Origin of the sequence: Vibrio pomeroyi (genome assembly GCF_024347595.1) — a bacterium.
Lineage (GTDB): Bacteria > Pseudomonadota > Gammaproteobacteria > Enterobacterales > Vibrionaceae > Vibrio > Vibrio pomeroyi.
In genome coordinates this window covers 288,358-749,730 of sequence record NZ_AP025507.1, presented here as the reverse complement: position 1 = coordinate 749,730, position 461,373 = coordinate 288,358, and the positions used below count along the sequence as shown (strand labels likewise).

393 protein-coding genes and 6 pseudogenes (2 of these 399 cut by a window edge) are annotated in these 461,373 nt (G+C 45.0%); 221 read left to right on the top strand and 178 right to left on the bottom strand.

Annotated features, from left to right (window positions below):
- Positions 1-170: the 3' end of a FecCD family ABC transporter permease gene (locus tag OCV12_RS19475; protein ID WP_261886958.1), read on the top strand. 868 nt of this gene lie to the left of the window's left edge; the window shows 170 of its 1,038 coding nt (coding positions 869-1,038); the start codon falls outside the window, past its left edge; its stop codon occupies positions 168-170.
- On the top strand, positions 170-952 hold the full coding sequence (locus OCV12_RS19470; RefSeq protein WP_261886957.1) for a heme ABC transporter ATP-binding protein: 783 nt from the start codon (positions 170-172) through the stop codon (positions 950-952). The genes OCV12_RS19475 and OCV12_RS19470 overlap by 1 nt, the downstream gene beginning before the upstream one ends.
- A 392-nt stretch (positions 953-1,344) precedes the next feature.
- Here the strand turns inward: OCV12_RS19470 and OCV12_RS19465 are convergent, their stop codons facing one another.
- A complete protein-coding gene (locus tag OCV12_RS19465; protein WP_017105619.1) occupies positions 1,345-1,806 on the bottom strand; it encodes a TetR/AcrR family transcriptional regulator in 462 nt (153 codons plus the stop codon).
- A gap of 529 nt (positions 1,807-2,335) precedes the next feature.
- Here OCV12_RS19465 and OCV12_RS19460 point away from each other — a divergent pair.
- Positions 2,336-2,635 carry a YfcZ/YiiS family protein gene (locus tag OCV12_RS19460; RefSeq protein ID WP_261886956.1) on the top strand — a complete coding sequence of 100 codons (300 nt, stop codon included), beginning with the start codon at positions 2,336-2,338 and terminating at the stop codon, positions 2,633-2,635.
- Between the two features lie 37 nt (positions 2,636-2,672).
- Here the strand turns inward: OCV12_RS19460 and OCV12_RS19455 are convergent, their stop codons facing one another.
- Positions 2,673-2,969: a YnjH family protein gene (locus OCV12_RS19455; RefSeq protein WP_261886955.1), complete on the bottom strand. Its 297-nt coding sequence runs from the start codon at positions 2,967-2,969 to the stop codon at positions 2,673-2,675.
- Positions 2,970-3,072: 103 nt separating this feature from the next.
- Between OCV12_RS19455 and OCV12_RS19450 the strand changes: the two genes are divergently transcribed.
- Positions 3,073-3,672 (top strand): hypothetical protein, encoded by a 600-nt coding sequence (locus OCV12_RS19450; protein ID WP_261886954.1) that lies wholly within the window; start codon positions 3,073-3,075, stop codon positions 3,670-3,672.
- A 121-nt stretch (positions 3,673-3,793) separates the two neighbouring features.
- On the opposite strand, the gene OCV12_RS19445 is transcribed toward OCV12_RS19450, so the two are convergent.
- The gene (locus OCV12_RS19445) at positions 3,794-4,900 is read right to left on the bottom strand and encodes a 1-acyl-sn-glycerol-3-phosphate acyltransferase (RefSeq protein ID WP_261886953.1); all 1,107 of its coding nucleotides are present in this window, start codon (positions 4,898-4,900) and stop codon (positions 3,794-3,796) included.
- A gap of 175 nt (positions 4,901-5,075) precedes the next feature.
- Here OCV12_RS19445 and OCV12_RS19440 point away from each other — a divergent pair, with 175 nt between their 5' ends.
- A complete protein-coding gene (locus OCV12_RS19440) occupies positions 5,076-5,702 on the top strand; it encodes an AraC family transcriptional regulator (RefSeq protein ID WP_261886952.1) in 627 nt (208 codons plus the stop codon).
- Positions 5,703-5,830: 128 nt separating this feature from the next.
- Here the strand turns inward: OCV12_RS19440 and OCV12_RS19435 are convergent, their stop codons facing one another.
- The gene (locus OCV12_RS19435; RefSeq protein WP_017633379.1) at positions 5,831-6,313 is read right to left on the bottom strand and encodes a hypothetical protein; all 483 of its coding nucleotides are present in this window, start codon (positions 6,311-6,313) and stop codon (positions 5,831-5,833) included.
- A gap of 27 nt (positions 6,314-6,340) precedes the next feature.
- Positions 6,341-6,862 (bottom strand): nicotinate-nicotinamide nucleotide adenylyltransferase, encoded by a 522-nt coding sequence (locus OCV12_RS19430; RefSeq protein ID WP_261886951.1) that lies wholly within the window; start codon positions 6,860-6,862, stop codon positions 6,341-6,343.
- 109 nt (positions 6,863-6,971) lie between these two features.
- Between OCV12_RS19430 and nadE the strand changes: the two genes are divergently transcribed.
- Positions 6,972-7,802, top strand: a complete 831-nt coding sequence (nadE, locus tag OCV12_RS19425; RefSeq protein WP_261886950.1) for an ammonia-dependent NAD(+) synthetase — start codon at positions 6,972-6,974, stop codon at positions 7,800-7,802.
- A gap of 106 nt (positions 7,803-7,908) precedes the next feature.
- On the opposite strand, the gene OCV12_RS19420 is transcribed toward nadE, so the two are convergent.
- A complete protein-coding gene (locus OCV12_RS19420; protein WP_261886949.1) occupies positions 7,909-9,765 on the bottom strand; it encodes a hybrid-cluster NAD(P)-dependent oxidoreductase in 1,857 nt (618 codons plus the stop codon).
- Positions 9,766-9,983: 218 nt separating this feature from the next.
- Here OCV12_RS19420 and OCV12_RS19415 point away from each other — a divergent pair, with 218 nt between their 5' ends.
- The 4 genes from OCV12_RS19415 to OCV12_RS19400 all read left to right on the top strand — a co-directional run bounded on the left by OCV12_RS19415 (position 9,984) and on the right by OCV12_RS19400 (position 13,810).
- The gene (locus OCV12_RS19415) at positions 9,984-10,142 is read left to right on the top strand and encodes a YqaE/Pmp3 family membrane protein (protein ID WP_008215717.1); all 159 of its coding nucleotides are present in this window, start codon (positions 9,984-9,986) and stop codon (positions 10,140-10,142) included.
- Between the two features lie 192 nt (positions 10,143-10,334).
- On the top strand, positions 10,335-11,363 hold the full coding sequence (gene pyrC, locus OCV12_RS19410; protein WP_261886948.1) for a dihydroorotase: 1,029 nt from the start codon (positions 10,335-10,337) through the stop codon (positions 11,361-11,363).
- Positions 11,364-11,666: 303 nt separating this feature from the next.
- Positions 11,667-12,701: a GGDEF domain-containing protein gene (locus OCV12_RS19405; protein ID WP_261886947.1), complete on the top strand. Its 1,035-nt coding sequence runs from the start codon at positions 11,667-11,669 to the stop codon at positions 12,699-12,701.
- Between the two features lie 182 nt (positions 12,702-12,883).
- A complete protein-coding gene (locus OCV12_RS19400) occupies positions 12,884-13,810 on the top strand; it encodes a M14 family metallopeptidase (protein WP_261886946.1) in 927 nt (308 codons plus the stop codon).
- A 207-nt stretch (positions 13,811-14,017) separates the two neighbouring features.
- Here OCV12_RS19400 and OCV12_RS19395 read toward each other — a convergent pair whose 3' ends face one another.
- From OCV12_RS19395 to xsc, 10 genes are all read right to left on the bottom strand, one after another.
- Positions 14,018-15,625, bottom strand: a complete 1,608-nt coding sequence (locus OCV12_RS19395) for a BCCT family transporter (protein WP_261886945.1) — start codon at positions 15,623-15,625, stop codon at positions 14,018-14,020.
- 485 nt (positions 15,626-16,110) lie between these two features.
- The gene (locus tag OCV12_RS19390) at positions 16,111-16,683 is read right to left on the bottom strand and encodes an aldolase/citrate lyase/malate synthase family protein (protein WP_161684773.1); all 573 of its coding nucleotides are present in this window, start codon (positions 16,681-16,683) and stop codon (positions 16,111-16,113) included.
- A 246-nt stretch (positions 16,684-16,929) separates the two neighbouring features.
- Positions 16,930-17,850 (bottom strand): cache domain-containing protein, encoded by a 921-nt coding sequence (locus OCV12_RS19385; RefSeq protein WP_261886944.1) that lies wholly within the window; start codon positions 17,848-17,850, stop codon positions 16,930-16,932.
- An 11-nt stretch (positions 17,851-17,861) separates the two neighbouring features.
- On the bottom strand, positions 17,862-19,202 hold the full coding sequence (locus tag OCV12_RS19380) for a TRAP transporter large permease (RefSeq protein ID WP_017057942.1): 1,341 nt from the start codon (positions 19,200-19,202) through the stop codon (positions 17,862-17,864).
- A 37-nt stretch (positions 19,203-19,239) separates the two neighbouring features.
- The gene (locus OCV12_RS19375; RefSeq protein ID WP_017064289.1) at positions 19,240-19,782 is read right to left on the bottom strand and encodes a TRAP transporter small permease; all 543 of its coding nucleotides are present in this window, start codon (positions 19,780-19,782) and stop codon (positions 19,240-19,242) included.
- Between the two features lie 164 nt (positions 19,783-19,946).
- Positions 19,947-20,948 carry a TRAP transporter substrate-binding protein gene (locus tag OCV12_RS19370; RefSeq protein WP_017059971.1) on the bottom strand — a complete coding sequence of 334 codons (1,002 nt, stop codon included), beginning with the start codon at positions 20,946-20,948 and terminating at the stop codon, positions 19,947-19,949.
- 117 nt (positions 20,949-21,065) lie between these two features.
- Positions 21,066-22,514 (bottom strand): NAD(P)/FAD-dependent oxidoreductase, encoded by a 1,449-nt coding sequence (locus OCV12_RS19365; protein ID WP_261886943.1) that lies wholly within the window; start codon positions 22,512-22,514, stop codon positions 21,066-21,068.
- 48 nt (positions 22,515-22,562) lie between these two features.
- Positions 22,563-23,000: a nuclear transport factor 2 family protein gene (locus OCV12_RS19360; RefSeq protein WP_261886942.1), complete on the bottom strand. Its 438-nt coding sequence runs from the start codon at positions 22,998-23,000 to the stop codon at positions 22,563-22,565.
- Between the two features lie 262 nt (positions 23,001-23,262).
- Positions 23,263-24,069: an FRG domain-containing protein gene (locus tag OCV12_RS19355; protein WP_261886941.1), complete on the bottom strand. Its 807-nt coding sequence runs from the start codon at positions 24,067-24,069 to the stop codon at positions 23,263-23,265.
- Between the two features lie 430 nt (positions 24,070-24,499).
- Positions 24,500-26,311 carry a sulfoacetaldehyde acetyltransferase gene (gene xsc, locus OCV12_RS19350; RefSeq protein WP_261886940.1) on the bottom strand — a complete coding sequence of 604 codons (1,812 nt, stop codon included), beginning with the start codon at positions 26,309-26,311 and terminating at the stop codon, positions 24,500-24,502.
- A 265-nt stretch (positions 26,312-26,576) separates the two neighbouring features.
- Here xsc and OCV12_RS19345 point away from each other — a divergent pair, with 265 nt between their 5' ends.
- Both OCV12_RS19345 and OCV12_RS19340 read left to right on the top strand, forming a co-directional pair.
- A complete protein-coding gene (locus tag OCV12_RS19345) occupies positions 26,577-27,557 on the top strand; it encodes an AAA family ATPase (protein WP_176679339.1) in 981 nt (326 codons plus the stop codon).
- 3 nt (positions 27,558-27,560) lie between these two features.
- Entirely contained in the window at positions 27,561-29,282 is a 1,722-nt protein-coding gene (locus OCV12_RS19340; RefSeq protein ID WP_261886939.1) for a cobaltochelatase CobT-related protein, read from the top strand.
- Positions 29,283-29,333: 51 nt separating this feature from the next.
- On the opposite strand, the gene OCV12_RS19335 is transcribed toward OCV12_RS19340, so the two are convergent.
- Together OCV12_RS19335 and pta are read right to left on the bottom strand one after the other, a co-directional pair.
- Positions 29,334-30,101 (bottom strand): sulfite exporter TauE/SafE family protein, encoded by a 768-nt coding sequence (locus OCV12_RS19335; RefSeq protein WP_261886938.1) that lies wholly within the window; start codon positions 30,099-30,101, stop codon positions 29,334-29,336.
- Between the two features lie 57 nt (positions 30,102-30,158).
- Positions 30,159-31,295, bottom strand: a complete 1,137-nt coding sequence (gene pta / locus OCV12_RS19330) for a phosphate acetyltransferase (protein WP_261886937.1) — start codon at positions 31,293-31,295, stop codon at positions 30,159-30,161.
- A 154-nt stretch (positions 31,296-31,449) separates the two neighbouring features.
- Between pta and OCV12_RS19325 the strand changes: the two genes are divergently transcribed.
- Both OCV12_RS19325 and OCV12_RS19320 read left to right on the top strand, forming a co-directional pair.
- Positions 31,450-32,238, top strand: coding sequence for an IclR family transcriptional regulator (locus OCV12_RS19325; protein WP_061038008.1), 789 nt, complete (start codon positions 31,450-31,452; stop codon positions 32,236-32,238).
- 94 nt (positions 32,239-32,332) lie between these two features.
- Positions 32,333-33,760, top strand: a complete 1,428-nt coding sequence (locus OCV12_RS19320; RefSeq protein WP_261886936.1) for an NAD-dependent succinate-semialdehyde dehydrogenase — start codon at positions 32,333-32,335, stop codon at positions 33,758-33,760.
- Between the two features lie 282 nt (positions 33,761-34,042).
- On the opposite strand, the gene OCV12_RS19315 is transcribed toward OCV12_RS19320, so the two are convergent.
- Positions 34,043-36,229 (bottom strand): malate synthase G, encoded by a 2,187-nt coding sequence (locus OCV12_RS19315; protein WP_176679334.1) that lies wholly within the window; start codon positions 36,227-36,229, stop codon positions 34,043-34,045.
- Between the two features lie 117 nt (positions 36,230-36,346).
- Positions 36,347-37,300: a LysR family transcriptional regulator gene (locus OCV12_RS19310; RefSeq protein ID WP_061038005.1), complete on the bottom strand. Its 954-nt coding sequence runs from the start codon at positions 37,298-37,300 to the stop codon at positions 36,347-36,349.
- A 130-nt stretch (positions 37,301-37,430) separates the two neighbouring features.
- Here OCV12_RS19310 and OCV12_RS19305 point away from each other — a divergent pair, with 130 nt between their 5' ends.
- Together OCV12_RS19305 and OCV12_RS19300 are read left to right on the top strand one after the other, a co-directional pair.
- The gene (locus OCV12_RS19305; RefSeq protein WP_017633361.1) at positions 37,431-39,029 is read left to right on the top strand and encodes an isocitrate lyase; all 1,599 of its coding nucleotides are present in this window, start codon (positions 37,431-37,433) and stop codon (positions 39,027-39,029) included.
- Between the two features lie 221 nt (positions 39,030-39,250).
- Positions 39,251-39,841 carry a hypothetical protein gene (locus tag OCV12_RS19300; RefSeq protein ID WP_261886935.1) on the top strand — a complete coding sequence of 197 codons (591 nt, stop codon included), beginning with the start codon at positions 39,251-39,253 and terminating at the stop codon, positions 39,839-39,841.
- A gap of 162 nt (positions 39,842-40,003) precedes the next feature.
- Here the strand turns inward: OCV12_RS19300 and OCV12_RS19295 are convergent, their stop codons facing one another.
- Complete coding sequence (locus OCV12_RS19295) at positions 40,004-40,378, bottom strand: cystatin domain-containing protein (protein WP_176679331.1); 375 nt, start codon at positions 40,376-40,378, stop codon at positions 40,004-40,006.
- A gap of 275 nt (positions 40,379-40,653) precedes the next feature.
- Positions 40,654-43,110: a M9 family metallopeptidase gene (locus OCV12_RS19290; RefSeq protein ID WP_261886934.1), complete on the bottom strand. Its 2,457-nt coding sequence runs from the start codon at positions 43,108-43,110 to the stop codon at positions 40,654-40,656.
- A gap of 428 nt (positions 43,111-43,538) precedes the next feature.
- Between OCV12_RS19290 and OCV12_RS19285 the strand changes: the two genes are divergently transcribed.
- Positions 43,539-44,792 (top strand): acyl-homoserine-lactone synthase, encoded by a 1,254-nt coding sequence (locus tag OCV12_RS19285; RefSeq protein ID WP_261886933.1) that lies wholly within the window; start codon positions 43,539-43,541, stop codon positions 44,790-44,792.
- Complete coding sequence (gene luxN, locus OCV12_RS19280) at positions 44,785-47,430, top strand: quorum-sensing autoinducer 1 sensor kinase/phosphatase LuxN (RefSeq protein WP_261886932.1); 2,646 nt, start codon at positions 44,785-44,787, stop codon at positions 47,428-47,430. The genes OCV12_RS19285 and luxN overlap by 8 nt, the downstream gene beginning before the upstream one ends.
- 122 nt (positions 47,431-47,552) lie before the next feature.
- Here the strand turns inward: luxN and OCV12_RS19275 are convergent, their stop codons facing one another.
- Positions 47,553-48,854, bottom strand: a complete 1,302-nt coding sequence (locus OCV12_RS19275; protein WP_261886931.1) for a serine hydrolase domain-containing protein — start codon at positions 48,852-48,854, stop codon at positions 47,553-47,555.
- 104 nt (positions 48,855-48,958) lie between these two features.
- Between OCV12_RS19275 and OCV12_RS19270 the strand changes: the two genes are divergently transcribed.
- Entirely contained in the window at positions 48,959-49,867 is a 909-nt protein-coding gene (locus OCV12_RS19270) for a LysR family transcriptional regulator (RefSeq protein ID WP_261886930.1), read from the top strand.
- A 145-nt stretch (positions 49,868-50,012) separates the two neighbouring features.
- On the opposite strand, the gene OCV12_RS19265 is transcribed toward OCV12_RS19270, so the two are convergent.
- Positions 50,013-50,288: a hypothetical protein gene (locus tag OCV12_RS19265; protein ID WP_243653156.1), complete on the bottom strand. Its 276-nt coding sequence runs from the start codon at positions 50,286-50,288 to the stop codon at positions 50,013-50,015.
- A gap of 489 nt (positions 50,289-50,777) precedes the next feature.
- Positions 50,778-51,065 (bottom strand): annotated as a pseudogene (locus OCV12_RS19260) (DUF1254 domain-containing protein); the annotation flags it as partial.
- Positions 51,066-51,193: 128 nt separating this feature from the next.
- On the opposite strand from OCV12_RS19260, the gene OCV12_RS19255 reads away from it, so the two are divergent.
- Positions 51,194-52,111 carry a LysR family transcriptional regulator gene (locus OCV12_RS19255; RefSeq protein WP_176679325.1) on the top strand — a complete coding sequence of 306 codons (918 nt, stop codon included), beginning with the start codon at positions 51,194-51,196 and terminating at the stop codon, positions 52,109-52,111.
- Positions 52,112-52,147: 36 nt separating this feature from the next.
- Here the strand turns inward: OCV12_RS19255 and OCV12_RS19250 are convergent, their stop codons facing one another.
- On the bottom strand, positions 52,148-53,074 hold the full coding sequence (locus OCV12_RS19250; RefSeq protein ID WP_176679324.1) for a LysR family transcriptional regulator: 927 nt from the start codon (positions 53,072-53,074) through the stop codon (positions 52,148-52,150).
- A gap of 129 nt (positions 53,075-53,203) precedes the next feature.
- On the opposite strand from OCV12_RS19250, the gene OCV12_RS19245 reads away from it, so the two are divergent.
- Entirely contained in the window at positions 53,204-53,992 is a 789-nt protein-coding gene (locus tag OCV12_RS19245; RefSeq protein ID WP_239847371.1) for a hypothetical protein, read from the top strand.
- A 120-nt stretch (positions 53,993-54,112) separates the two neighbouring features.
- Positions 54,113-55,624 (top strand): DUF1214 domain-containing protein, encoded by a 1,512-nt coding sequence (locus OCV12_RS19240; RefSeq protein WP_261886929.1) that lies wholly within the window; start codon positions 54,113-54,115, stop codon positions 55,622-55,624.
- A 141-nt stretch (positions 55,625-55,765) separates the two neighbouring features.
- Here the strand turns inward: OCV12_RS19240 and OCV12_RS19235 are convergent, their stop codons facing one another.
- Together OCV12_RS19235 and kduD are read right to left on the bottom strand one after the other, a co-directional pair.
- Positions 55,766-56,404: an RpiB/LacA/LacB family sugar-phosphate isomerase gene (locus OCV12_RS19235; protein ID WP_102307642.1), complete on the bottom strand. Its 639-nt coding sequence runs from the start codon at positions 56,402-56,404 to the stop codon at positions 55,766-55,768.
- A 52-nt stretch (positions 56,405-56,456) separates the two neighbouring features.
- Positions 56,457-57,218 carry a 2-dehydro-3-deoxy-D-gluconate 5-dehydrogenase KduD gene (gene kduD / locus OCV12_RS19230; RefSeq protein WP_210472550.1) on the bottom strand — a complete coding sequence of 254 codons (762 nt, stop codon included), beginning with the start codon at positions 57,216-57,218 and terminating at the stop codon, positions 56,457-56,459.
- Positions 57,219-57,536: 318 nt separating this feature from the next.
- Here kduD and OCV12_RS19225 point away from each other — a divergent pair, with 318 nt between their 5' ends.
- From OCV12_RS19225 to OCV12_RS19175, 11 genes are all read left to right on the top strand, one after another.
- Entirely contained in the window at positions 57,537-58,868 is a 1,332-nt protein-coding gene (locus OCV12_RS19225) for an MFS transporter (RefSeq protein WP_261886928.1), read from the top strand.
- Between the two features lie 143 nt (positions 58,869-59,011).
- Positions 59,012-59,893 carry a DMT family transporter gene (locus OCV12_RS19220; RefSeq protein WP_239847376.1) on the top strand — a complete coding sequence of 294 codons (882 nt, stop codon included), beginning with the start codon at positions 59,012-59,014 and terminating at the stop codon, positions 59,891-59,893.
- 196 nt (positions 59,894-60,089) lie between these two features.
- A complete protein-coding gene (locus tag OCV12_RS19215) occupies positions 60,090-60,329 on the top strand; it encodes a hypothetical protein (RefSeq protein WP_176679318.1) in 240 nt (79 codons plus the stop codon).
- A 225-nt stretch (positions 60,330-60,554) separates the two neighbouring features.
- Positions 60,555-61,454 (top strand): LysR family transcriptional regulator, encoded by a 900-nt coding sequence (locus tag OCV12_RS19210; protein WP_261886927.1) that lies wholly within the window; start codon positions 60,555-60,557, stop codon positions 61,452-61,454.
- Positions 61,455-61,614: 160 nt separating this feature from the next.
- A complete protein-coding gene (locus OCV12_RS19205; RefSeq protein WP_261886926.1) occupies positions 61,615-61,923 on the top strand; it encodes a DUF3302 domain-containing protein in 309 nt (102 codons plus the stop codon).
- Positions 61,923-63,041 (top strand): HlyD family secretion protein, encoded by a 1,119-nt coding sequence (locus OCV12_RS19200; RefSeq protein WP_261886925.1) that lies wholly within the window; start codon positions 61,923-61,925, stop codon positions 63,039-63,041. Before OCV12_RS19205 ends, OCV12_RS19200 begins: the two co-directional genes overlap by 1 nt.
- 59 nt (positions 63,042-63,100) lie before the next feature.
- A complete protein-coding gene (locus OCV12_RS19195; RefSeq protein ID WP_261886924.1) occupies positions 63,101-64,162 on the top strand; it encodes an HlyD family secretion protein in 1,062 nt (353 codons plus the stop codon).
- 10 nt (positions 64,163-64,172) lie between these two features.
- A complete protein-coding gene (locus OCV12_RS19190; RefSeq protein WP_239847382.1) occupies positions 64,173-65,174 on the top strand; it encodes a hypothetical protein in 1,002 nt (333 codons plus the stop codon).
- Positions 65,175-65,682: 508 nt separating this feature from the next.
- Positions 65,683-66,447 (top strand): hypothetical protein, encoded by a 765-nt coding sequence (locus OCV12_RS19185; protein ID WP_261886923.1) that lies wholly within the window; start codon positions 65,683-65,685, stop codon positions 66,445-66,447.
- Between the two features lie 103 nt (positions 66,448-66,550).
- Positions 66,551-66,955, top strand: a complete 405-nt coding sequence (locus tag OCV12_RS19180; RefSeq protein WP_261886922.1) for a hypothetical protein — start codon at positions 66,551-66,553, stop codon at positions 66,953-66,955.
- 84 nt (positions 66,956-67,039) lie between these two features.
- On the top strand, positions 67,040-68,545 hold the full coding sequence (locus OCV12_RS19175) for a CoA transferase (protein ID WP_261886921.1): 1,506 nt from the start codon (positions 67,040-67,042) through the stop codon (positions 68,543-68,545).
- 161 nt (positions 68,546-68,706) lie between these two features.
- On the opposite strand, the gene OCV12_RS19170 is transcribed toward OCV12_RS19175, so the two are convergent.
- The gene (locus tag OCV12_RS19170; protein ID WP_176679309.1) at positions 68,707-69,594 is read right to left on the bottom strand and encodes a LysR family transcriptional regulator; all 888 of its coding nucleotides are present in this window, start codon (positions 69,592-69,594) and stop codon (positions 68,707-68,709) included.
- 85 nt (positions 69,595-69,679) lie between these two features.
- Between OCV12_RS19170 and OCV12_RS19165 the strand changes: the two genes are divergently transcribed.
- The 7 genes from OCV12_RS19165 to OCV12_RS19135 all read left to right on the top strand — a co-directional run bounded on the left by OCV12_RS19165 (position 69,680) and on the right by OCV12_RS19135 (position 77,667).
- Positions 69,680-71,122 carry a CoA transferase gene (locus OCV12_RS19165; RefSeq protein WP_261886920.1) on the top strand — a complete coding sequence of 481 codons (1,443 nt, stop codon included), beginning with the start codon at positions 69,680-69,682 and terminating at the stop codon, positions 71,120-71,122.
- Between the two features lie 466 nt (positions 71,123-71,588).
- The gene (locus tag OCV12_RS19160) at positions 71,589-73,415 is read left to right on the top strand and encodes a DUF3604 domain-containing protein (protein WP_176679307.1); all 1,827 of its coding nucleotides are present in this window, start codon (positions 71,589-71,591) and stop codon (positions 73,413-73,415) included.
- A gap of 124 nt (positions 73,416-73,539) precedes the next feature.
- The gene (locus tag OCV12_RS19155; RefSeq protein ID WP_176679306.1) at positions 73,540-74,367 is read left to right on the top strand and encodes a peptidyl-prolyl cis-trans isomerase; all 828 of its coding nucleotides are present in this window, start codon (positions 73,540-73,542) and stop codon (positions 74,365-74,367) included.
- A 10-nt stretch (positions 74,368-74,377) separates the two neighbouring features.
- A complete protein-coding gene (locus tag OCV12_RS19150; RefSeq protein ID WP_239847386.1) occupies positions 74,378-75,364 on the top strand; it encodes a HupE/UreJ family protein in 987 nt (328 codons plus the stop codon).
- A 230-nt stretch (positions 75,365-75,594) separates the two neighbouring features.
- The gene (locus OCV12_RS19145) at positions 75,595-75,855 is read left to right on the top strand and encodes a hypothetical protein (protein WP_261886919.1); all 261 of its coding nucleotides are present in this window, start codon (positions 75,595-75,597) and stop codon (positions 75,853-75,855) included.
- A 13-nt stretch (positions 75,856-75,868) separates the two neighbouring features.
- Complete coding sequence (locus tag OCV12_RS19140) at positions 75,869-76,657, top strand: phytanoyl-CoA dioxygenase family protein (RefSeq protein WP_239847387.1); 789 nt, start codon at positions 75,869-75,871, stop codon at positions 76,655-76,657.
- Positions 76,658-76,677: 20 nt separating this feature from the next.
- Positions 76,678-77,667, top strand: coding sequence for a zinc-dependent alcohol dehydrogenase family protein (locus OCV12_RS19135; RefSeq protein WP_261886918.1), 990 nt, complete (start codon positions 76,678-76,680; stop codon positions 77,665-77,667).
- A 448-nt stretch (positions 77,668-78,115) separates the two neighbouring features.
- Here the strand turns inward: OCV12_RS19135 and OCV12_RS19130 are convergent, their stop codons facing one another.
- The 4 genes from OCV12_RS19130 to OCV12_RS19115 all read right to left on the bottom strand — a co-directional run bounded on the left by OCV12_RS19130 (position 78,116) and on the right by OCV12_RS19115 (position 82,617).
- Entirely contained in the window at positions 78,116-79,075 is a 960-nt protein-coding gene (locus OCV12_RS19130; RefSeq protein ID WP_261886917.1) for a DUF3187 family protein, read from the bottom strand.
- A 322-nt stretch (positions 79,076-79,397) separates the two neighbouring features.
- Positions 79,398-79,709, bottom strand: coding sequence for a glycine zipper family protein (locus tag OCV12_RS19125; protein ID WP_261886916.1), 312 nt, complete (start codon positions 79,707-79,709; stop codon positions 79,398-79,400).
- 128 nt (positions 79,710-79,837) lie between these two features.
- Positions 79,838-81,091, bottom strand: a complete 1,254-nt coding sequence (locus OCV12_RS19120) for a patatin-like phospholipase family protein (protein WP_239847391.1) — start codon at positions 81,089-81,091, stop codon at positions 79,838-79,840.
- Positions 81,092-81,180: 89 nt separating this feature from the next.
- On the bottom strand, positions 81,181-82,617 hold the full coding sequence (locus OCV12_RS19115) for a hypothetical protein (protein ID WP_176679300.1): 1,437 nt from the start codon (positions 82,615-82,617) through the stop codon (positions 81,181-81,183).
- A 385-nt stretch (positions 82,618-83,002) separates the two neighbouring features.
- Here OCV12_RS19115 and OCV12_RS19110 point away from each other — a divergent pair, with 385 nt between their 5' ends.
- Positions 83,003-83,251 (top strand): hypothetical protein, encoded by a 249-nt coding sequence (locus OCV12_RS19110; protein ID WP_261886915.1) that lies wholly within the window; start codon positions 83,003-83,005, stop codon positions 83,249-83,251.
- A 169-nt stretch (positions 83,252-83,420) separates the two neighbouring features.
- On the opposite strand, the gene OCV12_RS19105 is transcribed toward OCV12_RS19110, so the two are convergent.
- Positions 83,421-83,891, bottom strand: coding sequence for a DUF3299 domain-containing protein (locus tag OCV12_RS19105; protein WP_239847393.1), 471 nt, complete (start codon positions 83,889-83,891; stop codon positions 83,421-83,423).
- A 92-nt stretch (positions 83,892-83,983) separates the two neighbouring features.
- Between OCV12_RS19105 and OCV12_RS19100 the strand changes: the two genes are divergently transcribed.
- The gene (locus OCV12_RS19100; protein WP_261886914.1) at positions 83,984-84,355 is read left to right on the top strand and encodes a hypothetical protein; all 372 of its coding nucleotides are present in this window, start codon (positions 83,984-83,986) and stop codon (positions 84,353-84,355) included.
- 39 nt (positions 84,356-84,394) lie between these two features.
- On the opposite strand, the pseudogene OCV12_RS19095 reads toward OCV12_RS19100, so the two are convergent.
- Positions 84,395-84,910, bottom strand: a pseudogene (locus OCV12_RS19095) (FecCD family ABC transporter permease); the annotation flags it as partial.
- On the opposite strand from OCV12_RS19095, the pseudogene OCV12_RS24980 reads away from it, so the two are divergent.
- The 9 genes and pseudogenes from OCV12_RS24980 to OCV12_RS19050 all read left to right on the top strand — a co-directional run.
- Positions 84,901-84,987: pseudogene (locus OCV12_RS24980) on the top strand (lipocalin family protein); the annotation flags it as partial. The pseudogenes OCV12_RS19095 and OCV12_RS24980 overlap by 10 nt on opposite strands.
- A 249-nt stretch (positions 84,988-85,236) precedes the next feature.
- Positions 85,237-86,400: an efflux RND transporter periplasmic adaptor subunit gene (locus OCV12_RS19085; RefSeq protein ID WP_261886913.1), complete on the top strand. Its 1,164-nt coding sequence runs from the start codon at positions 85,237-85,239 to the stop codon at positions 86,398-86,400.
- A gap of 3 nt (positions 86,401-86,403) precedes the next feature.
- A complete protein-coding gene (locus tag OCV12_RS19080) occupies positions 86,404-89,541 on the top strand; it encodes an efflux RND transporter permease subunit (protein ID WP_261886912.1) in 3,138 nt (1,045 codons plus the stop codon).
- A 76-nt stretch (positions 89,542-89,617) separates the two neighbouring features.
- Positions 89,618-90,358: a DUF1499 domain-containing protein gene (locus OCV12_RS19075; RefSeq protein WP_261886911.1), complete on the top strand. Its 741-nt coding sequence runs from the start codon at positions 89,618-89,620 to the stop codon at positions 90,356-90,358.
- A gap of 46 nt (positions 90,359-90,404) precedes the next feature.
- Positions 90,405-90,965 (top strand): ricin-type beta-trefoil lectin domain protein, encoded by a 561-nt coding sequence (locus OCV12_RS19070; RefSeq protein WP_017633198.1) that lies wholly within the window; start codon positions 90,405-90,407, stop codon positions 90,963-90,965.
- A gap of 443 nt (positions 90,966-91,408) precedes the next feature.
- Positions 91,409-92,125 (top strand): ABC transporter ATP-binding protein, encoded by a 717-nt coding sequence (locus OCV12_RS19065; protein WP_261886910.1) that lies wholly within the window; start codon positions 91,409-91,411, stop codon positions 92,123-92,125.
- Positions 92,112-94,640, top strand: a complete 2,529-nt coding sequence (locus OCV12_RS19060) for an ABC transporter permease (RefSeq protein ID WP_261886909.1) — start codon at positions 92,112-92,114, stop codon at positions 94,638-94,640. Before OCV12_RS19065 ends, OCV12_RS19060 begins: the two co-directional genes overlap by 14 nt.
- Positions 94,640-95,767, top strand: coding sequence for a lipocalin-like domain-containing protein (locus OCV12_RS19055; RefSeq protein WP_390904570.1), 1,128 nt, complete (start codon positions 94,640-94,642; stop codon positions 95,765-95,767). Before OCV12_RS19060 ends, OCV12_RS19055 begins: the two co-directional genes overlap by 1 nt.
- A gap of 146 nt (positions 95,768-95,913) precedes the next feature.
- Complete coding sequence (locus OCV12_RS19050; RefSeq protein WP_261886908.1) at positions 95,914-96,264, top strand: DUF3147 family protein; 351 nt, start codon at positions 95,914-95,916, stop codon at positions 96,262-96,264.
- Positions 96,265-96,451: 187 nt separating this feature from the next.
- On the opposite strand, the gene OCV12_RS19045 is transcribed toward OCV12_RS19050, so the two are convergent.
- Together OCV12_RS19045 and OCV12_RS19040 are read right to left on the bottom strand one after the other, a co-directional pair.
- A complete protein-coding gene (locus OCV12_RS19045; protein ID WP_261886907.1) occupies positions 96,452-97,246 on the bottom strand; it encodes an endonuclease I family protein in 795 nt (264 codons plus the stop codon).
- A 175-nt stretch (positions 97,247-97,421) separates the two neighbouring features.
- The gene (locus OCV12_RS19040; RefSeq protein ID WP_026084481.1) at positions 97,422-98,210 is read right to left on the bottom strand and encodes an AraC family transcriptional regulator; all 789 of its coding nucleotides are present in this window, start codon (positions 98,208-98,210) and stop codon (positions 97,422-97,424) included.
- Between the two features lie 103 nt (positions 98,211-98,313).
- Between OCV12_RS19040 and OCV12_RS19035 the strand changes: the two genes are divergently transcribed.
- From OCV12_RS19035 to OCV12_RS19020, 4 genes are all read left to right on the top strand, one after another.
- Positions 98,314-99,210 (top strand): DMT family transporter, encoded by an 897-nt coding sequence (locus tag OCV12_RS19035; protein WP_123283567.1) that lies wholly within the window; start codon positions 98,314-98,316, stop codon positions 99,208-99,210.
- Positions 99,211-99,405: 195 nt separating this feature from the next.
- Complete coding sequence (locus OCV12_RS19030; protein ID WP_261886906.1) at positions 99,406-101,028, top strand: peptide ABC transporter substrate-binding protein; 1,623 nt, start codon at positions 99,406-99,408, stop codon at positions 101,026-101,028.
- A gap of 387 nt (positions 101,029-101,415) precedes the next feature.
- Positions 101,416-101,919, top strand: a complete 504-nt coding sequence (locus OCV12_RS19025) for an acyl-CoA thioesterase (RefSeq protein WP_008215795.1) — start codon at positions 101,416-101,418, stop codon at positions 101,917-101,919.
- Between the two features lie 238 nt (positions 101,920-102,157).
- A complete protein-coding gene (locus OCV12_RS19020; protein WP_048661044.1) occupies positions 102,158-102,430 on the top strand; it encodes a hypothetical protein in 273 nt (90 codons plus the stop codon).
- Between the two features lie 638 nt (positions 102,431-103,068).
- Here OCV12_RS19020 and malG read toward each other — a convergent pair.
- The 3 genes from malG to malE all read right to left on the bottom strand — a co-directional run bounded on the left by malG (position 103,069) and on the right by malE (position 106,808).
- Complete coding sequence (gene malG, locus OCV12_RS19015) at positions 103,069-103,959, bottom strand: maltose ABC transporter permease MalG (protein ID WP_017633186.1); 891 nt, start codon at positions 103,957-103,959, stop codon at positions 103,069-103,071.
- An 11-nt stretch (positions 103,960-103,970) separates the two neighbouring features.
- Entirely contained in the window at positions 103,971-105,542 is a 1,572-nt protein-coding gene (gene malF, locus OCV12_RS19010; RefSeq protein ID WP_261886905.1) for a maltose ABC transporter permease MalF, read from the bottom strand.
- An 81-nt stretch (positions 105,543-105,623) separates the two neighbouring features.
- Positions 105,624-106,808 (bottom strand): maltose/maltodextrin ABC transporter substrate-binding protein MalE, encoded by a 1,185-nt coding sequence (gene malE, locus OCV12_RS19005; RefSeq protein ID WP_017633184.1) that lies wholly within the window; start codon positions 106,806-106,808, stop codon positions 105,624-105,626.
- A gap of 664 nt (positions 106,809-107,472) precedes the next feature.
- On the opposite strand from malE, the gene malK reads away from it, so the two are divergent.
- Positions 107,473-108,585, top strand: a complete 1,113-nt coding sequence (malK, locus tag OCV12_RS19000; protein WP_017633183.1) for a maltose/maltodextrin ABC transporter ATP-binding protein MalK — start codon at positions 107,473-107,475, stop codon at positions 108,583-108,585.
- A 242-nt stretch (positions 108,586-108,827) separates the two neighbouring features.
- Here the strand turns inward: malK and OCV12_RS18995 are convergent, their stop codons facing one another.
- Positions 108,828-109,028, bottom strand: a complete 201-nt coding sequence (locus tag OCV12_RS18995; protein ID WP_017057910.1) for a restriction endonuclease subunit S domain-containing protein — start codon at positions 109,026-109,028, stop codon at positions 108,828-108,830.
- Between the two features lie 270 nt (positions 109,029-109,298).
- Positions 109,299-111,215: a methyl-accepting chemotaxis protein gene (locus OCV12_RS18990; RefSeq protein WP_261886904.1), complete on the bottom strand. Its 1,917-nt coding sequence runs from the start codon at positions 111,213-111,215 to the stop codon at positions 109,299-109,301.
- Between the two features lie 457 nt (positions 111,216-111,672).
- On the opposite strand from OCV12_RS18990, the gene OCV12_RS18985 reads away from it, so the two are divergent.
- Genes OCV12_RS18985 through OCV12_RS18960 form a run of 6 tightly spaced genes read left to right on the top strand, consistent with a single transcriptional unit; the run spans position 111,673 to position 118,669 of the window.
- Positions 111,673-112,629: an AAA family ATPase gene (locus OCV12_RS18985; RefSeq protein WP_261886903.1), complete on the top strand. Its 957-nt coding sequence runs from the start codon at positions 111,673-111,675 to the stop codon at positions 112,627-112,629.
- A 10-nt stretch (positions 112,630-112,639) separates the two neighbouring features.
- Complete coding sequence (locus OCV12_RS18980; protein ID WP_261886902.1) at positions 112,640-113,566, top strand: DUF58 domain-containing protein; 927 nt, start codon at positions 112,640-112,642, stop codon at positions 113,564-113,566.
- On the top strand, positions 113,563-114,048 hold the full coding sequence (locus OCV12_RS18975; RefSeq protein ID WP_261886901.1) for a DUF4381 domain-containing protein: 486 nt from the start codon (positions 113,563-113,565) through the stop codon (positions 114,046-114,048). Before OCV12_RS18980 ends, OCV12_RS18975 begins: the two co-directional genes overlap by 4 nt.
- A complete protein-coding gene (locus OCV12_RS18970) occupies positions 114,041-115,033 on the top strand; it encodes a vWA domain-containing protein (protein ID WP_261886900.1) in 993 nt (330 codons plus the stop codon). Before OCV12_RS18975 ends, OCV12_RS18970 begins: the two co-directional genes overlap by 8 nt.
- Complete coding sequence (locus OCV12_RS18965) at positions 115,026-116,987, top strand: VWA domain-containing protein (protein WP_261886899.1); 1,962 nt, start codon at positions 115,026-115,028, stop codon at positions 116,985-116,987. The genes OCV12_RS18970 and OCV12_RS18965 overlap by 8 nt, the downstream gene beginning before the upstream one ends.
- Positions 116,988-116,989: 2 nt before the next feature.
- On the top strand, positions 116,990-118,669 hold the full coding sequence (locus OCV12_RS18960) for a BatD family protein (RefSeq protein ID WP_261886898.1): 1,680 nt from the start codon (positions 116,990-116,992) through the stop codon (positions 118,667-118,669).
- 105 nt (positions 118,670-118,774) lie between these two features.
- Here the strand turns inward: OCV12_RS18960 and OCV12_RS18955 are convergent, their stop codons facing one another.
- The 5 genes from OCV12_RS18955 to OCV12_RS18935 form a co-directional block, all read right to left on the bottom strand.
- Positions 118,775-120,919 carry a sensor domain-containing diguanylate cyclase gene (locus OCV12_RS18955; protein WP_261887145.1) on the bottom strand — a complete coding sequence of 715 codons (2,145 nt, stop codon included), beginning with the start codon at positions 120,917-120,919 and terminating at the stop codon, positions 118,775-118,777.
- A 335-nt stretch (positions 120,920-121,254) separates the two neighbouring features.
- Positions 121,255-122,004 carry a phosphate ABC transporter ATP-binding protein PstB gene (gene pstB / locus OCV12_RS18950; protein WP_004732036.1) on the bottom strand — a complete coding sequence of 250 codons (750 nt, stop codon included), beginning with the start codon at positions 122,002-122,004 and terminating at the stop codon, positions 121,255-121,257.
- A gap of 90 nt (positions 122,005-122,094) precedes the next feature.
- Positions 122,095-122,958 (bottom strand): phosphate ABC transporter permease PstA, encoded by an 864-nt coding sequence (pstA, locus tag OCV12_RS18945; RefSeq protein WP_017632259.1) that lies wholly within the window; start codon positions 122,956-122,958, stop codon positions 122,095-122,097.
- A 15-nt stretch (positions 122,959-122,973) separates the two neighbouring features.
- A complete protein-coding gene (gene pstC / locus OCV12_RS18940; RefSeq protein ID WP_176679274.1) occupies positions 122,974-123,903 on the bottom strand; it encodes a phosphate ABC transporter permease subunit PstC in 930 nt (309 codons plus the stop codon).
- A gap of 112 nt (positions 123,904-124,015) precedes the next feature.
- The gene (locus OCV12_RS18935) at positions 124,016-124,837 is read right to left on the bottom strand and encodes a phosphate ABC transporter substrate-binding protein (RefSeq protein WP_050652528.1); all 822 of its coding nucleotides are present in this window, start codon (positions 124,835-124,837) and stop codon (positions 124,016-124,018) included.
- 468 nt (positions 124,838-125,305) lie between these two features.
- On the opposite strand from OCV12_RS18935, the gene OCV12_RS18930 reads away from it, so the two are divergent.
- Complete coding sequence (locus tag OCV12_RS18930; RefSeq protein ID WP_261886897.1) at positions 125,306-126,949, top strand: methyl-accepting chemotaxis protein; 1,644 nt, start codon at positions 125,306-125,308, stop codon at positions 126,947-126,949.
- Positions 126,950-127,081: 132 nt separating this feature from the next.
- Here the strand turns inward: OCV12_RS18930 and OCV12_RS18925 are convergent, their stop codons facing one another.
- Positions 127,082-127,990 (bottom strand): lipase secretion chaperone, encoded by a 909-nt coding sequence (locus tag OCV12_RS18925; RefSeq protein WP_261886896.1) that lies wholly within the window; start codon positions 127,988-127,990, stop codon positions 127,082-127,084.
- 38 nt (positions 127,991-128,028) lie between these two features.
- On the bottom strand, positions 128,029-128,970 hold the full coding sequence (locus tag OCV12_RS18920; protein ID WP_239847419.1) for a lipase family alpha/beta hydrolase: 942 nt from the start codon (positions 128,968-128,970) through the stop codon (positions 128,029-128,031).
- 479 nt (positions 128,971-129,449) lie between these two features.
- On the opposite strand from OCV12_RS18920, the gene OCV12_RS18915 reads away from it, so the two are divergent.
- A complete protein-coding gene (locus OCV12_RS18915; RefSeq protein WP_315972811.1) occupies positions 129,450-130,697 on the top strand; it encodes an SGNH/GDSL hydrolase family protein in 1,248 nt (415 codons plus the stop codon).
- A 115-nt stretch (positions 130,698-130,812) separates the two neighbouring features.
- On the opposite strand, the gene OCV12_RS18910 is transcribed toward OCV12_RS18915, so the two are convergent.
- Positions 130,813-132,144, bottom strand: a complete 1,332-nt coding sequence (locus tag OCV12_RS18910; RefSeq protein ID WP_239830384.1) for a DEAD/DEAH box helicase — start codon at positions 132,142-132,144, stop codon at positions 130,813-130,815.
- Between the two features lie 361 nt (positions 132,145-132,505).
- Between OCV12_RS18910 and OCV12_RS18905 the strand changes: the two genes are divergently transcribed.
- Complete coding sequence (locus OCV12_RS18905) at positions 132,506-132,772, top strand: Lpp/OprI family alanine-zipper lipoprotein (protein ID WP_017064250.1); 267 nt, start codon at positions 132,506-132,508, stop codon at positions 132,770-132,772.
- 163 nt (positions 132,773-132,935) lie between these two features.
- Here the strand turns inward: OCV12_RS18905 and OCV12_RS18900 are convergent, their stop codons facing one another.
- On the bottom strand, positions 132,936-133,910 hold the full coding sequence (locus tag OCV12_RS18900; RefSeq protein WP_261886894.1) for a L,D-transpeptidase family protein: 975 nt from the start codon (positions 133,908-133,910) through the stop codon (positions 132,936-132,938).
- 347 nt (positions 133,911-134,257) lie between these two features.
- Between OCV12_RS18900 and deoD the strand changes: the two genes are divergently transcribed.
- From deoD to OCV12_RS18880, 4 genes are all read left to right on the top strand, one after another.
- Positions 134,258-134,968: a purine-nucleoside phosphorylase gene (deoD, locus tag OCV12_RS18895; protein ID WP_048661021.1), complete on the top strand. Its 711-nt coding sequence runs from the start codon at positions 134,258-134,260 to the stop codon at positions 134,966-134,968.
- An 82-nt stretch (positions 134,969-135,050) separates the two neighbouring features.
- Positions 135,051-136,520 carry a lactate dehydrogenase gene (locus OCV12_RS18890; RefSeq protein ID WP_239847423.1) on the top strand — a complete coding sequence of 490 codons (1,470 nt, stop codon included), beginning with the start codon at positions 135,051-135,053 and terminating at the stop codon, positions 136,518-136,520.
- Positions 136,521-136,706: 186 nt separating this feature from the next.
- The gene (locus OCV12_RS18885; protein ID WP_176679266.1) at positions 136,707-138,176 is read left to right on the top strand and encodes a hypothetical protein; all 1,470 of its coding nucleotides are present in this window, start codon (positions 136,707-136,709) and stop codon (positions 138,174-138,176) included.
- Positions 138,176-139,756 carry a GGDEF domain-containing protein gene (locus tag OCV12_RS18880; protein ID WP_176679265.1) on the top strand — a complete coding sequence of 527 codons (1,581 nt, stop codon included), beginning with the start codon at positions 138,176-138,178 and terminating at the stop codon, positions 139,754-139,756. Before OCV12_RS18885 ends, OCV12_RS18880 begins: the two co-directional genes overlap by 1 nt.
- Positions 139,757-139,849: 93 nt before the next feature.
- Here OCV12_RS18880 and OCV12_RS18875 read toward each other — a convergent pair whose 3' ends face one another.
- The gene (locus tag OCV12_RS18875) at positions 139,850-140,752 is read right to left on the bottom strand and encodes a DMT family transporter (protein ID WP_261886893.1); all 903 of its coding nucleotides are present in this window, start codon (positions 140,750-140,752) and stop codon (positions 139,850-139,852) included.
- Between the two features lie 250 nt (positions 140,753-141,002).
- Between OCV12_RS18875 and OCV12_RS18870 the strand changes: the two genes are divergently transcribed.
- From OCV12_RS18870 to OCV12_RS18845, 6 genes are all read left to right on the top strand, one after another.
- Entirely contained in the window at positions 141,003-141,398 is a 396-nt protein-coding gene (locus OCV12_RS18870; RefSeq protein WP_261886892.1) for a DUF3302 domain-containing protein, read from the top strand.
- Entirely contained in the window at positions 141,398-142,528 is a 1,131-nt protein-coding gene (locus OCV12_RS18865; protein ID WP_176679263.1) for an HlyD family secretion protein, read from the top strand. Before OCV12_RS18870 ends, OCV12_RS18865 begins: the two co-directional genes overlap by 1 nt.
- 326 nt (positions 142,529-142,854) lie before the next feature.
- A complete protein-coding gene (locus OCV12_RS18860) occupies positions 142,855-143,403 on the top strand; it encodes an ECF-type riboflavin transporter substrate-binding protein (RefSeq protein ID WP_048662433.1) in 549 nt (182 codons plus the stop codon).
- A gap of 6 nt (positions 143,404-143,409) precedes the next feature.
- On the top strand, positions 143,410-145,104 hold the full coding sequence (locus tag OCV12_RS18855; RefSeq protein WP_261886891.1) for an ABC transporter ATP-binding protein: 1,695 nt from the start codon (positions 143,410-143,412) through the stop codon (positions 145,102-145,104).
- Entirely contained in the window at positions 145,101-145,940 is an 840-nt protein-coding gene (locus OCV12_RS18850; RefSeq protein WP_261886890.1) for an energy-coupling factor transporter transmembrane component T family protein, read from the top strand. The genes OCV12_RS18855 and OCV12_RS18850 overlap by 4 nt, the downstream gene beginning before the upstream one ends.
- Positions 145,941-146,161: 221 nt before the next feature.
- Positions 146,162-146,632 carry a TetR/AcrR family transcriptional regulator gene (locus OCV12_RS18845; RefSeq protein ID WP_261886889.1) on the top strand — a complete coding sequence of 157 codons (471 nt, stop codon included), beginning with the start codon at positions 146,162-146,164 and terminating at the stop codon, positions 146,630-146,632.
- 78 nt (positions 146,633-146,710) lie between these two features.
- Here the strand turns inward: OCV12_RS18845 and glgB are convergent, their stop codons facing one another.
- The 3 genes from glgB to OCV12_RS18830 form a co-directional block, all read right to left on the bottom strand.
- On the bottom strand, positions 146,711-148,894 hold the full coding sequence (gene glgB, locus OCV12_RS18840) for a 1,4-alpha-glucan branching protein GlgB (RefSeq protein ID WP_261886888.1): 2,184 nt from the start codon (positions 148,892-148,894) through the stop codon (positions 146,711-146,713).
- Positions 148,895-149,069: 175 nt separating this feature from the next.
- Positions 149,070-151,250: a 4-alpha-glucanotransferase gene (gene malQ / locus OCV12_RS18835; RefSeq protein ID WP_176679258.1), complete on the bottom strand. Its 2,181-nt coding sequence runs from the start codon at positions 151,248-151,250 to the stop codon at positions 149,070-149,072.
- 176 nt (positions 151,251-151,426) lie between these two features.
- The gene (locus OCV12_RS18830; protein ID WP_146491011.1) at positions 151,427-153,880 is read right to left on the bottom strand and encodes a glycogen/starch/alpha-glucan phosphorylase; all 2,454 of its coding nucleotides are present in this window, start codon (positions 153,878-153,880) and stop codon (positions 151,427-151,429) included.
- 567 nt (positions 153,881-154,447) lie between these two features.
- On the opposite strand from OCV12_RS18830, the gene malT reads away from it, so the two are divergent.
- From malT to sstT, 7 genes are all read left to right on the top strand, one after another.
- Positions 154,448-157,156 carry an HTH-type transcriptional regulator MalT gene (malT, locus tag OCV12_RS18825; protein WP_048661010.1) on the top strand — a complete coding sequence of 903 codons (2,709 nt, stop codon included), beginning with the start codon at positions 154,448-154,450 and terminating at the stop codon, positions 157,154-157,156.
- Between the two features lie 563 nt (positions 157,157-157,719).
- The gene (locus OCV12_RS18820; RefSeq protein WP_132969381.1) at positions 157,720-158,640 is read left to right on the top strand and encodes a DUF368 domain-containing protein; all 921 of its coding nucleotides are present in this window, start codon (positions 157,720-157,722) and stop codon (positions 158,638-158,640) included.
- Between the two features lie 197 nt (positions 158,641-158,837).
- Positions 158,838-159,278: a hypothetical protein gene (locus OCV12_RS18815; RefSeq protein WP_261886887.1), complete on the top strand. Its 441-nt coding sequence runs from the start codon at positions 158,838-158,840 to the stop codon at positions 159,276-159,278.
- The gene (locus tag OCV12_RS18810) at positions 159,275-159,871 is read left to right on the top strand and encodes an SCO family protein (protein ID WP_261886886.1); all 597 of its coding nucleotides are present in this window, start codon (positions 159,275-159,277) and stop codon (positions 159,869-159,871) included. The genes OCV12_RS18815 and OCV12_RS18810 overlap by 4 nt, the downstream gene beginning before the upstream one ends.
- Before the next feature lie 82 nt (positions 159,872-159,953).
- On the top strand, positions 159,954-160,412 hold the full coding sequence (locus OCV12_RS18805; protein WP_239830368.1) for a copper chaperone PCu(A)C: 459 nt from the start codon (positions 159,954-159,956) through the stop codon (positions 160,410-160,412).
- Between the two features lie 467 nt (positions 160,413-160,879).
- Complete coding sequence (gene rsgA, locus OCV12_RS18800) at positions 160,880-161,944, top strand: ribosome small subunit-dependent GTPase A (RefSeq protein ID WP_261886885.1); 1,065 nt, start codon at positions 160,880-160,882, stop codon at positions 161,942-161,944.
- 389 nt (positions 161,945-162,333) lie between these two features.
- Complete coding sequence (sstT, locus tag OCV12_RS18795) at positions 162,334-163,551, top strand: serine/threonine transporter SstT (protein WP_086714851.1); 1,218 nt, start codon at positions 162,334-162,336, stop codon at positions 163,549-163,551.
- Positions 163,552-163,728: 177 nt separating this feature from the next.
- Here the strand turns inward: sstT and OCV12_RS18790 are convergent, their stop codons facing one another.
- The 3 genes from OCV12_RS18790 to OCV12_RS18780 form a co-directional block, all read right to left on the bottom strand.
- Positions 163,729-164,949, bottom strand: a complete 1,221-nt coding sequence (locus OCV12_RS18790; protein WP_261886884.1) for a tetratricopeptide repeat protein — start codon at positions 164,947-164,949, stop codon at positions 163,729-163,731.
- Positions 164,950-165,255: 306 nt separating this feature from the next.
- The gene (locus tag OCV12_RS18785) at positions 165,256-165,858 is read right to left on the bottom strand and encodes a response regulator transcription factor (RefSeq protein ID WP_261886883.1); all 603 of its coding nucleotides are present in this window, start codon (positions 165,856-165,858) and stop codon (positions 165,256-165,258) included.
- A gap of 11 nt (positions 165,859-165,869) precedes the next feature.
- Complete coding sequence (locus tag OCV12_RS18780) at positions 165,870-167,771, bottom strand: sensor histidine kinase (RefSeq protein ID WP_261886882.1); 1,902 nt, start codon at positions 167,769-167,771, stop codon at positions 165,870-165,872.
- Between the two features lie 259 nt (positions 167,772-168,030).
- On the opposite strand from OCV12_RS18780, the gene dsrO reads away from it, so the two are divergent.
- The 5 genes from dsrO (at position 168,031) to OCV12_RS18755 (ending at position 175,276) form a co-directional block, all read left to right on the top strand.
- The gene (gene dsrO, locus OCV12_RS18775) at positions 168,031-168,837 is read left to right on the top strand and encodes a sulfate reduction electron transfer complex DsrMKJOP subunit DsrO (RefSeq protein ID WP_132969118.1); all 807 of its coding nucleotides are present in this window, start codon (positions 168,031-168,033) and stop codon (positions 168,835-168,837) included.
- The gene (gene nrfD, locus OCV12_RS18770; protein WP_261886881.1) at positions 168,834-169,982 is read left to right on the top strand and encodes an NrfD/PsrC family molybdoenzyme membrane anchor subunit; all 1,149 of its coding nucleotides are present in this window, start codon (positions 168,834-168,836) and stop codon (positions 169,980-169,982) included. Before dsrO ends, nrfD begins: the two co-directional genes overlap by 4 nt.
- 14 nt (positions 169,983-169,996) lie before the next feature.
- Positions 169,997-173,089, top strand: a complete 3,093-nt coding sequence (locus tag OCV12_RS18765) for a tetrathionate reductase subunit A (protein WP_261886880.1) — start codon at positions 169,997-169,999, stop codon at positions 173,087-173,089.
- Between the two features lie 474 nt (positions 173,090-173,563).
- Positions 173,564-174,205 carry a c-type cytochrome gene (locus OCV12_RS18760; RefSeq protein ID WP_261886879.1) on the top strand — a complete coding sequence of 214 codons (642 nt, stop codon included), beginning with the start codon at positions 173,564-173,566 and terminating at the stop codon, positions 174,203-174,205.
- A 9-nt stretch (positions 174,206-174,214) separates the two neighbouring features.
- Positions 174,215-175,276, top strand: a complete 1,062-nt coding sequence (locus OCV12_RS18755) for a c-type cytochrome (protein ID WP_261886878.1) — start codon at positions 174,215-174,217, stop codon at positions 175,274-175,276.
- Positions 175,277-175,431: 155 nt separating this feature from the next.
- On the opposite strand, the gene OCV12_RS18750 is transcribed toward OCV12_RS18755, so the two are convergent.
- A complete protein-coding gene (locus OCV12_RS18750; protein WP_004732134.1) occupies positions 175,432-176,361 on the bottom strand; it encodes a LysR family transcriptional regulator in 930 nt (309 codons plus the stop codon).
- A gap of 26 nt (positions 176,362-176,387) precedes the next feature.
- Entirely contained in the window at positions 176,388-176,828 is a 441-nt protein-coding gene (locus tag OCV12_RS18745; RefSeq protein WP_009845852.1) for an Lrp/AsnC family transcriptional regulator, read from the bottom strand.
- A gap of 141 nt (positions 176,829-176,969) precedes the next feature.
- Here OCV12_RS18745 and OCV12_RS18740 point away from each other — a divergent pair, with 141 nt between their 5' ends.
- Entirely contained in the window at positions 176,970-177,554 is a 585-nt protein-coding gene (locus tag OCV12_RS18740; RefSeq protein ID WP_261886877.1) for a LysE family translocator, read from the top strand.
- A 54-nt stretch (positions 177,555-177,608) separates the two neighbouring features.
- Here the strand turns inward: OCV12_RS18740 and OCV12_RS18735 are convergent, their stop codons facing one another.
- Entirely contained in the window at positions 177,609-177,998 is a 390-nt protein-coding gene (locus OCV12_RS18735; protein ID WP_261886876.1) for a DUF1294 domain-containing protein, read from the bottom strand.
- A 158-nt stretch (positions 177,999-178,156) separates the two neighbouring features.
- On the opposite strand from OCV12_RS18735, the gene OCV12_RS18730 reads away from it, so the two are divergent.
- Both OCV12_RS18730 and pulA read left to right on the top strand, forming a co-directional pair.
- Positions 178,157-179,929, top strand: a complete 1,773-nt coding sequence (locus OCV12_RS18730; protein WP_261886875.1) for an alpha-amylase family protein — start codon at positions 178,157-178,159, stop codon at positions 179,927-179,929.
- A 405-nt stretch (positions 179,930-180,334) separates the two neighbouring features.
- Positions 180,335-183,982 (top strand): pullulanase-type alpha-1,6-glucosidase, encoded by a 3,648-nt coding sequence (pulA, locus tag OCV12_RS18725; RefSeq protein WP_261887144.1) that lies wholly within the window; start codon positions 180,335-180,337, stop codon positions 183,980-183,982.
- A 566-nt stretch (positions 183,983-184,548) separates the two neighbouring features.
- Here pulA and OCV12_RS18720 read toward each other — a convergent pair.
- The gene (locus tag OCV12_RS18720) at positions 184,549-185,376 is read right to left on the bottom strand and encodes a MalM family protein (RefSeq protein WP_176679228.1); all 828 of its coding nucleotides are present in this window, start codon (positions 185,374-185,376) and stop codon (positions 184,549-184,551) included.
- Between the two features lie 165 nt (positions 185,377-185,541).
- On the bottom strand, positions 185,542-186,765 hold the full coding sequence (gene lamB, locus OCV12_RS18715; RefSeq protein ID WP_261886874.1) for a maltoporin LamB: 1,224 nt from the start codon (positions 186,763-186,765) through the stop codon (positions 185,542-185,544).
- Between the two features lie 434 nt (positions 186,766-187,199).
- Here lamB and glgX point away from each other — a divergent pair, with 434 nt between their 5' ends.
- The 3 genes from glgX to OCV12_RS18700 all read left to right on the top strand — a co-directional run bounded on the left by glgX (position 187,200) and on the right by OCV12_RS18700 (position 192,045).
- The gene (glgX, locus tag OCV12_RS18710) at positions 187,200-189,185 is read left to right on the top strand and encodes a glycogen debranching protein GlgX (RefSeq protein ID WP_261886873.1); all 1,986 of its coding nucleotides are present in this window, start codon (positions 187,200-187,202) and stop codon (positions 189,183-189,185) included.
- A gap of 241 nt (positions 189,186-189,426) precedes the next feature.
- Entirely contained in the window at positions 189,427-191,169 is a 1,743-nt protein-coding gene (locus OCV12_RS18705) for a sensor domain-containing diguanylate cyclase (RefSeq protein WP_261886872.1), read from the top strand.
- 153 nt (positions 191,170-191,322) lie between these two features.
- Entirely contained in the window at positions 191,323-192,045 is a 723-nt protein-coding gene (locus OCV12_RS18700; RefSeq protein ID WP_261886871.1) for a tRNA (adenine(22)-N(1))-methyltransferase, read from the top strand.
- A gap of 111 nt (positions 192,046-192,156) precedes the next feature.
- Here the strand turns inward: OCV12_RS18700 and OCV12_RS18695 are convergent, their stop codons facing one another.
- Complete coding sequence (locus OCV12_RS18695; RefSeq protein WP_261886870.1) at positions 192,157-193,101, bottom strand: acyltransferase; 945 nt, start codon at positions 193,099-193,101, stop codon at positions 192,157-192,159.
- Positions 193,102-193,439: 338 nt separating this feature from the next.
- Between OCV12_RS18695 and OCV12_RS18690 the strand changes: the two genes are divergently transcribed.
- From OCV12_RS18690 to OCV12_RS18680, 3 genes are all read left to right on the top strand, one after another.
- Complete coding sequence (locus OCV12_RS18690) at positions 193,440-194,243, top strand: ferredoxin--NADP reductase (protein WP_261886869.1); 804 nt, start codon at positions 193,440-193,442, stop codon at positions 194,241-194,243.
- Between the two features lie 61 nt (positions 194,244-194,304).
- Positions 194,305-194,637 carry a DUF1971 domain-containing protein gene (locus OCV12_RS18685; protein ID WP_048660978.1) on the top strand — a complete coding sequence of 111 codons (333 nt, stop codon included), beginning with the start codon at positions 194,305-194,307 and terminating at the stop codon, positions 194,635-194,637.
- A gap of 222 nt (positions 194,638-194,859) precedes the next feature.
- Positions 194,860-195,855, top strand: coding sequence for a 2-hydroxyacid dehydrogenase (locus OCV12_RS18680; protein ID WP_261886868.1), 996 nt, complete (start codon positions 194,860-194,862; stop codon positions 195,853-195,855).
- Between the two features lie 100 nt (positions 195,856-195,955).
- Here the strand turns inward: OCV12_RS18680 and OCV12_RS18675 are convergent, their stop codons facing one another.
- The 3 genes from OCV12_RS18675 to OCV12_RS18665 form a co-directional block, all read right to left on the bottom strand.
- Positions 195,956-196,828: a patatin-like phospholipase family protein gene (locus OCV12_RS18675; RefSeq protein ID WP_261886867.1), complete on the bottom strand. Its 873-nt coding sequence runs from the start codon at positions 196,826-196,828 to the stop codon at positions 195,956-195,958.
- Between the two features lie 217 nt (positions 196,829-197,045).
- Positions 197,046-198,497: a catalase gene (locus tag OCV12_RS18670; protein ID WP_123309551.1), complete on the bottom strand. Its 1,452-nt coding sequence runs from the start codon at positions 198,495-198,497 to the stop codon at positions 197,046-197,048.
- A gap of 288 nt (positions 198,498-198,785) precedes the next feature.
- Positions 198,786-199,958: a glycerate kinase gene (locus tag OCV12_RS18665; protein WP_261886866.1), complete on the bottom strand. Its 1,173-nt coding sequence runs from the start codon at positions 199,956-199,958 to the stop codon at positions 198,786-198,788.
- 282 nt (positions 199,959-200,240) lie between these two features.
- Between OCV12_RS18665 and OCV12_RS18660 the strand changes: the two genes are divergently transcribed.
- Positions 200,241-200,450: a hypothetical protein gene (locus OCV12_RS18660; RefSeq protein ID WP_009845895.1), complete on the top strand. Its 210-nt coding sequence runs from the start codon at positions 200,241-200,243 to the stop codon at positions 200,448-200,450.
- Between the two features lie 162 nt (positions 200,451-200,612).
- Here the strand turns inward: OCV12_RS18660 and OCV12_RS18655 are convergent, their stop codons facing one another.
- From OCV12_RS18655 to OCV12_RS18630, 6 genes are all read right to left on the bottom strand, one after another.
- A complete protein-coding gene (locus OCV12_RS18655) occupies positions 200,613-201,494 on the bottom strand; it encodes an L-ribulose-5-phosphate 3-epimerase (RefSeq protein ID WP_261886865.1) in 882 nt (293 codons plus the stop codon).
- A gap of 8 nt (positions 201,495-201,502) precedes the next feature.
- Positions 201,503-202,150: a 3-keto-L-gulonate-6-phosphate decarboxylase UlaD gene (locus OCV12_RS18650; RefSeq protein ID WP_009845897.1), complete on the bottom strand. Its 648-nt coding sequence runs from the start codon at positions 202,148-202,150 to the stop codon at positions 201,503-201,505.
- Between the two features lie 4 nt (positions 202,151-202,154).
- Complete coding sequence (locus tag OCV12_RS18645; protein ID WP_261886864.1) at positions 202,155-202,976, bottom strand: pyridoxal phosphatase; 822 nt, start codon at positions 202,974-202,976, stop codon at positions 202,155-202,157.
- Between the two features lie 110 nt (positions 202,977-203,086).
- Positions 203,087-203,785 carry an L-ribulose-5-phosphate 4-epimerase gene (locus OCV12_RS18640; RefSeq protein ID WP_261886863.1) on the bottom strand — a complete coding sequence of 233 codons (699 nt, stop codon included), beginning with the start codon at positions 203,783-203,785 and terminating at the stop codon, positions 203,087-203,089.
- 10 nt (positions 203,786-203,795) lie between these two features.
- Positions 203,796-204,263 carry a PTS sugar transporter subunit IIA gene (locus tag OCV12_RS18635; RefSeq protein WP_019827025.1) on the bottom strand — a complete coding sequence of 156 codons (468 nt, stop codon included), beginning with the start codon at positions 204,261-204,263 and terminating at the stop codon, positions 203,796-203,798.
- A 65-nt stretch (positions 204,264-204,328) separates the two neighbouring features.
- Positions 204,329-206,167 (bottom strand): PTS ascorbate-specific subunit IIBC, encoded by a 1,839-nt coding sequence (locus tag OCV12_RS18630; protein WP_261886862.1) that lies wholly within the window; start codon positions 206,165-206,167, stop codon positions 204,329-204,331.
- Positions 206,168-206,507: 340 nt separating this feature from the next.
- Between OCV12_RS18630 and ulaR the strand changes: the two genes are divergently transcribed.
- The 4 genes from ulaR to OCV12_RS18610 all read left to right on the top strand — a co-directional run bounded on the left by ulaR (position 206,508) and on the right by OCV12_RS18610 (position 209,430).
- Positions 206,508-207,263, top strand: coding sequence for an HTH-type transcriptional regulator UlaR (gene ulaR / locus OCV12_RS18625; RefSeq protein ID WP_019827029.1), 756 nt, complete (start codon positions 206,508-206,510; stop codon positions 207,261-207,263).
- A gap of 120 nt (positions 207,264-207,383) precedes the next feature.
- Positions 207,384-208,451, top strand: coding sequence for an L-ascorbate 6-phosphate lactonase (ulaG, locus tag OCV12_RS18620; RefSeq protein ID WP_261886861.1), 1,068 nt, complete (start codon positions 207,384-207,386; stop codon positions 208,449-208,451).
- A 68-nt stretch (positions 208,452-208,519) separates the two neighbouring features.
- Complete coding sequence (locus OCV12_RS18615; protein ID WP_132981751.1) at positions 208,520-208,762, top strand: hypothetical protein; 243 nt, start codon at positions 208,520-208,522, stop codon at positions 208,760-208,762.
- Positions 208,763-208,968: 206 nt separating this feature from the next.
- On the top strand, positions 208,969-209,430 hold the full coding sequence (locus tag OCV12_RS18610) for a hypothetical protein (protein ID WP_239830335.1): 462 nt from the start codon (positions 208,969-208,971) through the stop codon (positions 209,428-209,430).
- A 71-nt stretch (positions 209,431-209,501) separates the two neighbouring features.
- Here the strand turns inward: OCV12_RS18610 and OCV12_RS18605 are convergent, their stop codons facing one another.
- The gene (locus tag OCV12_RS18605) at positions 209,502-211,733 is read right to left on the bottom strand and encodes a hypothetical protein (RefSeq protein ID WP_261887143.1); all 2,232 of its coding nucleotides are present in this window, start codon (positions 211,731-211,733) and stop codon (positions 209,502-209,504) included.
- Between the two features lie 500 nt (positions 211,734-212,233).
- Between OCV12_RS18605 and OCV12_RS18600 the strand changes: the two genes are divergently transcribed.
- Positions 212,234-213,133 carry an AraC family transcriptional regulator gene (locus OCV12_RS18600; protein WP_261886860.1) on the top strand — a complete coding sequence of 300 codons (900 nt, stop codon included), beginning with the start codon at positions 212,234-212,236 and terminating at the stop codon, positions 213,131-213,133.
- Positions 213,134-213,219: 86 nt separating this feature from the next.
- Here OCV12_RS18600 and OCV12_RS18595 read toward each other — a convergent pair whose 3' ends face one another.
- The 3 genes from OCV12_RS18595 to OCV12_RS18585 form a co-directional block, all read right to left on the bottom strand.
- Complete coding sequence (locus tag OCV12_RS18595; RefSeq protein ID WP_261886859.1) at positions 213,220-213,558, bottom strand: Fis family transcriptional regulator; 339 nt, start codon at positions 213,556-213,558, stop codon at positions 213,220-213,222.
- Between the two features lie 199 nt (positions 213,559-213,757).
- Positions 213,758-214,732, bottom strand: coding sequence for a Gfo/Idh/MocA family protein (locus OCV12_RS18590; RefSeq protein ID WP_261886858.1), 975 nt, complete (start codon positions 214,730-214,732; stop codon positions 213,758-213,760).
- Positions 214,733-214,735: 3 nt separating this feature from the next.
- Positions 214,736-215,050: a putative quinol monooxygenase gene (locus OCV12_RS18585; protein ID WP_261886857.1), complete on the bottom strand. Its 315-nt coding sequence runs from the start codon at positions 215,048-215,050 to the stop codon at positions 214,736-214,738.
- Positions 215,051-215,156: 106 nt separating this feature from the next.
- Between OCV12_RS18585 and OCV12_RS18580 the strand changes: the two genes are divergently transcribed.
- Positions 215,157-216,095 (top strand): LysR substrate-binding domain-containing protein, encoded by a 939-nt coding sequence (locus OCV12_RS18580; protein ID WP_261886856.1) that lies wholly within the window; start codon positions 215,157-215,159, stop codon positions 216,093-216,095.
- Positions 216,096-216,138: 43 nt separating this feature from the next.
- On the opposite strand, the gene OCV12_RS18575 is transcribed toward OCV12_RS18580, so the two are convergent.
- From OCV12_RS18575 to OCV12_RS18565, 3 genes are all read right to left on the bottom strand, one after another.
- Entirely contained in the window at positions 216,139-217,347 is a 1,209-nt protein-coding gene (locus OCV12_RS18575; protein ID WP_261886855.1) for a winged helix-turn-helix domain-containing protein, read from the bottom strand.
- A gap of 34 nt (positions 217,348-217,381) precedes the next feature.
- Positions 217,382-218,029, bottom strand: coding sequence for a DsbA family oxidoreductase (locus OCV12_RS18570; RefSeq protein ID WP_261886854.1), 648 nt, complete (start codon positions 218,027-218,029; stop codon positions 217,382-217,384).
- Positions 218,030-218,208: 179 nt separating this feature from the next.
- Positions 218,209-219,006: a Cof-type HAD-IIB family hydrolase gene (locus OCV12_RS18565; protein WP_261886853.1), complete on the bottom strand. Its 798-nt coding sequence runs from the start codon at positions 219,004-219,006 to the stop codon at positions 218,209-218,211.
- A gap of 277 nt (positions 219,007-219,283) precedes the next feature.
- Here OCV12_RS18565 and OCV12_RS18560 point away from each other — a divergent pair, with 277 nt between their 5' ends.
- The gene (locus OCV12_RS18560) at positions 219,284-220,447 is read left to right on the top strand and encodes a glycosyltransferase (protein WP_315972806.1); all 1,164 of its coding nucleotides are present in this window, start codon (positions 219,284-219,286) and stop codon (positions 220,445-220,447) included.
- Positions 220,444-221,109, top strand: coding sequence for an START domain-containing protein (locus OCV12_RS18555; protein WP_261886851.1), 666 nt, complete (start codon positions 220,444-220,446; stop codon positions 221,107-221,109). The genes OCV12_RS18560 and OCV12_RS18555 overlap by 4 nt, the downstream gene beginning before the upstream one ends.
- Before the next feature lie 75 nt (positions 221,110-221,184).
- Here OCV12_RS18555 and OCV12_RS18550 read toward each other — a convergent pair whose 3' ends face one another.
- Positions 221,185-221,766 carry a TetR/AcrR family transcriptional regulator gene (locus OCV12_RS18550; protein ID WP_261886850.1) on the bottom strand — a complete coding sequence of 194 codons (582 nt, stop codon included), beginning with the start codon at positions 221,764-221,766 and terminating at the stop codon, positions 221,185-221,187.
- A 127-nt stretch (positions 221,767-221,893) separates the two neighbouring features.
- Here OCV12_RS18550 and OCV12_RS18545 point away from each other — a divergent pair, with 127 nt between their 5' ends.
- The 3 genes from OCV12_RS18545 (at position 221,894) to arsB (ending at position 224,095) form a co-directional block, all read left to right on the top strand.
- Positions 221,894-222,409: an HPP family protein gene (locus OCV12_RS18545; RefSeq protein WP_261886849.1), complete on the top strand. Its 516-nt coding sequence runs from the start codon at positions 221,894-221,896 to the stop codon at positions 222,407-222,409.
- A 179-nt stretch (positions 222,410-222,588) separates the two neighbouring features.
- Entirely contained in the window at positions 222,589-222,930 is a 342-nt protein-coding gene (locus tag OCV12_RS18540) for an ArsR/SmtB family transcription factor (protein WP_008215942.1), read from the top strand.
- A gap of 109 nt (positions 222,931-223,039) precedes the next feature.
- The gene (arsB, locus tag OCV12_RS18535; RefSeq protein WP_048662471.1) at positions 223,040-224,095 is read left to right on the top strand and encodes an ACR3 family arsenite efflux transporter; all 1,056 of its coding nucleotides are present in this window, start codon (positions 223,040-223,042) and stop codon (positions 224,093-224,095) included.
- Between the two features lie 72 nt (positions 224,096-224,167).
- Here arsB and OCV12_RS18530 read toward each other — a convergent pair whose 3' ends face one another.
- The gene (locus tag OCV12_RS18530; RefSeq protein WP_239847473.1) at positions 224,168-225,049 is read right to left on the bottom strand and encodes a LysR family transcriptional regulator; all 882 of its coding nucleotides are present in this window, start codon (positions 225,047-225,049) and stop codon (positions 224,168-224,170) included.
- A 128-nt stretch (positions 225,050-225,177) separates the two neighbouring features.
- On the opposite strand from OCV12_RS18530, the gene OCV12_RS18525 reads away from it, so the two are divergent.
- The 6 genes from OCV12_RS18525 (at position 225,178) to OCV12_RS18500 (ending at position 232,545) form a co-directional block, all read left to right on the top strand.
- Positions 225,178-225,609, top strand: coding sequence for a PACE efflux transporter (locus OCV12_RS18525; protein WP_261886848.1), 432 nt, complete (start codon positions 225,178-225,180; stop codon positions 225,607-225,609).
- 439 nt (positions 225,610-226,048) lie between these two features.
- The gene (locus tag OCV12_RS18520; RefSeq protein WP_026084170.1) at positions 226,049-226,903 is read left to right on the top strand and encodes an MIP/aquaporin family protein; all 855 of its coding nucleotides are present in this window, start codon (positions 226,049-226,051) and stop codon (positions 226,901-226,903) included.
- Between the two features lie 59 nt (positions 226,904-226,962).
- Entirely contained in the window at positions 226,963-228,483 is a 1,521-nt protein-coding gene (gene glpK / locus OCV12_RS18515) for a glycerol kinase GlpK (protein WP_123285491.1), read from the top strand.
- 303 nt (positions 228,484-228,786) lie between these two features.
- Positions 228,787-229,578: a DeoR/GlpR family transcriptional regulator gene (locus OCV12_RS18510; protein WP_123285490.1), complete on the top strand. Its 792-nt coding sequence runs from the start codon at positions 228,787-228,789 to the stop codon at positions 229,576-229,578.
- A 342-nt stretch (positions 229,579-229,920) separates the two neighbouring features.
- Positions 229,921-231,480, top strand: a complete 1,560-nt coding sequence (glpD, locus tag OCV12_RS18505; RefSeq protein ID WP_261886847.1) for a glycerol-3-phosphate dehydrogenase — start codon at positions 229,921-229,923, stop codon at positions 231,478-231,480.
- Positions 231,481-231,735: 255 nt separating this feature from the next.
- Positions 231,736-232,545, top strand: a complete 810-nt coding sequence (locus OCV12_RS18500; protein ID WP_261886846.1) for an SDR family NAD(P)-dependent oxidoreductase — start codon at positions 231,736-231,738, stop codon at positions 232,543-232,545.
- Between the two features lie 102 nt (positions 232,546-232,647).
- On the opposite strand, the gene OCV12_RS18495 is transcribed toward OCV12_RS18500, so the two are convergent.
- From OCV12_RS18495 to OCV12_RS18470, 6 genes are all read right to left on the bottom strand, one after another.
- On the bottom strand, positions 232,648-233,544 hold the full coding sequence (locus OCV12_RS18495; protein WP_261886845.1) for a LysR family transcriptional regulator: 897 nt from the start codon (positions 233,542-233,544) through the stop codon (positions 232,648-232,650).
- Positions 233,545-233,737: 193 nt separating this feature from the next.
- Positions 233,738-233,974 (bottom strand): YdcH family protein, encoded by a 237-nt coding sequence (locus tag OCV12_RS18490; RefSeq protein ID WP_017631507.1) that lies wholly within the window; start codon positions 233,972-233,974, stop codon positions 233,738-233,740.
- Positions 233,975-234,256: 282 nt separating this feature from the next.
- Entirely contained in the window at positions 234,257-235,129 is an 873-nt protein-coding gene (locus tag OCV12_RS18485) for a radical SAM protein (RefSeq protein ID WP_261886844.1), read from the bottom strand.
- Between the two features lie 222 nt (positions 235,130-235,351).
- Positions 235,352-235,474 carry a hypothetical protein gene (locus tag OCV12_RS18480; protein ID WP_258182976.1) on the bottom strand — a complete coding sequence of 41 codons (123 nt, stop codon included), beginning with the start codon at positions 235,472-235,474 and terminating at the stop codon, positions 235,352-235,354.
- Positions 235,475-235,696: 222 nt separating this feature from the next.
- Positions 235,697-236,392: an aspartate/glutamate racemase family protein gene (locus OCV12_RS18475; RefSeq protein WP_261886843.1), complete on the bottom strand. Its 696-nt coding sequence runs from the start codon at positions 236,390-236,392 to the stop codon at positions 235,697-235,699.
- Between the two features lie 146 nt (positions 236,393-236,538).
- The gene (locus OCV12_RS18470; RefSeq protein ID WP_261886842.1) at positions 236,539-237,897 is read right to left on the bottom strand and encodes an MATE family efflux transporter; all 1,359 of its coding nucleotides are present in this window, start codon (positions 237,895-237,897) and stop codon (positions 236,539-236,541) included.
- An 84-nt stretch (positions 237,898-237,981) separates the two neighbouring features.
- Between OCV12_RS18470 and OCV12_RS18465 the strand changes: the two genes are divergently transcribed.
- Positions 237,982-238,581, top strand: coding sequence for a TetR/AcrR family transcriptional regulator (locus OCV12_RS18465; protein WP_261886841.1), 600 nt, complete (start codon positions 237,982-237,984; stop codon positions 238,579-238,581).
- A 119-nt stretch (positions 238,582-238,700) separates the two neighbouring features.
- Here the strand turns inward: OCV12_RS18465 and OCV12_RS18460 are convergent, their stop codons facing one another.
- Positions 238,701-239,684 carry an HAD family hydrolase gene (locus OCV12_RS18460; protein ID WP_261886840.1) on the bottom strand — a complete coding sequence of 328 codons (984 nt, stop codon included), beginning with the start codon at positions 239,682-239,684 and terminating at the stop codon, positions 238,701-238,703.
- A gap of 245 nt (positions 239,685-239,929) precedes the next feature.
- Between OCV12_RS18460 and nfsA the strand changes: the two genes are divergently transcribed.
- Entirely contained in the window at positions 239,930-240,652 is a 723-nt protein-coding gene (gene nfsA / locus OCV12_RS18455) for an oxygen-insensitive NADPH nitroreductase (protein ID WP_261886839.1), read from the top strand.
- Positions 240,653-240,773: 121 nt separating this feature from the next.
- On the opposite strand, the gene OCV12_RS18450 is transcribed toward nfsA, so the two are convergent.
- Positions 240,774-242,306, bottom strand: coding sequence for a phospholipase D family protein (locus tag OCV12_RS18450; protein WP_261886838.1), 1,533 nt, complete (start codon positions 242,304-242,306; stop codon positions 240,774-240,776).
- Between the two features lie 205 nt (positions 242,307-242,511).
- Positions 242,512-243,081, bottom strand: a complete 570-nt coding sequence (locus tag OCV12_RS18445; RefSeq protein ID WP_261886837.1) for a TetR/AcrR family transcriptional regulator — start codon at positions 243,079-243,081, stop codon at positions 242,512-242,514.
- A gap of 60 nt (positions 243,082-243,141) precedes the next feature.
- Between OCV12_RS18445 and OCV12_RS18440 the strand changes: the two genes are divergently transcribed.
- The 3 genes from OCV12_RS18440 (at position 243,142) to OCV12_RS18430 (ending at position 244,860) form a co-directional block, all read left to right on the top strand.
- A complete protein-coding gene (locus OCV12_RS18440) occupies positions 243,142-243,708 on the top strand; it encodes a dihydrofolate reductase family protein (protein WP_261886836.1) in 567 nt (188 codons plus the stop codon).
- 139 nt (positions 243,709-243,847) lie between these two features.
- On the top strand, positions 243,848-244,345 hold the full coding sequence (locus OCV12_RS18435; protein ID WP_176679180.1) for a hypothetical protein: 498 nt from the start codon (positions 243,848-243,850) through the stop codon (positions 244,343-244,345).
- A 224-nt stretch (positions 244,346-244,569) separates the two neighbouring features.
- Positions 244,570-244,860 carry a putative quinol monooxygenase gene (locus OCV12_RS18430; RefSeq protein ID WP_261886835.1) on the top strand — a complete coding sequence of 97 codons (291 nt, stop codon included), beginning with the start codon at positions 244,570-244,572 and terminating at the stop codon, positions 244,858-244,860.
- Between the two features lie 99 nt (positions 244,861-244,959).
- Here OCV12_RS18430 and OCV12_RS18425 read toward each other — a convergent pair whose 3' ends face one another.
- Positions 244,960-245,841, bottom strand: coding sequence for a LysR substrate-binding domain-containing protein (locus OCV12_RS18425; protein WP_261886834.1), 882 nt, complete (start codon positions 245,839-245,841; stop codon positions 244,960-244,962).
- A 284-nt stretch (positions 245,842-246,125) separates the two neighbouring features.
- Between OCV12_RS18425 and OCV12_RS18420 the strand changes: the two genes are divergently transcribed.
- The 9 genes from OCV12_RS18420 to OCV12_RS18380 all read left to right on the top strand — a co-directional run bounded on the left by OCV12_RS18420 (position 246,126) and on the right by OCV12_RS18380 (position 256,527).
- Positions 246,126-247,319, top strand: coding sequence for an MFS transporter (locus tag OCV12_RS18420; protein ID WP_261886833.1), 1,194 nt, complete (start codon positions 246,126-246,128; stop codon positions 247,317-247,319).
- A 387-nt stretch (positions 247,320-247,706) separates the two neighbouring features.
- Complete coding sequence (locus OCV12_RS18415; protein ID WP_261886832.1) at positions 247,707-248,465, top strand: helix-turn-helix transcriptional regulator; 759 nt, start codon at positions 247,707-247,709, stop codon at positions 248,463-248,465.
- Positions 248,466-248,498: 33 nt separating this feature from the next.
- The gene (locus OCV12_RS18410) at positions 248,499-249,143 is read left to right on the top strand and encodes a helix-turn-helix transcriptional regulator (protein WP_261886831.1); all 645 of its coding nucleotides are present in this window, start codon (positions 248,499-248,501) and stop codon (positions 249,141-249,143) included.
- A 122-nt stretch (positions 249,144-249,265) separates the two neighbouring features.
- Positions 249,266-249,946, top strand: a complete 681-nt coding sequence (locus OCV12_RS18405; protein WP_261886830.1) for a hypothetical protein — start codon at positions 249,266-249,268, stop codon at positions 249,944-249,946.
- Between the two features lie 51 nt (positions 249,947-249,997).
- A complete protein-coding gene (locus OCV12_RS18400; RefSeq protein ID WP_261886829.1) occupies positions 249,998-250,675 on the top strand; it encodes a fimbria/pilus periplasmic chaperone in 678 nt (225 codons plus the stop codon).
- Positions 250,676-250,718: 43 nt separating this feature from the next.
- Positions 250,719-253,133, top strand: a complete 2,415-nt coding sequence (locus tag OCV12_RS18395) for a fimbria/pilus outer membrane usher protein (RefSeq protein ID WP_261886828.1) — start codon at positions 250,719-250,721, stop codon at positions 253,131-253,133.
- Positions 253,126-254,007 (top strand): hypothetical protein, encoded by an 882-nt coding sequence (locus OCV12_RS18390; RefSeq protein WP_261886827.1) that lies wholly within the window; start codon positions 253,126-253,128, stop codon positions 254,005-254,007. Before OCV12_RS18395 ends, OCV12_RS18390 begins: the two co-directional genes overlap by 8 nt.
- 54 nt (positions 254,008-254,061) lie before the next feature.
- Positions 254,062-255,444 carry a GGDEF domain-containing protein gene (locus tag OCV12_RS18385; protein ID WP_261886826.1) on the top strand — a complete coding sequence of 461 codons (1,383 nt, stop codon included), beginning with the start codon at positions 254,062-254,064 and terminating at the stop codon, positions 255,442-255,444.
- Between the two features lie 156 nt (positions 255,445-255,600).
- Positions 255,601-256,527, top strand: coding sequence for a LysR family transcriptional regulator (locus OCV12_RS18380; RefSeq protein WP_261886825.1), 927 nt, complete (start codon positions 255,601-255,603; stop codon positions 256,525-256,527).
- Positions 256,528-256,604: 77 nt separating this feature from the next.
- Here OCV12_RS18380 and OCV12_RS18375 read toward each other — a convergent pair whose 3' ends face one another.
- The 3 genes from OCV12_RS18375 to OCV12_RS18365 form a co-directional block, all read right to left on the bottom strand.
- Positions 256,605-257,165, bottom strand: a complete 561-nt coding sequence (locus tag OCV12_RS18375; RefSeq protein WP_239847514.1) for a sugar O-acetyltransferase — start codon at positions 257,163-257,165, stop codon at positions 256,605-256,607.
- Positions 257,166-257,341: 176 nt separating this feature from the next.
- Positions 257,342-258,340: a LacI family DNA-binding transcriptional regulator gene (locus tag OCV12_RS18370; protein WP_261886824.1), complete on the bottom strand. Its 999-nt coding sequence runs from the start codon at positions 258,338-258,340 to the stop codon at positions 257,342-257,344.
- A 109-nt stretch (positions 258,341-258,449) separates the two neighbouring features.
- A complete protein-coding gene (locus OCV12_RS18365; RefSeq protein ID WP_261886823.1) occupies positions 258,450-259,889 on the bottom strand; it encodes a 6-phospho-beta-glucosidase in 1,440 nt (479 codons plus the stop codon).
- A 315-nt stretch (positions 259,890-260,204) separates the two neighbouring features.
- Between OCV12_RS18365 and OCV12_RS18360 the strand changes: the two genes are divergently transcribed.
- The 4 genes from OCV12_RS18360 (at position 260,205) to OCV12_RS18345 (ending at position 265,795) form a co-directional block, all read left to right on the top strand.
- Entirely contained in the window at positions 260,205-261,767 is a 1,563-nt protein-coding gene (locus OCV12_RS18360) for a bifunctional metallophosphatase/5'-nucleotidase (RefSeq protein ID WP_261886822.1), read from the top strand.
- A 360-nt stretch (positions 261,768-262,127) separates the two neighbouring features.
- A complete protein-coding gene (locus OCV12_RS18355; protein ID WP_261886821.1) occupies positions 262,128-263,207 on the top strand; it encodes a hypothetical protein in 1,080 nt (359 codons plus the stop codon).
- Between the two features lie 159 nt (positions 263,208-263,366).
- Positions 263,367-264,719 (top strand): molecular chaperone, encoded by a 1,353-nt coding sequence (gene yegD / locus OCV12_RS18350; protein ID WP_261886820.1) that lies wholly within the window; start codon positions 263,367-263,369, stop codon positions 264,717-264,719.
- A 161-nt stretch (positions 264,720-264,880) separates the two neighbouring features.
- Entirely contained in the window at positions 264,881-265,795 is a 915-nt protein-coding gene (locus tag OCV12_RS18345; protein WP_261886819.1) for a DMT family transporter, read from the top strand.
- Between the two features lie 55 nt (positions 265,796-265,850).
- Here OCV12_RS18345 and OCV12_RS18340 read toward each other — a convergent pair whose 3' ends face one another.
- Together OCV12_RS18340 and OCV12_RS18335 are read right to left on the bottom strand one after the other, a co-directional pair.
- The gene (locus tag OCV12_RS18340) at positions 265,851-266,375 is read right to left on the bottom strand and encodes a hypothetical protein (RefSeq protein WP_261886818.1); all 525 of its coding nucleotides are present in this window, start codon (positions 266,373-266,375) and stop codon (positions 265,851-265,853) included.
- Positions 266,376-266,426: 51 nt separating this feature from the next.
- Positions 266,427-266,816: a VOC family protein gene (locus OCV12_RS18335; protein WP_261886817.1), complete on the bottom strand. Its 390-nt coding sequence runs from the start codon at positions 266,814-266,816 to the stop codon at positions 266,427-266,429.
- 266 nt (positions 266,817-267,082) lie between these two features.
- Here OCV12_RS18335 and OCV12_RS18330 point away from each other — a divergent pair, with 266 nt between their 5' ends.
- On the top strand, positions 267,083-267,922 hold the full coding sequence (locus OCV12_RS18330; protein ID WP_390904580.1) for a DMT family transporter: 840 nt from the start codon (positions 267,083-267,085) through the stop codon (positions 267,920-267,922).
- 99 nt (positions 267,923-268,021) lie between these two features.
- Here the strand turns inward: OCV12_RS18330 and OCV12_RS18325 are convergent, their stop codons facing one another.
- Positions 268,022-268,936 (bottom strand): LysR family transcriptional regulator, encoded by a 915-nt coding sequence (locus OCV12_RS18325; protein WP_176679160.1) that lies wholly within the window; start codon positions 268,934-268,936, stop codon positions 268,022-268,024.
- Positions 268,937-269,125: 189 nt separating this feature from the next.
- Between OCV12_RS18325 and OCV12_RS18320 the strand changes: the two genes are divergently transcribed.
- Complete coding sequence (locus OCV12_RS18320; RefSeq protein ID WP_261886816.1) at positions 269,126-271,198, top strand: alkyl/aryl-sulfatase; 2,073 nt, start codon at positions 269,126-269,128, stop codon at positions 271,196-271,198.
- Positions 271,199-271,327: 129 nt separating this feature from the next.
- Here the strand turns inward: OCV12_RS18320 and OCV12_RS18315 are convergent, their stop codons facing one another.
- Positions 271,328-272,242, bottom strand: coding sequence for a LysR family transcriptional regulator (locus OCV12_RS18315; RefSeq protein WP_176679158.1), 915 nt, complete (start codon positions 272,240-272,242; stop codon positions 271,328-271,330).
- Between the two features lie 9 nt (positions 272,243-272,251).
- Positions 272,252-273,625 (bottom strand): MATE family efflux transporter, encoded by a 1,374-nt coding sequence (locus OCV12_RS18310; protein ID WP_261886815.1) that lies wholly within the window; start codon positions 273,623-273,625, stop codon positions 272,252-272,254.
- A gap of 329 nt (positions 273,626-273,954) precedes the next feature.
- On the opposite strand from OCV12_RS18310, the gene OCV12_RS18305 reads away from it, so the two are divergent.
- The 3 genes from OCV12_RS18305 (at position 273,955) to OCV12_RS18295 (ending at position 276,904) form a co-directional block, all read left to right on the top strand.
- Positions 273,955-274,800: an enoyl-CoA hydratase/isomerase family protein gene (locus tag OCV12_RS18305; protein WP_261886814.1), complete on the top strand. Its 846-nt coding sequence runs from the start codon at positions 273,955-273,957 to the stop codon at positions 274,798-274,800.
- Positions 274,801-274,972: 172 nt separating this feature from the next.
- Positions 274,973-275,809 carry an SDR family NAD(P)-dependent oxidoreductase gene (locus tag OCV12_RS18300; protein WP_261886813.1) on the top strand — a complete coding sequence of 279 codons (837 nt, stop codon included), beginning with the start codon at positions 274,973-274,975 and terminating at the stop codon, positions 275,807-275,809.
- A 219-nt stretch (positions 275,810-276,028) separates the two neighbouring features.
- Positions 276,029-276,904: a radical SAM protein gene (locus OCV12_RS18295; protein ID WP_261886812.1), complete on the top strand. Its 876-nt coding sequence runs from the start codon at positions 276,029-276,031 to the stop codon at positions 276,902-276,904.
- Between the two features lie 243 nt (positions 276,905-277,147).
- On the opposite strand, the gene OCV12_RS18290 is transcribed toward OCV12_RS18295, so the two are convergent.
- Positions 277,148-277,849: a lipoate--protein ligase family protein gene (locus OCV12_RS18290; RefSeq protein ID WP_261886811.1), complete on the bottom strand. Its 702-nt coding sequence runs from the start codon at positions 277,847-277,849 to the stop codon at positions 277,148-277,150.
- A 184-nt stretch (positions 277,850-278,033) separates the two neighbouring features.
- Here OCV12_RS18290 and OCV12_RS18285 point away from each other — a divergent pair, with 184 nt between their 5' ends.
- Positions 278,034-278,318, top strand: coding sequence for a DUF1778 domain-containing protein (locus OCV12_RS18285; RefSeq protein WP_261886810.1), 285 nt, complete (start codon positions 278,034-278,036; stop codon positions 278,316-278,318).
- A complete protein-coding gene (locus OCV12_RS18280; protein WP_102445494.1) occupies positions 278,315-278,593 on the top strand; it encodes a type II toxin-antitoxin system RelE/ParE family toxin in 279 nt (92 codons plus the stop codon). The genes OCV12_RS18285 and OCV12_RS18280 overlap by 4 nt, the downstream gene beginning before the upstream one ends.
- 38 nt (positions 278,594-278,631) lie before the next feature.
- Here the strand turns inward: OCV12_RS18280 and OCV12_RS18275 are convergent, their stop codons facing one another.
- Complete coding sequence (locus OCV12_RS18275; RefSeq protein WP_261886809.1) at positions 278,632-279,315, bottom strand: hypothetical protein; 684 nt, start codon at positions 279,313-279,315, stop codon at positions 278,632-278,634.
- A gap of 98 nt (positions 279,316-279,413) precedes the next feature.
- Between OCV12_RS18275 and OCV12_RS18270 the strand changes: the two are divergent.
- The 5 genes and pseudogenes from OCV12_RS18270 to OCV12_RS18250 all read left to right on the top strand — a co-directional run.
- A pseudogene (locus OCV12_RS18270) lies at positions 279,414-279,611 on the top strand (IS110 family transposase); the annotation flags it as partial.
- Between the two features lie 136 nt (positions 279,612-279,747).
- The gene (locus OCV12_RS18265; RefSeq protein ID WP_261886808.1) at positions 279,748-280,647 is read left to right on the top strand and encodes a homocysteine S-methyltransferase family protein; all 900 of its coding nucleotides are present in this window, start codon (positions 279,748-279,750) and stop codon (positions 280,645-280,647) included.
- A gap of 117 nt (positions 280,648-280,764) precedes the next feature.
- A complete protein-coding gene (locus OCV12_RS18260; protein WP_261886807.1) occupies positions 280,765-281,775 on the top strand; it encodes a Gfo/Idh/MocA family protein in 1,011 nt (336 codons plus the stop codon).
- A gap of 9 nt (positions 281,776-281,784) precedes the next feature.
- The gene (locus tag OCV12_RS18255; RefSeq protein WP_261886806.1) at positions 281,785-283,290 is read left to right on the top strand and encodes an SgrR family transcriptional regulator; all 1,506 of its coding nucleotides are present in this window, start codon (positions 281,785-281,787) and stop codon (positions 283,288-283,290) included.
- Between the two features lie 135 nt (positions 283,291-283,425).
- Positions 283,426-283,824, top strand: a complete 399-nt coding sequence (locus OCV12_RS18250; protein ID WP_261886805.1) for a DUF1090 domain-containing protein — start codon at positions 283,426-283,428, stop codon at positions 283,822-283,824.
- A gap of 160 nt (positions 283,825-283,984) precedes the next feature.
- Here the strand turns inward: OCV12_RS18250 and OCV12_RS18245 are convergent, their stop codons facing one another.
- The 4 genes from OCV12_RS18245 to OCV12_RS18230 all read right to left on the bottom strand — a co-directional run bounded on the left by OCV12_RS18245 (position 283,985) and on the right by OCV12_RS18230 (position 288,226).
- Positions 283,985-285,130 (bottom strand): HDOD domain-containing protein, encoded by a 1,146-nt coding sequence (locus OCV12_RS18245; RefSeq protein WP_261886804.1) that lies wholly within the window; start codon positions 285,128-285,130, stop codon positions 283,985-283,987.
- A 235-nt stretch (positions 285,131-285,365) separates the two neighbouring features.
- Complete coding sequence (locus OCV12_RS18240) at positions 285,366-286,421, bottom strand: alcohol dehydrogenase family protein (protein ID WP_261886803.1); 1,056 nt, start codon at positions 286,419-286,421, stop codon at positions 285,366-285,368.
- On the bottom strand, positions 286,418-286,936 hold the full coding sequence (locus OCV12_RS18235) for a TetR/AcrR family transcriptional regulator (RefSeq protein ID WP_261886802.1): 519 nt from the start codon (positions 286,934-286,936) through the stop codon (positions 286,418-286,420). The genes OCV12_RS18240 and OCV12_RS18235 overlap by 4 nt, the downstream gene beginning before the upstream one ends.
- Before the next feature lie 168 nt (positions 286,937-287,104).
- Positions 287,105-288,226 (bottom strand): multidrug effflux MFS transporter, encoded by a 1,122-nt coding sequence (locus OCV12_RS18230; RefSeq protein WP_261886801.1) that lies wholly within the window; start codon positions 288,224-288,226, stop codon positions 287,105-287,107.
- A gap of 97 nt (positions 288,227-288,323) precedes the next feature.
- On the opposite strand from OCV12_RS18230, the gene OCV12_RS18225 reads away from it, so the two are divergent.
- Positions 288,324-289,097, top strand: coding sequence for an AraC family transcriptional regulator (locus OCV12_RS18225; protein ID WP_261886800.1), 774 nt, complete (start codon positions 288,324-288,326; stop codon positions 289,095-289,097).
- A gap of 87 nt (positions 289,098-289,184) precedes the next feature.
- Here OCV12_RS18225 and OCV12_RS18220 read toward each other — a convergent pair whose 3' ends face one another.
- Together OCV12_RS18220 and OCV12_RS18215 are read right to left on the bottom strand one after the other, a co-directional pair.
- Positions 289,185-290,636 carry a glutathione synthase gene (locus OCV12_RS18220; protein ID WP_261886799.1) on the bottom strand — a complete coding sequence of 484 codons (1,452 nt, stop codon included), beginning with the start codon at positions 290,634-290,636 and terminating at the stop codon, positions 289,185-289,187.
- Positions 290,637-290,772: 136 nt separating this feature from the next.
- Positions 290,773-291,708, bottom strand: coding sequence for a LysR substrate-binding domain-containing protein (locus tag OCV12_RS18215; RefSeq protein WP_017098499.1), 936 nt, complete (start codon positions 291,706-291,708; stop codon positions 290,773-290,775).
- 120 nt (positions 291,709-291,828) lie between these two features.
- On the opposite strand from OCV12_RS18215, the gene add reads away from it, so the two are divergent.
- Both add and OCV12_RS18205 read left to right on the top strand, forming a co-directional pair.
- On the top strand, positions 291,829-292,827 hold the full coding sequence (gene add, locus OCV12_RS18210) for an adenosine deaminase (protein WP_017631457.1): 999 nt from the start codon (positions 291,829-291,831) through the stop codon (positions 292,825-292,827).
- Positions 292,828-292,980: 153 nt separating this feature from the next.
- A complete protein-coding gene (locus OCV12_RS18205) occupies positions 292,981-293,556 on the top strand; it encodes a sugar O-acetyltransferase (RefSeq protein WP_261886798.1) in 576 nt (191 codons plus the stop codon).
- A gap of 72 nt (positions 293,557-293,628) precedes the next feature.
- Here OCV12_RS18205 and OCV12_RS18200 read toward each other — a convergent pair whose 3' ends face one another.
- The 4 genes from OCV12_RS18200 to OCV12_RS18185 form a co-directional block, all read right to left on the bottom strand.
- Positions 293,629-294,468 carry a hypothetical protein gene (locus OCV12_RS18200; protein ID WP_261886797.1) on the bottom strand — a complete coding sequence of 280 codons (840 nt, stop codon included), beginning with the start codon at positions 294,466-294,468 and terminating at the stop codon, positions 293,629-293,631.
- A gap of 39 nt (positions 294,469-294,507) precedes the next feature.
- On the bottom strand, positions 294,508-295,131 hold the full coding sequence (locus OCV12_RS18195; protein ID WP_261886796.1) for an HAD family hydrolase: 624 nt from the start codon (positions 295,129-295,131) through the stop codon (positions 294,508-294,510).
- A gap of 176 nt (positions 295,132-295,307) precedes the next feature.
- Positions 295,308-295,790 carry a type II secretion system protein gene (locus OCV12_RS18190; RefSeq protein ID WP_261886795.1) on the bottom strand — a complete coding sequence of 161 codons (483 nt, stop codon included), beginning with the start codon at positions 295,788-295,790 and terminating at the stop codon, positions 295,308-295,310.
- A 67-nt stretch (positions 295,791-295,857) separates the two neighbouring features.
- Positions 295,858-296,592, bottom strand: coding sequence for a helix-turn-helix domain-containing protein (locus OCV12_RS18185; protein ID WP_239847553.1), 735 nt, complete (start codon positions 296,590-296,592; stop codon positions 295,858-295,860).
- Between the two features lie 45 nt (positions 296,593-296,637).
- Between OCV12_RS18185 and OCV12_RS24945 the strand changes: the two are divergent.
- Positions 296,638-297,220, top strand: a pseudogene (locus OCV12_RS24945) (membrane dipeptidase); the annotation flags it as partial.
- A 227-nt stretch (positions 297,221-297,447) separates the two neighbouring features.
- Positions 297,448-298,155, top strand: coding sequence for a GntR family transcriptional regulator (locus OCV12_RS18170; protein WP_017631450.1), 708 nt, complete (start codon positions 297,448-297,450; stop codon positions 298,153-298,155).
- Positions 298,156-298,337: 182 nt separating this feature from the next.
- Here OCV12_RS18170 and OCV12_RS18165 read toward each other — a convergent pair whose 3' ends face one another.
- A complete protein-coding gene (locus tag OCV12_RS18165) occupies positions 298,338-299,537 on the bottom strand; it encodes an enolase C-terminal domain-like protein (RefSeq protein WP_123285465.1) in 1,200 nt (399 codons plus the stop codon).
- Between the two features lie 261 nt (positions 299,538-299,798).
- Here OCV12_RS18165 and OCV12_RS18160 point away from each other — a divergent pair, with 261 nt between their 5' ends.
- From OCV12_RS18160 to OCV12_RS18140, 5 genes are all read left to right on the top strand, one after another.
- Complete coding sequence (locus OCV12_RS18160; protein WP_261886792.1) at positions 299,799-301,232, top strand: PTS transporter subunit EIIC; 1,434 nt, start codon at positions 299,799-299,801, stop codon at positions 301,230-301,232.
- Positions 301,233-301,336: 104 nt separating this feature from the next.
- Positions 301,337-302,293: a sugar kinase gene (locus OCV12_RS18155; RefSeq protein WP_261886791.1), complete on the top strand. Its 957-nt coding sequence runs from the start codon at positions 301,337-301,339 to the stop codon at positions 302,291-302,293.
- A 10-nt stretch (positions 302,294-302,303) separates the two neighbouring features.
- Positions 302,304-302,933 (top strand): bifunctional 4-hydroxy-2-oxoglutarate aldolase/2-dehydro-3-deoxy-phosphogluconate aldolase, encoded by a 630-nt coding sequence (locus tag OCV12_RS18150; RefSeq protein WP_261886790.1) that lies wholly within the window; start codon positions 302,304-302,306, stop codon positions 302,931-302,933.
- A 106-nt stretch (positions 302,934-303,039) separates the two neighbouring features.
- Positions 303,040-303,549 carry a helix-turn-helix domain-containing protein gene (locus OCV12_RS18145; RefSeq protein WP_261886789.1) on the top strand — a complete coding sequence of 170 codons (510 nt, stop codon included), beginning with the start codon at positions 303,040-303,042 and terminating at the stop codon, positions 303,547-303,549.
- Positions 303,546-304,457, top strand: coding sequence for an IS3 family transposase (locus OCV12_RS18140; RefSeq protein WP_261887142.1), 912 nt, complete (start codon positions 303,546-303,548; stop codon positions 304,455-304,457). Before OCV12_RS18145 ends, OCV12_RS18140 begins: the two co-directional genes overlap by 4 nt.
- Before the next feature lie 8 nt (positions 304,458-304,465).
- Here the strand turns inward: OCV12_RS18140 and OCV12_RS18135 are convergent, their stop codons facing one another.
- From OCV12_RS18135 to OCV12_RS18125, 3 genes are all read right to left on the bottom strand, one after another.
- Positions 304,466-305,005, bottom strand: coding sequence for a disulfide bond formation protein B (locus tag OCV12_RS18135; RefSeq protein WP_261886788.1), 540 nt, complete (start codon positions 305,003-305,005; stop codon positions 304,466-304,468).
- A 9-nt stretch (positions 305,006-305,014) separates the two neighbouring features.
- Entirely contained in the window at positions 305,015-305,170 is a 156-nt protein-coding gene (locus tag OCV12_RS18130; protein ID WP_162884309.1) for a DUF5993 family protein, read from the bottom strand.
- Between the two features lie 387 nt (positions 305,171-305,557).
- Positions 305,558-305,818, bottom strand: a complete 261-nt coding sequence (locus OCV12_RS18125) for a DUF5062 family protein (protein ID WP_065677671.1) — start codon at positions 305,816-305,818, stop codon at positions 305,558-305,560.
- A gap of 450 nt (positions 305,819-306,268) precedes the next feature.
- On the opposite strand from OCV12_RS18125, the gene OCV12_RS18120 reads away from it, so the two are divergent.
- The gene (locus OCV12_RS18120; RefSeq protein WP_261886787.1) at positions 306,269-306,484 is read left to right on the top strand and encodes a hypothetical protein; all 216 of its coding nucleotides are present in this window, start codon (positions 306,269-306,271) and stop codon (positions 306,482-306,484) included.
- A 147-nt stretch (positions 306,485-306,631) separates the two neighbouring features.
- Here the strand turns inward: OCV12_RS18120 and OCV12_RS18115 are convergent, their stop codons facing one another.
- Positions 306,632-307,063, bottom strand: coding sequence for a GNAT family N-acetyltransferase (locus OCV12_RS18115; protein ID WP_261886786.1), 432 nt, complete (start codon positions 307,061-307,063; stop codon positions 306,632-306,634).
- 119 nt (positions 307,064-307,182) lie between these two features.
- Positions 307,183-307,839, bottom strand: coding sequence for a QnrS family quinolone resistance pentapeptide repeat protein (locus tag OCV12_RS18110; RefSeq protein WP_261886785.1), 657 nt, complete (start codon positions 307,837-307,839; stop codon positions 307,183-307,185).
- Between the two features lie 320 nt (positions 307,840-308,159).
- Here OCV12_RS18110 and OCV12_RS18105 point away from each other — a divergent pair, with 320 nt between their 5' ends.
- Positions 308,160-308,738 (top strand): TetR/AcrR family transcriptional regulator, encoded by a 579-nt coding sequence (locus OCV12_RS18105; protein ID WP_261886784.1) that lies wholly within the window; start codon positions 308,160-308,162, stop codon positions 308,736-308,738.
- A 124-nt stretch (positions 308,739-308,862) separates the two neighbouring features.
- On the opposite strand, the gene OCV12_RS18100 is transcribed toward OCV12_RS18105, so the two are convergent.
- From OCV12_RS18100 to OCV12_RS18000, 21 genes are all read right to left on the bottom strand, one after another.
- Complete coding sequence (locus tag OCV12_RS18100) at positions 308,863-310,110, bottom strand: anaerobic sulfatase maturase (RefSeq protein ID WP_261886783.1); 1,248 nt, start codon at positions 310,108-310,110, stop codon at positions 308,863-308,865.
- Positions 310,111-310,228: 118 nt separating this feature from the next.
- Positions 310,229-311,974: an arylsulfatase gene (locus OCV12_RS18095; protein ID WP_261886782.1), complete on the bottom strand. Its 1,746-nt coding sequence runs from the start codon at positions 311,972-311,974 to the stop codon at positions 310,229-310,231.
- Between the two features lie 106 nt (positions 311,975-312,080).
- The gene (locus OCV12_RS18090; RefSeq protein ID WP_261886781.1) at positions 312,081-312,497 is read right to left on the bottom strand and encodes a tetratricopeptide repeat protein; all 417 of its coding nucleotides are present in this window, start codon (positions 312,495-312,497) and stop codon (positions 312,081-312,083) included.
- A 160-nt stretch (positions 312,498-312,657) separates the two neighbouring features.
- Positions 312,658-313,863, bottom strand: a complete 1,206-nt coding sequence (locus OCV12_RS18085) for an iron-containing alcohol dehydrogenase (RefSeq protein WP_261886780.1) — start codon at positions 313,861-313,863, stop codon at positions 312,658-312,660.
- Between the two features lie 177 nt (positions 313,864-314,040).
- Positions 314,041-314,484 carry a hypothetical protein gene (locus OCV12_RS18080; protein ID WP_048664473.1) on the bottom strand — a complete coding sequence of 148 codons (444 nt, stop codon included), beginning with the start codon at positions 314,482-314,484 and terminating at the stop codon, positions 314,041-314,043.
- A gap of 52 nt (positions 314,485-314,536) precedes the next feature.
- Positions 314,537-315,952, bottom strand: coding sequence for a coniferyl aldehyde dehydrogenase (locus OCV12_RS18075; RefSeq protein ID WP_261886779.1), 1,416 nt, complete (start codon positions 315,950-315,952; stop codon positions 314,537-314,539).
- A gap of 289 nt (positions 315,953-316,241) precedes the next feature.
- Complete coding sequence (locus OCV12_RS18070; RefSeq protein ID WP_017632044.1) at positions 316,242-316,724, bottom strand: MarR family winged helix-turn-helix transcriptional regulator; 483 nt, start codon at positions 316,722-316,724, stop codon at positions 316,242-316,244.
- A 361-nt stretch (positions 316,725-317,085) separates the two neighbouring features.
- Positions 317,086-318,300 carry a choline ABC transporter ATP-binding protein gene (gene choV / locus OCV12_RS18065; protein ID WP_261886778.1) on the bottom strand — a complete coding sequence of 405 codons (1,215 nt, stop codon included), beginning with the start codon at positions 318,298-318,300 and terminating at the stop codon, positions 317,086-317,088.
- A gap of 2 nt (positions 318,301-318,302) precedes the next feature.
- Positions 318,303-319,145 carry a choline ABC transporter permease subunit gene (gene choW / locus OCV12_RS18060; protein WP_004736863.1) on the bottom strand — a complete coding sequence of 281 codons (843 nt, stop codon included), beginning with the start codon at positions 319,143-319,145 and terminating at the stop codon, positions 318,303-318,305.
- 95 nt (positions 319,146-319,240) lie between these two features.
- Positions 319,241-320,212, bottom strand: coding sequence for a choline ABC transporter substrate-binding protein (locus OCV12_RS18055; RefSeq protein ID WP_261886777.1), 972 nt, complete (start codon positions 320,210-320,212; stop codon positions 319,241-319,243).
- 121 nt (positions 320,213-320,333) lie between these two features.
- Entirely contained in the window at positions 320,334-322,046 is a 1,713-nt protein-coding gene (betA, locus tag OCV12_RS18050) for a choline dehydrogenase (RefSeq protein ID WP_261886776.1), read from the bottom strand.
- Between the two features lie 72 nt (positions 322,047-322,118).
- Positions 322,119-323,579: a betaine-aldehyde dehydrogenase gene (gene betB, locus OCV12_RS18045; protein WP_261886775.1), complete on the bottom strand. Its 1,461-nt coding sequence runs from the start codon at positions 323,577-323,579 to the stop codon at positions 322,119-322,121.
- 105 nt (positions 323,580-323,684) lie between these two features.
- Positions 323,685-324,287 (bottom strand): transcriptional regulator BetI, encoded by a 603-nt coding sequence (gene betI / locus OCV12_RS18040; protein ID WP_176679114.1) that lies wholly within the window; start codon positions 324,285-324,287, stop codon positions 323,685-323,687.
- A 428-nt stretch (positions 324,288-324,715) separates the two neighbouring features.
- Complete coding sequence (locus OCV12_RS18035; protein WP_261886774.1) at positions 324,716-325,222, bottom strand: hypothetical protein; 507 nt, start codon at positions 325,220-325,222, stop codon at positions 324,716-324,718.
- A gap of 9 nt (positions 325,223-325,231) precedes the next feature.
- Positions 325,232-326,914 (bottom strand): LruC domain-containing protein, encoded by a 1,683-nt coding sequence (locus OCV12_RS18030; protein WP_390904568.1) that lies wholly within the window; start codon positions 326,912-326,914, stop codon positions 325,232-325,234.
- 207 nt (positions 326,915-327,121) lie between these two features.
- Entirely contained in the window at positions 327,122-328,306 is a 1,185-nt protein-coding gene (locus tag OCV12_RS18025; protein WP_261886773.1) for a M24 family metallopeptidase, read from the bottom strand.
- Between the two features lie 37 nt (positions 328,307-328,343).
- Positions 328,344-329,687, bottom strand: coding sequence for a TRAP transporter large permease (locus OCV12_RS18020; protein ID WP_261886772.1), 1,344 nt, complete (start codon positions 329,685-329,687; stop codon positions 328,344-328,346).
- Positions 329,684-330,226, bottom strand: coding sequence for a TRAP transporter small permease (locus OCV12_RS18015; RefSeq protein ID WP_048610032.1), 543 nt, complete (start codon positions 330,224-330,226; stop codon positions 329,684-329,686). Before OCV12_RS18015 ends, OCV12_RS18020 begins: the two co-directional genes overlap by 4 nt.
- A 121-nt stretch (positions 330,227-330,347) precedes the next feature.
- Positions 330,348-331,391, bottom strand: coding sequence for a TRAP transporter substrate-binding protein (locus OCV12_RS18010; RefSeq protein ID WP_048660476.1), 1,044 nt, complete (start codon positions 331,389-331,391; stop codon positions 330,348-330,350).
- 186 nt (positions 331,392-331,577) lie between these two features.
- On the bottom strand, positions 331,578-332,789 hold the full coding sequence (locus OCV12_RS18005; RefSeq protein ID WP_261886771.1) for a M20 aminoacylase family protein: 1,212 nt from the start codon (positions 332,787-332,789) through the stop codon (positions 331,578-331,580).
- A 102-nt stretch (positions 332,790-332,891) separates the two neighbouring features.
- Positions 332,892-333,686: a maleate cis-trans isomerase family protein gene (locus tag OCV12_RS18000; protein WP_261886770.1), complete on the bottom strand. Its 795-nt coding sequence runs from the start codon at positions 333,684-333,686 to the stop codon at positions 332,892-332,894.
- Positions 333,687-333,996: 310 nt separating this feature from the next.
- Here OCV12_RS18000 and OCV12_RS17995 point away from each other — a divergent pair, with 310 nt between their 5' ends.
- Positions 333,997-334,488, top strand: a complete 492-nt coding sequence (locus OCV12_RS17995) for an Lrp/AsnC family transcriptional regulator (protein ID WP_048610360.1) — start codon at positions 333,997-333,999, stop codon at positions 334,486-334,488.
- Positions 334,489-334,677: 189 nt separating this feature from the next.
- Here the strand turns inward: OCV12_RS17995 and OCV12_RS17990 are convergent, their stop codons facing one another.
- Together OCV12_RS17990 and OCV12_RS17985 are read right to left on the bottom strand one after the other, a co-directional pair.
- Entirely contained in the window at positions 334,678-335,877 is a 1,200-nt protein-coding gene (locus tag OCV12_RS17990) for a diaminopropionate ammonia-lyase (RefSeq protein ID WP_261886769.1), read from the bottom strand.
- A 405-nt stretch (positions 335,878-336,282) separates the two neighbouring features.
- Positions 336,283-337,380 carry an alpha/beta hydrolase gene (locus OCV12_RS17985; protein ID WP_261886768.1) on the bottom strand — a complete coding sequence of 366 codons (1,098 nt, stop codon included), beginning with the start codon at positions 337,378-337,380 and terminating at the stop codon, positions 336,283-336,285.
- Positions 337,381-337,667: 287 nt separating this feature from the next.
- Between OCV12_RS17985 and OCV12_RS17980 the strand changes: the two genes are divergently transcribed.
- From OCV12_RS17980 to OCV12_RS17960, 5 genes are all read left to right on the top strand, one after another.
- Entirely contained in the window at positions 337,668-338,372 is a 705-nt protein-coding gene (locus tag OCV12_RS17980) for a response regulator (protein ID WP_210448699.1), read from the top strand.
- 36 nt (positions 338,373-338,408) lie between these two features.
- Positions 338,409-339,728: a sensor histidine kinase gene (locus OCV12_RS17975; RefSeq protein WP_261886767.1), complete on the top strand. Its 1,320-nt coding sequence runs from the start codon at positions 338,409-338,411 to the stop codon at positions 339,726-339,728.
- Between the two features lie 135 nt (positions 339,729-339,863).
- On the top strand, positions 339,864-340,139 hold the full coding sequence (locus OCV12_RS17970; RefSeq protein WP_017632032.1) for a hypothetical protein: 276 nt from the start codon (positions 339,864-339,866) through the stop codon (positions 340,137-340,139).
- A gap of 551 nt (positions 340,140-340,690) precedes the next feature.
- Positions 340,691-343,060 (top strand): M4 family metallopeptidase, encoded by a 2,370-nt coding sequence (locus OCV12_RS17965; protein WP_261886766.1) that lies wholly within the window; start codon positions 340,691-340,693, stop codon positions 343,058-343,060.
- Between the two features lie 142 nt (positions 343,061-343,202).
- Entirely contained in the window at positions 343,203-344,759 is a 1,557-nt protein-coding gene (locus OCV12_RS17960) for a M28 family metallopeptidase (RefSeq protein ID WP_261886765.1), read from the top strand.
- A 139-nt stretch (positions 344,760-344,898) separates the two neighbouring features.
- Here the strand turns inward: OCV12_RS17960 and lhgO are convergent, their stop codons facing one another.
- From lhgO to OCV12_RS17940, 4 genes are all read right to left on the bottom strand, one after another.
- Positions 344,899-346,113 (bottom strand): L-2-hydroxyglutarate oxidase, encoded by a 1,215-nt coding sequence (lhgO, locus tag OCV12_RS17955; protein ID WP_261886764.1) that lies wholly within the window; start codon positions 346,111-346,113, stop codon positions 344,899-344,901.
- Positions 346,114-346,139: 26 nt separating this feature from the next.
- Positions 346,140-348,317: a TRAP transporter permease gene (locus tag OCV12_RS17950; protein WP_261886763.1), complete on the bottom strand. Its 2,178-nt coding sequence runs from the start codon at positions 348,315-348,317 to the stop codon at positions 346,140-346,142.
- A gap of 147 nt (positions 348,318-348,464) precedes the next feature.
- Complete coding sequence (locus OCV12_RS17945) at positions 348,465-349,478, bottom strand: TAXI family TRAP transporter solute-binding subunit (protein WP_261886762.1); 1,014 nt, start codon at positions 349,476-349,478, stop codon at positions 348,465-348,467.
- A gap of 320 nt (positions 349,479-349,798) precedes the next feature.
- Positions 349,799-351,139 carry a sigma-54-dependent transcriptional regulator gene (locus OCV12_RS17940; protein WP_261886761.1) on the bottom strand — a complete coding sequence of 447 codons (1,341 nt, stop codon included), beginning with the start codon at positions 351,137-351,139 and terminating at the stop codon, positions 349,799-349,801.
- 229 nt (positions 351,140-351,368) lie between these two features.
- Between OCV12_RS17940 and OCV12_RS17935 the strand changes: the two genes are divergently transcribed.
- Positions 351,369-353,432, top strand: a complete 2,064-nt coding sequence (locus OCV12_RS17935) for an ATP-binding protein (protein WP_261886760.1) — start codon at positions 351,369-351,371, stop codon at positions 353,430-353,432.
- 119 nt (positions 353,433-353,551) lie between these two features.
- Here the strand turns inward: OCV12_RS17935 and OCV12_RS17930 are convergent, their stop codons facing one another.
- The 6 genes from OCV12_RS17930 to OCV12_RS17905 form a co-directional block, all read right to left on the bottom strand.
- Positions 353,552-356,002 carry a beta-N-acetylhexosaminidase gene (locus OCV12_RS17930; RefSeq protein ID WP_261886759.1) on the bottom strand — a complete coding sequence of 817 codons (2,451 nt, stop codon included), beginning with the start codon at positions 356,000-356,002 and terminating at the stop codon, positions 353,552-353,554.
- A 136-nt stretch (positions 356,003-356,138) separates the two neighbouring features.
- Positions 356,139-356,768, bottom strand: coding sequence for a bifunctional 4-hydroxy-2-oxoglutarate aldolase/2-dehydro-3-deoxy-phosphogluconate aldolase (locus OCV12_RS17925; RefSeq protein ID WP_123283653.1), 630 nt, complete (start codon positions 356,766-356,768; stop codon positions 356,139-356,141).
- Between the two features lie 20 nt (positions 356,769-356,788).
- Entirely contained in the window at positions 356,789-357,736 is a 948-nt protein-coding gene (locus tag OCV12_RS17920) for a sugar kinase (RefSeq protein WP_261886758.1), read from the bottom strand.
- Between the two features lie 129 nt (positions 357,737-357,865).
- Positions 357,866-359,380 carry a sodium:solute symporter family protein gene (locus OCV12_RS17915; RefSeq protein ID WP_048660497.1) on the bottom strand — a complete coding sequence of 505 codons (1,515 nt, stop codon included), beginning with the start codon at positions 359,378-359,380 and terminating at the stop codon, positions 357,866-357,868.
- A 206-nt stretch (positions 359,381-359,586) separates the two neighbouring features.
- Positions 359,587-359,979, bottom strand: a complete 393-nt coding sequence (locus OCV12_RS17910; protein WP_017065166.1) for a RidA family protein — start codon at positions 359,977-359,979, stop codon at positions 359,587-359,589.
- A gap of 103 nt (positions 359,980-360,082) precedes the next feature.
- Positions 360,083-361,516, bottom strand: coding sequence for an N-acyl-D-amino-acid deacylase family protein (locus tag OCV12_RS17905; protein WP_261886757.1), 1,434 nt, complete (start codon positions 361,514-361,516; stop codon positions 360,083-360,085).
- Between the two features lie 176 nt (positions 361,517-361,692).
- Here OCV12_RS17905 and OCV12_RS17900 point away from each other — a divergent pair, with 176 nt between their 5' ends.
- Both OCV12_RS17900 and OCV12_RS17895 read left to right on the top strand, forming a co-directional pair.
- Positions 361,693-362,967: an amino acid deaminase gene (locus tag OCV12_RS17900; RefSeq protein WP_261886756.1), complete on the top strand. Its 1,275-nt coding sequence runs from the start codon at positions 361,693-361,695 to the stop codon at positions 362,965-362,967.
- Between the two features lie 89 nt (positions 362,968-363,056).
- The gene (locus OCV12_RS17895; protein ID WP_261886755.1) at positions 363,057-363,920 is read left to right on the top strand and encodes a MurR/RpiR family transcriptional regulator; all 864 of its coding nucleotides are present in this window, start codon (positions 363,057-363,059) and stop codon (positions 363,918-363,920) included.
- A gap of 109 nt (positions 363,921-364,029) precedes the next feature.
- Here OCV12_RS17895 and OCV12_RS17890 read toward each other — a convergent pair whose 3' ends face one another.
- A complete protein-coding gene (locus OCV12_RS17890; RefSeq protein ID WP_261886754.1) occupies positions 364,030-364,572 on the bottom strand; it encodes an AAA family ATPase in 543 nt (180 codons plus the stop codon).
- Positions 364,573-364,625: 53 nt separating this feature from the next.
- A complete protein-coding gene (locus tag OCV12_RS17885) occupies positions 364,626-365,165 on the bottom strand; it encodes a hydrolase (RefSeq protein WP_261886753.1) in 540 nt (179 codons plus the stop codon).
- Positions 365,166-365,357: 192 nt separating this feature from the next.
- Between OCV12_RS17885 and OCV12_RS17880 the strand changes: the two genes are divergently transcribed.
- The 6 genes and pseudogenes from OCV12_RS17880 to OCV12_RS17860 all read left to right on the top strand — a co-directional run bounded on the left by OCV12_RS17880 (position 365,358) and on the right by OCV12_RS17860 (position 370,634).
- Entirely contained in the window at positions 365,358-365,942 is a 585-nt protein-coding gene (locus tag OCV12_RS17880) for a porin family protein (RefSeq protein ID WP_239849345.1), read from the top strand.
- A gap of 232 nt (positions 365,943-366,174) precedes the next feature.
- Complete coding sequence (locus OCV12_RS17875; RefSeq protein WP_261886752.1) at positions 366,175-367,797, top strand: phosphoethanolamine transferase; 1,623 nt, start codon at positions 366,175-366,177, stop codon at positions 367,795-367,797.
- Positions 367,798-368,124: 327 nt separating this feature from the next.
- The gene (locus tag OCV12_RS17870; RefSeq protein ID WP_261886751.1) at positions 368,125-369,060 is read left to right on the top strand and encodes a CorA family divalent cation transporter; all 936 of its coding nucleotides are present in this window, start codon (positions 368,125-368,127) and stop codon (positions 369,058-369,060) included.
- The gene (locus OCV12_RS17865) at positions 369,060-369,626 is read left to right on the top strand and encodes a mechanosensitive ion channel family protein (protein WP_261886750.1); all 567 of its coding nucleotides are present in this window, start codon (positions 369,060-369,062) and stop codon (positions 369,624-369,626) included. Before OCV12_RS17870 ends, OCV12_RS17865 begins: the two co-directional genes overlap by 1 nt.
- 27 nt (positions 369,627-369,653) lie before the next feature.
- Positions 369,654-369,868: pseudogene (locus OCV12_RS24940) on the top strand (AraC family transcriptional regulator); the annotation flags it as partial.
- A 133-nt stretch (positions 369,869-370,001) separates the two neighbouring features.
- On the top strand, positions 370,002-370,634 hold the full coding sequence (locus tag OCV12_RS17860; RefSeq protein WP_261886749.1) for an esterase/lipase family protein: 633 nt from the start codon (positions 370,002-370,004) through the stop codon (positions 370,632-370,634).
- A 131-nt stretch (positions 370,635-370,765) separates the two neighbouring features.
- Here OCV12_RS17860 and OCV12_RS17855 read toward each other — a convergent pair whose 3' ends face one another.
- Entirely contained in the window at positions 370,766-371,740 is a 975-nt protein-coding gene (locus tag OCV12_RS17855) for an arginine deiminase-related protein (RefSeq protein ID WP_017067108.1), read from the bottom strand.
- Between the two features lie 599 nt (positions 371,741-372,339).
- Here OCV12_RS17855 and OCV12_RS17850 point away from each other — a divergent pair.
- Positions 372,340-374,190 (top strand): ABC transporter ATP-binding protein, encoded by a 1,851-nt coding sequence (locus tag OCV12_RS17850; RefSeq protein ID WP_261886748.1) that lies wholly within the window; start codon positions 372,340-372,342, stop codon positions 374,188-374,190.
- Between the two features lie 286 nt (positions 374,191-374,476).
- Positions 374,477-375,184 carry a DUF445 family protein gene (locus OCV12_RS17845; RefSeq protein WP_239849284.1) on the top strand — a complete coding sequence of 236 codons (708 nt, stop codon included), beginning with the start codon at positions 374,477-374,479 and terminating at the stop codon, positions 375,182-375,184.
- A gap of 119 nt (positions 375,185-375,303) precedes the next feature.
- On the opposite strand, the gene OCV12_RS17840 is transcribed toward OCV12_RS17845, so the two are convergent.
- Positions 375,304-375,792 carry an Lrp/AsnC family transcriptional regulator gene (locus OCV12_RS17840; RefSeq protein ID WP_004732526.1) on the bottom strand — a complete coding sequence of 163 codons (489 nt, stop codon included), beginning with the start codon at positions 375,790-375,792 and terminating at the stop codon, positions 375,304-375,306.
- A gap of 278 nt (positions 375,793-376,070) precedes the next feature.
- Between OCV12_RS17840 and OCV12_RS17835 the strand changes: the two genes are divergently transcribed.
- Positions 376,071-376,241 carry a hypothetical protein gene (locus OCV12_RS17835; protein ID WP_017632012.1) on the top strand — a complete coding sequence of 57 codons (171 nt, stop codon included), beginning with the start codon at positions 376,071-376,073 and terminating at the stop codon, positions 376,239-376,241.
- 615 nt (positions 376,242-376,856) lie between these two features.
- On the opposite strand, the gene OCV12_RS17825 is transcribed toward OCV12_RS17835, so the two are convergent.
- A complete protein-coding gene (locus tag OCV12_RS17825) occupies positions 376,857-377,720 on the bottom strand; it encodes a nuclear transport factor 2 family protein (protein WP_261886747.1) in 864 nt (287 codons plus the stop codon).
- A gap of 120 nt (positions 377,721-377,840) precedes the next feature.
- Positions 377,841-378,731: a helix-turn-helix domain-containing protein gene (locus OCV12_RS17820; RefSeq protein ID WP_261886746.1), complete on the bottom strand. Its 891-nt coding sequence runs from the start codon at positions 378,729-378,731 to the stop codon at positions 377,841-377,843.
- Between the two features lie 212 nt (positions 378,732-378,943).
- On the opposite strand from OCV12_RS17820, the gene OCV12_RS17815 reads away from it, so the two are divergent.
- Complete coding sequence (locus OCV12_RS17815) at positions 378,944-379,465, top strand: MerR family transcriptional regulator (protein WP_176679089.1); 522 nt, start codon at positions 378,944-378,946, stop codon at positions 379,463-379,465.
- A gap of 71 nt (positions 379,466-379,536) precedes the next feature.
- On the opposite strand, the gene putP is transcribed toward OCV12_RS17815, so the two are convergent.
- From putP to OCV12_RS17795, 4 genes are all read right to left on the bottom strand, one after another.
- Complete coding sequence (gene putP, locus OCV12_RS17810; protein WP_017632008.1) at positions 379,537-381,063, bottom strand: sodium/proline symporter PutP; 1,527 nt, start codon at positions 381,061-381,063, stop codon at positions 379,537-379,539.
- Positions 381,064-381,212: 149 nt separating this feature from the next.
- A complete protein-coding gene (locus OCV12_RS17805; RefSeq protein ID WP_123305772.1) occupies positions 381,213-381,917 on the bottom strand; it encodes a 1-pyrroline-5-carboxylate dehydrogenase in 705 nt (234 codons plus the stop codon).
- A gap of 11 nt (positions 381,918-381,928) precedes the next feature.
- The gene (gene putA, locus OCV12_RS17800; protein WP_261886745.1) at positions 381,929-385,066 is read right to left on the bottom strand and encodes a bifunctional proline dehydrogenase/L-glutamate gamma-semialdehyde dehydrogenase PutA; all 3,138 of its coding nucleotides are present in this window, start codon (positions 385,064-385,066) and stop codon (positions 381,929-381,931) included.
- A gap of 181 nt (positions 385,067-385,247) precedes the next feature.
- Positions 385,248-386,072: an AraC family transcriptional regulator gene (locus OCV12_RS17795; RefSeq protein WP_261886744.1), complete on the bottom strand. Its 825-nt coding sequence runs from the start codon at positions 386,070-386,072 to the stop codon at positions 385,248-385,250.
- A 482-nt stretch (positions 386,073-386,554) separates the two neighbouring features.
- Between OCV12_RS17795 and OCV12_RS17790 the strand changes: the two genes are divergently transcribed.
- From OCV12_RS17790 to OCV12_RS17780, 3 genes are all read left to right on the top strand, one after another.
- Positions 386,555-387,658, top strand: a complete 1,104-nt coding sequence (locus OCV12_RS17790) for a PEGA domain-containing protein (protein ID WP_132969999.1) — start codon at positions 386,555-386,557, stop codon at positions 387,656-387,658.
- Between the two features lie 186 nt (positions 387,659-387,844).
- A complete protein-coding gene (locus tag OCV12_RS17785) occupies positions 387,845-389,671 on the top strand; it encodes an SUMF1/EgtB/PvdO family nonheme iron enzyme (protein WP_261886743.1) in 1,827 nt (608 codons plus the stop codon).
- Positions 389,672-390,109: 438 nt separating this feature from the next.
- Entirely contained in the window at positions 390,110-390,829 is a 720-nt protein-coding gene (locus OCV12_RS17780; protein ID WP_261886742.1) for a helix-turn-helix transcriptional regulator, read from the top strand.
- A 111-nt stretch (positions 390,830-390,940) separates the two neighbouring features.
- Here OCV12_RS17780 and pdxH read toward each other — a convergent pair whose 3' ends face one another.
- Positions 390,941-391,576, bottom strand: coding sequence for a pyridoxamine 5'-phosphate oxidase (gene pdxH / locus OCV12_RS17775; protein WP_052879343.1), 636 nt, complete (start codon positions 391,574-391,576; stop codon positions 390,941-390,943).
- A gap of 167 nt (positions 391,577-391,743) precedes the next feature.
- On the opposite strand from pdxH, the gene OCV12_RS17770 reads away from it, so the two are divergent.
- The 6 genes from OCV12_RS17770 (at position 391,744) to OCV12_RS17745 (ending at position 401,347) form a co-directional block, all read left to right on the top strand.
- Positions 391,744-393,687 (top strand): sensor histidine kinase, encoded by a 1,944-nt coding sequence (locus OCV12_RS17770; RefSeq protein ID WP_261886741.1) that lies wholly within the window; start codon positions 391,744-391,746, stop codon positions 393,685-393,687.
- Positions 393,688-393,770: 83 nt separating this feature from the next.
- Positions 393,771-395,063 (top strand): sigma-54-dependent transcriptional regulator, encoded by a 1,293-nt coding sequence (locus OCV12_RS17765; protein ID WP_261886740.1) that lies wholly within the window; start codon positions 393,771-393,773, stop codon positions 395,061-395,063.
- A 115-nt stretch (positions 395,064-395,178) separates the two neighbouring features.
- Positions 395,179-396,570 (top strand): HlyD family type I secretion periplasmic adaptor subunit, encoded by a 1,392-nt coding sequence (locus OCV12_RS17760; protein WP_132761657.1) that lies wholly within the window; start codon positions 395,179-395,181, stop codon positions 396,568-396,570.
- Positions 396,571-396,629: 59 nt separating this feature from the next.
- Complete coding sequence (locus tag OCV12_RS17755) at positions 396,630-397,298, top strand: transglutaminase-like cysteine peptidase (RefSeq protein ID WP_017629972.1); 669 nt, start codon at positions 396,630-396,632, stop codon at positions 397,296-397,298.
- 5 nt (positions 397,299-397,303) lie between these two features.
- Complete coding sequence (locus tag OCV12_RS17750) at positions 397,304-399,214, top strand: bifunctional diguanylate cyclase/phosphodiesterase (protein WP_261886739.1); 1,911 nt, start codon at positions 397,304-397,306, stop codon at positions 399,212-399,214.
- A gap of 18 nt (positions 399,215-399,232) precedes the next feature.
- Positions 399,233-401,347 (top strand): type I secretion system permease/ATPase, encoded by a 2,115-nt coding sequence (locus tag OCV12_RS17745; protein ID WP_176679079.1) that lies wholly within the window; start codon positions 399,233-399,235, stop codon positions 401,345-401,347.
- Between the two features lie 68 nt (positions 401,348-401,415).
- Here the strand turns inward: OCV12_RS17745 and OCV12_RS17740 are convergent.
- From OCV12_RS17740 to OCV12_RS17720, 5 genes are all read right to left on the bottom strand, one after another.
- Positions 401,416-402,653, bottom strand: a protein-coding gene (locus OCV12_RS17740) for an IS3 family transposase (RefSeq protein ID WP_261886738.1) whose coding sequence is annotated in 2 segments (ribosomal slippage) — positions 401,416-402,281 and positions 402,281-402,653 — 1,239 coding nt in all. Because the reading frame shifts where the segments join, the coding sequence is not laid out codon by codon here.
- A gap of 133 nt (positions 402,654-402,786) precedes the next feature.
- Positions 402,787-404,457 (bottom strand): DUF342 domain-containing protein, encoded by a 1,671-nt coding sequence (locus OCV12_RS17735; RefSeq protein ID WP_261886737.1) that lies wholly within the window; start codon positions 404,455-404,457, stop codon positions 402,787-402,789.
- 432 nt (positions 404,458-404,889) lie between these two features.
- On the bottom strand, positions 404,890-407,031 hold the full coding sequence (locus tag OCV12_RS17730; protein WP_261886736.1) for a GNAT family N-acetyltransferase: 2,142 nt from the start codon (positions 407,029-407,031) through the stop codon (positions 404,890-404,892).
- Positions 407,032-407,124: 93 nt separating this feature from the next.
- Positions 407,125-408,099, bottom strand: coding sequence for a ParB/RepB/Spo0J family partition protein (locus OCV12_RS17725; RefSeq protein WP_261886735.1), 975 nt, complete (start codon positions 408,097-408,099; stop codon positions 407,125-407,127).
- A 5-nt stretch (positions 408,100-408,104) separates the two neighbouring features.
- The gene (locus OCV12_RS17720) at positions 408,105-409,322 is read right to left on the bottom strand and encodes a ParA family protein (protein WP_048660527.1); all 1,218 of its coding nucleotides are present in this window, start codon (positions 409,320-409,322) and stop codon (positions 408,105-408,107) included.
- A 1,261-nt stretch (positions 409,323-410,583) separates the two neighbouring features.
- On the opposite strand from OCV12_RS17720, the gene OCV12_RS17715 reads away from it, so the two are divergent.
- Positions 410,584-412,563 (top strand): replication initiator protein RctB domain-containing protein, encoded by a 1,980-nt coding sequence (locus OCV12_RS17715; RefSeq protein WP_261886734.1) that lies wholly within the window; start codon positions 410,584-410,586, stop codon positions 412,561-412,563.
- Positions 412,564-412,943: 380 nt separating this feature from the next.
- Here the strand turns inward: OCV12_RS17715 and OCV12_RS17710 are convergent, their stop codons facing one another.
- Genes OCV12_RS17710 through OCV12_RS17700 form a run of 3 tightly spaced genes read right to left on the bottom strand, consistent with a single transcriptional unit; the run spans position 412,944 to position 415,189 of the window.
- A complete protein-coding gene (locus OCV12_RS17710; protein WP_261886733.1) occupies positions 412,944-413,426 on the bottom strand; it encodes a transcriptional regulator in 483 nt (160 codons plus the stop codon).
- Entirely contained in the window at positions 413,423-414,355 is a 933-nt protein-coding gene (locus OCV12_RS17705) for an ATP-binding cassette domain-containing protein (RefSeq protein WP_261886732.1), read from the bottom strand. Before OCV12_RS17705 ends, OCV12_RS17710 begins: the two co-directional genes overlap by 4 nt.
- 9 nt (positions 414,356-414,364) lie before the next feature.
- The gene (locus OCV12_RS17700; protein ID WP_261886731.1) at positions 414,365-415,189 is read right to left on the bottom strand and encodes an ABC transporter ATP-binding protein; all 825 of its coding nucleotides are present in this window, start codon (positions 415,187-415,189) and stop codon (positions 414,365-414,367) included.
- A 362-nt stretch (positions 415,190-415,551) separates the two neighbouring features.
- Between OCV12_RS17700 and OCV12_RS17695 the strand changes: the two genes are divergently transcribed.
- Positions 415,552-415,746: a PA3496 family putative envelope integrity protein gene (locus OCV12_RS17695; protein WP_004736928.1), complete on the top strand. Its 195-nt coding sequence runs from the start codon at positions 415,552-415,554 to the stop codon at positions 415,744-415,746.
- A 190-nt stretch (positions 415,747-415,936) separates the two neighbouring features.
- The gene (locus OCV12_RS17690; RefSeq protein ID WP_261886730.1) at positions 415,937-416,497 is read left to right on the top strand and encodes an NADAR family protein; all 561 of its coding nucleotides are present in this window, start codon (positions 415,937-415,939) and stop codon (positions 416,495-416,497) included.
- 209 nt (positions 416,498-416,706) lie between these two features.
- On the opposite strand, the gene OCV12_RS17685 is transcribed toward OCV12_RS17690, so the two are convergent.
- Complete coding sequence (locus OCV12_RS17685) at positions 416,707-417,465, bottom strand: substrate-binding periplasmic protein (RefSeq protein WP_123283671.1); 759 nt, start codon at positions 417,463-417,465, stop codon at positions 416,707-416,709.
- Positions 417,466-417,553: 88 nt separating this feature from the next.
- Between OCV12_RS17685 and OCV12_RS17680 the strand changes: the two genes are divergently transcribed.
- Both OCV12_RS17680 and OCV12_RS17675 read left to right on the top strand, forming a co-directional pair.
- Positions 417,554-419,962: a response regulator gene (locus tag OCV12_RS17680; protein WP_261886729.1), complete on the top strand. Its 2,409-nt coding sequence runs from the start codon at positions 417,554-417,556 to the stop codon at positions 419,960-419,962.
- A 312-nt stretch (positions 419,963-420,274) separates the two neighbouring features.
- Positions 420,275-420,904 (top strand): response regulator, encoded by a 630-nt coding sequence (locus OCV12_RS17675; RefSeq protein ID WP_261886728.1) that lies wholly within the window; start codon positions 420,275-420,277, stop codon positions 420,902-420,904.
- 163 nt (positions 420,905-421,067) lie between these two features.
- On the opposite strand, the gene OCV12_RS17670 is transcribed toward OCV12_RS17675, so the two are convergent.
- Both OCV12_RS17670 and OCV12_RS17665 read right to left on the bottom strand, forming a co-directional pair.
- On the bottom strand, positions 421,068-421,820 hold the full coding sequence (locus OCV12_RS17670; RefSeq protein WP_017630963.1) for an SDR family NAD(P)-dependent oxidoreductase: 753 nt from the start codon (positions 421,818-421,820) through the stop codon (positions 421,068-421,070).
- Between the two features lie 12 nt (positions 421,821-421,832).
- Complete coding sequence (locus OCV12_RS17665) at positions 421,833-422,528, bottom strand: sulfite exporter TauE/SafE family protein (RefSeq protein ID WP_261887140.1); 696 nt, start codon at positions 422,526-422,528, stop codon at positions 421,833-421,835.
- A 378-nt stretch (positions 422,529-422,906) separates the two neighbouring features.
- Here OCV12_RS17665 and OCV12_RS17660 point away from each other — a divergent pair, with 378 nt between their 5' ends.
- The gene (locus OCV12_RS17660) at positions 422,907-424,223 is read left to right on the top strand and encodes an aspartate aminotransferase family protein (protein ID WP_261886727.1); all 1,317 of its coding nucleotides are present in this window, start codon (positions 422,907-422,909) and stop codon (positions 424,221-424,223) included.
- Positions 424,224-424,424: 201 nt separating this feature from the next.
- Here OCV12_RS17660 and pdxR read toward each other — a convergent pair whose 3' ends face one another.
- A complete protein-coding gene (gene pdxR, locus OCV12_RS17655) occupies positions 424,425-425,939 on the bottom strand; it encodes a MocR-like pyridoxine biosynthesis transcription factor PdxR (protein ID WP_261886726.1) in 1,515 nt (504 codons plus the stop codon).
- Positions 425,940-426,179: 240 nt separating this feature from the next.
- Here pdxR and OCV12_RS17650 point away from each other — a divergent pair, with 240 nt between their 5' ends.
- The 4 genes from OCV12_RS17650 (at position 426,180) to OCV12_RS17635 (ending at position 429,447) form a co-directional block, all read left to right on the top strand.
- Positions 426,180-427,046 carry a transporter substrate-binding domain-containing protein gene (locus OCV12_RS17650; protein WP_017061226.1) on the top strand — a complete coding sequence of 289 codons (867 nt, stop codon included), beginning with the start codon at positions 426,180-426,182 and terminating at the stop codon, positions 427,044-427,046.
- Positions 427,047-427,177: 131 nt separating this feature from the next.
- Positions 427,178-427,819, top strand: a complete 642-nt coding sequence (locus OCV12_RS17645) for an amino acid ABC transporter permease (RefSeq protein WP_176679065.1) — start codon at positions 427,178-427,180, stop codon at positions 427,817-427,819.
- Between the two features lie 115 nt (positions 427,820-427,934).
- A complete protein-coding gene (locus OCV12_RS17640) occupies positions 427,935-428,600 on the top strand; it encodes an amino acid ABC transporter permease (protein ID WP_261886725.1) in 666 nt (221 codons plus the stop codon).
- A complete protein-coding gene (locus OCV12_RS17635; protein WP_315972805.1) occupies positions 428,593-429,447 on the top strand; it encodes an amino acid ABC transporter ATP-binding protein in 855 nt (284 codons plus the stop codon). The genes OCV12_RS17640 and OCV12_RS17635 overlap by 8 nt, the downstream gene beginning before the upstream one ends.
- 108 nt (positions 429,448-429,555) lie before the next feature.
- Here OCV12_RS17635 and OCV12_RS17630 read toward each other — a convergent pair whose 3' ends face one another.
- Positions 429,556-430,284 carry a UTRA domain-containing protein gene (locus tag OCV12_RS17630; RefSeq protein ID WP_261886724.1) on the bottom strand — a complete coding sequence of 243 codons (729 nt, stop codon included), beginning with the start codon at positions 430,282-430,284 and terminating at the stop codon, positions 429,556-429,558.
- 211 nt (positions 430,285-430,495) lie between these two features.
- Here OCV12_RS17630 and OCV12_RS17625 point away from each other — a divergent pair, with 211 nt between their 5' ends.
- From OCV12_RS17625 to maiA, 10 genes are all read left to right on the top strand, one after another.
- On the top strand, positions 430,496-431,599 hold the full coding sequence (locus OCV12_RS17625; RefSeq protein WP_261886723.1) for an ABC transporter substrate-binding protein: 1,104 nt from the start codon (positions 430,496-430,498) through the stop codon (positions 431,597-431,599).
- A 61-nt stretch (positions 431,600-431,660) separates the two neighbouring features.
- A complete protein-coding gene (locus OCV12_RS17620) occupies positions 431,661-432,518 on the top strand; it encodes an alkaline phosphatase family protein (protein WP_261886722.1) in 858 nt (285 codons plus the stop codon).
- Positions 432,515-433,408, top strand: a complete 894-nt coding sequence (locus tag OCV12_RS17615; RefSeq protein WP_261886721.1) for an ABC transporter permease — start codon at positions 432,515-432,517, stop codon at positions 433,406-433,408. The genes OCV12_RS17620 and OCV12_RS17615 overlap by 4 nt, the downstream gene beginning before the upstream one ends.
- Positions 433,408-434,193: an ABC transporter permease gene (locus OCV12_RS17610; protein WP_004732591.1), complete on the top strand. Its 786-nt coding sequence runs from the start codon at positions 433,408-433,410 to the stop codon at positions 434,191-434,193. Before OCV12_RS17615 ends, OCV12_RS17610 begins: the two co-directional genes overlap by 1 nt.
- Positions 434,193-435,212 carry an ABC transporter ATP-binding protein gene (locus OCV12_RS17605; protein ID WP_261886720.1) on the top strand — a complete coding sequence of 340 codons (1,020 nt, stop codon included), beginning with the start codon at positions 434,193-434,195 and terminating at the stop codon, positions 435,210-435,212. Before OCV12_RS17610 ends, OCV12_RS17605 begins: the two co-directional genes overlap by 1 nt.
- 1 nt (position 435,213) lies before the next feature.
- Complete coding sequence (locus OCV12_RS17600; protein ID WP_261886719.1) at positions 435,214-435,873, top strand: HAD family hydrolase; 660 nt, start codon at positions 435,214-435,216, stop codon at positions 435,871-435,873.
- 403 nt (positions 435,874-436,276) lie between these two features.
- A complete protein-coding gene (hppD, locus tag OCV12_RS17595; protein WP_261886718.1) occupies positions 436,277-437,350 on the top strand; it encodes a 4-hydroxyphenylpyruvate dioxygenase in 1,074 nt (357 codons plus the stop codon).
- Positions 437,343-438,473: a homogentisate 1,2-dioxygenase gene (locus OCV12_RS17590; protein ID WP_261886717.1), complete on the top strand. Its 1,131-nt coding sequence runs from the start codon at positions 437,343-437,345 to the stop codon at positions 438,471-438,473. Before hppD ends, OCV12_RS17590 begins: the two co-directional genes overlap by 8 nt.
- A gap of 12 nt (positions 438,474-438,485) precedes the next feature.
- On the top strand, positions 438,486-439,523 hold the full coding sequence (locus OCV12_RS17585) for a fumarylacetoacetate hydrolase family protein (RefSeq protein WP_261886716.1): 1,038 nt from the start codon (positions 438,486-438,488) through the stop codon (positions 439,521-439,523).
- A gap of 37 nt (positions 439,524-439,560) precedes the next feature.
- Positions 439,561-440,244: a maleylacetoacetate isomerase gene (gene maiA, locus OCV12_RS17580; protein WP_261886715.1), complete on the top strand. Its 684-nt coding sequence runs from the start codon at positions 439,561-439,563 to the stop codon at positions 440,242-440,244.
- Between the two features lie 116 nt (positions 440,245-440,360).
- Here the strand turns inward: maiA and OCV12_RS17575 are convergent, their stop codons facing one another.
- A complete protein-coding gene (locus tag OCV12_RS17575; RefSeq protein WP_261886714.1) occupies positions 440,361-442,367 on the bottom strand; it encodes an acetoacetate--CoA ligase in 2,007 nt (668 codons plus the stop codon).
- 199 nt (positions 442,368-442,566) lie between these two features.
- On the opposite strand from OCV12_RS17575, the gene phhA reads away from it, so the two are divergent.
- From phhA to OCV12_RS17555, 4 genes are all read left to right on the top strand, one after another.
- Positions 442,567-443,361 carry a phenylalanine 4-monooxygenase gene (gene phhA / locus OCV12_RS17570; protein ID WP_017630281.1) on the top strand — a complete coding sequence of 265 codons (795 nt, stop codon included), beginning with the start codon at positions 442,567-442,569 and terminating at the stop codon, positions 443,359-443,361.
- A complete protein-coding gene (locus OCV12_RS17565) occupies positions 443,351-443,689 on the top strand; it encodes a 4a-hydroxytetrahydrobiopterin dehydratase (protein ID WP_017102223.1) in 339 nt (112 codons plus the stop codon). Before phhA ends, OCV12_RS17565 begins: the two co-directional genes overlap by 11 nt.
- A 249-nt stretch (positions 443,690-443,938) precedes the next feature.
- Positions 443,939-444,148 carry a DUF3283 family protein gene (locus OCV12_RS17560; RefSeq protein ID WP_008216860.1) on the top strand — a complete coding sequence of 70 codons (210 nt, stop codon included), beginning with the start codon at positions 443,939-443,941 and terminating at the stop codon, positions 444,146-444,148.
- 96 nt (positions 444,149-444,244) lie between these two features.
- Positions 444,245-444,961 (top strand): YebC/PmpR family DNA-binding transcriptional regulator, encoded by a 717-nt coding sequence (locus OCV12_RS17555; protein WP_017057670.1) that lies wholly within the window; start codon positions 444,245-444,247, stop codon positions 444,959-444,961.
- A 126-nt stretch (positions 444,962-445,087) separates the two neighbouring features.
- On the opposite strand, the gene OCV12_RS17550 is transcribed toward OCV12_RS17555, so the two are convergent.
- The gene (locus tag OCV12_RS17550; RefSeq protein WP_261886713.1) at positions 445,088-445,345 is read right to left on the bottom strand and encodes a DUF2798 domain-containing protein; all 258 of its coding nucleotides are present in this window, start codon (positions 445,343-445,345) and stop codon (positions 445,088-445,090) included.
- Between the two features lie 83 nt (positions 445,346-445,428).
- Here OCV12_RS17550 and OCV12_RS17545 point away from each other — a divergent pair, with 83 nt between their 5' ends.
- Together OCV12_RS17545 and OCV12_RS17540 are read left to right on the top strand one after the other, a co-directional pair.
- A complete protein-coding gene (locus OCV12_RS17545) occupies positions 445,429-446,328 on the top strand; it encodes a LysR family transcriptional regulator (protein ID WP_261886712.1) in 900 nt (299 codons plus the stop codon).
- A 17-nt stretch (positions 446,329-446,345) separates the two neighbouring features.
- On the top strand, positions 446,346-447,221 hold the full coding sequence (locus OCV12_RS17540) for an NAD(P)-dependent oxidoreductase (protein ID WP_261886711.1): 876 nt from the start codon (positions 446,346-446,348) through the stop codon (positions 447,219-447,221).
- 147 nt (positions 447,222-447,368) lie between these two features.
- Here the strand turns inward: OCV12_RS17540 and OCV12_RS17535 are convergent, their stop codons facing one another.
- Positions 447,369-448,250, bottom strand: coding sequence for a LysR family transcriptional regulator (locus tag OCV12_RS17535; protein WP_261886710.1), 882 nt, complete (start codon positions 448,248-448,250; stop codon positions 447,369-447,371).
- Positions 448,251-448,366: 116 nt separating this feature from the next.
- On the opposite strand from OCV12_RS17535, the gene OCV12_RS17530 reads away from it, so the two are divergent.
- From OCV12_RS17530 to OCV12_RS17480, 11 genes are all read left to right on the top strand, one after another.
- Positions 448,367-449,344, top strand: coding sequence for a DUF1254 domain-containing protein (locus tag OCV12_RS17530; RefSeq protein WP_261886709.1), 978 nt, complete (start codon positions 448,367-448,369; stop codon positions 449,342-449,344).
- Between the two features lie 330 nt (positions 449,345-449,674).
- A complete protein-coding gene (locus OCV12_RS17525) occupies positions 449,675-450,838 on the top strand; it encodes a hypothetical protein (protein ID WP_261886708.1) in 1,164 nt (387 codons plus the stop codon).
- A 311-nt stretch (positions 450,839-451,149) separates the two neighbouring features.
- Positions 451,150-451,824 carry a hypothetical protein gene (locus tag OCV12_RS17520; protein ID WP_261886707.1) on the top strand — a complete coding sequence of 225 codons (675 nt, stop codon included), beginning with the start codon at positions 451,150-451,152 and terminating at the stop codon, positions 451,822-451,824.
- Between the two features lie 86 nt (positions 451,825-451,910).
- On the top strand, positions 451,911-452,609 hold the full coding sequence (locus OCV12_RS17515) for an ABC transporter ATP-binding protein (protein WP_261886706.1): 699 nt from the start codon (positions 451,911-451,913) through the stop codon (positions 452,607-452,609).
- Positions 452,597-453,886 (top strand): ABC transporter permease, encoded by a 1,290-nt coding sequence (locus OCV12_RS17510; protein ID WP_261886705.1) that lies wholly within the window; start codon positions 452,597-452,599, stop codon positions 453,884-453,886. The genes OCV12_RS17515 and OCV12_RS17510 overlap by 13 nt, the downstream gene beginning before the upstream one ends.
- A complete protein-coding gene (locus OCV12_RS17505) occupies positions 453,879-454,661 on the top strand; it encodes an outer membrane lipoprotein-sorting protein (RefSeq protein ID WP_261886704.1) in 783 nt (260 codons plus the stop codon). Before OCV12_RS17510 ends, OCV12_RS17505 begins: the two co-directional genes overlap by 8 nt.
- 9 nt (positions 454,662-454,670) lie before the next feature.
- Positions 454,671-455,963 carry a hypothetical protein gene (locus OCV12_RS17500; RefSeq protein ID WP_261886703.1) on the top strand — a complete coding sequence of 431 codons (1,293 nt, stop codon included), beginning with the start codon at positions 454,671-454,673 and terminating at the stop codon, positions 455,961-455,963.
- Positions 455,963-457,021 carry a sensor histidine kinase gene (locus OCV12_RS17495; RefSeq protein ID WP_261886702.1) on the top strand — a complete coding sequence of 353 codons (1,059 nt, stop codon included), beginning with the start codon at positions 455,963-455,965 and terminating at the stop codon, positions 457,019-457,021. The genes OCV12_RS17500 and OCV12_RS17495 overlap by 1 nt, the downstream gene beginning before the upstream one ends.
- An 85-nt stretch (positions 457,022-457,106) precedes the next feature.
- Positions 457,107-457,949 carry a LytR/AlgR family response regulator transcription factor gene (locus tag OCV12_RS17490; RefSeq protein ID WP_261886701.1) on the top strand — a complete coding sequence of 281 codons (843 nt, stop codon included), beginning with the start codon at positions 457,107-457,109 and terminating at the stop codon, positions 457,947-457,949.
- A gap of 175 nt (positions 457,950-458,124) precedes the next feature.
- On the top strand, positions 458,125-460,887 hold the full coding sequence (locus OCV12_RS17485; RefSeq protein WP_261886700.1) for a M16 family metallopeptidase: 2,763 nt from the start codon (positions 458,125-458,127) through the stop codon (positions 460,885-460,887).
- Positions 460,888-461,271: 384 nt separating this feature from the next.
- Positions 461,272-461,373: the start of a M16 family metallopeptidase gene (locus OCV12_RS17480; protein WP_261886699.1), read on the top strand. It continues 2,673 nt past the right edge of the window; 102 of the gene's 2,775 nt are visible here — the first part of the coding sequence; it begins with the start codon at positions 461,272-461,274; its stop codon lies beyond the right edge, outside the window.

The following is a 461,373-nucleotide window of genomic DNA, read 5'->3' as shown; positions in this document are numbered from 1 at the left end:
TACTGCTTCCCCTGTCAGCGGTTCTAGGCGCATTACTACTAACGGCTGCCGACATGTTCTCTCGTGTGGCACTGGCTCCAGCTGAGTTGCCAGTGGGTATTGTCACCGCAATCATCGGTGCTCCATTCTTCTTGTATCTACTATTCCAACAGAAAGGGAGAATCCTTTAATGTTTCCTGCAGCGTTAAAAGCAACCGATATCGAAGTGAAGTTCGGCAGCAAAGTGATTTTAGATGGCGTTTCTATTGAGATTGAAGCAGGAAAGGTAACCACACTGCTTGGGCCAAACGGCGCAGGAAAAAGTACGCTGCTTAAAGCTTTGTGTCAGGAAATATCGAGCACGGGTGATATTCAGTATTTTGGACACACCAAAGACAAATGGCCTTCGCAGAAGTTAGCGAAACACTTGGCGATGCTTCCTCAACACAGTACGTTAACCTTCCCATTTCTGGCGCACGAAGTTGTCGAGCTTGGTGGTATTCCTCTGCAAGAATCAAACAAACAACTCACGAGCATCGCTAGTCAAAAAATGGATGTGGCTGATGTCACTCACCTGAGTGAAAGACTTTACCCTTCCCTGTCTGGGGGTGAAAAACAGCGTGTTCACTTAGCTCGAGTGTTAACTCAGCTTCACCACTCTGGTGACCAATGCATCTTAATGCTCGATGAACCGACATCAGCACTGGATCTCGCCCACCAGCACAACACTTTAAAAATCGCGAGAGAGCTAGCCGACAACCACAATGCCGCCGTTATCGTGGTTTTGCACGACCTAAACCTAGCCGCTCAGTATTCTGACCGACTGGTAGTATTAAAAGACGGTAATGTGGTTTGCGATGGCAGCCCTTGGGAGGCGCTTGAACCTTCGATGATCGAGGATGTGTACGGCTACAAAAGCATTGTAGAAAAGCACCCGACCATGAGCTTCCCTCAGGTTCACCCCGCCCAATAGACTCGATTTAGAACCTATTCGTTTTGAGTATTCGTTCCTAATAACAGTTAAGTCATTCTAAGCCTCGATTTTATCGAGGCTTTTTTGTGGCTCATAGCCTCTCTCTCGCCTTAAACTTTATTTTATTGGCAACCATAACAATGAACCCCAAAACGTCTCACTCTGAGCGTTTGAGGCTCTATAAGTGAACATTATCAATTAGGGTTACTAACTTTTCACAGTAAGTGCGAAGGAAGGGCATGAGTGTAAGCGGTTAAAAAGACTAGAAATAACGCCGTTGGACACAAACAAGCAGACGAAGAAAGAGCGGTAAATACGATAGAAAAAGAGCAAAAGCACAAACGATAGACACAAAAAAAGCCCCCTCAGGAGCTTCTTTCATTGTGTGTTGATTATTGGCTCATACGAATCAATGATTTACCAATCAACCACTCTAGTTCTTTACCGCTAGTATCACCAAACTGAGTTTCAGTCAGTTTGTATAGACGATCAATACCGTTTGCCGCGAACTCATGTGCGCTTTCAGCAGTAACGATATGATGGAAAAGTAAACGTAAGATTGCTAGGAACTCAGCGTCTTCAAGTGCTGTAACCCAGCTAGCAGAGAATGCATCCAGACCGTTTTCGAAATCAATGTGTTCCATGAACATCTTGAAGATTCGACCGTCTAGAGCAGCTGTGAAATCTGTTTTCTTTGGAAAGTGGTGGCTTATACCTGTACGAGAAACGCCCGTTTGCTGACTTAACGTCGTGTATGACATCTTGTCGTAACCCAATCTTAGTAGCTGGTCTACAACGGCATCCATGATTTTCTGGATAGTGATTTCTGTATCTTCTTTACTACGCTTTGGCATATTCAGGCTCTTCTCTTTGTAAATCCATCTAACTCAATCAAATGAAGTCAGAATGAAAATCGTTATCAGCATTATGTGAGCAAGGTATTTTTTCGCAAGTATTTCCATTAAATACCGACAAATACTTTGTACGAACAATTTTACAGTGCTGCCTCTTTGGGCACTTTGTCTAATTATCCTTCGAAAGTCACCTTACCGCTCTAAGTGGTTAATCTAAAATAACTACTTAGAATATCAAATACCCAACGATAAATTCATTGTATAAATACCTATCAAGCAATAGATAGTCTTATAAAATCAGTTACGACGCAACTAACTGAATGATATTCTGACAAATTAATGACACTGCTTTTCAACAAAACATGAGATAGATCACATACATATTTGTCGGCGCGAATGTACATATTCATTTAACCCCTTAACAAACAACATAGCATACCAGTATAAATTAGTTCAAAGATTTTAATTTTTGTAGATACAGTTCAAATTGCTCGTTAGAATAACCTCAGACTTTGTAAGAGGATTATTTATGAGCCAAGATATGGGTAACAACGATGTATGTGAGGCTTGCGGCTGCGCAGGTGAAATCGGGTTCATCATTAAAGAAGGCGACGATGTTGCTGAAGTAACGGTTTACGGTAACTCTAAAGCAATCATTGAAACTGAGTTTGCTAAGTACGTTGATCTTGCTAAACAAGTGTCTAGCAACGTTGAATTTGAAGCGTCAGAGATGACAGAAGAAAGCACGGAATTGCATGCTCGCTTTAAATTTGAAGTCAGCGCTGAAAAGATTATTTTTGAACTTAAGACTCGCTCTCTAGCGCGTTAATATAAGCATTCATATTCTTATTAAAAGACGAGTAGCTTTACTCGTCTTTTTTTATTTCAACCCAAGCCAGTGAACCGTTTTGCTCAAAATCGTTTTCTGCAGCGCACCGAATCACGACCCCACCAACCTCTAACACTGCACCAACGCTGTAAGCTTTATCATCGTAATAACAAACTCGTTGCGGTTGCCCGCCTTGAGTCACCAATACGGCCGCCTTTGCGGGTGTTGAAATTACTTTGTTCGCACTTACAGACATAGAGCCAAACATCGAAGCTGCAACCAGAAAGACCTTAATTATTTGTGTGTTTACTCTAATCATTGATTTATCTGCCATTATCGCTAAATTCCTCTTTCACCTACCGCCAAATGGGTAAAACACTATGCGAGAATAATTTTTCCATTATAGTGTTAGCGTCTATCGTAATAAGAAGCCCGTTATGCTCAGAATAATTGCACTTATTATTGGTTCTCTAACCATAACAAATGTCAGTGCTGAACCACTCGATCACTATCAAATATTGAACCATCTCGATAATTACGGAAACTTATATCTACGTAATAAGCCTTATACCTCGCTTCCCACGGGCTTAGTGGTCGATGGCAATCTCAATATCGAAAACACAGCGATCACTCGCCTACCTAAAGGCTTAGAAGTTAACGGCAGCCTTAAAGCGTCTAATAGCCAACTCGCAAGAGTTCCGACTGGGGTTGAGATAAAAGGCTATGCCGATTTGATTGGCAGCCAAATCACTAGCTGGCCAAGAGGTGTGCGAGTGGGCGGATTCATTAACCTAACCGACACCCCGCTGCAGAGGCTACCAAACGGCTTTAGAGTAAAAGGTGACTTGAGCGTGATCCGTACACCTTTAACAGAGCTACCCAATGGAATCGTGATTGACGGTGACTTATATATAGGCGGCTCAGCAATTACAACGTTTCCCGAGACCATGACTGTCAGAGGCAATATCTATCTAGGTGGCAACACTGTGACCACATGGCCAACCAATCTAGATCTGGGTGGCGCAGTCGCTCGTTAATCTATCCGACAGTTCATCCTCTTTAATGCAAAGATAAAGCAGAAAAACAAAAAAAGGAGCTCAAGGCTCCTTTTTCAATTCAGTCAATTAATCAACTAATGCTCATTAAGCGAGATGTTCGCTAACCAATGTTCTTCACTGGGTTCGCATAGCTATCAATCAGATACTGACGCGCACCTTTTGGCAAGCTCGAAAGTTTCTCTTCAAACTCTTGCTTAACCGCAGCAGTAATCGACTCGTCTTCTTTTTCTGCCGCCAATAGGTTTACTGGGAACAGTTTGTAGTTCTCGTGGATCTGACGATCGATCTCTTCAGCCAATGCTTCTGGAGTATCAAAATCTTGGTCGATAACCTGACCGAAACCAACATGCACGCGACCTTTATTACCGATGATGCCCTGAATGATACTTTCGATATCTTCAAACTCACCTTTTTCGTAGCTGCCGTTAACGTCTTTTTCAAAAAGTTCGATGGCTTTAGCCGTATCACACGGATCATTTTCGTAAGAAATAGCGACTGGTACGATCTTCAATGATTTCACATACTCAGGGAAAGCGATCTTCTGCTTACGTCCTTCAACATGGAACATCTTCAAGATAGCTGGCTCTGTAAAATCGTTACCGTCTTTAGCACGGCCTTCTTTTTGAGCGATCCAGATAGAGTTACCTGTCTCTAGAGAGTGCTTAATGTAAGAAGACAGTTGACCTAGCGCTTTCATCATTTCACGCGGCCCTTTTAAAGAGCGCTTAACAATGAAACTCTTGTTCAGACGCATCAATTCAGTCGCACATGGCTTCTTCAACAGGTTGTCACCAATCGCGATGCGACAAGTCTGATGATTATTTTGATGCAGAGCGTAATTTACTAACGCCGGATCCATAGCAATGTCACGATGGTTTGATACAAACAGGTAAGCTTGATTTGCATCCAGTGACTCTACACCGGTGTAAGTCACACCGTTTGTAGTTTTAGCAAGCGTGTCACGTAAGTACTTTTTCACTTCAATCTGAATGGATTCAACGCTAGTCAGCTTGCTCCACTTCATTTTTAAGTACACACGTAAAATTGGACTCATTAATGCTTTGAACCAAGACGCATGGTTTGAAAAACGGTAGTGCAGTATCGCACTGATAAATTCTTCATCATTAATAAGGCGGTTTAGTGCCGCTGGAATTTCATCATCGCCGTAAGGACGAATATCAACATATGGATCGGTTGGAGAGGTCATTTTTTAATTCATATAATAAAAAGCTGGCTCATTCTACGCGTTGTTTTGACTTCTCGCAGCTACAGAGCCCATACTTTTGACAAGGTCAGACCAGAAACATTGAAAATCCCCTGTTATTGTTGGCATTCTTTGAGATTAACGGTAATCTTGACGCCCCAAAATTAAGGTACTATCTATGAACTTCGCTATTGAATATACATCGGCTTACTTTTCACACTTGGTGATCACACCACGCAAGAAAGTACTTAAACATAGCCTTGTATCGGTTCAAAGTGGCTTGGTTTTGATAAAGCTGGGTAAACAAGAGTACGCCGTTGAACCAGGACAAAGCGTTTGGATCCCATACGACTGCCTAACATCGCTGACCTACTTTCCAAACACTCAGATTAACCGTGTCGATTTTTCTGTACGTTTGACGGATTCATTCCCGAGACAAGCGGGTTACATCACGCAAACCAACCTTTCTTTGGCACTACTCGAAAAGCTAGAGTTGACGAAATCCCGCGCTTCAAGTGCCAACAATACCGAGCAAGCCTGTAAAGATATGCTGGCCGTATTAAAGCAAGAAGTGTTGTCGTTCAAGCCGCTGCTTTGTGAAAGTGCCCTGTCTCAGCGATTCAATCAATGGAACATTGATGATTCTAACCTGCCACAAGAGCACACCTTGGTGATGGTAATGCGCGAAGCGAAGAAGCGAATGCAGTCAGGTCAGAAGCGAGCAGCTGTGATCGATGATCTGTTCTCAGGAAAAGAAGAAGAGTTTGAACAACTGTGCATGCTTGTTTTTGGTGACGATCTATAAGCACCAGAGACTGAGAACGATAAAAACCACAGTCCAGATACTAAAAAGCCGCAAAAACTGAGTTTTTGCGGCTTTTTTAATTCTTCAACGTCTGTTCAAGGTTCAGAGCAAATCTTCGGCTTCTTCGTTTAGAAAGGCAATTCAACTTGCATCATTAGGTCAGCATCACGCGAGTCGTGCCAACGGTAGTCAAATCGCATACGAGGTTGCCCTTCGACCTTCTCACCAAAACCAATGCTGAGTTGTAAGCCATGGTTTAGCAGCCACTCCTCTGTAGACATATCATACTGTTCATCTTCCAGATCTTCAGGAAACCACATCCCCAAACCTACATAGTTTGATTCTATGCTTTGTGTCAGTAGCGGTGCGTCTTTACTTTGAAGTACCCAGTCAGACCAATAGTCAGGTGTACTCTGCGCTTCTTCATCGCTCAGCCCACTGATTTCCATCATACGTTGGCCGAAAGACTCAATGCTCGAAGAAAAATCCAAACAGTTGTCGTCATCAGAAGTCAGCATGATCGAATCTAAGCTAAAAAAATCACATTCAGCATAAGCAGGCATACTGCATGCTGCCATGATCAACGTCGCTGGTATCGCGCTCTTTAGCATAGTCCTCTGACCTCTTGATTAGTGAACTCACATTATCTGATACAGTCCACTATCTTGCAACATCTTTGTAACTGACTTAGTACTCAATTTTGCAACATCGCTTCCACTTATCAGTGCATTACGTATGTCAGTGCTGCGAATTTTCACTTTTTCAGGGCAAGCCATTACAGACCAACGTTCAGTAATCTCATCGGACTTATAGAAAGATGAGAACTTAAAGAAGTTGTCCGGCCCGATCACAAACGTCAGTTCAGCGTCACGATGTAACTTTTGCAATTCACTGAGTACAGCATAAGTCGTCACACTTTCACCGGGCGTAAACAAGCTTTTCTCGATCAATGAAAGCTCAACTTGATCCAGTGAAAGATCGCTAATAAATGCGTTAACTAACTGACACCTCGTATCAAAGTCTAGCATCTCTTTTCCCCAAGCATGGGCAATACTTGGAACGAGTAGAATTTTGTCAAAGTGAGCCAACGAATCAATCACACTTTTATGCCCTAGGCTCGGTGGATTAAACGCACTACCGAAAATGGCTATTTTTTCCATTATTTATTACTGCCTTCTCTTTCTAAGCTTGTGCAAAGAGGTTTTTAAATCGGATGATTTAGGTATGATAACACTAGATTTTTAATTTGCTTGCAGGAAAGGAATACGAATGGAACAGTTAATTCGTGACGAAATGCGCGTACTACCTTCAATTGACCCTCACTTCGAAGTGACTCGTCGTGTGGACTTTATTAAAACGAAACTTCAGCAGTCAGGCTGCAAGTCTCTGATCCTTGGTATCAGTGGCGGTGTAGACTCAACGACCTGTGGCCGTTTGGCACAGATGGCCGTTGATAGCCTGAATGAAAACTCTGGCAGCAACGACTACCAATTCATTGCGGTTCGCCTACCTTACGGCGAGCAAAAAGATGAAGATGAAGCACAACTTGCTCTCTCTTTCATCCAGCCTTCTCAATCTGTTTCTGTAAACATCAAAGCGGGTGTTGATGGGCTTCACGCTGCATCTCACGTTGCACTTGAAGGTACAGGTTTACTACCAACAGACTCAGCAAAAATCGACTTTGTGAAAGGTAATGTGAAAGCTCGCGCTCGCATGATCGCGCAATACGAAATTGCTGGTTACGTTGGCGGTCTTGTAATTGGTACTGACCACTCAGCAGAAAACATCACTGGTTTCTACACCAAACACGGTGACGGTGCCTGTGATCTAGCGCCTTTGTTTGGCCTGAACAAGCGTCAAGTTCGTGAACTTGCAGCAACGCTAGGTGCGCCAGAGCTATTGGTTAAGAAAGTTCCTACTGCCGACCTAGAAGAGCTTGATCCACAGAAAGCCGACGAAGCAGCATTGAACCTTTCTTACGACCAAATCGATGATTTCCTTGAAGGTAAAGAAGTACCTCAAGACGTATCAGACCGCTTGGTGAGCATCTACAAAGCAACACAACACAAGCGTCAACCAATCCCAACGATCTACGATTAATTTTCTGAATTAGTCTCAGAATCAAAAAGGCCGGAAGTTCATTTCAGTGAACTTCCGGCCTTTTCTATTCAATGCGCTTTTCTTACTGGTCTTTCGACCTACCGAGTTAGTCTACGACTTCGATATCAGTTTGAGGCACACTGCAACACGCCAGTATTTGCCCCATGTTGCGTTCATGCTCTTGCAACGCCGGTACATCCGGTTGATGAACTTGCCCAGACTCAAGGGTCACTTTACAAGCACCACAGAAACCCGCGCGACAGCTTGATGCGATAGACACACCTGCCGATTCAGCTTGCTCTAGTAGTGTTGATTGGTTATTGCCTTCGAACAGGTAGCCGTTAACGCTCAACTGCAGTTGCTTCACCGCTTCTTCCGTTGATTGAGCAACACCAAACGCTTCTTGATGATAATGCTGAGGGTTAAGCCCCATTTGAATCAGCAGTTTCTTGGCATTATCCATAAAGCCGTCAGGGCCACACACGAAGGCTTGGCGCTTGTGTAACTCATCAATTTTAGCGACATGAGACACGCTCAAACGACCAGACAGACCATCCCACTCTTTCGTCGGTTGGCTTAGTGAATAGATCACACTTAGACCAGCATTTTCGCGAGCGATCTTATCAATCTCAGCTTGATAAGGGATATCTTCTTCGCTGCTGCATTGGTGATAGAACACCACATCATCAATTTGACCGTGGTCGGCTAAGTAACGAAGCATCGACAACATTGGTGTGATGCCGCTTCCCGCTGACAACAGTAGTAATGGATGTGTTGGGTTATCTTCTAAGTAGAATGCGCCATCTGGATTTTGAGCGACTAGCGTGTCACCCACTTGGAAGTGATCATTTAGCCAATTAGAGATTTGACCATCATCGACACGCTTCACTGAAATCGCTAAGCGACCCGCTCGTGACGGGCTAGAAGATAAGGTGTAACGACGAGAGACCTTCTCGCCATCAATCACCATTTCAATCGGTAAATGTTGTCCCGGTTGATAACTTGGCAGTGAGTGGTTTTCTTTCGCAGGCTCTAACCAAAACGTTGTAAAGTCGCGAGCGATCTCTTCACGTTCAACACAGGTTAAGTGCAGCGACTCCCCCCATGTGTCTTCGTAGTGCTCTTTCTCTTTGGTTTCTAGTACCTCAACTACATCACCGGCTTTGATTAAACCTTCATTTTTTGCCACTAGGTTTTGACCAAAGAACACACCACCACGCTCATTGGCTCTGAAAGTCGAGAAGGTATTCAGCGGCTCTTTTGTTGCTCTAAATTCACCACGTTCAACATCCACCGTAGTCAAAATACAGCGCTCACAAGGTTTCACCGCTTCAAATTCAACCTCGCCGATTCGAATACGCTTCCAACCATCTTCAGCAAAGGCTTCTGTATTGGAAACAACAAAATTGGTGCGGAACTGGTCCATCGAATGGACTTCAGGGCTTCGGCGATTCAGCTCATCAAGGGATGCTTGGCTGATCACCAACATTGGATAGCCATCAGCGAAACTTACGTTCTGGCCGAGCTTTTCACGAACACGATTCGATTGCTCGCCTGAGAACAATAACTCAACACGAACACCCAACACGTCACTGAACCAATCATCGGCTTCATCGTTAGTGGTGTAAGCGGTGAAGCTGTCTTTCCAAACCGTTGCTGGCGCTTCTTGCATCTTGAAGTTCGCGTATTTTAGTCGCAGCGGTTCTTTGCCTTCATAAGTGAAAATCAAACCGTCTGGTTGCAAGCTTGAAGATACCTTAACCATCTTCGGGTACTTACGTGCCGTGACCATTGAACCGTCAGCCAATGCCAACATAAAACGTCTGTCGAAGGTAAGGCCTTGTTTTTCAACCCAAGCAGAAGAGAGCGAGATGCCGCCCACTGATTTTACCGGAAACACATTGATTTGAGATAAAGAAGGCTGTTGACCTGAAGCCTTTTGATCTAAAGGTGACTGCGACATAACGATTCCAATGTTTTGTTGTTTGTCCCAATGCTAACAAATGGTTATAAATAGATAAACTGGCAGGCATTAAACACTTGATACCAAGCTAATATCTTGAGATGTTTAAACGACTGTCTTCTATACATAAAGACAGCAATGCATTAACACTCTCCAGACGTTCTATAATATGAGCACGGTTACCGCATTGAACTTTCATTGAATAAAAAGGATTTATCATGAACAAACTCGTCATTATCATTTTATGTGTACTGCTTCCGCCTGTTGGCGTGTTTTTCGCTCGTGGCGCAGGTAAAGATTTGCTAATCAACATTGTCCTTACCTTCTTCTTCTGGGTACCGGGAATGATTCACGGGCTCTGGGTAGCCACCCGCTAACCCGTCGTCAAAAATAAATACCGAATAAAATACTCAGAAAAACAAGCTCCTAACCCTGAAGAGTTAAAAATAGGATGAAATGAAAGTGCTTTTCCACTATCATCCTGTCGCCTAAACGTAAGCGATTGCTTTCACAGATTTCGCCGAGTTTAGGCTCCAACTACATAACACTTCAAATGGTGGGAGCCTTCAATGACACAACTTACGATTACTCGTCCTGACGACTGGCACGTTCATCTACGCGATGGCGACGTATTAAAAGATACAGTGCGCGATATCAGCCGCTACAATGGTCGAGCGTTAATCATGCCAAACACCATCCCACCGGTAACCGATACCGAAATGGCTCTTGCTTACCGTGAACGCATCATGGCAGAACAACCAAGTGAACAGTTCCAGCCTCTAATGGCACTTTACCTGACAGACAACACAACACCTGATGAAATTCGCAAAGCGAAAGAGTCTGGCGCAGTCGTTGCAGCTAAACTCTACCCTGCAGGCGCAACAACAAACTCTGATTCAGGCGTAACCTCTGCTAAAAACATCTACCACGTACTAGAAGCAATGCAGGAAGTTGGCATGCTACTTTTGGTACACGGTGAAGTAACGACTCACGATGTTGATATTTTTGACCGTGAGAAGCAGTTCCTAGACACAGTACTAGCACCGATTGTGAACGACTTCCCTAACCTGAAGATTGTTCTAGAGCACATCACAACTGCAGATGCTGCGACTTTCGTGAAGAACGCGAACGATAACGTTGCTGCAACGATCACCGCTCACCACTTGCTTTACAACCGTAACCACATGCTGGTTGGCGGCATTAAGCCACACTTCTACTGCCTACCTATTCTTAAGCGTAACACTCACCAATTAGCGCTTATCGAAGCGGCAACAAGCGGCAGCAAGAAGTTCTTCTTGGGTACAGACTCAGCACCACACGCGAAAGGCGCTAAAGAGTCAGCATGTGGTTGTGCGGGTTCTTACACTGCGCACGCAGCAGTAGAGCTTTACACAGAAGTGTTCGAGCTAGAAGGTAAGCTTGAGAACCTAGAAGGTTTTGCGAGCCACAACGGCCCTGACTTCTACGGTATCCCACGTAACACAGACACCATCACTCTAGTAAAAGAAGAGTGGAATGTATCTGAGACAATGCCTTTCGGTTCAGACATCGTTGTGCCAATCCGTGGCGGCGAGACGATTGCTTGGGCTGTTAAATAACGCAGCACCGTTTTAAACGAGATTTCTTGTTTAAATCAAAAACTTCAAAGCCCTTCACATTAAGTGAGGGGCTTTTTTAATTATGTCTTAATTCCCTTGATTCTAGGCCATTAGCGCCTAATCTTATTCCATACAATGCATAAATTTACATGGATAGTGATGAGTTTAGGCTTAGACGTTCGTACTCTATGTTTAATTATGGTGTTCCTTTCTGGGACCTATTGCATCGGGCTAATAATTAAACAAAGAAATCAAGCACCGGCTCAAGGTACTAGGAGCCTGTTCTATGCTGTATTTTTTTTAATGGCAGGATTTTCCCTGCTCAGCTTTGGCGATGATATTTCCTTCTGGCTTTCAAAGGTCGCTGCCAATTTCTGTATTGCTTTAGGGTTCGCTCTGGTCGTACTCAGTTTGCATCAGATCAGGCACGCTCCCTTAATCTACCCACTGGTTGTTTTCTCTTGTTTACCACTCGCGCTAGCTGCATTGATCTATTATTCCGTCATTGAACCTTCTACAAATGCGCGTGTGGTTGTCATCTCTGTGTATGTCACTCTTTGTACGCTTTCAAGCGCGATTGTCGTCAATAAAAGCCAAGTAGAAGACCTGAAACTGCCGATCATGCTGCTCACGGGCGTGCTTATTATTCACTCTCTGTTTATGCTGTTTAGAATCTGGTGCACCCTACGCGAGCCTAATATCGGCGACTTCCTTCATGCCGGTAATGTCCACCAGCTCGCTATCATCATGACTGCGGTTCTTCTAAGTACTCTTGGCTTTACTTACAATTGGATTCTTAATGCTCGATTGATGGAGTCACTCTATAGTTCTTCATTAAAAGACAGTCTCACGCAGCTTTATAATCGAAGAGCGATGAACGAGATGACCAGCCGAGAATTGACACGTAGCCTGCGGCATAAACACGCTCTGTCGGTGATCATTTTAGACATCGACCACTTCAAGCAGGTTAATGATGTTTATGGCCACCAAGTCGGTGATCGTGTGTTGCACAACCTTGGCCAAATACTCATCAATAATCTAAGAGCGCACGATGTGGCGTTTCGTTACGGTGGTGAAGAGTTCTTAATCATGCTGCCAGACACGGCAATCAATGATGCATGTACAGCGGCCGAAAAACTCAAAGTACTGATTGAAAGTCACACCTTCTGGAAACAACAAGAGAAGCCATTAACGGCGAGCTTTGGGGTCGCTCAATTGCACCCTAATGACCAACGAACGAATCTGATTGAGCGTGCAGATAAAGCCTTGTACCACGCAAAAGAACAAGGACGGAATACCGTGTGCAAAGGAGAATTCGAAGGAACTGTCTCCGCTTAACCCAAACATTGGTATCAAGCATATCAAGGGTTCCTCTCACTTAACCATCACATGACTTGTACTCACATATGTTATTTGGAATGTTGGCCGTCATTTACATACACAGGTTCAATAAGAGTTGCACGATGCCATTCTGCTGATTATTCTCACTTCATCACAACGTACCCCACAGAGATAAAACAATGGAAAGTACCTACACCTACCCTATTGGTGAGCCAGGAAAAAAATGGCAAGAAGCAGAGCGTCAAGCATGGTTTGCTCAAAGAACGGTTAAGCGTGAATACCAACAAGAAGTCGTGCCAAAGATTAAAGCACTGGCAGACCGCTTTGACATCGAGCAATACGGCGCACTGAGCTACGATGAAGCTCGCTTCCCACTCTTCGCTATCAAGAGCAAAAACTGGGATGCATCAAAGCCAACTATCCTCGTGACAGGTGGTGTTCACGGTTACGAAACCAGTGGTGTACATGGCGCAATCAAATTCGCTGCAACTCAAGCAGAAAAGTACATAGCGCACTTCAACATTGTTGTTGCACCTTGTGTGAGCCCATGGGGTTACGAAGTCATCAACCGCTGGAACCCAAATGCTGTTGATCCAAACCGCTCTTTCTATGACGGTACGCCTGCTGAAGAATCAGCAAACCTACGTGCATTAGTTGCGTCTCTGCCAGAAGTATTGGTTCACGTTGACCTTCACGAGACAACCGATTCTGATGAAACTGAATTCCGCCCTGCACTCGCTGCACGTGATGGCATTGAGTACATCGAAGGCATGATCCCAGACGGTTTCTACACGGTGGGTGACACTGAAAACCCTCAGCCTGAATTCCAAGCTGCTGTCATCGCTTCAGTTGAAAAAGTAACCCACATTGCGCCAGCAGATGACGAAGGCAAGATCATTGGTTCAGACGTCACTCAACTCGGCGTGATCAACTACCCAATGAAGAAGCTTGGTTTATGTGGCGGTGTGACGGATTGTAAATACGGCACAACCACTGAGGTTTACCCAGACAGCGACAAAGTAACAGACGAAGAGTGTAACGATGCTCAAGTTGCTGCTGTTGTTGGTGCTTTAGATTACGTTATTCAACACGAATTGAACGCGTAAGTGCAAACCCGCTAATAATCAGTATCTAATAGCAAGAACTAAGAACTAAAAGAGCCACAAGTGACTACTCACTTGTGGCTCTTTTTTGTTTCTTCTTTTGCTGATTTCTTCTACGGCATAAAAAAGCTCCCTTGCACGCGGTGTAAGGGAGCTTTGAATCTACTAACTAGAGTAAGTCCCTATCTAGCGACTTACTGAGTTCGCGATTTACTTAGTTGCCGGAGTAACCGTTTCTTGCCCTTTACCGATTTCAGTCAGTAGGCCTTTCAGCAAGCTTACACAGCCAAGCAGAAGAATGATCGTAAACGGCAGTGCTGCAATAATCGTAATAGATTGCAGTGCTTGAATTGATTGAGTACCACCAATCCACAGCATCACCATTGCGATAGCACCTGAGATAACCGCCCAAACCACTTTCTGTTTCACAGGCACTTCAAGTTTACCACCCGCCGTCATGCCATCGATAACGATAGAACCAGAATCTAGCGTTGTAACGAAGAACACGATGATCAGTGCAACTGCGATAACAGACAGGATGCTACCAAACTCGTAAGCATCTAACATGTAGAACAAGCTTAGAGATACGTCTGTGATGCCTTGGTCAAGGCCAAGTTGCCCTACCTGATTAATCACTTGTTCGATAGCCACGCCACCGAAGATAGACATCCAAGCCGAAGTAACTAACGTTGGAATGATCAGTACGCAAAGTAGGAACTCACGAACCGTACGGCCTTTAGAAATACGCGCTACGAACATACCGAAGAATGGTGCATACGCTACCCACCATGCCCAGTAGAACACAGTCCAGCCGTGCAGCCATGTTGTGTCTTCACGACCTGCACTTTGGCTCAACGCAACGATGTTTTTCACATAACCTGTTACTGCCGTTGCCATTGAATCAAGCACAGTTGTGAAGTTCAATACTGCGATAAGACCAAGGAATACGAACGCAATAACCATGTTCAGGTTACTTAGGAACTTAACACCGCCGTCCATGCCACGCAGAACAGAGATGATCGCCAAGCCCATGATCAGAACAATGATCGATTGCTGAAGGAAGATGTTGTTGTCCAAGCCGAACACGTGGCTGATACCACTTGCTGCTTGTGTGCCACCTAAGCCCAATGAAGTCGCAAGACCGAACAGAGTAACTAATACAGTTAGTACGTCGATAACATCACCGGTTTTGCCCCATACTCGCTCACCCAAAATTGGGTAGAACACAGAGCGCATTGATAGCGGCAGACCTTTATTGTAAACAAAGTACGCTAGGCAAAGTGCCGTCATGCCATAGATAGCCCATGCATGAAAACCCCAGTGGAATACGGTTGCACCCAATGCTAATTCACGACCCGCGGCTGTGAAAGGTTCTGCGTCTAATGGTGTTCCGAACCAGTTAGTGAAGAACGCAGTTGGCTCTGCAACACCCCAGAAAATAAGTCCAATACCCATACCTGCTGCGAATAACATCGCAATCCAAGATGCCATTGAATAATCCGCTGTCGCGTCTTCACCACCTAAGCGAACTTTGCCTAGAGGTGAGAATGCAAGAACAACGGCAAAAACTAACATGATGTTGGCTCCCCACATAAACAGGAAGTCAAACTTTGATAGAACAGCACCCTTAATAGAATCAATTGCAGCTTTAGCGTCTGCAGGAGGAAGAGCAAGAAGAGTGATGATGAAAAGAAGAGATAAGCCAACTGAGGCTACGAAGACGGTGTTATGGACATCCATGCCCCATTTACTGACGTTGTCTTGACCAACTTGATAGTCAGTAGAATCGATACTGTATTTTTTTGATTTAAAACTCATAAATTATGATGTTCGCATATCCGGTTCAACGAATATAAGGACGCTCTCCATATCCAACTACGACTTGATTGGCTCGCCATTTCACTAAAATAAAACGTGATAAAAACCACCGAGCAAGGTGATAAATGGACTTACTAGCTCAATCCCAGGACGCGCATTATAGCACAGCACGAAGCATTTTGACTGGGTTTTTGCTCAATAGTCACTCAGCGCACTGTCATTTATGGTCATTAAGCCTATAAAAAACCAATTCAAAACAACATAAAAACCGCTAAATTACAAATACTTAAGCACACAATCTTGTCAGAATGAGTTTTTGAAAACTTTTGTGAGATAATTTTTAGAACCGCTTAATTTACTTATAGCTCTAACAAAAAAGCCCCGCTATAGGGGCGGGGAAATTACCAAAGGTAAAAGAGAAATCGATAGTGCGATTTTAGCGCCACATATCGCAGCGCTAAGATATTAAATCGCTATAGAGAGCATTAGATCGCGAAGCAAAAACCTAGGTTGTAGTCTTCGCCATTTTTCGCTGTGAACTCTTTGTCTTCACTCGATGCATTCGGTCGACCACTTTCATCGCCCTTCACTAGGCTCACCCAGTGACGGATTCCTGAAGAGCGACTAGCCTCAGTTTGACCAAATGTGGTACACGTCTCTAGTTGAATATCTTCAATATCAACCAATTCCAAATGACCCGTGCCTTTACGAGCGCCGATTGTCACTTCAACGTGCGTACCGCTCTCATCACGGAACAGGATTGAAGAAGGTTTAGACTTGTCACCCGTGTAAGCCACAAAGTGCTTAGCGCGTTTCAAACCTGTGTGTTCACCGTTTTTGAAGTAAACCTGAACGTGTCGGTAGTCAATCTCGTAGCTCACTACATCTTCGTGAGAACCCGACTCGAGAGGGAATAGAGTATCAAGCAACTGTTTCGCCATTTTCTGCTTTTCGAGTTGCTTGTCTGCTTTCACCATTTCGACGGCAAAGACAGCTTCAGCAATAAAAGTTGAATGGTTTCTGTGAAGTTCTGTTTTGTCTAGTGTCAGCATATTCATAGTCTATCCCTCGTACGGCTTTAAATTTCATTAAGGTCAAACATCCCAATTGACCCTTTTCAAAATTGTTCTTTACTGTGTGGTTTCCATGTTTTTCATACTACTTGTATTTTTGTCACAATTTCACAACAAAAATTTCACAGTGTGAATTTTACTAAATTGCTTTTTACACACTCCTATTTTTAGGGGTTAAATGAGTCGTAAGCCATTAATTTAAATAGACTTACGATCACAGAACGCTCATTTTTACGTCTTGTTTGAATTTGTGTAATAACCGACCCCTACTAGCTTATTGTCAACAACACGGTAATAAGTGTGCTTGGTTTCGACTTTACTCGACAGCGGATTCAACCAACGATAAGTGTAAACACCTCGGCCGTTTTCTTTGGCAAGGTTCAGCATTTCAGTAAGAATTGGTTTGTCGTCAGGGCTTAGAATCTCGTTGTGTGAACGCCCGACTAGCTCAGGAGAGACTCCGTGCGCCAGCAGTTTTCCAGAGCTCATATCCATCACAAACACATACAAATCCCCTTCTACAAAACTGCCCTCGGCGTCATTGAACTCAGTCAGGCTCTCTTGTTCTGACTCCACTATCGCGGTCATCGCTCTCGCGAGTAAACTTTTTGCTTCGGCCGCACTCGAACGTTCTGGGTAATAACCGACAGCGACAATCACATCGCCTACTCGCTCAAAGAACGTGGTTTTCGGCTCACCCATGCGGTCGGTTGGGTTGGTCCAGTGATACTTCACTTCACCAAAACCGTTGTGTACTGCTTTGGTGATCATTTCACGGAAAAAAGGATTACCGTAAACGTCTTGCGTATCTAAAACACTGTCACCCACTAGCACCATTGACGAGCCGCCGCTGGCTAGGAATTGGCCGTCAATGCCCAAAGCAAACACATATAGCTCCCCATCGATATATTCAGGGTCACTCATGAAGTCTTTAACGCTATCGTCGCCCTCTTTTTGAACGTGGACCACTGCCTTAGCCAGCAAGGTTTTGGCTCTTCTTTCAGCCTTGCTGACAACATGTGGTTCAGAAATATCAAGCACATTAACAGGCTTGGCTTCTTTCTCTGTTTCAGAGTGTTCGGCACGCAAACTAATGCCACTCACCACTGCAAACACGGCACAACCAATGAGGATGATTCTGGATAAATTCATGGTTATCTCTCCTAATAGCCGACTAAGGACGGTAGCCAAAGCGTAATTTGTGGGAAGAAAGCGATAACGAATACGCCCACAACAGAAGCAAGAACAAAGGGATGGATCTTCGCGGTGATTTGCTCAACCGTTGAGCCCCCTATTCCCGATGCGACAAAGATATTCTCCCCAAGTGGCGGCGTTGCAAAACCAATCGATAAGGTACACACCACCACAATGCCCACGTGAGTTGGATCAGCGCCCAGCATGTACATGATTGGTAGTAACACTGGCACGATGATCATGATCGCAGCCAAGGTTTCCATGAACATGCCGATGAACAACAACAAGGTAATCGTAAGCGCCCACACCATGTACATGTTATCGGTGAAACTGAGTAGCGATTCCGCTACGACAACCGGGATCTTTTGCTCGATCAACAAGCGTCCAAACACGGTAGCTGCAAAGAGGATCAACAACACACGTCCGGTGATCCATGTCGTGGTCGATAGAGATTTCATCACGCTTTTGAACGAAAGCTCGCGGTGAATAAAAAGCCCAACAAACAACGAATAGAATATCGCTACAACTGCGGATTCTGTTGGTGTGAACATGCCGCTGTAGATACCGCCAAGAATCAAGAATGGCGCTAATATCGACCATAATCCGCGGCGTAAGTAATGCCTTACATCGCCAAACGACCACGTTTCGGTCAGCCCTTTATAGCCTTCTCGCTTAGCAATGAAGTAGTTAGTTACCACTAGCGTCGACGCCATGATGAAGCCAGGTACAACCCCAGCGACAAACAGTTTTGGAATCGATAAAGAAGCAAACTGGCCGTGTTGAGCAATGGCTTCTGGAGGCGCCATTAAGCCCATTGCCGAGATACCAAAGATAACAAGAGGAATGGACGGCGGGATGATAATGCCCAACCCACCGGATGCCGCCGTAACGGCCGAGGCGTAGCTCTTATCGTAGTCACGTTTCACCATCGCAGGCACCATTAGCATACCTACCGCGGCGGTGGTTGCAGGGCCTGAACCCGAGATAGCGCCAAAGAAAAGACACGCCATTACCGTTGCCGCGCCAAGGCCACCTGTTACGGGACCAGCTAAGCTTTCGGCGATATCCACCAGACGTTTGGAGATCCCCGCCGCCTCCATTAATGCACCCGCAAGAACAAAGGCTGGCAGCGCCATTAATGGGAAGTTGCCCACCGAGGTAAACGCGATTTGTACTAAGGCGATGGGATTTTTGTCGAGCAACATATAAGCCGCCATCGAAGCGCCGGCCAGTGATACTGTGATTGGTGCGCCCAGAATTAACAGCGTTAAAAAGCCACCAAATAAAATTAGAGTTAAATAGGATTCCATTATTACATCTCTCTATTACGACTATTCTCTGTGATGACTATTGCGCTGACTTTTGTGCCGTCATTTTGCGCAGCTCTTTGACTTCTGGATCTTCGTTGGTTGCGCCTTTGAATAAACGCTCATAGTTGTTCCAGATAATTCGAATCATCATCAGTGAAAACGCGATAGGTAAAATCATGTAGAAGTACTTCATTGGGATACCTGTGGTCTGAGACTTCCAAAACAGATTCATTTTGTTGAACACGAAGTCGTAGCTGAGGTAAACGAAGTAGCCGTTGAAACAGAGCCATAAGAAGTCAGCGATGGTTTCACTCACGGTCTGCACGATTGGCGGAAAGAATTTAAAGTGAAAGCTCACTCGGTTGTGCGCCGACATCTTGGCCGCAACAACAGCCCCTAGATAGGCAAACCAAACGAACATGTAAGTAGCGACCTCATCCCCCCAAGGGATAGAGTAATCAAAGAACTGACGAGTAAGGATTTGTGTGAACAGCAATAGGACAAAGCTTGCGAGCAGCAGACAACATGTATATTCCTCAATGTTGTTTAAGTGCTTTTTTATTGTTTTAGCGACTGACATATAACCTCCAATGTTGATTTCCACATGACAACCAGTCGCTCACGGTCCTAAAAAGATCAGGTACAGAACAGATCAACGAGTACAGCCATGTAAATGCCCTATCTCACTGTTCTATCGCTAGGTGATTAAGTAGCGGAGAACAGCAGATAGGGCGAATCTAATCGTTACTTTCTACCTAGTAACTCAAGAACGTCGTCTAACTTGTCTTTGCCCCCAATGCTTGAGTAGAACTTAGGCCAAACTGACTTAGTCACCTTGCTGATCCACTCTTGCTCGTTGTCTGCTGGGTCTGTGAATACCATGCCTTTCGCTTGTAGCTCTTCGCGGATCTTGTTTTCCGTATTTTCTAGATAAGCAAAGCTATGCTCTGTCGCTTCCTGACCCGCTTCAAGAATGATCTTTTGCATTTCAGGTGTCTGTTGTTGGAAGACCGTTTCACTCACGATTAGAGGTTCTAGAGAGAAAATGTAGCGAATGTTGGTCACGTACTTTTGTACTTCGTTGAACTTCATCGCGTGGACTGTAATGTAAGGGTTGTCTTGACCATCAACCACGCCTTGTTGCAGGCCAGTGAAAGTCTCAGACCATGCCATTGGTGTTGGGTTTACACCCCATGCTTGGTAAGACGCGATCATGATTTCGTTACGAGGTACACGAATCACTAACCCTTTAAGATCCTCTGGTGAAGCAACAGGCTTTTTCGAGTTAGTCAAAACCCTAAAGCCAGAATAAGCCCAACCGACAATACGAACACCAGCGTCACGAATCGTGTTATCAACTAAATCTTGGCCTACTTGGCCTTGAGTCAGTAGCACTGCTTCTTCTGCGCTTTGAATCACGTAAGGCATGGTCAATAGACCAACGGTTGGGGAGAAAGGCGTCACGTTGTTGATCGCCAGTACAGAGAAGTCGAGAAGACCGATTGCCGCATCGTTCACGGTGTCTTGCTCATTGCCTAATTGGCCGTTCGGGAACAGATCGATTTTCACTTTACCGTCTGTTTTTTGCTCCATCAGCTCAGAGAATGAGGTCGCCAATTCCCACTGCGTACCACCAGCAGCATCACCGATAGCCATTTTAAAATTCGCTGCTGCCGCGGTATGAGATAACACCGCTGTTGCTACAATAGTGACACCAGCAATAATTTTATTTTTAATCAATTTCATAGTCTTAACCTTTCCTATCATACAGACTTCCTGCCTGTACTTTGCTCACAAGGTGACCTGGTACAACTTTCCTGGTCGTAGTTCTATTTCCCTATTTTGGAAACAATGTTCGGGTAGTTACAGCCTTTCATCCTTTAACGAATACCACTGATAAAGGAACCGCTGCCCCATTCTTCGAAACGGTGCAAACATCTCTGATTCCACCACTTCCCTCACGTTGGGGAACGGAAGTTTTGATTCAAATATTGGTAGGTCGAGCTTGTGACCTTCACCTGCTATCCACTGTGCAAGGCGCTTCCCTGCTTGAGCGGAATACATCACGCCATTGCCGCCATAACCCAGTGCGTAGAAGATGGACTGTTTTGGATTCGGCTGATAAATTCTCGGCATCATGTCGTGGCTAACATCCACCCAGCCCCACCATGAATAATCGATTTGGATCTGATCGAGAGACGGGAATTTTCGGGTTAAATCCGCTCTCAACATGTCTTCATATTTCTTTTCAGGTGCGTTCTTGCCACTGATGGCACTGCGTGTACCAATCTGCACTCGGTTATCTGGTAGCAAACGGTAGTAGTGGCGCAGAATTCGAGTATCAGTAATCACTTGATTGGTTTTGAAGTTACACGCGGCAATTTCGTCTTGAGTTAACGGACGTGTCACCATCGAGTTCGAAAGCACTGGCAACAGGCGGTTCTTAAGCTCAGAATGCAAACCTTGGCTGGTATACCCACCCGTACAAACACCAACAGAACGCGCCTTCACAACACCACCTGGCGTTTTCAGGTAATGCACACCGCCACGAGTTTCCCAACCCATCACTGGGCTAGATGGATGAACTTTAACGCCGAGTGCTCGCGCCTTTCTTAGGTAACCAAACACCAGTTTCCCTGCATGAATACCAATCCCTTCGGGTTCATGCATCGCGCCAGCCGCTTCTTGGTCGCCAACATAATCACGCTTTACAGTTTCCGCATCTAAGATCTGCGCATCGTAATCGAACGTGTCACGCAGCAACTTAGCTTCTTTCTCAAGCGTTGCCATCACTTTTGGACGGTGAGCCACATATAGGTGACCACCCGGTTGTGGGTCACAATCGATGTCTTTGATCAGTGACTTGAACGTTTCCATGCCATCCACACACTCGCGGTGCATTTTTAGCGCCGTTTCTAGGCCCCAGCGTTCAATCCACTGAGAACGCTTCAAACGCCCAGAAGCACACTGTGCTTGGCCACCATTTCGGGTACTGCAGCCCCAACTCATACGGTTAGCTTCAATCACCGTCGCTTTAATGCCGTACATTTCAGCAAGGTGTATCGCGGTACTTAAGCCTGTGTAGCCTGAACCGATAATGGCCACATCGACATCCATGTCTGACGTGATTGGGCCATCATCTTCAGGTGGTGCGCCTGCGGTATCTACCCAATAAGTCGGGGCGTATTCCTTGCCGTGACCTGGGCTCTTGTCTTTAAGTGGATCGTATTTTGGATCGTATTTATCTTTTGCTTGGGTGCTTTTCACCTTTGGCGGCACATCGGCTGTCGGTTGTTCCATTACTAAACTCATAATTCGACTCTCCTAGTCATAACACGTGAACGGGTTGTGGTTTCGTGTCTAGCTCTTGGGAGTGTTGTTAGGAGTCAAAAGAGGTCTTGTTTTACGGAAGGCATTTTTTACGCTGATTTTTCCATCTCTGAGGGTAAACACGTCGACCATGCGAGCTTCGATGACGCTGCCATCTGGGTTAGTCGCAGAAAACGTTGATTCACTCACAGCACGGTCACCGCACACAAAGTGGACAGGGTCGCTCCAAGCCGCATCTGGAAAGTTCTGCCAAACCAATTCAAAGCTATTTCGAACCGCTTCGTACCCTTCGATAGTGTTTCCAAGCAAGCCTTCTCCTGCCACCGTGTGGAATACACAGTCTTCTGTCATGAAAGACATCAGCGCTTCAATATCATGGTTATTCCACGCATCACTAAAAGACTGTAAAAAGGCGGTATCGACTTGGTTTTCCTGCACGAATGTCGCTGCATTGGTTTGCATATTCATATTCCAGAATCCTTTATGTTTTCGTTATTGGTTTAAATTTCAGTAGCTTTGCGCCACTTTTTTATTAGAGTGTTTAAACTAGACCCGTGAAAATTTAACAACTTGATAACAAGGTTCATCACTCTAACTTCGAGTTAGGTTATAAACAATCTCTAAGCTCACAGATTTCATCTTTTTATAAATTAATTAGTGTTCTAATTTTATTTACTCGACTTTTCACTCACGATATAAGAGGTATAATTAAACTAGAACGTGTTAGCCTTTAGTCGAAATCAAAGTCTTGATGATACTTACGACCATACTGTTCAAGTTGACGATCATGAGTATTAACTTGCAATTCGATATTGCCGTCACCTTTATTTATTACTTGGTTGTTATCTGCATGTGCTTCGTTTTTTAAATCCGTTAGTTTCTCTTCGACATACTCTGTCGGTTCATTTAAAACATTCATGGATATTAACTCCTTTATCAGGTTTACTTTCACTGATGGAAGAATATGAACGGACACTAGACCGTTTGAACATTCTTTCTCATCGTACAAAGGCTGAATGGCATCATTGCCACCTTCCTTAAATGGGTGAATGGAATACCACTTGTCCTTGCGTGGCTCTTGCTGATCGCAATCCGCCACATTAAACATCTGAGTGTTGTTGAGATCACACGGCGAGTTAAAAACACTAACCCGATGATAATCAATAGCTTTAATTATATTTATGCAGTCTTTACTTTGGCTGTGACACACCGACCAAAGCGCATTTAACAGGTTATCAGTCCATTCCAGTAAACGTGTGGGAAAGCCCTGCTTCTTGGCTAAACACATCAATAACCAGTCATTTATGTCGTTAGAACTCAGCGAGTGACCACCGTAAACTCTCACTGTTGAAAGCAGCTCTTGTTCGACACGGCGTATGTTCTTACGATTGGACCGGCCTAAACTTGGCATTAGATTATTATTTTCATAATCACACACGTTATACATCAAACCACGTTGATCACTGCATTCATTCATTAGTGAATCAATTATTTTATACAGTTCTTCGAGTGTGCTGATATAACGTTTATTGTTCATACTTGGTTCCAACTACTCCGACAATATAAATAACTAAATTTAAATTTATTCGTTAAAAACTGACATGTAATAAAATACACAGACTAAAGTCTAATAACTCTATCGACTTGTCGTTAATTACTATTTAAAAGCAACTAATAATAATTATTGATAAGTCTCTATTACTGAAACCGAGCACCTATTAATCTTGGTTATTTCATTAGGGCTCGAATATTTAGGGCGAAATAATAGAAATATATGACCCAATATTTAGATATCAGTACTATTAAGAATCTTTGAAAAAAACTCTGTCGTTAAGCCACTATATTTCATCATCCAATTTAAAATTAATGGCTAGTGTTAGAGCTTAATTTGTTTGCCCAACCACATTCTCGATAACTCTTTATCTAGTATTCACGAGACGGTTTTGGTCGGGCAAACTTCCTATGACTTATACGTAGTCTTTGTACTTATCTAGGAAACGAACCGGCGTTGATAGTGCATCTCGGCGGAACGGGTCGCCCAGTTCCTGAGTACACATGATTTCAATGATGGTTGTTTTGCCTTCGTTCATTTGCATATCAATGGCTTTTTGAAGAGTTGGGCCTACATCTTCTAGCTTATCAACCGTGATACCTTCAGCGCCCATTGCTCGTGCGATTTCCGCAAAGCTTTGGTTATCCAGTTCACCAGCAACAAAGCGTCGGTTGTAGAAGTCGACTTGGTTCTTCTTCTCTGCACCCCATTGACGGTTGTGGAACACCACGGCTGTCACTGGAATGTTATGACGAACACATGTCATGGTCTCCATCAAGCTCATGCCCCACGCCCCGTCACCTGCATAAGAGATAGCTGGACGATGAGGTGCTGCTGCTTTCGCACCAATGATGGTCGGGAACGCGTAACCACAGTTACCGAAACTCATTGCCGCAAAGAAGCTGCGTGGTTTTTCAAAGCGTAAGTAGCTGTTTGCAACCGAGTTGATGTTACCGATATCCGTTGAGACCATAACGTTTTCTGGCATCGCTTTTTCTAGTTCACGCAATACTTGGCGTGGGTGTAGATATTCACCACCAGAGAACGGAGTCTCGTGCGAGTTTTCTTCAATCATATCCAAGCTGAACGAGTCACGTTCGTGCGTCCACTCATCAAGCTCTTTTTCCCACAACGCTTTTTCTGTTGCTACTGTGTCTTGGCGAGCGCCTTTGTTGTCATCACACAACAGTGCACGACCTTCCAGTCTTTCAGCTAATGCCACAGCCGCTGCTTTTGCATCGCCACAGATACCAACAGAGATCTTCTTAACGAGGCCAAGCATCTTGTTGTCTGCATCGATCTGGATGATTTTCGCGTCTTTCGGCCAGTAATCCATGCCATGTTGAGGCAAGGTACCGAATGGACCAAGACGTGTACCCAAAGCGATAACCACATCCGCTTGAGCCATCAACTTCATTGCTGCTTTCGAACCTTGGTAGCCTAAAGGACCACACCATAATGGGTGACTCGCAGGGAAAGAGTCATTGTGTAGGTAGCTGTTTACTACGGGGGCGCCTAGTCTTTCTGCCAATGCCGCACACTCTTGAACTGCATCAGCCATTACCACGCCGCCACCAGAAATGATGACTGGGAATTTCGCTTCAGCAATTAGGTCTGCCGCTTCATTCAGAGACTTTTCACCACCAGGACCACGATCTAAACGCGCTGGTTTAGGGATCTCGGTTTGAGTTTCACCGTAGAAATAATCACGTGGGATATTCAGTTGAGTCGGACCCATTTCGCTCATTGCTCGGTCAAAGCATCGGCCCGTGTATTCTGCCATACGGTCTGGGTGCGTTACGTGTCCTTGATACTTAGTAAACTCTTGGAACATTGGAAGTTGGTTACACTCTTGGAAACCACCTAAGCCCATTGTTTTAGTGCCAGTCTCTGGCGTCACAATCACGACCGGGCTGTGTGCCCAGAATGCCGCTGCAATCGCAGTTACACAGTTACTAATACCTGGGCCATTCTGCCCGATAACCACACCATGGCGACCAGATACACGAGAGTAGCCATCTGCCATGTGAGCAGCACCTTGCTCGTGTACCACTGGGACCAATCGAATGCCAGCAGGAGCAAAGATATCCATTGCGTCCATAAATGCTGACCCCATGATGCCGAACATGTCGGTAACATCATTAGCAACCATAGTTTCAACGAACGCTTCTGATGGTGTCATTGTTACTGTGCCGGAAACAACCGTACGTTTTTCTTGCTCACTCATTCTTCCATTCTCCTTGAGTTAACCAAAATTTCATTTTTCGGAATGAATTGTCTCTTTTTCGAATTCATTTTCACCTTAGTAGTAGATTTTTTGCGCGTCAACTTTTTATATTAAATTGGAACAATTCATTCTAATTAATAAAACCAGATCACATTATTGATAGTTTTTCGTACAAAAAGTGCCGTTAACTTAGAGTGAGCTGTTAATAATCGATGACATACCGCCCATCGCGGCAGTCAATGGAAGCTATTAAGAGGGATGAAAAATGAATGATGCGGAATTGATACCAACGCAACCAGTAAGTGTGAGAGAGTGTTTTGGCATCGACAGCAACCTAACGGTATTGGCGTTTCAACATGCGGGAGAGTATGTACCCAAGGTCGATCCTAACTACTGTTTTGATCCTGAAGTAACACTAGCGATATTGGCGGGTTTCACCTCTAATCGCCGCACGTTGATACAAGGTACACACGGAACAGGTAAGTCTTCCCACATTGAACAGATTGCTGCGAGATTGAACTGGCCGTGTTTGAGGATCAACCTAGACGGACACTTAAGCAGATTGGATTTCATAGGAAAGGACAGCATCGTCATTAAAGATGGAATGCAGGTGACAGAGTTTAAAGAAGGCATTCTTCCGCAAAGTATCCAGCAACCCATCGCTCTGGTATTAGACGAATACGATGCAGGACGACCAGATGTGATGTTTGTGATCCAACAACTCTTAGAGCAAGACGGCAAATACACCTCTTTAGAGCAAAACCGAGTGATTACGCCTCACCCTTCTTTTCGCCTATTTGCCACCTGTAACACGTTGGGGTTAGGTAATTTCTCGGGTTTGTATTCCGGTACTCAAGTGCTTAACCATAGCCAGCTTGACCGATGGAACATCATCGCTACGCTTAACTATTTAGATCCGCAACATGAAACCAAGATCGTGTTATCCAAGCGCCCAGAGCTGAACAATGAAAGTGGTCAGCAGTTAGTTGAGAAAATGATCGCTACTGCTGGTTTAACGCGAAATGGTTTTAGAGCAGGCGATCTGTCGACGGTAATGTCTCCGAGAACCGTGATCACATGGGCTGAAAATATCCGAATATTCGATAACGTAGCCACAGCATTTAGGCTTTCATTCCTTAACCGTTGTGAAGATGAAGAGAAAGAGTTGGTGAGCGAATATTACTTCCGCTGCTTTGGTGAGGCCCTAGAAACGCCTACTCAGAGTTATGCGCAGTCGGAGTCGTAAACCATGGCCAATGTTTCTTCTCAGCAGAAAAAGATCCTCGACCTTGGTGTGTCTGTCGCTAGAGCGGTCAGTGGAGAATTGAACCTGAATTATCGGGGAGAGCGTCTCTATAACGGCAATAACCCCTGCTATTATCAGTCTGCACACACCAACGATCTCACCTTTGTTTCTCGCCATGAGTTAACAAACAGCAAGCTCTCAATGCAAGGTAAGATCGATTCATCAGCGCTGCGACTCTTGTTGTCAGATACTGATCTTCACTATTCATTACGACCGAAAAACGAAGTCGAACGTCTGTTATATGATTTTTGCGAACAGGTACGAATCGAGTCACAAGTCCCGTCTTACCTAAAAGGTGTGACTAAGAGCATTCAGTTCAACTTTGCGTATTGGAGCGACCAATATCATCAGAATGGCTTTACTGAATCACGAATTGGGATGTTACTGTTCACGCTGATGCAGGTCATCCACACCCGCTTAACCGGTGTTCCAGTCTCTGAGCCGATTGCTGAAACCATTGAATCAACTCGTGCGGGCATCGTGCCTATTTTCGGAAGCAGCTTGAAGCGCTTGAAGGAACATCGAGCCGACCAACTACAGTTTGCTCACTGCACCAATGAACTGGCCTCTTTAGCGCAAGAACTCATCAACCAAGAACAAGAGAGTAATAACTCGCCGACACCTACGGTTGAAGAAGACATCAAGATCCTCGCGCAGCTTGCTCTTATCGTTGATGGCGACATTCAAGATGAAGACGTCGATACCGACATAACAGGCAGCAGCAAGGTGTTTGAACTTTCGGGCGCCAATTATCAGGTCTTTAATTCCGAATTTGACCAAGTGATCGCGGCAGATAAACTCGTCAGGCGCGCCCTGTTACTCGAACTTAGGCAAAAACTCACCGATGACATTATGGCGAGACAAGTTAACACTCGCCGCTTGGCTGCTATGCTCGCCCGCTTTGTTGCGACGCCCGAAAGGAATCGACGTCAGGATCATTTAGAAGAAGGCATTGTTAACGCCACCACTCTCACTAAACTCATCACTTCGCCGTTGGATCGTGCTGTCTTCTATCAACCTGGCATTGGCGCATCCCATCAATGTGCCATCACGTTTTTGATGGACTGCTCAGGTTCAATGCAAAAACACAGTCATAAGCTCAGCCTACTGATGGATACTATTCTCAAATCGGTCGGGCTAGCCAACATCCCTTTCGAGATTATCGGCTTCACCACCAACAACTGGAATGGTGGCAAGGTTTACCGACAGTGGCTCAAGCAAGGTCAACCGAAACACCCAGGCCGTTTAAACGAAGTTCGACACATTGTGTTTAAGGATTTTGATACCCACTGGAGACGCTCTCGCCTTGGCATTGCCAGTCTTCGCAAAGCAGACATCTTTAAAGAAGGGATTGATGGAGAAGCGGTTCAGTTCGCTAGCCAGCGCTTGCAGCAACATAGCGCACAGCGAAAGGTGTTGATTGTGTTCTCAGACGGCTGTCCGATGGATACCGCCACCAGCACAGCCAATGATCAGTTCTATTTGGATAACCATCTCAAACAAGTGATTGAGCGCGAGTCGACCAAAAACGGTATTGAGATTCATGGTGTGGGAATGGGCGTCGATTTAAGCCCGTACTACCGCAGTAACATTACTTTAGATGTACAGGAAAGCTGCTTGTTTGGGTTATCTAGGAGTATCTTTGAGATGCTAAAGCGAGTTTAAACAGAAAGGCTTAGGCTAGCGAACCGCTAGCCTCCTTTGTCGAAAGTGGTTTTACGAAAAGCCAAACAACGACCATGCCGATACGGCCATCAAATACCCACCAATCAACATCAACACCATAAATACTAACTTCCTCAGTTGGTCATTCGACAACGGCGGCGGGAAGCGCCGAGCAAATATAGTAACAAGCGCCACCAAAGGAACTGCAATTGCAGACAACCACAGTATGCTCGCATCCATGTCACCTGCAGCGTAGACATTCACAGTACGAGACATAGAGGTACAAGCGAACACCATCAAAAGTGTGCTCCGTACCAGATCGAGCGTAAAAGGCTGTCGATAGAGATGGTAAACAATCGGTGGGCCCGCCATACCAAACAAGCCTCCCGCGAGCCCAGAACTAAAGCCAGACAACAAGAAGGATATCGTTGCCGAGCGATCTTTTCTGGTTTTAGGTTTGAACATAAAGCTCAGACCTGCGAATAACACCATAGCGCCCAATAGCCCTCGCAGGATATGCGTTGCCGACTCACTTAACTCATCCAGTAAAAATACGCCCAACGACACGCCGGGGATAATACCGATCACTAACACCACCAGAATCTTGAGTTCCCCAAGCAGTGGCTTACCCATCAACGCGACCAAACAATTAAACAAGGTCACGATACTGACCACGGCGGCAATCACGGGCAACGAAACCAGATTAAGGCTGACCGTTAGACCAATCACGATAATGCCAAGTCCAAATCCAGTGACGGTTTGGAAATAGGTACCTACCGCAATGGTGGCGAGAATGGCGAGTAAAACAGGTAACTCCATTAGCAATCCTAATTAGGTGTTTTTACTTAGTATGAGTGCGAGCTTTAAGCGTGAGTCTTAGTACCTAAACTCAAATCCTGATTCTGCTGTTTCTTTAGCTTTTTGATCTTCTGAAGCATTTTGATCTTCTGAAGCTTTTTTATCTACTGAAGCTTCTTGAGCATCAGCTTCAACATCCGTCGTTGGATTTGTCGTTTTACTTTGTTGTGCTTGCACGGCAGTCACCGCGATTACATTAAAGATATCTTCGGCACTGCACCCTCTGGATAAGTCATTGGCAGGTTGATTCAGCCCTTGCAACAACGGACCAATCGCAACCGCACCACCTAGCCTTTCAGCAAGCTTGTAACCGATATTACCTGCTTCTAAGTTAGGAAATATCAGCACGTTAGATTCACCCTTCACCTCGGAATCGGGCAATTTTTTCGCTGCTATTTCAGTGACAATCGCCGCGTCGAGTTGAACATCCTGATCAACCGCAATTCCCGGGCAACGTTGCTTCACTAACTGGGCGGCATTACGTACCTTATCGACTGATTCATGTTTGGCACTGCCATTGGTCGAAAACGAGAGCATTGCCACTTTCGGTTCTTCCATCAACAGCGTTTGTGCACTGTTTGAAGCCGCCACTGCAATTGATGCAAGCTCGGTTTCATTGGGGTTAATTACCAATCCACAATCACTGAAAATCATGCCGCCTTTAAGGTTATGGAAAGGCTCGCACAACATCATTAAAAAGAAACTCGATACCAATTCACTGTCTGGCGCTGGACCAATGATCTGCAGCGCAGCTCGCACCACATCTGATGTGGTATAAACCGCGCCATTGACCGTGCCGTCAACCAGCCCTTCTCTTACCATCAAGTTGGCAAAAATCAGTGGGTCTTTAACCTTCTCCAATGCATCTTCATAAGTCATGCCTTTGGCTTTTCTTAACTCATACATTCGTTCAGCCAACACAGCTTTGAGTGCTGATGTTTGTGGTGAAACAATATGAATGCCCGCGAGATTAATATGATGCAGCTGAGCGGCTTCGATAATCGCCTTTTCGTCGCCCACCAGCGTGATATAAGCGAGCTGTTTATCTATTGCTAATCGTGCCGCTTTCAGTACACGAGGGTCTTCCGCTTCGCTCAAAACCACACGCTTACGATCTAAGTGCGCCTTATCAATAATCCGTTTAATTGCCTTCATCTTAAAATTCCATTTATTGAGATTAATTGTTCCATAATTTACATTTATATTATTGAAATAATAAAAAAGGTCAAATTTTATTCAGATAATTGAAGAATATTGATTTGGTATGTACACTCTTACACATAGACATATCGCAAGGATGAATCACTGTATGCAAACAGAAACACCACAAGTTCAAGGAGATACGCCCACTCTCCGACTTTTTGCACTATTAGAGGTGATAGCGCAAAAAGACGAGTTTATTTCCCTTCAAGGGCTCGTCGAAGAAACAGGACTACCGAAACCCACTCTGCACCGTATGCTGCAACAATTAGAATCCGCAGGCATCATTCAAAGAGACGGTGATGAAAAACATTACAGCTCTGGCATTCGACTCAGAAAGCTGGCTGAAAACCTACTGTTCAACAGCACCATGCACAGCGCAAGACGCACGATTCTTGAAAACCTTCGAGCAGAAGTCGGCGAGAGCTGCAACCTAACCGCACTATCGAGCGGTGAGATCATCTACCTTGACCGCGCAGAAACCGAAGCGCCACTTCGCTTCCACCTGCAACCCGGCTCTCGCGTTCCTGTGCACTGCTCAGCGACAGGCAAACTGTTTTTGGCTCACATGTCGAAATCACAGCGCAGAAGACTGATCGAAAACGTGCCATTGACTCAGTACACAGTCAAAACCATCACCGACTACTCAGTGTTAGAGCAAGACATCGAAGAAGCGAAGATCCAAGGCTTTGCGATTGATGACGAAGAATTTCTACCGGGTTTGGTGTGTATTGCGGTACTCATTCCGTCGCCAACGGGCCAATCTAATCTCGGCTTAGCAATCCAAGCACCTGTGATTCGAGTAAAGCCGGACGAGGCGATCAAGTTCCTACCTGCTCTACAAAAAGCCGCGAAAGCACTAGCGAAGATAGAAGCAGACAACTGGGCGCAAGAATAACCTTGGCAGGCTAAAGCGAATCATCAGCACTGCCATAGACATCAACTCAATAACAGCACCAACACGTGTTAAGTAATCATCAAGAAGGAATCACATGCTAGAAATTAATAACCAGCGCTTACTCTCTTTTATGGTGACAGAAGCGAATAACGCGGTTGCCGTGACCAATCCAGCAACGGGTGAGCTTATTGGACATGCGCCTATCTCATCTGAGGCAGAATTGGACAGTGCTATCGAGCGAGCTCATATTGCGCAGAAAGAGTGGGCGAAAATTCCGGCTAAATCTCGCGCTGCGATACTGAAGGCTTGGCATCAACTGATCCTTGAAAACAAGGATGACCTTGCTCACTTAATGACGATAGAACAAGGCAAGCCATTGGCAGAAGCTATAGGTGAAGTGGTTTATGGTGCAAGCTTTATCGAATGGTTCGCCGAAGAAGCCAAGCGCACTTATGGTGACTCGATTCCAAGTACCGCCGGGGATAAGCGTTTAGTGACAATCAAGCAGCCAATTGGCGTCGCATGTGCCATCACACCGTGGAACTTCCCGATTGCGATGATCACTCGTAAGGCTGCGCCTGCTCTAGCGGCTGGCTGTAGTTTTATTGTGAAGCCTTCTGACGAAACGCCACTTTCTGCGTTTGCTGTTGTTGAGCTGGCTTACCAAGCGGGTATCCCTAAAGATCTGCTTCAAGTGGTATTGGGTGACAGCCCAGAACAGATTGGTGAGCTATTCACATCACATCCATTGATCAAGAAGATCTCTTTTACTGGTTCTACTCGCGTCGGAAGTATCTTGATGGCTCAAGCGGCAAAAGGCATCAAACGCACCTCAATGGAACTTGGTGGTAATGCTCCGTTTATCGTGTTTGACGATGCGGACATCGATGCTGCAGTTCAAGGCGCGATGGCTTCGAAATTCCGTAATGCAGGCCAAACCTGTGTTTGTGCTAACCGATTCTATATTCACAGTAAAGTACACGATGAGTTTGTCGCTAAATTCGACCAAGCGGTTCAGCAACTTAAAATTGGCAACGGCTTAGACGCAGGCGTCAACATTGGCCCTGTGATCAGTGAAAGAGCGAAACAAAACATTCAAGGTTTAATTGACCGCGCCATTGAACAAGGCGCGCAACCTGTCACCCCAACTCAAGAGCTTGCGGGCTTGTTCATCCAGCCTGTCATTCTCAAAAATGTGAAACACGATATGGACATCGTTCAACAAGAGATCTTTGGCCCTGTCGCTCCGGTTATGAAGTTCGACAGCGATGAAGAGCTGATCGAAATGGCGAACGACACCATTTATGGTTTGGCGTCTTACTTCTACAGTCAGAATATCCACCGAGTGTGGAAGGTAGCAGAAGCCCTTGAATACGGTATGGTTGGTATTAATGACGGCATGATCTCAACTGAGGTTGCACCTTTCGGTGGGGTTAAACAGTCAGGCATTGGCCGTGAAGGCGCTAAAGAAGGCATCGATGAGTACATGGATATTAAGTATCTATGCTTCGGTGGCAACTAAGCTTCGGTCGGAACTAAGGTTTTGGCGAAAATTAGGTTTGATGATAGATAAGATAACTGCTTTTCATTTCTAACCTCTGATTCCGCATCTAATCTCAGACCCTCGCACTAACTAACAGCTAAAAAAAAGCCGCGCTATAAAGCGCGGCACCTTGGGCTCGGTTAAAGGGGGTTTCTTTTTTTAGTATTTTTCTTTCTCTGTTTTTATTATTAGATCACTTTGCTATTTCAGTGATTTAGGCTTTTTGTGCTTTCGCTTATCTGCGATTTAGCACTTTCCGACTCAAGCACTCTGCGCTTTCAGCTTTAGACGCATCGCGTGTAACACTGGCTCAGTATAACCACTCGGCTGAGCGCAGCCTTCAAATACCAACTGACACGCTGCTGAAAAGGCAATGCTGTTTTCGAAATCAGGCGCCATGTTTTGGTAGCTTGGATCCCCAGCATTTTGCTCATCAACCACAGCTGCCATGCGCTTCATGGTTTTCATTACCTGGGCTTCCTCGCAAATACCGTGACGTAACCAGTTAGCGATGTGTTGGCTTGAAATACGCAGCGTTGCACGGTCTTCCATTAGTCCTACATCGTTAATATCAGGCACTTTCGAACAACCTACGCCTTGGTCAATCCAACGAACTACGTAACCAAGAATGCCTTGTGTATTGTTGTCCAGTTCATTTTGGATATCTTGAGCTGTCAGCTTTTGATTGCCTAACAGTGGGATAGTAAGAATATCGTCAACATTTGCTCTCACACGCTCACGAAGCTCTTTCTGACGGCTAGGAACACTCACCTTGTGATAGTGCAAGGCATGCAGAGTCGCCGCAGTTGGAGAAGGAACCCAAGCGGTATTGGCACCCGCTTGTGGGTGTCCAATTTTCGCGTCCATCATCTTGGCCATGTTATCTGGCTCTGGCCACATACCTTTACCAATCTGGGCTTTACCTTGCAGGCCACAAGCTAAGCCAAGATCAACGTTTTGATCTTCGTATGCGCCAATCCATGTCATGGTTTTAAGCTGTGTTTTAGGAGCAAAAGGACCCGCTTCCATACTGGTGTGGATCTCATCTCCCGTTCGGTCTAGGAAACCTGTGTTGATAAACACAACACGATCTTTGGCTGCGCGAATACACTCTTTCAAGTTCACAGAGGTACGACGCTCTTCGTCCATAATACCGACTTTGATTGTGAAGCGGTCTAAACCTAGTGCATCCTCAATGCGACCAAACAACTCATTGGTAAAAGCCACTTCTTCAGGGCCATGCATCTTAGGTTTTACAATATTGATGCTACTTGCGGTCGAGTTTTGGTAAGGGCTATTGCCCTTTAAATCGTGCATCGCGATCAGCGATGTCACCATGCCATCCATGATACCTTCAGGCACTTCATTACCTTCGGCATCAATAATCGCAGGGTTAGTCATTAGGTGGCCCACGTTGCGTATGAACAACATGCTGCGACCTTTAAGGGAAATTTCACCACCCGTCACACTGGTGTATTGACGGTCTGGATTCAGGTTACGAACAATGGTCTTGCCGTTTTTCTCTAGCGACTCTTGCAGGTCACCCTTCATTAAGCCTAACCAGTTGCGGTAAGCCAATGCTTTGTCTTCACCATCAACGGCGGCTACAGAATCTTCGCAATCCATAATCGTGGTCAGTGCCGATTCCACCAATACATCTTTAATACCCGCCACATCGACGCTACCAATTGGCGCGCTCGGGTCGATTTGAATTTCGATATGGAGATTGTTGTGTTTAAGCAGGATACAAGAAGGCGCGCTTGCGTCTCCTTGGTAACCAATAAACTGGTTGCGATCAATGAGAGTGACTTCTTCGCCATTATCTAGCGTTGCTGTCAGCGTGTTGCCAATACTCACATTACTGATGCTGTATTTCGTCACGTCTTTATGAGAAACACCATTCAGCGGTGCGGCGTCGTCAAGGAAACCGCGAGCATAGCTCACTACTTTAGCGCCACGAACAGGGTTAAAGCTTCCACCTTTCTCGGCACCGTCGCTTTCACTAATCACATCAGTGCCGTAGAGCGCATCGTATAAACTGCCCCAGCGCGCGTTTGCTGCGTTAAGTGCAAATCGCGCGTTCATGATAGGCACCACAAGCTGCGGCCCAGCTTGTGTTGCGATTTCAGGCTCTACGCTCGCGGTGGTAACTTGAAAGTCTTCGCCTTCAGGTACTAGGTAGCCAATCTGCTGTAGGAACTGCTTATACTCTGCTGCATCCAGTGTTTGACCAGCACGCTCTTGGTGCCACACATCGATTTGATGTTGAAGATCTTCACGCTTGATAAGCAAAGCACGATTCTTTGGTGCCAGATCTTTAAGGATGGCGGCGAAAGATTGCCAAAAGTCCTCTGCGACAATGCCTGTTCCAGGAATGACTTGCTCATTAATTAATTGGTAGAGGGTGCTATCAATGCTCAAGCTTCCCTGTTGAATACGACTGCTCATAAAATCTCTCTCAAATTAACCGCTGACTACTAAATAAATTTACGTAACTGACGAAAATTTAGCTAATTTATGCCATTTATATTGGATATTCACAAAAGAAATACCACAAAAACTGTGTTATCCCGTCACACCACTTTCGATTTCATTGGCGACACTTTTGATCAAGCGACGCATCCACTGGTGGTCTGGATTGGTTTGTAACAATGGGCTCCACGCCATCTTCACCTCAAAAGGTTCAATCGCAAATGGAGCTGGTTTGATTAACAAATTCGGGTTGTTGCGCTGCAACTGCGCGGCTTTGGTTGGAATAGTAAGGATAAGGTTTTTCTGTTGAGCGAAGAGAATCGCAGACAGGTAATGTCGGGTAAACACCGTGATGTTGCGGGTTTTACCAATGCGCATTAATGCTTCATCTATCCAACCGAGCTTTTGCGCTTCACTTGGGTTGATCCCGACTCCGGTCCCCATGCCCGTCTTACTTACCCAGATATGTTGCGCCTTTAAATAGGACAAAATATCAAAGTTATCGGCTATTGGATTATCACAGCTGAATAGGCAAGAAAACCCGTCATGCCAAAGGCTCATCTGGTGAAAGGACTGTGGAATGTCATCAAAACGGTTGATGATAATATCCACTGTGCCTTGCTCAACATCCTGATAGCTCACATCACTTGGCGTCATTATATCCAGTCGTATTTTCGGCGCTATCTCGCTCAGTTTTTTCAATAGCGGCTGAATAATGGTCGACTCTGCATAGTCACTCGCCATGATACGAAACACGCGTTCACTGTCTTCTGCATTAAACTCTGTGGTCGGTTGTAGTGTCTTTTCTACATTCGCCAAAATGTTACGAATCAACGGCTGCAACTTTTGCGCGCGCTCGGTCGGCACCATCCCTTCACTGGTTCTCACCAATAGTGGATCTTCAAACAGATCGCGCAGTCGGCGCAGTCCATTACTCATGGCTGGTTGAGTTATTCCTAATTGATTTGCCGCTCGTGTAACGTTTCTTTCACGTAGCAACATGTCTAAATACACAAGCAAATTAAGGTCTATACGAGCAATATTCATAAGAAAAATACCGAATATAATAACTATAAATTAACAAAATTATCACATGCGTGGTTATTCTTTGTCCATAGCAAAGTTTTAATCCAAGCCAATTTGGCAACCATACCCCACGTGAAACTAAGGAATAGTTATGTCGCAAATTACACAAGATATCGAAATGATAGAAGTTGCAAAAAGCGCTGCAGGTGCTCCATGGGATGCAATCAATGCTGAATCTGCTGCTCGTATGCGAGCTCAAAACAAATTCAAAACAGGTCTAGATATCGCGCAATACACGGCAGATATCATGCGTGCGGATATGGAGGCTTACGATAAAGACAGCTCTCAATACACTCAGTCTTTAGGTTGCTGGCATGGTTTTATCGGTCAACAAAAGCTGATTTCTATTAAGAAGCACTTTGATGGCAAGACAGATCGCCGCTACCTATACCTTTCAGGTTGGATGGTTGCTGCACTTCGCTCAGATTTTGGTCCACTTCCAGACCAATCAATGCATGAGAAAACATCGGTTGCTGGCCTAGTAGAAGAACTATACACATTCCTGCGCCAAGCTGATGCACGTGAACTGGGTGGTTTATTCCGTGAGCTAGACGCTGCACGTGAAGCGGGCGACGTTAACCAACAAGACCTTATCCAAGACAAAATCGACAATCACGTAACACACGTGGTGCCAATCATTGCGGATATCGATGCAGGTTTCGGTAACGCAGAAGCGACTTACCTAATGGCTAAGCAGATGATTGAAGCGGGCGCATGTTGTCTACAGATTGAAAACCAAGTTGCCGATGAGAAGCAATGTGGTCACCAAGACGGTAAAGTAACGGTTCCACACGCTGACTTCCACGCAAAACTTCGCGCACTTCGTTACGCTTTCCTTGAACTAGGCATCGACAACGGCGTTATTGTTGCTCGTACCGATTCTCAAGGTGCTGGTCTAACAAAAGAAATCGCAGTAGTGAAAGAGCCGGGCGACCAAGGTGATATCTACAATTCATACCTAGATGTTGAAGAGATCGATGTTGCAGATATGGCAGAAGGCGACGTTTGCTTTAACCGTGACGGCAAGCTAGTTCGACCTAAGCGTCTGCCTTCAGGCTTATACCAATTCCGCCAAGGTACTGGTGAAGACCGTTGTGTATTCGACTGTATTGAAGCAATCAACGCAGGTGCTGACCTACTTTGGATTGAGACTGAGAAGCCACACATCGGTCAAATCAAAGAGATGATGGACGGCGTTCGTGAAGTTCACCCTAACGCGAAACTGGTTTACAACAACTCTCCATCATTCAACTGGACGCTAAACTTCCGTCAGCAAGCTTACGATGCATTGGTTGCTGAAGGTAAAGATGTATCTGCATACGACCGTGCAAACCTAATGAGCGCGGAATACGACGAAACTGAACTGTCTGCAAGTGCTGACGAGAAGATTCGTACATTCCAAGCGGACGCATCTCGTGAAGCAGGTATCTTCCACCACTTGATTACGCTACCGACTTACCACACTGCAGCGCTGTCTACCGACAACCTTGCGAAAGAGTACTTCGGCGACCAAGGCATGTTGGGTTACGTTGCAAATGTTCAACGTAAAGAGATCCGCCAAGGCATCGCATGTGTTAAACACCAAAACATGTCTGGTTCAGACATCGGTGATGACCACAAAGAGTACTTCGCTGGTGAGAATGCACTGAAAGCAGCGGGCGAAGCGAATACGTCTAACCAATTTGATTAATCTTGATTAATCACTAGAACTAAAGCCTCCCCCGCCCTTCTCTCTTACTTCGGTAAGATCCGGGGGAAGGCTTTGAGATAAAGCTTGTACTGCCGGCTTTATCTCAAAGTCTAAGAATTGTGTTCTACACCACGGTCAGCTAAGCAACATCTGTTTAAGCTAACTGTATTCATGTTGTTAAGATTCCTGTTTGTTGATATTTCTTTTGATTGAGAGTGCCTATGACTTCAATACCTAAACACCTACAAGATGCAAAAACGCTGCTATCAGAAAATGGTTTCGCAACGGGTGATACTTGGTATCACGGCACGTCTTCAGCCTTGCTTGCTTCAATTAAAGGCCAAGGCCTGAAACGTTCTGGAGACAAAGCACTCAATGAAGCCGCTTCAAAAACCATGGCAACGATCGGCAATACCTACACCGAGTCGGTTGAACCTGTGTTCCTAACTCAGAGTAAAGAACTTGCGTATTACTGGGCACAACAAACCGTTCGTGAGCGCAGTGTTCGTTTCGAAGGAGAAGAACAACCTATCGTGTTAGCGGTAAACCTGTCTGAAAAGCAGCGTGCAAAAGTAAGGCCGGACGTGGGTGCGATGAGCCTGTTAATGATGAGTGTGGGCGAGCAATTCATGGCTCATATGGCTAAGGTTTATCAAGAAAACAACATCGCAGGCCCAGACATTGAACTTCGCACTGCTGATCGTATGGATTACTTGAACAAGCTGGGGATGGCTTACATTGATGAAGACATCAGCCGAGCTTGTGTACAAGAGCTGTCTGAGCTAAGCCTTTCTGAACCCGCGCTTTCTTAACGAGCCCTTTCGTAACCAAAGCAAACGGATTAAAAACGACCTTCTCTGGAAGTAATAAACCGACCTTATTAGAATCAAAAATGGCTCCCAATTGGGAGCCATTTTTCTTATTCGTTCATCGAGCCTAGTCAGTAATCTGACTCAACTCTCTAATCAACTTGCTTATTGGCACAAACGACCTTGCTGTGCAGCCTGCATCATTTCGATATCACCTTGAAGTGAACGATAAACAACAGTATTCCACACCTGACCATTATCCATTTCAAACTCGATCGCGTAGTTCAAACCCGCGACAACCTGAGTGCGAACGCTCAAGATTCTTTCAAGCTTTGCTGAGGTATTCATTTGTCCAAGAACCACATCTAAAGCTTGCTTGGCTTCTGGGGTAATATCACTTTGTGACCAACCACCTGTCAGGTTCTTAGTGCTACAGATTGGATTTGCAGTCTCTTGTGCTTGTTCTGGAACCTCAGATTTCTGACTGCACCCTGCTAACGCAGCGACACTAAATATGGTTACCAATAGTACTTTCTTCATAATTTATCTCTACCTCTATCACTCGCGAGAGGTTACTCGCAATGATGTTTCATATGCAGACAAGCATAAACCTCGAATGTCATCACTTCATCAGAGATTATGGTGTAACTACTCTATAAACACAGAAGATTGTCAGAAAAACAAAGCCAGACACTGATGCCCGGCTTTTATCCGTCTACTTTATTGATATTTAACCGATTAGTTTAGTGACATTGTCGTTAATACAGCTTGGGGATGCCCCCTTTTTTAATGCCAATTACCTAACGCCTATTCTGTCAGTGAAAATACACCAACATCTCGACATCATCCCCTTGCTGATCTGCACTCAATAAGAAGTGTATATAGCCTTCTTCTGTTATAGGGATTTGCAGATACTCATTGCTTCCACGGTAATCAGACGCGTAGTCATGCTGCCCAGCTGTTGGCCAATATGAGTGGCTGGCGAACAGATCAACGTTACCCGAATTCGATTGTTCGTTTTCAGCAGTGTCGCTCTTATCGCTGAGCCATACTCGCACCTCTTGTACGCCTTCCGGTACATAGACAGCGGCATAACGTCGTTGGTGCACGGTAAGCACTTGAGCCTGACCGGACTCCAATACCACAGGCGTTAAATCATCTTGCTGTTGAGTTGGAGGCGTTGGCGTTTCTGTGACTACCGATGCGATTAGCGACACCTCATTAAAATCGGTACGCCCCGTGACACTCATGTAGTAGCGACCCGACTTGATGTAACCCGAAGGTTCTTGTTCAAACGTCACCACTTCATTGCTGCCATTGCCGTACTGGCTGAATTCAAAGTCGTAGTAATGCACTGGTTTGTTGTAGCTCATGTAGAGGTCAGCATCACCTTGAGTTTGCCCCTCAATAGACACTTCAAAATGCGTCGTGTTGTCTGGAATATCGACATAGAACAACTGCTCACTATACGCTTCACCACTCAACACCACACTCTGGTTTGCTGTAAGCACTATGGCTTGGTCTGTTGGTTGCGTAGGATCTGTCGGTTCAGTGGGATCAGTTGGTTCTGTAGGCTCTGTGGGTTCACTTGAAACCGAGTCTAACCAACGCTCAAACTCCCCGTTGTATTGCTGCCCTAGCACTTTTACTTGTTGTGCCCATTCGGAAAATTGGCCAGTACGAGACAATGCCAGTAAACCTTGTACCTCTAGAGGATGCTCTTCCAGCATGAAGCGTACCGCCAAGTATCCCCAGCGATATATTCGATTAGAATCGTGAGAGTAAGTGGTCGCAAGCACATCCGACAGGCTCATCTTCCCACTGCTAATCAAACCAATCGCTGCATCGTAGCCTTGCTTGTAATGCATAAATTCGGCAAAGCCCTCTAACCACCACACTACATAGCCATGTGCTAGGTTGTCGTTGAATGAGCCATATTGGTTAAAGCGAGCATCAAGATAGTGAGTGTATTCATGCTCTAAATTGAGAATAGAAAGATCATCACCATTGGCATAGCGATAAGCCACAAAGCGAGCGACGTTACCGACTTCTGCAGGATTACCCTCTAAATACTGACCGCCATTGTCTGTGGTATTGCCAAACAAGAACGATGAATAATCAATGTAACTGCCTTTGCTGCCAAACACCGCGACTTCTACTCGCTCGTTGTTATCATCAGCGACAGGTTGTTGACCCGTATTCACGACTTGGTGGAAGTCGGCCTCTTTGGCAGCCAACACATCACACGCCTCCATCGCTTGTGACTCCGTTAGATCTTGAGAGCGAATAATCGCAGGTCCTTGGCACTCATGACGATGGGGAAGTACACGCGTTGCCAATTCGCGTTTCGCTTGCTCTAGGTCTAACCCATTCAAGCCTTCTGGTGCGAAGTAACTCATCATTTCGACGGCTGCTAGCCATAGTTTATCGTGCTCGGTTCCCAGTGGATTTTGCACCATCACTTGCTGCATAACCCGCATCGCTTTGTCTTTGGTTGCTTTGTCCGGACTGGCTAACAAGCGACCTGTTTCACGCACGGCGTTATAAACCAGAAAGCTCGCATCCGTATCCAACGCCCACGTGTTATCACGAGCAAAAGTCGCCAGCGTATCGATATGTTGGGTGTGGTTTGCCATGTAATCGTAGAAGTCATCTCGAGCGGCATGCCCTGCCATTGCTCGAAACAGATTATTGAGACCATCGACCCATTGTGAATCCTGCGCTGTTACACGGTTAAAGTGATTCAATGCCGCAAGTTGCGCATCCATAGTCAGTGGAAGTTGCTTAACATTATCGACCATCAGCGTCAGACTTTTCATCGCCCCAACTTGCTCACGGCCTTGGTCGAATGCATTAGGGTTCGCCAGAAAAGCATTAATAGATTGAGCGAAACCCTTGCTCAACGCCTCGGAAAAATCCTGCGCTCGCGCGTTATAACGAACGTAATAAGCGGCGCGAACAAATTCGCCAAGGTTTTCAAGTTTACGAGCCTGTTCAGCATCACCCCGGTAACGGGCAATTTCTAGGTTAAGTGCTACTTGAATACGGCTTAGGCTCGCTTCGCTATAGATATTATTTAACGAACTCTCTTGAGCAGAGAACCAAGCGCCATAGCAACTGTTGTCTGCTAATGAGACAGCGAGAGCAAGGTCAGACGCCTGCTGAAGATCCAGCACCTCACACTGACTTTGAGCAAAGGAGAAACTGGAAACACTGGCTAGCATACAAGCGAGAGCCAAACGATGACGTGGAAATAAACGGTTATGAGACATACAACACTCATTAGTTAATTATATATTTAGGTTCGCCGTTATATTCCTTACGATTAATAAGGTGAATTCAGTTGCGTATGATTTATGAGCTTGGTTCAAAAAATAGATATTTTGCGTTAATTTATAAATTCAAAGGATTATGCTCAATTGATACAGGTCAGACTCGGAGCAAGGTTAGGCTCTAAGTGATTGAGAATATTCTAATTTAGCAACTTATAAACTAGTAAATGTTCTGTTGTTAAGGGGTAGCGCAAGTAGTAAACTTACGCTCGATTATGCAACTTGTTTTTAAAAACTATAGACACAATTAGAGTTACTCAATCTCAACAAAGTAACTTTATATCAAATAACTTAATAACAATTCATGTCTGGTTAACGAGTGCAAATCCAATAAAAATAATTATATAAACCTAGGCTAGGTTAACACCATGGAATTAACGTCGTCTTTAGTCTCACTGTTGGCTAGCAGTCTGACTATCGAAAAGAAACAACACGCGCTAATCGAGCTCGTGATCAACACTTATCAGCCACAAGATCGCACTGCGCTTTTCCAAACCGTCACAGACTACCGTAGACGACTATTGGAATCGTTCTTCCCAGAACATCAACACAAAAGCCTCTCCGTTTTATTTGAATTGATGGACTATCGCGATCTCATTCAACGCTATCCAAGTAGCTTATCGACCGAGATGGCATTGCTAGAGGAAGCGGCAGGTCAGTGTTACATGCATTGGTTGGACTTTTGGTGCGAATGCGAAATTGCTGCTATTAAGGCAAAGTCGCCGCTCGATAATAGTTCACCCTCTAGTATCGATCTGCCGATTAAAGACAGCGCTTATTACAGTGCGATCATCGATCAGATAGAAGATGATCAACTTGTTGTACAAACACCTAGTCACCCACAAGGCATGCCTATCAGTAATGCCATCGCTTTAAGCAACCTTGAGGTTTTCATCAAGGGTGAAAAATGGTTTGAGATGCTGCCTTTATTGCACCTGTCACAAGCGGGTAAGCACTTTATTCTACTCAAACACCCAGACGATGAAGCCTTCCCGACATTAGTTTCTTCCGCATTGATTCAAGATTGGTCAAAAAATGAAACCTGGCTGAGCTACGCCCCGCCGTTCAGCAATGATCACTGGCAATACTGCTTACCAAATCATGGTTACGATTCACTTTCAGGGTTACAGCTATTCACGCCACCGATATTGTCAAAATGTGATTCTCTGCCAAAATTCGATAATCAGTTTCAGTTACAACTATCCGAAACTCGAGCCATATGTGAAGTTCTGCGCTTAACCGTCAGTGGAAATACCCAACAAAAACTCTACTTCCTCTATCTCGCTCAAAAAGAGCTGATGAGCGTCTTACATCAAGTTGGCTACAAAATTGGCTTCACCATCATTGAACAACCTTTCATGCTTCAGTTTTATCAAGCTATTGAGCCAAAAGCGTATTTCCATTCGGGATATTGCGAATTGAACGATGACGGCACCACCATTTACCGTGGCTTTTGGAATTTCGAATTGATGGTCAACGTATTCAATGACACCGATTTTAAAGGCTACAAACGCGCCGTGCGTAACAGCAGAAAGCTTAGCTCAGCAGAAAAACTAAGCTCTGTTCAAAAACCAGATTCTCTGCAACAGCCAAGCTCGGTAAATAAGGACGAACATGTTTGATTTCGGCTTAGAAGCCATCATCCACGCCAAAGCGATAACGCTTCTTGCGACGGTTGCTGTGGTCGTGATGTGGTTACTCTACTATTGCTACCGTCTGAAACTAAAGAGCGAAGCGATAGCAGGTACACACCACGTTGCCTACATCGCCTACTCGGTCTGTATTGTTGCTTGGATCAGCAGTAATGCGTATTTCCATACCGACTTATTGCCAGAACTTGGGCCGTCAGCAGCTGTGTTTGCAGCCAAATTTGCCAACCTCGCCTCTTTCTTTGCGTTTGCCTTCGCGTATTACTTCTCGTGTCAGCTTGCCGCCGAGCAACGCAACGGTAAGGTGCACCTATGGCAACAAGCGATTTTCGTCACCCTAACCGTCTACTCCTTGTTTATTAACTTAAGCCCGAGCTTAACCGTTGAAGACGTTATCATTGTTGGCCCAAGTCAGTTTGTGATTGAATTTGGCCCGCACACTTCGTACTTCTTCATCGGCATGATCAGCTTTGTGGTACTGACACTGGGTAATCTAGTGGCAATGCGCGCCAACAGTAGCAAGCTCACGCTCACTAAAACCAGCTACATGATTGCAGGTATCTTGGTGTTCATGCTGTCTACAGCAACGATCCACCTTGGTATGACTTACTTCTTGCGTGATTTCTCACTGACTTGGCTACCACCAGCCTTATCTATTAGTGAGATGTTGTTCGTTGGATATGCCCTGCTGACTTCTCGTTTCTACAGCGTGAAATACCTTGCGTACATGAGCCTGAACGCCCTGTTGGTGTGCGCGATCTTAGTGATACCATTTGGTGCGATATTCATCCCGCTGACCGAAGATAATCAATGGCTAATAGCGATTCCAATCTGCGCGCTGATAGGCATTACTTGGCATGTGCTCTACAAACGAGTGAGCCGTTATGCTTCCTTCTTTGTCTACGGAAACAAGAAAACGCCAGTGCAGCAAATCCTTGCTCTAGAGGAAGATTTCAAGCTATCAATTGATGATGCGATGCGTCGTTTGGGTAGCCTACTGCAAATCCCAGAAGACAAACTTCGCCTTGTTAACAGCAACTACAACGAGACTTTCTACGAAGACTACTTGTCGACCAACAAGTCGGTTTTGGTGTTCGATGAGCTGTCTGAAGAGCTCGACTACACTGCGCCAGCAAAACGTTCGATCAAGGCGCTCTATGAGAAGATGAGTTCGAACAACACCGCCTTAGTGATGCCTCTGTTTGGTCAGGGAAAATCGGTCACGCACTTGTTGGTATCATCACACAAGAGCAACGATCAGATGTTCTCTAACGAAGAGATCTCTGCACTGCAAACCTTGTTAACTCGTGTGCAAAGTACCATCGAAGCGGATAGACGCATTCGCCAAAGTCGTGCTCTGGCTAACTCCATTGCCCATGAGATGCGTAACCCGCTTGCTCAAGTGCAACTGCACTTCGAAGTACTAAAGCAGCACATCGATAACCAAGCGCCAGCGAAACAGATCCTACTTGATATCGAGAACGGACAAGCTGCGATCCAACGTGGCCGACAGTTGATTGATATCATTTTGCGTGAAGTCAGTGACAGCTCACCTGAGCATGGCCCCGTCACCATGACCTCAATCCACAAGGCCGTGGATCAGGCAGTGAGTCATTATGGTTTTGAGAACGAAAAGATCATTGAAAGGATTCGCCTGCCACAACACGCTGATTTTGTGGCAAAGCTGAACGAGACTTTATTCAACTTCGTTATCTTTAACCTAATTCGTAACGCAATCTATTACTTTGATTCGTATCCAGACAGCCAAATCGAAATCAGCACTAAAACGGGATCTTACGAGAACGTGCTCGTTTTCAGAGATACAGGTCCGGGGATTGATGAGACCATCGCCCATAAGATCTTCGATGACTTTTTCTCTTACCAAAAGAGTGGCGGTAGTGGCTTAGGTTTAGGTTATTGCCAACGTGTGATGCGTTCCTTTGGTGGCAGAGTAGAGTGCAAATCTAAGCTTGGTGAGTTTACAGAATTCCACCTGTACTTCCCTGTTGTGCCGAATGCACCGAAAGCGGATGACCTGCGTACGCCTTACTTCAACGATTGGAAACACAACCAACCGACGGAAGATCAAGCCGAAGCAGAAGCGCAAGCAGAGAACCCAACGCCAAGTGCTGATAACGCTTCTGAGCCAGCGCCTGCACCTAAAACTGAGCCAGAAAAGACACAAACAACAAATCCACCAGCATCAAACCATCTTGCACCAACCGTACTGATCGTTGATGACAAAGAGGTACAACGCACCCTTGTTCAGATGTATTTGAGCAGGCTCGGCGTAAATAGCTTACAAGCCAAGAATGGTGAGAATGCGGTTGAACTGTTTAGAACCCATCAAGTTGATTTGATCTTGATGGATGTGCAGATGCCGGTAATGAACGGTTTTGACGCAAGCCAGATCATCAAGGCACGCTCCCCTAATACGCCAATCATTGCTCTGTCTGGCGAATCGGGACAACGTGAACTCGACATGATCAGCAAGTTAATGGATGGCCGCCTAGAAAAGCCAACGTCATTGGATGCGCTGCAACATGTACTCGACAACTGGTTGAAGCAAGGCAAAACATCCAACGCTTCTAAGCAAACAGAAAACGAGTAGCGACTCGCTGACTTACTGTTAGTTATCTAATAGCAGTTAGCAGTTAGATATTCGTAAAAATGGAACGAAAAAGTCCCTTCAAGAACCTATCTTGAGGGGACTTTTAATTTAGACACCTACCGCTATAACGACTTAGCTAACGACTCAAAAGCTTCTACTCTCACTTTTGATTCTTCACGCGCTGCATTCGAAGCGCTTTCTGCTGAAGAGAAGGTTGCGATGACGACGTTCTTGTCTTGGTTGATATACAAGAACTGACCAAATACCCCACGATATGTCGCAATATTTTTGTCTGAGTCATGTACCCAAAGGAAGTTTTTGTAACCCTCTAAGTGTGAATCAAAAACTCGAGCCTCAGTATCTTTGTAGACACTGTTCATCATGTGTCGATTTTCTTCTGGCGTAATATTGAAGCTGTCTTTGACCCACTTTTCAAAGAAGACTTGCTGGCCGTTGTATTCGCCATTGTTGACCATCGCTAGCCCAACACGCGCAAAGTCTCTTAGCGTAGTATTGAAACCACCGGTTGCGACTGGGTTGTAGTTCATGTCTGTCATGAAGAAGGCATCATGCTCCGTACCAAGCTTGTTCCAGATGTTGTCAGCAATAAATTGATCAAGCGTTTGACCGGAAACGCGAGCGACAACCCAACCAATAACATCAACGTTCGGGCTGTGGTATTCAAACTTCTCGTTCACCTTTAAATTTTCATTCTGATCAAACATCGCAGAGAAGCTCAGCAAATCACGAGGCTTATCTGTCTTTGTTGGGTCCAATGCCAGCAAGTCATACGCTGGAATAAAACCTAATCGGCGGAAGTATTCGAAATGCACATCACCCGGTGCCATGTTGACGTAGTCTTCGCTGTAATCAATCGCAGAGGTCATGTTCAGTAAAGTTCGTAAAGTCTGCTCACCAAAGTGTGTTCCTTTAAGCTCTTCGATGTATGTGCTGACCTTTTTCTCAACATCAACCTTACCTTGCTCAACCAACAAACCTAAAGCTTGCCCAACCAAAGATTTGGTACTTGAAGCCCACAGGTGGTGATCTCTTGCTGTGAAGTCACCAAAGTACTCTTCATGCAGTATCTTTCCATCTTGAATAATAATGTAACCATCAGTGTGATCATTAATCATCGCATCACGAAAAGTCAGCTCTTCTCCGGCATAAGTAAATTTGTGCTGGGCGACTTCCGCATTCAATGCTTGTGGGATCTCGTTGATTGCACCATCTCTAGAAACCATAACCGTTGGATGGATTCCCATGTTCTGGAAAGCCCATTTATTGAATGGCGCATGCGTCCAGTTCTCCAGTGTAACTTGCTCATTCGCTTTTGCTGGCACTGTAGACATAGGCTTGATATCCGCCATCGCGGTTGTCGAAAATAAGCCCGCAGTGACCAATGAAATAATCGACTTTCTCATCTGAAATCTCCGTTAACAATCTTGTGTGTACGGATGTAGATTACTTTGCTAAGTTCAAACATATAAATCCAAAATGTACGCCCGAACAGTACAAAGGTAATCAGATGATGATTTCGAATGAACAGGTGGCATGCTTCACCAGTGTCTATGAACTTCAAAGCTACAGCGCTGCCAGCAAAAGGTTGAACAAGGCTCGCTCTACGGTGCGAGAGAGAATCAACGCATTGGAAGATTTGATGGGAATGGAGCTGTTTTCTATCGAAGGAAAAAAGGCAGTTGCAACGGACATTGCTCATCGTCTGTACCCAAGAGCACGGTTACTGGCGAGACAGTCGTTAGAGTTCGAGAACATAGCCTTATCTGCCTACAAAGGCGAGCTCAACAACATCACTGTTTATCACGATAGCTCGATCCCTTGTCAGCTATTACTTAGCATTGAGTCTTCGATCAAGGCTCTTCACCCTCACATGCTGATCAACTGGCTGCAACGAGACAGAAACCACTGTTTACAGCAGATAGAAGACGGAGATGCCCTGTTTGCCATTATGCCTGGGATGGGCAACTTACACCCGAGCGCAGGTATCGGTAATATCAACCTTGGATCTTTTCAGCTGAGCCTGTTCACGTCCGTTGACTCTAGCATTCCAAACCGAACGATTTCGATTGCTGAACTGGCCACCTTTCGTCAATTAATCACTGAGAATGACATTGCGAACGAGCTCAGACATACCAAGATCAGTAGCGAGTTTGAAGTGATCACATCACAAAGCCTGCTTATAGAAAAGCTAAAGAAAGACGGATGGGTTGTCTGCCCTCGGGAGAACCTAGCCCAATACATAAAAAGTGGTGAGGTACGTGAGATTGAGCTCCAAGAAGCGCCAAATATGATTCAGCAAGATTGCATTATGTTTTACAACCTATCCTCTAAAGCGTCTGAACAAGAATCTCAAATCATCGACGTGGCCGCTAAAGTGATTAAGAATCAGGTACTCCGTAACAAGCCATCTTTCTGATGAAAGCCAATATTCGAACTGTCATTTCATGAATGTTCTAGAAAAAAAACGCCCTCAAGAAACCAGTCTTGAGGGCGTTTTAATTTGAATAAAATCAGCCTAGAGATAATAATCTAAATAGAGAGTCACCTAAATAAAGGGCAATCTAAAGCTCTTTAATCTCGATCTGACGCAGCGTTTCCATGTACTCCAAAGTTTCATTCACATCGACTGGCTCGTATAAACGCAACACTCCCGCCCAACCTTCAGACACTTCAAAATCATAAGCTTCACCTGAGCCACAGTTGAATGTCACTGACACAGTACCATCACCGTTATCACGCATAGACTCACCCGACGCATAAAAATGCTCAGAATCAATCCAACCGTCTGCACCATAGGTTGTCAAAGAGTAATAACCACCACGCCCTTCAAAGTCCAAGTTTGGTGTTGGAATCGTCCATTCTTGGCAGGTCGTTTTGCCTTGTCCAGGAACACGCTCTAAATACTGTGCAGTGTCTGCTGGTAGTCCGGCATAACCAAATGCCGTCACGTATTTAAAGTGGTGATCTTCTACGTCATCCAAAGTCGCACCAAATCCTTTCAATCCTTCAATAGGCGCGCCATGTTTCATCACGTTATTGATCAGTTTTAATCGGTAGTTTTCAACGTCACTTGGGTTGTAGCCTTTGCCTTGATAAGGCTTGTTAGAGTTCGCTTTGATAGACAGTAGACTCTGACGACGCTTGGTATCTTCGATTGATTCAGCGATACGTGTTCTTGCTAGTACATGAACATGAGTACCCATCGTTAGATCATCGGCGGTCAGATTGAGCGTTTCACCACGGCGAACCACTTTATGAACAAGGTGGTTTTCGTCCATGATATGAATAATTTGGAAGTAGTCATTGTCCTCGTCCGGCACATGGAATGTCGCACCTTCTGATACATCCACAACCATGGTTGAGTAAACGACATCGCGATTAGAGCGAATCACCGTTTGTGCGTCTTTAGATACAGGGTCAGCGTGCAGCCAATGGTTTACACCGACTTTGTTTTGCAGGCCAAGGAAGTTCCAGTCAGACTCCGCTTCAGGGTAGTTATCCCAATTAACACCGCCGATAGACGCGTGGTCATAAACCTCTGAACTGCTATTGTCTGCAGCCGTTGCGCCGAATGCGGTTAACGCCAAGAACGTCACTAACGTCGTTTTCTTCATAATGGTTTCTCATGTTTGTTTCGATGAGCTCAGTATGTAGATGCTGCGTGATATGCTCCAATTGATTATATGAAATCAAGATATACAATATAGGTATATCTTAACCATTTCGATGATGGAGTCCCGCGATGATGAGTAACCGGTTTAAACAACTAGATCTCAATTTACTTAAAGTATTGAAGGTGTTGATTGAGGTGAAAAATACCCGCAAGGCTTCAGAGTTGCTGTTTACCAGCCAACCTTCAATCAGTCGCTCACTACAAAAACTTCGTGATTACTTTGGCGATGAGCTGTTCATACGCTCCCAACATGGCCTAGAACCGACCGCCAAGTTGCTTGAAATTAAGCAGACTTTATTACCCGTGTTATCGCAGTTAGAACAAGTGCTTGAACCAGAATCTGAATTTGACGTTGCTCAGTTTGATGGCACAGTGAACATCGCGATTAACGGATTTATTGCCAACAGCATCTCAGCAAAGCTAACTCAGATATTGTTAGCACAGGCACCACAGGTAAAAGTGAATATTGTAGATTGGGGAACCCATACGTTAGATTTACTCACCTCAGGCGAGGTTGATTTAGGGGTCAATTATTACCCACTAGAACTATCTAAACAGGTTTACCAAAAACGTGTCGCAAGTGATGATTTTGTATTGGTATGTCGCACAGGACACCCGCTTGCCAACACATTATTGAAAAGTGACCAGCAAGAACCTTTGCAATTAGCGAGCTTGGTCGTCAGTGATTGGAACGACAATATTGCTTTAGCACCGAACGTGTTAGCCGATGTCGGCATCAAGACTGAGGTCAAAATACGTTCGACTTACTTACACAGCTTATTGTCTATAGTGAAGCAGAGCGACGTGTTATTCCCATGCTCAAAACTACTGGCCAATTCGCTTTCAGATGAATTTTCCTTTGTGCAGTTTCCTCACATGCCCAACATGCCAAATGGCGATATTGGCATGACTATCGGGCGTAAACATCGCAATCAACCGAAAATGCGCTGGTTAGAATCGTGTATCGAAGACGTATTCAGAGGTTAGTTACTGCAGCTCTGAAAGTGTAAAACAAAGCTAGCCTTACTGATGATTAGCCTCTGCCATTGCCGTTTCAATCAAATCCAACAGCCATTTGTATTTGGCTGAGTGCTGGTTTTTCTTATGAAGATAAGCGAATACCTCCATCTCCTCGGTTCCCTCTTCCAGTCCCTCAATCACGATTGAGCGTAATACCCCTTTGTGTTGTTCAATCACCGGAGGCATGCAAGGGGCGATAATATTGGAATGCTTGATCGTTTCGATTAACCCGACAATAGAAGTCGTTCGCAGTGCCATGTTAATTGTCTTACCTTGGCTCAACACTTCCTCTTCCAACCGTGAATGTTTGTTTTGGTCGAAATAAGCGAGGTCAACGTGAGCAAATGGAAACGACAACAAATCATCAATCGTCGCGATGGACGCCTTGAAAGGATGATCTTCTCTTACTGCCAATACAAACTTTAAGTTCACGAGAGGGACGGCAATGATCTCAGCAGGCAAATTCTTAGCTTCGAAATGAATGACAAAATCAATCTCGTCACTCTTAAGCCTTTCTAAAGAGTTTTGGGAACTCGTATGGCTGATCAATCTTGAAAGTGGACTTTCTACTGATAGCTGATGAAACAGAGCCGGAGTCAACCAAGGCAGAACATGAGGATTCGCCTCAATCTTAAAATCTTCACTGAGGTCCGCGGGATTAAACTGTTTTCCTTCTTCTATCGCCGTAACCAATCCGTCCAATAGCGGGAAAACGCGTTGATAAAGGTCGTCCGAATAAGGCGTCGGTAAAAACTGCTGATGAGACAGCACAAACAATTCTTCACCTAAGGATTCCTTAAGCTTCTTGATGCTTTGGCTAACCGCTGGTGTCGAGACAAACAACCTCTCAGCCGCTTTTCTCAAGCTCTTCTCCTGATACACCACCACAAACACTTTCAATAAGTTCAGATCGACATTGTTCAGTTTCATGAGACACCATAAAGCATTGCTTAACGAATGGTTAAGTTTATATGAATTAACTTAACAAAGTCCACTTTGTATAGTTATCCCACCTTCACGAAGTACACGGATGTAGTGAGATAACTCTATGAGGCAGCTATGTTATTACAACGTTCGATCCTTTCTCTAACCCCTCTTCTGTTAGCTAGCGGTGCTATCGCTGAAGAAACAGAAGTTCAAGATATGTCAGACCCATTAGCGGTCTACACACAAGCAGGCTTCGGCTACACCGACAAAGGCTTAAACCTAAAAGTCGGACAAACCTACGACACTGGCAGTGATACCACCATGGGCATGAATGTGTTCGAAATCAAAGGTATCGCTGGTGAGGCGATTGGTTGGAACGGTCGAGGTGCAGACGACAGTATTGATTCCTTCCGCTTTAGAAACTTCGGTGTAGACCTAACTAATGGCAGAGGCTCGCAAGTTGATATGTCTTGGGACTTCGATAACAACCAAGGCAGCGCGTCTTACAGCTTTATTCAAGCTTTACCACAAATGGGCATGTTTAACTTTTACCCACTCGCTGGTGTCGGTATCGCTGCAGGTGAAGAGTTGGTTGAAGGCACTGGAGGCGATCTCGATGCCGATCAACTTCGCGACCGCTACAACATGCACGGTACTTTCTACGTCGCAGGTATGTACGCCAAGATGCAACTGACTGACAAGATTTGGCTGAACTATAACCCAATGTATTTAGGCACAATGTCGGGGTCTTCAACGTTCAAAGATTTTGGCTTTGAGGGCAGTGACTCCGTACTCGCGCATGAATTTGCAGCAAGCTATCAGATCACTCCAAGAGCCAACGTTCGTTATTTCGCAAACTGGACTGAAAACACCAGTATCGAAGACGGTGATCACCGCATCGAATTTAACTATCAGTTTTAACAAATCAGTTCTAACCAATCAGTTTTAGCAAAGCCGTTTTAACTGAGTATTTCTAAGAACAGTTTCAAATTAAAAACCAAGTTTCGAATAAAAAAAGTTTCGAATTTTTGAGGACACAACATGAACATTTTATATAAAGCGATAGCCGGTACTTTCACCTGCCCACTGCGATCGACAGCGATGCTCGTTTCTGTAACGGCTTTGTTTTCTGCAACAGCGATTGCTGGGAACGATAATCCAACAGAAACCCTTCAAACACGTGCGGGAGACTTCACCTTCGAAACCGACTTTCTTCATGGTATTCCAACACAAGAAAGTTCAGCGAAGTTGTTTGAACTGATGGACTATCAACGTGCGTCACAAGCTTACATTTGGTCGGTGCCTTTGGTTTCAAACTACGCATGGAAACAAGCTTATGCCGACATGGGTGCAGAGGACGGTCAAATAACTTATGTTGAGTCCCATGAATCTAAGCTAGGAGGTTTAACTTACAACACCTCTACGCCTTACGCGATTACTTGGTTTAACGTAGAAAAAGAGCCAGTCGTTATAGAAATTCCAACAGATGAACTGCGCGGTGCAGTGCACACCATGTGGCAAATCGGTATTTCTCAGATGACTGAACCGGGCGTCTACGTGGTAAAAGCCAAAGGAGCAGAAACACCAACTAACCTGCCAAAAGGCGCTAAGGTTTTTGAGTCTGATACCAACTATGTTTTCTTCGGCGTTCGTTTAATGGCAGATTCAGACAAACAACGTATGAAAGACTTAGAGGCTCTCAAAATTACCGACCTCAACGGTAAGCCGCTGAGCAATAACGGCGTAAACTTCCCTGAGCGCGGTGAAGATGCCAAACACCCAAGAGGCATGGCATTTTGGAATACGTTGAATGAAGCGATTCAAGCAGAACCAGTAGCAGAGCGTGATCGCATGATGCACGACATGCTACGCCCACTGGGTATTGAAAAAGACAAAGCATTTGCCCCATCGGCTCAACAGCGTGAGATTTTAGAACAAGCTGTCGTGATGGGAGAAGCGATGGTTAAGAACATCGACTTCAACAAAACAGAACGCTTGCCACACGCAGCTTACGGTAAAGAAGGCAACTTTTGGGAAGTCGCAACGGCTTCAACGCCGAACCAAGACCGTTACTACGGTATGGATCTCGATGGTCGCGCAGCGTGGTTCTATGAAGCTGTGACTAATGACGTTGCAATGCACGGTTTTGAGAATGGCGGTTGGGGTCAGATCTATCTAGACAACTACCGTGATGACAGCGGTAAAGGGCTTAATGGCAGCAACCACTACACTCTGACTCTGGATGGTGATGTAAACTTCGCCGATTTGTTCTGGACAATCACTGTTTATAACGTTGAGAACCGCGCCATTATCGACAACGACATTGAGCGTGCCGATGTAGGTTCAAACATCGAAGGAACGGTCAAAGACGCACAAGGTAATTACACCTTCCACTTCTCGCCAACTAAGCCAGCAGGTGTGAATGAAGCTAACTGGGTGCAAACTCGAGAAGACGAAAACTGGTTTGTTTACTTCCGTGCATACTCACCAAGTAAAGCATTTGTAGCGCAGCAGCCAGAGACCTTGTTGCCTAACTTCAAGCGTGTGAACTGATCAACTAAAGCGAGCCATATATGACCTGTTCACGCCAAAAATAGCTAATCAGCCTCACAGAGCAAAACAAAAGAGGAGCCTCAGGGCTCCTCTTTTCTATCTTCTATCTTCATCAAGCAGCTAAATAAGCTCTTGATAAACTTAATCTAAAAGTGAACGAACGTAATCCGCAATGTCTGGGTTTTGGCAATGATCAAAGAAGCATTGTTGGAAACGCTCACTGCCAACCGCTGTTTTCACGAGATCTTGGTCGATTGCTCTTAGCGAATCAATAAAGTTGTCTTTTACCACCGCCGCTTTCACTTCATTCAAAATCGCTGCGTTACGCTGTTGTGGTTCTGCGCGCTCCAGTGGGTAACCTTGGCCACGTTCACCTGTGAAAGCTTTTTCGAATATATAACGGATATTCAGCTCACCAGCCCAGCCAAAGCCTTTAGCAAAAGCAAGAGCGATAGCATTGCCGTTGTTGATTTGGTTAAACAAGAACGCATCTGATGGTTCTAGGCAGTAACCACACACCACACCCGGATGCAGGTTCAGTGACATCAAAGCACCTTGACCTGTACCGCAACCGGTCACAACAAAATCCACAGCCTTTGAGTTGATCAGAATGCTCGCCATGATACCGAGGTGGATATACGTTAAGTGGTGATCGTTCTCGTCTGTCATACCTAAGTTGAAAACATCGTGACCAATGCCACCCGCCACTGACTCTAGCTCAGCGGCAACCATGGCATTTTTACCTGCCTGACTGTTTTCCATCATTAAAGCGATTTTCATTTACTTCTCCTGCAAGATTGCTGCAAACTCAAAATTTAGAATAAATAACCAATTAGCGTGCTAACCAACCACCGTCAACAGCAATGGTGTAGCCGTTAATGTAATCCGATGCTGATGATGCTAAGAACACACAAGGGCCTGCGATGTCTTGCGGTTTCCCCCAACGTTCAGCCGGAATGCGCTCAAGGATCGCTTGATTGCGCACGGCATCTTCACGTAGAGCTTGAGTATTGTTCGTTTCCATATAGCCGGGTGCTATCGCATTCACATTGATATTGTCGCGCGCCCATTCGTTCGCCATCGCACGTGTCACTCCCATCACAGCACTTTTTGAAGCCGTATAAGAAGGAACTCGAATGCCACCTTGGAATGAAAGCATCGACGCAATGTTAATGATCTTTCCGCCAGTGCCTTGAGCCTTAAACTGCTTTGCAACCGCCTGAGACATAAAGAACACAGTCTTGGTGTTCACATTCATTACGTCATCCCAATCTTGCTCTGAGAACTCAATAGCATCTTGGCGACGAATAATTCCGGCATTGTTCACGAGGATGTCGACTTGGCCAAACTCAGCCAAAGTGCGCTCTATAACCCCGGGAATGCACGCTTGATCGAGAAGGTCAGCACGAACGTTTAGGAACGTATGGCCTGCTGCATTCATTTTCTCAATAGTCTCTTCAGGCTCTGTACGGTTAACACCGACAACTTTACAACCTGCTTCTGCTAGGCCTAACGCAATACCTTGCCCAAGCCCTGTATTACAGCCCGTCACTATCGCTACTTTCCCTTCCAGACTGAATGACTCTAAGATCATGCTCGCTTCCTCAATTACATTGGATTCATTGCGTATCGTTATTACCAACAATTAAATCATACAATAAGATGTAAATGCGAGAGCGACATTGTAGAAGTTCGATCTTGAACCAAAACCCGTCTTACAAGTTGAAACGATCACAACAAAATGAATGTATGGGGTGGTGATCTGAAGAGGAGTCAATCTGCAACAGATAAGGAATAGAGAGCCCGAAGATTCTCTAAATCAGATAATTTTGGATTATGACAACAATTCCATGATTTATAAGGTAAAAAGGTTTATACATAATAATGTGTTATTTAAAGTACTGAAATTATCATGACGCTCAAAGAAATCCTGAAAATTCCCAATGTCCGCTACTTCTTGATGTTCAGAAGCAGCTACTTTGCGCGTTTTTATTACCCTATTTTCACCCTACTCTTTTTAGATTACGGCTTAACCCTTTCTCAGTTTGCCATGCTCAACGTAGTTTGGGCAGCGACCATCGTGCTTGCAGAAGTCCCATCAGGGGCGTTCGCCGATACCTTAGGGCGTAAAAAGCTTGTGGTGTTGTCTTCGATTGTCATGTTCATTGAGATAGCGATGATCGCGCTCGTGCCGACCGGAGACGCTAACTTGGTGTTCATGGTCTTCTTGGTCAACCGGATACTCAGCGGGCTAGCAATGGCACTGGCAAGTGGTGCCGATGAGGCATTGGCTTACGACACCCTGAAAGAACAAGGCAATGAAGAATTATGGCCGCGAGTGTTACAAATACAGCTCCGTATCGCCTCAAGCGTTGGTATCTTTGTCACCTTGATCGGTGCAGCGATGTACGATGTGAATTTCATGGCGAACATCTTTCATGCTCTTGGATTAGCAGAACCAGAAAGCACCAAAGACCTGATGCGTATTCCTGTATTTGCCACGCTATTGGTCGCGTTGCTCGCGATTTATGCCGCAGTAAACATGCGTGAAGAAAAGAAGGTGATGCCAAGCGATCAAAGCAAATTAGCAACGACTGTCGCCAGCCTCAAGTTAACGGCTGATACCGGTAAGTGGGTACTTGCTACGCCTTACGTGCTGTTCATCCTGCTCTATTACAGCCTGTTCGAACACACTTCACGCATGTTCTTAACCATGAACAGCCAATACTATCTCGCGATTGATATTCCTATTATCTATTTTGGTTTTATTGGCGCGGGAATCAGTCTGCTAAAAATCATTTTAGCGGGGCAAAGCCGCAGGTTAGCAGAAAGTATCGAGCCAAAAACCTTTATTATTGTCATGGGCTTAGCAAGTATCGCGACCTATTATTGGATCAGTTTAGGGTGGTCAATTTATGGAGTGATTCCAGCTCTGGTACTTATCTTTATCATCATGACGATGAACATTTTCATCAGTTATCACCTGAACAAAAAGACCGAGTCACACAACCGAGCCACGGTTCTTAGTTTCAAAGGTTTGATGTTTAACCTCGGATACGGACTGATCGGTATTTTGTATGCTTACTACTACAAATTGGTCTCAAATAATTACACCGAGCAAGAAATAGAACAGAACCTCGCCTTCTTAGCATCGCTGTCTTCGTTCTGCTATTACTTCGCCTTATTGTTCGCTTTGATTAGCGCGCTGTTCTATTTCAAAAACAAGAAACAGCCGATCTTCTGAAGAAAGCATCGAACTGTTGAAGAGATCTTTACTGCCGAATTAAGAATAAAGGTGAGCCTGTGGCTATAAACAGATGATGACACTTCTTATCATGTGATTTTTTGTTAGTATCACCACCAAATTACATCACTCATGGAAGCGTCATGTCTTTTAGTTGGATCGCCTTTACCCTGCTTGCTGCCTTCAGCCAATCTTGGCGCAATGCCTTTCAAAGCAAGCTAGCCGGCACAATGAGCGTGGCTGGTGTGACGCTGGCTCGTTTTATTTGGGCAGGGCCGATTGCACTTCTCTACCTCTACGCTTTATATCAATGGCAGCCAGTCTCCGCGCCTAATTTTTCCGGTGAGTTTGTTTTCTACATAGTTGCTGCGGCAATCATGCAGATCCTTGCGACAGGCTTAATGGTGATGCTGTTTAAGCTAGAAAACTATGCGATTGGTGCTGGGCTTGCCAAGTGTGAGGCTCCGGTTTCAGCTGTGCTTTCGGTGCTCTTCTTTGGTACGGCATTAACCTTAACAGGCTGGATAGGCGTGTTAATTGGTACCTTAGGTGTATTGATCATGAGTAGCGCTTCCGGCTGGCGAAGCCTCTCTCCTAAAGTCTTTTGCTTGGGTATGGCATGTAGCACCGCCTTTGCCTTGACCTCGCTTTGGGTACGTGAAGCGAGCCTAAGTATTGGACTCCCTTTCCCTCATAGCGCTGCTTGGGTGCTGTTTCTGGTGATTACCCTTCAGACATTCATCATCTGTACTTACCTCTTCTTCAAAGAACGCGACACATTACGCCAGATATTCAAGAAGTCGAGACTGGTTGTGATGACAAGCCTAGCCAGTGTGATTGGCTCTCTTGGTTGGTTTAGCGCGATGTCACTTCAAGCCGTGCCATATGTGAAAACACTGGGACAAATTGAAGTGGTCTTTATGGTGCTGATTTCTTACTTCTGGTTGGGACAAAGCATCGCTCGCAAAGACATTCTTGCGTTAATCTTGCTTTCAATCGCCGCAGTCTTGGTGATGTGGCAATAGTTTGACCAACACTACCGAGGTGAGTCCTGGCAAACAAACGTAAGTGAACCGCCCTTTATCCATACTCATGATAAATACATCACGACATCATATAAGTTTTATGATGGCGTAAAATGATAAGAACCACCTTCACATAATTTTTATAGTGCCCGTATCAGCTATTTGTAATTACCTTTACTCAATAGGATACAGCCAAATGAAAACACTCACTCAAATCGTACTAGCAACAATCGTATTTACAACCTCACTAATGGCATTCGCTGAACCGACGACCACCAACGAAGCTCCATCAGAAACGCCGACCATAACGGTAAAACATGAAGCAATGACAGTGACGCTAACAGATAAACATTTTGTGCCTGCAGATGAAGCTGAATCCGCCGAGGCTCAGAAGCTAACGCAAAATACCGACTCAAAGCCACAACCAACAATATAGTGTGAGCACCAGTAAAGACTGGTCACAGATTTACTCATCATCGAGAACGTTCACATCGACTTAGGTGTGGACGACATCGTTGAGAACGCAACAACAATCAAGCAGTTCAGCGCTACCGTTAATTTATTGTCAGGAAATCGATAAGCATAGCTCTGAAGGCTAGAATTAAGCCAAGATTCAACCATAATCTAATTATTGTTAACGTTAGCTTAAATGGTTTATGTCATGGATCTTAATCTTCTCAAAACTCTCGATGCGGTAATGAAGGCACGAAGTGTTAACGTTGCGGCGGAAGCATTGGGCATTTCAGCTCCGGCAGTAAGCCAATCCCTTAATCGATTGAGGGAGCAATATAACGACCCTTTATTCATACGAGAAGGACGCGGTATTGCGCCAACAAACTTTGCCATTGAGTTACACGCGGAAGTACAAGAGCCTTTGAATTTACTCTTAAATGGGTCTAAATCTCGTCAACATTTTGATGCCCAAAATAGTCGCCGCACCTTTCGAATATCCAGCCACAAAGACATCGACATATTAGTCGTTCCTACATTAACCAAATATCGAAACGAACATGCTCCCAATACCAATATCGAAGCCGACATTGAACACCTTGATGAGCAATCTCGACAAGCCGATTTAAGACAACGCAAAGTCGATGTGATCTTGTCTACCGTTCCCCTAGAAGAACACGGTTATGACAACGTGAAGCTGTTTGAACAGCGCCTTGTCGTGGTACTCAATGCAAGTCACCCTCGCATTCAAGGCAACATAACGATGGAACAGTTTTTTGCCGAAGAACACATCATTTGGCAAACACAGAGAATGAATGACTACACACTCAACTCGGTCAGTAATGTTCCACTGCCCGTGCGCAAAGTCGCTTACACAACAAGTTCCGCGCTCACTGGGTTGGTATTAGCCAGCCAAACTGATTGGCTATGTGTCACCGCGAGTTCCATTGCAGACAAAGTGTCTAAAAGCGATAAATATCAGATCATCGAGTTACCCTTCTCGACTGAGCCCGTTCCCATCTATATGACTTGGCATCATTCTCAACGCAACGACAACGGTCATAAATGGTTTCGCGATGCTCTAATTACGTCGACTCAATCTATCAACTAAACAATACCCTCCCCTTCAATTAAGCCAAAGCGCACTTTCGATTAAGCAGTACTTAAATGTCATTTAACCTTTACCCTATCGATTGGGTAAGGGTTCGCTTTTATGCTTTCTGATACTGCTGAAATTAATGGTCGATTTCATCCGTAATGGAGAGAGCCTTATGAACCTTACTTTAGATTACTTATCTTTGGGTATTCTGATCCTCGTACTACTGATCTTAGTGTACGGCCTGATTGTGATTCACGATATTCCTTATGAGATTGCTGTAAAACGCAATCACCCTCATCAAGATGCCATCCACGTAGCCGGTTGGATCAGCCTATTTTTCTTACACGTCATGTGGCCGCTGCTCTGGGTTTGGGCGATGTTGAGTGAACCATTGAGAACGACGAATGCAGAACAATCAAAGCTCGATGAGCTCGAACAACGTATCAATGCGCTGCAAGCAAAAAGCGAGGGGGAAAAGTAATGGAAACCTTGATAATCCTAAGCTACGTCGCACTATGTGTGATTGTATTTCGTGTCTTAAAGCTGCCTAAAAACAAATGGACAATTACCACCGCAACTGTCATTGGTGCCTTCTTAGTCGGTTGGATATTTTTATACATGGCGATGTACCAGCCAGTAGCAAGAGTGGCCGGTGTGTATAGTGTGACTACCCCAATCACCTCAGAAGTTTCAGGTGAAGTCACCGACGTTTTTGTAAAAGGCAATGTTGCTTTGAAGAAAGGCGATCCTCTGTACCAAATCGACCCAACGCCATTTCAAGCAACAGTAGACAGAGCCAAAGCAGAAGTCACCGCGGCAAGCGCCACCATTGATGAATTGCTTCTGTCTAAACAAGACATCCGCGAATCCATCAACAAAACGCAGGCTCAACTTGTCTTTAACGAAAAGGAATTAAGCCGTTTTAATGAGTTGGCAAAGAGCGATTTTGCTTCTCAAACAAAAGTAGACAAATTTACTGACTCGATAGCAGAACTCAAAGCCGTTCAGGCACAAAATCACATTCAATTAGACGTGGCTGATTCAAAGATTGCACAACAATTGGCCGCAAAAAATGTTCACCTATCTGAGCTCGATAAAGCTCAGTTCGACCTCAATAAAACATTGGTTGTCGCACCGACAGATGGCTACGTTACACAGGTGGCATTACGCCCTGGCATGAAAAGCCGTGTCGTCCCTTTCCAAGGAAACTTAACCTTTGTGCATGACGAATCTAAAACCATTGTCGCGGCATTCAAACAAAACCCAGCGCGTTATATCAAACCCGGCTACGAAGCAGAAGTGACTTTCAAAACCATTCCCGGCCATGCTTACCGAGCAAAAGTCGTCGATGTAATGGACATCTTTAAACAAGGTGCCGTCACGCCATCGGGCAATCTGAATGACCCAATTGAGAGAGTCGGTGGCCGCGTGTTAGTGAAAGTCGAACTTGTTCAACCGGAGTTATTGGATGGTCAGCCTATCCCTGCAGGTACAGACGCGCATGTCGCCGTGTATTCACCGAAATGGGAAATGTTCTCTATCGTACGTAAAGTAATTCTACGCATGCAAAGTTGGCAAAACTGGGTTTTTGAAGGTTAGAAATAACCTATAAAAAAGTATTTATCAAAAATAACATTTAACTTAACAGAGAAAACAAAATGAACTTGCAACACATCACCAACAAAGTAGGAAAGAGCGTATTCGTCGCGCTCGTATTGTTTGGTGTAAGCATGGTGTTTAGTGATATTAACGCGCCATTCACGACTAACGCCTATCTAAAAAAAGACATCATCTCAGTAACAACAGGAGCAGAAGGCAACGTTAGTGAGATCTTTGTGAAAAACGGCGACTACATCAAGAAAGGCGACCCAATTTTTGCCATTGATGAGCACGATTTGGTTGAAAATAAAGACATCGCTTACGCCAATATGGTGGTTATTCAGCAGCATCTGACTCGCTTAAAAATCGAAATAAAACAAGCAACACAACAGGTGGATCAGCAACAAGAAATTGTTGATAACGCACGAACGCATTATCAACGCTTCAAGGCACTACTTACCAAAGGAACCATCAGCCAAGAGATGTTTGATGATGCGCATTTAGCTTATTTAGACGCTGAAAAAGAACTTAAAAAGGACAAACTTGAGCTAGACTCCAAAACGGTTCAATTGGGAGAAGAAGGTGAAAATGGCGGGCTAATGTTAGCGCAAGCTCTACTCAATAGAGCGGATAGAAAGATCTCAAAAGCGATCACGTTTGCTTCGGTTTCAGGCTGGGTCACGAACTTACAACTTAATGTTGGTGAGTTTATTAATAACCGCAACCCTCAAGTGGCTATCACGTTAGATCACAATGCCAACCTAGTGGCGAACTTCAATGAAAAAGCACTAGGGCGACTAGAAGGTGCAACCGTCATGATCGTATTTGATGCCCTACCCGGTGAGATATTTACTGGAACAATCAAATCCAAAGACTCCGCAGTGCAAGTGAACCAGCGCAACGATAATGATATGGGCAAAGAAGCATTTGTGCAGCGTGATGAGCGTTGGATAAGAAAAAGCCAACAAGTAAGAACAGTGATTGAAGTCGAAGACTTACCCGCTGAACTCATATCTGGCTCTAAAGCTACTACGATGATCAAGCCGGAAGGTTCCGGATTTTGGAGCTTGTTCTCTGTCACCGTGATGAAGTTCATCTCCCTATTTCGCTACATCTATTAGATCTTGAACCATGAATATACGCCCAGTTCTTCGAGCTAGTCTATTTTTTACCGTCGCCATCGTGATTGCAGAGTTATTAAACATGCAGCAAGTCGTGCTGTGTGTTTTCCTAGGGCCTGCAATCATCAGTGGTCATAAATTTAGCCTGAGAGTGTCAGTCATTTTCCTGATGCGAATCTTAGCTTTTGTGGTGGTAGGCATGTTGGTTGGGGAGATGTTTTATAACAACCAGATGTTTGCAGTCATGTTGAGTGCCTCATTATTCTGGTGCTTGATGACTGGCATAAAATACCCATCAAAAATCATGGCCTACACGTCACCCGTTTTTCTGTATTGTTATGCCTTTATCAATACAACCAGTGGCTTAGTCGTCGAAAATACAATTCTAGAGTTACTACAAGGGGTCTCATTTATGATTCCGCTCGGGTGGCTCTGCTTTAAACTGTTTCCGTCTGACAACGAGCTTCCCAAAACAAAAAGCACAGCCAAGGAACCTACGATTTCAGAACTGCATAAACTGCTGATAGTTGTCCTGATAACGTGCGCTTTAGTCACATTTCTGACCATGGATATTGGTGGTGCTATTTTTTGTCTTTCTGTCGTAATCAATGCCGCGCTACGAAGCAGTATTAAGCAAGGTAAATTGGTCGTTCAATCCATTATCCCAGTGCAAATTACAGGCTGCTTAATGGCGCTACTATTCCACCTTTTACTGCTTGGTCATCCAAACAACATTGCGCTCTTTGCCTTACTATTGTTTGTATTAACTAGCGTGGTTCACTACTTTTCATTCCATAAAGAGTTGCGACACAAAGATATTCCGAACTTCGAAGTAGGTTTTATGTCGGCAGTATTAGTCCCTGTGACCCTCTATACACAATCAAATGGTTTCCATGTAGAGCCTTTTGTTGAACGAATGTTTGATATGGCATGCATTTGGGCAGTCTTAAATGTCATCGTGTACTTCGTGCTACGGCATAAACGTAAGAATCATCCAGTATCCACTAATTAACCTCGATTCACTTCGCCATTAGTTATTGTGTTACTCATGGCGTGATTGGCTACGCTCGACATCTAACAAAACAGGGCTTCAGGATTAATGGCAATATCTCACAGTACTAAGTTACTATTGTTATTCTAAAATCGAAAGCTCATCCCCACCAGCTTAATGCAATAACTCCATTTTAAACGATAAATCGAAAGCTTCGATCTCTTCATTACTATTCCGATTATCAATATCGACCATTTCATTCAGTTTTTTAGTCCGTGTAACATGTTGTTTTATTGAAAATAATTGAACACATGCTGATCGTATTCAATCTAAATTTATCGCCATCCTCCCCCAATACATGCAAATGCAAACCCTTTTTTTTCACGCAATAATCTTCTACAAATCCACTTTTGCACCAGTGCAATTATGAAGCGTAATTCAAGATATTTATCGAAAACAAGGTGGTGAATATACTCTCTCTCAACAACACGGCACTACGCCAAATTTTAAATTGAAAGAGAAAAACATCATGAAACTTAATACCACAACAACCGCTATCCTAATTGCTTCACTGGCTTCAACTAGCGTTCTAGCAGCTAGCAATACAGACACTTCTTCTGTTTCCGCAGGTATTGGCTTTGACAACTACGGCGCAAGCGTAAAAGTTCAATTCGATGACCAAACTGAAGCAAACCAAACCAAAAGTATTATTGAAGTAAAAGGCATTGCAGGGGACAACCTAGGTTGGTCTGGCTCAAGCGAGCGTGATGATTCAATTGATAGCGTTCGAGCTCGTTACTTCAATACTGACAAGGCATCGAACATCGGTAGCTACATTGATACCGAATATGACGTAGAAAAAGAACAGCTTGATCTATCAGCAAACATCACTTGGAAATACCAATACAACCGCATTGAAGTTTTACCTTATGCGGGTGTTGGCTTAACCATCATGAACGGCGAACTGCCTCTTGAAGAAAATGGTTACCCAATTGATGACCACGTTACAGGCTACACCCTACCAGGTACTTACGGCCAAATCGGTGCGTACGCAAAAGTGAAAATCTTAGACAACTTGGATTTTATGTATAACCCAGAATGGCGCAGCACATTGGGCGGTGCAACGGTTTACACAGATCACTATTACAACGGTGAAGACACACTATTCACGAACGAAATACGCTTAACGTACCAAATCACCGCAGATTTAGACGTTCAATACCATGAAGAATGGGATTCAGAACAAGACTACTCAGACGCAACACGTGGATTTGAATTTAACTACAAATTCTAACAACGAGAATCAACCTCATTAATTTTAATCACTATCAATCCTAATAAATAACATTTCATAACCAATGAGTTAACTGAATATTTATTAGGATAGGAGACATACCATGAATACACATATGACAAAAATCGAAGCACCAACATGGCTGCCAAAACTGTTTCAGGCAATTGATACATTAGATTTTTCTGAAAATTCAGGCTTCGAAATCTTGCGTGACGATATTGTGATGCAATTTGGACAGGAAAAGATCATCGGCCTTGAGAACGCGAAAGCTTACTTCAAAAAAATAGATGAACCCTTCATCACTGAGCATTTTATTCACGACGTTTACCAAGTGGGTAACGCGATCATTATGAACGGTGGTGCAAAAATCACAGAAAAACAGAACCTTGATAATGTCATTTCTTTTGATTCGCTATTGAACATTCTGTGGCTTGATGAAAATAACTTAGTTGAACGTTATGTCGTCGATTATCCGCCAGAACTTGAGCAGCACAAACCGAAAAACTAAGCGCCTTATCAAAACAAATTCCATTGGCAGCGTTGCCGTTATACCCAGCAGCGCTCAATAAAGTAAGAATTAGAGACAAATATTATGAATACGAATCAACACAAAGTTTATCAACATATTGCAGATACACTTAATCTATCTACACCAGCATCAGATATCAATGTGGTTCAAACACCGACTTACCTAAAAGAAGATCTAGCAACTGCAGATTACATTACCGGTGTGATTGCAGCATTTGGGGCTAGCTTGGAAGAGATTGGCGAACTACGAGGCCTGCCAAAACAGAGCGTAACCGTTGACCGACGCCATGCGACCATGAGTTTGAACGACCCGGCATACCATTACCTAAATGGTACACTAATTCTTGGTGGTGAAATCGAAGTTCCAGTGAACAGCATCCAACAATCGAAAGACGGTCAATGGATGTGTATGAATGGTGCTTACCCGCATTTACGCGATGGTATTTTAAATTACTTCGATTCAGCAAATAACTACCAAAGCTTGAGCGACCAAGTTGCTAAAGTTGACATTGCAAAAATTGAAGCCGATTTTGAAGAGCAAGGCCTATGTATGGCGCCGCTTTACACACCAGAACAATGGCTAGCACATCCGCAAGGGCAAGCTATGGCTAAGCATCCTCTGGTATTGGTTGATCAACAAGGCGATGCAAAGTCTAAAAAGTTAACTCAAGCAAAACATCGTCCACTTGAAGGGCTTAAAATCATTGATGTCACTCACGTGGTGGCTGGCCCATGGTCTACTCGTCAGCTCGCGGAATACGGTGCAGACGTCATCTCGATTCGTAACCCTGAATTTCCGTTCTTGTACCCAGTAATCTTTGAGCAAAGTTACGGTAAAAAGCAGATACAACTCGACTTGAAGCAGCAACAACACAAAGAGAAGTTCACTGAATTGTTGAAAGATGCCGATGCACTCGTATGGGGTTACGGTCCAAACTCTCTAGAAAGACTAGGATTCGATCAAAAAACACTAATGGAGATCAACCCTAACCTCGTTGTTACTCAGATCTCTGCATACGGTCCAACGGGCCCTTGGAGCAAACGTAAAGGTTGGGAGCAATTGGCTCAAACTTGTACAGGCATGACACACATCGCATCGCAAGGTCGCGACCAATACCACCTTGTTGGCGCTCTCGTACTGGATTTCAGCACAGGGTTCTTAGCTGCAATCGGCACGATTTCAGCACTGATCCAACGTGAGAAGAAAGGTGGATTCTGGAATGTAGAAACCATGCTAGCACGTTCAGCAATGGAGCTTTTAAGTTTAGATGCCCAAAAAGAAGAAGTTGTGCCGATTTCAATGGCTGACATGCGCGAGTACTTAATCGACCAAACCAGCGAATCAGGTTCGGTGTTCACTCGAATTACACCTTATGTACAGTTGTCTGAGACCCCAGCTTACTGCCAAACAGGACCTTCCGTGATGGGCGCACATGATCCAATCAAAACAACATGGAGCGACGAACCCGCAGGAAACGGCGCAATCACTCACCGTCCATCAGAAGTCGTTAACCGAGGCTTGTTTGGTTTCATACCGGGCTATGGCCACGAAGACATCATGCTACGCTAAGTAAACGTTCTTCATAAAAACAACGAGCATTAGCGATAAGACTGGGGGTTTCGTCCCCCACCCTGCCCACACAAAAACGAAACGAATTATGAGTCACCAAAGAGACGGGATAAACATAGGAACTTATGTTTATCCCGTCTCAATTTTATTTGACTATATGCCTACACATACCGGAAATAATTAGACATGAATTCAAGGAAATATTCAGTCCTCATAGGTTTAAGTTTCCGTTCTGGATACAACATATTAACCACCGTTTCAGAAAAAATCTCACTCTCTAATATCGTCACTAATTGTTGGTCAGCGTCATATTTATTGGCCATCGATTTCGTAATATAAGCAAGCCCAAGGCCTGCTATACATGACTGAAGTACCGCATAACTGCTGTTTACCGCAACCGAATACGGTAGGTGTTTTATCGCGTTTTTATCTTTATAATTAAACGGGTTTTTGTTTAACACTTGTCGGTGAGGGGGAGTCATTTCGTCAATCGAATTAATGTCACCGTACTGAGCTAAATACTCTTTCGAGGCCATTAAATAGCGTCTGTGTGTCATAAGATGTTTTGAAATTAAACTTTGATTCGATGCTTCACCGATACAAAACCAAACATCAACGCCTTCTTCAACGATATCTACGGAACGATTTGAAAACTCTAAATCTAACACCACTTTTGGGTACTTAATCGCAAACTCATTGAGCGCATTGTTTAGCGCCAAGTTACCGAGATCAACTGGTATCACCAATCGTAACACCCCTGTCGGCTCAACTTGCGTATTGGTTATCTCGTTTTCCGAACGAACCAACAAGTCTTCGATGTTCTGGCAGTAGCCATAAAACGCCTTACCTTCCTCAGTAAGGGTGAGTGTTCTGGTTGTTCTCAGTAGTAGCTTAACCCCATAAAATGATTCGAGATCTGATATTTTTCGACTCACAGTTGATGGATTAATGACTAGCTCTTCCGCTGTCTTTGAAAGCGAATTTAGCTCTACAACTCGCCTAAAAATAGTCAACGTATTTAGATCAAAATTATTATTGCTTCTGTGCAAAACTCTTCCTCATTCCAGGGGCTTTATCACAAATATAGACTTAAGTAAGCTGATTATCTATCTCAAAAACATCAAAGGTTTATTTATGTTACATGGTCTAGAAAACTTGAAAAAAATGGTCGATATCGAAATATCGTCAGACATTGAAAGTATTGATACGAATTACGAACCGAGCTTAGATGAATTATCACCGTACAGCATGTCGGATAGTTTCTCTTCTTTATTAATGATGAACGGTTTGTTGGTTGCAAATATTTGGAAACACAAAACAGGCGAAGCTCAAACCATCACCGTCGATCATAAAAAAGCGATGGAAATGCTTTATCGCCCTAACTTCCTTCACATCAATGACCAGCCACTCTCGCTAGATGCTTTCAAGCGTTTTGAATCGCTCACTCACAAAACAAAAGATGGATATTTTGAGACCATTACTGCACTGGAGCACTTACACGACAAGACTTTAAAAGTATTGAACTGCCCACCAGAACAGGAAGCTATTGAGGCCGCCTACTTGTCTAAAACAGCGCAAGAGTGGGAAGATATCTTTAATGAGCATGGGTTAAGTGGCACCAAGATTCGAACTCAACAAGAATTTCAAGCGCACCCACAAGGCCAAGCTCTAAGTAAGCTTCCACCAATTCAAGTCAAGGCTCTCGGCACGGGCTCTAAGGTTCCGTTCAGACCAAGCGAAAGACCGCTCAGTGACGTAAAAGTGCTAGACGTTAGCCATATTATTGCCGGGCCCTCAATGTCGACCTTTTTGGCGGAACAAGGCGCTCAGGTTTTGCATATTGCCAACCCTTCCGCCGAGCGTATTACGTCAAACTACCTTGATACTGGCTTTGGTAAACGCAATGCTTACCTGAACTTTAATAAACAAAAGGATCTCGAGACGTTCTATCAGCTGATCACAGAAACTGATGTGTATGTAAATGGCTATGCTCCAGGTCGGCTTCAAGAGAAGTTTGGTTTAACAGAAGAGAAGTTATTATCAATTAACCCTAACTTAATCATCGTAACCAGTTCGGCATTTGGCGAAGTTGGACCATGGGCGAATAGGCACGGGTGGGAAAACATCGCACAAGCGGCTGTTGGTTCAGCCTTTGATCATGGCACCGAGAACCAGCCTATTCTATGTCCTTACGGTTTCATTACCGATTACGGCACTGGCTTAATGGGTTCTATCGGTATTCTGAAAGCGCTTCACAACCGTGCTTTCATTGGTGGTTCCCAACGTGTCAGTGTTTCATTAGCCCAAACTTGCATGTGGTATCAAAACCAAGGTTTGAATTCGAACCCGCGGAATCAACAAAGAAGTCAAAAGAAAGACCAAGAGAACATCGATAAGAAATTCGCCACAATACATAAAGTAATTTCCGGTGGAAACATCAGCGAGAACACCATAAAAACGCCAACGCCATTTGGTGTGATCACTCATTTAAAACCAGTCTTAGAATACTCACGCACACCGGCTTACTGGGATAAACCAACCTCACCTCTAGGCTCAGATTTCCCGACTTGGAAGTAACAATATCTAAGAGGGAATAATATCTAAGAGGGAATAATATCTAAACAATCAGTTGCGAGTTGGCTTTTAGCTTTTAGCTTTTAGCATTTAGAGTAAATCCAAAATAAAGAACACCTTACGTTAGAAAAGCGTCTTGCTTTACTAATGTAAGGTGTTTTTGCATTCACCCAAACAATCAATAAGAGGCCGCCATTCACTATTGCAGCAATGCAAAAGTGAAAACCAATTTCAGATATTTTTCGCCTTTATCCTCTTGATTATACTTCTCCCATCTTAGCGACAACGAGCATTTACAGGCTTGTTCACTATCACGTTGAGTCTACGGAATAACACTTCAGGCCATGTATCTGCCCGACACGGAATGACAAAACATAAGCACTCGTTTTATGTGTGCGGACTTTCTAAACAAACAAGATGTTAAGAAAACCTGCGTACGTTCAGTTCACCCATTTATTAGGTCATTCCTATGAAAAAAATAAACAAATTAGCAAGTTGTGTTTCTGCCATTTTATTATGCAGCAGTATGGCAGCACAGGCAGACATTACGGTTCACGAAAATAAAGAAGCGTATTTCGGTAACTTACACGTCCATACTGGCTGGTCTTTTGATGGCTTTCCGCAAGGCGCAACCTTCAACCCTGAAACGGCGTATCGCTGGGCTCGTGGTGAAAAAATTGTTGATGAAAACGGTAATGTTTTCAAAATCCAAGGTAAACCTCTTGATTGGTATTCAGTGACAGACCACGCCGAATTTTTAGGCGTATTCCAACAAATGGTCAACCCAGAAAGTGACCTTTATGACTTGGACATATCTAAGCGCTTGGCATCAAAAAACAAAGTTGTGGCTTGGGGGGCCTATGCCGACATCTTCGACTGCATGAATAAAAACAGCTGCGATCCTCGATTGGTTGACCCTAAGCTCGCAAAATCATTATTCGCGCAAACAGTCGAGATCACAGACAAATACAACACACCAGGTCAGTTTACGACTTTTGCTGGCTTCGAATGGACCTCAGGCCCTGAAGCTCGCAACATGCACCGTGTATTGATGTTCAGAGATACTGACCACATTCCAGAAATACCGTTTACCAGCTTCGATTCGAAACGACCAGAAGACCTTTGGGCTTGGATGGACAAGCAACGTGAGAATGGCTCAACACTGTTAGCGATCCCTCACAATGGTAACGCCAGCGATGGTTTGATGTTCCCTGTCGATACCAGTTACGGCGGCTCTAAAGTAGACAAAGCTTATGCAGAAACTCGTATGAGAAATGAACCACTTTACGAAATCACTCAGATCAAAGGCACATCAGAGACGCACCCTGAGCTGTCTCCGAACGATGAGTTCGCAGGTTTTGAATTGTGGGATTATCGTTTAGATATGCACGGTCGTCTAACAGACAAACGAGTGGGTGGTTATGCACGCGACGCTCTACTGCGCGGTATTAAGCAAGAAGCAGAAGGTCAAGGTAACCCATACAAGTTCGGTTTCATTGGCGATGCCGATACCCACAACGGAGCAAGCACTTTCCAAGAATTCAACTTCACCGGCAAATTTGGGGTTGAAGTTCATCCAGAAGAACGCATGTACGGTTCACCGGGTAACTCAGGTCGTAACATTGAAGAAATCCGTAAGTTCAGTACGTCTGGTTTAGCTGCAGTTTGGGCAAAATCGAATACTCGAGAAGAGATTTATGATGCGTTAGCAAACAAAGAAGTTTACGCAACAACAGGAACTCGCATGAAAGTGCGAACTTTCGCAAGCTTCGACTACCCACAAGAATTGCTAAAACAAGCAGACTGGGAAGCAACGGCTTACGATGAAGGCGTGCCAATGGGTAGCGACCTAACCTCTGCAGATATTCACGGTAAAACAGCACCAACCATTATAGTCCAAGCTGAAAAAGATCCTGATAGCGGTAACTTAGACCGAATCCAGATCATCAAAGGCTGGGTAAAAGACGGCAAAACGTTTGAAAAAGTCTACAACGTTGCGATGTCTGATGGTCGTGTTGAGAATGAACATGGCAAAGTGCCTGCCGTAGGTAACACCGTGGACGTGAAAACAGCCACCTTCACCAATGATATTGGCGCTGAGTCACTTCAAGCTGAATGGGTCGACCCTGACTTTGATGAATCACTGCATGCGTTCTACTACGCTCGTGTACTAGAAATCCCAACTCCTCGTTGGAGCACATTTGATGCAGTAGAAATGGGCACAACCGTTCCTGAAGAACTGCCAGTTTCTATTCAAGAGCGCGCGTTTACCTCGCCAATTTGGTATACGCCTTAGTCTTATTGAGACTCGTCGAAAACTAAGTTTAACCTAGCTACACAATAGCACCATAGAGCCGCTCTGTGGTGCTATCCACTCAATGGATTTGATGCCCTATTTATCTGTTAAAAAGATTACTTTCATGAAAAATTTAACTGTACGTTTATTGCGCCAACCTCTAATGCATTTTTTCCTAATTGCTGCCGCACTTTTTGCTTACAACCATTACTCCGAACAACAGAAGTTCAATGAGGAGAATGTGATTGTTATTACGGAAGATAAACTTGAGCAAATCCATCTTAAATACGTAAAACTGTGGCGCAAACAGCCTACCCCTCAAGAACTACAAGCGTTAGTTCGTGACTACGCACTTGATGAAGCTTACGCACGAGAAGCAAGAAAAGTCGGCTTTGATACTAACGATGCCGTCATCAAACGTCGCCTCAAACAGAAGCTTCGCTTCATGATTAATGACGTTTCCGTGATGGAGCAACCAAGCGATGAGTCGCTGTATGAGTTTTATCAAGCACACATCGATAACTACAAGAAAGCCGATATCTATAGCTTTGAGTTCATCGCACTGGACAGCACAAACGGAGCAATCAACATCAGTCCAGACTTGATTACAAGTTCGGACTCTAGCGGAAATTATTCAGAACAACCCAATCCGATCGCAGTTTCCAATTGGGATTCTTACGACGTAGATAAACGCTTCGGTTCCAAATTCTTAGAACAGTTGGCTACCCAACCTCTGGATCAATGGTCGTCACCTATCAAAGCGACATCGCAGTATTTCCAAGTGAAAGTGACGAGCAAGACAGAGAATGACTACTTCTCGTTTGATAATGCCAAAGCTCGAGTATTAGACGATTGGCGTATTCAGCGCAATCAAGAAAACCTAGACACTTACGAAAGCAAACTGCTGAACGACTATCAAGTTGTGATGAGCAACTCCGACGCCAACTCTTAAGGAAACCGTGATGAAAAAGCTAATCTCGTTACTTTTCTTATGTTTGATGACCATGTCACTGGGGGCTTACGCCGATGACATGCAATCAGCTTCGTTGCTGATCAAACAAATCGACAGCACGCACTCCGACTTTCTGTGGAAACGCCCAGTAAAAGGCGACAGAACCGTCGACCTTGATATTGTTGTTGATGGACAGAGCCAAAAAGATCACGCCAATATGCTCAGCTCGGTGATACCCGGAGCCTATGTTCAACAATGGACTATCGAGCGAGAGAATGGCTTAAAAGGGTTACAACTCGATATTGATGGTTTAACCAAGTATCAAGTGGATGTGATCGTCCGGATTGAAGATGCCGAAAACAACATCATTTCACGAGTGCTAAACGTTAGTGACCACCAGCTAAAATTGGCTGATGAGTTTAAATCTGACAACGTGATGACGGCGTACGTTAAGTTGGGAATTGAGCATATTCTGGAAGGCTACGATCATCTGTTATTTATATTGTGCTTGATCTTCATTGCGCGAACACCCAAGAAGATCGTAATGACTATTTCTGGCTTCACGATTGCTCACTCCATCACATTGATCATGTCTTCAATGGGTATGATGAACATCAGCATCGCTCCCGTCGAAGCCAGTATCGCGTTGAGCATTGTGTTTTTGGCCTACGAAATCGCATCCAATAAAACTGATAGTCTAACGTTTAAGTACCCGTTATTGGTGTCGTCGAGCTTTGGTCTATTGCATGGTTTTGGGTTCTCCTCTGTGTTAAGCGAAATCGGCTTGCCACATAATGAGGAGCTCATGGCGCTGGTCAGTTTTAATGTCGGTGTCGAAATCGGACAAGTAATTTTCGTTGCGGCGTCTTACCTGTTTATCCAACTCATCACCAAAAAGTTGACGCTGGTTTCTAACACCATGGTGAGAAATTCAATCAGTTACTTTTGTGGCGTCACATCGATGTTTTGGCTAATTCAACGCGTCATCGCTTTTTAAGACCGAACGACTATGCCTAAAACTCACTAGCTTTAACCTTTCAAATCACATAACTAACTGGAAGGTTATGGTTGGGATGGTAAACATTAATACAAAACTCACATTCATTAGAGTCAACCATGAAAAATTTCCTCGGAAATACCAATACCCACTAATGATTTCGATGGTACTTCCAACCATGCTACTCAGCCTGCCAGCCATCGTGGCCGCCAAGAACCTACCACAATACGATGTTTTTTGATGCGTGGATTTTTGCTGCATGGATGGCTGCGATTGGTCAAATGCTACCATCGGCTTTGCTAGTGTTTGCTGTAGTCGCGCCAATCGCCAGGCTATTCGTGACTAAGGTTCTTTTGGAGCCAATCAATAACGAGCGTGTTGAGTGTTATTACGATAACAACAGATTATTCCTCCTTAGTTACTTGGTTGAATGGCACCTGTCTGGCATTATGCGCTCAAGAAATCCGTGGTTATTACGCGGTACAGAATGAACGAAGGTAGTCAGTGGTAGAAAACAGCCAACAATTAAGTAGCCAATACGACGAGCATGGTTACTTTGTTATCAGAAATTATTTCGATGAAGCTCAGATAGCATCGCTTAGAGAAGTCGTGCTCAAATTCCATGAATCATGGAAAGCAGACAACGAAGAGTTCTATCAAGAAGAGGCATTTAACTCATCTTTGATTACAGGCAGCGAGTATCTACCCGCCAACGATAGAACCGTACTGTTTGACTTCATCAGCTCAAAAAAAGTCATGGAAGTGGTCGATGCGGTCATACCGAACAAGCCTGCATTCATGAACACGCAACTGTTCTTCAACCCTGTAAACCCACAACAAAAAGACTTCTGGCATCGCGACTGTCAATACGACTACGACATTGATGACCAAATGAAAGTCATCATGGAAACCCAAGTATTGCACCTGCGTGTACCGATCTTTGATGAGCCCGGAATGGAGCTTATCCCCGGAACACACAAACGCTGGGACAACGAAGAAGAATACAACGTTCGCCAAGAAGTAAATGGAAAGGTAAGCAGCGATAACATCTCTGGCGGTAAACAGATACCGTTAGAGGCGGGCGACTTATTAGTCTTTTCTGCGGATATGATCCACCGAGGTCGATACGGGCTGGATCGTTTAGCATTGGATATTTTGATCTTTGACTCGGCGGCAGACTATGTCGACTACGTTGATGACGACTGCTTACCAACACCAGCGATGCTAAGCAATATTACCGATCCAAGACTGTTTATGAACACGCTACACTTAAAGTCGATGCAGTACTCATAAACCACAAAGGTGCCCGAACCATGACTGACACTAAGCAAAATACCCGAATTAGCCAGTTCCGTTTCGGGCAGCCGAAAGAGTCTCTCAAGCTAGAACATGTCGCTTTAGGCGCAATTGATAAAGATAAGGTGCGAGTACGAATTGAAGCGACCAACATCAACCCTAGTGATCTATTGTCGATTTACGGTGTGGGGCAATACAAACACAGCCACCAGCCACCGAGAGTTCCGGGGTTTGAAGCGGTCGGAAGGGTTGTGGAGTCTGGCCATTCTGAGTTTCCTCTAAACCAGCGAGTGCTTGTAGCTACAAGTGGTACATGGCAGAACTATGTCGATGTGTCACCAGACAACCTCTTCCACATTCCTCAACACCTAGATAATGGCTACGCCTGTCAGTTATATATTAATGCGCTCACCGCGTGGGTGCTGACGACAGAAGTGGCGAAGTTGACCAAAGAAGATGTGTTGATCATCAATGCTGGCAGTTCGGCCATTGGCAAGATTTTCTCTCAGTTGTCGGAATCACTTGGGTTTCAAATCATTACCGTGACGTCACAACCTGAGCGCACTCAAACGACTTCATGTTATGTGCTGGATGCCAACAGTGATTTGGTTGCACAAATTCAGCGACTCGGTTTGCCTCAACCAACTGTGGCCTTCGATGCGATTGGCGGTTCACCGGGAACGGATCTTATCCATACTCTGGGTAATCAAGGCCGCTTTATCAACTATGGCACGCTTTCGCTCGATTTTTATGAACCGCGATTCTTCAAGCACGCAAAAAACCAAGCTATCGATTTCAGTACTTTCTTCTTACGTTATTGGGAAGAGGCTGAGGGGAAAGATGTTCGCTGTGATAAGTTCACAACTATGCTAGATCACTTCATCACAAACGACATAAAACTCGACGTTGACCGCTATCTGCCATTCGATGAAGTTCAAACCGCGATTGATCTCATCGAATCGAAAAGTACGCGGTTAAATGGCAAGATAATCTTGCTTCCGATGTAAACGAATCGTGGGGGGCAGTTGGAGCACATTATGTCTGTCCAATTGATTCAAAGAACGACTAGGCAGTTCAATCTGACTTTCGATGGCATGGCGTTTTATAAACAAGTTAAGTCTCTGTTTGAAAATGCATAGGTGATTGATGAAAAGTATTGCTCGAAAGCAAGCGTGGTAAGGAAATGATGCGTTGCTGCTTCAGCATCATTTGGGGCAATACAGCTCACCGAACCTCTCACTGAGTTTTGCTAAATACATCCAGAGATAAAGTATTGAGATTATCTTCACTGAAAGCCCATTATATCTTACAGAGACAAGCTTTGATTTAGCATTCTACCTGGCAGACTCTCCGCCCAGAGGTGACGTGACACATCACATTAGCTCACTGAACATAAAGAAAATACCGGTCGATCACCCATGATGAAACGCTAGCTTCCTGTTGAGCATATGTTATTTACAAGAAAAATCTCAGTCCTACGGTAAAGTTAATATCCGTTGAATTATCTTTATTTCCCATATTCTCAGTGGTCGATATTTCTACGGCTACCCCCTCAAATGTTCCTCTCAAACCCAGTACAAATTCCTTTGAAGGCTCGGAGAACGCACTATTATCATCCAACACTCCTTGATAATGGTGGTATTCAACGATCATTTCATATTGTTTGAGAAACTGAAGCGAATAACCAGCCGCAAATGACATCGTGGTATTACTTACGGGTATAGAACCCAAAGCAAGATCATTTTTTCTGTGCGTTGCACCTAAGGTGCTAAAACCCGTGTGAACACCTGAATGGTAGGAATAGTTTAACTGCAGACCTTGCTCAAAGCTTATATTTGAAAACTCAGAGTCACCCACATGGTTATAGTAAAGAGAGCCTCCTACGGATAACGCATGTGCACTCGTTTCAAAGAATTGATAAGACAAGTAAGAATGCAAAGCTTTTGCCATAGTCTCACCCTCAAAGTCCTCTATAGCAGAGCCATAAGATGAACCAATATTGAACTGATCATCATCCACTTCATCACGCCCATTTTGCGCTATACCAAAAGTGTTGTGAAAGCCTGCGACTAATGAGTCAAGATGATTATTGCCAGCCCAAGAATACTGCAGCATGATTTCTGCAGAAACCTTGTTGTTTATTGGGACTTGAAAACCACTAAAAACTTGATTTTGATAATAATCGAGTTGGAAGTCATTACTTTGAGCCCAGACACTCGCTATAGATGAAGTAATGAAAACCTCGGTGGTATCGACACTAAATGCACTTCTTAATTGGGTAGATAGAGAAGTCGATTGATAAGGAGAAGTAGCATAAGTTCTTAGTGGTGTTGACGCCACCTGAGCAAAAACAAAGTTATGGTAACTGAAAAGAATTAAAACCAATAAGAGTGCTGCGTTTCGCTTTAATAACACGAGGATGTCTCCGATATTGTCAAATATGGTATTGGATCCATCCGATGGATGTGTGCCTGAAATCTTGAGACTGCTTTGTCTGTTGGATTTTCGTTTTGGTCGGAAGAGTATATTTATTGAGCGAATAGCAATAAACCTCTCGGTTTAGCTTTGACTATTGCATTGAGGCAAAAATCTAGAACGTATTTGAAGGAGATCTGTGGTTATGGTTATGCAACTGTGGGAGCTCTACTCCTTAGAAAATAAGCAAAGCCGCACAGTTAATGAATAGGTTATTGGTAGACGAATAGAAATATGACTTTAAGTCTCTAAAAGGAGCATCCTAGTTCAAGACTTTATATCCTCGGCCGACCATGCACTGCCTCTGCACATTATTGACACCCTCTTCGTGCTGGGCTTGATTGTAAGCAGCTGCGTGTCTATGATGCAGTAACCCTCCAACAACACCAACACCTGCCCCTACTTTTGCTCCATCACTGCCATGCCCACCAGCAATAGCCGTACCTGCCGCACCGAGAGCTGCTCCCCTTGCAGCGGTACCTACGACAGAGCGACCAACTCCCTTAGTTTGCTCTTCTTGAACTTGGGTTGATAATTGCTGGCATTCCAGTAGATCTATGTTGTATTGCTCCATATTGACACCTTTAGTATCCACAATTAAGTTTGCAGAACTGAATGTCGAAAATAGAGACAATGACATTAGTATAATTATCTTATTTTTATTCATGGTATATCACTCTATTTATTTAAATAATTAACACATTATTCATCGTTTAGATTTTTATCTCTTAGCTTTATTTGATGCCCATCTATCAAAGAGGCCGACCATAACGTTCCATTCTGTGCCTTTTCATATCCATATTCGTAAAGTTTGTTCATATACTCTTGGTCAAAAAATAAATCCTCACTTGGTTCGACGTCGAAGTCTTCTTCTATATAACTAAGATACGTATTGGCTTGGGCTTTATTTGTCACATAAACCTCTTTGTACAAATCGCCTCTAGTTTGAGAGAATATCAAATTATTAACACTTCTCTCACTTAGAGAAAATACATTATCTTCTACTTTTTCAAAGTTGTTCTTTAAATACCCATTTCGTATAATATAGATATTAGGTTTTTTTGTTATTCCATAAAGTTCTGATATTTCTTTCAAATCAAAGTCATAAGAGTTAAAAAATAATTGATGAGATAACCCACCATCAACGTGCATTTCTTCATATTCATGTCCATTAGAATAAACAGTAAAATATTGCGGAGGAAAGAACCCTGGAATAGATGAGCTTGCCATTAGTACTTTATGAATAATTTCAATTTTATTAGGTATGTCGCTGTCCGCAATGCGGCCAATGTTCCAAACCATTTGTCGACCAGAATCAAAGTGAGTTGTTCCGATTTGGAGTCGTTTACCCTTTCGGTATTCACGAGCAATGGCTTCAATTAATTTATCATCGTAAGTTTTCTCTATGAATTGATAGAACTTTTTCCCTTCAACCATTGATGTACTGTATAGAGGCCATAGAGCGCTTCTCTTGTCCAAAAGATCTTGGTCATTTAAAGCAAGCATTGCCGTTTTTAATTCATGAATATATTCCCCGCCAACAAATACAAAAGGTGCGGTTAACGCTCCGGTACTAACGCCGGTCACCATAGAAAATTCTGGTAACTTTCCACTGTCATATAGTCCATTAATAATTCCAGCACCGTAAGAGCCTCGTTCTCCACCACCAGAGAGGACTAACACGCTAAATTGGTCGCCCACTATACGCGGAATATTATCTTGGTTTACAATTTCACTAAGCTTAGGGTTATCTCTTACTTCCCGTAGGTACTTAGGTGTTTCATCACCAAAGAAGCGATATGGCTCATCATAAATACTATTAGTTTTAGGGGTGCTAATAATAGAAGCACTCTCATAGTTATCTTCAGTGACTCTTTTATCTATCGAGTGTGTACTTGAACATGCTACTAACACCATTGGTAAGAGCATAACTATGATTGATTTAATTTTTTTCATTGTAATTTCTCAAACTAACAATTTATATTAGATATTATCCATCCAGACTATTAACGCTAAAATTAAACAGAGACTAATCTAGAACAGCTTTAAAATCTTCGATTTAATGTAGATACGAATTGGTGTTTACGATCGCTTACCCACCCATATTCAGCAGATACAGACCAATCCTTATTGAACGTATAATTAGCACCAACCAAACCGGACCATTTATCGACATTACTTTGCTTTACGTTGTAATCTATCCCAACACCTTCATAGGTATAAGTTCCCGTTAGCGTTAAAGTACTATCGATATATGTTGCACCAGTATATAGCGCAATAGATTGGGATCCTTTAACAGGAAATACTTTACCAATACGAGGAGTAATATTAACAATTAAGCCTTCAGCATCATTTTTACGCATATCTGCGTAGGTCGCCGACATCGGTACAGTAAAGAAATAATCATGCCACCCAGTTGCTAGAATAGTTCCGACCGTATAGTTGGTGCCTCTCAGGTCAGCAGTGACGTTATAAAGTGGATCTTTACCCCTTAAACGACATACAAAGGGCTTAAGCCTTCCACTACAGTCTGTTCCAAGTTGCCCAACAAGATCGTCACCACTAAATTGAATACCAAGATCAGCTGTACCACTTATTTTCCCAACCGACCCAAACACATTCATAAAAGGGAACAACCAAGCGTCCAATTTTAATTGGGGAGATTGAGTGTCATTACTGCTGTTGTGAAAGGATACAAAATCAATTGGGTACTTTTTGGAACCGTTGATACCTACATTTAAACCTGTGATGTCCATATACTGGTAAGTATCTGTATAAACGACACTGACCCCGAAAGGCTTAGGCAATGAATAGCCTTTATCAATAACGTTTTGTGCATAAAATGGAAGAGCACGATTCCAATTCTTGGCAGTTGTTGTCTTTTCAACTTCTTTGTTTGCAGTCTGACGATCACCCAAGCCAGTCTCAGTCAGGTCATAGTTGATGGACGTAGACATAACTTGTGCACTTGTCCCCGCAGAAGCACCAGAATAATCGAGTAGATATACTGGAACATCAAGGTCACCATCTAAAATAGTGGCTTTTGATCTTCCACCACTGCCACCAAGGTTAGCATTTGCTGCAAAGGATAAATGCCAGTTACCCTCTTTATAGGCTTCCAACTGTTCCTCAGTATCAAATATGGCAATGCCATCATATTGATGCAGCGCAAGCCCCGCACCTAAGTCATATTTATCGACGTCAATATACGTAACAGTACCATCAGTATTGTTGTATATGGATCCAATCCCTGATGACTTACCTAATATAGGAAGTTGAACCTCAGACATTCGCACAGTCGCGTACCCGTAGGCATATTCCATCTGTTCCGGAACCTCAACATAGTGCTCGCTGATCCTGTTAACGACCTCATTTGAAACTTTGTTTACCTTTTGGCGAGCTTGTTCACGATCAGCCGGAGAGTCAGGAGAACTGCATCCAACCATCAATAGTGTCAATGATATAGTGACTAATTTTTTCATTATTTTTCTTACTGTTAATTACTGATGACACAAGGAATAAGAACGAAGTTTTATTAGATTCAATCTCAAGCAATTCATAGGTGTCTGAAGGTTAAATCAAGGATGAATGAACCCCGCCTAGCCGCAGCCGTCGGTGGTCTTTCAACGCGATCCTTGATTAACGCTTTATTCGATAGTCGATTTAGGGAGAGAGTTTATTTTGTGTGCAGGTTTAGATAAATGGCTCGAAGTCGTTTTGATTATTGCTTGAGTGCAAGAATAAAAAGAATGAAATTTCAGCTACAAGCAACGCAAAAGAATTGAACAAATTCATCAACTACCGCTGCGTGAAATCTTGATAGAACACGAACCTTTCTTCCTTGGAGCGAAAGTTTACGTATCAGGTATGACTATACCAATTGACACGGATGAAGACGGGAATCGCATCTACGAAGTCATGGTTTCTAGCGAGCACGCTACAACCAAATACTCAATCGTTGTGATCGAGCATGACTCCAAGCTTAATGCGATCAATGATAGCCAACTTATCGAGTGCAACTTTAAAAATAGCGACGCTGAAATAACCGAGGCAATCTTGGAAGTCATGGGGGAATTCGTAATCGTAATTACCCCCCCTTGTATTGAAAATACCTAGGATACGACTCACTCTTCAATTTAGAGGAAACTCAAATGCCAGAGACTTGCTCTTCCAAAGGAGAGTAATCCAAACAAAGAAACCTGCCGAAGCAGGTTTTTTTCTATCAGGTCTGTAATAAACCTCTAGCTTCACAATAGTTGACACACTCCCTGCGAACATTACGAGGTTATTCGTATGGCTCAACTTCCAAGCCTTCCAAAGAATATCCCACTCTATTTGCTAACTCGTTAACCGTAACCTCTGCCTTGATGGTCCCACTCACATAAATGACGCTTTGGAATTTTTCTATAGGCATTGGCTCTTTGAATTGCACATAAATGATTTGATTTTCTGGTGGCGGTGGCACATGAATGCACGCACCCGCATAGGGAACGAGTAGGAGCTGCGAGATCGTTTCACCATCAGATTCTAATGGAACAAAATATCCGGCAATCCTAATTTTTCTCTGATTCAACTCAGGGCGAATTGCATGTCTAACTAGAGATTGCTTAGCGGAAGCTTCGCCTCCGAAGTTATATTGCATCGTCTTTTCACTTTCTGGAATAAGGTCATCCCAACTGAGCTCTTCATAGGTACTGGCATTAGCACCGAACGCTGCACCCAATAAAATCAATGTGAAGGCAATAAGTTTTTTCATGATGATGTTCGCTTTCCAATTCTAACTTAACGTTGCGAGCCGATGCTTTAAACAACAACCCACCCAAATCAATTTTAACGACGGCCATTGGAATGATTAATACCTCCAAATACGAATTAAAATTGCAACAGTGCAAGAATGGGAATGACGCTCTTCAAAGAGCAATACAGTTAGAATACAAAGCTCAAACCGAGAGCACACTGAAGAAAGCTGATGAAAAGCAATATGCCAACCCTCCTGCGGAAAGGAGTTGCCAACTTACACATCTGTGGTTGCTAATGTCTCATCGTTGCCTCTCAGAGTGGCAGCTACACACCATCACAAGCCCAAAAGAGGCAGCAGAAGCAAGATCGCAAGATCATCTTGCTTCCGGTTTAGCTTTGCATGGATCTAAGAAGGCACTTTCAACCCCAAGAATAGAGATCGAAAGTGCCCAACTGATTGGAGCTTGGAGCCGTTCCTAAGCTCCATTTTTGATGAGTTTCCCTGATTCAATAAACAAGCTACTTGCGCCAAACAAGATATAAGACAAACAACCCACCTAGCGCCGCTGTCACAATCCCAACAGGCAATTCTTGTGGCGCTAATATGGTTCGACTGACTAAATCCTCAAACAATAAGAGAACCGATCCCCACAAGGCGCTCAAAGGAATAGCTCGCTTGTGAGTCACACCTGAAAACGGTCGAACAAGATGAGGCACCATCAAGCCAATAAAGCCCACCACGCCCGTCATTGAAACAATCGATGCAGTGCAAAACGCACAACAAAGAAAAATCTCACTTTGCAGGCGGTGAACATTGATCCCTAATGAGCTTGTGGTCTGTTCACTCACTAACAAAGTGTCGAGTTCGCGATAACGTTTAATCACTAAAACAATAAGACACAACACGCCAATTAAGGCAAAAATTAAGTTATTCCAACGAGCAAGCCCTAAGCCTCCCATCGTCCAAAATAAAATCGAGCTTGCCGCTCTTTGATCGCCCGAGTAAATCAAAAAGCTCGTAACCGCCCCTATCAGTTCCCTATTGGGAAGGTCCTATTGTGATTGAAGGAACACACTCAGGTACTGGATATATGGAGCTGACGGGGTACTAAATCAATAAAACAAACAACACAAGGTAAGAACTAACACAACCGGAGAACTAATCATCTTAACTTGTTCCTTTTCTTTGTAATCAATAGTAAATACGCACGCTGCCTAAGTTGTTGGGGAAGAGCCTTCATCCTTTTCCAAAGACCTCATAATTTATCAAAACAAAAACCTGAGCCTTAACCCTGCCTTAACCATGTAGCTGCTATTCTTTTTTTATGTTTGTAATTATGCTTCTAGGATAAGGTTTCATTATGTCTCTACCCCACGCGTTAAGATTGCCTTTGGGCCTGCTTCTCTCTAGTTCTTTATTATTGGGCTGTGGCGAACAAGCTATGGAACAACGACCTGCTCCAGGTCCTATTCATGTTGATGTTTTAGACTTGACCCCAACAACACTGCGTTTAACGACCGAGTTGCCAGGGCGAATTGCTGCGTTTAAACAAGCAGAAGTGAGACCTCAGGTAACGGGTATTCTCAAAAGCCGTCTATACAAAGAGGGTTCTCAGGTAGAAGCCGATGAAGTACTTTATGAAATTGACCCAACCACTTATCAATCCAACGTTAATAGCGCACAAGCCCAATTAGCGAAAGCACTCACGAGCGAAGATACCGCTCGAAAAACGGCACTTCGTTATAAAGAACTATTAAGAAAAAAACTGACCAGTCAGCAAGATTTTGATGATGCCGATGCGCTTTACAAAGAAGCTCAAGCTGAAGTCGCGATCCGCCAAGCGGAATTGGATTATGCCAATATTGAACTGTCTTACACCAAAATCAAAGCACCTATCTCAGGTCAAGCAGGCCTCTCTTTGGTATCGGAAGGTTCTTTGTTGACCTCTGAACAGTCTTCTTACCTGACGACAATTGTGCAAACCGCGAATGTTTACGTGGATATGCAGCAATCTTCGTTAGCGATTACCAAAATCAAAAAAGAGTTTGCGACCTTCACCGACAAAGATGCGGAGATTCCAGTAACCATCACGTTAGAAGACGGCAGTGCGTATGACGAAGCAGGCCATTTAGAATTTTCCGATACGCTGGTTTCGGACTCAACAGGTACGGTAACGCTGCGCGCCATTATTCCAAACCCTGACAATACTTTACTCGCAGGTATGTACGTTCGCGCCCATATTTCAATGCCAGAAGCACGAGGCTATCTTGTTGTTCCGCAATCAGCTGTGGTAAGAAGCCAGTCTGGTGAGCCTTCCGTTTTTGTGGTCACCGAAGACAACAAGACAGTAAAAAAATCAGTGGTACTCGGCAATGAGGTCGGCAACGGTTGGGTGGTTAAAGAAGGACTATCTAGCGGTGAGCAAATCGTCATCACTAATATTATCAACATGAAAAATGATCTTGCGGTTGTTGTCGATAGCAGTATAGACAGCGCTGTTCCTGCTTTGGCGAGCGAGGAATAAACCATGTCCTTATCGAACTTTTTTATCAACAGACCAATCTTTGCTTGGGTGATTTCCATTGTCATTATGCTTTCAGGCATTGCGGCTATCGTCTCTTTGCCAGTCGCACAATACCCAACAATTGCACCGCCAGCCGTGACCATTTCAACGTCTTACCCTGGCGCTTCAGCAAAAACAATTGAAGACAGCGTTACTCAGGTCATCGAACAAGGCATGACAGGGTTAGATAACTTGTTATACATGGCGTCTAAAAGTGACTCTTCTGGTAGTGCGAGTGTTACCTTGACGTTTAGCGCAGACACCGACCCCGATATCGCTCAGGTACAAGTGCAGAACAGCTTACAGCAAGTGAGTAATCGCCTGCCGACAGCGGTACAAAATCAAGGTACTTCTGTCACCAAGAGTACGTCAGGTTTTATGTCGGTAACCAACTTATATTCTCCTGACGGCAGCATGAGTGCGGGAGATATTCAAGATTACGCTAACTCAAACATTAAGGACATCTTAAGCCGTGTGAACGGTGTGGGCGAAGTGACTATTTTCGGCCCATCTTATGCGATGCGTATCTGGTTAGACCCTGCAAAATTGAACAGCTATAGCCTGACGCCTGTTGATGTTTCGAATGCAGTATCGGTTCAAAACAGCCAAGTGACCGTTGGACAACTAGGCGGAACGCCAGCCGTTGATTCTCAGTTAATTAATGCCAGTATCACGGCGCAAAGCCTACTAACCAGCGTGGAAGAGTTTGAAGATATCTTAATCAAAGTCGACAGTGACGGCTCTCAAATTAAGCTCAAAGACGTCGCACGTGTCGAGTTAGCCAGTGAAGAATCTTCATCTATTCCTGCTTACATGGGTAAGGACTCTTCTGGTATTGCGATCACCCTTGCTACCGGCGCGAACTCGTTAGACACACAAAATGCGGTTGATGCAAAACTTGAACAACTTTCAAAAGGTTTTCCGGATGGACTAGAACTGGTTAAAACCACCGACAATAACTTATTTATCCGTTTATCCATCAGTGAAGTGGTCAAAACCCTTTTTGAAGCGGTTGGGCTTGTCTTTCTCGTCATGTTGCTGTTTTTGCAAAACTTACGAGCAACCTTGATTCCAACAATCGCCGTGCCCGTCGTACTTCTTGGTACTTTTGGTGTCATGGCAATGCTTGGATTCTCGATAAATACTTTAACCATGTTTGGTTTAGTCTTGGCTATCGGCCTTCTGGTTGATGACGCCATTGTTGTTGTGGAAAACGTTGAACGTTTAATGCATGAAGAGAACCTATCTCCTCTTGAAGCAACCAAAAAATCAATGGGACAAATTACCAGTGCCTTAATCGGTATTACGATGGTGTTGTCGGTTGTATTTATTCCTATGGCCTTCATGTCAGGGTCAACGGGCGTTATCTACCAACAATTCTCTTTGACGATTGTTTCAGCAATGGTGTTATCTGTTGTTGTGGCATTGATTCTGACTCCCGTATTGTGCGCAACGCTTCTAAAGCCTGTCGATAAAACATCGAGCAATAAATTTTTTGCACTGTTTAACCGAGGGTTCGACAAGCTCTCCAGCCAATACCGAGGTTCAGTTAAACACGCTTTACAACGTCCACTGCGCTTCGTTTTTGTTTATCTAATGCTTTTTGCCGGCACGGCTTACCTATACAACGTGCTACCAAGTTCATTTTTGCCAAATGAAGACCAAGGTGACTTCATGGTGATGGTCACCACACCAACAGGGACCACATTACAAAAAACACAAGAAGTGATGTTGGATATCAAAGATTATTTTGAAGAGAACGAATCACATACTGTCGACCACGTGTTTACCGTGTCTGGATTCAACTTTTCAGGCTCTGGGCAAAATGCAGCGATGGCATTCATTGGCATGAAAGATTGGTCAGAAAGGACAGAACCCGGAACCGATGTGGATTCCATTATCGGCCGTGTCATGGGTGAGTTTTCAAATTACAAACATGCACAGATCTTTGCTTTTAGTAGCCCAGCAATTCGAGAACTTGGTACTTCAACGGGTTTTAACTTCTACCTAGAAGACGTGGGGGCTGTTGGCCATGACAAACTGATTGAGTTCAGAAACCAGTTACTGGCGGCGGCGGCTCAAAGTCCATTATTGCAAAGTACACGACCAAACGGCCTTGAGGATACCGCGCAACTATTCCTTGATGTCGACTATGAAAAAGCGAAAGTTCTAGGTCTAGAAATTGATGACATAAACCAGTCATTATCGATTGCTTGGGCATCGTCATACGTGAATGACTTCATCGATCGTGGTCGCTCTAAGAAGGTTTACATTCAAGCCGATGCTGAATATCGCATGACACCAGAAGACCTGAACTTATGGTTTGTGCGTAACAACAACGGTGAGATGGTGCCAATCTCAGCTTTCAGTACTTATCACTGGGGTCAAGGCTCACCACAGTTACAACGTTATAACGGCAACCCTGCAGTAGAAATCGTCGGTGAAGCAGCTTCTGGTTACAGTACTGGTGAAGCGATGGATGAAATCGATAGATTAGCCGCAGAGATTTCAAACGATGTACAGGTGAGCTGGACGGGAATGTCCTATCAAGAGATCGAAGCTGGCAACCAAGCGCCAATTCTGTACGCGATCTCCATCTTGATGGTTTTCCTCTGCTTAGCCGCTTTGTATGAAAGCTGGAGCATTCCAATTGCGATTATTCTGGTGGTTCCATTAGGGATACTCGGCGCACTGGCTGCGATCATGTTGCGAGGGCTAGAGAACGATGTTTACTTCCAAGTGGGCGTTTTAACTACTATTGGTTTAACCGCCAAAAACGCAATTCTGATTGTTGAGTTTGCAAAAGAGCTTTATGAAAAAGGCGTCAACATTATTGATGCAACGGTACAAGCCTGTGAAATGCGTCTGCGCCCGATAATCATGACATCACTGGCGTTTGGACTCGGCGTGTTGCCATTGGTACTAAGTACGGGAGCTGGTGCTAATGCTCGTAACGCGATTGGTACGTCTGTTCTGGGCGGCATGATGGGTGCGACATTATTGGTAATCTACTTCGCTCCGCTATTTTTTGTCTTGATCTGCAAATTGTTCAAATCAGATGACAAAGCAGAAATAGCGAACAAAGCCGAACAGCCAAACTGAGTACTAACAAAATGAGGAGATGATGAGCCTAGGAGTTGCTCATCATTACTCGCTGAACACTTTCAAAGGATAGAAAATGACGAACAGCCGTACCTCTCGTATTGGAACATTATTACTAATCATCGCTTTTTCCGCTGTGCTAGCGGTTGCCGTGATGATCTTTGGGGCGCGTTTGGGCTTGTGGGATCCCATAATTGGCTTTGGCTACATTCGAAATTATCTCAACCCCATCGGCCTCTCTTTGCTCGCGTTAAGTACTCTCGGGCTCATCTACCAATGTGTTACTCGTAATCGAACTGGGGCTATCAAATCTCTAGTTGCAGCATTCATAGGGCTTAGCCTCACCGCGCCAATGATCCATGGCATGATTCACCCTGTGAAACGTGGACCTGCAATTCATGACATTACAACCGATACCACAAACCCACCTAAATTTTTGGTGCTGGATGATACGCGTGCCGGTGCCAAAAACTCTCTGATTTATGCAGGGGAGGAAGTTGCAGCAGTACAGAGGAAGTTGCACCCATACATTAAGCCAATTCCGTCTAGCCTCTCTGCTGAAGATGCATACGAAAAAGCTCTGGATGTTGCGCAGAACAAAGGTTGGGAAATTGTTGCAAGATTTCCTGAAGCATTACGCTTTGAAGCGACAGCTCAAACAACTTTCTTTGGCTTTATAGACGATGTGGTCGTTAAAGTCACACCGATAAACAGCGAGAGCCGTGTCGACATTCGTAGTGTGTCTCGAATCGGTCGCAGTGATAAAGGAGTCAATGCAGCTCGAATTGTAGAGTTCACCGAAAGTTTTAACCAGTAAGCCGTTTTAGTTACAACACCGAAATTTATTAAAGGATGAAATAGATATGAAACTGAAAAATGTAGCCAAAGTCATTGTGGCATCTAGCTTAGTTGCTGCCCCTTCATTTCTCTTTGCAGCAGAGCCGAATGTGCCGACAGAGCCTCCATACATTGTATTAAGTGATAATTTAGATGAGCCAAACGGTTATGGATTTTGTATTGATACCTACGGCCCTGGTCAATCCGAATTAATGCAGACCCACACCTGTAAGCCCAAAGCGCCCGAAGGTTCTCCTCGTAACTATTCTGGTCATGATGTGAGATTTGAATACGACAATGAAACAAATAAGATTCAATCTTATGCGTTTGAAGGGTTGTGTATGCAAGGTCTTTTAGCTAAAGGAAAGAGCGAACTCGCGTTACTAGAGTGCAGCGATGCAAAACACCAAGGTTTTGTTTATAGCGAAAATGATCAGACTATTCGATTGAAAGCGGATTCTAGTTACTGTTTGGCTGTGACATCAGAAACTCAAGAAGCCGGTCCTTGGGTAAAACGTCCACTTGAACTGATTCAGTGTGAGGAAGCAGAGCCAGTTCTAATGAAATGGACGGTCGTATCTAAGTAATACACACTTTTTGGCAAACCTCTTCGTTTCACAACTCAATACCTTATAGGTGACATTACATACATGTAATGTCACCTTTATTGTTGAATGAAAGATTGAGATTTTCAATATGTCACTCTACCTGAGTATTAAAAACACTAACAAGCTATGGGAAAAATATGTTAGGGATACAGCTTTCACTCGCCTTATCCTCACACAAAATAATCTTCATCAGATACCAAGCGTTGGAATTGGCTACCCTTAGATGCCGTAAAAAACCGTCTAATAAATAACCCAAGGCAATGTGATAATTCAAAGTCCCAACGAGAGTCCGAATTCCACCTCTCACTGATCTATTTCTCTCTTATCAAAGTACAAGTTATTAATAATTCGATATAAATCGCTCTATTATTTGAAATTGTTGTCTACAGTTTGATAGTCATTGTTGGATACAAGGAGAGGAAATGGAAAACCCAGTTGTCACGCTGAAACAGGCCAGTAAAAGCTTTGTTGACGGCAAAGACACCCATAGCGTGTTGGATAGTGTCGACTTCACTTTGGCGACAGGCGCTAGTGTGGCTTTGACAGGAGCAAGTGGCAGCGGGAAAAGCACTCTACTCAATCTCATTACGGGTTTTGAACCGCTCTCAAGTGGCGAGTTATGGCTCGATGGTGAAAATACATCCGCTTGGAAAGACCCACAGTGGAGCCGCTTCCGCCATCAAAAACTGGGCGTTATCTTTCAGCAGTTCAACTTATTAACCCCACTCAACGTGAAACAAAACATCGCGTTCCCGTTGCATTTGAATCAACAAAAATGGGGCGACTGGTGTGATTACTTGGTAGAAGCGTTAGGCATAAGTGAACTACTGGATAGGCATGTATCAGCGCTCTCTGGTGGACAGCAACAACGAGTAGCCATAGCTCGCGCGCTAGCTCATAAACCAAAACTGCTGCTTGCCGATGAACCCACAGGCAACCTTGACCACAAAGCTGGTTTAGAAGTCATGAGGCTACTGAACAAAATCACCACACAAGGCAACACCGCCGTATTACTGGTTACACACAGCCCCGAATGTGCCAATTTTATGCAGACACAACTGGTGTTAGATGATGGAAAGCTGAAGCGAGCCGATTTAAACAAAAAGCAAGCGAGTGACATTTCTTATGTTGAAAGCTAAGCGGACACCCGAATCAAATTGTCTCAAAATCGCTCACACAAAACTTACGCTGAACCTATTCGCTGCGCATTATCGCCAATCCCCTTTGCAAGCTGCAGCGATCTTGATTGGTATCGTATTGGCGGTCACCCTGTTTGTCGCCGTGCAAGCCATCAACCTTAATGCCAAACGCAGCTATGCAGAATCCACCGAGCAACTTAGCGCTCAAGCAAGAAACCTTATTATCCCACCAGCGGGGCAAAACTATTTGCCAGAATCGCTCTACTTCAAGCTAAGACAAAACGGATTAAGCGCGATACTGCCTGTGATTGAAGGGCGAGTGAGAGACGAACAAGGTCGTCGTTGGTCGGTACAAGGTAGTGAGCTAATCTCTGCTCTCACCTCAAGAACTCGCTACTCCGAAGAGAACGAACAAACAAATCAGAACCAACAAAATATATCCCTGTTCGATAATGCCCTTCCCCTACCTCAACTACTGGCGGGCAAGCCCATAGTGATGATGAGCCAGTCGCAACACCAAAGCTTGGGCAAAGTAGAAACACTCATTCTCGATGAAGTCGTCACAAAAGTTGTGGTGCTGCCCAATGAATGGCAACTGGGCAGCCGAATGTTGATGGATATAGGCTTCGCCCAACAACTACTGAACAAGCAAGGTCAACTGAGCTACATTGCCGTTTTTGATGCCGAGAACCATGCGCAAGACAAATGGCAGGATCTCATAGCAGAGCAAGGGCAATGGATCACCAATAACCAGAGTACCGATCTCGGATCTATTACCGACAGCTTTCATCTCAACCTCACAGCCATGAGCCTACTGGCGTTTTTGGTTGGTTTGTTCATCGCTTATAACGGCGTGAAATACAGCTTACTGAAACGTAATCGACTATTAGTTCAAATTCAGCAAGCCGGTGTAGCACCAAGCATCGTATTTTCTGCTTTGCTCATAGAACTTACCGTTCTGGTAACCCTAGGAGCTTCACTCGGTTTCATTTTGGGTATTCAATTAAGCCACTGGCTCCATCCCACCGTGGCGATAACGCTGGAACAACTATACGGCGCAACACTTCTGCCCGGTACATGGCAGTGGTCATGGTTAGCACAAGCCTTATTGCTTACGTTAGCCGCTACGCTTGTTGCGTGCTGGCAGCACTTTAAGCAACGCGTTCGACAGCCGCTCTCTTCTCATGGTGGTTTTTACCAAGCGCCAGAAAACTCGAACGAAAACCAACTGTTTGTCATTGGTTTAGCGCTAACTGTTATCGCATTGGTAGGCTTGTGGCTCAGTGAACATCATCGCTTCACGATGGCGTGGCTTGGTGTATTAGTGGTGTCGATTCCTTTATATCTGCCCAAAACGCTCAGCGTGTTAGCAAATTGGAGTGAACAGAGAACCCAATCGGGGTTGATGCAGTACCTGTTTGCTGAACTGCGAGAGCTGATATCTCCCCTCTCCCTTGCCATGATGGCGCTGCTTCTTGCGGTTACCGCCAACATGGGAATGAATACCTTAGTTGGTAGCTTTGAGTCCACTCTAAAGCAGTGGCTAGAACAGCGATTGCATGCCGACATTTACGTTAGCCCCGCTCAAGGCGAAATCGCTAATGTCGAGCGCGCATTGGAGCAGTTTGAGAACGTTGAAACCGTTTATAAGCAATACTATGTTGATGATAACTTGCAGGGCCTGCCCACGTTACTTGGCACTAAAGACAAAGATACATTAGAGCAAACCCTGGTGTTCCAATCGCAGCTGGATAACTTTTGGGAGCGCTTCTACCGCGGTGAACTCGTGGCGATCAGTGAACCTACCGCGGTGAAGCTTGGCTTATCACTGAATAGCGAATTTAAGCTAGACTCTATCCCTGACAAATCACTGGTGGTTGGCGCTGTTTTCCATGATTACGGCTCACCCAATGGCGAAGTGTTACTTGCCCCTAGTTTGTGGCTTGAAAGCGGCTTTACGGATTTGCCCACCAGCCTAGGTATTAAAGTCTCTGGCGACCAGCAACAGGTATACGAACAGTTACGCCAACAACTGAATTTGCACCCAAGCCAACTCTACGACCAAGCACAGATCAAATCCCTCGCTTTAGATATCTTTTCACAAACCTTCGCCATCACTCGAGCACTGAATGGCGTCACATTGATGGTCGCGGTGATTGGCTTGTTCTGTGCGTGCTTCATGTTGCTCGATGCGCGCAAGGCCGCTATCGCAAGGCTGTATGCACTAGGCGTGAGCCGCAAAAAGCTGATGGCGATGGTGCTCGGGCAAATCGGTGTGCTTGTGGCTTTTACTCTGGTTATCGCCATCCCACTTGGCGCTATGGTGGGATACGTACTAACAGACATCGTTACCCTACGCGCCTTCGGTTGGAGCTTAAACTACCAGTGGAATTGGAGCGATGCGCTCAGCATTTCCTTCATCACGATTATTGTGGCTGTGATTGCGACACTCATCCCCCTCTGGCGTTTGGTCAGTAAACCAGTGGTGTCTAGCTTGCAAAGTGAGGTGTTGTGATGAACATTGATATGAAGAGTAAGCTAATCAAACTGTCTGTTCTCTCACTTAGCCTACTTTCTCTATGGGGTTGTGAAAAAGGCGATCCAAAATCAGCTCAAAACATGGGTTCAATACTTGGAGGTAACAATGAGCAAAATGATCAATTCACTCCCGTAGTCAAAGGCGTAGACATCAATTTCCCTTCAGACCACCAAGCGCACCCGAGCTTTCGCCATGAATGGTGGTATTTAACCGCCAACCTCATCGATGAAGATGGCAATGAACTGGGTGTGCAATGGACACAATTCCGCTTTGCCGCAGCTCGAGAAGATAACGCCGAACAAAGCAAGCTAACCGTATGGCAAAGCCAACAGATCTATATGGCGCATAGTGCTGTCACCACCGAAGACAAACATTATGCCGATGAAAAATGGTCGCGCGATCAAGCAGAATTGGCGGGAGTTGATGCTTCACCATTTCGAGTCTATCTTGATGACTGGCAGTGGAACTCATCAAGCAATGACCTATTCCCTGCCACGTTGAACGCAAACTCAGAACAGTTTGGCTACTCGTTGACACTCACCAGCGACACTCCCTATCAAAAACAGGGTGAACAAGGCTACAGCACCAAAAGTAGCGACGGAAAAGTGGCTTCCTATTACTACAGCCAACCATTTATCGATGTATCGGGTAACGTGACGATTGATGGCGTGACCCATCAGGTTTCTGGAAAAGGCTGGATAGATAGGGAGTGGAGCTCGCAGTTCTTACTCGACTCACAACAAGGCTGGGATTGGTTTGCACTCAGGCTCAATGATTACACTAGCTTAGTCGTGTTCCAACTACGAAATTCAACAACAGGTGAAGCCAGCTATGCTAGCGCAAGGTTAATGAAGCAAGATGGTTCTGGCATTGCCATTTCACAACAAGACATCACCTTAACCGCCGTCAAGCAAACAGAAATCGACGGACGCGATTACCCAACAGAGTGGCAGGTTTCAATTCCAAGCCAGCAAATAGAGCTGACAGTCTCGGCACTCAATCCCAAAGCAAAAATGCCCCTATCGGTTCCCTATTGGGAAGGGCCTATCTCAATTGAAGGAACACACTCAGGCACGGGGTATATGGAGCTGACGGGGTATTAGACATACTAACGACTATGGAGCCAAGGATTATTTTCTAGCGTCATTTATTCTCCTATCTCACTGGTTAATAACGCTTTGGATAACCTAATTCTTATCACGACTTAAGCTCAGTCAGCTAAACTTTTAATTTGTGCTTGGAGCGCAACATGTGGTGGATTGTTTTCAAGTATTTAACGACGGCTGCAATTGTTGTTCTTATCTCTGAAGTCGCCAAGCGTAACGACAAGCTCGGGGCTTTGGTCGCAGCCTTACCAACAGTCACCATTCTCGCGTTGATATGGATGTATATCGAAGGCCAAGGTTCCGACAAACTATCAAACCATGCCTTCTATACGTTCTGGTTTGTGGTGCCAACACTTCCAATGTTCCTGCTGTTTCCCTATTTACTGAGCAAATATTCCTTTTGGGCGACGTTATTGCTCAGTTGTCTTATATCGATTGTCTGTTTTGGTGTCGTAAATACGCTGGCAAAACATTTTGGAATTAATCTCTTATAGTTGATGAATCCGTAATAAACGTTTGAACCACTGTCAAAGTGACGCTCAATCTTCGGTAATTTCCATTCAGATTGATGGTTGTGTTTACCGAGCTGATTATTAGGCTAGTGATTAAAAAGCCATCTCTAAGATGGCCTTTTTATTTTTCAGGGGTATAGCTACCGATTAGTTTTATTTAAGCGACTAATCACCCGTTACATCTACTGCTATAGATGTCGTTCACCCAATTTGGGTTATCAATGAAGGGGTTTCGGTTGCCTTGCCACTTAACGGCTTTTTCGTGGCGGTTACGTTCCCAATCATCCACTGGATCCGCGTTATGCCATTGAAGTAGGGTGCATAGCTTTCCAACCTTAGGTTGACCTGACGTACTCGACACATCATCAACCAGATACAAGTCAGGCATTTTCGCGTTATTTCCTTCATAGCGTACAGCCATATAGAAAAGCGAACGAGCTGTATCACCTTTTACGGCATCTCTAGGTTCAAAACTATCGTAATCCGTTTTATTAAGCGGAGACTTTTTCAGTGGCGCCCCGCCAAAATCAAAGTCCTTGTTTGAACGAATTGAGTTAATCTCTGCATCGGTTGGCTGCAGGTGATGGATATCGGTATAGCCCCATTGGTCTTTACGCTTAAAACCAAAAGATTTAGGCCAAAGATGTTCACGGTTCCAAGCATTTTTGTCGTTGTTACCCGACGAGGTAAAACCTTTAGATTGTGAGCGACCGCTGTAATACAGAATAACGTTATTCGAATTATTCGGATCTTCATTCGTGTCTTTCAATGCAGACCAAACTTGGTTATACGATAATTGCTTTTGCCCGCGAGCAGCAATCACACCAAGCATGTCTTTTAACGCATTTTCTCTCAGTCCTTCAGCTTCTAGATAGTAACCATTAGGGTATGTAGTATTGGCAAGCGCAACTGGACTAAGAGCGGTTGAAATCAGCAGAACGCTGAGATTTAAACGCATTTTCATTGTATTGAGTATCCTTATTATTGTTGTAATGACCCACCGCTGGTGAGTGCCACTCATACTCTACAAAACAGGGTTTATATGCAATCTGTTTGTTTTATAAAAAGATCCGGCTGGATATTTATTATTCAAAAAGCAAATATCCAGTGTTCGACGTTGATGTCTGTCGAAACAAAACCTACAGCAAACGATTCTTATATTGCTCTGGTGTTTGACCGGAATACTTCTTGAACATGCTAATGAAGGGGCTAGCTTGGTTGTAGCCTAATGTGAGGGCAACCTCTTTAACCGACTGTCCGTTTCTTAGCAGATCCATTGAGTACAAGTAACGCACTCGCAGTCGCCACTCTGTAAAGCTCATCCCTAATTCACTTTGGCAATGACGCGACAGAGTTCGCTCGGTTGCGTGTACTTTCTCTGCCCAATCCTTTAGCGATATATCGTCGGTTGGGTTCTCTTCTATTGCAGCTAGAATAGGCGCAAGATACTTGTTATCGGTTGAAGGTAAGAAGTGATGCTCGACTTGGCGCTCTGCCAATTGGTCCAACAATACTTGTACAAGCCTTTGATCTTGTTCGCTTTGTGCGACATTGATGTCACGCTGGCGAAAGTCATCAATGATCGAAGATACGATCGGCGTAATCTTAATAAGGCTGGTTTTCTCAGGCAGATGTTGAGTTAACTCACGTGCAATATTCAAAGAACAGTAGTCCAATGGTTTACGGTTATAACTACAGTGCATCACTCCAGCAGGTACCCAAATCGCAAGGTGTGGCGGTGCGAGAAAGCGTGTTCCTTCTGCTTCCATTTCAAGAATCCCACCGCTGATCAACTGAACCTGTCCCCAAGGGTGGCTATGTACACGAGTTTCGGTGTTCGATAAGAACGCTTCGAAATTCATAAATACGTTGGATGGTGCCTTGTCGATTGATAAGGATGGGTGAAGGTTTCTTGAGTGTTTTTTCAATCTTGTCTTCCTATCGCGCCTGATGTCTTTTTAAAGATATCTGTAAGTATAACGACCTGTCAAACTAGCCGCATCAACTCATTTGCGACGGAAACCACACCACATGCATTATCTTTTGCCATTTTTCACAGTCTGTATCTGGGGTGCTAATGCGATCGTCAATAAGCTGGCCGCAAGCACCATTGAACCGAGCGCAATGAGTTTTTACCGTTGGTTCATTGCGATGTTAATCCTGACGCCTTTCTGTATTCGCTCAGTTATCAAACAATGGCCAATCATTAAACCTAACTTGTCGAAATTGGCATTCCTTGGTTTTTTGGGCATGGTGTTAAACCAATCATTGGGTTACTACGCGGGCCTAACCACAACGGCTTCTAATATGGCATTGATCACTTCATTAGTGCCGTTAATCAGCGTATTCCTGAGCGTTCCACTGCTCAACAAGTCGATTTCTAGCCTAAGTATTGTCGGCGGTGTGTTGTCTCTGTCTGGATTAGCCCTCATGCTTGGTAAAGGTGACCCGCTATTCTTTATTCATCAAGAACTGACTCAAGGCGATGGTTACATGCTAATCGCGGCATTTGTTTATGCCTCTTACTGTGTGCTGTTGAAACGTTGGAAAATGCCAATCAGTAACTGGGTGGTAATCTACATGCAAGGAATGTTCGCAGTCGCAATGTTGGCACCACTTTGGCTAACCAGCGACCAACTTATTCCTTCGCAACAAGCGATTCCTTTAATTGCGTACGCGGCGGTTGCGGCTTCTATTTTAGCGCCTTGGATGTGGGTAAAAGCGATTGATACCATTGGTGCCGATTCCAGTGCAATGTTCATGAACTTGCTGCCTGTTGTTGCGATCGTATTGGCTGCAACTTGGCTAGGTGAAGAGATTAACCAGTTCCATATCATTGGTGGTGTGATGGTGATTTCAGGCGTTATCCTTGCTCAAATTAAACGAAAACCAAGGCTTGAAGCGCCCCTGCCTCAGCAAGCTAACTGAACTTAGCTAAGATCAGATTAGGCGACCAATAATTCGCTAATCAACCTTTCACCACAGTGCCTGCTTTATCGCAGGCATTTTTATATTGTTCACAACACTTTCAAATTCCTTTAATACGCACTTACTGTTGTTGCAACCAACGACCGACTCATGTTTAATGCATCGAGTACTGTTTAAGTTGTAAAAGGAATTACAATGACCCAACCAACGCTACCTGTGATCATATCGTCACTGCTGGCTTTAACGTCTGCTTCAAGCTTCGCTGCCTCTATTACTAACGATACTCCGCTAGCTGAAGAACAACATTTTGTTCGTGGTAATGGCGCAGAGCCCAATACTCTCGACCCAAGTTTCGTCAATTCAGGCATGCCCGGAGACATCATCGTCAATGACATGTTTGAAGGCTTCGTGATCGAGAACAGTGATGGGCAGATCATCCCAGGACAAGCTGAAAGTTGGACGTTCAGCAACGGCGGCAAAACAGTGACTTTCGTTTTGAAAAATGGCCTTAAGTGGTCGAATGGCGAACCAGTCACCGCATCAGACTTTGTGTTTGGTTGGCAGCGTGCCGTATCTCCGAAAACGGGCAACAACACCGGATTTGTGTTCTCGACGGCAAATATCGTCAACGCCAGCGAGATTCTTGCTGGGGATAAAGATCCATCAGAGCTTGGTATTCAAGCACTAGACGATCGCACGGTAGAGATCTCGCTTTCAAAACCTACGCCCTATTTCATGAGTTTAATGAGTATCAAGACCTTCTTCCCTTTACCTTCTAAGTTGGTTGAAGAGAAAGGAGCCCAATGGACTCGCGCCGAAAATATCACGACTAATGGCGCTTACACACTCAGCAAATGGGTACCTAACGAATACGTCGAAGTCACCAGAAACCCAAATTACTGGGATAACGCTTCAACCGTCATCAATAAGGTGACTTACCTAGGTTTATCCTCTCAAAACGCAGAGCTGATTCGTTATCAGTCTGGTGAGATTGATATGACGAACCGCGTTCAGCTTGAGTATTACCAAAAGCTTGTCAAAGAGAGCCCTGAACAGATTAAAGCTCAAGCGTTATTAGGATCGTATGTTTATTCGTTCAATACTCGCCAAGCTCCGTTTGATGATGTCAGAGTTCGACAAGCACTAAGTATGGCGGTCGACCGAGACATATTGGTCGATAAAATAACAGGCCAAGGCGAACCTCAAGCTTATAGCGTAACGCCTAATAATATCCCGAACTACACGGCGCCTAAGTCTTTATTCGAAGCGCTTGATAGCTCACAACGCCAAGTAAAGGCCAAACAGTTACTCGAAGAAGCTGGCTATGACCAAGAGAACCCACTTACATTCACACTCACCTATAACACTAGCGAAAACCACAAAAAGATCGCCATCGCGATTGCATCGATGTGGAAACCACTTGGCGTGAAGGTAGAACTCGAGAATATGGAGTGGAAGGCGTATGTCGCAGCTAAAGGAGCAGGAGATTATCAGCTTGCTCGCTCATGGGCATTTGGTGACTACCCAGAACCCTCAGCACTACTAGAAGCCTTTACATGTGGCCACACAGCTAACGAGAGTGGTTTCTGTAACACTGATTTTGATGAGCTGTTACAGAAAGCGAGTAAAACGGAAGATCAGGCTAATCGCTTTGCTTTATACCAGCATGCTGAGTCACTACTTAACGAATCAGCAGCAGTTATGCCTTTATATCACTACAATCACACTCGATTAGTGCGAAATACACTCAAAGGCTTCCCTAACAATAATCCGAAAGGAAATATCTACGCGAAGGATCTATACTTCATAAAAGAGTAAAAGTGAGCTGAAGAATAAATAGTTTTAACTACCACTTTAGTGGTATTTGCGATAAAGTCACTTTAACTAAACCAAACAAGCAACGGTTAGTTGGCAAACAATAAAAGGTACCGACATGAGTACCTAAAGGCTTAGAAACACCTAGCATTACGCTAGGTGTTTTTTTTTTGCAATCGACCCTTTCTTTTGGCTTACTCTCGATTGTCTTTCCGTGTTTATCTCTCACCTTGAAACTCAATAACCATCAATGTTCATCGGTTCGTCATTCGTTTGAAAAAAATAGTCTTAACCGTGAGATTATCCGCTTTAATTTCTATCATCTTATGTATATTGTTATTAGCAAGTAACAAGCATGTTATGCAGCACAATAATAATGAAGGAAGATAGATGAGCAGTAACAATAGCCGACAAGATGGTAAACGAGACGTTACTCTGCGTTTTTTAGCTGAACCCGGGGATGTGAACTTTGGTGGTAAAGTTCATGGTGGCGCAGCAATGAAGTGGATCGATTTAGCTGCCTATGCTTGTTCTGCTGGGTGGAGTGGCAAATATTGCATTACGGCCTACGCTGGTGGTATTAGATTTGTTGCCCCAATCCATGTAGGCAACCTAGTAGAGGTAAGTGCGAAAGTCATCTATACCGGTTCGTCTTCTATGCACATTGCGATAGATGTACAAGCGAGCGACCCCAAAGAGTTGAACAACCGTCTAACTACTCACTGTATCGTAATTATGGTGGCGGTTGATGAAAACGGTAACCCGACTAAAGTGCCTGAATGGGTGCCAGAAACACCAGAAGACATCGAATTGAGAGATTCCGCTATCCGCCTAATGAACATGCGAAAACAAATCGGCGAAGAGATGGAAGCGCACGTGAAGTACCTTAAATAGGGTTAATCACTAGCCCTGCCTTGCAACCAAGCTCTTTAAATAGCCACTATTTCAATGCCAAGCAGCCGCTTGGCATTTGTTTATCTAACGTTCTCAACCAACGGCGAAGCGCTCAATACAGCTTCTAGAGCGTGATACTCAGCCAAAGGTTGAAATGAATCGACACGAGCTCAAAGATTTATTTTGACTGTCATAAAGTCGTCATTTAGCTCTGATTAAATACCGCCAATCATAATGGATGTATTTGAATTTCCCGGAGCCACACTTGAGCGTCACACGCCCCACTCTTAGCGAATCTACACTGAACAATTTGAAGGCTGTTGAGTATCAATGGGTTAGAACCTTGTACGTCGAGGGCTACGACAGTAATGAAATTAATCACTACATCCAGACGTGCTTCGGCGGTGATCCAACGTTTGCGGATCTGTTTCGTCGTGTCGCACTCGATCAAGAAAGCATCTATGTGTTGCTGCAGCATCTAGGCTGTGCACCTTCAAGCAAAGAGTTCTAGCGGCTAGAACGCATTATTCACATTCTATCGCTACTCATTCCAAGTTAATCCAGCCTAGTGCTTTTATTGTTAATCTTCAGCTATAGCTCCAGCATCATTCAATTAGCCTGAGTTATGACTCTTTAAAACTCACAGCCACATCCCGTTTCTATATGCACTTTCTGTGCAATTTCAGCACTTGTTGCATACAAATCATTGAAGTATCACGCATTGGATTATTAGCAATATATCAATAGATCAACAGCCCCTTATACTGAGTGTCTGATTTGTGAGACTCGTTCATGCCTTCAAGTAAGAGGAATGAGTCAAGAAAGGTGTAGGAGAGAAGTGACTCGAAGCTTTTAATATTAAAGCGGTTATCAGCACAATAACGGTGATGGATACAAGAGTTGACGAGTAAAGCAGACACAAAGACAAAGCAAAAAGTAGCAGGCATAAAAAAACCCAAGTAAGTACCTGGGTTAGAGTTACAAAAACCACTAATCATTAATAGCGTAAGGAACCTGATTAGTAGCCAGCTATGCGTAACCTGAGGGTTATTTTTATTACTGATCGGCGGCCAAACCAAATGATGTAATAAAAATGCCAATATAGAGCGACCACGAAGGTCGCTCTTTTTCTTTCTTATGGGATACAGCTTATCCTTTTACACCACCTGCCGTCAAACCGCCAACCAACCAACGTTGAGCAAGTAAGAACACGATAGTAATCGGAAGTGCTGAAAGTACAGCCGCTGCCGCAAAGTCACCCCATAGGTAGTTCTGAGGGTATAGGTATTGCTGCATACCTACTGCTAGCGTGTAAGAGTTCACATCAGTAAGTAGGATAGACGCTACTGGTACTTCACCTACTGTTGCAATGAACGACAGAATAAATACAACTGCTAGGATTGGCACAGACAATGGCAGTAGAACCAGTCTGAATGCTTGCCAAGGCGTTGCACCATCCAGTGCTGCAGCCTCTTCCAAGGAGTTATCAATCGTTTCAAAGTAGCCCTTAATCGTCCAAACGTGCAGTGCGATACCGCCTAGGTAAGAGAAGATCAAACCGCCATGCGTGTTCAAGCCTAAGAACGGGATGTATTGACCAAGTTTGTCGAACAACGCGTAGATAGCCACTAGAGCAAGTACCGCTGGGAACATTTGGAAAATCATCATCGCTTTCAGGATAGTTTCTTTACCCTTGAAGCGCATACGAGCAAATGCGTAAGCCGATGTCGTAGACAGTGCCACAATCAAGATAGACGTCACACCCGCTACTTTAACCGAGTTCCATAACCACGTTAGAACAGGGAATGGAGGTGGCGTTACCGAGCCATCTGCGTTTGTTACTGAAATACCCAGTGCGAGTTTCCAGTGCTCCAGTGATGGATTGTCTGGAATCAAGCTACCCGTTGCGAAGTTACCTTCACGGAATGAGATCGCGATGATCATCAGAAGTGGGAAGATAATCATTGCCAAGAAGCACCACAACACTGCATGCGTTGCCCACACTCGGTATTTAAGGCCTTTACCTTGTACCATAGCCATTGTCGTGCTCCTTAATCTTGAGACAGTTTAGTGAAACGAAGGTTTAGTAACGCTAGTGCACCAACCAATAGGAAGATAAGCGTTGCGATTGCACTTGCTAGACCGAAGTCTTGACCGCCGCCGCCTTCGAATGCAATTCGGTACGTGTAGCTTACAAGCAAGTCTGTGTAACCCGCTGGCTCAGAAGTACCAATCATGTTCGGGCCACCGTTCGTCAATAGTTGAATCATTACGAAGTTATTGAAGTTAAAGGCAAACGCTGCAATCAGTAGCGGTGTAAGCGGTTTAATCATCAATGGGAATGTGATGCGCTTGAAGTTATCAAGGAAGTTCGCACCGTCAATTGCTGACGCTTCGTATAAGTCATCAGGAATCGCTTTCAGCAAGCCCATACATAGAATCATCATGTAAGGGAAACCTAGCCATGTGTTAACAATCAACACCATGGTTTTCGCAAGGATTGGGTCTGAGAACCAGTTCGGGCTTAAGCCGAAGATATTCTCGAGCACCATGTTGATCTCACCAAAGCTCTGGTTGAATAAACCCTTAAAGATAAGAATCGAGATGAACGCTGGTACTGCGTAAGGCAGAATCAGTAGAACACGATAAATAGAGCGACCTTTCAATTCTTCCCACTGTACGATGTTCGCCAGTACAAGACCGATGACAAGTGTGAACACTACGGTACATACAGAGAAGATTACCGTCCAAATAAAGATGCTGATGAAAGGTTCTTTGATACCTTCATCTTTCCACACACGTTCAAAGTTATGTGTACCAATGCTAACAACGAAGCCCGGAGAGATTGTGTTACCTGTAAACTCACCATTAGCATCAACAGGTTGGTAGAAACCTAACTCCATATTTGGCTTGAGAACATCACCCGTTTCGTTGTTGATTAACGTTTCGTCATCATCTTGAAGGGTGTAAAGCGGAGCAACAGAAGCGAACTTACGTAAGCCACTCATACGGATGTCACTACCGTCCGGTAGATTGAAATCAACACCACTGATCGCTGCTCGGTTTTGGATGATCGCTTTGATCTTCTCTTTTTCACCTTGCGTAGACTCGATTGCAGATAGGTCCATTTCTGTCGCTGTCATATTGTCTAGAGAAAATACGTCAGTCGCTAATAGTTGGTCGCCATCTTTAACCACGATCTGGTGACCGTCGTCTGTCTTGTACAAAGTGAATGGGTAGCTATCACCACTTTGGAAAGTGCGGTCTAAAAGAACGGTTTGAGTACGTTCTAGAGAAAGCTGATTTTTTGCGCTGTAGTTTGTAAACGCAAGCCCTACGGTGTATGCCAATGGGAAAAGAATGAACAAGATCATTCCGGCAATACCTGGGTAAATATAACGGTGGGCGTAAGTTTTCTTACTACCAAAAATGTAAAGTGCCAAAGCCGTTAAGATCACTGTAAGCAACGCAAAAGCGAGCTCACCGCGAGAATACATTAGAATTGTAGCGTAGCCGTTAATTAAGCCAACGCTACCAAGCAACCCCCATTTGATGAAGACGCTTTTACTGCCTGGAAGGCTTGATGGTGCTGGGATAGCATCTGTACCTTGAACTGACTGCATAGAGGAACCTGCTAGCGATATAGATAAAAAATAGAAAAGTAAGGAGAGGTTGCCCTCTCCTTAAAAGGTAGTGCTTGGTTGTTACTTAGTCATACGACCTTCAGCAGCTTTTAGTGCTTCGTCTACTGATTGACGGCCGTCAACTACGTTGCCGATCGCTTCTTCCATGCTGTACCAGAACGTTGTGAACTGAGGGATGTTAGGCATGATTTCGCCGTTCATCGCGTTGTCCATTGTTGCTGCAATACGAGTATCGCTGTCTAGTTGACGTTGGAAAGAGTTAAGAGCAACAGCGCCTAGTGGCTTGTCGTCATTCAGGCTCTTCATACCTTCATCAGTTAGTAGGTAGTTTTCCATGAACTCAACAGCTAGGTCGCGGTTTGGAGAAGCAGTGCTGATACCACCAGCCCATACACCAACGAAAGGTTTAGACGCTTTACCGTTGAACTTAGGTAGCGTTGTTACACCGTAGTCTACGCCAGCTTTCTTGATGTTTTCCCAACCCCAAGGGCCGTTGATTGTCATTGCAACGTTACCTGCAACGAATTCAGACTCAGCTACTGAGTAATCCATGTCTGCAGAGATAACTTTGTCTTGTACCATCTTCTCTATGAAACCTAGAGACTTCTGAACACCGTCAGTCGCTACGCCCGCATCTTTAATGTCGTAACCTTCTGCAGTCTGTTTGAATGCGTAACCGCCGTCAGCTGCAAGTAGAGGCCATGTGAAGTAAGCGCCGCCACGTAGAGGCCACATGATCGCTTTCTTGCCGTCTTTTTGAAGTTCAGCGTTAAGTGCTGGGATTTCTTCCCAAGACTTAGGTGGGTTAGGAACAAGTGCTTTGTTGTAAATTAAAGAAACTGACTCAACGGCAACAGGGTATGCGATTGTTTTACCTTCGTAAGAAACAGCGTCCCATGCGAAGTCTACGATACCTTCTTTAGTTTCTTTAGAAGGTTTGATATCTACAAGAAGACCCGCTTCTGCATAGCCGCCAAAACGGTCGTGTGCGTAGAAGATCATATCTGGGCCGTCGCCAGCTGCTGCTACTTGAGGGAATTTCTCTTCTAGCTTGTCAGGGAAAGCAACTGTCACTTTAACACCAGTGTCTTCTTCGAAGCGTTTACCTACTTCAGCCATGCCTTCATAAGCTTTGTCACCACCTACCCAGATTGTTAGTTGTCCTTCTTCGATAGCAGCGTTTGCACCAAAAGAACCCAGAGCAACCAATGTACCTAGAGCTACAGCGCTTAGAGCGTTTTTCATGTGAATATCCTTTTTATATTTATACGTAGGGCACATCTACCAAGACGAGCCAGTTTTCGGAGGTTATGATCTGAGAAAACAGACCCTAGCTCATCATCCTAGCCACTACGCCCTAGCTATTATGGCTTAAATTCGTGATCGCCATCCGGTCAGATTAGAGACTAGAATCACAAAACACATACTCATCGTGATCAACATCACCGTTATGTGGTGGATTTATTTGAACTGGATCGCCAATTATTATTAACCCCCTATATCTACTCCTCCCCTCCTACTCCCCCTAGTTAATTTTCTATTAGGAGGATGTACCCTTCCGCCAATTCACGGAAACTGCATTCATCCAAGAGTGGATAGTAAGAACCCTTTACCAGCAAGTGTCGTGTGTAACCACATTGTTCATTAAGCTGGCTTCACTGCCCGCTGTTGTCTTTATTAAGCATCGAGCTAAATCTGTGATTGAATCACGGGGGAGGTTTAGCTGGATGTGGGGGAAATAGGCACCAGTTTGGCTATGACGGGTGGGCTTGGTTACAGAATCCAAGTCTCACCCACTTTTTTCTTACTCACTCAATACTTACCAATTCCTACAGTTACTGCTGACCCAAAAATTTCTTATAATGATAAGCAGTAAAACTTAAAATTTGATCGATCGAGGACAAGCTAGATGGCGAGTGTCACGTTAAAAAACGTTTATAAATCATATGGTGATGTACAGATTTCTAAGGACGTAACCTTAGACATCAACGAAGGTGAATTCGTAGTATTCGTTGGACCATCAGGTTGTGGTAAATCGACGCTATTACGTTGTATCGCAGGTCTAGAAGACATTACGTCTGGTGATTTGTACATTGGCGACCAACGCATGAACGACGTTGAGCCATCAAAGCGTGGCGTAGGTATGGTGTTCCAATCTTACGCGCTTTACCCTCACCTGAACCTTTACGACAACATGTCTTTTGGTCTTAAGCTAGCGAACGCTGATAAAGCTGAGATTGATAAGCGTGTTGAACATGCCGCTGAAATCCTTCAGCTTGGTCACTTACTAGAGCGCCAACCAAAAGCACTTTCTGGTGGTCAACGTCAACGTGTTGCAATTGGTCGTACTCTGGTTTCTCAACCAAACGTATTCCTACTGGATGAGCCACTATCTAACCTAGATGCTGCGCTGCGTGTACAAATGCGTTCACAAATCACTAAGCTACAACGTCAACTTGGTTGCACCATGATCTACGTTACCCACGACCAAGTGGAAGCGATGACAATGGCTGATAAGATTGTTGTACTTGATGGCGGTTACGTATCTCAAGTAGGTAAGCCACTTGACCTATACCACTACCCTCAAAACCGTTTCGTTGCTGGCTTTATTGGCTCGCCGAAGATGAACTTTATGTCTGTACACATTGAACAGGCTGAAGCAGAACGCGTATTGGTACAGCTTTCAAACGGCATGACTTTCTGGATCCCCGTTGATGGTACAACCGTTAACGTTGGCGACCGCATGTCTCTGGGTGTTCGTCCTGAGCACTTGATGTCTGCTGAAGCGGGTGATGCAACGATTGAAGGCGAAGTAATGATCGTCGAGAAACTAGGTAATGAAACTCAAGTTTACCTAAACCTTGAAAGCGCAGATGCTGACGTTATCTACCGTCAACCAGACACGCTAACGGTTGAACCTGGCGACAAGCTAGCGATTGGTATTCCAGCGCACCGTTGTCACTTGTTCCACAGCGATGGCCGAGCATGTCGTCGTCTATACAAAGAGTACGGTACTGATTAAGCGACTCACTGTTAATCGATAACTGTCCAAATTCAATCCCTCTTACCTTGTAAGGGGGATTTTTCTTTCTGTAAGGTCTTAATCAGTAACACGCATTGCTTTGACTGGCACATTATCGACAGACAATAAAAAAGGCCTAGCATGCGCTAGACCTTTATCTGTTCAGTTAGAGCCTCGGCTCAACCAATCGCTTCAAACCGTCACTCAAAACCATTACTTAAAAGAGAGGACGTGTCTCAAGCTTAGTGGATTGGTGTATCACTTTTTTTGTTGAACTGGCCAAAATGCTTTTCTAACACTTCTGGAGTCAGTTTGCCTTCCGCTTCTAGTCGCTTAAATTCAGCAACGATCGCTTTTTGCTCTTCAAGTGATGGCAGTTTTACCTCTGGCTCATCGCCCATCTCTTGAGTCATCTGCTCTAGTTCTTTTTCAAAATCGCTCATGATACTTACCTAAATATTAAACCTAATCAGATTTTACTCATTTACGCCCTGTGATGCTAGGGGGATTGAGTTTAAAGCCCGAAACCAGATCAAGCTAAGGTCAATTAGAAGAGAACAAAACCACAACACAAAAAGAGCTGGATTCACGATTAAATGAGTCCAGCTCTTAGTCGATGTAACCATCTAAGCCATGCTATGACCTAAGGTATTAAAGCTTAAGATATTAAAGCTTAAAGAATTAAAGAATTAAAGAATTAAAGAATTAAAGAATTAAAGCTTGAATGAACCAACCATCTTATCCAGACGAGAAGAAAGGTCTCGAAGCTCTTGGCTCGCTTCTGCAAGTTGCTCAGCGGTACCCGTCGTCACTTCGTTGATCGCGTTGATCTCTTCAATGTTTTGGTTGATGGTGTGAACTACAGTCGATTGCTCTTCCGTTGCCGTAGCAACTTGCGTGTTACGGTCGGTAATATCAACGATACGGTCTGAGATACCACCCAGTACGTCTACCGCTTCATCCGATGCTGATACACCCTCAAGGGTAATAACCTTACCTGTACTCATTGCCGTTACCGCATCTTTCGCATCGCTTTGCAGTTGGTTGATCATCTTCTGAATCTCCTCCGTTGAATCTGCAGTACGGCTTGCTAGGTTACGTACTTCATCTGCTACCACGGCAAAACCACGACCTTGCTCACCGGCACGTGCGGCTTCAATCGCGGCGTTCAGTGCAAGCAAGTTGGTTTGCTCTGAAATATCACGGATAACACCCAGAATAGAGCCAATGTCTTGCGTTGTTGAAGCAAGCTGCTCAACCACTTGGCCTGTGCTTTCGATGTCTTGAGCTAAACGGCTGATCGCGTCTTTTGCTTTGTTCACAACAGAACGACCTACTTCAGTATTACCCGAGGCTTGTGTTGCTGTTTCTGCTGCTGTTGCCGCGTTTGATGCAATCTCACTGATGGTCATACCCATTTGGTTGATTGCCGCCACCACTTGAAGGGTTTGATCACGTTGCTCTTGGCTGTTGTCGTGGGTGATGTGCGCTTTGTTAGAAACGCTCTCTGCTGCCACTTGAAGCGCTTGGCTTGTTGAACACACCTCTTTCATCGACTCGTGAATCTTTTCAATGAATCCGTTGAAGCCTTTTGAAAGCTGCGCGATTTCATCGTTACCTTTCACTTCGATACGCTGTGCAAGGTCACCGTCGCCTTCACCTAGGTCACCAAAGCGTTTAGCCAGTAGTTTAATTGGCTGTGTAATACTGTTTGCTAGCACTACGCCCATTAGGATGAACACTAGCGCAACAACCGCAGTCATGATCAGCATCTTTTGTGCCGTCTCATCTAGCTCAGCAAATACTTCGCCTGTTGGTACTACACCAATAACAAACCAGTCCATCGACGACACATATAAACTTGCCACGAACAGCTCTTGGCCCTGGCTTTCTGTAGTAATCAGGTTGAAGCCTGACTTGTTCAAAAGCTGACTTGATTGAGGACCGTAAAGTTGCTGAAGTGAAGAATCACTGCGCGAGCGCTCGCGGTGAATTTGTACCTCACCTTGGCTATCCGTTAAAAATACAAAACCAGTATTTTCAATCTTGAAGCCATTAAGAAGGCTCACCATGTCGTCCATCGATTTTGATAGACCAGACATCGCTAAACCAGAAGGCTGTTGGTAGTTAGCGAACATTTTCACTTCACCATTGGCTTCTTGGAACATACTCACCATGGTTGGTTGTCCAGATTGCGTGAAGCCAAAGAACCAACCATCTTGCTGTTGGTTTAACTGACGTAGGAAACCATTTTGGTTCCAGTAGTAAGCCGTTTGACGGTTCGCTACTGAAGCATCGTTTAACTGATATTGGTTACGAACGTTGTTCAGTTGTCTAACTAACTTGTTCTCTAGTGCAGGGTCGCGATCTGTCGATTCAATCGCATCAGAGATGAATTCATTTGACGCAATTTGCTCCGCCGCTAACAACAGTTGAGAGACTTCACGGTCAATTTCGCCATTGATTCGCTCAAGCATCCCAGGAAGTTCAATATCAACCAATCGATGACTCAAGACATCTCTTGCTTGTTGCTGCGCCATCGCGCCAACAATAACCGTAGAGGCAAGAACCGCAAAAGTAATACCCAGTACTACCTTTTGCTTAATACTCAGAGAGTTAGTTTTCAACATATTTGGACCTTCAAAAAGAATCGCTCGTTATTTGTGTACCCTGAACAGGACTTTTTTAGTGCACCCCAATCAGAAGTGCACAATCTAAGTTATGTATCGACCACAACCAATAAAACTAGAGAGGATTCTCGCAAAAATTTGCAAATTCGATGTAACAACTAAATTAACTTAGCCGAGGTGCTATTAACTGGGCAAATGCAGGAAGGCTTGGTATTTGTTTTTATTATCTGAGCATTGAGATTTCACCTAATTCTCACGAGCACCCTCCTTTTGAGCTTTAGTATGTAAAAACCAGTTGATATGGTAAAAATCATAATCGAGTGGTGCTTTTATCTAACTACTTGTAAATCATTCCAAATTTGAAAAAATAAATTACGCAGATGTACTGGAACTTTTTGCTACGGATAAGTGACCAATACTCAAAATAAAAATCAAATGGATACCCAGAGAGTCCAAAATGCACAAAACAAATTTCGAAGTCCTTCAAAACTATTTAGAGTCTCAAATCATTGGTCAACAAGAGCTTGTTAAACAGCTGATGATCGCGCTGTTGGCGGATGGTCATATCCTTGTTGAAGGGCCTCCAGGTTTAGCGAAAACTCGCGCCGTAAAATCACTGGCAGACTGTGTTGAGGGGGATTTCCACCGTATTCAATTTACGCCTGACTTACTGCCTGCTGACTTAACGGGTACCGATATTTTCCGACCAGAGACCGGGGAGTTCACCTTCCAATCTGGCCCGATTTTCAACTCGCTCATTCTAGCGGATGAGATCAACCGTGCTCCGGCGAAAGTACAAGCCGCAATGTTAGAAGCGATGGCAGAAAAACAAGTCACTGCAGGTCGAAAAACCTATGCTCTGCCTGAACTATTTTTGGTCATGGCAACACAGAACCCGATTGAGCAAGAAGGCACATACCCACTGCCAGAAGCCCAACTAGACCGATTCCTACTACACCTAGAAGTTGAATACCCAGATATGGAGAGTGAGCTTGAGATCCTGCGACTCAACCGCGGTGAAGCTCAAGGTAATGAATCAGCTCAGCCACAAGAGATATCTCAGCAGACGATTTTTGAAGCACGCCAAGAAGTACTCAATATTCACATGGCAGACACCATTGAGCAATACATCATCAGACTGGTTATGGCGACTCGCCAACCTAAGCAATACAGCGACCAACTTGATCAATGGCTGGATATGGGTGTTAGCCCGCGTGCAACGATTGCCCTAGACCGCTGTGCTCGTGCGCACGCTTGGCTTGCTGGCCGCGACTATGTTACTCCACAAGACGTTCAAGCGATGGCATTCCCTGTACTGCGTCACCGCCTACTTCGTAGCTACCACGCACAAGCTGAAGGTGTCACTGCAAACCAAGTGATCGCACACCTTATTTCACTGGTTGGTAGCGCATAGGGATACGCGCATGAATAATCAACTACCAAACCACAGTGACGGCGTGATGCTGAATCTGGATGAGTTGCTGCAATACAAGGCGCAGTCTGTTCGATGGTTGCCTCCGGCGAAAAGCCTCTGGTCACAGCTTAATGGCCAACACGAGAGCAACCGCAAAGGGCGCGGGATGAATTTCTCGGAAGTTCGTCAGTACCAAGCAGGCGATGACATTCGCAGCATTGACTGGCGAGTAACAGCAAGAACAGGCAAGGCGCATACTAAGCTGTTCTCTGAAGAAAGAGAGCAACCTGTCATTTTGTTCTTGGACCTCTCAAGCAGCATGATTTTCGGCTCAACCTTATTGCTGAAATCGGTTCAACTTGCACACTTTGCTAGCCAGCTATGCTGGTTAACCGTAGCTCAAAAAGACCGAATTGGTGCTGTGATTGATACGGGCAAAGAGATCCTTGAGATTAAACCCAGTGCTAGCAACCACGCTCCGCTACGTATTTTGCAAAAAGTCATAGAAATCAATAACGCAGCGCTGACTAATCACGACAATCATAGTGACACGACTTTAGAGCATGGACTGAAATCTCTGCACCAGCTTTGCCCGAAAGGGAGCGATATCATTATGCTCAGTGACTTTGTGCGCTACCAAGAAAGTGATTACTCACTTATCAGTCAAATTCGCAGGCACAACAGAGTACGTCTGGTACATTTTTACGACCCTCTAGAGCAAGGTCAAACGACCTATAAAGGCTCGAAACAAGTTACCGATGGCAGTAAAACACAGTGGTTCAACTTCTCCTCTAATAAAGAAAAGGAAAAGCTCAACCATGCCTTCTCGACCAAGCAGCAACAGCTACAAAAGATGGGGTTATCTCTCGCGATACCCTATAGCTCACTGTCGAGTGCACAGCCATTAATGAGCCAGATATCAGGAGCTCAGTCATGAAGCAGCCCTTAGATTTAAGCCCTGTTATTGCACCAGACGCACCAACATGGTGGCCTTTGGCATGGGGTTGGTGGGCCGTAATTATCACAGCCATTATCCTGATTGCCTTGGTGTTTTTTATTCTCAAACGCAGAAAAAACAATCAACAGGCGAAGCAAGAAGCGCTGTCTTACTTCAACAATAATCAGCCTTCAAAGCGCTTATCACCTAGCGAAGCACAACGCATCCTTCGTCAAGCAGCATTGAGCTACTTCCCACGTGAGAAAGTAGCAGGCCTTGCGGGTGATGATTGGTTGAAATTCTTAGACACGCAGCTGAAAAAGCCGTTATTTGTAGAAAAACAATCCCAGTGGCAGCAGTCGCTCTATCAAGATCCAACTTCAATGAATGACGATCAGCTAAAGGTTCAACAGCAATTGGTTGATGACTGCGAAACATGGCTTCGTAAAGCCCTTCCTCCAAAGCGAGGTCGTTATGACTGATCTTTTACACACGAGCTTACTCAACATTGAGTTCGTTTGGTGGTGGATGTTTTTCCTCGCACCACTGCCGTTTCTCGTTTACTTGTTCTCGCCTAAGGCAGAATCAAGTAGCGCTCTTAAGCTTCCATTTCTGCCAGAGGACGGTAATACCAAAACACCAAGCACTCGCTTACCAAAAGCCTTGTCCGTCATTATCTGGCTTTTATTGGTGACAGCACTCGCACGCCCCGTTTGGTATGGCGAACCGGTGGAGTTTCAACCCAAGCACCGTGACTTGATGTTGGTTGTCGACCTCTCCTATTCGATGAGCCAAGAGGACATGCAGTTCAATGGTGAATACATCGACCGATTATCGGCAGTCAAACATGTGTTGAGTGACTTTATTGAGCGCCGTAAAGGCGACCGAGTTGGTTTGGTACTCTTTGCCGATCATGCCTACCTACAAACACCTTTGACTTTGGACAGAGACACGCTGTCACAGCAACTCAATCAAGCCGTCCTAAGACTGATCGGCAATCAAACCGCGATTGGCGACGGCATTGGCCTGGCGACCAAGACCTTTGTTGATAGTGATGCGCCTCAACGTGTGATGGTACTACTCAGCGACGGCAGTAATACCGCTGGGGTGTTAGACCCACTAGAGGCCGCAGATATAGCCAAGAAGTACAACGCAACCATCTACACCGTCGGGGTTGGCGCAGGCGAGATGATGGTTAAAGAGTTCTTCATGACTCGTAAAGTAAACACCGCTCAAGATCTAGATGAACGCACGCTAATGGAAATTGCCAAACGCACTGGCGGTCAATACTTCCGAGCGCGCGACAGCAAAGAGCTGGCAACGATTTACGACACCATTAACCAGTTAGAACCTGTGACAAATGCCACCAAGGTTTGGCGACCACAACAAGAGTGGTTCGTATGGCCTTTGTCTGCTGCCATGTTCTTCGCATTTATGCTGTTAGCCATTAGGAGAAACAATGTCTAACTTTACTTTTATCTACCCATATTGGTTCTTGGCGCTTGCCGCATTGCCCGCGATTTGGTGGCTTAGCAAGAAGCAACCTAAGCAAGGGTTATTGGCGTCTCATATCGCTCGATACTTGGCGCCAGAATCAAGCAAGCCATCGAAAAACCGAAGCACTTACTTTGGTATCTGGTGGATGGTCGGTGCCGTTGCACTAGCCGGCCCCAGCTTTCAAAACAATGAACAGCCGAGCTTTGAAAAAACGCAGGCGCGAGTTGTGATGATGGACATGTCGATGTCTCTATACGCTACCGACATAAAACCAAATCGCCTGACTCAAGCGCGATACAAAGCTCTTGATCTGCTTTCGTTGTGGAAAGAGGGTCTAACTGGAATGGTCGCGTATGCTGGCGATGCTTACACCATTAGCCCGCTAACGTCCGACATCAACACCATCAAGAGCCAAGTGCCAAACTTGTCTCCGGATATCATGCCTTACCAAGGCAGTAACGCGCCCGCTGCGGTTAAGCTTGCCATTGAGATGATGACTCGTGCAAAGATCTATCAAGGTGACTTGGTGTTGATTGCGGATGATATCGATGACCAAGAGAAGAAAGAGATCGACTCACTATTATCTGGTAGCAATTGGACGCTATCTATTTTAGCGGTAGGCACTGAAAGTGGCGCACCCATCTCTTTGCCAACAGGTTCGATGCTTCAAACTGACTCAGGGCAAACCGTGGTCGCGAGAACCCACTTAAAGAACATGCGCGACCTGACTCGCAGTTATGGTGGCACGTTCACTGAGGTTCAATTTGATAACTCAGATGTTGAACATATCGCGAGTTATCTCGACCGAGTTGCAACAACCTCTGAAGTGACCAAGACCAATAACTCACTCAACACCAGAGTAAACAATGGCTTTTGGTTACTACCGTTCCTAATACTCCCTGCACTTGGGCTATTTCGAAAGGGTGTTATTTGGTGCGGGTTAGCTGTGGTTTTGTCGTTCAGCCAACCGAATACCGCGTTTGCGAATCCTTGGAAAACCGACGATCAGGTGGGTTATGAGCTTTATCAAAATGAAGACTTCCAACAAGCTGCAGAGCAGTTCCAACAACAAGAGTGGAAAGGCATCGCACAATACAAAGCGGGAGACTTTGAAGCTGCAGAGCAGACACTACAAGGTTTGACTGGCGAAGATGCTCGCTACAACCTTGCAAATGCACAAGCTCAACAAGGCAAGTACGATCAAGCGATAGAAGAGTATCAACACATTCTAGACAACAACCCTGAGCACGCCTATGCGAAGAAGAATCTAGAGATCGTCAAACAAGCCCAACAGCAACAGCAACAGCAACAGCAACAGCAACAGCAACAGCAACAGCAAGGCGATTCTGAATCCAAAGAACAAAAAGACCAAGACCAGCAGAATCAGCAAGGTCAGCAAGGTCAGCAAGGTCAGCAAGGTCAGCAAGGTCAGCAAGGTCAGCAAGGTCAGCAAGGTCAGCAAGGTCAGCAAGGTCAGCAAGGTCAGCAAAATGATTATTCGCAGGACTCATCGGATCAACAGCAAAGTTCTGCAGACAATAAAAACTCCCAGAACCCAACAGACGACCAAGCTGAAAGTGCAAACCAAGGGCAAGCCAAAGACCAACCGGATGCAAATGCAGGCGAGCAAGAAGGTGAGCAAGCAGCTCAGTCTAAACAACCAAGCAAAGCCGAGCAGTCAGAAGAGCAAGATGAATCAAAACCTCAAAGTGCGAGCGCACAACAAGCTTCAAGTGAAAAAGGTGAAGACGACGCTCAACAAGCTGTAGCACAAACCTCAGGGCAACCGCTATCAAGTGACCCAGATATGCGAAAGCTTGAGCAAGTAGAAAGCGCCCGTGACCCAAGCCAGCTGCTTAAAGCGCAAATGATTTTACAAGCACGACAAAAAAGTGCTCCTAATAACCAAAACAAAAAGTGGTAACCATGCGATTTCTTAACAAGCCATTTTTATCCATACTCCTAACGCTGCTGTTAGGCGCTTTCTCGTCCTTTTCGGCATTGGCGGCGACTGCCGTCGCGAGCGTCTCACAAAACAGTGTCACCAAAGATCAAGTATTCCTACTTAGAGTCGCGACCGATGAAAAGGTCTCTTCTGATGCTCTTGATCTAACGGCGCTCCAGAAGGATTTCTATGTCAGTACACCAAGCTTTGGCACGTCGATGCGAATCGTCAATGGTAGCCGTTCGGTGTCAAGTGAATGGAACATCAGCCTTGCGCCCCTTCGTTTGGGCAAGGTTCAGATCCCTAGCTTCGATATTGAAGGGGCAAAAACCAAGCCAATCACCATCAATGTTGCCGTTAATAAAGCTGCACCTACTCAACATGATATGGCTGAGTTCCAGCTTAATCTGAGTAAAGACTCGCTATATCCACAAGAAGTCGCTGAGCTTGATGTAAAACTCATCATAAAAGCTGACCCAAGAAGATTGCAAGCTCCTAAAATAGCGCCACCGAGCTCGCAGGGCTTAGAGGTGGAGCCTATTGGTGAATCAAAGCAATTTCAAGATGTCCTCAATGGACAAGAAGTGACGGTCGTTCAACAGTCTTTCCGTATCTCTTCACAAAAAGCGGGACAGTTTAAGCTAAATGGGCCGAAGCTGACTGGAGCCGTTGTTTACTCAACCAACAACTCCAGTACAACGCGATTGTTCCAACTCGACACTCCCGTTGAAACCCTAGATGTAACCGTCAAAGAGGTGCCAAAAGACTACCAAGGTGAGTGGTTACCAACATCGAACTTCAAGTTGATTCAAAAATGGTCAGATAGCCAAGGAAATGAACTGGGAAATAGCAATGGTTTAGAAAGCGACAACCAAACTATTGAAATGGAAGCGGGTGATTCGTTAACTCGTACCATTACTATGACGGCTAGCAACCTAACCCAGCACCAACTGCCGAAGCTGAATATCACCTACCCTAAATCGGTTCGTGTTTATGAAGAGAAGCCGCAATTTGGCACAACGCAGTCCGGCGATGCAGTGGTGGTTTACAAGCAGGTCTTGATCCCGAAAGAGGCAGGAAATATCTCGCTTCCGGAGGTCTCTCAAGCTTGGTTCAACACCGATTCACAGTCTGAACAAACCAGTAAAGCGCTTGGGCTAGAGTTAGCGGTAAAGGCAAGTGACCGTGCGACATCGAGCACACCACCAGTCACAACACCGCCAGCCCAACAAGTCAGCCCGACGGTTGTGACGGTTGATAGCCCGGGGTTCTGGCCTTATCTGACCGCGCTATTCGCTGTCTTATGGTTGCTCAGCTCAGCAATGGCTTTCTACTTCTGGTCACGCCGCGGTGTAACGACAAAACCAACACACACTATTGAACGTCAATCAGATACAGCAGAAGCGCTTATTGAAGCTCTAAAAACGAAAGATGGTGTGATGACCAGAACCTTGTCTGAGCAATGGAAAGCTGAAAACCCAGACTTGAGTGATGAGACGTTAGAAGCTGTCGAAGCCGAGCTAAGCAAGCTAAACCAAAGCCTTTATGGTGAAGCTAGCTCGAAAAACCCATCATGGGATCCTTCTGAGGCAATCAAAACAGTCAAGAAGCCAAAGCGAATCTCTAGCAAAACGAGTAAAAGCTCACTAGAAACCCTTTAATTAATTAGAAAAGTCTAATTTGGTAGAAGAAAAGAAGCCGTGATGAGCACCTTGTGAGCATCACGGCTTTGTTCGTTTATACGTTATGGCTAAACAGATACCAGACTAAGAAATTGAAACCGTGACCTTTTTTCGCTTCAAGGCTGAGACAATTCTATTTCGCCCCGAGTCCTTGGCTTGATACAGGGCTTTATCTGCCTTGCCATACAACAAATCAAAGTCGAACTGGTGTTGGTCAGAAGTTATCGAGGCATACCCAACCGATGCCGTTAAGTATGGGCTAGTGCTACTTTCGCAGTGTAGGATCTTCGCCTCTTCAATACATTTTCTAATCGACTCGGCACGCTGCTTCGTTTCAGAGTGATTAGTGCCGATCATCAACAACATAAACTCTTCTCCGCCAATACGACAGAAGGTTTCCTTATCACTATGAACATGTGCATTAAGTATCTTGCCGATGGTTCGCAGTGCCGCGTCCCCTTCTGTATGACCATAGACGCTGTTGTACAAACCAAAATGATCTAAGTCGACAAGGATCAACCCAAATGTAATTTCATGTTGCGTGGCAAAGGCACCTTGATCATCGCAGTTCAAATCTTCTAAGACTTGCGACAACATACGACGGTTTCCAAGGCGTGTCAGAGGGTCTAGTTTAGAAATGATATCCAATTGCTCATTGGCCAACTCTAGCTCTTGGGTGCGCTTACTGACCTCTTGCTCCAGAGTTTCATTGAGCTTCTTCAACTCCTCTTGAGCCATGGTTCTTTGTAGTACTTCAGCAAGGCTTGAAGCAAAGATACGGATTACTTCACGCAGCTGTGAGGTTAGTGGGCTACGAGTTAACAAGTTATCCGCAGCGATAAACGCGATCGGCTCACCCGTGTTTGTAGTGAGCATGGTCATGGCCGTCCAACCGACGCCAACAATATTAAAATCGTGATAAATAGGGACAGATTCTTCAAACGCCACTTGGTTAGGACAAGCACGCGCGGCGGCTACAATGTCACGCTCCACCAGCTCAGAGCGATAGTAGGACTCATCGACAATATCGCCTTTAATGTCAGTGCCCCACGTGCCTTGCATATAGCTACAGTTTTTATCAGTGAGGAACACCGCTAATCGGTCAATGCCTAAGTGCTGAATAGCAAAACTGACCGCGGACTTACAAACTTCACTGACGCTGTCACAGCGAGACAGCTCCACCATGCTCGAATGCAACATGCGTATGTTCTGCTCTTGACGCTTACGGATGTAGATCTGAGAAAGCAGAGAACCAAAAGACTCAAGCATTTGTTTTTGATAATTAGTAATGGGTGAACGATGTATGTAGTTATCCATGGCGATCCAGCCAACAGGTTTGTCCCCTTCACGCAAGATAAGCATACCGTTCCAGCCTTGCCCAACGACCTTCCCTTCTGTGTATAGGGGTGCATTCTCGATAATGACGAGATTAGTGTGGTTATCAGACAATGCCTCAATGTATTCTGCTTCAAGTTGATGCAAGTCGTATTGAGTATGATGCTCGCTGTTTGTTTTACCGGCTTCGTCAGTGCCATAGGTGCCGCTGAAGCAACGCTTTTTCATATCGAGCAACATGAAGATCGCACGATCAAAACCTAAACGGTCACGGACGGCTTCAACTGAAGCCTTGTACAAGGCATCCAGAGATTCAGGGTTAGAAAGCTCTAACGCGACTTGATGAACCAGTTTCATGTTCTCGACAAACAGCTCTCGTAGCTTTATCTCATCAAGGTACAGTGCTTCGCGTGTGTCTCGGTGCTTTATCTCAAGCGCCGCATTCTTTTCGGCACGAATACATTGCCAACGGGCAGCCGCGAGCTGTAAGACATCAAGATCTTGGTCGAAGGTTTGATTTACCTTCTCAGCATTGCAATTTTGAACAATTAAATAAGTTCTACAGGCAGGCGCGTTGTCGAGCATCATGATGAACGACTCTCCACCCAGCACTTTCATGTGTTCCCAATTACAGGTATTGATTGCCATAGGTAACACGCCGTCTGCGGTATCGAACTGTGAAACCCAAGGCCAAAATGTAGAGGGGTAATTCTCAAGAGAGGTTAATTCGCCATGACAAAACAAGGGTAACGAATCACTTTCCGGAATGGGCTCAGCAAATATCCCAACCCCTTTAGGAGCAAGCATCTTAGCCAAGTAGTCGAAAAGAGACTCTGCCAACAAACGGTGATCGCGCGTAGCAGATATTTGTTTTGCAAAGGCTTTTACAGGCACAGCTTCCGTCCATTGGCTATGAGAATACAGCAAAAATACAGAAGCCTTGATATGCAATCAATGTAACTGAAAATGAGATGTTAAGCGGGTCGCAATTTCACTTTTTACATTATCACAAGCATGAGAAGGACTACAAAAATGGGATTTCCTGCCCAAAATTTCATCGACATTGGGACTTTTTTAAAGGCATAAAAAAGCCCCACCTGAAGTGGGGCAAAACTTCCATCGCTTATAGTTATAGTGATAATTCTGTCGATCTATTCGATTATCTAACCTGCGTATCAGTTAGCATGCTGGTTTTGCTAAAAGGCCAAACACAGCACTTGAATAATCAATTAACCAAAGTCACCGTTTACGTAACCTTTAGTACGATCATCTTTTGGTTCGCTGAAGATAACACTTGTTTCGTTGTGCTCTACAAGCTCTCCCATTAGGAAGAAAGCAGTACGGTCTGAAATACGACGCGCTTGCTGCATTGAGTGCGTTACGATAACGATAGTGAAGTCCTTCTTCAGGTCTTCCATCAATTCTTCAATCTTGTGCGTCGCGATTGGGTCTAGAGCCGATGTTGGTTCATCCATTAGGATTACATCCGGTTCCATTGCAATGGTACGAGCGATACATAGACGCTGTTGCTGACCACCAGACAAACCAAATGCGTGTGCTTTAAGACGGTCTTTTACTTCGTCCCAAAGTGCCGCACTGCGCAGTGAGCTTTCTACTACTTCATCAATGTGCTTCTTGTCTTTGATACCTTGAGCACGTAAGCCGTAAGCCACGTTCTCGTAGATGCTCATTGGGAATGGGTTAGGCTTTTGGAATACCATGCCTACGCGGATACGTAGGTCAGCTACATCAATATTGCCGTAGATGTTTGTGCCATCCATATCCAGCTTACCTTTGATAGTAACGCCTTCAATTAGGTCATTCATGCGGTTCAAGCAACGTAGTAGCGTTGACTTACCACAACCAGATGGGCCAATCAGTGCCGTAACCTGACGAGTTGGAATTGGCAGGTTGATAGATTTAAGCGCTTGGTTGTCGCCGTAAAACAGGTCTAGGTTCTCAATATCAAATTTGTTCATTTTCGTTATCTCTAAATTCTTAAATTCGTGTCTAGCTTGATGCTTTCTTTATCACGGAGGCTCTCTTTATTGTCGAGCCAGCTAATGAGCTTAGTAAGTTGCCGTGTTGAAGCGTCTTGCAATCAGTTTTGTAACCATGTTGATCAAGAGAACCAATACGATTAAGACAGTCGCCGTGCCGTAAGCTTGGTTCCACTCATCGATAGTAAATAGCTCTGTTGTCAGCTTATATAGGTGAACCGTTAGTGTACGGCCAGAATCGAATACCGACTCAGGAACACGTGCCACCATACCTGCTGTTAAAAATACAGGTGCTGATTCGCCAATTACACGACCAATACTAAGAATGACCGAAGTTAAGATACCTGGCATTGCGCTTGGTAAGATCAAACGCCAGATAGTGTAGATTTTTGAAGCGCCAAGGCCGTATGAGCCTTCACGGTAAGTTTGTGGTACTGCCATCAATGCTTCTTCTGTAGTACGGATGATTACAGGAAGAATCAAGATACTTAGCGTTAATGCACCCGACAGAATCGAGAAGCCAAGGCCAAGAATCGAAACAAAGAAGGTCATACCGAACAGACCAAAGATAATCGATGGGATACCAGCGAGCGACTCAGTACAGAATCGAATCACTTTCACCAATCGGCTACCTACTTTCGCATATTCTGTTAGGTAGATTGCCGTCATGATGCCCAGTGGCGCTGCGACTGCAATCGATGCAATTACCATATAGATCGTGGCGATGATCATTGGGAAGATACCACGCTCTTCACCAGTACGAGTGTAATCGTCAGTGATGAAGTTCCAATCTACGTATTGCAGACCGTTCGATAAGATGTACCAAATAATCCAGAATAAGAAACCAACGGTTACAGCTGCTGCTGCCCAGATAAAACCTTTCAGGATGTTATCTTTGGTTTGACGTGCTTGTTTTAGTTTTACGAGATCCATATTACTTATCCTCGCCTACTTCGATTTTTCACGGTTAAGATAAAGTAGAGCACCATTTAACATCATGATGAACACTAGAAGTACAACACCTGTTGCGTACAGTGCGTTAGCGTGAACGCCACTTGCGTAAGACATTTCAATAGCAATGTTTGCTGTTAGCGTACGAGCCGAATCCAAAATACCTTCTGGCATTGCTGGCGCGTTACCCATAACCATGATGATTGCCATCGTTTCGCCAAGTGCACGACCGATACCCAAAATCACACCAGTCATAATGCCTGAACGTGCCGCAGGAACGAGTAGCTTAAAAATCGTGTAGATTTTCGAAGCACCCAGTGCAAGTGAACCTTCTTTGTACGTACGAGGTACAGCACGAATCGAAGTTTCAGAAACCGTGATAACGGTAGGAAGAATCATGATACCCAGAACAATGATACCTGCCAGGATAGTGTTACCCGCTGGTACTTGGAAAATGTTCTGAATCATTGGAACGATAATTACCAGACCGAAGAAGCCGTAAACTACCGACGGGATACCCGCTAGAAGCTCAACTGCTGGTCGAATAATATCTGCAAGACGCTTTGGAGCAATCTCAGCAATAAAAATAGCGGTTAATACACCTACTGGTACACCAACAACTACAGCGCCTAGTGTCGAAACAATCGATGCAACAATCATAGTTGCAACACCGAATAGAGCTGGAGGTAACCAGTCAACACCCAGAACGATGCCAGAAACACCGGCCTCTTGGAATGCAGGGATACTCTCTGCAACGATAAAGTAAGCGATAACGGCTAGTGATACGATGCCGATTACAGCACTCGATAAGAACAAGCCGTGGAAGATTCTTTCTCTCCAGTCAACGCGCTTTTTGGTGCGCAGACTCGGCTTATTGATTTGAGTCGCTTCAGTATTCATAAGCTTTTCACTATTTGCGATGGTCATATATAAAATCTCAAACTTTGTGGCTCAAAAAGAGCTCGAAATAACCAAAGTTGAAAGAAAAGGCTCAGCCTAAAGACAGGCTGAGCAATAATTAAAAGTGAGTCAGTTAAGATTAGTTAACTGTGATGTAGCCTTTTTTAGCTGAGATAGCTTGAGCTTCGTCTGCAACCATCCAGTCTAGGAATTGTTGAGTTTCAGCTGATGGAGCGCCATCTTTGTAAAGAACTAGGAAAGGACGAGCAACTTTGTAAGAACCGTTCTTAACGTTGTCTACAGTCGCAGCAGCGCCGTCGATAGTTAGAGCGTGAACAGATTCGTCAACTGTACCTAGAGAGATAAAGCCGATTGCGTATGGGTTGCTTGCTACAGAAACTTTAAGTGCGCCGTTACCGTTTGCAACTTGTGCACGTTGAGAGATAGCCGATACTTTCTTATCGCCAATTGTCTTCTTAAGCTTCATGATGTCTTCGAATGCACCACGTGTACCAGATGCAGTATCACGAGTGATTGCTACGATTGGCTTGTCAGCACCGCCAACATCTTTCCAGTTAGTGATGTCGCCTTTGTAGATTGAAGTGATTTGCTCAGCAGTTAGAGCAGATACTTCGTTGTTCGGGTTAACAACAACTGCGATACCGTCACGAGCGATTACTAGCTCTTTCAGGTCAGCTGTTTTCTCTTCTTCTTTTAGGTCACGAGAAGAGATACCAAGGTCAGCACTTCCATTTTTTGCTGCTTTGATGCCTGCAGAAGAACCTGGTGCTTGAATTTCGATGAACACTGGTTCGCCTTTATTCATGTAGGTTTCTGCAAAAACTTCAACCAGTGGAGAAGCACTGTTAGAGCCAACTACAGAGATAGTTTCTTTAGCTGAAGCTGTATTCACTGTTAGAGCGCCTAGTAGTGCGATTGCACCGATAACTGTCTTTTTCATCACAAATTTCCTTTAGTGGCGTTATTGCCGTAATGTTGTGTTTTGCTTGAACGGTGCCCACTTTAGAATCTGAATGTGACAGTTGTGTTTCACTAAATTGAAGCCTATATGACAACTGCAATTTATTTTCTTGGTTTTCCCTTACTAAATAGCATTGAGCTAATAGAACGAGTGAATTCATAGGCGAAAAATATTAATTGCAACGTCTTCAAACCAAAACGCTTAATATCTCACCACCCCTTGTCATTGCTGACTACCAACCTCTTATCTGAATTAAATACCCCACTCAAACCAAGGGTAAAGCCTTGTTTGTACAATAAATATTCAATATTTATCAAATACCTATCGCATATATCAAAATCGAATCTATTACTGATTGAATTGTCATTCTCAGAAGTTAGAATCACCTGCTAATTACAATAATAACAATTGCTTCTGCTCATTTACTTATTCAAAGAGGGACAATACATGCGCCAACTTCTCAGTGGCTTATCGATAAAAATACAAATTCTCATTCCAGTACTCTTTTCTGTCGTATTACTTTTGACAGGTGTCATCATCGGTGGTGACAAACTGGAAAATGCTTTTAAAGATGTATCAACAGCAACCGATCAACTCATCCTACATAAAGAAGAACTCAGCGAAATCGTCGACAACAGCTATGGCATGCGCATCAAAGCGATCTACAGCCTATTCAATGCTGATGATGTGAAGACACTGGTTGCAACGCTCAATGAAAAGCGTGACCAGAACGTTCGCTTACTGAATTCATTAGACGCAGTGCCAGGCATGCAAGATGAAGTGGCCGCAATGAGCAAAGCGATGAATCACTATGTCGACTTTTCTCGAACCACTATGCTTCCTCTATTAAAAGCAAAGCATGGCGATACTGCGCTATCGTCTGATTTTGAGGCTCGCTACCAAGTAGCCATCGATCAATACCGTCACGCGGGTAACGACATGGTGCAAGCAATCAACACGCTGTCTAAAAAGCTGAACCTGCTTGCGACTCAAGAAGTCGACATCAATGGTCAGCAACACACCAGCACACTAAATACAGCGACCATTGCCCTACTCGTGATTCTTTCAATCGCATTAGTTATCAGCTGGACGCTAGCAGGCATCATTGTTAAGCCGCTGAGCAATATTCAAGAAACCATGCGTGAAGTAGCCAAAGGTAACCTACTGGTTAAAGCGGAAGAGTATGGCGACAACGAGATTTCACGTCTTGCACAAGACGTAAACAAATCCGTTGATCAACTGCGTGACACGGTAAGTTCGTTGTCTCGAATAAGTATCGAAGTCGCTTCTGCATCGACAGAGCTGGCTGCAGTAATGACACAATCAAGCGCTAACTCAGACCAAGAGAAGCAAGAAGTAGAGCAAGTCGCTTCTGCCGTTAACCAGTTAGAAAGCACAGCAGCAAACGTGAACGAGAACGCAGTACAAGCTGATTCGGCGTCTAAACAAGCGGACGAAATGGCGACACACAGCATGAGCTTGTTTAATGAGAGCAACCAAGCTAACGAGCAAATGGCGGTTCAACTCAGCGAAGCAGCTAACGTTGTCGGCACGCTAAAAGAACACTCAGAGCAAATTGGTAAAGTGATCGAGGTGATTCAAAGCATCTCTGAACAGACCAACCTGCTTGCGCTCAACGCAGCAATTGAAGCAGCGCGTGCGGGTGAAAGTGGCCGTGGTTTCGCGGTTGTTGCTGACGAAGTTCGAATGCTGGCAGCACGCACTCAAGATTCAACCAAAGAGATCCAAACCATTATTGAAGGTTTGCAGGTTCAATCTGGCAACGCTAACGAGAGCATGAGCAGCTCACTAGCAATGCTAGAGCACAACCAAACACTGGCAGCGGAAGTAAGCACAGCCCTTTCAGGCATTGCTAACTCGGTAACAGACATGACGGAGATTAACACTCAGGTAGCCTCTGCCGCAGAAGAGCAAAGCCAAGTGACGTCAGACATCAACCGTAATATTTCAAACATCTACAGCTTAGTTAGCCAAAACGTAACCGGTATTACTCAAGCCGCAGCAGCAAGCCACGAGCTATCTAACCTAGCTGAGCAACAAAAGCAGCAGTTGGACTATTTTAAGGTTTAAGTTCAAGGTTTAGGCTTTAAGGCTGAGAATTTAAGCTATAAAGCCCAAGGTGTAACTCCCCTATACACACAAAAACCAGTCACTCGTGACTGGTTTTTTATTTTGAATAGAGACTTTATTGGCTCAGCAAACCTACTCACCAAGATCTTTGTCCCAGATCCTTTCTATCGCTTCTACTCTTCGAATCTGCTTTGAAGGAAAGTGTGCGACCCTAAGATCAGCGATCGTTTCTTGTTGTTCTATCTGTGACAGCGCAGCATCGTTGAGAATGTCGTTTCGTTCTACTTGGTAAACTTCCAAGGCATCTTCAAACTCAGCTCTTTGTTGGTCGAGCGCTTCAAGCCTTTGCGCAGCTTCTTCGCCGACAAGTTCATTTCGCTTTAAGTATTTATCTTGCTGATCAAGTCCCTCAGAGCTTGATAGTTGTTGCAGCAAGACCAGATTCTGATGGCTCGTTTGAACGTAATCAGGCTGTTCTGACATCAAAACATCCACCCTTTGCTGATATTCAGACTCGTCTAACCCCTCTTGTTTCAGAAGTAACTTTTCTAAAGCGATTTCTCTCATACGATTGTCATGAGTAAACAGAATACTTATCTCGCTCTGGCTAAAGAATCGAGCCTGGAGATCGAGTAACGCTTGATTAAGTGCACGTAAATCTTCCGCTGAGATTGATGTAGTATCGAACTGAACATCCAACGAGGTTAGTGCCGATTTATATTCAAGGTATTTGGCAAACAGTACTTCATCGACAACGGCACCTTGTGATTGATCGTGATGTTTTGCCACGTTGTCACGAATATCTTCGAGGGTTAGCTCAGTATTGCCTGAGACGAAATATTCCATCATGTCTTTAGCTGATGCATTATCGATTTCGGTATCTTGTTGAGAGGTGGCCTTCAAAGAGGAGGCGCTTTGTTCTATTTTTTTGTTTGAATTTAGCTCGTCTGTTTTTACAGGAAAAAAGGTTGGATACAAAAAGACCGCCGCTGTACTCATCAGGGCTATCGTGGTTATCGACAAAATGGCGGTCTTTTTCATTATGTGTTCCTTAAGGTCTTAATAAATGGGTCGGCAACCTAAAGGCCGGCCAGCTTCAATCGATTGGCGTGTTGACGATAGAGCGTCACAGGATCGGTCTCAAAGAGATGGTGAATCCCCAGCAACCCATTAATTTCGTCTAGGTGATTCATTTTATAGTCGTCACCAATTACTTTACCTAAGTGTGCGCTGCACGCTCCTACTAACCCATCATTCGGTTCATTGAAGGCTAAGCCAAGGATTGTCATTGCTCCGTCGGTAGGATCAAGAAGGTTGGTAAAAGTGGATGACCCTGTCCAGGAGTAGTAATAAACGCCGTTACCTGCTTGCCATTCACCATCACCGCACTCAGATGTTGGAACACCTTCAGGGTAAAACTGATTGAACGCAAGCGAACCTTCTGTGGTTAGAGCTTCAAGAGATGCGAGACCGTCTTGGTCAAGATCCGTTCCACCAGATAACAGGTTGATGAGCGTAGTCAATCCACCAGCAAGTTTAACCGCAATACCTTCTGTGGCTGAGCCTTCCGGTACGGTGCCGCGAACTAAATCGGCCACCTTAGAGCCTTTGTGAACGCCACCAATACTTGTCACTGATGCAACCAGATCTGGACGAACTGATGCCACATAGCGTGCAGTCGGTCCGCCATGGCTGTGTCCAACCAGATTCACCTTACTCGCTCCGGTTGCCGCTAAAAGTGTTTCAACTTGAGCCAGTAACTGTTCGCCACGAACTTCAGAGCTGTTGGTCGCAGAAACCTGAGCGACGTATACGCTCGCGCCATCTTTTGTCAGCGATTCAGGTACGCCATAGAAATAGTCGACGCCCGCCAATGTATCGAAACCAAACAAGCCATGTACCAACACAATGGGATATTTCGTTTCAGTGTATCCGCTGACTTCTAATGCCGATGCGCTCGTTCCTGCATAGGCACCAAAACTGGATAGACAAGCTATCGTCCAAATTAATATCTTTTTCAATGCTCTTTCCTTAAACAGATTAGACCTCTGATGAGTAAAAGAACCGTAGTTGATGATTTTATAAAACAGAAAATAGCGACTCGATATTTGTGAGATTGAACTTGAATTAAACAGTAGTGATTAACATCAACACAAATAGATTAAGACCTAAAAACAAAACATTAAGTAATTGATTAAAATAACATTTAAAGCAATCAAATGAACTCGCACTTTCAATGAACTAACTAAAATATCAACCTAACATTCGCAAAATTCAAAAGCGCGATGGCAAACGTTCGAGCTTTTAAACCGTTATTTATCAACCATAAACCCGTTGGAAATTTGATATTTATGCCACTAATGACACTCCAATAGTTTGAATGTATTGACGTAAATTATTAATTTTATGTATAGGTCGTACCAGTCATTTAGTTATTCACTTATCAACAAGCAACAACGTTTCCATTGGCTCACCTCAAATAAAAAAAGAGAACACAATGATGAAAAATACGGCTTTAATACTCGCGTTAACCATGCCTTTTGGTGCTGATGCAGCTGAAGATCTAATACCAACACCTGAATCTATAACATCTGCTCAAGTGCTTAGCACGCAAGGCTCAGAAACTTACTCTTACGTTCGATGTTGGTATCGAACCGATGCGTCGCATGACTCTGCAGCTACCGATTGGAAATGGGCGAAAAAAGAAAACGGGGACTATTACACGATCAACGGATATTGGTGGTCTTCCGTTTCATTCAAAAACATGTTCTATAGCGATGCCCCACAATCTGAAATCAAACAACGCTGTGAAGAGACGCTCGACATCCAGCATGACGTCGCTGACATCACCTATTTTGCCGCAAACAATCGCTTCTCTTACAACCATTCAATCTGGACCAACGATAAGGTAGTTCAAGCCAATACCATCAATCGCATCGTTACTTTTGGTGATAGCCTTTCTGATACTGGGAATCTATTTAACGGATCTCAATGGGCTTTCCCCAATGCGAACTCATGGTTTCTGGGGCACTTTTCAAACGGTTTGGTTTGGACGGAATATTTAGCCAAAGCCAAAGGTGTACCCCTTTATAACTGGGCCGTCGGCGGTGCAGCAGGCACTAACCAATATATCGCTCTTACTGGTGTCTATGACCAAGTCACTTCCTACTTAACCTACATGAAAGTCGCTAAAAACTATCGCCCTGAAAACTCCCTGTTTACCCTCGAGTTTGGGCTCAATGACTTTATGAATTACGATCGAGAAGTCGCCGATGTCAAAGCCGATTTCAGTAGCGCTCTTATCCGACTAACCGAGTCTGGTGCGAGTAATATCTTACTCTTCACATTGCCCGATGCGACAAAAGCACCGCAATTCAAATATTCAACCGAACAAGAGATCATCAAAGTCCGAGGAAAGATCTTAGAGTTCAACCAGTTCATTAAAGCTCAGGCTGAGTATTACCAAAGCATGGGGAAAAACGTGGTGTTGTTCGATGCGAGTGCGTTGTTCGCTAGCATTACTGATACCCCTGAACAGCATGGCTTTAGAAATGCGAGTGACGCTTGTCTTGATCTCAATAGAAGCTCAGCCGCGGACTACTTACGAAGCCATAGCTTAACCAATGACTGTGCCACCTATGGTTCAGACAGCTATGTATTCTGGGGCGTGACACACCCAACGACAGCTACTCATAAATACATTGCTGACCACATCTTGGCGTATTCGTTCTCGACGTTCGATTTCTAGCTAATTACCTGAAGCTAATGGCTTAGACAAAATCGAGATACAAAAAAACCGCCTAATATTGGCGGTTTTTATTTATGTCAGTTTTACTAGCAAACGCTTTAAAACTGGCTGGTGATTACTCGTCGTCCACTTTTGGTGCGACTTTCTTCTTAGGGATAAACACCGTATCACCCACCGCCACATTTTGGTGGAAGCTCTTATCACGCTTAACCGGTTTCTTCGGCGTTTTCTTCGCTTGAGTGTTGGTCTTCTTCTTAGCAGGGCCGCCTTTAGCAAACGCAGGTTTACGTGGCTTAATGCCTTTGAATTTACCTTTTAGGCCTTCAAGTACAGAGAAGGTCAAATCTTGTTGAAGGTAAAGTTCAACACGCTTGAAGCTGTCCCAGTCTTTTGGACCAACCAAAGAAATCGCATCGCCTTTGTTACCCGCACGGCCAGTACGACCTACACGGTGCACGTACTCTTCCGTATGCTTAGGCATATCAAAGTTGATAACGTGGCTCACGTTTGGAATATCAATACCACGTGAAGCAACATCGGTCGTTACCAAGATCTTGTAAACCGCACGCTCGAACTGGCTCATAATAGCATTACGTTGCGTTTGGTTTAGGTTACCACTCAGTGCTACCGCTTTAAGCTTCTTCTCGTTCAACTTATCTGTTAAACGGTCAGTATCAGCGCGTGTTGCTGTGAAGATCATTACCTGACGGTATTCAGCTTCTTCCAGTACACGGTCTAAAATCGCTTCTTTGTGATCTAGGTGATCACATAAGTAGAATTTCTGTGTGATATCTAAGTGCTGCTCGTTAGAAACACCCACAGAAATACGCTTAGGTGCGTCTAGCATTTCATTGGCAATGCCGTTTACTTCAGCGTGATCTAACGTTGCAGAGAACATTAGAGTCTGACGACGACGGTGTTTAGCAGCATTGGCAATACGACGAAGTTCTGGAGCGAAACCCAGATCAAGCATACGGTCCGCTTCATCAAGGATTAGCGTTTCAACACCATCTAGGAACAATGAACGATGTTCTAAGTGGTCAGCAAGACGGCCTGGAGTCGCAACGATAAAACGAGGGTACTTACGCAGTGCTTTAACTTGGTCGTTAAAGTTCTCGCCACCCAAGATAAGCGCCGCTTCGTAAGACAAACCACCTAGCATGCTACGTAATTCACCGTAAACTTGCTTAGCCAGCTCACGAGTAGGAGCCAAAATTACACCACGAGGATCACGAGCAGAAAACGCTTTGGTTTTTAATGCTTTGTGAATCATTGGCAACACAAACGCCAATGTTTTACCTGAACCCGTTTTTGATGAAGCCAATAGATCCTTACCGGCAATAGCAACAGGGATCGCTTTCGATTGGATCTCTGTCGCTTTCTTAAAGTCGTAATGTTTTAAGTTCTTCAGTAAGCGATTATCTAAGCCTAAATCTTTAAAGTGCAAAGGACTCTCCAGTCATGATGGTATTGAATAAAATTAATTTAACGTGACATGATACCGCGAAAGTACTTTATAAGGATAGAGATCACATTAAATTTATCTCTTTATCTGTCGTGGACTAGAACATTCTATGCATTGCTAACAAAGGGATGGTTGCGCTAAATCTCTTAAAATCGGATGCCAAATCTCTCATCTCATAAATGAGACAGATCGTGATACTGAGCTAATTAGCTCAAAAATTTAGCAATTTCTTTAGTTATTGTTTTTGCAGTTAAAAAATTAGTCGCTACAATCATTATTGAAGCGACTATATGATAAAGAATGTATAGCGCATCTTTTGATGATAAATAAGCAAGGAGTTCTTATGAATAAGACGTTAATCGCAGCTGCAGCCTCAGTTTTCATTTTAGCCGGTTGTTCTTCAGAGCCAGAAGAAGCTGCAGTGTCAGAAATGGATCAACTAACTAACCAAGTCGCTCAACTTACAAGCGAAGTTGAAGCACTTAAGAGTGACAAAGCAGCCGCTGAAATGAAGGCTCAAGAAGCAGAAGCAGCCGCAATGGCAGCGAAAGAAGAAGCGGACCGTGCTAACGACCGTATCGATAACATTGCAGAGTCTTACACGAAGTAGTTGAGATATAAGCGCTACTAGCTTTAGATCAAATAAGTCGTAAAAGTAAAAAGCAGTAATTAGATAGCACCACCTCTTAACGGAAGTGGTGCTTTATTTGGAATGAAGAAAATGAAGATAAAGGAGAGAGGAAAGCGATAACGCTTTCCCAAGAACCATCGAATTAGAACTCAATCACAGGTGGTGCTATCTCAACAGGCACACCGTTTTGCGCAAAGATAACCGCTTTCGCTTTTGAGTTAGGTAGGTCGGCGTCTTCAAGCCACCATTTCAATTCAACCGGAATTTTTAGAGACTTTTTAGAACCGTCGCTTCTCGTCAATGGTTCGTGCGCTTCAACAAACACACTTCTATCCGGTTCGAGCGACACTTTAATCGGCTCATTAATGATCGTGACTTGTTCACCACGGTTCACCTGTTCAAACAGCCATTCAATATCTTTAGGTTCCATTCGGATACAGCCAGAGCTTACTCGCAAGCCTATACCAAAATCTTTGTTGGTTCCGTGGATCAAATAATCCCCTGCGCCATAAGCAAGTCTCATTGCGTATTCGCCCAGTGGATTTTCAGGCCCGGCTGGCACCACTCTCGGTAATTCGATGCCTTTCTCTAAATACTCGTCACGGATCGACTTAGGTGGCGTCCAAGTAGGGTTAGGCCTCTTTTGGCTTATCTTAGTGATCATCTCCGGCGTATCACGCCCAACTCGACCAATCCCGACAGGGAAGACATGTACCTGATTCTTCTCTGGCTCAAAGTAATACAGCCTTAATTCAGCAAGATTAATGACAATGCCTTTTCTTGGGGTATCCGGCAAAATTAAACGGCTAGGAATACTTAATACGTAGCCTTCAGCAGGAAGAAAAGGATCAACGCCCTTATTTGCCGCCATTAAAGAGAGAAAGCCAATATCGTACTGCTTTGCAATAATCGCTAACGTTTCACCCGCTGCAACTTCGTGTTGCTGTATTCTACCTACAATACGACTTTCCGCTGGTGGTAACTCAAATGTAGCGGCATACACCCACGATGAAGCCATCCCTCCGGCAATTAAGGTGGTTCGCACAGCAAGCGAAGCGATTTTACGTAATCGCGTTTTCATAGCGAGCAAAGGCGTCGAGCTAGCGCAATACGACATACAATTCCTTGGTTTGTCTTTTATCAAAGTTTAGATTATCGCTGATTAAACGTCGCGACAACGGTTAGTTACCGCTAAATTCACATCCCTTTCTCTCTCAATAGACCTGAGCTTTGGTTAAGACAAAGCGATTTACCCACACAAAATCGATTGCCTTTAAGGTTTCAACATATTTGGTTATCAATAATAATAAAACACTATGGGTAGACCCATTTTGTGACAAGCATCTCATGGAGCCTCGTTTTAACTCGCTAATATTGCCTCAACAAAACGAATTCAATTCAACAGAATCGGTAATTGATTAAATCCTGTTCCTATAATTACCGTTTAAACTTTGGAGAACGACCATGGCTACACCTCATATTAATGCTCAAGCTGGTGATTTCGCAGAAACAGTACTTATGCCAGGCGACCCGCTTCGCGCAAAATACATTGCTGAAACATTCCTTGATGACGTGAAGCAAGTTTGTGACGTTCGCAACATGTTTGGCTACACAGGCACTTACAAAGGTAAGAAAGTTTCTGTAATGGGCCACGGTATGGGTATCCCATCATGCTGCATCTACGTACACGAGCTAATCGCTGAGTACGGTGTGAAAAACGTTATTCGTGTAGGTAGCTGTGGCGCAGTACGTGACGACGTTAAACTAATGGACGTGGTTATTGGTATGGGTGCTTCTACTGACTCAAAAGTAAACCGCATTCGTTTCAACAACCACGACTTCGCTGCTATCGCTGATTTCGGTCTTCTAGAAGAAGCAGTAAACCAAGCTCGTGCACAAGAAGTTCCAGTTAAAGTTGGTAACGTATTCTCTGCAGACCTTTTCTACACTCCAGAAGCTGACCTTTTCGAAAAAATGGAAAAACTAGGCATCCTAGGTGTTGATATGGAAGCTGCTGGTATCTACGGTGTTGCTGCAGACCTTGGTGCTAAAGCACTGACTATCCTAACAGTATCTGACCACATCATCCGTGGCGAGAAACTAAGCTCTGAAGAGCGTCAAAAGTCTTTCAACGACATGATGAAAGTTGCTCTAGAGACAGCAATCAACATCTAACGATTTGATAAAAGATACATTGAAAAGCGTTACCCCGCAGCCAAGCTCACTTGGCTGCTCAAATAATCCCGAGGGGGAGATCGTGTCTAACGACAAGCTGCCAAAAGATGCGGATGGTTTGCAACTCAACTTTTGTAAAACATTGGCGTGTGACAACTTTGGCTTGAGCGATGCAAAACGGTATGTTTTGCAACACGCTAACCCTAAGCGTCCAGCGATGGTTTGTCGTGAATGTGGAGCTTTCCCCCCCTTACTTAACAATCGTGAAGTGTTAAGCGAACTTCATCGCCTAAGACAACTTCACAGCGATGGGCTCCCTGCCTGTCGTAATGATGATTGCGGTAACTTCGGCTTATCGGTTCATACTCATAAACATCTTTATCATGCCTTCGGCTACAGTGGCGACAGGCAGCGTTATCGATGCAAAGACTGCCAATCAACCTTCGTTGATAAGTGGTCTGGATCCAATAAAAAACTCCAGTTTCAAGAGAACCTCATGGGCTTATTGTTCATGGGCTATTCCGTACGTGAAATCTGTAGAAAATTAGAGATCAACCCAAAGACTTTCTATGACCATGTTGACCATATCGCCAGCCGATGCCGTCGCAAATTAGCGATGATCGATGCACGATGGGTTAATCATGCCAAAGACTATCAATTTGCTTCCCATTATCAGCGCTTACAACCACAAAGTAACAACGGTGTGGTTTGGATAGCGACGGGTGAGGCGCATTCTGGCTATATCCTTTGCCAACACGTGAATTACTCACAAAATGAAGAGCCGTCAGGGAATGTTGATCACAACCCTTATGATGATGTGGCGCGCTTCGTATCCAAAGAGCACTCTTCAGAGGCGAACCTTGAGCTTCCTCAACCGTCAGACAAACTAAAAGAGCGTATTGAACAGCAATACCAAGTGATTCTGGCAAGAGGCAATGTTGAAGACCCTATGGGTAACCTCACAACGTTTAGCTACCCTTCAAAAGGGGCGCTCATTCGACCGCCTTATACGTCTTATGCTCACTTCCTGCATGTCCTTGATATGTGTGATGAGAACAAGCACGTTGCGATCTATATGCCACAAGATCCATTACTAAGATCTGCCGCCCTGAGCGTATGTTTGCCGCGTATACAGAGTCAAAATATTGACCTTATGTATGTGGAAGAAGATCCAGGTTGGCAAGACGAACAAAGTTTTGAAAAGATCGACATCGTTCATATGAGTTGGTGGCGCGATCGTTGGGCTATTGCCAACCAAGGTGATAACCAGAAAGGTATTTGCTATCTAACGGGTAACAATCCAGAACCAAAACAGTGGTTTAATACCGCCTCAATTCAACAAACTAAGTTCTATCAACAGCGTTTCCAGCTGTTATTTGATAGCTTTATCAATGAACCTAGACGTAAGCTTCGTCCTGGGGGCATTCTTCCATTACTCGACATATTTAGAGCTTGGCACAATCTGTGCTACCAAGATAAGCAAGGGCTCACGGCAGCGCAACGCTTAGGTGTAGCAGAACAGCCATTGACCCTAAAGCAACTGCTTTCATAGAAACAGAGCATCTAGTTTATTATTCGGGAACTCATTGATTTTAAAGTAACAACATGAGGTAACACCCATAAATGGAAAAGATAGATGTTCCTTTGACGCTCTACGAAAGATAATTGGTGCTTATCCTAAATCACACTCTTATAATGATTGTGTTATCAATATGTTCGGTAATTATGGATCTAAGCCTTGGACAAAAATCAGTACCTTCTTGAAACAGAACTAGAACAACTCAAAACTCGCGTCGACTCTGAACCATTGGTGATCCTTGAGATCGCGCAACAATGCCTCGTCAGATCTGAGCAAGTTCTGTTTGAAGAGGGCGCGATCCAGTCGCTGATGTTAATGGCAAGATGTTGTTGGAACCTGATGGATTACCAGAAAGGTTTAAAATACATCAAAGAAGCCTATAAGCGACAAAGCCGATTAGACACCGATCTTTTTCTCCCTGAAATCCTCCACTTACACGCGCTCCAATTCTGGGGACAAGCCAAGTATTACTCTGCACAACAGTTCTGGATCAATGCTTTAGAGCAGTCAGCACTGGTTGATGAAGTTGAAATACAGATCGAATGCCTGATTGGCCTCGGCAACATTTGGCGAATGACCCATGAATATAAGCTAGCCCGCTCGACCCACCAACTTGCCGTAAAAGTCGCGAACAACAGTCGCATCGGTTGGTTAGAAGGCAAAGCAAGAATACTGCTCGCGTGGGATTACTACCTGCTCAACAACTATGTTGAAATGCTGTCGGTACTCGACGGCGCAGAAGAAGCATTAAAAGAACATAAAGATAATACCTGGCATGCAGAAGTCTGGGATTTCAGAGGCCTAGCCCTACTTGGCCTTGAGCGTTTAGATGATGCAGAGCGTGCCACAGCCAAGGCACATAAGTTAGCTGTCGAACATAACCTTATATGGATGAAGGCCCACTCTTACATCAGCCGAGCTCGTCTAGAACTGCTAAGAAAAAGACCAGAACAAGCAGCCGAACTGCTTAGGCTCGCGGAAGAGTCAGCAAACGAATTCGACAATGGTGAACTGCTCAGTCAGATTTGTTACCAACAATCTTTAGTCGCAGAAGAGAACCAAGATTTCAAAGCCGCGTTAATCGCCTTTAAAAAGTACCGTCAATATTCTATCGGTATGCTTCGAGAGCAAACCACTCGCGTCGGTTTAGATAAAGCGCGCAGTTCAAAGCGCCAACTTGAACAGAGAGCCAGAAAACTCATTAATCGCATTCGTGGCCAGCACGAATACGACCCAGAAAAGCACCTATCTTATGTGGTTTCCGAAACCTTTTGGTGGGAACAACTGGTACTTTTCAAAACAGAACTTAAACGTTCAAACCACAGCATCATCATGTTCCAACACGTCGATACTGATTACTTAGATGTCTGTACTGAGATTGCTCATGCCTTGTGTAACCAGAACGATTTCATCTCCAGACTGAGCTCAGAACGTGTCGCGCTTATGCTATCCGAAAAAGGTGAAGCCGCTGAACAAACCTTCCAAACGCTGAGCACCATGCTTGATATCTATCCATGGCATAGAAAGGGATTAAAAGGTTCCAAACCGACTGTCAGCCTCAATGACATTTTGACGTTCCCTTTCACTCTTGAACAACTAGAAGAAGACGATGCCGAGGTAACTGATTAATGGAAACGCTATTAAGTAAGATCACAGACGCTGGTTTGGACCCTTCATCGGTATCGGGTGAAGAGGCGATCATATTCTGGGATCACATTCGTCAGCACGTATCGACGACCAAAACAGAGCAAGCGCACTGCTACATCATCAGCTCGGAATACCGCACTGAGTTACAACAGAATCAAACCAGCATCGAAGAGCTAAGGTTGGCACTCGACCTACTCCACTTACCTGCTGATATAGAAGACATTCTGACAGTCAAAACCAGCCTAAGTGATCGCTTAGTCGAAATTGGTGATTACACCTCAGCGCTCAATGAGTTCGTCAGTTCTTCATCAATCGCTGTAGAGCACGGCTACATCGATGAATACGTGATGGCGATTTTGGGTATGGGCAACCTATGTGATGCCTACGGTGATCACGGTAGAGCTCTACGTTATTATCAGAAAATCAACAGCATCGACCATGCGATAAGTAGTCGCTCACTTCGCCTCAAGTTCAAGCTGTATATGGTGGCAAGTCTGTTATTGCTCAACCGAATTACCGCAGCCAGTGATTTACTGAATGAGTGCGAAGAACTGAGTATTTTGGTCAGTGACAAGTTGCTTACCGCTCAAATCTTGCTTTATCAAGCAAAGGTGCTGCGTGCTAAGAAGAAATACAACGAAGCGCTACGTTGCCTATCTAAGGTTCAGTATTCAGCCAACAATACACAAGCAAGTTGGTTAGCAACCATGACTCGACTCGAATTAGCCCACTGCCTGAGCGCAACTGGCAAGCAAGAGTACGCAAGCATGATCTTGTCGAGTACTGACAAACGTGTAAAAGCTTATTCATCTCCCGTACTTGCTAAGCGTTTCTATGACTCGTTAAGCGACGTGTGTATGAATCAAGGACGCTTTCAAGAAGCACTGAGCTATGAGAAGAGAGGCTACCGAATTGAAACGGACCTGATGAAACAGATCCCTATCAGTGAACTTGGTGCAAGTCAGCTTCGCCGCCTGTCTCGATTCGAACTGCAACTCAAGCTCATTCTCTCTGAACAAGAGAACCGAGAGCTGAAAGAGACCACAGAGCAACACAAAAATGCCGTGGCTCAGCTACAACAAGATGTGTTCACCGACCCGCTGACTGGTTTACATAACCGTCGCTGGTTAGATGTGAAACTAAAAGACATGCTATTACACGAGACCTCGTTTGCATTAATGGTTGTCGACATTGACCACTTTAAATCGATTAACGATGAACTGAGCCATTTAGTCGGCGATAAAGCGATTGTCAGCGTGTCTCAAGAGCTGCGTTCTTACTTTAAGTTCAGAGGTGCTTCGTGTGTCCGATTTGGTGGCGAAGAGTTCTTAGTAATCCTAGAAAATACCAATCTTGCTAAGGCGGAGATGCACTCAGAAAACTATCGAGAGCGCATCTTCCAATTTGGTTGGCATGAGATACTGGGAGAGCGTGGCCTGACCGTCAGTATTGGTATCACTCTGCACCGCGAGGGAGAGAATACTCAGCGTACTTTCTACCGAGCAGATAAAGCGCTATATCGAGCCAAAGCCAACGGCCGTAACCAGGTTTGCACTGAGTAGGTAAGTAAGATTAGAGTAAGTGCAGAGCATGCTCTTTACTTACTCACCATTAAAAGTCGCAGATCCAATCTAAGCTATCGATAACAGGCTGATCTATTGATAGAAAAACAGAGATATTCCACCTAACGCCGCAAGTGTGCCGATGATACTTTGCTTCGACACCTTCTCTCCTTTAAGCGCGTAAATCACCAAAATAAAGACCGGACTGGTCGCTATCAATGTTTGAGCAATCGCTGGGTTGGCATTTTTCAATGCTACTTGCTGCAGCCATAACGCGAGAAACGTCCCGACAAAGATTGCCCCTAAAAGCCAGAGCTTGTCGAGCTTGGTCATCGCCCATAAATCTCTTTTTATTGACGAATATGGCTTCTTCTCAATAAATGGAATAATCAGCATCACGGCAAAAACACCAATCGTCAGACGAATCAAGGCGCCTAACAATGGCGGGATATCACCCGCGACTAACGCATAGTGGGAAATCACCACGCCCGAAGCCTGACATACACTCGCCACAAGCCCATAACCAATACCTCCCCACTGCGCCTTGTCACTCGATTCGCCATTGGTCGGTTTAGAGGGTTGAAACACAACAAAAGTGACGGCGAGCGTCGTGATGACAACACCTAACCAGCTTTGCAGGGTCAAGGCTGCGCCAAGGAACATCAAGGCGAGCACACCAGAGAGTGGAGGAGCCAAAGACTCAAGCAACAAGGTTTTGTTCGCACCAATTCTTTTCAAGGCTGCAAAATAAGCGCTGTCTCCAATGGCAATGCCAATAACTCCTGAAATGGCCAATATCCAAAAGTGACTGGCGCTGAGTTTAAACTCAGGCATTGGGACAAGAGGCATCACCAGCAACATCATGCCTGAAGCCACCACACCCTTAATAATATTGAGCTGCATTGCAGAGAAACGATGGCCAAACTGCCCATAAATCCAAGTTGCACACGCCCACACGATAGCCGCTCCAATCGCCGCTATTTCACCTATATACATTTGTATTTATCCTTGGGGTTATGTGCATCCACTAACATTACTCCAGTCATCGCTTTATTTGAATGCCAAACAAGAGCACAAAAGAAACCTCTCCAAACAGGATGACGATTTTATAAGATGCAGCAATAATATCGTTCACATTAGAAGCGAAAACACATTATTTGTAACTCGGTAAATCATTTCGATAACAATTACTTGGATGATAGCGTAGTATATTTATAACTAATATCTAACATTACAAGGATCTGTTATGTTTTTAGACTACTTTGCGCTCGGTCTACTTATTTTCGTAGCATTAGTAATCTTTTACGGCATCATCGTTATTCACGATATTCCCTATGAAATTGCGAAAGAACGCAATCACCCTCATCAAGATGCTATTCATGTCTCAGGCTGGGTTAGCCTATTCACCTTACACACTATCTGGCCATTCCTTTGGATTTGGGCGACGCTATGGCGCAAAGATCGCGGCTGGGGCTTCGCAAAACTCGAAGAAGAGCAGCACGATATTCACCACCGTGTTGACGCCTTAATCGACCAAGTTAGCACCCTTCAGCAAGAAATCGCACAACTCAAACAAGCCGATTCCGTTAAAGCGGAGCAAAATAAAGATCAGAATAACGCTCAAGATCAGGAGGTTAAGTAATGGATTTACTGCTGATAATGACCTATGCGGCACTTTGTATCACCATCTTCAAGGTGTTCAACATTCCGCTAAATAAATGGACGGTTCCAACTGCGGTACTTGGCGGCGTCATCATCATAGGTACATTGATCCTTTTGATGAACTATAACCACCCTTTCACACAGATCGGTAACCAAGTTTACTCAACGACACCGATTGTTTCTGGTGTACGCGGTAAAGTAATTGAAGTACCGGTTGAAGCGAATAAGCCTCTTCAGAAAGGCGATATCCTTTTCAAGATCGATCCTATCCCTTTTGAAGCAGCCGTTGCAAAACTGGAAGCGCAAGTTAAAGAAGCAAGCCAAGGCGCTCTAGGCCTAGAATCTCAAGTTGGCGAAGCTGAAGCCGCCAAAATAAAAGCGATTGCAGAACGAGACAAAGCACAGCGTGAATTCTCTCGATACAAACGTGGCTTTGAAAGTGGCGCCTTCACCGAACAACAACTCGATACTCGTCGACAAGCGTACAAAGGTGCGGAAGCTGCAGTGAAAGTTGCTGAGGCGAATCAACAACAAGCTCAAATCGCACTTAACTCAGAAATTGGTGGCGAAAACACAGCCGTTGCAGGTTTACTTGCCGATTTACGCAAAGCCCAATTTGACTTAGACCAAACTATCGTTCGTGCGCCAACGGATGGTTACGTGACGCAATTGGCTCTTCGCCCAGGAGTCATGGCAGTACCACTTCCACTAGCGCCAGTGATGACGTTTGTTCACACCGAAGCTCAGTTCTACACCGCAGCCTTTAGACAGAACTCATTGCAGCGTCTGCAACCAGGGTTTGAAGCTGAGTTCTTATTCAGAGCTCTGCCTGGCAAAGTGTTTAAAGGCCGTATTGATGAAGTATTGCCTGCAATTGGTGAGAGCCAATTCCAAGCTCGAGGTGCTTTACTAGGTACTGATGCTCTGCGTACCAGTGGTCGCGTGTTTGTTAAGTTAACCATCACAGATGACCTATCTGAATACCATCTACCTATGGGCACTGCGGTTGAGGTTTCGGTTTATTCTGACAGCTTCACTCACGTGTCTATCATGCGTAAAGTGCTTATTCGTATGAAGAGCTGGCAGAACTATCTATACCTAGATCACTAAGTTACCGTCAGCTAAACCAAGAAATTAGCGATGCTTAGCCCTAAAATAGAACTAACGCATTGTTAATATGAATGAAAAAGCCAGATCCGCTCTGGCTTTTTTGTTGCTTGATTAACCGTAAATTTCCGTATTTTTCATCATATTTACGTGTTCAGATGGAATTTTAGACATCTAGACACTTACCTTCCCTTATGGAAGTGTTCTACTGTATAATGCGCGCCTTATTTTTTATATTTGCCCAAAAAACGTTCTCATTGAGACGCATATTAATAATGGCGAATATTCGTTCTTTATCACGTTTTATCTTTCAGTATTCGAGGTTATCTATGAACTTTTCAGCTAAAACAGTCGTCGTTATCGCCATTGGCGCGGCACTGTACGGCATTGGTGGTTTACCTATGTTTGGTGTCCCAGTGTTTGCGAACACGACATTGAAACCAGCAATGGCAGTTCTAGCACTGTTTTCTGTTTTGTTCGGCCCAATTGTAGGCTTCTTGGTAGGCTTCATTGGCCACTGGGTAACAGACTTATTCGCAGGTTGGGGCGTATGGTTAACTTGGGTACTAGGCTCAGGTATCGTGGGCATGGTTATTGGTCTATTCCCTATGATGACTAAAAACCGTCTTCAACAAGGCGAACTGCCAATGAAAGATTTTGCGCTATTTGTCGTACTGGCTCTCGCAGGTAATGTTGTCGGCTACGGCTGTTCTGCATTCCTAGATACCATCTTATACGCAGAACCGTTTACTAAAGTCTTCACTCAACTGTCTATCATCGCAGCGGGTAATACCGTTCTGATCGCTGTTGTTGGCTTCCTGATCCTAAAATCAGTCGCTAAGCGTAACAAACAAAGCCGCAACCTGACTGAGGCATAAGCGATAATGACTATAGCATTTTCGAACTTCTCTTTTAGATATGAGTCGCTGGATAAACCGACGCTAAAAAATATCAATCTAAGGATAGAGAAAGGAGAGAAAATCGTCATTATTGGACCAAGTGGTAGTGGTAAATCTACCCTAGGTCAGTGTCTTAATGGTCTAATCCCTCACGCGATTAAAGGTGAGGTTTCCGGCTCTTTAGAGATCAACGGCAAGAACATCTCTGAGTTTTCAATGCACGACTATACCGAGCAAGTCGGCACGGTATTGCAAGATACTGACAGCCAATTTGTCGGCTTAAGTATCGGCGAAGACATCGCCTTCGCATTGGAAAACCAGTTGATGTCGAACATCGATATGTATCCTCTTGTTAAGTCGACAGCAAAAATGGTCGACTTGGGGGATATGCTTGATCGTTCTCCACACGACCTTTCAGGTGGTCAAAAACAACGAGTTTCGTTAGCGGGCATCTTAGTTGATGACGTTGATATCTTGCTGTTTGATGAGCCTTTAGCAAGCCTTGACCCTAAGACGGGCAAGGCAACGATTGAGATCATCGACCAACTGCATAAAGAAACCAACAAGACTATCGTGATTATCGAACACCGCCTTGAGGATGTTCTACATCGCGATATTGATCGTGTGATCTTAATGGAACGCGGCGAAATCGTTGCAGACATGACACCCGATGAAATCTTAGCTTCTGAACTGCTTGAGACACACGGTATTCGTGAACCGCTTTATCTATCAGCACTTAAAGCAGCCAAAGCGCCTTTAACAAGCGAAGACAAGCTGTCCAACCTCAAAGCTTTGGACTACAAAAGGTTCCGCCCTACGGTTCAAGCTTGGTTTGCTGAACGCCCTACTCCCGTTGCTGAAAGGCAGTATCAGCCTTTGCTCGAAGTGCATGGCCTGACTTACTCTTACGACGGTGAAAAAAACGCACTCGAAGATGTCAGCTTTAAGATTGGCAAGGGTGAGTTTGTTTCAATATTGGGTAAGAACGGTTCAGGTAAATCGACCATCACCAAGATCATCATGGGTGTGATTGACGCGGATTCTGGCTCTTCGTACCTGAACGGCGAAGACTTGTCTGAGCTTTCTATCTTCGAAAGAAGTCAGAAAGTCGGTGTGGTAATGCAGAACCCGAACCATATGATCTCGCATCATATGATTTTTGATGAGGTTGCATTTGGCCTTCGTAACCGTGGCGTTACAGAAGACGAAATCAAAGACAAAGTAGAATACGTTCTTGAGCTTTGTGGCTTGAGTAAGTTCCGCCACTGGCCAATCGAAGCACTGAGCTACGGTCAGAAAAAGCGCGTAACAATAGCGTCTATCTTGGTTTTAGAGCCAGAACTTCTGATCTTAGATGAGCCAACGGCAGGTCAAGACTACCGTAACTACACATCGATGCTGGCGTTCATTCAAAAACTCAACCGCGACCTAGGCATCACCGTTGTGATTATCTCACACGACATGCACCTCGTTCTCGAGTACACCACACGTTCAATCGTAATTGCAGACAGCAAGCTGATTGCCAATGCCGCGATGACGGAAGTATTCAGTCAACCATCGCTATTAGAACGTGCAAATCTTTGTACCACCAGTATTTATGAACTCGCGACCATGATGAAAATCGACGACACCAATGCATTTATGCAGTACTTCATCGACTACGAGAGAAGCGCTCAATGAATGCATCAAAAGTAAAATTCGGCATCAATTACATCGATACCAAATCGCCGCTGCACGCTCTCAATGGCATCACCAAGTTTGCGCTGTTTTTAGCTTGGGTAACCGTTGTCCTTACAACGTTCGATCTTAGACTCATCGTTGTTTTGATCCTGACTGGCTTATATCTATTAAAGCTGACTCAAGTTCCTGTGCGAGTTTACAAGCCGCTGTTGATTGGTACTGCAAGTGTTCTGAGCCTAAATGCCTTATTTATGTATTTACTGGCTCCACAACAAGGTCCCGAACTCATTGGCAGTGAAACGCTATTATTGACGCTTCCTGGTAATTACTCATTGAGCCAAGAGACACTGTTTTACTTGGTGACCGTGACGCTCAAATACATGAGCATGTTCCCGATCGCGCTGATCTTTGTCTTCACAACGCACCCAACTGAGTTCGCAGCAAGCCTCAACCGTATCGGAGTTCCTTACAAAATAGCTTATGCGGTAAGCTTAACGCTACGTTACTTGCCAGAAGTTAAGAAAGATTTCGTCAATATCATGCACGCCCAACAGGCTCGTGGTGTAGAACTTTCCAAGAAGGCACCACTCATTACCCGCATCAAAAATGTTGCAAAAGTGTTGGGGCCATTGATTTTTTCAAGCTTGGATCGAGCAGATGAGATCTCAAATGCGATGACATTGCGCGGTTTCGGACGACATAAATCTCGCACTTGGTACAGCTATGCACCTCTCAAACGTATCGACTTTATGTGCTTAACGGTCATCGCTTTGATAGTGATATTGGCCATTGTAAAACGTATTGTTGAGCCTGAATTATTTTGGTATCCATTCTAGTTTTTATTTACCATATATAAACAACAGCTTAAAATAACATACCGCTCAATAGAGCGGTGTTTTTATATGGACTCAGAGCTGCTTGAAATTCAAGCGAACGATCTATGTTTATCGGCTTTTGACGATAAACTGACGTTTTTTTTACCTATAGGGTTTGAGATTTCTATCAGAAACTCTTAATATACGTGTTTACAGAATGTTACACTCAATAGAGATTTGTAATGGCTCGAATTACTCAAGTACAGAAACTAGAAAACCAAAAACACTACGATGAAATCGTACTAAACCTTTTTCTGGCTGAAGGACATGAAGCACTAACTTATGCAAGGATTGCTCAAGAAATTGGCATTAGTTTAACGACGCTTCAGGGCTATTATTCATCGACACGCGCTATCCGCTCAGTGCTTCACAAGCACATGTTATCGATTGTTATCCAAAGCTTAGAGTTCTCGTCAGAAGCGGCATTTGTTCAATCTTGGCAAGATGCTTTAGATGATGAACAGTTCCGTTACGTGATTAAACTCATGTTTTTCCATGCATCTCAGGTTAAATGCCCTGAAGAGTTCGACCTCAGTTCAAATGGTGAATTTCGTGAGAAGATGTTTGAGAGCTTTGGTACCGACTCGGTTCGTATTCTTGAAACTGTCGTAGGACGCTCAATGTTCTATCTAACGAACTTCAAGCAGCATTAAGCTAAACGAACATTTATATTCAATACAAAAAGGGAGCCAGAAGGCTCCCTTTTTTTACTTTCTACTACATGAATTATATTACGAATTCAGTTTATAGAAGACTGTTGATAGCGGCGGTAAACGCAACTCAATCGATGTATCCAGACCTTCGCTTTCTACTGATTCGATCTCCGCAGTCTGCTTCACTTCAAAACCACTACCGGCGTAGTCAGTCGAGTCAGTATTCAACAATAGTGAGTACTTACCTTGTACTGGCACACCTAAGCGGAAATGCTCGTGAGGTACAGGCGTAAAGTTAGATACCACCAATATGCGCTCACCAGATTCACTGATACGTTCGTGCGCTAGAATGCTCGCTTCTGCTGAATCTTGAAGACGCCATTCAAAGCCTTTCGGGTCAAAATCAAGATCGTGCATGGCAGCTTCAGAACGGTACAGATTATTCAGGTCTTTGGTTAAGCGCTGAACACCTTGATGACGCTCATAATCTAACAAGAACCATTGCAGTTGGTCGTCATGGTTCCATTCAGCCGTTTGACCAAATTCAGCCCCCATGAAGTTCAACTTCTTACCCGGTTGTGCATACATGTAACCCATGTAAGCACGTAGGTTAGCCGTTTGCTGCCACTCATCACCTGGCATCTTGTTATGGATAGAACCTTTACCGTAAACCACCTCATCGTGAGACAGAGACAATACGTAGTTCTCACTGTGTGCATAAACCAGCGGGAAGGTAATCGTATCGTGGTGATATTTACGGTTGATTGGATCTTCTTGGATGTAAGACAAGCTATCGTGCATCCAACCCATGTTCCACTTAAAGCCGAAGCCTAAGCCGCCCATAAAGGTCGGTGCTGAAACACCAGGGAACGCCGTCGATTCTTCCGCAATGGTCATCGCATTCGGGAAGTGCTTGTACACTTCTTCGTTCATCCACTTAAGGGTAGCGATAGCGTCGTAGTTTTCGTTGCCACCATCTACGTTTGGAATCCACTGATCATGGCTACGTGAGTAATCCAAGTACAACATCGAAGCTACCGCATCAACACGGATACCATCAATATGGAATTGTTCGAACCAATACAGCGCATTTGCCACTAAGAAACGACGCACATGTTCACGACCTAAGTCATAAATGTACGAGTTCCAGTCTTGGTGCCAACCACGACGTGGGTCTGGATCGTGGAACAACGGCGTACCGTCGAAATTAGCTAAACCGTGATCGTCACTTGGGAAGTGAGCTGGAACCCAGTCAAGCACAACGCCAAGGCCCGCTTGGTGACATTGGTCGACGAAGTATTTGAAGTCATCCGGTGAACCGAAACGGCTGGTCGGTGCGAAAAGACCAACAGGTTGGTAACCCCAAGAGCCGTAGAATGGGTGCTCTGAAACAGGCATCAATTCAACGTGCGTATAGCCAAGATCCGTTAGGTATGGAATCAGCTCTGCCGCTAGCTCACGGTAATTTAGGAATTCGCCTTCAGCATTACGCTTCCAAGAACCGGCATGCAATTCATAGAACGAAAGCGCTTCTTTGCGCTTTTGCGTCACTGGACGATTCTGCCACTTAGCATCTTGCCACTCGTAACGAGCGTGATCGTAAGTCACAGAAGAAAATGATGGGTATTGCTCGGAGTAGAAACCCCATGGGTCAGCTTTATGTGGTAAGCCTTCGCCATCTGGTCCTTTTAACTCAAACTTGTATTGAGCGCCCTCTTCCAATTCAGGAATGAATAGGCCCCACATACCGTAATCTAGACGTTGCATTGGGTGGCGGCGACCATCCCAAGAGTTGAAGTTACCCACCAAACTTGCCGCTGTTGCATGCGGTGCATACACCAAGAAACGAGTACCTGAAATCGTCTGTCCATCACGCTCTAGTGTAATAAACTGAGCCCCCATGTGATGGTACATATCTTTCGGTGTGTGAAGGTCTTCATAACTCGCGTACAGATCATGGTACTGGTATGGATCATCAATGATCTGCTCTACTCCAGCCCAATCAACTGCAAGCTTATAGTGAGTAAAACGTAAGTCTCTTTCTTGCTTAAGAATGAAACCACTTTCACCCTCTCGCGTTAACTCAATACGAGGTTCCTTTCCAACAATCAACTCGACTTTATCTGCTCCAGGAATCCATACACGTAATGCACCTTGATCAGAAGGTAGGTATGGACCTAAAAACGCAAATGGGTCTGTGAAGCAAGCCTGTGATAGTTGGGTATATATTTGTTTTTGCTTTGAAATCGAACTTAGTTCCAAAACGTTTCTCCCTAACCAAACATCCAAAAAATATAATACAAAAATGCCCGCTATTAGTGCGGGCAATATAACGACGGTTTATTCTACCAGATGAGCATTCATTATTGAGTGACCGAGGTTGTAGTTTCGTACGCCGTAAGCAAAAAACCACCTATATTCAAGTCACTCAATGTCATTACTTACCTGCTTTTTCTCGAACGTCTGTCAGCTTAGAAGCGATGCGATTAACGCCTTCGTGGGCAAAGATTTCGTCCAAGTTCATTGATAGTTTACGACGCCAGTTAGGGTACTCATCGACGGTACCAGGAATGTTTACTGGCTTATCCATCTCTAGCCAGTCTTCCAATTGGACACTTAGCAGTGTTGAACCACCAGCCGCAACGTGCAGTTGAAGTGCTTCTGCAAGGTAAGAATCCATCGGTACTTGGCTTGCATCGCGGCCAACACCTTCAGGTAGGAAACCGTGCCATGCTACTGAGTCTAAGATACCTTGCTTACACTCAAGACGGTCATCGAACAGAGTTTCTAGCTGTGCTGCGTCTGGGTATAAACCAATCTCTTGCCCCATCTTCAAGTCATCGCAGTGCCAGAAGCCACGTAATGTTGGCATATCGTGCGTACACAGTGCTGCCATTGATTGCGATGCGTAGTGTTTCGGAGAGATGAAGCCACCATCTTCTTCTGATGTTTCGAAGAAGAACACTTTGTAAGAGTGCACGCCAGCATCCGCTAGGATGTCTACGATCTCATCTGGCACCGTACCTAAATCTTCACCGATAACGCTACATTGGTAACGGTGAGATTCAAGCGCAAGAATCGACAGCATATCTTGGACTGGGTAGTAGATGTACGCGCCCTTCGTTGCGTTTTCGCCTTTTGGAATCCACCATAAACGCAGTAGACCTAACACGTGGTCAATACGCAGTGCACCACAGTGTTTCATATTCGCACGAAGCAACTTGATGTAAGCATCGTAGCTTGTTTCTAGAAGCACTTCTGGGTTCAGCGGTGGTAAGCCCCAGTTTTGGCCTAGAGGACCAAGGATATCTGGTGGAGCACCGATGCTCGCATCCATTACTAGGTTGCCTTCGTCAGCCCAAGTCTCGCTGCCTGAATCTGCAACGCCTACCGCTAGATCTCGGTACAGACCAACCGCCATGCCTTTCTCTTCAGCAAGCGATTGAGCATCGTTGATTTGGCAATCTGCTAACCATTGCAGGTACATGTAAAGATGCACTTGCTCTAGGTTCTCTTTGATGTATTTCTGTGTTGCTGGGCTGTCGAATGTACGGTATTTCTCAGGGAATACCGGCCAACCCCACATGCCAGAATCTTCAGCATGCAATTCACCGTGCAGTGCATCGAATGCCGCTTGGTGCATCAGGCTGTCGCCGCCCTCTTCCACAAACGCTAGGAAGGCTTGTGCACGATCGCTGTTCTTGTCTAGGTGACGAGTCTTAAACTCTGCGAATAGCAAAGGCAAGATGCTCATCTTCAGCTCAGACACTTCCGTGTAATTCACCCAGTGTGCATCACGAGCTTTCTGTAGGCGCTGTTGGAACTCTGCGCTGCCTACGGTTTGTTGTGCTTCTGCACTTAATGCAAATTCAGGAACTGAGCTCACATCAATGTATAAGATGTTCAACCAACGACGTGAAGACGGGCTGTATGGGCTCGCACCTTCCGGGTTCGCAGGGAACAATGAGTGGATCGGGTTTAGACCAACGAAGTCACCGCCGCGAGACGCGATATCAGCAACCAACTGTTTTAGGTCACCGAAGTCACCAATACCCCAGTTGTGTTGAGTTCTTAGTGTGTAAAGCTGAACACTTGGTCCCCAAAGCTTTTTGCCTTGCTCAATTGGAGACTGCTTGAAACACGCTTTTGGCGTAATGATCAGTGTCATCTCGTAAGGCTTCTTACGGCGCTTACGGCTCACAATTAGCTTGTGATAACCCCATGCCAAATCACTTGGCAATGCAAACACTAAAGGGCCACCCTCGGCACGCTCATCACGAACGACTTGAGATTGAAGATAGCCTTCGAGTACCTCTCCTTGCTCGGTTTCTAAGCGCCAGCTGAACTCGCTTTCACGAGCACTAACACCTAAATTCAGCGCCACTTCTACTGGCTCACCATCACGCAAGACAAGAACTGGGTCTAGTACATCTTTTTTGTGTTTTCTTTCTGCTGACTTTAATAGTGCATCATCGCTGCTTGTATCGTAGCCCAATGAAGCCAATAGAGACGTAATAGTTTCGTCTGATACCTGTGCTTCATCGCCCCACGCACTAACGTAACTGTCGGCAATGTTTGCCATTTCTGCGACTTGTTTTAATACGGTCTGTTCTTTCATCGCTCTCTCCGAAAACGTTCTGACGCTTTCAATTTTTGTAGGGTTGTTTATTTAATTTTTTACTAATCAATTAGCTTGTGACAATCAGTTTGTAAGCATTGCTATCGGATAAGCCGTCTGTTTGCTCACAAGCTAATTGAGCCAAGGCAGAGGCTGCCTTGGCTACTTGGGAACTATTAACGGTTAACCGCTTCTAGTTTCCAGATGTTGTTCACGTAATCGCGGATAGAGCGGTCTGATGTGAACTTACCAACCAATGCTGTGTTAAGAATCGCTTTCTTAGCCCAACCTGCTTGGTCTTTGTATTGCGTTCCCATGTCTTCATGCGCTTTCACGTAAGATGCGAAGTCAGCAAGACATAGGTATGGGTCACCACCGTCTAGCAGGCTATCAAACGTTGCACGTAGAAGACCTGGTTGACCAGGAGTGAACTCATCGCCAGTCAATAGGTCTAGTGATGCTTTCAGTAGTGGGTCTGCATTGTAGTAGTCGTATGGGTTGTAGCCCTGAGCTTTCAGTGCTTGAACACCATCAACGTCTAGACCGAAGATGTAGATGTTCTCATCGCCAACTTCTTCACGAATCTCAACGTTCGCGCCATCCATCGTACCGATAGTTAGAGCGCCGTTTAGAGCCATCTTCATGTTGCCCGTACCTGATGCTTCTTTACCAGCCAGTGAGATTTGCTGAGAAACGTCTGCTGCAGGGATGATGATTTCAGCCATGCTTACACGGTAGTCAGGGATGAATACCACTTTAAGCTTGTTGCCAATGCGAGGATCGTTGTTGATCTTCTCTGCAATCTTGTTAACTGCGAAGATGATTTCTTTCGCTAGGTGGTAACCCGGTGCTGCTTTCGCTGCGAAGAAACATACGCGTGGCTCACACTCGAAACCAGGTTCGTTAAGAATACGGTGGTACAGAGATAGAATGTGTAGCAAGTCTAGGTGCTGACGCTTGTATTCGTGTAGACGCTTGATTTGAACGTCGAAGATAGCGTTAGTATCTAGCTCGATACCCATGTTCTCTTGAACCCAATCAGCAAGGCGCTGTTTGTTTTCTTTCTTAACAGCCATGAATTCTTTTTGGAATTTCGCGTCTGTTGCAAACTTAGCGATGCCTTCTAGCTGCTCAAGTTTTGCTGGCCACTCAGTACCGATCTTGCCAGTAATTAGCGTTGATAGACCTGGGTTACAGAACTTCAACCAACGACGTGGCGTGATGCCGTTCGTTACGTTAGTCAGTTTACCTGGGAAGATTTCGTTGAACTCAGGGAACAAGTCTTTCTTAACCAATTGAGAGTGAAGCGCAGCTACACCGTTCACTTTGTAAGAACCAATCACACATAGGTTTGCCATGCGAACCATGCGGTGGAAACCTTCTTGGATGATAGAAAGCTTCGCTTGCTTCTCACCGTCACCAGGCCACATCTTGCGAACTTCTTGCATGAAGCGGTGGTTGATTTCAAAGATGATTTCCATGTGACGTGGAAGAAGACGATTGATCAAAGATTCAGACCAAGTCTCTAGCGCTTCTGGAAGTAGTGTGTGGTTCGTGTAAGCGAACGTGTGAGCACTGATTTCCCATGCTTGATCCCAAGATAGACCTTTCTCGTCAATCAGGATGCGCATTAGCTCAGGAATCGCAATCGTTGGGTGCGTATCGTTAAGCTGAATCGTTTCTTGCTTAGGCAGATCTTCTAGAGCAAAACCTGCTGCTTCGTGGCGACGTAGAATATCGCGAACCGATGCTGCTGAGTGGAAGTACTGCTGCATTAAACGCAGTGTCTTACCTTTCTCGTGGTTGTCGTTCGGGTAAAGAACCTTAGTGATGTTACCTGCATCGATTAGCGAGTGTTGCGCTTCGAAGTAATCACCGTTATTAAAGCTTGCTAGTGAGAATGGTGCGATTGCTTGACATTCCCAAAGACGCAGCGGGTAAACCGTGCTTGACTCGTAACCTACGATTGGTAGATCCCAAGGCATTGCTTTTACTTCCATACCTGGAACCCAAGTACGAACTTCTTTACCGTCAATGAATTCAACTTCTACATGACCGTAAAAACCAATGTGTTGTGCTAGTTCTGGACGAGCCACTTCCCACGGGTAACCTTCAACACCGCGCCATGCGTCAGGTGCTTCTTGTTGGCGACCGTCTTGGAAAGACTGTTTGAATAGACCGTATTCGTAGTGAAGACCGTAGCCTACTGTTGGGTATTCTTGAGCGGCACAAGAATCCATGAAACAAGCAGCTAGACGACCAAGACCACCATTACCTAGTGATGGGTCGCGTTCTTCTTCTAGAAGGTCAGTTAGGTTTTGACCTAGCTCTTCCATTGCATGAGTGATTTGCTCATACAGGCCCATGCTGATTAGGTTGTTACCTGTCAGACGGCCAATCAAGAATTCTAGCGAAAGGTAGTTAACACTCTTCGCGTTTTTGATTTTTTCATCGTTTTCAGTTTCTAACAGATCGAATGTCGTTAGCTCAGCAAGAGCACGACCCATTGCTAAATACCATGAACGGCTGTCAGCGGTTTCTACTGTTGTTGCGTAGGTTGCAGATAGATGTTTCTTAACACTCTCTTGGAATGACACTTTATCGAAAGTTTTTTGCTGAGTTGGTTTCATTTCAGAAATCTCGCTTTTAATAGTTCTAATTCATCTGTGACATATCGTGCATGGTCACCAATAACTAAACATCCTCCCGGCCGTACGACTAACTAGGAGTAGATGGGAGGGCGTAGGGGGCGTACCCAGATTGGGTTAGTGATCTGACTCTCATGTTCTAGCCCAGAATAAAAACTTGGAGTGATTAAGATCACAAGCTCCCGTTCGATAACTTAACTTCAATTGATGTGACTTTTATTTAACCCATTTAAAGTCATTGCCAAATCTGAGTTTCAGATCACGAAAATATTTTTGGACTCTCATCTATTACATAAAAACATGTGTAAGAAAGGACAAAGTCACATTCACAAACCACCCCGCAAAGTGAGCAAAGTCACAAATAAAGGGCGTAGAACCCCAAAAACATGCAGGAGTGCAAGGTTTCTGAGGAGGATCATAGTCGGTATCGTTTTGCTTCACGTAATATGAGTAAAGACTTAAGTAATTAGGCTAATGTCATTGGACTGCACTCAACGATAGATTGGGATATTCCAGAACATAGCCACGGAATAGGTGTAAAACTTCGACATGTGGATCCCTTCGAAACTGACTCGTCCCGGCCGCTTACACAATGCAATTCTGCGACCTAGGGTTCTCGATCTGCTTCAGAATGCAGATTGCTATAAGCTAGTACTGTTCCGCTCTCCAGCTGGATACGGCAAAACCACCATGGCTGCCCAATGGCTGGTAGAAAAACCCAATGTAGGTTGGTACAGCATCGATGATAGTGACAACGATGCCTTCCGCTTCATCAACTACCTACTCCAATCCCTTAATAAAGCGACGCAAAATGCCTGCCCGAATGCCCAAAAGCTGGCAGAGAAACGACAGTTTTCATCGTTGCATTCTTTATTAAGTGAAGTGTTTGCTGAGATGTCTGAATTCCACCACGAGTGTTTCCTTGTGTTGGATGACTATCATTTGGTGAACAATGACGACATCCATGAAGCGATGCGCTTTTTCCTCAAACACATGCCCGACAACCTGACGCTTGTTGTGACTAGCCGTGGCACACCACCGCTTGGCACAGCTAACCTGCGCGTTCGTGATTTGATGATTGAGATTGGCAACGACTCTCTGGCTTTTGATACAGAAGAAACCACACGCTTCTTCAATCAACGCGTAGCCGACGGCATTGACGACACCACTGCAGGCAGTATTTGTAGTTATGTAGAGGGTTGGCCTTCTGCATTACAGCTTATTGCCCTTCAAGCACAGCACCAAAAGCGCACACTGGCACAATCTGCCGAGTCGTTCTCCCACTTTAACCATGCCCATCTTTGGGATTACTTGGTTGAAGAAGTATTTGACCTGCTAGACAAAGAAACCCGACAGTTCTTGATGCAGTGTTCGGTGCTTGATCACTTCAACGACGAACTTGTTTGCGCACTAACACAGCGTGAAGACGCGCTCGGTATGATTGAATCGCTTAACCGATTTGGTTTGTTCATCTACCCTCTTGAAGGCGAGAAGAACTGGTATCGCTTCCATAATCTATTTGGTGAGTTCCTAGCCCACGAACGCCAAGCTCGCATTCCGCAGCAAGAAGCGGAATTGCATCGAAGTGCAGCTAAGGCTTGGATCAAACAGAAAACACCTCACCAAGCTTTGCGACACGCACAGCGCGCAGACGACCCACAGCTGATTGTTCAGATCCTCAGTGAACACGGTTGGCAGATGTTCAACCAAGGTGAGTTGTCATCACTAGAGATGGCGATCAAGCAGCTGACTACTGACCAACTGTACAGCGAACCTAAGCTATCAATGCTGCGTGCATGGCTAGCGCAAAGTCAGCACCGTTATGATCAAGTGGGTACTCTGTTAGAAGAAGCCGAAACTCAGTATCAAGCTCGAAACATCGAATTGGATACTCAGCAGCAAGGCCAATACAACGCATTACGTGCACAAGTCGCGATCAACAGTAATGAGCCAGAGAAAGCACTCGAGCTTGCAGAGCTTTCATTGAGCCAGCTGAATACAACGGTTTACCGTAGTCGCATTGTCGCAACCTCGGTTGTTGGCGAAGTGAATCACGTAATGGGTAATCTGAGCCGTGCTCTACCAATGATGCAGCAAACTGAGAAGCTCGCTCGCCAATATCAGGTTTACCATCAGGCACTTTGGGCGATTCTTCAGCAGAGTGAAATCTTGATAGCTCAAGGCTACGTTCAAGCCGCATTTGAATTGCAAGACAGCGCCTTCAAATTGATTGAAGAGCACCAACTGCAATATGTGCCTCTGCATGAATTCTTGTTGCGCGTTCGAGCTCAGATTTTCTGGTGTTGGAACCGATTAGATGAAGCAGAAGAGTGTTGTTACAAGGGCTTAGATATTCTTGGTCACCATTCACCAAGTAAGCACCTACACAGCTACTCGATGCTGGCTCGTATTTCACTGAGCCGTGGCGAAATTGATAAAGCGTCGAAGTTTATCGACCAGATTCAGCACTTGTTGCGCCAATCAACTTACCATGTGGATTGGACAGCGAATGCTTCCCTATCTCTGATCTTGTTCTGGCAAGTGAAAGGCGATAAAGACGCAATCCGTGACTGGTTGAGCGTTGCTGTTCGCCCTGAATCAGCAAGCAACCACTTCTGTCAGCTTCAATGGCGTAACATCGTGCGTGCTCACATCATTCTTGAACAGTATGAAGAAGCAGAAGAAGCATTGGCGTTCTTAAAGAGTGAAGCTCAGCGTTCGCATCTGATTACCGATACCAACAGAAACTTAATCGTTGAAGCGGTATTACGCACCCAGATCAACGATGAAGACAGTGCGCGCGTATTGCTAGAAGAAGCCCTACACATGACCAACCAAACCGGTATGGTCGGTAACTTCTTGGTCGATGGCGGTACTATCGGGCATATCTTGGATAAGTTGAGCAACAAGCCTGGATTAGGTGACTTAGAACGTCACCGCGCGCAACAAATCATGAAAGATATCTCGACGACTCAACGCAGTCGCTCGGTACACTTCGACGAAGACTTTGTAGAGAATCTGGTTAATCACCCGAACATTCCTGAGCTTGTACGCACGAGCCCACTCACCCAGCGTGAATGGCAAGTACTTGGTCTGATCTATTCTGGATTCAGTAACGAGCAAATCGCTCAAGAACTTGATGTAGCAGGTACCACAATCAAGACTCACATTCGTAACCTGTACCAAAAGCTCAACATTGCTAACCGTAAAGAAGCGATAAGCACAGCAGAGAACTTACTTCAGTTAATGGGGTACTAAAACAGGTTCACGATTCGAAATTGATTCGAGAAAAACAGAAGCTAGTCACCGATGGTGGCTGGCTTTTTTTTTCGCTTGGAGAATGGGGAATAAGCGATAGAAATTAGAGATGGCCAAACGACAGGCAAAAAAATAGCCAACCGCAATAATCGCGATTGGCTCTATATATTTGTGAACAAATCATAAGTTCACTAACAACGTCAGTTGGCTAGGTGACCCTCGGCTTAAGAAGGGTCAGTTAATATAATGCAGTTAGCGTGCCAACTTTAATTTAGCGTTTTATAAGCCCTGCATCGCATAAAAACCGCGATTTTCACATGCGAATTGCAAAGTGCATTTGCATAATGCAACCAAGATGCAATATCGATAAGAGACTAGTTTCATCGATACTCTTAATGACAAATCACTAAGTGGTTGTATTTTAAATATTAGGCCAAAGTTCACTTCAACTTATTGCCTTACAGTTAAAGCGGTAATAAAAGCATCGACCCAGTGGCATATTCATACTTTTTTTACACTAAAGTTTGTATACTGCACAAAATCATCCTCAACTCTATGAAGCAATGAACTACTTAAGTACTTTTTTCAAAGGCATGGCAATGGGCGCAGCCGATGTTGTCCCTGGCGTGTCGGGCGGAACCATCGCATTCATCACTGGTATCTACGATACGCTGCTAGAAAGCATTCGCAGAATTAACCCTAGCGTACTTGGCTTATGGAAACGCGAAGGCTTCAAAGCTGCGTTTAACCACATCAACGGTTTCTTCCTGATTTCACTGTTCGCGGGTGTATTCACCAGCATTGCAACATTCGCAAAACTGATTTCTTGGTTATTGGTCACGCACCCTGTTCCACTGTGGTCTTTCTTCTTTGGTCTAATCTTGGTGTCGGTTTTCCATATTCTTAAGCAAGTAGAAAAGCGCGATATGATTCGATTCGTCTTTTTACTGCTTGGTGTTGCCTTCGCTTACAGCATTACTGTGCTTAAGCCACTGCAAATGGAGCCGACCAGTATCAACATCTTGATTGCGGGTGCGATTGCGATCTGCGCGATGATTCTACCGGGAATTTCAGGCAGCTTTATTCTGCTTCTGATTGGTATGTATGGCCCAGTGCTTGGCGCTGTTAAATCGTTTCAAATCGATGTACTTGCGCTATTCCTTGGCGGCTGTGTGATTGGTCTACTGACTTTCTCGCACGTACTCTCTTGGTTACTACGCTCATTCCGCGATTTCACATTGGTGTTTTTAACGGGTTTGATGATTGGTACGTTACCTAAGATCTGGCCTTGGAAAGAGACCATCAGTTGGCGTATCAACTCGAAAGGTGAGCAAGTGCCACTGATTCAAGAGAACCTATCTCCGTTCAATTTCGAAGCGGTAACGTCTCAACCTTCTCAGCTCACTTTATCGGTGATCATGATGTTGGTGGCTATCGCGCTAGTGCTGGGTTTAGAAAAGTTTGCTGAGCGCAATGCTGACTAACCTCTAACAATCGTGCTGAAGTTAGCATGTAGGGTGCCGAACTTAGATAGCGACGCACCTTGTGAATTGAATCAAAGCGAAGCTTATGGCTTCGCTTTTTTATATCTACCATACGCACAAAATTGCTTTTTGATACAAGCACGTATTGAGGGGTGTGATAACATCGCCGCTCTTATAAAATTAGATGAGAACACGACATGCACCCAGCATTAAAGGTTGCAGCTCTTGGAATCGCTCTCGTGGCAGGCTTTTATGGGCCGCAAGCAATTCAGCATTTTAAATCAGCGATGGTACACACACCTGCTGACGTTAATTTAGATGATTACTGCATGCTTTCAACAGAATCGTGTGAGCAAAATGCTGTTGCGATGACGCTTGAACATGAGACGGCACAACCTCTGGTTCCGACTAAAATCAAAGTCGTTTGGGAAGGCGCAGCATCTGAAACATTAATGCTGTCACTCACTGGCTTAGAAATGGAAATGGGATCAGCACGTTTTCAATTAAAGAATATTGGCAACAATACCTATGAAGGTGATGTAATTTTACCTGTATGTACCATGGATAAAATGACTTGGCTTGGCGAACTCACCGATGGTGTTGAAACCGTAAACCCTGCAATAAGGATGGCAAGATGAGTAAGAATTGGTCGTTAGCATTAGTGGTAGCGTTTGTACTTGGCTTTGGTGTCAAAAGTTACCTTGATGGACAAAACGAAGCTCAAGAACAGCACGCTGCAAAGCAAGAGTTCTCCGCAACAACCCTTTTTGGTCAAGATAATCAGCCAACGGAAATCTTTGACCAAACCGACGACAGAATTCGTATCGTTTACTTCGGTTTCACACGTTGCCCAGATGTCTGCCCTACCTCACTAGCAATGTTAGCCGGCGCACTTAACCAAGTGTCAGATGAAGCAAAAGCAAAGATTCGCCCGATGTTTGTCTCTCTTGATCCTGAGCGCGATGCCGCAGAAGCTTCTTACGAATACGCACAATACTTCCACCCAATGATGGAAGGGTTAAGTGGCCCGTTAGATGTGACAACAACGCTTGCACATAACTACGGTGTTATTTTCAGAAAGACCAAGCTTGAGGGTTCAGAGCTGGAATACACCCTTGACCACAGCTCATATTTTTATTTTTTAAAGCCCGACGGTACCTTGATTACTAAAGTACCGCACACGTTAACACCTGCACCAATTGTTGAAGCCATCAACAAGTTGACGCAGTAAACGTAAAAACAAAGAACTTAACGAATAAAGTTCAAACATAAAGTCAGGTCCCAGACCAAAACATAAAAATAAGGACAACAACATGAAGTTAAAAGCACTTGCTCTAGCAGGCTTATTGCTCACTCCCTTTGCTCACGCGAACAGCGATATTATGGTTCACGACGCGTACGCTCGTGCAACACCGCCTTCAGCAGTGAACAGCGCGGTATTCACGACTCTGATGAACCACAGCGATAAAGATCGCGCTATTGTCTCTGCAACTACACCCGCAGCAGGCAAGGTAGAGCTTCATGATGTTATCGTTGATGGCGACGTAATGAAGATGCGCCAAGTTCAAGAGATCACAATCCCTGCGAATGGTGAAGCGGTACTTAAACCTGGCAGCCTGCACATTATGTTGTTCGACCTAAAAGATGGTCTAAAAGAAGGTGAGCAGATCGAGATGACTCTGACTTTCGCTAACGGTGAAACGCAAACCTTTGAAGCGCCTGTTAAGAAAGTAATGAGCGGCATGAAAAAGATGAATCACGATCATCACTAATCGGATTCACAATCAATGAAATAAATTAAGCCACGATGACTTCTCGCCATCGTGGCTTTTTGCTAAAATGAGTTCGCTTTTTATTCAAAGCCTGACCACATTAATAACCAAGGAGAATAGAAGATGATTGTAATGAAAACACTAAAACTGGCAGTAAAAGTAACGCGTTAATTTATTTGGTTAAGCAAACTTTAATCTAGAACGACCAACATCAAGCCATCGACTGGCTACCGCACACTTTTACCCGGTTTACTATTGATCTATAAGTGATCGATACCTGCATGCTCAATAACGCATGACTAAATCCGGGGTCCTATCTATTTGAATTCGACCCAAGCTCAAAACATTTTTGACGTTTCGATGCTTTTATCTCATCAACACTTTTTGACCTCGTCAATAACCTGAGATCTCACAAGATGTTAATGCTCTTACAAGAAAAGAAAGCTCGTACGTCTGGGTAAATAAACATGAATTCACAAAACGCATTTTCTCATCCAATGTCACTTCAACAGCTTGGATGGCAACCTGTATTCCAACAACAACTGACACTCGAAGACTATGACCACTCCGTCATTGCTCGTATCACCGCGCACCATCGCAGCGGCTATACACTGGCGTCAGAACAAGGCGAAATCGTTCTACCTATCCATCAAAACCAACCCGCAATGACGGTTGGCGACTGGGTAATCTTGAACTCTGAGCTGCAATTTGACCGCTTGCTAGAACGTCAATCGCTCTTCAGCCGTAAAGCAGCGGGCAGTCGCGTCGCAGAACAATATATCTCAGCCAACATCGACACGGTTTTTATCGTGGTTTCGTTAAACAATGACTTTAATCTAAGCCGTATCGAACGCTACCTAGCACTCGCTAATGAAGCACAGGTTGAAGCGGTTATCGTACTCACCAAGAAAGACTTGTGTGACGACTACGAAGACAAAGTACAACAAGTGCAAAGCTTAGATTCTATGCTGATGATCGAAGCGGTGAACAGCCTAGACCAAGAATCAACTCAAGTCTTGTCACCTTGGTGTAAAACAGGCAAAACCGTCGCTTTGATGGGCTCATCTGGTGTGGGCAAATCTACGCTAGTAAACTCATTGCTTGGTGAAACTCAACAAGCCACGGGTGGTATTCGTGAAGACGACAGCAAAGGCCGTCATACAACCACATCACGATCGCTCCACTTGCTAACATCAGGGGGATTACTGCTCGATACTCCAGGAATGCGAGAGCTACAACTTGCTGACTGCGCTGAAGGTGTAAGTGAAACCTTTTCTGATGTCGAAGAGTTAGCCATGCATTGCCGCTTCTCTGATTGTCATCATGAATCAGAACCTGGATGCAAGATACGCAAAGCCATTGAGGAGGGTGATTTGTCTGAAAGACGATTTACTAACTATCAAAAGTTATTGAGAGAGCAAGCCAGAAATGGCGCCTCATTGGCAGAGCAACGCGCGAACAGTAAACAGCTTTCCAAGATGTACAAAACCGTACAATCAGAAAGCCGAAACATAAAAAAAGCGACCGACTAAACCAATCAGGTTAATCACAATACGCTTTATTTAAACGACTAAGCCCCACCGTGTTAAACACGTGGGGCTTTTTGTTTCAATTTGGTAGCAAAGCGACTATTTATGCACACAATGTTCTTACCTATGAGCATTTACATTTCTAAATTTACAGTATATTAGGTCTAATAAATGTAGTTCCGCAGATTTATAGCTCAATCAAAATACAATTATTTAACATTTAGCTCTAAAAACACCACGTAGCGCAAACAATCACCCTAAAAGTAAACTATTCCTAGACACCCTCTAAGATCCCGCTAATATGACCGCCCATTCCACTAGTGTATAGTTGGATTTGGTACAACTTTATAAAAGATACATCACTATAATAATTTAACAATTGCAGGTATTTTATGCAAAATCACAACATGCTCGCCCGCATCGCTCGTGGGAATCTTGTCCTACAGATCCTTGCTGGTATTGTTTTCGGTGTCGTTCTCGCCATGGTTTCTCCTTCAGCAGCTCAAGACGCAGGCCTACTAGGTAGTCTGTTTGTTGGTGCTCTGAAAGCTGTTGCCCCAATTTTAGTATTCATTCTTGTTGCAGCTTCTATCGCAAACCAAAAGAAAGGTCAGCATACCCATATGCGTCCAATCATTGTGCTTTACCTGATTGGTACCTTCTCTGCTGCACTGACTGCTGTAGTACTAAGCTTCATGTTCCCAACCACTTTGACACTGGTTGCGGGCGCTGAAGGTGCTAACCCTCCTCAAGGTATTGCTGAGGTTCTTCATACTCTTCTATTCAAGCTTGTAGATAACCCAGTTAGCGCGCTAATGAACGCGAACTACATCGGTATTCTTGCTTGGGCAATCGGTCTTGGCCTTGCACTGCACCACGCATCTGCAACAACCAAAGCGGTTTTCGAAGACTTAAGCCACAGTGTTTCACACATTGTTCGCTTCATCATTCGTCTTGCGCCATTCGGTATCTTTGGTCTTGTTTCAACGACATTCGCAACGACGGGCTTCGATGCTCTAGCAAGCTACGGTCAACTGCTGGCGGTTCTACTAAGCTCAATGCTGATCATCGCACTTGTGGTTAACCCACTGCTTGTATTTGTGAAAACAAAACAGAACCCATACCCACTCGTACTGCAATGTATTCGTGAATCTGGCGTAACAGCATTCTTCACCCGTTCAAGTGCTGCAAACATCCCAGTAAACATGAACCTTTGTAAGAAGCTAAACCTAGACGAAGATACTTACTCTGTATCGATTCCTCTAGGCGCAACGATCAACATGGCAGGTGCTGCAATCACCATCACTGTATTAACGCTTGCAGCTGTACACACAATGGGTATTGAGATTGATATCTTCACAGCGATTCTACTAAGCCTTGTGGCTGCGGTATCGGCATGTGGCGCTTCTGGTGTTGCTGGCGGTTCACTACTGCTTATCCCACTTGCTTGTGGCCTATTCGGTATCTCTAACGATGTAGCGATGCAGGTTGTTGCGGTAGGTTTCATTATCGGTGTGATTCAAGATTCTGCTGAAACAGCGCTTAACAGCTCAACTGACGTAGTGTTCACTGCTGCAGTATGTAAAGCTGAGCAGAACAAAGCATCATAAGCTGTTGGTTTTAGCTCTTAGCTCTTAGCTCTTAAAGCAAACAACACGCAAATAAAAAGGGAAGCATCTGCTTCCCTTTTTGTTGTCTGATTTTCGTGGTTAAAGCTGAAACGACATCACTTAATAGCTCCTAGTCATTGGCTCCATAGGAGAACCTATCAAGCCAATGAGCCGGGCTTACTGGTTTCTGTTCCAGTTAGACTCAACTGCAGACTGACTAAAGTCTAGAGGGTCACTATTTGGGGTCGCTTGACTCTCTGATGATGCTTGTTCAGTGTTAGGTTGCTGGCTGTAATCGACATTCGTATCTTGAGCACTCAAAGTTTGTTTATCTAAATGGCTCGCATCTACGTTTAATGCTTCGCCTTCTTCATCAGACGTTTCTTTGACTTTCTTAGGAATCGGTATATTACGCTTGTAGAGCTTATTAAGCGCTTTAATGATTGAGTGCTTGGTGATCGCTTCTTGAGTTAACTTAGTCATGATCGGCTTAGTTAGAGCTTGTAAGCCCACGACGGCATCGACACCCAGTTCACCACCAACTTTATCCCGCAAATGCTTCGCTTCTGAGTAGCCAAAATGAGCCGACAGGAATAGCCAAATATAAGCAATCGCATTGCCGTGTTCACCATGGTCAATCCAAGCTTCGCCTGCTCTAAACATGGCTTCTGCGCTGTTCTTTTCCGCTGCAGTTTCAAACCAGTACACTGCTTCACCGTGATTAGGCTCAACACCAACACCGTTCAAATAGCTCATACCCAGTTTAATCTTGCCGTCTAGGTTATTTTTTTCAGCGGCCTTGTGATACCACTCAAACGAGCTTTCGGCGGAGTAGTCTGGGTTTTCTTTGTCTAGACACCACTCGCCCATAAACAGCATAGCTTCGGTGTTCCCGCCCATTGCCGACTCTTCGATATAGGTGTAACCCTTGGGGATGTTCTTATCGGTTCCGCGCCCAGAAACGAGTGCTTTACCCATCTCAAATTTCGCCACCAGGTCATTATCCATCGCCGATATCGCCAGCTGCCAGAAATTAGCTTTTTCTCTTAAAATCAGGTCTTCTTTGCGCTTCATACTCAAACGCACAATGCCATACATGCCGTTGACATTATCTAAATGCGCGGCTTTGTCGTACCAATATAAGGCTTCCTTAATATTGTTACGTTCGGCCTCTTTCGCTAAATACAGAATCGACGGAACATGTCCGGTTTCTGCTTTGAAATGGCGCTCTTTTTGCTCTTGGATGCGCGCTTTTTCAATCGCTTTTCGGTAAGCGACCGCACGAGCTTTGCGCTCTTGTTCCAAGCGCTGTTTTCTTAGCGATAAAGAAATCAGCCACACGGCCACAAGTATTAACGAAAGAGCCGTCGCACCAATTGCGATTCCCATTGTACTCATAAAATATTTTAACCTAACTCGGCTGATACAAATCTCGATGTCGAGGCGTCATCAACCATAGTGAATGTTTCGAATTACAGGGAAAAACGCCGTTATTAACGCGTTCCACCTTAAAATGAACTTAGTTCAGTATCTCAGGAATACATAACGATAAAAAGTCTGCAGAGGCCTATCGGTATGCACTCCCTAAAGGGTGTGATCTTGCTTCAATATAGGGGTTAAATGAAGACCCTCTTTCATCAGAAAAAACCTAAATGTCGGTGACAAAATTGATGGTTTTTCATCAGGGATTTCGCACAGTGATAGTTAAGTCAATTGCCCGTAAATGTAAGCCAGTTCTGCAACCGTCTTCGCTGAGAATTTCTTCATCAAGCTTGCTCGGTGTACCTCGACTGTTCTCATCGCGATGCATAATTCATCGGCGATTTTCTGGTTACGCTTGCCATCAATGATCTGCTTAAGGATGTCGATTTCTCTTTCGGTCAACGACGCATAAGCTTGGCGGTACGCATTCATGTGAAGATGCTTTTCAGAAGCCTCCAAACCTTGCTTGATTGCTTCGGCCAATTCACCCCCTTTCACTGGCTTTTGGAAGAAGTTTACCGCGCCTGCTTGCAAGGCTTCTACCGCCATTGGCACATCGCCATGCCCTGTCAGATAGATAACCGACAGCGGGCTCTGTGCTTTCACCATCAACTCGTGAACTTGTTGCCCTCTCATCTCTGGCATTCTGCTGTCTAGCACTACACAGCCCGGCTTTGTGAGATCCACAGAGCCTAAAAAGCTTGGTCCATCTTCATAGGCTGACACCGTGAAATCATGCTCTTCCAATAAGAACACCAGTGAGTCACGCATCGACTCATCGTCATCAACCACATAAACCGGCAACGTTTGATGAAGTTCAGGCATAGCAAGATTCCTTATGAATCATTTGAAAGAGAAAAAGGTAACGTCACTGCAACGTGACAACCATGAGGAGTCAGTGACTTAATGGTCATTTGACCGCTGTGGTCTTCAATCACGTCTTGGCAGATTGCAAGCCCTAACCCCAAACCGTTTTCTTTGCTACTCACAAAGGCTTGAGTGACCTGCTGCTCAGTAAAATCTAAGCCCGTACCGTTATCGATTACCGACAACATCATTTTATCCGGTTGATACTCGGTAATCACTTTAATTGTCGCGGGTTCACTGTTTTTATTATCAATATCAGACGTAGCGCTTTGTTGGCGGTGCTGTTGTGCATTACATGCGTCGGTCGCATTGTTTATCAGGTTTACAATCACTTGTTGTAGCCCCACCGAATCAACATACAGCTCAATAGGCTTACCTACGGCGTGGCGCTCAATGGTTATCTTGTGTTTCTGTAATCGGAATTGCAGTAACTCAATGGTGTCGGTAAGTAACTGTTCGATGTCAGTCTGCGACTTCTCAGATGAGCGTTTCTTTATCATGTTTCTTAAGCGTTGAATGATCGCGTCTGCCCTATCCACTTGCGACTGAATCTTCTCAAAAACAGGTTCAATATCGGTCAATGGTTTGTTCTTCGAAATCCGTAATAAACCGCCTTCGCTGTAGTTACGAATCGCTGCCAAGGGCTGATTGATCTCATGCGCTAAACTGCTTCCTAACTCACCAACCACCGCGATTCGTTGAGAGTGTTCTAGCTGCTCGCTCTTACTTTTTAGCTTGTGTAACGTGGCTTCCAACTGCTTTTTACTGCGGCTGAATTTGTACTCTAACCAGAAGTGGTAAGCATTCAGTAACACCACCAGAATGAAGAATGCCCATGCCCATTGTTGGTTGAACTTAAGCCAGATTAACGCTTCCTTCCACCATGGCTGTTGCAGTGGGTGCATGTCGAGCTGCTGATACAGCTTGTCGATGGAAAGCAGGCTGGTTGGTGATGTCCAACCCGAGGCGTTCGCTGCAATGGCTGGTGCACTGCTCTTTGGCATTGAAAACAACACCTGACTCATTTGTTTAGCCAGTGCCGAAGAGGCTCGTTCTGTTTTGGCAAACGACCAGTTGGAATACAGAGGTGTAGACACTTGGCACCGGAAGCCTTCAGGCGCTTGATTACCGATGATTCGATATTGCCCAGCCACCAGCAAACCTTCGCTAATCATATTTTCAACCAAACAAGCGGGGACGACTGCCGCCTCAATGTGTCCTTCTCGCAATTGGTACAAACTGGCGTCAATCGGGAAACCCAAGAACTGAGTATTAGAGAAAAAGTGATTAGGATTGAGCCCTTCTTGCATGACTTGGTAGCGCATAGTCAGGTAGCCGCCAAACGCATTTTCAGAGACAGCTGCAATTGGCTTTCCACTCAGTTGTTCAAACGAGATATACGGTGACATTCTTCTGACCACTAATGCAGAACCGATACTGCGCGTGCTGCTAACACCTTGATCGTCGTAATTGTGACTGGTCATGGTCGCCATCCAAGAGAGCGCGTATTGACGTCCTAAACGAACTGCTTGGCCGGGATTGGTGACAACAAAATCGACCGCGACATCTTTTACTGCTTCCGCCATCTCTTCCAAATTAAAAGGCTTGAGAACAAAGTGCTTACCCGGAATGCGTTCAGACAACCAATCCATTGTTGGCTGCCAACGTTGTTGCGCCGAAAGCTTACCTCGAGTCGACAACACACCAACCTCGATAATTTGGTCGGGTTCATCTGTGTTTTGGTTTGTGCTTGTGCTTGTGCTTGTGCTTGAAGCTACTATCGCTTGTTCAGATTGAGCAGCGACACACACACCTGCAGTTAGACTCAACCAACAAAGGCTGACAACGGTCATTAGTTTTCGAACGGTCACTGAAATCTCTTTCTCCAAACGGACTGTTTATCCAATTTATTCTGGCTTCATTTTAGGTTAGCGACATGCTCCACGCTTAACTTATGCTTTAGGTCGCCTTAAATAATCCTCTGAAACAAAGCATAACAGCTAGATTGCTAAAACCGCATTTGTTCTAGATCAACTTTAATCTGGGTATGTGGAAATCCACAATACCCCGTGTACGGTCAAAATCTGACAATGAGCCCAACAGAACGAATACCCATTTATAGGTACCAATATGGACTCATTGAAAAGACGGTTTCTCAGCCAATTCGGCAAAGTTTCCGCCGGTGCTGCGCTCATTCCCATTACCGGAATCAACACCGCAGTCGCAAGCACAGCCATTCGCAATAACAACCAGCCAGACCGTAAAGGCGAAGTAGGCAAACGCTACGCCATGGCGATTGATTTGCGTAAATGCGTGGGCTGTCAGGCATGCACTGTTGGCTGTAGCGTTGAAAACCAAGCACCAATTGGCCAGTTCAGAACCACAGTAAAACAGTATGAAGTCTCTCTTGATGATGGTTCGACGGCTCAACAAGAAGTGAAATCATTCATGCTGCCTCGCCTGTGTAACCACTGCGACAACGCACCATGCATCAAGGTTTGTCCTGTTCAAGCGACCTTCCAACGTGAAGACGGCATTGTAATGGTCGACAACGAACGTTGCGTAGCCTGTGCTTACTGTGTCCAAGCCTGCCCTTACGATGCTCGTTTTATTAATAACGACACACTGACCGCCGACAAATGTACCTTCTGTGCACACCGCCTTGAAGACGGCTTACTGCCCGCTTGTGTAGAAACTTGTGTCGGTGGCGCGCGTGTGATTGGCGACCTGAAAGATCCAAACAGCGAGATCAACCGTCTGCTCAATGAAAACCAAGACGACATCAAGGTGCTTAAGCCAGAGCAGAACACCAACCCACATGTTTTCTATATCGGCATGAACGAGCGATTCGTTAGCCATATCGAAGGTCAACCTGCGATTTATGATCCAGCCGCCATTGATAACTCATCCTCTAGCAAACAAGGAGAGACAGCATGAATATCACCGAGGTGTTAGTTCCCGCTCAAGAGATCGCTTGGCTACCGTGGGCGGTTCAATATTTCTTCTACATTGGTTCAGCTTACGCGGCGGCTATTCTGTTTTTGATTGCACTGTTCTTCAAAAATTCAACTAGCCACCAATTCCGCTCAGCCCTTGTACTTGTGATGGCCATTGGCGCAATTGTTGGCCCATTAGCGTTAACAGGTGACTTACACCAGCCTGGACGTGCGTGGCACTTCTACGCACATATCACGCCTTGGTCATGGATGTCACTCGGCTCTCTGTTTCTTCCTTTATTTTCTGGTCTGGCTGTCGCGACGGCTTGGGTTTACCTGCGTGATGACATCGCACAACTTAAAGAGAGTGAAAACCCGCTACTAAAACGCTTGTCTTGGCTAACCCTAGGGCAATGGCAGGTTTCAACCAAACTGATGATTGCGCTTGCTGCTGTGACGGCAGTTTCGGGCTTAAGTATCGCGCTTTACACAGGCGCAGAGATTGCAATTTTGGCGAGCCGACCGCTTTGGAATCAACCGGCTTCTCCGCTGCTTTGGTTTACGACCGCATTCTTCGCTGCAACGGGTTTAACGCTGTTGATTTGGGCTCTGCTGCCTTCAAGTAAGCCTAGCTTAAAACCGACAGACCTCGCTCTGGTACAAAGAACCATTACCTTAACGGGCGGCCTTGCCATCATTCTTACGTCGATTTGGGCATCTAACCATGGTCACTTCAACCTGTATGAGAACGACGCTTGGGGCATTAATTTAGGCATCATGACCACCAGCATTTTGCTGTGCATGATCTTGGTTCTTCCGCTGCAGCGTCTATCGCAAAGCAAGCTTGGCGTCATCCTTGTGGCACTTGCGAGCATAGTTTCAGCATGGGCGGTACGCTGGGTCACTATGATGGAAGTTCAGACCATTCCACGTTTCGATGTGGGTGCATTCCCTTATGAATTGCCAATGGGTAGCGCAGGTTTACTTGGCATTGTTGGTATGTGTGGCCTTTGGTTAGCACTTGCCTTGTTCGCCTCTGAAATCGTGTCTGTTGGATCTACAAGAACAACTGGCTCTGCACTAAAGACAACATCAAAGCCAAACCAAAATACATCATCGCCACTTAACCGCTCACATAGCTTGTAGTCTGAGGAATCATCATGGATAACAAACGTCGTCAATTTTTGAAAACAGGCCTTGCTGCCGGTGGTGTTGGAGCTTTTGCTGCAGGTTATGCGACAACCACAAAACACATGGTTCACGGTGCTATCGATGGCACAGCTGGTAAGAAAACTAAGCACATCCACCACGGTAATTCGTTAGAGACGGAATACAGTGTCGATGAACAAGGTAAAATCTCGCCAAATCCAAACCAACGCGTAGCACCATCAATGTGTTTCGGTTGCTGGACGCTGTGTGGCTTGCGTGTACGTATCGATAATCGCAATGACGAGATCTTACGTATCTCAGGCAACCCGTACCACCCACTATCAAGTGATCAGCAAATCCCGTTCAAAACACCAGTAAAAGACGCCTACATTGGCTTGTCTGGTGAGTCCGGTATCAATAACCGCTCGACAGCCTGCGCCCGTGGTAATGGCATGTTAGAGATTCAAAACAGCCCATACCGAATCACTCAACCGCTCAAACGTGTTGGTAAGCGTGGTGAAGGCAAGTGGGAACCCATCAGCTACGAACAGCTTATCTCAGAGATCACCGAAGGTGGTGATTTGTTCGGTGAAGGTGAAGTGGAAGGCTTACGTTCGATTCGTGACATCGAAACACCACTTGATCCGAACAACCCTGAATACGGTCCAAAAGCCAACCAATTGTTGGTGACTAATGCGGGTAATGAAGGCCGTGATGACATATTGAAACGCTTTGCATTCAACAGCTACGGAACACGAAACTTCGGCCACCATGGCTCTTATTGTGGCTACGCATTCCGTGCAGGTTCTGGCGCGATCATGAATGACTTAGACAAGTTCTCGCACTTAAAACCCGATTTCAACAATGCTGAATTCATTCTGTTCATCGGTATGTCTCCGGCACAAGCGGGTAACCCGTTTAAGCGCCAAGCACGACAGCTTGCGGAGGCGCGTACTAACGGAAAACTGAGCTACACCATAGTGACACCAAGCCTTCCTGCAGGATCTTCAAGCCTTGCGGCGGGCGATCGCAACAACTGGCTTCCGATCAAACCGGGCACCGATTCAGCATTAGTTCTAGGCATGATCCAATGGATCATCGAAAACCAGCGCTACAATCACGACTTCTTGTCTCGCCCAAGCGCACAAGCGATGCAGAAAGCAGGCACTACACACTGGTGTAATGCATCTCACCTCGTGATCAGCGACGAAAAACACCCACAAAACGGGCGCATGCTTCGCACATCGGATATTGGTTTACTAGAAACGGGAGAACCGATGTCTGACGATGATGCATTCGTCGCACTAAATGTGACAACGTCACTATTAACATCAAATATTAAGGTCGATGAAGCGGCGTTGTTCGTCGATCAAGACGTAGAAATCGATGGTCAAACCGTTCGTGTTAAGTCTTCTCTACAAAGATTGAAAGAAGAAGCCTTCAAATATGACCTTGCTTACTACAGCGAACAGTGTGAAATCCCTCAAGATCAGATCATTGCGCTAGCAAAACGCTTCACTAGCTACGGTACAAAAGCAGTCGTCGATACTCACGGTGGTAACATGCACACCAATGGCTTCTACAACTCGTTCTCTATTCTGATGCTGAACGCGCTGATCGGTAACATCAACGCGAAAGGCGGCGCGATGGCGAAAGCGGGCGGCTACCCAACTTCTGTTGCAGGCCCTCGTTACGATTTTACTAAGTTCAAAGGTAAAACTAAGCCTCAAGGTGTGTTCTTATCTCGCAGCAAATTCCCGTACCACAAGACCAGCGAATACAAACGTCGTGTTGCGGCAGGTGAATCTCCTTACCCAACGCGTGCGCCTTGGTACCCAATCTCAGCACCGCTGTTAACCGAGCATTTATCAGCGGCCATTGATGGCTACCCATATCGCGCAAAAGCGTGGATCAACCACATGGCGAACCCACTTTATGGCGTTCCGGGGTTAGACAACCTATTAGGCGAGAAGCTTAAGGATCCAAAGCAACTGGGATTGATCGTCTCTATCGATGCCTTCATCAATGAAACCACAGCACTATCAGATTACCTTGTGCCAGACACAGTAACCTACGAGAGCTGGGGCATGGCGACACCGTGGCATGGCGTCGCGACTAAAGCGATCACCGCTCGTTGGCCGATAGTTGAGCCTAAAACCTCACGCACTCAAGACGGACGCGCCATCAACTTAGAGAACTTCTTTATTGATCTGGCAAAAACGCTTGATCTAGGTGGTTTCGGTGAAAATGCAATCAAAGACAGCCAAGGCAATTGGCACGGTATCCACAGTGCTGAAGATTTCTACCTACGCTCAGCGGCTAACTTAGCATTTGCCAAAGGCGGCGTGCCGAATGTGGATGCTGAAGACATTGTTTGGTCTGGCCTTGAGCGCCTTGTACCTGCGATGAACAAAACACTCAAGCCTGAAGAGATGCTAAAAGTGGCGTATATCTTTGCACGTGGCGGTCGTTTTGAAGACGCAACCAATGCCTACACCAATGACACTATGAAGTACAAATGGACTAAGCCACTGGCTATCTGGAATGAAAAGCTTGGTACCTCTCGCAACACCATCAGTGGCGAACAGTACATGGGTTGCCCAACATGGTATCCACAAAAGCTGGCAGACGGCACGCCATTGGCTGAGCAGTTCCCAGCAAAAGAGTGGCCATTTACTCTGACTAACTTTAAGTCCAACATTCACAGTGCGGTGTCTAACCTGTCGCCACGCTTAGAATCCATCAAGGATGTGAATCCGGTGTACATTCATCCGCAAGACGCCTCTTCAGCGGGCATCAAAACCGGTGACGTATTTGCCATTGAAACACCGAGTTCAACCACACATGCGTTAGCGATGGTTATTGATGGCATCAAGCCGGGCACATTAGGCTTTGAACATGGCTTTGGCCATAAAGAACTCGGCGAACGTGCGCACTGGATTGGTGACACACAGCAACCAGTGAAGATGAAGTCAAACGATGGCGTTAACATCAATGACATTGGTTTAATTGACCCAACGAGAGAAGGCAAAGGCGTCATGTTGGATTGGGTGGTGGGCGCTGCAGCAAGACAAGCGCTTCCGGCGAAGATCTACAAAGTCTAATCACAAATCCAATACACGCCCCTACTGATACATAGCTAGGGCGATAACAGAGCAACTTTACCGTTCGAAGTTGCTCTGCTTTTTTACAGCTAATGCATCGATAGCATTCAATCCGCGACATCCAAGCCTCAACAACCAATCTAGTCGCAACAACCAAAGATTCTTCACTTCTCTTTTCTTCTCTTCACCACAACTTTTTTAGCTAGCAACCATAAAGCGGCTATGCTTATACAATCGGTGCCATAAAAGAGCCTTAACAAGCAGTTACACCGAGGCGAACATGGCAGTTCCCTTGCATTTCGTTAACGGCAATCAGATTCGCCTATCGAAATTCACATAAATACCATCATGGTGACTGAGGTTATTAATGTGAGACTTACCTCAAGTTCCAAGTGAATTAATGTGGAAATCCACAATAGCGCGAGCAACCAATTATGTCGAAAATGCGTGCACTATAACCAATAGCGACGCCTCATGATTAAGCTGAACATAAAAACTCAAACTCTAACGCTTTGCATCGCTGCTCTGGGAAGCCTTTCTTTATCCGGTTTTGCACAAGCAGCGCCTAATCCAATGCCAGAAGCCGCAGAAACCTGTAGCGGATGCCACCAAGCCGACGGAAAAGGGATGCCTAACATCGCCCCGATGCTTGCTGGGCTTAATGCTGACTACCTAGAACATCAACTGGTTCTATTCTCTCGTGGTGAGCGTCAAAGCGCGATCATGAAGGGCATGGCGGATGGTGTGTCTGATCCTGCAATTCGTCGTGAGGTTGCCGAATACTTCGCTTCACTGCCTTCTTATGAATTCACTGATTTAGAACAACGCGGCTCACAGGCTGATATCGATAACCCGTATCGCAAGCTGGTATTCCAAGGCGATTGGGACCGAAACATTCCGGCTTGTGCAACCTGTCATGGGCCAAGTGGTATGGGTGTAGACAAATTTCCACGCCTAGCGAGCCAGCACGCCGACTACATTCAAACTCAACTCAACGCATGGAAAAACGGCACTCGTAAGGGTGATGATTTGAACATGATGGGCAACATCGCTGGCAAGTTGACCGACGATGAAATCAAAAACCTGTCTTACTACTTCGCATCTTTCCGATACTAAAGGGCTCGCATGAAAACATTACTTTTAATTACCGCAACCCTTACCTCTGGAATCGCTTACGCCGAAGGTGAGTTGCCCGATCGCCAAACCGAACTGCCCGCTGTTGAGAAACCTCAAGATAATAAATATCTGGTGCCACGAGACTTGGTTGATATTCCTGCAGGAGAATTTGGCGACAAAGTCAAACTGGGCTATTCGCTGTTTGTTGACTCACAGCAGATGCGCGGCGAGTACGTCGGTAACGAGCAAAACTGTGTCAACTGCCACATGCAAGCAGGCATGAAAGCAAACGCAGCACCTCTTTGGGGAGCTTACATGGCCTACCCAGCTTACCGTAAGAAAAATGACAAGGTAAACAGCTACGCAGAACGTATCCAAGGCTGTTTCACTTACTCAATGAATGGCTTGCCACCAGCCGTTGGCTCAAAAGAGATGGTCGCGCTCACGGCTTATTCATACTGGTTGGCGATGGGTGGCATCTTAGATAAGAACGGTATGCAAGATACACCCGTACCTGAGATCAGCGATGCCGATTTACAAATCGGTGGTAAAGCGGAAAGCTTCCCTCTTCCTGAAGAGCTGCTAAGCAAATACCCAATTGATGATCGTAGCAAGTTGGCAGGTCGTGGCTATCCTAAGATTGCTAACCCTGAACAAGAACCTTCGATCTCGCGTGGTGAGAAGGTTTACCAAACCAGCTGCCAAACGTGTCATGGTCAAAATGGCGAAGGCATTAAAGGGGCTGATGGTCGCTCATACCTACCACCACTTTGGGGCGAGAACTCGTTCAACTGGGGCGCAGGTATGCACCGCGTAAACACAGCGGCTTACTTTATTTACGAAAACATGCCGCTTGGAAAGAGCCAACAGCTTTCCATCCAAGATGCATGGGATGTGGCCGCTTTCGTCAACAGCCATGAACGCCCACAAGATCCGAGATACAAGGGCGATGTGGCTGCTAATGCAGAACGCTATCACAACCACCAAGGCTACTACGGTAAGGAAGTTAATGGCCACGTGCTAGGTACAAAAGCTTATCCGAGTGGCAAAGCAGTGATTCACAACCACTAACTTTAATTAAAGAGTCACTCCTTTCGAGAAAAGAGCTGCTCACACCAGCTATAGCTAAGCTTTACATTGTAAATTAGTGACTACCGGAAAGTAAAAAGGAGCCAGGTCGTATGACGTTCTGGCTCCTTTTTTGATTTGATATGGCAGAGAAACAGCTAACCTTGCTGCATCTTCTCCCAAATGGTTGGAGAGCCAATATAGTCTTGAACCGTAGTGATGAATTCTTTGACCAACTTGGTCTGCTTGCGGTGTGGATAGACAGCATAAATCGCGGTATCGATTGTAGAAATCGGGTAATCCGGTAGCAAAGTGACTAAGCCAAGCTCTTTCATTGAGGCGTACAGGTTGGATTGATCAAGGAAGCCATAACCCAAACCATCTTTCACGCAAGACACCATGGTGCGAACATCACTCACCTTATAGTTGCCACGAATCGTCAGGCTTTGGAAAGTGTTGCCATGCGGTTCTTCACTGATACGCAGATGATCAACCGTCATATCGCCATTGGTATAAATCACCGCAGGCAAAGCTAACAAATCTTGTGGTGTCTTAGGTTCACCGTGCTGCTTCACAAAATCATTCGACGCGACCAGCATGAAGTTACTGTCAGCAATCTTCTTCGCAATCAAATTCGATTCAACGAGCTTACTGAAGCGAAATGCGATATCAAACTGCCCCGCAATAATATTGGCGATCTTATCGTCTAATGAAAGTACGATCTGAACATCCGGGTACTTTCTCATGAATTGAGTGATGATAGGTTGCAGATATTGCTGACCAAAATAGATGGGGGACGTAATTCGAAGTACACCTTTGGGTTCAGACTGGTATGAATCAGCAATGCCTTGGATCTGATTGATGGTGTCTTTCAACACATAGGTTTGCGCGAGAATATCTTCCCCTGCCGACGTCAACGAAAACGAGCGCGTAGAGCGGTTAAGCAGCTGAACACCTAAGTCTTGCTCAAGCTTTTTGATCTGTTTAGACAGTGATGAATTGTCCATATCATGCAAGGTTGCCGCTTTGGTAAACGACCCTTGTTGAACCACATCTAAGAACAATAACAACTGATTAGTATTGGGCACTGCGCCTCTCCTGCAATAAAACTCGATTAGCGTTCATCTTTAGGGGTATCCATCACAACCATAGTCGTTATGGATTGAACCTGAGCACATTCTCCAAGCACATCGGCATGAAACTTCTTATAGCCCGGCAGATCTTTGGTTTCGACTCTCAACAAGTACTCGTTAGCACCGGTAATGTTGTGGCATTCCACCACCTCTTTTTCCATGCTGACGTGTTGTTCAAATTCCAACTGAGCCGCTTTGCTGTGGCTCGATAAGCCAATCGAAACGTAGGCAATAAAACCCACGCCCATCAAGCCATTATCGAGAACCGCGCGGTAACCTTGGATGATGCCTTTGCGCTCAAGATCTTGTACTCGTCTCAAGGTCGCTGAAGCCGACAAACCAATTCGTTCTGAAAGCTCAATGTTGGAGATTCTGCCGTCCAATTTAAGCTCTTGCAATATCCTTTCGTCAAATCTATCCATAGGTACTTATTATTGTGCATTTAGTGATAATGGAGGAAATAAAAGCACATAATTGCCTCACTTTCCACCTACTATGTTTCTCAACACGTGAAAGTCATGACCGGTCAGTCACTTCGTTCATTTTATTGCTGGAGAACCATTATGCCTTTAGAACAACTTAGCGCACTTGCCTTGTTTGCGTTTGTCTCGACCTTCACGCCGGGTCCAAATAACATCATGCTCATGACATCAGGTGCGAATGTTGGCTTTGCCCGTACCATTCCACACATGCTTGGTATTGCTCTAGGGTTTGCAGCCATGTTGCTGTTGGTTGGCTTCGGCTTAATGGGGATTTTCAACGCGTACCCAGTGACGCACCAAGTCTTGAAATACCTGAGCCTTGCTTACCTCGTCTACCTAGCGGTCAAGATAGCATTGAGCGGCAAAGCCAAAAGTACCGAAGCGTATAAGCCGATGACCTTTCTCGGCGCGGCAAGTTTTCAATGGGTGAACCCGAAAGGTTGGTCGATGGCACTGACGGCGATTTCCGTTTATAGCAGCGGCAGCTCGTGGTGGGAACTTGCAATCATCGCTGCCATTTTCACGCTAGCTAACTTACCATCCGTGACATTCTGGACGGCAGCAGGCAAGCAACTGCAACACTGGCTAACAACACCAGTACGCATCAAAAGCTTTAATTACGGCATGGCGGGCTTACTGCTAGCGTCGACAATTCCGATGCTCTAATCAACTCACTATAGCTATTGATGGTTAGTACACAGTTACTAGCCATCATTGTCGTTAAAGAAACCCAATAACTTCACTAACCCAACGGCCAAATATCGCCTGCCCGCTCGGCGTTAACGTCCATATAAACACTGCTATATTTATTGCCACCGTCAGCCAATAAATCGCTCTGAACGGTTGCTTTTGCGTTTTATGACGCAGCTTATCTTGCGCGATCAAAGCCCCCAACCAACCACCAGCGACAGAAAAAATGTGCAAGGTTTTCTCAGGCACGCGCCAATTGCCATTGATCGCCGCTCGCTTGTCTTTCGCGTACACAAAAAACGTCACCAATCCGATAACCAGATACCACACCAACAGCGCTTTCGAACTTTCCGCAAACAACGCAGACACCGCAACCATAACCAGATAGGTGATAGCGATTTGAATAGATGAAGACAACATCAACTCCTTTTGGGTAATAGCTCACATACTGTAGCAATTACGCCCTGTAGATTTTGATAAGGATGAGTAAGGCATATTGTAATTCAGTTAGCCTGCCAAGTAACAAACAAGCCCTTTCATCCCTACATAACATGATGGAAGTTAAAGGAATTATAAATATGTACAACCAAAAGTACGCCATCTACCAAGTTTTTACGCGTTTATTTGGCAATAAAAACACCCAGCATGTTCCATGGGGCACAATCGAACAAAATGGCGTCGGCAAGTTCAGTGATTTTACAGATAAAGCGCTGTCGGAAATTCGTAAACTCGGAATAACTCACATTTGGTATACCGGAGTGCCGCATCATGCGCTCATCAATGATTACAAGCACCTTGGTATTTCAGACGATCACCCGTGCGTGGTAAAAGGCCGTGCAGGATCACCTTATGCCGTCAAAGATTACTATTCCGTAAACCCAGATCTCGCCGAAAACCCAGAACTCCGTCAGGAAGAGTTTGAGGCATTAATCAAAAGAAGCCACGACAACGGCTTAAAGGTGATCATCGATATCGTCCCTAATCACGTTGCGCGCCATTATGAGGGGCTAAATAACCCACAAGGCGTCAGTGACTTTGGGGCTGAAGATGACACAACACTCGAATACCATCGAGATAACAACTTTTACTACATCCATAATAGTGCCTTTGAACTGCCAGATATGGAGCCCACCTTTACCCCGCTTGGTGGTGAACAACACCCAAACCTTCGCTCTCCGTTTATCGAAAAGCCCGCCAAATGGACAGGCAACGGCTCACGCTTGGCTAAGCCTGATTTCAACGATTGGTATGAAACTGCGAAGATAAATTACGGTGTCCGCCCTGATGGTTCAAAGGACTTCCCAGAGTTACCGAACGACTATGCTCAACGCGACTACCTTGAACACTACCATTTCTGGGAGTCTGTCGATGTGCCTAGCTCTTGGATTAAGTTCCGAGACATCACCTTGTTCTGGTTAGACAAAGGCGTTGATGGTTTCCGGTACGACATGGCTGAAATGGTGCCTGTTGAGTTTTGGAGCTACCTCAACTCATCAATAAAGATGAAAAATCCCAGTGCCTTTTTGATGGCAGAGGTATACCAACCAAACTTGTACCGTGACTACATACATCTCGGAAAAATGGATTATCTATACGATAAAGTGGATCTATACGATGGACTTAAAGACATCATGCAAGACAAAGGTTCAACGGCTATCATCCCCGAAATCCAACATCAGATGATGGATATTGAACATCACATGATGCACTTCTTGGATAACCACGATGAACAACGTATCGCTTCTCCAGAGTTTGTTGGCAATCCTAATATTGCTAAGCCTGCAATGTTAGTCAGCGCCTTATTAAGCAGTTCGCCAACCATGATTTACTTCGGACAAGAAGTCGGCGAACCGGGCGCGGAGAACGCAGGCTTTGGACAACCCTCGCGTACATCAATTTTTGACTACATCGGCGTCCCACAGCACCAAAAATGGATGAACCAAGGTGCATTTGATGGTGGGCTATTAGACGATAACGAAAAACAACTACGTCATTTCTATCAGAAGGTAATGAACTTTTCGCTTGAGCACTCTTCAATGACGGGGCAGTACCTAGACTTACACCAGCGCAATAATTTGAGTGATTCGGTTTACGCATTTCTGCGCTATGACGACCAAGAACTGACCATAGTTGCTGCGAATTTCAGCCAACATGTCACCGAGAATATTCACTTAACCGTTCCAAGTGATGTTATACAAGTACTCACAATCGCTGATGACAGTTACTTGTTAGATGAACATATTGAAGGCATTCAACAACAGGTATTAAAAGTTGATAAAAGTATTGGCAGTTTTAGTCTTGAACTAAAGCCACTGGCTTCGTTGGTTTGGGTATTCCCCTTATCTGTATAGGATATTTATCATTATTAATTCCCAAACAATCTGAGTTTTAATTAATTGACAAATAACTTAATTCCCACGTTAAATTAACGTCACCTCAATTCGATACCTTCCTCACATTAATAAGGATGAGCTCTCATCCTTATTATCTACTCCCATCCTCTACGCCTTCGCCTATTGATATTAAACATATGAGTTATTGATCCAATTAATTTAACTCAAACCAAATACAAAGCGTGATATTGACACTAGGTTTCCTATTTTTACACATTAAAAATAACTTTATACATAGCCATCACAAATAGTTGACCATCGTTAAGACTAGGATATTCATCTTCATAAAAAGTGAAATATGGATATTAAAACGTGAAAAACATAAATATTAATAAAATTATCTCTCTACGAAATACCTTCAACATCACCAAAAAGAAGAGCTTCAAACGCTCTACATTGGCCAAAGCAATGTTACCGCTCTTCACCGCTACTTTGATCGCGGGTTGTGGTAGTGATAATGAGAGCGACAACGGTACAGACCCTGGCAACAGTGGTTTATACCCTGCAGCTGAAAACGAAGTCGTTATTTACTACAAACGCGATGTTGCCGCTGCAAGCTCATCTGGCTCAACTTACGACGGTTGGGGGCTGCACCTTTGGAATGGTGAAGGCTGTACCAGCACAGATTTAGTCGGCATGGGATTAAGTGAAACCGGAACCGACTGGAACAGCCCTTACGAATACGACGGCATTAGCGATACTTACGGCGCCTATTATGTGTTGAAAGTTGACCCAGATGCCTCTGACCCACACAAATGCATGAACTTCATCTTGCACAATGGTGATGAGAAAGCATTTGGCAGTGCTAACTCAAAAGTCGAGTTAACTAAGCTTGGCGATTCACAAGGCGTATTCGGTTTCCATGGCAGCAGTGAGTTGTACTACGACCCTATTTCAGAGCGACCAGTCAATATTGATGGCCAAAAAGCACACTGGCTAGATGCAACCACAATTGGTTGGGAAGCGGCTAGCAATGCAGACTCTGTGAAGCTCTTCTATGCACTAGACAACAGCATCACAATGAACGATGACAAAGAGATTGTCGGCGGAACTGCAATTGAACTAAGCAAAGACGGAGAACTATCTTCTGAATTAAAAGAACGTTTCCGACACCTAGCAAGCTTACCAGCAGTGGCAATTGATGTTGATGACACAACACTGCGCACCATTTTGAAGTCTCAGATAATTCTTGTTGCCTACAACTCAAATGGCGACGTTACCTCTTCAACTGAGGTTCAAAAGCCGGGTGTGCTTGATGCGGTATTTGCCAGTGAAGATGCTGGTAATGCGATGGCTGAAGAACTAGGTGCGATTGTTGAAGGCAGTGCGGCTACCTTCAAACTTTGGGCACCAACAGCGCAAGATGTAGAACTCGTACTGTACAGTGATGATCTGCTAAGTTCACAAGTAATCCCGATGACGGAAAACACTGAGACAGGCATTTGGGCGACTGATGCCGTGTCTAATGCAGTGAACAGTTACTACCGTTACCAAGTGAAGGTTTATCACCCAACCACAGGCAATATCGAAACTCGCCTTGTGACAGACCCATACTCTCTCAGTTTGTCAAAGAACTCAGCATACTCTCAAGTGATTGACCTGAATGATTCAACCTTGAAACCGGCGAACTGGGACGACTACGAACGACCAACCGTAGAGAAAGACGAAGATCATGTACTTTACGAATCTCACCTTCGTGACTTTAGTTTCAGCGACAAGCTAGGTACAGCAAACCTAAATGGAAAATACCTCGCTCTCACAGAAGCAGAGCGTGAGTCGGTCAAACACCTACAAGCTCTGCAAGAAGCAGGCTTAACGACACTGCATATCTTACCGGCATTTGATATCGCTACCGTCGATGAAGATGAAGCGAGCCGTGTCGATATTACGGACACCGTTGGTAAGCTATGTAATGTAAAACCTGCTGCCGCCTTGTGTGGAAACGAAGACGAAAATAAGGTCATCGAGGATGTACTCGATGGTTATGACCCTTCTACAGGCGATGCCCAAGCGCTAATGAACGACCTGCGCATGCTTGACAGTTTCAACTGGGGCTACGACCCATTCCACTACACAGTTCCAGAGGGGAGCTACGCGACAGATCCTAACGGTTCGAAGCGTATTCTAGAGTTCCGTCAAATGGTAAAAGCCACACACGACATGGATCTTAAGCTGATCATGGACGTGGTATACAACCACACCAACGCGTCTGGCGTAAACGATAAGTCAGTATTGGATAAGATTGTCCCTGGGTACTACCACCGTCTTAACGTCAACACAGGTGGCGTAGAGAACTCAACATGTTGTGACAACACCGCGACCGAAAACCTGATGATGGGTAAATTGATGGTCGACTCACTTAAGGTATGGGCTGACGACTATAAAGTGGATGGTTTCCGTTTTGACTTAATGGGCCACCAGCCGAAAGACGTGATGGTAGAAGCTCTTGCTGAAGTACGCAAAATCGACGAAAACACACTGTTCTACGGTGAAGGTTGGGATTTTGGCGAGGTAGCAAACAACGCACGCTTCGACCAAGCAAACCAAGTCAACATGGCAGGTACAGAAATCGGCACCTTCTCTGACCGCTTGCGTGACGCAGTTCGTGGCGGTAGCCCGTTTGATGGTGGCGTCGATTCAGAAGGTAATCACCCACTTCGCTTCAACCAAGGCTTCGGTAACGCTGCGATTGCTAACGATGAAACCAAAGTCGATCAAGAATCTATCAACGGTCGTTTACACAACCAAGACCTTGTCCGCTTAGGCATGGCGGGTAACCTCGCAGAATACGTGCTGATTGATTACAAAGGCGATACAAAACTGGGTAAAAACGTCGACTACAACGGTGCACCGGCTGGTTACACCAAGATGCCTTCAGAGAACATATCTTACGTTTCAAAACACGATAACCAAACACTTTGGGATAACAACGCTTACAAAATCGCCGCAGGTACTAGCTCTGCAAAGCGTGCTCGCATGCAATCTGTATCGCTTTCTACCGTGATGTTAGGCCAAGGTATACCTTTCATCCACATGGGTTCTGAACTGCTTCGTTCTAAGTCGATGCAGCGCGATTCTTACGATTCTGGTGACTGGTACAACCGCGTAATGTTTGATGGTACTGATAACAACTGGAATGTCGGCTTACCTCGTGAAGACAAAGACGGTGCAAACTGGGATCTGATCAAAACTATCATTGCTGACCCAACGGCGAAACCAGACGCAGACGACATTGAGTTAACTAAGCAGCAATTCCTTGAGCTATTAAAGATCCGTAGCTCAAGTGAACTGTTCCGCTTAGATACAGCTGACGAAGTCATGAAACGAGTCGATTTCCATAACGTTGGCGAAGACCAAGTCGAAGGCCTGATTGTCATGTCTATCGATGATGGTGTATCCGCAGGTACAGACCTCGATCCAGAGAACGATGCGATTGTCGCAGTTGTAAACTCAACCAATGAAACTCAATCGTTCAAAATCACAGGAGCGACAGACTTTACACTTCACACAGTTCAACAAAACTCAGCTGACGACACCGTTAAAGACGCAAGCTTTGCTACTGAAACCTTCACGGTACCTGCACTAACCACCGCTGTGTTCGTGCAAGCACAAAGCGGTGCACAAGGTGCTGGTTTGCCGGTAGATAACTCAGATAAGGATGTGTCTAGTATTCCACCATACGGCCAAACAACAGTTTACGTTCGTGGTGACATGAATGGATGGAATCCTGTTGATGATTGGGCTATGAGCTTTATTGCTAATGGGGTTTACTCTGTAACAGGCAACTTAGAAGCGGGTAACTATGGCTTCAAGTTTGCTGATGCTGATTGGGAATCACCTAACTTTGGTTGTGATTCCGTTGAACTTGCTGATGGTTCAATCGACCTAGGTACTGATGGTAACTGCCAACTAAGCGTAACAGAAGCTGGTAGCTACACATTCACTCTGAATGCGATTCACGAGTTGGATGAAGAAGTAGATGGTCCAGTTGTTTCGGTCACTAAGCAGTAAAGCTTAAAGTATCGAAGCGAAGTAACAGATAATAAAAACCAGCGAAAGCTAGCCTTTGGGGGACGTCAGTCTCCCTTTTTTTGTGCTCAACAAACACCATTCCAAATACACCACATCATTCCATTGCCTCCATTAACTCCAATGTTAAGAGATAAATGAACCACCTTACTTCTTACTTCTTACTTCTTACTTCTTACTTCTTACTTCTTACTTCTTAGTAGAAAGTATAACGAGTGCATGTGAACGTCTCATTCCAGTGCACGTAAAATTTAGGAAGCCGAGCTTAGGTCAGTAGATGAAATGGTGATACGTCAATAGAGTTCGTATTAAAATGTTTGAGGGAAATAAAATAGACGAGAGTATTTTAACTAGAAGTAAATAAAAACCATAAATAACGAATTACGCGAATTTATATTAGCATTGGTTATTATGTGTAAGTCTGTGGTTATTTATATTCAAGTATTCTTTGAATATGAGTATTGCTTTTAGTTTATTACCGGCAATAAAAAAGGCTCCTAGTTAGGAGCCCTTCTCTTTATATCAATCGGTATTTACAAACTCGTCGACTACTTTTTATTGACGGCTTTTACAAAAACTTCTTGTGCGCCTTCAATACCCAATGCTTTTGCTTCATCTAATAAGCTAAGTGCTTTTGGAATATTGTCTGCGTCTACTGCTGCCTGAATAGCATTATGGTAGTAAGTTTGTGTTTCTGGTTGAATTGTCTCAACCTTAGCTGCCGCCGCTGGTTTAGCGTTAGATTCACTGCTAGAGCCAAATGAGAAGAAGCCCACTCTATCAATCGTTACTTCTATCTTACCGACATTCGCATTTGGAACTGGAATGTCTTCTACTTCTGGCAAATAGTTACCACGGCCTTCCGCATCTAGACGTGCAGGGTGAATTACATCAGTAAAACCACCAAGATCTTCTTGCTCTGTATAGATGACTAAATACACAGACTCAGCAGTTGTCGGTGGGTAGAAATCATTTTCTGCAACAAGACGGTTGCCCAAATGCAACCTAGGCTTAGCGTATTCAAAGCTGTCTTTACCGTAACGCTCCAACTCACGACCGTTCTTATCATAGATAACCGCATTAGGAACAAATGCAGTCTCACCGATCATGCTAGTGATCTTAATAGAGTATTCACCACGATCCGCTGGTAGTTCGATCGCTACTACAGGGCTGTTTATACCCTGATAGTTTAAAATTTGACTGTCTGGTGTTACATCAAAAATTGCCGAGCTTGGAAGCTTCATCGGGGCAAATTGAAGACCAGCAATAGAGTTAACTTGTTCAGCCTGTGCCACTTGCACTTGCTCAACTACTTGTGCAGATTGACAACCGGCCAACGCAACACAGCCACTCAACATTAGAGCTTTAAAATACATAACCCTTCCTTCTTGTTATTTTTTTAAGAAATTTACTAACTTTAATTACCACAAAGAGAACTATTCACCTAGGGAACGATCAACTTAATCGTACATTCCTTAAAAAAATAGCCGACGCGAGCCGGCTATGAATTAGGACAGTTTAGGATTTGTTACGCTAGGTGTTTACCACCAAGCTTCAGCTTGGATACCGAATACATATTCTGTATCGTCGCCATTGAATGCTTCTTTGTTTTCAGTATCTAGGATGTAAGAACCGTAAACGCGGATTTCAGGACGAGCCCAGAAGCTGTCACCCATAGCCCAAGCTTGAGCTACTGTGAATTTAGCGTTACCGAAATCTTCAGTCGCTAGACCACCTTCAGCAATTCGCTCACCAGCGTTGTAGCCAGCTTCAAATACTGTACGCATAGTGTCGTTCCACTTGTACATTGGACGAACTACAGCAGAGTACTGGTCGATATCGAAAGTCTTGTTTGTGTAGTTACCATCTTTGTCTGCACCACCAATATCGCTACCCGCTAGGTAAGCTAGTTGGTGACCCATTTCCCAAGATTCGCCAAGGTTCATTACACCCCAGTTAATTAAACGGAAACCAGATGCTTCGTTGAATGTTTCAGTACCACGTGCGTAGTAAGAACCAGAACCCCAGAAGTTTGCAGCTTGTACGCCGTAGCCGTTAGTACCGTACTGAAGTACTGTTTGGTGGAAACCGTTGCTAGTTCCTTGGTGTAAAATCGCAGAAGCTAGTAGGCCGTCGTCAGCAGACTCGCTTGCGTCATCTGAATCAGTTGCGAAGTTGTACGCTAGAGCAAACTCTAGAGAAGCATCTTGCCAAAGACCGATGTTCGCTAGACGAGCATCAAAGATGTAACCAGTTGAATCATCAGTGTCGCCATCTTGAATCAATGCAACAGATAGTTTTTGGTCGCCAATAGAAATGTTTTCAACACCACCACCAGTACCAGATGTATTTAGGTAGTAGAAGTCAGTAATGTGGATGTCTTTACGTTGGTAGTATGTTTTACCAGCCCAAAGAGTCGCTTCTTGGTCGAAAGATAGAACGCCTTTCGCTTTAACTGCGAACTGAGCAACGTTAAAATCAGAATCTTCCCAACCATTTGCGCCTGGTGCACCAGAAGCAATCATTGACTCAACGCGCCACGTTTGCTCACCCGTTTTTAGTTCTTCAGCTAAACCAAACTCAGAGTAGTTGTCATTTTCGTTACCTAGACGACCAATACCGTTTTTGTTAACTGATACATCACCATTACCGTTACCGCTGATACCAGTACCAGCACGCATGTAACCGTTAAAGTCAACAGCGAACGCAGAGCCAGCAGCTAGCGTAGTCGCCACTGCAGCAGCAATCAAACTTACTTTTTTCATTCTTAACTCCATTAAGGACGATTTATTTTAGGTTTTTATATTTTTGCTCTCTTGCGGCAACCAAAGGCAGTAATGGTAGTCGTAAGATAGAGAGGTTTAGGGTTTCCCCTGATTCGTTTCAACGGGGTCAATATTAAGAGGGGATGACAAGTTTGACTTCCTCCACCCCTAACTAAATTAAGGGGGACTAGAGGGGAGTAGAAAATATACAGAACGGTGTTTTAAAGAGGTAGATCACTTAATCTAGGAGGAGTAGACAGCACTCAGATCTAATTATTCAGCATAAGTGAGATCTACTTCAAATATATAATTTGAACTTCATCGATGAATTATTTTTTTAACCGTAATTATTCTGTGAAGTTGCTTGACCTTACTGTGACAAAGCTTTTTACTTATAGTTCACTGATGTTGATAAACGAACAAGAAATCAAGCAATGACTAGAACGCTCGCTCGCCCTTATCCGCTAGGCGCAACGCTAGGTAACACTGGCTGCAACTTCTCAATTTATTCTCCTGACTGTAAATCTCTCTCTCTCGCTCTTTTTGATGAGAACGATGAATTCACTACTTATAAATTGGAAAATGAATACGCTGATATCAGATATGTATTTATTGAAGGTATTAAAGCAGGACAAAAATACGGTTTCATTGCAGAAACAGACAATGGCCCTATCCTACTTTCAGACCCGTACGCGAAAGCAATAAGCGAACCGCTCGATTACGTTACGCCCTATAGCAATGAGAAGAGCTTTGCGATGGCGAAATGTGTCGTTGTCGATGACACCTTCGATTGGCAAGACGTGGAAAAGCCGCGAATTAGCCGTGAAGAGACCGTTCTATTTGAAACCCATGTAAAAGGTTTATCTCAACTTCATCCAGAAGTAGAGACCAATACTAAAGGCCGTTACTTGGGATTAGTCAGTCCTGAAATGCTTGCGTTCTACAAACAGCAAAACATCAACTCTCTACAACTTTTACCTATTGCAGCATGTATGCACGAACCTCACCTATTGGATATGGGGAAAGTGAACTACTGGGGTTACAACCCATATTTGTTCATGGTGCCAGACCCTCGCTATGCAGAGAAAGACGCGGTTACGGAACTTAAGACTGCGATTCGTGAGCTGCACCGCAATGGTATCGAGGTCATTCTAGACGTTGTGTACAACCACACCGCTGAAGGTGGTGAAGGCGGTACAACCTTCAACCTAAAAGCGTTAGATAGCCGCTACTACATCAAGCATGGTTGTCATTACGCGAACTTCACAGGTTGTGGTAATACGGTCGACCTCACCCACCAGCCTGCACTCAACTTAGTCATGGATACGCTTCGTTACTGGGTGAGTGAGTACCAAGTCGACGGCTTCCGTTTTGATTTGGCTGCAACACTGGGGCGAGAAGGTGACAACTACAACCCTGAGGCTGCTTTCTTTAAAGCCGTTGCTCAAGATCCGGTACTGAAAGAAACTAAGCTAATCGCAGAACCTTGGGATATTGGACCTAATGGTTATCAAGTCGGTAATTTCCCGCTAGGTTGGAATGAGTGTAATGACAAGCTTAGAGACATCACTCGTAGCTTCTGGCGCGGTGACCAAGGCTACCTGAAAGAGTTTGCGACTCGCTTGATGGGTTCACGTGACATCTACAGCGCTGCGCACTGGCCGTACAAATTGACCGTCAACTACATCACTTACCACGACGGCTTCACCATGCAAGATCTTGTTTCGTACAAGCACAAGCACAATGAGGAAAATGGTGAGAACAACCGCGATGGGCACGGTGACAATCGCTCTGAAAACTACGGTGTAGAGGGCGAGACCGAAAACCTATTGGTTATTGCAACCCGTGAAAAGCAGAAACGTAACTTCATGGCCAGCCTGCTGTTTGCCTTCGGTATTCCGCATATCCTGACAGCAGACGTGTTATCCCATACTCAAAAGGGTAACAACAACGCATACTGCCAAGATGGTGTGACAAGCTGGCTTAACTGGGAAGATTCTGAGCGCAAGACATACTTCAAGACTTGGTTATCGGAAATGATTTCTGCTCGTCAGCAATACATGGTGCCATTTATTAAGGCATTCAGTGGCGAAAAACGTAACTCTAACCGCATCTTCTGGAGCCGTGTCGATGGCACGCTGATGGAGCATGATGATTGGAACCGCTTAAGTTCAGTAGCACTGCATCTTGGTATCGGCAAAGACGGCGACGAACTGATTTATCTCATCAACCAAACCAACGCCCCTGCACGCTTCGCATTACCTAAGGATCGCGATCAAAACTGGGTGACCATTTGTGATACCAACCTGAGAAATGTAAAACCGGGTCATGCTGAAGGTGAAATGCTGTTATCGCCAACTTCGATGGCTATTTTGCATTATTCGCCAGGTAAGACTGAGTCAATCCAAGTTAAAAGCTAAGTCAGCTCAATAAAACATCAAAAATCATAAAAGCCAGTTATATTTGTAACTGGCTTTTTTGTTAGCTGAATATCACAAAACTCATTCATTTATATGGAATCATTTGCATTGCTGTGATTAAGAAAACTGTTTAGTATGGCCGTACTATAAAAATGAATCTATTACGTCTTTGGATATCATGGCTTTACCTAAAACACTTATTCGGCTTTTCAAACCATACATACTCTTATTAACCGGAGGAATGCTTTACCTAGCAGCAGCTCAATTAGAAATTGTAGAGACTGCAGCAACCAACCAATCATCATCAAATATCCGCATTGCTAGCTCCACTATTCGTTCCAACATCGAAGCGGTATTTGGCAAGCTTTACTTCCTAGAAACCAGCCTAGGCTTACCTCAAGCCAGCAGCTTTGATGACAAAAAATTTCGCGAACTCAGCGATAACATTCTAAAAAGAACGCCTAACTTCTCCGATATCATTCGATACCAACCTCAATTTCAAAACTACATTTCCACTCGAGGTTTGCCTCTATCAAATGAACAGATATCAGCAATTCAATGGCATTCAATAGACAGTGTTGTTGAAGATTTCTATATCTCTTCCGTTTACCAAAAGGCAGATGGTCGTTGGGTGTTCGCCGTTAAGCACACTGCCGAAAGGTTGAACGAGGAAATATGGATTGAGTTTGATCTTCTACACACCACGCAAGGCTTAAGAGATTTAAAAACCCTTAACCATGGTTATGTGTTCGTAGTGGATAGAGCGACAGAGCGATTGGTTTTTCACCCTGATCCGAAACGTATCGGCTCTAAGTCCATCAGCTATCATGCAGGAATCAGTCATCAACTCTCACTCGGTGAAACCGTCGGTAAACACGAATACTACTATCAAGATAACTTCAAAATATCGGTATTTGACGCAGACAACAGCTTGAACTGGGTATTCATCGCAGGCACTGATCGCCATGACATCCTCACCAGTTCGCACCAATTTACGTTAACGGGCGTGGTGCTTGGCTCATTGCTTCTGTTGTGGATTGGCGCAAACTATCTGGCTTACCGTTTAAACGTCTCTTTGTCTCGACTGAATAAAGTGGAAGATCTTGCTAGCTTTAAGCGTAAATTGAAATCCATCTTGGATAGCTTTACCTATCATAAAGGCATCCAATTCTGTCTGTATCAACCTGAGAGCCACTCATTCAGTACCATCGACTACCACGGAAACAAGTCAACGGTGTATTGTGATGATGCCTTAGCGGAGCGCTTTGCTCCGAACACCATGGCTTACAGAAGCGGAAAGTACGCCGATCCATTGGCACGTAAACTCAAAATACATCAACGTCATTACTGTATTCCTTTGTACTCTCGTAAACAGTTGATCGCGGTGATTTACCTAAACGCCAACTTACCGATCAGCCAGAGCATTCTAAGAATGATCAGAGATTACACCGAAGTCTCATTATCTAATTTACTACTTCAACATCAATTGAGCAGCAAGGACCTGATGACACAGTTAGACAACAAAAGCAGCTTCAACATTGCGGTCGAGAATTACGCAAACAAGCCTGACACCTATGTGGCTCTGCTTGATATCGATAACTTTGACCATGTAAACCGAGCTTACGGTGAAGCGGTTGGTGACAAGATGATCAAGCTGACTGCAGAAGCGCTGCGTTCTTACTTCCCTAAACCAAAAGGACTTTGTTTAGCTCGCATTGGAGGTAAAGAGTTTGCCGTCTTGTTCAAAGCGAATGATGCCAAAGATGCAAAATTCCAACTGGATCAGTGCCGACTTGGTGTTGCGGAGAAAACCATTGTGACCCCAGACATCACATTGTCGTTGGGTGTCAGTGTCGGGTTCTCGCACATAGAAGGCGAACGTGATTCTGCTTTGGCACTCGCGGAACAAGCCAAGCTGATTGCGCAGCAGCTTGGTAAAAATCGAGTGGAAGGTCACATCAGAGCTGTCGCTAAAGCATCATAGACATGAGCTAACGCACTCATATCGGACCAATTGGCACGATACCGATAACAACAAAGCACCTAGGATTCATCCCCTAGGTGCTTTTGTTTTTACGGAAAGTCATTACAATGCGCGTTCGATAAAACAATATCCTTTTCTAACGACACGAGCCTTATGAAGCTAAGTAACCGACTGCAAACTCTCCACTCTCTTGTCAGTAATGACTACCAACATATTTGGGACTGTTGCTGTGATCATGGCTTCTTGGGTGTTCAATTGTTGTCGGATAACAAAGCCCCTCATATTCACTTTGTCGATATTGTCCCGTCTCTGATGAATGAACTGGAAGGCAAGCTAACGCGTTACTTTCCCCAAGATGAAACGTTAGAGCAAAAGGTCACTAGCCAATGGCAAGTCTACTGCCTAGATGTCGCAACTATTCCATTGGAAAAGCACACTGGCAGACACTTGGTTATCATAGCGGGTGTGGGTGGGGATCTAACTCAGAAACTAGTCGATGATATTCACCGTCAACACCCAGACAAAGCGATCGATTTCTTGCTGTGCCCTGTGCATCAGCAATTCGAACTAAGAAGTCATTTAAAGTCGCTCAATTTCGGCCTTATTGATGAAGTGTTGATTGAAGAGAACCACCGCTACTACGAAATTTTATTGGTCAGCAATAACTCAGGCGAAGCTGAAAAGAGCCGAGCTGTTCGTGAGATTTCAAACGTGGGTGACAAGATCTGGACACCGAGTTGTGATGAACAAATGACGGTATCTCAGCAGTACAAAGCCAAAACACTGCAGCACTACTTACGTATTCATCAAGGCCAAGAGAAACAAGGTAAGCCTAGTGAAGTGAAACACATCATCGATGCGTACCAAGCCATTTAACGCTAGTAAGCACTAACTCTCTCGCTTACTTCTGAAAAAACCAATTCAATAAAAAAGCCGATAGTTCAATGAACTATCGGCTTTTTCTAATGTTGTCGTTTAGGTTTGAGCTTACTGCTCTTGTTTCTTATGAGCCGCATCTGGCTCATCAATCGTTTCAACCTCAGAGGGCGTATCAACCCCGTAAACCGTATCAAGATAAGCATCTTTCTCTTTCCACGTGTTGTTTAACCAACTGTGGAAGCGACGTTTAAACGCTTTATCTTCAAAGTAATTACCGTTTACGTTCTCGTCCATCGGGTGCAATTTAATACGCACCACCACCTTGGTCATTTTGCCTTTCAGCATATCTTCAAACGGAGAGACTTGGTTTTCAGGGTAAGCCAATGTGACATCCACAATGCCATCTAAGATTGGCCCCATTGCAGAGAGAGCAAACGCCACACCGCCGGTTTTTGGTTTCAATAGGTGTCGGTATGGAGTTTTCGCTGTCGCCAGTTTGTCGTGGTTGGCACGCGTTCCTTCCACAAAGTTAACTAATGTTGTCGGCGCTAGCTTGAACTTAGTACACGCTTTGTTGATTGCATCGAAATCATCATTACGACGCTCTGGGTTGCGTAGCAAAAACTCGCGTGAGTGACGTCGCATGAATGGCATATCCAAGCCCCAGCAGGCCAAGCCAACAAAAGGTACATACAGCAGTTCATGCTTAAGGAAGAACTTCGTCATCGGCATCTTGTCTTTCAAGATAGAAGACAAAATCACAATATCCGCCCAGCTCAGATGGTTTGACATCATCAAATACCACTGTTTAGTCGAGATATCTTCCCCGCCTTCCACTTGCCACTCGATGTCATTATTCACGTTCAACATCCAAAGATTGAGCGAAGCCCAACACCAGAATGTGAAGTTAGCTAAACGAGTACACGACTTTTGCACAACAGAGATTGGCAGGATCAGTTTGATGAGGCCAAAGAAGCTCACGGTAAACGCAGTCATTGCGGTATTGATGGTCACGAACAACACGTTCAAGGCCATACGAAGATTATCAAGCATAAAACACGGCTATATTGAGATCGAAAGCCGCCATTATACGCATCTACAAATTATTCTCTTTAGTTATTAGTGCAATACTTCAGGGGTCAAACCACTCTGCAGACTTTGCTAAAGCTCGGCTCTAGATCCCCAAAACAACGCACCACGCAGATAAAAATTACATATTTGAGTCATTTTGACTAAGTTGTAGAGGGGTCTTTTTGACACAATAACAGTTAATTTCATTCGCAAAACCAGTATTGATAAGCATTCTCATTATTGGCATGCTACATGCAACTCCAAAGTGTAAATAGTTGAGTATCCTTAATGAGATAACTTCTCTTCTTAAAGGTGATGATATGACAGATATTCCCCATGGTTTGGTAACCGGAAAAGTCCTACACAAGACAGAATGGACAGAGCAATTGTTCTCACTCCAAGTCAGTGCTCCTGTCTCCCCCTATCAGGCAGGTCAGTTTACTAAGCTCGGTCTACTAAACAGCGAAGATGAGTTCGTGAGACGTGCTTATTCCATGGTTAATGCGCCGGAACACGAGCAAGGTCATCAGCATCTAGAGTTTTTGATTATTAAGGATCAAAACGGTCAGCTCTCTCCTCAGCTTCATGAATTGAAGGTAGGCGATGACATATTGGTCGGCAAAGACCCAAGCGGCTTCATGACATTGGATGAGATCCCAGAGATCGCCGACGATCTATGGATGCTTTCAACCGGAACCGCGGTGGGCCCATTTATCTCAATGCTCGAAAGCATGCAGATCCAACAACTGAATGGACTGGCTTCCGAAAAAGCAGCCTCATTCAACAACCTTGTATTGGTTCATGCCGTAAGAACAGAACAAGACCTGACTTATCGAGACCGTATCACTCAACTCGTCGATCACTTTCAAGGGAAACTTAAATATGTGCCAATTATTTCTAGAGAATCAGTCACCGGAGCTTTGCGCGGACGAATCCCAAGCTTGTTACTTGGAGGCGACCTTGAGCAAGCCGCGTCTGTCGCTTTCAATCAAACCTGCAGCTTCTTCTACCTTTGCGGCAATCCGCAAATGGTTCGTGACACAAGTGAAGCACTAACCAGCTTAGGTTTCGAAAAGCACTTACGTAGAAAGCCTGGTCAATTCAGTAGTGAGAATTATTGGTAAAGATTGCTCACCTACGACATAGAAATACCCATTTCAAAGAACAGTTAGATAAGAGGTTTATATGAGTCATTTACGTATTCCGTCACACTGGAAAATTCAACGTTCAACACCGTTTTTCACCAAAGACAATATACCAGCAGCACTCCTTAACCATCACAATACGGCAGAAGGTGTATTCGGCCAGATCTGCGTAATGGAAGGCACAGTGACCTTCTATGGTTTTGCTGATGCAGAAGCAACAGAACCAGAAAATGTTATCACGATTGAAGCCGGGCAATTTGCCACTAGTCCACCTCAATATTGGCATCGAGTAGAGCTGAGTGACGACGCACAATTCAACATTAACTTCTGGTCAGAAAAAGAAACCAAGAAGATGTTCAACACTCGCAAGTAAGATCCATTCGATATTGATGAACTTATAAGCAAGCTACCTCGTAGTGTGATTTTTAGCGTTCAATAAGTGAAGATAAAAAACCAAATAACCATAGTCATTACAATGACTAATGGTGATAGACAAGAGAAAAAAACTCTAGCACACTGAACAAAGTTGTTAATTTTAACCCCTTATCAAATAAACATAATTGGGGTATTCATTTTTTAGGTAAGAGAGGAAGCCATGCTCAACATTGCTTTTTTTAGCTCAAAATCATACGACGAAAAATCATTCAACCTAGCGAAAGGCGAACTCAACGCTGAGTTTCATTTCCATGATTTTCGCCTCACTACAACCACGGCAAAAATGGCGCACGACAATGAAGTGGTGTGTGCATTTGTAAACGACGACCTATCGCGAGACGTGCTAGAGATTCTTGCACAAGGCGGCACCAAACTGATTGCGATGCGCTGCGCGGGCTTTGATAAAGTCGACCTAGAAGCAGCCAAAGAGTTTGGCCTGCAAGTGGTTCGTGTTCCGGCTTATTCACCAGAATCGGTAGCAGAACACACAGTCGGCATGATGATGTGTTTGAACCGTAAGCTGCACAAGGCATACCAACGTACTCGTGATGCGAACTTCTCCCTTGAAGGCTTAGTAGGCTTTAACTTCCACGGTAAAACCGTGGGTGTAATCGGTTCAGGTAAGATTGGCTTAGCAACGATGCGTATTCTGAAAGGTTTGGGCATGAACATCCTATGCTACGACCCATACCCAAACCCATTAGCCGTTGAACTGGGTGCTAAATACGTGGAACTGGATGAGCTTTATCAAGAGTCTGACGTGATTTCTCTGCACTGCCCGATGAGTAAAGAGAACTACCATCTATTAGACGCGACTGCATTTGAGAAAATGAAAGATGGCGTGATGATCGTCAATACCAGCCGTGGTGAATTGCTAGATTCAACCGCAGCAATCGAAGCGCTTAAGCAGAGTAAGATTGGCGCGCTTGGCCTTGATGTGTATGACAATGAGAAAGAGCTGTTCTTCCAAGACAAATCTAACGATGTGATTGTCGATGACGTATTCCGTCGTCTATCTGCTTGTCACAATGTGCTGTTCACAGGTCACCAAGCTTTCTTGACCAAAGATGCTCTGTTCAACATTGCCAATACAACGCTAACCAGCGTTGACGCTTTCTTTGCAGGCAAAACCAGCGGCAACGAACTCGTTCAATAACGAGCTGATTTAATAACAAACTAGATCTACAAATACAAAGCCACGCTATTCCTAAGTGAGCAGCGTGGCTTTTTGGTTTATGCCAATATAGAAAACAGAATTAGATGCAGAAGTGGCAATCCTCGATGTCTAATCCGTAAGTACCTTTTCGAATCGCCAGATGCTCTTCCCCTGCCTTCACACCCATCTCATAACCTGTATCCAAGATGCTTTGATCCATAGTCAGTCGCTTAACCGCGAACGTTTCCGGTGGGGCAATCACCTTGATGGTCGCATCTTTTGGCGGATTACGAATGAACTCCAAAGATTGGTTGTAGTTTTCAGCACGTACCGCCATCGATTCCGCAATGTTTGGGAATTTCTTTAACAGTTTTTTCAACATCCACTGATACTTCTGCGGCTTCATTCGGTAGCTAAGTGGGTGAGAAAGAATCACGGTAATATCGCGCGCGCCACGGCGATAAGCTTCGCGAACTGGAATCGAATCCGCAACACCACCATCGGTATAACAACCGCCAGAGAAGCACGGAGTTTCACGGTAAGCGATAGGTAAAGCCGTTGTTGCTTCAACCACATTAGAAAGATTTTCTGGCTTAATGTGATAGTAATCGGCACTGCCTGTATCCACATTAGTCACAGCGGCAATCAGTGGGATACTTGAAAACATCTCACCACAATCAAGCGGGTAGCGTTGGTTTGATTCATTCCATAACCACTTCACGTCTACCAAGTTACCACCCTTGGCAAAACGAGCTGGGTTGAAGAAGGTTTTATCGGTCGCCATCGTAGTAATCACGTTGTAACTGCGTTTGGGCGCTTGAGATAAGTAACCAACCAAATTGGACACACCCGCAGATACGCCAATGGCAAAATCATAAGGACGGAAATCATCTTCCATAAAGGCGTCCAACACTCCGGCTGCGAAGATGCCTCTCATTGCCCCACCTTCAACGATTAATGCGCTTTTACTCATCTCAAACTCTACTACTTTATAAACTGATAGCCGTAGGATAATCCCGTCCATCTTATAAAGATAATGGGATAGATTTATCAATTCGATAGGTAAAAGCTATCAATATAGATAGTTCAACTTTTCAATGATTTAGGGTGATTTGATGAGTCGCGAGATCAAAAAAGGCCATTGAGTGATTCACTCAACGGCCTTTCATTTAACTAATCAAGTTTATTGATTACGACTTAAATTCGCTTACATCGATTTCAAGCAGTTTACCAATGCCTTCGCCGTATGCAGGGTCGGCTTTGTAACAGTGTCTTAGGTGACGCAGTTGAATCTCTTTAGGCACGCCGCCTAGGTTGCGAGCTGTGTTATCAAACAGAATCGCTTGTTTTTCTGGTGTCATCAGACGGAATAGGTCACCCGGTTGTGAGAAGTAATCTTCATCTTCGCGGTGATCCCAGTGCGCTGCCGCACCATCCAAGTTCAATGCTGGTTCTGCAAAGTCTGGTTGCTCTGCCCATTGGCCTTCATTGTTTGGCTCATAGCCTAGTGTGCTACCAAAGTTACCATCAACACGCATTGCACCATCACGGTGGTAGCTATGTACAGGACAACGAGGTGCGTTCACTGGGATATGCTGATGGTTAACACCCAAACGGTAGCGCTGCGCATCACCGTAAGCAAACAGGCGACCTTGCAGCATCTTGTCTGGTGAGAAGCTGATACCCGGAACCACGTTTGCAGGGTTGAATGCAGACTGCTCAACTTCAGCGAAGAAGTTTTGTGGGTTACGGTTCAATTCAAACTCACCCACTTCAATCAATGGGTAATCTGCGTGTGGCCAGATCTTAGTTAGATCGAATGGGTTGTATGGTACTTTCGCCGCATCCGCTTCTGGCATCACCTGTACTTTCAGTGTCCATTTAGGGAAGTCTTGGTTATCGATGCTGTCTAGCAAATCACGTTGGTGACTTTCGCGGTCATCGCCGATCACTTGTGCCGCTTCAGCATCAGACAAGTTCTTAATACCTTGCTGAGATTTGAAGTGGAACTTAACCCAGAAACGTTCGTTATCTGCGTTAATAAAGCTGAATGTATGGCTACCAAAACCATGCATATGGCGGTAAGTCGCAGGGATACCACGATCACTCATCACGATGGTGATTTGGTGAAGCGCTTCAGGTAGAGAGGTCCAGAAATCCCAGTTGTTCTTCGCGCTGCGCATGTTAGTGCGGGGGTCGCGTTTCACGGCATGGTTTAGATCTGGGAATTTAAGCGGGTCACGTAAGAAGAACACGGGCGTGTTGTTACCTACCATGTCCCAGTTACCTTCTTCGGTATAGAACTTCAATGCAAAACCACGAATATCACGTTCTGCATCAGCCGCGCCACGCTCGCCCGCTACTGTCGTAAAACGTGCAAACAAGTCGGTTTTTTTGCCTACTTCAGAGAACAGTTTTGCCTTGGTGTACTTTGTGATGTCGTGTGTAACGGTAAATGTGCCATAAGCACCTGAGCCTTTCGCGTGCATACGACGCTCTGGAATCACTTCGCGGTCAAAGTGGGCCAATTTCTCCAAAAACCAAACATCTTGAAGAAGTTGTGGGCCACGTTTGCCCGCAGTTTGAACATTCTGGTTATGAGCAACAGGACAACCCGCAGCTGTAGTTAGTTTTTTACTCATCATCAATTCCTTATTACCATTTAGGTACAGCATCTTTGCTGCACCTTCACTTCTGTATGGTGGTTATTCATCACACAAAACCACGCAGCAATTAAGGATATAGAATAAGCCTGACTCAAAGTAAAATATAATCGTTTGTAATTATCGTTATCATGGATAAAACCTATCGAATTAATGATCTAAATCATAATCATTTAATATTGATGATAATATTTAGAATATAATAATCATGAACTTACACGACTTCATGAACTAGTTCTAAGGTTCTTCCTTTCTCATCACAACTCACTAATTTTGCGATATTTTGTGACCTAACCGTAAAGTCGCAGCGATATTTCTTGCCGTTCTCGTTAAGTTAAGATCTGCCTCTTGTAATACTTTTTCTAAAGTTTGTGGCGCTCTTACCGTTCCGAACAAACTACTCATTTCACCGTAAAGCGCTTCGACTTCAGTGCCTAATGACCCGGCAATCCCTATAGTCGGAATACCTTGCAAGCTCGCACGTTTAGCAATGCCATAAGGTGTTTTTCCTTGCAAGGTTTGGTTGTCCATCTGCCCTTCGCCGGTAATCACAAGGTCTGCGCCTTTCAACACTTCATCAGCTTGTAATACATCAAGTACCATCTCAATGCCGGGTTTAATCTGCATATTGAATAGCAAATCCAGTCCCATCGGCGTACCACCAGCCGCGCCATAACCAGCGTGCTTGTGAACGGGTTCATCGCCACTAACACAACCTTGCGCTTCAGCAATTTGAGCAAAGTTCGCAAGCGCTTTATCCAGCATCACAACTTGTTCTGGGCTTGCCCCTTTTTGTGGGCCGAATATATGGCTGGCACCGTTTTCACCACACAGCGGATTATCGACATCGCACGCGACGATTAACTCGATATCAACACAGCGTGAATCTAGATCAGTAAGGTCAATAGATGCTAACTCCGCTAACGCAGCACCACCTCGGCTAAGCTCTTGTCCTGTACTATCTAACAAGCGTCCACCTAACGCTTGTACAATGCCGGCACCACCATCGTTGGTCGCACTGCCACCCAACCCTAGAATGATGGTTTGAGCACCCTGCTCTATCGCTTCCAAAATCAACTGCCCAGTACCAAAAGACGAAGCTACCAAAGGATCACGCTGCTCTGGCATCAGCAAATCCAAACCAGATGCGGCAGCAATTTCAATCAATGCCGTTTTGTTGGGATTGCGATCGGATGGTTCAAGCATCGCCCATTCAGCATTAACCAATGCGCCCAATGGCCCTTCCACTTGATGTGTTCGCTTTTGTCCTGCTAAACCTTGTAGCAATACATCTACTGTGCCTTCGCCACCATCAGCCAAAGGCAAAGTCACGTAGTCAGCGCCAGGGAAGATTTCACGAAAGCCCTTTTCAATGCACGCCGCCACCGATACAGCAGATAGAGATTCTTTAAACGAGTCTGGTGCAATAACAATTTTCATACTGAGAGATCCAAAAGAATATTAGTTTTGATGAGTGCCCGATCCAAAAATGCCCTTATTGAAGATCAGCAAGCTAATCACTTAATAGGGGCAGTATATAAAGGAATTAGTAGACACATCACGTTGCAGAGATTGAACCACCCAGTTTGTGAGAGAGATCGACTACTTACATATTGGAATCATAGTTTGAGAACATCGACCGAAACTTTAGACTTGGTAGAGTAGAGTTAAATAAATCGATAATGATATAGTCCACGAAAATCAAATACCTTGGACACGACCATGCATTCTAGCGACATCATCAAATTGGCAAATTTAGGCGTTAATATCGAAATTTCAAAAGATTCTTCATTGCATCCTTCTGATGCGTTAGAAGTGGTAAAGATTGTTGCTGAAATCGGTAGCCAAATCGTCATCAAGAAGAAGTACCACACAGACTACCTCATTCAGATGGCTGAAGTGGGTCGTGATCACGTGACGATCGCTGTTTAAACGCAGCCACTATTTCAAAATTGACAGAACTTCAGCTTCAAAAGTTTAGAGCGACATGTTGATATAAAAATGCAGCATATTGGGGGCAATATGCTGCATTTTCTCTTTTCGTTAGGAACATGGAGAACGCAAAGAGAAACTCGTTAAGCATCCTAAATAGAGCTAGTGGTCAAACAACATCGGAACACCCGTCTGAACACACACTTCATTCAAGCGTTTTTGTGCCGTGCGTATATTATCTTTCCAACGTTCATCTTGAGCCCACATCTCGATCACGAGTGGCACAACGCACTCAGTCTCTTTCAACGTTTCAAAAATGGCATTGAAGTCAACTTCACCATCACCAATCACTAAGTCTCGAAACTGCCCTTTGTACTCGTCAGTCACTTTATAAGTGTCTTTGAGGTGGATCTGAGTGATATGAGGCTTACTCAGTTTTAGCTCAGTCACTATGTCGTAATTCCAACCAGAGATATTGCCCACATCCGGATACGCCGTGAAATACGGTGAATTAACTTCGCGACTCAACACTTCGAACTTACTCAAAGAGTTCAAGTAATCGGTGTCCATAATTTCCACAGCAAGCATTACGCCCGATCTTTCAGCCAACTGCGCTGAAAGCTTCATTCCTTCAATGAACCTCCGGTGAGTCACTTTATCAGCAGGCTCATAGTAGACGTCATAGCCAGCGAGTTGGATGGTGCGAATACCCAACTTATAAGCCAACGAGATCGCCTTCTCTATATGGATAACCGCTTGCTCACGAATCACCGGATCTGCTGAACCAAATGGGAACTTACGATGCGCGCTTAAACACATAGATTGCAGAGGTACACCATGCTTTTCACACAGGCGACGTAAGGCATACACTTCCTCGTCATTCCAATCCAAACGACTACGGCGCTCGTCTGATTCATCTACCGATATCTCAAGAAAATCAAAGCCGAGTTCTTTGGTTGTTGCCAGCTTATCTTCCCAGCTAAGTTCGTTAGGTAGGGCCTTCTCATAAAGCCCTACACGGTGGCGTAACAGGTTTTGATACATAACGCCTCCTAGTTCCAGTAGCGATCGATCTGAGCTTTTAGTGCTTCTGCTGTTTCTTTACCTTTGTCACCCGCAAGTGCACGGCCTGCGATAAAGGTTTTCGCTTTAATGCCTTCAAATAGGTATAGGTCTTCAGGCACGATGCCACCGGTGATAGAAAGCTCGATACCCATTTCAGACAATGCACGCATCTTCACAAGATCTTCTTCTGTCCAACCCACACCGGCTAATTCAGCGTCACGAGAACGGTGGTAAATCGCTTGTGAAATACCTAGGTCGACCCAAGATTGAGCGTCATCCATTGTCCAATTGCCGTAAATTTCGATTTGGATTTCACCGTTAAATTCGTCAGCGACTTTCTTACATGCACCAATGGTTGCGATGTGTGCAGCTGCAGAAACCGTTATCCAATCAGCGCCGGCTTCGAATGCCATGCGAGCCAAAATAGCGCCACCATCTGTTGTTTTCATATCGCACACAAGGATATGGTCTGGGTGATTTTTACGAAGCGTAGAAACCGCCGTCATCCCTTCTGCAAACGCCAAAATAGTGCCCACTTCGATCACATCAACGAAGCTTTCAACGTTGTTTGCCACTTCAATGGCAGCAGGAAGGTTTGTTTGGTCTAGGGCGATCTGAATCATTGGTTTAGTCATGTTGTTATCCTTTAATTTGTTCACGTATTAGACGGGCTAAGCCATCATGGTTGTTATCTGTTGAGCACACGCATTGAACGTGTGACTTGACGATGTCATCAGCATTGAGCATCGCTACGCCTAATCCTGCGTACTTAAGCATGGATATGTCGTTGTGGTTATCACCGACAGCTATAACGTCAGCGGCTTGATAACCTAGGTCTGCGATGTATTCAGCAAGGCGTAGGCCCTTACTGTTACCTTTCGCAGCAAAATCAATTCGGTTTGACCAAGAACGTTCACCGTTGAAGTTCTCTTCTATCCATGGGTGTTGCATTAAACGGTCTACTGAGTCTTGGCTGCCTTCCACCACAAACTTCCAAACGTGTTCAGCTTGCTGAGCCGCTTCAGTGAATGATTCCACTTGGTATATTTGAGGTCTGTGTTGCTCCGGTGCGGTTTCCGCCCAGCTTTCCAACGCCAGCATGTAAGCAAATGGGTTGTACTGTGAGTACGTCATCGCATGTGTGATGTACATGACCATTTTGAGTTGAAACTCGTCAGCCATATCGATGAAGGTCAGCGCCTTATCTTTCTCTATGGCGTTTTGAGTCAGTACCGTTTCAGTCTCATAGTCATAAACATAAGTGCCGTTACAGCAGATGATTGGCGTATCTAACCCCAATTCGTAGTAGTAAGGTCGCGCAGCTGTGTGGTGTCGACCTGTAACAACCACGACATGACAACTTTGTTTGGCTTCTTGAATCGCCTTTTTTACCTCTGGATGAATCGTGTGATCATCCTTTAACACGGTTCCATCGAGATCTAACGCCAGCACTTTATACATAGAGTCCTCTCACTTATTCCCTGAAATCAGGCCTAATCAATATCGAAACTACTTAGAATCGAAACTCGTTAAACGGCAAACTTAAACGGCTTACTTAAACAAAAGCCGATTTACTGTTGGCCGTAATAAGCATTTTCACCATGCTTACGCAGGTAGTGTTTGTCTGACAGCTCTGGCTGAATTTTGATGCCGCTGTTCAAAGTGCGCGTTGCCAATGCCATTGCAGACACTTCCTCTAGTACCACCGCGTTATGAACGGCGTCGTTAGCGTCTTTACCCCAAGAAAATGGCGCATGTCCTGCAACAATCACGCTTGGAACTGCCATAGGATCAATTCGGCGCTGCTGGAACTCTTCAATGATCACAAGGCCGGTATTTTTCTCGTACTCTTCAGAGATTTCAGAGTGAGATAAACGACGCGTACATGGAATATCACCGTAGAAGTAGTCTGCATGCGTAGTGCCCAACGCTGGAATGTCGATACCGGCTTGGGCCCAAATCGTGGCACTGCGTGAATGCGTGTGAACAATGCCACTGACCTCAGGGAAAGCTTTGTACAACTCTAAGTGAGTCGCAGTATCACTTGAAGGGTTAAGCTTCCCTTCTACAATGTTGCCTTCTAGATCGACGACGACCATATCTTCAGCGGTCATATCGCAGTACTCGACACCCGATGGTTTAATGGCTATCACACCGTTATCACGATCAAACTCAGAGACGTTTCCCCAAGTGAAAGTCACCAAACCGTATTTAGGAAGTTGCAAATTGGCTTCTAAAACACGTTGTTTCAATTGGCTATATTTAGACATCGTTGCCTCCTTACGCCGCTTCCGCTTGAAGCAATGCAGCATCAATTAAACGCGCCACTTCTTCTGGGCTTTTACACGCGCGAAGTTTTGAGAAGTCTTCATCGAATTCAATCAAGTTCGCCACTTGCATAGTGCCTTCGATGTGCTCTTCTGAGTCTTTACCCGCTAGCGTAATCAACACATCTACAGGCTCATCAACACCTTCAAACATGATTGGTGTTTCAAGCACAGTTAGCGCAAACCCAGTACGAATAACACCGTCTTCAGGGCGGCAATGCGGCAGTGCGAACGCATCGTGAATACAGATATAAGGGCCTTCTTCACCAATCGCTTTGGTAATCGCGTCGTAGTAACGCTCTTCCGCAATACCCGCTTTCACCAATGCATCAGTACCAAGCTTGATCGCCGCTTTCCAGTCAGCCGCTTTAGCGTTAAGTAGGATAGAGTTGTTTTGGATAAGAGATTCTTTTAGGTTCATGTTATTGCTCACTTATATAATTGTTTTTATTGGCTCAGTAGCGCGATGCCACTGAGCCATTTTCATTATTTGTGGAAGTTATTCTCGATGATGGAAACAAGCTCGTCGCCGAAGGTTTTCACCATAATCATGTTCTTCACTGCTAACTGTTGTTTGCCTTCAGGAAGCCCCGTGATCTTCGCTGCAAGAGCAACCGAAGTAACGATGATGTCGAATGAGCCAAGGTGCGATTTGTAATCGGTGATAGCGCTGTTGAATGTCGTGCTTGGGATGCCTTTCTTGTCCAAGTACTCTTTGATTTTCTTAGAGCACATCATTGAAGAACCTTGCCCAGAACCACAGCACACTAGAACGCGAACCGGTTTCTGATCAGCTGCTGGCGACACTCGATTTTCTGATGTTGTAGAAGCAGCCGTTGCAGAAGCCGATGGTGCATCAGCAATTGCTGTCGATTGTTGTGGTACCGCAACTTCAACCTCAATGCCTTCAGGCGTTACTGCCGTCATTGTTTCAGCAGCAGCTTCTGCGTCTTCTTCAGCTCGTAGTTGCTTAGAAGCGAAGTACATGTAGATGCCTGCCAAAGCCAAAATCACAAAGAAGAACATGCTAGAGCTTGAGATACCTTGCATGATCGGTGGGAATACGAGAGCCCAGTCAGCCATACCCATCCAGCCATTAAACTCAGTACCTGATTGAGCGAAGATATGGATTGCCCACGCAGAGCCAACCACTTCGATGATGCCCATCACGAAACAGATCTTCATCACCGCTTTCCAGCCACCAAAGTGGTTAGCAAACACGCCGATGGTTGCGTTCGAGAAGAACATTGGGATAAAGCCAGGGATGATCATGATTGGTGCGTCAAACGCGAGCATTGCAAGCACTGCCGTGAATTGACCAACAGCACCCCACATGAAACCGAATACCATTGCGTTCGGTGAGTAGGCATAAATAGCCGCACAATCGATTGCTAAAACAGCGTTTGGAATAAGGCGTTGTGAGATACCGTTAAAGGCCTCAGACAATTCAGCTACGAACATACGAACGCCGGTTACGATAACTTGAATCGCAACTGCGAATTTCAAACCCGTTTCGAAAATGTAGATAAGCCAGTGAGTCTTGCCTGCCATGTCTTGAAGGTTATCAAGACCGAACGAAAGAAGAATAATGCCGAAGAAGCCAGTCATCACTAACGTTGTTGCAGCGATACTGTCGTGGAAAATGTGTAACCACTTAGGCAGTTTGATGTGGTCAACACTGTCGTTCTTGTCGCCAAGCTTCGGTGCAACCTTGGTGGCTACCCATGAAGCAAACTGTTGTTGGTGACCAATCGAGAAACCCGCCCCGCCAGTGACTTCTTGAGTCGGCTTGAACATGATGTTTGACGAAATACCCCAGTACAACGCCATTAATATTGCAGAGTATATGATGGTTTCCCACATACTTGCGCCAAGCACGAAGTAGAAAACAGCAATAAGGCCAGCTTGCTGGAACATGATATGCCCAGTCAGCATGATGGTTCTGATACCCGTAATACGACGGAAGGCAACAAGAAGAATGTTCAGCCCAAGTGCCAGTAATACTGCATACCCAACCCAAGAGTAATTGTCGCCCATGGTTTCCATGGTAGACATCATGGAGGTGTACGGGTCAATCACCGAGCCCGTCAAGCCATGTATTTCACTCATTTTTTCGATAACTGGTTTGAAACCCGCTACCAATGTTCCCGCACCTACCTGCACTATCATGAAACCAACGATGGTTTTTATAGAGCCGGAGATAACAGTTGTTGCGTCACGTTTTAGAAGGATGTAGCCGAGACAAGTAACAAGACCGAGTAGCAACGGTGCTTTGGTCATTACCTGACTGTAAAAAATATAGAAAATATCATATAAGAATTCCATATCTTTACCCCTGGTTAGTTTTTAATTTTAATGATTTGTAGGATGTGATGATTCTAAGTTTTGCTCACGAACTAGACTTTACCAATCAAAAGTAATCATTCAATGCTCACTTGTGATTACTTTGATTTATGTCAATTAACCACACTAGGAATGAGCCTAATTGAGCTTGGGATCACACACAAAAACAACAAATCAATTAAAATCAATGACTTACAAAACATTGTGATTGAGATCCTATTTTTATATCGATGTGGTTTGACAATCATGATGGTGATTATTAGAATCAAAACAAATCAAAAGTAATCATCAAATTGTCACAACGACATAAAGAGTGATAAATATGAATGAAGTACAAAGACATAACGGCATCGTGTCGCTGTTAGAAGATATGCAGACAATCAACGTCTCACATATCATTGATAAATTTAGTGTTTCACCAGCAACTGCAAGACGTGATATCGCTAAATTAGATGAGCTAGGCCGACTTCGAAAGATTCGAAATGGGGCAGAGAGAGTAGAAACTCAGAAAAGAAAGTGGTCACCACTGAATATCAACAGCACTGAGTTCTATGAAGAGAAATCCGAGATTGCACAAGCAGCCGCTGGACTTTGTCAGTCGGGTGATACAGTCGTAATCAACTGCGGTTCTACGGCTTTTCTACTTGGACAACAGCTATGTGGAGATGACGTTCAAATCGTAACGAACTACTTCCCACTCGCAAGCTACTTGATCAATGAGGATCATGACGATGTCATCATCATTGGCGGTCAATACAACAAAGCGCAGAACATCTTTTTGAATCCAGCTCCTAATTCACTAGGCGGTTATGCAGGAAACTGGATGTTCACTTCAGGCAAAGGCTTAACTGACGCCGGGTTATACAAAGCCGACATGTTAACAGCCGTCGCTGAACAGCAAATGCTTGAACAGGTCGATAAACTCGTGGTGGTGGTCGACAGTTCAAAGGTTGGACAACGCACCGGAATGCTCTTTTGCAATACCAAGCAAATAGACATCGTCATCACCGGTAAAGACGCCAATCCAGAAGTTGTTAAACAGATTGAAGCTCAAGGGACGCAAGTCATCTTAGTTTAAATCACAGGGCAACCTGCCCTCCCAATAATAATAAATTCAGCTCAGTGCCTTAATCCAAATTAAGGCGCTCGGCTCCCTACATCCAAAATCAATCAAATTATTGAAATAAAAGGTATTATCATGAGCAATGTAAACGAAATCACTCGCGAGTCTTGGATCCTAAATACATTCCCTGAGTGGGGCACATGGTTAAATGAAGAGATTGAACAAACAGTTGTGCAACCGGGAACGTTTTCTATGTGGTGGCTGGGTTGTACAGGTATTTGGCTAAAATCAGAAGAAGGTGCAAACCTATCAATGGACTTCTGGTGTGGTACTGGTAAAAAAACACAAGCCGTTCAAAAAATGAAAAACCAGCACCAAATGATGCGTATGGGCGGTGTGGAAGCACTTCAACCAAACCTACGTACCGCGATCTTCCCATTGGACCCTTTCGCTATCAAAGAGATTGATGCTGTTATGGCATCTCATGACCACGGCGACCATATTGATATCAACGTTGCAGCGGCGGTTCTACAAAACTGCGGCGACCACGTTAAATTCATTGGTCCTAAGGCGTGTGTTGATTTATGGATGAAATGGGGTGTGCCAGAAGATCGTTGTGTTATTGCTAAGGTTGGCGACGAGATCAAAATCAAAGACGTGAACATCAAAGTTCTGGATGCGTTTGACCGTACTGCACTTGTAACACTACCAGAAGGAACGTCTTCTATAGACAAAGAAATCCTAGACGGCATGGATGACCGCGCAGTGAACTATTTAGTAGAAACAACTGGCGGCTCTGTTTACCACTCTGGTGACTCTCACTACTCTAACTACTACGCTAAACACGGTAATGACCACAAGATCGACGTTGCACTGCTTTCTTACGGTGAGAACCCACGTGGCGTAACAGACAAAATGACATCTTCAGACATTCTTCGTGCTGCTGAGTCTTTGAACTGTGAAGTGGTTGTTCCGTTCCACCACGACATTTGGGCGAACTTCCAAAACGACCCGCGTGAAATCGAGATGTTGTGGAACATGAAGAAAGAACGCCTGCAATACGCATTTGCTCCTTTCTTCTGGCAAGTAGGTGGTAAATACACTTACCCAACAGACAAAGGTCGCATGCACTACCAACACTTCCGCGGCTTTGCTGACATCTTCAAAAATGACCCAGAACTGCCATACCGCGCATTCTTGTAATCATTAGTAACCACTTTAAATAGGGAGCGATTCGCTCCCTTTTTTCATCATCGAATAAGGACATTGATATGGTATTACGCGAATTTAAGAATCACTTTAGTCGTGGCGATTTGAAAGCAGCTATTGGTGTTGTTTCGCCTTGTGCTAATGGCTATTACTTAATGGTGAAAAGCAATCAGTGGGGTGTGAACAGTTTTCTTGAATCTGATAGAAAGATGCAACCCAGAGTATTTAAGACTCAACAGGCGCTGTTGAATGCGGCAAAAGCGATCGGTTTTCCTTACCACTCAATAGATATCCAACATCTCTAACCGCTCATATTCCGAGTAAATAAAGATCGGAGAGAACTGTTATTCCAATTGAATACGAAAGTCATTCACCTGATGAATAAAACGAAACAGAAAGCATTTATTAATCCACTCGATAAAAATAATTCTTACAATTAAGCGTGTTTATTCGTTAATAATATTGTTACTCAACGGCATAATAGTCACGAATCCATTTAACGAGTTAGGTTATGTTCTGCAAGCGCCTTTTGGCATTGGTTTTACCCATTTCTGTTATCTTTTCTACGCATGCTGAAACCTTTGGTGAGCGAATAGAGCGCATCGAGCAAGAAAATGCATTAGCGAAAACAATAAGCGAGACACAAGCAGAGCTCATACAGAAGGTAGTACAAACCAACCACTGCGCCAAAGTGGCATTAGTCCATCATCATCGGATTTTAGGCCAATACAAAAAGCCAACCTCGTCTTCTGAGCTATTCGTTAAATGGCGAGAGCTAGGCAAGCAACTAGACAACAAATATGAGACGAATTACCCGGGCTATCCCAAGCATGTATTTCAAGAATACCCAACCGCTTCAAGCAAGGTTGATGGTTATCTCTTTGCCCTAATTGACAATGGTTTGAATGAAAAGTCATGGATAGCCAAAGAGTTCAAGCAGTGCAAAAACAACAAGCTAATCTCAAGAACCTAGCTTAGATTTCATGGTAAGGGCTTCCCCGAAAAGAAGCCCTCTCAACAAGTGCAATCACTTTCAATATCGTTCTAATAAAGTAAGAACAGCCCTTCATAGCCACCTATCTCTATTTGCGTGACATACTCTCCGATGTTGCCGTTTGCATCGACAGGCTTCATTGGTACGTCTAATACAACCGTCAGCTTCTCTGTCTCATAAAAGCTCGCGTTCTTACCGTGGAAATCTGTACGGTACAACACTCGACCCTTATCGAACTCTCTCGCCAACACCATATCTTCCGGGCCATCAGCCACGACTAACCGCTCAGACTGATGTAAGAAATAGGTATACGTCGGCAATACGTGTGTCATTCCATTGGGTAAGTCTGCATGCACCATTTCATTCATCGATGAGTCGCCAACAATGGTGTAATCCGCAGGTACAGGCGTACTTGTCGAAAGCATCAAGGGAATGGCTTCAAAGCCTTCAGGAATAAGATTGCTCGGTTTGCCCAAATCGACCGCCAATAACGCACTTGGTTGGTAAGCGACATTTTTCGGCACATCACTCTTCCAAAAGTTATCCTGTGTGGTGTTGTCACTCCCGTAAACATAACCATTGTTCCACTGATTGAAATAGCTGTGTTGTGAATGGTGATTCAAGTAATAGATCGCTAACGCTGAGTATTGGTCTTGTCGCCAATTTTGTTCAGAACCACCAAAGAACTGAACACGACCAAAACGCGTTGTGGCTTGAAAGATCGCGCTTTGATCGGCATACGCTAATGCCGAGTTATCCCAAAACTTGGAGATACCCGAATAGCCGCTAAAACCAGTCGATGGGAACACGTAGTGCTCCCTGAAATACAAAGAGCCTGCTTCCACAAGGTGAGATTGACCATTACGCCCAAGTAAGTTGGCAGTCCCAATATTCAAGCCTATCAAGGCATCACGATTGAGAGTTGCGAGGCTTTTTAAGAAAGCAGAGAATTGCGCTTTATAAAGATCATCGGCCTCGGTAGAACCAGCCACCAACCCTAGCTCTTGCACCGTACCACCGGAATGAACATAAAACTGGTTTCCCCCAAGCAGCTTGTTGGTGTCATCGTTATAAGCACCATTTAGCCCCTGCTCTGCCCAGTTCTGCTGATAATAAGCGTGAACCGCCGATAAGTAATTGAGGTTGGCGACATTAGCCAGCGCCCATGACGAGCTTTGGCTCCACATTCGGCCAAATGGCACCACGCGCGACTCCCAACGAAATCGAGCGGTGGCATTTTTATTGGTGCGATTTTTATATTCACTTTGTGACAAGTAGTTGTCTTGATTCAAGTCGGCAGACGCATCAAAACCACGGATCTTACGCCACTGGCTGATAGCATTCCCATCAGGGGTTGTTTCAGGCGCATCGGTAAGATTCACCACAGGAAAGCTGTTTCTATGCTTCACTTCTTTAAGGCGCGGTCTGTCGTTGGCGTTATCACCTTGCCAACGGATTCTCACCACATACAGACGCCCGCCGTCACGCACAAAAGTAGAACCAAAATATTGGCCTCCGCCATAACTAGCACCGCTGCCGTCATGGGTTGTCGCCCTTACCCAATCAGATGGAAGGTTCCACAACACAGATTGGTTCTTGGTCATATTGAGGGTTTTGTCTTTCTTCAGATCCAACGCAGACCATTGTGATACCTGCCCATGGACATCAACTTCTGTTGGATACTCAAGCCAAAATTGACCACCAGTGGCGAATTGAGAGAACTTCAGTGTCAGCCTATCGAACTGCTCTGCGTGATACACATAAAGCGCACCGCCTCGCTCGAAGTTCTCAAACACATCCGCATCCCAAGGCGGCTGTTGATAGAGCCAGAAACCCGCATGGTCTTCACTTGCGGTGTAACCGACGATCATAGGTTTTCGATTAAGAAGGGTATTTTCACCGTGGCTTTTGTCGACTTCAGCAATCACAGTGTCTTCAGAGAAATGCAGAAAGAAGTCTTCATAATTGGCACCGTTTAGCGCTGCGTTATTGCGAAGATCGTTTTCTAACCAGCCAGAGTTCATCTCCAACTTTTGGTTGTACATATAACCAATCGCAGTAATTCGCTCATTGTCGGCTTTGTCCGCATAAGAGCCAAACACGATGTCATTGTTTGTGATTTCCCAATCAATAACATCCGTTGCCGACATTGGCGAATCGCTTAAGTCGACACCTTGCTGGTGCGATCCGGGCAATATAATCGCTTTACCAGCAGCAAAAGCGTTACTAGCGGTTAGGTAGAATGGAATGAGTGCTAGTAACCATAAAATGTAGGGGTTCATCATTCAGTTTTCCTAATCGATACTGTCGTTACTCAAAAATACGAGACGAAAAGTCAGCCAACTTACGTGTCAATTTAGGAATCAAAATACGAAAAAAGTATCGGTTAGAAACATGTATTGATCAAGCCCCCATCGGTTCAGTATCTCTTACCTCTAAAAATACCTCCTAATACATATGTAAAGTCAGCACGTTAGAACGAAAGCTAAAAACTTATAATCTTAATTTTGCTGACAAGTTAAGTATTCCAGAGTCACGATTCTCGGCTTCACTTTTTCTCATTATGAGAATTAAGTCTAACGAACAGTGAACGTGCGATGGCTAAAAAGGCAATTCAGTTTGGGAGAAGTTAATCTTGTTGATCGAAGGAAAATGGAAAGCGGGAATTGGATTTACTGCATCTAATCTCAGTTTCAATACCACTCTATTGAAACTCAATTGGGATAGGTTAGTCTCTGAAGCTATCTAAGATTAATGGCAATAAAGAGTGGTAAATAAAGCAATGTACGTTGACTATCATAAGCGGCTGATTCCCGTTGTCCGTTATCTAGAGAAGCACTTTAACGAGCAGCTCAACCTAATCGAAGTCGCGGCATTAGCCAACTTTTCACCCTACCACTTTCATCGCACTTTTAAGGCCGTTCAAGGCGAGACCCTTGCTGATTTCATTCGGCGATTGAGACTCGAAGCAGCAGCGAATGATCTCTTCAAATCCAAGCAACCCATTATTAATATTGCATTGGACTATGGGTTCTCATCGTCTCAAAGTTTTGCAAAGGCATTCAAACAACACTTTGGTGTCACACCGAGTGCCTTCCGTGATTGTGAAGATTACAAAGCGTTCAGCGAGCTCACTCGAAATAGCAAGATTGGACACACGTTGCGCAAGAATGGAAACGATGCAGTGGCAAGCAATTCATATACTGACTCCGAACGAACAAAATGGAGTATGACAATGAAAACGCAACAATTCGAACCATCAAAATTAGCGTATGTACGAGTAACAGGCCCTTACGGACAAGGTTATGAAGGGCCAAGCGGTCGTCTTTATCAATGGGCCGAAATGAAAGGGCTAGCAGGTAACAGCTGCATCTTTATCTATCATGACAATCCGGAAATTACACCAAACGATAAATGCCGTACTGACATCTGCTTGATGGTTCCAGACGACACTGAAGTACCCAGTGGGATCGAATTGAAAGATTTTCCCGGCGGGCAATATGCAGTGATGCGACAAACCATCACCGAGCCAAGTCAATACGCTAAAGCGTGGGACGACCTAATGATTAAGGTCATAGAGTCCGGCCTAGAAACCGAAGACCGCCCTTGCTTTGAGCTTTACCACAGTTACGATCAACAGACTCAGCATTCAGACGTTAGCTTCTGCACTGCAATTAAATAATATGAGTAAATACAGTAACAAAGCCTACCTCGCGTAGGCTTTCGTTCTTTAGTTAGCGAACCAATCAGAACTCTGACTAAAGCTTCTTAAAGTCTATGGTTCCACTTACCTTGGTGGTCACGGTCGCAATTTTCTTGTGTATCGTAGCTGATGTGTTTATCGATATTCTTCAGTGTAATTCCTACCTGACTGAACACACTTTGGATGGTCGTTGAGACTTGCTGTTGGCCTTCCCCCTCTAAGAAATTCGTTCTATCTTGATTGGTGTCGAATACACAAACGATTTTTAAGCTTTGGGGAAAAGAAGAAAAATTGACCGTATGAGTCACCCAAAGAAAACCATCGTAGCCTTTCAACGTATCTTCACACACGTCAGTTAGCACGTCTCTGATCTGATTTTCGATCTTCTTATCTGATTTACGCATGAAATAAGCATCCTATTTAACACCTTAAAAAATAAGGTTTTTCAGTCAATATTGTCCTAACCGACATTGGACACTGTGACCGTTTTAAATGCAAAGTATTTATTGAGGATAATGGGCGAGAGGGATTAGAGAAACACCTCATGCTTGATAGCTTACGAGGCTACCAAGTATGAGGCGTGTACAGGAGTTAGCCAAAAAACTAGCTCGCCGCTTGTTCCCAATCCGTCAGTAACTTCATGATTACGCGAGAGTCTTGATGAGTCGCCATCGGTGCAGTAAGTTGTGTTTCACCTTGCTCAACCGCTTGGCGAATATTGCGCACTTGATAATGAAAGCCATCGCCTTGCGCTTCAACTTTCACTTCACGTGTCGATGTTTCATAGATCTCAACCGTGAATGTATTGTCTTCGGTCGGTAGCCATGGGTTGGTGTCGAGCGTGATGCAGCCTTTGCTCCCTAAAATGGTAAAGCCATGCTTTAAGCCGTGGTTTTCTGCAGTATGAATTTGCGCAGTGAAGTGGTCATTGAAGCGCATCATCGCCGATGATTCACAGATATTGCCATCTTGGCCACGTCGGCCAATTGCAGAGATCTGCAGATCATCAAACACACTTTCACAAAACTGGTGTTGTGCGACAGAGTGAATCAGCGACATTGGGTAACAACCTAAGTTGTACAGTGCACCCTTACTCGCAGGATTAACGAACTGGTCAATCGCAGCGACGTATGAACCTTGAATAGAGCGTACTTCACCGATCTCACCTGTAGCTAATTCTTGATGAAGCTTGGCTATCAATGGGTGGTTTAAGTACATCAAACCTTCTGCGAAAAATACGCCCGCTTCTTTCACCGCTTGCAGAGCTTGTTCGGTTTTTTCCATATCAACCGACAACGATTTTTCACACAGAATCGCTTTGCCTTTTTGAGCGGCTTTAATCACGTACTCGTGGTGAACGTGGTTAGGTAGCGCGATATAGATAATGTCGACCGACTCATCTTCAATCAAGGCTTCATAGCTGTTGAAGGTCAGTGTTGGTTGGTACTGCGCAGCAAACTCATTGAGTGTTTTCTCTGTGCGGCCAGCAACGGCATACAGTTCACTTTGAGCATCGCCTTTGATCGCATCCGCCATAACGCCTGAGATAAAGCTGGTTCCTAGGATTCCCCATTTCATGGCTTACTTCTCCTGCTCTTTTGATTCAAGCTGCGTTTCGAACGCTTGAACTAATTCGGTAATATCACGCTCGATAAATGCTTGCGTATGAGGCATTCCAAAATGCTGATTAATTGCTTCACGGTTAACGTATTGCTCAAGCAGGATCACGCGATCGCTTTGGTTTTTATCATAGGTTGCTATGGCTTGTAGGCAGCCCGGTTCGCTCTGCATGTCTAAGCAAAACTGTTCGATGGCTTCAACTGCAGCCTCACGTTCAATGTTGGTTTTAATCTTAAGTTCGGCAGTAACAAAGATGGTTTCGTTTGTTTGAGGCATTTCACGCTCTTATTTTAGTTAATTATTGGTTTGTCATTAATATAATTAACCCCTAATAATTGATAAACTCACCTTTTGTTTATTATTTATCAACCAAGAGTGTTTAATGGATAAGTTAACCAGCATGAAAGTCTTCGTTTACGTAGTGGAGCAAGGCAGCTTTCGCAGCGCCGCCAACCACTTCAATCTGTCGGCGACCATGATCAGTAAACATGTCCATCATCTTGAATCGAGCCTTAACTCCCAACTGATTCATCGCACTACACGTAAGCAATCATTGACCGATTCAGGTCAGCTTTATTATCGAGAATGTAAACGAATTCTTGAAGACATCAGCAATGCAGAAAACCTGATTCAAACCTTAGAAAACCAACCTCAAGGCACGGTAAAAATAAACTGCCCAGTCACCTATGGGAACAAGGTACTTGCCCCGATCGTGGCGAAGTTCCTTGCGAATCACCCGACGATTAATGTCGAACTTGTGCTGAACAACGATCTTGTCGATCCTTATTCCTCCGATATTGATTTGATTGTGCGAATTGGCGACCTTTCTGACTCCAGTTTAGTCGCCAGATATTTAGGGGATTATGAGATGTGTTACTGCGCGGCTCCTAAGTACCTTAACCAACATGCAGAAATCCGCGTATTGGAAGACCTTGCACAGCACCCATCGCTTGGGTTCAGTTATAGCAGTCGTCGTGATGTGAGTGGCCGAGATACACAAGCGCGGAGTGCGCAAAGCAATGAATCGCAACTCCTAGCCTCTCAGAACCATCAAGCAACGCATAGCGCGGTGAATAAAGGGCAAGTGCGTTTGATGTCGAACAATGGAGATGTGTTGCGATATGCCGCCTTGCAAGGCGTGGGCGTGTTATTGCAGCCAACTATTTTAGTGTCAGAAGAGATAGAGCGTGGTGCTCTAGTGGAGATCCTACCCGGTATGACCCCTTTGCCTAAGCCGATTCATTTACTCTACAAAACCAAGCAACTGTCTTTGAAGAACAGAACCTTTGTCGAGTTCTTGTTAGGCGAGCTTGCTGAATAACGAGATGGTTTATGTAACTAGGACTTTGAAGCAACGATGAACGCTAAACCGTTTGCCAATGACTCATCAAGCGCTTACCAAGATCAAAGGGCGTAGTGTGATGGACGACCATCTCATCACATTGGTTGAACACCATGAAGTGTTTTAGCTCGTCGCATAAGGCATGAACGAATGATTCATGGTTTTTGATTCGCCCTTCCACAACCAAGTTACGAATATTGAGTAAGCCACTCTTCCTATCAACCTTACAATCCATTCGTGCCACCAGCTCTCCTTGCCACAGAATCGGCAAACTAAAGTAACCAAACTGGCGCTTGGCCTCTGGAACGTAGCACTCTAGAAGGTAATCAAAATTAAACAGTGATTGCATTCGCTTACGTTGAATCAACAGATTATCGAACGGAGACAGTATCTTTAACTTAGTTCGAGAAAGAGGCTGACTCAGCAGTTCAAATGCATTAGGCAACACATAATAATCAGCACCTTGAACATCCACTTTCACGACTTGATTGTCTTCAAGCATCTGTTGGAGTGTCTTCTGTATCAGTGGTTTGGTGTTATTAAGGAGATAGCTCATTTCCGATGCGATTCCCACACCGTTCGCTTCTAAATAACGCGTGATCAGATGCTCGATATACTCTTGTTCCGTTGGTTCAGAGGTATCAATGCCACTAGGCAAAACTCGCTCGGTTAGGTCATACACCTTATGAAAGTTCACTCGGCTTGGCACCATTAAGTCGCCTTGCATAAACAAAGTCTCTAGCGCCTGTTTGGCCGGTTTACCGCCCCATCCTCCGGGGTTGGGTCTGTCCCCTTCAAAGTCTTTCGCCATCAATGGCCCTTCGCTCTCAATATGTTTGAGAACATGCGCCATAAGTGCATCGTCTTTTTTATACCAATGCTTTAGCTTACCGCTCGCAAACCCATTCTTTCGATGCAGGCTGAAGCGGTAGTCACGCATGGGTAAATACGCGGCGGCGTGCGACCAATACTCAAACACTTCTCGGCGCTCTAACAGCTTATCCAGATGATTCAGTTGGTAGTCTTGATTGCGATTCCAAAGCGTGTGGTGGTGAGCTCGCTGAATCACAGAGATGGTATCAATTTGCACATAGCCAAGGTTTTCAATCGCAGACAGCGTGTTCGCCAAAGCGCCACCATTACGTTGCTTTTTGGGCGGTTGCTTCTTAGGTGGTAGCTTTTGCGAAAGCAGTACAATTTTTTGTGCTTGTGCGAGTGAAAGTGATTCCATGAAATTCAGACTCTAATTGATACCAATGATCAGCTTATGATTCAGCAATAAGCTCTTGAAGGATTTGCTTATACGTTTCGACCGTCTGCGCGCCTGTCACTGCACTCTTGCGGTTGAATACCACAGTAGGAACCGCTGAGATGCCCATGCGTTGCCATTCAAACTCTTGCGCTTCAATTTGCTTTAAGTTGTCGATGTTCTTCAAGCGTTTCAGTGCCTTCGTTGAGTCTAAGCCAACCGCTTCAAGTTCTTGTGCAATCACTTCTCGATTAGACAGATCTTTTTGCTCTGAAAAATGCGCAGTAAAGAAACGTAGCTTTAACTCAGTCTGTTTGCCGTGAGCGAGAGCAAAATCAAGCAGCACATGTAGGTGACGTGAATTCACCATTCTCATGCTGTCATAGAAATTGAAATCGAATCCAACCGCTTTGCCACGTGCTGCCAGTTGCTCACGTGAACGTTGGCTCTCTTCCGCACTTGAACCGTATTTTCTCATGATGTGGTCACGCAGGTTTTCACCCTCTTGCGGCATGTCTGGATTCAACTCAAACGGCTGCCATTCAAGTTCAATCTGTTGTTCTAAGCCAAGTTCTGAAACGGCTTGCTCTAGATTTTTGTAGCCGACCACGCACCAAGGGCACATTACGTCAGAAATAATATCGAGTTGAAGTTTCTTGCTCATAATCTTTCCAAATATCGTTGCTAAGGCGTATCCAATTCGAAGTGGATACCCATCTTTCTGATCAGACTACAACAAACTGAACACTCGTTCAAATTTACTCTATGCACCATTAGCGAACAAAAAAGCCGACTCATGTTAGTGAGTCGGCTTTGATAAAAATCGGATTGAGCTTAACCGCGTTACGCTAGCAGTTTCTCAAGCACTTGGAATACACCAGCATCGACGTTACTTGGCGCACCAAAACGTGCGATCTCTTTCAACTTAGGGTGCGCGTTTTCCATTGCGTAAGAATAGTAGCTCTCTTTAAGCATTTCGTAGTCATTCAGGTAATCACCAAAGCTCATGGTCTGCTCGTAGGTGAAACCTAGTGTGTTTTGTAGATGTTTGATTGCCGCCCCTTTCGACGCTTCAGCATTCATCACATCCAACCAAATTTTTGCACTCACAACCACTTGGTAATTGTCACCAAACTTAGCATTGATGCTTGGGTTTACTTTCTCTTGCGAACCGTCGAAGTGGCAGATAGCAACTTTGATGAATTCATCTTCTACCGCCAGTAAATCTTCTACTTGCTCGCGGCGATGGTAGTACTTAGAAATCTCTTCTAGAGCACGTTCGTCTTTGGTTTCGATGTATGCTGACTTCTTACCACACAGCACCACATGTGCGCCTTCGATAGCACGCGCTTCTTTGATGATGTCTTTGATGGCATCAGTATCAAGCAAGCAGCTGTAAAGCTCTTGGCCTTTGTGCATCACTAATGTGCCGTTTTCAGCAACAAACATCATGCGATCTTTTAGCGGAGCAAATGTCTCCATCAAGCTGTAGTACTGTCGACCCGATGCCGCAGCAAAAATGATGTCTTGAGCTTCTAGTCGCTCATAAAGGTTGAAGAATTCAGGGTCTAGCTTTCCGTGTTCATTAAGCAGAGTGCCGTCCATATCAGCAGCGATAAATTTGATGTTCTGTTGTGGCATTTCTGGGCTTACCTATAAGTAAAAATTAAAGTGTAAATTATGATTTTCGTTATCTTGTGCAACGGTTCTATGTTCGATTATATCGCTAGAGTAGCCAGTGAATGCAATGCTTATTTCTGAGCTCTAATAAATCGCTTCAAATGTGGTTCAAACGTAAAGCTGAACTGCCCGACATGTCGCTTTGAATGATTAAGTCCTACATACCTGAGGTGAACGAAACCTCTCAAGGCTATACGATCCTTAGACTCTATCACTTTATTTTTTGACCACTGTAATCATGATTCTAGCTATCACTTCGACCTTGTTTTGCATCGTTACCATCAAGTTTTTAATCACACTTGCCAATTTGGCGCGCCATCGCGTTCACATTACGCCTAAAGTTTCTCTGAACAGAACGAAATGGCCAACCGTGTCCATTATTATCCCTTCGAGAAATGAAGAAGATAATATTGAAACCAGCCTCAGTTCGCTAATGAAGCAGAACTACCCAAGAGACAGGTTTGAAATCATTGTGGTTGATGATTTTTCTACTGATTCGACAAGGGCTATTGTTGATAAGCTCATCGACACATCGAGTGTTAACGTTCGTTGTATATCAGGAAGAAAGTTACCGCCCAATTGGCTCGGGAAAAGCAACGCTTGCATGGTTGGTTCACAACACGCAACCGGTGAGTATTTGTATTTTATCGATGCAGATACCAAGTCTGAACCCTTGATGCTACAGAGCGTTATCCACTTCGCCTCAAGACACAAAACGGATTTGCTGTCGTTCAACCCTAGACAAGCATTCACATCAACGGTTGAGAAAATTACCTTACCCGGCATATTTCTTTCAGTTGCGTCTTACATGAACTTCAAGAACGCAAACGACAAGTCAAAATCAGACGCGATTGCTAACGGCCAAGCCATGTTGTTTACAAGAAAGTCATACGATGCTGTCGGTGGACATGCTGCAGTAGCCAGTGAGATATCCGAAGACATCGCTTTTGCAAAACTCGTGAAGACATGCGGTTTAAAAGCATTTTGGGCTTTTGCGGACGAGCTCATGAGCACTCATATGTATTCCGACTTTGGTTCGATTTGGGCTGGCTTCTCCAAAAACATGAATCTTATTGTAAATTGCCAATCAAGATTCCAAGTACTTGGTGCATTCATCAAAACGAATATTATTGCATGGGCTGCCCCGGTGATGCTGCTTGTATCAACTCATCACTTCATCGGCGACCCTTCATCAACCAATAGCTACTCCTTAGCGATCAATGCTCTGATGTTGCTCGCTTCCATTGTCACTTATCTTATTTTGGTCAAAGAGCTCTTTATACCAGCTCGTTATGCGCTAACCGTGCCTTTAGGGATTTCGTTGCAAAGCTTGTTGATTCTCAATAGTTATCGCTTATCAAAGAACAATAAAATCACTTGGAAAGGGCGAGCACTGTCATGATCAGTAAGATTCTAACTTTCATTATGATTGCGACGTCTTTTTCAGTGTCAGCATCGGATGCAAATGAGTGGAAGCTCGTTCGTGATAAGAAGGGAATCGAAGTCTACAATCGAAAAATTGAAGGTAACGACTTTAAGGAGTTTCGTGCGGAAGCCGATATCCAGGCCAACCTTACCTCAATCATCGCTTTGTTTACGGATACTTCAGTAGGCACTCAGTGGGTAGAAAACATTGATAAAATGGAAGAGATAGAACACTTTAGCGAAGCACACACGGTAACTAAAACCTATACAAAAGCACCTTGGCCGGTCTCGGATCGTGAAGCAATTGTCGAAAACTTTATCGAGCAAGACCCAGACACATTAACCGTGATGATTACCCAGCACGGCAGACCCAATTATCAGCCAAATGACGATAAACGTATCGTCAGAGTGGCTCATTTAGAGTCACGATGGATTCTCACACCACGTGACAACAATACAACTCATATTTCTTATCAAGTGTTAAGTGACCCAGGAGGATCGATTCCATCTTGGTTAATCAATATGGTCGCCGTATCTCAACCCTACAAGACGCTTCTTGGTCTGTCTGAGATGTTGGATTCACATACCTACTCTGAGAGTACACTGAATTTCATCAAGAACTATGAGTCAGCTGAGTAATAGTATTTTGAAGCTCCAAGACAGAACTGTTTAATGGAGATAGGGACAGCCTATCTTCGTTAATCTCCTTAGAAATCAAGCCAGAGTCGCTAAGACGTTTAGTGCTTGTTGGTAGGCTTTTTTCTTGGCGTCATGGTTTGAATCTGATGTTGAATCAAATTCGCCAAATTCACTTCTTACAATCAGCCCTTCGATAAACGTCATAACCGATTCTGTTCGTCGTTCGAGCGTTGCAGCATCTGCTTCTTCGCCACCGCTTACCACGTTGTGAATCGTGTTCTTGAGCCAAACCTTGTGTTTGTGCGAGAGCATTGCAATGTCATCTTCTGACTCTTTAAATTCAGCAAGCGCATGCATGAACATACATCCTTTGAAGTCCGGTTGTTCAAACCATGCAAAATGCCAATCTAACAGCGCATCCAATTGGTTTTGTAATCCAGAAGTGGATGCTAGTGCCGCCTCTAAACTCGACTCAAAACGCTGATGACGCCTTTCCAACACCGCTTCAATCAGCTTGGTTTTAGAACCAAAGTGACGATACATGGATGTCTTAGAAACCGCTGCTTCATCTCGGATCATATCCACCCCAACAGCGGTATAACCAAACTGGTTAAACAAAGATTCAGCCACATCCAAGATTAGTTCTTTCTTACTCATCCTATCCACTCGTTCAATTAGGGTCGCAAAATTTTACGTTGTAAAGAGTGTACAGATCTGTATCATTTAAATCAAACAGTACAAATCTGTACACTTTTATTTTCTACTCATAGGTGAGGAGTTCGTGATGATACAAAAAATGATCGGTGGAGGAGAGCTACCTCCAAAGGCAACATTGAGCCAGCTACTGAAAGGCTTTATCGGTGGTACGGTAGGCATATTGATCTTGTGTTTACTTGCTGAACACTCACAAGTGCCTTGGTTGATGGCACCGTTCGGCGCGACTTGTGTGCTGTTGTTTGCAGTACCAACCTCGCCGCTTGCTCAACCACGCAACATCATTGCGGGTCATTTCATTTCAGCGGCAGTCGGGCTCGCAGCGCTGTATGGTTTCGGTGATTCTTATTTAGTGATGTCGGTAGCAGTAGGTAGCGCGATCTTTTTTATGCAGTACTTTCGTGCGGTTCATCCTCCAGCAGGCTCTAACCCGATCGTTATCGCGTTAGCAGGCACATCGCTGGTCGATTGGACCTTCTTGTTTACGCCTGTTCTAGTAGGCAGTGTCGCGCTCGTTTTGGTGGGCGCTATGCTCAATAACACCTCGACACAACAACGATGGCCACTGTATTGGGTAGGAAAGTAGAGCTGGTCACTTATTTCTAACTCGCGCAATGATCACTAAATTGGTCTTAATCGCGGATGTGAATATTGCATGTTTGATGTTTAAGTTTTGCGACTTTTAAAATTCGCGTTGACCGCCAAGAGAAATAGGCTTACTATTAATCGTCTTTTAACGATTAGTAGTAAGTGAGCCACCTAAGTATGACTGCAACATGCCAAGCAACAGAAAGCTGTTCTCTACCTCTTCCGCCGAGTAACGCTGAAGCAGAAAAAGAGATGGCTGCGTTAGCAAAAGCACTCGCTCACCCAGCAAGAATTCGCATACTTAGTATCTTGTCCGCATTAGAAAAGTCGGGTGGCTGCTTAAACAGTGATCTGGTAAGTGAATTGGGTTTGGCTCAATCAACGGTTTCAGAACACCTAAGAATATTGAAAAGCTCAGGTTTTATCACTGCTGAGTCTATCCCGCCGAAGATGTGTTACCGCATCGACCGCGACAATATTCAACGCTTCGAATCGGTATTTAACAGCATTTTAAAATAGAAGTTCACGCTTGAAGGATCGGCTTTAATAGCCTTTACTTTTAAGCGTGTTTTTTTGCCACAATCAATCGTTTTTCGACGATTTACGATATCAACAAAGAGAGATTACCATGAAACCAAAGTTAGGTTTTCTAGATCGCTACTTAACACTCTGGATCTTCATCGCCATGGGTATTGGTGTGCTGCTTGGCACCGTGTTCCCACAAATCGAACAGTGGAACGAATCTATGTCTGTTGGTACAACCAACATTCCACTCGCGATTGGCCTTATCTTAATGATGTACCCACCTTTGGCTAAGGTTAATTACAGCCTATTGGGCACTGTGGTAAAAGATAAGAAAGCCATCAAACTGTCTCTGATCATGAACTGGTTGGTTGGTCCTATCCTAATGTTCGTATTGGCGCTGACGTTCTTGGGCGATCACCCAGGTTACATGGTCGGTGTGATTCTGATTGGTCTTGCTCGTTGTGTGGCAATGGTTCTGGTTTGGAACGACATCGGCGGCGGTAACAAAGAGTACGGTGCGGCATTGGTTGCTCTAAACAGTGCATTCCAAGTGGTGAGCTACAGCTTTATGGCGTGGCTATTCATTAGCGTTCTTCCACCAGTATTTGGTTACGAAGGCATGATGGTTGATATCTCAATGATCGATATTGCACACAGTGTTCTTATCTACCTAGGTATCCCATTCCTAGCGGGCTTCCTAAGCCGTAAGATCCTAGTGTCGATGAAAGGTGAGCAGTGGTACAACGATGTGTTCATTCCACGCATCTCACCAATCACACTGATTGCGCTACTGGCGACTATCGTTTTGATGTTCAGCCTAAAAGGCGAGATGATTGTTGAACTGCCAATGGACGTATTGTTGATTGCTGTTCCACTGACTATCTACTTCACAGCGATGTTCTTCATCAGCTTCTTCATTGGTAAGAAGATGGGCATTGAGTACGACAAGAACGCATCAATTGCCTTCACAGCGACAGGCAACAACTTTGAGTTAGCCATTGCCGTAGCAATCTCTGTATTCGGTATCAATTCGGACCAAGCGTTTGCAGGCGTTATCGGTCCACTGATTGAAGTACCTGTACTGATTTACCTAGTGAACGTTGCGCTTAAGATGAAAGACAAGTACTACAACGGACAGACCGTTAAATCTAGCATCTAGCAGAAGATAAAAAAACTAAGGGCTTACCTTTCGGGGTAAGCCCTTTTTATTTGTCTGTTGCTTGTAAAAGAATTAGTCCAGTAACGTTTTGAGATGCTCTTCCAACCACAGCAAACCCGGCCCTTTCATCGCTTTCTTTGATATCACCAAATCGACAGGAGGCGACCATGTTTTATGGTCAAATGAGACGTTAATCTGGTTAAGCTTTCCCTGTTGAATCTCATCTTCCACCAAGTAACTCGGCAAGTATGCCCAGCCCACCGAGCTATGTACGATCATCTCTTTGATAGCAACAAAACTGTTCGCCCACCACACCTTGCCAGCGACGACCGGAAAATGGTCAATCACCTTACCTTTGTTGCCCCGTAGAATAAGCTGACGATGAGAGATAAAGTCGGGCAACTTAGCAACTGAGACTTCAGCTAAAGCATGATCTGGATGACACACAGCAACAAAAGGCAGGTTACCAATAAAACACGGCTCTGAATCGGCATGGAATGCGAGGTCGGTAAACATCAAGCCAATATCTGCGCGGTCTTGTGACACCAAGCGATTCACATCGGTACTCGCCGCAGCCATTAACTCTACTTCGGTGGCTGGGAATGTTCGGCTGAATTTGTCCAACACCTTAGGTAGTGAAGGAAGCAACAAGGCATCGTCTAAAGCGATGCGCAGTAGCCCTTCCTCTTGATTATTGATGGCATTGACTGACGAGTTGAGATCTTCCACCTGCAGAATAATCGCTTTGACCTGTTTGAAGATCTGCTGACCTTGCGCCGTCAGGGTTGGTTTGCGTGTCGAACGGTCAAAAAGTTGAACATTAAAATCTATTTCAAGATTACTGATTCCTTGGCTCACCGCCGACTGCACCTTGCCCAACTCACGAGCACTGGCAGAAAATGACCCTAATTCAACGGCATACACAAACATCTTCAACTGCTCTATGTTGTACATTCGGTTTCTCCCAACACTTACTATCACCATATCTGATGCTAACTATCTTTATATTATCACTTAAATAGATATTATCTAGCCAAGTCATTAGCCCATAGAGGCTAGAAAAACAGAAAGAGAGTAAAGAGATGTCACATAAAGAACGCATGTTACACATGGTGCTATTTGAATTACCAGCTTTGATTTTGATGGCCGTGGCGGCAACTTACATTGTCGGTGGTGGAGCAGTAAAAATGGCAGGCTTGGCGCTGTCTTTATCGCTGATTGCGATGACGTGGAACTACGTCTACAACTACGTTTACGACAAGATTTACGGCGCTGACCGTAGCAAGCGAACCAAGAAAACACGTATTCTGCACGGCTTAGGTTTCGAACTGGGTTTGATGTTGGTGTCGTTCCCGCTACTGATGTGGGTACTTCAACTCGATTTCTGGACAGTATTAATGATGGATATCGGGATTGTTATCTTCTTCGTGCTTTACGCAATTGCGTTCAACTGGGTGTATGACTCAATCCGAGCTCAGTTGGTTGCGAGAGGAAAGGTTGCAGCTCTGGTTTAGAGAACCGAGTTCTAGAAAAACAAACACCCAAATTAACACTGCCAAACTACACCGTAGTTGGCAGTTTATTCATTTATGCATATAAGCTCTCTGGTTAACTCCCTTGTTACATAGCAAGAACATCGCCTAGCCCTTCTTAATTAAGTCTAATTATCGACCACTCACGAAGTAGCATCACAAATCTAAACCAAAACTCCTCGTACCAGTTGTGCATCCGTTTACATACAGGTAATTTTAGCGGCCTCGAAACACATCAATTCGAGCAATGACGTTCATGCGAGCTTCTTTTTCGAACAAAAGTGTTCGGATTAACATTTCAAGTGACTTTAATTAACAATTTTATGCTCAAACGCTCACTTTTAATGTTCGTTTATTTTCGAGTTCGCAAATTTATGCACAATACACGTGCTAGATAAGCAAAACTAAAAAGGACTCGAACATGACAACAAATAAACACCCTTCTTTATTTGGGCAATGCTTAGCCGAATTTATCGGCACAGGATTGCTCATATTCTTTGGCGTTGGCTGTGTGGCAGCACTGGTATTAACCGGTGCAACATTCGGACAATGGGAAATCAGCATCATCTGGGGCTTCGGTGTTGCTATCGCGATTTACTGTACAGCTGGCGTTTCTGGCGCACACATTAACCCGGCAGTGACTATCGCACTGGCAATGTTCCATGGCTTTGATAAGGCGAAAGTAGTGCCTTACATCATCTCTCAGCTACTTGGTGCATTCTGCTCTGCTGCTTTGGTTTACAGCCTGTACAGCAACCTATTCACTGACTACGAAATCGCGCATAACTTCGTTCGTAGCAGCCAAGACGCATTATCAACCGCTGGTATCTTCTCGACTTACCCACATGCTTCACTCTCTTTCTTCGGCGCTTTTGCTGTGGAATTCGTGATTACCGCTGTGTTGATGTTTGCCATTTTAGCGCTAGGTGATGAGAACAATGGCGCATCTCGCGGCGCGATGAACCCACTGCTGATCGGTATTCTTATCGCGGTAATTGGTGGTTCTTTAGGTCCACTGACTGGCTTCGCAATGAACCCTGCTCGTGACTTTGGACCAAAACTTTTCGCTTACTTTGCAGGTTGGGATTTCGCATTGAGCGGTGCTCGTGATATTCCTTACTTCATCGTTCCAATTCTTGCTCCAATTGCAGGTGCATGTTTTGGTGGTTGGTTGTACCCACGTGTTATCGGTGCTTACCTACCAGTAGAAGGCCAAGGCTGCACTATTCCAAACCAATGTGAAACAACAGAAGAAGCTGAACAAGCTCAAGCTTAATCACTAAGCGACCCTACATTTACTAAAATATAAATAACAAAAGAAAAAGGATTCTTACCATGACCGAGCAAAAATACATTGTTGCCCTAGACCAAGGCACCACAAGCTCTCGCGCTGTAATCCTCGACCACGATGCAAACATCGTAAGCTCTTCTCAACGAGAATTTACTCAAATCTATCCGAAAGCGGGCTGGGTTGAGCATGATCCAATGGAAATCTGGGCAACTCAAAGCTCTACATTGGTTGAAGCTCTTGCTAAAGCAGGCATTCGCAGCGACGAGCTAGCGGGTATTGGTATCACTAACCAACGTGAAACCACCATTGTTTGGAACAAAGAAACAGGCAAACCGGTTTACAACGCAATCGTATGGCAGTGTCGCCGTACAGCAGACATCTGTGAAGACCTAAAAGCACGTGGCCTAGAAGACTACGTACGTGACAATACTGGCTTAGTCCTTGACCCGTATTTCTCAGGTACAAAAGTAAAATGGATTCTAGACAACGTTGAAGGCGCTCGCGAAGACGCTGAAGCAGGCAAATTGCTATTTGGTACGGTTGATACTTGGTTAGTTTGGAAGATGACTCAAGGACGTGTACACGTTACGGATTACACTAACGCGTCTCGTACTATGTTATTTAACATCAACGACCTATGCTGGGATCAAAAGCTACTTGATGAGATGGGTATCCCTTCATCAATGATGCCAGAAGTGAAGCGTTCTTCTGAGGTTTACGGTCAAACGAACCTTGGTGGTAAAGGCGGTACTCGTATCCCAATCGCGGGCATTGCGGGTGACCAACAAGCTGCACTATACGGTCAAATGTGTGTAGAAGCTGGCCAAGCAAAGAACACGTACGGCACAGGTTGTTTCCTTCTAATGAACACAGGCCAAGAGAAAGTAACATCGAAAAACGGCCTACTAACAACACTGGCATGTGGTCCTAAAGGTGAACCAGCTTACGCACTGGAAGGTGCAGTATTCATGGGCGGTGCATCAATCCAATGGCTACGTGATGAGATGAAGCTACTGGCTGGCGCAGAAGACTCTGAGTACTTCGCAACTAAAGTAGATTCTTCGAACGGCGTTTACGTGGTTCCTGCATTCACAGGCCTAGGCGCACCATACTGGGATGCTTACGCTCGCGGTACGATTGTTGGCTTAACTCGTGGGGTTAACTCTAACCACATCATCCGTGCAACACTGGAAGGCATTGCTTACCAAACTCGCGACGTACTGGACGCGATGCAAGCGGACTCTGGCATCAAGCTAGCAAACCTACGTGTTGATGGCGGCGCAGTAGCGAACAACTTCCTAATGCAATTCCAATCAGACGTGCTGGATACTGAAGTTCACCGTCCTGAAGTAACGGAAGTAACGGCTCTGGGTGCGGCTTACCTTGCTGGTCTAGCGGTTGGTTTCTGGGACAGCATTGATGAGCTTCAAGGCAAAGCGGTTCTAAACCGTACCTTCATGCCACACCACGACGAAGAGAAGCGTAACCGCCGTTACAAAGGCTGGAAGCGTGCTATCAAGTGTGCTCAGGTTTGGTCTGAACTGCACGATGACGACGAAGAGTAATACTGAGTCTTCAGCTATTAGTTAAACACTAGCTGTTCAAACACCTGAGGCGTTCGAATAATCACTCTCTAGTTGGTTGGATTGTTCGAACCTCAGTAAACGAAACTAAAAAGAGCACTATTTTGTGCTCTTTTTTGCGTTTCGGGCTCAAATTTTCCGCTCTGAGCACCGTTTTTGCGGTTTAGACACGATTCCTTACCATCATTACTTCTCTCTCTTCGTCAATTCGAGCACAATAGCGCGAGTTTATATTTTCGATTTTGACGCGCCAGAGCCTTTGGCGTGCAGGGAGTGGTAAGTTAAGTGAAGCAGATACCAAGACACCAGCAGATTGTAGATCTGGTTAAAACACAAGGATATGTGAGTACCGATGAACTCGTTGAAAAGTTCGATGTCAGCCCACAAACCATCAGACGAGACCTCAACGAACTGGCCGATAGCAACAAAATCCGTCGCTATCACGGTGGTGCAACCATTCCTTTAAGCTCAGAAAACACCTCTTATAACACGCGTAAAGCGCATAACTTCAACGAAAAAGACGTGATCGCCGACGAACTGGTTAAACACATCCCAGATGGCGCAACCTTGTTCGTTGATATCGGAACCACACCTGAATCGGTTGCTCGCGCACTCAACAAGAATCATAAACAGCTCAGAGTTGTGACCAACAACATTAACGTTGCGAGCATCCTTCTGCCGAACCCAGAGATCAAGGTTATCTTGGCGGGCGGCGAAGTGAGAAACCGCGACGGCGGTATCGTGGGTGAAGCAACACTCGATTTCGTTAAACAGTTCCGCCTTGATTTCGGTATCTTAGGGATCAGTGGTATCGACTTTGACGGCTCACTGCTCGATTTTGACTATCACGAAGTTCGAGTGAAACAAGCCATCATCGAAAACAGCCGCAGTATCTTCTTAGCTGTCGACCACACTAAGTTTGGCCGTAATGCGATGGTTAAGCTCGGTAATATCTCTCAGGCACACATGGTGTTCACTAATAAGCAGCCGCCGGAAGAGATTCTCAACATCCTTAAAGATTCAGACATTCCGTTAGAAGTCATCGATACCGCTCAGCCTTCAACACCAAGTGAATAGCCCCAGCTAAGCTCAGCCAAGCCAGATTGAATGAATTGGTTTTAGTTTAGTTAAGTAAGAGCACTCGCATTCGTGAGCAATCAAAAGCCAGATCTATTGATAAACACTTATCGATGACTGGCTTTTTTAATAACTGAACCATCAATACTTGATCCCTGTTCATGTCACTTCTATGCTCGAATAAGTTTTATTTGAACCTCTGCTTTCATAAGCAGAGGTTTTTTTATGCGCAAATCACATAAAACGCGCATAAACGAAAATAATAAATGACCGCAAACGAAAGTTAATATAGGATTCAATTATGTTCTAAAATGCTCGTTCGCTCAGCAAGAGGTCAAAACCATGAGTGCTCAACAAAATAATTCAAAAAATAGTACATCTTCAACTCTAGACTTAATCGTGATCGGCGGCGGCATCAATGGTGCAGGCATCGCGGCAGATGCAGCAGGTCGTGGTCTAAACGTTGGTTTATACGAAGCAAATGATTTCGCCTCTGCGACATCGTCTGCAAGTTCAAAACTTATCCACGGTGGTTTACGTTACCTTGAACACTACGAGTTTCGTTTGGTTTCGGAAGCACTGGCCGAGCGTGAAGTATTGCTAAGAAAAGCACCTCATGTTGCTCAACCAATGCGTTTCCGTTTACCTCATCGACCATTTTTACGCCCAGCTTGGATGATCCGCTGTGGCCTATTCCTTTACGATAACTTGGGTAAACGCACCACGCTTCCTGGTAGTAAAACAGTGAACTTGGCGAAATCAGGTTTACTTAAGCCAGAGATGAAAACAGGTTTCGAATACTCAGATTGCTGGGTAGATGATGCGCGTATGGTATTGCTAAACGTGTTAGCGGCGAAAGAGAACAACGCCGAAGTTCGTAACTACTGCCGAGTTGAAAAAGCGCACCGTGAAGGTGATGTTTGGCATGTAACGATTCTTGATGTGATGACAAACCAGCGTTTCGAGCGCAAAGCAAAAGCGCTTGTTAATGCAGCAGGCCCTTGGGTGAAACAGTTCTTCGATGATGGTTTAGAACAGGCTTCGCCTCGCAATATTCGTTTGATCAAAGGTTCACACATTGTTGTGCCGCGCATTCATGACGAACCACAAGCGTACATTCTGCAAAACAAAGATAATCGTATTGTGTTCATGATCCCTTACCTAGACAAGTTCTCGATCATCGGTACTACCGACCTTGAATACAAAGGTGACCCGCGCGAAGTGGCTATCGACGATGTAGAAGTGGATTACCTGATTGATATCGTTAATCAGCACTTTGTTAAGCAACTTGGTCGTGAAGACGTGGTTTGGACATACAGTGGCGTAAGACCGCTTTGTGACGATGAATCTGATTCACCACAAGCGATCACTCGTGACTACACGTTGGAATTGGACGCAGAGCTAGATCAAGCACCACTGCTTTCGATCTTCGGTGGCAAATTAACCACTTACCGTAAGCTAGGCGAAGCAGCACTTAAGAAGTTAGAACCACACCTAACCAACATGGGTGCGCCTTGGACAGCCAACAACACACTTCCAGGTGGTAACTTCAGTTGTAGCAGAGAGCAGCTTGCGAAGATGATCCACACTAAATACCCTTGGGCATCTGAAGCACTATTACTTCGTTACGTGACTCAATTCGGTACTTACACATGGAAACTACTGGAAGGTGCGAATAGCGAAGCTGACCTTGGCAGCCAATTCTCGAGTGAAGCACATGGCGTTTATCAAGCTGAGATCGATTACTTGATCAATGAAGAGATGGCAATGACAGATGAAGATATCTTGTGGCGCAGAACCAAGCTTGGTCTGTACATGAGCGAGTCAGAGCAGCAAGCCGTGTCCGATTACTTAAAAGAGAAGCTACAAAGCAAAGTCGTGAGTTTTTCTCAAGTAGGCTAATTCCACCAGCCAACAATACGGCTCAAGAACCTGATTATCTCGAAGCTTAGCGTCCCCCGCGCTAAGCTTTTTTATTGTCTATTACTTCCCTCTAGCTGAGACTTCATTCGCACTTCCATTTTCAATAAAATCTAAATAGTGTTTTATTAATCCCGTTGATTATCAACTTCGTAAAAGGTTGCTATTCTTTATCTCAACGAAACAACACATTTAAAAACGCTCGCGATGTCAGCGCTTTAATAAGGAATCTATTCCATGCAAAAAGTTATTCTGATCACAGGCTCTACCGACGGTATCGGCTTCGAAACTGCAAAAGTACTCGTTCAACAAGGTCACCACGTTTTATTGCATGGACGTAACCCAAGCAAACTCAAAGACGTTGAGCAGCAACTTGTGGCTATCTCTACCGAAGCAAAAATCCAAAGCTACGTGGCAGACTTGTCTGTTTTGGCTGATGTGGATGCGTTAGCTGACGAAGTGATTGCTGAGCACGATAAGATTGATGTGTTGATTAACAACGCAGGCGTGTTCAACACTCCGAACCCAATTACCAAAGACGGGCTAGATGTTCGTTTTGCTGTAAACACAGTGTCACCGTATCACCTAACTAAGCGCCTGCTGCCAGTGCTAGGCTCATCTAGCCGAGTAGTTAACCTTTCTTCAGCTGCGCAAGCCGCAGTGAGCATCGAAGCGCTAGAAGGTAAGAAGCCAATGTCTGATGGCGACGCTTACGCACAAAGTAAACTGGCGATCACCATGTGGACTCGTGAAATGGCAAAAGAGCTAGGATCTAAAGGGCCGATGGTTGTTGCGGTAAACCCAGCTTCGTTACTCGGCAGTAAAATGGTGAAAGACGCGTACGGCATTGCTGGCGGCGACCTAAGTATTGGTTCTGATATTCTTGTTCGCGCATCATTGTCTGACGAGTTCGCACAAGCGGGCGGCCAGTACTTTGATAACGACAACAACACCTTTGCTAACCCGCACCCAGATGCAATTTACGGTGATAAGTCACAGCAAGTGGTCGCTAAAATTGATGAGATCATCGCAGCAACGCTTTCTTAATGACAGCTATGCTAAATTAACTGTCTGATTCCTAGAAAAAAGCCCTGCGTGACTATGTTATACGTTAGTCACGCAGGGCTTTTTCGTTAAATCTATCTGATTCTACTTTTGTTCCCAATACGGCGGGTTGCCATAGTATTCAGAGAAGTAGTCTATGAAGGCTCTCACTTTGGGCGCAAGCAACCTTGTGCTTGGGTACACCGCCCAAATCGCCGCTTCTGAGGTGAGTGGGTAATCTTCCAATACTTGAATCAACTGACCGCTTTTCAGCTGTTCGTACGCACACCAATTCGACGTCACCGTAATACCAATACCACCTAACGCCGCATCACGCAGAGCTTCGCCGTTATCCGCTCGAAAAGACCCAGAGGCCTTAATCGTTTTAGGGCCGTTGTCAGTGTGGAAGGTCCAGCTTTCTAAACCAATCAAGCTAATACACTGGTGGTCATTAAGATCTTGAGGCGTGGCTGGCTTGCCGTATTTGATTAGATAATCTGGCGATGCGCACACGACACGTTTATCTGTCGCGAGCTTTCGAGCAATGAGTGTCGAATCTTTCAGTTCAGAGATGCGAATCGCGATATCGAAGCCGCCTTCTACAAGATCGACCATAGAGTCTGACAGTCTAAAATCGACTTTTAACCCAGGATAACGCTCAAGAAAGCCAGGCAATGCCGGAACCAAATGCAAACGCCCAAAAGACGCAGAAGCGGTAACGCGCAATGTTCCCGTTGGAGAATCACAGCCCACACCAACCGCCGACTTGGCAGCATCAACACTCGATAACACCTCTTCAGCGTGAGGTAAGAATGCTTCCCCCTCTTCTGTCAAAGACACTTTACGAGTGGTGCGATGTACTAAGCGAACGCCCAAATTGTCTTCGAGTTTACTGATGTGCGAACTAGCGACCGCAGGCGACAAACCCAGCTCTTGGCCAGCCATGCTGATGTTATGTGTGGAAGCTAAACGAACAAACAATTTGAGGTGTTCAATATTCATGTGATTACCAATAAAATCTTAAAAATCGTGTACCAGTAACCCTCATTATGCGTTATTCACATAACAATACAACGTATTAGCTCTGTTTAATTGTGGACATGTTATTGAGCCCAAAAGAAAAAACTCCCGAAGGAGTTTTTAATATCTAAATCTGCAATTCGCCATTTAGCTGATAAGCCAAATTGCCAACTGACTAAGCAGTTAAGCGAGCGTGCAGTGCGTCTTTAAGTACAGAACGATCGTGTTTCAGTTGGTGCATCGAGCCGTCATCAATGGGTGAATCCTTCAGCTCAAGCTTACGAATCTCTTTATCAAGGTTGTCGTACGTCTTCATATCTGCTGCAAAGCCATCGTCAGTTTTAACAAGCTCAGCAATTTTATCTTTCATTTCAGGAAATTCGTGAACAAGAGAATGATTTTCACCTAGCATAGAAACCTCTTAAGTTGAGTAAAGTGATTGGTATTACACATATTCATTATTTACCTTAGCAAGGGACTCAAATAACAAATGAGATCCAGTACACAGCATAGAATATAGACAATTCAGATTCACAAATTTACAACATGTACCTAGAAAATGGCTTTGTTGATTTTGAATTGTCTCAGTAACGAAAGTAGGTCCACGGCGATCATCACGCTTCACAAACACTACTTCCATTTGTGTTGTTTTATCTTTGTCGCTTTGTTGGCAGGTATCGCTTTTAAGTAAACGCTACCAAGCAAACGTCTGAATAACGCTATCTTTAGCCATCGGGTTTGATGCTATTGCATGGTTCACCTTCGCTAAAAATTGCTCTCTAGAATCCAACAGGAAGCCTTTCTGAGTCACGATGTTGTTACCATGGTCACCCCAGTAGAAAGTGTCGATGTTTAGATTCTCAAGCAGGTACTTTTCCTCTTCCAGAATCTGAAGTTGAGTCGGCATAATGAACTTGCCGTCTTTCACTTCTTGTTCCATCACAGTACCAGGTTGAATCGCTAACGCCATTGGCGCAATTTGTTCAGGCTTCATGATGTTCAGCAATCTTGTAGTCTCGACAATATGTTCACGGGAACGATCACGTCCACCAAGGCCAAAGATGAACGACAATAAAGTTTCAATGCCGGCTTCTTTTGCTAGAGCCATACCTTCAAGCGCTTGCTCTGGGGTCATGCGCTTTTTAATGCTGTCGAGTACAACCGCATCGCCCGACTCAAGACCAGCATAAGCCATGGTTAAGCCTGCACTCTTAAGCTCTTTTAGTTCGCTCAGGCTTTTACGACGGAAATCATTCAGGCCACTATAAAGCGATACTTTTCTGCTTTCAGGAAAGGTATGACGAAGCTTATCCAAAATCTTAAGAAGGTAGTCCGTGCGAGCCGCCATCACGTTGCCATCGATAAGGAAAATCGATTCAACATAAGGAAAAATCAGGCGCGCTTCTTCGATATCTTTAAACACATCTTCAATGTCACGAACCTTGAATCGCTTATCGCTGAACATGTTACAGAACGTACACGTGTTAATGCTGCAACCTAATGTGGTTTGAATAAGAATGCTCTTCGCCTCTGTCCATGGACGATATACTTTTCCCTCGTAATTCATATTGGTTTCTCCGGTCTATAAGCACGAGAGCGTGCTTGAATACAACAGAGTTTATCAACACCAATATTCATTGATAATCCGCAATATAGTCGAATCAGTTTTTAGGTTTTGTATAAAATAAAAGCCTTGTGAGAACACAAGACTTTTTAGGGGTAACTCTTTATTGGAGCTTTTATAGGGGGTGCTATCGGAGCTGCTGAAAAGATATTTTCACTAAAGGGATTAGCTGCTGCACCCCTGAGTATGAACTCGGTTCATGTCGTCACCGACTTGCGCTTCTTGAGATCCTGTAGATTGGCATCCTGCCACGAATAATAGCGTTACAGATAAGATAAGCCATTTCATAATAAATCCTCTTTTGGTCATGACTAAGCATAGTGCTTAAAAGCGCGGATACCTCAGCCATTAACTAAAGCCTTACCTGCCGATAAAGCCTTGGTTAATGAACAAAGCATCGCTTCATTAATTAACGACCTGCTTTTGTACAAAAAACTTTCACTCCTATGAATAAAAATTGCACAAGAGCGAAAAGAGGACAATTATGAAACTAAGATTAAGAGCTAGATGCTAGTCACTCATCGCCAAGCGTACCGCCGCCTCAGCGTGGATAGCAGTGGTATCAAACAGAGGAACATCGGTGTGTTGCTGCTGAATCAGGAGAGCGATTTCAGTACACCCAAGAATAACGGCTTCAGCACCTTGTTGGCTTAGCTTCTCGATGACTTGACGATAGACAGCTCGAGACTCTTCTTTTACTTCGCCTCGACATAGCTCTTGATAAATGATGTTGTGCACTTGTTTTCGGTCACTGTCATCCGGAATCACAACATCGATACCGAACTTATCGGTCAAGCGCCCTTTGTAGAAATCTTGTTCCATCGTAAAAGCGGTACCGAGTAATCCCACTTTCTTTACACCCTGTTCAAGCAGCTTCTGCGCAGTGGTATCGGCGATATGTAAGATAGGAATCGTGATCTTCTGTTCGATTTCAGGCACTACTTTATGCATGGTATTGGTACAAATTAAGATGAAGTCGGCACCGCCCTTCTCTACCGATAAAGCCGCGTCCGATAATATATCTGCTGTTTCAGCCCAACGCCCTTGGTGTTGCAGCTTTTCTATCTCATCGAAGTTCACACTATACATACAAACCTTTGCAGAATTGAGCCCGCCGAGTGTGGCTTTCACGCCCTCATTAATGGATTTGTAGTAGCTCACTGTCGACTCCCAACTCATACCACCAAGCAAACCGATCGTTTTCATTTTTTTATTCCTTTAATTTCTGACTATCCCGATTAAAGCGTTATGCGTTGAAAATTTATAGTACGTTCTTGCTGAAAGTGAGGCACTAAGCTCGCTTGGCTGATTATGGCATCAAAGCTTTAACACACAATGAAGCCCCCTAAAGGTTAGATTGCTGGTAACTCCACGTTGCCTTTTGAAGTTCTGGTTATTCGATTCCTGAGCGCAAAACCCGCAAATACCAAACCCACAATAAACCCGAGCCAAAAGCCACCCGCTCCCATTCTCGACACGATTAAATCTGTCTTTGCTAAAACATAACCTAATGATATTCCCACCAACCAATAGGACACAAAAGCCACAAACAAAATTGGGATGGTATCTTTATATCCCCTTAATGCAGCGACATAAATCGTTTGAATGGCATTAGGTACCTGGAACAACGCTCCCCATAACAACAAGGTTGTGGCTAGACCAATGACATCTTTATCTGTTGTATATAAACTAGCAATAGAACCCTTAAACAATAAGATTAGAAGCATCACAACACCCGAAATCAAGGTAGCAGTCATAACGCCTACCGACACTATTCTTCTCGCCCTTTCTGACTCATTAAGCCCCAAATAATACCCCACCCGAATCGTCACAGCAGCGCCGATTGAAAGCGGGATCATCAGGCTAATCATTGTGAAATTAACCGCTATTTGATTACTTGCGACCACAACAGAGCCAAGTGGAGCTAACATCATTGCAATGAACGCAAACACGGCAACTTCCAGAAAAACAGCCAATGCTATTGGCATTCCTGTCGCTAAGAGTTGTCGCTGTATTGCTACATCAAAACGGCCAAAGTGGCTAAATAACTTGAATCGTTCAAAGCGTTTAACAAAGACGATATAAACCACCAGCGATATCGCCATCGACCAATAAACAATCGCAGTAGCGACACCACTTCCCACACCACCTAAAGCAGGCATTCCTAAGTGCCCGTAAATGAAGACATAGTTCGCGGGAATATTAACGAAGAACCCAATAAACCCAATCACCATGGAAGGTTTGGTTACCGACATACCTTCAGTGAAACAGCGCAGACTTTGAAATAGCAAGAACGCAGGAGCGCCCCACATAAGCGCGTTCAGGTAGCTAGATGTTGTCTGTACTAAACCCGGTTCGACTTGCATCACTTTTAAACCTAGGCTCGCATTACTCATGATCGCCATCACCACAATGGAACACAAAGCCGCCATGTATATGGTTTGGTGGATCATTGGGCGAATAGCGTTTTCCTGCTTAGCTCCGTGCTTACGAGCAACCATCGCAGGAACAGCCATAATGGTTCCCCCCACCACAATAATCGTTGGCAACCAAACACTATTCCCAAGAGCAACGGCTGCGACATCAACTGCGCTCACTTGCCCTGCCATCACGGTATCAACAAACCCCATCAAAGTTTGAGCGATCTGAGCCACTAAAATGGGCCAAGCGATTTGCATCAATGTTTTGGCTTCATCAAGGAAATTCTTCATAGTTAAAATCTTCGCTCTTCACCTTATACTTTTATGATACACTTGTATCAAATAAAAATTCAAATGCTAATTTACGGAGAAGATATGCCGAAGATCGTTAATCATGATGAGAAGAAAGCTCAGATAATCGAGGCATTCTTAGACTTATCGACAACATCAGGGTTAGAGAATGTGTCGCTGAGAGGGGTTGCCTCCCATGCCAATGTATCTTTGCGTCAGGTTCAATACTATTTCGGTACCAAAGATACGCTTGTATTAGCAGGGCTACATACTTTGGAACAACAGAGTCACCAAGCCGTCGCGGAAAGTTTGTCTAAAATTGGCGAACAAGCCAGTGCTTCTGACACCATAAAGGCCATTTTTAAACAAGCACTTCCAACCGATGAACAGAGCCGGCGCTTTCACCACCTTTGGATGTCCTACGCGATGTTATCGATAACGCAATCTGGATTTGAGGATAAGACCTTGTTGACCGGAACAGACCGACTTCAGGCACAGCTAGAGTCGCTTCTTAATCAGGGAGTGGCGGATGGAGAGTTTTGTCGTGAGCTGAATGTCGCGTTGGAAGCCGTAAGTTTACTTGGTTTGATTAATGGCTTAGGAACAGCGGTGCTCTTAAAGCAGCAGACCGTTGAGAGTGCTACAAACACGTTCATGTATCAGTTATCTAAACTGTCTCGTTAGTGTCATGGCGTTGATTTAGCTTCTCCTCCCAACACAAGCAGCAACTGAAGACATAATAGTGAGACAAAAAAGCTCGAATCAAAGATCCGAGCTTTTATGAATCAAGAATAAATTAGGCGTTAATACACTTCACACCAATCGGATTTCATGTCGATCAGCGTCCAATCACCTCTAGAGTTCGCTTCATCTAGCGCCTTATCAAGCTTGCCAACATGAGACTCACGATCGTACTTCCACTCACGCTCGGCATCGGTGTGATGAACAATCATTGCCATTGAGTTTGGTTGACTGGTTGCCCACTGCATCATCGCTTGGTCACCGTCTGAATTACCCACCGCTAGAATCGGCTTCTTACCGATAATATGCTGAATGTTAGTGACTTTTCCGGCTTTGTCATCAATCGTCAAAATGGACGAATCTTTGGTCACGGTCGGACTACCACCGTTATAGCTGTAGTTGTATTTAAGTGCGCTGCCGATGATTTGCTCTGGCGGGATGTTATAAGCTTGCGGAGCCCACGCTCGCATGAAATCAACGCCACCTCCCGACACGATGTAAGTTTTGAAGTCGTGCTCTTGCAGGTAGGTCAGCATCTCTTTCATTGGCTGGTAAGTTAGGTCTGTATACGCTTTATTGAAGCGCTCGTCTTTTGCTACCGCCAACCATTGCTTAACATCTTGCTGGTAATCTTCGACTGTCATACCAGAGTGTGTCGCCATGATGATTTTCAATAAACCTTCTTCGCCACTGCCCAGAACACTCTCAATATCATCTTCGAGTACAAACTTAAACGGTTCTTCCGTTTTCCACTCAGGGTGTTCAGGCGCCATCTCTTTTACACGATCTAGCGCAAAGGCAAGTTGGAAGTAGTAAGGCTTTTCTGACCAAAGCGTACCGTCGTTATCAAATACAGCAATACGATCTTGGACTGCCACGAACGTATCAGACTCTGCTTTGGTGGCTTGACCAACAAAGTCGACGATAGCAGATTTACTCTCACTGTCTTTCCAAGAAGGCAGCAAATTGGGATCACAATCTTTAGCAAAAGATGAGAAAGAGAGGCTAGATAAAATCGCAACGGACAAAAGGGTTATTTTCTTCATAGCACTACCATGTTGTTGAATTAATTACCGGGTTTAATGTAATTCATCCTAGTTGGTCTACTCTGATTTTCCACTTATGAACACTATAACCACTGTTTATGTTGCTCTTGGTATAACGACGAAAAAGCCAACATCAAGGGTTAGTTCAAAAACAAAATTGTGGTTAAGTTAGAGGTTTACCCCAACCTCAAATGTCGTTATGGTGATTTGTAATACATCATAAAAACAAGGACAGTCTGAGAGCTATGAATAGTACGATTGAGACCATTTTGGGGCACCGCTCCATTCGCCAATATACGGACCAACCAATAGAACAACAGCACCTCGACTTAATTGTTCAGGCAGGCCTTGCCGCATCGTCATCGAGCTTATTGCAGGCTGTTTCTATCATCAGAGTGACCGACAAAGAGAAGCGTAAACTGTTAGCAGAATACGCAGGCAATCAAGCTTATGTGAAGAGTGCTGCCGAGTTTTTGGTGTTCTGTATCGACTATCAACGCCACGCTCAGATTAACCCTGAGGTAAAAACTGACTTTACCGAGCTAACCCTGATTGGCGCTGTCGATTCTGGCATCATGGCGCAAAACTGTATGCTGGCAGCGGAGTCTCTTGGCTTAGGTGGCGTGTACATTGGTGGCTTGCGTAATAGCGCGCAACAAGTCGATGAACTGTTAGAATTGCCACAACACACCGCAGTGCTATTTGGGATGTGTTTAGGTCACCCTGCGCAGCAGCCTGAGATAAAACCTCGCCTTCCTGCTCACGTAGTGATGCACGAAAACCAATACCAACCGCTGAGCCTAGACGAAATTGCTCGCTACGATGATTCAATGCAGAGCTACTACGCAAACCGCTCAAGCAATCAAAAGCAAAGCAGCTGGTCACAGCAGATCACGCAAAAGCTGTCTGGTGAGTCTCGCCCTCACATTCTGCCTTACCTGAACAGCAAACAGCTGACCAAGCGATAGATCGAGAGCGGATCTAAAGACAGAAAAAGATTCCGATGAACGAGCTCCGTTTTCGCCATCACAAACAAAAATGTCAGCGTATTATGCGCTGACATTTTTCTTTTCTAGGGTGCTGATTATATTAGAGATACTTCTCAATCGGGAGGAGCTGTAAGAAGCCTGACTGCATACGTTCCCACTTACCTGTTTCTGGTTCGCTGTCCCAGCTTTGGTCGCCTGAGTACCAATACACGTCACCATCTTCAAGTTCTAGGCGCCAACTGTTGTCTTCGCTCATCGCCTGTTCGATGGTTTCAGCTAGTGTTTCAGCAATCGCTTTGTTTTCGATAATTAACACCGATTCCGTATTTAAGTAAGTTGAGCGCAAATTAAAGTTAAATGAACCAATACTCGCAATACTGCGGTCAAATACGACTGATTTAGCGTGCAAGCCATAAGCTGTCTCTGGTGCACATTTAGACACATCTTGGGTAGACGCTTCACACAGCTTGGAATCTGGTTTTAACTCAAACAAGTCGATGCCATGCTCTAACATGTCGTAGCGTCGACCCGCGTAAGCAGAGTGATTGGTCACCAAATCATTCGAGGCCATTGAGTTGGTCAGTGCCTTTATCTCGACGCCTTCATTATTCAACGTTTGCCACTCTTCTAACTGGCCGTCATCGAATACCAAGTAAGCCGACTCAAGCAAGATCTCTTGTTTCGATTCGCTTGCGAGTTGTCCTAACAGAACCGCCGTTGCTTTAGGTTCATCAGTATTATCTGAGTCGACAGGCACAGGGCGATCGTAAGCGAAACGAGCATTCACCCAAGTCATCTCATCAAGCGCCTCTTTCAGCAAGCTATCGGCCGCTTCGCGATTTAATGGTAACTCTGGGTAGTTTTTGTATTGGGGAACGGTGATATCGTCAATCTTTGAAAGGTCCGGTTGTTCGTCGTCACCCAACATATCGACTGGGTAAGACCAACGGCTGTCCCAATACTCAATAAAGCTGGTTTGGATCGTGGTAACAACTGAGCCCATCACCAATACATCACGATCTCGGAAGTTGATCTCGTCAGAAAGGTCGAAATATTCATCACCAATATTACGTCCTCCCACCACTGACAAGGTGCCATCTACGGTAAACGACTTGTTGTGCATACGGCGGTTTAGGCGAGAAAAATCGCCAAGGAAGCTCAACCACTTACTGAAACCACGGCGTGTTGGTGTTGGGTTGAAGATTCGAATCTCGACGTTCTGGTGTGCATCCAGTGCCGATAATAGGCCTTCACGCTCGTTAAGGTTGATATCGTCGAGCATGACTCGCACCTTAACACCACGATCAGCTGCGGCTAACAAACGGCTGGCTAGGTATCTGCCCGATTCGTCAGAGTTCCAAATATAGTATTGAATATCGATGGTGTGTTCTGCACTTTCAACCAACGCCAAACGCTGTGCTAGTGCATCCCAGCCGGATTCTTGTAAACGAACGGCGGTAGTTGCCTGTTCTGATGCTTGTGGTTGATATTCATCCGCTAAAACCGACAAAGTGCTTGGTCCATAAGAGGTGTACGGTTCTGCTGGGTGGTCGATGCCTTCTGGTAATGAAGAACAGCCGCCCAAAATAGCGGCCAAAACTAAGGTTAAACTGATGCGTTGGAGCACAGGCATGTGTCTGACTTCCTTTTCACGATGACGTCTTTAGAAACTGTCCTAACAGCTTTCGACTCACAAGCTGTTCAGGTCTATTCATTGATTATTACTGCTAAAGCCTGAAATTTATAGGTAATTATCCACTATAAATGAAAGATCCGTACTCCATCGTGAGCAGCACATCACTAAACCGCGCCCTGAAACCTTTATCTTTGTTCTGAAATTACTGCGCTCTCAGCTGTTCGATACCTAAGCAGTAAAGGCCTAACGGCTTTCTCACCATCTCAACCGTAATTTCCGTTCTATCAGGGTTGCAGTTGAGTGCTAGCGCATAGCCATGCAGGTAGTCTACCAGTAAATGAAGGGCGTCTTCGGTTTGCTCTGATGTGAGATTCAACGGGGTCATTACCGCTTCAAAGCGCTCGCTAAACACCTCAACAGGCCCAAGAGATTTCATCGTTAAGAGGGTTTCGAGCAACCCACGATAGTCATTCAATACCGACAGATAACTCACGCTGAGCTGATAAAGGTTCTCTTGCCACACTTGGTTTTGTTGAGGCTGCGCAACTTCTCCGACCAACGACACAGTGATCGATTCCAATAGATCATTTTTATTCTTGAAGTAATGATATATCGCCATCGCATCCACGCCGAGCTCTGTCGCTAACCCTCGAATACTCGGAACCTTGCCACCTTCGCGCATCATGCCCTTTGCCGTATCTAAGATCTTGTCAGCGCTGAGTTGGCTTGATCCACTCTTTGGTCGACCTCGCTTTTGATCCTTGACAGTCATAACCTCACCTCTTAAACTTAATTTCTACACTGTAGAATATTTTAATTTATTACGGTGTGAATGCCAAGTTCCTGTTCAATTTCGGAGTTAAAAATGTCAAATATTGTCTTTATCGGCGCGAGTCTTGATGGTTATATTGCAGACAAACAAGGTGGCCTAGATTGGTTACACGCGATCCCAAATCCAGAGAGCGATGACATGGGTTACAACGCCCATACTGATTGCATTGATGCTTTGGTCATGGGCCGTAACACGATGGATATGGTATTGAGTTTTGGTATTGATTGGCCTTACAGCAAACCGGTATATGTCCTGAGTAACACCTTGACGGAAGTGCCTAAGGAACTGGAAGGTAAAGTGTTCCTGATGAAGGGCGAGTTAACTCAGATCATCGAGGACCTGAACAGCAAAGGCATGAACAACCTTTACATTGATGGCGGCGTCACCATTCAAAATTTCATGAAAGAAGACCTGATTGACGAGCTGATCATCTCGACGATTCCTGTCGTTCTTGGTGGCGGATCGCCTTTGTTTGGTGACTTAGTCTCTCGTCTCGACTTTACACTGAAAGGCGTCACGACTTACCTTGATGAGATTGTACAAACTCACTACTTGCGTAAGCGTTAGACTATTGTTCATATAAAGGGAATGTAACGATCAACACTGAAAACAGTGTTCACGCTGCATAACCTTTATAGTCCCTACCAAAACCTCCCCTAAAGTAGTACCATTTATCGTATCTCATTCTTAATGGTATCTGGGTCTTATGAAGCTTTTAGTCGATCGCACTGGTGAACAGTTTTTAGAAATTCTGGAAGAATCGGGAGACAAACTGACGGTTCAATTCATTAGCAATGAAGGTAATCGAAAGGGTAAACCGTTCCAAGATAGCTTGAGTGGCTTGTTCCTCACAGGTTGGAAGCCTCGCACGACCTCAACTGCCATTGGGCTAGAACGCTTCAAACAAGGCAAGCTGCAAGACCCGAAAGTGAGCTTTGCGCTTCACCAGCTCTACCCGCTCGGCCGAGATGTGAAATTACCTTCTGGTGACATCGCCACAGTCGCAAGTTATGCGAACACTCATAGCGACGGCTACTACATGTTTGTGCGCCTAAACGACGAATTGAAACGCCTGAAGATGACGCCAGAGTGGGAACTGCTTCCTTCTGTTGTGAGATTAGCACTGCCTTATTACCCTGCGCCAAGAAGCCAACAAGAACTCGACAATATTGATGACTTTGATGCTTGGGCTGGCGGGTTTTAATATTCATTAACCTATGTCCGATAGACTATAAACTCAACTTAATTATCAAATTATTTTTGATAATAATTCAAACGTAGCGCGGTTTATCGTTTTGACTATTCCTACTATTATTTATCCATCGACACAGACTAGGGTTCAACAAGCATAGACCCGCTCTTGAGCTGATAAGCCCTGTGACAAAGAACAACACCACTTCGGTGAATCAAATAATATAGGTAATGAACATGACTCAACTGACTATCATCGCAAACATCGTCGCTAACGAAGACAAAATTGAATTGGTTAAAGCAGAGCTACTAAAACTGATTGATATTACTCGCGCTGAAGAAGGTTGCATCAACTACGACCTACACCAAGACAACGAAAACCCTGCGCATTTCACTTTCTACGAAAACTGGACGTCTCGCGAACTTTGGCAAACACACATGGGTAATACTCACCTCGCTGAGTACATGGCTGCAACGGAAGGTTGTGTTGCGTCATTCACACTTAATGAGATGACGAAAATCGCTTAAGTCTTTATTCCAAGCTCTTAATTTGAAAGCCCTGCTGAATGTCAGCGGGGCTTTTTCGTTTCAGTAAATCCCACCTAGATCTAGACTTACTTATCTCAATTACAGTTTTAAACGTGGCTGTATAAAATCGATAAACGCCGAGATACGCTTGGATACCGATGACGACTTGTAGAACACCGCATTCACCAGTTCTCTATCTGTATGATTCAATTTCACTTTTTCCAATACAGGAACTAGCCGACCTTCCGAGATATCTTGCTGCACCATAAAGCCCGACAAGCACGCAATGCCATTTCCTGCTAACACTAACTGCCTGATGGTTTCACCGCTGCTGGCTTTGACGTTTGGTTCAATATAATGGTGATTGGGCAACGGCCATTGATTAAGCACTTTATTATCCGAAAAACCGACCGTAAGATGACTGCTGAGATCGTCTGCCTTCTGTGGAATACCACGCTTCGCCAAATACTCTGGTGAAGCGACCATATACAACAAACTCTTACCCAATCGTCGTGCATGGAGTGTTGAATCGGCTAACTTACCAATTCGTATCGCGACATCGGTGCGCTTTTCTAACAGGTCAACAAAACCTTCGTTAGAGGTTAACTCAAGCTCGATATCTGGATAAGCTTCATTAAATGATTGCACCAAAGGCACCAACTGATGAAATACAAAAGGGCTGGCTGCATCGACTCTTAATCGGCCTTTTGGCAGTTCACCGCGCGATACAACCTCCTCTTCAGCGCTCTGAATCATCTGCAAACCTAGCCGAACGGAATCCACAAACTGGCGTCCTTCTTCAGTTAGCTCCACTCGCCTTGTAGTTCGGTTAAATATCGATACGCCCAGCTGAGATTCAACCTTACTGACTGAGCGAGATACCTTCGCCACCTGCACATCCAGTACCTCTGCTGCCGCTGAAAAACCACCAGCATCGACAACGGTCAACACCATTTCCAAATCATCTGATCGCGTTAGCATAAGGCTCCTTATCTATTCTCATCTTGACTGAAGTTACTAGAGTGCTTAGTCGATTGAACGTTGTATCTGTTAAACATCTAGCGGATTAAGTAGCTCACAACCTACCGTTTACTTACTCAGCATTATTGCAGATAAAACAAAAGTTATTTGTTAATAGTGGCATTTTTCACAAATATATTTTGCTCGATAATCCTCGCCATCAAACGTAGCGCTCTTATTGCAGCCATAAACTGCCCCACTTTATCGCGCTCGATACTTAACACAGAATAGTAAGAGAGATGATTATGCCCTTAGCATTACTCGCATTGACGCTCAGCGCCTTTGCCATCGGAACCACAGAATTTGTCATTGTAGGCTTGATTCCTACCATGGCGAGCGACCTGAATGTATCACTGCCATCAGCTGGACTCTTAGTGAGTTTGTATGCGTTGGGCGTAGCGATTGGCGCGCCAGTACTCACCGCGTTAACGGGAAAATGGAACCGAAAATTGGTGCTGTTAACCGTGATGTCTTTATTTGTTGTCGGTAACTTACTGGCGTGGCAGGCTCCAGGCTATAACACGCTGATCGCGGCACGTATTCTTACAGGCCTTGCTCACGGTGTGTTCTTCTCGATTGGGTCAACTATCGCAACAGGATTGGTCTCTAAAGACAAAGCAGCAAGTGCTATCGCAATTATGTTTACTGGTTTAACCGTCGCATTAGTAACGGGCGTACCGCTTGGTACTTACATCGGCCAAACATTTGGCTGGCAAGCAACTTTCTTGATCGTTGCATTGCTTGGTCTTATCGCTCTGATTGGCAGCGCTATTTTAGTTCCGAGTAACCTTAAACAACCACCAGCCGCTAAGATTTCGGCACAGTTAAAGGTACTGACTCAGCCTCGCTTATTGCTGGTTTACGCCATCACAGCGCTTGGTTACGGCGGCACATTCACAGCCTTTACCTTCCTTGCTCCAATACTTGAAAACGTATCAGGGTTTGATTCAAGCTCTATCAGCTTAATCATGTTGGTTTACGGAGTTTCCGTCGCGGTAGGTAACATCTGGGGCGGTAAGATGGCCGACAAAATGGGGCCAATTAAAGCGCTGACGGTCATCTTCTCTGGTCTGGCAGCTATATTGGTGGTGTTCAACTTTACCGCAGTTAACCCATACGCATCAGTGGCGACCATTTTGGTTTGGGGTGCATTCGCATTTGGCAACGTACCGGGGCTACAAGTGTATGTTGTTAAACTGGCAGAGAAATACACACCAGACGCAGTAGATGTGGCATCTGGACTCAATATTGCTGCTTTCAACGTCGGTATCGCTTTAGGCTCTTGGGGCGGAGGCTTGATTGTTGCAGAGTCTGGACTAATGAACACCCCTTGGGTCGGCGCTGTGATTGTTTTAATTGCTCTTGGATTAACTCGATTTAGTGGTGCGTTAGATAAGAAAGGACAAAGAATAGACGCTTCTATTATTCAAAACGTTTAAAGCTCCTAAATAAAAAAGGCGAATAGACTCTCTATTCGCCTTTTTGTGTATTGCGTAACCACTTTTACTGTTCTGTACCCAACTAATATCTGATATAAGCCAGTAAATATTGCCCTAGAAATAAAGCAAATAGATACTACTTAACATTGTTGCCTAATATTTATTAGTTATTTAACTTAATTTTTAATAACTTGTTAGATTACTTTGATTTAGATCAAAACCAATTTGAAATAATGCTATTTTGAAGATGTAATTGTAAATTTATTAGATTTCACCCAATCGGGTGATGATAAAGATATCATTTGGTGACTAATATCTATTTAAGATAGTTTAAAATATAACAAAATATTATAACTATCCGATTGCTGTGATTTTAAGGGATGATAAATGCAGATATCAGAAAGCTCTATTCCGTTAGATAATGGATTCAATAAATCCCCTTCTGAACTTGAAGAAGAAATTAGAGAAGGCCTCAGCGAAGTTGGGATTGAACATGTCACTTTAGTGATCATGTCAAAAAATAAAAGTCCTGTATTCAAATATATTGAAGGTATTAGTGATCGTATTTCAATCTCTAAGCGAGTCACCGAGAAGCTAGACTGTTACCTCGCCTCTGCTTCACAAGAGGAAAAAGGACAGGTATACCACGGCCGAGATACAATTATTGAAAACCGAATTTTTGACCATGAGAAACTATCAATAGTAGAGAGTGACCTTAACTTTTACTCCATCTATGAAGACCTTTCTTACCGTTACGAAATTGTGATCATTTTCCATAGCATCGTTGCCCTTAAGCCCGATGAATTTCGACAATTAGAACTCATCTGCAATATTACAATTGCTTGGGCAAACTCTTGGATAGCTCACCACACCATGTTGCTACATTGGAGTCGCTACTCTGAACCTCAAACCTCTCACCTAGCTCCTAACCTGACCAAGTCTGAATTCGACGTCTTAGAACTGATAATCAAAGGGTTAACGGGTTCAGAAGTGGCTCAAATTCGTGGTGTATCTAAGGAAACAGTAAGAACTCAAATCAAGAGTATTCTTCACAAAACTCAGTGCAAAAACCAAAATCAATTAATATCACGCTTTAGCCAAGGCCAGTGGTTGATGAACTATACAGCCCGTTCAACATACACGTAATTACTTCGAAATAAACGATAAGGTAGGGTACGTATGTCACACCACCTTCCACCTCCATACATTTGTTTAATTACTAGAGATGCTGTTTTATCTAGAGTTGTAAGAGACATTTTGAAATTCGTTTTTCCATTGAATCATTTTCAAACTCTAGAATCATTTTCTGAACTTGATATCAATCATCGAGGGATTGTCCTATACGATAGGCAAACCATACCTATGCCAAACAAGTGTGGTTTGTCTATCGTCAACAGACAAGATAAGTGGATTGCTCTCAATACAATAAATTGCAATTGCTACGACTATTTACAGCTGGGTTTCTTAGGCCAAATAGAAACGAACCATTTTGAATTTTTACCCAAGGCAATTAAGTCTATCCAAGAAGGTGAATTATGGTTTCCACGGCATGTTATGGAAAGTTTTATAATCGATTTATGTATTGATGACACACAGAAAATATCCGTTTCTATCACGGAAAAAGTCACAGAGAAATTTTCATTAACGAAGAAAGAAAGACGTGTTTTTGAGTTAATGCTACAAGGATTTTCGAACATTCAAATAGCAAGGGACACAAATGTCAGCATAAATACCGTAAAAACTCATGCTTATAATGTCATGTCTAAGTTGGATGTTCACTCTAGATACGAGTTATTTGCAAAAGCACATGAATTAACCGTTTAAAATTAGCACTCTTTTCATACTTATTTATTGGATATATCACCCACCTTTGCGAGGCATATATCTTAACGACAAATTATTATCTAGTTGTTGTCAGTAATAACACAGGTAATGAGGGAATAATTATGAAAAAGTTAATGATAGCAGTAGCGGTAGCAGGAGTGATGTTTAGCGTAAATAGTGTTGCGTCCCCACATCATGGAGGGTCAGCACCAGTTGGTGCAACAGTCATCACATTTCAAAACCTTAATGAAAATATGTTTGCGAGTGCTGGTGCTTCTGATGGCGCACATATTCGTATGGAAGGTACTATTCCACAACGTTGTATTTTAGATCTACAAGGTCAACGTCAAGGCAAGGGTAAACCTGGCAATGGCGATATTACATTAACCAATATGCTTGATGATGCAAAAAATGCACTCAGTGTTGGCAATAAAAAGCCGGTTGCTAAGCTGCGTGCATGGTGTAACTACGGTAACTCGATGGACATCGATATGACAGCAACACCTTTTAAAATGATTACTCGTTCTGGCTTAGCTCTCGGAAAAGAGCGCATCGATTATACATTGCAAGCTAATGACAAAGACGTTTTTGATACACGAAATGCGTCTAATAGCATGTTTGGCTACACAGAAGGCAACTTCAAAGTCAATTGGTCTGGGGAGCATCAACAAGAAAAAATTGCTGAAGTCCCTCTTTCAATCAAGACAGAAGGTGCTGCACTAGCGAGAGCCGGTAACTACCGCTCTACTGTGTACGTAAAACTTCAGGCGAAAGCATGTCAAGGTAAGTCTTGTCGCTTCTAGCTAAAAATCAGAGCCCACCTCTTGTGGGCTCACTTTCCAAGGAAGGGCTTTATGAAAACAACCATTTTAATTTTTAGCCTATTACTGCATCACGTCGCTGCCTTTTGCTATGAAATAACGCCTATGTACCAAGAGATGGAAGAGTTTGGCAGAAAAGCTCTCACGAGCTACACCATAAATAATACTCAAGACCGTTCACTTCCGGTCGAAGTGGTCGTATACGATGTGACCTATGACGAAACAGGAGAAGTCCTCACATTAAATGAAGACAGCTTTCTAATTCTTCCTCCTCAAATTATGGTCAACCCCTTAAGTTCACAAAAAATTCGGGTGCGCTATATCCCAAGTGATGCTCTCACTACAACAAAATTGTATCGAATTGAATTCAACGAATTAGAAGTGAAAGGCGAAGAAGATAAAGAAAGTAAAATCAAAACACTACTGAGTTTTTCAACCCTCGCCTTTGTCTCACCAAACGCCTTAGAACCAACAATGAAAACCTCGCTCAAAGACAACAATATCATCGTTGTTGAAAACACAAGTAAAGTGCTCGTCAACCTACTTCAATCAGTGTTCGAACTGCAGACCAGTGATGGAAAAAAAGATCTTCCTTGGAATGAGATTGATACCAAAACAAGTGGTTACCTAATGCCAGGAGCGATCGCTTATTACCCAATCCCAAAGGTTCTTGGCAATGTTACTGCCGTATCTATAAAGCAAGAAAAATAGACTGGATTAAAAGACTCGATATTTTTGATATTAGGAGGGGAACATGATCCGATTTTATACAACCCTCCTGTGCTTCTCGTTATGTTTAATTGTCAACCCTAACGCTTGTGCGACTGATTGGCTATTCCCATTCCCAATCAACTATCTCGGCTCAACGGTCGGAGAAATCGATGCTTTTTCTGATGGTAAAACCGTATCTAAAGTAAACACCGTTCAACTGCATACTCTTATTGGTCCTGCACTATCAACAGAAGTGTCAAACAAACTATCTGCATACACAGAAAACTTTATTCCAATTGAGGTCCTTGAAGCGTGGGGAGTTTTACTCTCTTTCTCCTCATCTGATATGGAGATTACATTGTCTTTTGTTCAAGATGCTAGAAAAGAGCAGGTCCTGACATTCAACGCTCCTTATTCTCCCCCAATCTATTCAAAGTCATCATTTTTCACCAACATCAATAACTTGAACTTTGGCGTTTCTGATACACGAGGGGTCGAAACTCAAAGTGACGAACAACAATGGAATATTGAGTGGCTATCTACTGGTAACATTGCTGGTGCGCGGGGAGTGAATTATAAACTTTCAGGGTATTTTGATGGTGGAACCGATGATGAACAAACCTTCTATCGTGGTGATATATCTGCCTTTATCGACCGCGCGGATGTCCCTTATCGCTTAACTTTTGGCGACCAAGTTAACAGCACGTCAGGACATCTACCAAGTGAGCAATTTGGCGGGGTTGGTTTTGAACGCAATTACTCAGCATTGCAGCCGAATCGCAGTATTCAAGTTGGCGGTACACAAGCACTCATCCTAGAAGAATCAGCCGACATTGACCTCTACATCAACGGTTCTTACATCACTGAATTTCGTTTACCTCCAGGCCGTTACCAATTAGACGACTTACCACTTTCTTCGGGAAGCAACGATGTTCGCTTGGAAATTGAATATCAATCAGGTCGAACGGATTCCATTCTCTACAGCGTGTTCTACAACTCTAAACTACTCAAAGAGGGGATATCTGATTTTGGTGTGTACCTTGGCGCCCCTTCTGAAATTGAAGACAACCGCTATGAATACGACACTGGGAGTCTTATTTCCACCGCCTATTATGACTATGGATTAACCGACTATTTGACGCTTGGGGTGAATGGGTTCTATCACAAAGATGGTTTCATGTTAGGGGGCATATCTACCCTTGGAACACCGCTGGGTAATATAGGCCTGCGGCTCTCTGGTAGTCAATCCAGCGAGTATGACGAAACAGGTTACATCGCAAGTTTGGATTACGCAGCCTCCCTTTGGGACCAGAATAACTACAGTGCACCCAACTTGCGTATTGCCCTTGAATCTTATGACTCCTTTTCCTATCAACCTTGGACTGAAGAAGGTTCTACTGGTCATTCGGCAGCCGTCAGTTATACCTTTAGCATTACCGACGATATTTACCTATCCGTTTCATATAACCTAGATAAAGAAAGTGGCTACGATACTGAATGGAGTGCAGAAGCTTCAACATCTTGGTCTTATTCAAATGTTGTTATTGGCTTAGGTGTCACTCACGAAGAAGATCCGAACGAGGGAACTTCAAATACAGAAGGTGTGGTTTCGGTCGATTGGACTTGGAGTTCTGATGATGGTCAATACTCTGCTGATCTTGGTTACGCTAGTGACACTGAAGTATTAAGAGCTAACTTCAGCAAACCAAGTAAAAACCAAGTTGGTCAATATGGTTATGCGTTATCTGCAGACGTTGAATCTGACCAAGGCCAATATCAAGTACGTGGCGACTATGTAAGTAACCGAGTTCGCTACGACGGTGACATCACCTATTACAACGCGACCGAGTCTGAAGATACCGTAGTCACCTCATTTAGACCAAGCACAGCGTTTACTATTAGCGACGGCGCTTTATCTTGGTCACGTCCGATATACGGTGCGGCAGCGGTCGTACAAGTTCACGACACCTTAGAATCTGAAGTACTGATAAACAGTGATGACGACGACAAAGCCGAAGCTATCTCTTCAAATGCTCTCAATAATGCTGTGAGCCTTTCTACCGCTCATACCTCTCAAAGCTTTACAGTGTATGCACCCGATGCTCCGATTGGCTACGACATTGGTAACTACTTCTACAACGTTACTCCAGGCGCCTACACCAGCCACATTTTCACCGTTGGTTCAGACGCATCCAAAACTGTGATCGGCAGATTGAACTTAACCGATGGAAAACCTTTGTCACTAACTCAAGGTTACTTCATTAACGATACAGGCGATTCCATCCCATTTTTCACCAATAAAGGCGGTCGGTTCGTTGTGGAAGGGATCCGCAGCGGGCACTACAAGATTCAAACCATGGACTCAGAGATTACGGGACACATGAACATCCCGGAATCAGAGGACAATTTAATTCGTCTTCCAGAGATTCAACTCATACAAGGAGCGAGCCATGAATAGAAAACCCTTAATAAATACAATGCAATGGTTATTGGCGTCAACTCTACTTACGTCAGTTCTTGCATCACCCTCAATAGCTTTTGCCGCGAGTTGCGCAGGCGTTTGGGACATCACTCAATTGAGCAATGCACCGATCGAATTTGATAAATCAGGCTATGCCAATATCCGATTTGAGTTGAAAAAACTTCGTTCTAAAGCTGAACAATGCGCACTAAAATCTGTGCGTTTAAAGGTGCTCGACCGTCCAAAAGCTTCACATATTCACTTCATTAATCAGAATCAAACCATGCTGTCCTACGACCCTAAAGAGCGTGAATATTTACTTAACTCTCAGCACAATCGTCCGGTTCGCTTTTCGATGGTCGACCCCAAAGCAAAAATTAGCTATGCAGCTAAATATGCGGTGCCATTTCTCGTCAAGTTGCAGTTTGAAAACGACCAGCTCCTTACACTATCAGCGAACGCAAACTACAAAGTTAAGTCATTCGTTTCTTTAGATTGGTCTGGCCAAGGCAACAGTTTCCAGAAAACAACATCAGGCTATCGCTGGGCTTTGGGCGTTCTATCAAACAACAAACGCTATCAAACCGATTTTGTAATCAGTTCAAATTCACGTACCGAGCTATGGGTAAAAGCAAAGTATCAACAGTTGGTTAACTCTCAAAATCCTGAATGGACGATTGAATACAAGCTTACCGTTGACGGAGTTGAAACATCACCAACGCATCAAATGCTTCCGATAAAGCGTTATTCAAGGGGAAGACACAACATCCCTCTTGATTTGAGAATCACCGGAAACACAAACCTATCGCGAGCAGGACACTACAAAGAAGAGCTACAGGTACAAGTAAAAGCCATAGACCCCATATTTTGAGCGGGCGCATGAATACTCACGGGCTTCGAGTTTTTCGAGCCAAGGTTAAACGATATGAATGTATTGAAAGTCATCATAAAACAACGCCACTGGTTGATAGCCTGTGCTGCATTATGCATCTTATGTTTACACATTGGTGATATTAGGAAGTTGGCAGGGTTTGTTGAAAAAGACCAACAACACCGAACTCAGCTCATTCAGTTTCTTGTTCAAGACAACGTATCACGAACACTTGAAGTATTAGGGACTACGTTATCGTCTTCAAGCAGCCAGATCGACGTTAATAACTTGAAAGGTGCTATTCATACCTCATCATCTTCTTTCTATGAAAGTGATTTTCCAACCGTAGCGCATCGCTTTGGCATAAGTGACGAATCTTCTTTGTTCGCCAATGCCATTAAGCATCGCCGTACACTGTGGGCGTTAGACTATGACCAAGCCAACTCTCAGTTGCATTTAGTCGCAGGTAATATCCAACCACCCAATTATTTTGAAACCCACTTCGACTTAATGCCCTATTTCCCACGAATCAATTCTGGGTCAAATACCATTTTAATGATTGAAACTGAACACCAAGAATTCTTCATGCCTTCTGGTGAGTCAGCCAACATTACCTTCGCCAACCAATCAAATCGCTCAAGCAATTCAAATAGCTCAAATAGCTCAACTCAATTAGATGCTGAGCCCACTTTCCACTTTACCGAGACGCACCTCGGGAACTTGCCATTCTTCAGATTAAATTCAGACGACAATCGATATTTTCATTTAATCACAGTCCCTCTGCCCCAGTTGAACGCGAAGTTGTTAGTGTTCGACAACATGACAACCTCAGTTATTGAGATCATAAGGTCACAGAAAAATCTCATTGAAGTTATTCTGCTACTGGGATTGTTCTACGTATTAATGCAGGCATTTTCTCGCTATCAGGACCGAACTGCTCAAGCACTAGAATCAGATACTCTCACCGGGCTAAAAAACCGGCTTTACCTTGAAGGTGCAAGCTCGCGTATCGCACAAAGCCAACAGCAGGAACACCCTCGATGTGTCGGCGTTATCGCCATAGACCTTGACCATTTTAAGATGATTAATGATAGATACGGCCACCACACAGGCGACTGTGTTTTAGTTCGAGTCAGTGAAATATTATTAGAAAGCGTCAGAAGACACGATGAGTGTTATCGAATCGGTGGCGATGAATTTATTGTCATAATTAAGACGGAAAAACAGTCTGATATTGTAAAGCTTGCCGATCGTATCCGCGCAAAGATATCGAGCGACCATCAGCTACATAGCCAAGTCAGTGGGGGTGTTTCAGCATCATTAGGGCTAGTCGACTTATCGACAGGGCAATCCATTGAAGAGGCTATTATCTGTGCCGATGAATTGTTGTATCAAGCCAAAAACAGAGGTCGAAACTTAGTAGAGAGTTCCATTTAACCCTTTATAATTACACGACAAATCAAAATATAAAATCAAAGTAATTAAAGAAGAATAAAGAACGCTTATAAAGTCTCACTACACCATAACGGCAATGATTTTTAGCACGATAGGCGGTATAAGTTAATCATTAATATGCCGATTACATGTTCGAAAATGAAACCTTCTGACTTTAGCCTTATCCCAACATTCGTTGCCATCATGGAAGAGCGCAGTTTTAGTGGCGCAGCAAAAAGGCTTGGTGTGACCCAATCAGCCATCAGCCAAAATGCGGCTCGACTTAAGATACTATTTGATGACCCCTTATTTCTGCGTGAAAGTCATGGCATCAGCCCATCTCAACTGGCACACAGTCTATACCCTACCCTCTCCACAGCTGTCGAAAATATCAAACTCACTACCGCTGAATACCGCTCATTCGATCCCAAAAGTTGCGATCGTCAATTTAGGATCTCAGCACTTAGCGTATTTGGGTTAAGTATATTGCCCATTATTTCGAAGCTGATTCGGGAAGAAGCTCCACTTGTCTCGATTAAAGGTGAAGCACATGTAGCAGAAGAAGATACGATGAACTTACTGCGCAACGAGTATGATTTGACCCTCGATGTCGATTATGGTCAATATCATCAGCTATGCTCCGAATCCGTTTTGCAATCTGAGCTTTGTGTCATCGCTAGAAAGGACCACCCAAGAATCAAAAATACCCATATTTTTTCAGAAGATTTCCTAAACGAGAGGCACGTTGTCCATGCTATTCCCAACAAAAAACATGCTTACTTGCTATATAAAGGGCTTAGTTTCGACAGTATATTGAGACAAAGGAATATTGCATGGTACTCAAACAATATCGCAGAAATGCTGCCCATTATTGAGCAAAACGACTATATAGGAATCTTCCCTAAGATATTGATTAACAACCACATCGCTCATTCAAACTTGAAAACGATAAATTGTGACTTTTTGCCAGATACATTGCATGTATCTATGTTTTGGCATGCTTCTCGTAGCAGTGATCCAACCCACCAATGGTTAAGAAGTATGTTCTCAAAGGCAGCTAAACAACTTCATACACTTAAAAGCTAAATACCAAAACATGTTATGAGGAAGAGCAAACGAAGGGATTAGGCCTATTGGAAATCAAATAGGCCTAAGATGGGTGCTTAAGCGTTATCAATCGCTTTCAAAACTTTGCATGGGTTACCTACGGCAACCACATTGTCTGGAATATCTTTGGTCACCACACTGCCAGCGCCAATCACGCTGTTTTTACCAATGTTCACGCCAGGACAAATGATCACACCTGCGCCAATCCAAGCATTGTCACCAATCGAAATTGGAGTGCCGAACTCAACACCTTCGTCAACACGACTCTTTACATCTAGCGGGTGTCCTGCAGTTAACACCTGAACATTAGGCGCGAACAGCACATTGTCGCCAATCGTTACCTCTGCGACATCTAACACGACACAGTTGAAGTTGGCGTAGAAATTCTTACCCAGTTTGATGTTTGAGCCGTAGTCACAACGAAATGGCGGCTCTAAATAGGCACCTTCCGAATCTGGGATCAGCGTATCAATCGCCGTGCGCCACTCTTCGGTATCTGGAATGCTGTTATTGAGTTTTTGTAGCACCTTACGACACTCGATTCGCTCGCCATACAGCTGCTCATCCCATGCTAAATAAGGCTCACCAGCCAGCATTTTTTGTTTTTCTGTTTTCACGTTACTTACCTACTCTTTCACATTACTTACCTAAGAATGGTCAACACATCGACCAAAAAACGCAATATCGCACATCTAATAAAACGGAGTAAGCAAGGTTTGAGCTCGATTTCAGAGATGTGTAGCCCATCACTTTTTGTAGGCTAAATATGAAATCGACTCTCTGTTAATTGAGCTTAAATACGCTGAGCGACTGAGTCACGAATCACTAAACTGCCCGTCGTATCCAAGGCTTGTGCTTGCTCAGTTTCACCGACGATTTGCAGAATCGCCTTTTGCGTCATTTGCTCCAATGGCACGCTCACCGAGGTAAGGCTCGGCGTTAAAAATGCGCCGACTTTACTGTTATCAAAGCCGACAATAGAGATGTCTTTGGGTAATGAATAACCCAGTTCTGTTAACGCCTTAATCGCGCCAATCGCCATATCATCGTTTTCAGACAAAATCGCAGTGAAGCTTGCTTTGTTTTCCACTAAAGCTTGTGCGGCACGATAGCCACTCTCCATAGTCCAATCGCCCTGAACAACTTTAGATTCGTTCAGTTTAATACCGTGCTTAGTGAGCACATCTTGATAGGCCTGATAACGCTGCTCATCGGTCGAAGAGCCTGCTTTACCACGAATCACTGCAATCTCTGTATGACCCTGCTCGATGATGTGTTCAACCATCAAACAAGCACTCTGATAATGGTCTGTGGTGATAGCATGCTCAGGCTTCGAAGGCATTTCGCGATTGAGCACCAGAATCGGTGTGTCTGTACTTTCGATAATCTGAGCTATCTCGCTTTCCGTTAAACATTGCGGATAGATGATGATGCCCGCGCATTTCATGTCGAGTAGGAAATTGATCGCCTTTCTTTCGTCTTCAGCGCTATGTTTACCATCGGTGATCACCAGTTGGTGATTCGATTTTTCGCTATAAGAAGCCGCGTGATACATCAAGGAAGAGAAGTAAGGGCCGTTGAACAGCTCATTAGTGATAACGAAGCCGATGAAGTTGGTCTTCTTGGTCGCCAGTTGCTGAGCTAACAAGTTTGGTCGATAGCCCGTTTCTTGAATCGCATCAAAGACCTTTTTCACCACATCTGGGCGCACGATATTCTTGCCATTTAAGACACGAGAAACCGTCGATTTAGATACACCCGCGCGGTTCGCGACATCAAGCATTGTGACCATTCGCTTCTTTTCCTTATATAAAAAATTAGCCGACATAAGCCGACTAATTTAATGTTCATTCATATTGCGTGTAACTTCATATTACGTATAACGACGCAGCAGAGGCATTCTAAATAGTGGCACCGTTAGATGCAATCACGCCTTTATACCACTCGAACGACTTCTTGCGTTTGCGCTCTAAAGAACCAGATTGATCGTTGTGCTTATCTACGTAAATGAATCCGTAGCGCTTTTTCATCTCACCTGTGGTGAACGACACCAAATCGATACAGCCCCAAGGGGTATAACCCATCAGGTCAACGCCATCAATCGCAACCGCTTTTTTCATCTCTTTAATGTGGTCGCCAAGGTAAGCAATGCGGTAGTCATCATTAATGCTGCCATCTTCCTCAATGGTATCGACCGCGCCAAAACCATTTTCAACGATGAACAATGGCACTTCATAACGCTCATAAAGAGAAGCTAAACAGAAACGTAAACCTGTTGGATCAATCGGCCAGCCCCAGTCGCTCGACTTAATAAACGGGTTATCAACCGAGTTTTGATGGCCGCCGTCCATCGCTTCATCAGTAGATTGGTGAGAAGACGAGTCCAAGGTGTTCGACATGTAGTAACTAAAGCCTAAGTAATCGGCCTTACCTTCTTTTAGGATCTGCTCATCTTCAGGCTGCATTTCGATATTAAAGCCTTTGATGGCCCAATCATGTTTTGCGTAGCTTGGGTAGTGACCACGTACCATCACATCCGAGAAGAAGTAGCGATCACGCATCGCTTGCTGCGCCACCATGATGTCTTCGGGTTTTGAAGAGCGAGGGTAAAAAGGCACCATCGCACACATTGCACCGATCTGAAGATCTGGGTTGATCTCGTGACCTTTCTTAACCACCAAGGCACTCGCAACAAACTGGTGGTGAACCGCTTGATACATGGCCTCTTGCGGCTTTTCGCATTGCGGAAACTTCACGCCAGAGCATAACCAACCGAAGATGTCTGCCGAGGTGTTCATCTGATTATTGATCTCGTTAAACGTCATCCAGTACTTCACTTTGTGCTGATAACGCTCCATCACCGTGGTCGAATACTTAACAAAGAAGTCGATCACTTTACGGTTCATCCAGCCGCCGTATTCTTTGGCTAGATGGTAAGGCATTTCAAAGTGACTCAGCGTCACGACTGGCTGAATATCGTATTTCAACAGCTCATCGAACAGGTCATCGTAAAACGCTAAACCCGCTTCACACGGCTCGGCTTCATCACCATTCGGGAAAATACGCGTCCAAGCAATGCTGGTTCTAAAACACTTAAAGCCCATCTCAGCGAATAACTTAATGTCCTCTTTGTAGCGATGGTAGAAATCAACCGCTACTTGGTTTGGGTAGTTTTCGCCGTCGATGACACCATCGGTGATTCGACGTTGAACACCATGAGCGCCTGCCGTTAACACATCGACTACACTCACACCTTTACCATTCGCATCCCAGCCGCCTTCAAGCTGATGCGCCGCAACCGCACCGCCCCATAAAAAATCGTTTGGAAATTCGTTGTTCATACCATTACTCGCTACAAGTTGTTCGTGAAAAGATCAGGATTAGAGAAGCAATCACAACTCTGAAACCGATTTCAATAAAAGTAAAGATACAGAATGAAACCGGTTTCAACAATGCATTTTTGATCTTTTTTTGATCAAACTTAGGATTGATTTGAGCTCATACCTGTCAATCGACTCTTTTCATTCAAACCAACTCAAAAGGTAATTCCTTAGTTTCCAGGATCAATCTAGACCAAGGACTGTGCTTTGGCGCACACTCATCCCACTCGCGCTCTCTAAAATGGCAAACGTTTCCTTCACTGACATGAGCACGCTATGAAAAACCTTAAAATGAAACCTTTATGCTTTGCTGTCTCGGTATTAACGACAGTGGCTTCAATGCCAGCCCTAGCCGAAATAAAAGAGATCACTCTGTTTCATACCAACGATATTGAAAGTGTTTACGAACCCGTAGACGCGTTCTGGAATGATGACATTGAGTTGATTGGAGGTATTCCTTACTTGGCGACGTTGATCAAAAACGTTCAAGCTAAGGAAGGAACCAGTTTCCTATTAGACGCTGGTGATATTTATACGGGCGCACTCTCTAAAAAATCGAAAGGTAAGCTGCCTTTCGACCTATATAACTCAATGGGTTATGACGTAATCACACTGGGTAATCATGAATTCGAATACGGTTGGGAATCACTGGTAGAAACCATGCCTCGTGCTCGCTTCCCTGTGCTCAATGCGAACATATTCCATGAAGCTTCTGATTCGATGTTTGCTCAACCTTACACAATCCTTGAGCGTGATGGCGTTAAAATCGGCGTGATTGGTGTCATGGGGATTGATGCGTTCTACAACACAATGTGGAAAGGAAACCGTAAAGGGCTAACCGTCAAAGATCCTACGGAAATCGCTCAACAATGGGCTGATAAGATCCGCGATGATGTCGACATGATCGTGGTACTCACGCACCAAAACAAGACGGCTCCAATGCAAACAGACAAAGAAGCCGACGCAGAAGTTCAGCGCGGATTCGATGAAGACTACGAAATGGCAGGAAAACTCAAAGGCGTTGATGTAATCTTCGGGGGTCACTCTGACAATGGTTTAGTTGAACCAGTCGTTCATCCAAAAACAGGCACGGTTATTGGCTTAACCTTTGGTCAAGGCATGCACCTTGGTTACACCAAATTTACTGTCGATACCGAAAAGCATGATGTGAAATTCTTAGGGGGAAAATTGATTCCCGTTGAATCTGCTAAGTTAGAGCGTGACGAAGCGACTTACGCATTGATTCAGAAAATTCGCGATGCTCACCCAACACTAGCAGATCAGCTTTCTACCCTAGATAAAGCCGCATCACGCCGTTACTATCGAGAGTCAAATATTGGTAACCTTGTGGCTGATTTGATGAAAGATGCAGGCAAAGCAGACATCGCGATGATCAGCTCAGGCAGCCTGCGTGTTGACCTAAATCCAGGTGCCGTCACTCGTGAAAATGTAATGAACCTTTTCCCATTTACTGACACACTAACTGTGGTTGAACTCACGGGTGACAACGTTCAAGAGCTGCTTGAATACAGCTACACATTACCTTACGGTCTGGCGCAATTCTCAGGGATTAAAGCCACTTACGACAGTACACAACCGGAAGGTGAGCGTTTGATTAGCTTGAGTATCAACGGCGAGCCCGTATCCGAGAATCAGAAGTACAAAGTTGCGACATATTCATACGCGGCAAGTGGTGGCGATGGTTACACTGTATTTAATAAAGGCAAAACACTGTCGAACGGAGATCCGGTCATGCAAGTACTGATTGAAGGCTTCCAAGAGCACAAAAGCATCACAGTTCCTGAACTTGGTCGTCAAATCGATGTAAGTCGTCAGTAACAGAGATATCCCACAACCAACGTTATAAAATATGTATCAGGATTAGCAGGTACAACGCTCATGAGAACCCAGTTCAATTGCTGTAAGACATATAACTGTTTTAACCTAGCTAATCCTGATCTAAGCCTTTATCAGCGCAGCTCTCAATTAGGCTTCGCATCTTATAAATGCCCCTTGTGTGGGGCATTTACTCCGATACTGGAAAACGAACCGATCCTCGCTTTAGCGAAGCAAATTGAAACTAATCAACTCCACTTAGCTGATATTGAATGTCCTACTTGCTTAAAACACACCGAAACTAGCGCCTATGGGAGCACAAGGATCGGCACTCCCCGAGTTAAATGCAACCAATGCTCAGCGGTGTTCAGCCTACTCAATCCACACAAGACCAGTAGCGCACTACAACCTTTGTTAACCCTACTGACTTCTGGCGTTTTACCTAAAGATCTTCAACGATTATCTCAACTCAATAGCAAACTTTTCTATGCTCGCCTAAAACAGTTGGCTCAGTTGCTGCAACAGTTCAATCAACTACTGATTCAAAAATACCTCAGCGAAACCGAAAGCCTCGTGTCTTTGCATACTTCAAGCTTCACGTTGTTGTCGCGCTCAGGAAAAGGCAATACCCTAAAATGCTGGAACCTGTCGACCACCGATAGTCAGTATGGTTTCCATGTTTTAGACACTGACAACTTTTACCAACATGGCACACAGAAAAGTCCCGCAGGGCTTTATTACTTGGACTCCGTCGAAGCAACTGATGAATCATCAAATTCACCTTTAACAACCGTTCAGGCGACTTACGACAAAATCTTCTCTCGGAGCAAATTTGATGAATTAGGTTACGCCTATCAAATAGAATGCCAGTCCAATGAAGGAAGCGTGCTTCGTCCCGTCTATGCAGCCCACGCCCATTGGATAAGTTTGTCTAAAATATTGCCTGAACATCACCAATTCGACTTCTTTCTAGAACACGAGAGTTTCATTCGCGGTGGCGCCATCACCAACCTTACCCAACAGATAGTGGCTGGTCGCTTCAATCTTTATTACCTATACACAAAACCCTCGGTAAAGAATTCTACTACTGATATTGAGCAAAAGAGTATTGGTTGGTGGGGAGAAAACTGGTCGACTCAAACCAAGCAATACCCAAGTGGCTATTGGGATATCACTCTATGCCCTCTAACGAAAAACAAAGAGCCCAACCTTGAATTCAACGGCACAGAATGGCACCAAGATTACTTAAACCAGTTAGCTCTATGGTTACCACCCCAATATCAAAAGACCATCTCATACCAGATGTCGAAACATTGGCGCGCCATATTCAGCTATTTATACAACTTCACTTACAGCCAAGATAGACGCCAATGTTTCGCCGAGTTTGAATTCGAATCAATTATCGAAATAGTATCAACACTTAACGCCTCAACCTCAAGATAGCGCTGCCCAAACCTCTTATCAAAATATTCCAACAATCATGTTTGACCCGTCTACAAGTGTAGGCTTTAGACTGCGCGGCTTGCTTGTGGCATGACAAGCAATTCACTGGCTCAAATACGGCCTGTGAACCACGTAAAACTGTTAGATGAGGTAGAGATTATGGCTATTGGATTTGATTACGGAACCGCAAATTGTTCGGTTGCTCAAGTGGTGAATCAAGAGGTAAAGCAGATCCCTTTAGTGGGCAATGACTACTACATCCCTTCAACGTTGAGTGCGCCAACCGCAGAAACAGTTTCAGAGTATTTGTTTCGTTGTTTGGACATCAAACCGATTGGTGAAATCGGCGAAAGTGTTTTGAGTCGCGCAATGAAGATGAACCGCAATGAAGGCATTGACGTTCAAGCAGACGATGTACGTTTCGGACAACCCGCACTCGATCTTTATCTAGAAGACCCAAAAGAGATCTACTACGTTAAATCACCGAAATCTTTCCTTGGCACTATGGGATTAAGAGACTTACAACTGTCATTTTTTGAAGACTTGGTCTGCGCCATGATGGCGAATGTGAAACGCCAAGCTGAGGCATCTATTCAACAAGATATCACTCAAGCGGTGATCGGTCGCCCGGTTAACTTTCAAGGCCGCGGCGGTGACGCATCCAACCTGCAAGCTCAAGGCATTCTAGAGAGAGCAGCGACTCGCGCAGGCTTCAAACAGGTTGAGTTTCAATTTGAACCTGTTGCGGCAGGGCTTGAGTACGAATCAACGTTAGCTGAAGAACAGAATGTGTTGGTCGTCGATATTGGTGGAGGCACCACCGATTGCTCGATGATACGCATGGGACCTAAATGGGTCGGAAAAGTTGAGCGTTCTGAATCTTTACTTGGTCATACAGGCCAACTGATCGGCGGCAATGATCTGGATATTTTTGTCGCCTTTAAAAACTTTATGTCTGAGTTTGGTATCCACAGCTTACGCAAATCAGGCTTGGCAATTCCAATTACTCAGTTTTGGAACCCTATCGCCATCAATGATGTACAAGCTCAACGACGTTTCTACGGTAGCGATAACCTCATCGAACTTAAGAGTTTGATGGGTGAATCTCTGGTGCCAGAGAAACTCGCTCGATTGATAAAGGTTCAGCAGAACAGCTTAGGTTACGGCCTAATCAAAGAAGCCGAGAACGCAAAGATCGCATTGGGTGAACAAGCGCATTACGAGGCAAGTATCGACCTAAAAAATGAACTGCTAACCATCCCGATGTTAAGTGAACATATGAAAGACGCCATTGCTGACCCAACTCGTAAGATCCAAGCCTTAGTAAAAGAAGCTCTCGCCCAAAGCCAAACTAAGCCGGATGTGATTTACATGACAGGCGGTTCGGTTCGTTCGCCTATTTTACGTGACGCAATTCAATCCGTTTTACCGAGCACGCCTATCGTTGCGGGTAATTACTTCGGCTCGGTGACCGCAGGTTTGGCTCGTTGGGCAGAACTGCGTTTTAAATAACGACCTCGACTCACTGTATCGCTGGCAAATGAAAACCAGCGGCCTCTAACAATGCCTTCATTGATTCTTCAATGGGGTATTGCTCGCTTACTATTCCCATCTGTTGACCTGTCTACCAGTGTAGGGCTTATGCTCTGCACTCACTTATCACGAGGTGTGTTATGTCTATCCATCGTTCCTTTGCAGTCCCTCAGCCGCTGCTTTCTTTTTTTAATGGACTATCCGATCCCGCAAAAGGAATTACACTCGCTTTAATCTCAAACGCGCTGTTTATTTTAGTCGGCGTGATTGTGCGAGAGCTCAGCCAGACCATCGATATTTTCCAGATATTGCTATTCCGACAGCTGGTTTTTGTCACCCTACTGATGCCTTCTATCGTCAGTAACATGGATGCGATGCTCAATCCTAAGATGGTGTCGATGCATGTATGGCGCGTCACTGGAGCCTTCATCGCGCTCTACTTTAGCTTCTTAACCGTGAGTAACATTCCGTTTGCCGACGCAACGGCGTTAGGCTTCATGAAGGTATTGTTTATGGCGGTCATTTCCCGTCTGTTCCTACAAGAAAACGTTGGTTGGGCACGAATGACAACCATATTAGTGGGATTTACTGGGGTGATGTTGGTTGTACAGCCGACCCTAGAGAGCGAATCTCTGTTCTATGTTGGAACGGGCTTAGTGGCTGCATTAGGCGCAGCAATTGCCGCTATCTGCGTAAGAAAAATGGCGAATATCGAATCTAAGGTTGTGGTGCTGGCTTATCAAGCGATCTTTGTTGGAGCCGTCGCACTTATCCCTGCGATCATTGAATGGCAATGGCCAACATGGTCTGAACTCGCTTTGTTGGTATTGGTCGGCGTGATTTCTTCCATCGGCCAATGGTTTGGCGTCACTGCCTACAAGTGGGGAGAAGCGAACGTGGTATCGAATGTCGAATATTCACAGATGATCTACTCGATGATTCTTGGGTATTTGTTGTTCGCGGAATTACCAAACAACTTAGCTTTGATTGGCGCAGCAGTGATCGTTTTCAGTGCGGTTATGCCCTTTGTAATCAAGCGAAAGAAAGCTCATTAATTCACGACTTAATTTGCCCCTTCACATTTGATAGGGGCTATTTGTTATCCCAACATCAATGCTGCTCAAAATACTGGTCGTGTTGTGATTTTGCTGATTGGTCTTGAGTGCCAGGATAGAACTGTACGAGCGTTTGATCGGCGAGAGTAAGGTGAATCCAACCCTCTTTGACTCTCAACCAGTTGGTGCCGCTTGTCTCATAGACGATAGGAAAACTGCCCCAACCTGACTCTGATACTTGCAGTTCTTGGAAGCGATTAATCGGGGTGAGTTTATTACTATTGAAGTCAGCATTGGAGTAAACCAGCAAAGGGGCGATAGCATCGGTTGGCTTAAACGTATAACAACTGACAGACTCTGAAGTACGATCAAACCATTGGTAAGGCTGTGCACCGGTTAAATCATAAACGGTGCAGTCATTGAACTTAATCGCCCACTCTTGGTGAGCTTTAAAGCCGAGGTAGCCTATTGGCTGTGATGGTTCAGGCTTAGCGTCAGTCTCTGGCTCATAAACCGGTTCTGAGGTAGCACATCTCATAAGCCCAAGACTAAAAAGAAAAGTCACAGCACGCTTCATCATTGTAATACCTCAGTTCCGTTCGTAGATGAGTAACTCCATTAAGTCTCTACATTAAACGGTAAGTTCCAAGCGATTACCATCAGGATCAAGTACACAGCTCTCATAATAGCCATCACCTGTTCTTCTTGGCCCATCTAAGCGCTCATATCCATCTTCAACTAAGCGGCGTGTCAGTTCATCGACAGCCTGCTCTGAACCCAATGAAATAGCCATATGAATGAAGCCGGTGAATTGATCATAGATGTCATCTTTCGATTCAGGAACCGAATCCATTTCCATGATCTCTAAGCGGCTACCACTCTCAAAAGATAAGAAGTAAGACGAGAAGCCTTTGGTTGGATTGTGGTATTTCTGGTTAGATGTCGCACCAAAGTAATCCTCATAAAAGCGTTTAAGCACTTCGAGTTGTTTAGTCCAAATCGCGATATGTTCAATCTTCATTTCTATCACCTAATGTTTACGTATGACACTAGATTACTCGCCAAATAAGGAAGGATAAACAGAACAGAATGCATCAACTATGTTCCTATTTAAGGAGCGGTTTAATTTTCAAAATAACAACAATTAGCTGCACAGTATTAACATCTAAGTTTGTGTAATACATAGCTTTGATCCATAGTCGGGTTTTTACACAATCCGAGATTTACACTGTGAGCTTTTTAAAACTGATCATGCTAGCTGCAATATGGGGAGGCTCGTTCCTTTTCATGAGAATTGCGGCTAATCCTTTAGGCCCAGCAGTCCTAATTGAAGCGCGAGTTCTATGCGCAGCAATCACCCTACTCTTGGTTTCTTTTTATCTGAAAAGGAAGCTCTCTTTTAATGTTCACGCGAAACACTTTTTCATTCTTGGGTTGTTTAACACCGCGCTTCCTTTTCTGTTTTTCGCTTATGCGGCTCAAACACTCAATGCGTCGACGCTTGCCATTCTTAACTCCACAGCGCCAATTTGGGCCGCGATCATCGGGGCGATTTGGACAAAAACAGCGCTTGAAAGCAAGGTCTTACTCGGGTTAGGTATCGGTGTCACGGGTGTATGCGTGTTGGTCGGTTGGGATGCGATGAACATAGGACAAGAAGCGATTATTCCTATTTTCGCCGCAGTTATGGCTGCGTTTAGTTACGGCATCGCCTCTAACTACACCAAAACAGCTCCAAAAGTAGAAGCCTTCAATAACGCACACGGCAGCATGTGGGCGGCGGTGTTAATCGTATTACCATTTGTGTTCTTCATTCCGATGAGAGAAGCACCCGATCTCACGATTACCACGTCGGTCATCTTGTTGGGCGCTGTGTGTACTGGGCTCGCGTACCTACTTTATTTCAACCTCATCAATGAACTTGGTGCGCCTTCAGCACTATCAGTCACCTTCTTGATTCCAGTGTTTGGTATTCTTTGGGGGAACTTGTTCTTAGATGAAGCGATTGGTATCAACACAGTGGTTGGCTCCATTCTTGTTATCACGGGTACTATGTTGGTAACAGGCTTATCGCCGGCTCAGATGATCAAAAACGCACGTGAAAAGCGTCGACAAAAAGCGAGCTAGACTCGAATCAATTTCGCCTTTAAAGCAATAAAAGTGGAACAATCAGATACAGAAACGGCCTCATTTTCGAGGCCGTTTTTATAAGTGTTGTCTAGAAATTTAACTGATTGCAGACTTGTTCATGTACTGCTGAATCTTGTTTCGCAGCCACTGGTGAGCCGAGTTCACATCGGTTCGCTTATGCCAAATCATGTATTGCTGCATTGGCAAAATTTCAAACGGTTGATCGAGCACTTGCAGTTGGAAGGCTTCTGCAAATTGATTGGCAAAATCACGCGATGTACTGCCTACGCAATCTGAGCCCGACACCAATACACACATGGTCATCAGAGAGTCACACTCTGCGCTGACCTTACGCTGCTTGAGTGGCGACTTAGTGAAATAATCCGCAGTATACAAACGAGTACGACGCATCCGAAAAGTAATGTGCTTCTCGTTGTAATACTGTTCTTCGGTCACCGAACCATTGATTCTAGGATGACCTTTTCTGGCAATGAGCACCAGTTCATCTTCAATCACAGGTTGCTTCATGTAGCCATTCACTTGCGGGTAGTGAATATCGATCGCCAAATCGGCCTGCTGCATGCTCAAGCTCTGCAATAACTCTTCTTCGTTATTCGGCACCATATTGAACTCAATTGAGATATTACCCAACGTATCATCTTGCTCAACAAGAGGTTGAAGCTTGGTGAGACCGATCTCGTTAACCAGAATGCGAAACACATGATGTTGCTGATTATCGAACTGCTTTAGTGTGCTGACCGCGCTGGTTATCCCTTCTAACGCCGGCTCAACTCGGATTGCCAATTGTACCGCCGCATTGGTCGGAGTGATCCCACGCCCTTCGCGAATAAAGAGGTCGGTATCCAATTGAGATTGCAGTCGCTTCAATGCACCGCTGACTCCGGGTTGAGTCATACCAAGGGATTCCGAGGCTAAGGTAATCGACTTTAATCGATACACTTCCAAGAACACGCTCAGTAAATTCAGGTCTAACTTTTCAACATCACTCACGGCTACTCTCCATGTTTGCTTGAAGTCGTATCGAGCATACGACAAGGTTCGGTTTTCAATAGGTCACTGATAAAGCGTACAACACATAACAGTTCGTGATGTGTTAAATAAAGCTTACTTTATTTTTTACTATATGTGTTAGCCATACAATTTCCTCATCGAAACGAAATCCGAATTGAAGAGGCTCTAATGACAACTTCACGTACTTTCAAGAACGCATCCCTGTTCCTTGCAATCTCTCTGGCATTCCCATCCATTGCAGCGAATCACGACCACGCACACTTTAGTGAGATTGGCGATCAAGGTGGCAAAGACGCGACCGAGATGACGGCACAAGCCAACCAAGAGTTTGCGAAAACGCTGAACTACTCAGACACGCGCGCCTTCGACAATAACAACAGAGGCCTGATCGCGAGCTTCGACCAAGAAACTGGCGATATCATCCGAAACAGTTTCAACTTTATCGAACCCAGTGTCACCAACGCCGACAAAGCACCAGATTCAGTGAACCCATCATTGTGGCGACAAGCGGTATTGAACCAAGCTGCCGAAGGCCTGTATGAGGTTGTCCCAGGTAAGGTTTACCAAGTTCGCGGTGCCGATTTAGCGTCTATCTCTTTCATCCGCAGTGACAACGGTTGGATCGCTTATGACGTGCTACTTACTAAAGAGTCCGCGGAGAAATCACTTAAGTTTTTCCAAAAGAATGTCCCTGACGGCGGTCACTTACCTATCGTCGCGATGATCTATTCTCACTCTCACGCCGATCACTTTGGTGGCGCGAGAGCGATCAAAGAAGCGTACCCAGATGTAAAAGTGTACGGTTCTAAAAACATCACTAAAGAAATCGTAGATGAAAACGTATTAGCGGGTAACGCGATGTCTCGCCGTACCGCTTATCAATATGGTGCGACACTGAATCGCCATGAACACGGTATTGTGGATGCGGCACTCGCGAAAGGCTTGTCGACGGGCACCATCACTTACGTATTGCCAGATTACGAACTCAACCATAACGAAGAAATTGAGACGCTGGTTATCGATGGTCTAGAAATGCAATTCATGGATGCATCGGGCACTGAAGCCGCGTCTGAAATGGTGACGTATATACCAAGCATGAAGGCACTTTGGACAGGTGAGTTGACCTACCAAGGCATGCACAACCTGTATACGCTGCGCGGTGCAAAGGTGCGTGATGGCTTGAAGTGGTCTAAGAAAATCAACGAAATGCTGGTGACTTGGGGTGAAGAAACTGAAGTGTTGTTTGCTTCTCACTCATCGCCAATTTGGGGCGAACAAGAGATCTCTGATTACCTAAAAATGCAGCGTGACGCGTACGGCTTTACTCACAACCAAACCCTTCGCTTAGCGAATAACGGCGTGGTTCTGCAAGACATCGGCGATGAGATCTACAAAGTGATGCCAGACAGCATTCAACAATCTTGGCACACCAATGGTTATCACGGTACTTACTCACATAACGCTCGCGCGGTGTACAACATGTACCTTGGCTACTTCGATATGAACCCTGCGAACCTGAACCCGCTACAAATTCATCCTGAGTCGGTCAAATTTGTGGAATACATGGGTGGCAGCGACGCTGTAATTGAAAAAGCGCAGCAAGACTTTAAACAAGGTGAATACCGCTTTGTCGCAACGGCGTTGAACAAGGTTGTTCAAGCAGAGCCAGAAAACAAAGTCGCACGTGGCTTACTGGCCGATACTTACGAACAGCTAGGTTACCAATCTGAAGGTGCGGGCTGGAGAAACATCTACCTAACAGGTGCACAAGAGCTGCGTATCGGCACACAACCGGGCGCGCCGAAAACCGCTTCTCCGGATGTATTGGCGAACATGACTATCGAGAACCTGCTGGATTACTTAGCGGTAAAAGTGGATTCATTGAAGGCGCAAGACACGCCGTTCACCATGAACATTCAGCTGCCTGACGTGAAAGAGTTCTACTACGTAGAAATGTCGAACGGAAACCTAAACAACATTCAAGTAAGCGAACTGCAAGAGGCTGACACCACACTGATCATCAATAAATCAGACGTGTCTGACATCGTGTTGAAAGAAACGACACTCAATAAGCTGTTAGAAGAAGGACAAGCAGGCGTGAAAGGTGACAAGTCGTCTTTGAGCAAACTGTTGTCTTCACTGACTGAGGCAGACACCTCGTTTGAGATTGTCCCACGCCCGAATAAAGGTGAAGAAGTAGACGCTGAGCTATACCAAGATTCAGCTGTGCACGCTCATTAAACGCCCGATACATTAAACCTAATAAAAACAACAAGCAGTTAGCTAGAAAAAACGTTCTATAAAGAACATAAAAACAAGCCCCAACCTTTGGTCGGGGCTTTCTTGTTTATTGCATCGCGCTTGAATAATTTACTGCGTTTGACCATTCACTTCGCAATCCCAATAAGATGGTGAACCGTAGTATTGAACAAAGTAATCGATAAAGACACGCACCTTAGGCGCAAGCAATTGAGCACTCGGGTATACCGCCCAAATCGCAGCCGCATCTTTTAACGGGTAATCCGGCAACACCTCGACCAATGTGCCCTCAGCTAGTTGCTTGTAAGCAATCCATGACGCGCACATCGCAATGCCTAAACCATCAACACACACATCCCTTACCGCTTCACCATGATCGACACGAATCGCGCCCTTTTTCTTGATGGTGATATCACCTTCGGGCGTATCAAATGTCCAACCTTCCAAACCGGTTTGATTAATGCATTGATGCTGCTTGAGATCTTCTGGCGTCTCAGGATAACCATGAGCTGCTAAGTATTCTGGCGACGCACACAAAATGCGTTTATCCGTAGAAAGCTTACGAGCGATCAGGCTTGAGTTTTGCAGCTCGGCATTACGGATCGCCACATCGAAACCACCATCAACCAAATCCACGATTGAATCACTCAGTGAAATATCGACCGACAAATCAGGATACTTAGCTAAGAAGCCTTTCAACGCGGGCATAACATGCATTCGACCAAACGATGACGGAGCGGATATTCGTAATACACCTTTTGGTAGTTCGTTACCGGTTCCGACCGACGCGACACCCGCCTCCACACTCAACAAAATTTGTTTAGCGTGAGGGAGAAAGGCCATGCCCTCTTCAGTAAGAGATACCTTTCGCGTGGTGCGATGCACAAGACGAGCACCCAGGCTCTCTTCTAGCTTGCCAATATGAATACTGGCAACCGGAGGCGACAAGCCCAACTCTTGTCCGGCTTGACTGATATTGTGCGTAGATGCGAGTCGCACAAACAATTTTAGATGTTCAATATTCATCAATATTTATTAGCCTGCGCTGAGTGCACACTGCTTATTGGCAGCAGCGACACGAAGAATAATGTGAGCTTTAATATAGGCATTAAGCTTGAACCATGCAAAAGCGCCCGCTAAAACATTGGCGATGGTCGCAGCAATAACCGCATTGATCATATCTCCGGTTAGCGCCCCTAACCATATCGCCGGAATGTAGAACACAAACAGACGAGAGAAGGACACACTCAACGCTTTGCGAGGCACACCCAATGCGTTAAACACCGAAGCCACCAACATACAAAGTCCCAATGGCCCATAGCTAAATGGTATGAACAACAAGGTCACTTCAAACCAGCTTCGAATGCTCTGCTCTTCTGAAATCACAGGAATAATCCAACCACTAAAAATAGCCAACAGTGCCGCCATTGCGGTGTGGAAAATCAATAGGAACTTCGCGGTAGTATTCAATAATTCAGGTATTTTACATCGTTGCTGCGCACCTAAGTAACGGCCTATCATTGGAGGGATCGACATCGTCAGAGCAAGTGAAAACACCAACATAAAGCTTTCGACACGTGCTAATAGGCTCCAAAAAGCCATCTCGCTTGTGCCGATGCGAGCAATCAAAAGCACGGAAACAAACGCGCTTACCGCAGGTAGAATTTGATTGGCCGTGGTAGGAATGACCGTCTTAATTAACTCGAAGCTATAGCCTCTGATCTGGTCACTACACGCACCATTAAAGCCAAACCACCCTTTACCTCGTGATTTAACCAACATGTAAATCGCACCGAATGCGTAGCCAATACTGGACGCAATCGCTGCACCCGCGATGCTCATATCCAAACCAAAGATCAGAATAGGGTCGAGAATCAGGTTAATAATGCTGGCAGCCAAAAACATGCTGCCCGTCGTTTTGGTATCACCGTTTGCTCGATAAACACAGGTTGCCAAATAAAGCGCTGCTACAGTCAGTGCGCTGAACAACCACAGCGGCCAATACACGTTAAAAATCGACAACATAGATTGGTATTGCGCCTCAGACACATCATTGACGAACGATGCAAAAACAGAGTCGCCAAAAACCACTAACCCGAGGCAAATCAAAGCGATGATTGTGACGCCGAATCCAACCGACAGCGTGGCTATTGAGGTCGATTTACGCTGCTCTTTTGCCCCCACCGCCTGAGATATAATAGACGTTGCCGCCACACCAATACCCACTTGAACACCCGTAAATGCCGCCTGAAATGGCAAAGTAATACCGTGAACCGCCAGTTCATTGACCCCAAGTTGACCGATAAAAATCGAGTCGACCAGTTGCACCATCATGATCGCAAACACACCCAACGTCAGGGGCAGCGTTTTATCAATAATGGTTTTCAAAGTCGCGGATCGCATCAACATAGGTCGGTTCACTCTCATCTGTTGTGTGGGACATTAATGGCCTAGTTGAGCAGTATACGAAGCCAGAGTGAAATAATAAGAGCGCTAAAGGCTGAATGAGTTTTTAGTTTTCGTTAACAATCGAATTGGTAAGCATCACCAAAACAACAAAGTCAAAATAAACCATTGAATTTGCAATGTTTTGCAACCAACGAATCACTCTTAATAATTCGTTAATAGTGTTTCGTTTAATGGTTAATTGTTGGTTTGAGCATTCCTAGCTAGCCTGAATTTAGGCCGCATTCACCACCGAATAGGCTGAAATGAAATCTTTCAGAAGGAATATGGAAATGGCATATCAAGGTTATACAACGTTTAAAGCTCAAGCCGAAGATGGGATTCTTACCGTCACTTTTGACTTCGGTACTGTGAATGTTCAAGGGCAAGAGATGCTTGCCGATTTAAATGGCTTAGCAATGCGACTGGAGCGCGACCGCGACATCAAGGTTGTGGTATTCCAATCAGCAAATCCTGAAATTTGGGTCTGTCACTACGACACCAATTTATTAAAAGACATGTCGACAGAAGCTGTGTCTCGTGAAGAAGCAAAACTGCTCGACCTGCAATCAGTATTAGAGCGCATCAGCAAACTACCGCAAGCCACCATTGCCAAGCTTGAAGGGTTCGCACGAGGTGGAGGTCATGAATTTGCACTAGCTTGTGACATGCGATTCGCTGCTCGTGGTAAGTACAAATTTATGCAAATGGAAGTGGGCATGGGCATCCTTCCTTGTGGTGGTGGTGCATCACGTATGGCTCGCCAAGTTGGCTTAGGTCGTGCACTCGAAATCATCCTGAGCGCTCGAGATTTTAATGCAGATGAAGCGGAAGCGTACGGCACCATCAACAAGGCTTTAGAGCCGGATGAGATCGGTGAATACGTTGATACGCTAGCGAAACGAATTTCAAAATTCCCAGCTGAATCGATCAACGCATGTAAGCAAGCGGTGTACGAATCCATCGACAAGCCTATCGAAGAAGCACTAAAAGCAGAAGCCTACTGGCTGTACCAAGCAACCAGCAAAACCCCTGCGGTTAAGCGTTTCCAAATTGCCGATGAGCAAGGCTTAGAGCACGATATCGAAAACCAACGTAACTGGGAAACTCTGGTTATGAACGTTCAAGACATCAAATAGCTCGTTCACTTCTCTTATTTGGGTCAGCCAAAAGCTGACCCATTTATCTTAAAATTAGCCACTTTTTGTCCCATAGACTCACATTTGAGTCTTCAGCCTGTGAGCCAAATGCAACTATGTGTCATTAATCTTTGTTATAACGTTGTTCAAACTATTTTTTGAAGGATCAAAAATGCAAAAAATAATTCTGATCACAGGAGCCACAGATGGCATTGGTTTAGAGACCGCAAAAGCGCTGACTCAGCAAGGACACCACGTTCTCATTCATGGCCGCAACCCAGTCAAGGTCCACAAAGTCGTGACGGCTTTATCTCGCCTGTCTAAGAACGCCATCATCGAAAGCTACATCGCCGACCTATCGACGCTCTCCGATGTTGATAAGCTCGCGACCCAAATCAAAAACAACCATAAGCGACTCGATATACTCATCAACAACGCTGGCGTCTACAAGGTGTCGGACGTCACCACTCCTGATAATCTTGATGTGCGTTTTGTGGTGAACACCATTGCGCCCTATCTTCTGACACAGAAGCTGCTCCCTCTTTTTGATGCGACAGGTCGTATCGTGAACCTATCTTCAGCAGCCCAAGCATCCGTAGATTTAGACGCACTAACTAGCCCTAATGCAGGCGAACTAGACGGTCCGGTTTACGCACAAAGTAAGCTAGCACTGACAATGTGGTCCATTGAATTAGCCAATTCCTTATCTAACTCTCGATTAGAGAATGGCCCCGCTGTTATCCCTGTAAACCCAGCCTCTTTCCTCGGCAGCAAGCTAGTAAAAGATGCTTATGGCGTTGATGGTAATGATCTGGCGATTGGTGCAGATATCTTGTGTCGCGCAGCACTCAGTGAAGAGTTTGCCAACGCTTCTGGGAAATATTTTGACAATGACTCAGGGCTGTTTAAAGACCCGCACTCAGACGCATTAGACAACACCAAGAACCACAAGCTGGTGACGGTGCTTGACCAATTACTCGAAGAGAAGTTGTGCGTCGCACACTCATAATTCTCCGCTAACACGTTGATAGATAGCCCCCAACAAATAGCCTCGAACACCACCTAATCCGAGCACGCAGTTCTTCCATTTAAATCAAGAACTGTGTGCTCATTCGATTATTAAAATTTCTTTAATACTGATTCCCTGCTTTGCCCAATTATCACCCAAGATGCAGATTGTTAGACTTGTCCTCGTCGAAACAATACAGGCTAAGGCCGAGGAGCATTTATGCGTTTTGAAGGCAAAGTTTATCGTCCTTGGATGGAAGCAGAGAGCATACTAATCCAGACAACATTGGGATGCAGCAACAACCAATGTACCTTCTGCACGATGTTTGATGATAAGCGTTTCAAAGTAAGAGACATCAAAGACATTTTTGAAGATATTGATGCTGCAAGAAAGATCTACCCGCATGTAGAATCTATCTTTTTGGTCGATGGTAACGTGATGGCAATCCGAACCGAGATGCTGATTTCGATTCTGGATTACATCAAAATCACCTTCCCAGAGATCAAGAATATTTCTCTGTATTCAGGCTTCAATGACTTCCGTCGTAAGAGCTTATCGGAACTGAAAGAGATCAAATCGGCAGGTTTAAGCATGGCGTATTCAGGCTTGGAGTCAGGTGACCCTATTGTTCTGGAGCGTATTAAGAAACGCATGACACGTGAGCACGCTATTGAAGGCATGAACCTAGCGCGTGAAGCCGACATCAAGGTACTGGCTTCGTTTATCTTTGGCCTTGGTGGTCGTGAACGTTCAAAAGAACATGCGATTAATACCACCAGCTTGCTGAACATCATGCAGCCAGATGCGATTGCACCGATGGCTTTGGCGGTTCAACCGGGCTCAGTATTGGAGAAAGAAGTGCAGCGCGGCGAATTTGTATTACCAACACCATTGCAGATTCTAGAAGAAGAGAAGTACTTGCTCGAAAACTTAGAGGACTTCGACTGTTACTACTGGGGCGATCACGGGAACAATATCTCGCCGATGCGTGGGATGCTTCCTCAAGCGCGCAAGCCGTTTCTTGACAAGATCAATCAAGACATCGCGCACAACCCGATCACTAAACAAAACGTAATTAAGACCTTTGCTTGGTAGTCGCTCAATTTAACTCATAACGATAGACGTAAACAAACTAAACGACAGGCGTTGCCACTCCATATTATGGAATAATCAAAGTCCAGCAGCGCCTAACGTATCTCTTAGTTTTTAGGTTCGAAGCCCTACGCTAAAGCCGCCAAGAACAGCTTGAAGTTCGTGATGCGTTCACTAGTGATAACAAATAGCATCGACATGGTTCACCCATCGACAAATTAGCATGGCGTTAACGAAAGGCCGGCACTATGCGTGCTTAATAAAGGCTTGGCTTAACTGCTGAAAGAGTGAGTCTACGTTGGGCAAGGGCGTTACATGTTCAGATAAAAGTGTATGAACATAAGGTTCTACAACGGTTGGGTTGCCGCAGATTTGATTGTAAAAGTTCACGGGAGCAACGATGTTGTCTAAGTCGACATCTAATAGGATACAAGCTTGTGAAAGTACGATTTGACCGCCCCCTCGTTTAAGCAATACACGTTGAGCAGTACCCACTATTTTTTGTTTATTGATATTAAGGTTGTAGTCGCCATCACAATAAGAACCGGGGGTTGCGTGCACATCTACATCGACACCTAATTCTTTAAAAAACCGGGTTAAGACATTGCACAGATGTAGATACGCTTTTTGGATGTTGTAGGCTTCAGCGCTCGGCCAATGGTAAATGTGCGATAGGTTAATGACCCCAGGCAGTTGTGGAACGGGAGCGCCACCCGTTTTACGTGAAGTAAGTTGCCAACCTTGTGACTCGAGTTGCTTTCTAGACTCTGCAGTCACTGGCCACTTTTTACCTGCAGGCAAAACAAGTGTCGGCGTTTTTGCTTGCCACAACATCAACGCTTGTCCAATGTCACCAGCCTGTATTTGCTGCAATAACTCATCTTCTTTTTCAAACGCACGATCAACATCAATGTGCGGGTAACGTACGAGTTTATTCCTTAACTTCAATGCACTTTTCCTCTACAGATTGTTGTGGCCTACCATTTAACGTTCTGAAATAGTTGATAATAGATAAGACTATATAAGATAGAAACAACACCAAAAGTTAGTTATTGGCGCCATAGTGTTTGTTAGTTGCCCATCTCAAAGGCTAGTGCTAACATTTGTACACACACTAATAAAGGAATACATCATGGACACTAGAATTCAATTTCGTGTTGATGAAGAAACAAAACGCCTAGCTCAACAGATGGCTGAGAGCCAAGGTCGTACACTGAGTGGTGCTTGCCGTGAGCTTACTGAGCAACTCGCAGAGCAGCAAAGACAAACATTATCTCACGATGCATGGCTAACTGAACAAGTAAACCTAGCATTTGAGAAGTTTGACTCAGGAAAATCCGTTTTCGTTGAACACCAAACGGCTAAATCTCGAATGGAAGAACGCAAAGCCAGAATCCGTAATCGAGGTAAGCAATGATTTTATGGGAAGAAGAATCACTCAATGATCGTGAAAGGATCTTTGAGTTTATCTATGACTTCAACCCTGATGCGGCAGAGAACGCAGACAACCTCATTGAAACAAAAGTAGAAAACTTGCTTGATCAGCCTCTGATGGGTGTACAGAGAGACGGTATTCGTGGACGATTACTGATAATTCCTGAGATTTCGATGATCGTCTCCTATTGGATCGAAGGCGACATTATCCGAATTATGCGCGTGCTCCACCAGAAACAAAAGTTCCCTATGGATTGATTACTTCCTCTGGGCAACTAACGCTAAGCATTGAGAATCTACTTGAATTTCTTGTTATGTGTAATTTTTCCCTTAAGTACCAACCTTACAATCTCACCGATAGAAGTGATGTACAGGCTCGCACCTCCACTCGTTTCGTATTTCTCACAGTCGTTGTAGCAATCGCTATCTTTAACTACCACAGGTTCAAAATATACATCGACTAAACCAGTGTTAATAAATGTATTGTCAGAATTAAAATCAATCGGTTCTGACGACTCACTAGCAAACTCTAAAAAATCACCAATAAACATACTATCGATAATTCGACTGATTTTTAAAAATTGATTGTATGTAATTTCTCCGACAAGAAACTCAGAGAAGAATATTGCAATGATTTTACTCGTATAGTGGTCTTCAGCTTTCTCTATGATATAGATAAGCTTCTCTCCAACTTTTACTTTATAGTCATCCGAGTTATCAATTGAATCGATCATACTTCGGCGCTGTTCTACTGGAATATCAGACAACTCAGAAAGGAATGATATAAGCTTTTTCGTAAACAGAGCATCACGCACGCTACCAATCGCATTGATACCACCTACAAGACTAGAAAGAACCGGTATGTCTCTTAGTACTCCGTTATCTAAAATTGCATCTATACCAACTTCGGCAAGATTTACCGCCAAATTTCTAAGATCATCTTTTTTAAGAGATTCTTCTAACGACTTTGAAAGCATCATTTTCTCTATTTCCAATGATTACACATAACGAATGACATGAATTCCCCCTACCGAGGCTCTTCCACACTTATGTGGTACTTAAATGCATCGGAGGCACCATGTCTGATTATTCTTATTTCTACGGTATCGACTTAGCTAAAAACCACTCTAGTCTTCATGCCGTAGACCAAAATAGTATGGTCATACTTCATAAGCCAGTAATCCGCTCTAACTTACTGACTAAAATAGCAAATATGCTAATCATGCGTATAGATGTTGATGCGTGTGGTGGTGCACATTATTGGCAAAGAGCGATCTAAATTATGCCGTGGCTATCTCCAAAACAGTCCGACACCTTTTCTCGATAACACAATGTATTGGTGGCTTCTGTCTGACAAGGTTGTCTGATATGGTGACGGCAGAACTTCAGCAATTGTTTAGATAGTATTGAATATGAAAACACTAACCATACTTGATGGCGGCATGGGCCGAGAACTCAAAGAAATTGGAGCTCCATTTTCTCAACCGCTTTGGAGTGCTCAAGCGCTGATTGAAGCACCTGAATTTGTCAGTCAAGCGCATCAAAACTTTGTCGACGCAGGTGCTGAGATCCTGATCACTAATAGCTATGCGTGTGTCCCTTTTCACTTGGGTGAAGAGCTCTTCGCACAGCGAGGCTTTGAGCTAGCAAAGCTTTCTGGCGAGCTGACTAAAGCAGTCGCTGACAATGCACCTCACACAGTTAAAGTTGCAGGTGCGATTCCACCTCCATTTGGCAGCTACCGACCAGACTTGTTCAAGGTAGAAGCAGCAGCACCAATCATTCAAACCCTTTACGATGCACAAGATCCAAACATCGACCTTTGGCTCGCCGAAACCATCTGTAGCCTGCAAGAATTCGAATCCATTCATGCGGTACTTAAGCAATCCGATAAACCGTGTTACTTCGCTTTTAGCTTGGAAGACACCAAAGGTGACTCTGCCAACATTCGTTCAGGTGAGAGCGTAACAGACGCCATCAAATTGGCCTGCCAATCAAACGCGAAAGGCATTATGTTTAACTGCTCGGTACCGGAAGTGATGGATCAAGCCATCATCGATGCTAAGCAAGTGATTGATGAATTAGGCTGTGATTTAGACATCGGTGTCTATGCAAACAACTTTGCGCCGATCAGCAGCGAACATGAAGCTAACGACATGCTTCAAGAAATGCGTGAGTTAGATGGCCAAGGTTACTTAGCTTACGCAAAACGCTGGCACGCATTGGGTGCAAATATTGTCGGTGGTTGCTGCGGTATTGGGCCAAAACACATTCAGGCTTTAGCTGATTGGAAGCGCTCAATACAAGGCTAGTCATGCACGACTAAAACAAGCTAATTAAAAATAGAGAACAGGTTGAGAAATCTGTTCTCTATTTGTATTGGGCAACTCTAAGTACACTTATTACAAAGCAAAGATTTGGAGTAAGTAATGAGCAACACGCAACGCAAGATTAAATGGGGCATCGCTGGATTAGGTAACATCGCTAACCGCTTTGCGACTGCACTCACCGAGCATTGCTCACATGGCGAGCTCTATGCGGTGTCAGCACGAGATCACTCAAGAGCCACTCTGTTTGCTGATAAATTCGGTTGCGACAAGGCTTATGGATCTTATGAAGCCATGGCTCAAGATCCAGATGTTCAAGCGGTGTACATCGCCACAGTTCATCCTTATCACAAGCCTTTAGCTGAACTGTTTCTAAGCCATAAAAAGCACGTTCTGGTAGAAAAGCCTGCTTTCACCAACCTTGGTGATTGGCTAGAGATGAAAGCCCTCGCCGAACAAAACGGTGTGATGCTGCTAGAAGCGATGAAGACCGTCGTGTTCCCTGCTTATCGTGAGCTCACGTCATTCTTAGCCAACAACAAGATTAAGATTGATTCGATAGAAGCCAGCTTTGGTAACCATCACAACTACGATCCTAAACTGTTTATCTTCAACCCGGACTTGGCTGGTGGGGCAACGCTCGATGTTGGCGTCTACGGGCTGTGGTTTTTCTACGATTTATGCCGCACGCTTGGAGTTAAACCATCTAGCCCTACAGTAGATATGTCGAGCCTTTATGAGGGTTCGAACGTTGATACCGACTCCTGCTTTCAGTTTTCCGGCGAGATCAACGCCACCATCTCGGCATCGACAGTGCGCGACCTTCCACGCGCAGCGCGATTAACTGGCCCAGATATCACCATCACGATTCAAGAGAAATGGTGGAACCCTGCCTACATCGAGGTCGAATATCAGAATGAAACCTTCATCATCGAGCACCCAATTCAAGGTAATGGGTTCGAATATCAAATCGAACACTTCTCACAGCTGGTGCTAGAGGGAAAAACGCAGTCTGATATTCTAAGCTCAAAGGTAAGTGCCCAGGTACTGGATACCATGGAAAAAGCACTCATTGATGCTGGCTACCAACATTTAACTCAACCTAACATTTAGGACTTCGAATTGGGCAACCTTAAGCGCAAGCTTGAACTGTACGAAAAGATATTTCAGGCTTTTGGGCCTGGAGTATCACGCTGCCAAGTCAGCCAATTGGCAGCATTACTGCATGTGAGTGAGCGTCACGTTCAAACTCTATTAAAAGCAATGACAGCGCAAGGCTGGATTGAATGGCAAGCCAGTTCGGGGCGCAACAAAAAGGCGCAGCTTACGTGTTTGATTGAGCCGATTGAAGCGTGTTACCAATACGCCCAAAGCCAAGCAGATTCAGGCAATATTGAGCAGGTGTTTAACACCTTAAGCTTCAATGGCCGCAACGCTGGCTCTGAGTTACAAGCCTTTCTGAGCAGCAACAATCATTCAACACAGAATGTCGCATACATTCCCTTTCACCGAGAGCTGGAGACACTCCACCCTCAGCGTGTGCTAAGACGTACTGAACGTTTCTTAGTGATGCAAATTTGCCAACGCCTCACCGTAATTCAACAAGGGAAGCTGACTGGTGACTTGGCTTATCAGTGGCAACCTAATGAAGATGCTACCGTTTGGCATTTCCAAGTTCGTAATCGTGTTCAATTCCATAACGGTCGAACGCTTGAAGTCCAAGACATAGTGCGTTGTCTCGATTCACTTTCTAAGAGCAACTTCTGGCGTCGTTGCTACCAACATATTGTTGAAGTATCGGCTGTCACTGGCGATGTGATAAAAGTGACTCTGAGCGAGCCTGATTGGCATTTGCCTCGATTACTGGCTAGAGCTGAGGCTTCGATATTTGAGCACACATCAGAAGATAAGCTAATTGGCTCAGGCGCTTTCGCGTTGGAGATTATCTCAAGCAAGATGCTGAGGTTAAACCGTAACAGTGCCTATTCACACAGCGCACCTATTCTCAATCGAGTCGAGCTTTGGGTTTATCCTGAATGGTCACAAACTAAGGCATGTGCGCAAAACCAAGTGTGCGTCAAAATGCCAGAGAAAACGGTCACGGTAAGTGGAGCGAGCAATTCAGTTCTACAGAATTGCGGTTCAACCTTCTTTAAGATTCAAAACCCAAAGCTGTCGAAAACCACTCGTGAGTTCACTGTTGAGGACACCTCTGAATGCCAAGCGCTTTTCAAGCAATTGTCTGTATCTGGCGATCAAAAAACCAATGTCGAACACGGGCACTACACGGCGACCAAAGACATCGCGCTGTGCAGCATTATTGATGAAAACGACACCTTCTCTTCATGGTTGAGCTTCTTTACTCGTTTCCCTTTTGAAGACTTATCGTTAGCCGCAGAGAGGCTAAATACGATTGGGCAAGGGATCACCTCAATTCGACGCGAGCCAGACATCGATCGAGCAATGAATAGGCTGTTAGAACTTAGACATTGGCTAGATGAAACCGGGATTGTGGTTGAGCTCAAACAGGAGGCATTTAACTTGGAGGTATCAGAAAAGATACAAGGAGCTCAAGTGAATGGATTCGGTTGGTGCGATCTCGAAAAGGTATGGATTAGTCATATCTGAACCACTCCTTGATAGAGATAAATCATTAGGCACAAAGACTTATCTTTAACACTCCTCTGCCAATAGCAAACAACGGGAGTGCTAGATTACGAGGGAACTCGACTCAAATTCAACAGACCCATTAGAAGGTAAATCATGAATCGACATCTAAAAGGCTCAATGCTGTTTCTATGTGCATTTTCATTTAACAGCATGGCAAGCACTGAATGCGATGCGCTCACAGGCTGTGAGAAGAAGTTCTGCGAGATCGAATACCAAATCAAGAAAGCGGAACAGTACGACAATCAATACAAAGTCGAGCGATTGACCACCGCACTGAAAGCTGCGAAAGAGAACTGCACCAACGAAGGTTTGAAAGACGAACTCCGTGAAAAAATCGAATCCAATGAAGAAGATTTGGCCGAGTACAGAGCCGACTTAGAAGAAGCTAAACAAGACGACAAAGCCGATAAGGTCCAAAAGTACCAACATAAAATCGACAAGGAACTGCGCAAGATCGATAGCTTAAAGCAGGAGCTGGCTGAAATCCCCTAAACCGCTGTTGCGATCAATTCAAAACAAAATACAGTCAACTCAAAACTAAAATGGTCTTACTGATTCGTAAGACCATTTACAGTCTACTGCTGAAAAACAGTATCCAGAATAAACACGACTAATCCCTAGCTCCTTGGTCACGAAGCCCTAAGCCACTAGCTTATCCTGCCAATGCTAATTCGGACTCTTGATAGATGCGGTTAGCCACTTTGAATGCCGCTGGTGACATCAATGTTTCTTTGCATCGAGCTTTAAACTGCTCAATATCAATCGCCTGCTCTTCCAATAAGTATTTCAACTCGCTTAGGTAGTTAGCCTCAAACACGGCTTGGCCAAGCGGTGTGCATTGGTATCGGCTCGATTCTTGGTATCCAATCACCGTCAGCACCGATTCCGGCATTTCCCAAAACTTGGCAATGGTGTAGGTCAAACGAATAGAGTAGCTGTTCATCAAACGCTTCAATGCTAACGAATTCGGTGGAACAGAAGGATCAACATGTTTAAAAGCTTCGACCATCATTTGGAAGATGATCATCTTGCCTAGATTACGAATCAAGCCAACAAAATAGGCTGTGGCTTGGTCTTCTTGAGCTTGTGACTCTTTCATCAGCTCCTTAGAAAAAGACGCGGTTTGGATGCTGTGATTCCAAATCTTCTCACCGAAATGACGCCAGTAAATGTTATTACCCGGCGTAAAGTTCTTCATGTAAGAGTTCACCACGCCTTCAATTAGCCCTTGTGAACCCATGTTTAGGAAAGCGGTCTTCAAGTCGGTAACTTGTTTTTCACTGCGCTTGTAGAAGGCGCTGTTAGCCAGTTTAATCACATCGGCAGCCATGCTTGGCTCTCGCTCAATCACCCTTAACAGTGCCTCGACATCAAACTCATCGCTCTGTAGTTCACCCATTAGTGTCGTGACAGAGGCTGGCATAACAGGCAACTCATTAAGCAGCGCTTTCGGAGAACGAATCAAACGTTCGATTTGGCAAGCCACAAAGTCGCTAAACGGGTCTGACTCTGTTCTCAGGCGTGATTCTCCAAACAGATAATCAAGAAACTCGCCATCGTGAAGGCTTATCGTTTTATCGACAATTAATGATGATGGCTGAGCAGACGAAGGCGGAACAAAGATCGAAGAGCGAGGCGTGACTTGCTCTGCTTTAACGTTTTCCTGCTCAGAGGTCCTTTGTTGGGAGATAGCTTGTTGAGAGATAGCTTGTTGGGAGACACTTTTTGAAGAATGACTTTGCTTACTTTGATTAGTAACGAAAGGGGAAAATAGTGCCTGCAATACCCTTTTAAACATCAATACGGCTCCTAGATGAATACAACATAGATCGGGATATATAACGGCGGTGATTATCGCACAGGCGACTCATAAACCATACAGTGATAAATGAATCATTAATTTTTCAGCTGTATAGGATCTGTTACTCAATGATTTGTTAAGCCAAGCCTCCAGCATTCGCCAGAAACAAAAAGAGCGAGCAAATAAAGCTTGCTCGCTCTTCCATCAATCTAAATAGTGAAGCTGACTAAAGTTAGCGCTCTGCTACTTCTAGTACGATCTTGCCGACGTGCTTTTTCTTCAAGAACTCGTCTTGTGCAGTATAGATGTCAGCCAATGGGAAAGACTCCGCGACAATCGCGCCGATTTGCTGTTTTTCAATACGATTAACCAAGTTTTGGAATACTTGCGGTTCTAAAACCGTGCAACCGAAAAAGCTAAGGTCTTTCAGGTACAGAGTACGAACATCGAGCTCGACCATCGCACCACCAATCGCCCCTGATACAGCATAACGGCCATGCGGTTTTAGGACGTCAAGAAACTCTGGCCACTTGTCGCCGGCAACCAAATCGATAACCACATGCACACTGCTTACACCTAATGCTTCCACCAAATCAGCATCACGAGCAATCACCTCATCAGCACCCAATTCAAGTAACTGTTGGTTCTTGCTTGGGCTAGTAATTGCAATCACGTATGCACCGCGCGCTTTCGCCAATTGAATCGCCGCCGAACCGACACCGCCCGATGCGCCAGAGATAAGTACGCGATCACCTTCAGCTACATTTGCGCGAGTCAGCATGTTCTCTGCCGTCGAGTAAGAACATGGGAAAGACGCTAGCTCAACATCCGACATAGTGCTGTTCACCGCATAAGCGTGTTTCGCTGCGACTTTTGTGTATTCAGCAAAGCCACCATCGCACTCAGAGCCGAAATACCATGGCTGTGGCAGATCTCGTCCGTACACTTCGGTTAAACAAGGTTCGATAAGCACACGCTCACCAATACGATCAGCAGAGACTTCATTGCCGACAGCTACGATGAAACCACACACATCAGCACCTTGAATACGAGGGAACTTTAACGCTTCACCCGACCAACTTGCGTCGTCTGAGTCATCGCTTTTTGAGTACCAGCCGATTCGTGTATTGATATCGGTATTGTTAACGCCTGCCGCCATCACTTTGATCAGCACTTCATTAGGTTCGATTTGAGGAACCGCGATATCTTCGCGGTAGCCAAGCATTTCTGCTCCGCCGTGACCCAACATCTCTACGCCTTTCATTGTCTTTGGTAGTTCGAATTTCATCGTGTTTCCTCGAGTAATTTTGTAACCATATTCTGTGCTGATGCCACCGCTTCTTCGCCCAATACTGGCCACGCGCTTAATACGCCTTCATGAAGTAAAAACAGTGGTGTCGCGAGATCATCTCGCAGGCTCTGCTTGCCTATAAGCAAACGAACTTGTTCTTTATGCTGCGTAACCGCTTGGTTGATAAGTTCATTATCTGGGAACGCAGCAATCGCATTCATCGACATGCACCCATGCGGCGCATACTCTTCTAACCATTGTTGGAGCTTGTTGAAGATATGAGTGACAGATTCCAATCCAGCCTCAGGCGACGCCTCCAATAAGAAATCGAGATAGCGTTGGTGTCGGTATTCCAACGCACCAACAATCATCGCTTCTTTTGAAGGGAAGTGTTTATACAGGGTTCTTAGGCTCACACCGCACGCGGTTTTCAACTGTGCAACGCTCGGCTCAGCAAAACCTTGTTGGCTGAACGCTACTTCAAGGCTTGCTGCAATCTGTTCTCTCAACATAGTGCTCTCTCAATACCCGACAAAGGGTAGAATGATTGTTCTACCTACAGGGTAGAACGATCACTCTACCCATGTCAACATCCTAATTTACGAATCAATAAAATGAAAAATTCCGCACTCAATAGAATGCGGAATTTATCGATATAGATGAGAGGTTTACCGTTTGAGTTAGAGTCGACTGCGTATCGTCACCAGCACAGATAACGTACCACAAAGTACCAGCACCACACCTAGATCTTGGATCATTCCTGCTAAAGCAAGCCCTGAACCAATCAAGGTGTAATACATCAAACCAAACAGTGCGCCTGCACTTCCTGCTTGAGATTGATAGCGCACCAACGCACGGCTCAATACATTAGGGATCGCAATACCAAACGCCATAACCACCAGCATCATCGGAAGCAAGAACCAGATCGTGTGTTGTGAAAAATACACACCCACCGCACCTAATGTTTGAAGGCCTGCCGCTAAGCTAATCAAAGAGATAGATGATACTTGTCGCTTCAAGAGCGCTTTGTTAACCAAGCTTCCCAACAAGGTTCCAATCCCAAGCACCACGCCGCTATAACCAAACTGCTCAATGCTGAATCCAAGCTGTAAGAAGGTAAATGAACCCAGTTGGTAATACGAAAACAATGCAATGTTGAATGACGCGACAAGCAGTGCCGATACCCAAATACCGCCGTCTTTGATCATGTGAATACTGAGTGATTTCAATTGCAACGGCTGCTTAGATTGCTGTGTTTCAGGCAGTGACCATAAGCTATGTACCAGCAAAGCTAATACCATAATAAATAAGGCAATAAACACATATTGATGCCCGCCTGCTTGGCTTAATTGACCACCTAGCAACAATCCGATGATTGGGCTAATCGACAACCCCATACCCATGTAACCAAATACCTTGGCTAGCTCTGTTCCGCCAAAAGCATCTCGAAGCATGGTTTGAGTGACGACAGAGCCAACAGCAAGTCCAAAAGCACCCATCGCTCTTGCTATCATCAACCACGTAAAACTGTCGGTTTGCATGGCAATGAGTGCTGAACAAGCGAATAATCCCATCCCCAATAACATGGTGGGACGACGTCCCCATTTATCCGCTAGCACGCCCCATACCACCACACCCACCGCAAATGCAGAGAAGTAAATCGATAGAGTTTGAGCAGCTTGTGTGTAACTGACATCAAAGGATTTCGATATTGAATCCAGAGTCGGGCTATAGATGGTTTCTGCGATTTGAGGGAACATCAACAGCAGCACCATTTGCCATAAAGAAGGTTTTGTTTTCATCATTTTTCCAAGACCAGTGAACTTGACGCGAAGTCTAGAGGAAACTAACCTTGGCTCGTTAACAACATTAAAACCAAAAACAACAAGATTGGGACAAATGGCATTAATTAGTGAGACTACCGAGTTTGATGCAGACAGTTTACCCGCGCCTGTAATTGGCATTGCCGCAGAGCTAGGCAAACATGACTCGGGCATACATCACCACGTTAAAGGGCAACTTCTGTATGCTCCGCAAGGCTGCATCACCTTGACCTTAGAAAACGCCCTTTGCATTTTACCGCCGACCAAAGCCGTGTGGATCCCGCCCTATACCAAGCACCGAGCGCAAATGACCAACGTGGTTGCCTATCGCTCGCTCTATTTCGATAGTAGTATTTACACCTGCCCAGAGGCCATTGAGATTGTCGAAGTAAACGAGCTTTTGAAAGCGCTGATCAATAAGATGGCCTTTTGGGATTGGAACATCGCACCGGAGCAAACCACCAACACCGCCAACCTATTCTGGGAAGAATTTTACAGTGCCAATCAGCATTCGTTCATCTTGCCGCTACCCACAGATCGCCGCTTTAAAAGCTTTTGTAAGCAAGTTCGAACTACTTCCTTTCTTGCCCCTGCATTATCGACATTAGCGAACTCAGTTGGCGCAAGCACCAAAACGATTACTCGATTGTTCAAAGCAGAAACAGGCATGACCTATCAAGAATGGCGACAACAGTGGCGCTTGTTTAAAGCGATTGAACTGCTCTCAGAGAACCGACAAGTCGGCGATGTGGCGCATCAGTTAGAGTTCTCATCCAACAGCGCGTTTATTGCCTTTTTCAAACAGCAAACCGGACAAACACCACTGGCTTTTAACAAGCAGGGAGCGTGATTGTTGTAATCCAAACTCTTGAGTTTGACTTAGTTCTAATACAAAAAAACCAGAACGTGGGTTCTGGTTTTATTAAGAGATATTGAGTTAATCAATCAACACCAACGAATCTAGAATACCCTTTCCGCTGTGGATCCCGCCTTCGTTTTCGCTGGCTGGCTTACTGCGGATCAAGTAGCCCGCATAACCGTCCAGTTCGGTCACTGGCTTACCTTGATAGTAAGCGGTAAATAGACCCACTTCGCTGACTAGATCTGTTACGAGTGTTTGTTGTGTGTCGCGCACTGCGATGGTCGGTACGTCACGTTCGTGTGGGTACAAGCGCTGCATCAATGCCCATGCGTCGTACTCTTCTGGCTTAAGTTGGCTCAGTTGCTCGCTGATATCGTCGCCGAATACACAGTGGCCGCCACCCTCGCCTTGGTTTTTTAACACCCATTCTTGCTTATTCGCTTGCGTGTTGAACCATTCAATCGACTCACTGGTGATTGGCTTCATATCGGCTAAAACACTCTTCACCAATTCGGCTTCTTCTAGCGTTAGACCCCAGCGTGCGTATTCTGACGCAGGCATCATGGTCAGCAGCATTTGCATGGTTTTACTGGTTGCTAGTTGTTGGCTGAATGTGGCATTCACAGCGACATGGTGTTGCTCAATGAACAAACGCGTCTGACTTAGCGTATGGCAACAAACGGATTCATTAAGCTCGGGTGCCCAGTAGTCTGAATACTGATAACCCGCTCTTAGGTACACAACATCAACAGCGCCGACATCTTGCAGCAGAAGACGTTGGTTATCGCCCGTTGAAAGCTGAGAGCTCAATTGTTCGAAAGTACGACGAACCGTGCGAACACCCTGCTTTTGTAGCTCGACTTCAAGTAAGTGCTGGTCATACACATTGTCTTCGTTCTTCTGCACCACCATCAAGAAAACTGGTTTGCCTTGCTCATTGAAGTCCGCTTTAACTTGCTTTGCAGTCGTTGCAATACCATAAGCCAACTGCGTTAAGCCTTGGTTCTCTGCAGGTGTTGCCGACGGGTCTTCTAGCCAGTTCTTATACGTTTCTGGCCATTGGTTTTGCATGTACGAGTGAAATTCTGTTGCGCGCTGACCAAAAGGCGCCATGCCTGCAGCGATACCATTGAATTCAATCACTTTTGCGCCATGTTGGCGATCGTCCATAAAATCGGTTCGCATCAATAACAATGGCTGACGAGCTGGGTTCAAGCGTTCATCCGCACAGCCATGAGCTTGTTGATGAAGTGCCATCAAGCGACCGAAAAATGGTTCGGCTTGCGCCATATCACTCAATGAGGACTGCAGAAAATCATGATCTTCCGACACGTTGCTAATCAGCTTAGTGATAAGCGGAGTCACTCGGCGCAAGTGTTCATAAACCTCACGTTCCATTGTCATTGGCGCAATACTGAAAGGGCAATGCCTAGCGGTATTATCTGACTGGCGGAACGCAACGCCGTGCATGATCGCCCACTCACACGCGTCTTCAATAATCTGTTGTGATAATGGTGGAATTGTCATATCTCATCTTACAAATAAAAATAGCACCCAGAATAAGACGAAGCTTAATCCCAAAAGACGAAATAAAGTGAAACTTTTTATCAAATAATTACGTTTGTTCTTTATTTCAAGGGCTTATATACCTGAAACATCTCAGCTATCGAGTCTGTTCGATGATCAAATCACGTAACCATTTATGGCTCGGTTCTGAGTCGAAATATTTATGCCATAACAAGAACAAGCCTCCTGGCACTAAATCGACCGGAACGGGCTTCATCACCAACTCACCGCTATCAATGTAATCGCGTACCGAGTTGTATGGATAACACATCAACAAATCACTTTGCTTACACAGCTTAATAGCGCTGGTGATGTCTGACACGTTAGCGGCTTTGTTGATTTCAAGCTGCTTAGAATTCAGCACTTCCATCAATAGCCAGTCGCCCGCTCCGCCCGTCACCAACTGTATGTGTCGATACTTCAAGAAGGTGTCAAGGTTCCACTCTTCTTGCAAGGCTGGATGGTCATTTCGCATCAAACACACGGAATAATCCAAACATAGCTCAACGTAATCCAACTCATCAGGGATACATTGCACGTGGGTAGAAGCACGTTCATCCAACTCGAAAATACCGATACCAAAATCAACTTCACGCTTTAATAAACGTTTAAAGCTGTCACTACTCCACGTTGAACTGTTGATAGTAATGTGCGGCGCATCGGCAAGCGCTGTCGGCATAAAGTGCGGATAAATCGCCGTGTAGGCAGTTTCGACAAGGTCTATAGTGAAGGTACGCTCACTGTCTTTAGGATCGAAAACTTCGGGAACGGTCAGCTTTTCGATCTGCAGCAAGATTTGGTGGATCTTAGGCGCTAATGCCAGTGCTTTAGGGGTTGGGAATAGCCCCTTGGATTCGCGCTCAAACAGCGGATCATCAAACAACGCTCTGAGTTTGGTGAGCTGTTTACTTACCGCAGACTGGCTCAAAAAGAGTCGCTCTGCCGTTTTACTCACGCTTCGCTCTTCAATCAGAACGTGTAAGCAAAGCAGCAAATTCATATCGCATTTAAGTAAGCTTTTAACATCTACCATGATATTCCCTAAATTCAGGTTAATGATGATTAATTGTCACTTTAAATCATATCATGGTCTTGGTAAATTTAGCGCATGTGAGTTAACACGCTCAAAGAATAATAGAATTAAGGAATACTCATGGATTTTCTAGCACTACCAAAGATTGATTTACACTGCCACCTAGACGGAAGTGTTCGCCCAGATACGATTATTGACCTAGCAAAACAGTACAATATCGAACTACCTGAAGATCGCGATGCGGTTGTTCAATCTCTAACTGTGCCAGAAGATTGCAAAAACCTAGATGAGTACCTAGCTTGTTTCAGCCTGCCACTGCAAGTCATGCAGACTGAAGAAGCAATTGAACGTATCTCTTTTGAGCTTTACGAAGACGCGGCACTAGAAAACGTTAAGTACCTAGAAGTTCGCTTTGCGCCAATCCTGCACGTAAACAAAGGTCTGTCTCTTGATACAATCATTGCAAGCGCAGTAAAAGGCATGAAGCGTGCTGAAGAGAAATACGACATCAAGGGCAACTACATCATGTCTGTACTGCGAATGTTCCCTAAAGACTCTATCAAAGACGTAATCGACGCAGGCAAACCTTACCTTGGTAAAGGTGTTGTTGCGTTTGATATCGCCGGTGGTGAAAAGCCTGGTTTCTGCGCTGAATTCCCTGAATACACGCAATATGCTATCGAACAAGGCTACCGTGTGACAGTTCACGCTGGTGAGCAATGGCATGGTCAGAACGTTTACGATGCAGTCACTATGCTAGACGCTGAGCGTATCGGTCACGGTGTTCACATCCAAGGCAACGAAGATGCGTACAACATCGTTAAAGAGAAGCAGGTTGCACTAGAGACTTGCCCAACAAGTAACGTTCAAACTAAATGTATCCACCAATTCAGCGACCACCCAATTGCTGAATTCAAAAAAGATGGCATCGTTGTAACAATCAACACAGACAACCGCACTGTGTCGAACACAACCATGACTAACGAAGTGAAGCGTGTTTGTGAAACATTCGGCCTAACAAAAGAAGATTACGCTGAAATCTACAAGTACTCTGTAGAGAGCGCATTTGCTTCAGATGAAGTGAAACAACACCTAATGGGTTTCGTTGAGCAAATCTAATTTGGCAAAGTGCGCCTACTGCTGAATTGCTAGGTTCACTTGGCATTAGTGCTTAAAGGCACAAAATAGGAAGAGAAAGGCTGAGGCTTTTCTCTTTTTTTATGTCTGTATATCCGTATGCTAATACCGATATTGATTCGGAAGATATAAACAATGAAAACAGAACTCGAAAAAATGCTGTCTGGCGAAGTTTTTGACGGTGCCGATCATGAGATTGACCAAATGCGCACTCATACCAGTAAAGCTCTGTCAGATTTCAATCAATGTTCCGACGACACTCAACAACCAAGCCTTCAAGCAACTCTATTTGGCAAAATCGGCAGCAGTGTTGTGCGTCCTCCTTTCCATTGTGAGTTTGGTAAAACCATCGAGATTGGTGACGATACCTTTATTAACATGAACGTGGTGATGCTTGATGGCGCGAACATCAAGATTGGTAATAATGTTTTGGTGGGGCCAAGCGTTCAGTTTTACACCGCCTCTCACTCTCTAGACCATCTAAGTCGTCGTAAATGGGAAACCTTCTGCTTTCCAATTATTGTTGAAGACGATGTATGGATTGGCGGAAACTCAGTCATCAACCAAGATGTCACTATTGGTGCTCGCTCTGTTATCGCGGCTAACTCTGTGGTCAACAGCGACGTACCACCAGACTGCCTGTACGGTGGCACACCAGCTAAGCTGATTCAATACCTGAATACTGATCAGCCAAGTGACGACAACGAATAAACATGAAGCAACAAACCAAAAATGAATAACAAAAGAGGTGATGTTTTTAATTCAACATCACCTCTTTTTTGATTAGTTTACCGTGTCTCTTCTATCGAATGGGCTTCGTTCCATGGCTTTTTCATACTCACTTTTCGGGCCACTCAAATACGTAGTTTTGACGAACTTTTCCCAATCATAAAACAGAGATTCTATTGGCTGGTCGGTAAGCTGTGAGGGATCCCCATTGCTCTTAATGAGATCAACAAACGCCTCTTCTCCCCATGAACGTTCAATAAACTCACCGACCGTATAGCCAAGCTCATAAACAGCCGAGGTGCTGTTTGGCTTGTTGTATAAGTCCTGAGCCAGACCGTCGAAACGGCGACTAATGGCATGTCTGTTACTCATGTGAAACCAATAATCTTCAGACTTATAGATAGCGATAGCTTCCCACAACCACCGTGGATTATTTGCAAAATTCGGATTCACTTGCAGAGTCAACAAATGTACAAACTCATGTAGAGCGGTTTTATGAATTTCACCACCAAAATAGAGCAACCTAATCTCATTACTCTTAGGTTCGATATACCCAGTAGAGAACGCATATCGATGCCCGATGCTTCTTTCTTGCTCGTCTAAATAGGCCTTTTGGTTTCGCCACACTCTAACGGTAACTGGCGGCATTGAATCAAGCTCGAACGTTTTCATTAAGGGAGTGCGGTTAATCAATAAGGTATTATGGATGCTTGGAATAACTGAGGGCGATGTTCCATCGTAAAGAACATACTTGAACGGTCCTTTGTCTGATTCGTAGCAATCATCACATGCTTGAACACCACGAATTTGAAGCGCAACAGCCACCACTAAAACCAGTATCGATATTGCTAAAATCGAGAACGTAACGATTAACTTAGATGGGTATCTTTTCATTTTCTATATCCTCAAACGAAGACATGATTCGAATGAGTGTCACTGTTTCAAATTGACACCCAGAGCGTTTAAGCTATTTTCGCACTGCACTGCATCGATAAACTGAATACCAGCCATGCCTACAGCCTTAGCCCCTTCAACGTTATAGGGCATATCATCGATGAAGACAGTTTCTGAAGCTTCAAGACCATTATTAGACAGCAGCGCTTGGTAAATCTCAGGCTGCGGTTTAAGCATGCCCAATTCAGCGGATACCGCCGCACCATCAAACAGCGGCCAAAATTCATAGGTTGATTTTAGGTATTCAACAATCTCGACCACGTTGTCAGTAAGTGCATACACACCATAACCAGCACGCTTTACACGCTCGATAAGATCGACAGAACCATGCAGTAAAATCTGCGTTTGTTTAACGTAATAGAACAGGCGATCACACTCTAATGGAGATAAATTGAGTTCTTGTTGATAGCGGAGCTTAGCCTCATTTTCGGTCAAAAAGCCTTTGTTCAAATCTAACCAAATAGTACTTTGAAAAATCGAACGCGCTCGGGCTTCAGGGTCGGTGATACTTCCAAACGTTAGTTGAGTAATTTCCAATGGCGACCAACGCACAATCACATTACCCACATCAAACACGACATTTTTGATTTGATTCGAACTCATAACCTACTCCTCAATTAGTCACATAAAATAGCAACAACACAAACATTAAATGCCGCATCTTAAAGTTCATAATCTTGTTTTACAAAATGAGGACTGAAATCACAATATGTCGCCGAGCAGGCACAAAAAAGACCATCGTAAAGATGGCCTTTTTCAGTATTCGTAAGCTTATTTTATTAACACAAATCAGCATCAGACGAGATAATCGTGGGTGCGCCTGCAGAAGCATTTGAACGGTAAATCACGACGCAGGTTTCATCTTCAGACGCGTTAGCAAATGAATAGACGATGACTTCGTTTGGTTCTGATTCAGTATGTAAACCAAGCTGCTTCCAGTCACTATCATCACCGAGCAGTCCTTGTACTGCCGTTCCAATACCAGTCTCTGAGGCTGTTGGATAACCATAGTCAGTCACAACACCTTCCACTAAGGTACTTTGACCATCCGACACTGGAAGGTTTTCAACCCCTGCGACTGCTGCCTTACCATAAACAATCGAAGCTGCGCCTTCCATTGACGCTTTAAGGCCTTCTAATGCCGCAGCTCTAGCATCAGATTGAAGACCTAAGAACCTGGGTGCCGCAATCACAGAAAGAATGCCAAGTACGACAACGACGGCGACAAGTTCAATTAGAGTAAAGCCACTTGTTCTTCTCATCTTAAAAATCTCATATTCTTTATGGAACGGGAGGCAGTATATATTCAAGCTTGATTAAATGATACCGTCAATCATTCCTATTACTTGATTTTCTTCTACCCTTTTGCCATTGATAAGGTGTGATCCCGTTTACTCGCTTGAACGCCCTAATGAATTGCGAAGCGTCGGCATAACCTAAATGAAGCGCAACATCAGATATTGAATAACCTTGCTGCGAGATCACCCGCTTCGCGAACTCGATGACTAAGGATTCTTTGATCGCCTTGTAAGTGGTTTCTTCTTTTTTCAACGCTCTCTGGACGGTGCGTTTTCCAATCTCATTCAAAGCACAAAATGTGTCTAAGTCGATGTCCATTCGACCAATGTAGGGCGACAATGTCTCAGCAACCTTACGTGCATCAGTCATGGGTTTGGCTTTGGCTTTAACGACACCAAGCACACCAACCGTATCGAACGGTGCGTATTGAATGCACGTTTGCTCTTGCCCAAGGTATTGAGGAGTTTCGGTTTGGATTTTTAACTCGCTTAACGCCTGCGAGTTGGCTGCCTTCAAATCATATCGAATAGGTTTACCAAGCTCTGCATAGTGAGCCTGTAAGTAAGCGTGAGTATAAGCGATAAGAAACAACTCAGATTCTACACGACTAGCAGACTGCATTGACGTCTCGAATGAGACAAATAATCCTTCCTTACTTTGCTCCACAGACAGCTTTTCAATGGGGAAAGTATCAAGGAAATCTTGCATCGAAATAGCAGAGAATCGAAGTTCTTTGGCTGCTTGATTGGTGCTCTCTAACAGCACAGTAATGAACTCATTCGGACTCAGGTTAGCCCTAAGGCGCTGTAGGAAAAGAAGTATCCTGGGACTCCATTTGTTTATACACACTCAGTGCCTGCTGGGCTTTATAAGAGTGAACCCGATGCTACGCCACAAGGTTGTTACCGTGCCATACCAGATGATGAAGCGATACGCGCTGCTAAATCAGGTGGCTACGTTGCCCCGACCTTTACCGAGTGGATGATGGACGGTATTTGGCCTGAAGATATATCTCCTGTTCAAGCTGCGGATATGATCGATTACTACGTGAAATTGGTAGGCGTCGACTACGTGGGCATCGCGACAGACGATATGTTCTCTGGATTTCGCCACCAAGAACGCGAAAATGTACGACGATGGCGGCTACATGATTGAGGCGTTCAACAAAGGCGCTACCGGTAATGGTGAACTGTCGAAGATCCTTGCTGCCATCACCGACGAACTTTGGAAACGCGGTTACAGCAACGATGATCTAGCCAAGATCTACGGCGGCAACAAGATGCGAGTTTACGCTCAAGTATCTGAAGGCGCAGACCCTGACGAATTCCAAAAAGAGTATGCAAAACGCCTTAAAGCGCTCACCAAGTTGAGAAATGAAAACTTGACGATGTAGCTTGTTAGCCGAGTCAATTTCTAACGAGCACAATAGACATGAAGCACGCCGATAGTGGCGTGCTTTTTTATCTCTATATAACTCCAATTACGTGCATCGCGCCTCTCAATTACCATCCCCCACATAACCTTATATGTTATAATTACTAGCTATTCAGAGCGTGCTGAATCCTTGATTTAGTTCACTATTCTTTAGCCACAGTGAATACACTTTAACGTTATCGAACTATGAAAAAATACGAATTAGTTGTCCAAGATATTGTGAGTAAAATCTGTCAAAACAGTATCAGCCATAAGCTTCCAGCAGAAAGAGAACTCTCTGAAATATATGGGTTATCTCGATTTACTATTCGAAAAGCACTAGCAAAGCTAGAAGCCATTGGCATGGTGACATCTAAGGTAGGTTCGGGCTACTTCGTCAACACCGCTCTGATTGGTACTCCTCTCGTGTACAACTCGATCACGGAGAATAGCTTTGAAGAAATCTCTTACAAAAAGATTCAGTTAAACAAAGCATTACCCGACAATCACGAGCAGCAGATTTTTTCCTTAAACGACAACGAATATATTTGGAAAATTAGGCGTCTTCGATTGATCAACAATAAAGTGGTTCAAATCGAAGAAGCCAAAATACCCGTTAGCGTATTTCCGGAAATGAATGCTGAGATCATAGAGAGCTCAATTCAAAAGCATGCTTTATCAAAAGGGCTGCAGATCGACAGCTATTTAACGACTTATCAAGCCATCAATGTTTCTAAAGAAGATGCTGAACTGCTTGGCTGTAAAAAGAATGCGGCAGCGATGAACATCACCAACCGAGGTTTCTTAGCATCGGGCGAACTGTTTATCGTCAGCGATATCATCGACATTAATTACCAATGTACGTATCACACGCCTTTTAACAGTGAAAGCATGAGTTACCGAGATAAGAAGTAATCTTTCAATTATATTTATAAACATTTAATTGCTTTATGGATTAACCACTAATATTAGTTAACTTTTAATGTCATTAATTTAATGGTACTAAGAATATAGTCATTGATATTACGCAATGCTTGGTAAAGAGATTAAATAAAGAATGGCCGCTTATAGCGACCATTGGATATTAAAAATACGAGTTAAGGGGTATGGATTGCGCCATCAGGAAGGCGACTCTGTGTCCACTCGTGGGGGCGATACATCACAGGAAATTCCGCGGCGACTTCTCGGTCGATCTCGACACCAATACCTGCGATTTCAGATGCGTATAAGTAACCATTGATTGGCTCTGCCGCATTCGGGAACACCTTATGTGTATTCTCATTGTATTCAACATGCTCTTGAATCGCCGCATTGTGTAAATGCACGTTCAAATGCGTGTTGACCGCAGCACCAATTGGCGTCATATCTGGCGGGCAGTGCCATGCAATACGAACACCGAAATTCTGACATAAGTGACCAAGTTTCAGAGCGGGCGTAATACCACCGATTTGTGAAACATGGCAACGGATGAAGTCGATACGACGATTAGCGATCAGAGACTTCCACTCTTCAGGGTTATTAAATAACTCACCTAAACCCAATGATACTGAGCTCTGACTACGAATATTGTCTAGCCACTCTGTTTGATTTGGCGGAAGAATATCTTCGATGAAGTACGGCTTATATTGCTCGACTTCTTTCGCAAATTGTATCGCTTGATTTGGGAAAAGGCGCTCATGAACATCATGAAGAATATGGAATTGGTTACCATATTTCTCTCTCAGCGACTTAAACATCGTTAGAGTATTGTCCATGTACTGATCTTGGTCGTAGTACGAGCCTTCAGTCGGATTTTGAGTAGTATGTAAATCGGTTGGAACACCACCATAGAAACCCAGCTGACAACGAATGTGCTTGTAGCCTTTCTCTAAGAAACCTTCAACCAACTCATAAATGCCTTCCATGGTATCGCTAGTCGCGTGCGTGTATACAGGAATAGCATCACGAGACTTACCACCAAACAATTGGTGCAGTGGCATGCCCGCTAACTTAGCTTTAATATCCCACAGTGCCATATCAACACCAGAAATTGCATTATTGATGACAGGGCCATTTCGCCAGTAAGCGTTAACCATCATCATTTGCCATAAGTCTTCAATATTATTGGCGTTTTTTCCAATAAGAATAGGTTTTAAGTATTCATCAACCATTGTTTTTACAGCAAGTGGTCGTTGTTGGAATGTCGCACAACCAAAGCCAGTCACACCTTCATTCGTTTCAACCACAACGGTAATTAGGTTGTGTCTGTCTGGTTTCGTAATAATACAATGGATGTCAGATATAATAGTTTCTTTCACAATTAAATAACCTAAACTTAAGTCAACTCCTATTATCTAACCGTTTTAAAAATCACATTTCAAGCGCTAATTTTCGCCCTAAAATAATTGGTACGTTAAGTGTTTTTTTTTGATAAACAAAACATACCAATTGGTAAAAAACGGTGAAAAATTAATTTTTCGGATTTTAAATGTGATTGAGATCTCTTTTTACTCCGTTGGATTTAAATTGGTTGTCGTTATGATTTCTCGAGTTAAATATATTCCAATAACAGGTGTAGTATGCAAATGGTAGAAAAGAGTGATGCCGTTATGAATAACTCTAAGTCATCATCGAAAAAGAAAAATTTCAAAGAAAATATACAGTTATTAGTCACTGCTGTTGGTGGTGAAGACAATATCGTGAGTATCACGCACTGTATGACAAGGTTACGATTCAAATTAGCAGACGAGTTGCTGGTAGATGAAGAAGCGATCAAGCAGATCGCTGATGTGAAAGGTGTGGTACTTCAACAAGGCCAAACCCAAGTCATCATCGGGGTTGAGGTAGAAAAGTGGTTCAACGCGCTTTCCAATACTCAACAAGCTGACGCGACTCCGGCCGATGAGCTAGAGAAAGGCAAGCTATTCCAAGGCGTGATGCGCATTGTTGCAGGCATCTTTGGTCCAGTTGTACCGGCAATCGCTGGTGCTGGTATGTTGATGGGCCTGTTGTCTGGCCTTATTGCAACCAATGTTATCTCTGAAACTTCAGACACGGTTTACTTCTTCCGTTCAATTTCTGTCGCTGTGTTCTTCTTCTTACCTATGCTGGTTTCTTTCTCTGCCGCTAAGGTATTCAAAGTAAACGAATACATCGCACTTGCTGTCTCTTCTGCCATGCTAGCGCCACTGCTTGTCGATAAAGCATCTATGTTAAAAGAAGCGGGCGCGGCTCCAGAGCTGACCGTTCTTGGCGTAGTGCCTATTGAGCTGCTCAATTACGGCGGCGCAATCGTTCCTGCGATCCTAGCAATCTGGTTACTGTCTAAAGTGACTCCACTAGTTGACCGACTAGTACCGTCTTCTGCGAAACCTGTATTTACACCACTGCTGGCCTTTACGGTAACTTCAACCATCACACTGTCTTTTGTTGGTCCAGCAGGTATCTGGCTAAGTAACGGAGCGGGTTGGGTAATGAGTTCACTACTGGAGATCTCTCCGACATTAACAGGCTTTGTGTTTGGCCTTACTCGCCCTATTACGATTGTGTTTGGTATTCACCACAGCATGACGCCAATCAGCCTCAACAACTTCGCACTGTATGGTAAGGATCTACTGATGCCTATCATGTGTCTGGGTAACATGGCGATTGCGGGTGCAACTATGGCTATCTGGCATAAACAGCGCAAGACGGTTTCTAAAGAGCAATCTTCAATCACAATGGGCTCAAGTGTTACGGCGATTCTAGGTATCACAGAACCAGCTCTGTTCGGTGTACTAACTAAATACACCAAAGCGATGATGACAGCGAGTTTAGCTGCAGGTGTGTTCGGTGCTATCTCGGTAACAATCGATACGCACTTAACAAGCTACATTCTTTCTTCTGTATTCAGCTTGCCAGCTTACCTTGCAGGCGGTACGCAAAACTTCATTCAAGCACTGATGGGGGTGGTGGGTGTATTCGCACTGTCTTTCGTTCTAACAATGTTGTTCGTAAAGCTAGACAACAAGTAATCCCCTTTCCTATTCATGGGTTCAAGGATTCACGTGGCTACCTCTTGTGTAGCCACGTTTCATTATTTGATACCGAGCAAACTCACTTTTTATAAGGCCACACTATGAGCCATATTGCGATTATCGGCGAATGCATGATTGAACTGAATGGCGCGCCCTTTGGCGCCATGCAACAAAGCTATGGCGGAGACACGCTCAACGCAGCGGTTTACTTGAACCGGAGTGCCACCAGCTATGCTAACGGCAACTCTGCAGTACGTATAAGTTACGTTACTGCACTTGGTGCTGACGCCATTAGCCAACAGATGCGAGAACGCTGGCAAGATGAAGGCATATCGACAGATCTTGTACTTATCGACGAGAAACGCTCTCCGGGCTTGTATTTGATTCAGCTAGATAACGAAGGCGAGAGAACCTTCTTATATTGGCGCAACAACTCCGCTGCACGCTATCTAGTCCAACACCCTAATTTCGATGATATCTGCCATGCATTAAACGATGTGGATATGATCTTTTTCAGCGGGATTTCACTCTCGATATTGCCACATGGCGATCAACTCAAATTACTAGAGGTTATCCAAACCTTAAGAGCGCGTGGCATCACTATCGCCTTTGATAGCAATTACCGACCAAAGTTATGGGATTCAGAAAGCGCGACCAAAGAGTGCTATCGATTAGGTTATCAAACCTCTGATATCGCCTTGGTTACCTTTGATGATGAACAGCAACTATGGGGTGATCAAACACCTCAAGACACCATCGACCGACTACATAAACTGGGCGTAAAAACCATCGTTGTTAAACTCGGTGCTGAAGGCTGTTTGGTGAGTGAATCTCCAGCCCATACACCAAGCCTAATTGAAACCACACCAGTAGAAACCGTGGTCGATAGCACCTCAGCAGGCGATTCATTCAATGGCGGATTCTTGTCTTGCTATCTATCTGGCGGCTCTGTTGAGCAAGCCTGTCGTCAAGGTAACGCACTGGCGAGATTAGTCATCCAACATCATGGTGCCATCATCCCTAAAAGCATCACAGATACACTTTTCACAACGAATTAAGAAGTACAATATGTCTACAATTAACGACCAACTGCAAGCCCTTAAAGTGATTCCTGTCATTGCCATCGATAACGCAGAAGACATCATTCCACTAGGTAAAGCGTTAGCAGAAAATGGACTGCCCGCAGCAGAGATTACGTTCCGTTCAGATGCTGCGGTTGAAGCGATTCGATTGCTTCGCCAAGCACAGCCAGACATGCTTATTGGCGCGGGAACCATCTTAAACGGCGAGCAAGCACTCGCCGCTAAAGAAGCGGGCGCGACATTCGTGGTTTCTCCTGGTTTCAATCCAAATACAGTCAAAGCGTGCCAAGAGATCGGCATCGATATTGTTCCAGGTGTTAACAACCCAAGCACAGTTGAAGCCGCACTAGAGATGGGACTAACGACTCTCAAGTTCTTCCCAGCAGAAGCCTCTGGTGGACTCAACATGGTGAAATCACTCGTTGGCCCATATGGCGATATTCGACTCATGCCTACCGGTGGCATCACGCCATCTAACATCGATAGCTACTTAGCAGTACCTCAAGTATTAGCCTGCGGTGGTACATGGATGGTGGACAAGAAACTCGTTACCAATGGCGAGTGGGACGAGATTGCCCGACTAACACGAGAGATTGTTGAGCAGGTGAATCGTTAGTCGATAACGTTCTAGAAAGAACAAGCTCTCTTGACTCTATAACAACAAAGCCACAGCAATTGAACTGCCCCCCAATAGTTGGACACCAATTATTGGGGGTCTTTTTATGTCCAAATATAACCGAGAGCTAAAATGTATCATTGCCAAGCAATACTTAGATGGCACATCATCTCTCTACTTAGCAAAACAATATTCAATTTCTTCAAGACAGATACGGTATTGGGCTCAAGTCTTTGCCATCCATGGTGCTAACTCATTTTTACCAACTAAGCATGCTGCTATTGCTCAGGAAAAACGAAAAGCATTGAATTTAATGTGGACGAATGATTGGTCTCTCACGCACACTAGCGCAATATTAAACCTCTCATCCCCTGGGATACTCTCTGTCTGGCTCAAAAGATTTAATGAGCTCGGTATCAAAGGGCTCAAAATGCGCCAGAAAGGAAGACCTCCAATGAAACAGCACCCTCAACGTACCACTAAGCCTGATGATGAAATGACGCTTGAGGAGCTAAAAGAGGAGTTGCTCTACTTGCGAACCGAGAATGCCGTTCTAAAAAAGTTGGAAGAGTTGGAGCAGGAAAAAAACCGTCGAACAAAGAAAAAGCGGTCATAGCTCTAACTCTTAAAGGCAAGTACCCGTTAAAGCACTTACTGCACACTCTACAGCTGGCAAAAAGTGTCTTTTATTATCAGGCTCAAACGAGCAAGCGCCCAAATAGCTACGAACGTGAGCTGCGGTTGATAAAGTCAATTTATCATGAGCATAAGGGACGATACGGCTACCGCCGTATTCACTTGGAACTAAAAAATCGGGGGTTCGTGCTTAATCACAAAACGGTTCAAAGGCTTATGGCTCAGCTCAACCTTAAATCGACGGTCAGGATTAAAAAGTATCGTTCATACCGAGGAGAGTCTGGAACAGCTGCTCCCAACGTGCTTGAAAGAGATTTTAGTGCGACTCAACCCGATGAAAAATGGGTAACTGATGTCACGGAGTTTAAAGTCAAAGAGCAGAAAGTATACTTATCTCCCGTTGTCGACTTGTTTACTCAGGAGGTGGTTGCTTATAGAGTGGCCAAGAATGCCTGCTTGCCGCTTGTCACGGATATGCTAACGGAGGCTATATCAACGCTTAAACCCAACTCAAAGCCAATTATACATAGCGACCAAGGTTGGCAATATCGTCATCGACAGTATCAGAAAAAGGTAGCGGAGAGTGGGTTAACGCAAAGCATGTCGAGAAAAGGTAACTGCTTGGATAATGCGGTTGCTGAAAACTTTTTTGCTTTACTCAAAACAGAGATGTATCACAACCAAAGCTTTGAAGATGCAGATGCTCTAATAGAGCAAATCAAAGAATACATCGAGTATTTACAATACCAAACGTATAAAAGTGAAACTAAAAGGCCTGACTCCGATAGAATATCGAGCTCAGGCCTTGAAAGCCGCTTAACAGAAATGTCCAACTTTACGGGGTCACTTCAAATTGCTGTGGCTTTTCTTTTTGCTATGAACTACTGATGATTCAATTAGTTAAGCAACCAATAAGTCACAGGGTTGTCAGGGCACTGATAAGGGCCACATTCAACAAAGGTGGCGATAGCATTAAGTGCAACCACGACGATGGCTAACAAGCACGCCACACGCCCCAAGTTACTCATCTTGTACGCTTCTTGAGACTGCTCTTTGTTGGTCAATATTAAAATAACGGCAACCGCGAATATGGTCGCAGCAAATAACACAAACGCCCACGTGTAATAGTGCATTCCAAAGATAGGACTACCATAGCCGGGCGTACCTGGGATCACATGTAACGAGACCTGTCTTAGCGAGGTAGCGACACCGTATAAAGCGCCAATCAAAACAATGCCATAGTGCCGAGATTGAGGTCCATAAACCACATTCAACATAAAACCAAACGCAACCATCACAAAGCCGATACGTTGCAATAAACACAGCGGACAAGGCAACTCATGAAGCACAAATTGAAGGATAAAGCCTATCAACAGAACGGCTGTCATGCCGAGTAGGCCAAGCGTATTTAGGAGCGTTAACTGATTTCGATTCATGTTAGCTCCTTACAATAGGATGGGTAATGAATCGGTCGCATGGTGATTAAACCAATACAACCCAAGGATCACAGAGCCCGCAAAAAAGCCATAAGCCGCGGTCTTCTTCTCGAAAAAAGCGCATAACATCGCCACGAGTAATAGTAGAAACAGTAAAGACATCATAAGAGGTATTCCCTCGCTATTTATCAAGTCCAGTCATATTGAACGTCAGAATGAATATCCACACCTACGCCCTAAAGCATTCAACATCGGCAAACCTATGGATTACGGATTTAAAATCATCAACTTAATACTTGTTAGTAAGCTCTAAACTGTCAAGTTCCCGTAACTAATAGATCCATGCCTTTACTCAATGATGCAAGTAACACTCCATTTCTAGCAAAGTGAACACCTATCACATCCGGCATAACAGCAAACGGAACATAGATAAAGCGATTGACTACACTTACAACGTTGGCCGACGCTCAAATGGTAAATGACCACTCCATAAAACAAAAAACCTAGCGAATAGTCGCTAGGTTTCAATAATAAAAACGAGATAGTGTCAGCTTACTTCAGAGGGTCATTATCGGGTAATGCATTGTGTAGCCATAACGCTAGTCGCTTCTTGATATTGGCACCATCAAGCTTGCTCTCCGGGAGAGGTGTGATCTGATTGACTTCAACAAGGAACAAGTACACCGCTTTAACCTTGATCGGTTGAGATGAATTCGGCAAATCAAAACCTTGTAGTTTTGCCATCTTAAAACCGACTTCAACTGCTTTTTTTACCAGCTTATCTTCATTAATGATCTTCGCGGTTTTCGACATGTCATCTCCATCATCTTTATCGAGTGAATATTGAGTATATCAAACAGAATCTTAGACAAGATTACAGTGATCCCAATTCGAAAAATCGTTTTGATAAAGAAAGTAAAACGAATTACAGATTCAAATCAAATGCCAACCTAATTGACATTGAAAGCATGAATGGTAATACGCAAAAAGTCTCTTAATAGAAGACTCAATAAATGAGATCCTCAGTCAAGAAACCAAAAATCGAACAATTTTTGACTTATCATTCCAAAAGATACGGAATACTATGAATAATCATATGAATAATACCAATTCTATCAATGAGCGATAACTTTATGTTATTTAATCGGTTTTATAACATAAAGACTTAGATCATGTTTACAGTCACCTGTAGTGAAAAAGTCATTTACAAAACACTCACTAGAGAAATAGAATAAACCCACTAATTTTATACTGGTGTTAAAAATGCGTTACCTATGGGCTTCATTCTGTCATAAAAACCCTATTCCCGGACGAATCGTTCATATCCTTATTATGTTGATAGCATTAGCTTCTATCGTCGTGCCACTGATTTCCAAAGATGCTACAACCATCATCGCCTCACTGTGTGTTGCGCTTGTATGCTTTGTGTTGTTTGTGTTCTTTGCAATGGCCGATAAGATGCGTTCAGGTATGCATTAATCATCCAGATATTCGCCAAGCATTATCTTTTTTAATTTCATTATAAAATGCTGGCTACCAGATACGGAAAAGCCCAAAGTTATTAGCTTTGGGCTTTTCTTCTAGCGACTGTGGTTGATTACAACCGAGTGATACGACAACCGAGTCTTACAGCGTCATATGCAGAATTGGAAATGGTTTTCCCATATCATCAAGTGGAGAGCGTGATTCAATTTTGAACCCCATGTGCTGATAGAAACCTACCGCTTGCGGGTTTTGCTCATTGACGTCAACTTTGGTGGCTGCTAGCTGCTCAATCGCATGTTGCAACAACACCGTACCTACTCCTTGTCCTCGAACTTCATTCAAAACGAAAAGCATCTCGACTTTTGCATCATGGACACCCACGAAGCCAACAATCGAACCACTTTCATTTTTTACGCATTTCAAAGAAACCGTAGGGAACGCATGTTCCATGATGATAGGTTTAAAAAACTCAATATCTTCTTCTGTAATAAAGTCATGAGTTGCTCGGACTGAATTTTCCCAAACCTTAAGCATTTCTGCGTAATCTTCAGGAAGCACATTTTCTATAGTCATAATTTTCTCTGGATTGAACTGAATATAAACATGTGCAGCCGCGAGGCTATAGTGTAACAAGCGTTAGTCATACAAAACAACACTGTCCACTATTCGCTGTCCTAGCTCCACCCACTCTATTAATCAGGCATCACAACAATGCCCATAGTTTCAAGCAGTTGCTCTTGCTGCCAAGCCACAATTTTAATTCCAGATGTATCGACCTTACGAGGGTCTAAACCGTCTAATTCAGCATGGCACAAGTTTGCTCCTTGCATGCTGAACTGTCCCCATACATCTTCCGAGAATACACCGCGGCTGAGATCAGACTCTTTCAGTGATGCACCGGCAAGATAGGTGCCTATCCAGCGATTTTCAAACAACTCACACTTTTCCAAGCAGGCCTGTTCGAAGTTAGCATAAGACAGGTTACAGCCAGTGATATACGCCGAGCAAAAATACATGCGATTGCTCACCTGATTAGCAAAGTTTGTTCGCGTAAAGTTGGCGCCTTTCAAATCACATTCGCGTAACTCAATACCGTAGCAATTGGCGTTACTGAAATTGGCCATGGCGAGCTGACAGTTCTGAAAACTTGCATCACTTAAGTCTGCAACATCGAAGTGGCAACCCTCGATATCACCTTGCTCTATGAACTTACAATTGACAAACGTTGCATCGCGTAAGTTTGAACGCCTGAAGTCGCATCGGATAAAAGTGCATGCGGTAAATGTCATTTCAGACAGATCTTGATGAGCAAAACTGTGTTGATGATAAGTGCTGTTATTGGTGTCCATTTAGCCCCCTAAAGAAATTAAGCTAAGACTACCATTGTGATCTTCAGAAAACACCAAATTAAAAACCAACAAAAACAGTAACTTAAAACATGTCAATTTAGCCATTTTAAGGCCCCAAACGGGCAGTTTAAGCAGGCTATTTCCTGTTATTAGAACACGCTTATTTTGAAAAAAGTTTTGTTGCTTAGAAGGCTAAATAGAAGATAAAGCTATTTTGACGAAACGAGGCAATTATAGACTAAACCCTAACGCTCTAGACTGGACGGTTGGTATGCATATCGCTACACTAATCATCATTCTCGGCATAAAGAGTAAGACCAATGAAAGACATGCGACAAGCTATGCTCGATGCAGGGTTTAGCCTTATTAATGAACACGGATTTGCTGGCGTTGGCCTGATGAAAATCATCAACCAAGCCGAAGGGACCAAAGGTTCTTTTTACCACTACTTCAAATCCAAAGAGCACTTTGGCGAAATCCTTCTAGGCAACTACTTTGATGATCACCTAGTTAAGCTTGATGACTTTCTGAGTGATGATACTCTATCTCGTCGTGACCGCGTTAAAACCTACTTCGAATTCTGGTGTGCATCGAAATTGACTGAAGACTTCAATATTCAATGCCTTGTGGTCAAGCTAGCAGGTGAAGTATCTGGGTCTGCTAACCCGTTGCAATCAACCATGGCAGAAGGTGCAGAAAAGATAATCCTACGTATGGCTAAGCTATTCGAAGAAGGCAATGAAGCGGGTGATTTCAATATCGCAGAACCTGAAACGCTATCTCGCACGCTTTATGGCTTATGGCTAGGCTCTACGCTAATGGCAGCGATGCAGCGCAACCGTTCGATTCTGAACAATGCCATGGAAGAAACATTGCTTGCGATGAGTTCAAAAGATTAACCAACTCCTGCACGCTAAGAGGCTCGCTTTATATAGCGAGCCTTTTTCTTTTCAGGCTTGTTCGTTTTCTACCTAGATTTATTCTTTTCTACCTAAGATTTTGCTTATCACGTCATTGATTCGCTTATCCCATCCGTGGCGCGGTGTTATTGGCTTTTAGCAAAGCATTGAGCACAGGATCGATATGTTGAAAGAACTTGAGCCACCCTTCACACAGGTAATTTAGTCCGGCTTCGCCATCACGACTGTTGATAATTCGGTTCTTGGGGCACTCACCATGACAAGCAAATTTAAACTCACAGGTTTGGCACTGTTTAGGTAGTGATTTTTGCTTCGCGAATCCAAAAGTTTGCTGAGCAGGTGAAAACGCCAGCGTCGATAGCGGTTTCTCGTGAATATTGCCCAGCTGAAACTCAGGAAAGACGTAATGATCGCACGAATACACATCGCCATTAGGTTCAACCGCTAACCCTTTGCCGCAGATCTCACTCAGCGTGCACATGGTACTGTCTCTTCCCATCCACACACCGACGAAATTTTCAAAGTAAGGCACAAGCACTCGGCCAAAATCGTGTTCGAACCACTCGTCAAAAACCGTCAAAAGAAACTCTCCCCATTGCGTTGAACCCACGCTCCAAGGCTCAACCTCACCAGAAACAGGAATGATCGCTTGTTGGTTGCTCAACCATTTATTGTTGGTATGAGCCTCGCGCTTATCCACCACAGGAATAAACTGCAACTGCTTTGAACCCACTTCGTCACGCAGAAAACGATAAACCTCTAACGGGTATTTGCCCGTCACATCGTTCACACAGGTTAAGGTCGCAAACTCAACGTGATGTTTTTTTAAATAACCGATTCCGCGTATGGTTTGAGAAAAAGTACCTTTTCCTGCGCGGTTGGTTCGGTAGTGATTGTGTAAGTGTTCGGGGCCATCAATGCTCACACCTATGATAAAGTCATTGTTCTTGAAGAACTCACACCAATCATCATTCAACAAGGTGCCATTGGTTTGCAGGTCATTGCTGATCTTACTGTGGCTAGGGCAATATTTTTTCTGTAACGCCACGACCCTTTCAAAATACTCAATGCCGAGCAGAGTTGGTTCTCCACCATGCCAAGAAAAGATAATCTCCGGCGTATTCTGCCCCTCAATATACTGCTTGATATACAACTCTAGCCGCGCTTCATCCATCACATATTGAGATCCTTTTGGGTATTCAAGCAACTGCTGTTTCTCTAAGTAATAACAGTAAGTACAGTTGATATTGCACACGGCACCAATGGGTTTTGCCAACGCTTGAAGCTTGCTGTGCGCCTTGCCATTAAACTGCGGAACCGAACTCAGGTTTGATAGTGATAAGGTCGTCATGAAGAATTCCTCGATGTAAAAGTTATTGTATTAGCCGAAACAATTCGTAATTCCTTTACACGGTGTTCATCGGCCAACCAAGCCTGTAGCATTAGGTTGGCCGAGTGGTTTGTTTCCTCTATTTCACGTTCTCAAACGGGTTCCACGCTTCATCCACTGGCACAATGTTTTGCGCTTTTTCGTACTCTTGATACTCAGCAACCATCTCTAGGAACAAGTCTGGCATTTGGTTTCTTAAGTCATGCTGCTCAGCCGGATCCTTTTTGGTGTTGTACAGGTGCCATTCACTGTCACCGCCCATGCCTGTAGAGATTCGGATGATCTTGTAATCCCCTTTGAGCAAAATCCCGCTGCCAAACAACTCAAATGGAATCGTATTATCAGCACTGTGAACCTCTGTAGTTTCGCCCTTAAAGTAAGGCAGCAAGCTCACACCACTCATCGGGGCCACTTCACGACCTTGATACTCTATTCCTGGGTGCTCTACATCGGCGATTTCAAGAATGGTGGCTGCGATGTCTTTTACTTGTGATAAGTCATCAGTTTGAGTACCTGGCTGCAGCGCTTGCTCGCCTTCTAAGAGTGCTTTCGCAGGCTTAACAATGAATGGGACTCGAATACCACCTTCAGCCGTGTACGCTTTATACCAAGACAAACCACCGGTTGATGCACTTGCCCACTCAGGGCCTAATGACACGCTGGAGTTGGCTTTCCCTAGGTTGTCCGTCGAGTTGTCAAAGTGATGCGCCGTCCATGTGCGGATCAAATCACTGATGTTTTCACCGGTAATGTCCGCGGCTTCAGGGCCGTTGTCTGCCAGATACATGATGTAGGTATTGTCGTATTCCCCAATGTCTTTTAGGTAATCGACAACCTGACCGACTTGTTGGTCTTGCATCTCCATCATGCCCATTGCCACCGCCATCTTCTTGCCATACCACTCTTGTTCTTTCTCAGACAAGGAGTCCCAAGGGCGACTTAGTGCATTACGACTTGAGATATCGGCATCTTTAGGAATAACGCCCATCTCCTTCATGCGTTCAAAGCGGTCTTCACGAATCGAATCCCAACCATGTTCGACGTAGTAATCGACTTTATCTTGATACGCTGATTCTGGTGCTTGCAGCGGAAGGTGTATGGCAGTGAAAGGAAGATAAGCGAAGAAAGGCTTACCATCGTCTTTCTTGCCATCGATCATCTTGATGAGTTCGTTGGTATAAACTTGGTCTGAGTACTCGCCTTTGTATTTGTCCTCAACCACTTCACCGTTTCTGTAGGTAGGCTCAACTTCAACACCGGGAATGTCACCTTTTTGCAGCGCATCTGCTGTCGCGGCGTTTTTGGCTGGGAACATCATGTCGCGGTTAAAGTGATTCGAACCACCCGCTAAAATACCGTAACTTTCCGAAAAACCTCTGTCGTCTGGTAAAAAACCATCATCATGACCTAAATGCCATTTGCCCGATAAATACGTGTTGTAGCCATTTTCCTTGAGCAGCGTAGCCACTGTTACGCCCTTCTTGGTGAGGTAACCTTCATAGCCCGGCTTACCAATCGCGCCCGGATAGACAGCATAATCAAAGGTACCTAGCCCAACCTCGTGGCTGTTCGCTCCAGTTAACATCATTGAGCGAGTGACTGATGAGGTCGGTGATGCATGAAAGTTGGTGAATTTTACCCCCTCTTCGGCTAACGCCATCAAGTTCGGTGTTTCGACTTCTGAACCATAAGGCTGGGTATCAGCAAAGCCAACATCATCACCGACAATAACAACGATGTTCGGCTTGTCTGATTCGGCGGCGAAGGCGGCGCTACTTGCGGCGGCCATCGCGGTGAATAATAGGGATTTCTTGAATGTATGCATAAGATGTCTCCAATAGCTGTGAATAATTTTTCTGTGATTAGCTTTTTCTGTGACTAACCTTTCTGTGGTTAACCTTTTCTGTGACTAATTTTGGTTAGAATCTGAATTAGTGCGCGGCTTGGGACATCCAATGTAATAAGTCGAGCGCAGGGTCATAATCTTGAGCGGCAGCCAGACCTATCCAAGTGACAGCTTCCGCTTGGCTAACCTGAACGCCACTTCCGGAGAAGTACATTAGGCCAAGCTGTGTTTGAGCTTCAGGGCTACCGGCACTGGCTGCAGTTTTAAACCACTCCGCCGCTTTCTCGTCATTCTGCTCAACACCGTCACCGCTCAAATACCGATAAGCGAGAGCAAGTTGTGCTTCAGACTGTCCTTCATAGGCTTCATCCAACACCTGAACGACATCTCGGTGCTGTTCAGATAAGGCCACAGAGCTTTCGCTGCCAACGCTTGCCTTGGCAAAAAGCAGAACCGTCACAACACCAGTCAGAATCACGGTAGTTAAACGTTTATTGAACATTTATTTCCTCCTCAGGAATAAAGGTCACAACGTCCCTGTCGAGTGAATTAGGTGAAAAGTAGAAACGGCGCGATGATGCACAAGCTCGATAGCAATACGTTTTCAATCTTCATAACTTTTCCTCGATTTACAGTGAATTTTGGGATGCTTAATCAGACGACTAAATTGATTTTTCTATAATCTGTTCAATCGTTTGTTTTGAGATTGGGTAGAACTGGAAGCAGATATCTTTCTCAATCGCTTGAGCAATATTGCGCTTCTCTTGGTCATCAAATTCCCAGCTACTGAAACGCTTCATCGCACCAACTTGGGTTTGGAAGTTGTGTAAGAAATCCAACACTCGTTGGTAAATCATCTCGTCCGTTCCAGTGCTCTCTAGCGAGAATGCTTGAGCTAATTTAATTGCGTTCGGCATATAGAATTCCGGCAGTGCTTCAATTACAACTGGCATCAGTACCGTGTTGGCATCGCCATGTGGGATATGGCTAATCGCACCAAAGGCATGGGCGCAGTTATGGATAGGAATGCCACCTAGCGATGAATAAAACGCAGAAATCGCCATCGTGCTCGCCTGAAGAAGATTGCCACGTGCCGTTAGGTTTTCAGGCTCCTCAAGTGCCACGGGTAAGTTTTCAACAATCAGTTTTGCAGCTTGAATGCCGTAGGCATCGGTAAAGGCATTGCTCATTGGAGAAACAATGGCCTCAACGGCGTGCGTTAATGCATCCATTGCGGTTGAACGAGTCAGGTGAGCAGGCAGCTTGGTGGTGACAGTCGGATCAAGAATCGCAATGTCAGCCTCCAAACCAGACGCTACTAAGCTTGCCTTAATGTTTTCATGCTCGTTGTAAAAAACCGCAATCGGAGAAGCTTCAGCGCCAGTACCCGCCGTTGTTGGTACGGCAATATGAGGCACTCGAATGTCTTCATTGTTTGGCCAAACTTCCATAAAGCCACCGCCTGCAATCACGGTACGGATATCATCAATCTGCTTATGAAGTGCGTATTTCACGCCCTTAGAAGCATCAATCACACTGCCTCCACCGACAGACAAAATAGCGTCTGCATCCAAGTTATTAGCAAACTCAATCGCAGCGTTGATGTTGTCGCAAGTCGCGTCTGGCGCAATATCGGTGTACACACCAACGAGCTTAGTCGCTTGATGATTTGCTTCTTGATTCATCGTCTGGTTTGCAAACAACGCTGAGAATTGCTCAACAAAGCCCAAAGACTCCAAACCTTTGTCAGAAAAAAGTACGACTCTTTTTGCACCTAAGCGAGCAAACAAAGAAGGGATATTTTCGATGCCGTTCTCTTGAGCATGAACAATGGTTTTCAGTTGAAAGTTAAAGTTATTGGTAGTCATGGTGTTTACCTCGTTTATGTTTGATGACTAAACAATAACCAATACAAACCGGTCGGTCTAGGGTGTTAATGTCAAAGATATGTCAATTAAGATCATTGAGGATCATTTGTCGAAAACGAAAAAAGCCCGCAAATGCGGGCTTAGGAATATTAGATTCAACGAGTTGAACGACAAAGGTTAACGCAAGTGAGCGGGTACCTTTGTTTTGTCTCGGTTGAGATAGTAGTAGAGATAAACCAAAGAGTAGACGGTCACAAACGCATCGAGCGCAAACACACCACTCCAACCATAAAACCACTCATAGTCATTAATGCAGACGTTGTATAAGAAGATGCCAACAAACATCGACTTCTCAAATGCGCTGTAAATCATGGTCGAAGTGCGCAGCGATTTGTACTTGGCCGAGAACATCAGCAACACACCAATACAGCCAACCATCACACCCCAGTGCTGATAAGTACCCAACAGATACTCTTTATTTTCCATCATTGTATCGTTGTACGAAAACAGGGTCTGCATACTCCAATCCGGTGCCAAAAAGGTGGAAAAAGCAGTGGCGGTTAAGAATCCAGTAATCATCAAATACGATTTCATGGTTCTTTCAAAAAAACGTTCCAACATAAATAACCTCTTGAATAGTTTCTAAAATAAATAGCTGAATGTCAGGTGTGATTTACTTGCCTAGCATGCTCATCACTGCTGTTTTTAATTCGTTGTCTTCTTTTGAAAACAGATGCTTAACACGGTGATCTAAGCCTGTTTCCAATACGGTTTTGGCATGAGAGAAAGTAAGAAAACCTTCTTTACCGTGATAATTGCCCAGCCCTGATTCACCAATGCCACCAAACGGCGCGTCGTCTACCGCCAAGTGGAAAACACAGTCATTGATACACATTCCTCCGGAATGAACTTGGTGCTTAACCTGAGACTGTAAACTTAAATCAAAGCTCATCAGATACAGCGCCAAAGGCCTTGGTTTGCTATTGATGATTTGGAACGCCTCTTCAATATTGCGATACGTAATCAACGGTAATAGCGGGCCGAAAATCTCTTCGTTCATCACCTTGGATGACAGGCTTGGCTCTACAATCAGATGCGTCACCAGTCGTTGGCAATCTAAGTCCATCGCGTCGTCATGGCAGGCCACGGTTCGCGTTCCTGCTTGTTGTTCTTCATTCAACAAACCCACGATGCGGTCGCATTGGCGAGGGTTAATTAGGGACGTCAAATTCTCGGAATAGACCCCTTCATCAAACAGCAGTTGGTACTGTTTTTTATATTCCTTAATAAAACCTTCGAGCTTATCTTCAGGCAGCAATACGTAGTCAGGCGCAACGCATACTTGACCGTTATTGAGGCTTTTTCCGTAAATGATTCGCTCGACCGCAATATCGATCGGCATGTCTTCTGCCACGATAACTGGCGACTTGCCACCAAGTTCAAGAGTGACGGGAGTTAACGTGTCAGCCGCTGATTTCATCACTTGACGACCCACTTGGGTTGAACCCGTAAACAGAAGGTGATCAAACGGCAACGCGGAAAACGCAGCAGCAATTTCAACCTCACCTTCAACCAAGCACACCTCATCGACATTGAAAACTTCATCCAATAACTGTCTTAAAACGTCATTGGTTGCTGGCGTAAATTCACTCATTTTGATCATGGCTCGATTACCTGCCGCCAAGGCTGAAATGAGCGGGCCAACCGACAACATGATAGGGAAATTCCACGGGGCAATGATCCCCACTACGCCTTTAGGCTGATAAACCACTTCAACACGCGAAGTTGAAAGCAAAGGGCCTGAGTGGCGAATGGAAGATGTCGACCAATGCGGCAAACACTCGATGGTGTGATCAATATTTCCTAAGCAAGGAAGTATGTCGGCCATCAAAGTATCTTGTCGACTGCGGTGACCATAGTCCTCACTTACCGCGACACACAAACGGTCTGTGTAATCGATAAGAGCAGATTTCAGCGCAAGCAACTGTTCTATTCTCACCGGCACAGTGGGCATCGGATCATCTGCAAAAGCTTCCTGCATACTCTTCAACGTCACTGTCATTTGTGTAGCCGTCAATTCATGTTTCATACATCACCTCGTGGTTAAGAGAGACACACAATAATACACAACAAACCGGTCGGTCTAGTGTTATTTTGTCAGAGAATCGTCAATGCTGTCTGAAAGAAGTGGCTAGATATTGAATAAATAACAGGTAGTAAATTTGAAAAAGTGGGAAGAAGAAAAAGATAAAGAAAAGACAAATCAGGCTGATATAACCAGATAAATGGGGGGTAGCAGGATCAAAAATGGCCGCTTAAAGCGACCATTAAATGTTATCTTAATGCATTGTTTTTAAACAATTAATCCAACTAGTTAACTAGCTCTTAGCAACGTTGGCAATGCCTTCAAGCTGTAGAACTGGTGCAGCGTCGATGTCTTCTGCATTCATCATCGACGACACGCGTTGCATCGAAGAAAGCAGTAGGCTTTGCTCCCACGGCTCTAGGTTTTGGAATTTTTTAACGAAGTTATCTTGCAGCGGCGGTGGCGCATTGTTTAGCAGCTCTTGGCCTTTTTCCGTCAAGTTCGCATGCACTTTACGACGGTCAGCAACACTACGGATACGTTGTACGTAACCATTCAACTCTAGGCGATCGATGATCGTCGTGGTTGTGGCTTGGCTTACATTGGTGTGATTCGACAATTCTTTGATCGTCACATTACCCATTTCTTGGATTGCTCTCATTAGAATTAATTGAGGGCCAGTCAAACCATACTCTTTACTCAGCTTTTTCGAGTGTAAATCGATAGCGCGAATAATTTGTCGAATAGCGACTAGGATTTCGTCATGTTTGTCCAAGATGCAGACCTTTGTACTAATATACTGTGAGTGGTTTTACAGTGTCGAAGCGAAGAACTCTCATGAAATCGGAGTCAGGACCGCTCAAATTACACTGTAAATTGATAAATTACGTCATTAATTTTTCCGCATTGTACTGATGTTCATACTATTCTCAATCTTTTCTATGCCTCTGAATTTGCGCAGGGCAACACTTTTGCTCAATGAGTCACGATTTTCGCTCTTATATCGGCTAACAAGGTAACAAAAAGCCAGAAGTCGTTAACAAATAAAAAAGCAGAGCCGTCAAATAGGTAGGGAGATTGTGATGGCCCCACTACCTATTAAATGTTTCGATATCTGACTATTTTAGTTCAAAAGACTAAGCAGCACTGTTTAGTTGAAAATTACCTGTCAGCGCGTTGTAGAACTCGCTGTTATCCAAGATCCCAACCAATTGATTGTCTTCAACCAGCAAAATCGGATGATTACTGATCTGCTTGAGCTTAATCGCATCACGCATGCCAATTTCAGGGCTTGTGACCACGACACTCGACGCGCTGATCGCCGCTAAGTCATCTGACTCGCTCCACTCGACAAGCGCCAAAGTAGATTCACCTTTGACCGATAAAGCACCTTCACTCTGTTCAATCCAGAGGTCTTTAGAATCGCAGATCTTCCAGCTTTCATTCTCTTGCGTCAGCGAATCAAGAGGCTGCATCAAAGAGCGACCTTTAAGCACATTCAACGGGTTGGTGTGAGCAACAAAGTCCTTCACATATTCCGTTTTCGGCGTCAGTACGATCTCTTCCGGCTTACCGTGTTGGATCAGTTTGCCAGATTCCATGATTGCGATGTTGTTACCAATCTTCAACGCTTCATCAAGGTCGTGACTCACGAACAGAATCGTTTTGTTGAGTTTGTTTTGCAACGTAATCAGTTCATCTTGCAGTTGAGCTCGAATCAATGGGTCAAGCGCCGAAAACGGTTCATCCATTAGTAGAATGTCAGTATCCATGGCAAAGGCACGCGCCAAACCGACACGTTGCTGCATACCACCAGAAAGCTCATGTGGGAATTTCGTTTCCCATTCGGCTAAGCCAACCATTTCAAGCTGTTCACGCGCCTTCGCACGACGAACATCTTTGGCGACACCTTGCATTTCAAGACCAAACGCCACGTTATCTAACACGTTTAACCAAGGCATTAAGGCAAATTTTTGGAACACCATAGAAACGCGGTGTGTGCGTAAATGACGCAGTGTCGCTTCATCGCACTGCTCACCCAAATCAACTAGCTTATCGCCATCTTTGATTGCCAATGAACCACGGCTGATCTCATTCAAACCATTCACAGCACGAAGTAATGAAGATTTACCCGAGCCCGATAAGCCCATCAGCACGCAGATCTCACCTTCTTCAACCGTGAGAGATACATTATCTACGCCCACGACTTGACCAGTTTCATCAATGATCTCTTGACGAGTTTTCCCTTGGTCGAGTAGCTCGAGCGCTTGCTTCGACTTATCACCAAAAACAACATCAAGGTTTTTAATGGTAATCGCGTCCATTGTCTTTTTTTTCTGAGTGCTAGACATGATTAAGCCTCCTTCTGATTGGGTGTTTTGCACAAGCGATCAAGAATGATAGCGACTAATACAATCGCCAGTCCGGCTTCAAAACCTTGTGAGATGTTTACTGTGTTCAATGCACGAACAACTGGCTTACCAAGCCCATCAGCACCGACAAGAGCGGCGATAACCACCATCGAAAGCGACAACATGATGCACTGAGTAACACCTGCCATAATGCTTGGTAGAGCCGCAGGTAATTCCACTTTGAGCAGCAACTTCATGCGACTAGCACCAAAGGCTTTACCGGCTTCAATCAACTCTTCAGGAACTTTAGTCACGCCTAAGTACGTCAAACGTATTGGCGCGGCAATAGCAAAAATAATGGTCGAGATTAAGCCCGGAACAATGCCTAAGCCGAATAGCACCAAGGTCGGGATAAGGTACACAAACGTAGGGACCGTCTGCATTAAATCGAGGATTGGGCGCAGTAACGTGTACAGCCAAGGGCGGTGTGCTGCCATGATGCCAACCGGAACGCCAATTAATACGGAAATCGTTGTCGCCGCAAAGACGAGAACAAAGGTTTCCAGCATTTCTTGCCAATAGCCAAGGTTGAGGATGGTCAGAAGCGCCGCGACAACGAAGATCACCAGCGACAATTTACGGTGTAAATACCAAGCGATCGCAGCGGTAATCACGATTGGCAACGCAGGCGGCATCCATTTAAATACATCGACTAAAAACAGAATAACGGTTTCTAAAAAGATAGAAATAGCATCAAAAAAGCCTGCTGCGTTGATTGTTAACCAGTCAACACCAGCTTCCATCCATTGTCCGACAGGGATTTTGTTTTCCGTAATAAAATTCACAATATTGCCTTTTATTATGGGTGGGCTACTTCAAACCAATCGATACATTGGCAAGCCCACCTTTATTATTTATGTAGCTGTTGAGATAGGTAGAACTAAGCTTTAACTTGTTTTAGGTATTCAGTAACGGCTTGAGTCGCTGATTCGCCTTTATGCGTTTTTACGTTGTCTAACCAAGCTTCCACTTGTTGTGGATTACTGTTCAACCATTGTTGCGCCGCTTTTTCAGGCTTCACATTCTGGTTCAGAATCTCTTCCATCAGCTGGTTTTCCATCTCTAGAGTGAACTCTAGGTTCTGTAGAAGCTGACCGACGTTTGAACACTCAGACAGGTAGTTTGAACGAACATTGGTGTAAACATTTGCGCCACCGTAGTTCGGACCGAAGAAGTCGTCACCACCAGATAGGTATTCCATCTCAACGTTACTGTTCATTGGGTGTGGTGCCCAGCCAAGGTAAACAATCCATTGGCTGCGACGTGCTGCGCGTGATACTTGCGACACCATACCCGCTTCACTTGATTCAACTAGGCTGAAGTCTTTTAGACCAAATGCGTCAGAATCGATCATCGATTGGATTAGGCGGTTACCATCGTTACCAGGCTCAATGCCGTAGATGCGGTCTTTAAATTTGTCGGCATGCGTTGCTAGGTCTGCGAAACTTTTCACACCCGCGTCGTACACGTATTTAGGTACAGCGAGCGTGTATTTCGCACCTTCAAGGTTGGCACGAACGGTTTCAACAGTGCCCGCTTCACGATATTTAGCAATATCGCCTTCCATGGTTGGCATCCAGTTACCTAGGAATACATCAATGTCGCCATTGGCCATAGAAGAGTAAGTTACGGGTACTGAAAGCAGGTCTGTTTTGGTTTTGTAGCCCAGGCCTTTCAGTAGCTCAGAAGTGACTGCCGTCGTTGCGGTGATGTCTGTCCAACCGACATCCGCAAAGCGCACGTTTTCACATTGCTGTGGCTCAACAGAAGCGTTAGCCGCAAATGCAAATGAGCTGATAGCGAGTGTTGTTAACGTTTTTGTCGCCACGTTCTGAATATTTAGAGTCGTCATAATGGTTCCTTTTGATCTTTCCTTTTGCTGCTCTATCTCAAACGGATAGCGGCAGTTCTGCTGACTTTTGACTTATGATTGGTGTTACTATTTTTGTTGTTTTTTAAGCAGCAACAGAGGCTTAAGCTTCTCTTACTGGCTTATTGATTCTTTGTTTTTCTTCCCACTCCGGAGCAATCCACACTGGAACGTCTTGTTCTTTAAGCATCGGTTTCCCCAAAATCAAATCGGAAGCGCGCTCAGCAACCATGATGGTCGGTGCGTTCAAGTTACCGTTTGGAATAACAGGGAAAACAGACGAGTCGACAACACGCAGATTATCAATGCCACGAACACGACACTCTTCATCAAGCACCGCCATTGGGTCGTTATCTGAACCCATTTTGCAGCCACAAGAAGGGTGATAAGCACTTTCAACGTTCTGCTTAACCCACTCATCAATCGCTTCATCGGAAGTAATGTTTAGACCCGGCTGAATTTCTTCACCACGGTAAAAGTCCATCGCAGGTTGCGACAGAATTTCGCGAGTCAGACGAATACAATCACGCCAATCTTGGCGGTCTTGCTCGGTCGAGATGTAATTGAAAATGATCTCTGGTTTGGCATGCGGATCAGCAGAGGTAATCGCAACCGTACCGCGACTCTCTGGCTTGTTAGGTCCAACGTGTACTTGGAAACCGTGGCCATCAAAGGCCGCTTGGCCGTCGTAACGCATTGCGGCTGGTAAGAAGTGGTATTGAATATTTGGCCACTTCAATCCTTTGCGAGAACGAATAAACGCACACGATTCAAAGTGATTGGTCGCACCCAAGCCTTTGCGCGTCAGAATCCACTCTGCGCCAATCATGCCCTTGCTCACCAAGCCAAGCTTGCTGTTAAGCGTGATAGGTTCGTTACAGTGATATTGGAAGTAAACTTCTAGGTGATCTTGCAGATTTTCACCGACGCCGCTCAGTTCGTGTTTCAGTTCAACACCCGCTTTTTCAAGCACCGCTTTCGGGCCGATACCAGATAGTTGAAGCAGTTGAACAGAACCGATAGACCCCGCAGAAGAGATCACTTCTTTGTTCGCTACGGCCACTTGGGTATTGCCTGACTTTTCAAACTCAACACCAACCGCTTTCAAATTTGATTGACCCTGTACGTCTTGTGACTCAAGTAAGAAACGACGAGCCACGATGCCTTTCTTCAGTGTTAGGTTTGAGCGCTTCAATGCACGACGCAGATAAGCGTTAGAGGTTGAGGCTCTAACACCCTTGTCTACCGTCATGTGCATAGTGCCGAAGCCTTCTTGCTGGTAGCCGTTGTAATCTTGAGTTTCTGGGTAACCGGCGTCTTTACCTGCATCGATGAACGCTTGGTAAAGCGGGTTAAGCTCCATATCGTTGCCGTTACATGTACCTACAGGTCCGTTGTCGCCACGGTATTCGTCACCACCCTTGTTCCACGATTCAGCACGGCGGAAGTAAGGCAAACACGCTTGGTAATTCCAACCCGCTGCGCCCTCTTCTTCCCATTGGTCGAAGTCACACGCGTGGCCACGCACGTAAACCATGCCATTGATCGATGAGCTGCCGCCTAACACCTTGCCACGTGGGCAGTGCAGTTCACGCCCGTCAAGGCCAGGCTCCTTCTCTGTTTCAAATTGCCAAGCGTACTTTTCAGTATTCATTGGGTAAGAAAGCGCGGTCGGCATCTGGATAAAAATACTCTTATCCGTACCACCAGCTTCAAGTAATAAAACGCTATGTTCACCGCTTTCCGTTAGCCTATCCGCTAACACACAGCCGGCCGAACCCGCGCCGACGATAATATAATCGTAGCGTTGTTCCATGTTATCTATTCCCTGAGATGAGTCAGTGGAGCTAGCTACTTTAAGCTAGCCCATAAAATTGAGTGTTACGCGTTAGGCATAAGGGCTGGCGTAATCGCCAAGTTCGATAAGAATGCTCTTAGTCTGCGTATAGTGAAGTAGAGTCTCTGGTCCATTTTCACGGCCAATACCCGAAAGTTTGTAGCCACCAACAGGCATTTCTGCCGGTGAATCACCCCACGTGTTCACCCAGCAAATACCCGCCTGCATTTGGTGAATAACGCGGTGAGCGCGAGAGAGGTTTTGCGTGAATACACCAGCAGCAAGGCCGTATTTAGTATCGTTTGCGCGGCGAATCACATCGTCTTCGTCCGTAAACTTCATTACCGACATCACTGGGCCAAAGATCTCTTGTTGAACGTGAGGCATGTGGTCTTCGCAATCCACAAACACGGTTGGGATAACAAAGTTGCCGTTTTCGAGGCCGTTGTCTGTCACTTGATAGCCGCCTGTCAGCAAGGTGGCACCCGACTGTTTAGCTAGCTCAATCGCTTCAAGGACTTTTGAAAGGTGTTCTTTAGAAATCAACGCGCCGATCTGAGTTTCCATGTCCATTGGGTTGCCAATGATCAGCTTCTCAGTACGCGTTTTAAGTTGGTCGATGAATGCATTGTAGATGTTTTCGTGTACATAAACGCGAGTACCGTTAGTGCACACTTCGCCTTGGGTATAGAAGTTTGCGACCATCGAAGCAGAGACTGCATCGTCCAATTTCGCGTCATCAAACACGATCATTGGTGATTTACCGCCAAGCTCCATCGTCACTGATTTCAGCGTTTTCGCGCTGTCAGCCATCACAGCTTTACCCGTACCGGTTTCACCCGTGAAAGAGACTTTCGCGATATCTGGGTGCGCCGTTAGCATTTGACCCACACGGTAGTCACCCTGAACCACGTTGAACACGCCATCAGGAAGACCGGCTTCGGTAAAGATCTCCGCAAGCTTGAGAGCGGTTAGCGGCGTTTCTTCCGAAGGTTTGAAAATCATCGAGTTACCCGCAGCAAGCGCCGGAGCCGATTTCCACATCGCGATTTGGATAGGGTAGTTCCACGCGCCAATGCCCGCACAGATGCCCAGCGGTTCACGGCGTGTGTAAAAGAATTGAGATTCGCTCAGCGGTTGTTGGTCGCCTTGTAGAGTTGGAGCAAGGCCAGCAAAGTATTCAATGACATCAGCGCCAGACGCCACGTCTACTTCAATTGCTTCTTGCAACGGCTTGCCCGTATCAACAACCTCAAGGTTCGCAAGGTCATTATTTCGAGCCCTAAGGATTTCAACGGCCTTCAAAAGTATGCGACTACGCTCTACCGCTGTCATTGCTGACCATACTGCAAAGCCACGCTTCGCTGATTCAATAGCACTATCCACATCCGCTGCAGAGGCTTGGCCTAGCGTGGCGATAGGTTCGCCGTTTGCCGGGTTGATGCTATCAAAGGTTTCACCAGACGTAGCTTTGACCGCTGCGCCATGAATGTATAACGAGTTCATTTCCATTTGAGATTCTGACTTAATTATTGTTATTAGACTCTACTGGTCTAGTTTGAATGTTGGGTGTAAGCATTGGTCGTTCTAGTGCTGTTCTAGTTCTAACACTGCGTTCTATTTAGTACTGCACGAATAGAACGTCAGTTGTTTATCAAGGTAATCGTTAATAATGGCGCGCGCCTTCTGAGCATCGATACCATCCGGGTTTAACGTGCCTCTCAGCCATAAACCATCAATCAAAGACGCGATCCCGTGAGCAACGAGATCCGCCTGTTCATGATTCAAAATACCTTTCAATTCAAGGCGTAAATGCGAGAGCAAACGTCTTTCATTCACGCGCTGGAGTCTTTTTAGCTTTTGGTCATGCATCGAATACGACCAAAATGCCAACCACGTCTTAGCCACCTTATTTTCTGCTTGGTAACCTTCAAAGTTACCGTCGATGATGGCATTAATCCTCTGCTGGTGAGCGTCAGCAGGAAGCGCTTTGAGCGCGGTGGTAATGGTATTGGACAATTGGCGAAGGATTTCACGCATGGTCTCTTCGAGCAGGCCGTGCTTACCACCAAAATAGTGATTAATGATGCCGGTAGAGACTCCCGCTTCTTTGCTGATCAACGCAATACTCGCGGCATGCAAACCGACTCGATCAATCACCGTCATGGTCGCTTGAACAAGCTGTGGTTTACGTATGTCAGGCATCCCAACCTTCGGCATTTCTTAGTCCTTTTATTTTTTATTGAACGTTCAGTTAAATATAAAATGACAGAAATTTAGTTAGGGTTCAAATGATTATTTAAAACAAACTCGTAACAATACAGCATTAAAAAGCCAACAAACCAATTAAAAACAATCAGTTAAATATCATTTAGGACACTAATGAAATCAATTAAAGATTTGAGGTGTGATAGTTAATGGTCAAATGTTTTCGCTCAATAAGAACAAAACTTAACCACTTATCTTCTGAGCCAAAATGGGTGATATGCAAAGAATAGGCATCATTATTTGTGGTTAAGAAGGGAGAAGCGATGGTGTGATTGATGGAGAGCTGAAATGAAAATCAGACACGACGAGAGCACCTTTATCAAGTTAGGTGCTCTCATTTTTATCACCAATATCGAGGTAATAAAGCGTGGTTAGTTCAACTAAAAAGCCAAGTGGTAACTATTGCTCGGTTGATCCAGTGAAATCACCCAACTTTGCTCTTGCTCACTGCTGCTCATCGGCACCCAACGAGCGTAAATTTGCTCCCAGTTCCCATTCACTTCTAATTCCACAACATCGATTTGAGTTGGGTACACCGTGGTGATTCTCGACAAAGGGTCAGCGACAACATCACCGTTACTCATGACAAATGCCGACTCGGAATACAGGTGCAGCGCTCCCGAAGTGGTTCCCGTGTAATCCATCGACAAGCTGATCTTCTCACCGACATCAAACGAAAATCCTGCTTGTGCAACAATCTCCGAAGTATCGGTTATCGCTGCAACGGCTGGCTGAGCAGGAGAAACAGGCGTCTGAACCGGCGTTGGCGTAGCTGATGGTGTCTGAGCTGGCGTCGCACTTGTGCTTCCCCCACCACCACCTCCGCCACAAGCTGCGACTAACAAAGAAAGAGAACTTATCGTGAATAGCTTAATTGTATAATTCATGGTGATCTCCTACTCGTCCGTCGCTGAAATAACTTTGTTGGTGGTAGATGCCTTGTACCACTCACCATCGGTCTCACCACTACTGGTTACCCATGCAGGGAACGACGTGTAAGCTTCACTGATATCAATGTACTCAACAGGGTGGTCCCATTCATCACGGATGTTAATCACCCAAGGCATATTGTTGCTGGTCTTAAACGATTCCGAACCAGAAGAACTGTCATCATGGGTATTGAACAAGGCATTATTCATATCGCTGGTGCCAGAAAACGCTTTGAGGTGAGTTTGCCATGTCATACCTGGAGGAGTGCCAACAAAATCACCGTGGTACATATCTTCAGCCGCAAAAATGAATGAGTCATAAGGTGGATAGCCGACATCATCACGCGATACTGGCGAGGTAAACTCGACGTACAATTGATAATTGAGAGCATCTGCATTCTGCGTGTCAGAACATGCGCTTTGTGTTCGGTAGAAGACGCAGCTTTCAGTAAGTTCACCTAGGTTTTCTAGATCCACTCTCAGATCTTCAGACACCATCAGAATCGTTTCGCTGCTCCCCTCTTTTAGAATGGTATGGCCAACGGCAACACCATTTCGAGTCAACGTTGTGGATGCCACGTTAGCAGGCAGAATGTTCGGCAGCTTCAACGCATAACCATTGGAGTAGCCTGCGCCCATTGCCTGAAGGGTATAATCGATGGTTAGGTTCTTAAGTTCTCGTTGTCCGTTGAGCTGCTCTGTCACTCGGTAACGCCACACCACATCATTGAAATCATAGTCCCCTTTCAAGGGCCAATTATCCTCAAATGCGATCGTTGCGTAGCTGTTCGAGCTTGGGTAAACCGATGTAACCGTCACGTCCTCGTTATTCTCTTGGACAAGTACTTCGTATTTAGAATCTGTCGTACCATCTTCATTGACGCCATCTACGGCGGCAAATGGCGTCACTTCAACAGTGAAGATCAAATCGTTGAAGTCGTTGTCTCCACTCGGGCGATAAATATCCTCAAAGCCAAGTACCAAAAACTCGTTTTCTGTGTCGAGGAAAGCAACATTGTGTCTTCTGTTCTCTGCGGTTGCTTCAGGGTTGATCGAAGGGTAACTGTAAAAAGGTGTCCCCCAACCACTGAGGCTATCTATGTTGTTGTAAGATCCTTCCCAACCCCAACCATTAGAGATAATGAAGAAAGCCAACGTTTGGCCAGCGGTAAGTTGGACACTTAAATCAATCGTGTCGCCTTCCTGCATCTCACCCACACTCGCAACGGACGTATTCGGAAACACAATCACATGTGCATTAATGTCGTCTTTGGTCGCCGGTGGGTTGTTAGTATCAAACACGAAGTAACCAAGGGAGTTTCGATAACCCGCCCCTTCATTCAAGAACGTGACTTTTGCCGTCGCGTACTCCGCACCGTTCAACTCGTCGTCAATATCAATGCTCGAATAGCGCTCTGGTGCAATAAAGGCACTGTTCACTGTACTGCCTTCTGGCAACATCGAATAAACGTTGGTTAAAACATCTTGTGGGAGTGAATCCGCTATCGAATACGTATTGTTGGGTTTACCTTTTGCCGAATAGTTTGACGCATCCGCCCCAGACTCAAATGTTAAGTCCGCAGTGGTCAACGCCAACGCAACACATGGCATCAAGCAACTAGGCAGTATGATTGAATTCCAATTTCTCATTATGTTCCCTCTTCACTAGCCTTAAACGTGTAAAGAGATATAGAGCAAAGATAGTACCGGGAATTAATCTTTTATTTAACAGACACTTAGATGTTAAGGCTTCGTTATTCTCATTTTGAGAATGAAGTTGAAAGGTAAGGGTCGCTATTTAAGTAGCGACCCTTATTTGGAGTGAGTAAGAGAATGAACAAAGTAACTAACTGAGGTTTATTTACCTATAATCGGCATCGACTGCCATGCCCTTTGATGCAACATTTCGCAGCCAGATTCGGTAATCACGATGTTCTCTTCATGCACCATCATGCGGTTTTTCGCAAATGCCATTCCCGGCTCAAGGGTGAGCACCATACCCGGTTTTAAGACTACATCTCCGTTAGGCACATGTGATGGCCACTCGGTTAGCTGCATGCCTAAGCCGTGCCCCATTCTCCCCACATCGTTGCCGAGTGCGCCGTTCTTTTCGAGTACCGACCACATGGCTTGCCACACGTCACCAGTGGTGCGTCCCGGTTCAGCAATCGCTAGCCCCGCTTCTGTCGATTGATAAACAGCATCGTAAGCTGCGATGGTGTCAGGAGCTGCGTGACCAAAGGCATAATTACGGTCAAAATCGCTGAAGTAGCCATCAAAATTAGCCCCCGTATCGATGATCAACACATCACCTTCTCCGAGTACACGATCGGTTGGTCCCATGATGATGTTGTCATACCCACCTTGACCAGAAGCGGAAATCAGATAGGGGCAAGAATCGGCACCCAAACGTAGCATCTCCAAATGCATGGCTTTACACGCCTGTCGTTCTGTCATCCCTATCGCGAGATGATGACGAAGATATTCAAAGCCTGCCGCCGTCACTTGGCAGGCGAAGCGTACTTTATCGATCTCGGCTTGAGACTTAACACTGCGCAAGTCTCGAATCATCAGTGACACATCAACCACACTGTGTTGGCTCAGCTTCTGCTGTAACAACGCATAGTTGGTAGCAGGCATACGCAGATGTGTTTCAGGGCCGATCATCGAACCGATTTGGCGAGAGCCCTTGGAGACTTCTGACAACGTAGCCGCGAGCAAAGAGATACCGTCATCTTCTGGTCTTGGTGACGGCCAACTGCGCACATCGTCAATCCATGTATCGTCGAAACCAGCGACACCAATCTCTGGCACAACAGCTATAGGCTTGCCGACCGCAGGTACCACCAAAAACCAAGGTCGAGTTGGGCTTTCCCAGAACTGCGATTTGAAGCCACTGAAATAGCGAAATTCAGGTTCGGTCGTAAAAAACGCAGCATCGATGTCTTGAGCACATAGACGTTGTTGTAACTCGACAGTACGTTGCTCTAGTTCTGCTGATTCAAACCCTCTCTGCGGAGGTGTTAACGGCAATATACTCATATTTCTATCCTTGATTGAATTAGGGTAACTCGGCGAATTAATTGAATAAAACGTCTCTTGGTAACAGAGCGATACTTGGGAAGAAAATCAGCAAAGCAGACATCAATATCAAAATAAGGAAAAACGGTAACGTCCCACGGATGACCTCCATGTAAGGTCGCTCAAAAATCGCTATCGCAGTAAAGATGTCACAACCGAATGGAGGTGTTGCCGACCCAATGGCCATTTGTAACGTCACCATCACACCGACCAAGATTGGATCAATACCTGCAGCATCAACTATCGGCATAAAGATAGGCGTCAAGATCAGTAGAACGACCAATGAGTCCACAAACATACAGCCGACAAAGAAAGTCAGTGCGATGATAAACAGAATGTATTCAGGTGAGGCGTCTTCTAGATTAAGAGGAGCGAGTAACTCCTGAGGAATCTGTTCAAACGAGATGTACCAAGAAAACGCCTGTCCAACACCCACCAGCACAAAGACAACGGCAGTAATCAAACCGGTATTCAGCGCTGCATCGCAGATGTCTTTTACGCCAAGTTTGCGATAGAAAACGCACTCAACGATGATTGCATATAACACAGCAAATGAAGCCGCTTCCGTAGGCGTGACCACGCCAGAATAGATACCACCGATAATCAAAGCAGGGAAGCCAAGGGGAAGAATCGCTTTCTTGATCGCTTCAATACGTTCGGCAGTGTTGGCCTTTTCAACTAAAGAGATGGTGTCGCTGTGTTTCACGCTGTAGGCATAGCTGTATAACGAGAACAGGCTAGCGAGCACTAAACCCGGGCCAATACCAGCAATGAATAATTCACCCACGCTGGCGTTAGCCAAGGTGCCGTAAAGAATCAAACCGATACTCGGTGGGATAAGAAACGCGATGTCGCTGGCATTGATGATCAACGCCATCACAAAGCTGTCTTTGTAGCCTGCTTGCAGCAACTTCGGACGCATGATTTGGCCAACCGACACCACGGTAGCTTGGGTCGAACCGGAAACAGAACCAAACAAGGTACAGCTGATACACGTCGTAATCGGCAAGCCACCACGCAGATGTCCAACAAACGCTTGGATCAAACCAAGTAAGTTATAGGCCGTATGGCCGCGCGTCATGATATCGGCCGCCAATATAAACATAGGAACTGCAATCAATGCGTTGGGTGAGATGCCCGTGACCATTTGCTGGATCAGCACCCCCGGCTCAACCTGAGAGAAATGAATCAAGCCAATTAGAGCCCCAACCGCTAGCGGCACAATCATTGGGAAGCTCAAAAACAGCAGAATCACCATCACAGAAACAAGAGTAAATGTGATGACATAGATATCTAATTCACCGGCAATAATGTCTGAGAAAAACTGTGCTACATCGCTCATTCGAACTCACCTACTTTTGTGTTTCTATTTTCAATCACGTCAAATGACACGTAGATCTCTTTGTGCAGTAAGTTCATCAAGAAACTCATGCTGTATTGCAACCCGGCTATGAAAAAACCAATTGGAATGATCGCGTACACCCAATACACAGGGAACTGTAAGGCTGGACTTAACCGATTGATATCTTTCAGCTCTTTAACGTAAAAGAACGCGTGGTAGGTGAGATAAAACATCAGCATTGCGGTTAATAAAGCAATGATGGTTGTGAGAACTTTCTGAGCTTTAGTGCTCAATGAATCGTAGACCGCGGTCATACGAATATTTCGGCCTTGGCGCACCGCATAAGCGAAGCCGACGAAGGTAACAGAGACAATCAGAAACTGATTGAGCTCTTCCGAGAAAAATAGGCTTTTATTGAAGGCGTAACGACCAATCGCATTGGCAGTAGAGTTGATCATCATCGCGAGAATGGCAGTCATGATCAGAAAGCGCTCTAGCTTTTCTGTCGCGACACTTATTTTATGTAGCAGTTCTTTCATAGCAGGCAGTGCTCCATACTTCGTTCAGTGACACGAGTCCATTGCCACTATTTGGAGAAGGTTGGGATAAGCTATCCGCTGACACGTATCAACGGATAGCCATCATCCTTACTAACGCTTTCTATTGCGTTGCTGAAGCAGCCTTCACTTCATCTAGGATCTCTTCGAGAATGGTTTTAGCACCCTCACGAGCTGCGCTTTGCTGACCTGCTGGGTAGGCATTCGCCACTACGTCGTAATATGTCGTGTGCAGTTTCTGGCTTAGCGTTTTAAAACGCTCGCGCTCTTCATCCGTCAACACAACCACTTGCATGTTTGGACGCTCTTTTAAGATCTTGTCCATGTTCTCTTTGTTGATGCGGATCTGATAGTCGTATGCGGCTTGGTCTGCTGCTTTGATTGCTTTGTCGACCATGGCTTGTTTCTCTTCAGACAAAGCGTTGTACCACTTACTGTTGGTCGAAACAGTACTCACATAAGGTTGCTGACCAGGGAACATTAAGTAGTCTTGAACCTCATGCCACTTCGCGTTGTAGATGAAGTAGATAGGGTTAACCATGCTATCAATGGTCTTAAGTTGCAGTGAACCGTACACTTCACCCCAAGAAAGAGGAGTAGGTGTTGCGCCAAACGCTTTGTAGGTTTCAACAGGGATGGTTGAAGTGAAAGTACGGATTTTCTGGTTCGCAAAATCTTCAGGAGTACGGATTGGTTTATTTCCGCCCCATACCATTTCGCCTTCAGACATCATCGACAACAGCTTGAGGTTTACGCTCTCAAACTTGGGTGCCAGCTTGTTGTAGATGGTTGGGCTTTCCGTTAAGACCTTATGTGTGATCGCTTCGTTAGTGCCCAGTACATAAGGCAAGCTCACCGCTTGTACTTCAGGAACATAAGACCCTAAGTGACCCGCGCCTACAGACACAAATTGAATCGTGCCTTTAGCAGCCAGTTCTACGATGTCGTTCTCTGTACCCAGTTGACCGTAGTAATAGATGCGAACGCGGATGTCGCCATCAGATTCCTTCTTAATCACTTCCGCAAATTTTTGCGCATAGATGTCTTGAACGTCTGTTTTGTCCTCTTCTGAAGCAAACTTCCATGTTTCGGCATGAACGCCAAAAACCATGCTCAAACTTAGCAGTGCTACGCCTAATCGTTTCATCCTGTCTTTCCTTTTTTTATCCTAATTACACGTTGATGACCTTGGTCACTTCACGCGCTTCAGTTTTGGCTGTGTCGACAATAAACTCCGTTTAAAGTCAGCCATCTTGCAGTGCCAAATGCGTCACTGCTGAATCCGTGTCTCTACTTATTGATTCAAATTGAATTGCTTCTAATTGGGTCACTTTTAAATTGATCGAGCTAAACGATCGCTCACCAACTGAATCCAGTAGCTCGCACCGAGCTTTAAGATGCCGTCGTTAAAGTCGTATTCAGGGTTATGCAATGCGCAGCCACCGACCGATTCCGTGCCGTTACCCAACAGCACATAACAGCCCGGTTTAACGCGAAGCATGCTTGAGAAATCTTCCGAAATAGTCAGCGGGTCGCAGGCGTCATTAACGCTCTCTGCACCAAGCACTTTCTGTGCGGCAGCAACCGAATATTGTGTTTGTTGATCACTGTTGATGGTTGGGTAGAAGGTATTGATAAACTCGAAATCGTAAGTCGCACCCGCAGCCTGACAAATACCTGCCACAATCCTCTCCATACTTTGTTTGATTCGATCAAGAGAAGATTCAGTGAAGCAGCGACAATCGCCTTTAATGGTTACTTGGGTCGGGATAACGTTAACCGTGCCATCGGTAATAAACTCGGTCGCAGAGACTACAGCCGTATCGTGGATCGCACTAAGATTGCGAGATACTATGGTTTGAAGAGCAAGAATGACTTGCGAACCGACGACTAAAGGATCAACACCTTGGTGCGGCAGAGCAGCATGCCCACCCACACCATTAATGGTGATCTCAAAGCTACTTTCACTGGCCATTAATGATCCGGGGCGAACCATCAACTCACCTTCCGCTAAGCCGGGGAAATTATGAACTCCATACACTTCATCAATCGAGAATCGCTCAAACAATCCATCATCAATCATCGCTTGCGCGCCACAACCATGTTCTTCATCGGGTTGGAAAATGAAATACACAGTGCCATCGAAGGTTGAGTTCCCTTCCAATAGGTTTTCGGCCAAATAGCTTGCAGCGCCGAGCAACATTGCGGAGTGACCATCGTGACCACAAGCGTGCATCTTTCCATCGTGTTGTGAGCAGTGTGCGAAGTTGTTTTGTTCGTGAATGTGTAGCGCATCCATATCAGCTCTCAGACCAATGCTCGCTTCACTCGATCCTGAACGAAGTATCCCAACCAATCCTGTTTTACCGATGTTACGCACCACCTCGATACCAAAACTGTGTAACTTGTCAGCGATAAAATCGGAGGTCAGATTCACATCAAAACCACACTCAGGGAAACGGTGTAAATGTTGACGCCACTCCGTCATGCTTTGAATAAGCTGCGAAGACAGTTGGTCTGGTTTGATCGAGAAAGTAGACGGCATAGTAGTAGTCCCAAAGTGTAATTCTTTGTATTAACGTAAATGTGTAGTTGACTTGGCTGCTCTGAATTTAAACGCGAAGCGAGCAGCTTTAATCGAAGGTCGTTACAACGACTGCGACCTTCGGCAATTATCTGAGGGTGGTTCAAGATGGTGCTCTAACAGTGCACCGAAACCTTTTATGGGCGAGGGGTAGTTCATCAATTGAAGCGAGTGCCAAGCCAATACTTGATTGCTGCTGACAACGGGTTTATCTAGCTCCGCTTCAATGGATTCAAGCATCGATGCTGCACGCAGTGCCGTGCAAGAGATAAACAGAAGATCCGCTTCAGGGTCGCAAACTTGTAGTGCGGCATGTTTAATGTCCATTGGGTCGATGAACGTCATCGCGGTGTCATCTTCAAAGCCAAAGCCAGCAATGCTCAATACTTCAATGCCTTGCGACTCAAAAAATGCCGCGACGTCTTGATTCACAGCTTCGGTGTAAGGCGTTAATACTGAGATACGCTTAGCTTGAAAGTTTTCAAACGCCGCTAAGGCCGCAGTCACCGGATTCGTTACTGCTGCATTTGGGCAAGATTGATGAATAAGCTGGCTAATTCGTTCGCTGCCAATCGCTACGGTGCCAGAGGTACAAGCGTAAATCACAACATCCAATTCGGTGCCCGGAAGGATGGTATCAGCGCAAGCAGCGATTCCTGGCTCCATCTTCCGCAGGTTCTCTATCGTCAAAGGATTATAGTTTCGCACTCGGCTGGTGAACGACTGCACATCGTCTGGAAACAAGGTGTTTAAATCACGCTCAATATTGAAATCTGTCGCTAACGCAATCACACCGACGCGTCCTGCTGGTGCCAATTTTTCTAATTCAAACTGTAAAGTAGCGGTTGCAGATTTCATACTTTCCGACTCCTTGAGCTGCCAATATCAACACCCAACAAATGTTAACAACATGTATCATATAAACTTCAAGCTCTGTGAATTTGAACTTTACATTTCGTTCACAAGGTTAATAATGCACCGATAACTTTAAGGATTATCATTAAACGAATACCTTATTGTGCGGAAATTCCGCATTTTTATTGCGTTATAGTGATTTTTTGTTCTCAATCCTCTGTGATTAATTGTTGGAGCCAAATACCTTTAACTCGATCACACACTGGAATAAAAGAAACAATTAATTTACAAATTGATACTGGGAAGTATGGGTATGACACAACAGCCGGCATTGGTGGTCGACAGTTTCGACAAGAAAATCCTCAACATCGTACAAGACTCAAATAGAGCGACATCAGACAAGATTGCAGAAAAGGTAGGGCTCTCTCCCGCTGCCGTTCAGCGCCGTTTAAAACGCATGAGAGCACAAGGTGTGATTCAGGCTGATGTCTCGGTGATTAATCCCAAAGCGGTCGGTCACGGAATGACGTTTATCGTTCAGGTAACACTTGAACGTGAGCGTGTAGATTTGATGCATAACTTCAAAAAAGAGATGAGTTCGAACCGCTCTGTGCAGCAATGCTATTACGTCACAGGCAGCTCTGATTTTATCTTAATCGTCACGGCTGCAGATATGGAGGGGTACGACAATTTTACTCGTGAAGCCTTCTTCGATAATGCCAATATCAAAAGCTTTCAAACCAATGTGGTGATGGATAACGTCAAAGTGGGGCTGACCATTCCGATTGATGAGCAGCGCGATTGATGACCAGCGAGATTAGCAAGCAAGGCGTGTCATGAGATGAAGTCAAAAAAAGAGGAAAAAAGACGGTATGAAGAAACCTTACATACCGCCAACTTTGGGGCTTACTTTATTATTCGTTGTTCGCGATTAGCTCTTAACTGCTAACTGCTAACTGCTAACTGCTAACTGCTAACTATGAGCTTTTCGTTATTAGATTTTGTTGTCGATGATTTGTTGGTAGAGATCCGGGTCTGTTGCCCCTTCAGTACCAATTACTAGCACTCGGCTGTCTTTAGTTAAATTCAGTTTTTCAGCGAAATTCGGTTCTTGTTTAGCGATGATCGCTGCAGCAAACCCTGGTACTGCAGATTCACCACCTTCTATTGCCACTTCCGTTTTCTCGCCACTCGCCAACATGCGCATCGCTTGCGGGATCGCCTCTTCACTCAGCGTCATAAAATCATCAGCGCCATTTTGGAGAATCGTCCATGCCAAGCTCGAAACCTCACCACAGGCAAGTCCAGCCATCAGCGTCTCTAGATCGCCCGTTACCACAATCGGTTTACCCGCTTGAGCGCTCTTCTGCAAACAGTTAGCCTGCTCAGGTTCGACAATTACAAAGCGTGGACGATCAACACCCCACAAATCCCAGAAGTAACCACACACAGCAGATGCCAAACCACCTACTCCACCCTGCACGAAAACATGGGTTGGGATTTCACCATCAAGTTGCTCGACAATTTCAGCCAGCATCACGGTGTAGCCCAGAGCAACGTCTTTCGGGATTTCCATGTAACCTTCGTAAGAAGTATCCGATACAATCACGCGGTTTTTCGCTCGCGCTTCTGAATCAGCCAAACGAACCGATTCATCGTAGTTACCAGTAATACGAACCACTTCTGCACCGAACGCTTCCATCGCTTGCTTACGGCCTTCCGACACATCGCGATGAATGTAGATAACACAACCACAACCAAACATTTGTGCGCCCCACGCAACCGAGCGACCATGGTTTCCATCTGTCGCACAACTCACAACGATCTCTGCGACTTCTGATTTCCATTCCCCATTTAACAACTCACTGATGGTCGGATTCTTTCCATAGCGATTGGCGATCTCAATCTGAAGCTGACGGGCAACAGCATACGCACCGCCCAGAGCTTTAAAGCTTTTTAGACCAAAACGTTGAGATTCGTCTTTGTACCAGAATTTGTTTACACCGATCTCAGCAGAAATCGCATTCAGCTCATGCAAAGGAGTAACGGCATAGCCCGGCCATTGTGAAATATCCTTAATTGCCTGCTCAGAACTCGCAACACTCAAAATTTCAAGTTGCTCATTTGAGTACTCCAATTCAGGGCGTGCTTGAGGGTTCGCATAGTGTGTCAGAGTGCCAGCCAGTAACTGCATAAATGATCGTCCTTATAAGTCATTCACATTGCTCCTTACTACAGCCAAATGAAAAGTTACGGCTTGTAAGGTTTGCGGATATTAAATTCTATCGGACAAAAAGTGCCTTGATTGCGCTTTCTAAATTCAATATCTGCGGGAATTCTTTGTTACCTCGCTAAAAAATGCAGAATTTAGTCACCGTGGAAATATCGCAGTCTCATCTCACTTCACTATAGCAGCGACTCGAGTTATTGAGCCTATGCACAGCACTATTCCCCTCAGAACAGTCACCCGATTTCAAGAGCATCGCACCCATGAAGTACAGACAAACAGAAACAAAAAAACTGATAATGGCAAAACCATTACCAGCTTGTTATTAACCTTTGCGGAGCTTTGAATATAAAGCGACTAAGCTAACTTGGCTTATTCAATACGGGTAATAAAACCATACTTATCCGAGTCGGCTTTCGTCATCCAATGTTCACCAGAAGCGGGGGCAGAATCTAAAGTGAAGATGTAGAAATCGATCCCTTTGTCTCCCATCACCTTTTTAAAATAGGTCGCTTGTTGGCGATGACTCTCGTTGGTGTAAGGGAACTCTTTAGCCGTTTTGTCCCCCTCAGCCCAGCTATGCACGCCTACCTGCTTATTCAGCTCAATAGCTTTCGTGGTATCAGCGCGTTGCAGAACTCGTGGATTACCTGCAGCGAACAGATCCGTGCCGCCTGAGAACACCGACCCCGTAGCAGTGACGATTGTCGTCATCTTGTTGTGGTGGATCATGCGTCCGGTGTACATGTTGATCTCGTCATCAGCGCTGCCACCGATATGATTGGTGAATTTCAACGTCATCTCACTTCCCGGGTACAACTTTACGATATCAAAAAGCTGAGAATAGGTGGATGCACCTAAAGTCGATTGAATTCGCTCAACAGCACCCGTCTCTTTGAGCACATCTCGGTAAAAGGCGTTGAAAGCAAACGAAGTGGTGATGGTGACCTTGTTACCCTTTTTGGTTTTACTCAGAATCGTCGAACCCAAGCTCGTCACGTATTGCGACAACTCATTTTGGAATTCGAGCTCAACCGCTTTTGCACTATTCGTTTTTGTTTGGATTAACGTTGTCTCATTAGAAACAGAGCGTTGGGCCGCGCCGCAATCAAACACGTCCAAACCCTTACTCTCTGTGTAGATACCGCAGCTATCAAACCCTGCATCAGGAAAATACAGGTCAACACTTTGACCTAGACGGCTGGTAAGCCTTACTACTTTTTGCTTCTCACTGATGTCTTCAGCAAATTGAATTTGGTCATACTGCACACCGTCATAGGTCAGTTTCATTGACTCTTGAAGCTCTTCTCGTTCTTGATACAACTTGCCTAATTTCACTGACGAAAATACGTAATCCGCCTTAGGTTTCATTTGAGCTTTAGTCGTCGCTCTACCTGAACTAGAACTTGAATTACACCCAGCTAAAATAATCAAAGGCAGTACCAGTAACGTTTTTCTATAGTTATTCATGCGTCATTCCCAAAGTGTTTGATGGGAAAATTCTATTATTTACCGCTGAATTTATCTGTCGTGGGAATGTATGAGAATGTCGAACCTATTTGAACAATGTTTTTTATTTTCCTATAAATGCCAATTCATCATTGAACTAACTTATAAAGTGTTTAATCATTCGCTTTAGGTATTTGGCGAAGCATGTGAACTTATATGCAACAGCGTATAATTGTAATGGTTCATCACGACGAAGACTCGCTCACCTAATCTCAATAAGTGAAACGCACGACAAGGCTGATAATGGAATGACAAAACCTAAAATGATCATCGTGGAAGACGATTTGAAACTTCAGAAAATGTTGCAGGACTACTTTGTCGCGCAAGATTTTGATGTCACGGTGTTGGACGATGGTAGCGATGCCACACAGACCATCCTCGCGGAGCAACCTGACATCGTACTGCTGGATTTGATGCTTCCTGTAACTGATGGACTTACAATCTGCCGACAGACGCGTACGCACTATAAAGGTAAAATCTTGATGCTCACCGCTAGCGATGACGACTTTGATCACGTCGCTGGTTTAGAGACAGGGGCTGATGACTACGTCACCAAGCCAATCAAACCAAGAGTTCTGCTGGCCAGAGTTCGTTCGCTATTACGCCGCCAAGACACCAATACCGCTTCAGTCGATGACTCAGACACCCTTCAGTTCGATCAACTCGTTCTGAAAAACACTTATAAGAAGTGTGAACTTTCAGGTGCGGTTTTATCACTCACTGACAGCGAGTTCGACCTACTTTGGTTATTGGCAAGCAACCCAGATACGCCGTTATCTCGTGACTACTTGACGCAAACATTGCGCGGGATTGAGTACGACGGAATAGACCGGACGATTGACAACAAGGTTGTACGTCTAAGGAAGATTTTGGGCGACGACCACACACCAGCAGAGAAAATTCAGACCATTCGCGGTAAAGGCTACTTGTTTGTTTCAACCGCCTGGCATTAACTTCGCTCAGTACGAGCGTAATGAAAGAGAACGATTATGCGACGTATCTTTTTGGAGTCCCTATTAGGGCTGTTAGTTTGCTTCATGAGCGGCATTGTCGCTTACGAAATCTGTGTCTATCAGCTCAATACTGACTACGAATATGTTCTGCAAGATTATGAAGCCACAGCCCACCAGCAACTCATAGAAAACATCGCAAAAAATCAGGGTCTTGAAGCAGCTCAACAAGCCATGAACCAGTTTGTCGAAACAACTCGAAATAAACTGATTACGTTCAATCCAAAAGATGAAATACCAAGCCCTGTTTCAGAGTTCTTCTCGACCAACCCAAATACCTTCATCTTTCACGATGATGAACGTGATCTATGGTTTCGCTTAGCAAGCAGTGACAATACCTATCATTACCTACCCAACAGCGAAGCGTTCGTTAGGCAAAAAATAGAATTGGAAGATGACCTAATTTGGTTGTTTTTCCTAGCCAGCTTTATCTTATATGGCGTATGTCACCTATTTATCATCTTCCGCCGAGTAAAGAAGCTTGAATCGGCGACGCTAGCTTTTGCAGAAGGCGACCTCTCTTCGCGAGCCGAAACCTCAAGCGGCATTGCAATCGGCTCACTCAATAAGTCTTTCAACCTAATGGCTGACCGCATTCACCGCTTGATTGAGAGCAATCGCTCGCTTACTAATGCGGTCGCCCATGAGCTGCGCACGCCGATATTCCGTATCCAATGGCAAGCTGAAATGCTCAAAGACACGCCGCTCAACGAGTCTCAACAAGAGACTGTAGAAAGCATTGTGGAAGATACGGAAGAGATGGAGAAGATGGTCGACGAGCTATTGTGTTACGCCAAGTTGGATAGCTGCGACCTCGAGAATTTGCAGCAGCCTGTCGATATCAATGACTTTCTTGGTCACGCAATGACGCGCTGGAACAAGGATACAGAGCTCGACATCAACCTATCACTGCCAGAGCAACCTTACGAGATCCTTGCGGATGAGATATTGCTGAACCGCGCTCTGGATAACCTCGTACGCAACGCCATGAAATTCGCACGATCTCAAGTGTTAATTGAAGCCAGCGCACATCAAGAACAACTCAAAATTGCAGTACATGATGATGGCGACGGTGTGACTCAAGAGCATCAGGCGCGCTTGTTTGAACCGTTTTACGTTGGCGATAAAGCGCGTAACAAAGCCAAGAGTGGTCATGGTTTAGGGTTATCTATCGTCGAGAAGATCTGCGCTCAACACAACGCAATCGTGGAAGTGGGTCAGAGCCAAGCCTTAAAAGGTGCGGTATTCACCATAACCATTCAGCTATGTAATGATTCAGCTGACAAACCCATACAGTAACTACAAAACACCTCTGGAATAATGTTCAACATCGGTCGGGAGATGCTGTCTCCCATGAACTTATTAAATCTAGATAATCATGCCACTGCCTTTGTGCCTTGCCATCTAGGTTCCAATCATTCTTAGGGTATTTTTATGAAAAAGTTATTAGTTGTTTTAGGCATTGTTTCTCTAGCAGGTTGTTCAGGTATCAGCCACAACGAAGAAGTTTACACAGCGCACGCTGAGAGCTTCAACATCGTAGGTTTCCAAGTTCCTGGTAACACACAAGATCGTGCAATGGAATTGGTACCTGAAGGCGCGACGGTTGAGACTATTCGCTCTACAAACTCTGACACAAGCTCTGTTCTGGGTATCATCAACCGTATTATCGGTATCGACTACGTTCAAGTTGGCGGTAAGAAGCAGTAATTTGCTATCGTTGCATACTTAAGTTACGCGCCTTAAATCGTAGCCTGTACAAACTAAGTTCATCTAAGCCAGTGACCTCGTCGCTGGCTTTTTTCATCCGACCGGTTTTGTGCTCTGTGCCAAAGAACTTCTTAATTAACCTGCCCTGTTATAACTCACAATTCGAAAGATAAGCCAGAAAATCTTCGATTTATCATCAAAATGTCCCTTAAATTCGCTTAATAGCCTCTCGCTCAAACTGACACTGCCAAATCGTTGTTCCTTCTATCAACCCAAAACTGGTTAATTGAGGCACAGATCAATTTGCACAAAAATCTTAATTTCCAAGAACAATTAACACTTAATAAAAGTGTCATGATTTTATAAATAAAACCTATGAGTGCGTTCAAAAATAAACAGAAACGATAACTATCTGTAAATACGAGAAATATAAGTTTCATGAATAAAAGAGATCATTACCATGCTACTAATTAATCAGATCGAATGATGTAAATTCGCCGTGAGAATTTTGTTACGTTTTCTTTGATTTTACATGGAAAGAGAAAATAACAATGAAAATAAGAAAGCGTTTAGTTGCCGTTGCTATAGCCAGTGCTATGTCTTTGTCAGTGCATGCAAATGAATCGGTTCAGATTGATCAACCGATCAACTTTACTAACTTTTCTGGGCTAAACACCCAGCTAGGTGTAAGTAATGCCTCTAGCTTCAAAATGGTTAAAGAAGTTAACCTGAAGAAGCGTGGCATCTACAAAGTGAAGATCCAGCAAAACATCTGGGGAACGCCTGTATGGGGGCACTACCTAAATGCAACCCAAAGTGTTCAAGGCGGTGCGCTTAAATCCGTTCAAGGCCGCTACCTTAAGACAACAAGCCTAGAGCGTTCTTTTGTTAAACCCTCCATCAACAGCGCTCAAGCGATTGAACTGGCGAGTAAAGACCTTAAGACTCAAGGCTTAACCAGAAAATCCCTAGACAATGTCCAGCATGACTTGTTTATTTATCAGGGCAAATCGACACAAAGCATAGGCACACAAGGCGCGGACAAAACACGCCTTGTTTACGTTGTCTCTTACCTTGTCGAAGGCAGTGAGCACCCGACTCGACCATTTACCATGCTCGATGCGCATACAGGCGAAGTCATCGACCGCTGGGAAGGTATTGCACACGCTCAGATCGGCACAGGCCCAGGTGGTAATGAAAAAACAGGCATGTACGAGTACGGTACCGACTACCACTACCTTGATGTCCAAGAAAATGGCACAGAGTGTGTTATGGAGTCGGAAAATGTTGTCACGGTTAACCTAAATGGCGCGACAGACGGCGACACCGTATACAGCTATGAATGCCCTCGTAACGAATACAAGTCTGTGAACGGCGCGTTCTCGCCACTGAACGATGCACACTATTTCGGTAACATTGTGTTCGACATGTATAAAAACTGGTTCGACACAGCACCACTCTCTTTCAAACTCATGATGCGTGTTCACTACGGTGAAAACTACGAGAATGCATTTTGGGACGGCAAGGCGATGACCTTTGGCGATGGTGAAAGCTTCTTCTACCCGCTTGTTAGCCTAGATGTATCAGCCCATGAAGTGAGCCACGGTTTCACAGAGCAAAACTCAGGTTTGATCTACGCAAACCAATCGGGCGGCATGAACGAGGCTTTCTCTGACATGGCTGGTGAAGCGGCTGAATACTACATGAAGGGCACCAACGACTGGATGGTCGGCCGCAATATATTCAAAGGCGAAGGCGCGCTGCGTTACATGGATGATCCATCACGCGATGGCTCTTCAATCAACAACGCATCTGAATACTACGATGGCTTGAACGTGCACTACAGCTCGGGCGTATTCAACAAAGCGTTCTACCACCTAGCAACCACGCAAGGTTGGGACACCAAGAAAGCGTTCGAACTGTTCGTGTTAGCCAACCAAATCTACTGGTCTGAAAACAGTGATTTCTGGCAGGGCGCTTGTGGCGTGAAGAACTCAGCAACCGATCTTGGCTACAGTGCCGATGATGTAGTTTCTGCGTTCAACTTAGTAGGCGTATCACCTTGTGGCGAACCACCACTTCCGCCAGAACCGGAATATCAACGTCTTGAAAATGGTGTTGAAGCTGCAGTTGCTGGTGAAACAGGCTCAAAAACTTACTTCGATATCGAAGTACCAGAAGGCCAAGACAAGCTGACGATTGATCTTGCTGTTTCTACGGGTGACCCAGATATGTATGTCGGCCTAGATTACGCACCAAGCCCTCAAGACAACATCTGTAAGAGTGAAAGCGTGACTGACGAAGTGTGTGTAATTGAGAACCCAACCTCAGGTCGCTACACAGTGAACGTTCTAGGCTACTCAGATTACGCAGGTGCTAACCTAAAAGCATCGTACGAATCAGGCAACGCTAACGTACCGCCAGTTTCTTCTTTCGAACACACCATTGTAGGTAAAGAAGTAGAACTGCGCAGCACAAGTTCGGACAGCGATGGCCAGATCGTCTCTTACCTATGGAACCTTGGCGATGGCAACACGCAAACAGGTGAAGTCACTCGTTATACCTATGCTGAAGCTGGCGACTACGTGGTTACCCTAACCGTGACTGACGATGCAGGTGTTGCAACATCAACAAGCAAGTCGATCACGATTGAAGGTGATTCAGCGGAAGGCTTCCCACTAAAACTGAAGTTTGGTAACAAAAACCCGAACGGCAAAGCCCGCGTTAAGCTGGCATGGGATTACGACACCAACGACTACTTCGTGATTAAGCGTAATGGCAAGAATGTTGGTGCGACAGACTTCAACTCATACGTCGACAAGTTCCGTCACAACGGCACAGTAGATGTGGAGTACCAAGTGTGTACCTCAAGCGATATCTGTTCAGAAACCAAGCACTACCGTTTCATTAAAGCACAGTAATCAATAGCAAATTCAGGGCTCCGAAAGGGGCCCTTTTCTCTATTGTCTGTTTAGGCATGAAACATCTACACAAAAACATCCACGCATTACACAAAAATCACACCCATCAAGATAACAATACTCACCATAAAAAGGACGACAAATGGCTATTCAAAAAAGCATGCTATCTTTGGCTGTACTCGGAGGTTCTCTAGCCTTAATCAACAGTACTTCGGCTTACGCATCCCTAGGCATCACACCACCAGCGAACGAAGAGGTTTGGATCACCACCGATGCTGACGCACAGCATATAATGACTCAGCATGGCGCAACGGTTTATCCAAGCGTGACAGGAAACAAGCATTCCATCGTCGCGAAAATCAACCAGAAAGAGCTCGCGAAACTGTCCAGCCACATGCACGAAGAAACTCACCGTTGTGGTGGCTACATGGTGCACGAAGACAAAGCGAGCGCACTCAAAGCCGCAGCGATGCCACTGACAATGAGCACCTTCGAAAAACCGGAGATCAGCCATCAAGACACGGTGAATGACCTACTCGGTCAGGTTGAGCCAAACAACATGGTCACGACCATCGAAAATCTAACCAACTTCACCAACCGTTTTTATACTACTTCTACTGGTGTCGCTGCTTCAGATTGGCTTTTAGAACGCTGGGAAACAGAAATTAAAGATGTGCCGTATGCGTCTGCACGCCAAATCACACATGCCGAGTATCCGCAGAAATCTGTTGAAGTGACGCTACTCGGCGCTAAATATCCTGAAGAAATCGTCGTTGTTGGCGGACACCTTGATTCGACCGTCGGGTCTTGGACAAGCGAAGGCACCATCTCACCGGGAGCCGATGATGATGCTTCGGGCATTGCGACGGTAACAGAATCGCTTCGCCTGATGATAGCGAGCGGCATTCAGCCAGACAAAACCATTAAGTTCTATGGCTATGCTGCAGAGGAAGTGGGCCTGCGCGGCTCACAAGATGTCGCCAATGCATTAAGAGATGAGCAAGCAAACGTTGTGTCGGTACTGCAATTAGACATGACCAACTACAACGGTTCGGCGCACGATATCACCTTCATCACAGACTATACCGACAGTAACTTAACCGCCTATTTGAGCGAGCTGATCGACACTTACGCGAGCAACATCAGTTACGGTTTCGATGATTGTGGCTATGCCTGTTCTGACCACGCCTCTTGGCACAATGTTGGCTACCCAGCTGCCATGCCATTCGAGAGCATGTTCAACGACTACAACCCACACATTCATACTCAGCACGATACTTTGGAAAACTCCGACCCAACCGCAACACACGCGACTAAATTCGCCAAACTAGCCATTGCTTACCTTGTCGAAACCAGCCTTGATTCACCCGTTGCAGGGCCAACAGAGCTTCAATATGACGTCCCTGTAGAAGGGCTATCCGCTGGTTACGGTGAAGAGCAATTCTTTACCGTAACAACGGAGTACTCTGGTCAGTTAACCGTAACCATGACTGGCCCTCGTAGTGGCGATGCCGACCTTTACGTGAAACACAATGGCACCGTATCGAAAGCAAGCTACGACTGTCGCCCATACCAGAACAGCAGCAACGAACAGTGTGTGTTAGACATGCCTGCGGGTGAGTTCAACATCATGGTGCGCGGCTATCGCAACTTTAACGATGTCACCATCGTCGCTAACTTCATGCCTGATTGGCTGTAAAGTTAGTTGACTGACTAACGTTAATCCGCACAAACACGGCGAAAACTAAAAATCCGCGAGTTCGATCCTAAATAGGATTGAGCTCGCGGATTTCTTATTATCTTCGGAGGAAAGTTCGATCAATGATCTTCCGTTATCATCAAGCCGTCTTTTTCATCACCTTAGTACAAATATACTCACCAATCGGCATTGCCGAAGTCGCTGCTGGCGATGGAGCATTACACACGTGCAAGCTTCTTGGGCTCTCGGCAAACAGAAAGTCATGAACCAAGGTGCCATCTTTGAGTACCGCTTGAGCACGAATGCCTGCTGGGTATGGCTTGAAGTCAGACACAGTGATACTTGGGCAGTACTTATTAACCAACTTTAGATATCCCGGCTTCCACCACGAGTTTTTAAACTCAACCAAACCGGTTTTTAGGTGCTTAGCCGTCACCTTCCAAAAACCAGTAAAGCTCAGCATCTGCAAGGTATCCTTAACGCTAAAATTAAGCTTACCGTAACCTTCTCGCTTCCACCCTTGAACCGCGTTAGGTCCTACCGTTACCGAGCCATCAATCATACGTGTTAAATGGACGCCGAGGAAAGGCAGCTCAGGGTCAGGGATAGGATAGATAAGGTGATTCACCACTTGGTTGTGTTTGGCGTCCAACTGATAGTATTCACCGCGATAAGGGACGATTTGGAAGTCGGTTTCAATGCCAAGCATGCTGGTCATTCTATCGGCCATTAAGCCAGAACAAGTGATCAAGAATCGGCTGTTCAGTTGAAGAGTCTGACCGTCTACTTTGCAAGTTAACTGCACCTCATCCTCTTGCTCATCGGCCATAATCACTTCTGTACCTAAGCTAAGCTTGCCGCCAGCCTCAACAAACTCTTGAGCCATTACTTCGGTGACTTTTTTGTAGTCGACGATACTGGTGGTTTTGACATAAATCGCGCCCAAGCCCGTGATGTTAGGCTCGGCGAGTTTGAGCTGTGCTTGGTCCAACAAATCGACATCAATGTCGTTATCATGACAACGTTGATAAAGCGCGTTCATGCGCTCTACTTCCTGCTCATTGGTCGCGACCAACAACTTACCGCAATTTTCAACGGGGATATCGTGTTGGCTGCAAAAGGCGATGGTGCGCTCGACGCCGCGCTTACAAAAATCCGCCTTTAAACTGCCCGGAGCGTAGTAAACGCCAGCGTGAATCACACCACTGTTGTGACCGGTTTGGTGCTGCGCAAAGCCACGCTCCTTTTCGACTAAAAGGATACTTTTATCAGGGTGAGCTTGCTGTAGTTGCCATGCCGTCGACACGCCAACAATGCCACCACCAACGATAATATAGTCGTATATTGAGTTCATAATGTTCCTACATTCAGTCCTTTAAATTATAGGGAAGACACGACAGTGTCAGGCTCGGTTTGAGGCAACGAATCTTGCTCATCGTCCGATTCTTTTTTCACTTGATTGATATCGTACTTACGACCGCTGTAGATGAAGATAGCGATAAACAGAGCCACACACACCAAGCGAATCACGATTGACACATCAGGCCAAACCAAAGCCACACCCAGTGCAATCAACACGGCACGAAGCGCGAGATTAATTTCACTCTCTAAGTAACCCTCAATCGCGGCAACAAACGCGTAAGTACCAATGATAGCAAAGCCTCCTGTGACCAAAACCGAGGTCACATCCCAACTTACTAAGTTGGTGTAAGCGATAAGCAGTGGCACCAAGTACAAGCCTTTGGCGATCTTCCACGCCATTAAACCAGTTCTCATCGGCGGTGTTTTAGCAATGGTTGCGGCTGCAAATGCGGTTAAACAAACAGGTGGGGTTACGTTGCTGTCTTGCGATAACCAGAAGATGATCAAGTGTGCAGAAAGCAGCGCAAGGCTGATTGCTTCCAAGCCTAAGCTTTGCTCAAGTAGCGTTTCGACAAAGTCAGCAGGGACTAACGCGATCATCTCTTTGGCTGTTTCGAGAGCCATTGGCGCATTCAGTAAGTCTAACTTGTCTGGTGCCGCCAACATGAAGATGGCTTTGGCCTGTTCAGGTAACTGACCCGAAACCAACAAGTCGAGCAACTGGCTTTCAGCAATCAGTTTGTACAAGGCTGGCGCAGACAGAGTGCCCAACACGATATAAGCGGCGGTTACTGGTAAGCCCATACCCAGAATCAAAGACGCGAGCGCGATCAAGGCAATCATCACCAACAAGTCGCCATTCGCCCAGCTGTTGATCATCAATGAGAAGGTGTTACCAATGCCAGTCGTGCTGATGACGTTGATAACGAGGCCAATGCCCACCAACAATACCGCCGTGGTCGCCATGTTTTTTGCGCCTTGAGAAAGTGCTTCGACGATCGCTTTTGGACCCATTTTGTGATTTTTAGAGAACCATGAAGCCACTACGACAGACAGAATTGAAATACCTGCAGCGTAAGTCGGCGTGAAGCCCTTCACCAACAGAGTCACCAACACCGCTAATGGGATCAGGTTGTGCCAACCCGACAGCAATACCTTCAATAGAGGTTCACAGCCAGAAGTGACTTTTTGCACGCCACTGCGTTTTGCTTCAATACGCACAAAAAACGCTACCGACAAGAAGTAGATAAGCGCAGGTAAGAAGGAAACCGCGATAATATCGACATAAGGGATCTGTGTGTAAGACGCCATGATAAACGCACCTGCGCCCATCACTGGTGGCATCAACTGCCCGCCCGTTGATGCAGCCGCTTCAACACCTGCCGCGAAACGCGAAGGGAAACCAGCTTTTTGCATCAGAGGAATACTGATAACGCCCGTAGATACGGTATTTGCTACGCTCGAACCAGACACTGAACCCATCAAGCCTGAGCCAATTACCGCGATAAAGCCCGGGCCACCAATCACTTTACCTGCCGCCGCGCGAGACACATCAATGATGTAATCACCAACACCCGAGCGTACTAAGAATGCGCCAAATAGGATGAACATGAACACGAAGGTCCAACTGATTCTCGAGATCGAACCAAACATCCCTTCCGATGAGTAAAAGCTTCGGTAAAGCAGTGTTTCAAGGCTCAGACCCGGAAAGTGGAAGATGCCACTAGTCCATTGTCCCCAGAGCACCACGTAGCTCAAGCACACCAAGATAAGCACTGGAATAAACCAGCCCATGGTGCGGCGAATCAACTCAATGACGATGGCAATCGCCAAAATAGAGAAGAACCAATCACTGGCGATGAACTTCACGCCTCGCTCATAAAGGGCGTCTTCTGCAAAGGGAATGTAGATAAGACAAGCCAGAGCTGCCAAGGCAATTCCGATATCGACCGCTAGCGCTATCTTGCTCCTTTTCAGCGAGATATGAGCGGGATACCAGAGCGCACAAATGATCGCAAAACCAGCAAAGTGAGTCGCCGAGATCCAAAGCTCTGGCAAGGTCGATAAGGTATTAAACCAAATATGTAATAGGGAGAGAATCACTCCCATGGTGGTTATCGCTTTGCCCACCCACGGAAAATCCGTTCGGGTCGGCAATTCAAATTTTTTCAGTTCCTGCTGCAGCGAATCGCTCATAGAAAACTCCTGCTCTCCACAGCGAAATGCGCAGAGAAAATCCATAAAATAAGCAGGTGCACGAACACATTCACGATCGAACGTGCACCAAGCAATTAAGTCACTAAGGGTGTCTTTGTTTAACGGAAGTAAACCGTCAGCCGACCGTTAGTTAACGATCAACTCAGAAGGAAGCTCGATGCCCACTTCTTGGTAGTAACGTGCAGCGCCCGGGTGAAGTGGAACAGGCAAACCTGCGATCCCTTTCTCGAGTGCCATTGCTTTGGTTGCTTTGTGGATACCTTGTAGGAAAGGTAGGTTTTCATAGATAGCTTTGGTCAGTTGGTAAACATCTTCTTCAGAGATGTCTTCACGAACCGCTAGGAAGTTAGGCTGTGCGATAGTGGTGATTGGCTTATCAACACCAGGGTAAGTGTTCGCTGGGATCTCGTACTTGGTCCAGATGTTGTAATCGCCATTTGCTTGTTTGATCTGCGCATCGGTAAAAGACAGGATTTGAATGTCTTCACCCAAGGCAGCAAAGGCTTGTGTTACCGCACCAACAGGCACGCCAGCAGGTGTGTTCATGCCATCAATCGTGCCGTTCTGTAGTGCACTGGCACTGCCACCGTAACCCATAAAGGCGAGTTTAAATTGTTCTGGGTTAACCGACAGGCCCTGCATGATCTGGCGTCCTGAATTCTCTGTCCCTGAGTTCTTTTTACCGATAGAGAATTTCTTGCCGTTTAGATTTTCTAAGTCGCTCATGGTACCCGTTTCTGTCAGGTCAGAACGCACAATAAAGTGCTCAACGTTTTGCCACAGCATAGACACTGAACGCAGCTGAGTTTGGCTGCCCGACTTCTCGTATGGCCCTAAACCTTGCCAAGCCCAAGCACCGTACAAGCCCTGTAAAATGGCAAACTGTGCTTCGTTTTCATTGAGCAGTTTTACGTTCTCACCAGATCCCGCAGAGCTGATCGCCGCCAAAGAAAAGTGCTGCTTTGGCGCAAGCTTAACTTTACTCAATGTCGCCAACGCTACGCCCACAGGGTAGTAAGTACCGCCCGTTGAAGCCGTCGCTAAAATGTAGCTACGCTCTTCTTGACCTGAGGCGTTGCTGATAAGGCCGATAGAGGCCATTGCGATTGCTAAAATTTTAACTAGCTTGTTGTATTTCATTGTTACTCTCCATGTAGAGTTATTCACGTTATATTTTTGTTAACAACAATCGCTAGATAGCAAGCGCAATGCCAATTTTTAAATTACTGTTTTAATTTAACTTTATTTCAAAACCCACTTTAAATGAGCCATTTTTTGCTTATTTGACTGCGAATGAATGAGCCATTTTTTGCTTATCCAAAGCAGCCATTAACATCTGTTTAAAGGTAGTGAGGTCACACTGTGTCATATTTATGTGATCAATATTTATAAAGTGACAAATATGAGGTGAGCCATTTTTTGCTCATTGATTCAGAGCGCACTTCAAATCTTGTCATCATTTACGAATCGACATAATCGCTTCTGTTTAAAGCATATCGCACCATCTTTTGATTCAATGTTCGACGAGGTAAATCCAAGTCTTGCATCACATCATTGATTCGCCCTTGATAACGAACTAGCGCATCATGAATCACTTTTCGCTCGAAGCTCTGAACCTGAACCGCCAACGGGATACCTGCCGTTGTGGACTCTGTTACTGAGTTAGGACGACACGCCAAAATATCGCCAACGGTCAGGCTTTCATCTAAGGCAAAACGAATCGCAACATTACGCAGTTCACGCACATTGCCCGGCCACGCATAAGACAACAAGGCATAGCGATCCGCCTCGCTGGCGATTCGAGTTTCACTGTTCGCTTCTTGGGTAAAATGCTCGAAGAGAATCAAAGCATCGTCTTCTCGCTCACTAAGCGGAGGCAAATGCAGTTGCGCGACGTTCAAACGATAAAAAAGATCTTGGCGAAAATCAGGATGATTGAGCAGATCGCTTTTCGAGGCGGAGACCACTCGCAGATCGACGTTCTGTTGCTGATTTCCCCCCACGCGTTCGACAACGTTATCTTGTAAAGTACGCAGCACTTTGACCTGCATCGACAGCGGCATACTCTCTATCTCATCAAGGAACACGGTGCCTTTGTCGGCAAACTCAAGCTTACCAATGCGTCGCTTAGCCGCCCCCGTAAAGGCGCCAGCTTCGTGACCAAACAGCTCGCTTTCAAACAGATTTTCTGGAATCGCGCCACAGTTAAGCGGCACAAAAGGATGGGTTTTGCGTTGGCTGAATTCATGTAAGCAAGAGGCGACCAGCTCCTTACCACAACCCGTTTCACCATAGATAATCACATTGGTATCTATCGAAGCGACTTTCTGGATTTGCTCTCGTAGTTCGCACATCACCTTACTTCGACCAATCAGCACCTGTTCAATGCCCTTCAAGTTATCTAGGTAACTTTGGCGGCTGATTCTGTCTTGGCCGCTTTGATGTTTGTCGACCGCTTCCGATACCGTTTGAGACAGGCGCTCTGGGTCGAATGGCTTTTCAATAAAGTCATACGCGCCTTGCTGTAACGCCTTTACCGCCATATCGACATCGCCATGACCCGTGATCAAGATAACAGGCACATCTGGCACAAGACTTTTAAAGCGCCCTAATAGTTCAACACCATCAATATCAGGTAAGCGAACATCGGTGATAATGGTCTGAAAATCACCCAACTCGACAGCATCTAACGCATCTTGCCCCACTTCAAACGCGGTGACATCAAAGCCCGCCAACTGTAACCATTGGCTGGTTGCTTGACGCACAATCGCGTCATCTTCAATTAAAGCAATACGCTGCATAGTTTGGTTCCGCCGCTTACATCTGAATAATGTCGCCCACGGTATGTAAAAAAGAAGCAGACGAAAAGGAGCTAGCTCCCACTTTGAATAACACTCCTTTAACAGTTTAATAATGTTTGTTAGCTTCGATTTGTCCCACGCTCCACCTTCCAAGCCATAAAACGGTGAAGCTTCGCATCTCATTAATTTGGATAGGCAACTCACTAATTTTAAAAGGATTTAATCAAGCATGATTAACAACAATCGATATTGGTTATTCCTATGTGCCTGTTTATTGATTGGTTTAGTGCAGGTCACCACCCAAAATGGCATCAGCCAGTGGAAACTCGAACAAGCCCAGCGCTATGCTGAGCAGCGCTTCCTTGGTTACATTGCCGAAGCCAGGAGAACCCTTAAGCGCTTCTATTATCTGCCCTACCTAGTCACCAATGATGAAACCACAGTGCGTTTTATCGATGGTGAAGACCGCCTTGAAAAACGCATCAAGAAACAACTGATTCAATTGGATAAAGCCGCTAATACCAAGGGTTGGTATCTGCTTTCTGGCGAAGGTGACTTGTTGGTATCAAGTGTCGAAAGAAGCAAACTGAGCAATAAGAACGCCAGCACAATTGTTTCTAAGATCCACCAGCAAGGTGGTGCGATTTCAGTGGTGACAAAAAACAAAGGCGTGACACCCGATTACTTCATTGCCGCACCCGTTTATCGAGCCTCTGATGTGGTCGGCATTGTCGCAGTACAAATCGATTTGTCATTGTTAACCGATCAATGGTTTGCCGATGGTGAAGCGATACTGTTCCAAAACCCTCGTGATCAATTCTTCCTCTCCAGTGATAACCGATTGAGTGCTGACTGGTTTAATGACACCTTCAACTCTCAGCCGACAGCGACAAAGCGCGAGCTGTATGACCAAACCCACATTCGCGTGTGGCGACTGCAAGGTAAAGACTATCTGATTCAGTCGATCAAGCTAGACGACCTCAACTGGCGATTAACTTACCTAACGCCATTAACCAGCCTCAACCAAACCACCAGCTGGATAAGTTGGAGCGTAGCGGTGGGCTGTCTTTTCATCATGCTATTACTGGTCATTCTCTACCAAAGACGCCAGAAAAAACTCAGTAATCTGCGAATCCAAAAGCTTATCGAAGAGTCGGAGAAACGCCTATCAGGAATGATCAACAAGACCCACGTTGGGCTTGTACTGATCGATAAACACGGCCACATCCACGACATTAACCTAATGGCGAAGAACTACTTCTGCCTGTCCGATTCGATGATCAACAACATTAAGGCGTGGCAGTTATTTGAAGCGGGCAATCCGAATTCAACCACGTTACAGCTACTCAAGAACTTGGATCAACACCAAGAACTGGCCGAGATCACCAGCGTCGAAACCATGGCAAGACGCAGCGATGGCAGCTACTTCCCCGTATTGTTCTCTATTAGCGCGTTTCCTTGGCATGCCACGACCTATTACCTGTGTACCGTGATTGATATCAGTAAACGTAAGAAGGCAGAGATCGCAGTTCAGGAAGCCAATAAGACACTTCAACTGCGGGTAGAAGAGCGAACGCAAGACCTCAAAGATGCACAGCAAGAGTTGGTCGAATCAAGCAAACTTGCCGCATTAGGTCGAATGTCGAGTGCCATTACTCATGAACTCAATCAACCGCTTACTGGCCTAAAAACCCTGCTTTCAAGTAACCAGCTACTGATGGAAAGAGGTGAGACTAAGATGTTGAAAGCGAACATGGACTTAGTCATGAGCCTAATCGACAGAATGGCTAACATGACTAGCCAATTGAAGTCGTTCGCCTTTCAAAGATTGGAAAAGCCATACCCAGTTTCACTGACAGACGCACTGCAAGAAACCCTGCGTATTCATCAAGCCGAACTGGAAAACGTCGATATTCGCGTGCGTGTCGCTTCCAATATTTCGATGGTAATGGGAGAAGAAGCGCGACTTAGACAAGTGCTTGGTAACCTGCTTAGAAACGCTGTCGATGCCACGCAGAATCAGAAACCAGCGACCATTGTTATCAGTGCTCATACCGAGCAACAACGCGTGGTCATCAAGGTTCAAGATAACGGTTGTGGTGTGTCTGAAGATCAACTCGAAACCATTTTCGAACCCTTCCATACCAACAAAAAGATGGGCGAAGGCTTGGGGCTCGGGTTGGCTATCACGGCAAACAACGTGCGTGATATGCAAGGTACCTTAATAGCGAAGAACAACTCAGACCAAGGCATGACATTTACGTTAACGCTGCAGAACATCAATAGTGAGTAATTACTTACATAGAACTTAACGCCACACTCTATCGAGTCGCTAAAACTAAAAAACCGCCCACAGAGGGCGGTTTTGATTCACTGATTGGCGTGTGACTTATTCGCTAATCCGTTAACGACTTACTCAGCTAGCTGCTTCAACAATAGCTCTGTTGGGCGAACAATCGCGACGATCGATTCATCATAGATCTTCGCTGAATCAGACAGTATCGCTTGGTAGGCTTTCACATCGGCTTCTCTTACCTTCTCACCCGCTTGCGCTTTAGCAATCAAGGTAAGCGCCAAGTCTGCGACTTCGACGGTTTTCTCAGCCACCACCACAGTCTCTACCGAAGATACGTTACCCGCGAAGACAGTTTCCGCCGCTAGTGCAGCTGATTTTGCTTGCTGATAATGCTTTGCAAGTTGCTCTAGCGCCTGCTGATTGCCTGTCGCCACTTCATTGACCAAGTCTTGCATCTCATACACCGCGTAGCTTTCTACTGGCAGCGCATCCACGAAACGGTTTAGGCGCTCGTATTGGCTGTACAAAGTGCCCTTAGGTTCTGTTGAGTTCCACTTTTCCCAGTTGCGAGCGTAGTATTGAGCTGGCTCGGTGTACTTTGAAAGAATACGAAGATCTTGGATGTCTTGACCTCTAGCAATGCGCTTCAGCAACATATCGGCATCGGCGTGGTGACGCAGACCTACTGAGATTTCCGACCATGTGTCCATCGCTTTCATGCGCTTGTACATGCTACGTTCGTCTGTCAGTTCTGCATCAGACCAGAAACGCTCTGCAATTGCATAGCTGCGAGGCCATAGGTAGTTTTCGACCGTGAGGCTGTCTTTGTTTTCTAGCCACATGGTGATCTCTCCACCTAAAATCAACTCTTTTTCTTTGTCGGTTAGCTCCGCAGGGTAGCCACCATTTGGCTCAGGAATCACGCTGCCTTCTACATCGCTGCTCGCAATCACTTCACCTGTGGTTGGCCAACGCACGTTACCAATTAACTGATAGCTGCCTTCCGCAAACCCATTTGGATTCAAGTTCAAGTTAAACTCGGTGTAAGACATGAAGTTATCGAAGTGGCCAACAAAGGTTTTACCCGGCACATAATCAAGGATGTAGATCTCTTCACGAGACTTGCCGTTGTAATCACTGAACGCGCGGAAAGTACCGTCTTTCGCTTCAATAATAGTCAGTGTTCCCTTACGTAGGCTACCTTTTGAACGAGGCTTTTGCCATTGGTAAGTCACAAACTTCTCGCCGCTGTGCAGCTTATCGTCAACCGTGATGCCACTTGGCATTGGGTCATTACGATAGTGGTAACTGGTTGGCTGAGGTTGATCTAGGTAGTAACCGGTAGACAGAATACCTGGGTAGCCCTCTTTCGCCGCACGACCGATACTGTCGTGTCCTTGCCAGCTTTGAATCACAATAGAAGTTGGCAGATCTTTATGCCAAATCTCATCCCAACCGGTCATCTTCTTGCCGCGCTCTTCCAGCATCTTTTCAACTTTTACGTTGAGGTAAGACTGTAAGCCGCGCTCGCCATCAATGTTATTCTCTTCAATGAACTCTTGGTGCTTTTCGCTGTTTTTCCACTGGGCATAGTTCGGCTCATCACCACCGATGTGGAAGTACTCATCTGGGAACAGTTCTGTCACTTCGTCGAACACGTCACCCAGCATTTCATAGAGCTCAGGGTTAAGTGGATCCATCAATGGCTCAAATACGCCCCAACCACGTTCTTGTTCGTAGCTTTGGCCTTCACCACCCGACATCAAGCGTGGGTAAGCATGCGCTACAGCAGAAGAGTGACCCGGCAAGGAGACTTCAGGAATAACACGAATACCAAGATTACGAGCATACTCAACTAGGTAACGAACTTGATCTTTGGTGTAGTAATTACCATCGGCAGTTTCAGACCACAGACGCGGCCAAGATTCCGTTTGAATACGGATACCTTGATCGTCCCAGAAGTGCCAATGGAACACGTTCATCTTCGCGGACGCCATCGCATCTAACTGACGAATCAGCACATCAAACTCAATAAAGTGACGAGAGGTATCGTAAGAAACACCACGCCAACGGAAACGAGGCTCATCAACAATCGTTACGGCAGGAATATGGTAGCCAGTCGCCGTGGTTTCAACGAGCTGTAAAAGGGTTTCGATGCCGTGGATAGCGCCATATGGGCTTGGTGCGCTCAGCGTGATTTGCTCACCCTGAGTGGTAATCTTGTAGGACTCTACAGAGTCGATGTTCTGTACTTCAGACTTTGGTGCCGCGTCGATATCAATGATCAGGTTCGCTTCGTCTGCACTATCAACCTGCCAGTTTAAAATCGGCACGCCAGTTTGGCGCTCTAGGCGGTCGATAAAGCGTTTCGCGGTGTATTCAACGCGGTCAGAGTTAAAGCCTTTGATGTAAACCTTGAAGTTACCGTCGACCTTAACTTGTCCAGCTTGAAGCTCGACGGTCTGTGGATACGGCATTAAATTTAGATCGGTATTCGGAGCCATTGCTAACGCCATTGGGGACACTACTGAACCTGAAATCAATAGAGACAATATAGTTTTTTTCATTATTAGTTTTCCTATATAACGGACGTTCTGTTTTGTTTATCGGAGGCAATTCACAAAACAGAACCTTCAGCCACTGCTGTTGTTTATCGTGAGCTCATTCGCCTGTTAACAAACGAATGAGCTCACAAACTTATGACTAGCTAACCAACTCAACCGCTTCACGAACCAACACCGCGATCTCATCCCACTGTTCGTTCTCGATCATCTTTGGAGAAACCATCCAAGTGCCACCGCAACAGACTACGCGATCGATCGCTAGGTAATCATTGACGTTGTGTTTGCCGATACCGCCCGTTGGCATTAGCGACACATCAACGTAAGGCGCTAGCAAAGATTTCACCATGTTGATGCCACCAGACGCTTCTGCAGGAAAGAACTTCAAGAAGTTAAGGCCTAGCTCCAACGCTTGCTCTACTTGGCTTGGGTTGTTGACGCCAGGAACGATTGGCATGCCGATCTCTTGGCAACGTTTTACTGTGTTTGGATTCAATCCCGGTGCCACAATGAACTCACTGCCCGCCTCTTTAGCAAGGTCGATTTGCGCAGGTGTTAGTACTGTACCCGCGCCGATACACATCTCCGGGTAAGCATCACGCATCGCACGAATCGAATCTGCTGCCGCTTCGGTACGGAACGTCACTTCTGCCACTGGCAGGCCGTTTTCAACTAATACTTTAGCTAGTGGAATCGCGTGTTCCACCTTGTTGATTTGAATAACAGGAATAACTTTGAATTGCTTAAGTGTGTTGATCATTTCTTGAGACATAATAAATTCGCTTTATTTTTCTATTTTTTAATTAAGTGATTCATAGCGCTTTCCGGGATGATGGCGCCTGAGTATTGAATAACGGTAGAAGCCAGTTGGTGACCTAGTTCAGCAGCATCATTGGTGCTCTCACCAGTAAGACGCGCCGCCAGATAACCCGCGGCAAAGGAGTCACCCGCTGCGCAGGTGTCGACCACGTTAGAAACACGAGTCGCTGATACATAGCTCTCAACAACATCGCCTTGTTCAACTTGAACAACCTTGCATGGCTCACAGCCACGTTTGATGACGATCTCTTGGCAACCCAAGCGAAGGCAGCGTTGTTGAACGCTCTCGCCATTGCCCCAAACCAACAAGTCGTCGTCTTCGGTAATCAGTGCGATGTCTACCAATGGCAGTAACTTGGCGTACCAGTGCTGAGCTTGTTCAGCCGTCCAAAGTTGCGGGCGATAGTTGTTATCAAAAATCACCTTGCCGCCTTGATTTGAGAATACGCCAATGGCTTTCAACAAACGTTCACGTGAGGTGTCATCTAAAATCGCGATACTGATACCGCTGATGTAAACCGCATCGACTTGTTTCTCTGTTAGCGCGATTTCAAGCTTATTCAGGTCGTCAGCTTGAAAGTAAGATTTAACTGCCGCGTCGTTGCGCCAGTAGTGAAAGTGTCGTTCACCAGTCTCGTCGGTTTCGACCATGTAGAGTCCAGGAAGCTTGTTCGCAATGCGTTCTACGAAATTGGTTTGAATACCTTCTAGCTGCCAGCTATCAATCATATTTTGAGACAGCTCATCACTGCCAAGCCCTGTCGCATAGTGCACAGAGAGGTTTTGATGTTGCGTTAAGCGAGAAAGGTAAAGCGCGGTATTAAGTGTGTCACCGCCAAACTTTTTGGTTAATGGAGAGCCGCTGATTTCGACCATACATTCGCCAAAGAAAGCAATATTGAAATGAGAAGATGCAGGCATAGCCGATCCTAAAATAGAGATATAAGTGGGGAAGAAGGCCCTGCCGCTAAGCAGAGCCTGAGCTAGCTAAATCACTCCACAATTTGTTGTACTAACTTTTTTGTACTAACTCGCTGTGGAGCGTTGAGATTAGCTTGTTTGATTTGCAGGACGTTGAGGTGCCGCTTCTTCTTCAAGTACGCCAGTCTCAGACATTTCCATCTCCATCAGAGCGCGCTCGTCATCAAGAATCGCTTTTGCCATTTCAGGTGTTACTTGGTTAGCCGGAGTCACTAGGCTCACAACCACACCTGCCGTTAGAGCAAACAGACATGATGGGATTACTGGGTTGCCCCAGAAGGCTGTGTAGTCAGCGTTTAGCATTACTACGAATGAAGCTACAGAAGCACCCGCTAGCGTTGCAAGAGCACCTTGCCAGTTATAGCGTTTCCAGAATTTACCCAACATACCGCACACAAACATGCCCGACATAACCGTTGAAATCATCTTAGTGATGTAGCCAATGATGTCGTTTGACGTCAGTGCGAACAATAGTGCGAAGCCAATCACCACAACTAAAGCTAGACGAGAGTAATTCAGCATTGATTCTTTGTTTGGTACGCGGCCTGTGAACATCACGTACACGTCACGCAGTAGGATAGATACACCGGCAATCGCATCTGAGCTTGCGCTCGACATAGTTGCAGATAGACCAGCGATAAGAACAATCATGCCTACGCCAACTGGAAGAACCGTTGCAGCTACGTATGGGAACGAGTAGTTCGGGTTATCCAATGATGGGTCGATTGCGTGTGCAGCCATACCAATGATTGCTGGAATAATTGAGAAGAAAAGGTACAACACACCAGAAGCGACGAATGAGCGACGGATAGTTGAAACATCTTTACCAGAGTAGATACGCTGACGGAATGAAGGTGTTGCCAGTACGCCCACACCGATAACCACAGCCAAAGAAACAGCAGGCAGAATGCCCAGTTTATCGATTGCTAAAAAGCTTGTAGCAGCAGGGTCCATCGCAGCGTAAAGGTTGTCCATGCCACCAATGTGATCAACAGACATTACCGCCATTAGGATGAAGCCAGCAAAAAGGATGATTGCTTGAATCGTATCAGTCCATACAACCGCTGTGTAACCACCGATAACAACGTAGATCGTGAATGCTGCAGCAATAATGATTTTCGCAAGATTAAGGTCGATGTCTGCAATCCACGCTAGGTACATGCCGCCACCTAGAATGTGCGCACCTAACCAACCGATTGACGCGATAAAGATAAGTAGGCCAACCACGTTTTTTACGATTCGGTTAGCGCCAACATAGTAAGCTAGCTCTTCACTCATGGTCATGAAGTTCAGTTTACGAACCGGAGCAAACCAAAGTGCAAGCAATAGGATGCCTACAGCACCGCCAATTCCGTACAGAGCACCCGCCCAGCCATTTGCGTAGCCAAAGCCAACCGCGCCCATACTTGACCCCGTGCCGACCATAGTCGCAACTGTTGTACCAAGTACTAAAAATAGTGGCAGGCCACGGCCGCCTAATAAGAAATCTTCGCCAGATTTTTGATTACGCGAGACAAACCAGCCTAACCAAATTAAAAAACATACGTACACGCCGAAGCCTGTAAGAAAAAGTGTGCTGTTCATTTGACACCTCTCAGTGAAATATTGAGTTCATTCTTGAACTTTATTTATGATTCATTCATTTTTATATTTCATATAATTACTTTATTTGTTTTTTCTATTTTAATTAAAGTAATTTTTATAAATGTAGGGTGAGAGTATTAAAGGATAATAACAGGGATGACTAACCCCTAATACTCTCTAAGTAGGTAATTGTGATTAGGTTATTACTAAACGCGATCCGCGCGGTAGCAAGTCACATCTACTTCAACCTTCACGTCTACAACTAGGTCGCAAACCATGCAGATACGAGCCGGTGGGTTAGCACCGAAGAACTCTTTGAATACCTTATTAAAAGATTGGAAGTAACGAGAATCCGTTAGCACAACCTTTACGTGCATTACGTCTTCTAGGCCGTAGCCCGCTTCAGTCATGATATCGACACAGTTTTGGATCGCTAGGCGAGACTGGTCAACAATACCACCCTCTACCACTTCACCATCTGTCATCGGTGTCTGGCCAGAAACGTATAGGAAACCACCCGCTTCAGTTGCGCGTGCAAATGGTAAATGTTGTCCGCCTGTACCTGTACCGCCTTCAACACCGTAACGTTTAATAGTCATTTTTTAACTCCACTTCTTTATAGATAATATTGGTTCTGTTCCAATACATTTAAATTAATTCGTCGTTTTCTTATTACTGTATATTTAATAAAATAATTAAATTCTAATTACGGTAAATAAAAACGCCTGAACGATTATTTTTCACTTTTCCTTTTTGGTAAGTTAACTCACCATTTACAAATACACTTTCGATTCCCTCAGCAACTGAAATAGGGTTTTCAAATGTTGCTGTGTCTTTAATATTCTTTGGATCAAATAGAACTAAGTCGGCAAATGCGTCTTGGCGAATCTCACCTCTTCCCGCGAGGTTATAGCGCTTCGCAGACATTCCGGTCATTTTGTGAATCGCTTCTGGCAGCGCGAACAGTTTTTCATCTCGGCAGTAGTGACCCAACACTTTCGGGAAAGTGCCCCACAACCTTGGATGCGGATGAGGGTCATTTGGTAAGCCATCAGAACCAACCATGGTCAGTTTGTATTTCAATACGCGCTTTACATCGTTCTCATCCATACAGTGATAAACCGCACCTGCTGGTTGAAGCGCTTTTGCTGCGTCCATCAACGGTAGGCTCATCTCATCAGCAATCTGCTTAAGCGTTTTGCCTGCATGTTCTGGCTTTGCTTTAGACCAAGTAATGAAGATATCGAAATCGTCCGTCACCTGTTTCAAATCTAATGTCGAAGAGCTCGCTGAGTATGGGTAGCAGTCGCAAGACACATCTTGGTGCTCAGAAACCTTGTCCATCAAATCAAGTACTTCAACGGTTCTGCCCCAGTTACCTGCACCTGCACATTTAAGGTGAGAGATAACAACGGGCACTTTCGCGTATTGCCCTGTTTCAAACGCCTCTTCCATCGCGCTTAAAATCTCTTCGAATTCGGTACGCATATGCGTGGTATAGATGCCGCCATGGTTAGACAACACTTTCGCTAACTGCATTACTTCATTAGCGTTGGCCTGTTTCGCGCTTGCGTATGCCAAACCCGAGCTCAAACCCAATGCACCTTGCTCCATCGCTAAATCAAGGTTGGTTTGCATTGCTGCAATTTCTTCTTCGCTTGCGGTGCGTTGTAGGTCGTCCATCACTTGGTTACGCAATGTGGTGTGGCCAACTAACGCTGCTACGTTCACCGCTGGTTGCGCTTGCTCTACGGCTTCGGCATACGCGGCAAAGGTTGGGTATTTGAAATCAGCCTGCGCGCCTAATAGATTCATTGGGTCAGGTGGATCGCCCGCCAACACCGTTGGTGATGCGCTGATGCCGCAGTTACCAACAATCACGGTTGTCACACCTTGACTAATCTTAGGTAGGCAGTCTGGGTAACGAATTACATTGGTATCGTCGTGTGTGTGTACATCGATGAAACCAGGAGCCAATGCTAAGCCTGCTCCCTCAACCAACTGGCTACAATCTTCATGATCGATTTTGCCAATTTCGGCGATTTTTCCATCTCGGATTGCTACATCGGCACAAAACGATTGTTCGCCGGTGCCATCAAACACCTCTACATTTTTAATTATCGTATCGAACAACATTTCTCACTCTCTCAATCCACTTTGTTAATGGAACTATATTAGAAATCCAGCCGATTATTTTCAGTGACAAAACACACATAATATTTTAATTTGTGTGATAGTTTCTATCACGAAATGCATCACAGATATACTTAAACATTAAATAACAAACACTTAAATCATGTTAGGAATCAGTAATGAAACATAACCCTGCACAAAAATATGTTATAAAGTATCAAAAAGATAGTTTCATCTTGACTGAAAAAGGCCAAAAAGGGAGAGCAATATCACAATCTGAGAACGGTATTTATCGGTTGATTGATGAAGACATTTCGCTTCCGGTAGCAATTATCAAACAATCAGCGTTGACCAATAACCTGAATTGGATGCAATCATTCGCCGAACATCACCAGGTTAAATTGTCGCCACACGGCAAAACCTCAATGACACCTGACTTCTTCCGTCAACAGCTAGAAAATGGCGCTTGGGGAATTACCGTTGCGACACCTGCACAAGCAGAAATTGCAGCAATGGCAGGAGCAAAAAGAATCATCATGGCTAATCAATTGGTAGGAAAAACCAATATGGTCATAATCGAACAGCTTATTAATGAGTTCGACGTTGATTTCTATTGCTGTGTGGATTCGTCAGTCAACGTGCAGCAACTCAACCAATATTTCGCCAACAAAAAGCAGACGCTAAAAGTGCTAATCGAGTTTGGTGTTCCGGGTGGGCGTTGTGGTTGTCGTTCACCTCAAGAGGTTCTAGAGCTGGCGCAAACTATCCAAGATTCGCCTGCGCTTTCCCTAGCGGGTATTGAGGTATACGAGGGTGTTATTCATGGCGACAATGCCGAGCAAGACATTCGTACCTTCTTAAACCAAGCGCTGACCTCGGTTGAAAGCCTCGCATCAGATGGCTTAATTACCGGTCAACCTATCATTACGGGCGCAGGCTCGGCTTGGTATGACGTGGTGGCAGAATGCTTGGCAAACCTAACGGATTATTTAGCGATTATCCGCCCTGGTTGTTATGCGATTCACGATACTGGGATCTACCTCGATGCCCAAAGCAAGGTGTTGCAACGTGCCCAAGCAAACCAAGGTTACGCGTGTGAACTGGGCGGTGACTTAGAATCGGCACTTGAGGTGTGGGCGTATGTTATCTCTCGTCCAGAGCCAACCAAACTGGTGATTGGGCTAGGTAAGCGTGATGTTGCCTTCGATGCAGGTTTGCCTATTGCTGAGCGTGGATATCGCAATGGTGAAGCTATCTCAGTGAAAGGGCTAACAGCTACCGCTGTAATGGATCAGCACACCTTTGTTGAAACGGATGGTTCTGCTGAGATCGAAGTGGGCGACATGATTGCGTTCTCAACCTCACACCCATGTTTAACCTTCGACAAATGGCGCTACATTGCCATCAGCGATGACGATCATCAGGTCAGCCACTGGGTAGAAACCTGCTTCTAGTTCGATTTTTCAATAAGCTAGAATCAGCGAAGCAATCAGATATACTAACGGGGCTAAGGCTTAGCCCCATCAACAAAGGATCAGGATTCTTGAGTTTAGAAGTAGATATCATTTCACAGATAACGGAGCGTTTTCCCGCTCTTCGTGATGCAGAGAAAAAAGTCGCCAAGCTGATCATGGACGACATTGATTTTGCAGCCAATGCCAGTATCACAGAGCTTGCTGAAGGTGCTCAAGTCAGTGAAGCCACGATTACCCGTTTTGCAAAGGCGATCGGCTGTAACAACGTGCGTGATATGAAGATTAAATTGGCTCAGACACTAACCGTTGGCCAGCGCTTTATCCTCGAACCTGTTGACCAGACTGGCTATCAAGGTATCTACGAATCGATCAAGCAGAGCCTAGACATCAACCGCACTCTGTTCAAAGAGCAAGACGTTGAAACCGCAGTCAGCTGGCTGCATAACGCCAGACAGATCATTGCTATTGGTATGGGTGGCGGCTCAACCATCGCCTCTCAAGAGCTGCAACACCGACTGTTTCGTTTGGGTTACCCAGTGGTGTCGTACAACGATGGTTTAATGTCACGCATGGTTGCTGCCACTGCGGATGCCAATGATGTGATGGTGATGATTTCCGCGACAGGTTTTACGCCAGTGATCACCGAAACGGCCGAACTAGCGAAGCAATACGGGCTTAAGATCATCGCGATTACCCCACAAGACACGCCTCTGGCAAAGATTGCCAATATTGTTTTGCCAATCAAACACATGGAAACCGACTTCATCTACAAGCCATCAGCATCTCGCTACGCAATGCTGGCATTGGTGGATGTGCTTTCAATGGGAATGGCGGTCAATCACAAGAACCGCTCGCGCGACAAACTGCGTCGCTTGAAGGTTGCACTCGATTCTTACCGAGGCGGCGGTGACCGACAGCCTCTCGGTGACTAAACGTTTGTGAACTAGAACCTCGCCAACTAAATCTCAATAAAAAGGCCCCGCAGAATCTACTAAATCGAGTCGATACTGCGGGGCTTTTTAGTTGTGGATTTGCTAGAAATTACTCGCCTGAGTCAATTGAAGTTAAAATGAACGCGACTCGTTCCTCGACAGATAGCTTAGGCACTTCCACCAGCTGATAACCAAACTGAGTATAGGCTTCCACCATCTTTTCATAGGTGGCAACCGCCTCTTTAAAATCTTGCTTGCGCTCTTGGTCATTAATGAAAATAGAGTCCCATGGCGGGAAGATAAACACCTTACTGTTGTATACGAGCTCATTACAGCTATTGAGCAAGGATTCTGGAATAGGCAACGTCTCTAACAAACTGTAACCGTATGAATCGACGATGCTTCTATCAAAAAAAACGAGTTGCTCACTTGCCTCAAATACTTGGTAATTAGCTAACTCTTCTCGCACCATCTCATCACGAAAAGCCACTTTATCTAACCACGGCAAAGCGCTACCTTGTTGCTCAACTTGGTGCTGAATCACTTTACGCCCAACCTCTGGTGCGCAGCGATAGCCCTTGCTTTTCAAAGCGTCGATGACCGAGGTTTTGCCGGATCCCGGCCCACCTGTAAATACAATTAGGGTATTCAAATGAACCTCTTCAAAGGGGGAAAATAACGAATCGGACCTCAACGAAACCCAAGTTAACGAATCAAGGACAGAATGGACTTAAATTCTGGTGCGCGGCAATCTTTCACTAGCTCGTATAAGCTCATTTCTAATCCCGTAATTTGGACACCAGCGTCCCGCAATCGACTGATAGCCAATTTCTTGTTCAATGCTGTTCGCGAACTAACACAGTCACCAACTACCTGAACCTTGTACCCAAGATCCAACAACCCCATTGCAGTTTGATAGACACAAATATGAGCCTCAATACCACACACCAACCACGTATCCACATCCTTGGCTTGCACTGCCTCAACAAACTTGGGCTCGTTACACGCGTTGAACGTAAATTTTGATATCGACTTAGCGTCACTCAATAGGTCATTCAGCTCACTAACGGTAGGCCCCAACTTCTCAGGATTCTGCTCCAAGCTAACAACAGAAAGACCTAAAACCTGCGCTCCTTCAATCAACTTTCCACAGTTAGAAATCAGAGTCTCGCTCTCATCAACAAGGCGTGCGAGCTTGCCCTGAACATCCACAACCACCAAACCTGTCTTTTGTTTCGTTAGCATGTTTACTCCTTGTTTTGGGCAGCCTGATTACTTACGCAATCTGATGTGTATGTTTTCTACTATGTAATGATTCAGCTTACAAAGCCATACAGTAATACATAAAAGACTACGGAATAATGGTCATCAACGGTCGAAAGGCCGAAAAACAAAAATAATTGATACTGACATGACATTAAAGAGTGAGTAAGAAAAATGAACAAGATAACGAAATCAGCATTAGCACTGGGCTTGATCAGCGCGGTTTCTCTTCCAGCTTTAGCAGCAGGCACTGACGGCGGCGCATACATTGGTGGTGGCCTTAGCGTCTACCAAGATTCAGATACAGATGGCGCGCCGAGCTTAGATTCTAGCGGCATGGGTTACAACCTATACGGCGGTTACCAATTCAACCGTATCGTTGGCGTGGAACTTGGCTACACAGATTACGCAAACTACAAAAACAGCACTGACAAGCTTTCACCAACGTCTATTTCTGTGTCAGCAAACCTAGGTTACACATTCGACAACACAATCCGCCCATTCGTATTGGCTGGTTTAAGCTCTGTCGACCTCAATGCGAATAGCGGTGCAGGATACGATGATGATAGCGGTACAGGTTTCCACTTTGGTGTTGGTGTTGAATACACGCCGGTTGAACACCTAACGCTGCGCCTAATCTCGCAAGCAGATGCGGTAAGCGTAGATGACTACTCAATTGGAAGTAACGGCTCATTCAAAAGCGATGACCATACGCTTGCATTCAACAGCATTAGCTTCGGTGGTTCATACAACTTCTAATGTGATTGAACCACGTAGAATAAGCTGAACATACTAATTCACTTTGCTGTTCCACCTTGTCATGAAGGTCACTCAGTAAAGTGAATTTTTGTTTCTACACAACCAATCGCGTCATCTCACCTTAGCCAGTTTATCGCTCACCCTTACCTATTTGAGCTTTGTGCGTTGATATTAGAGCTTTCTTGGTAGCGAGACTAAAATAAAGGGATAAGAGACGCAGGAAAACAAACCTATGAATCTACCAAGCTTAAACATGTCGATAAACAAGCTGCCCTTTGTGTTGGCTGTGTATTATCTGCTTGTCATCAACATCCCTCTCTCCCAAGAGTTGTTTAGTATTGTTCAGGCATCTAAGTCTGAAAGCGTTGCGTTTCTTATATCCATCCCTATCTTCTTCCTTGCTGCCTTCAATTTTATCTTCCAAGTTTTTAACTGGCCGATATTCTCCAAGCCATTTTTTATCTTCTTGCTCATCACCTCAACACTCGTCAGCTACAGCATGTTCAGTTACGGCATCTATGTCGATTATGGGATGATAGAGAACGTCTTCGAAACCAATAGTGGCGAAGCAGCAAGCTATGTAAGTACCCACTCCATCTTATGGTTATTCGCGATGGGTATTATTCCGTCACTGCTGCTACTGTTTACCAAGCTTAAGCGAGAGTCATGGAAAGATTTCTTTGTCTGGAAGTCGATTGGATTGCTCTCTTCATTGATTGTTATCGCGATTATTGCAGGGCTGTTTTACAAAGATTATGTCTCGATTGGTCGCAATAACTCGCACATCAAAAAGATGATCATCCCAACCGAATACGTGTCATCCGCGGTCAAATACATCAATAACACCTACATCAAAGAGCCGATCCCCTATCAAGAACTCGGGTTAGATGCGAAGCAAACACCGCAAGCCAAAGCGGCAACCAAGCCGACCTTACTGGTGTTTGTGCTGGGTGAAACCGCGCGCGTGTATAACTACCAGTATCATGGCTATGAGAGAGAAACGAACGCTCACACCCAGCCTTACAACCCGATATTTTTCTCAGATGTTCAGTCGTGCGGAACAGCCACTGCGGTTTCTGTGCCGTGTATGTTCTCGAACATGAATCGCAGCAACTACGACCGAGACAAAGCTTACAACCAAGATAACGTGGTCGACATTATGAACCGCGCAGGCATTCACTCTATATGGCGGGAACATGATGGTGGAGACAAGGCGGTTGCACACCGAATCAAAGAGATGACGCTCGTCGCCAAAGACAGCGATCCGTTGTGTAATAACGATGTGTGCTACGACACAGCGATGCTAGAGAACTTCGAGCAAGATACTCAAGATCTTAACCAAGATAGCATCATCTTCTATCATATCGCCGGATCTCATGGCCCGACTTACTTTGAACGCTATCCAGAAGAACATAAGAAATTCACACCTGATTGCGCTCGCGCCGATATTGAAAACTGCACCAAAGAGGAAGTGGTTAACACCTACGACAACACCATCTTGTACACGGATTTCTTCCTCTCACAGGCGATGCAAAAGCTTGAGAAACTGAACGACAAATACAACGTGGCGTTGATGTACGTGTCCGATCACGGCGAGTCTCTGGGAGAAAATGGTGTCTACTTACACGGCATGCCTTACTCTCTCGCTCCAAAGGAACAAACCCACGTTCCACTGATATTTTGGATGTCGGATGGCTTTGCTGCTGAGAAAGGCATCAGTGACACGTGCTTACGTAAAGCAGGAAAAGAGCAAAGCTTCTCACACGATAATCTGTTCGACTCTTTGCTTGGCTTGATGGATGTGCAAACCAAAGAGTATAGACAGGAACAAGATATGTTCGCACCGTGCCGTTAACGCTTTTGCTTATGTAAACCATCGGAAAACTCGAGTTGCCTGAGCAAGCTCTCCTCAACTTCCCCTAAAAAGAAAAGACCTAGGTCTTTTCTTTTTTTCGTCGCTAACATAGAGCCAGAGTGCTAATTTATAACGACGAAACAATGAGCTACATTTATTAGGGAACGGTACTTAAGAATCCGAGTACTCATAAGAATAACGTTTCTGACCAAACGCTCTACTAGCACTTGTTATCTCGGCTCCCTTTCTCTAAGAAAACAGAGCTCAATGTAGCATCTCAATTGTGCTCGAATCTCGATATTTACGTCATATCATTAAGGACAGCGAATGGACGCTTTCATAATTTCTAGCTGGCAATTTTCTGAGGGTGTGGCGCATGAACACACCACAAGCCCAGCCTCATTCGAGCAATCAACTTGGTATCACTGCCAAAGAGATGCTGACGGTTTGAGAGAATGGCTCCACAATAATACGGTTCCAAATGCCATCATCGATTCATTACTCACCGATGACACCCGCCCTCGATTTGAACAATTTGGCCACGACTGTTTTTTGATGATTCTGCGAGGCATTAATCTAAACGAAGGTGCTAACCCTGACGACATGCTTAGCCTACGCATCTTATGGTACAAAGGCACTTTAATATCGACACGCAAAGTTCCTTCAAAAGCGGTCAGTAACCTAATATCCGATCTAAAACAAAGCCAAGGTCCAACGTCGTTACCTGATGTATTGCTAGGCATGATCCGCGGAATTAACCATTATATATCAAGCTTCTTGACTCCCGTAGAACAACTGATTGACGAGCTAGAGTCTGAATCTCATCACGATATAAAATCCATCAACGCTCTACATTCGAGGTTACTCAGACTAAGGCGTTATTTGAAGCCACAGAAATACGTTTTCGAGGATTTAATGAGTGACATACCTGCACCATTAAGCAAGCACAACAGTCATATAAAGAACAGTCTTGATACCATCCTAAGAATTAATGAGTCAGTCGAGTTTTACATCGAACAAATTAATGTATTTTTAGCGAGCCTAAGTCAACAACAAGCTGAAAAAATGAATAGAAATACGTACCTATTTTCTATCATTGCAGGTATTTTCCTCCCTGCTGGGTTTTTCACCGGTTTACTGGGTGTCAATATCGCAGGGATACCCGGAACAGATAACCCAATAGCATTTCCACTATTTTGCATTGGGCTGCTCGTGGTCGTAGCGGCAGAGGTCGTTATTTTGAAAAAATTGAGGTTTATTTAATGGTTGAGTTTTTGCAATCCAATATGTGGCTTAGACAGGTGGTTTTAGGTTTACTTCTTATCACTGTATATTGGGTGATCAAACACTTAGGTAAGAACTGGATAGAAACATTAGCGGAGAATAAGCGTGTCGAACTGAAGCGAAAGCAGTTCGTGCTTAAGTGTTTCAATATTGTTCTGTTTCTACTCTTCATAGCTGTGTTTACGATTGTTCTTAACTTAGGTTTTGGTGATATTTCGCTATTCTTATCATCCATATTTGCTGTGCTGGGTGTCGCATTATTCGCGCAATGGTCAATTTTAAGCAACCTCACCGCGAGTGTGTTGATATTTTTTGTATTTCCTTACCGTATAGGTGACAGAGTAAGAGTCGCAGAGAAAGACGAAGATATCAGTGGCGTGATCATTGATATCACCATGTTCCACGTTATTCTCCGACACAGTTCGGGCAACATTATCACCTACCCCAATAACTTGATTTTGCAAAAAGGCGTAATCAAAGTTTTGGTCGAACCTGAAGCTAAAAGTGAGGCGGATGAGCCTAAGCTAATCAAAACTGAAAATTAAAAATCGTAAGATTTTCTGGTGCCTTGAATATCGGCAGGTCAAACTAATAGACACAGAGAACTGAGATGTAAGGTATTAAAAGTACTTGGTTCGAACATCGATTGTAGCGCAAGTGATAAGTTATTTTGCTCACAAAGGCATTAGAGAGAAACTTCAACAAGGTAACAGGTCTAATACCCAGTACTTACGCTAAACAAGGCGGCTTAACCATTGATGTATATGGTGGAGTAAGGTCGAAATAACTCATTCTTTATCTATAACGCACATTCTTTCTACAGTGAATTCTCTGCCTGTTGTGTCCCATTAGCCGCAAGTTTTATTGAGTTTAGATTTGCGACTAAATATACTGGAGACACCATCAGACGGAGGACAAAAATGAATAATAAAAACAAACATATAGTTTTAATTCATGGTCTATATATGCCTGCGTTGATCATGCAATATCTGGATAGAAACTTCAAAAAGCGCGGCTTTCAAACCCACAAGTTCGCTTACAACTCGCTGCGCTTCCCTTCTGCTGCTAAACGCCTCAATCGCTTCGTCAATGCACGCTTTGATGAGCACGATGAGGTCTACTTCTTTGGTCACTCACTCGGTGGCTTGTTGATTCGTCACTACTTTAAGTTTTACCAACCCAACTTTGCCGACACCTGCATCATTACCGCAGGTACTCCACACAATGGCGCGACTATCGCGAAAACGCTGTCGAACCATGGCCTTGGGTTTATATTTGGTTCGAGCAAGATGATCTTAAGTGATGGCTTGGGTGATTATGATATTGATGTGCCGATTGGCGTGATTACTGGCACCTACGACGCAGGTGTAGGACGCATTGTATTGGGCAGAAACCCAGGTGATGGCACAGTTACGCTTGAAGACGCGAACCTACGTGGCGCAACAGACACCTGCGCCCTCAAGCTCAACCACACCGCTCTGGTGTACTCTAAGGAAGTGGTCGCACTCTCAACTCAGTTCATCCAACATAGGGCTTTCAAGAGCGCTTCATAGCTGTTTCCGTTAGCTTGTACGTTAACTCCTGTATCTAGCCCTTGTTCTCTTATTTGTGATAGATAAAAACAAAAATACCACTCTGCGATAAGAGTGGTATTCAAAAATTCATATCTGAAAGTGAGTGCTTGCTATAGACGATTAACTCGTGTTGGTAAGAACACCTCACCCAACATGCATCGCACCGAACCACCACCAATATCTTCAATCGTTTTCACGTTAAATGGTAGCAACTTACCGTGTGTTGAAAGTTGCGCCAACTGAGCTGGAGAAAACGCATCGTAAGCCGATTGAGACATCGCGATCACCTTGTCGCCATTCACTGTTTCCAGTTGTAGGATATTTCCGCAGAAACGGTTCATCTGATCAATTGAAATAGAGATAACCTGCTTATCTTTAGCAAGTGATTTCACCACAAAACGGCGCTCAAACTCTGGGATCACTTCATCACAGATCACGCAGAAATTATCACCAATCGCCATCATCACATTGGTGTGGTAGATCGGCTGACCAGACGGCAGTGCTGTTTGGAATGACACCACGCGAGAATAACCAATGCGCTTTGCATAGTCTTCTAACACTTCACGGTCACAACGCTGAGAAAGCGCCGCGTAGATGGTCTTATTGATATGGTCGATCACCATCACGCCCGTGCTCTCTAGATAAGAACCTTGAGCAATGTAAGACTCTAGAGACTCACTGTGATTTACAATGCGACCAGACGCTTCAAGTGCTTCAATAAGGGCATTTGGTTTAACTTCATTTTGACGGTTTTCACACGCCATAGGGAACGTAAATAAGCTTCCGTCGCCACAGGTGCTAAACCAGTTATTAGGGAAAACCGCATCTGGCGTTTCCACACCAAGTTCTGGGTAATCAAACTCTACAACTTGCACACCTTCTTTACGCAACGAAGCGACCATCGCCTTAAATTCAGCCATGGTTTCTAATTTTACTTCAGCTTCGGTCAGATTAACTCTGTTCTGAAACTCATTATCTTGTGCCGTTTCTTCATTAAATTTAAATTCTTTTGGCGGCACCATAACAACGCAATTGGCGTTTTGAACATTCGTAATGTGAAGTGATTTTTTGTGTAGGTTTAACATCTCAACCGTCCCTATCTTTTATTTACCTCAGAATTGTAAACAACTTGTTACGACAAGATTCACTGAAAAGAATAATGATTTGAATATTTATCCCAAACAATTCCTGCAAAACTCAGTTTATTCGGTAATTTTTACTGCAAGATAACAGCACATCAGAAAGAACCAACAGTTTGCATATGAGATACAGAATTTGCTGAATAAATATCCAAGCTTCATTCTCTAGCTTGCTGCGGGTTTAGGTTACAATTCAATCCATTTAGCGTTAGGATTATCACCGTTGCATAACAATCAATTACGTTTGAAATAAGCTTAACTTTTCCTGTCCGATTCAATCTAAAATACGCGTCATGAAAGACACGCTTTGGACCTTTCCTGCGACATCGCTTAAACAACGTATTAGTGTTAAACGAACGCGTGAACCAAGTTTTTCAACCAAGCGCTTAAACCAAAATCCATCGAATGGCTTAATGCTTATAAGAACGAATTGGCGCTTATATAATTTCAAGCTAAGACGGCAAATTTCAAACCGAACCTATAAAAACAAAGCTACACAGACGATGCAGTTGCTAATCGATGCATTCGTTTATAAAGGGAAATCTATGTACAAAAAATTTGAAGGCTTTACTGAAGCCTTTCCAAAGGGAGAGCCGATACAACCTCCTACTGGAATACTGGCATTTTGCCGCCATTACACTCGAGGTTTTGAAAAACCGTTAATCCTGCTCGGACTAATGAGCATGACCATCGCGATCATCGAAGTCGCGTTGTTCGGTTACATGGGCCAACTGGTTGATTGGCTATCAACCAGCAACCCAGAAACCTTCTTAGCAGATAACCAATCCACACTAATGGGACTTGGTGTTCTGTTATTGGTCGTGATGCCGATCTTGATCAGTGTTTACTCGCTTTTGCTTCACCAAACCTTGCTGGGCAACTACCCGATGTCGATTCGTTGGTTGGCGCACCGCTATCTTTTGAAGCAGAGCTTATCGTTCTATCAAGATGATTTTGCCGGACGTGTTGCCACTAAAGTGATGCAAACATCGCTAGCGGTGCGTGAAACCGTAACCAAAATGGTTGATGTGTTTGTTTACGTGACGGTTTACTTCACCGCGATGTTGTTCATGCTCGCTGAATCAGATTGGCGTTTGATGGCTCCAATGCTGATTTGGTTGTTCGTTTATATCGGTATCCAACTGCACTTCGTACCAAAGCTGAAAGACGTATCATCAGAACAAGCCGATGCGCGCTCGTTAATGACAGGTCGTATTGTCGATAGTTACACCAACATCGCGACGGTGAAACTGTTCTCACACAGTAAAAGAGAAACCGAATACGCCGAAGAGGGCATGGAAGGCTTCCTTGATACTGTGCACCGCCAAATGCGCTTGGTAACCGGCTTCAACATCTGTGTTGAGTTCGCTAACTATCTATTGGTGTTCAGCATTGCTGGTATCTCTATCTACTTATGGCTAGATAGCGCAATCACCGTGGGTGCAATTGCGATTGCAGTGAGCTTGGCTCTGCGTATTAACGGCATGTCGAAATGGATCATGTGGGAAATCGGTGGTCTGTTTGAAAACCTAGGTACTGTGATTGATGGTATTAAAACGCTGTCTAAACCTATCGCTATCGAAGACAAGAAAGACGCTGAGCCACTTAAGGTTCCACAAGGCGGCATCAACTTCGACAACGTCAGCTTTAACTACGGCGAGAATAAGGGCGTGATCAACAACCTTAATCTCAACATTAAGCCTGGTGAAAAAGTGGGCTTAGTCGGCCGTTCAGGTGCAGGTAAATCAACCTTGGTTAACTTGCTACTGCGTTTCCATGACGTAGAAAGCGGTCGCATCCTGATTGACGATCAAGAGATATCAACAGTGACGCAAGACTCGCTGCGCAGCAACATCGGTATGGTGACCCAAGATACTTCATTGTTACACCGTTCGATCAAAGACAACATTCTTTACGGTCGACCTGAAGCATCAGATGAAGAGGTTTACGCAGCCACCAAACAGGCGCACGCACATGAGTTTATCGAAACCCTCACCGACCCGTTTGGCAACGTTGGTTACGATGCTCAAGTGGGTGAAAGAGGCGTTAAGCTTTCTGGTGGTCAGCGTCAACGTGTCGCTATCTCACGTGTTCTTTTGAAAAATGCGCCACTACTGGTTCTGGATGAAGCGACGTCTGCCCTCGATTCTGAGGTAGAAGCGGCAATCCAAGAGAGCTTGATTGAGCTAATGGAAGGTAAGACGGTTATCGCGATTGCACACCGCCTGTCGACCATTGCTGCGATGGACCGCCTGATCGTGCTTGATGAAGGCAATATCGTCGAAGAAGGCACGCACCAAGAGCTGATTAACCAAAATGGTATCTACGCACAGTTGTGGAATCACCAAACGGGTGGCTTCATTGCGGATGATCTTGAGCAGACAACCAGCGCTTAATTTTTGTGCTATTTTAAAAGTGCGGCGTAATTCACACCAATTTGTTAATTAACGGTAAATTACACGTAGCAGAATGTTATGTCGTAATTATATAATGACGTTAACACCAAAAACGCCTCGCTTGCGCGTTCTGGAATAAGGCTAGACTTCGGGGGGAGGCTAGCCTTTCTTATGCCCCTAGATCAGCAATATTTCCCACCTGTTACGTAAACTTCATCGATCCTTTTGTTTTTTTCTTGGCGATTTTTTCTTAAAATGCGCGCAGTATTCTTTCTAGAGATCAACCATGAACAAAAGTGTCTTAACTAACGTTATCGCGTTAGCGCTGCTTGCTGGCGGCTATGCGACAACAAACCAATACTTGCTTTATGCAGGCCTATTCGCATTTTCTGGTGCCATCACCAACTGGCTTGCGATTCACATGTTGTTCGAGAAAGTACCCGGCCTATACGGTTCAGGCGTTATTCCAGCACGCTTTGAAGAGTTCAAAGCAGCCATCAAACAATTGATGATGGAACAGTTCTTTACTGAAAGTAACATCGACCGCTTCCTAAGCAGCGAGATGTCTGGCGGCCAATCACTGAACCTAGAGCCTGTGATTAAGAAGATCGACTTTAACCCTGCATTCGATTCACTGGTCCATGTCATCGAGAACTCTCAATTTGGTGGCATGTTGGCAATGTTTGGCGGTACAGAAGCGCTAGAGCCAATGAAAGCGCCGTTTGTTGAGAAGATGCAAGAGTCTGTGATCGAAATCAGCAAGAGCGATTCGGTAAAAAATGCCATCAAGGAAGAGCTAGAATCTCCGGCGATGATGGACGAAATCAAAGAGAACATTGAAGCGATCATCGATCAACGCTTGAATGAACTGACACCAAAGCTTGTAAAAGAAATGGTTCAAACCATGATCAAGAAGCACCTTGGCTGGCTTGTGGTTTGGGGCGGTGTATTCGGTGGTGTGATTGGCTTAATCTCTGCGGCAATTACGCTGTAAGCGGCTTAGCGACAACCAATTTATCTGATTGCCTTGCTCTGGCACTCAACAAAAAATGGAAGCTCATTAGCTTCCATTTTTTATATCTAAACAAACACGTTTGAAGTAAAAGCAGTACTCTATTTTAAGGTTGCCAACAACTCAGGGTTAACACCAAAGCCCTTCTTGTGTTCCTCAATGACTACTTCACTGCGGGTCTGAATCACGCCAGGCAGCGTACCCAGCTTAGTGGCCATAAACGCTTGGTATGCCTTCATGTCTTTCACTCGAACCTTGATCATGGTGTCGAAGTCTCCCGACAGTGAATAACACTCTTCCACCTCGGGCATCATTTCAACGGCTTGGGCAAACTTATCAAAAATCGAAAAGCTGGTCTGATCGAGACGAATATGGATAAAGACTTGAACATCGAGTCCCAACTTTTCTGAACACAGCTCAGCATGGTAGCCCGTTATGTAGCCCTCTTTTTCCAATCGCTTGAGTCTATCAGAGCAAGGAGACGTCGTTAGGTTAACCTGCTTGGCCAACTCAACCACGGGTAAACGCCCTTTCATGTGCAGAATTCTTAGTATCTCTTTATCGATACGATCGAGTTGATGCTGAGACATAACATTCCTTAAACATTCTAAATTCGGCTCAGTATATTCCATACTAAGAGCAATCGAAGAAAACCCCGCTCACACATTTAAAAACTAAATGCACAAGTGACATTCACACCAAATATAAATCCACACAAATCGATAACAACCCTTATAAATCAAACTCTAGCTATTAACAAATTATTATAGAAATGACCCGATAAACAAATAAGTTGAGCCAGAAACGAAAGAAAGGATATATGGCAAAGTGAATAATAGAATTATCAAAGAGAAAGGATGACTCTATTATGAAAACGCAAGAACTCGCATATAAGCCTTACGGTATTGGTTCATGGACACACGTAACGGTATCAAAAGATGTTGCTCAAGCACTAGCAAGTGAATACTCAAACTATGGATGGGAAGTGAAGGTTGATGGCAATGCCATTGAAACTGAGCTTGCACTCAAGGCTGCCTAGAAACGCAAAAACCTCCTAACACGGAGGTTTTTTGAATCAAGTTAGTAAGCACTTACTATGAGTTAGGCTAGGCCAACTTGGGGAACAGTACTTCCAGTTTCGCAACGACAATTGCACGTGCGGCAGAAGTGCTGAGTTTCCATATCGTAGTACAGGTTTCCACTAAATAGCTTTGACGTCCATTGCATCATACGGCCAGACGCTGTCTCGGGCTCTGATTCACAACGTTTCATTATAGACTTATGTAGTGTTGTTTTTTTACATCCTTTGCAATAGAGATCAGGCATACCTTTGTCCTATAGGTCTTTAGTGGTTACTGACAATTGACACATCATGTCCAATTCGGTTCCACAATTCACCGAGCTAATGACAAAAGTGAGCGCCAAGTTCAAAAAATAGCCACTTTTCTATTTTATTTTTTGACATCAAACGCCATCAACAAGGCAGATCTTTCATTTCTCGCTCAAGATCCTTCGCTTTCGATTTACATTGTAAAACCCCATAAAGACACATCTTCAGCTCGATCCACCAGCAAACTTCCACGCAAAAAAAGCGGCACCTCCACAATGAAAGCACCGCTTTATAACGTCATTTCTGGTTCAATTTAACTCAAACTTAGAAGCCAAATTTACCGTTGTCATTTTTCCACTCTGAACGTGCAGGAATGGTTTCGATGGTGTCCCAGTGCTCCACAATCTTGCCGTTATCAACACGGAATAGATCATAAAATGCTACGTGGTTATTCATAAACTGGCCTTCGCTGATCGACAGCACAAAGTTACCTTGGCCTAAGATCTTGTGGTTAGCGGTATAAACCATTGGCATTCCTGCTTCAGCTAACGCTCCCAAAGCTTCACCTAAACCGCTTAGACCATCGGCCACACGAGGATTGTGCTGAAGGTAAGCGCTGTCTTCGTTATCGATGTACTGATTAATCTTCGACATGTCACCGCCGATCAAGATGTCTTTTACAAAGCCACCGACAAGCTGTTTATTTTGATCCGTTTTCTCGAGATCTACGACTTTAGTCGTACCGTCTAATTGAGTGCGACCACTTGCGTTTGGCTTAGCGATCTCTTGCAAGTTATCCCAGTGCTCAACAATCAGTCCATCTTCAAAACGGAATACATCGAAGCCGACTTTAGGGCCGAAGAAGTTGTATTCAGTGTGTGTTACTACGAAGTCACCGTCTTGAAATGAGCGCTTAACTTGTGCCTTTGCAGAACCAGCTGGGAGCATTTGCAACACTTCCCCAAAACCAGCTAAGCCATCGCCGACCGCTAGATTGTGTTGGATGTACTTCTCAGGGTTAATATAGCTCACCGCTTTAGCATCGCCCGTTTCAATGCTTGAAATGACTGCGACACCTTTCTCTTGAATAGACAGCTCTTGAGCAGCCACAGAGCCTCTAACAACAGAAGCAGCAAGTACGCCAGCAGTTAGTAGTGTTGATTTGAATGTGTTGGTTATTGTTTTCATTATTAAGTCCTCTCGTTGGCTTGGAAACTATATTAGTCAACGAGAGAGGCTCGCGGCAGAGTGTATTTAGGCAGAAAAATGGTAGATATCGAACCTTGACGTAGACATGTTCAATCGCAGCTATTCGGTAAGAGACGGTTTGGAATATTTTTTTTGAAACTCACTCGGTGTCATTTGGGTATGATTTTTAAAGTATTTAACGAAATTACTCGCGTCTTCAAACCCAAAATCCAATGCCATCTTTTGTGAGGTAATGTTGCTCACCACCAGCTGGCGCTTCATCTCTAATACAGTGAAAGAGTCAATGATCTGCTTTGCTGTTAGCCCAGTTGCGACCTTGCACACCTGATTCAGTGTCTTGTAGGTGGTACTAATTTGATTGGCGTACCAGTTTGCATCACGAACGTGCAGGTAGTTGTTTTGAAGCAATTCAAAGTAGCGGGCAAACTTAATGTTCTGCTGCAAACTCAAGGCGTCTTGCTTCACTTCCGGCCGCAGGCGGTGAAGAATCAGCGCCAATGCCGAGAACAGATACATCACAATCAAAGGATCGGGGTCTGGCTGATTCAGCTCTAGCGTAATTTGTTGTAGCAGGCTCTGTGTGCGATCTTGATGAAGTTCGTCTAATGGCAGTAATGCAGAGTGAGCCTTGTTCAAGTGGGTTGGCGTGTAGTTCGGCAGCTTCATATTAGCGTGAACGCTGTCGAGAAATGCTTGAGTAAAAATAACCGCCGTTCCTTGCGGCTTATTACTAAAATCAAAGGCGTGTACTTGCTCTCTTTGAATGAACAACACACACCCTTGGCTGAAAGGATAGTCTTGGAAATCGACCATGTGCGTCCCAGAGCCTTGCTCAATAAACAGAATCAAGAAGAAGCTAACACGATGTGGCAATTGAGGGTCATGGTCGATATTGCCATCAGAATAGAGTCGAGACAGCGGGATCAGCTCCAATTCTGCCTGCGCCGTTTTTTCATGATTAAAGCCAATGTTCGGGATCGCTTGGGGCACTTCTCTCTTCCTGTTCGTTTACTGCTTTACTCTAGCAACTGTAATGTATCCCTTCGAAAACGGAAATCTCTAAGACTTAGAAGTTTGACTTGAGATTGACGCTGTCAGGCGTATTGGAATGTGTTCTATACACTCCAGACAAGCGCGATTAGAATATTCGGCTATCTGACGTTCTTATTGAATTAAAGCTCTCTCCACCAATGAGGTTGAACATGCTCACTGTCACTCAAATTGCCAAGGCCTACAACATATCTCGCACCACCATTCTCTATTATGAGCGTGCAGGGTTGCTTCTGCCTCACAGCCGTTCAGACAATGGTTATCGTTGGTATGGCGACAAAGAACAGGCTCGTCTAGAAAGTATTATCTCGTACCGATCGTTTGGTCTATCAATACAAGAGATCACAGCGCTGCTTGATCGCAAAGACGATGTGAAACAAGAACAGACCTTAGTCAATCAGTTCAACGCGTTGGAAAAAGAGATTCAAAACCTTCGCCAACAACAAAAAGCGATTGTCATGCTATTGGAACAACCAGAGTTGTTAGAACAGAAACTGCTTACCAAAGACCGCTGGGTACGTGTGATGGAGAACGCAGGGTTCAACGAAGAAGACATGAAGAACTGGCATAAGCAGTTTGAGAAGATGGAGCCAACCGCTCACCAAGAGTTTTTAGAGTCTTTGAATATCGACCAAGATGAGGTCAAAAGCATTAGGGAGTGGTCAAAAAAATAGAGCCACCGAAGTGACTCTATTGTTCTTTGTTCATATATTTTGCTAATTCATTGGTATTTTTACAATGTAAATTAGTCTAGCTCAACAAGATTCTTCTCGAACTCAGCGTGTTGCTTCTTAACTTCGTCTTCTGGCTCGCCAGTGATTAGGCTCACGATAACGATAGAGATAGTCGATAGGATGATTCCCGGTACGATTTCGTAAACATCGAACCAACCGCCCGTGAACTGTTTCCAAAGTACGATAGTCACACCACCAACCACGATACCCGCTAGAGCGCCGTTACGGTTCATACGAGACCAGTACAGGCTCAATACGATAGCTGGACCAAATGCAGCACCGAAACCTGCCCATGCGTAAGATACAAGGCCAAGTACTGAACTGTCTGGTGTCATCGCTAGCACAAGTGCAATAAGAGAGATTAGGATTACCGCGAAGCGACCTACACGAACGATCTCTTCAGACGTCGCATCTTTCTTAAGTACTTGCTTGTATAGATCTTCTGCTAGTGCAGATGAAGATACCAATAGCTGTGAATCCGCAGTACTCATGATTGCCGCTAGGATTGCAGCAAGTAGGATACCTGCGATTACTGGGTGGAACATCGCGTTCACAAGAAGCATGAAGATCTTCTCGCCATCGTCTAGCTTAGGAGCACCAGAATTAGTCACGTAGATTAGACCGACAAGACCCACTAGCATTGCACCAACCATAGACAGTGCAGACCATACCACCGCGATACGACGCGCTGTTGTTAGGTCTTTATTGCTACGTGTTGCTTTGAAACGAGCAAGGATATGTGGCTGACCGAAGTAACCTAGACCCCATGCCGCTAGCGAGATGATCGCGATAGCAGAAAGTGGTTCACCTTTCGCATCATTCCATAGCGTTAGAAGCTCTGGGTTGATGTTGTGTAGGTCAGTAGACAGTTGACCAAGGCCACCGTTCATTGCTGCGATTGGTACAATCAATAGCGCAGCTGACATCAACAGACCTTGAACCAAGTCAGTCCAAGATACTGCAAGGAAACCACCAAACAGGGTGTACGAAACCACACATACTGTGCCGATAATTACCGCTGTTGTGTAATCTAGGCCAAATACCGTTTCAAACAATTTACCACCCGCTACCAAGCCTGAACTTGTGTAGAAAAGGAAGAATAAAAGGATAAAGAAAGCAGAAATTGTTTGGATCAGCTTAGAGTTATCATTGAAGCGACGAGATAGGAACTCAGGCAACGTCAGTGATTCAGTTGTAATACTGTAAGTACGCAGACGCTTAGCACTGATTAACCAGTTAGCCCAAGTACCAACAAGCAGGCCACCTGCAAGCCAGAATGCTTCAAAGCCAGCAGCGTAAGCGTAACCTGGTAGGCCAAGTAGCAACCAACCACTCATGTCTGATGCACCAGCAGAAAGTGCAGCAGGCCATGGACCTAACGAACGACCACCTAGGAAGTAGTCAGTTGAGTTAGATGTACGTTTGTAAGCAATAACACCGATTGCCAGCATCATAATTAGATACGCAATGAACGTCGTCGTTATTGCAAAACTGTTTTCTATCATTTGATAGTCCTCATTTTGTAGAAAGCCTTCCATGCCTAATTCAATGCAAAGCACTCACCGTAAAGGCAAGCAAATGCATTGAGTTAGGTATTCAGGCTCCAAAGCACTATGAGTTAATTCCAAAGATGGAGAAAACCAAAATGGAAAAATCCAAAAGTGTTTAGAGCCAGTATTACTGAAGGTTAGTGAGCTTCGCTTCCAAGTTCGAGCAAGGTCGCGTTACCGCCCACGGCTGTTATATTTATAGTTCGCGTACGCTCGGTAATGAAGCGCAGCGATAGGTGTGGATCATTAGCAACATTCATTGCCGTTAGATCCGTTTCAGCTACTAAACCGACGATTGCACCGTCACGCTTAGCAAGTTGTAAATTGATAGCTTGAGCCGTTTGTGAATTACCCACGTAACCCGCACTACGTACATCGCAAGACAGCAGCTGTTGAGCAGCGTCATACGAGGCAACCTGTACCAAGTTAGTTGGTAGATTCGCTTGTTTCGCGGCGTCAGCAATTAAGGTATTGAACTGCACGTCATCACTGCACAATTGAACGCTGTTACCTGCCAATAGTGCAGCAGTAATCATTGCCGTTGCGGTTTGCAGCGCTGGCACTTTCTCTTCGCAATCATCAACAATTACCAAAGCCACACCACGACCTGCAGCATACAGCTCATTGGTTTCGCCCGTAGGACCCGCCATTAGGTGATGCTCAGAAAGCAGTGCAGACGCTTGCTCTAAATGATAAGTCGCCACTGCTGCCAAAGGCGCAGACTGACTTTCGATCTCTGATTTGAATGAAAGTACCTGAGCACTCTTATGATCAAAGTCGGTAAGATTCCATTGTTCCCACGCTAGCAAAGCATCAGAAAAACCTGTCACTTGATGAACCATGATACTGCTCCTTATGCCTTGTCTTGTGATTGAGAAAACTGAACATCAGTAAAGCGATATAGGTAGTGAGGACCACCCGCTTTAGGACCTGTACCCGACAAGCCTTGACCACCAAATGGTTGAACACCAACAACAGCGCCCACTTGGTCACGGTTGATATAGCAGTTACCCACACGAACGTGTTTTTCGATCCAACGGTAAGTTGTTTCGTTACGGCTGTGGATACCCATGGTTAAACCAAAACCGGTTTGGTTAATTTGGTCTACCACTTGCGCTAACTCACTCGCCTTGAAGCGAACGATGTGTAGCACAGGGCCAAACTGTTCTTCTTTCAAACAGCTGATGTCATCAATTTCAAAAGCACTTGGTGGAACAAAATCACCATGTTCACAATCCGTACCTAGAGAAAATTGAGCCACCTTCTTCTGGGTATTGGTCATGTTTTCTAGGTGCGTCATCAACTTCTGTTTCGCATTCTCATCGATAACAGGGCCAACATCCGTTTTGTGTAGATGTGGAATACCAACACTCAGCTCGTCCATTGCACCGTGAATCAATGCAATAACGCGGTCTGCAATGTCTTCTTGGATGTAAAGCACACGCAGTGCAGAACAACGTTGACCAGCTGAAGCGAATGCAGAACGAATCACATCACGAACCACCTGCTCAGGCAATGCGGTACTGTCGACGATCATTGCATTTTGGCCACCGGTTTCCGCGATAAACGGAACTGGCTTAGCGTTACGGCTTGCCAATGACACATTGATGCGTTGTGCTGTTGGGGTTGAACCCGTAAAGGCTACGCCCGCAATCGCATCGTGGCTGGTTAGCGCACTGCCGATCTCAGCACCACGACCAGGTAGAAGTTGAATCGTGCCAGCAGGGAAACCCGCTTCATTCATCAGTTCAACGGCGCGAGCTGCAATCAAGCTTGTTTGTTCAGCAGGTTTCGCCACAACCGTGTTACCCGCGACGAGTGCCGCTGTAATTTGGCCAAGGAAGATAGCGAGAGGGAAGTTCCAAGGGCTGATACAAACGAACACACCACGACCTTGTCGTGAAGCGATTCGAGTTTGGCCGTCAAAACCTTTTAGTTCGAAACCTTGTAGGTTGTCTGCTTGTTTTGCGTAGTAACGACAGAAGTCGACCGCTTCACGCACTTCATCAACGCTATCGTGAATCGTCTTACCCGCTTCTTGATGACAAATCGCCACCAGCTCAGCAAGGTTGTCTTCCATCAGATCAGCCAGCTTCTCAAGCGCAGCCGCTTTGGTTTCAACCGAAGTTGCGTTCCAATCAGCGAATGCCGCATCTGCGCCAGTGATCGCTGCGGAAACATGATCAAGGTTAGCGAAAGCCACCTGACCCACGTTAATGCGACGATCGTAAGGTGCAGTGACTTGTTCAACGTTCTGATCAGCCTTGATCATGCTTTCGGCAAGAGATTCACCGTTGATCACAGGGCCTGCAGTCCATTGATTGTTAAGGAAAGACTTAACCTGCTCTTCAAATTGATGAGCTTCACTTTCGATATCAATGTTCACACCGTAAGAGTTCTTACGCTCAGGGAATACCGCTGGAGGTAGAGGAATCTTAGTGTTGTTCAGCGTATCGAACGCCAGAAGCATATCGACTGGGTGTTGTGTTAGCTCTGCCACAGGGCAACGAGCATCAACCAAACGGTGTACAAACGAGCTGTTTGCGCCGTTCTCTAGCAAGCGACGTACTAGGTATGGCAGTAGATCTTTATGGCTACCAACTGGTGCGTAAATACGTACCGACTGTTGGTAAGCTTCCATCGCATGGTTGTAAAGAGAGTCACCCATGCCGTGTAAGCGTTGGAATTCAAAGTCTTTATGGTCAGTCATCACTGCAATTGCAGAAACGGTGTGAGCATTGTGGCTCGCAAACTGCGGGAAGATATTGCCACGAACACTTGGGCTCAATAGGTAACGCGCACAAGCAAGGTAAGCTACATCTGTCGCTTCTTTACGTGTGTAAACTGGGTAATCTGTGAAACCAGCCTGTTGTGACCATTTGATCTCGCTGTCCCAGTACGCGCCTTTCACCAAGCGAAGCGGGATTAGATCACCCTGCTCTTTCGCTAGGCGGTTTAGCCAAACCAGAACCGGAAGCGCACGTTTTGAGTAAGCTTGAATAACCAGACCAAATTTACCCCAACCTTTCACAAGGTCAGTGCGGTACAGTTTTTCGAATAATTTAAGAGATAGCTCTAGGCGATCCGCTTCTTCAGCATCAATCGTAATTGCAACATCAAGCTCGACAGCGCGGCGCAGTAGTTGCTCTAGTGTGTCGCACAGTTCATTTAGAACACGGTCTTCGTTCGCCACTTCATAACGTGGGTGAAGTGCAGAAAGCTTGATAGAAACAGACGGTGCTGGGCTCGATTTTGAAGAGACGTATGTGTCTCGACCTACGGCTTCAATCGCCATTAGGTAATCTTTGAAGTATTTGTTTGCGTCTGCAGTGGTCAGCGCCGCTTCACCTAGCATGTCGTATGAGTAGGTAAAACCTTTATCACGCATAGACTTACCGTTCTTCTGCGCTTCAGCAATGCTGCGACCAAGAACGAATTGGTGACCCATCACCTTCATTGCTTGGTGCATCGCTTTACGAATCACCGGCTCAGAAAGCTTGTTCACCAAACGGTTAACCGCTTGACCTGCACTCTGCTCTTTAGATGAAAGTCCAACCACCTTGCCCGTTAGCATCAAGCCCCAAGTGGATGCGTTAACAAACACCGAATCAGAATTCTTAAGGTGAGACTTCCAATCCGCAACGCTCAGCTTGTCGCGAATCAGCGCATCAGCCGTTGCTGAATCAGGAATACGCATCAAGGCTTCCGCCAGACACATCAGCAAGATGCCCTCTTGAGTATCTAAGCTGTATTCAAGCAACAGTGCATCGATCATCTGGATAGAAGTCTTATCCGCACGGATAGCTTCGATCAATGATGTCGTTTTCTCTGTGATTTGCTGCTTTTCAGACTCAGAAGGGGTAGCTAGTGGCAGAAGTTGCTCTAGCCATTGGGTTTCATCCACCATATATAATGGTGAGATAAGCGACCATAGATCAGCAAGCGACTGCTCGTTGAATTCTGGCTTTAACACATCAGTAGCTGTAAACATGCGTTTTCCTTAATCTCACACCCGGAATTGCCCGGGGATCTCTACAATGGCTGCAGTGTATTTAGAGTATATAAGGATTACTTGTCAAAAACTCCGAGTTTTTTGCTAAAAACTCGCTTTATTAACAAAACAAACACAACGTCACATATGAAACTTTAAAATAATATGCCGTTTTGTTTCACTATTTAACAGAAATTTTCTTTTTGTATTGGGATGGTGACATGCCTTGAAGGCGTGAAAAGGTGTGAGTAAAGGAGGATTGACCGGAGAAACCAGCAAGTTCTGCAACCTGACCAAGGCTCAGATTACCTTGTTCGATCAAGCGGCGAGAGCGGTCGATACGCTTACCTAATACATATTGATGAGGGGTAATGCCCATTTGCTCTTTGAATAGCATATGGAATTGGCTTTCACCCAAGAACACACTGCCTGCCAGCTGCGCGACTGAGATCTTATTTGCGAGGTGTTGCTCAATGTAGCGATCCAGCGCTTCAAGATCGAAACGCGAATCTTTGATTGAGGTTTCAAACGCCGAGATGTGCCTTTGCATCAGTGCAATCACGGTATCATTACAGGCACGGCTTAGTAGCAAGTCATCAGGGCTTGCCTGCATCTCTTGCACCAACATATGGATAAGCTTTTGAATTTGCGCGTCTAATTGGAAGTAGACGTTTGATGACTCTAGCTGGTTAATCTTCTCTAGCATCAAAGGGTCGTCGTCACTCGGTACAGGCATATTAAGCACCAAAATATCCGACTGACCGACCACGCCACCGAAAGCATGATCAGAGCTTGCGGTCACTACACATCCTTGGCCGGGGCCGACCAGATTGCCCTTACCGCTGACTTCAAATTCCGCCTGACCTTTTAGACCAATCACCACCTGCGAATAATGGTGCTCGTGGCAATCCATATGCGATGGCAAGGTAATGATCTCTGCGGGACGAGGGCCAGCAAGGCCTAGCGGAGACAAGTCTAGGTTTGGAAAGGGTAAAGGTTTTGGCATGACAGCAAAGTACTCAAGTCAACATAGTAAGAATAATACTCTGAAATCTGCACAAGATGAATTTGTAAATGATCATGAGAGTCATTTCCTGACCTCAAAGGAAAGATCATCACTGCGATCGTCTTGATCATGCCTCCGGAAAGATGATCAAGAGTGTATAAACTACGGGCATTGTAAAACCAATCGTTCCAGTGGATTTAAAGGCTTACAACACAAGTCCACAAATGCCTAAAACCATGTCTTAGATAAATGCTTCTACATTCCAACATAACGAATACATTTTCTTATATAGCTCAAATATTTTAGTTTAAACCTGTAAAAAGTGTATCAGAAGTACCGAAACTTGGCTTTTGAGTAGATTGGATAGCAATAAAACGGTATAAAGACGGGTACTGTGTTAATTGCTAATAACTAGTGACTCACAACTAGGAAGTAGACACTTTATTAACGAGCCAATTTCAATCTACAAGTTGCAGGGACCTATGACTAACTTTCGAATTTCAGCGCTTTTACTTGCGCTATCCCCACTTTGGGTATCTGCATCGGTATCCGCTGAAGAACTGAATCAAGTCGATCCCGTTTCAGCTATCGATGCAAAGCTAACAGAGAAAAACTCAGATATTGAGCGTATTTCAGCAACCAAAGTATCGGCGACTGAGAACCTAAAACAACTACAAAACAAAAACAGTAAGTTGTTGCGCGAAGGTGAAGAACTTAAGGCAAAACGTAACAGAGCCAAGTCTGTACTAGACAAACAGTACAGTCGCTTACTTGAAGATCCAGAGACAGATCTGGTCTCTTTCCAGAAAAGTTACCAAGATGCGTGGGCTGCGGTTAAAGAAAATCAATCTGCTCAATTAGACAATCAACAAGCGATGAACGAGGGTGAAATTCACCTTTCTCAAATCAAGCAAAAGCAAGCTCGCCTGAATAATGAGCTGGCAAACTTGAGAGAGTCAAAAGTTGAAGCTCGCGTAAAACGTATTGCAACAGAACTGCGTGAAAGTGCGGTTCTTGAAACCAGCTACACCACCACATGTTCATCAACAATGACACTGGGGGAGTGTACTGCGCAGGGTAAACACCTGACCAACCAAAAAGCCGTGCAAACGTTCAAGAGCCAATTACTTGAGCAGCTCACAGAAAGCACACTAGCGAAGCAAAACTTACAAGGTGTTCAACTGAACATCCATGTTCAAGACAGCCAAGCAATCAAGAGCGGCTTCTCTGGTAACAACTCTTACTTCATGCAGATGCAAGCTCAGCTTCAAGCAAAACCTGAAGCGGTTGCAGCGTGTAACCTATTGAACGTTTCAACCCGCTACTGTTTAACAGGCAGCAATGCAGCGGTTGTTAAAAAGAGTGACAAACAGTGGGCTAACGTGACGGTACGTTCTGATCAATACAATGATTCAGTGACTATCAATGGCATCAAGTACGGCAGCACGCCTCTTGAGGTTGCGCTACCAAGCGGTCGTCACCAAGTAACCATTTCAAAACAAGGTTACGAGTCTTACAACCGCACAGTTACCGTCAACGGCAGCGACACTATTTGGGTTAAGCTTCTTCCTAGCAAAGAAAGCTAAACACCCTTTCTACATAGAGCTAAGCCGATATTAACGCTTAGCTCTATATCAGATAGCCGTGCCTATTTCACAAAGCTGAATGAACACTCGCCATTTTGTTGATAGTTATAAACAGTAGCTACAGATGAAATGGCGTTCTCGTTTAGAATATTCGATTAACCTAAATTACGATTGAAGTAGCCCATCATGCGCCAAGGTCTTCCTACTCTATTATTTGCACTTGCTCCCTGCTTAATGACGCCAGCTGTTTTTGCTGAGGCACCACCAGCGATCGCGTCATCTGTCACCGACATTGAAAGCTCACTTTTCGAAAAACACGCCGACCTTACGGCTGTTGAGAAAAAACTGGCGGACAAGAAAAACCAAGTCGACAATCAAGCACAGCAAACTGCCCGTCTGGCTAAACAATCTGCGCAAGCAGAACAAAAACTCGCGACGGCGAAAGCAAACCTAGAGCAAGACTACACGCGTATGATTGATGAGCCCGATTTCGATATCTCACCAGCTCAAAACCGCTTTCAAGACGCCTGGAAGGTAGTTAAAGAAGGCAAGCTTGCGATTTCAGACTCTGAGCAGAAGCAACAAGGCTTGATGATGGAGCTAGAAGCAATTCAAGCTGAGAAAGCAGCAGCAGAAGCTTCAATTGCAAACCTGAATCAAGACAAGCTAAGAGCAAGAGCCGAGCGACTAAGAAACGAGATCACTCAAACGGAAGAACAAACCGTCAGCTTCACTAACCGTTGTAGCAACGACATGACACTGGCGCAGTGTTCTGATCAAACGGTGACCTTGGCACTTCAAAAAGCGGTAAAGCAATTCCAACACAGCCTTGTCGACAACGCGACTGAATCGAAAACAGTGAAAGAACACTTGGCGTCTGCTTCACTGAACATTCACGTTCTACAGCACAAGGTGAAATCATCAGGTTTCTCTGAAGATAACCGTTACCGAGCAGTGATTGCTGCAAATCTAGAAACTCGTCCAAATAAGAACACGCCTTGTCGCCTGTTGGGCATTCAGTCATCAAATTGTTTCACGCAGAGCGATCAACAAGCCAACGACCAGCAGAAAGAAGTCGCTTGGGTTAACTTGGTAGTTCGTTCAAACCAGTACAACGATAAGGTGTCGATTAACGGCGTGAACTATGGCAGCACGCCAGTTGAAATCATGCTGCCAACTGGCCAACACATGGTGACGATCGAGAAAGAAGGTTACCTTTCTTTTCACCAAGAGCTGAAAATCGCTCGCGATCACAACCTAAGAGCCGTACTACGAGCTAAACAGAATTCACTGAATGTCGGTACTAAGTTTGCCGACCCTATGGGTAACGACACTCAGAGCCCAGAAATGATCGTGGTTGGATCGGGTCGCTACCTACTTGGTGAAAACAATGCCAAGCAAGTGACCATCAAACAGCCATTTGCATTAGCCGCTACGCCAACTCGCGTTCAAGATTTCAAAGCATTCGTTGAAAGCACTGGCTACAAGACAGACGCAGAACTGATGAACACCTGCGACACCTTCGTTAATGCCGAGATCACGACTGTTTCTGACACCGACTGGAAGAGCCCTGGCTTTAAGCAAGCGAATAACTCTCCAGTGGTTTGTGTGAGCCAAAACGATGCCAAGGCATACACTCGTTGGTTATCTGACAACACAGGCTTTACCTACCGTTTACCAACACCACAAGAGTGGGAAGCAGCAGCAAGAGCAGGCCAAGACACCAACTTCTGGTGGGGCAACGAGTTCCGCTCTGGCAAAGCCAATACCGGTTGGTCTGGTACACCTTGGTCAAACGTTAGCACATCTCCGGTTAAATCATTCTTACCAACGCCTACTGGTTTCTACGACATGGTGGGTAACGTATGGGAATGGACAACCACTCAGAAAGGCTTAGCGAAGGGGGGAGCTTGGAGCTTCTCTCCAGAAGAAGCGAAAGTGTATAACGAACTGAACGTTGCACCTTCAACCGCAGCCAACTACCTAGGATTCCGAGTATTGCGAGAGCTGTAAGCTCTCCATTACTTGCTGAAGTTTTAAAATATTTACTCTAGGTTCTCAATTCTCACATTGAGCAGCGTTTATAGGGGAATTCCCCCCTTATGCATTAGCATTCCTAGGAGTAGATTCGTCGATAGAGTAGTAAGTCACTCTGGGTATCTAACTGATGCCTCAGTTTAATTTGCATGACCCTCGTGAATTAAACTGAAAATCTTCTACATGTCGACAAGGCATATCTTGTCTTTGGCCAGCCCCTCTTCAGGCTGGCTTTTTTTTGGCTGTTTATCGCCCTTTTCGTTTATCTATTCCCCGTGATTGAAGCAGTTCCTCAGCAATCCGTTTAACGGATATTCAACCCCAAATTTCAGCGCCGATTTCACTCTCTAATTACCATTGCAGCGCTATAAGAAACTGATATCATCGTTATACTTCTGATTACGAGATAAAACCTTGCCAGATCCACTCAACTCCATACATCGTTCTTTATTTGAACAACTTCCAGGCTGCTGGGGCTGCAAAGATACTGACTCGGTCTTCGTATATGCAAACCTCGCTTACAACCAACTGATTGGCTTAAAACCGGGCGAGACGTGTACTGGCTTGACCGATTTCGATATGCCGAGCCAAACTATCGAATGCGCTCAAGATTTCCGGGCTCAAGACAAGCATGTGATGGACACACGCAGTACGCTCAAGATCCTCGATATTCACCCCTACCCTGATGGCCGCTGGCACGCACATATCTTTACTAAAACCCCTTGGCTTGATGACGAAGACAAGGTGCAAGGCACGATTTTCTATGGCCAAGAACTAACAGACACGGCGATTTTAGAGGTAGGTCATTGGGTATGTCAGGCAACGTGCACGAAGGACAATCAGGCATCGATTGCCGGATCAAAACCGCGAGTATCGAAACTGCAAAAGAAGCTGACAGCAAGAGAATCAGAAGTGTTGTTCTTACTGCTCTTCGGTAAGAAACCCCAGTACATTGCGCTGACGTTGAATATTTCAATCAAGACCGTCGAAGGCCATGTCGCGAGGTTAAAGCAGAAGTTCGATGCGCGCAGTAAAAGCCAGTTAATAGAGTATGCATTGGACTCAGGATTAGGCTCAGTGATCCCCGAGACCCTACTCAAAAAACAGATCTCAGTGGTTCTACACAGCGACTGATTAAACGCCCTGCACACTTGTATCCAGATAAAAGTACAGACGAAAAAATACCGTTGATGTGATTAAACACAAAATCAACGGTATCTTTTTGATTGGTGCAACTGGCTAGAACTAAGGCGCTAGGCGATCAATATCCCAGCAGTTGTCTTGGCGTGAGAACAAGAAGCGATCATGCAAGCGGTGCTCGCCACCTTGCCAGAATTCAATGCTATCAACACGCACACGGAAGCCACCCCAGAAAGAAGGCACAGGAATCTCACCTTTCGCAAACTTCTGTTTCAGCTCTAAATATTTACCTTCCAAGATACCACGAGCAGAGATGCGACTACTTTGCTTACTTGCAATAGCAGCTAACTGGCTCTCTTTTGGACGTGACGAAAAGTACTTCATGTTTTCCATCGCAGTCAGCTTTTCAGCCGTGCCCGTGATATGAACTTGGCGCTCAAGAGGGTGCCAAGGGAAATGTAGGCTGATTTTGCTATTGTGCTCAAGTTGATGCGCTTTACGGCTACCTAAGTTAGTGTAAAAAACAAAACCGTCTTTATCGACATTCTTCAGTAGAACAATGCGTTGGAATGGCTGACCATTTTCATCAACCGTAGCAACTGTCATGGCAGTAGGGTCAGTCAACTTAGCTTCGATGGCTTGCTCTAGCCATAGATTGAATTGCTCAATCGGGTCTGCGGCCAAGTCTTTACGTCTCAATCCACCCTTAGCGTATTCGCGACGAATATCTGTCAGTTCCATTTGGTTGCTCCTTTTAATTTTTTTGTGATTTTGCGCCGTAATCCTTTGAAACACAAGTCTAAGCCTTGGTTTTGTCTCATAGAAGGTGCTCTGTGTTAACAAGATCTCGGTACTCTCTCCATCATATTGATAATCTTTATACAAACCGATGACAAGCTGAGATCCCAGTGACCAAAATACTGCCTAACCTAATGACGCCCTTCGTTTTATTCTCGCTGTTACTGGGATCAGCAGGGCTGACCGCAACACACTTTTTGGCAGTGCAATTCCAAGAAAAAATCGTCACTCAACAACTCAACGAAGCGGCCAATAAAGCGAATCTACAAATCGATTCTGAGTTGGATAAATTCAAACAGATCCCCGATCTGCTCAGCCACGATCCGCGCTTGCTGTCTTACTTCGACGAATCACCACAAACAGACAAGATCTCCGCTGCGCAGCTCAATAACTTATTATTCGAGTGGTCGGGACAAAGCCAAGCGGACACCATCTATATCCATGATCCGAGTGGCACTGTCGTGGCTTCAAGTAACTACCAAAAGCCACGAACCTTTGTTGGCGAAAACTTCTCGTTTCGTCCCTACTTTGCTTCTGCAATTAAAGGCAACAAGACACAATATGTCGCGCTAGGTGCTCGCTCGGACGTACGAGGTTATTTTCTGTCTTCGCCTTTGTATATTGACGAGGAAATCGTCGGAGTTATCACGGTAAAAGTGAGCTTAGAGAATCTAGAAAACATCCTGACCAGCGAAGATTTTGAGATCGTGGTACTCGATTCGAACCAAGTGGTGTTTCTTTCAAGCCAAGCGCCTTGGCTTTATCGTTCCTTGTTGCCATTAACTCAGCAACAACAAACCGATATCGCACTTCAACGCCAATACGGTCAGAGCGAAATTTCGATCATTGAAGCCTTTCGCTCTTCAAACTCTCAGCCAGAAGCTAACAGCGCCAGCCAGGCTAACTACCGTCAATCCAACGAAATCCGAGAAGAGCTAACCGCCAACCAGTTATTCAAGCTTGGGACTTTTAATCTTTACCCTGCAGCCGTCAGCAACAACCAATATCAAGTAGTGGCCTTAAAAGAGACCAAAGCGGAACTGCTTAAAGTGATGCAGATAGACATCACCTTTGTTGTTATTTATAGCTTAGTAGTGCTGATTGCTTGGTCATGGCGCCAAACCTACGTAGCGAAAGTGGCGTTGACCCGACTCAACCAAAACCTGGAACAAACGGTAGATAAGCGCACTCAATATCTAAAGCAATCGAATCAGCAACTTCAGCAAACCATCTTTCAGTACCAAGAGTCTCAGTTGAAGTTGAAGCAGACAGAACAAGAGCTGACCCAAACCGCCAAACTAGCCGTTCTGGGTGAGCTGTCAGCCAGCATTAACCATGAAATAAACCAACCGCTAGCCGCACTCAGAACCTACAGCGAAAACAGCTTAAAACTACTTGAGATGGATCGAATCGATTTGGTGAAAAGTAACCTAGGCAAAATGATCGCGTTAAACACCTCGATTACCGAGATCATCGCCCGCCTTAAGGTGTTCACTCGTAAAGTGACCAAACAGGAACATCATGTGGCGAATCTGCATCAAGCGGTCAACAACGCCACCAGTATTCTCAGCGCACTGATGATCAAGCAAGGCATCACGCTCAGGTTAAGCACGGTACCGGATGACCTTAATATTGCGATTCACCCAACCGAGCTCGAACAAGTGCTGGTGAATCTGATTCACAACGCGGCTCAAGCACTTCAGCAGCAAGTCATAGATCAGCAAGCTCTGTATCTTCAACAAAACTCGCTCCAAGAAACGACAGTTCAACAAACAACAGTTCAACAGGCTATCCCACAGATAGGCGTTGAGTGGCAACTGCATGAAGACATGTGTCAGGTGATCATTTGGGATAACGGAATTGGTATGCCTGCCGACAAGCTTGAACAACTTTTTGATCCGTTTTTCACCACCAAGCCAGAAGGCTTAGGGCTTGGACTCTCTATATCGAAGCGGATTATTGAAGCGTATCACGGCTCGATCAGTGCAACCCTGTTGGAGCCGACAGGCATGGTATTCTCGCTCAATATTCCGTTATACAAAGTTAACGACTAACGCACATCGTTATTGTTAACGAGAAAACGAATTTCACATTACCGCTAATCTCACATACAGCTAAGGACACGGCTTTGCACTCTATGCCCAAACTCTATTTTGTCGACGATGAACCCGCTATCCGAGACTCGGTAGAACAAGCCATGCTGATTGAAGGCATCGACATTGTCTGCTTCCCTAATGCCGTTGAGGCGCTTAAGCAGATAGACGTAGCACAAGCAGGCATCGTGATTACCGACATCCATATGCCAGTAATGGACGGTATTCAATTTACCCAGAAGTTGCTGAGCCAGAATCCTAACTTTCAAATCATCGTGCTGACTGGGCATGGCGATGTGCAAACTGCGGTGTCCGCGATGAAGGCTGGCGCCTATGATTTTCTGGAAAAGCCGTTTGTGGTCGATGCCCTATTAACGGCAGTCAAAAAAGCAGCCGATAAGCTCGCCTTGGTAGAAGAGAACAACCTACTAAGAAAAGAGCTCGCGATGCAGAATCAGGTTGGCCCCAAATTAATTGGCCAGTCTCCATCGATGCAGACATTACGCCGTGAACTAATCACATTAGATTGCAAACAAAACCCACTGCTGATGTTTGTTGGCGATATCGGCACAGGAAAACGAATCACCGCTCAGTACACACACGATCTGCATAGCCACTCAACTGCCGAGCTTTGCCCAATTGCGGCGTTCAATTTACCTCGTAGTGACCAAGCGACACTTGATCAATTTGTTCTGCAATTATTCCACAAACATCAGGGTGGAACTCTCTATATCCATGAAACAGAAGCGTTAACTTCGCAGCAATGGTTATGGTTAGCCGCTCTAAAACCCACTCTACTTCGTGAAAACTCATGCAAGACCAGTGCAACTTGTATCATTATCGCAACTACAGTAGTTCCTACTACAATTACAGGTGAACTGCGCCGTTTTAATTTACTACCCTTGGCGCAAAGAACGGAAGATATTGGCTCTTTGTTTAAGCATTTTGCTCGCGGTGCAGCTAGTCGATATCAGTTGCCACCGCCAGTTATCACAGAGAAAGAGATTCAACGGCTGATCACTACTCATTGGAGCGAAAACATTCGCCAGCTTCGTCAACACGCTGAGCTCAGAGTGCTGACGCAAGTGAAGCAACCGTCACTCGACAACGATGAACATGAGCAAAACACCGAAAGCCAAATTGATGTAAGCATTGAAGAGCAACAACAGTCTTTAAGCCAACGCACCGATAGCTTTGAACAGATTATCTTGATCGAGGCACTACACCGCCATCAAGGACGCTTAAAAGACGTACAGCAAGAGCTGCAAGTGTCGCGAAAAACGCTCTATGACAAGCTAAGAAAGCATCAACTCGACAAAACGGATTTCAAAAATTGATAGAATCTAAAAAATATATAAATTCAAAGATTTAAAGGAGCAAAATCTTAACATTTATCAAAAGTAAGAATACACTCAATAGGCTTGCACTTTTATTTAGCAAACAAGGACTGTTATGAGCCAGAAGAATTTCAGCAAATTGAACGAAACCGAACTAGAGTACGTCGACGATAAAACCGCGGCACTACTCCTCAATACGCCGACCAGTGCGCGTATTATGTTGTGGGTGATCGTTCTGTTTTTTATTGCTGCTATTGGGTGGTCCGCTTGGGCTGAAATAGACAAAGTCACCGTTGGCCAAGGCAAGGTCATCCCCTCTTCCCAAATCCAAGTGGTGCAAAACCTTGAGGGTGGCCTAGTTAAAGAGATCTTAGTAAAAGAAGGTCAACAAGTTCAAAAAGGCCAGCAACTACTTTTGATCGATGACACTCGATTCCGTTCAGACTTCCGTGAGCGTGAACAACAGGTCGCAAACTTAACCGCCAATGTGTTAATGCTCTCTGCTTCGTTAACCAGTGTGGTTATTAACGAAGATTTCTCTGAAAAAGAGTGGAAGAAAAGTGTCACTCTCGATTACGGCAAGCTTGCCTTCCCACCTAAGTTCTACGAGCTTCAACCGCAACTGGTTAATCGTCAAAAAGCAGAATACCGCCAAGACCTTAACAACCTAAAAAATCAACTTTCCGTTTTTGATCAACAGGTTGAACAAAAACAACAAGACCTTGTCGAAATTAAAGCACGTGTCCGCAACCTAAAACAGAGCTACCAGTTTGCTCGCCAAGAACTGGATATCACCAAACCCCTTGCTGATGAAGGTGTGGTACCACGCATTGAGCTACTAAAGCTCCAAAGACAAGTAAACGACACTCGCCGAGAAATGACCTCAAGCGAACTCAAAGTCCCTCTTCTACGTTCAGCCATCAAAGAATCCATGCTCAGCCGTATTGATGCCGCGTTGAACTTCCGCTCAGAACAACAAGAAAAACTCAATCAAGCACAAGACAAACTTTCTGCACTGACCGAATCGGCCGTTGGCCTTGAAGACAGAGTAAATCGTACCGTGGTGGTTTCTCCAGTAACCGGAACCGTCAAAACGCTTGGCATTAATACCGTAGGCGGTGTTATCCAACCGGGCATGGACATCGTTGAGATTGTACCGACTGAAGATTCTCTATTGGTCGAAGCAAAAATCGCTCCTCAAGACATCGCCTTCCTGCGCCCAGAACTGACAGCCATAGTTAAATTCAGTGCTTACGACTTCACAAAATACGGTGGTCTAGAAGGTGTGTTAGAGCACATCAGCGCCGATACCACCCAAGATGAAGAAGGCAACAGCTTCTACATCGTGCGTGTACGCACCGAAAAACACAATTTTGGTAAAAACGAAGAACTGCCAATCATTCCGGGAATGACGGCCTCTGTCGACATCATCACGGGTAAAAGAACCGTGCTTGAGTACATGTTGAAGCCAATATTAAGCGCTCAAAACAACGCACTAAAAGAGTAAGGACGTTTGATGTTTAACAACGCCTTTCGATACACAGCAAACAGACAAGAGCAGAGGCCATGAAGTCTCGGATTTCGCTGTTATTGCTAGTCCTCACCTCTTTTACCTCTGTGGCGCTCAACAAGAGCGATCAACGGTGGATAGATGCGGTCACCAAAACCTACGGTGACAGAGCCGGAAAACGAGTGGCGACATGGCGCTCAAACATGACGTCTTACGACGGATTGAGTGAGAAAGAGAAACTCAGGTCGGTAAACCAGTTCTTCAACCAGATGTACTTTGTCGACGACACCATTTTGTGGGGAAAGAACGACTACTGGGCAACACCACTGGAGTTTTTAGGCAGTAATGCCGGTGACTGTGAAGACTTCACTATCGCAAAATACTTCTCTTTGCTCGAGCTTGGCGTCCCAGATAAGAAATTACGATTAGTGTACGTAAAAGCACTTGAGTTGAACCAATTCCACATGGTGTTGGCGTACTACTCAACACCCAGTGCAGAGCCACTAATTTTAGACAACTTAAACCCTGAGATAAAACGAGGTTCCAAACGCCCAGACTTACGACCAATTTACAGTTTCAACGGTAAAAATCTTTGGTTAATCAAGTCGGCAGCGGGCAGCGGTAAGTTAGCAGGGAAATCTTCAAGATTGAGCTTATGGAACGACTTACGTTCCCGTGAGCGCTCTCTAAAATTAAACAAACCCATTATCAATTACGATGAGTAGGTACAATGACTTTATATAAACAGCTTGTGGTCGGGATGGTTGCGGTGTTCATACTGCTGATGACGTCAGTTTTTATGATCGAATTCAATACCACCCGTGGATACTTAGAGGAGCAGCAACGCTCTGAGGTAAGTAATACCATTAATACTGTTGGACTGGCTCTCGCCCCTTACCTCGAAGAAAAGGACAAGGTGGCGGTGGAGTCTGTTATCAACGCCCTGTTTGATGGCAGTTCTTATTCCGTCGTTCGATTGATTTTCCTAGACAGCGGCGAGGATATTCTCCGCTCATACCCTGTTAAATCAACAGGCGTACCACAGTGGTTTACCAACCTTAATTTGTTTGAGCCAGTTCATGACCGCCGAGTGATCACCAGTGGCTGGATGCAACTAGCAGAGGTTGAGATCGTCAGTCATCCGGGTCCAGCTTATGATCAACTTTGGCAAGCATTCACACGTCTACTGACCATCTTTGGATCGATCTTCCTACTGGGTTTGGTGTCGATTTCATGGATCCTCAAGCGAGCACTGCGTCCATTAGCATTGATCATTACCAAAATGGATCAGATCGCTAAGAATCAATTTGGTGAGCCTCTGGTTCGTCCGAAAACAAAAGATCTTATCTTAGTGGTCGATGGCATCAACCACATGTCGACTCAAGTTGAATTGGCGTTTAAGAACCAAGCGAAGGAAGCTCAGAAGCTGCGAGAAAGAGCGTATATCGACCCTGTGTCTCAACTAGGTAACCGCGCTTACTACATGTCTCAATTAACTCAGTGGTTAGAAGAATCAAGCTTAGGTGGTTTGGCTGTACTGAAAGCGGAATTTATTAGCGAAGAATACGATGAAAAAGGCTACCAAGAAGGAGATTCCTTAGTTCACCAACTGGCAGAACAATTACAAGCTTCTATTTCATCGCCAGACATCACCATCGCCCGTATTTCTAGTGACGAATTTGGTTTCATCATGCCAAACATTGATGAAAGCGAACTTAAACTTGTTGCTAGCAGCATCGTAAATTGCATTCAAAGCCTAGGTTCAGATCCAACAGGTATGGCAAACCCACACATTGCACTGGGTGTGACCTACAGCAACAAGCGTAAAACCAGTACCGAAATCATGTCGCTGGTGGATAACGCACTTTCAAGTGCTAAGGCGAACCGCGAGCTTGCTTACGGCTACGTCACCGCTGACGACCACGGCGCGGTAATGGGTAAACAGCAATGGCGTATGCTGGTTGAAGAAGCGATCATCAACGACCTAGTCACTTTCCGTCTTCAGGCTGCAAACAATGCCTTTGGTAAAACGTACCACCAAGAGGTGTTCTCTGCGATTGAGAAAGACGGTGTCCGTTACGGTGCGAACCAATATCTATACGCACTAGAGCAGCTTGAAATGAGCCACATTCTCGACCAATACGTTATCGAGAAGATGATTGAAAAGCTTAATGCCAATGAAGTAACTAGCCCAATCGCTATCAATATCTCACCAAGCAGTATTTCTCAGCCAAGCTTCATCCGCTGGATTGGCAAAACGCTTGAACAAAATGCCTCTGTCGCTCACCTGCTGCACTTTGAGATTCCAGAAAACTGTTTCATCAACGTTCCGCACTACACGGCGCTATTATGTAACACCATTCGCAACGCTGAAGCGGTGTTTGGTGTCGACAACTACGGGCGAAACTTCCAATCATTGGATTACATCAACGAATACCGCCCAAGTTATGTGAAGCTGGATTACCTATTCACACATAACCTTGATGACGAAAAACAGAAATTTACCCTAACGTCGATCTCACGAACGGCTCATAACCTTGGCGTAACGACCATCGCGTCTCGAATAGAAACTCAAACTCAGCTAGATATCCTATCTGATAACTACGTAGAAGTGTTCCAAGGCTTCATTGTTGATAAATAGTTGTAAGGGTTATATCGCATGCAAGATCCACTATTGAACTCACTGATCTACGTTAGCCGGTATTACGGGTTAGCTAACTCGCCCGAAGCGTTGATCAATGGGTTGCCACTAACCGATGGAAAGCTTACCCCTTTCCTATTCCCACGCTCTGCTGAGCGTGCGGGATTAGTAGCAAAAGAAAACCGTTCCGACTTAGATAACATTCCACACCTGATTCTGCCTGCCGTTTTACTGCTAAAACAAGGTGAGGCATGTGTTCTCAACAGTATCGATTTAGAAAAGCAAGAAGCGGAAATCATCACGGCTGAAAGCGGAATGGTGCCAATCATCATTCCAATGGAAGAATTGAAAGAGCAATTCATCGGCCGTTACTTCTTAGTAAAGAAACAGTTCCGTTACGACGAACGCTCACCTGAGGTTCTCAAAACTCGTAAAGGACACTGGTTTTGGAGCACGATTTGGGAATCTAAAAACATCTATCGTGATGTGTTGATCGCCTCCATTCTGATCAACATCTTCGCCATTGCAGCGCCAATGTTTACACGTTTGGTATACGACAAAGTCGTCCCTAACCTCGCATTTGAAACCTTATGGGTGTTGGCGAGTGGTATCTTTGTGGTGTTCCTGTTCGACCTGCTGTTAAAGCTGATGCGAAGCTACTTCATTGATGTTGCAGGTAAGAAATCCGATATCCTGATCTCCTCGAAGCTTTTCAGCAAAGTATTGGGCATTCGTATGGAAGCTAAGCCAGCTTCGGTCGGTGCTTTCGCTAAAAACCTGCAAGAGTTCGAATCCATTCGTGAATTCTTTACCTCAGCAACCATTGGCTCGCTCATCGATTTGCCTTTCGCGCTGATGTTCTTGGCCTTAATTTGGTTAATGGCTGGCAACTTGGTGTTTGTTCCTGTGGCTGGCGTGGTCGTGCTGATCGTCTACGCACTATTAATTCAAGGCCCACTTCGTCGTACCATTGAAGAAGGCTCCCGTCTTGCTTCTCAAAAATACGCTAACTTGATTGAGAGTTTGGCAGGCTTAGAAACGGTTAAGCTGTTCAGTGCGCAAAGCCAGTTCCAATTCCGTTGGGAGGAAGCCGTTGCTCACATGGCGAACTGGAATATCAAAAGTCGCCGCATTACCGACAGCATCCAAAACACGGCAGGCTTTGTTCAGCAAAGTACCAACGTAGGCATGATCATTTTTGGTGTGTACTTAATTGCGGAAGGTGAACTTACTATGGGTGGCTTGATCGCTGCGACCATGTTGAGTGGTCGAGCGATTGGTCCTCTTGTTCAACTGTCGTTGCTGTCGACTCGTTACAACCAAGCAAAATCATCGATGACGTTGATTGAGCAAGTTATGTCGATGCCGGATGAACAGGAAGAAGGTAAGCGCTACATCCACCGACCTATTATCCAAGGTCATATCTCACTCGACAAAGTGACCTTCCACTACCCGGATTCACCAGTCGCTTCTATCAGAGATTTAACTCTGCATATTAGACCTGGTGAGAAAGTGGCGATCATTGGACGTATCGGTTCAGGTAAAACCACACTAGAACGCCTGATTATGGGCCTGTACAAGCCCACAGAGGGTCATGTGCGTATAGATGACACCGACATGGAACAACTTCACCATGTCGACGTACGACGCAATATAGGCTGTGTGCCACAAGACAGTAATCTGTTCTATGGTTCGGTAAGAGACAACATCACTCTTGGTCGTCCTTTAGTGGATGACCGCGATGTGATGGATGCAGCTAACCGTGCTGGCGTTACTGCATTTACTCAACAAGATCCTGCAGGCTTAGAGCGTCAAGTCGGTGAAGGCGGTGCGTTACTTTCTGGTGGTCAGCGTCAATCGATTGCGATTGCCAGAGCCTTCCTAGGTCGTCCGCCTGTGCTATTAATGGATGAACCGACCAGTGCTATGGATAACCGTTCAGAGATGCACATTAAGCACCAGCTTAACCAGTTGCTTCCAAGCGAGACGTTAATTCTGATCACACACAAAACGTCGATGCTGGATATTGTCGACCGAGTGATCGTAATGGAGAAAGGCTGCATTATTGCCGATGGTCCGAAAGCGCAAGTGCTGTCAGACCTAAAACAAGGCAAAGTAAGAGCGGTGAGCTAACTCAAAACGTTTGCTCAAAACAGCGAATGTTATATGTCTCGTCCTAAAATACGTTGACAGTATTTCTACTAAGCCAACAGCGTCAGCTGTTGGCTTTTTTCATGCACCTCATTTGGAGTTTTCATCCTGAGACTAAGGTGCGGCCTCATATTGTTATAGGTACTTATAGACTCTTTTACTAGTTGTTTAAGCTCTCTGAGGTTTTTACATTTATCAAGCAAGAACTCTTGTTTCAGTATTCCATTTACTCTCTCTGCTAATGCATTTTGGTAGCAGTCATAACCGTCTGTCATCGAGGGGATTATGTTGCTACTTTTCAACTTATCTTGATAAACACCTGAGCAATACTGGAGACCACGATCAGAGTGATGGATACACGAACGATGATATTGACGTCCCTTGATAGCCATATCTAGCGCTTTCACAACATCCGTCGACTTCATCTCGTTGCTCAGCTCGTAGCCCATAATCTTCCGACTAAACGCATCCGTTACCAATGAGAGATAGTGAACCCCTTCATCTGAATGGATATAGGTAATGTCACTGACTAACACACCTTCTGGATTGCATGGTTTGTAGTTCTTTAATAAGTTCGGATGTTTTTTCATCCAATGTTTACTGTTTGTCGTTTTTGTAAAACTACGTTTAGGTCTGATCAATAATTGTTCATCACGTAAGTAGTTGAAAAGAGCATCTCGACCTAGCTTGATACCTTGTGCTTGCAACTTTGGTTTAAGCAAAAAGTAGAGTTTTCTAGTACCAACCCGAGGCATATAACGTCTAAGATCTAACACCATTTTTTTGATGGGTCTAAGTTCCAACTGGCGATGAACAGCTCGTTTTTCTTGTTGATAAACGCTTTGTCTCGTTATCCCGCATAACTTACATACTCGAACTAAACTTATACCTTCCTGTTTTTGAAGGCTTCTTGCTCCTTGGCGAGATACTTTTTTCTGAGGCTAGTTCCGTGTTCAGCATCAAGAATATCAACCACTCTATTTAAAAAGAGATTCTTTATTTTTTCGTCTTCTAACTCTTTTTCAAGGCGTTTTATTTTTTGTGCTGGTGACTCTTTAGGATTAGTTGATTGGTGCATGGTGTTCATCCTTGGAGTTTGCGCCCAATTCATCTTACCGTGCTTTCGAAGCCAAGTTAAAACAGTTGAGCGGCCTTGGATACCATAAATGGTTTGGGCTTGTTTATATGTCATATCGCCTCTTTCTACAGCGGCGACGACCTGTAATTTAAAGCCTAGTGTGTAATCACGCTGAGTGCGCTTAACGTAGGTATTATTTGAAGTAGTCATAATTCGTCCTCAATGTGTAAACACATTTCAGGACGGGACAATAGAAACTAAAAAGGGGGAGCATCTGCTCCCCCTTTTTTATTTGTCAGTCTTGGCACTTAGGCCATGTATCGCTTTATCTTATGAAGATAGGCTACAAAGCAATGTCTTCTTGCTCCATCTTAAACGAACACTGAATCTCATATTGGTTGAATGAGAAAACACTTCCGCCGTGAGTTCGCTTGGTTGTTACTGTTTCATCACCAAACTGAATCGTCACGCGGGTATACACTTTTTCGTGCGCTTCAACTGTGCATTCAGCAAGGTTGGTTTCAAATTCCGCCTCAAGCGTATCCAATTGTGATTTGGTGTTTTCAATCGCTTGGTTATTCTTTTCTCGTTGTTGTTCTATTTCCAACGCTTGCTCTTCGCTTCTCTCAGCTTTTGGTCGCTTCTTAAATTCGAGTTCTTGGCGAATCACGTCCATTGTTTGCTCTTGGGTGTGTTTATAGGTTTCCTTTAGTTCAGCAATTTTCTGTCGGTATCCATCGTAACGAGCAAAACCATGAACCTTAGTTGCCGTGTCTCCTTCTACACCTAAGAATACACATTCGACCTTTCCACCGACTTTGGCTTCGCCACCACTGAGCGTGCCATGCTTCTTCATGGTATCCATTACGACAAGATTGTCTCCACAGCGAATGTCGTTACTCATGCTGTGCACGCCAAGTCGAATGTCACCGGCGGTTTTTAGCTCTGCATTCTGAGCGTAGCTCGCGGTGATGGAACCTTTGCTGAATACCTTACAGCTTTTCGCTTCACCCTCTTTGGTGGTGTGGCCGATAATGCCTTTTGCGACTTTGATATCACCTTGAGCCTGAACTTCAGCCGATTCAATAAAACCACCCACCGTAATACTACCGGTCGCTTTCACAATCATTCCCGGTTCAATGTTGCCAGAGACAAACACATTGCCTTTGAATTTGACGTGTCCGGTGGAAACATCAACATTGCTAACACATAAGGCGTCATCGACTTCAATGGTGCGATCTTTGATGATGGGTAATCCGGGATAAGAGGCGAGTAATAAGTTGGGGTCATCAGGAGAAATGTAGGTGCCCTTGCCAGGCTTGATTAAACTGTCTTGTCCAGGAAGTGGCGGGATAATACGACCTTGGACGGTAAAGCCAGCGATGCCCTTAGTCGCGGGAGTGCGTTTCATTAACTGGTCGTTTTGACCAACGGTAATGGTTTCTCCCAAGTCTCGCATATCAATCTTGCCTTCGTCTTTACTGCGAGGTTTCAAAACTTGTCGAGTAATGTCTTCAACCAAGGCCGCGAACTTTGCGTCTTTACCTTTTACGGGTTGTGTTCCCTTGGCGACGGGTTGCGTAAACTTTTCTCCGGGCTTAAGTTTGCTACTCATCATCAATACTTTTCTGAGCGCTAACTTATTAATTCCCTTTGTGATGTGAGCTTGTGCTAAACAATGAATGATGTCGCTACCGCGTAGCGGGTGTCCATTATACGGACCAGTGACGACTAGACTTGCTAGCATCTCATCATCAGTCAGCTCAACCGTGACACTGGCATTACGAACTTCTGCAATCAAGATTCCTTCATAAGCTTCCCCCTTGCCCTCTTTTGCAAGAGTCACAAAACGCAGCACCTCATCTTCAAAAAGAAAATAGTTAGATGCGCTCAAAGCTTCTAAGGCTGGTGGCAGAGTCTTATTGTCAAAGCTTGCGTCGACCACAAACCCCGACGGCAGACATGCCATCACTTGTTGCTTATCTTCCGACAGTGTAACGATGTTATCCCACATTCGAATTGAGTATCCCTAATGACTCAGTTGTTATTCAGTCTATATAATTCATTCTGCGCTTAGTATCACATTATTAGAATAATCAGCGTCACATCACTTACTTTCGATTCTGCAAACATGACTCATAAATAAGACTTACCTATTTTATGATCCGCTTCAACTTTACAAATATAAAGGTGAACAGTTTCAGCATTTCCCATGCGAGTGAACGTTGAACAGAAGTGATAGCAATATGATAAAAACGAATCGGTTTAGAAGATTAAGGGCTGTCTTAAAGAGAGCGAACTAAAAATAGTGAGGGAGACAATGAAAGCGATGATGAAGGTAAAACTGGACTTGGATGTGAAGTTTCAGTTTACAGTGTAAATCGAATATTCTAATTTACACTGTAAATCTAATTAACGCTGAAAACGGGATGGGAAACCAAACTGCCTATTTACAGTGTAAATTTGATAATAGGAAATCGACATCTTGTCGGAATTGAATTTCGGCTTGTTTTCGCCCAACAAGATTAAACTGTTCGACACAAGTCCCCCACTCTTTCTGCTGAATGACTTTCGCGATAAGCAAATCAGAAACGGCGAAATCTGTATCGGTTATAACGTCAGATTCAGCTATGTGAGCTTGACGAGCATTACTCTGCAGAATCAGATTCAGGACACTGAAACCAATGCTGTCGTAACTATTGCCGCCATCGACATAATTCCTGATGAGTTGGATTTCAGACTCAGCCATAGATTCCGCTTGCCTTGGCAGTAATGCGCGCACCATATCAACTTCGAGAGAAGCCAAAGAGCCAGAAACAACAAAACAGAACCTACGCTCAAAGTGATTTTGCAGTTGGCTCATCCAGATTTGAGCGTTTGGGTTAAGCGACTTAACCATCAATACAGAGTGACAACCGCTTGCCTGATCTCGCTGGTGACCAATATGAACAGGCACAAATTCACTATCACGCCAGAAAGAAATCAAATCACTGGTCGCACCGAAGCTCGTCGCCAGATAATCGACTTGCTCTGTTCGGACTGCTTGTTCAGATAACAGACCCAACATCCAACGGCCGATACCCAAACATTGATGACGTGTCGAGACAGCAATCCGCATCACTCGAAGACAGCGGCTAGTTGCTGCTTCAACAGAGCCAAGCTGGTTAGCTAACAGAACTGGTGCAAGGTGACCTTGTGGACGACGTTTTCCAACTTGAACTTGTGCAATCAATTCTTTATCTAAACCGCCCTCCTCCGTCACCAACATACAACCAAGACACTCGTCTTGCTGCCAAGCGGCAAATAAATGAATAGCTGGGTTATCGAGGAACTGCATTAAATCATTAGGAGACGTCTGATAATGGGCATCGACTAAAAGAGAAAAACATTGTTGAAGTTTTTGAGGGTTAACCAAGCAGTCTGCTTTTGACAACTCAACCAAGCTAAGTTGGTTGAGTGCATCATCGGAAAAATCTTCCGACTTATAAACAGCTGATTCACTCGGGCACGCATCTTCACCAAGCAGGAAACAATCAAATAGCCAACGCTCTAGTGGGTCGTTGTTATTCCAACGGATAGGTTGTTCAAGCTTGTAGCCCTTCCATCCAGGGCGATGTTCAGAAAGCCAAGCTTCAAATTTGATTCCAAACCCTCGCCCACTGCCTTCGTAACCATGAACTGTGGTTGAAAAAACCATGCGGTGATAACTATCGACCATAGATTTAAGCATTGGGATTGGAATGGCGGCCGCTTCATCAACCAACAACAGATCGCACTCAAGCTTAGATTTAAGTAATTCATCTGGCGCGACAAATCTTAAACTTCCACCTTGATAACCAATGTGAGTCGCGTTAATGACTTCACACGTATCGAGTCTCTGTAACGCATGAGAAAATACGGGCTCAATTGCTTTTACAGAGGGAGCGGTAACAATAATATTTAAGCCCTGTCGCTCTGCCAAAAGCTGCGCGGCTGCAATACCCAAAGTTGAGCTTTTACCTCGACCTCTGTCTGCTGTCAGAATCAATGGACGCTTTCGATGTCCAGTAACAACTTTCTTAACTAACTCAATCGCCGTTTTTTGCTGTTCAAATCGGTCAGTCGAGTTGTCGTCATTAAGTTTTTGAGGAAGCGAATTCACCGCTTCAATCACATCCGCCTTTTCGTCACTTTGCGAAACTGAAAGTAGTTTATCAAAATGTAGCTTTAACCAAGATTGCCCAAAGCATTCGCTATCTTCAGAGTCATCAACTTTCGGTGGTAACACCAACAATAACCCACCACCAACTAACGAACCCAATGCTGCGCTAAAACCATTCGCATCGAACAGCTCTCTAAAATCACACACAAGAACTTGGCATTCACGACCAAGAAGTTGCTGGCCTTTTTTTACAGACGCGTGAATCGTCCCCTCAAACGGAGTGCCGCCAATCTGGAAAACGGTTTGAGAATCTGCATCTTGAAGGAAGGTTATAACAGCGGAGTTTTGCCAATCGAGGTCGCCATCAAAGACAACGCCATAACGATGATCGTTATGCTGAGCGATATTAGAAAGTGTGTGTAGAAAAGTGTTGGTTGGGTTTGTCATAGTCAGTGTCCAGATTCGTCTAAACACAGTTTATCACAGCCAAATAAAAAGCCGCATAAAGCGGCTTTAGAGTAGTAATGGAAAGTTATCGATCTAGTCGAGCTTCGATTGTACGAAGGCTAGGATTTCTTCCATGGTCGCATCATCAACTTTCTTTAGATTCAACGCCAAGTTTGAACCTTTACGGCTGTATGAAGCACGGCCTTTAATTAGTTCAACTTTTGAAGACGCTTTCTTAGCTGGCGCAGGTGCCAGTTCAAGAATCCAACCTTCTAAGGTTTCAGTCACGTCTTTGGTCAAGCGAGTTACGCCTTGAGCTTCACTACGCTGCCATACAAAACCTTCTGAAGCATCACACTTAGTCAGTAGTGTTTGTTGTTGTTCGCTCGTTAGACCGCCAAATTGTTTATGTAGTTTAACAATCGTTGGACGACCAAGGTCACTCACATTTGGGTAAGCTTGTAGCAATTCAAGTGGCAAAGCGGCCGCTTTCAATGCGCCACTTACCAAAGCTTCGCTGCACTGAAACATTTTCGCTAGTGCTTTTTGGTCTTCAGCTTCGCCTTGATCTAGCTTCGCTTGCATCTCTTTGCCCTTCTCATACAGAGAAAGAGGCTTGTGAGCGTTTGCAACATCAGATAAGAACTTAGCATGGTCGCCGTTAATGTTTTCAGCAACATAGATAAGGAACTCTTTGTCGGCCAAAATACATGACATACGACGACGGCTACCATCAAGAACTTCAATCTTGCCGTCTTTGTTTTTACGACCAACTGCTGGGTATTGCTGGCCGCGTTCTTTTAACGTAGTTAGTACGTCAGAAAGCGCATGTTCGTTTAAGAAAGATTGCTCACGCGCGTTCTCTTCGAAAACAACCGTTCGAGTCGCTACTTCAGAAGCAGGAATTCGAACCAATTCAAATGAAACCAACTCTTCGCCCGCAACTGAAAGTTCAATCACTTGAGCCTGTTCTTTAGCAGCTGTTTGCGCTTCTTGAGGCGTTGCTACGCGACGTTTGTTTGCTTTACCAAATAGCTTTGCATTTAAGTCAGATGTTTTAATTGCCATTCTTGTTATCCCTGATTAAGTGAAGGCCAGTTGCTGTGTAATACACGCTCTAATTCTAGAGCACTTTTTTGTACTGCGTCTTGAGCGACAGCCAGAGTTTTCTTACCACCTTCGAAGTCGCTAACCGTGAGATCGAAAACCGTGCTGTAAGTATCGGCACAGGTTTCAAAGGCACGGCTTCTTGGAATCGTCGCCATCATCACTTGATCATTCAGCAGGTAGTTCATCTCAGTGAGAACCGAAACCTGCTTCTTATTGTCATCTTCGAACATGGTTGGCATCAGACGAACAAACTCAAGCCCTTTCCAATCGTCCGGGAACATCTCGTACACGGTTGGTAAGTGTTGGAAGAAGTTAACCGTTGAAGCCCAGTCCAAACGCTTTGCAGCACAAGGAATAAGAAGAGCGTTCGACGCGTACATTGCGTTCCACACTAATGGATCTACGTGTGGGCCGGTATCAATCATAATCACATCAAAGTCGTCTGCGATTTTGTCGATAAGCTTCTCTTTAAGAAGACGAACGATATCAAGTGACTGATCTTGAGAGAGGCTTTGCCACGCTTCAGCGTTAAACATCGCATCTTCTGGGAATGCAGAAATTGTCTTTAGGTTCGGATACTGAGTTGGCAAGAGTACGTTTTTGCGAAGAAACTCTAGGTCAACATCTTGGCCTTCAGGCACGTTGTCCAACATGATATCAACGGCAGAATAGATACTATCGTGCTCTGCACCACTGATTTGTGGGTTTAAGAACAGACGTAATGAACCTTGTGGATCCAAGTCAATCAGACAGATACGGTAGCGCTTGTCTAAATTCAGAGACAAACAAGCCGCTAGGTGAACCGCCGTCATTGATTTACCTGTACCACCCTTCTGGTTTTGTACGTTGATAATCCAAGGTTTGTTGTCTGCGTGCTGTTTACGTTGGTGGAACTTTGGTACTTCCGCCGCGTCCATCAGCATGTGAGCTTCAGTCAATGAAATCGAGTAATGATTGGCGTTGTTCTTTGTAAACTGGTGACCATCCGCTTCAAGCTTAGTAATTGCCTCATCCAATTTTCGACGAGTTAAGCCTGAACGAGTCTCCATCATAGCTTTAGACATTGGAGGGAAATGTTCATCACTTCGCTCTTCCAGAATAATCTCAATTCGGTCAGCCTGAACTTGTTGAGTTTGTTCGGCCAGCTGATAGAGCTTATCAATCGTTTGTTCTCTTTTCATTGCCAGTTTCCGTAATGATTAACTAAGTACCAATTGTACAGCGATTAACAACAAACACAACAAAAACATGAACATACATTTATGAGTAAAATCACATAAAATAGACTGTATTTTTACAGTTTGATGAAACAACGGCTGAGACAAACACAAAAAATGACCGTTTTTATCATGCATAACCATGCTATTTCTGGCTTAGATTTTAAATGTTACAGCATCACTTATTTACAATGTAAATGCAATTTCAGTAAAAAATCTTCGGAACGATTGAAATACAAGCATAGATTACGGTTCGTGTGATTTGCATTCGAAATTGTGAGTTTTTCAACCAAGAAATAATAGAAAACCAAAAATAGCATCGAAAATTCAAAACCACGACAAGATAAAGCGTCACTAGATAAAAGAGAGTTGAACCTAACACGGAAGAATGATCATAGAATACATCAGGCGTAAGAGAATTGATAAGGCGGTATTATGAAGCATGATCAAGGTGTAAACTCATCAATATTGATCCGCATGAGTGACTGTTCGAAATGATCAACTTCCGGAAAAATGATCAAGTAAATATCGTTCCGGAAGCATATAATTTAACAGCTAACTTACGGGCAAATGCTTTTGTAATGGGGATTCAAGGCCTATAAGGCCTCATTGCTTGGAAATTCAATCTGCACAGACTCAGAATACAGAAACATGACAATTTCATGATCATGCTTCCTAAGTAAAGCAGGCCCGCGTTAATGACACCCAAGCCAGCCTTTAACACCGGCTTCAGAACAAATTTTGTACGTAATAGGGTAGGAACGATAGAAAAGGGCACTTACTTGATCATTGTTCCGATAGATAAGCCATCAAAACTATCCACATTGACGAGTTATAAGTGACTTAACCAACCATGTTGAATTATGGACTGTGGATAAGCTGTACAAGTATAATGATCATGCTTTCGAATCAATAATGATCATGCTTACAATGACTTAATGATCATCGTTCTGACACTCTGTGATCATGCTTTCTTAGGTTTAATGATCATAGTTTCGGACTCTTTATGATCATGCTTTCAAAGTGGATTTTTTTTTATACTTTAAATTCAGCTACTTAAAATCAAACTTACGTCCAGATCATTAGATCACTTAATCATTTAAGATCATATTAATCAAAAAGATCAGTTATTTAAAAGCCAATAAATTCTCTTTATTTATGATCATTCTTTCTTTATCATTCAGGAACTATAGTGAAACTACGGTTAGTGTGATACGGATCAAAAATGAAACCAGAAGAGAAATTGTTAATTAAGGCACGAAGCCACAAAGATGGTCATTTATTTGAGGTATCTGAAACAGCCGTTGAATGGATAGAACAATATCAACACTTCAAAGGTGTCACCAAAAGCATAGTTGAGCTTCTTAACCTAATTTCACTTCGTGGGTTTAGCAGCAAAGACGGATACGTTTCAACCACTGAGATTATCGAATCAACCGATGGCCAAGTCACTCGCGCAGCCTTGCAACAAAGGCTGAGAGCAGCGGTAAATATCGGTCTTTTCAAACAAATCCCCGTTCGCTTTGAAGAAGGCCTTGCAGGTAAAACCATGCTGCATCGCTTTGTTAACCCAAACCAATTGATATCGGTACTGGGTGCCACCAGCTTAGTCACAGAAAGCGTCAAGCAAAACGAAAAGCAGAAGCGCTCTAAAGCCCTCGCTCAAACTAAAGTAAACAAACGTTTACTGAATGAGCATGGTCTTAATACTCCCCCAACGATGAAAGACGAAGCGGATCAATTCATTGTTTCGCCAACCAATTGGGCGGGCATTATTGATCAAGCGTTAGCGCCACCTAGAACGCGCAAGAGCTACCAGAAATCAATGGTTTCGATCTCGGGCACTCGCGCTGTGATCGAGACAAGATCGTCTAAAAATATTATGACGGTCGATGATCTGATGACGCTTTTCGCGTTGTTCACGCTAACCGTTCAGTATCATGATCATCACCAAGATGATTACCACCTAGACGCGAAACACACGCCGAACAAAACACCACTCTACATCACGGACATTTTGTCTTTGCGTGGTAAGAAAGACAGTGGCCCTGCTCGTGACTCGATTCGCGACAGTATTGATCGTATCGAGTTTACGGATTTCCAACTGCATGAGCTTACTGGTCGTTGGCTTAGTGAGAACATGCCAGAAGGCTTTAAGAGTGATCGTTTCCGATTCTTAGCAAGAACCATTACTGCATCGGAAGAAGCGCCTACAGAGGGCTCTGATGGCGAAATTCGCATTAAACCGAACCTATACATCCTCGTTTGGGAACCTTCGTTCTACGAAGAGCTCCTGACTCGTGATTATTTCTTCTTGTTCCCGCCAGAAATCCTTAAGCAACATACCTTGGTTTTCCAAATGTATTCGTACTTCAGAAGCCGTATGGCCCGCCGTCATTCAGATTGTATGTTGCTGAGCGAACTGAATCAGAAGTTGGCTCGTAACATCGATTGGCGTCGTTTTTCGATGGATCTGATCCGCGAATTGAGAAAGTTGGGCGAAGTCGGAGATCAAGAAGATACCTTCCTGGTTAATCTTTGGGGTTATCACTTGACGATCACCGCGTTGATCGAAAAAGGCAAAACGACCGATTATCAAGTAGATATCAAATGTAACGTGGAAGAAGTACTGCGTTACTCAAGAGCACGTACCACCAACGCCGGTAAACGTAACATGGCACCAACGCTGCCAAACCCACTTCGCAACGAGATGGTCTCTAAGCAGAAGCTGGAAGAGCTGTCTGAGATCATCGATGGTGAGTTTGAACCGATTCAGCGCAAGGCACCGTCGCCAAGAGGCAAATTAGGACGTCGAGTGAAGCAACGTAAGCACTCTGTTGAGATCAATGCTGACGAGATCATGATAACGCTCTCTAAATATACCTCTGCAGAGGCTCTAGAACGCAGTATAACGGCTTTATCTGCTATGACAGGGCACTCACATGCCTCGATCAAAGAAGAGTGCTCAGAGCTCATTGAGAAGCTTGATTGGCTGAGAGTAGGGGAAAATGTTATCCCTTACGAAACATTGAGTAAGCTGATTGAGCTGTACAACGACCGTGATAGCAACAGTAATCGACATCTCTCTATCGAACGTCTGATCTCTGGTTTGGCGGTGCGTCGTAAAGTGTGTAAACAAGTGCACGAAGGTCATCTAGATGAAAATGTGTTCTTGGCGCTCGATGAAATGGCGATTGGCCACTAGTTTTTACCCCGCTTTCACTGTTGTGAATAGGTCATTTAATCATCATTAGGTGCTGATAATAATCGCACCTAATGCTGACAAAGCGATGACAATGTAACGCATCCAGTTGATTATTATTTATCCCGAATAGACAACCTTTTGTCCTTTCTTATGATTAATAGATTGGCTCATATTTTGTTACATCATACTGAATAGATTTTTGCGAGTTCCCCAAGGGACTCGCTTTTTTTTGTCTTAAATTCCGCTCAACATTAAAAATCAATAGCTTACATGCTTCGGCTTCTGAAGCATGATCAAGGTGAGATCATGCTTTTAATTGATCCTGTCGTTTCAACTAGACGGTCATTTTGATGAGTTGATATTGGATCGATAGGGGATGATCAGTGAATCTGATGTTTCACGTTTCCTTGATCATCGTTCTGGGATTGGCTTGCCATAAAGCGGACATGCGATTCGATCAATTTTTCGGATTCTTGTAACCAGCGCGGCTCTTGTTGTTGATTCGCAAACTCCAACGCGAGCACACACAAATGCTGTACTCGCTGTGTACACCACTCTTGTAAGTCTGGCTCCGCTTTCGTGTCACAACACACGGCTTGAAGCTTACTGTAAGCGAACATTAGGTATTGATACGCTTTTTCTTGATGATGTGGCTTGTGGTCTGAATTTCGGTAGAAAGTAAAGATACGCAGGCACCCGTCTAACCAACATGCGATGCCTTTGCTTTGTTCATCTGTGATCAAAGGCCCCCAGAGTGCATCTGGAGGCGTTAAGATCAAAGGTTCTAACCGTTCCACTTGATCATGCTTTCGGTCTTTGTACCAATCTCCGACTCGCTCTAACCAAGTGTCTAGTTCATTCATGCAACGTTATCCCACTGTTTTACAAAGTGATTATCGGAGACTTGCTTGATTTCATGCTGTATTTCACTGCTCTGCTCTCGAATACGATCAGCGTCTATGGAATAGTTTGGCTCATTTTTTACGAGTTCGCCAAATGGCAGATCAGGATCTGGTACTGCAGAGATCAACAGTTTGGTATATGGGTGCTGCGGATTCGTTAAGATCGACTGAGTTGATCCCCATTCAACGATCTGTCCTTTGTACATCACCGCGGTCTCTTCTGCGATGTAATGAGCGGTAGCAAGGTCGTGAGTAATGTATAAGAAGCCTATTCCAAGCTCTTTCTTCATTTTTTGCATGAGATTGAGCACGCCAAGTCGAATTGAAACATCCAACATCGAGGTCGGTTCATCGGCAAGAATGACTTCAGCCCCTACCGCAAGCGCTTTGGCTAGGTTAACCCGCTGTCTTTGGCCGCCACTGAGCTCGTGAGGGTATTTCGCGAGCGTTTCGATGGGTAACTCCACCAGCGTGAGCAATTCCTTGAGGCGTTCTTCTAGAGCTGCTTTATTGGCGACTTGCTTATGAATCTTAAGCGGGCGAGTTAAGTGGTGCTCTATGGTGTGAGTAGGATTGAGTGAGCCAAATGGGTCTTGAAACACCATTTGCACACGGCTGCGGTAATCCAAGATGTCTTTGCGGCTCTTGAGCGTAGAGATGTCTCTGCCGTTGAACAAGATTTCTCCCTCTGTCGCAGGGTAAACCTTGGTCATCAGCCTCGCGCAGGTGCTTTTCCCGCAACCGGACTCGCCAACCAGTGCCAGCGTTCTTCCTGCATATAGGTCAAAACTCACGCCGTGCAGCGCTCTGAATATCTCTTCCTTGCCAAATCCACCGCCAACTGTGAACTCTTTGACGAGGTTTTTTACTTGAAAAATAGGTTGTGACATAGAGCTCTCCTAGCACGCTGTCGCGTGAGCATGTTCGTGAATATTAGGGAAAGAACTCCATAGCTTTTGGGTGTAGGAGTGCTGCGGATTGTTGCGAATCTCGTAGGCTTGATTGATTTCAACGATTTGGCCATGGCGCATGATGGCAATGCGGTCACACAGTTGGCTCATTAATGCTAAGTCATGAGTAATGAAGAGGATTGAGAAGCCAAATTCCTCTCTGAGTTGGTGTATCTGCTGCAAAATCTCTCGCTGCACAACCACATCTAAAGCCGTAGTCGGCTCATCCATGATGATCAGCTTAGGGTTGAGGGCGAGGGCAATAGCAATCACCAAACGCTGACGCATGCCGCCACTGAATTGGTGAGGATACTCTGTGAGCCGGTTGCGCGGAATGTTTACCAGGTCGAGTAACTTTTCTGCGCGATCTTTGGCTTGTTCATTGCTCATAGTTTTGTGGTGGCGCAGCACATCGGCAAATTGTTCTTCGATGGTTAATACAGGGTTGAGTGAATTCATCGCACTCTGGAACACCATGGCAATCTCGCTCCAGCGCAAGGTATTCAAATGGCTGTCTGATAAGCTCAGCAGGTCTTGTCCACCAAACAGTATCTGGCCTCCGGATATGAACGCGGGCGGCTTATGCAGACGGTTAATGGCAAACGCGATGGTACTTTTGCCACAGCCAGATTCCCCGGCTAAACCAAAAATCTCACCTTGACCGATGCTAAAGCTGACGGATTTGACCGCGTTGAAATCACCGTCATCGGTGATGTAGTCGACACATAAATTCTTCACTTCGAGAAGTGGTGTATCTGAAATTCCCACAGACATGATAAATACTCAGTTATGATATTGATAACTATTATCATTAACATGTGTTGAATTTAGTGAAAGCGATGAGCACAAAAAGAATGAAGTGCCTCGAAATTTATCTTGGGTTATTTCACGAATTTTCAGCGGAAAAGAAGAATTGGGAGAGGGGAAAATGAGAGTTGGATCAAACCACATTTCTTATGGGGAATCTTTTAAATGTAATTGCAGAAAATGCCTTTGGCAAAGTTTAAATGAGGCATTTATTAATTAGGTTTGTGAAGCGTCGGAATCATCACATTTCAGTACAGATTTTCTTAACAAGCGAAATAGCATTTGCTACAGATTACCTGTCCATTACATGGTGCTTTTCGGAGGAAAACATGTCCATTAATTCTATCAACCATGATGAAATGACAAATATTGCAAACAAGTGGGATGCTGAAGAAGAAGTATCTTTCAAACCAGAAAAGAAAATGAAGTCCGCTGAAGCTCGTCGTCGTATTGAGGCTCTAAGAGAAATTAGAGAAAGCGGTTTGAGTCTGGAAGAAGCGAGGGAGCTAGGCCTTATTCACTAATAATCCCCATTGCATTTAGAAGGGTGGCATCATGCCACCCTTTGATTTATAAGTACTTTTTTATAACTCCTGTCTATGTGAAATCAATAGCTTGATTCTCTTCTCTAGTTTGCAGCTTCGTTATGCCCTTTTTGAAATCACGTCCTTCAGACTAAAAACACGCCCATGGCATACTCTTTAACCAAGTTGTTTGACAGCAATATGCAACGCCACTAATTTTAAAGTTAAAGCAAAAATATGCGATGTCGTTGGTAAGGAGAAGGCTATGTCTAATTCTGTGGCTCAAGCCAAAGAAGTGCTATTTTATGAACCTGAAGATCCAAACGGATACCTGTCAAATTTTGCAGCTTGCCCCATCAAGGTTGATGATCAAATTTGGGCAACCAGCGAACACTATTATCAAGCTATGAAGTTCTCCTGCGAAGTACTTCGCAATACTATTCTGCAAGCTAGCACACCTGCTGAAGCATTCTCTTTGAGCCGTGACTACGAAGACCAAGTTCGTGAGGATTGGTATGAGATTCGTGTTGAAGTGATGCAGTTCATCGTCACCGAGAAATTCAGACAGAATCCGCAGTTTGCTCTGTTTCTTACCAATACCGGAGATTCGGTGATCAAAGAACATTCACACAAAGACCATTTTTGGGGCGATGGCGGTGATGGCACTGGCGAGAATCATTTAGGTAAGATTCTGATGGCGGTGCGTCAACAGCTTCGTACTCAGCAACTGCATTTGATTGCTGCGCATTAATCCATTGACCTGCGGTTGTTCCAAATTAAGTAGGTCGATTACGGGTAAACTCTTTTAGCCCTTAAAGACGAATCGAAAAGGCCGCCCTGTTTAGCTTGTGTGCTTAACAGGGCGGGCTTATAAGTTTAAGAGCGAGTTAGGTATCGAAGAGAGCTAAAGTGCGTTACCGAAGCTATACGGTGACGCTGTGTTTATAAGTGGTGCTGTTGTTATAAGTAACTCTGTACGATGTCGTTGAGCTGTCCATCGTCTTTCATCTGGTCTAGACGTTGGTTAATGAAGGTTTGCAGTTTAGGGTCCATCTCAGGGTCGAACGCCAAATGGATAGGGTAGTTATTAATGACTGAACCGAACTCTTGCATCTGGTAGTCATCGATACTCAGCTTCTGCTCGTTTAGGTTGTATTTGATTCGTGATTCCATTTCCACGAACACAGTATCGCCAGGTGCTCGGTTCAGGACACGAAACGCAGCGGTGTAATCTTTAACTCGAATCTCGTTGAGCTTGCCTTGTTGGATGTATGGCTCTAGGTTCGGATACTCAAACCCCACCAGCAATACCACTGCTTTTCCGTCTAGATCGTCGATTGTATTGAACTCAAACGGCTTTTTACCGCTGCTGAGTAACACGTGTTTTACATTGTAAATCGGATCTTCAGACAGGTTAACAGATTGGATATTTCCCCAACTTGGACTGCCGTAGGTTACCCAATTTGGGTTCTCTCTAGCATCGAGCTTGTCGATCATTCGGTTAAAAGGGTAGGTGTGGTAGTTGATCTCATATTGGCTGTCATCGAATACCGCCTCAACAATATCCGATACCATTCCTCTGTGAGATGACCCGTCAGTTTCGATCTGAAAAGGTTGCGCTTGGCTCGCAATAATGTAGTAGTGAAGAGGTTCGCTTGCAAAAGCATAACTGCTTGAAAACAAACTGACTATGGATGCAACGATAAGATGTTTTTTCATAACCTTCCCTAGTTATTTGATGAATGACTACTATTATACTAGTTGAGTAATTGTAGTTTGCTAGGATAACAATAATGGTAATTTGTGTATGGTGAAAAAAGGAAAACGCTATATTGGACTCTCCCGACAGTTGATCGGGGTAATCATCGCAATCAGTACCTTATTCACAGTCATAGTGACAGGTCTGGGATTATATGTGGAGTACCAAAATCGAGTTTCTTTTATCAGTTCTCAGATCGAACAGGTTAAAGCTGGCTACCTCTCTGGTTTAACGGCGAGCTTATGGGTGGAAGACCGAACCCAATTGTTTGTACAAGCTGAAGGCATCTCTCGTTTACCCTCTGTTAGTTATCTTCTAATAGAAAGCCCCGATGAAAAAATTCTAGAACTAGGCCGACCAACCACTGGCCAGTCTTACTCTCAATCTTGGGAGATGGTGCACCAAATGGGTGGCAAAGACTTCCCATTAGCAACGCTCACGGTGCAATCTGATTTAAGTATGATCCTTAATGACTTCGAAGAACGGGTTCTGTTATTACTCGCTTTCGAAGCGGTCAAAGTTTTCTTACTTTCTCTGGTGTGTCTAACGATAGTGTATCGTCTAGTCGTGAAACGCCTGATGGCCATGTCCTCTCAGATCAATCAACAACAGGTTGAAGACAACAAGCCGCGCTTCTTAACCCCAACCGATTCTACTTACAAAGATGAGATCTCGACGCTAGAGAGCAGTTACAACCAGTCGATTGAACGCATTCGTCAACAGTACCAAGAACTGGAAAAAGCCAAAGATATCGCCGAGGTGGCTAACCGTAACAAGAGTGAATTCTTGGCTAATATGAGTCACGAGATCCGTACCCCAATGAATGGGATTATCGGGCTTTCATCTTTGCTTTCTGAAATGGATATGCCGAAAGAGCAAAAAGAGTATGTCAACATGCTCAACACCTCTTCACTCACGCTGCTCGATTTAATTAATGACATCCTCGATTACTCGAAGATTGAAGCTGGTCGACTTGAGCTTCAGCAAGAACCGATGAAAATGATGGGTATCGCTGCTGATGTGGAATCGACGTTCCGAGTTAAAGCCGAACAGAAAGGGCTTAGATTCCAACTCGCGATTGATCCTAAGATCCCAACCATGGTGATTGGCGATGGCACTCAGCTCAGACAGGTACTAAATAACCTGGTTGGCAATGCTATCAAATTTACTGAGCATGGCCATGTCACGTTGTCGCTTCATTTAGAACAAGTGATTGAACCGGAGCAAAAGCTGAGGGTTCGATTTGAGGTGACAGACAGTGGTATCGGCATTGCGGAAGACAAACAGCAATCGGTATTCGATAAGTTCCAGCAAGCTGACGGCAGTACTACACGTATTTATGGAGGCACAGGACTTGGTCTCACGATATGCGATAAGATCGTGACCTTGATGGGCAGCAAGCTTGAACTGACCAGTGTCGAAGGCAAGGGCAGTACATTCTATTTCGTGGCCGACTTTGATCCGTGTTTAGAAGCGGACGAGAGCAACATCGACTTTAATAAGGTCTCGGTATTGCTGGTGGATGATAGCCAGTTGAACATGCGTATAACGTCCACACAGCTGCAATCCTTCGGTGTTAAGTCTGAGTGCTGTGAAACGGCAAACCAAGCGCTAGAGTTGGTTTCAGAGTCTGTGGCTAAGTCGTCGCCTTACGACTTAGTGCTGATTGATAAAGTGATGCCGTCGGTTGATGGCTTCCAACTGGCAAGAAGCTTGGTCGAGCGCTTTGGTAGCGAGTGTCCTAAGTTAGTGATGATCTCCGCCGACCCAAGAAAGCAAGATGAAGTTCGCGCGAAACAAGTAGGGTTCGTCGCTTATATCGCTCGCCCTTATCAGGACAACCAACTTAAGTGGACGATCAGTGAGGTGCTTGCGAGAGCGGCTGATACTTCAACCTTCACCTACCCAAATCGAGGTGAGGTGGCGTTTAAAGACAATGAACCGGCACCAGTCACCAAACCTGCGGCTGTTTCTAAGCCAGCACAACCTGAGAAAGTGGCTTTAAAAGAAGAGCCAAAACCTGCGGCGGTCACGGCCTCTTTTAGTGGCAAAGTTTTAGTCGTGGAAGATTCGAGAGTGAATCAACAAGTCGCCAAGATGATGCTTAAGAAGCTGGGCCTTGAGGTTGATATCGCCGACAACGGGGAAATCGGTGTCGAGAAGTTTAAAGCCAATGACTACGTGATGATCTTTATGGACTGTCAGATGCCTGTTCTTGATGGCTTCGAAGCAACTAAGCAGATCCGAGTGCTGGAAGAGGGCTCTTCACAACATATTCCTATCGTCGCACTCACGGCCAACGTCGTGCAGCGAGACAAGCATTTGTGTTTTGATGTGGGTATGGATGAGTTTTTACCTAAGCCTGTTAATCAAGGGAAGCTGAGAGATATAGTGGAGAGCTTTTTAACTAAAGAAACCGACTCAACGAGTGAAGAGAGTGAGCAAAAAATTGTCTAGCTTGATGTGAGTTATATACCACCTCCTATTAAGACCTAAAGCATCATCGTGCTTTGGGTCTTTTTTATGTGCCGTTAGAAGGGATTGGAGCCCGTCAGTTAAGAGCCCCCAGTTAAGAACTGTGAACATTGATCGCTAGCTCACTTTATTAAACTCATGCTCAAGCTTCATTTCTTTGTCATACAGTTTTACTTCGGCTTTGCTAATGTAAAGTGACGACCCATCAAGGATTCACCCACATCCCATCCATCACCTGTTGTACCTCTGCTATTTGCTTTTATTGAAACCTAATCAATTGAAAGGGCTATAAACATGAGTAAAGTAATCGCAACTCACTCTGAGTTAGACAAAGCAACGCAACTATTCGACGACTTTTTAGCGGGCATGCCGGAAATATCAATCAATACCGCTCACACCGATGCACCAAGCAGCATGAATATCAATGACAGTGAAGAAGTGCAGGCTTATCTCAAATACTCATTCTCGCAATATCTCGACTCAATCCCTCAGCCAGACACCCACAACGAACCTGAATTGAAGCCTCATACTCAAGTGTTGCTGACACTGGATGAAAGTGGTTACCCAGTTACTGCAGTGAGTGATGGAGACGGTGAATTAGAAATTCTGATTTGGGACAACGATTACGATGGCATTGTTGATCATGTATTGCCAAAACCAGACGGCAGTTGCGGTATTTTGACTAACCAATACACCACCAAAGATTTGGTGGCGATCGAGTGGGCGAGCGCCATTATGGACGTGAACCTAAATAGCTTTGAGTTTGAGCGCACGACTATCTCTCTGCTCTCTGAAAACGAAATAAAAATCGAACAAATAGGCGCGGCCCCCAAGACTGAGATCATCCATGCATCGTCTGAGAACGCGATTAATATGCTTCATGCGATTGAGCAAGAGTTTAGGTACATCCATGGCCACACCTAAGTGGCGTCTACGGTTGGTTTTCCGCCCGAGAATGAACACATTGAAACTTTGACGTGGTCGATTACATCTAAGTGAAAAGCTGAAGGAAGCGATAAAGGTGGTCTACTTGGGTAGACCACCTTTTTGTTTGTGTATGTTTGATCTTCGTTCTGTCTGTTTAGACTTAGTCTCTGTCGATAGCGAAGGGAGACCACGCTTGTCGAGTCGGCATCACCTCGACTCGGTTGATGTTGATGTGCTCTGGCAAGGTCGCAATATGAAACATTTGCTCAGCGATATCCTCAGCTGACAATGGCGTCGTGCCTTGGTAAAGGTTGTCTGAAGCCATCTGATTACCTTTGGTTCGAACTAGCGTGAATTCCGTTTCTGCAATGCCAGGAGACAAGTCAGTCACACGTACTCCTGTGCCTTGTAGGTCACAGCGAAGGTTATAACTAAATTGCTTTACGAACGCTTTGCTGGCTCCATACACATGGCTGCCTGGGTAAGGCCACTGTCCGGCGATTGAGCCAACATTGATGATAGAGCTCCCTGCGCCTTTTTTAATTAACGTCGGCAGCAGTGCATGCGTGACATTGACCAACCCAGTGACATTAGTGTCGATCATGGTGTGCCAATCTTTTAAGTCCACATCAGGTGCACCTTCTGGCGCTAAGGCGAGGCCTGCATTATTGACCAATGCGGTAATCGATGAAAATTCAGCAGGTAGTGAATCAATGGCTTGTTTTACGGCGTCTGCGTCTCGAACGTCGAGTTGAATCACATGCACAGGCACCGTTAATTCTTCCTTTAGGTCGAGTAACCTTTCGATACGACGACCAGACAACACTAATGACCAGTTATCTTCTGCAAAACGCTTTGCTGCCGCTTTGCCGAAGCCCGAGGTAGCCCCTGTAATGAACGCTATCTTATCCATAAGTAAATCCTTCTAATTTGAAATTAACATAAGTAGTGCCATGCCGATCAAAATCGGCGCGGTCGTTGTTTTTGCAGACAAGTTCGGCGCTGATAGATACAATTTTTGCCCGAGTAGATTGCCAATCAAAGCTGCAGGTAAGAGCCATAAACCAGTGATAAACGATCCTTGGTTAAATGCGCCAATCCACATGAAGCCGATCAGCGAGATCGCGGAACTCAGTAGAAAAAACACAATTGCAGTGGCTCTCTGTTCACTGGTTTCAATGGTCAGGTTCATCAAATACGTCACTAACGGAGGCCCTCCCGAAGAAGCGGTAGTCATGCTGAACCCGGAAATTGCCCCAGCCCAAAATGCGTGTCGCTGGTGTAGCCATGTGAGGCGAAAATCACAAATGATTAATGAGCCAGCGACTAAAGACATCATCGCGATAAAGGCCTTTAAGCCTGATTCAGATATCGTGCTAATGAAGTACAGCGAGAAGGGCACCGCAACCAACATGCCAATACACAGCGGTGTAATAAGTTGAATGTTGATGGTGGACTTACTTCGTTTGAGCAGAGGAAAAGTACTTAAAAAGTCCAACAGGATCGCAATGGTCACGGCTTGCAGCGGCGGAACAATAAAGCTGAGGGATAGCGCTGCGATAATCGCAAACCCAAACCCTGAATAGCCTCGCACCACGCCTGCAAACAGAATTAATGTCATCGCCACGCCCATTTCCATTATTACTCACCTCTTTGTTGTTGCGTGCTTGTCTACTGTTGTAGCTGCTGTTCTTCATTCGCATTTGATGAGATTTGTCTCGTCTGCCTTTCAATCTATTCACCCCTAAGAATTTTGAATAGAGCCAGTTCGACGATTGGATTGGGTCAGGTTGTCGGTTGGAAAGAATGTGGGCTCGGGCTAATTTCACTGGCCCACGGTTTTGTTGAAACTGACACTATGCGGTCTGCCCTGTTTGGGATGAAGATTACTCCATCCGATAGCGCAGCCTTTTCAATTTGGTGTTTCGCGTCTTCCATCTTTGAAGGCGTGCTTGGCACAAGGGGCTGTGAATCTAGTGTTGTTAATGGAGACGATGAAATGGAAGTATCAACAGAACAGTTAGTGAACCAAGATATTATCGACCTCGACAAGAGCGTATTTCATTCTTGGTCAGTTCAGGAAGCGGCTGAACCTATCGCCATTGCGGGTGGACAAGGCTGCAAGATGTGGGACTACGAAGGCAAGGAATACCTCGATTTTAGTAGCCAGCTCGTCAACACCAATATTGGGCATCAGCACCCACAGGTGATCAAAGCCATTAAAGATCAAGCGGACTCCTTGGTGACCGTTGCACCTGCGACTGCCAACCTTACTCGTGGTTTGGCGGCGAAACGCATTTTGTCGAAAGCGCCAAGCACATTTAAGAAGGTGTTCTTTACCAACGCAGGAGCAGACGCCAACGAAAATGCGATTCGCATGGCGAGACAATTTACAGGGCGCGATAAGGTGTTATCGGCTTACCGTTCTTATCATGGCAATACCGGAACAGCGATAGCGGCGACGGGCGATTTTCGTCGTATTCCAAACGAGTATAGCCGTGGGCACGTTCACTTCTTCAATCCATTTCTCTATCGAAGCGAGTTCAATGCGGCGACTGAGGCAGAAGAGAGTGAGCGTGCCCTGCAGCATTTAGAGCGAGTGATTGAGTGCGAAGGGCCAACGGCGATTGCGGCGATTATCTTAGAGACGATTCCCGGAACAGCAGGCTTTCTCATTCCGCCTAAAGACTACCTTGTTGGTGTGCGTGAGCTTGCAACCAAGTACGGCATTCAATTGATCTTCGATGAAGTCATGGTGGGTTTTGGCCGAACGGGCAAGTGGTTTGCGTTTGAGCACTTCAATGTTGTGCCGGATCTGATTACTTTCGCGAAAGGGGTTAACTCGGGCTACGTTCCGGCTGGTGGCGTGGTAGTCAGTGAACCGATTGTTGAGTACTTTAAGTCGAATTTCTTTATGGGCGGCTTGACGTATTCTGGTCACCCTTTGGCGATGGCTTCTATCGTTGCAACGCTTGATGTGATGGAGCAAGAGGGCATTGTCACACATGCCGATAATGTCGGTAACAGCGTTCTAGGGCCACTTCTACTCAGCCTTCAAGAGTTGCACCCGATGATCGGTGATGTGCGCGGGAAAGGAATGTTTTGGGCGGTAGAGCTGGTGGAAGATCGTGAAAGCAAGACTCCATTGAGCAATGAAAAAATGGGCAAATTGAAAGCGGAACTAACCAAACGAGGCTTGTTGACCTTCATTGTGAATAACCGCATTCACGTCGCTCCGCCTCTGGTGATTCAACCGAGTGAAATTAAGAAAGGCGTGAAGATCATTGATGAAGTTTTGCTTGAGCTCGCTTCTTAATTCTTCAAAAGATAGCTAACACAGAAACACAGGTACTTTGGTAAAGGATTCCCCGCCCTTTTCAAAGTGCTTATTTTTACTGAGTGCTTAGCTTTGAGTGCCTAGTTTTTAATTGATTAGGAATAGACGAAAAAGAGCATCGATTGATGCTCTTTTTACGTTATTGCTTGAATAACAGCGTCCATATAACCCTTTGTGGTGCTAGCTCTTCATTACCTCTGACAGCTCTTTAATACCGGGTGCAATCAAGTCTTTGTCGATGGCGTGAAAACCTAATCTGAAATAAGAATTGGGATCAAATTCAGATGAAGTTTCATTGCTCAACTTCGTTTCGGGATCGGTCATGAAGTGAGAATAGCCCGTCTCAATCAAAATCCCTTTTTGTGCGGCTCGTGACGCTAAGCGCTGGCTATTGATGTGACTCGGCGTTTGTAGCCACAAAGAGTTGGCTTGCTCACTCTGAGCCAGTCGCTTACAGTCTGGTAAGTACTTTAAGACTGCATCGTTGATCAGCTTCCAGCGTTGGCGCGTGTTTTCTCTAAAGCGCCTCACAAAGCTGTCGTAGTAGCCTTGTTCAATAAAGTGAGCCACTTCCATTTGAACGCGGCTTGGTGCATGTCGATACATCAACCTACGCAGTATTCTAAGGTCGTAGATTAGCTCTTCAGGTGCCACTATATAGCCTAATCTCAAGCCGGGTGCTAATAGCTTAGAGAAGCTGCTGACGTAGATGACACGTCCTTCCTTATCACTGGCTTTCAGCGCAGGTTTAGGGTTCCACTCCACGTTGCACTCGGCGTCATAGTCATCTTCGATAATCACTGCATCATTGGCTTTGGCCATCTCAAGTAACTGAGCTCGACGTTCGTCACTCATGGTCACGCCTGTGGGCGCTTGGTGACTGGGTGTGACATAGAAGTGATCACACAGTGAAGAGTGCTCATTGAACCTCAATCCTTGTTCATCCACTTGATGAGGGTGTAACTGTGCACCAGAGAGATTAAAGATGTGGTTCGCTTCTTTGTAACCGGGGTTCTCGACACCGACTCGGCTCTGATGATTCATCAATAAGGTGGAGAGCAGATAGAGCGCGTTCTGCGAGCCTAGGGTTATTAAAATCTCATCACTTTGAGCATGAATACCTCGCTGTGGGAGTACTCTTGTGCGTATCTGTTCCACCAGCATATCGACGTCTTTATCAACCTTATCGCAAAGCCAGCGGTGATCATGTGGGTCTGAGGTGACCTTTCTTGTCGCTTCTCGCCATTGAGCTAATGGGAAGTCATTGATAGAGGGTTGGCCAAAAATAAACGGGTACTGGTAACAACTCCAATGCGAAGGTTTGACGATGCGTGGGTATTGGCCCAATTGCAGCTTAACGCGTTTGCTCCAATCCGGTGCATTGTCGCTGTCGGTTGATTCAAAATGATCCAAACTCGCATCGATAGTGTCACTCGGATTTTGATACTTTTCTGAAAGGTAATAGCCACTGCGAGGCTTACTGATGAGGTAGCCATCGTCGAGTAAACTGTCGTACACCAAGGAGACAGTATTGCGTGAAACACCCAATTGGCTAGAGAGCTTACGACAAGACGGAAGCGCTTGTTCTGCCGGAAAAATACCATTCAATATCGCCGTTACCAAATAGCTACGTACTTGTTCTTGAAGGCTTCTTTTGGAATCAAACTCGATGAAACAATTGTGATTTATCGCCATGAGATACAGCCCTTATTCTCAGTGAACCTCGGTCCAATCTGTATAAAAGAGCAAGAAATGCGCCAGAGTTCATATTGATGTTCTAGGGACAGTTTTTTGCTATCTCTCAACCCCGAAAATTACTTTGTCCCAAACCAGAAAATCGCTCTGTCCCAACCTGAAAATTAAATTGGCTCTACGTCTCCGATGCATTCCGTTCATAAAGTAAAGGCAGGCAAATAATCTCGATAAGGAAAGCGTATGAAACAGGGAATGACGATGAAGGCATGGGTTTCAACAGCGGCAGCGACAGTTGTACTGGGTTGTTTTGGTGTGGCACAAGCATCGGAGCTTGCTGCCATCGAAAAGCAAGGCTTCATGAAAGTGGCGACAGAAGATAACTATTCGCCATTCAACTATATCGACCGCGGTAAGCCGGCGGGGATTAACAAAGATTTGCTTGATGAGTTACGTGAATATTCGAAGTTCGATATTGAACAAGAGATCTTACCTTGGACAGGGTTACTCGCTTCGGTATCAGCCGGTCAATATGATGTGGCGTTAACTGGCGCGATCATTACCGACGCTCGCTTGAAGGCCTTTGACTTCACACCACCGATTGCTTCAGCGCAGCATTATTTCTTAACCAGAGCTGATGCGGAAGACATTAATACGGTAGCGGATTTAGATGGAAAAACCGTGGGCTTACAAGCGGGCAGTGCTTTGCTAGAGCGACTTCCAGAGCTCGAAGTGATGCTCGAAGCACAAGGCAAGTCTTTGGGCAAAGTCGTTCAGTACCAATCCTACCCAGAAGCGTATTCAGACTTGGCAATCGGCCGCATAGACTACGTGATCAACAGTGTGGTTTCCGTTAACGAGGTGGTGAAATCCAAGTCGAAGGTGTTCAAAAAAGGTGAGGCAGTCTCTGGTCCTGGTTTCGTGAGCTGGCCTGTTCCTAAAGAGAACCCTGAGCTTTTGGCTTATCTAACGGAGTTTTTCCTGCACCTAGAGCAAACAGGAAAAATGGCGGAGTTGCAGAAGAAGTGGTTCGGTGAGTCGTTCGACCAACTGCCTTCAGAGGCCATCACTTCCGTTGAGCAGTATCACAAGCTAACAGCAGTCCAATAGACGGATAAGCATGCGTTGACACAAACAGTTAACGGCTGTTTGTGTCCATGCCAATGGGTTCAAAGCGGTTTAACCCATGAATCATTTGCGCAAAACCTATCGAAAGAAGTCGCTCATCAAAGAGGTCGTTTATGGATTATTACGCTTGGGAACAATTGCTACAGGGTGCGTGGGCTACGGCATGGATATCGGCAGTCTCGATTGTATTAGGTGTCGTCATCGGGCTAGTCATTGCCTTGATTCGAATGATGAAAATCCCGTTTGTGGATCAAATGCTGGGTATCTATGTCAGTTGGGCCCGAGCAACACCCTTGGTGACACTGGCTCTGTTTATCTTTCTTTCGTTCCCGTCATTTGGCATCAATTTAGATAAACACGTTTCTGCCATTTTAGCGCTCACACTCAACACATCGGCATTCAATGCTGAAATTTGGCGCAATGCCTTTCTTAACTTTTCAAAAGGGCAAATGGAAGCGGCCGAAGCGATTGGCATGCGACGACTGACTTACTTCCGCCGAATCATGTTCCCGCAGATGGTGATCATGAGCTTGCCTGCGCTTGTCAATGAGATGTCGTTCTTAATCAAAGGCAGCCCTGCGATTGCAGTGATCGGTATCGTTGATCTAACCCGTGTCACCAACCGAATTGCAGCGGTTACCTATGAGCCACTCGGGCCAATCTTATGTGCTGGTGCCATCTACATGTTGATTATTGGCGTGTTGGTGAAGCTGCAAGCTGTGGCTGAAAATCGAGCCACTTATCTGCAGCAATAAGTGTATACAGCTGTTATCAGCAGTAGTCACAGTTTAGCTGTCATAACTACTTGGTCAGCAACACCATTTACCTGCTTGTGAAGTGTCATTGAGTGGGTAAATTTAAGGAGTAAATATGGAAGAATGGAATATTATCTGGCAACAAAAAGAGCTGTTTGCTTCTGGTTTTTTGACCACGTTTTATCTTTTTGTTTCGTCTTCAATCTTGAGTTTCGTCATAGGTATTAGTTTGTTGTACTGCCTCGAAAACTCGAGACTCGGTGTTAAGTACACCATCAACAGCTTGATAGGCATGATGCGTACCTTGCCGTTTCTGATTTTAGCCTACCTGCTCTATTACGGTTTGCCTCAGATTGGCATTCGACTAGATGCAGTGACAGCGGGAATCATCGCGCTCAGCCTCTATCATGGTACGTATTTCTGTGAGATTTTCCGCGGTGTGCGCAAAGGGTTAGAGCCTGGCTACATCGAAGCGGCGCACGCTTATGGCTTTTCTAAGCTGAAAACCTTCACCCGAGTCATCACACCCAACGTGTTATTTAAGTCGGTTCCTCTGATCACTAACCAACTTATCATCTGCTTAAAAGACACCGCGTTTCTTAGCATCATCACCGTCGCAGAAATTACCGCGGCAGCCAACAGTATTCAATCGACCTACTTCATCCCATTGAATGCCTTCATCATAGCTATAGCGCTCTACTGGGCTGTGAGTATTGCACTTGAAACCATCACCAAACGAATCCAAACCAAAGTTGAACTTAGAGGGCTTAGCCATGCTTAAACAATCAGAGATTATTGAAACAAAAGCACCGATTAACCCCTCTTTGGGAGTGAACTTGGAAGTGATTGAGTGCGAGCCACTGTTGGAAGAGCGCGAGACGATCATCAACATTGAAAACTTGTCGAAACAGTTTGATGGCATCGAAGTATTACGAGACATCAACCTCACCATCAACAAAGGCGATGTGGTCAGTATTCTCGGCTCGTCAGGGTCGGGAAAATCGACGTTATTGCGCTGCATGAATTGGTTAGAACAACCAGAACGCGGCACGATCTTCATGGGTGATGAGCGTATTGGTATCAACTCTGAAACGGGTAAGCCGCTCAAATACAAAGAGTTGGCGAAACTTCGAGAGCGCCTTGGGATGGTCTTCCAAAGCTTCAACTTATGGCCGCATCTCACCGTGTTGCAAAACGTCATGGAAGCGCTGGTACACGTGAAGAAAATAGCGAAACCAGACGCTGAAGAGATGGCTCGCAAGCAACTCGATAAGGTTGGGATGTCTCACAAGCTAGAGAGTTACCCAAGTATGTTATCGGGTGGACAAAAGCAACGCGTCGCGATTGCTAGGGCGCTCGCTATGGAACCGGATGTTTTGCTGTTTGATGAGCCAACCTCGGCGCTCGACCCTGAATTGGTCGAAGAGGTGTTACTGGTGATGAAGAAGCTATCGCAAGAGGGTTACACCATGGTGGTAGTGACTCATGAAATGGAATTCGCGCGTCAGGTGTCGGATCAAGTGGTATTCCTTGAGAAGGGCATATTGATTGAGAAATCTAACCCAGAGAAGTTCTTCACTAACCCAGACTCACCAAGGGTAAGGCAGTTCCTCAAGCTTGATTCATGAACTAGATGATTTACATCACCTTAATGTTTGAGCGTTAAACCCAAAACTCCGACCTAATCAGTCGGAGTTTTTGTATGTGTGGGGTTCTTCTCTCAAGCAGACACAGCATTACCCAATGCTATCAATATGGATCACCACAGAATCGGGTCGCCAGTATTCCAGTTCGCAGTCCATTAACTCACCATCTTGTTTGTAGTTCACGCGGCAGATCTTAAGAACAGGTTGCCCTTCTGCCAAATTTAACGCCTTAGCGACATGCGCAGGGGCTGAAGTAGGAATCACATCAAAGCGGGATCGTTTTGTCTCATAGCCGTATTTTTCTCGGTAGATACCTGTCAGCGACATGGTGAGATTTTCCGACAATATCTTTTCAAACAGGGGCGCTTTCAAGATGTTTTCAACGAACAGTACCGCTCGGCCATCAATAAATCGTAATCGCTCAATCACGTGTATCGGAGTGATCTGTTCTATCTCTAATGCTTTGGCGTAATCGCCCGCCGCCATCTCTGTGCGGGTGCTCAGCAGTCTGGTTTCTGCTATGCGATCTTGTTCGCGAATCATTTGATGAAAGTGAGAACGTGACAATGGGTTGTAGCGAATACGTTCGGGCGACACATACCAACCTCGGCGCTCTTCGCGGTATATCAGCCCCTCGGTTTCTAACGACACTAACGCATCTTTGAGCGTGATTCGTGTCGTGGAAAACAGCTCACTGAGCTCTCTTTCAGATGGCAGCTTTTGCCCCTCGGTGAAGATGCCAGATTGAAGCTGTTCTCTGATGCTTGCCTTAATTCTGCCTAGCTGTGTCCCTGATTGCCCTGTTGCCAATGTTCTCATTACTGATCTAGTCCATAAGTTCGTGTGTTCAATAAGGTAAACCACGGAGTTAACAGGAATGTGACAGTAAACAAAGGCTTATTGTCATATGAGTGAAATATAACTGCCATGTAAGTGCATCTGAACTGTCAAATAAGTTGCGCGAAAGCGTCATATTCTGGCGATAGCATACAAAACGAACTTACTGACCTAGTCCAGAGGGATAGAGACAATGAAAACTTTGCTTAGCCGTTCAACTGTATCGCCAGCCAAACTGAGTGGTTTACCTGCAAAACTGTTAGGTGCGACGCTGATAACGGCAACACTTTCAATGCCAGCGATGGCGAAGGATGCTGATCTTGAGTCACTGATTGAAGCCGCTCAAAAAGAGGGCGCGGTTTACAGTGTGGGCATGCCAGACAGTTGGGCAAACTGGAAAGGCACATGGGCTGATCTGAAAGCGAACTACGGTTTGAAGCATCAGGATACAGACATGAGCTCGGCACAAGAGATCTCGAAATTTGAAGCAGAGAAAAGAAACGCAACCGCAGATATCGGTGACGTTGGTTTCGCCTTTGCACGTGTCGCAGTGCAGAAAGACGTAACACAGCCATACAAACCAACAACTTGGAATGACATTCCAGACTGGGCGAAAGACAAAGATGGTCACTGGGCTTTGGCTTACACAGGCACTATCTCGTTCATTTCCAACAACAACCTTGTTGAAGATGCACCTAGATCTTGGAGTGACCTACTAGAAGGCGACTACAAAGTCACAGTTGGTGACGTAGGCGTAGCTGCGCAAGCAAACAACGCGATTCTAGCGGCTGCATTTGCTAACGGCGGTGACGAATCAAACCTAAAACCAGCGATTAAATTCTTTGGCGAGTTAGCGAAGCAAGGCCGTCTGTCTTACACAGATCCAAGCATCGCAAACCTTGAAAAAGGCGAAGTAGAAGTGGCGATCATGTGGGACTTCAACGCATTGAACTACCGCGACAAGATCGACCGTGAGCGCTTTACGGTAAGCATTCCACAAGATGGCTCAGTGATCTCTGGTTACACCACCATCATCAACAAATACGCGAAAAACCCGAACGCGGCGAAGTTGGCTCGTGAATACATCTTCAGCGACCAAGGCCAAATCAACTTAGCAGAAGGTTACGCACGTCCAATCCGTAGCAGCGTTACGCTACCTCAATCAGTACAAGACAAGCTGATCTCGAACGAGCAATACAGCAACGTTCATCCAGTGACTGACTTCTCAGCATGGGAAAAATCAGCACGTCGCCTGCCACGTCAATGGCAAGAAAGCGTATTGATTCACCAACAATAATCCCGCTTAACACGCCACCTGTAACGGGTGGCTTATAGACACAAGCAATAGAGAATAGACCATGAGCAATAAGGTTATCCTTGTTGTTCTAGATGGACTGAATTATCAGGTAGCCCGTGATTGCATGGGCTACCTGAACGGTCTTCTAGAACTTAAAGATCTTCATGAAAAACAGGGCACTTCGCAGAGCACGCAAAAAAACAAACTGCGCGCGACACTTTACCCAATGCAGTGTGAACTGCCGTCTATGTCACGCCCACTGTATGAGTGCATCTTAACAGGAGTTCGCCCCGTTGAGAGCGGCATCGTTAACAATCAAATCGTACGATTGTCGAATCACGAGTCGATCTTTAGCTTGGCGAAATCGCAGGGCAAAGTGACGGCTGCAGCGGCATATCACTGGGTGAGCGAGTTGTATAACCGAGCGCCATTTGATGCGGTGCGTGATCGTTTTACTAACGATGAAAGCATGAACATTCAACACGGCTGTTTCTACCACTGGGATCACTACCCAGATGAAGCCTTGTTCTTGGATGCAGAGCATCTGCGTGTCACTCATCAGCCTGATTTCTTATTGATTCACCCAATGAACATTGACGATATTGGACACAAGCACGGGTTGGATTCTCGCCAGTACCGAAACAGTGCTCGTGGTGCGGATATCTACCTGTCGAACTACCTTGAGAAATGGGTAGACGATGGTTATCAGGTGATCATCACCAGTGACCACGGCATGAACAATGACTTGTCTCACGGTGGGATTCTGCCTGAAGAGCGTGAAGTGCCATTCTTTGTGATTGGCGATAAGTTCACACACCAAGAATGTTCAGTGAAACAGACGGATATTTGCGGCAGTGTGTGTCAGTTGCTCAACCTTGAACACGATAAATCTTACACTCAGGAATTGTTGGCCCTATGAGCAGTTCTGTAATCACGCAGAGCGATGGCTCTGCGCTTAAACCTCAAACCAAATCTTGGTTCAAACGCCTCAAGCCCGCTTTGTGGCTTGCGCCTTTCACACTGTTTTTCTATCTGTTCCAACTGGCACCTATGGTTTGGGTGCTGATCAACAGCTTCTTCTACGACGATGAGCTCTCTCTCGAAAACTACTCTGAAATATTCGATTCTGCCTTCATGATGCAGGCTTTTGGTAACAGTTTATGGTTGTCGATTTGGTCGAGTATCGTTGGCTTGGCGATTGCGACTCTGTTGGTCTCTTCACTGCGTCGCGTTGATTCTAAAATCCGCGATGCGGTGATTGCCTTCACCAACATGAGCAGCAACTTCTCTGGCGTGCCTCTGTCGTTCGCTTTCATCATCATCTTAGGCACCAATGGGGCGATTACCTTATTGCTCAAGCAGTATGGATTGCTGGGTGATTTCGACTTGTACGGCAAGTGGGGCCTGCTGGCGATTTATATCTACTTCCAGATCCCATTGGCGGTTTTGTTGTTGTATCCAGCGTTCGATGCCTTGAGTGACGACTGGCAAGCCGCCTCAGCACTGCTTGGTGCGAAAACCTGGCAATACTGGACCAAAATCGCGCTGCCTGTGCTGTCTCCTGCCTTGTTTGGCACCTTCATCATCTTGATTGCTAATGCGATTGGTGCGTATGCGAGCGTGTATGCGTTGACCTCAGGCAACTACAACGTGATTACAATTCGAATCGCGAGCTTGGTATCGGGCGACTTGTTCTTAGAGCCAAACCTAGCAGCGGCAATTTCCGTGATTCTGATGGCGATGCTGGCCTTCATCACCGTGATTAACCAATGGCTGATCAGCAAAAGCTATGCAGGGAAGAGAAAGTAATGAACACCGTAAATACTCGCTTTCATAAAACTGTGGTTTATTCGATCGTTGGCATCATGATGATCCCGATCCTAGCGACTTTCATCTACTCGATCTCTTCGCGTTGGGGTGCGACGATCTTGCCTGATGGTTTTACTCTGGATTGGTACATCAACCTGTTGACGGATCCTCGCTTCTTACAAGCCTTTGGCCGTTCATTGTTTATCTGTGTGGCGGCGCTATCACTGAGTGTGGTGTTGGTTCTGCCTGCGATTTTCGTGGTGTTTTACTATTTCCCGAAGCTCGACAAGGTGATGAATATCCTGATTTTATTGCCGTTCGCAGTACCGCCAGTAGTGTCGTCTGTTGGCTTGCTCCAGCTGTATGCGGATAGCGAAATCTCCTTGATAGGCACACCATGGATCCTGATTGGTACTTACTTCACCATTGCTCTTCCATTCATGTATCGCGCGATTGCCAACAGTTTTGAAGCAATTAACCTGCATGACTTGATGGACGCTGCTCACCTTCTCGGTGCAAGTACCACCAAGGCATTCTTGTTGATTATTTTACCAAACCTTAAGAAAGGCTTAATGGCATCGTTGTTCTTGTCGTTCTCGTTCCTATTGGGCGAGTTCGTGTTCGCTAACATCTTGGTCGGCACACGTTACGAGACGCTGCAAATCTACCTATACAACATGCGTCAAACCAGTGGTCACTTTACGTCAGCCCTTGTGATGACGTACTTCCTGTTTATTTTCTTACTGACTTGGTTGGCAAGTCGTTTCAGCCAAGGAACCAAATAATGAGCTATGTAAATGCGAAAAATCTCACCAAGCGCTTTGGTGACAATACAGTATTTGAAGACATTGAATTTTCCATCGAGAAGGGTGAATTCATCACGCTGCTTGGCCCAAGTGGCTGTGGTAAATCAACACTGCTGCGCAGCTTGGCTGGCTTGAATCCGGTCGATGGTGGTGAAATCTGGGTGAATGGTGAAGAGATCACTCACCAAGTGCCGCAAGAGCGTGGCATCGGCATGGTGTTTCAATCTTATGCGTTGTTCCCGAACATGACGGTCGAGGGCAACATTGCGTTTGGTCTTAAGATGAAAAAGCTTGCTGCTGACGAGATTAAGCGCGAAGTTGCGAAAGTGATTGGGCTGGTGGACTTAACGGGCAAAGAGAAGTTTTACCCGCATCAGTTATCGGGCGGTCAGCGTCAGCGTGTGGCTTTGGCAAGAGCCTTGGTGGTTAAGCCGCGTATTCTATTGCTCGATGAGCCACTTTCAGCGCTGGATGCGAAGATCCGTAAACATCTACGTCAACAGATCCGAGACATCCAAAAAGAGATGCACCTGACCACGATCTTCGTGACTCATGATCAAGAAGAAGCGATGATCATGTCTGACCGTATCTTCCTGATGAATAAAGGCGAGATCGTCCAAGCCGGTACACCTGAAGAGATCTACACTCAACCAGCCAATGAGTTTGTGGCAGGGTTCATGGGACACTACAACTTGGTACAAGCGAACAAGGCTAAGCAGCTGTTTAATATTGAAACCGAGTGGAAAGTGGCGATTCGCCCTGAATCTATCTACGTTAAAGAGCAAGGTCGACATTATGGCGAACATATCTCTGCGCCGAAAACCGGCACCATTCGCAACCACCAGCTGTTGGGCAACGTGATTCGCTACCAAGTGGACGTTGATGAGTGTGAACTGACGGTCGACTTACTTAACCGTTCTTCTGAACGATTGTTGGCAAACGGCAGCCAACTTGAACTCCTGTTTAACCTTAACGAAATTCAACCTGTGAGAGCCTAAGATGTTCAAACCTTTGTATGTATTTGATATGGATGAAACGCTGATCAATGCCGATGCAGCGATGCTCTGGAATGAGTTCTTGGTTGAAAAGGGCATTGCTACAGCGCCGAACTTTATCGAAGAAGACCAGCGCTTAATGGGCCTGTATTCGGAAGGTAAGCTGAACATGGAAGATTACCTCACGTTCGCTATGCAGCCACTCGCGGACATGCCAACAGAGCAAGTGACCGCCTTGGTTGAAGAGTGTGTCGAGCACCATATTCTGCCTAAGCAGTTTAAACAGTCGAAACCTTTGATTGAGCAGCTAGAGAATGATGACATCGACATGTTGATCATTTCAGCCAGCGTCACTTTCTTAGTGGAAGCGGTCGGCCGCAAGATTGGTATCGAGAACGCACTCGGTATCGATTTAGTCGAAAATCAAGGCCGTTTCACGTCTCAAATATCAGGCGTGCCAAGCTATCGAGAAGGTAAAGTGACGCGTTTAAAAGAGTGGTTAGACAATCAAGAAACCAACTACTCAGACATTCACTTTTATACCGATTCAATCAACGACTTACCTTTGTGTGAGCACGCTGATTTTGCGTATCTGGTGAACCCATGCTCGCGTTTGAAAGCACTGGCCGAACAACCGAATTGGTCGATTCTCAACTGGGATTAACGCGAATCCTATATTCGAATTAGCTTCGTTCTAGAACTCATCAAGCCGCTGACTACAGCGGCTTTTTTGCATCATCAGTCTAATGTTCGATTTATCATCTTAACTAACAAAAGTGCACCTGTAACAATTCAATAACATCTCTTGCTTGCTTGTAAATCAAACCACCGTCTTTCAATCCCTTGATAGCACTCACTTTCTTGTTGTTGTGATTCGTGTGTAACAAATATTTTACAAATTGACGGGTTTTTAGCGTGATTGTTCATTTCTCTCCATCCATTCCAATCTGTCGGCTTGTGGGCCAAATTTAATTAAGGACAAAAAACACTCAACACTTCTTCAAGCAATAAGAAGTCACGTAATAAAAACCAGTAATACAAAACCGATAGGTACAAGGAGAAAGTTCATGGTGGAGTCATACAACCCGCTTGGTACGGATGGATTCGAGTTTGTTGAATACACAGCTGTCGACCACAAGGGAATTGAGCAACTTAAAGCGCTGTTTGTGTCACTTGGTTTTGCTGAGATCGCCAAGCACCGCTCAAAAGAGGCTTGGCTGTATCGACAAGGTGACATCAACTTTATCGTCAATGAACAGCCTCACAGCCAAGCGGCAGCGTTCGCTAAAGTGCATGGGCCATCGGTCTGTGGCATGGCTTTTCGTGTCAACGAAGCAACAGCTGCAATGGAGCAAGCGTTCAAGGGCGGTGGTGAAGAGTACAAGACAGAAATAGGGCCGATGGAACTGAGCATTCCTGCCATTTACGGCATCGGTGAAAGCCTGCTCTATTTTGTGGATCGTTATGGCAAGCAGAGCATCTATGACGTCGATTTCCGATTCTATGACGATGCGGAACAGCGCATGGCCGAAGCCAATGTTGGCTTGTATGAAATCGACCACCTCACGCACAACGTGAAACAAGGCAATATGGATGTGTGGTCTGGGTTCTATGAGCGTCTTGGTAACTTCCGTGAGATTCGTTACTTCGACATTGAAGGCAAGCTGACAGGCCTTGTGAGCCGCGCCATGACCTCACCGTGTGGCAAAATCCGCATTCCTATCAATGAGTCTTCCGACGACAAATCACAAATCGAAGAGTTTATTCGCGAATACAACGGCGAAGGTATCCAACACATCGCACTCGCAACGGATGACATCTACAAAACCGTGAAGACTCTGCGTGATCGCGGTATGGACTTTATGCCAACCCCAGATACCTACTATGAGAAAGTTGACGATCGTGTGAAAGGCCACGGGGAAGACACTGATTTGCTGCGCGACCTGCGTGTTCTGATTGATGGCGCACCGACCAAAGACGGCATCTTGCTGCAAATTTTCACGCAGACAGTAATCGGGCCTGTGTTCTTTGAAATCATTCAGCGTAAAGGCAATGAAGGCTTTGGCGAAGGTAACTTCAAGGCGCTGTTTGAATCGATTGAAGAGGACCAGATTCGTCGAGGAGTATTAGACGATGCATAAATGGATCTCGTTTCCTCATCGAGAGGGGGTGTGTTCTAAACAAGCGCATGCCGACTTCCCCGAAGAGGCAATTTATGAGCGAGAAGCGGGCCGAAGTGGATTCTTCGGCCCTGCTGCTCACTTTCATCACCAACATGCCCCAACAGGTTGGTCGGAGTGGGAGGGCGATCTGCGTCCTCGCGCTTTTGATTTTACGCTGGTGGAGAAAGCTAGCCAGATAACGCCTTGGGCGGTGCCTCATCTTTTGCACAATGCGGACTGCAAAATTCGCGTATGGCGCATGGATGAGAAGATGGATTTCTTAGTGCGTAACTCCGACGGTGATGAGCTGCTGTTCATTCACCAAGGCAGCGCCGATTTCTATTGTGACTATGGTCATCTAGCGGTGAGTGAAGGGGATTACGTGATGATCCCGCGCTCGACCAACTGGCGCTTAGAGCCAAGCGAGCCGATGTTTATCTTGATGATTGAGAACACAGACGCGGCTTACTCCTTGCCAGAGAAAGGCATGGTCGGTAATCACGCGGTGTTTGATCCTGCTGTGCTCGACATCCCTTCAATCAATGATCAATTCCGCGCTCAGTATTCAGAAGATCAAACCCAAGTTCAGGTGAAACGCCACGACAAAGTCAGTGTGATCACTTATCCGTTCAATCCATTGGATGCAATTGGCTGGCATGGTGACTTAGCGGTGGTGAAAGTGAATTGGCGCGATATCAGACCGCTGATGTCACATCGCTACCACTTGCCACCTTCTGCGCATACAACGTTTGTTGGCGCAGGCTTTGTAGTGTGCACCTTTGTACCTCGCCCAATTGAGAGCGACCCTGGTGCATTGAAAGTGCCGTTCTACCACAACAATGATGACTACGACGAAGTGCTGTTCTATCACGCTGGTGACTTTTTTAGCCGTGACAATATTGAAGCGGGCATGGTGACCTTCCATCCTGCAGGCTTCACTCATGGACCTCACCCTAAAGCCTTCAAGGCGGGTCAGGCGCACAAGAAGAAGTTTACCGATGAAGTGGCGGTGATGATCGATACTCGCCACGCGCTGCAGTTCTCTGACGAACTCGATAGCGTTGAAAACAAAGAATATGTCTACAGTTGGCAAGAGAAGTAAGGGGCAACAAGGATGAAATTAGCAACCAAGAAAAATGGTACTCGTGATGGCCTATTGATGGTCGTGAGTAAAGATCTCAAACAGTGCGTACCTGCCACCGAAATCTTTCACGCGATGCATCTGGCGCCAACCATGCAGGTCGCTTTGGATAACTGGGACAGCGTTGCACCTCAGTTAGAAGAGTTATACACCTCGTTAAATAACGGGCATGTGACGGGCAGTGAAGTGTTTGCCACTCAGTATTGTGAATCACCATTGCCACGCGCTTATCAATGGGCGGATGGCAGCGCCTATGTAAACCACGTTGAACTGGTGCGTAAGGCGCGTGGTGCTGAAATGCCAGAAAGTTTCTGGGTTGACCCGCTCATGTATCAAGGCGGCTCAGATGCGTTTATCGGGCCACGTGACAATATTGAATTTGCCAGTGACGAATGGGGTATCGATTTCGAGGGAGAAGTCGCGGTAGTCACCGGAGATGTGCCAATGGGTGCCAGTGCTAAGCAAGCGCATGATTCGATTCGTTTACTGATGTTGGTGAATGATGTGTCTTTACGTGGCTTGATTCCAGCAGAGCTCGCCAAGGGCTTTGGTTTCTTCCAGTCTAAACCCTCTTCAGCGTTTTCTCCGGTTGCCGTGACGCCTGATGAGCTAGGTGAACAATGGAAAGGCAGTAAGGTACACCTGCCACTGACTTCAACCTACAACGACCAGCCTTTTGGGTGCCCGAATGCAGGTGTAGACATGACCTTCAATTTCGCGGAGCTGATCGTCCATGCTGCGAAAACTCGCCCACTGTCGGCCGGAGCGATCATTGGCTCTGGCACGGTATCGAATAAGCAAGGCACTGACCACGACACCTCAATTGCCGAGGGCGGCGTAGGCTATTCATGCATTGCTGAAGTGCGCATGATAGAGACGATTCGTGATGGTAAGCCTTCAACTCAATTCATGTCGTTTGGTGATTCGATTTGCCTGGAGATGTTCGATGTCGATGGTGACTCGATCTTTGGCGCGATTGACCAAAAAGTCAGTCAATATCGACCACGCTAGTGATAACAACAAGAGTACAGCGACAGAGAGGAATAGTATGGACAAGGGCATCACACTCTACGGTTATTGGCGCTCTTCGGCAGCCTATCGAGTGCGTATTGGCTTGAACTTAAAGCAACTTAGCTATGAGTCGAAATCGGTGCATTTGGTGCGTAATGGCGGCGAGCAGCATGATCCACAATATCGCGAGCTCAATGCCAGTGAATTAGTGCCAGTACTGGTGGATGGTGACGTTCAACTCAATCAGTCGCTGACGATCTTGCAATACTTAGACGAAAACTATGTGTATGAGAGCAGCCCAGACTCCTTGTTGATTCCTGAGCAAACACCACTACGTTATCAAGCGTTGGCGATGGCTCAGGATATTGCGATGGAGATTCACCCTCTGAACAACCTGCGCGTGCTGCAGTATTTGGAGCGAGAGTTGTCGTGTGAACAGGAGATGAAAGTGGATTGGCTTCATCATTGGATGAGCCAGGGTTTCCATGCTTTAGAAGAGAAGCTGGCGAAGTACAGAAAAGCGCACGGCGACTCGGTATATAGCCTCACGGATTCGCCCTGTATCGTCGATATTTGCTTGGTGCCGCAAGTCTACAACGCGCTGCGCTTTGGTGTTGATATGTTGCCTTATCCGTTGATTAACTCAATTGTCGAAGCGTGTAATAAGTTACCCGCGTTCATCGACGCAATGCCAGAGAATCAGGCGGATGCGAACGCATAGTTCAGGTTAAGACGAAACAGTTGCTATGATCAAAAAGCCCTCCACGATGTTCAGTCGTGGAGGGCTTTTCGTTGGAAGTTACTTTCTTCTAATTGAGAGCTTGTGAGATAGGATCGCTAAAGCGAAATCACATGCTTTATCTCATCGAGCACGTCCGCATTGGCTATGGCGCCTATGTTTTCGACGGGTTTGCCATTCACCACCTGTTTCACCGCCAGCTCCACCAGTTTTCCTGAGCGTGTTTTTGGCACGTCACTGATAGCAAAAATCTGACTAGGCACATGCCTTGGCGAGCAAGATGATTTGAGCTTACTCTTGATGGTTGCCAATAACGTTTCATTGAGAACCACGCCTTGCTGCAGTTGAACAAACAACCAAATCTGTTCATTGCGGTCGACATCTTTACCGACGGCGATGGAGTCGATGATGCCGTCAATGGTGTTCACTTGCTGGTAGATCTCGGCGGTACCTATTCGCACGCCACCAGGGTTGAGTGTGGTGTCGCCTCGCCCATAGAACAGGTAGCCGCCATGCACGCTCTGTGAGACCTCGTCACCGTGATGCCACACATTATCGAACCTATCCCAATACGTGCTGTGATAGCGCTCTCCGGTGTCATTCCAGAAGCCGACAGGGAAATTGGGGAGGGAATTTGTACACACCAGTTCACCACGTTCGTGATCGACTTTATGACCCGTTGAATTGAACACTTTGATGTCGACGCCAAGCCCTGCCTGTTGGCACTCACCGCGATACACTGGTGAGATAGGGTTGCCCAACACAAAGCAGCCACAAATATCCGTACCACCAGAAATGGACGCCAAATGCAGGTCTTGTTTGATGTGTTTGTAAACGTAATCAAACTGCTCTGGGTAAAGCACAGAACCGGTCGTACACAGTGTTCTTAAGTGGGGAAGAGAATGGTTGTCGATAGGTGAGAGCTCTGCCTTCTCGATAGCTTCTAGATACTTGGCTGAGGTACCAAACAGCGACACATCGGCGCGCTGTGCCAAGTCCCATAGAACGTTTGGTTGCGGATAAACTGGGCTGCCATCAAAGATCACCAAACAAGCACCGCTGGTGAGCGCAGAGACGTGCCAGTTCCACATCATCCAACCACATGTGGTGTAGTAGAACACGCGATCGGTTGGCTTAACGTCGCAATGAAGTTGATGCTCTTTTAGGTGGTTGATGGTAGTGCCACCAACAGAATGCACAATGCATTTAGGCTTGCCTGTGGTACCGGAAGAGTAGAGTACAAACAATGGTTCATTGAAGCCGACACGCACAAATCGTACAGGCTGTGGCTGATAGTGATTAATGATGCTGTGCCAGCTTCGGGTCGACACATCATTTTCAAAGTCATTCCTTCCCAAATATCCGATCTGACACACCTGTTTTAGCTCGGTTAAGTGCTCGATGATTTCACGGTTCTTATCCGTCATATCGAATGTTTTGCCATTGAAGGTATAGCCATCACAGGTGAACAACACCTTAGGTTTCACTTGGCCAAATCGCTCAATCACACTCTCGACACCGAAATCAGGCGAGGTTGATGTCCAAATCGCGCCCAAGCTGGTGGCTGCCAGCATCGCTATTACGGTTTGTGGCAGATAGGGCGTATACGCAGCAACCACATCACCTTGCTTCACTCCGCTATCGACAAGCCATTGCTGAACGCTAGAGACCGCTTCACACAGGGTTTTCCATGTATAACTCTGTTGTTCGCCACGTTCATTCTCAAACCAAATCGCCAGTTCATTAGGCATGGTTTGTGCCAAACGCAGCAAGTTCTCGGCGTAGTTTACTTGTGCATTGGGAAACCAAACCGCATCACGATTCGATTTAGGCTGCTGCCAGCGGCTCTCACCTTGAGCTTTGATGGTCTCGCTTTCTACCTTATTAATAGAGTCTTGCGAGCCGACCACTCCACAAAACTGCCAAACGTTCTGCCAAAACGACTCGGGATGTTCCACAGACCATTGATGGAGTTCGGCGTAGCTTTTTACGTCCCTATCTAGGTTTAACCCAGACTGTTCAAGGCTCTCGATAAATCGGGTTAAGTTGGCATCGGCGATACGCTGCTCGCTTGGCTGCCAAATGGGCTTATTGCTTTCGTGCATTCCTTTACCTTTAACAAAAAGTTAACGTTTTCAGTCTGGTATTTAGGTTTTACAAAGTCAAAAGTTCAGCAAAATAAGCGCCTGGCGGAATTGTGTAAATAAAATGTTACACGATCGCTTATTTCGAAAAATCACGCAAATTGGCGCTTATAAGGAGTGGAGATAGGCTTAAAGTGAGACATTCAAAAGGAGGTGTGTAATGACTCAATATCATTCTAAGCCCGTGAGCCAAGAGGGATGGGTTGAGTGGAGCCTCGAAGAAGATGCCATTTGGCACGACTTGGTGAAAAGACAACTGGACGTCATTAGTGACCGCGCTTGTGATGCCTATTTGCACGGTTTGACCCTGCTGGATCTGCCATTAGACAGAGTTCCCCAACTTCCAGAGATAAACAAAGTGCTAAAGGAAACAACAGGTTGGCAGGTTCAGCCTGTTCCGGCGTTAATCGATTTTGACCGTTTCTTTGATTTGCTTGCGAATAAGAAATTCCCCGTCGCGACATTTTTGAGAACGCGAGACGAGTTCGATTATTTGCAAGAACCTGATTTCTTTCATGAAATTTTTGGTCACTGTGCCATGCTCACTAATGCTGATTTCGCAGCCTTCACTGAGCATTATGGAAAACTAGGCCAAGCGGCGACATCCAAACAACGCGCTTATCTTGCCCGTTTGTATTGGTTTACGGTCGAGTTCGGTTTAGTAAAAGAAGGCCAACAATTGAAAATCTATGGTGGTGGCATTCTTTCGTCTCCGGCGGAAACCATGTATGCGTTGGGAGGGGATTTGGCCGTTCGAGAGCGGTTCGATCTACAAACCGTTTTAAGAACCCCCTACCGCATCGACATCATGCAGCCGAAATATTACGTAATCGACGAGCTATCTGAGCTCTTCAAAATCAGTCAGGAAAACCTATTACAGCAAGCTGATCTCGCGATTGATGCGGGGTTACTACCACCACTTTTTGAACCCAAGGAACCAACACATGTTGAATGAACAAAAATGCGAAGCCTGCAGTATCGACGCGATTGCCCTAAGTAAAGATGAGCAACAATCTTTACTATTGGAGTTGTCTGATTGGCAGATCATGGAAAGAGACGGCATCCCACAGCTTGAGAAGGTGTTTAAGTTTAAGAACTACAAGCAAGCATGGGCATTCAGCAACAAAGTGTCAGAGTTAGCAGAAGAAGAATTCCATCACCCTTCTATCTTATTGGAATGGGGCAAAGTCACCGTAACTTGGTGGAGCCACTCAATCAAAGGCCTCCACAAAAATGATTTCATCTGCGCCTCACGCTGCGATGTGTTCGCGGTGAGTGAGTAGTATTGCAGGTTAGAAACTACGCTTTCGCCTTTGTGATGTGATTAACTCATTATTCGGCTCATTAGGTGAGTCGAATAAGTAATACTTTCGCATCATGGGGCGTCACTTCTCTCAAACTAGCTTGACCTGCATCAGTGACTTGCTTGGTTTCGGGTCTCATAAACCCTTTCTGTTACTCATAGTATTGGTTTTATGAGGCTGCTCTATGATATATTTCTCGGCCAAGTGTATTACAGACGAAGGCTAGCAATGTCTATCAACCTTTCACTCCTTCCACCCAGCGAGAAAAATAAAATCGAACTGGATAAGCAAGCATCATTTCTTGTATGGAAACTGAAGCAAGCGAAATGTGGCCCTGAAGCCATTGTTGAAGAAGCAATGAAGCTAGGTGACCCAGATGAAAAGGTGTGGTTTGAACAGTCTGTAGAAAAATACAAACGGGTAATGGGTGTCGCATAAACGCAGACAAACCTTGCCCAGCAATGCTGTAGAATTGAAATGACACAGTAATTTGCTAGAATTTGCACCGTTAATTGAATCAGAGAGAAGATCCCGATGGGAAGAAGTTTTGAAGTGCGCAAGGCCTCAATGGCGAAAACTGCAGGCGCAAAAATTAAAGTTTATTCTAAATACGGTAAAGAGATTTACGTACTGGCTAAGAACGGCAGCTCTGACCCAGACATGAACCTACCTCTTAAGCACCTGATTGCTAAAGCGAAGAAAGACCAAGTACCAGCTCACGTTATCGACAAAGCGATCGATAAAGCGAACGGCGGCGGCGGTGAAGACTTCCAACCAGCTCGTTACGAAGGTTTTGGCCCAGGTGGCACAAGCGTGATCGTTGACTGTCTAACTGACAACGGCAACCGTACTTTCCAAGACGTTCGCCAATGTTTCGTTAAGACTGGCGCGAAAATCGGTGTTGAAGGTACTGTTTCTCACATGTTCGCTCACCAAGCTGTATTCCAGTTCAAAGGCGAAGATGACGAGATCATCCTAGAAACGCTAATGATGGAAGACGTAGACGTGACTGACGTTGAGCTAGAAGACGGTGTTATCACTGTATTCGCTCCAACGACTGAGTTCTTCAAAACGAAGACTGCACTAAACACTGCGTTCCCAGAGCTAACGCTAGATGTTGAGGAAATCACTTTCGTTCCTCAAACGACTACGCCAGTAGCTGAAGAAGATTCTGAGAAGTTCCAGAAGTTCTTAGACATGCTTGACGACTGTGATGATGTTCAGCAGGTTTACCACAACGCTGAGCTGTAATCTTTACAGTAACAACAGTTATTAAAAAACCGAGCCTAGTGCTCGGTTTTTTTATGTCGGTAACAATGATTGTTTTCCTTGATCATCGTTCCGCTGGTTCTATAAATAACTTTGGAATTCATGGCGTTATTCATCGCATAAACTCACTTTGGTTATCGTTTTTGATCTTGGGCGACATAGCCACTCGGCGACCTTTCTAACTTGCGGTAACAAGGTTAGGCTCAGTGTGAGTGCACACGGCCAAGCAATCAAAAAGCTGTTTAACCAAATTGGTGGCCATGCTTGACTGAAACCCATCTTATAACCCGAAATGATCCCCGACATCATGAATGCCATGACAAGTGAAGACAGTATCGCGGTAACCCAATGCAGTTTGTTTTTCATCCGCTCTCCTTAGTGATTTTGTTATTGGAATGCATTAAGGTTACTCTTATCCATAAATGAGAAAAATAGGCACATATAGAAGTATGAATTCCATATTTGGAAACATTGATGATCTATTCCTGTTTTGTACTGTGGTGGAAGAGGGATCGTTGTTGTCGGCATCGAAGCGACTCCAATTGCCGGTGTCGACCATGTCGCGCCGATTAACCGCCTTGGAAGAGCGCCTGAGCATTCGCCTTTTGGAGAAGAAGGGTAGAGAACTGGTGGCCACTAAAGATGGTGAGGCGGCCTTTGCAGCGCTGAGCAGTGGTATGGAATCCCTGCATCAAGGGTTTAGTAGCTTGCTTGAAGAGCGCGATGCCATTCAAGGTAAGGTTAAGCTCGCTGTTCCTCATAACTTTTATAGTGGTTTTCTTCGCCCGACCGTTGAGCAATTCCTTGCTGAGTACCCAAAAGTACAGCTCAACCTCATTTTGAGCCAACAGCAAGTGGTGCCTGAAACCGATCGTGATTTGTTGATCACGTTTCAAATTTCCGACATGGAAGGCATGATTGCGCGACCACTGTTTAAGGCCAAGCATGGATTTTTTGCAAGCCAAGAGTATCTGGATTCTCGTGAAGAGATTAAAAAGCCAGACGATCTCGAGCATCAAGAGTGGATTAATGTCGATGATGTGTTTGATATGCCGCTCTACAAATCTGGTCAGTTAGAGCAGATGGTGACGATAAAACCTAAGTTCATCGTTAACGATATTTATGCGGTCGCGGCCGCAGCGCAAAAGGGATTGGGTATCGCCTCACTGCCTTTTCGTCATGTTTCTCCGGAAATGAATCTGATTCAAGTGCTCCCTGAGTATCATCGGGGTGATCGCCAAGCGTATTTAGTGTACAAAGAAAGAAAATATCAGCCGAAGGCTTTGACTTTGCTTATCGAGACCTTAATTGAGAGCGTTCGATCGTTCCATCATGATGAGCTGAGTTAAATGAAAAGGAGAAAGAAATGAAAGTAAGTTTTATCGGGCTAGGCGTAATGGGTTTCCCAATGGCAGGCCACCTAGTCAAAGCCGGTTTTGAGGTGACGGTATTTAACCGCACTCATAGCAAAGCATTAGACTGGGCTGATAAACACCAAGGTAAAGCCGCTGAGAGTGTAGCTGAGTGTGTCGCAGAAGCGGACGTAGTATTGGTTTGTGTAGGCAACGATGACGACGTGCGCAGCATGACAACCAGCGAAACAGGCGCACTGGCGGCAATGAAGCCAAACGCAATTCTTGTTGACCACACAACAACGTCAGCAATCCTGTCTGAAGAGCTTGAAGTCGCTGCGAAGCAAGCTGGTGTTCGCTTTATGGATGCACCAGTGTCTGGTGGTCAAGCGGGCGCAGAAAACGGCGTGCTAACTATCATGTGTGGTGGTGAGCAAGAGCTATTCAACGACCTTCAACCTGTATTTGAAGCTTACGGTAAATCGTCAGTTCTGATGGGTAAAGTAGGCCAAGGCCAACGCGCGAAAATGGTTAACCAGATCTGCATCGCGGGTGTATTGAACGGCTTATCTGAAGGCTTGGTATTGGCTGAAAAATCAGGTTTGGATATCCCAACTCTGGTTGATTGCCTTAAAAACGGTGCTGCTGGCTCATGGCAGATGGAAAACCGCGCTACAACAATGGCGCAAGACAAGTTCGATTTCGGCTTCGCAATTGATTGGATGATCAAAGACTTAGGCTTCTGCCTAGATGAAGCTGAACGTCAAGGTATTCAACTTCCATTGACTGAAAAGACTAACAACGCCTACAAGGCACTGTCTGCTGAAGGACAAGGACGCATGGATACATCAGTATTGATGAAAGCTGTCGTTGAAGAGACGAAGAAGTAGAAAGATCGAAGTAATTAAAGCTTCGTTTGGATAACTAAAAATAGCCGCTGATTAGCGGCTATTTTTGTTTGTATTAAATGATAACGAGCCTTTTTAACTCGTTTCAGGGCATTAACTACCTTGATTAAAGCCTATCTAGATTGAGACCTATCTAGATTGAAGCATGACCCTTTTAATCACTTCATGAACGGCAAGGTTTAGAGGGCTTTGGCGATCGACGAGGCGCATGCAGGACACAAGGTTTAGATCAATCCTAAGCTCTTTGGGTGGTTCTATGGTGTTAAGCGAAGCGTCCTTCCAACTATCACTTAATACGCAGGCGTGGTCACCTTGCTCTAGAATTTGCCTCGCAACTGAAAAATTGTCCACCGTGATACTGATGTGAGGGTCAATTCCACTACTTTTCAACATTTCTAAATATCGGTAACGTTCTTCATTCCAACCTTGGCTTCGGATCTTGATAAAAGGCAACTGCAATGCCTCTTCCCATGTTAGTTGCCCTAATGATTTTGATACGGCGATCACCAGTTGGTCGGGCATGATGCGTTTCTGGAAGATATTCGAACTACGCTCTTCATTTAGAAAATGCACACCTAAGGTGATATCACCCTCTTCTAATTTTTGTTCTGTATCTGATGTCCAAGTTTTCAGCTCAATTTGTGCTTTGGGAAATGTTTTCGAGAGCTCCCTAAATAAACTAACACCTGAAAATTCGAGTGTGTAAGCGAAGAAAGCAAGGGTAATTGGCCCTTTATAGGTGGCAGGGTTGAATGTTTCTGGTGAGGTAGCGGAGTGCATCAAGGACAAGGCTTGTTCAATCTTGGGCAAAATAGATTTGCTGTAATGCGTTGGTCTTAACCCTTCCGTGGTGCGTTCGAAAAGTGGGTGTCCTAATTGCTCTCTTAGCTTGGTCATTTGCTTGCTGACGGCGCTTTCTGAGATCCCCAGTTTCATCCCTGCCCTTTTAAGGCTATTCGACTGACACAGCAACACAAAGGTACGCAGTAAGTTCAAGTCTATACTTTCCATCCTGGCAAGTCCTATTTTCCACGCTTTCCATTTTGGAAGTATAAAGTGATCACTATCGGCAGAGCAAATAATACTCTTCCAAATGACATTCACTTTGAAATATAAAGGTCGCTACTATGAAAACACTATTTCCCCTTACTGCTGTCGCTTTATTCTCAACCGGCGTTATTGCAGCGCCAACCATCGTCACGGAAGATAATTTTGCTCAGGCATACACCAATATGCGTCTCGGCGCGGTGGTGGAGAAAGCGGGTGGTATCAATACATTCTTTGAGATGCCAGTACCGAGCAGCGTTCCAGAAGAGCAGTTCGTTGTTCGAATGAATCGAGATACCTTTTACTCCGTTTCTGTCATCGATATGTCGAACGATGATGTCTACGTGACGGTTCCAGAAACTGACCAATATGTGTCACTGCAAGTCGTTGATGAAAACCACGAGACGCAGCCAATGATCTACGGTTCGGGTCGCCATAAAATTAGCGCAAAAACGGATCACGCATTCGTTATTGTTCGTGCGCTTGAAGATGATGCTCGCCGTAACCTGAAGATTGAAACAGGCAGTGAGAAGCCGTTTAAAGTAAAAGAATGGGACATGGCGTCGTTCAAGGCCACGGATAAAGCTGGCAACATCGATTTCAGTGACGGATATGACCAATCAAAGGCGTTTGGTAACAAAGAAAGCGGCCAAACTGATTACATGAATTACGTTGGCGCAGCTGGCGGTTGGGGTGGTGCGATGGTCGAAGATAACATCTATCAAACCAGTCAGTACTTTGATGCGAATGCATGTTACGAGACGACTTTCAAAGATCCGAAGGCCGGCTCATTCTGGTCTGCGACCGTATATAACGCTGATGGACGCATGTTTAACGATAAAGCCAATATTTCGAGTGAAATGGCACCCGTTATGAACAGCGATGGAACCTACACTCTCCGTTTCGGATGTGAAGGTCAGCCAAACAACATTCCAACGATGGACGGTAATAGCACGGGAAAATTTAATGTTCTGATGCGCCACTACAACCCGAGCGAACCAGTGAGCAAAGGCGAGAAAGGCTACAACCCAGCGACGATGATTAAGAAAGTAGGTTAATTTAAGTTGTTGGCTCTGATGAATAAAGTAGTCGAAGCCTCATTTGGAACATTAAAAATAGCCGCTGATTAGCGGCTATTTTTGTTTGTGTATTGAAAAATCGAGTGTGGATAGCATTCCGCACAGTTATTTTTAGTCGTCTTCTAATCTTGAACTGTGTGTTTCACTATAAGAATGACCAACTAGCTTACGCGCAATAATCCTTCAAAATGAGCTTTCTGTTAGTAAAATTAGCCATTTTGGTGGTTGTTTTATCACCACTGTATATTCGGTTGATAGATTTATCATATTGTTACAATTGCTTACATTTTTATGTTTAGGGGCAATTTAATGCGATATCAATCTTCACCAAGTAACTACACAGAACAAACACAACAATCACCCCAAGAGCGCGCTCATAAACAGCGTTTGGCTCGCAAGGAAGAACTCACAGTTACTCAGGCTGATAATCAACGTTGGGCGGAAAATCGAGAAAGAGTTATTGCTGAACGCAACAGCGAAAATACCGACGTAACATTAACTCAATTAAAAGAAGACAAGAAAAAGAGTGGTTTTAGCTCTTTGCTATGTGCGAAACCGACGTTCTCTAAACTTCCAACTAAGACCGTTGCTTATTGTTGGGTAAACACTAAGGCCGAAAGTGACGAAGACAATATTATTCCTAGTGTCGAAAAGGAACATGGTCTGTTAAATGTGATTAGTAATGCAAAAATTACCCCAAAGGTTAAACACGTCATCTATGTCGATAGACGTACTAAAGGACGAACATGTTACGACTCTCGCGTCGAGATTCCTGAGAATGTTAAGTTCGTTTCCGTTGATGAGTTGTTAACGAAGAAAAACATGTCAACGCCAGAGATTGCTAAGAAGATGACTGAGTTGTATGAGGCGAGTATCAATCACGGCAGTCCAGCTTTTGCGAAGAACATGGTCTCTTTACTGGCTTTAAATAAAGGGGATTATTTCTTCGACATAGGTGTAGGCATAAAGCCCGATGGCAACTTAGCTAAGCATCTCAATGGCGAGAGCAAATATCAGGGAGGCTCAGTCGGAAATGGCAGCTTTTTGATGGGGGGACACGAGAAAGACAGTATTGAGATGATTGTTGAGTTCCTTTATGGGTTGTATACCTGTGAAAGGGCACCGACGGTACATCCGAAAAAAGCAGTGGAGATCCTAAATAGTCTCGATGAATCGTTATCGCCAACGGAAGTTGTAAGTGAGGTTGTAGGCAACGCGAAACTAAACGAAAAAATCACACCTGCTGAATTCGTTACGTATTCTCGCATGATGGAGAAAAAATTTGCTGAGCGCGGCGTTAAGACCACGATGAGTGAATATGCCCGTCATACTGATTCCGTCTTTGGGAATACCATTGCAACCATTACTAATGGTACGAAAACGAAATTTGTGGACGGAAAAGACTTCGTTAACAATCATAAGATGAGCCATCATCATAAAATCAAAGTGGAAGCACACCATGTTCCAGTTTGATAAAGGGAACAAAGCCGAGCCATAAAAAGCTAGCGAATAGCTCAGATAAATCGAAATAGAAAAGGGGGCTCATTGGAGTCTCTTTTTCAAAGGCATACGTTCCTCTTGTACTGCAGCCTATTGTATTTTTATACCGTAATACCAGCCTCAGGTTGAGATGAAGGAAAGTTCACTACTTTGATTTTCGTTCTCCCACTAACGCCCCAACTCAACCATTCACTCCTCATTTTTACCATTCGTCGCATTGATAAAACTGCATGACAAATTCTAGTTAACCTTTCAACGTCAACATTTGAAAGGGATTAGAAATCATGGCTACTGCAAATACTACTTATTCATTTACTTCTCAATTTAAGCGATCATTTTTGATTGGGCTTGTTTCCTTCGCTCCTACGTTAGCTCTGGCGAACCCAAGTTCAGACGTGCTTGATATTTACAACCAAGCCGCGCAAGGCAATGAAGACATGGTTGAAGTGGCTTATGAACGCCTTAACGACACGCTGCAACAAGACGGCTCGACGCCTCTGACTTTGGTTTACCTAGGCAGCACAGAAACCCTGATGGGTCGTGATGCGTTCTTACCTTGGAACAAGATGAAGTATGTAGAAAAGGGTTTATCGACCATTGATAAATCACTGGTGCTGTTAAAAGACGAAGACCAACCGATTCATGAGCAACCTCGTGTTCAAGGATTGCCAGATTCTTACCTAACTCGCGCCATGGCTGCGGTGACTTACACCTCTCTACCCGACATGTTTAACCATTTCGACCGTGGTTATGACCTGTTCCTCTCGCTACTGGCTGAAGATGCTTTCCAGCAACAGCATTTCGCTGCGACATCGTGGATTTACCGTTATGCAATTGAGGCATCGATTCGTGCTGAAGACCTTAAGCAAGCACAAGCTTGGTTAGAACAAATGGAAACTGCTGATGCTGGCAACATCGAAACCATGACGGCGAAGGCCCTAATAGCGAAAGCCAAGTAATAGTTGCGAATGCTAAATAATGGGCGCGAAAGCTAAATAGTAGCTGTGAACGCTTAAGAATGGATTGGTAATCGGAGGACAACGGAATGATTGAATTTAAAGGTATCGGCAAATCGTATCTCACTGGCGGGCAAAGTGTAGATGCTCTCAAGGGAGTCGATGGCCAAATCAAACGCGGTGAAATGGTGGCGCTGTGTGGCCCGTCTGGGTCAGGGAAAAGTACACTTTTGAACATTCTTGGTTTGTTGGATATGGACTATCGAGGCGAGATCAATATTGATGGCAAAGCGTATCCAACAGAGCAGATTGCTGCTGCGCGTTTTCGTCGTCAGTCGTTGGGCTTTGTATTTCAGCGCTTCAATCTGGTTCCTGTGATGACAGCGCTTGAGAACGTCGCTTATCCATTGATGTTGAACCAATGCACGAAACAAGAACAGCAGACCAGAGCGCAAGAGATGTTAGAGCGTGTTGGGCTAGGAGATTACGTTCATCACCGCCCAGACAACCTTTCAGGCGGTCAGCAACAACGTGTCGCGATAGCCAGAGCGTTAATCCACAACCCAAGCCTAGTGATTGCCGATGAACCGACTGCCAGCTTAGACAGCCACACAGCCAACCTTGTGATCGACATTATGAAAGAGCTCGGTCACGAGATGGGCACTACCTTTATTGTCGCAACGCACGACCCGAGAATGGCGCAGCGTTGTGATCGAGTGATTGAACTTATCGATGGACAACTGGCACCACAAGTCACAGCAACGGAGGCGATCTCATGGGCAAGTTAACACAAAGAATGAGCACGTTTTGTCTTCCAACCTCGGTGCGTTTGGCGTGGCTTAATTTATTGAGAAATGGTCGCCGCAGCCTGCTTTCGGTGTTGATCATCGCCATTGCCGTATTTGCACTCACCAGTGCGGGTGGCTATGGGCTTTACACCTACGAATCCTTAAGGGAATCGACCGCGCGCGATACTGGTCACCTTACTTTGAGCACGCCGGGTTATTTTGAACAAGATGAAGACATGCCGCTGAGCAATGGTCTGGATAACGTTCAAGAGCTAACCAAGAGCATTATTGGCGACAGCGACGTGCGTGGTGTGCAGCCACGAGTCTACTTCAGCGGTCTGGTTTCTAACGGCAGTAAGTCGACCATCTTTATGGGAACGGGCGTTAATGAACGCGAGTTCGATATGAAAGGCCCGTTTCTTGATGTGCGCAGCGGTCAGACCCTCTCGGATGTGAAATCGCCAAGATACGACAACCAAGAGCCACAAGTAATGCTGGGAACTGACCTTGCTCGTAACCTCAAAGTTGCCGTTGGAGATTGGGTAACATTGCTCGCGACTACCAGTGATGGCGCTTTGAATGCCTTTGATTTTAAGGTGCAGGGTATCTACTCTACTGGCGTTCCTGAGCTGGACAAGCGTCAGCTGTATGTACACATCACTACTGCTCAAGAGCTTTTGGCTTCAGACAAAGTGAGCACTTTATCGGTATTCCTTTTCGAAACCAGCAAGACATCGACCGTGCAGCAACGCATCGAGGTGTTACTGAATAGACAAAATGGTCAACAAGGCTCAGGCATTGAAATTACTCCATGGCAAGATCGTGCGTTTTTCTATACCAAGGTTAAAGACCTTTACGACCGTATTTTCGGCATCATGGGCGCGGTGATGGCATTGGTCGTGTTCGTGTCGCTGTTCAATACCATGACCATGTCAGTCACAGAGCGTACTCGTGAAATTGGCACCTTGTCGGCACTCGGCAGTTACCCCTCTGAAATCGTTGCAGGCTTTTTAAAAGAGGCGGGATTACTGGCGGTGATTGGCAGTGCGATAGGTGCACTAGTGAGTGGCTTAGTGTCGGTGTTGTTACTGGTAGTCGATATACAAATGCCGCCACCTCCGGGTCGAACCGAAGGTTACCCACTCAACATTTACTTCTCATTAGAATTGGTTGGTTACGCCACGTTAGGTGTGCTGACGATCTGTTTGCTGGCTGCTTATTTCTCTGCTCGTAAAGGCGTGAATAAGCCAATCACGGAGGCGCTGGTTTATGTATAAATTTACTCGTTCACTCACTATTTTAGGTTCCGCGTTGGCTTTGGTTCTAGCATCGGCACCAAGCTGGGCTGTCGATTCACAACAAGTCACCGAGATGATTGCTAAAGCAGACAGCTACCGCTTGAACAGTGCACAAGCGTCCAAGGTGGTCTCCTTAGTCGCGCTATATCAAGACGAACAACTGGATAAAACCCGTGAGTACAACGTTTATACAAGACCAAACCGAGAGTCGTTGGTCGTGTTCAAGTCGGCTGTTGAAGCAGGTCAAAAGATGTTGATGATTGAAGACAACTATTGGCTGCTGATGCCGAAATCACGCCGTCCGATTCGTATCACCCCGATGCAAAAACTATTGGGTGAGGCTTCAGTAGGGGATATTTCGACGCTCACTTGGAGCGAAGATTATCAAGGCAAGTGGGTTGCCGAACAACAGGTTGAGATGCCGACTAGCGAGACACTTGATACCCATCACCTAAAGCTAACTGCGAAAACCAAAGGCGCGAGCTATCAATCGATTGATTTGTGGTTAACGGCAGATCGCGCATTTCCAGTTAAAGCGGATTTGTATTTGCGTTCAGGAAAGCTAGCGAAACAAGCGTGGTTTACTGAAGGCGTGCGAGATGGCTTACCAACAGTGGTGTCGATGACCTTGCTTGATAAGATTCAGCCAAGTAAAAAAACTGTAATTGAGTACCGCGAAGTGATTGAACAAGCCTTGGCAGATAAGTATTACAACCCTGCTTACTTATCGCGTAATAGCGTGTCTGGGCTGTAGGTGGTTGCTATGAAAGCTTCTAGCCGTCGATTCCACATCAAGCCTTCAATCGCTACCTTGCTTGCATTGTCTTGTATGAGTAACACGACTCAAGCGGACGATCTGAGCCTAGCGTGGGACTGGCAACTGAGTGCCGAAGCTATTGAATCACGAGAGTCGCCATTTAGCCCTTTAGCTCCTGACAATCGTCAGTCACTTAATGGTTTGCTGGATCTTGAGGTGGGTTATAACAATTGGCTTGGCCTGCTTGCAGTGAAAGCCAACGATATTTTGAGCAACAACCCTCAAGGGCAAGAGGCGAGCTTTGAATCGGAATTCATCGTGCGCGAGTTGTTTTGGCAAGGTGGCGTTGATGTGTCGAATTCAGTAATCGGAGATCACTATCTTGATGTCACGCTCGGCAAGGTTCGCCTCGATTGGGGCGTGGGCTATGGCTACCGCCCGTTAGACATCATCAAGCCGTATCGTCAGAACCCAGTGGGTATTGTCGCAGAAGAGGGCGCGGGTGTGGCGTCGGCGTCACTGTTCGATATGACGGGCGAATGGACACTGCTTTATAGCGATTCCTCGTGGACTTTCCAAGACGTGAATGAGTTCGAAAAGCAGAATCAGCAACAAGGTTTTGGCTTACGTCGTTACAACTTAGTGGGCGACCACGAATATCAATGGGTCGCCTATTACGACGATGTACGCCACGGTTTGCTTGGCGCGAGCTTGGTTTCGGTATTAAACCTCGCGTGGGAATTTCATGGTTCGATGGTTTATCAGCGACAAAGCCTTGGTTACAGCCAGCCTAACTCAATGCTTAAACCTGTTTTCCTCGAAGAACAGGGCGAGGCCTATCAAGCGTTAGCCGGATTAACATGGGCGAATGACACTGGCCACAATGTGGTCTTGGAATACTGGTTTGATAGCCGCGCTTGGAGTGATTCCGAGTGGCAAAGCGCTTTAGAGAATGCGGAGTCTTTGTCTCTTAATCCCATGACAATATCGTTGGCGGGCTCTTACGCTCAAGGCTATCAGCACGCTAATTTGGTTCAACACAACATCATGTTTCACTGGTCTTTGGATTCGACACATGGCTGGCTTGAAGATATCACGCCAACGTTTGATGTGATGTTGTCTCCACAAGATGGCGGTTTTATTGCGACTCAGTGGCTCAACTATCAGGCGTTAGATAATGGCGATTCATCGTTGGAATTGGAACTTGCTGCACGCTTTCTAGGCGGTAAAAGTGATTCTGCTTACGCCAACTTACCCGATAGTCATATGATTCTTATAAATATCAAAGGACGATTTTAATGAACACTTCTTCAAACAGTCGGTTTTCATGGATCAAAAGCTTCGCGTTCACCACGCTATTTTGCGTTCTTATTGCGATTACAACCCATACGATTTGGGGTGGCGGATTAACGGTTAATCTAGCAATCAGTTTTGGCTTTGGCTATAGCGCTGTGGGTTCCTCTTTCGTCTTGGTGAAGTTGTTTAAGAGAACATCCAGAAGGCTTGAAGTGGCGATCTCAATGGTGGTCGCGATGACCTTCGGTACTCTGAATGCACACTATTGGTTAAACGGGTATTTCGGATCCAATATCTCTGATCTTAAATCTGTGGTGCTGTTGGGCGTTATCTTCTGCTCGGTTTGCTATTACTACTTCTACTCAAGAGAAAAGCAGCTGCGTGCCGACAACGAATTAGAAGTGGCCAAGCGCCGTCAGGCTGATCAAGAGAAGGTGGTGGTGCTGAGTCAGCTTAAACAGCTGCAAAGCCAAATCGAACCGCACTTCCTATTTAATACGCTGGCGACCATTAATGTGTTGATTGAGAGCGACAGTGCGAAGGCCAAGTTGATGCTGGAAAAGCTGACTGACTTGTTACGTGTGACTCTGAAAAACAGCCGCACTGAGCAATCGACCCTCGCACAAGAGGTCGACTTGCTGGATGCTTATCTTAACATTCAAAAGATACGCTTAGATGAGCGTTTAGTGTTCTCGATTGAGACGAAGGATATTAGCTATCAGCAAGTGATTCCGCCTTTCTTGATTCAACCTTTGGTTGAGAATGCGCTTACACACGGTATCGAGCCCAAAGCCGCAGGTGGCCAAGTGAATATCCGTATTACCCAGCAAGCCGAGCAGTTGAAGATTGAAGTGGCTGATAATGGCGCAGGGCTGAAAACGCCCTCGGTGAATACTGGTCATGGTGTTGGGTTAAGCAATATTCGTCAGCGAATCGAAACCCTTTATGGTGATAAGGCGAGCCTCACGATCACCGAGCAAGCTTCGGGCGGTGTGGTATCAACTATCTTATTACCGCTCATCAGCGAAACTAGTTCCGAGAACGCAGAGTTGGTGCTCTAGGCTCTGTTACGAAAATAAGTACTGTTATGAAATAAGCTCAGAGACAAAAACAGATGATTTACAGTGTGAATTTAAAGGAATAATCATGGATAACCCAGTATCAAAGCCAAGTGTCACGGCGATTATCGCAGATGATGAAGCACTGTTAAGGCACCATCTCGACAAGAGCTTGGCTGAGGTTTGGCCGGAACTAGAAATCGTCGGTAAGGCAAAAAACGGGCTAGAGGCGATGCAGGGTATTCGACAACTTGAGCCTGATGTGGTCTTTCTTGATATTCGAATGCCAGAGCTTGATGGTATCTCGCTGGCGAAAAAACTGAACAAGTTAGCTTCGCCGCCATTGGTGGTTTTCATTACCGCTTATGACGAATACGCGGTCAAAGCCTTTGAGCACAATGCGATGGATTACTTGCTAAAACCGATCAATGAAGAACGTTTACTGGCCACATGTCAGAAGCTTCAAGCACGCTTGTCGAGCAACCAAACGCAGTCAGGTAGCACTCAGGAACAGCCCGATATCACGGCATTAATGAATCAGCTTCAACAGCTATCCCAGTCAACCTCGCAGCAACCTCCCTATCGACCGCAGCAAAAGCACCTCACATGGCTCAAGGCCAGTATCGGGGAAGACATCCACCTGATTGCCGTCGACGATGTGGCGTATTTCAAAGCTGAAGATAAGTACGTGTCTATATTTAAGAAGGGTCAAGAAGGCGCATTAGAGGAGTTTATTCTTCGCGTGTCGCTAAAAGAGTTGATAGCGCAACTCAATCCTGATGAGTTTTGGCAGATCCACCGTTCCGTGGTGGTGAAAGTATCTGCGATAGATAAGGTAAAAAAAGGCCTCTCCGGCCAGATGTCGGCGTATGTATCAGGCGAGAAACTACCGATCAGCCGCGCCTCACAAGCCCTGTTTAAGGGGATGTAGCGAACGAACAAAAGGCGCGACATATTGGCTTTATAATTGATGCATGTAATTTATAAATCAAACACTTTCATACTTCTATCGAGTGGCTCTAAAATTTTAGTCGTTTGATTTAATGGCGAATTATTACACTTTGGCGATCGGATATATTGGAGCAAAGCCCTTCAAAGAGATCGTTATGAAAGCATACTATTTAGTCGTCGTATTGAGCTCCACATTGCTAGGTTGCAGTTCTACTCCTCAGCAACAAACGTTATTGAAATCCGACCCATATTGGGTCACCGGTGAATTAGATAACGGGTTAACCTACCACGTTTACCCTGACCGAGAACAACCTGTATCGGTACGCCTACTTGTGCATGCCGGCTCTTTCCAAGAGAGCGAACAGCAAAAAGGTTATGCCCATTTTGTTGAGCATATGGCGTTTAATGGCAGCAAAAATTTTTCAGGGAATGATGTAGTAGAGTTGTTTGAGCAATCTGGTGCTAGCTTTGGCGCCGACTTAAATGCTTATACCTCTTATCAAGAAACCCTCTATAAGTTAGATCTGCCCGATAACAAGAATCTAGATAAAGCGTTGGCTTGGTTTAGAGATATTGGCGATGGTTTACTGCTGTCTGAAGATGAAATCGAAAAAGAGAAAGGTGTGATATTAGGGGAATTTCGACACACACGCGTTGAAGATAAACCGCTCTCATTTAAGTTCTACGATCATATGATTGAAGGCACTAATTACCAAACTAACGATCCCATTGGTAATAAAGAATCTGTTTCTAATGCGAATGTTGAAGAATTAAAAAACTATTACCAAACCTGGTATCAACCTCAGTTAACCGAGGTGATTGTCTCTGGTGATATCACACTGGCAGAAGTGATCCCTTTGATTGAAGAAACCTTCTCTGACTGGCAAAGAGGCACAACACCGGTTCCCGTGAAGAACACATCAGCAGATTACAATACTCAAGATTTTGTGGCGTATGGATCTGGGGTCGAGCCACCGAGCATCGGAATAGTGATTGATCGTGGGCTAAGAGTGACACGGAGCCATGAGCAACAACATCAGCTTTGGTTAGATGATATTGCTCAGCAACTTATCCAACAAAGGTTGAATTCAGATTTTGTTGACGCTGCGTTGCCAGTGCAATGGGTTGCTTCGACTCCCTATTTCTTAGAGTACCAAAGGTATTCCATTACTACGGTTGGTTTTCCTGTCGATAGTCGAGAGCAAAGTCAGCAGCAGTTTATTTCTACTCTCGCCTCATTGCGTGATCATGGTGTGAGCGAATATGAGTTTACGAGTGTGATACAGCAATACCAAGCGAACCTTGATGACATTAAGTCTAACTGGGAGAGAATGAACGCAGTGGCTCATGCTGACGGTAAGTCGACGGCACTGGTGATTAACCAGATGGTTCAATCACAGCTTGATTATAAGTCGAGTTTGAAAGAGTTTCTTGCGGGTACTGATCTGGAAGCCGTAAATGATAATTTAGATGATTTACTTTCTAGCCCTTATATTTTGGGATTAGGTTTATCGTCTAAAGAAGACTTGCAGGCAATGAATAACGAGCTAAAAGATGTCAGAAAAGCCTATAAAAAGACAGGTAACAGACCATTGCTCGTTACTGCAAGCTCCGCGTTTAGTGTGCCTGCGTCTCAAGGCGAAATTGTAAAACAAGTTCAGGTGAGTGACGATCCTAATTTGAAGCAGTGGACATTAAGCAACGGCATTGAAGTTTTGTATCTCCGTAACTCCGAGGCTGGTAATAGTGTTGGGGTTTACTATGCCAGTGAGGGCGGAAAAGCGGCGCTGGATCCTTCGCTGTTTCCTGCTGTAGAGATTGCGCTGCCCGCTTCGGTTCGTAGTGGTGTTGGTAAATTTAGTGGTTCGGAGTTAACCGCTCACTTGAGACGCGAAGACATTGAAATCTACCCCTTCATCAACTTTACTCATCATGGCTTAGAAATAAGTGCCAAGAAAAAGACGCTTGCAGAAGGTCTAGCTGCGCTGCACACCATTGTAACTGAACCTAAAATAGACAGTGATCAGCTTGAGGCTGTGAAGTCTGAATTTGCTCAAGACCGTACAGCATATTTAGAAACTCCAGTTGGCCAGTTTATTCAGATGGTTAATCGCAATAGCTATCAAACAAGCAGCCGTCACATGATGCTTGAAAGTGAAGATATTAAGGCTGTCACGTCGCAAGATATATTAGACGTGCATCACCAACTCTTCCAAAAGTTAAGAGACAACACATTGGTTATTGTTGCTGATATTAATCCAGCTGAAATTAAGCCGCTTGTGCGTCAATACGTTGCTTCATTGCCATTAGAAGCCGCTGTGTCTCCTGATTATCAGGTGGCTTATAGTCCTGATTCGAAAAAACGAATGGATATATCCGTCAATAATGAAGACAGCAGTCAGTATTTATTGCGTGTGATTTCCCAGCAAGCTCGCGATAAAACCGCAAAAGATGTGTTTATGGACGATATGCTTCAGCGCGTGTTGTCGAGCCGTCTAACAGCTTATGTTCGTGAAGAGTTAGGTTTGGATTATGCGCCTTATGTGTACTCGGTCGCACAAGACAGTGAGCCGAGTTATGACTGGTTAATCGGCTCTTTAACGGCTCCAGAAAACTCAGAAAAAATTGAACAAGCGATTGATAAGGTCATTGCTGAAGCGGCAAAAGGGATTTCTGAAGATGAGACTCGAACGGCCGCTAAGCAGCTTGTTGCGGACCTTACTCCACTTAAACATAAGCCTACTGAACAAGCTTGGTTTATTTCTCGTTATCTGATTCATGATTATGGTTTTGAGGCGTTGTTCGACCTGCAGGGGACGGCAGACTCCATTTCTAGTCAAGACATGACAGAGTATGCGAAAGAAATTTTTGGTGATAACAGCTATCAGTTGAAGAATTTGTTAAGCCCACAAGGTTAGGTCTAGTTAGGTGAGTGGTTTTTCTTGAAAGCCACTTCTACTCTTTATATATGGATTCACTTCCAAGCCAAATGTTCAAGCATTTGGCTTTTTTATTGTGCTGAATCTTTACGAGGTTTGGTAGAACCACTCAGCGGCCGCGCCTCGCAAGCCCTGTTTAAAGGTATGTAGAGGCTCACTTAAAGTATGTAGCAAGCGTGTTTAAATGGATTTCATAAGCTCTTATTAAAGTGCTATTTCAAGTGAATATAAGCAATCTTACATATCGCATGGTGATTTATAAAATAAAGATCGAGATCACAAAGATATTCATCGGGTTAAATATTAAATAATAATCGTTAACTCAATCTGTATATTGTCGATGAATGACATTAAGAGGTTGTTATGAAAACATATTATTTAGCGACGGCATTATGCCTAACTTTGGTTGGCTGTAGCTCAACATCAAAAACTACCGAAAGCTTAATCCAACCGGATCCAGCATGG

Bases quoted from the DNA above. Each gene is read 5' to 3' on its own strand.
- OCV12_RS19470 (WP_261886957.1), top strand. From the start codon at position 170: ATGTTTCCTGCAGCGTTAAAAGCAACCGATATCGAAGTGAAGTTCGGC.
- OCV12_RS19465 (WP_017105619.1), bottom strand. From the start codon at position 1,806: ATGCCAAAGCGTAGTAAAGAAGATACAGAAATCACTATCCAGAAAATC.
- OCV12_RS19460 (WP_261886956.1), top strand. From the start codon at position 2,336: ATGAGCCAAGATATGGGTAACAACGATGTATGTGAGGCTTGCGGCTGC.
- OCV12_RS19455 (WP_261886955.1), bottom strand. From the start codon at position 2,969: ATGGCAGATAAATCAATGATTAGAGTAAACACACAAATAATTAAGGTC.
- OCV12_RS19450 (WP_261886954.1), top strand. From the start codon at position 3,073: ATGCTCAGAATAATTGCACTTATTATTGGTTCTCTAACCATAACAAAT.
- OCV12_RS19445 (WP_261886953.1), bottom strand. From the start codon at position 4,900: ATGACCTCTCCAACCGATCCATATGTTGATATTCGTCCTTACGGCGAT.
- OCV12_RS19440 (WP_261886952.1), top strand. From the start codon at position 5,076: ATGAACTTCGCTATTGAATATACATCGGCTTACTTTTCACACTTGGTG.
- OCV12_RS19435 (WP_017633379.1), bottom strand. From the start codon at position 6,313: ATGCTAAAGAGCGCGATACCAGCGACGTTGATCATGGCAGCATGCAGT.
- OCV12_RS19430 (WP_261886951.1), bottom strand. From the start codon at position 6,862: ATGGAAAAAATAGCCATTTTCGGTAGTGCGTTTAATCCACCGAGCCTA.
- nadE (WP_261886950.1), top strand. From the start codon at position 6,972: ATGGAACAGTTAATTCGTGACGAAATGCGCGTACTACCTTCAATTGAC.
- OCV12_RS19420 (WP_261886949.1), bottom strand. From the start codon at position 9,765: ATGTCGCAGTCACCTTTAGATCAAAAGGCTTCAGGTCAACAGCCTTCT.
- OCV12_RS19415 (WP_008215717.1), top strand. From the start codon at position 9,984: ATGAACAAACTCGTCATTATCATTTTATGTGTACTGCTTCCGCCTGTT.
- pyrC (WP_261886948.1), top strand. From the start codon at position 10,335: ATGACACAACTTACGATTACTCGTCCTGACGACTGGCACGTTCATCTA.
- OCV12_RS19405 (WP_261886947.1), top strand. From the start codon at position 11,667: ATGGCAGGATTTTCCCTGCTCAGCTTTGGCGATGATATTTCCTTCTGG.
- OCV12_RS19400 (WP_261886946.1), top strand. From the start codon at position 12,884: ATGGAAAGTACCTACACCTACCCTATTGGTGAGCCAGGAAAAAAATGG.
- OCV12_RS19395 (WP_261886945.1), bottom strand. From the start codon at position 15,625: ATGAGTTTTAAATCAAAAAAATACAGTATCGATTCTACTGACTATCAA.
- OCV12_RS19390 (WP_161684773.1), bottom strand. From the start codon at position 16,683: ATGAATATGCTGACACTAGACAAAACAGAACTTCACAGAAACCATTCA.
- OCV12_RS19385 (WP_261886944.1), bottom strand. From the start codon at position 17,850: ATGAATTTATCCAGAATCATCCTCATTGGTTGTGCCGTGTTTGCAGTG.
- OCV12_RS19380 (WP_017057942.1), bottom strand. From the start codon at position 19,202: ATGGAATCCTATTTAACTCTAATTTTATTTGGTGGCTTTTTAACGCTG.
- OCV12_RS19375 (WP_017064289.1), bottom strand. From the start codon at position 19,782: ATGTCAGTCGCTAAAACAATAAAAAAGCACTTAAACAACATTGAGGAA.
- OCV12_RS19370 (WP_017059971.1), bottom strand. From the start codon at position 20,948: ATGAAATTGATTAAAAATAAAATTATTGCTGGTGTCACTATTGTAGCA.
- OCV12_RS19365 (WP_261886943.1), bottom strand. From the start codon at position 22,514: ATGAGTTTAGTAATGGAACAACCGACAGCCGATGTGCCGCCAAAGGTG.
- OCV12_RS19360 (WP_261886942.1), bottom strand. From the start codon at position 23,000: ATGAATATGCAAACCAATGCAGCGACATTCGTGCAGGAAAACCAAGTC.
- OCV12_RS19355 (WP_261886941.1), bottom strand. From the start codon at position 24,069: ATGAACAATAAACGTTATATCAGCACACTCGAAGAACTGTATAAAATA.
- xsc (WP_261886940.1), bottom strand. From the start codon at position 26,311: ATGAGTGAGCAAGAAAAACGTACGGTTGTTTCCGGCACAGTAACAATG.
- OCV12_RS19345 (WP_176679339.1), top strand. From the start codon at position 26,577: ATGAATGATGCGGAATTGATACCAACGCAACCAGTAAGTGTGAGAGAG.
- OCV12_RS19340 (WP_261886939.1), top strand. From the start codon at position 27,561: ATGGCCAATGTTTCTTCTCAGCAGAAAAAGATCCTCGACCTTGGTGTG.
- OCV12_RS19335 (WP_261886938.1), bottom strand. From the start codon at position 30,101: ATGGAGTTACCTGTTTTACTCGCCATTCTCGCCACCATTGCGGTAGGT.
- pta (WP_261886937.1), bottom strand. From the start codon at position 31,295: ATGAAGGCAATTAAACGGATTATTGATAAGGCGCACTTAGATCGTAAG.
- OCV12_RS19325 (WP_061038008.1), top strand. From the start codon at position 31,450: ATGCAAACAGAAACACCACAAGTTCAAGGAGATACGCCCACTCTCCGA.
- OCV12_RS19320 (WP_261886936.1), top strand. From the start codon at position 32,333: ATGCTAGAAATTAATAACCAGCGCTTACTCTCTTTTATGGTGACAGAA.
- OCV12_RS19315 (WP_176679334.1), bottom strand. From the start codon at position 36,229: ATGAGCAGTCGTATTCAACAGGGAAGCTTGAGCATTGATAGCACCCTC.
- OCV12_RS19310 (WP_061038005.1), bottom strand. From the start codon at position 37,300: ATGAATATTGCTCGTATAGACCTTAATTTGCTTGTGTATTTAGACATG.
- OCV12_RS19305 (WP_017633361.1), top strand. From the start codon at position 37,431: ATGTCGCAAATTACACAAGATATCGAAATGATAGAAGTTGCAAAAAGC.
- OCV12_RS19300 (WP_261886935.1), top strand. From the start codon at position 39,251: ATGACTTCAATACCTAAACACCTACAAGATGCAAAAACGCTGCTATCA.
- OCV12_RS19295 (WP_176679331.1), bottom strand. From the start codon at position 40,378: ATGAAGAAAGTACTATTGGTAACCATATTTAGTGTCGCTGCGTTAGCA.
- OCV12_RS19290 (WP_261886934.1), bottom strand. From the start codon at position 43,110: ATGTCTCATAACCGTTTATTTCCACGTCATCGTTTGGCTCTCGCTTGT.
- OCV12_RS19285 (WP_261886933.1), top strand. From the start codon at position 43,539: ATGGAATTAACGTCGTCTTTAGTCTCACTGTTGGCTAGCAGTCTGACT.
- luxN (WP_261886932.1), top strand. From the start codon at position 44,785: ATGTTTGATTTCGGCTTAGAAGCCATCATCCACGCCAAAGCGATAACG.
- OCV12_RS19275 (WP_261886931.1), bottom strand. From the start codon at position 48,854: ATGAGAAAGTCGATTATTTCATTGGTCACTGCGGGCTTATTTTCGACA.
- OCV12_RS19270 (WP_261886930.1), top strand. From the start codon at position 48,959: ATGATGATTTCGAATGAACAGGTGGCATGCTTCACCAGTGTCTATGAA.
- OCV12_RS19255 (WP_176679325.1), top strand. From the start codon at position 51,194: ATGATGAGTAACCGGTTTAAACAACTAGATCTCAATTTACTTAAAGTA.
- OCV12_RS19250 (WP_176679324.1), bottom strand. From the start codon at position 53,074: ATGAAACTGAACAATGTCGATCTGAACTTATTGAAAGTGTTTGTGGTG.
- OCV12_RS19245 (WP_239847371.1), top strand. From the start codon at position 53,204: ATGTTATTACAACGTTCGATCCTTTCTCTAACCCCTCTTCTGTTAGCT.
- OCV12_RS19240 (WP_261886929.1), top strand. From the start codon at position 54,113: ATGAACATTTTATATAAAGCGATAGCCGGTACTTTCACCTGCCCACTG.
- OCV12_RS19235 (WP_102307642.1), bottom strand. From the start codon at position 56,404: ATGAAAATCGCTTTAATGATGGAAAACAGTCAGGCAGGTAAAAATGCC.
- kduD (WP_210472550.1), bottom strand. From the start codon at position 57,218: ATGATCTTAGAGTCATTCAGTCTGGAAGGGAAAGTAGCGATAGTGACG.
- OCV12_RS19225 (WP_261886928.1), top strand. From the start codon at position 57,537: ATGACGCTCAAAGAAATCCTGAAAATTCCCAATGTCCGCTACTTCTTG.
- OCV12_RS19220 (WP_239847376.1), top strand. From the start codon at position 59,012: ATGTCTTTTAGTTGGATCGCCTTTACCCTGCTTGCTGCCTTCAGCCAA.
- OCV12_RS19215 (WP_176679318.1), top strand. From the start codon at position 60,090: ATGAAAACACTCACTCAAATCGTACTAGCAACAATCGTATTTACAACC.
- OCV12_RS19210 (WP_261886927.1), top strand. From the start codon at position 60,555: ATGGATCTTAATCTTCTCAAAACTCTCGATGCGGTAATGAAGGCACGA.
- OCV12_RS19205 (WP_261886926.1), top strand. From the start codon at position 61,615: ATGAACCTTACTTTAGATTACTTATCTTTGGGTATTCTGATCCTCGTA.
- OCV12_RS19200 (WP_261886925.1), top strand. From the start codon at position 61,923: ATGGAAACCTTGATAATCCTAAGCTACGTCGCACTATGTGTGATTGTA.
- OCV12_RS19195 (WP_261886924.1), top strand. From the start codon at position 63,101: ATGAACTTGCAACACATCACCAACAAAGTAGGAAAGAGCGTATTCGTC.
- OCV12_RS19190 (WP_239847382.1), top strand. From the start codon at position 64,173: ATGAATATACGCCCAGTTCTTCGAGCTAGTCTATTTTTTACCGTCGCC.
- OCV12_RS19185 (WP_261886923.1), top strand. From the start codon at position 65,683: ATGAAACTTAATACCACAACAACCGCTATCCTAATTGCTTCACTGGCT.
- OCV12_RS19180 (WP_261886922.1), top strand. From the start codon at position 66,551: ATGAATACACATATGACAAAAATCGAAGCACCAACATGGCTGCCAAAA.
- OCV12_RS19175 (WP_261886921.1), top strand. From the start codon at position 67,040: ATGAATACGAATCAACACAAAGTTTATCAACATATTGCAGATACACTT.
- OCV12_RS19165 (WP_261886920.1), top strand. From the start codon at position 69,680: ATGTTACATGGTCTAGAAAACTTGAAAAAAATGGTCGATATCGAAATA.
- OCV12_RS19160 (WP_176679307.1), top strand. From the start codon at position 71,589: ATGAAAAAAATAAACAAATTAGCAAGTTGTGTTTCTGCCATTTTATTA.
- OCV12_RS19155 (WP_176679306.1), top strand. From the start codon at position 73,540: ATGAAAAATTTAACTGTACGTTTATTGCGCCAACCTCTAATGCATTTT.
- OCV12_RS19150 (WP_239847386.1), top strand. From the start codon at position 74,378: ATGAAAAAGCTAATCTCGTTACTTTTCTTATGTTTGATGACCATGTCA.
- OCV12_RS19145 (WP_261886919.1), top strand. From the start codon at position 75,595: ATGTTTTTTGATGCGTGGATTTTTGCTGCATGGATGGCTGCGATTGGT.
- OCV12_RS19135 (WP_261886918.1), top strand. From the start codon at position 76,678: ATGACTGACACTAAGCAAAATACCCGAATTAGCCAGTTCCGTTTCGGG.
- OCV12_RS19125 (WP_261886916.1), bottom strand. From the start codon at position 79,709: ATGGAGCAATACAACATAGATCTACTGGAATGCCAGCAATTATCAACC.
- OCV12_RS19120 (WP_239847391.1), bottom strand. From the start codon at position 81,091: ATGAAAAAAATTAAATCAATCATAGTTATGCTCTTACCAATGGTGTTA.
- OCV12_RS19115 (WP_176679300.1), bottom strand. From the start codon at position 82,617: ATGAAAAAATTAGTCACTATATCATTGACACTATTGATGGTTGGATGC.
- OCV12_RS19110 (WP_261886915.1), top strand. From the start codon at position 83,003: ATGACTATACCAATTGACACGGATGAAGACGGGAATCGCATCTACGAA.
- OCV12_RS19105 (WP_239847393.1), bottom strand. From the start codon at position 83,891: ATGAAAAAACTTATTGCCTTCACATTGATTTTATTGGGTGCAGCGTTC.
- OCV12_RS19100 (WP_261886914.1), top strand. From the start codon at position 83,984: ATGATTAATACCTCCAAATACGAATTAAAATTGCAACAGTGCAAGAAT.
- OCV12_RS19085 (WP_261886913.1), top strand. From the start codon at position 85,237: ATGTCTCTACCCCACGCGTTAAGATTGCCTTTGGGCCTGCTTCTCTCT.
- OCV12_RS19080 (WP_261886912.1), top strand. From the start codon at position 86,404: ATGTCCTTATCGAACTTTTTTATCAACAGACCAATCTTTGCTTGGGTG.
- OCV12_RS19075 (WP_261886911.1), top strand. From the start codon at position 89,618: ATGACGAACAGCCGTACCTCTCGTATTGGAACATTATTACTAATCATC.
- OCV12_RS19070 (WP_017633198.1), top strand. From the start codon at position 90,405: ATGAAACTGAAAAATGTAGCCAAAGTCATTGTGGCATCTAGCTTAGTT.
- OCV12_RS19065 (WP_261886910.1), top strand. From the start codon at position 91,409: ATGGAAAACCCAGTTGTCACGCTGAAACAGGCCAGTAAAAGCTTTGTT.
- OCV12_RS19060 (WP_261886909.1), top strand. From the start codon at position 92,112: ATGTTGAAAGCTAAGCGGACACCCGAATCAAATTGTCTCAAAATCGCT.
- OCV12_RS19055 (WP_390904570.1), top strand. From the start codon at position 94,640: ATGAACATTGATATGAAGAGTAAGCTAATCAAACTGTCTGTTCTCTCA.
- OCV12_RS19050 (WP_261886908.1), top strand. From the start codon at position 95,914: ATGTGGTGGATTGTTTTCAAGTATTTAACGACGGCTGCAATTGTTGTT.
- OCV12_RS19045 (WP_261886907.1), bottom strand. From the start codon at position 97,246: ATGAAAATGCGTTTAAATCTCAGCGTTCTGCTGATTTCAACCGCTCTT.
- OCV12_RS19035 (WP_123283567.1), top strand. From the start codon at position 98,314: ATGCATTATCTTTTGCCATTTTTCACAGTCTGTATCTGGGGTGCTAAT.
- OCV12_RS19030 (WP_261886906.1), top strand. From the start codon at position 99,406: ATGACCCAACCAACGCTACCTGTGATCATATCGTCACTGCTGGCTTTA.
- OCV12_RS19025 (WP_008215795.1), top strand. From the start codon at position 101,416: ATGAGCAGTAACAATAGCCGACAAGATGGTAAACGAGACGTTACTCTG.
- OCV12_RS19020 (WP_048661044.1), top strand. From the start codon at position 102,158: ATGTATTTGAATTTCCCGGAGCCACACTTGAGCGTCACACGCCCCACT.
- malG (WP_017633186.1), bottom strand. From the start codon at position 103,959: ATGGCTATGGTACAAGGTAAAGGCCTTAAATACCGAGTGTGGGCAACG.
- malF (WP_261886905.1), bottom strand. From the start codon at position 105,542: ATGCAGTCAGTTCAAGGTACAGATGCTATCCCAGCACCATCAAGCCTT.
- malE (WP_017633184.1), bottom strand. From the start codon at position 106,808: ATGAAAAACGCTCTAAGCGCTGTAGCTCTAGGTACATTGGTTGCTCTG.
- malK (WP_017633183.1), top strand. From the start codon at position 107,473: ATGGCGAGTGTCACGTTAAAAAACGTTTATAAATCATATGGTGATGTA.
- OCV12_RS18995 (WP_017057910.1), bottom strand. From the start codon at position 109,028: ATGAGCGATTTTGAAAAAGAACTAGAGCAGATGACTCAAGAGATGGGC.
- OCV12_RS18990 (WP_261886904.1), bottom strand. From the start codon at position 111,215: ATGTTGAAAACTAACTCTCTGAGTATTAAGCAAAAGGTAGTACTGGGT.
- OCV12_RS18985 (WP_261886903.1), top strand. From the start codon at position 111,673: ATGCACAAAACAAATTTCGAAGTCCTTCAAAACTATTTAGAGTCTCAA.
- OCV12_RS18980 (WP_261886902.1), top strand. From the start codon at position 112,640: ATGAATAATCAACTACCAAACCACAGTGACGGCGTGATGCTGAATCTG.
- OCV12_RS18975 (WP_261886901.1), top strand. From the start codon at position 113,563: ATGAAGCAGCCCTTAGATTTAAGCCCTGTTATTGCACCAGACGCACCA.
- OCV12_RS18970 (WP_261886900.1), top strand. From the start codon at position 114,041: ATGACTGATCTTTTACACACGAGCTTACTCAACATTGAGTTCGTTTGG.
- OCV12_RS18965 (WP_261886899.1), top strand. From the start codon at position 115,026: ATGTCTAACTTTACTTTTATCTACCCATATTGGTTCTTGGCGCTTGCC.
- OCV12_RS18960 (WP_261886898.1), top strand. From the start codon at position 116,990: ATGCGATTTCTTAACAAGCCATTTTTATCCATACTCCTAACGCTGCTG.
- pstB (WP_004732036.1), bottom strand. From the start codon at position 122,004: ATGAACAAATTTGATATTGAGAACCTAGACCTGTTTTACGGCGACAAC.
- pstA (WP_017632259.1), bottom strand. From the start codon at position 122,958: ATGGATCTCGTAAAACTAAAACAAGCACGTCAAACCAAAGATAACATC.
- pstC (WP_176679274.1), bottom strand. From the start codon at position 123,903: ATGACCATCGCAAATAGTGAAAAGCTTATGAATACTGAAGCGACTCAA.
- OCV12_RS18935 (WP_050652528.1), bottom strand. From the start codon at position 124,837: ATGAAAAAGACAGTTATCGGTGCAATCGCACTACTAGGCGCTCTAACA.
- OCV12_RS18930 (WP_261886897.1), top strand. From the start codon at position 125,306: ATGCGCCAACTTCTCAGTGGCTTATCGATAAAAATACAAATTCTCATT.
- OCV12_RS18925 (WP_261886896.1), bottom strand. From the start codon at position 127,990: ATGAAAAAGACCGCCATTTTGTCGATAACCACGATAGCCCTGATGAGT.
- OCV12_RS18915 (WP_315972811.1), top strand. From the start codon at position 129,450: ATGAAAAATACGGCTTTAATACTCGCGTTAACCATGCCTTTTGGTGCT.
- OCV12_RS18905 (WP_017064250.1), top strand. From the start codon at position 132,506: ATGAATAAGACGTTAATCGCAGCTGCAGCCTCAGTTTTCATTTTAGCC.
- OCV12_RS18900 (WP_261886894.1), bottom strand. From the start codon at position 133,910: ATGTCGTATTGCGCTAGCTCGACGCCTTTGCTCGCTATGAAAACGCGA.
- deoD (WP_048661021.1), top strand. From the start codon at position 134,258: ATGGCTACACCTCATATTAATGCTCAAGCTGGTGATTTCGCAGAAACA.
- OCV12_RS18880 (WP_176679265.1), top strand. From the start codon at position 138,176: ATGGAAACGCTATTAAGTAAGATCACAGACGCTGGTTTGGACCCTTCA.
- OCV12_RS18875 (WP_261886893.1), bottom strand. From the start codon at position 140,752: ATGTATATAGGTGAAATAGCGGCGATTGGAGCGGCTATCGTGTGGGCG.
- OCV12_RS18870 (WP_261886892.1), top strand. From the start codon at position 141,003: ATGTTTTTAGACTACTTTGCGCTCGGTCTACTTATTTTCGTAGCATTA.
- OCV12_RS18865 (WP_176679263.1), top strand. From the start codon at position 141,398: ATGGATTTACTGCTGATAATGACCTATGCGGCACTTTGTATCACCATC.
- OCV12_RS18860 (WP_048662433.1), top strand. From the start codon at position 142,855: ATGAACTTTTCAGCTAAAACAGTCGTCGTTATCGCCATTGGCGCGGCA.
- OCV12_RS18855 (WP_261886891.1), top strand. From the start codon at position 143,410: ATGACTATAGCATTTTCGAACTTCTCTTTTAGATATGAGTCGCTGGAT.
- OCV12_RS18850 (WP_261886890.1), top strand. From the start codon at position 145,101: ATGAATGCATCAAAAGTAAAATTCGGCATCAATTACATCGATACCAAA.
- OCV12_RS18845 (WP_261886889.1), top strand. From the start codon at position 146,162: ATGGCTCGAATTACTCAAGTACAGAAACTAGAAAACCAAAAACACTAC.
- malQ (WP_176679258.1), bottom strand. From the start codon at position 151,250: ATGAAAGAACAGACCGTATTAAAACAAGTCGCAGAAATGGCAAACATT.
- OCV12_RS18830 (WP_146491011.1), bottom strand. From the start codon at position 153,880: ATGAAACCAACTCAGCAAAAAACTTTCGATAAAGTGTCATTCCAAGAG.
- malT (WP_048661010.1), top strand. From the start codon at position 154,448: ATGTGGATCCCTTCGAAACTGACTCGTCCCGGCCGCTTACACAATGCA.
- OCV12_RS18820 (WP_132969381.1), top strand. From the start codon at position 157,720: ATGAACTACTTAAGTACTTTTTTCAAAGGCATGGCAATGGGCGCAGCC.
- OCV12_RS18815 (WP_261886887.1), top strand. From the start codon at position 158,838: ATGCACCCAGCATTAAAGGTTGCAGCTCTTGGAATCGCTCTCGTGGCA.
- OCV12_RS18810 (WP_261886886.1), top strand. From the start codon at position 159,275: ATGAGTAAGAATTGGTCGTTAGCATTAGTGGTAGCGTTTGTACTTGGC.
- OCV12_RS18805 (WP_239830368.1), top strand. From the start codon at position 159,954: ATGAAGTTAAAAGCACTTGCTCTAGCAGGCTTATTGCTCACTCCCTTT.
- rsgA (WP_261886885.1), top strand. From the start codon at position 160,880: ATGAATTCACAAAACGCATTTTCTCATCCAATGTCACTTCAACAGCTT.
- sstT (WP_086714851.1), top strand. From the start codon at position 162,334: ATGCAAAATCACAACATGCTCGCCCGCATCGCTCGTGGGAATCTTGTC.
- OCV12_RS18790 (WP_261886884.1), bottom strand. From the start codon at position 164,949: ATGAGTACAATGGGAATCGCAATTGGTGCGACGGCTCTTTCGTTAATA.
- OCV12_RS18785 (WP_261886883.1), bottom strand. From the start codon at position 165,858: ATGCCTGAACTTCATCAAACGTTGCCGGTTTATGTGGTTGATGACGAT.
- dsrO (WP_132969118.1), top strand. From the start codon at position 168,031: ATGGACTCATTGAAAAGACGGTTTCTCAGCCAATTCGGCAAAGTTTCC.
- nrfD (WP_261886881.1), top strand. From the start codon at position 168,834: ATGAATATCACCGAGGTGTTAGTTCCCGCTCAAGAGATCGCTTGGCTA.
- OCV12_RS18765 (WP_261886880.1), top strand. From the start codon at position 169,997: ATGGATAACAAACGTCGTCAATTTTTGAAAACAGGCCTTGCTGCCGGT.
- OCV12_RS18760 (WP_261886879.1), top strand. From the start codon at position 173,564: ATGATTAAGCTGAACATAAAAACTCAAACTCTAACGCTTTGCATCGCT.
- OCV12_RS18755 (WP_261886878.1), top strand. From the start codon at position 174,215: ATGAAAACATTACTTTTAATTACCGCAACCCTTACCTCTGGAATCGCT.
- OCV12_RS18745 (WP_009845852.1), bottom strand. From the start codon at position 176,828: ATGGATAGATTTGACGAAAGGATATTGCAAGAGCTTAAATTGGACGGC.
- OCV12_RS18740 (WP_261886877.1), top strand. From the start codon at position 176,970: ATGCCTTTAGAACAACTTAGCGCACTTGCCTTGTTTGCGTTTGTCTCG.
- OCV12_RS18735 (WP_261886876.1), bottom strand. From the start codon at position 177,998: ATGTTGTCTTCATCTATTCAAATCGCTATCACCTATCTGGTTATGGTT.
- OCV12_RS18730 (WP_261886875.1), top strand. From the start codon at position 178,157: ATGTACAACCAAAAGTACGCCATCTACCAAGTTTTTACGCGTTTATTT.
- OCV12_RS18720 (WP_176679228.1), bottom strand. From the start codon at position 185,376: ATGTATTTTAAAGCTCTAATGTTGAGTGGCTGTGTTGCGTTGGCCGGT.
- lamB (WP_261886874.1), bottom strand. From the start codon at position 186,765: ATGAAAAAAGTAAGTTTGATTGCTGCTGCAGTGGCGACTACGCTAGCT.
- glgX (WP_261886873.1), top strand. From the start codon at position 187,200: ATGACTAGAACGCTCGCTCGCCCTTATCCGCTAGGCGCAACGCTAGGT.
- OCV12_RS18705 (WP_261886872.1), top strand. From the start codon at position 189,427: ATGCTTTACCTAGCAGCAGCTCAATTAGAAATTGTAGAGACTGCAGCA.
- OCV12_RS18700 (WP_261886871.1), top strand. From the start codon at position 191,323: ATGAAGCTAAGTAACCGACTGCAAACTCTCCACTCTCTTGTCAGTAAT.
- OCV12_RS18695 (WP_261886870.1), bottom strand. From the start codon at position 193,101: ATGCTTGATAATCTTCGTATGGCCTTGAACGTGTTGTTCGTGACCATC.
- OCV12_RS18690 (WP_261886869.1), top strand. From the start codon at position 193,440: ATGACAGATATTCCCCATGGTTTGGTAACCGGAAAAGTCCTACACAAG.
- OCV12_RS18685 (WP_048660978.1), top strand. From the start codon at position 194,305: ATGAGTCATTTACGTATTCCGTCACACTGGAAAATTCAACGTTCAACA.
- OCV12_RS18680 (WP_261886868.1), top strand. From the start codon at position 194,860: ATGCTCAACATTGCTTTTTTTAGCTCAAAATCATACGACGAAAAATCA.
- OCV12_RS18675 (WP_261886867.1), bottom strand. From the start codon at position 196,828: ATGAGTAAAAGCGCATTAATCGTTGAAGGTGGGGCAATGAGAGGCATC.
- OCV12_RS18670 (WP_123309551.1), bottom strand. From the start codon at position 198,497: ATGAGTAAAAAACTAACTACAGCTGCGGGTTGTCCTGTTGCTCATAAC.
- OCV12_RS18665 (WP_261886866.1), bottom strand. From the start codon at position 199,958: ATGAAAATTGTTATTGCACCAGACTCGTTTAAAGAATCTCTATCTGCT.
- OCV12_RS18660 (WP_009845895.1), top strand. From the start codon at position 200,241: ATGCATTCTAGCGACATCATCAAATTGGCAAATTTAGGCGTTAATATC.
- OCV12_RS18655 (WP_261886865.1), bottom strand. From the start codon at position 201,494: ATGTATCAAAACCTGTTACGCCACCGTGTAGGGCTTTATGAGAAGGCC.
- OCV12_RS18650 (WP_009845897.1), bottom strand. From the start codon at position 202,150: ATGACTAAACCAATGATTCAGATCGCCCTAGACCAAACAAACCTTCCT.
- OCV12_RS18645 (WP_261886864.1), bottom strand. From the start codon at position 202,976: ATGTATAAAGTGCTGGCGTTAGATCTCGATGGAACCGTGTTAAAGGAT.
- OCV12_RS18640 (WP_261886863.1), bottom strand. From the start codon at position 203,785: ATGTCTAAATATAGCCAATTGAAACAACGTGTTTTAGAAGCCAATTTG.
- OCV12_RS18635 (WP_019827025.1), bottom strand. From the start codon at position 204,263: ATGAACCTAAAAGAATCTCTTATCCAAAACAACTCTATCCTACTTAAC.
- OCV12_RS18630 (WP_261886862.1), bottom strand. From the start codon at position 206,167: ATGGAATTCTTATATGATATTTTCTATATTTTTTACAGTCAGGTAATG.
- ulaR (WP_019827029.1), top strand. From the start codon at position 206,508: ATGAATGAAGTACAAAGACATAACGGCATCGTGTCGCTGTTAGAAGAT.
- ulaG (WP_261886861.1), top strand. From the start codon at position 207,384: ATGAGCAATGTAAACGAAATCACTCGCGAGTCTTGGATCCTAAATACA.
- OCV12_RS18615 (WP_132981751.1), top strand. From the start codon at position 208,520: ATGGTATTACGCGAATTTAAGAATCACTTTAGTCGTGGCGATTTGAAA.
- OCV12_RS18610 (WP_239830335.1), top strand. From the start codon at position 208,969: ATGTTCTGCAAGCGCCTTTTGGCATTGGTTTTACCCATTTCTGTTATC.
- OCV12_RS18605 (WP_261887143.1), bottom strand. From the start codon at position 211,733: ATGAACCCCTACATTTTATGGTTACTAGCACTCATTCCATTCTACCTA.
- OCV12_RS18600 (WP_261886860.1), top strand. From the start codon at position 212,234: ATGTACGTTGACTATCATAAGCGGCTGATTCCCGTTGTCCGTTATCTA.
- OCV12_RS18595 (WP_261886859.1), bottom strand. From the start codon at position 213,558: ATGCGTAAATCAGATAAGAAGATCGAAAATCAGATCAGAGACGTGCTA.
- OCV12_RS18590 (WP_261886858.1), bottom strand. From the start codon at position 214,732: ATGAAATGGGGAATCCTAGGAACCAGCTTTATCTCAGGCGTTATGGCG.
- OCV12_RS18585 (WP_261886857.1), bottom strand. From the start codon at position 215,050: ATGCCTCAAACAAACGAAACCATCTTTGTTACTGCCGAACTTAAGATT.
- OCV12_RS18580 (WP_261886856.1), top strand. From the start codon at position 215,157: ATGGATAAGTTAACCAGCATGAAAGTCTTCGTTTACGTAGTGGAGCAA.
- OCV12_RS18575 (WP_261886855.1), bottom strand. From the start codon at position 217,347: ATGGAATCACTTTCACTCGCACAAGCACAAAAAATTGTACTGCTTTCG.
- OCV12_RS18570 (WP_261886854.1), bottom strand. From the start codon at position 218,029: ATGAGCAAGAAACTTCAACTCGATATTATTTCTGACGTAATGTGCCCT.
- OCV12_RS18565 (WP_261886853.1), bottom strand. From the start codon at position 219,006: ATGCCACAACAGAACATCAAATTTATCGCTGCTGATATGGACGGCACT.
- OCV12_RS18560 (WP_315972806.1), top strand. From the start codon at position 219,284: ATGATTCTAGCTATCACTTCGACCTTGTTTTGCATCGTTACCATCAAG.
- OCV12_RS18555 (WP_261886851.1), top strand. From the start codon at position 220,444: ATGATCAGTAAGATTCTAACTTTCATTATGATTGCGACGTCTTTTTCA.
- OCV12_RS18550 (WP_261886850.1), bottom strand. From the start codon at position 221,766: ATGAGTAAGAAAGAACTAATCTTGGATGTGGCTGAATCTTTGTTTAAC.
- OCV12_RS18545 (WP_261886849.1), top strand. From the start codon at position 221,894: ATGATACAAAAAATGATCGGTGGAGGAGAGCTACCTCCAAAGGCAACA.
- OCV12_RS18540 (WP_008215942.1), top strand. From the start codon at position 222,589: ATGACTGCAACATGCCAAGCAACAGAAAGCTGTTCTCTACCTCTTCCG.
- arsB (WP_048662471.1), top strand. From the start codon at position 223,040: ATGAAACCAAAGTTAGGTTTTCTAGATCGCTACTTAACACTCTGGATC.
- OCV12_RS18530 (WP_239847473.1), bottom strand. From the start codon at position 225,049: ATGTACAACATAGAGCAGTTGAAGATGTTTGTGTATGCCGTTGAATTA.
- OCV12_RS18525 (WP_261886848.1), top strand. From the start codon at position 225,178: ATGTCACATAAAGAACGCATGTTACACATGGTGCTATTTGAATTACCA.
- OCV12_RS18520 (WP_026084170.1), top strand. From the start codon at position 226,049: ATGACAACAAATAAACACCCTTCTTTATTTGGGCAATGCTTAGCCGAA.
- glpK (WP_123285491.1), top strand. From the start codon at position 226,963: ATGACCGAGCAAAAATACATTGTTGCCCTAGACCAAGGCACCACAAGC.
- glpD (WP_261886847.1), top strand. From the start codon at position 229,921: ATGAGTGCTCAACAAAATAATTCAAAAAATAGTACATCTTCAACTCTA.
- OCV12_RS18500 (WP_261886846.1), top strand. From the start codon at position 231,736: ATGCAAAAAGTTATTCTGATCACAGGCTCTACCGACGGTATCGGCTTC.
- OCV12_RS18495 (WP_261886845.1), bottom strand. From the start codon at position 233,544: ATGAATATTGAACACCTCAAATTGTTTGTTCGTTTAGCTTCCACACAT.
- OCV12_RS18490 (WP_017631507.1), bottom strand. From the start codon at position 233,974: ATGCTAGGTGAAAATCATTCTCTTGTTCACGAATTTCCTGAAATGAAA.
- OCV12_RS18485 (WP_261886844.1), bottom strand. From the start codon at position 235,129: ATGAATTACGAGGGAAAAGTATATCGTCCATGGACAGAGGCGAAGAGC.
- OCV12_RS18480 (WP_258182976.1), bottom strand. From the start codon at position 235,474: ATGAAATGGCTTATCTTATCTGTAACGCTATTATTCGTGGCAGGATGC.
- OCV12_RS18475 (WP_261886843.1), bottom strand. From the start codon at position 236,392: ATGAAAACGATCGGTTTGCTTGGTGGTATGAGTTGGGAGTCGACAGTG.
- OCV12_RS18470 (WP_261886842.1), bottom strand. From the start codon at position 237,897: ATGAAGAATTTCCTTGATGAAGCCAAAACATTGATGCAAATCGCTTGG.
- OCV12_RS18465 (WP_261886841.1), top strand. From the start codon at position 237,982: ATGCCGAAGATCGTTAATCATGATGAGAAGAAAGCTCAGATAATCGAG.
- OCV12_RS18460 (WP_261886840.1), bottom strand. From the start codon at position 239,684: ATGAAGAAAATAACCCTTTTGTCCGTTGCGATTTTATCTAGCCTCTCT.
- nfsA (WP_261886839.1), top strand. From the start codon at position 239,930: ATGAATAGTACGATTGAGACCATTTTGGGGCACCGCTCCATTCGCCAA.
- OCV12_RS18450 (WP_261886838.1), bottom strand. From the start codon at position 242,306: ATGCCTGTGCTCCAACGCATCAGTTTAACCTTAGTTTTGGCCGCTATT.
- OCV12_RS18445 (WP_261886837.1), bottom strand. From the start codon at position 243,081: ATGACTGTCAAGGATCAAAAGCGAGGTCGACCAAAGAGTGGATCAAGC.
- OCV12_RS18440 (WP_261886836.1), top strand. From the start codon at position 243,142: ATGCCAAGTTCCTGTTCAATTTCGGAGTTAAAAATGTCAAATATTGTC.
- OCV12_RS18435 (WP_176679180.1), top strand. From the start codon at position 243,848: ATGAAGCTTTTAGTCGATCGCACTGGTGAACAGTTTTTAGAAATTCTG.
- OCV12_RS18430 (WP_261886835.1), top strand. From the start codon at position 244,570: ATGACTCAACTGACTATCATCGCAAACATCGTCGCTAACGAAGACAAA.
- OCV12_RS18425 (WP_261886834.1), bottom strand. From the start codon at position 245,841: ATGCTAACGCGATCAGATGATTTGGAAATGGTGTTGACCGTTGTCGAT.
- OCV12_RS18420 (WP_261886833.1), top strand. From the start codon at position 246,126: ATGCCCTTAGCATTACTCGCATTGACGCTCAGCGCCTTTGCCATCGGA.
- OCV12_RS18415 (WP_261886832.1), top strand. From the start codon at position 247,707: ATGCAGATATCAGAAAGCTCTATTCCGTTAGATAATGGATTCAATAAA.
- OCV12_RS18410 (WP_261886831.1), top strand. From the start codon at position 248,499: ATGTCACACCACCTTCCACCTCCATACATTTGTTTAATTACTAGAGAT.
- OCV12_RS18405 (WP_261886830.1), top strand. From the start codon at position 249,266: ATGAAAAAGTTAATGATAGCAGTAGCGGTAGCAGGAGTGATGTTTAGC.
- OCV12_RS18400 (WP_261886829.1), top strand. From the start codon at position 249,998: ATGAAAACAACCATTTTAATTTTTAGCCTATTACTGCATCACGTCGCT.
- OCV12_RS18395 (WP_261886828.1), top strand. From the start codon at position 250,719: ATGATCCGATTTTATACAACCCTCCTGTGCTTCTCGTTATGTTTAATT.
- OCV12_RS18390 (WP_261886827.1), top strand. From the start codon at position 253,126: ATGAATAGAAAACCCTTAATAAATACAATGCAATGGTTATTGGCGTCA.
- OCV12_RS18385 (WP_261886826.1), top strand. From the start codon at position 254,062: ATGAATGTATTGAAAGTCATCATAAAACAACGCCACTGGTTGATAGCC.
- OCV12_RS18380 (WP_261886825.1), top strand. From the start codon at position 255,601: ATGAAACCTTCTGACTTTAGCCTTATCCCAACATTCGTTGCCATCATG.
- OCV12_RS18370 (WP_261886824.1), bottom strand. From the start codon at position 258,340: ATGGTCACAATGCTTGATGTCGCGAACCGCGCGGGTGTATCTAAATCG.
- OCV12_RS18365 (WP_261886823.1), bottom strand. From the start codon at position 259,889: ATGAACAACGAATTTCCAAACGATTTTTTATGGGGCGGTGCGGTTGCG.
- OCV12_RS18360 (WP_261886822.1), top strand. From the start codon at position 260,205: ATGAAAAACCTTAAAATGAAACCTTTATGCTTTGCTGTCTCGGTATTA.
- yegD (WP_261886820.1), top strand. From the start codon at position 263,367: ATGGCTATTGGATTTGATTACGGAACCGCAAATTGTTCGGTTGCTCAA.
- OCV12_RS18345 (WP_261886819.1), top strand. From the start codon at position 264,881: ATGTCTATCCATCGTTCCTTTGCAGTCCCTCAGCCGCTGCTTTCTTTT.
- OCV12_RS18340 (WP_261886818.1), bottom strand. From the start codon at position 266,375: ATGATGAAGCGTGCTGTGACTTTTCTTTTTAGTCTTGGGCTTATGAGA.
- OCV12_RS18335 (WP_261886817.1), bottom strand. From the start codon at position 266,816: ATGAAGATTGAACATATCGCGATTTGGACTAAACAACTCGAAGTGCTT.
- OCV12_RS18330 (WP_390904580.1), top strand. From the start codon at position 267,083: ATGAGAATTGCGGCTAATCCTTTAGGCCCAGCAGTCCTAATTGAAGCG.
- OCV12_RS18320 (WP_261886816.1), top strand. From the start codon at position 269,126: ATGACAACTTCACGTACTTTCAAGAACGCATCCCTGTTCCTTGCAATC.
- OCV12_RS18315 (WP_176679158.1), bottom strand. From the start codon at position 272,242: ATGAATATTGAACATCTAAAATTGTTTGTGCGACTCGCATCTACGCAC.
- OCV12_RS18310 (WP_261886815.1), bottom strand. From the start codon at position 273,625: ATGTTGATGCGATCCGCGACTTTGAAAACCATTATTGATAAAACGCTG.
- OCV12_RS18305 (WP_261886814.1), top strand. From the start codon at position 273,955: ATGGCATATCAAGGTTATACAACGTTTAAAGCTCAAGCCGAAGATGGG.
- OCV12_RS18300 (WP_261886813.1), top strand. From the start codon at position 274,973: ATGCAAAAAATAATTCTGATCACAGGAGCCACAGATGGCATTGGTTTA.
- OCV12_RS18295 (WP_261886812.1), top strand. From the start codon at position 276,029: ATGCGTTTTGAAGGCAAAGTTTATCGTCCTTGGATGGAAGCAGAGAGC.
- OCV12_RS18285 (WP_261886810.1), top strand. From the start codon at position 278,034: ATGGACACTAGAATTCAATTTCGTGTTGATGAAGAAACAAAACGCCTA.
- OCV12_RS18280 (WP_102445494.1), top strand. From the start codon at position 278,315: ATGATTTTATGGGAAGAAGAATCACTCAATGATCGTGAAAGGATCTTT.
- OCV12_RS18275 (WP_261886809.1), bottom strand. From the start codon at position 279,315: ATGATGCTTTCAAAGTCGTTAGAAGAATCTCTTAAAAAAGATGATCTT.
- OCV12_RS18265 (WP_261886808.1), top strand. From the start codon at position 279,748: ATGAAAACACTAACCATACTTGATGGCGGCATGGGCCGAGAACTCAAA.
- OCV12_RS18260 (WP_261886807.1), top strand. From the start codon at position 280,765: ATGAGCAACACGCAACGCAAGATTAAATGGGGCATCGCTGGATTAGGT.
- OCV12_RS18250 (WP_261886805.1), top strand. From the start codon at position 283,426: ATGAATCGACATCTAAAAGGCTCAATGCTGTTTCTATGTGCATTTTCA.
- OCV12_RS18245 (WP_261886804.1), bottom strand. From the start codon at position 285,130: ATGTTTAAAAGGGTATTGCAGGCACTATTTTCCCCTTTCGTTACTAAT.
- OCV12_RS18240 (WP_261886803.1), bottom strand. From the start codon at position 286,421: ATGAAATTCGAACTACCAAAGACAATGAAAGGCGTAGAGATGTTGGGT.
- OCV12_RS18235 (WP_261886802.1), bottom strand. From the start codon at position 286,936: ATGTTGAGAGAACAGATTGCAGCAAGCCTTGAAGTAGCGTTCAGCCAA.
- OCV12_RS18230 (WP_261886801.1), bottom strand. From the start codon at position 288,226: ATGAAAACAAAACCTTCTTTATGGCAAATGGTGCTGCTGTTGATGTTC.
- OCV12_RS18225 (WP_261886800.1), top strand. From the start codon at position 288,324: ATGGCATTAATTAGTGAGACTACCGAGTTTGATGCAGACAGTTTACCC.
- OCV12_RS18220 (WP_261886799.1), bottom strand. From the start codon at position 290,636: ATGACAATTCCACCATTATCACAACAGATTATTGAAGACGCGTGTGAG.
- OCV12_RS18215 (WP_017098499.1), bottom strand. From the start codon at position 291,708: ATGGTAGATGTTAAAAGCTTACTTAAATGCGATATGAATTTGCTGCTT.
- add (WP_017631457.1), top strand. From the start codon at position 291,829: ATGGATTTTCTAGCACTACCAAAGATTGATTTACACTGCCACCTAGAC.
- OCV12_RS18205 (WP_261886798.1), top strand. From the start codon at position 292,981: ATGAAAACAGAACTCGAAAAAATGCTGTCTGGCGAAGTTTTTGACGGT.
- OCV12_RS18200 (WP_261886797.1), bottom strand. From the start codon at position 294,468: ATGAAAAGATACCCATCTAAGTTAATCGTTACGTTCTCGATTTTAGCA.
- OCV12_RS18195 (WP_261886796.1), bottom strand. From the start codon at position 295,131: ATGAGTTCGAATCAAATCAAAAATGTCGTGTTTGATGTGGGTAATGTG.
- OCV12_RS18190 (WP_261886795.1), bottom strand. From the start codon at position 295,790: ATGAGAAGAACAAGTGGCTTTACTCTAATTGAACTTGTCGCCGTCGTT.
- OCV12_RS18170 (WP_017631450.1), top strand. From the start codon at position 297,448: ATGAAAAAATACGAATTAGTTGTCCAAGATATTGTGAGTAAAATCTGT.
- OCV12_RS18160 (WP_261886792.1), top strand. From the start codon at position 299,799: ATGCAAATGGTAGAAAAGAGTGATGCCGTTATGAATAACTCTAAGTCA.
- OCV12_RS18155 (WP_261886791.1), top strand. From the start codon at position 301,337: ATGAGCCATATTGCGATTATCGGCGAATGCATGATTGAACTGAATGGC.
- OCV12_RS18150 (WP_261886790.1), top strand. From the start codon at position 302,304: ATGTCTACAATTAACGACCAACTGCAAGCCCTTAAAGTGATTCCTGTC.
- OCV12_RS18145 (WP_261886789.1), top strand. From the start codon at position 303,040: ATGTCCAAATATAACCGAGAGCTAAAATGTATCATTGCCAAGCAATAC.
- OCV12_RS18135 (WP_261886788.1), bottom strand. From the start codon at position 305,005: ATGAATCGAAATCAGTTAACGCTCCTAAATACGCTTGGCCTACTCGGC.
- OCV12_RS18130 (WP_162884309.1), bottom strand. From the start codon at position 305,170: ATGATGTCTTTACTGTTTCTACTATTACTCGTGGCGATGTTATGCGCT.
- OCV12_RS18125 (WP_065677671.1), bottom strand. From the start codon at position 305,818: ATGTCGAAAACCGCGAAGATCATTAATGAAGATAAGCTGGTAAAAAAA.
- OCV12_RS18120 (WP_261886787.1), top strand. From the start codon at position 306,269: ATGCGTTACCTATGGGCTTCATTCTGTCATAAAAACCCTATTCCCGGA.
- OCV12_RS18115 (WP_261886786.1), bottom strand. From the start codon at position 307,063: ATGACTATAGAAAATGTGCTTCCTGAAGATTACGCAGAAATGCTTAAG.
- OCV12_RS18110 (WP_261886785.1), bottom strand. From the start codon at position 307,839: ATGGACACCAATAACAGCACTTATCATCAACACAGTTTTGCTCATCAA.
- OCV12_RS18105 (WP_261886784.1), top strand. From the start codon at position 308,160: ATGAAAGACATGCGACAAGCTATGCTCGATGCAGGGTTTAGCCTTATT.
- OCV12_RS18100 (WP_261886783.1), bottom strand. From the start codon at position 310,110: ATGACGACCTTATCACTATCAAACCTGAGTTCGGTTCCGCAGTTTAAT.
- OCV12_RS18095 (WP_261886782.1), bottom strand. From the start codon at position 311,974: ATGCATACATTCAAGAAATCCCTATTATTCACCGCGATGGCCGCCGCA.
- OCV12_RS18090 (WP_261886781.1), bottom strand. From the start codon at position 312,497: ATGTTCAATAAACGTTTAACTACCGTGATTCTGACTGGTGTTGTGACG.
- OCV12_RS18085 (WP_261886780.1), bottom strand. From the start codon at position 313,863: ATGACTACCAATAACTTTAACTTTCAACTGAAAACCATTGTTCATGCT.
- OCV12_RS18080 (WP_048664473.1), bottom strand. From the start codon at position 314,484: ATGTTGGAACGTTTTTTTGAAAGAACCATGAAATCGTATTTGATGATT.
- OCV12_RS18075 (WP_261886779.1), bottom strand. From the start codon at position 315,952: ATGAAACATGAATTGACGGCTACACAAATGACAGTGACGTTGAAGAGT.
- choV (WP_261886778.1), bottom strand. From the start codon at position 318,300: ATGTCTAGCACTCAGAAAAAAAAGACAATGGACGCGATTACCATTAAA.
- OCV12_RS18055 (WP_261886777.1), bottom strand. From the start codon at position 320,212: ATGACGACTCTAAATATTCAGAACGTGGCGACAAAAACGTTAACAACA.
- betA (WP_261886776.1), bottom strand. From the start codon at position 322,046: ATGGAACAACGCTACGATTATATTATCGTCGGCGCGGGTTCGGCCGGC.
- betB (WP_261886775.1), bottom strand. From the start codon at position 323,579: ATGGAAATGAACTCGTTATACATTCATGGCGCAGCGGTCAAAGCTACG.
- betI (WP_176679114.1), bottom strand. From the start codon at position 324,287: ATGCCGAAGGTTGGGATGCCTGACATACGTAAACCACAGCTTGTTCAA.
- OCV12_RS18035 (WP_261886774.1), bottom strand. From the start codon at position 325,222: ATGAATTATACAATTAAGCTATTCACGATAAGTTCTCTTTCTTTGTTA.
- OCV12_RS18030 (WP_390904568.1), bottom strand. From the start codon at position 326,914: ATGAGAAATTGGAATTCAATCATACTGCCTAGTTGCTTGATGCCATGT.
- OCV12_RS18025 (WP_261886773.1), bottom strand. From the start codon at position 328,306: ATGAGTATATTGCCGTTAACACCTCCGCAGAGAGGGTTTGAATCAGCA.
- OCV12_RS18020 (WP_261886772.1), bottom strand. From the start codon at position 329,687: ATGAGCGATGTAGCACAGTTTTTCTCAGACATTATTGCCGGTGAATTA.
- OCV12_RS18015 (WP_048610032.1), bottom strand. From the start codon at position 330,226: ATGAAAGAACTGCTACATAAAATAAGTGTCGCGACAGAAAAGCTAGAG.
- OCV12_RS18010 (WP_048660476.1), bottom strand. From the start codon at position 331,391: ATGAAACGATTAGGCGTAGCACTGCTAAGTTTGAGCATGGTTTTTGGC.
- OCV12_RS18005 (WP_261886771.1), bottom strand. From the start codon at position 332,789: ATGCCGTCTACTTTCTCGATCAAACCAGACCAACTGTCTTCGCAGCTT.
- OCV12_RS18000 (WP_261886770.1), bottom strand. From the start codon at position 333,686: ATGAAATCTGCAACCGCTACTTTACAGTTTGAATTAGAAAAATTGGCA.
- OCV12_RS17995 (WP_048610360.1), top strand. From the start codon at position 333,997: ATGACACAACAGCCGGCATTGGTGGTCGACAGTTTCGACAAGAAAATC.
- OCV12_RS17990 (WP_261886769.1), bottom strand. From the start codon at position 335,877: ATGCAGTTACTGGCTGGCACTCTGACACACTATGCGAACCCTCAAGCA.
- OCV12_RS17985 (WP_261886768.1), bottom strand. From the start codon at position 337,380: ATGAATAACTATAGAAAAACGTTACTGGTACTGCCTTTGATTATTTTA.
- OCV12_RS17980 (WP_210448699.1), top strand. From the start codon at position 337,668: ATGACAAAACCTAAAATGATCATCGTGGAAGACGATTTGAAACTTCAG.
- OCV12_RS17975 (WP_261886767.1), top strand. From the start codon at position 338,409: ATGCGACGTATCTTTTTGGAGTCCCTATTAGGGCTGTTAGTTTGCTTC.
- OCV12_RS17970 (WP_017632032.1), top strand. From the start codon at position 339,864: ATGAAAAAGTTATTAGTTGTTTTAGGCATTGTTTCTCTAGCAGGTTGT.
- OCV12_RS17965 (WP_261886766.1), top strand. From the start codon at position 340,691: ATGAAAATAAGAAAGCGTTTAGTTGCCGTTGCTATAGCCAGTGCTATG.
- OCV12_RS17960 (WP_261886765.1), top strand. From the start codon at position 343,203: ATGGCTATTCAAAAAAGCATGCTATCTTTGGCTGTACTCGGAGGTTCT.
- lhgO (WP_261886764.1), bottom strand. From the start codon at position 346,113: ATGAACTCAATATACGACTATATTATCGTTGGTGGTGGCATTGTTGGC.
- OCV12_RS17950 (WP_261886763.1), bottom strand. From the start codon at position 348,317: ATGAGCGATTCGCTGCAGCAGGAACTGAAAAAATTTGAATTGCCGACC.
- OCV12_RS17945 (WP_261886762.1), bottom strand. From the start codon at position 349,478: ATGAAATACAACAAGCTAGTTAAAATTTTAGCAATCGCAATGGCCTCT.
- OCV12_RS17940 (WP_261886761.1), bottom strand. From the start codon at position 351,139: ATGCAGCGTATTGCTTTAATTGAAGATGACGCGATTGTGCGTCAAGCA.
- OCV12_RS17935 (WP_261886760.1), top strand. From the start codon at position 351,369: ATGATTAACAACAATCGATATTGGTTATTCCTATGTGCCTGTTTATTG.
- OCV12_RS17930 (WP_261886759.1), bottom strand. From the start codon at position 356,002: ATGAAAAAAACTATATTGTCTCTATTGATTTCAGGTTCAGTAGTGTCC.
- OCV12_RS17925 (WP_123283653.1), bottom strand. From the start codon at position 356,768: ATGTCTCAAGAAATGATCAACACACTTAAGCAATTCAAAGTTATTCCT.
- OCV12_RS17920 (WP_261886758.1), bottom strand. From the start codon at position 357,736: ATGCCTGCATCTTCTCATTTCAATATTGCTTTCTTTGGCGAATGTATG.
- OCV12_RS17915 (WP_048660497.1), bottom strand. From the start codon at position 359,380: ATGAACAGCACACTTTTTCTTACAGGCTTCGGCGTGTACGTATGTTTT.
- OCV12_RS17910 (WP_017065166.1), bottom strand. From the start codon at position 359,979: ATGACTATTAAACGTTACGGTGTTGAAGGCGGTACAGGTACAGGCGGA.
- OCV12_RS17905 (WP_261886757.1), bottom strand. From the start codon at position 361,516: ATGTTGTTCGATACGATAATTAAAAATGTAGAGGTGTTTGATGGCACC.
- OCV12_RS17900 (WP_261886756.1), top strand. From the start codon at position 361,693: ATGAAACATAACCCTGCACAAAAATATGTTATAAAGTATCAAAAAGAT.
- OCV12_RS17885 (WP_261886753.1), bottom strand. From the start codon at position 365,165: ATGCTAACGAAACAAAAGACAGGTTTGGTGGTTGTGGATGTTCAGGGC.
- OCV12_RS17880 (WP_239849345.1), top strand. From the start codon at position 365,358: ATGAACAAGATAACGAAATCAGCATTAGCACTGGGCTTGATCAGCGCG.
- OCV12_RS17875 (WP_261886752.1), top strand. From the start codon at position 366,175: ATGAATCTACCAAGCTTAAACATGTCGATAAACAAGCTGCCCTTTGTG.
- OCV12_RS17870 (WP_261886751.1), top strand. From the start codon at position 368,125: ATGGACGCTTTCATAATTTCTAGCTGGCAATTTTCTGAGGGTGTGGCG.
- OCV12_RS17865 (WP_261886750.1), top strand. From the start codon at position 369,060: ATGGTTGAGTTTTTGCAATCCAATATGTGGCTTAGACAGGTGGTTTTA.
- OCV12_RS17860 (WP_261886749.1), top strand. From the start codon at position 370,002: ATGAATAATAAAAACAAACATATAGTTTTAATTCATGGTCTATATATG.
- OCV12_RS17855 (WP_017067108.1), bottom strand. From the start codon at position 371,740: ATGTTAAACCTACACAAAAAATCACTTCACATTACGAATGTTCAAAAC.
- OCV12_RS17850 (WP_261886748.1), top strand. From the start codon at position 372,340: ATGTACAAAAAATTTGAAGGCTTTACTGAAGCCTTTCCAAAGGGAGAG.
- OCV12_RS17845 (WP_239849284.1), top strand. From the start codon at position 374,477: ATGAACAAAAGTGTCTTAACTAACGTTATCGCGTTAGCGCTGCTTGCT.
- OCV12_RS17840 (WP_004732526.1), bottom strand. From the start codon at position 375,792: ATGTCTCAGCATCAACTCGATCGTATCGATAAAGAGATACTAAGAATT.
- OCV12_RS17835 (WP_017632012.1), top strand. From the start codon at position 376,071: ATGAAAACGCAAGAACTCGCATATAAGCCTTACGGTATTGGTTCATGG.
- OCV12_RS17825 (WP_261886747.1), bottom strand. From the start codon at position 377,720: ATGAAAACAATAACCAACACATTCAAATCAACACTACTAACTGCTGGC.
- OCV12_RS17815 (WP_176679089.1), top strand. From the start codon at position 378,944: ATGCTCACTGTCACTCAAATTGCCAAGGCCTACAACATATCTCGCACC.
- putP (WP_017632008.1), bottom strand. From the start codon at position 381,063: ATGGAAGGCTTTCTACAAAATGAGGACTATCAAATGATAGAAAACAGT.
- OCV12_RS17805 (WP_123305772.1), bottom strand. From the start codon at position 381,917: ATGGTTCATCAAGTGACAGGTTTTTCTGATGCTTTGCTAGCGTGGGAA.
- putA (WP_261886745.1), bottom strand. From the start codon at position 385,066: ATGTTTACAGCTACTGATGTGTTAAAGCCAGAATTCAACGAGCAGTCG.
- OCV12_RS17795 (WP_261886744.1), bottom strand. From the start codon at position 386,072: ATGCCAAAACCTTTACCCTTTCCAAACCTAGACTTGTCTCCGCTAGGC.
- OCV12_RS17790 (WP_132969999.1), top strand. From the start codon at position 386,555: ATGACTAACTTTCGAATTTCAGCGCTTTTACTTGCGCTATCCCCACTT.
- OCV12_RS17785 (WP_261886743.1), top strand. From the start codon at position 387,845: ATGCGCCAAGGTCTTCCTACTCTATTATTTGCACTTGCTCCCTGCTTA.
- pdxH (WP_052879343.1), bottom strand. From the start codon at position 391,576: ATGGAACTGACAGATATTCGTCGCGAATACGCTAAGGGTGGATTGAGA.
- OCV12_RS17765 (WP_261886740.1), top strand. From the start codon at position 393,771: ATGCCCAAACTCTATTTTGTCGACGATGAACCCGCTATCCGAGACTCG.
- OCV12_RS17760 (WP_132761657.1), top strand. From the start codon at position 395,179: ATGAGCCAGAAGAATTTCAGCAAATTGAACGAAACCGAACTAGAGTAC.
- OCV12_RS17755 (WP_017629972.1), top strand. From the start codon at position 396,630: ATGAAGTCTCGGATTTCGCTGTTATTGCTAGTCCTCACCTCTTTTACC.
- OCV12_RS17750 (WP_261886739.1), top strand. From the start codon at position 397,304: ATGACTTTATATAAACAGCTTGTGGTCGGGATGGTTGCGGTGTTCATA.
- OCV12_RS17745 (WP_176679079.1), top strand. From the start codon at position 399,233: ATGCAAGATCCACTATTGAACTCACTGATCTACGTTAGCCGGTATTAC.
- OCV12_RS17735 (WP_261886737.1), bottom strand. From the start codon at position 404,457: ATGTGGGATAACATCGTTACACTGTCGGAAGATAAGCAACAAGTGATG.
- OCV12_RS17730 (WP_261886736.1), bottom strand. From the start codon at position 407,031: ATGACAAACCCAACCAACACTTTTCTACACACACTTTCTAATATCGCT.
- OCV12_RS17725 (WP_261886735.1), bottom strand. From the start codon at position 408,099: ATGGCAATTAAAACATCTGACTTAAATGCAAAGCTATTTGGTAAAGCA.
- OCV12_RS17720 (WP_048660527.1), bottom strand. From the start codon at position 409,322: ATGAAAAGAGAACAAACGATTGATAAGCTCTATCAGCTGGCCGAACAA.
- OCV12_RS17715 (WP_261886734.1), top strand. From the start codon at position 410,584: ATGAAACCAGAAGAGAAATTGTTAATTAAGGCACGAAGCCACAAAGAT.
- OCV12_RS17710 (WP_261886733.1), bottom strand. From the start codon at position 413,426: ATGAATGAACTAGACACTTGGTTAGAGCGAGTCGGAGATTGGTACAAA.
- OCV12_RS17705 (WP_261886732.1), bottom strand. From the start codon at position 414,355: ATGTCACAACCTATTTTTCAAGTAAAAAACCTCGTCAAAGAGTTCACA.
- OCV12_RS17700 (WP_261886731.1), bottom strand. From the start codon at position 415,189: ATGTCTGTGGGAATTTCAGATACACCACTTCTCGAAGTGAAGAATTTA.
- OCV12_RS17695 (WP_004736928.1), top strand. From the start codon at position 415,552: ATGTCCATTAATTCTATCAACCATGATGAAATGACAAATATTGCAAAC.
- OCV12_RS17685 (WP_123283671.1), bottom strand. From the start codon at position 417,465: ATGAAAAAACATCTTATCGTTGCATCCATAGTCAGTTTGTTTTCAAGC.
- OCV12_RS17680 (WP_261886729.1), top strand. From the start codon at position 417,554: ATGGTGAAAAAAGGAAAACGCTATATTGGACTCTCCCGACAGTTGATC.
- OCV12_RS17675 (WP_261886728.1), top strand. From the start codon at position 420,275: ATGAGTAAAGTAATCGCAACTCACTCTGAGTTAGACAAAGCAACGCAA.
- OCV12_RS17670 (WP_017630963.1), bottom strand. From the start codon at position 421,820: ATGGATAAGATAGCGTTCATTACAGGGGCTACCTCGGGCTTCGGCAAA.
- OCV12_RS17665 (WP_261887140.1), bottom strand. From the start codon at position 422,528: ATGACATTAATTCTGTTTGCAGGCGTGGTGCGAGGCTATTCAGGGTTT.
- OCV12_RS17660 (WP_261886727.1), top strand. From the start codon at position 422,907: ATGGAAGTATCAACAGAACAGTTAGTGAACCAAGATATTATCGACCTC.
- pdxR (WP_261886726.1), bottom strand. From the start codon at position 425,939: ATGGCGATAAATCACAATTGTTTCATCGAGTTTGATTCCAAAAGAAGC.
- OCV12_RS17650 (WP_017061226.1), top strand. From the start codon at position 426,180: ATGAAACAGGGAATGACGATGAAGGCATGGGTTTCAACAGCGGCAGCG.
- OCV12_RS17645 (WP_176679065.1), top strand. From the start codon at position 427,178: ATGGATTATTACGCTTGGGAACAATTGCTACAGGGTGCGTGGGCTACG.
- OCV12_RS17640 (WP_261886725.1), top strand. From the start codon at position 427,935: ATGGAAGAATGGAATATTATCTGGCAACAAAAAGAGCTGTTTGCTTCT.
- OCV12_RS17635 (WP_315972805.1), top strand. From the start codon at position 428,593: ATGCTTAAACAATCAGAGATTATTGAAACAAAAGCACCGATTAACCCC.
- OCV12_RS17630 (WP_261886724.1), bottom strand. From the start codon at position 430,284: ATGAGAACATTGGCAACAGGGCAATCAGGGACACAGCTAGGCAGAATT.
- OCV12_RS17625 (WP_261886723.1), top strand. From the start codon at position 430,496: ATGAAAACTTTGCTTAGCCGTTCAACTGTATCGCCAGCCAAACTGAGT.
- OCV12_RS17620 (WP_261886722.1), top strand. From the start codon at position 431,661: ATGAGCAATAAGGTTATCCTTGTTGTTCTAGATGGACTGAATTATCAG.
- OCV12_RS17615 (WP_261886721.1), top strand. From the start codon at position 432,515: ATGAGCAGTTCTGTAATCACGCAGAGCGATGGCTCTGCGCTTAAACCT.
- OCV12_RS17610 (WP_004732591.1), top strand. From the start codon at position 433,408: ATGAACACCGTAAATACTCGCTTTCATAAAACTGTGGTTTATTCGATC.
- OCV12_RS17605 (WP_261886720.1), top strand. From the start codon at position 434,193: ATGAGCTATGTAAATGCGAAAAATCTCACCAAGCGCTTTGGTGACAAT.
- OCV12_RS17600 (WP_261886719.1), top strand. From the start codon at position 435,214: ATGTTCAAACCTTTGTATGTATTTGATATGGATGAAACGCTGATCAAT.
- hppD (WP_261886718.1), top strand. From the start codon at position 436,277: ATGGTGGAGTCATACAACCCGCTTGGTACGGATGGATTCGAGTTTGTT.
- OCV12_RS17590 (WP_261886717.1), top strand. From the start codon at position 437,343: ATGCATAAATGGATCTCGTTTCCTCATCGAGAGGGGGTGTGTTCTAAA.
- OCV12_RS17585 (WP_261886716.1), top strand. From the start codon at position 438,486: ATGAAATTAGCAACCAAGAAAAATGGTACTCGTGATGGCCTATTGATG.
- maiA (WP_261886715.1), top strand. From the start codon at position 439,561: ATGGACAAGGGCATCACACTCTACGGTTATTGGCGCTCTTCGGCAGCC.
- OCV12_RS17575 (WP_261886714.1), bottom strand. From the start codon at position 442,367: ATGCACGAAAGCAATAAGCCCATTTGGCAGCCAAGCGAGCAGCGTATC.
- phhA (WP_017630281.1), top strand. From the start codon at position 442,567: ATGACTCAATATCATTCTAAGCCCGTGAGCCAAGAGGGATGGGTTGAG.
- OCV12_RS17565 (WP_017102223.1), top strand. From the start codon at position 443,351: ATGTTGAATGAACAAAAATGCGAAGCCTGCAGTATCGACGCGATTGCC.
- OCV12_RS17560 (WP_008216860.1), top strand. From the start codon at position 443,939: ATGTCTATCAACCTTTCACTCCTTCCACCCAGCGAGAAAAATAAAATC.
- OCV12_RS17555 (WP_017057670.1), top strand. From the start codon at position 444,245: ATGGGAAGAAGTTTTGAAGTGCGCAAGGCCTCAATGGCGAAAACTGCA.
- OCV12_RS17550 (WP_261886713.1), bottom strand. From the start codon at position 445,345: ATGAAAAACAAACTGCATTGGGTTACCGCGATACTGTCTTCACTTGTC.
- OCV12_RS17545 (WP_261886712.1), top strand. From the start codon at position 445,429: ATGAATTCCATATTTGGAAACATTGATGATCTATTCCTGTTTTGTACT.
- OCV12_RS17540 (WP_261886711.1), top strand. From the start codon at position 446,346: ATGAAAGTAAGTTTTATCGGGCTAGGCGTAATGGGTTTCCCAATGGCA.
- OCV12_RS17535 (WP_261886710.1), bottom strand. From the start codon at position 448,250: ATGGAAAGTATAGACTTGAACTTACTGCGTACCTTTGTGTTGCTGTGT.
- OCV12_RS17530 (WP_261886709.1), top strand. From the start codon at position 448,367: ATGAAAACACTATTTCCCCTTACTGCTGTCGCTTTATTCTCAACCGGC.
- OCV12_RS17525 (WP_261886708.1), top strand. From the start codon at position 449,675: ATGCGATATCAATCTTCACCAAGTAACTACACAGAACAAACACAACAA.
- OCV12_RS17520 (WP_261886707.1), top strand. From the start codon at position 451,150: ATGGCTACTGCAAATACTACTTATTCATTTACTTCTCAATTTAAGCGA.
- OCV12_RS17515 (WP_261886706.1), top strand. From the start codon at position 451,911: ATGATTGAATTTAAAGGTATCGGCAAATCGTATCTCACTGGCGGGCAA.
- OCV12_RS17510 (WP_261886705.1), top strand. From the start codon at position 452,597: ATGGGCAAGTTAACACAAAGAATGAGCACGTTTTGTCTTCCAACCTCG.
- OCV12_RS17505 (WP_261886704.1), top strand. From the start codon at position 453,879: ATGTATAAATTTACTCGTTCACTCACTATTTTAGGTTCCGCGTTGGCT.
- OCV12_RS17500 (WP_261886703.1), top strand. From the start codon at position 454,671: ATGAAAGCTTCTAGCCGTCGATTCCACATCAAGCCTTCAATCGCTACC.
- OCV12_RS17495 (WP_261886702.1), top strand. From the start codon at position 455,963: ATGAACACTTCTTCAAACAGTCGGTTTTCATGGATCAAAAGCTTCGCG.
- OCV12_RS17490 (WP_261886701.1), top strand. From the start codon at position 457,107: ATGGATAACCCAGTATCAAAGCCAAGTGTCACGGCGATTATCGCAGAT.
- OCV12_RS17485 (WP_261886700.1), top strand. From the start codon at position 458,125: ATGAAAGCATACTATTTAGTCGTCGTATTGAGCTCCACATTGCTAGGT.